The 389,415-nt window shown below is 45.8% G+C and carries 382 protein-coding genes, 4 tRNA genes, 12 pseudogenes and 4 riboswitches (1 of these 402 only partly in view); of the genes and pseudogenes, 107 read left to right on the forward strand and 291 right to left on the reverse strand.

Annotated elements, in window-relative coordinates:
- The 6 genes and pseudogenes from ACXN9U_RS17260 to spo0F all read right to left on the reverse strand — a co-directional run.
- Nucleotides 1–22: pseudogene (locus ACXN9U_RS17260) on the reverse strand (hypothetical protein); it reaches 188 nt to the left of the window's first position.
- Between the two features lie 202 nt (nt 23–224).
- On the reverse strand, nt 225–1,190 hold the full coding sequence (glpX, locus tag ACXN9U_RS17265) for a class II fructose-bisphosphatase (RefSeq protein ID WP_489201958.1): 966 nt from the start codon (nt 1,188–1,190) through the stop codon (nt 225–227).
- 33 nt (nt 1,191–1,223) lie between these two features.
- A complete protein-coding gene (gene murA, locus ACXN9U_RS17270) occupies nt 1,224–2,513 on the reverse strand; it encodes a UDP-N-acetylglucosamine 1-carboxyvinyltransferase (protein ID WP_060964044.1) in 1,290 nt (429 codons plus the stop codon).
- Between the two features lie 296 nt (nt 2,514–2,809).
- On the reverse strand, nt 2,810–3,448 hold the full coding sequence (gene fsa, locus ACXN9U_RS17275; protein WP_016937619.1) for a fructose-6-phosphate aldolase: 639 nt from the start codon (nt 3,446–3,448) through the stop codon (nt 2,810–2,812).
- Between the two features lie 118 nt (nt 3,449–3,566).
- Nucleotides 3,567–4,424, reverse strand: a complete 858-nt coding sequence (locus ACXN9U_RS17280; RefSeq protein ID WP_003151102.1) for a class II fructose-bisphosphate aldolase — start codon at nt 4,422–4,424, stop codon at nt 3,567–3,569.
- Between the two features lie 174 nt (nt 4,425–4,598).
- Nucleotides 4,599–4,973 carry a sporulation initiation phosphotransferase Spo0F gene (gene spo0F, locus ACXN9U_RS17285; RefSeq protein WP_101605357.1) on the reverse strand — a complete coding sequence of 125 codons (375 nt, stop codon included), beginning with the start codon at nt 4,971–4,973 and terminating at the stop codon, nt 4,599–4,601.
- A 164-nt stretch (nt 4,974–5,137) separates the two neighbouring features.
- Here spo0F and ACXN9U_RS17290 point away from each other — a divergent pair, with 164 nt between their 5' ends.
- A complete protein-coding gene (locus tag ACXN9U_RS17290) occupies nt 5,138–5,659 on the forward strand; it encodes a DUF2529 domain-containing protein (RefSeq protein ID WP_060964042.1) in 522 nt (173 codons plus the stop codon).
- Between the two features lie 47 nt (nt 5,660–5,706).
- Here ACXN9U_RS17290 and pyrG read toward each other — a convergent pair whose 3' ends face one another.
- From pyrG to ACXN9U_RS17305, 3 genes are all read right to left on the reverse strand, one after another.
- Nucleotides 5,707–7,314 (reverse strand): glutamine hydrolyzing CTP synthase, encoded by a 1,608-nt coding sequence (gene pyrG, locus ACXN9U_RS17295; protein ID WP_060964041.1) that lies wholly within the window; start codon nt 7,312–7,314, stop codon nt 5,707–5,709.
- A gap of 240 nt (nt 7,315–7,554) precedes the next feature.
- The gene (gene rpoE, locus ACXN9U_RS17300) at nt 7,555–8,073 is read right to left on the reverse strand and encodes a DNA-directed RNA polymerase subunit delta (RefSeq protein WP_060964040.1); all 519 of its coding nucleotides are present in this window, start codon (nt 8,071–8,073) and stop codon (nt 7,555–7,557) included.
- A 227-nt stretch (nt 8,074–8,300) separates the two neighbouring features.
- The gene (locus ACXN9U_RS17305; RefSeq protein ID WP_489201959.1) at nt 8,301–10,409 is read right to left on the reverse strand and encodes a (Fe-S)-binding protein; all 2,109 of its coding nucleotides are present in this window, start codon (nt 10,407–10,409) and stop codon (nt 8,301–8,303) included.
- A gap of 138 nt (nt 10,410–10,547) precedes the next feature.
- Between ACXN9U_RS17305 and cls (ACXN9U_RS17310) the strand changes: the two genes are divergently transcribed.
- The 3 genes from cls (ACXN9U_RS17310) (at nt 10,548) to ACXN9U_RS17320 (ending at nt 13,063) form a co-directional block, all read left to right on the forward strand.
- The gene (gene cls, locus ACXN9U_RS17310; protein ID WP_060964038.1) at nt 10,548–11,747 is read left to right on the forward strand and encodes a cardiolipin synthase; all 1,200 of its coding nucleotides are present in this window, start codon (nt 10,548–10,550) and stop codon (nt 11,745–11,747) included.
- Nucleotides 11,748–11,759: 12 nt separating this feature from the next.
- Nucleotides 11,760–12,722, forward strand: coding sequence for a UV DNA damage repair endonuclease UvsE (uvsE, locus tag ACXN9U_RS17315; RefSeq protein WP_489201960.1), 963 nt, complete (start codon nt 11,760–11,762; stop codon nt 12,720–12,722).
- Nucleotides 12,723–12,790: 68 nt separating this feature from the next.
- Complete coding sequence (locus tag ACXN9U_RS17320) at nt 12,791–13,063, forward strand: hypothetical protein (RefSeq protein ID WP_007407620.1); 273 nt, start codon at nt 12,791–12,793, stop codon at nt 13,061–13,063.
- Nucleotides 13,064–13,131: 68 nt separating this feature from the next.
- Here the strand turns inward: ACXN9U_RS17320 and ACXN9U_RS17325 are convergent, their stop codons facing one another.
- The 8 genes from ACXN9U_RS17325 to arfM form a co-directional block, all read right to left on the reverse strand.
- Nucleotides 13,132–14,856 (reverse strand): ABC transporter ATP-binding protein, encoded by a 1,725-nt coding sequence (locus ACXN9U_RS17325; protein WP_489201961.1) that lies wholly within the window; start codon nt 14,854–14,856, stop codon nt 13,132–13,134.
- A 58-nt stretch (nt 14,857–14,914) separates the two neighbouring features.
- A complete protein-coding gene (gene cls, locus ACXN9U_RS17330; protein ID WP_489201962.1) occupies nt 14,915–16,417 on the reverse strand; it encodes a cardiolipin synthase in 1,503 nt (500 codons plus the stop codon).
- Between the two features lie 94 nt (nt 16,418–16,511).
- Complete coding sequence (locus ACXN9U_RS17335; RefSeq protein ID WP_060964034.1) at nt 16,512–17,141, reverse strand: YitT family protein; 630 nt, start codon at nt 17,139–17,141, stop codon at nt 16,512–16,514.
- 137 nt (nt 17,142–17,278) lie between these two features.
- Nucleotides 17,279–17,950, reverse strand: coding sequence for a respiratory nitrate reductase subunit gamma (gene narI / locus ACXN9U_RS17340; RefSeq protein ID WP_060964033.1), 672 nt, complete (start codon nt 17,948–17,950; stop codon nt 17,279–17,281).
- Nucleotides 17,947–18,504, reverse strand: coding sequence for a nitrate reductase molybdenum cofactor assembly chaperone (gene narJ, locus ACXN9U_RS17345; RefSeq protein WP_060964032.1), 558 nt, complete (start codon nt 18,502–18,504; stop codon nt 17,947–17,949). The genes narI and narJ overlap by 4 nt, the downstream gene beginning before the upstream one ends.
- Before the next feature lie 25 nt (nt 18,505–18,529).
- Nucleotides 18,530–19,993 carry a nitrate reductase subunit beta gene (gene narH, locus ACXN9U_RS17350; RefSeq protein ID WP_060964031.1) on the reverse strand — a complete coding sequence of 488 codons (1,464 nt, stop codon included), beginning with the start codon at nt 19,991–19,993 and terminating at the stop codon, nt 18,530–18,532.
- Entirely contained in the window at nt 19,983–23,669 is a 3,687-nt protein-coding gene (locus ACXN9U_RS17355) for a nitrate reductase subunit alpha (protein WP_060964030.1), read from the reverse strand. Before ACXN9U_RS17355 ends, narH begins: the two co-directional genes overlap by 11 nt.
- A gap of 181 nt (nt 23,670–23,850) precedes the next feature.
- On the reverse strand, nt 23,851–24,327 hold the full coding sequence (gene arfM, locus ACXN9U_RS17360; protein WP_060964029.1) for a Crp/Fnr family transcriptional regulator ArfM: 477 nt from the start codon (nt 24,325–24,327) through the stop codon (nt 23,851–23,853).
- A gap of 143 nt (nt 24,328–24,470) precedes the next feature.
- Here arfM and ACXN9U_RS17365 point away from each other — a divergent pair, with 143 nt between their 5' ends.
- Nucleotides 24,471–25,184, forward strand: coding sequence for a YwiC-like family protein (locus ACXN9U_RS17365; RefSeq protein WP_060964028.1), 714 nt, complete (start codon nt 24,471–24,473; stop codon nt 25,182–25,184).
- A gap of 30 nt (nt 25,185–25,214) precedes the next feature.
- Here ACXN9U_RS17365 and fnr read toward each other — a convergent pair whose 3' ends face one another.
- The 4 genes from fnr to ACXN9U_RS17385 all read right to left on the reverse strand — a co-directional run bounded on the left by fnr (nt 25,215) and on the right by ACXN9U_RS17385 (nt 29,448).
- Nucleotides 25,215–25,931: a fumarate/nitrate reduction transcriptional regulator Fnr gene (gene fnr / locus ACXN9U_RS17370; protein WP_060964027.1), complete on the reverse strand. Its 717-nt coding sequence runs from the start codon at nt 25,929–25,931 to the stop codon at nt 25,215–25,217.
- Nucleotides 25,932–26,031: 100 nt separating this feature from the next.
- Nucleotides 26,032–27,219 carry a nitrate transporter NarK gene (narK, locus tag ACXN9U_RS17375; protein WP_489201963.1) on the reverse strand — a complete coding sequence of 396 codons (1,188 nt, stop codon included), beginning with the start codon at nt 27,217–27,219 and terminating at the stop codon, nt 26,032–26,034.
- A 133-nt stretch (nt 27,220–27,352) separates the two neighbouring features.
- Nucleotides 27,353–29,023, reverse strand: coding sequence for an arginine--tRNA ligase (argS, locus tag ACXN9U_RS17380; protein ID WP_438420844.1), 1,671 nt, complete (start codon nt 29,021–29,023; stop codon nt 27,353–27,355).
- A complete protein-coding gene (locus tag ACXN9U_RS17385) occupies nt 29,020–29,448 on the reverse strand; it encodes a YwiB family protein (RefSeq protein WP_003151069.1) in 429 nt (142 codons plus the stop codon). The genes argS and ACXN9U_RS17385 overlap by 4 nt, the downstream gene beginning before the upstream one ends.
- Before the next feature lie 291 nt (nt 29,449–29,739).
- Between ACXN9U_RS17385 and ACXN9U_RS17390 the strand changes: the two genes are divergently transcribed.
- On the forward strand, nt 29,740–30,885 hold the full coding sequence (locus tag ACXN9U_RS17390) for a response regulator aspartate phosphatase (protein ID WP_489201964.1): 1,146 nt from the start codon (nt 29,740–29,742) through the stop codon (nt 30,883–30,885).
- Nucleotides 30,869–30,988 carry a PhrC/PhrF family phosphatase-inhibitory pheromone gene (locus ACXN9U_RS17395; RefSeq protein ID WP_115996635.1) on the forward strand — a complete coding sequence of 40 codons (120 nt, stop codon included), beginning with the start codon at nt 30,869–30,871 and terminating at the stop codon, nt 30,986–30,988. Before ACXN9U_RS17390 ends, ACXN9U_RS17395 begins: the two co-directional genes overlap by 17 nt.
- Nucleotides 30,989–31,117: 129 nt before the next feature.
- Here the strand turns inward: ACXN9U_RS17395 and speB (ACXN9U_RS17400) are convergent, their stop codons facing one another.
- On the reverse strand, nt 31,118–31,990 hold the full coding sequence (speB, locus tag ACXN9U_RS17400) for an agmatinase (protein WP_099743984.1): 873 nt from the start codon (nt 31,988–31,990) through the stop codon (nt 31,118–31,120).
- 58 nt (nt 31,991–32,048) lie between these two features.
- On the reverse strand, nt 32,049–32,879 hold the full coding sequence (speE, locus tag ACXN9U_RS17405) for a spermidine synthase (RefSeq protein ID WP_489201965.1): 831 nt from the start codon (nt 32,877–32,879) through the stop codon (nt 32,049–32,051).
- 199 nt (nt 32,880–33,078) lie between these two features.
- On the opposite strand from speE, the gene ACXN9U_RS17410 reads away from it, so the two are divergent.
- Nucleotides 33,079–35,151: a transglycosylase domain-containing protein gene (locus ACXN9U_RS17410; RefSeq protein WP_489201966.1), complete on the forward strand. Its 2,073-nt coding sequence runs from the start codon at nt 33,079–33,081 to the stop codon at nt 35,149–35,151.
- Between the two features lie 24 nt (nt 35,152–35,175).
- Here ACXN9U_RS17410 and ACXN9U_RS17415 read toward each other — a convergent pair whose 3' ends face one another.
- The 3 genes from ACXN9U_RS17415 to ACXN9U_RS17425 form a co-directional block, all read right to left on the reverse strand.
- Nucleotides 35,176–35,607, reverse strand: a complete 432-nt coding sequence (locus ACXN9U_RS17415; RefSeq protein ID WP_060964021.1) for a hypothetical protein — start codon at nt 35,605–35,607, stop codon at nt 35,176–35,178.
- Nucleotides 35,608–35,749: 142 nt separating this feature from the next.
- Entirely contained in the window at nt 35,750–36,268 is a 519-nt protein-coding gene (locus ACXN9U_RS17420) for a YwhD family protein (protein ID WP_060964020.1), read from the reverse strand.
- A 12-nt stretch (nt 36,269–36,280) separates the two neighbouring features.
- Nucleotides 36,281–36,940, reverse strand: a complete 660-nt coding sequence (locus tag ACXN9U_RS17425) for a site-2 protease family protein (RefSeq protein ID WP_060964019.1) — start codon at nt 36,938–36,940, stop codon at nt 36,281–36,283.
- Nucleotides 36,941–37,045: 105 nt separating this feature from the next.
- Between ACXN9U_RS17425 and thmT the strand changes: the two genes are divergently transcribed.
- Nucleotides 37,046–37,234 (forward strand): 2-hydroxymuconate tautomerase, encoded by a 189-nt coding sequence (gene thmT / locus ACXN9U_RS17430; RefSeq protein ID WP_003151042.1) that lies wholly within the window; start codon nt 37,046–37,048, stop codon nt 37,232–37,234.
- 38 nt (nt 37,235–37,272) lie between these two features.
- Here the strand turns inward: thmT and ACXN9U_RS17435 are convergent, their stop codons facing one another.
- The gene (locus tag ACXN9U_RS17435) at nt 37,273–37,692 is read right to left on the reverse strand and encodes a MarR family transcriptional regulator (RefSeq protein ID WP_060964018.1); all 420 of its coding nucleotides are present in this window, start codon (nt 37,690–37,692) and stop codon (nt 37,273–37,275) included.
- Nucleotides 37,693–38,058: 366 nt separating this feature from the next.
- On the opposite strand from ACXN9U_RS17435, the gene ACXN9U_RS17440 reads away from it, so the two are divergent.
- Complete coding sequence (locus ACXN9U_RS17440; protein ID WP_060964017.1) at nt 38,059–39,438, forward strand: amino acid permease; 1,380 nt, start codon at nt 38,059–38,061, stop codon at nt 39,436–39,438.
- Between the two features lie 63 nt (nt 39,439–39,501).
- On the opposite strand, the gene ACXN9U_RS17445 is transcribed toward ACXN9U_RS17440, so the two are convergent.
- From ACXN9U_RS17445 to ACXN9U_RS17455, 3 genes are all read right to left on the reverse strand, one after another.
- The gene (locus ACXN9U_RS17445) at nt 39,502–40,002 is read right to left on the reverse strand and encodes a YwgA family protein (RefSeq protein WP_007407653.1); all 501 of its coding nucleotides are present in this window, start codon (nt 40,000–40,002) and stop codon (nt 39,502–39,504) included.
- 39 nt (nt 40,003–40,041) lie between these two features.
- On the reverse strand, nt 40,042–41,343 hold the full coding sequence (locus ACXN9U_RS17450) for an HD domain-containing protein (protein ID WP_060964016.1): 1,302 nt from the start codon (nt 41,341–41,343) through the stop codon (nt 40,042–40,044).
- Between the two features lie 159 nt (nt 41,344–41,502).
- Nucleotides 41,503–41,727 (reverse strand): YuzB family protein, encoded by a 225-nt coding sequence (locus ACXN9U_RS17455; RefSeq protein ID WP_003151034.1) that lies wholly within the window; start codon nt 41,725–41,727, stop codon nt 41,503–41,505.
- Nucleotides 41,728–41,929: 202 nt separating this feature from the next.
- Between ACXN9U_RS17455 and ACXN9U_RS17460 the strand changes: the two genes are divergently transcribed.
- The 5 genes from ACXN9U_RS17460 (at nt 41,930) to ACXN9U_RS17480 (ending at nt 45,802) form a co-directional block, all read left to right on the forward strand.
- Nucleotides 41,930–42,703 carry an RsfA family transcriptional regulator gene (locus ACXN9U_RS17460; RefSeq protein WP_060964015.1) on the forward strand — a complete coding sequence of 258 codons (774 nt, stop codon included), beginning with the start codon at nt 41,930–41,932 and terminating at the stop codon, nt 42,701–42,703.
- 261 nt (nt 42,704–42,964) lie between these two features.
- Nucleotides 42,965–43,279: a PadR family transcriptional regulator gene (locus ACXN9U_RS17465; RefSeq protein ID WP_012118696.1), complete on the forward strand. Its 315-nt coding sequence runs from the start codon at nt 42,965–42,967 to the stop codon at nt 43,277–43,279.
- On the forward strand, nt 43,280–43,834 hold the full coding sequence (locus ACXN9U_RS17470; RefSeq protein ID WP_438420854.1) for an HAAS signaling domain-containing protein: 555 nt from the start codon (nt 43,280–43,282) through the stop codon (nt 43,832–43,834).
- Between the two features lie 97 nt (nt 43,835–43,931).
- Nucleotides 43,932–44,852: an ATP-binding cassette domain-containing protein gene (locus ACXN9U_RS17475; RefSeq protein ID WP_489201967.1), complete on the forward strand. Its 921-nt coding sequence runs from the start codon at nt 43,932–43,934 to the stop codon at nt 44,850–44,852.
- Nucleotides 44,849–45,802, forward strand: coding sequence for a DUF2705 family protein (locus ACXN9U_RS17480; protein WP_489201968.1), 954 nt, complete (start codon nt 44,849–44,851; stop codon nt 45,800–45,802). Before ACXN9U_RS17475 ends, ACXN9U_RS17480 begins: the two co-directional genes overlap by 4 nt.
- Here ACXN9U_RS17480 and ACXN9U_RS17485 read toward each other — a convergent pair.
- The 6 genes from ACXN9U_RS17485 to cysL form a co-directional block, all read right to left on the reverse strand.
- Nucleotides 45,792–46,628, reverse strand: a complete 837-nt coding sequence (locus ACXN9U_RS17485) for a hypothetical protein (RefSeq protein WP_489201969.1) — start codon at nt 46,626–46,628, stop codon at nt 45,792–45,794. The two genes, ACXN9U_RS17480 and ACXN9U_RS17485, sit on opposite strands and share 11 nt — an antisense overlap.
- Entirely contained in the window at nt 46,619–47,416 is a 798-nt protein-coding gene (locus ACXN9U_RS17490) for a hypothetical protein (protein ID WP_489201970.1), read from the reverse strand. The genes ACXN9U_RS17485 and ACXN9U_RS17490 overlap by 10 nt, the downstream gene beginning before the upstream one ends.
- A complete protein-coding gene (locus tag ACXN9U_RS17495; RefSeq protein WP_060964009.1) occupies nt 47,385–48,308 on the reverse strand; it encodes a DUF6895 family protein in 924 nt (307 codons plus the stop codon). The genes ACXN9U_RS17490 and ACXN9U_RS17495 overlap by 32 nt, the downstream gene beginning before the upstream one ends.
- Nucleotides 48,309–48,354: 46 nt before the next feature.
- Complete coding sequence (locus ACXN9U_RS17500; RefSeq protein ID WP_060964008.1) at nt 48,355–48,534, reverse strand: hypothetical protein; 180 nt, start codon at nt 48,532–48,534, stop codon at nt 48,355–48,357.
- Between the two features lie 152 nt (nt 48,535–48,686).
- Nucleotides 48,687–49,550, reverse strand: coding sequence for an octanoyl-[GcvH]:protein N-octanoyltransferase (gene lipL / locus ACXN9U_RS17505; protein WP_045926605.1), 864 nt, complete (start codon nt 49,548–49,550; stop codon nt 48,687–48,689).
- Between the two features lie 55 nt (nt 49,551–49,605).
- Nucleotides 49,606–50,496 carry a cysJI operon transcriptional regulator CysL gene (gene cysL, locus ACXN9U_RS17510; protein ID WP_060964007.1) on the reverse strand — a complete coding sequence of 297 codons (891 nt, stop codon included), beginning with the start codon at nt 50,494–50,496 and terminating at the stop codon, nt 49,606–49,608.
- 115 nt (nt 50,497–50,611) lie between these two features.
- Between cysL and ACXN9U_RS17515 the strand changes: the two genes are divergently transcribed.
- Complete coding sequence (locus ACXN9U_RS17515; protein WP_489201971.1) at nt 50,612–51,589, forward strand: YeiH family protein; 978 nt, start codon at nt 50,612–50,614, stop codon at nt 51,587–51,589.
- A 39-nt stretch (nt 51,590–51,628) separates the two neighbouring features.
- Here the strand turns inward: ACXN9U_RS17515 and pta are convergent, their stop codons facing one another.
- Nucleotides 51,629–52,600: a phosphate acetyltransferase gene (pta, locus tag ACXN9U_RS17520; RefSeq protein ID WP_060964005.1), complete on the reverse strand. Its 972-nt coding sequence runs from the start codon at nt 52,598–52,600 to the stop codon at nt 51,629–51,631.
- 256 nt (nt 52,601–52,856) lie between these two features.
- On the opposite strand from pta, the gene hemQ reads away from it, so the two are divergent.
- Both hemQ and bacG read left to right on the forward strand, forming a co-directional pair.
- Nucleotides 52,857–53,621, forward strand: coding sequence for a hydrogen peroxide-dependent heme synthase (gene hemQ / locus ACXN9U_RS17525; protein ID WP_016937570.1), 765 nt, complete (start codon nt 52,857–52,859; stop codon nt 53,619–53,621).
- A 121-nt stretch (nt 53,622–53,742) separates the two neighbouring features.
- Complete coding sequence (gene bacG / locus ACXN9U_RS17530; RefSeq protein ID WP_007407669.1) at nt 53,743–54,522, forward strand: NADPH-dependent reductase BacG; 780 nt, start codon at nt 53,743–53,745, stop codon at nt 54,520–54,522.
- Nucleotides 54,523–54,538: 16 nt separating this feature from the next.
- Here bacG and bacF read toward each other — a convergent pair whose 3' ends face one another.
- The 7 genes from bacF to ACXN9U_RS17565 form a co-directional block, all read right to left on the reverse strand.
- Nucleotides 54,539–55,738 carry a transaminase BacF gene (gene bacF, locus ACXN9U_RS17535; protein ID WP_060964004.1) on the reverse strand — a complete coding sequence of 400 codons (1,200 nt, stop codon included), beginning with the start codon at nt 55,736–55,738 and terminating at the stop codon, nt 54,539–54,541.
- A 12-nt stretch (nt 55,739–55,750) separates the two neighbouring features.
- Nucleotides 55,751–56,932, reverse strand: coding sequence for a bacilysin exporter BacE (gene bacE / locus ACXN9U_RS17540; protein WP_007407671.1), 1,182 nt, complete (start codon nt 56,930–56,932; stop codon nt 55,751–55,753).
- Nucleotides 56,929–58,347: an alanine--anticapsin ligase gene (bacD, locus tag ACXN9U_RS17545; protein WP_489201972.1), complete on the reverse strand. Its 1,419-nt coding sequence runs from the start codon at nt 58,345–58,347 to the stop codon at nt 56,929–56,931. Before bacD ends, bacE begins: the two co-directional genes overlap by 4 nt.
- 17 nt (nt 58,348–58,364) lie before the next feature.
- Entirely contained in the window at nt 58,365–59,126 is a 762-nt protein-coding gene (gene bacC / locus ACXN9U_RS17550; RefSeq protein WP_060964002.1) for a dihydroanticapsin 7-dehydrogenase, read from the reverse strand.
- Entirely contained in the window at nt 59,123–59,833 is a 711-nt protein-coding gene (gene bacB / locus ACXN9U_RS17555; RefSeq protein WP_060964001.1) for a 3-((4R)-4-hydroxycyclohexa-1,5-dien-1-yl)-2-oxopropanoate isomerase, read from the reverse strand. The genes bacC and bacB overlap by 4 nt, the downstream gene beginning before the upstream one ends.
- Entirely contained in the window at nt 59,823–60,437 is a 615-nt protein-coding gene (gene bacA, locus ACXN9U_RS17560; RefSeq protein WP_060964000.1) for a prephenate decarboxylase, read from the reverse strand. Before bacA ends, bacB begins: the two co-directional genes overlap by 11 nt.
- A gap of 160 nt (nt 60,438–60,597) precedes the next feature.
- Nucleotides 60,598–61,836, reverse strand: a complete 1,239-nt coding sequence (locus tag ACXN9U_RS17565; RefSeq protein ID WP_060963999.1) for an MFS transporter — start codon at nt 61,834–61,836, stop codon at nt 60,598–60,600.
- Nucleotides 61,837–62,056: 220 nt separating this feature from the next.
- Between ACXN9U_RS17565 and ACXN9U_RS17570 the strand changes: the two genes are divergently transcribed.
- Nucleotides 62,057–63,259, forward strand: a complete 1,203-nt coding sequence (locus ACXN9U_RS17570) for a multidrug effflux MFS transporter (RefSeq protein WP_060963998.1) — start codon at nt 62,057–62,059, stop codon at nt 63,257–63,259.
- Nucleotides 63,260–63,290: 31 nt separating this feature from the next.
- On the opposite strand, the gene ACXN9U_RS17575 is transcribed toward ACXN9U_RS17570, so the two are convergent.
- The 15 genes from ACXN9U_RS17575 to ACXN9U_RS17645 form a co-directional block, all read right to left on the reverse strand.
- Nucleotides 63,291–64,709, reverse strand: coding sequence for an amino acid permease (locus ACXN9U_RS17575; RefSeq protein WP_060963997.1), 1,419 nt, complete (start codon nt 64,707–64,709; stop codon nt 63,291–63,293).
- Nucleotides 64,710–64,733: 24 nt separating this feature from the next.
- Nucleotides 64,734–66,416, reverse strand: coding sequence for a M20 family metallopeptidase (locus ACXN9U_RS17580; protein ID WP_060963996.1), 1,683 nt, complete (start codon nt 66,414–66,416; stop codon nt 64,734–64,736).
- Between the two features lie 70 nt (nt 66,417–66,486).
- Complete coding sequence (gene pruA / locus ACXN9U_RS17585) at nt 66,487–68,034, reverse strand: L-glutamate gamma-semialdehyde dehydrogenase (protein ID WP_060963995.1); 1,548 nt, start codon at nt 68,032–68,034, stop codon at nt 66,487–66,489.
- A gap of 184 nt (nt 68,035–68,218) precedes the next feature.
- Nucleotides 68,219–69,505: a Glu/Leu/Phe/Val family dehydrogenase gene (locus tag ACXN9U_RS17590; protein WP_489201973.1), complete on the reverse strand. Its 1,287-nt coding sequence runs from the start codon at nt 69,503–69,505 to the stop codon at nt 68,219–68,221.
- Nucleotides 69,506–69,716: 211 nt separating this feature from the next.
- Nucleotides 69,717–70,172, reverse strand: a complete 456-nt coding sequence (locus tag ACXN9U_RS17595; RefSeq protein ID WP_029575291.1) for a dTDP-4-dehydrorhamnose 3,5-epimerase family protein — start codon at nt 70,170–70,172, stop codon at nt 69,717–69,719.
- Nucleotides 70,169–71,017 carry a dTDP-4-dehydrorhamnose reductase gene (gene rfbD / locus ACXN9U_RS17600; protein ID WP_489201974.1) on the reverse strand — a complete coding sequence of 283 codons (849 nt, stop codon included), beginning with the start codon at nt 71,015–71,017 and terminating at the stop codon, nt 70,169–70,171. Before rfbD ends, ACXN9U_RS17595 begins: the two co-directional genes overlap by 4 nt.
- 20 nt (nt 71,018–71,037) lie before the next feature.
- Nucleotides 71,038–71,985, reverse strand: a complete 948-nt coding sequence (rfbB, locus tag ACXN9U_RS17605; protein ID WP_060963992.1) for a dTDP-glucose 4,6-dehydratase — start codon at nt 71,983–71,985, stop codon at nt 71,038–71,040.
- Between the two features lie 2 nt (nt 71,986–71,987).
- Nucleotides 71,988–72,725, reverse strand: a complete 738-nt coding sequence (locus ACXN9U_RS17610; RefSeq protein ID WP_060963991.1) for a sugar phosphate nucleotidyltransferase — start codon at nt 72,723–72,725, stop codon at nt 71,988–71,990.
- A 27-nt stretch (nt 72,726–72,752) separates the two neighbouring features.
- Complete coding sequence (locus tag ACXN9U_RS17615; RefSeq protein WP_060963990.1) at nt 72,753–73,757, reverse strand: PseG/SpsG family protein; 1,005 nt, start codon at nt 73,755–73,757, stop codon at nt 72,753–72,755.
- 1 nt (nt 73,758) lies between these two features.
- Complete coding sequence (locus ACXN9U_RS17620) at nt 73,759–74,499, reverse strand: cytidylyltransferase domain-containing protein (protein WP_489201975.1); 741 nt, start codon at nt 74,497–74,499, stop codon at nt 73,759–73,761.
- Entirely contained in the window at nt 74,492–75,613 is a 1,122-nt protein-coding gene (locus ACXN9U_RS17625) for an N-acetylneuraminate synthase family protein (RefSeq protein WP_489201976.1), read from the reverse strand. The genes ACXN9U_RS17620 and ACXN9U_RS17625 overlap by 8 nt, the downstream gene beginning before the upstream one ends.
- Complete coding sequence (locus ACXN9U_RS17630; RefSeq protein WP_489201977.1) at nt 75,613–76,476, reverse strand: GNAT family N-acetyltransferase; 864 nt, start codon at nt 76,474–76,476, stop codon at nt 75,613–75,615. Before ACXN9U_RS17630 ends, ACXN9U_RS17625 begins: the two co-directional genes overlap by 1 nt.
- Nucleotides 76,477–77,646, reverse strand: a complete 1,170-nt coding sequence (locus ACXN9U_RS17635; RefSeq protein ID WP_489201978.1) for a DegT/DnrJ/EryC1/StrS family aminotransferase — start codon at nt 77,644–77,646, stop codon at nt 76,477–76,479.
- 22 nt (nt 77,647–77,668) lie between these two features.
- Nucleotides 77,669–79,093 carry a capsular polysaccharide export protein, LipB/KpsS family gene (locus ACXN9U_RS17640; protein WP_489201979.1) on the reverse strand — a complete coding sequence of 475 codons (1,425 nt, stop codon included), beginning with the start codon at nt 79,091–79,093 and terminating at the stop codon, nt 77,669–77,671.
- A 4-nt stretch (nt 79,094–79,097) separates the two neighbouring features.
- Complete coding sequence (locus tag ACXN9U_RS17645) at nt 79,098–79,868, reverse strand: glycosyltransferase family 2 protein (protein ID WP_489201980.1); 771 nt, start codon at nt 79,866–79,868, stop codon at nt 79,098–79,100.
- A gap of 280 nt (nt 79,869–80,148) precedes the next feature.
- On the opposite strand from ACXN9U_RS17645, the gene gerQ reads away from it, so the two are divergent.
- The gene (gerQ, locus tag ACXN9U_RS17650; RefSeq protein WP_060963983.1) at nt 80,149–80,691 is read left to right on the forward strand and encodes a spore coat protein GerQ; all 543 of its coding nucleotides are present in this window, start codon (nt 80,149–80,151) and stop codon (nt 80,689–80,691) included.
- A gap of 46 nt (nt 80,692–80,737) precedes the next feature.
- On the opposite strand, the gene ACXN9U_RS17655 is transcribed toward gerQ, so the two are convergent.
- The 6 genes from ACXN9U_RS17655 to ACXN9U_RS17680 form a co-directional block, all read right to left on the reverse strand.
- A complete protein-coding gene (locus tag ACXN9U_RS17655) occupies nt 80,738–81,109 on the reverse strand; it encodes a DUF423 domain-containing protein (RefSeq protein WP_003150969.1) in 372 nt (123 codons plus the stop codon).
- A gap of 62 nt (nt 81,110–81,171) precedes the next feature.
- Complete coding sequence (locus tag ACXN9U_RS17660; RefSeq protein ID WP_489201981.1) at nt 81,172–82,491, reverse strand: purine/pyrimidine permease; 1,320 nt, start codon at nt 82,489–82,491, stop codon at nt 81,172–81,174.
- Nucleotides 82,492–82,509: 18 nt separating this feature from the next.
- Nucleotides 82,510–82,932: a YwdI family protein gene (locus tag ACXN9U_RS17665; RefSeq protein WP_045925773.1), complete on the reverse strand. Its 423-nt coding sequence runs from the start codon at nt 82,930–82,932 to the stop codon at nt 82,510–82,512.
- 58 nt (nt 82,933–82,990) lie between these two features.
- Nucleotides 82,991–83,674: a uracil-DNA glycosylase gene (locus tag ACXN9U_RS17670; RefSeq protein ID WP_016937539.1), complete on the reverse strand. Its 684-nt coding sequence runs from the start codon at nt 83,672–83,674 to the stop codon at nt 82,991–82,993.
- A 14-nt stretch (nt 83,675–83,688) separates the two neighbouring features.
- Complete coding sequence (locus ACXN9U_RS17675; protein WP_060965097.1) at nt 83,689–84,495, reverse strand: glycosyltransferase family 2 protein; 807 nt, start codon at nt 84,493–84,495, stop codon at nt 83,689–83,691.
- Nucleotides 84,496–84,579: 84 nt separating this feature from the next.
- Nucleotides 84,580–84,777 (reverse strand): hypothetical protein, encoded by a 198-nt coding sequence (locus tag ACXN9U_RS17680; RefSeq protein WP_489202509.1) that lies wholly within the window; start codon nt 84,775–84,777, stop codon nt 84,580–84,582.
- Between the two features lie 89 nt (nt 84,778–84,866).
- On the opposite strand from ACXN9U_RS17680, the gene ACXN9U_RS17685 reads away from it, so the two are divergent.
- Nucleotides 84,867–85,679 (forward strand): bifunctional hydroxymethylpyrimidine kinase/phosphomethylpyrimidine kinase, encoded by an 813-nt coding sequence (locus ACXN9U_RS17685; RefSeq protein WP_016937537.1) that lies wholly within the window; start codon nt 84,867–84,869, stop codon nt 85,677–85,679.
- Between the two features lie 17 nt (nt 85,680–85,696).
- On the opposite strand, the gene ACXN9U_RS17690 is transcribed toward ACXN9U_RS17685, so the two are convergent.
- The 5 genes from ACXN9U_RS17690 to ACXN9U_RS17710 all read right to left on the reverse strand — a co-directional run bounded on the left by ACXN9U_RS17690 (nt 85,697) and on the right by ACXN9U_RS17710 (nt 90,253).
- Nucleotides 85,697–85,933 (reverse strand): hypothetical protein, encoded by a 237-nt coding sequence (locus ACXN9U_RS17690; RefSeq protein ID WP_489202510.1) that lies wholly within the window; start codon nt 85,931–85,933, stop codon nt 85,697–85,699.
- A 114-nt stretch (nt 85,934–86,047) separates the two neighbouring features.
- Nucleotides 86,048–87,487: a sucrose-6-phosphate hydrolase gene (locus ACXN9U_RS17695; protein ID WP_489201982.1), complete on the reverse strand. Its 1,440-nt coding sequence runs from the start codon at nt 87,485–87,487 to the stop codon at nt 86,048–86,050.
- Entirely contained in the window at nt 87,484–88,866 is a 1,383-nt protein-coding gene (locus ACXN9U_RS17700) for a sucrose-specific PTS transporter subunit IIBC (protein WP_489201983.1), read from the reverse strand. Before ACXN9U_RS17700 ends, ACXN9U_RS17695 begins: the two co-directional genes overlap by 4 nt.
- Nucleotides 88,867–89,084: 218 nt before the next feature.
- Nucleotides 89,085–89,915 carry a PRD domain-containing protein gene (locus tag ACXN9U_RS17705; RefSeq protein WP_489201984.1) on the reverse strand — a complete coding sequence of 277 codons (831 nt, stop codon included), beginning with the start codon at nt 89,913–89,915 and terminating at the stop codon, nt 89,085–89,087.
- A 23-nt stretch (nt 89,916–89,938) separates the two neighbouring features.
- On the reverse strand, nt 89,939–90,253 hold the full coding sequence (locus ACXN9U_RS17710; protein ID WP_060963978.1) for a hypothetical protein: 315 nt from the start codon (nt 90,251–90,253) through the stop codon (nt 89,939–89,941).
- A 523-nt stretch (nt 90,254–90,776) separates the two neighbouring features.
- Here ACXN9U_RS17710 and ACXN9U_RS17715 point away from each other — a divergent pair.
- Entirely contained in the window at nt 90,777–93,188 is a 2,412-nt protein-coding gene (locus ACXN9U_RS17715; RefSeq protein ID WP_489201985.1) for a S8 family peptidase, read from the forward strand.
- 41 nt (nt 93,189–93,229) lie between these two features.
- Here the strand turns inward: ACXN9U_RS17715 and ACXN9U_RS17720 are convergent, their stop codons facing one another.
- From ACXN9U_RS17720 to ACXN9U_RS17735, 4 genes are all read right to left on the reverse strand, one after another.
- Nucleotides 93,230–94,231 carry an LLM class flavin-dependent oxidoreductase gene (locus tag ACXN9U_RS17720; RefSeq protein ID WP_489201986.1) on the reverse strand — a complete coding sequence of 334 codons (1,002 nt, stop codon included), beginning with the start codon at nt 94,229–94,231 and terminating at the stop codon, nt 93,230–93,232.
- Between the two features lie 163 nt (nt 94,232–94,394).
- Nucleotides 94,395–95,144: an oxygen-insensitive NADPH nitroreductase gene (gene nfsA, locus ACXN9U_RS17725; protein WP_047475928.1), complete on the reverse strand. Its 750-nt coding sequence runs from the start codon at nt 95,142–95,144 to the stop codon at nt 94,395–94,397.
- Between the two features lie 102 nt (nt 95,145–95,246).
- Entirely contained in the window at nt 95,247–96,434 is a 1,188-nt protein-coding gene (locus ACXN9U_RS17730; protein ID WP_060963976.1) for an FtsW/RodA/SpoVE family cell cycle protein, read from the reverse strand.
- Nucleotides 96,435–96,627: 193 nt separating this feature from the next.
- Entirely contained in the window at nt 96,628–97,017 is a 390-nt protein-coding gene (locus ACXN9U_RS17735; protein WP_489201987.1) for a GNAT family N-acetyltransferase, read from the reverse strand.
- Nucleotides 97,018–97,381: 364 nt separating this feature from the next.
- On the opposite strand from ACXN9U_RS17735, the gene ywcE reads away from it, so the two are divergent.
- Nucleotides 97,382–97,642: a spore morphogenesis/germination protein YwcE gene (gene ywcE / locus ACXN9U_RS17740; RefSeq protein ID WP_060963974.1), complete on the forward strand. Its 261-nt coding sequence runs from the start codon at nt 97,382–97,384 to the stop codon at nt 97,640–97,642.
- Between the two features lie 43 nt (nt 97,643–97,685).
- Here ywcE and qoxD read toward each other — a convergent pair whose 3' ends face one another.
- Genes qoxD through qoxA form a run of 4 tightly spaced genes read right to left on the reverse strand, consistent with a single transcriptional unit; the run spans nt 97,686 to nt 101,627 of the window.
- Nucleotides 97,686–98,054, reverse strand: coding sequence for a cytochrome aa3 quinol oxidase subunit IV (gene qoxD, locus ACXN9U_RS17745; protein WP_016937521.1), 369 nt, complete (start codon nt 98,052–98,054; stop codon nt 97,686–97,688).
- A gap of 1 nt (nt 98,055) precedes the next feature.
- A complete protein-coding gene (qoxC, locus tag ACXN9U_RS17750; protein WP_013354030.1) occupies nt 98,056–98,670 on the reverse strand; it encodes a cytochrome aa3 quinol oxidase subunit III in 615 nt (204 codons plus the stop codon).
- 14 nt (nt 98,671–98,684) lie between these two features.
- Nucleotides 98,685–100,634: a cytochrome aa3 quinol oxidase subunit I gene (gene qoxB / locus ACXN9U_RS17755; RefSeq protein WP_060963973.1), complete on the reverse strand. Its 1,950-nt coding sequence runs from the start codon at nt 100,632–100,634 to the stop codon at nt 98,685–98,687.
- A 27-nt stretch (nt 100,635–100,661) separates the two neighbouring features.
- Nucleotides 100,662–101,627 carry a cytochrome aa3 quinol oxidase subunit II gene (qoxA, locus tag ACXN9U_RS17760; protein WP_012118744.1) on the reverse strand — a complete coding sequence of 322 codons (966 nt, stop codon included), beginning with the start codon at nt 101,625–101,627 and terminating at the stop codon, nt 100,662–100,664.
- A gap of 502 nt (nt 101,628–102,129) precedes the next feature.
- On the opposite strand from qoxA, the gene ACXN9U_RS17765 reads away from it, so the two are divergent.
- The gene (locus ACXN9U_RS17765) at nt 102,130–102,375 is read left to right on the forward strand and encodes a GlsB/YeaQ/YmgE family stress response membrane protein (RefSeq protein ID WP_014419187.1); all 246 of its coding nucleotides are present in this window, start codon (nt 102,130–102,132) and stop codon (nt 102,373–102,375) included.
- A gap of 16 nt (nt 102,376–102,391) precedes the next feature.
- Here ACXN9U_RS17765 and galT read toward each other — a convergent pair whose 3' ends face one another.
- The 6 genes from galT to ACXN9U_RS17795 all read right to left on the reverse strand — a co-directional run bounded on the left by galT (nt 102,392) and on the right by ACXN9U_RS17795 (nt 106,247).
- A complete protein-coding gene (gene galT / locus ACXN9U_RS17770) occupies nt 102,392–103,930 on the reverse strand; it encodes a UDP-glucose--hexose-1-phosphate uridylyltransferase (protein ID WP_489201988.1) in 1,539 nt (512 codons plus the stop codon).
- Nucleotides 103,920–104,762, reverse strand: a complete 843-nt coding sequence (galK, locus tag ACXN9U_RS17775) for a galactokinase (protein WP_489201989.1) — start codon at nt 104,760–104,762, stop codon at nt 103,920–103,922. The genes galT and galK overlap by 11 nt, the downstream gene beginning before the upstream one ends.
- Nucleotides 104,704–104,913 carry a GHMP family kinase ATP-binding protein gene (locus tag ACXN9U_RS17780; RefSeq protein ID WP_489201990.1) on the reverse strand — a complete coding sequence of 70 codons (210 nt, stop codon included), beginning with the start codon at nt 104,911–104,913 and terminating at the stop codon, nt 104,704–104,706. The genes galK and ACXN9U_RS17780 overlap by 59 nt, the downstream gene beginning before the upstream one ends.
- The gene (locus tag ACXN9U_RS17785) at nt 104,894–105,106 is read right to left on the reverse strand and encodes a galactokinase family protein (RefSeq protein WP_489201991.1); all 213 of its coding nucleotides are present in this window, start codon (nt 105,104–105,106) and stop codon (nt 104,894–104,896) included. The genes ACXN9U_RS17780 and ACXN9U_RS17785 overlap by 20 nt, the downstream gene beginning before the upstream one ends.
- A gap of 51 nt (nt 105,107–105,157) precedes the next feature.
- Nucleotides 105,158–105,544, reverse strand: coding sequence for a GtrA family protein (locus ACXN9U_RS17790; protein WP_489202511.1), 387 nt, complete (start codon nt 105,542–105,544; stop codon nt 105,158–105,160).
- Nucleotides 105,545–105,623: 79 nt separating this feature from the next.
- Nucleotides 105,624–106,247, reverse strand: a complete 624-nt coding sequence (locus ACXN9U_RS17795) for a TetR/AcrR family transcriptional regulator (protein ID WP_060963970.1) — start codon at nt 106,245–106,247, stop codon at nt 105,624–105,626.
- A gap of 335 nt (nt 106,248–106,582) precedes the next feature.
- On the opposite strand from ACXN9U_RS17795, the gene ACXN9U_RS17800 reads away from it, so the two are divergent.
- The 3 genes and pseudogenes from ACXN9U_RS17800 to ACXN9U_RS17810 all read left to right on the forward strand — a co-directional run bounded on the left by ACXN9U_RS17800 (nt 106,583) and on the right by ACXN9U_RS17810 (nt 108,293).
- Entirely contained in the window at nt 106,583–106,744 is a 162-nt protein-coding gene (locus ACXN9U_RS17800) for an anti-repressor SinI family protein (protein WP_060963969.1), read from the forward strand.
- A 193-nt stretch (nt 106,745–106,937) separates the two neighbouring features.
- Nucleotides 106,938–107,618 carry a class I SAM-dependent methyltransferase gene (locus ACXN9U_RS17805; protein ID WP_060963968.1) on the forward strand — a complete coding sequence of 227 codons (681 nt, stop codon included), beginning with the start codon at nt 106,938–106,940 and terminating at the stop codon, nt 107,616–107,618.
- Nucleotides 107,618–108,293, forward strand: a pseudogene (locus ACXN9U_RS17810) (glycosyltransferase family protein). Before ACXN9U_RS17805 ends, ACXN9U_RS17810 begins: the two are co-directional and overlap by 1 nt.
- A 22-nt stretch (nt 108,294–108,315) precedes the next feature.
- Here the strand turns inward: ACXN9U_RS17810 and ACXN9U_RS17815 are convergent.
- The 7 genes from ACXN9U_RS17815 to cidR all read right to left on the reverse strand — a co-directional run bounded on the left by ACXN9U_RS17815 (nt 108,316) and on the right by cidR (nt 115,404).
- On the reverse strand, nt 108,316–108,918 hold the full coding sequence (locus tag ACXN9U_RS17815) for a DsbA family oxidoreductase (RefSeq protein ID WP_060963967.1): 603 nt from the start codon (nt 108,916–108,918) through the stop codon (nt 108,316–108,318).
- 84 nt (nt 108,919–109,002) lie between these two features.
- Nucleotides 109,003–110,259, reverse strand: coding sequence for an iron uptake transporter deferrochelatase/peroxidase subunit (efeB, locus tag ACXN9U_RS17820; protein WP_489201992.1), 1,257 nt, complete (start codon nt 110,257–110,259; stop codon nt 109,003–109,005).
- 18 nt (nt 110,260–110,277) lie between these two features.
- Nucleotides 110,278–111,429, reverse strand: a complete 1,152-nt coding sequence (efeO, locus tag ACXN9U_RS17825) for an iron uptake system protein EfeO (protein WP_489201993.1) — start codon at nt 111,427–111,429, stop codon at nt 110,278–110,280.
- A complete protein-coding gene (gene efeU / locus ACXN9U_RS17830; RefSeq protein ID WP_060963964.1) occupies nt 111,426–112,874 on the reverse strand; it encodes a ferrous ion permease EfeU in 1,449 nt (482 codons plus the stop codon). Before efeU ends, efeO begins: the two co-directional genes overlap by 4 nt.
- 135 nt (nt 112,875–113,009) lie before the next feature.
- Nucleotides 113,010–113,678, reverse strand: a complete 669-nt coding sequence (thiE, locus tag ACXN9U_RS17835; protein ID WP_060963963.1) for a thiamine phosphate synthase — start codon at nt 113,676–113,678, stop codon at nt 113,010–113,012.
- Nucleotides 113,675–114,493 carry a hydroxyethylthiazole kinase gene (gene thiM, locus ACXN9U_RS17840; RefSeq protein WP_060963962.1) on the reverse strand — a complete coding sequence of 273 codons (819 nt, stop codon included), beginning with the start codon at nt 114,491–114,493 and terminating at the stop codon, nt 113,675–113,677. The genes thiE and thiM overlap by 4 nt, the downstream gene beginning before the upstream one ends.
- Before the next feature lie 2 nt (nt 114,494–114,495).
- Nucleotides 114,496–115,404 (reverse strand): cidABC operon transcriptional activator CidR, encoded by a 909-nt coding sequence (gene cidR / locus ACXN9U_RS17845; RefSeq protein WP_045925509.1) that lies wholly within the window; start codon nt 115,402–115,404, stop codon nt 114,496–114,498.
- Nucleotides 115,405–115,510: 106 nt separating this feature from the next.
- On the opposite strand from cidR, the gene ACXN9U_RS17850 reads away from it, so the two are divergent.
- The 3 genes from ACXN9U_RS17850 (at nt 115,511) to ACXN9U_RS17860 (ending at nt 116,879) form a co-directional block, all read left to right on the forward strand.
- Nucleotides 115,511–115,897: a CidA/LrgA family holin-like protein gene (locus ACXN9U_RS17850; protein ID WP_016937505.1), complete on the forward strand. Its 387-nt coding sequence runs from the start codon at nt 115,511–115,513 to the stop codon at nt 115,895–115,897.
- Nucleotides 115,879–116,559, forward strand: coding sequence for a CidB/LrgB family autolysis modulator (locus ACXN9U_RS17855; protein WP_012118753.1), 681 nt, complete (start codon nt 115,879–115,881; stop codon nt 116,557–116,559). The genes ACXN9U_RS17850 and ACXN9U_RS17855 overlap by 19 nt, the downstream gene beginning before the upstream one ends.
- A gap of 125 nt (nt 116,560–116,684) precedes the next feature.
- On the forward strand, nt 116,685–116,879 hold the full coding sequence (locus ACXN9U_RS17860) for a YwbE family protein (protein ID WP_060963961.1): 195 nt from the start codon (nt 116,685–116,687) through the stop codon (nt 116,877–116,879).
- 39 nt (nt 116,880–116,918) lie between these two features.
- On the opposite strand, the gene ACXN9U_RS17865 is transcribed toward ACXN9U_RS17860, so the two are convergent.
- Entirely contained in the window at nt 116,919–118,106 is a 1,188-nt protein-coding gene (locus ACXN9U_RS17865) for a class I SAM-dependent rRNA methyltransferase (protein WP_060963960.1), read from the reverse strand.
- An 85-nt stretch (nt 118,107–118,191) separates the two neighbouring features.
- Between ACXN9U_RS17865 and glxA the strand changes: the two genes are divergently transcribed.
- Nucleotides 118,192–118,575 (forward strand): glyoxalase GlxA, encoded by a 384-nt coding sequence (glxA, locus tag ACXN9U_RS17870; RefSeq protein WP_032875731.1) that lies wholly within the window; start codon nt 118,192–118,194, stop codon nt 118,573–118,575.
- Nucleotides 118,576–118,602: 27 nt separating this feature from the next.
- On the opposite strand, the gene celB (ACXN9U_RS17875) is transcribed toward glxA, so the two are convergent.
- Complete coding sequence (gene celB, locus ACXN9U_RS17875; protein ID WP_060963959.1) at nt 118,603–119,937, reverse strand: PTS cellobiose transporter subunit IIC; 1,335 nt, start codon at nt 119,935–119,937, stop codon at nt 118,603–118,605.
- A 162-nt stretch (nt 119,938–120,099) separates the two neighbouring features.
- On the opposite strand from celB (ACXN9U_RS17875), the gene ACXN9U_RS17880 reads away from it, so the two are divergent.
- Nucleotides 120,100–121,848, forward strand: a complete 1,749-nt coding sequence (locus tag ACXN9U_RS17880) for a S8 family peptidase (protein ID WP_060965096.1) — start codon at nt 120,100–120,102, stop codon at nt 121,846–121,848.
- Nucleotides 121,849–121,901: 53 nt separating this feature from the next.
- On the opposite strand, the gene ACXN9U_RS17885 is transcribed toward ACXN9U_RS17880, so the two are convergent.
- The 3 genes from ACXN9U_RS17885 to ACXN9U_RS17895 all read right to left on the reverse strand — a co-directional run bounded on the left by ACXN9U_RS17885 (nt 121,902) and on the right by ACXN9U_RS17895 (nt 124,736).
- Entirely contained in the window at nt 121,902–122,762 is an 861-nt protein-coding gene (locus ACXN9U_RS17885) for a glycosyltransferase family 8 protein (RefSeq protein ID WP_489201994.1), read from the reverse strand.
- 278 nt (nt 122,763–123,040) lie between these two features.
- Entirely contained in the window at nt 123,041–123,673 is a 633-nt protein-coding gene (gene ywaC / locus ACXN9U_RS17890) for a GTP pyrophosphokinase YwaC (RefSeq protein WP_060963957.1), read from the reverse strand.
- Between the two features lie 121 nt (nt 123,674–123,794).
- The gene (locus tag ACXN9U_RS17895) at nt 123,795–124,736 is read right to left on the reverse strand and encodes a 1,4-dihydroxy-2-naphthoate polyprenyltransferase (RefSeq protein WP_047475954.1); all 942 of its coding nucleotides are present in this window, start codon (nt 124,734–124,736) and stop codon (nt 123,795–123,797) included.
- Between the two features lie 442 nt (nt 124,737–125,178).
- On the opposite strand from ACXN9U_RS17895, the gene ACXN9U_RS17900 reads away from it, so the two are divergent.
- The 6 genes from ACXN9U_RS17900 to ACXN9U_RS17925 all read left to right on the forward strand — a co-directional run bounded on the left by ACXN9U_RS17900 (nt 125,179) and on the right by ACXN9U_RS17925 (nt 130,729).
- Nucleotides 125,179–125,328: a teichoic acid D-Ala incorporation-associated protein DltX gene (locus ACXN9U_RS17900; protein WP_013354059.1), complete on the forward strand. Its 150-nt coding sequence runs from the start codon at nt 125,179–125,181 to the stop codon at nt 125,326–125,328.
- A 15-nt stretch (nt 125,329–125,343) separates the two neighbouring features.
- Nucleotides 125,344–126,855: a D-alanine--poly(phosphoribitol) ligase subunit DltA gene (gene dltA, locus ACXN9U_RS17905; RefSeq protein WP_060963956.1), complete on the forward strand. Its 1,512-nt coding sequence runs from the start codon at nt 125,344–125,346 to the stop codon at nt 126,853–126,855.
- Nucleotides 126,852–128,033, forward strand: coding sequence for a D-alanyl-lipoteichoic acid biosynthesis protein DltB (dltB, locus tag ACXN9U_RS17910; protein WP_060963955.1), 1,182 nt, complete (start codon nt 126,852–126,854; stop codon nt 128,031–128,033). Before dltA ends, dltB begins: the two co-directional genes overlap by 4 nt.
- 16 nt (nt 128,034–128,049) lie before the next feature.
- A complete protein-coding gene (gene dltC, locus ACXN9U_RS17915) occupies nt 128,050–128,286 on the forward strand; it encodes a D-alanine--poly(phosphoribitol) ligase subunit 2 (protein WP_003150875.1) in 237 nt (78 codons plus the stop codon).
- Nucleotides 128,287–129,465 (forward strand): D-alanyl-lipoteichoic acid biosynthesis protein DltD, encoded by a 1,179-nt coding sequence (gene dltD / locus ACXN9U_RS17920; protein WP_060963954.1) that lies wholly within the window; start codon nt 128,287–128,289, stop codon nt 129,463–129,465.
- 184 nt (nt 129,466–129,649) lie between these two features.
- Entirely contained in the window at nt 129,650–130,729 is a 1,080-nt protein-coding gene (locus tag ACXN9U_RS17925; RefSeq protein WP_060963953.1) for a branched-chain amino acid aminotransferase, read from the forward strand.
- A gap of 20 nt (nt 130,730–130,749) precedes the next feature.
- Here ACXN9U_RS17925 and ACXN9U_RS17930 read toward each other — a convergent pair whose 3' ends face one another.
- From ACXN9U_RS17930 to ACXN9U_RS17990, 13 genes and pseudogenes are all read right to left on the reverse strand, one after another.
- Nucleotides 130,750–132,117 carry a purine-cytosine permease family protein gene (locus tag ACXN9U_RS17930; protein ID WP_060963952.1) on the reverse strand — a complete coding sequence of 456 codons (1,368 nt, stop codon included), beginning with the start codon at nt 132,115–132,117 and terminating at the stop codon, nt 130,750–130,752.
- 4 nt (nt 132,118–132,121) lie between these two features.
- Nucleotides 132,122–133,603, reverse strand: coding sequence for an aldehyde dehydrogenase family protein (locus ACXN9U_RS17935; protein WP_060965095.1), 1,482 nt, complete (start codon nt 133,601–133,603; stop codon nt 132,122–132,124).
- Between the two features lie 26 nt (nt 133,604–133,629).
- A complete protein-coding gene (locus tag ACXN9U_RS17940) occupies nt 133,630–135,039 on the reverse strand; it encodes a sodium:solute symporter family protein (protein ID WP_060963951.1) in 1,410 nt (469 codons plus the stop codon).
- 50 nt (nt 135,040–135,089) lie between these two features.
- On the reverse strand, nt 135,090–136,070 hold the full coding sequence (gene speB / locus ACXN9U_RS17945; protein ID WP_489201995.1) for an agmatinase: 981 nt from the start codon (nt 136,068–136,070) through the stop codon (nt 135,090–135,092).
- Between the two features lie 146 nt (nt 136,071–136,216).
- Complete coding sequence (locus ACXN9U_RS17950; protein WP_060965094.1) at nt 136,217–137,617, reverse strand: sigma-54 interaction domain-containing protein; 1,401 nt, start codon at nt 137,615–137,617, stop codon at nt 136,217–136,219.
- Nucleotides 137,618–137,701: 84 nt separating this feature from the next.
- Nucleotides 137,702–138,946, reverse strand: a pseudogene (celB, locus tag ACXN9U_RS17955) (PTS cellobiose transporter subunit IIC); the annotation flags it as partial.
- A 133-nt stretch (nt 138,947–139,079) separates the two neighbouring features.
- The gene (licH, locus tag ACXN9U_RS17960; protein WP_060963949.1) at nt 139,080–140,408 is read right to left on the reverse strand and encodes a 6-phospho-beta-glucosidase LicH; all 1,329 of its coding nucleotides are present in this window, start codon (nt 140,406–140,408) and stop codon (nt 139,080–139,082) included.
- Nucleotides 140,405–140,737 carry a PTS lichenan transporter subunit IIA gene (gene licA, locus ACXN9U_RS17965; protein WP_060963948.1) on the reverse strand — a complete coding sequence of 111 codons (333 nt, stop codon included), beginning with the start codon at nt 140,735–140,737 and terminating at the stop codon, nt 140,405–140,407. The genes licH and licA overlap by 4 nt, the downstream gene beginning before the upstream one ends.
- A gap of 18 nt (nt 140,738–140,755) precedes the next feature.
- Nucleotides 140,756–142,114 (reverse strand): PTS cellobiose transporter subunit IIC, encoded by a 1,359-nt coding sequence (celB, locus tag ACXN9U_RS17970; protein WP_101605352.1) that lies wholly within the window; start codon nt 142,112–142,114, stop codon nt 140,756–140,758.
- 15 nt (nt 142,115–142,129) lie between these two features.
- Nucleotides 142,130–142,438, reverse strand: coding sequence for a PTS lichenan transporter subunit IIB (gene licB / locus ACXN9U_RS17975; RefSeq protein WP_003150863.1), 309 nt, complete (start codon nt 142,436–142,438; stop codon nt 142,130–142,132).
- Nucleotides 142,439–142,536: 98 nt separating this feature from the next.
- Nucleotides 142,537–144,492, reverse strand: a complete 1,956-nt coding sequence (gene licR, locus ACXN9U_RS17980) for a transcriptional regulator LicR (RefSeq protein ID WP_060963946.1) — start codon at nt 144,490–144,492, stop codon at nt 142,537–142,539.
- 146 nt (nt 144,493–144,638) lie between these two features.
- On the reverse strand, nt 144,639–144,773 hold the full coding sequence (locus tag ACXN9U_RS17985) for a hypothetical protein (protein WP_420913148.1): 135 nt from the start codon (nt 144,771–144,773) through the stop codon (nt 144,639–144,641).
- A 51-nt stretch (nt 144,774–144,824) separates the two neighbouring features.
- Nucleotides 144,825–145,415 carry a DNA-3-methyladenine glycosylase gene (locus ACXN9U_RS17990; RefSeq protein ID WP_489201996.1) on the reverse strand — a complete coding sequence of 197 codons (591 nt, stop codon included), beginning with the start codon at nt 145,413–145,415 and terminating at the stop codon, nt 144,825–144,827.
- 242 nt (nt 145,416–145,657) lie between these two features.
- Here ACXN9U_RS17990 and ACXN9U_RS17995 point away from each other — a divergent pair, with 242 nt between their 5' ends.
- The 6 genes from ACXN9U_RS17995 to katX all read left to right on the forward strand — a co-directional run bounded on the left by ACXN9U_RS17995 (nt 145,658) and on the right by katX (nt 152,078).
- The gene (locus ACXN9U_RS17995; RefSeq protein WP_235588423.1) at nt 145,658–146,656 is read left to right on the forward strand and encodes a FecCD family ABC transporter permease; all 999 of its coding nucleotides are present in this window, start codon (nt 145,658–145,660) and stop codon (nt 146,654–146,656) included.
- Nucleotides 146,657–147,670, forward strand: coding sequence for a FecCD family ABC transporter permease (locus tag ACXN9U_RS18000; protein WP_060963944.1), 1,014 nt, complete (start codon nt 146,657–146,659; stop codon nt 147,668–147,670).
- A gap of 16 nt (nt 147,671–147,686) precedes the next feature.
- Nucleotides 147,687–148,583 carry an ABC transporter substrate-binding protein gene (locus ACXN9U_RS18005; protein WP_060963943.1) on the forward strand — a complete coding sequence of 299 codons (897 nt, stop codon included), beginning with the start codon at nt 147,687–147,689 and terminating at the stop codon, nt 148,581–148,583.
- Between the two features lie 102 nt (nt 148,584–148,685).
- Nucleotides 148,686–149,036, forward strand: coding sequence for an ArsR/SmtB family transcription factor (locus ACXN9U_RS18010; RefSeq protein WP_049627633.1), 351 nt, complete (start codon nt 148,686–148,688; stop codon nt 149,034–149,036).
- A gap of 13 nt (nt 149,037–149,049) precedes the next feature.
- Entirely contained in the window at nt 149,050–150,348 is a 1,299-nt protein-coding gene (locus ACXN9U_RS18015) for an arsenical efflux pump membrane protein ArsB (RefSeq protein WP_060963942.1), read from the forward strand.
- A 116-nt stretch (nt 150,349–150,464) separates the two neighbouring features.
- A complete protein-coding gene (gene katX, locus ACXN9U_RS18020) occupies nt 150,465–152,078 on the forward strand; it encodes a catalase KatX (RefSeq protein WP_060963941.1) in 1,614 nt (537 codons plus the stop codon).
- Nucleotides 152,079–152,118: 40 nt separating this feature from the next.
- Here the strand turns inward: katX and yxeI are convergent, their stop codons facing one another.
- A complete protein-coding gene (gene yxeI / locus ACXN9U_RS18025) occupies nt 152,119–153,105 on the reverse strand; it encodes a penicillin V amidase (RefSeq protein WP_489201997.1) in 987 nt (328 codons plus the stop codon).
- A 315-nt stretch (nt 153,106–153,420) separates the two neighbouring features.
- Between yxeI and ACXN9U_RS18030 the strand changes: the two genes are divergently transcribed.
- Nucleotides 153,421–154,779 (forward strand): purine-cytosine permease family protein, encoded by a 1,359-nt coding sequence (locus ACXN9U_RS18030; RefSeq protein WP_060963939.1) that lies wholly within the window; start codon nt 153,421–153,423, stop codon nt 154,777–154,779.
- Nucleotides 154,780–154,792: 13 nt separating this feature from the next.
- On the opposite strand, the gene ACXN9U_RS18035 is transcribed toward ACXN9U_RS18030, so the two are convergent.
- From ACXN9U_RS18035 to ACXN9U_RS18055, 5 genes are all read right to left on the reverse strand, one after another.
- The gene (locus tag ACXN9U_RS18035; protein WP_060963938.1) at nt 154,793–155,623 is read right to left on the reverse strand and encodes an NAD(P)H-hydrate dehydratase; all 831 of its coding nucleotides are present in this window, start codon (nt 155,621–155,623) and stop codon (nt 154,793–154,795) included.
- Between the two features lie 91 nt (nt 155,624–155,714).
- Complete coding sequence (gene cydC, locus ACXN9U_RS18040) at nt 155,715–157,445, reverse strand: thiol reductant ABC exporter subunit CydC (RefSeq protein WP_060963937.1); 1,731 nt, start codon at nt 157,443–157,445, stop codon at nt 155,715–155,717.
- Nucleotides 157,442–159,145, reverse strand: coding sequence for a thiol reductant ABC exporter subunit CydD (gene cydD / locus ACXN9U_RS18045; protein WP_049627639.1), 1,704 nt, complete (start codon nt 159,143–159,145; stop codon nt 157,442–157,444). Before cydD ends, cydC begins: the two co-directional genes overlap by 4 nt.
- Nucleotides 159,145–160,161, reverse strand: coding sequence for a cytochrome d ubiquinol oxidase subunit II (cydB, locus tag ACXN9U_RS18050; RefSeq protein ID WP_060963936.1), 1,017 nt, complete (start codon nt 160,159–160,161; stop codon nt 159,145–159,147). Before cydB ends, cydD begins: the two co-directional genes overlap by 1 nt.
- Entirely contained in the window at nt 160,145–161,551 is a 1,407-nt protein-coding gene (locus ACXN9U_RS18055) for a cytochrome ubiquinol oxidase subunit I (RefSeq protein ID WP_016937474.1), read from the reverse strand. Before ACXN9U_RS18055 ends, cydB begins: the two co-directional genes overlap by 17 nt.
- Before the next feature lie 500 nt (nt 161,552–162,051).
- Between ACXN9U_RS18055 and cimH the strand changes: the two genes are divergently transcribed.
- Nucleotides 162,052–163,395 (forward strand): citrate/malate transporter CimH, encoded by a 1,344-nt coding sequence (gene cimH, locus ACXN9U_RS18060; protein ID WP_060963935.1) that lies wholly within the window; start codon nt 162,052–162,054, stop codon nt 163,393–163,395.
- Between the two features lie 35 nt (nt 163,396–163,430).
- On the opposite strand, the gene ACXN9U_RS18065 is transcribed toward cimH, so the two are convergent.
- From ACXN9U_RS18065 to ACXN9U_RS18080, 4 genes are all read right to left on the reverse strand, one after another.
- The gene (locus ACXN9U_RS18065) at nt 163,431–164,273 is read right to left on the reverse strand and encodes a polysaccharide deacetylase family protein (protein WP_060963934.1); all 843 of its coding nucleotides are present in this window, start codon (nt 164,271–164,273) and stop codon (nt 163,431–163,433) included.
- A 93-nt stretch (nt 164,274–164,366) separates the two neighbouring features.
- Complete coding sequence (locus ACXN9U_RS18070; protein ID WP_060963933.1) at nt 164,367–165,467, reverse strand: ABC transporter ATP-binding protein; 1,101 nt, start codon at nt 165,465–165,467, stop codon at nt 164,367–164,369.
- A 123-nt stretch (nt 165,468–165,590) separates the two neighbouring features.
- A complete protein-coding gene (locus ACXN9U_RS18075; protein WP_489201998.1) occupies nt 165,591–166,478 on the reverse strand; it encodes a PucR family transcriptional regulator in 888 nt (295 codons plus the stop codon).
- A 163-nt stretch (nt 166,479–166,641) separates the two neighbouring features.
- Nucleotides 166,642–167,478, reverse strand: coding sequence for a YitT family protein (locus tag ACXN9U_RS18080; protein ID WP_016937469.1), 837 nt, complete (start codon nt 167,476–167,478; stop codon nt 166,642–166,644).
- Nucleotides 167,479–167,543: 65 nt separating this feature from the next.
- Nucleotides 167,544–167,646: riboswitch (guanidine-I (ykkC/yxkD leader) on the reverse strand.
- Nucleotides 167,647–167,992: 346 nt separating this feature from the next.
- On the opposite strand from ACXN9U_RS18080, the gene ACXN9U_RS18085 reads away from it, so the two are divergent.
- Entirely contained in the window at nt 167,993–168,532 is a 540-nt protein-coding gene (locus tag ACXN9U_RS18085; RefSeq protein WP_145930780.1) for a DUF4352 domain-containing protein, read from the forward strand.
- Between the two features lie 46 nt (nt 168,533–168,578).
- Here ACXN9U_RS18085 and galE read toward each other — a convergent pair whose 3' ends face one another.
- Nucleotides 168,579–169,595, reverse strand: a complete 1,017-nt coding sequence (gene galE, locus ACXN9U_RS18090; protein ID WP_060963930.1) for a UDP-glucose 4-epimerase GalE — start codon at nt 169,593–169,595, stop codon at nt 168,579–168,581.
- A gap of 193 nt (nt 169,596–169,788) precedes the next feature.
- On the opposite strand from galE, the gene pepT reads away from it, so the two are divergent.
- From pepT to ACXN9U_RS18110, 4 genes are all read left to right on the forward strand, one after another.
- The gene (gene pepT, locus ACXN9U_RS18095) at nt 169,789–171,021 is read left to right on the forward strand and encodes a peptidase T (protein ID WP_489201999.1); all 1,233 of its coding nucleotides are present in this window, start codon (nt 169,789–169,791) and stop codon (nt 171,019–171,021) included.
- A 578-nt stretch (nt 171,022–171,599) separates the two neighbouring features.
- On the forward strand, nt 171,600–171,767 hold the full coding sequence (locus ACXN9U_RS18100) for a hypothetical protein (RefSeq protein ID WP_003150808.1): 168 nt from the start codon (nt 171,600–171,602) through the stop codon (nt 171,765–171,767).
- Nucleotides 171,768–171,869: 102 nt separating this feature from the next.
- A complete protein-coding gene (locus tag ACXN9U_RS18105; RefSeq protein WP_438420930.1) occupies nt 171,870–172,346 on the forward strand; it encodes an LURP-one-related/scramblase family protein in 477 nt (158 codons plus the stop codon).
- Nucleotides 172,347–172,430: 84 nt separating this feature from the next.
- A riboswitch (SAM riboswitch) is annotated at nt 172,431–172,517 on the forward strand.
- Between the two features lie 78 nt (nt 172,518–172,595).
- Nucleotides 172,596–173,732: a 5-methyltetrahydropteroyltriglutamate--homocysteine S-methyltransferase gene (locus ACXN9U_RS18110; RefSeq protein WP_060963927.1), complete on the forward strand. Its 1,137-nt coding sequence runs from the start codon at nt 172,596–172,598 to the stop codon at nt 173,730–173,732.
- A 130-nt stretch (nt 173,733–173,862) separates the two neighbouring features.
- Here the strand turns inward: ACXN9U_RS18110 and ACXN9U_RS18115 are convergent, their stop codons facing one another.
- Both ACXN9U_RS18115 and ACXN9U_RS18120 read right to left on the reverse strand, forming a co-directional pair.
- Nucleotides 173,863–175,215 (reverse strand): IS1182 family transposase, encoded by a 1,353-nt coding sequence (locus ACXN9U_RS18115; protein WP_060963187.1) that lies wholly within the window; start codon nt 175,213–175,215, stop codon nt 173,863–173,865.
- A 130-nt stretch (nt 175,216–175,345) separates the two neighbouring features.
- The gene (locus ACXN9U_RS18120; protein WP_489202000.1) at nt 175,346–176,227 is read right to left on the reverse strand and encodes a methyltransferase domain-containing protein; all 882 of its coding nucleotides are present in this window, start codon (nt 176,225–176,227) and stop codon (nt 175,346–175,348) included.
- Between the two features lie 361 nt (nt 176,228–176,588).
- Nucleotides 176,589–176,689: riboswitch (purine riboswitch) on the forward strand.
- Nucleotides 176,690–176,828: 139 nt separating this feature from the next.
- Here ACXN9U_RS18120 and ACXN9U_RS18125 point away from each other — a divergent pair.
- A complete protein-coding gene (locus ACXN9U_RS18125) occupies nt 176,829–178,022 on the forward strand; it encodes a NupC/NupG family nucleoside CNT transporter (protein ID WP_060963925.1) in 1,194 nt (397 codons plus the stop codon).
- Nucleotides 178,023–178,069: 47 nt separating this feature from the next.
- On the opposite strand, the gene ACXN9U_RS18130 is transcribed toward ACXN9U_RS18125, so the two are convergent.
- The 3 genes from ACXN9U_RS18130 to ACXN9U_RS18140 form a co-directional block, all read right to left on the reverse strand.
- On the reverse strand, nt 178,070–178,744 hold the full coding sequence (locus ACXN9U_RS18130; RefSeq protein ID WP_489202001.1) for a DUF3298 and DUF4163 domain-containing protein: 675 nt from the start codon (nt 178,742–178,744) through the stop codon (nt 178,070–178,072).
- 140 nt (nt 178,745–178,884) lie between these two features.
- Entirely contained in the window at nt 178,885–179,193 is a 309-nt protein-coding gene (locus ACXN9U_RS18135; RefSeq protein ID WP_016937459.1) for a hypothetical protein, read from the reverse strand.
- A gap of 204 nt (nt 179,194–179,397) precedes the next feature.
- Nucleotides 179,398–181,449 carry a catalase gene (locus tag ACXN9U_RS18140; RefSeq protein WP_060963924.1) on the reverse strand — a complete coding sequence of 684 codons (2,052 nt, stop codon included), beginning with the start codon at nt 181,447–181,449 and terminating at the stop codon, nt 179,398–179,400.
- Nucleotides 181,450–181,648: 199 nt separating this feature from the next.
- Between ACXN9U_RS18140 and citH the strand changes: the two genes are divergently transcribed.
- Nucleotides 181,649–182,929 carry a citrate transporter CitH gene (gene citH, locus ACXN9U_RS18145; RefSeq protein WP_101605350.1) on the forward strand — a complete coding sequence of 427 codons (1,281 nt, stop codon included), beginning with the start codon at nt 181,649–181,651 and terminating at the stop codon, nt 182,927–182,929.
- 41 nt (nt 182,930–182,970) lie between these two features.
- Here citH and bglS read toward each other — a convergent pair whose 3' ends face one another.
- On the reverse strand, nt 182,971–183,702 hold the full coding sequence (bglS, locus tag ACXN9U_RS18150; protein WP_016937456.1) for a beta-glucanase: 732 nt from the start codon (nt 183,700–183,702) through the stop codon (nt 182,971–182,973).
- Nucleotides 183,703–183,891: 189 nt separating this feature from the next.
- Entirely contained in the window at nt 183,892–184,725 is an 834-nt protein-coding gene (gene licT / locus ACXN9U_RS18155; protein ID WP_060963922.1) for a BglG family transcription antiterminator LicT, read from the reverse strand.
- 170 nt (nt 184,726–184,895) lie between these two features.
- Here licT and ACXN9U_RS18160 point away from each other — a divergent pair, with 170 nt between their 5' ends.
- Entirely contained in the window at nt 184,896–186,182 is a 1,287-nt protein-coding gene (locus tag ACXN9U_RS18160) for an MFS transporter (RefSeq protein ID WP_101605349.1), read from the forward strand.
- An 18-nt stretch (nt 186,183–186,200) separates the two neighbouring features.
- Here the strand turns inward: ACXN9U_RS18160 and ACXN9U_RS18165 are convergent, their stop codons facing one another.
- The 31 genes and pseudogenes from ACXN9U_RS18165 to ACXN9U_RS18315 form a co-directional block, all read right to left on the reverse strand.
- Nucleotides 186,201–187,640, reverse strand: coding sequence for a DEAD/DEAH box helicase (locus ACXN9U_RS18165; protein WP_060963920.1), 1,440 nt, complete (start codon nt 187,638–187,640; stop codon nt 186,201–186,203).
- 32 nt (nt 187,641–187,672) lie between these two features.
- On the reverse strand, nt 187,673–188,068 hold the full coding sequence (locus tag ACXN9U_RS18170) for a hypothetical protein (RefSeq protein ID WP_060963919.1): 396 nt from the start codon (nt 188,066–188,068) through the stop codon (nt 187,673–187,675).
- The gene (locus tag ACXN9U_RS18175) at nt 188,049–188,387 is read right to left on the reverse strand and encodes a hypothetical protein (RefSeq protein WP_060963918.1); all 339 of its coding nucleotides are present in this window, start codon (nt 188,385–188,387) and stop codon (nt 188,049–188,051) included. Before ACXN9U_RS18175 ends, ACXN9U_RS18170 begins: the two co-directional genes overlap by 20 nt.
- Nucleotides 188,374–188,739: an SMI1/KNR4 family protein gene (locus tag ACXN9U_RS18180; protein ID WP_060963917.1), complete on the reverse strand. Its 366-nt coding sequence runs from the start codon at nt 188,737–188,739 to the stop codon at nt 188,374–188,376. The genes ACXN9U_RS18175 and ACXN9U_RS18180 overlap by 14 nt, the downstream gene beginning before the upstream one ends.
- Before the next feature lie 50 nt (nt 188,740–188,789).
- Nucleotides 188,790–189,251, reverse strand: coding sequence for a DUF2716 domain-containing protein (locus ACXN9U_RS18185; protein WP_060963916.1), 462 nt, complete (start codon nt 189,249–189,251; stop codon nt 188,790–188,792).
- A 63-nt stretch (nt 189,252–189,314) separates the two neighbouring features.
- On the reverse strand, nt 189,315–190,184 hold the full coding sequence (locus ACXN9U_RS18190; RefSeq protein ID WP_060963915.1) for a hypothetical protein: 870 nt from the start codon (nt 190,182–190,184) through the stop codon (nt 189,315–189,317).
- Nucleotides 190,172–190,450 (reverse strand): hypothetical protein, encoded by a 279-nt coding sequence (locus tag ACXN9U_RS18195; protein ID WP_060963914.1) that lies wholly within the window; start codon nt 190,448–190,450, stop codon nt 190,172–190,174. Before ACXN9U_RS18195 ends, ACXN9U_RS18190 begins: the two co-directional genes overlap by 13 nt.
- Before the next feature lie 16 nt (nt 190,451–190,466).
- A complete protein-coding gene (locus ACXN9U_RS18200) occupies nt 190,467–190,832 on the reverse strand; it encodes a YxiJ family protein (RefSeq protein ID WP_060965092.1) in 366 nt (121 codons plus the stop codon).
- Nucleotides 190,833–190,852: 20 nt separating this feature from the next.
- Nucleotides 190,853–191,695 carry a DNA-binding protein gene (locus ACXN9U_RS18205; RefSeq protein WP_101605348.1) on the reverse strand — a complete coding sequence of 281 codons (843 nt, stop codon included), beginning with the start codon at nt 191,693–191,695 and terminating at the stop codon, nt 190,853–190,855.
- A 14-nt stretch (nt 191,696–191,709) separates the two neighbouring features.
- Nucleotides 191,710–192,303, reverse strand: coding sequence for a hypothetical protein (locus ACXN9U_RS18210; protein WP_060963912.1), 594 nt, complete (start codon nt 192,301–192,303; stop codon nt 191,710–191,712).
- Nucleotides 192,285–192,743, reverse strand: coding sequence for a YxiF family protein (locus tag ACXN9U_RS18215; RefSeq protein ID WP_235588369.1), 459 nt, complete (start codon nt 192,741–192,743; stop codon nt 192,285–192,287). The genes ACXN9U_RS18210 and ACXN9U_RS18215 overlap by 19 nt, the downstream gene beginning before the upstream one ends.
- Before the next feature lie 96 nt (nt 192,744–192,839).
- On the reverse strand, nt 192,840–193,667 hold the full coding sequence (locus ACXN9U_RS18220) for a hypothetical protein (RefSeq protein ID WP_060963910.1): 828 nt from the start codon (nt 193,665–193,667) through the stop codon (nt 192,840–192,842).
- Nucleotides 193,668–193,708: 41 nt separating this feature from the next.
- A complete protein-coding gene (locus ACXN9U_RS18225; RefSeq protein WP_060963909.1) occupies nt 193,709–194,188 on the reverse strand; it encodes a hypothetical protein in 480 nt (159 codons plus the stop codon).
- An 83-nt stretch (nt 194,189–194,271) separates the two neighbouring features.
- A complete protein-coding gene (locus ACXN9U_RS18230; protein WP_060963908.1) occupies nt 194,272–194,685 on the reverse strand; it encodes a YxiG family protein in 414 nt (137 codons plus the stop codon).
- Nucleotides 194,686–194,771: 86 nt separating this feature from the next.
- Nucleotides 194,772–195,170, reverse strand: a complete 399-nt coding sequence (locus ACXN9U_RS18235) for a YxiG family protein (RefSeq protein ID WP_060963907.1) — start codon at nt 195,168–195,170, stop codon at nt 194,772–194,774.
- Complete coding sequence (locus ACXN9U_RS18240) at nt 195,163–195,645, reverse strand: YxiG family protein (protein WP_060963906.1); 483 nt, start codon at nt 195,643–195,645, stop codon at nt 195,163–195,165. Before ACXN9U_RS18240 ends, ACXN9U_RS18235 begins: the two co-directional genes overlap by 8 nt.
- Nucleotides 195,646–195,821: 176 nt before the next feature.
- Complete coding sequence (locus tag ACXN9U_RS18245) at nt 195,822–202,859, reverse strand: DNRLRE domain-containing protein (RefSeq protein ID WP_489202002.1); 7,038 nt, start codon at nt 202,857–202,859, stop codon at nt 195,822–195,824.
- Nucleotides 202,860–203,020: 161 nt separating this feature from the next.
- Entirely contained in the window at nt 203,021–204,085 is a 1,065-nt protein-coding gene (locus ACXN9U_RS18250) for a polysaccharide lyase family 1 protein (protein ID WP_489202003.1), read from the reverse strand.
- A 144-nt stretch (nt 204,086–204,229) separates the two neighbouring features.
- A complete protein-coding gene (locus ACXN9U_RS18255) occupies nt 204,230–205,141 on the reverse strand; it encodes a DMT family transporter (protein WP_060963903.1) in 912 nt (303 codons plus the stop codon).
- A 146-nt stretch (nt 205,142–205,287) separates the two neighbouring features.
- The gene (locus tag ACXN9U_RS18260) at nt 205,288–205,734 is read right to left on the reverse strand and encodes a universal stress protein (protein WP_049627663.1); all 447 of its coding nucleotides are present in this window, start codon (nt 205,732–205,734) and stop codon (nt 205,288–205,290) included.
- Nucleotides 205,735–205,815: 81 nt separating this feature from the next.
- Nucleotides 205,816–207,213: an aryl-phospho-beta-d-glucosidase gene (gene bglH / locus ACXN9U_RS18265; protein WP_489202004.1), complete on the reverse strand. Its 1,398-nt coding sequence runs from the start codon at nt 207,211–207,213 to the stop codon at nt 205,816–205,818.
- 18 nt (nt 207,214–207,231) lie between these two features.
- Entirely contained in the window at nt 207,232–209,067 is a 1,836-nt protein-coding gene (locus ACXN9U_RS18270; RefSeq protein WP_489202005.1) for a beta-glucoside-specific PTS transporter subunit IIABC, read from the reverse strand.
- 418 nt (nt 209,068–209,485) lie between these two features.
- Entirely contained in the window at nt 209,486–209,803 is a 318-nt protein-coding gene (locus tag ACXN9U_RS18275; RefSeq protein ID WP_326351839.1) for a hypothetical protein, read from the reverse strand.
- 317 nt (nt 209,804–210,120) lie between these two features.
- A pseudogene (locus tag ACXN9U_RS18280) lies at nt 210,121–210,373 on the reverse strand (lipocalin-like domain-containing protein); the annotation flags it as partial.
- A gap of 136 nt (nt 210,374–210,509) precedes the next feature.
- Nucleotides 210,510–211,811, reverse strand: a complete 1,302-nt coding sequence (locus ACXN9U_RS18285) for a pyrimidine-nucleoside phosphorylase (protein ID WP_016937442.1) — start codon at nt 211,809–211,811, stop codon at nt 210,510–210,512.
- 27 nt (nt 211,812–211,838) lie between these two features.
- Nucleotides 211,839–213,020 (reverse strand): NupC/NupG family nucleoside CNT transporter, encoded by a 1,182-nt coding sequence (locus tag ACXN9U_RS18290; RefSeq protein WP_045925564.1) that lies wholly within the window; start codon nt 213,018–213,020, stop codon nt 211,839–211,841.
- Nucleotides 213,021–213,112: 92 nt separating this feature from the next.
- Nucleotides 213,113–213,781: a deoxyribose-phosphate aldolase gene (gene deoC, locus ACXN9U_RS18295; protein ID WP_060963898.1), complete on the reverse strand. Its 669-nt coding sequence runs from the start codon at nt 213,779–213,781 to the stop codon at nt 213,113–213,115.
- A 90-nt stretch (nt 213,782–213,871) separates the two neighbouring features.
- Nucleotides 213,872–214,813 carry a DNA-binding transcriptional repressor DeoR gene (gene deoR / locus ACXN9U_RS18300; protein WP_060963897.1) on the reverse strand — a complete coding sequence of 314 codons (942 nt, stop codon included), beginning with the start codon at nt 214,811–214,813 and terminating at the stop codon, nt 213,872–213,874.
- Nucleotides 214,814–214,883: 70 nt separating this feature from the next.
- Entirely contained in the window at nt 214,884–215,696 is an 813-nt protein-coding gene (gene yidA / locus ACXN9U_RS18305) for a sugar-phosphatase (RefSeq protein WP_489202006.1), read from the reverse strand.
- A gap of 68 nt (nt 215,697–215,764) precedes the next feature.
- Nucleotides 215,765–216,289, reverse strand: a complete 525-nt coding sequence (locus ACXN9U_RS18310) for a hypothetical protein (RefSeq protein WP_060963896.1) — start codon at nt 216,287–216,289, stop codon at nt 215,765–215,767.
- Nucleotides 216,279–216,698: a lipocalin family protein gene (locus tag ACXN9U_RS18315; protein ID WP_060963895.1), complete on the reverse strand. Its 420-nt coding sequence runs from the start codon at nt 216,696–216,698 to the stop codon at nt 216,279–216,281. Before ACXN9U_RS18315 ends, ACXN9U_RS18310 begins: the two co-directional genes overlap by 11 nt.
- 111 nt (nt 216,699–216,809) lie before the next feature.
- Between ACXN9U_RS18315 and ACXN9U_RS18320 the strand changes: the two genes are divergently transcribed.
- Nucleotides 216,810–217,190: a hypothetical protein gene (locus tag ACXN9U_RS18320; RefSeq protein ID WP_060963894.1), complete on the forward strand. Its 381-nt coding sequence runs from the start codon at nt 216,810–216,812 to the stop codon at nt 217,188–217,190.
- A 161-nt stretch (nt 217,191–217,351) separates the two neighbouring features.
- Nucleotides 217,352–217,714, forward strand: coding sequence for a hypothetical protein (locus tag ACXN9U_RS18325; protein WP_060963893.1), 363 nt, complete (start codon nt 217,352–217,354; stop codon nt 217,712–217,714).
- A gap of 51 nt (nt 217,715–217,765) precedes the next feature.
- On the opposite strand, the gene ACXN9U_RS18330 is transcribed toward ACXN9U_RS18325, so the two are convergent.
- Nucleotides 217,766–218,158, reverse strand: a complete 393-nt coding sequence (locus ACXN9U_RS18330; protein WP_060963892.1) for a hypothetical protein — start codon at nt 218,156–218,158, stop codon at nt 217,766–217,768.
- A gap of 128 nt (nt 218,159–218,286) precedes the next feature.
- On the opposite strand from ACXN9U_RS18330, the gene ACXN9U_RS18335 reads away from it, so the two are divergent.
- The gene (locus ACXN9U_RS18335; RefSeq protein WP_060963891.1) at nt 218,287–219,249 is read left to right on the forward strand and encodes an iron-hydroxamate ABC transporter substrate-binding protein; all 963 of its coding nucleotides are present in this window, start codon (nt 218,287–218,289) and stop codon (nt 219,247–219,249) included.
- Between the two features lie 39 nt (nt 219,250–219,288).
- Here ACXN9U_RS18335 and ACXN9U_RS18340 read toward each other — a convergent pair whose 3' ends face one another.
- The 15 genes and pseudogenes from ACXN9U_RS18340 to iolA form a co-directional block, all read right to left on the reverse strand.
- Complete coding sequence (locus ACXN9U_RS18340) at nt 219,289–219,636, reverse strand: YxeA family protein (RefSeq protein WP_060963890.1); 348 nt, start codon at nt 219,634–219,636, stop codon at nt 219,289–219,291.
- A 13-nt stretch (nt 219,637–219,649) separates the two neighbouring features.
- Nucleotides 219,650–221,518, reverse strand: coding sequence for an ABC transporter permease YxdM (yxdM, locus tag ACXN9U_RS18345; RefSeq protein WP_060963889.1), 1,869 nt, complete (start codon nt 221,516–221,518; stop codon nt 219,650–219,652).
- A complete protein-coding gene (gene yxdL / locus ACXN9U_RS18350; RefSeq protein WP_060963888.1) occupies nt 221,493–222,266 on the reverse strand; it encodes an ABC transporter ATP-binding protein YxdL in 774 nt (257 codons plus the stop codon). The genes yxdM and yxdL overlap by 26 nt, the downstream gene beginning before the upstream one ends.
- A 144-nt stretch (nt 222,267–222,410) precedes the next feature.
- The gene (gene yxdK / locus ACXN9U_RS18355) at nt 222,411–223,388 is read right to left on the reverse strand and encodes a two-component system sensor histidine kinase YxdK (RefSeq protein ID WP_060963887.1); all 978 of its coding nucleotides are present in this window, start codon (nt 223,386–223,388) and stop codon (nt 222,411–222,413) included.
- Nucleotides 223,385–224,074, reverse strand: coding sequence for a two-component system response regulator YxdJ (gene yxdJ / locus ACXN9U_RS18360; RefSeq protein WP_060963886.1), 690 nt, complete (start codon nt 224,072–224,074; stop codon nt 223,385–223,387). The genes yxdK and yxdJ overlap by 4 nt, the downstream gene beginning before the upstream one ends.
- 107 nt (nt 224,075–224,181) lie before the next feature.
- Complete coding sequence (gene fba / locus ACXN9U_RS18365) at nt 224,182–225,054, reverse strand: class II fructose-1,6-bisphosphate aldolase (protein ID WP_060963885.1); 873 nt, start codon at nt 225,052–225,054, stop codon at nt 224,182–224,184.
- Between the two features lie 2 nt (nt 225,055–225,056).
- Nucleotides 225,057–225,899: a 2-keto-myo-inositol isomerase gene (gene iolI / locus ACXN9U_RS18370; RefSeq protein ID WP_060963884.1), complete on the reverse strand. Its 843-nt coding sequence runs from the start codon at nt 225,897–225,899 to the stop codon at nt 225,057–225,059.
- A gap of 65 nt (nt 225,900–225,964) precedes the next feature.
- Nucleotides 225,965–226,834: a sugar phosphate isomerase/epimerase family protein gene (locus tag ACXN9U_RS18375; RefSeq protein ID WP_060963883.1), complete on the reverse strand. Its 870-nt coding sequence runs from the start codon at nt 226,832–226,834 to the stop codon at nt 225,965–225,967.
- 19 nt (nt 226,835–226,853) lie between these two features.
- Nucleotides 226,854–227,888, reverse strand: coding sequence for a bifunctional inositol 2-dehydrogenase/D-chiro-inositol 1-dehydrogenase (gene iolG, locus ACXN9U_RS18380; RefSeq protein WP_060963882.1), 1,035 nt, complete (start codon nt 227,886–227,888; stop codon nt 226,854–226,856).
- A 22-nt stretch (nt 227,889–227,910) separates the two neighbouring features.
- A pseudogene (locus tag ACXN9U_RS18385) lies at nt 227,911–228,060 on the reverse strand (MFS transporter); the annotation flags it as partial.
- A 58-nt stretch (nt 228,061–228,118) separates the two neighbouring features.
- Entirely contained in the window at nt 228,119–229,015 is an 897-nt protein-coding gene (iolE, locus tag ACXN9U_RS18390; RefSeq protein ID WP_060963881.1) for a myo-inosose-2 dehydratase, read from the reverse strand.
- A 15-nt stretch (nt 229,016–229,030) separates the two neighbouring features.
- Complete coding sequence (gene iolD, locus ACXN9U_RS18395; RefSeq protein ID WP_489202007.1) at nt 229,031–230,944, reverse strand: 3D-(3,5/4)-trihydroxycyclohexane-1,2-dione acylhydrolase (decyclizing); 1,914 nt, start codon at nt 230,942–230,944, stop codon at nt 229,031–229,033.
- Between the two features lie 24 nt (nt 230,945–230,968).
- Complete coding sequence (gene iolC, locus ACXN9U_RS18400) at nt 230,969–231,961, reverse strand: 5-dehydro-2-deoxygluconokinase (protein WP_489202008.1); 993 nt, start codon at nt 231,959–231,961, stop codon at nt 230,969–230,971.
- A 23-nt stretch (nt 231,962–231,984) separates the two neighbouring features.
- Nucleotides 231,985–232,800, reverse strand: coding sequence for a 5-deoxy-glucuronate isomerase (gene iolB / locus ACXN9U_RS18405; RefSeq protein ID WP_489202009.1), 816 nt, complete (start codon nt 232,798–232,800; stop codon nt 231,985–231,987).
- Nucleotides 232,801–232,868: 68 nt separating this feature from the next.
- Entirely contained in the window at nt 232,869–234,332 is a 1,464-nt protein-coding gene (gene iolA, locus ACXN9U_RS18410) for a methylmalonate-semialdehyde dehydrogenase (protein ID WP_489202010.1), read from the reverse strand.
- Nucleotides 234,333–234,773: 441 nt separating this feature from the next.
- Between iolA and ACXN9U_RS18415 the strand changes: the two genes are divergently transcribed.
- The 3 genes from ACXN9U_RS18415 (at nt 234,774) to ACXN9U_RS18425 (ending at nt 238,060) form a co-directional block, all read left to right on the forward strand.
- On the forward strand, nt 234,774–235,529 hold the full coding sequence (locus ACXN9U_RS18415; RefSeq protein WP_016937417.1) for a DeoR/GlpR family DNA-binding transcription regulator: 756 nt from the start codon (nt 234,774–234,776) through the stop codon (nt 235,527–235,529).
- Between the two features lie 84 nt (nt 235,530–235,613).
- Nucleotides 235,614–236,546: an aldo/keto reductase gene (locus ACXN9U_RS18420; RefSeq protein WP_060963876.1), complete on the forward strand. Its 933-nt coding sequence runs from the start codon at nt 235,614–235,616 to the stop codon at nt 236,544–236,546.
- A gap of 125 nt (nt 236,547–236,671) precedes the next feature.
- A complete protein-coding gene (locus tag ACXN9U_RS18425) occupies nt 236,672–238,060 on the forward strand; it encodes a sugar porter family MFS transporter (RefSeq protein ID WP_060963875.1) in 1,389 nt (462 codons plus the stop codon).
- 43 nt (nt 238,061–238,103) lie between these two features.
- Here the strand turns inward: ACXN9U_RS18425 and htpG are convergent, their stop codons facing one another.
- Entirely contained in the window at nt 238,104–239,984 is a 1,881-nt protein-coding gene (gene htpG, locus ACXN9U_RS18430) for a molecular chaperone HtpG (protein WP_060963874.1), read from the reverse strand.
- 547 nt (nt 239,985–240,531) lie between these two features.
- Between htpG and ACXN9U_RS18435 the strand changes: the two genes are divergently transcribed.
- Complete coding sequence (locus ACXN9U_RS18435) at nt 240,532–241,353, forward strand: SDR family oxidoreductase (protein WP_489202011.1); 822 nt, start codon at nt 240,532–240,534, stop codon at nt 241,351–241,353.
- Between the two features lie 54 nt (nt 241,354–241,407).
- Here ACXN9U_RS18435 and ACXN9U_RS18440 read toward each other — a convergent pair whose 3' ends face one another.
- The 4 genes from ACXN9U_RS18440 to ACXN9U_RS18455 form a co-directional block, all read right to left on the reverse strand.
- The gene (locus ACXN9U_RS18440) at nt 241,408–242,007 is read right to left on the reverse strand and encodes a response regulator transcription factor (protein ID WP_060963871.1); all 600 of its coding nucleotides are present in this window, start codon (nt 242,005–242,007) and stop codon (nt 241,408–241,410) included.
- Nucleotides 242,004–243,140: a sensor histidine kinase gene (locus ACXN9U_RS18445; RefSeq protein WP_060963870.1), complete on the reverse strand. Its 1,137-nt coding sequence runs from the start codon at nt 243,138–243,140 to the stop codon at nt 242,004–242,006. Before ACXN9U_RS18445 ends, ACXN9U_RS18440 begins: the two co-directional genes overlap by 4 nt.
- 118 nt (nt 243,141–243,258) lie before the next feature.
- Nucleotides 243,259–244,308: a Delta(5) desaturase DesA gene (gene desA / locus ACXN9U_RS18450; protein WP_060963869.1), complete on the reverse strand. Its 1,050-nt coding sequence runs from the start codon at nt 244,306–244,308 to the stop codon at nt 243,259–243,261.
- Between the two features lie 248 nt (nt 244,309–244,556).
- Complete coding sequence (locus tag ACXN9U_RS18455) at nt 244,557–245,714, reverse strand: TetR/AcrR family transcriptional regulator (protein WP_060963868.1); 1,158 nt, start codon at nt 245,712–245,714, stop codon at nt 244,557–244,559.
- Nucleotides 245,715–245,855: 141 nt separating this feature from the next.
- Here ACXN9U_RS18455 and ACXN9U_RS18460 point away from each other — a divergent pair, with 141 nt between their 5' ends.
- Complete coding sequence (locus tag ACXN9U_RS18460; RefSeq protein WP_060963867.1) at nt 245,856–247,193, forward strand: aldehyde dehydrogenase family protein; 1,338 nt, start codon at nt 245,856–245,858, stop codon at nt 247,191–247,193.
- A 38-nt stretch (nt 247,194–247,231) separates the two neighbouring features.
- On the opposite strand, the gene ACXN9U_RS18465 is transcribed toward ACXN9U_RS18460, so the two are convergent.
- On the reverse strand, nt 247,232–248,452 hold the full coding sequence (locus ACXN9U_RS18465) for a PQQ-binding-like beta-propeller repeat protein (protein WP_101605591.1): 1,221 nt from the start codon (nt 248,450–248,452) through the stop codon (nt 247,232–247,234).
- Between the two features lie 130 nt (nt 248,453–248,582).
- A complete protein-coding gene (locus ACXN9U_RS18470) occupies nt 248,583–249,005 on the reverse strand; it encodes a DUF5391 family protein (protein WP_060963865.1) in 423 nt (140 codons plus the stop codon).
- Between the two features lie 144 nt (nt 249,006–249,149).
- Between ACXN9U_RS18470 and ACXN9U_RS18475 the strand changes: the two genes are divergently transcribed.
- The 3 genes from ACXN9U_RS18475 (at nt 249,150) to ACXN9U_RS18485 (ending at nt 251,231) form a co-directional block, all read left to right on the forward strand.
- Entirely contained in the window at nt 249,150–249,461 is a 312-nt protein-coding gene (locus ACXN9U_RS18475) for an ArsR/SmtB family transcription factor (protein WP_015240918.1), read from the forward strand.
- A gap of 78 nt (nt 249,462–249,539) precedes the next feature.
- Nucleotides 249,540–250,706 (forward strand): MFS transporter, encoded by a 1,167-nt coding sequence (locus ACXN9U_RS18480; protein WP_060963864.1) that lies wholly within the window; start codon nt 249,540–249,542, stop codon nt 250,704–250,706.
- 69 nt (nt 250,707–250,775) lie between these two features.
- Complete coding sequence (locus tag ACXN9U_RS18485) at nt 250,776–251,231, forward strand: RDD family protein (protein WP_060963863.1); 456 nt, start codon at nt 250,776–250,778, stop codon at nt 251,229–251,231.
- Between the two features lie 36 nt (nt 251,232–251,267).
- On the opposite strand, the gene ACXN9U_RS18490 is transcribed toward ACXN9U_RS18485, so the two are convergent.
- Nucleotides 251,268–251,954 (reverse strand): VOC family protein, encoded by a 687-nt coding sequence (locus ACXN9U_RS18490; RefSeq protein WP_489202012.1) that lies wholly within the window; start codon nt 251,952–251,954, stop codon nt 251,268–251,270.
- Nucleotides 251,955–252,254: 300 nt separating this feature from the next.
- On the opposite strand from ACXN9U_RS18490, the gene ahpC reads away from it, so the two are divergent.
- Together ahpC and ahpF are read left to right on the forward strand one after the other, a co-directional pair.
- Nucleotides 252,255–252,818 carry an alkyl hydroperoxide reductase subunit C gene (gene ahpC / locus ACXN9U_RS18495; RefSeq protein ID WP_004393188.1) on the forward strand — a complete coding sequence of 188 codons (564 nt, stop codon included), beginning with the start codon at nt 252,255–252,257 and terminating at the stop codon, nt 252,816–252,818.
- 13 nt (nt 252,819–252,831) lie between these two features.
- Nucleotides 252,832–254,361, forward strand: a complete 1,530-nt coding sequence (gene ahpF / locus ACXN9U_RS18500; RefSeq protein WP_060963861.1) for an alkyl hydroperoxide reductase subunit F — start codon at nt 252,832–252,834, stop codon at nt 254,359–254,361.
- 477 nt (nt 254,362–254,838) lie between these two features.
- Here the strand turns inward: ahpF and ACXN9U_RS18505 are convergent, their stop codons facing one another.
- Nucleotides 254,839–256,182: an amino acid permease gene (locus ACXN9U_RS18505; RefSeq protein WP_016937400.1), complete on the reverse strand. Its 1,344-nt coding sequence runs from the start codon at nt 256,180–256,182 to the stop codon at nt 254,839–254,841.
- Nucleotides 256,183–256,326: 144 nt separating this feature from the next.
- Nucleotides 256,327–256,407: riboswitch (glycine riboswitch) on the reverse strand.
- 292 nt (nt 256,408–256,699) lie between these two features.
- On the opposite strand from ACXN9U_RS18505, the gene fbp reads away from it, so the two are divergent.
- The gene (gene fbp / locus ACXN9U_RS18510; RefSeq protein ID WP_060963860.1) at nt 256,700–258,625 is read left to right on the forward strand and encodes a fructose-1,6-bisphosphatase; all 1,926 of its coding nucleotides are present in this window, start codon (nt 256,700–256,702) and stop codon (nt 258,623–258,625) included.
- A 59-nt stretch (nt 258,626–258,684) separates the two neighbouring features.
- On the opposite strand, the gene ACXN9U_RS18515 is transcribed toward fbp, so the two are convergent.
- The 6 genes from ACXN9U_RS18515 to ACXN9U_RS18540 form a co-directional block, all read right to left on the reverse strand.
- The gene (locus ACXN9U_RS18515; protein WP_045925593.1) at nt 258,685–259,149 is read right to left on the reverse strand and encodes a (2Fe-2S)-binding protein; all 465 of its coding nucleotides are present in this window, start codon (nt 259,147–259,149) and stop codon (nt 258,685–258,687) included.
- Complete coding sequence (locus tag ACXN9U_RS18520) at nt 259,142–259,984, reverse strand: FAD binding domain-containing protein (protein ID WP_489202013.1); 843 nt, start codon at nt 259,982–259,984, stop codon at nt 259,142–259,144. The genes ACXN9U_RS18515 and ACXN9U_RS18520 overlap by 8 nt, the downstream gene beginning before the upstream one ends.
- The gene (locus ACXN9U_RS18525) at nt 259,971–262,301 is read right to left on the reverse strand and encodes a xanthine dehydrogenase family protein molybdopterin-binding subunit (protein ID WP_489202014.1); all 2,331 of its coding nucleotides are present in this window, start codon (nt 262,299–262,301) and stop codon (nt 259,971–259,973) included. The genes ACXN9U_RS18520 and ACXN9U_RS18525 overlap by 14 nt, the downstream gene beginning before the upstream one ends.
- A gap of 5 nt (nt 262,302–262,306) precedes the next feature.
- On the reverse strand, nt 262,307–262,927 hold the full coding sequence (locus ACXN9U_RS18530) for an NTP transferase domain-containing protein (RefSeq protein WP_060963856.1): 621 nt from the start codon (nt 262,925–262,927) through the stop codon (nt 262,307–262,309).
- Complete coding sequence (locus ACXN9U_RS18535) at nt 262,924–263,940, reverse strand: XdhC family protein (protein WP_060963855.1); 1,017 nt, start codon at nt 263,938–263,940, stop codon at nt 262,924–262,926. Before ACXN9U_RS18535 ends, ACXN9U_RS18530 begins: the two co-directional genes overlap by 4 nt.
- Nucleotides 263,941–264,001: 61 nt before the next feature.
- Complete coding sequence (locus tag ACXN9U_RS18540) at nt 264,002–265,015, reverse strand: FUSC family protein (RefSeq protein WP_489202015.1); 1,014 nt, start codon at nt 265,013–265,015, stop codon at nt 264,002–264,004.
- 344 nt (nt 265,016–265,359) lie between these two features.
- Here ACXN9U_RS18540 and ACXN9U_RS18545 point away from each other — a divergent pair, with 344 nt between their 5' ends.
- Together ACXN9U_RS18545 and ACXN9U_RS18550 are read left to right on the forward strand one after the other, a co-directional pair.
- Nucleotides 265,360–265,914 (forward strand): Pathogenicity island protein, encoded by a 555-nt coding sequence (locus tag ACXN9U_RS18545; protein ID WP_489202016.1) that lies wholly within the window; start codon nt 265,360–265,362, stop codon nt 265,912–265,914.
- Between the two features lie 58 nt (nt 265,915–265,972).
- Complete coding sequence (locus ACXN9U_RS18550) at nt 265,973–266,134, forward strand: hypothetical protein (protein ID WP_004393168.1); 162 nt, start codon at nt 265,973–265,975, stop codon at nt 266,132–266,134.
- A 255-nt stretch (nt 266,135–266,389) separates the two neighbouring features.
- Here the strand turns inward: ACXN9U_RS18550 and ACXN9U_RS18555 are convergent, their stop codons facing one another.
- The 16 genes from ACXN9U_RS18555 to ACXN9U_RS18630 form a co-directional block, all read right to left on the reverse strand.
- Nucleotides 266,390–268,690 (reverse strand): ATP-binding protein, encoded by a 2,301-nt coding sequence (locus ACXN9U_RS18555; RefSeq protein ID WP_489202017.1) that lies wholly within the window; start codon nt 268,688–268,690, stop codon nt 266,390–266,392.
- A 171-nt stretch (nt 268,691–268,861) separates the two neighbouring features.
- Nucleotides 268,862–269,515 carry a HEPN domain-containing protein gene (locus ACXN9U_RS18560; protein WP_182069207.1) on the reverse strand — a complete coding sequence of 218 codons (654 nt, stop codon included), beginning with the start codon at nt 269,513–269,515 and terminating at the stop codon, nt 268,862–268,864.
- Between the two features lie 2 nt (nt 269,516–269,517).
- Nucleotides 269,518–270,717, reverse strand: a complete 1,200-nt coding sequence (locus tag ACXN9U_RS18565; RefSeq protein WP_489202018.1) for a GmrSD restriction endonuclease domain-containing protein — start codon at nt 270,715–270,717, stop codon at nt 269,518–269,520.
- A gap of 82 nt (nt 270,718–270,799) precedes the next feature.
- Entirely contained in the window at nt 270,800–271,279 is a 480-nt protein-coding gene (gene rlmH / locus ACXN9U_RS18570) for a 23S rRNA (pseudouridine(1915)-N(3))-methyltransferase RlmH (RefSeq protein WP_013354196.1), read from the reverse strand.
- 80 nt (nt 271,280–271,359) lie between these two features.
- Nucleotides 271,360–271,530 (reverse strand): CxxH/CxxC protein, encoded by a 171-nt coding sequence (locus tag ACXN9U_RS18575; protein WP_004393147.1) that lies wholly within the window; start codon nt 271,528–271,530, stop codon nt 271,360–271,362.
- A gap of 153 nt (nt 271,531–271,683) precedes the next feature.
- Complete coding sequence (locus tag ACXN9U_RS18580) at nt 271,684–271,854, reverse strand: hypothetical protein (RefSeq protein ID WP_004393146.1); 171 nt, start codon at nt 271,852–271,854, stop codon at nt 271,684–271,686.
- Between the two features lie 145 nt (nt 271,855–271,999).
- The gene (locus tag ACXN9U_RS18585; RefSeq protein ID WP_489202019.1) at nt 272,000–273,163 is read right to left on the reverse strand and encodes a hypothetical protein; all 1,164 of its coding nucleotides are present in this window, start codon (nt 273,161–273,163) and stop codon (nt 272,000–272,002) included.
- Nucleotides 273,164–273,173: 10 nt separating this feature from the next.
- Nucleotides 273,174–273,923 (reverse strand): hypothetical protein, encoded by a 750-nt coding sequence (locus ACXN9U_RS18590; protein WP_489202020.1) that lies wholly within the window; start codon nt 273,921–273,923, stop codon nt 273,174–273,176.
- Nucleotides 273,924–274,474: 551 nt separating this feature from the next.
- Entirely contained in the window at nt 274,475–274,948 is a 474-nt protein-coding gene (locus ACXN9U_RS18595; protein ID WP_060963849.1) for a GNAT family N-acetyltransferase, read from the reverse strand.
- A 46-nt stretch (nt 274,949–274,994) separates the two neighbouring features.
- Nucleotides 274,995–275,129, reverse strand: coding sequence for a hypothetical protein (locus ACXN9U_RS18600; protein ID WP_007407881.1), 135 nt, complete (start codon nt 275,127–275,129; stop codon nt 274,995–274,997).
- A complete protein-coding gene (locus tag ACXN9U_RS18605; RefSeq protein ID WP_060963848.1) occupies nt 275,116–276,231 on the reverse strand; it encodes a response regulator aspartate phosphatase in 1,116 nt (371 codons plus the stop codon). Before ACXN9U_RS18605 ends, ACXN9U_RS18600 begins: the two co-directional genes overlap by 14 nt.
- Nucleotides 276,232–276,361: 130 nt before the next feature.
- Complete coding sequence (gene rocF, locus ACXN9U_RS18610) at nt 276,362–277,252, reverse strand: arginase (RefSeq protein WP_016937381.1); 891 nt, start codon at nt 277,250–277,252, stop codon at nt 276,362–276,364.
- Nucleotides 277,253–277,325: 73 nt separating this feature from the next.
- Nucleotides 277,326–278,726 (reverse strand): amino acid permease, encoded by a 1,401-nt coding sequence (locus tag ACXN9U_RS18615; RefSeq protein WP_060963847.1) that lies wholly within the window; start codon nt 278,724–278,726, stop codon nt 277,326–277,328.
- A 222-nt stretch (nt 278,727–278,948) separates the two neighbouring features.
- Complete coding sequence (locus tag ACXN9U_RS18620) at nt 278,949–280,154, reverse strand: ornithine--oxo-acid transaminase (protein ID WP_060963846.1); 1,206 nt, start codon at nt 280,152–280,154, stop codon at nt 278,949–278,951.
- Between the two features lie 229 nt (nt 280,155–280,383).
- Nucleotides 280,384–281,019 (reverse strand): SdpI family protein, encoded by a 636-nt coding sequence (locus ACXN9U_RS18625; RefSeq protein ID WP_489202021.1) that lies wholly within the window; start codon nt 281,017–281,019, stop codon nt 280,384–280,386.
- Nucleotides 281,016–281,303 (reverse strand): autorepressor SdpR family transcription factor, encoded by a 288-nt coding sequence (locus ACXN9U_RS18630; protein ID WP_047477365.1) that lies wholly within the window; start codon nt 281,301–281,303, stop codon nt 281,016–281,018. Before ACXN9U_RS18630 ends, ACXN9U_RS18625 begins: the two co-directional genes overlap by 4 nt.
- Before the next feature lie 175 nt (nt 281,304–281,478).
- Here ACXN9U_RS18630 and ACXN9U_RS18635 point away from each other — a divergent pair, with 175 nt between their 5' ends.
- Nucleotides 281,479–282,894 carry a sigma-54 interaction domain-containing protein gene (locus ACXN9U_RS18635; protein ID WP_489202022.1) on the forward strand — a complete coding sequence of 472 codons (1,416 nt, stop codon included), beginning with the start codon at nt 281,479–281,481 and terminating at the stop codon, nt 282,892–282,894.
- 162 nt (nt 282,895–283,056) lie between these two features.
- Here ACXN9U_RS18635 and ACXN9U_RS18640 read toward each other — a convergent pair whose 3' ends face one another.
- From ACXN9U_RS18640 to dnaB, 15 genes are all read right to left on the reverse strand, one after another.
- Entirely contained in the window at nt 283,057–284,481 is a 1,425-nt protein-coding gene (locus tag ACXN9U_RS18640; protein ID WP_489202023.1) for a sensor histidine kinase, read from the reverse strand.
- A complete protein-coding gene (locus ACXN9U_RS18645) occupies nt 284,478–284,660 on the reverse strand; it encodes a hypothetical protein (protein WP_489202024.1) in 183 nt (60 codons plus the stop codon). Before ACXN9U_RS18645 ends, ACXN9U_RS18640 begins: the two co-directional genes overlap by 4 nt.
- 454 nt (nt 284,661–285,114) lie before the next feature.
- A complete protein-coding gene (locus tag ACXN9U_RS18650; protein ID WP_060963841.1) occupies nt 285,115–286,311 on the reverse strand; it encodes a S1C family serine protease in 1,197 nt (398 codons plus the stop codon).
- 86 nt (nt 286,312–286,397) lie between these two features.
- Nucleotides 286,398–287,192: an MBL fold metallo-hydrolase gene (locus tag ACXN9U_RS18655; protein WP_016937374.1), complete on the reverse strand. Its 795-nt coding sequence runs from the start codon at nt 287,190–287,192 to the stop codon at nt 286,398–286,400.
- 14 nt (nt 287,193–287,206) lie between these two features.
- Nucleotides 287,207–288,046, reverse strand: coding sequence for a two-component system regulatory protein YycI (locus ACXN9U_RS18660; protein ID WP_016937373.1), 840 nt, complete (start codon nt 288,044–288,046; stop codon nt 287,207–287,209).
- A complete protein-coding gene (walH, locus tag ACXN9U_RS18665; protein WP_060963840.1) occupies nt 288,033–289,391 on the reverse strand; it encodes a WalRK two-component regulatory system regulator WalH in 1,359 nt (452 codons plus the stop codon). The genes ACXN9U_RS18660 and walH overlap by 14 nt, the downstream gene beginning before the upstream one ends.
- The gene (walK, locus tag ACXN9U_RS18670; protein WP_016937371.1) at nt 289,381–291,216 is read right to left on the reverse strand and encodes a cell wall metabolism sensor histidine kinase WalK; all 1,836 of its coding nucleotides are present in this window, start codon (nt 291,214–291,216) and stop codon (nt 289,381–289,383) included. Before walK ends, walH begins: the two co-directional genes overlap by 11 nt.
- Before the next feature lie 6 nt (nt 291,217–291,222).
- Entirely contained in the window at nt 291,223–291,930 is a 708-nt protein-coding gene (gene walR, locus ACXN9U_RS18675; RefSeq protein WP_004393104.1) for a cell wall metabolism DNA-binding response regulator WalR, read from the reverse strand.
- Between the two features lie 336 nt (nt 291,931–292,266).
- Nucleotides 292,267–292,339, reverse strand: a tRNA-Phe gene (locus tag ACXN9U_RS18680).
- A 36-nt stretch (nt 292,340–292,375) separates the two neighbouring features.
- Nucleotides 292,376–292,452: transfer RNA gene (locus ACXN9U_RS18685), tRNA-Asp, on the reverse strand.
- A gap of 84 nt (nt 292,453–292,536) precedes the next feature.
- Nucleotides 292,537–292,608, reverse strand: a tRNA-Glu gene (locus tag ACXN9U_RS18690).
- A gap of 8 nt (nt 292,609–292,616) precedes the next feature.
- Nucleotides 292,617–292,692 (reverse strand) — tRNA-Lys (locus tag ACXN9U_RS18695).
- A gap of 202 nt (nt 292,693–292,894) precedes the next feature.
- Complete coding sequence (purA, locus tag ACXN9U_RS18700) at nt 292,895–294,187, reverse strand: adenylosuccinate synthase (RefSeq protein ID WP_060963838.1); 1,293 nt, start codon at nt 294,185–294,187, stop codon at nt 292,895–292,897.
- Nucleotides 294,188–294,425: 238 nt separating this feature from the next.
- Entirely contained in the window at nt 294,426–294,839 is a 414-nt protein-coding gene (locus tag ACXN9U_RS18705; RefSeq protein WP_060963837.1) for a VOC family protein, read from the reverse strand.
- A 117-nt stretch (nt 294,840–294,956) separates the two neighbouring features.
- The gene (dnaB, locus tag ACXN9U_RS18710) at nt 294,957–296,321 is read right to left on the reverse strand and encodes a replicative DNA helicase (RefSeq protein ID WP_016937368.1); all 1,365 of its coding nucleotides are present in this window, start codon (nt 296,319–296,321) and stop codon (nt 294,957–294,959) included.
- A gap of 170 nt (nt 296,322–296,491) precedes the next feature.
- Here dnaB and ACXN9U_RS18715 point away from each other — a divergent pair, with 170 nt between their 5' ends.
- Nucleotides 296,492–296,689, forward strand: a complete 198-nt coding sequence (locus ACXN9U_RS18715; protein ID WP_016937367.1) for a DUF2188 domain-containing protein — start codon at nt 296,492–296,494, stop codon at nt 296,687–296,689.
- 30 nt (nt 296,690–296,719) lie between these two features.
- Here the strand turns inward: ACXN9U_RS18715 and ACXN9U_RS18720 are convergent, their stop codons facing one another.
- A complete protein-coding gene (locus ACXN9U_RS18720; RefSeq protein ID WP_060963836.1) occupies nt 296,720–296,929 on the reverse strand; it encodes a hypothetical protein in 210 nt (69 codons plus the stop codon).
- A gap of 118 nt (nt 296,930–297,047) precedes the next feature.
- Here ACXN9U_RS18720 and ACXN9U_RS18725 point away from each other — a divergent pair, with 118 nt between their 5' ends.
- Nucleotides 297,048–297,191, forward strand: a complete 144-nt coding sequence (locus ACXN9U_RS18725) for a YycC family protein (RefSeq protein WP_016937365.1) — start codon at nt 297,048–297,050, stop codon at nt 297,189–297,191.
- 171 nt (nt 297,192–297,362) lie between these two features.
- Here the strand turns inward: ACXN9U_RS18725 and ACXN9U_RS18730 are convergent, their stop codons facing one another.
- From ACXN9U_RS18730 to ACXN9U_RS18775, 10 genes are all read right to left on the reverse strand, one after another.
- Complete coding sequence (locus tag ACXN9U_RS18730) at nt 297,363–298,652, reverse strand: glycosyltransferase family 4 protein (protein WP_060963835.1); 1,290 nt, start codon at nt 298,650–298,652, stop codon at nt 297,363–297,365.
- A 22-nt stretch (nt 298,653–298,674) separates the two neighbouring features.
- A complete protein-coding gene (locus ACXN9U_RS18735) occupies nt 298,675–299,730 on the reverse strand; it encodes a phosphotransferase (RefSeq protein WP_060963834.1) in 1,056 nt (351 codons plus the stop codon).
- Entirely contained in the window at nt 299,723–300,910 is a 1,188-nt protein-coding gene (locus ACXN9U_RS18740) for a carboxylate--amine ligase (RefSeq protein ID WP_489202025.1), read from the reverse strand. Before ACXN9U_RS18740 ends, ACXN9U_RS18735 begins: the two co-directional genes overlap by 8 nt.
- Complete coding sequence (locus ACXN9U_RS18745; protein ID WP_060963832.1) at nt 300,910–302,235, reverse strand: glycosyltransferase family 4 protein; 1,326 nt, start codon at nt 302,233–302,235, stop codon at nt 300,910–300,912. Before ACXN9U_RS18745 ends, ACXN9U_RS18740 begins: the two co-directional genes overlap by 1 nt.
- Nucleotides 302,232–302,888, reverse strand: coding sequence for a PIG-L deacetylase family protein (locus ACXN9U_RS18750; RefSeq protein WP_060963831.1), 657 nt, complete (start codon nt 302,886–302,888; stop codon nt 302,232–302,234). Before ACXN9U_RS18750 ends, ACXN9U_RS18745 begins: the two co-directional genes overlap by 4 nt.
- An 87-nt stretch (nt 302,889–302,975) precedes the next feature.
- Nucleotides 302,976–303,539 carry a hypothetical protein gene (locus tag ACXN9U_RS18755; RefSeq protein WP_060963830.1) on the reverse strand — a complete coding sequence of 188 codons (564 nt, stop codon included), beginning with the start codon at nt 303,537–303,539 and terminating at the stop codon, nt 302,976–302,978.
- Between the two features lie 141 nt (nt 303,540–303,680).
- A complete protein-coding gene (rplI, locus tag ACXN9U_RS18760) occupies nt 303,681–304,130 on the reverse strand; it encodes a 50S ribosomal protein L9 (protein ID WP_060963829.1) in 450 nt (149 codons plus the stop codon).
- Nucleotides 304,127–306,106: a DHH family phosphoesterase gene (locus ACXN9U_RS18765; protein ID WP_045925622.1), complete on the reverse strand. Its 1,980-nt coding sequence runs from the start codon at nt 306,104–306,106 to the stop codon at nt 304,127–304,129. Before ACXN9U_RS18765 ends, rplI begins: the two co-directional genes overlap by 4 nt.
- A gap of 30 nt (nt 306,107–306,136) precedes the next feature.
- The gene (locus tag ACXN9U_RS18770) at nt 306,137–307,072 is read right to left on the reverse strand and encodes a YybS family protein (protein WP_060963828.1); all 936 of its coding nucleotides are present in this window, start codon (nt 307,070–307,072) and stop codon (nt 306,137–306,139) included.
- 244 nt (nt 307,073–307,316) lie between these two features.
- Nucleotides 307,317–307,469: a hypothetical protein gene (locus ACXN9U_RS18775; RefSeq protein ID WP_016937356.1), complete on the reverse strand. Its 153-nt coding sequence runs from the start codon at nt 307,467–307,469 to the stop codon at nt 307,317–307,319.
- A 133-nt stretch (nt 307,470–307,602) separates the two neighbouring features.
- On the opposite strand from ACXN9U_RS18775, the gene ACXN9U_RS18780 reads away from it, so the two are divergent.
- A complete protein-coding gene (locus ACXN9U_RS18780; protein WP_016937355.1) occupies nt 307,603–308,088 on the forward strand; it encodes a spore coat protein in 486 nt (161 codons plus the stop codon).
- A gap of 36 nt (nt 308,089–308,124) precedes the next feature.
- On the opposite strand, the gene ACXN9U_RS18785 is transcribed toward ACXN9U_RS18780, so the two are convergent.
- Nucleotides 308,125–308,496, reverse strand: coding sequence for a winged helix-turn-helix transcriptional regulator (locus ACXN9U_RS18785; RefSeq protein ID WP_060963827.1), 372 nt, complete (start codon nt 308,494–308,496; stop codon nt 308,125–308,127).
- 206 nt (nt 308,497–308,702) lie between these two features.
- On the opposite strand from ACXN9U_RS18785, the gene ACXN9U_RS18790 reads away from it, so the two are divergent.
- From ACXN9U_RS18790 to ACXN9U_RS18810, 5 genes and pseudogenes are all read left to right on the forward strand, one after another.
- Entirely contained in the window at nt 308,703–309,632 is a 930-nt protein-coding gene (locus ACXN9U_RS18790) for a manganese-dependent inorganic pyrophosphatase (RefSeq protein WP_004393053.1), read from the forward strand.
- Nucleotides 309,633–309,769: 137 nt separating this feature from the next.
- The gene (locus ACXN9U_RS18795) at nt 309,770–310,705 is read left to right on the forward strand and encodes a DMT family transporter (protein ID WP_420913156.1); all 936 of its coding nucleotides are present in this window, start codon (nt 309,770–309,772) and stop codon (nt 310,703–310,705) included.
- A 346-nt stretch (nt 310,706–311,051) separates the two neighbouring features.
- On the forward strand, nt 311,052–312,473 hold the full coding sequence (locus ACXN9U_RS18800; protein ID WP_060963825.1) for a glycoside hydrolase family 68 protein: 1,422 nt from the start codon (nt 311,052–311,054) through the stop codon (nt 312,471–312,473).
- Between the two features lie 61 nt (nt 312,474–312,534).
- Nucleotides 312,535–314,092, forward strand: a pseudogene (locus ACXN9U_RS18805) (glycoside hydrolase family 32 protein).
- A 77-nt stretch (nt 314,093–314,169) separates the two neighbouring features.
- Entirely contained in the window at nt 314,170–314,832 is a 663-nt protein-coding gene (locus ACXN9U_RS18810; RefSeq protein WP_060963823.1) for a GntR family transcriptional regulator, read from the forward strand.
- A gap of 72 nt (nt 314,833–314,904) precedes the next feature.
- On the opposite strand, the gene ACXN9U_RS18815 is transcribed toward ACXN9U_RS18810, so the two are convergent.
- A complete protein-coding gene (locus ACXN9U_RS18815) occupies nt 314,905–315,414 on the reverse strand; it encodes a DinB family protein (protein ID WP_489202026.1) in 510 nt (169 codons plus the stop codon).
- 50 nt (nt 315,415–315,464) lie between these two features.
- Nucleotides 315,465–316,682, reverse strand: a complete 1,218-nt coding sequence (locus ACXN9U_RS18820; protein ID WP_489202027.1) for an MFS transporter — start codon at nt 316,680–316,682, stop codon at nt 315,465–315,467.
- 296 nt (nt 316,683–316,978) lie between these two features.
- Between ACXN9U_RS18820 and ACXN9U_RS18825 the strand changes: the two genes are divergently transcribed.
- Entirely contained in the window at nt 316,979–317,854 is an 876-nt protein-coding gene (locus ACXN9U_RS18825; protein WP_489202028.1) for a LysR family transcriptional regulator, read from the forward strand.
- Between the two features lie 114 nt (nt 317,855–317,968).
- On the opposite strand, the gene ACXN9U_RS18830 is transcribed toward ACXN9U_RS18825, so the two are convergent.
- From ACXN9U_RS18830 to ACXN9U_RS18850, 5 genes are all read right to left on the reverse strand, one after another.
- Entirely contained in the window at nt 317,969–318,337 is a 369-nt protein-coding gene (locus ACXN9U_RS18830) for a DUF1304 domain-containing protein (protein ID WP_060963819.1), read from the reverse strand.
- Between the two features lie 30 nt (nt 318,338–318,367).
- Entirely contained in the window at nt 318,368–319,006 is a 639-nt protein-coding gene (locus ACXN9U_RS18835) for a nitroreductase family protein (RefSeq protein WP_060963818.1), read from the reverse strand.
- 13 nt (nt 319,007–319,019) lie between these two features.
- On the reverse strand, nt 319,020–319,454 hold the full coding sequence (locus tag ACXN9U_RS18840; protein WP_016937339.1) for a MarR family winged helix-turn-helix transcriptional regulator: 435 nt from the start codon (nt 319,452–319,454) through the stop codon (nt 319,020–319,022).
- Between the two features lie 137 nt (nt 319,455–319,591).
- A complete protein-coding gene (locus ACXN9U_RS18845) occupies nt 319,592–320,470 on the reverse strand; it encodes a YitT family protein (RefSeq protein ID WP_060963817.1) in 879 nt (292 codons plus the stop codon).
- A 185-nt stretch (nt 320,471–320,655) separates the two neighbouring features.
- Entirely contained in the window at nt 320,656–321,108 is a 453-nt protein-coding gene (locus tag ACXN9U_RS18850) for a MarR family winged helix-turn-helix transcriptional regulator (RefSeq protein ID WP_045925748.1), read from the reverse strand.
- A 120-nt stretch (nt 321,109–321,228) separates the two neighbouring features.
- Between ACXN9U_RS18850 and ACXN9U_RS18855 the strand changes: the two genes are divergently transcribed.
- Entirely contained in the window at nt 321,229–321,663 is a 435-nt protein-coding gene (locus ACXN9U_RS18855; RefSeq protein WP_060963816.1) for a GNAT family N-acetyltransferase, read from the forward strand.
- Between the two features lie 173 nt (nt 321,664–321,836).
- On the opposite strand, the gene pdxR is transcribed toward ACXN9U_RS18855, so the two are convergent.
- The gene (pdxR, locus tag ACXN9U_RS18860) at nt 321,837–323,285 is read right to left on the reverse strand and encodes a MocR-like pyridoxine biosynthesis transcription factor PdxR (RefSeq protein WP_489202029.1); all 1,449 of its coding nucleotides are present in this window, start codon (nt 323,283–323,285) and stop codon (nt 321,837–321,839) included.
- A gap of 135 nt (nt 323,286–323,420) precedes the next feature.
- Here pdxR and ACXN9U_RS18865 point away from each other — a divergent pair, with 135 nt between their 5' ends.
- Both ACXN9U_RS18865 and ACXN9U_RS18870 read left to right on the forward strand, forming a co-directional pair.
- A complete protein-coding gene (locus tag ACXN9U_RS18865) occupies nt 323,421–324,302 on the forward strand; it encodes a DMT family transporter (RefSeq protein WP_489202030.1) in 882 nt (293 codons plus the stop codon).
- 114 nt (nt 324,303–324,416) lie between these two features.
- Nucleotides 324,417–325,004, forward strand: a pseudogene (locus ACXN9U_RS18870) (HD domain-containing protein); the annotation flags it as partial.
- 4 nt (nt 325,005–325,008) lie between these two features.
- On the opposite strand, the pseudogene ACXN9U_RS18875 reads toward ACXN9U_RS18870, so the two are convergent.
- Together ACXN9U_RS18875 and ACXN9U_RS18880 are read right to left on the reverse strand one after the other, a co-directional pair.
- Nucleotides 325,009–325,222 (reverse strand): annotated as a pseudogene (locus tag ACXN9U_RS18875) (PLP-dependent aminotransferase family protein); the annotation flags it as partial.
- Nucleotides 325,223–325,630: 408 nt separating this feature from the next.
- Nucleotides 325,631–326,464 carry a hypothetical protein gene (locus ACXN9U_RS18880; RefSeq protein ID WP_060963813.1) on the reverse strand — a complete coding sequence of 278 codons (834 nt, stop codon included), beginning with the start codon at nt 326,462–326,464 and terminating at the stop codon, nt 325,631–325,633.
- Nucleotides 326,465–326,608: 144 nt separating this feature from the next.
- Here ACXN9U_RS18880 and ACXN9U_RS18885 point away from each other — a divergent pair, with 144 nt between their 5' ends.
- The 6 genes from ACXN9U_RS18885 (at nt 326,609) to ACXN9U_RS18910 (ending at nt 330,525) form a co-directional block, all read left to right on the forward strand.
- Nucleotides 326,609–327,184 carry a hypothetical protein gene (locus ACXN9U_RS18885; protein WP_082761633.1) on the forward strand — a complete coding sequence of 192 codons (576 nt, stop codon included), beginning with the start codon at nt 326,609–326,611 and terminating at the stop codon, nt 327,182–327,184.
- 10 nt (nt 327,185–327,194) lie between these two features.
- The gene (locus ACXN9U_RS18890; RefSeq protein WP_060963811.1) at nt 327,195–327,632 is read left to right on the forward strand and encodes a DUF2712 domain-containing protein; all 438 of its coding nucleotides are present in this window, start codon (nt 327,195–327,197) and stop codon (nt 327,630–327,632) included.
- Nucleotides 327,633–327,734: 102 nt separating this feature from the next.
- Nucleotides 327,735–328,541 (forward strand): hypothetical protein, encoded by an 807-nt coding sequence (locus ACXN9U_RS18895; RefSeq protein ID WP_060963810.1) that lies wholly within the window; start codon nt 327,735–327,737, stop codon nt 328,539–328,541.
- Nucleotides 328,528–329,340 carry a hypothetical protein gene (locus tag ACXN9U_RS18900; protein ID WP_060963809.1) on the forward strand — a complete coding sequence of 271 codons (813 nt, stop codon included), beginning with the start codon at nt 328,528–328,530 and terminating at the stop codon, nt 329,338–329,340. Before ACXN9U_RS18895 ends, ACXN9U_RS18900 begins: the two co-directional genes overlap by 14 nt.
- A gap of 14 nt (nt 329,341–329,354) precedes the next feature.
- A complete protein-coding gene (locus tag ACXN9U_RS18905) occupies nt 329,355–330,026 on the forward strand; it encodes an ATP-binding cassette domain-containing protein (RefSeq protein ID WP_025650112.1) in 672 nt (223 codons plus the stop codon).
- Entirely contained in the window at nt 330,019–330,525 is a 507-nt protein-coding gene (locus tag ACXN9U_RS18910) for a hypothetical protein (protein ID WP_060963808.1), read from the forward strand. The genes ACXN9U_RS18905 and ACXN9U_RS18910 overlap by 8 nt, the downstream gene beginning before the upstream one ends.
- A gap of 76 nt (nt 330,526–330,601) precedes the next feature.
- On the opposite strand, the pseudogene ACXN9U_RS18915 reads toward ACXN9U_RS18910, so the two are convergent.
- Nucleotides 330,602–330,935, reverse strand: a pseudogene (locus tag ACXN9U_RS18915) (peptidase T); the annotation flags it as partial.
- A gap of 76 nt (nt 330,936–331,011) precedes the next feature.
- Here ACXN9U_RS18915 and ACXN9U_RS18920 point away from each other — a divergent pair.
- The 3 genes and pseudogenes from ACXN9U_RS18920 to ACXN9U_RS18930 all read left to right on the forward strand — a co-directional run bounded on the left by ACXN9U_RS18920 (nt 331,012) and on the right by ACXN9U_RS18930 (nt 333,151).
- Nucleotides 331,012–331,209, forward strand: a complete 198-nt coding sequence (locus tag ACXN9U_RS18920; protein ID WP_369422770.1) for a restriction endonuclease — start codon at nt 331,012–331,014, stop codon at nt 331,207–331,209.
- Nucleotides 331,210–331,377: 168 nt separating this feature from the next.
- Nucleotides 331,378–331,545 (forward strand): annotated as a pseudogene (locus ACXN9U_RS18925) (DUF255 domain-containing protein); the annotation flags it as partial.
- 94 nt (nt 331,546–331,639) lie between these two features.
- Nucleotides 331,640–333,151, forward strand: a complete 1,512-nt coding sequence (locus ACXN9U_RS18930; protein WP_489202031.1) for a recombinase family protein — start codon at nt 331,640–331,642, stop codon at nt 333,149–333,151.
- A gap of 115 nt (nt 333,152–333,266) precedes the next feature.
- On the opposite strand, the gene ACXN9U_RS18935 is transcribed toward ACXN9U_RS18930, so the two are convergent.
- The 25 genes and pseudogenes from ACXN9U_RS18935 to ACXN9U_RS19055 all read right to left on the reverse strand — a co-directional run bounded on the left by ACXN9U_RS18935 (nt 333,267) and on the right by ACXN9U_RS19055 (nt 351,333).
- Entirely contained in the window at nt 333,267–334,460 is a 1,194-nt protein-coding gene (locus tag ACXN9U_RS18935) for a Rap family tetratricopeptide repeat protein (RefSeq protein WP_101605343.1), read from the reverse strand.
- 219 nt (nt 334,461–334,679) lie between these two features.
- Nucleotides 334,680–335,480 (reverse strand): hypothetical protein, encoded by an 801-nt coding sequence (locus tag ACXN9U_RS18940; RefSeq protein ID WP_489202032.1) that lies wholly within the window; start codon nt 335,478–335,480, stop codon nt 334,680–334,682.
- Between the two features lie 154 nt (nt 335,481–335,634).
- Nucleotides 335,635–335,832 carry a hypothetical protein gene (locus ACXN9U_RS18945; RefSeq protein WP_489202033.1) on the reverse strand — a complete coding sequence of 66 codons (198 nt, stop codon included), beginning with the start codon at nt 335,830–335,832 and terminating at the stop codon, nt 335,635–335,637.
- Between the two features lie 62 nt (nt 335,833–335,894).
- Nucleotides 335,895–336,281: a cystatin-like fold lipoprotein gene (locus ACXN9U_RS18950; protein ID WP_489202034.1), complete on the reverse strand. Its 387-nt coding sequence runs from the start codon at nt 336,279–336,281 to the stop codon at nt 335,895–335,897.
- Between the two features lie 62 nt (nt 336,282–336,343).
- Entirely contained in the window at nt 336,344–336,850 is a 507-nt protein-coding gene (locus tag ACXN9U_RS18955; protein WP_125778503.1) for a hypothetical protein, read from the reverse strand.
- 11 nt (nt 336,851–336,861) lie between these two features.
- Nucleotides 336,862–337,872, reverse strand: a complete 1,011-nt coding sequence (locus tag ACXN9U_RS18960; RefSeq protein ID WP_489202035.1) for a bifunctional lytic transglycosylase/C40 family peptidase — start codon at nt 337,870–337,872, stop codon at nt 336,862–336,864.
- The gene (locus tag ACXN9U_RS18965; RefSeq protein WP_489202036.1) at nt 337,869–340,238 is read right to left on the reverse strand and encodes a CD3337/EF1877 family mobilome membrane protein; all 2,370 of its coding nucleotides are present in this window, start codon (nt 340,236–340,238) and stop codon (nt 337,869–337,871) included. The genes ACXN9U_RS18960 and ACXN9U_RS18965 overlap by 4 nt, the downstream gene beginning before the upstream one ends.
- Nucleotides 340,239–340,248: 10 nt before the next feature.
- Entirely contained in the window at nt 340,249–340,575 is a 327-nt protein-coding gene (locus ACXN9U_RS18970; protein ID WP_061861729.1) for a YddF family protein, read from the reverse strand.
- Between the two features lie 13 nt (nt 340,576–340,588).
- Complete coding sequence (locus ACXN9U_RS18975; protein WP_489202037.1) at nt 340,589–343,084, reverse strand: ATP-binding protein; 2,496 nt, start codon at nt 343,082–343,084, stop codon at nt 340,589–340,591.
- On the reverse strand, nt 342,972–343,496 hold the full coding sequence (locus tag ACXN9U_RS18980) for a conjugal transfer protein (RefSeq protein WP_172869047.1): 525 nt from the start codon (nt 343,494–343,496) through the stop codon (nt 342,972–342,974). The genes ACXN9U_RS18975 and ACXN9U_RS18980 overlap by 113 nt, the downstream gene beginning before the upstream one ends.
- An 11-nt stretch (nt 343,497–343,507) precedes the next feature.
- Nucleotides 343,508–343,756, reverse strand: coding sequence for a hypothetical protein (locus ACXN9U_RS18985; RefSeq protein WP_172869049.1), 249 nt, complete (start codon nt 343,754–343,756; stop codon nt 343,508–343,510).
- Between the two features lie 15 nt (nt 343,757–343,771).
- Nucleotides 343,772–344,836 (reverse strand): conjugal transfer protein, encoded by a 1,065-nt coding sequence (locus ACXN9U_RS18990; protein WP_489202038.1) that lies wholly within the window; start codon nt 344,834–344,836, stop codon nt 343,772–343,774.
- A 158-nt stretch (nt 344,837–344,994) separates the two neighbouring features.
- On the reverse strand, nt 344,995–345,291 hold the full coding sequence (locus ACXN9U_RS18995; RefSeq protein ID WP_077391998.1) for a hypothetical protein: 297 nt from the start codon (nt 345,289–345,291) through the stop codon (nt 344,995–344,997).
- 16 nt (nt 345,292–345,307) lie between these two features.
- The gene (locus ACXN9U_RS19000) at nt 345,308–345,622 is read right to left on the reverse strand and encodes a hypothetical protein (protein WP_101562736.1); all 315 of its coding nucleotides are present in this window, start codon (nt 345,620–345,622) and stop codon (nt 345,308–345,310) included.
- A 63-nt stretch (nt 345,623–345,685) separates the two neighbouring features.
- The gene (locus ACXN9U_RS19005; RefSeq protein WP_064107267.1) at nt 345,686–345,958 is read right to left on the reverse strand and encodes a hypothetical protein; all 273 of its coding nucleotides are present in this window, start codon (nt 345,956–345,958) and stop codon (nt 345,686–345,688) included.
- Between the two features lie 23 nt (nt 345,959–345,981).
- Nucleotides 345,982–346,236: a DUF3850 domain-containing protein gene (locus tag ACXN9U_RS19010; RefSeq protein ID WP_061861735.1), complete on the reverse strand. Its 255-nt coding sequence runs from the start codon at nt 346,234–346,236 to the stop codon at nt 345,982–345,984.
- Nucleotides 346,237–346,257: 21 nt separating this feature from the next.
- The gene (locus ACXN9U_RS19015; protein ID WP_224988897.1) at nt 346,258–346,530 is read right to left on the reverse strand and encodes a hypothetical protein; all 273 of its coding nucleotides are present in this window, start codon (nt 346,528–346,530) and stop codon (nt 346,258–346,260) included.
- Nucleotides 346,531–346,532: 2 nt separating this feature from the next.
- Nucleotides 346,533–346,832 carry a hypothetical protein gene (locus tag ACXN9U_RS19020; protein ID WP_159353830.1) on the reverse strand — a complete coding sequence of 100 codons (300 nt, stop codon included), beginning with the start codon at nt 346,830–346,832 and terminating at the stop codon, nt 346,533–346,535.
- Between the two features lie 266 nt (nt 346,833–347,098).
- Nucleotides 347,099–348,154: a replication initiation factor domain-containing protein gene (locus tag ACXN9U_RS19025; protein ID WP_489202039.1), complete on the reverse strand. Its 1,056-nt coding sequence runs from the start codon at nt 348,152–348,154 to the stop codon at nt 347,099–347,101.
- Complete coding sequence (locus ACXN9U_RS19030) at nt 348,147–349,568, reverse strand: DNA translocase FtsK (protein ID WP_206584286.1); 1,422 nt, start codon at nt 349,566–349,568, stop codon at nt 348,147–348,149. The genes ACXN9U_RS19025 and ACXN9U_RS19030 overlap by 8 nt, the downstream gene beginning before the upstream one ends.
- Nucleotides 349,569–349,865: 297 nt before the next feature.
- A complete protein-coding gene (locus ACXN9U_RS19035; RefSeq protein ID WP_039062652.1) occupies nt 349,866–350,234 on the reverse strand; it encodes a YdcP family protein in 369 nt (122 codons plus the stop codon).
- A 63-nt stretch (nt 350,235–350,297) separates the two neighbouring features.
- A pseudogene (locus tag ACXN9U_RS19040) lies at nt 350,298–350,389 on the reverse strand (hypothetical protein); the annotation flags it as partial.
- Nucleotides 350,390–350,594: 205 nt separating this feature from the next.
- Nucleotides 350,595–350,855 (reverse strand): hypothetical protein, encoded by a 261-nt coding sequence (locus ACXN9U_RS19045; RefSeq protein ID WP_045206657.1) that lies wholly within the window; start codon nt 350,853–350,855, stop codon nt 350,595–350,597.
- A 50-nt stretch (nt 350,856–350,905) separates the two neighbouring features.
- On the reverse strand, nt 350,906–351,130 hold the full coding sequence (locus ACXN9U_RS19050) for a hypothetical protein (RefSeq protein ID WP_489202512.1): 225 nt from the start codon (nt 351,128–351,130) through the stop codon (nt 350,906–350,908).
- Nucleotides 351,131–351,162: 32 nt separating this feature from the next.
- On the reverse strand, nt 351,163–351,333 hold the full coding sequence (locus ACXN9U_RS19055) for an ICEBs1 excisionase (RefSeq protein WP_317615233.1): 171 nt from the start codon (nt 351,331–351,333) through the stop codon (nt 351,163–351,165).
- 295 nt (nt 351,334–351,628) lie between these two features.
- On the opposite strand from ACXN9U_RS19055, the gene ACXN9U_RS19060 reads away from it, so the two are divergent.
- From ACXN9U_RS19060 to ACXN9U_RS19080, 5 genes and pseudogenes are all read left to right on the forward strand, one after another.
- Nucleotides 351,629–352,009 carry a helix-turn-helix domain-containing protein gene (locus ACXN9U_RS19060; RefSeq protein ID WP_061574055.1) on the forward strand — a complete coding sequence of 127 codons (381 nt, stop codon included), beginning with the start codon at nt 351,629–351,631 and terminating at the stop codon, nt 352,007–352,009.
- Nucleotides 352,006–352,494, forward strand: coding sequence for an ImmA/IrrE family metallo-endopeptidase (locus tag ACXN9U_RS19065; RefSeq protein WP_061861744.1), 489 nt, complete (start codon nt 352,006–352,008; stop codon nt 352,492–352,494). The genes ACXN9U_RS19060 and ACXN9U_RS19065 overlap by 4 nt, the downstream gene beginning before the upstream one ends.
- A 22-nt stretch (nt 352,495–352,516) precedes the next feature.
- Nucleotides 352,517–353,332, forward strand: coding sequence for a hypothetical protein (locus tag ACXN9U_RS19070; RefSeq protein WP_489202040.1), 816 nt, complete (start codon nt 352,517–352,519; stop codon nt 353,330–353,332).
- A gap of 17 nt (nt 353,333–353,349) precedes the next feature.
- Entirely contained in the window at nt 353,350–354,633 is a 1,284-nt protein-coding gene (locus ACXN9U_RS19075; RefSeq protein WP_061861746.1) for a hypothetical protein, read from the forward strand.
- Nucleotides 354,634–354,703: 70 nt separating this feature from the next.
- Nucleotides 354,704–356,784, forward strand: a pseudogene (locus tag ACXN9U_RS19080) (thioredoxin domain-containing protein).
- Here the strand turns inward: ACXN9U_RS19080 and ACXN9U_RS19085 are convergent.
- The gene (locus tag ACXN9U_RS19085) at nt 356,781–357,677 is read right to left on the reverse strand and encodes a CPBP family intramembrane glutamic endopeptidase (protein ID WP_060963805.1); all 897 of its coding nucleotides are present in this window, start codon (nt 357,675–357,677) and stop codon (nt 356,781–356,783) included. The pseudogene ACXN9U_RS19080 and the gene ACXN9U_RS19085 overlap by 4 nt on opposite strands.
- 216 nt (nt 357,678–357,893) lie before the next feature.
- On the opposite strand from ACXN9U_RS19085, the gene ACXN9U_RS19090 reads away from it, so the two are divergent.
- On the forward strand, nt 357,894–359,225 hold the full coding sequence (locus ACXN9U_RS19090; protein ID WP_489202041.1) for an MFS transporter: 1,332 nt from the start codon (nt 357,894–357,896) through the stop codon (nt 359,223–359,225).
- A 32-nt stretch (nt 359,226–359,257) separates the two neighbouring features.
- Here the strand turns inward: ACXN9U_RS19090 and ACXN9U_RS19095 are convergent, their stop codons facing one another.
- The 12 genes from ACXN9U_RS19095 to ACXN9U_RS19150 all read right to left on the reverse strand — a co-directional run bounded on the left by ACXN9U_RS19095 (nt 359,258) and on the right by ACXN9U_RS19150 (nt 368,611).
- Nucleotides 359,258–359,638, reverse strand: coding sequence for a VOC family protein (locus ACXN9U_RS19095; protein WP_016937329.1), 381 nt, complete (start codon nt 359,636–359,638; stop codon nt 359,258–359,260).
- Nucleotides 359,639–359,694: 56 nt separating this feature from the next.
- Nucleotides 359,695–360,633, reverse strand: coding sequence for a LacI family DNA-binding transcriptional regulator (locus ACXN9U_RS19100; RefSeq protein WP_489202042.1), 939 nt, complete (start codon nt 360,631–360,633; stop codon nt 359,695–359,697).
- Nucleotides 360,634–360,695: 62 nt separating this feature from the next.
- Nucleotides 360,696–361,454: an exodeoxyribonuclease III gene (xth, locus tag ACXN9U_RS19105; protein WP_489202043.1), complete on the reverse strand. Its 759-nt coding sequence runs from the start codon at nt 361,452–361,454 to the stop codon at nt 360,696–360,698.
- 46 nt (nt 361,455–361,500) lie between these two features.
- Nucleotides 361,501–362,028 (reverse strand): methylated-DNA--[protein]-cysteine S-methyltransferase, encoded by a 528-nt coding sequence (locus ACXN9U_RS19110; RefSeq protein ID WP_489202044.1) that lies wholly within the window; start codon nt 362,026–362,028, stop codon nt 361,501–361,503.
- Nucleotides 362,025–362,606, reverse strand: a complete 582-nt coding sequence (locus ACXN9U_RS19115) for a bifunctional transcriptional activator/DNA repair enzyme AdaA (protein ID WP_489202045.1) — start codon at nt 362,604–362,606, stop codon at nt 362,025–362,027. The genes ACXN9U_RS19110 and ACXN9U_RS19115 overlap by 4 nt, the downstream gene beginning before the upstream one ends.
- A 190-nt stretch (nt 362,607–362,796) precedes the next feature.
- Nucleotides 362,797–363,036 (reverse strand): 30S ribosomal protein S18, encoded by a 240-nt coding sequence (gene rpsR / locus ACXN9U_RS19120; RefSeq protein ID WP_004392983.1) that lies wholly within the window; start codon nt 363,034–363,036, stop codon nt 362,797–362,799.
- A 43-nt stretch (nt 363,037–363,079) separates the two neighbouring features.
- Complete coding sequence (gene ssbA, locus ACXN9U_RS19125; protein WP_047477329.1) at nt 363,080–363,598, reverse strand: single-stranded DNA-binding protein SsbA; 519 nt, start codon at nt 363,596–363,598, stop codon at nt 363,080–363,082.
- 39 nt (nt 363,599–363,637) lie between these two features.
- Nucleotides 363,638–363,925: a 30S ribosomal protein S6 gene (gene rpsF, locus ACXN9U_RS19130; protein WP_004392977.1), complete on the reverse strand. Its 288-nt coding sequence runs from the start codon at nt 363,923–363,925 to the stop codon at nt 363,638–363,640.
- 111 nt (nt 363,926–364,036) lie between these two features.
- Nucleotides 364,037–365,137 carry a redox-regulated ATPase YchF gene (gene ychF / locus ACXN9U_RS19135; RefSeq protein WP_049627741.1) on the reverse strand — a complete coding sequence of 367 codons (1,101 nt, stop codon included), beginning with the start codon at nt 365,135–365,137 and terminating at the stop codon, nt 364,037–364,039.
- A 127-nt stretch (nt 365,138–365,264) separates the two neighbouring features.
- Nucleotides 365,265–367,268, reverse strand: a complete 2,004-nt coding sequence (locus ACXN9U_RS19140) for a molybdopterin-dependent oxidoreductase (protein WP_489202046.1) — start codon at nt 367,266–367,268, stop codon at nt 365,265–365,267.
- A 46-nt stretch (nt 367,269–367,314) separates the two neighbouring features.
- Nucleotides 367,315–367,521 (reverse strand): DUF951 domain-containing protein, encoded by a 207-nt coding sequence (locus tag ACXN9U_RS19145; protein WP_004392973.1) that lies wholly within the window; start codon nt 367,519–367,521, stop codon nt 367,315–367,317.
- A gap of 85 nt (nt 367,522–367,606) precedes the next feature.
- Entirely contained in the window at nt 367,607–368,611 is a 1,005-nt protein-coding gene (locus ACXN9U_RS19150; RefSeq protein WP_438421038.1) for a YkvI family membrane protein, read from the reverse strand.
- Between the two features lie 163 nt (nt 368,612–368,774).
- Between ACXN9U_RS19150 and ACXN9U_RS19155 the strand changes: the two genes are divergently transcribed.
- Together ACXN9U_RS19155 and yyaC are read left to right on the forward strand one after the other, a co-directional pair.
- Nucleotides 368,775–369,278, forward strand: coding sequence for a GNAT family N-acetyltransferase (locus ACXN9U_RS19155; protein ID WP_489202047.1), 504 nt, complete (start codon nt 368,775–368,777; stop codon nt 369,276–369,278).
- Between the two features lie 155 nt (nt 369,279–369,433).
- Nucleotides 369,434–370,048, forward strand: coding sequence for a spore protease YyaC (gene yyaC / locus ACXN9U_RS19160; RefSeq protein WP_489202048.1), 615 nt, complete (start codon nt 369,434–369,436; stop codon nt 370,046–370,048).
- 30 nt (nt 370,049–370,078) lie between these two features.
- Here yyaC and ACXN9U_RS19165 read toward each other — a convergent pair whose 3' ends face one another.
- The 10 genes from ACXN9U_RS19165 to rpmH form a co-directional block, all read right to left on the reverse strand.
- Nucleotides 370,079–370,930 (reverse strand): ParB/RepB/Spo0J family partition protein, encoded by an 852-nt coding sequence (locus ACXN9U_RS19165; RefSeq protein WP_489202049.1) that lies wholly within the window; start codon nt 370,928–370,930, stop codon nt 370,079–370,081.
- A complete protein-coding gene (gene soj, locus ACXN9U_RS19170; RefSeq protein WP_007409899.1) occupies nt 370,923–371,684 on the reverse strand; it encodes a sporulation initiation inhibitor protein Soj in 762 nt (253 codons plus the stop codon). The genes ACXN9U_RS19165 and soj overlap by 8 nt, the downstream gene beginning before the upstream one ends.
- 298 nt (nt 371,685–371,982) lie before the next feature.
- Complete coding sequence (noc, locus tag ACXN9U_RS19175) at nt 371,983–372,834, reverse strand: nucleoid occlusion protein (protein ID WP_489202050.1); 852 nt, start codon at nt 372,832–372,834, stop codon at nt 371,983–371,985.
- 121 nt (nt 372,835–372,955) lie between these two features.
- Nucleotides 372,956–373,675 (reverse strand): 16S rRNA (guanine(527)-N(7))-methyltransferase RsmG, encoded by a 720-nt coding sequence (gene rsmG, locus ACXN9U_RS19180; RefSeq protein WP_489202051.1) that lies wholly within the window; start codon nt 373,673–373,675, stop codon nt 372,956–372,958.
- 13 nt (nt 373,676–373,688) lie between these two features.
- Nucleotides 373,689–375,575, reverse strand: coding sequence for a tRNA uridine-5-carboxymethylaminomethyl(34) synthesis enzyme MnmG (gene mnmG, locus ACXN9U_RS19185; protein ID WP_060963793.1), 1,887 nt, complete (start codon nt 375,573–375,575; stop codon nt 373,689–373,691).
- Nucleotides 375,576–375,591: 16 nt separating this feature from the next.
- Nucleotides 375,592–376,971: a tRNA uridine-5-carboxymethylaminomethyl(34) synthesis GTPase MnmE gene (gene mnmE, locus ACXN9U_RS19190; RefSeq protein ID WP_014419389.1), complete on the reverse strand. Its 1,380-nt coding sequence runs from the start codon at nt 376,969–376,971 to the stop codon at nt 375,592–375,594.
- A 288-nt stretch (nt 376,972–377,259) separates the two neighbouring features.
- Nucleotides 377,260–377,901 carry an RNA-binding cell elongation regulator Jag/EloR gene (gene jag / locus ACXN9U_RS19195; RefSeq protein ID WP_049627746.1) on the reverse strand — a complete coding sequence of 214 codons (642 nt, stop codon included), beginning with the start codon at nt 377,899–377,901 and terminating at the stop codon, nt 377,260–377,262.
- Nucleotides 377,898–378,647, reverse strand: a complete 750-nt coding sequence (gene spoIIIJ / locus ACXN9U_RS19200) for a YidC family membrane integrase SpoIIIJ (protein ID WP_014471334.1) — start codon at nt 378,645–378,647, stop codon at nt 377,898–377,900. The genes jag and spoIIIJ overlap by 4 nt, the downstream gene beginning before the upstream one ends.
- A gap of 160 nt (nt 378,648–378,807) precedes the next feature.
- Nucleotides 378,808–379,158 carry a ribonuclease P protein component gene (gene rnpA / locus ACXN9U_RS19205; protein ID WP_016937314.1) on the reverse strand — a complete coding sequence of 117 codons (351 nt, stop codon included), beginning with the start codon at nt 379,156–379,158 and terminating at the stop codon, nt 378,808–378,810.
- A 153-nt stretch (nt 379,159–379,311) separates the two neighbouring features.
- Complete coding sequence (gene rpmH / locus ACXN9U_RS19210) at nt 379,312–379,446, reverse strand: 50S ribosomal protein L34 (RefSeq protein ID WP_003178075.1); 135 nt, start codon at nt 379,444–379,446, stop codon at nt 379,312–379,314.
- A 619-nt stretch (nt 379,447–380,065) separates the two neighbouring features.
- On the opposite strand from rpmH, the gene dnaA reads away from it, so the two are divergent.
- From dnaA to gyrA, 7 genes are all read left to right on the forward strand, one after another.
- On the forward strand, nt 380,066–381,406 hold the full coding sequence (dnaA, locus tag ACXN9U_RS19215; RefSeq protein ID WP_016937312.1) for a chromosomal replication initiator protein DnaA: 1,341 nt from the start codon (nt 380,066–380,068) through the stop codon (nt 381,404–381,406).
- Between the two features lie 184 nt (nt 381,407–381,590).
- Entirely contained in the window at nt 381,591–382,727 is a 1,137-nt protein-coding gene (dnaN, locus tag ACXN9U_RS19220; RefSeq protein ID WP_060963791.1) for a DNA polymerase III subunit beta, read from the forward strand.
- Nucleotides 382,728–382,863: 136 nt separating this feature from the next.
- The gene (rlbA, locus tag ACXN9U_RS19225) at nt 382,864–383,079 is read left to right on the forward strand and encodes a ribosome maturation protein RlbA (RefSeq protein WP_004392910.1); all 216 of its coding nucleotides are present in this window, start codon (nt 382,864–382,866) and stop codon (nt 383,077–383,079) included.
- Between the two features lie 15 nt (nt 383,080–383,094).
- Nucleotides 383,095–384,207 carry a DNA replication/repair protein RecF gene (recF, locus tag ACXN9U_RS19230; protein WP_013350724.1) on the forward strand — a complete coding sequence of 371 codons (1,113 nt, stop codon included), beginning with the start codon at nt 383,095–383,097 and terminating at the stop codon, nt 384,205–384,207.
- A gap of 17 nt (nt 384,208–384,224) precedes the next feature.
- Nucleotides 384,225–384,470, forward strand: a complete 246-nt coding sequence (gene remB, locus ACXN9U_RS19235; RefSeq protein WP_004392908.1) for an extracellular matrix regulator RemB — start codon at nt 384,225–384,227, stop codon at nt 384,468–384,470.
- Nucleotides 384,471–384,526: 56 nt separating this feature from the next.
- Nucleotides 384,527–386,443 carry a DNA topoisomerase (ATP-hydrolyzing) subunit B gene (gene gyrB, locus ACXN9U_RS19240; RefSeq protein ID WP_060965087.1) on the forward strand — a complete coding sequence of 639 codons (1,917 nt, stop codon included), beginning with the start codon at nt 384,527–384,529 and terminating at the stop codon, nt 386,441–386,443.
- Nucleotides 386,444–386,659: 216 nt separating this feature from the next.
- Nucleotides 386,660–389,119: a DNA gyrase subunit A gene (gyrA, locus tag ACXN9U_RS19245; RefSeq protein ID WP_060963789.1), complete on the forward strand. Its 2,460-nt coding sequence runs from the start codon at nt 386,660–386,662 to the stop codon at nt 389,117–389,119.
- Nucleotides 389,120–389,415: the final 296 nt, after the last annotated feature.

Below are 389,415 nucleotides of genomic sequence, written 5' to 3' on the forward strand. Positions count from 1 at the left end.
ACAAAAACTTGAGAAGATCAATATTTATATCGTCTGTATGCGGTAGAATTTGAAATTTCCCAGTACTCAAAAGAAGGAATGACACAGAAAAATCGCAGCACTCTTTATTTTTACCTCATTTTAAAAAATTATTCAACTTAAATAATGCTTTGACATATAAATGATAGGGTTGACTCTTTTTTGCAAAAGAAAAGCGGGACGGAAAGTCCCGCTTTTCTCTCTATCTATGGCCGGATCACAAGATTTGGTTTTTTCTTCAGGCTGTGTCTTCCGTCAACGAATCGGACCGTTCCTGATTTCGCCCGGATAACCAGACTTTCGGTCGTGCCGACTGTGCCTTTGAACTGAACGCCTTTCAAAAGCTCTCCGTCCGTTACGCCCGTTGCCGCAAAAATGGCGTCGTCCCCCCTCACAAGGTCCTCCATCCGGAGCACTTTGGATACATCGAGCCCCATCCGCTCACAGCGGGCTTGCTCTTCCGCACTTTGCGGCAGAAGCCTGCCGATGATTTCGCCGCCGAGCGCTTTTAACGCAACGGCAAACAGGACGCCTTCAGGTGCCCCGCCTGAGCCGAAGAGAATGTCTACGCCCGTATGGTCAAAGGCCGTATTGATGGCGCCCGCGACATCACCGTCGTTGATCAGTTTGATTCTGGCGCCGGCCTCACGCAATTCAGAGATGATTCTTTCATGTCTGTCGCGATATAAAATGGTTGCCACGACATCTTCAATGTCTTTGTTTTTCGCTTTCGCAACAGCTTTTAAGTTATCAATGACAGGAGCTTCGATGTCGATGCAGCCTACCGCTTCAGGTCCGACCGCGATTTTTTCCATATACATATCAGGAGCGTTCAGCAGTGTTCCATGGTCAGCGACCGCGATCACCGTCAGCGCATTCCAGCCGCCGCTGGCTACGATGTTAGTGCCTTCAAGAGGATCGACGGCGACATCGACGCGGGGGCCGTATCCGTTTCCGAGCTTTTCGCCGATGTAAAGCATCGGCGCTTCGTCCATCTCGCCTTCCCCGATAACGACCGTGCCTTTCATTGGCACTGTGTCAAACACGTCACGCATGGCGCTTGTCGCCGCATCATCGGCTTCATCCTTTTTCCCGCGGCCCATCCATCTGGCAGATGCTAAAGCCGCCGCTTCAGTAACCCGAACCAATTCCATTGATAAGCTTCTTTCCATTTCAACACGATCTCCTCTCAAAAGTCCGCATTTCTATGAATTTTGGAGCTGTTCTATCTCTTCGTCCGTCAGCCTCTGCCGCCAGATTGTGGCGCCCAGACCTTCGAGTTTTTTCTCAAGATTGCTGTAGCCGCGGTCCAAATGCTCAAGACCGGTAATTTCGGTTACGCCGTCGGCCATCAGCCCTGCTACGACCAGACAAGCGCCTGCACGCAGATCGCTCGCCTTTACTTTTGCGCCCTGCAGCTCGGCCGGACCGGTGATAATCGCCGACCTGCCTTCCACTTTCATGTTGGCTCCCATCCGTCTCAGCTCATCAATATGCTTAAATCTGGCCGAGTAGATGGTGTCAGTCACGACACTCGTGCCGCCCGCTCTCGTTAACAGAGACGTCATCGGCTGCTGAAGGTCAGTCGGGAATCCCGGGTAAACAAGCGTTTTCACGTCAACCGGTTTTATCTGCTTCTGCCCGCCGAGCATGAGAAGCTGGTCGTCACTCGTCTCGATGTGAAAACCCATTTCCCTGAGCTTTGACGTTAATGACTCCAGGTGAGTCGGTATGACATTATCAATAATGACTTCTTTCCCCATCGCGGCGCCGGCAATCATAAAGGTGCCCGCCTCAATTCTGTCCGGGATGATGGTGTGCCTGCATCCGTGCAGCTCTTTCACGCCGTCGATTCTGATCACATTGGTTCCCGCGCCTTTTATCTTTGCGCCCATGCTGGTGAGCAGTGTGGCAACATCAATAATCTCAGGTTCCTTGGCGGCGTTTTCTATCACGGTTTTTCCTTCAGCGAGCACAGCGGCAAGCATGATATTGATCGTCGCCCCGACGCTGACGACGTCTAAATAAATCCGTGCGCCTCTCAGCCTTTCGGCGCGCAGATAAATCGCGCCTTGTTCATTGGTGACTTCAGCCCCAAGCGCCTCAAACCCTTTTATATGCTGGTCAATCGGCCGAGGCCCGAGATGGCACCCGCCCGGCAGTCCGATGACCGCCTGTTTAAAGCGGCCGAGCATCGCGCCCATTAAATAATAAGAAGCGCGGAGCTTTTTCACTTTGCCGTTGGGAAGCGGCATGCTGATCATCGGTGAAGGATCCACGACCATTTCTCCTTTTTCAAAATGGACGTTTCCGCCGATTTCTTTCAGCAGGTCACGCAGCGTTTCAATATCTGAGATCTCCGGAAGCCCTTCGATCGTTACTTCGGAATTTGCCAGAATGGTTGCGGGTATCAATGCGACGGCGCTGTTTTTCGCACCGCTGATATGTACGGTTCCGTTTAACGGATCGCCGCCGGCAATATTCAACTTTTCCATGATAGTCTCCTTCCATAAGAAGATAGCTGCGGAGCATAAATAAAATGGCATTTTATTCTGTCTCTGCAAATAAAGCTCTTGTCCAAAATGTAGCCAATTCGAAGAGAAAGAATACAAGGACATTATAAAATAACAGGAAGAAAATAGCGAAGCTTTACGGGGCATTTTTAACACAGGATGCACAGAGACCCGCCGGGTTCACATTCCGGGGAACTTTGATATGAAGGCCCGCCGTCAAACAGGAAAACATAAGGGTGCGGCAAACGGATGCAACCGGTTTGCCGCCCATTACACCCTTATTTATTCCAGTCTGCCAAAAATTGCTCAATGCCTTTATCCGTTAACGGATGTTTTGTCAGCTGGTGAATGACTTTCAGCGGCATCGTACCGATATGTGCACCGCGCAAAGCCGCTTCAGTCACGTGCTGCGCATGACGGATGGAAGCTGCGATGATTTGTGTATCAATGTCATGAAGGTCAAAAATCTGTCTTACTTCTGAAATCAGGTCAAGGCCGTTATGGCCGATATCATCCAGGCGGCCTAAGAACGGAGATACATAAGTCGCTCCGGCTCTTGCGGCTAAAAGCGCCTGGTTGGCGCTGAAGATGAGCGTTACGTTTGTTTTTATGTTCAGGTCGCTCAGCGCTTTTACGGCTTTTAACCCTTCAGACGTCATCGGGATTTTCACCGTGATATTCGGCGCAATTTTCGCAAGTTCTTTACCTTCTTCAATCATTTCTTCAGCATTCAGGGAAATGACTTCTGCGCTTACTGATCCGCTCACGACTTCCGTAATCTCACGAAGTCTGTCATGGAAAGTCACGTCAGCTTCTTTTGCTACTAAACTAGGGTTTGTCGTCACTCCGGCGAGAACGCCAAGTTCATAAGCTTCTTTAATCTCGTCAATGTTTGCTGTATCAATGAAAAATAACATAAGGAAAGCCTCCCCAGTAATCAATTTTCAGAACTGTAAAACATGATTGCGCTTTCTAAAGGTAAGACATAAAACCGCCTGTCAATGCTGTCAGGCGGTTTATGGATGTTACACTGGATTAAGCTTGGTTTGAAGAACCGAACTCACGCATTTTGCCGATAACCGTTTCTTTGATCGCTTCACGAGCAGGTCCAAGATATTTACGAGGATCATATTCGTTCGGCTTAGCTGCCAATGTTTCGCGGACAGCTTTTGCAGAAGAAATTTGGTTTTCAGTGTTTACGTTGATTTTAGCCGTACCAAGTGAGATTGATTTTTTAATGTCGGCAGTCGGAATTCCTGTACCGCCGTGAAGTACTAACGGAAGGCCGGTTGATTTGCCGATGTCTTCCATTTCTTTGAAACCGAGGTTCGGTTCGCCTTTGTAAGGGCCGTGAACAGAACCTAATGCAGGTGCAAGGCAGTCGATGCCAGTACGCTCTACAAGTTCTTGACACTCTTTAGGGTCAGCATAGATTACGCCTTCAGCGATAACGTCATCTTCCTGTCCGCCGACAGTTCCGAGCTCAGCTTCAACTGAAACGCCGTGGAAATGAGCAAGCTCAACCACTTTAGCTGTAGTTGCTACGTTTTCCTCAAACGGATGGTGAGATGCGTCGATCATTACAGAAGTGAAGCCTGCATGAATCGCTTTCGCACAAGATTCAAAGCTTGAACCGTGGTCTAAGTGAATGGCAACAGGAACTGTCACTTTGTATTCTTCCATAAGAGCTTTAACCATGGCAACGACCGTTTTGAAGCCGCCCATGTAGCGTCCCGCGCCTTCTGAAACACCAAGAATAACCGGGGATTTTTCCTCTTCTGCTGCTTGTAAAATAGCTTGAGTGAACTCAAGGTTATTTAGGTTAAATTGTCCAACAGCATATCCTTTTTCTTTAGCTGTATTCAACATTTCCGTCATTGAAACTAAAGGCATGTCGAAAGTCCTCCTTATGTAGCCTGATTTGCTTTCTCGAAAAAAGCTTTCCACCCTATAGCATGACCATAAAAACCTGTCATATGTAAAACAACAGATCGCTTTTTCTCCATCTCTAGGATACCAACTTTTCGACAAATCGGCAACACAATGACATAATTGTTTCTAATTTTATTAATTCGATTTTAGAGGTAAATATTTTTTCACCGCGTCTCTGATCTCGTCAATGTCGAAAGGTTTGGCAAAATGAGTCAGCGCTCCGAGCTCTTTTGATTCCTTAATCATATCGAGTTCTCCGTAAGCGGTCATAATAATGACGCGGATGGAGTCGTCGATCATTTTCATGCGTTTGAGAATTTCGATTCCGTCCATGCCGGGGATTTTCATATCTAAAAGCACAAGATCGGGCCGTTCTTTTGTTACGATGTCCAGCGCCTGTATGCCGTTGGCGGCCTGAAACGTCTGGTACCCTTCTTTATGAAACACTTCATTGAGCAATATACGTATACCGTATTGGTCATCTACGATTAAAATCTTTTCATTCATCATTTTACACCCCAATATTATCATTTTCGTCAAAAGGAAGCAGTTGTTTATGTATTCTGTTTGATTTTCACATTTCCTTTAATTATAATAGTCTACTTTCCGACATTTTCTGAGCATTTTCTCTTTTGTTGTATACTGTTCTTGTAAGTGTAAAGGAGGTTTCACTCATGTTAAAGATCTTTACGACGCAGCTTGCAGGCATTTTTTCCCGCATTCAGGATAAGGAATCCGAAGCAATAGAAGACGGCGCGCGGCTGCTGGCTCAGGCTGCCGTCAGCGGCCATTCCATCTATTTATACGGCGCAAATGAGATGCAGGGCATTTTGTGCGAGGCGGAACTCGGCTCTGAACCGATGCCTTCGGTCAAGGCGTTTCCGGATACAGCTGATTCGATTACAGTAAGCGACAGGGTGCTGATGTTCTGTTCAGGCCCGGGTACGGCTGAAGAACAGGCGCTGGCAAAAAAGCTTTATGAAAAAGGGATCGGCCTCGTCTGCGTGTCCCCCGTCATTAAGGATCAAACCGGGATTGAGGCATTTTGTGATGTTCATATTGACAGCAAATTAAAAATGCCGCTTCTGCCCGATGAAGACGGAACAAGATACGGCTTTCCTTCATTAATGACAGGCCTGTATGTCTATCACGCACTGTCCTTTACATTAAAGGAAATGGTGCAGGAATATGACTGATGAAGAAAAAAGACTTGCCGCTTTTAACGGAGGCAAGTCTTTTTTTATTACTTCTGTTCGGCAGCTTGTACGGAAGCGCCGATAAAGTCTTTGAATAAAGGCTGAGGTCTTGTCGGTCTTGATTTGAACTCAGGGTGGAATTGGCAAGCGACATACCAAGGATGGTCTTTCAGCTCGATAATTTCCACAAGGCGGCCGTCAGGGCTTGTGCCTGAGAACACAAAACCGTTCTCTTCCATTTTCTGTCTGTATTCATTGTTGAATTCATAACGGTGGCGGTGGCGTTCGTATACCACTTCATCCGCATACGCTTCGAAAGCTTTCGTGTCTTCCTGAAGCTTACAAGGGTACAGTCCGAGACGAAGCGTTCCTCCAAGATCCTCGACATCTTTTTGTTCAGGAAGAAGGTCGATGATCGGATAAGGAGTGGACGGATCGATCTCCGCAGAGTGAGCCCCTTCCAGACCTAATACGTTTCGCGCATATTCAATGGATGCAATCTGCATACCGAGGCAGATGCCGAAGAACGGAATTTTATTTTCACGCGCGTACTTGGCGGCGATGATTTTCCCTTCTACACCGCGGTCTCCGAAACCGCCGGGCACGATGATTCCGTCTGTGCCTTCAGTGAGCTCTTGAATATTGCTTTCTGTCACTTCTTCGGCGTTAATCCATTTGATCTTCACATCAGCGTCAAACGCATAGCCCGCGTGGCGCAGTGATTCAACAACTGAAATGTAAGCGTCCTGAAGCTCGACGTATTTTCCGACGAGGCTGATTGTAATGGTTTTAGACAAGTTTTTCACTCTTTTGACAAGGTCTTTCCATTCCGTCATATCCGGATCTTTGCACTCTAATTTCATATGATCGCAGACAAGCTTATCGAGTCCCTGCTCCTGAAGGTTAAGCGGGATGGAGTAAAGGTTGTCCGCATCTTCACATTCAATAACCGCTTTCGTGTCAATATCGCAGAAGAGGGCGATTTTATCTTTCATATCTTGAGAAATCGGCATTTCTGTGCGCACGACGATGATATTAGGCTGAATGCCGAGGCTTCTCAGCTCTTTTACGCTGTGCTGCGTCGGTTTTGTTTTCAGCTCGCCCGCCGCTTTGATGTACGGAACAAGCGTACAGTGAATGTACATCACGTTTTCATGGCCGATGTCGCTTTTCATTTGACGGATGGCTTCAAGGAACGGAAGGGATTCGATATCTCCCACGGTTCCGCCGATCTCAGTAATGACTACATCTGCATTTGTTTCTTTGCCGGCGCGGTAAACACGGTCTTTCAGTTCATTTGTGATATGCGGAATGACCTGAACCGTTCCCCCGAGGTAGTCCCCGCGGCGTTCTTTCTTCAATACAGCAGAATAGATTTTACCGGTCGTCACGTTGCTGAATCTGTTCAGATTAATGTCAATGAAACGCTCGTAGTGCCCTAAGTCAAGATCAGTCTCGGCGCCGTCATCGGTTACGAACACCTCACCGTGCTGGTACGGGCTCATCGTTCCCGGGTCAACGTTGATATAAGGGTCAAATTTTTGGATGGTGACGCTCATGCCTCTGTTTTTCAACAGGCGGCCCAGTGATGCTGCCACAATTCCTTTTCCGAGTGAAGATACAACTCCCCCGGTTACAAAAATATACTTCGTCATTTCGTTTGCTCCTCTCTTCGGTCTGCGCTACATTCTTTAAAATGTGCCGTTTTATAGAAAATCATTTCACTAAAAACAAATGATGTATAAAAGAATTTGGGAGATGAAAATAAGAAAGCTCCCTTTCAATTTCTTGAAAGGGAGCGTAGCACTCTTATGAATTCTCTTCTTTTTGAAGAGCCCAAAATACATACTACATAGTTCGACAATGAAAGTCAAGATCGTTTTGCTGCTATGAAATCAGCGTTTTTGATCCTCGTCTTCATCCTCATCTTCTTCAATCATATCCTCTTCGATCTCAAGATCGTCGTCATCTTCTTCATCGTCGATATCTTCGTCGTCAAAGCTGTCTGCTTCAAGGTCAAGATCTTCTTCAATTTCATCGAGATCGATGTCATCTTCATCAACTTCCTCGAATTCGTCAAGATCAAGATCTTCTTCAACGGCTTTTTTCGCTTTTTTCTTTTTCGCTTTTACAGTCGGCTGTGTTTCTTCGTCCAGCTGATCGTACGGATACCAGCTGCGAAGCCCCCAAGTCTGATCTGACAGAGCAATAAAGCGGCCGTCAATGTTGAGGTCGGTATAAAATTGGGCGATGCGGTCACCCAGTTCCTCTTTCTTAACACCGAGCAAGGAGGTAATTTCATTCAGCAGCTCCTGGAACGGAACCGGTTTTTTATGTTCTGAGAAAATTTCGTGAGCGATTTCAACTAAAGCCATCTGCTTCAGCTGTTCCTGAGAATATTGTTTGATACTCAAGGTCGGACACTCCCTTTCTATTACTTATATGTATCTGTTTCTATCCTATAATAAGAACGATTTTGTATTGTTTTGTTCATAAACCATACCTCTCATTATAAACAAATTAAAACAGAATATGCTACCCTTAACAGTGTAATTTAAGAAATTTTAGAGGCGTCCCTTCATAATTCGGCCGATGCGCGAAAACAAAGCCGCCGGCATATGCGCGGGCGGCCTGCTTCTCTCTATAAAGACTCTTGTTTTTCCGTACCGAATACAGACATGGCGAGTAATTCACTGACATCATAAGTGCCGATCGCGTCTTCGGCTTCTTTCGCTTTTGTACCGTCACCGAGCATGGTCAGGCAGTAAGGGCAGCCGGAGCTGATGACCGTCGGGCTGACAGAAAGCGCCTGCTCAGTCCGGGCCGTGTTGATTCTCACTCCCGTTTCTTCTTCCATCCACATGAGGCCTCCCCCGGCGCCGCAGCACATTCCGTTTTCGCGGCTGCGCTCCATTTCCTTCAATTGAACGCCAGGGATGGCTTTTAAGATCGCTCTCGGCGGCTCATACACTTCATTGTATCTGCCTAAATAGCATGAGTCATGGAAGGTAATCGTTTCATTCACCGGATGAAGCGGTTTTAGTTTCCCCTGCGACACCAGCTCGGCTAATAATTCAGTATGATGATAGACTTCAGCCTGGAATCCGAAATCAGGATATTCATTTTTGAACATATTATAGGCGTGCGGATCAATCGTGACGATTTTTTTGATCCCGTGTTTTTCAAATTCGCCGATGTTGTGTTCCGCCAGCTCTTGGAACAGAAACTCGTTGCCTAAACGGCGCGGCGTATCGCCAGAGTTTTTTTCTTTATTGCCGAGTATCGCAAAGGATACGCCCGCTTCATTGAGCAGTTTTGCAAATGAGACGGCGATCTTTTGGCTTCTGTTGTCATAGGAACCCATTGAACCGACCCAAAACAAATAATCAAACTCTTTCTCTTGTTTTTTCATTTCTTTCACCGTCGGAATCTCTGTATCCGTCTGCTCCCGCCAGTTTTCCCGCTCTTTCCGGTTTAAGCCCCACGGGTTTCCCTGTCTTTCAATGCTTGTCATGGCCCGCTGCGCGTCGCTGTCCATCTTCCCTTCCGTAAGCACAAGATAGCGGCGCAGATCGATAATTTTATCAACGTGTTCATTCATGACCGGACATTGATCTTCACAGTTGCGGCATGTGGTGCACGCCCAGATTTCCTCCTCCGTAATGACCTCGCCGATTAAGCTCGGGTTGTAGTCAATGGCTGCCGCCGCTTCACGCGAGCCTCCCCCTGAGGAAGCCGCGGCGAGCTGATTCGCCTTCGTATGCTGAAAAACGGGCGCGGGCACCCACGGAGATTTTGATGTCACGGCAGCTCCCTTTTCCGTCAGGTGGTCTCTCAGCTTTAAGATGAGATCCATCGGTGAAAGCATTTTGCCCGTACCGGAAGCAGGACACATATTTGTACAGCGGCCGCATTCGACGCAGGCGTAAAGATCGACAAGCTGGGAGCGGCGGAAGTCTTCAATCTTTCCGACACCGTAGCTTTCTTTCGTTTCATCGGTGAAATCAATTTTTTCCAGTTTTCCTTTTGAATTCAGCCTGGTGAGGAACACATTTGCCGGACCCGCAATTAAGTGTGCATGCTTTGATTGCGGCACGTACACTAAAAAGCTGAGCAAAAACAACAGATGAAGCCACCATGAAACATAAAACACGGCGGCTGCGGCCGGTGCTGAAAGACCGCCGAGCACAAACGCAATGGAGGAAGCGATCGGCTCCGTCCAGGACAAAGAATGATCGTGCCATAAAAGGTTCATGGCGTTCCCGAGAAGCACCGTCACCATCAGTCCTCCGATGAACAGCAGGACAAGCCCCGCTTTAAACCCGCGTTTCAGTCTGACGAGTTTTTCAATGTAGCGCCGGTAAAACGCCCAAACCACGGCAATTAAAATAAGAAACGTGACGATTTCCTGAAAAAAGGTAAACGCCGGATAAAGCGGGCCGAACGGCAAATGCCGATCGGGAAGCAGCCCTTTCAGAATAAAATCAATTGCGCCGAACTGAACGAGTATAAATCCGTAAAAAAACAGAACGTGGATGATTCCGCTTTTTTTATCTTTCAGCAATTTTTTCTGTCCGAACACATTCACCCATATCTTTTGCAGACGTTCTTTCAGGCGTTTATCAAATTCTTCCCTTTGGCCGAGCTTAATATAAGCGATCCTCGTTCTGATCAGGTAAACGAATAAATAAACGGCGTAAGCGGTTACAGCTAAGAACAGCAGCGCGTTTACCATGAGAAAAGCGTTCATCTTGTCTCCCCCTTTGTTCTGATTCCCCTCTTCATTGTCATATCTTTACTTTATCATAAATAATGAATGAGTGTTCAGTCAATGGTTAAATTCGCATTCTCAGGGCACACTATGGATACTTAGGAAAGGAGTGTCGATATGAAGATCTTTGTTGTATTGCTTGTCATTTTTATCATATTAATCGCACTTATGCTGCTTGATATGCTGCTTGGCCGGGCGGCGTACAAAAAACAGGCGTATGAGCCCGTTTTTGATCCGAAAAAGAGTGATATCAGACTCATTCACTGCGGCGGCGAGCTGGTGCAGCAAATGACGGCCGATATCCGCCAAGCCGTCTCTTCTATTCATATGATGTTTTTTATTATGAAGAACGACCAAGTCTGCCATGATATGTTTCATTTATTGAAAGAAAAGGCGCAGGCCGGCGTCTCCGTATATCTGCTGCTTGATTGGGCGGGCAGCCGCCAAGTGAAAAAGCCTTCTATTCAAACGATGGAAAAAGCCGGCGTTCACGTTCATTTTCTGAACAAACCCGGATTTCCGTTTCTTTTTTTCAAGCTGCAAAAACGGAATCACCGGAAAATAACCGTCATTGACGGCAAAATCGGCTATGTAGGCGGATTCAACATCGCGGAAGAGTATCTCGGCAAAAAAGCGAAGTTCGGAAACTGGGAGGATTATCATCTGCGGATGACCGGCGAAGGCACGGCGGATCTCCAGACTCTTTTTTTAAGCGACCTGAAACGAAACACCGGAAAAACACCCGAGTCACCCGAGGTTTATCCGCCGTTGCCGGAAGGGAATATCTCTCATAGGACATATGCGTCGGACGGTTTTTCGCTTGAATCGCATTATGAAACCTGCATCCTTAAAGCAGAAAAAAACATCGTGATCGGCACGCCTTATTATGTACCGAGCAAAAGGCTTCAGGCAGCGCTTATTGCAGCCTGCCGAAAAGGCGTCAAAGTCACTTTGATCGTGCCGATGAAGTCAGACCATCCGCTCGTTCGGGAAACGGCGTTTACCTATTATCCCGAGCTTTTGAAAGCCGGCTGTCTCATCTACCGGTATTATCAAGGCTTTTATCACGTCAAAGCCTTCATTATAGACGACCGCATCAGCATTATCGGTACGCCGAATTTTGATAAACGGAGCCTGTTCTTGAATGAGGAAGTGAATGTCATCATTAATGATGAGGCCTTTACGGAAGAAGTGCTCTCAACCATAAAGCAGGACATCGAAAAATCCGAGCTTCTCACATTAGAAAAAGTGAAACAGCGCTCCGTCAGACAGCTTCCTGCAGCATGGCTGGGAAAAGCCATATCTTATTTTTTATAAAGGAGAAACCATATGCTGTTCAGATTCGGTTTCGTTTCAAACGCCATGTGCCTTTGGGACGCATCCCCCGCCAAAACCTTAACATATGCGCGCTATACAAAACTTTCACCCGGCGAGCGGAAAGAGGCCCTGCTTTCTGTGACGAAAGCAAATCTTACCAATACGCTGCGCACCCTCCACTATGCGGTCGGACACGGCATCCCTTTGTACAGGTTCTCAAGCTCGATTGTGCCGCTCGCCACGCACCCGGATGTACTGTGGGATTTTGTCACGCCGTTTCGCCAGGAGTTCCGTGAGATCGGCGGGCTGGTCAGAAAATATGATCTCAGAACGAGCTTTCACCCGAACCAATTCACCCTTTTCACAAGCCCGAAACGGGACATTACCGCTAATGCGGTCAAGGATATGGCCTATCATTATGACATGCTGGACGCAATGGGCATCGCGGACCGCTCCGTCATTAACATTCATATCGGAGGCGCTTATGGCGACAAACAAAGCGCGCTTGACCGTTTCGGCATGAATCTGAAAGAGCTCCCCGATGTCATCAAACAGCGGATGACTTTGGAAAACGATGATAAAACGTATACATCTGAAGAAACACTCAGTGTATGTGAACAAGAGGGCATTCCGTTTGTGTTTGATTATCATCATTTTTACGCCAATCCGACCGATGACGCTGATTTAGATGACATTCTCCCGCGGATGATGAAAACATGGCAGCGGATCGGCTTAAAGCCGAAGGTCCACCTCTCCTCGCCAAAATCAGAATCAGCCATACGCAGTCATGCGGACTATGTGGATGCGAATTTTATTCTGCCGGTGCTGGAGCGGTTCAGACAATGGGAGACGGACATCGACTTTATGATTGAAGCGAAAGAGAAAGACCGGGCGCTGCTTCAGCTCGTCGAAGAATTAAGCGCTATCCGCGGAGTCAAACGCCTGGCGGGCGGCGTGCTGAGGTGGAAAGCATAACCAGGTTTATCACCGGTTTATATGGGGAATTTCCGAAATAACAGATCATCAGACGGAGGAGAAAACATATGAAAAATATAACATCTTTGAAAATAGCCGCTAAAAAGTTCACTTTACGAAACATGCTTCAGCTTTATCAGCTTTGCCACACGGGAGGCCACGAGCTGTATATCTACTCTAAAAAAACGATGTGCAAAATCAAAGACATCATCGAACTGGAAACATTCAGAATGGCGCATAAAGAACAAGAATATTTAATTGTAGTGGAAGGAAAGAAAGCGGTGCAGCTCATTGACCGTTTCAAACATATCATCGAACCTGCGCAAAAAGAAGCCCATTAAATACGGACTACATAAGAAAGGATAGACAGGAGGCGCCTCGGCCCCCGTTCGTCTATCCTTTTTCTATATTAATGAATCAGTTCGCCGAATTGCGCCTGATGGAGTCTTTGGTACATGCCGCCGGATGCCAGCAGTTCCTTGTGGTGTCCTTGTTCGGCGATGCCTTCTTTCGTGACGACGACGATCCGGTCCGCATCCTTAACCGTAGCCAGCCGATGGGCGATCACAAGTGTCGTGCGGCCTTCAGAAAGTTTCTGCAGAGACTTTTGAATGGCGGCTTCCGTCTCTGTATCGAGAGCCGATGTAGCCTCATCCAAAATTAAGATCGGCGGGTTTTTCAAAAACATTCTGGCGATGGAAAGCCGCTGCTTCTGTCCGCCTGACAGCTTCACTCCGCGTTCGCCGATCACCGTATCTAAACCGGCAGGATACCCGTTTACCAAATCCTCTAAATGCGCCTGGCGGACGGCCTGCCAGATTTCTTCCTCGGACGCGTCCAGCCGGCCGTAAGCAATGTTCTCCCGCAATGTGCCGGAAAACAGAAAAACATCCTGCTGGACGACGCCGATTTGTCCGCGCAGAGATGACAGCGTCATGTCTTTAATATCAATTCCGTCTATGGATATCGCGCCTTCAGACGGTTCATAAAAACGCGGCAGCAGACTTGTCAGCGTTGATTTCCCCGCTCCCGAAGGCCCGACAAATGCGACCGTCTCCCCCGCTTGAATGGACAAATTAATGCCGGACAGCACCGGATTGTTTTCTTCATAGCCGAATGACACATGATCATAGCGGATATTCCGTTTTAAACCGGACACATGTTTCGCATTCGGGGCATCCTTGATGTCAGGCTCCGTTTCCAGGATTTCCATAAAGCTTTTAAAACCGGCAATGCCTCGCGGGTACATTTCAATAATCGCGTTGATTTTATCAATCGGACGGAAGAGAACGTTCGTCAGCAGCACGAAAGCGACGAATTCCCCGTAGGATAATGATCCGCGGATGACAAACCATGTGCCGCACAACAGGACGAACAGCGTGACGAATCTTGTCAGCATGTAACTGATTGAGCCGTTTTTCGCCATGATTTTATATGACGTCAGTTTTGTTTTGCGGAACCGCTGATTGTTCACGTCAAACCGCTGCTGTTCAAACGCTTCATTACTGAAAGCCTGGACAAGGCGGATGCCGCCGATATTGTTTTCGACCCTCGCGCTGAAATCCCCGACGTCTTTGTTCAGTTTTGTAAATGCAGAGGTCATTTTTTTATTGAAATATAAAGCGAGCCAAATGACGACCGGCATGATGATAAACGTCAACAGCGCGAGCTGCCAGTTAATGAACAGCATCACACCGAACGCGCCCAAAATCGTCATGATGGCGATAAACAGATCTTCGGGCCCGTGGTGGGCGGTTTCTCCGATATACATCAAATCATTGGTGAGCTTGGACATTAAACTGCCCGTTTTGTTGTTATCGTAAAATTTGAAGGAAAGCTTTTGCAGATGGTCAAAAAGCTTTTTCCGCATATCGGTTTCAATGTTAATGCCGAGCATATGGCCCCAATACGTCACAACATACTGAAGTGCCGAGCTGAGGGCGTAGACCCCGAATAAAGCAGCGGAAGTCAAAATAATCAGACTCCAATCCCGGCCCGGGAGCAATGTATCGATAAAGTAATTGACAATCAGAGGAAAACTCAGCTCCATCAATCCGCCGGCAATGGCAGAAAAGAAGTCGAGAAAAAACAGCTTTTTGTACGGTTTATAATAAGAAATAAATTGTCGCAGCACGATTCCGCCCTCCTATATTTCTCAATTATACTATACACAAGGCGTTTTTAAGCGCTTTTTATAAAACGCCTGAAAATAACCGTGCAAAGGATTCCTTCGTTCTTTCCCATAATGTGCGCTTATAGAAACGGACGGGGCTGACTTTCTCAGACTCCTTCATATCTTCCAGATAATGCACTTCAAGATCTTTGATTGCAGCCTGATCTGTAAAAAAGACATTGACTTCAAAGTTCAGCTGAAAGCTTCTCATGTCCATATTCGCCGTCCCGACAGAAGCGAGGTTTCCGTCAGTGATGAGCACTTTTTGATGCATAAAGCCTTTTTGATAGGAATAAACTTCGATTCCTTCGCGAAGAAGCTCGGGGAAATACGATCTCGTCGCGTACTGGGTTAAAAACCCGTCATTGGTTTCCGGCACCATCACACGCACCTCTACGCCTCTGGCAGCTGCCTCCTTTAATGCTGTGCGGATCGGCTCATTCGGCACGAAATAAGGCGTCGCAATCCATACAGACGATTCGGCTGCCGCAATCATGGCATAATACAGATCGCTCATCCGCTCCTTCATATCAGGGCCTGTCGGAACGACTTGATAGATGCCGCCGCTTTCTGCAGGGACCGGGCGGCTGTATGCTTTTTGATTAATAAGCACCTCATCCGAAACGTATTCCCAATCAAGCATAAAAATACTGTGGAGCGTCTGAACAATTTCTCCTTCGACTTTCATATGGGTGTCACGCCAAAAACCGACATTTCGGTCTTTACTGATATATTCCTTGCCGACATTCAGCCCGCCGACAAAACCGGTTTTCCCGTCAACGATCACGATCTTGCGGTGATTTCGGAAATTGAATTTCTGGTTGAAAAAGCCATATTTCAGCGGCAGAAACGGGACGATATTCACGCCCGCACGTTTCAGTTTTTTAATGTCTTTTCCGGCCAGCTTCAAGCTGCCGGCCGCGTCGAACAAAAACCGCACTTCCACGCCTTCACGGGCTTTTTCCATCATAATCTCCATCATCTTGTGCCCGAGCATGTCTGATTTGAACATGTAATATTCAATATGTATAAATGACGTTGCCGCCCGAAGCGCCTCAAACAGCTCAGGGAATGTTTCATCCCCGTTTTTGAGCACCGTCAGCCTGCTTTTTGTATTGATATTCATATGGGCCGCTCTGATTGAATACTGAAAGAAACGCTTTTGATTTCCTTTCAGTCCGGACAAGTCGGGAGTTTGCTCCATATCGAATATCGTCCTCAGCTTTTCCCGGTTATATGTCCGTTTCGACCTGAACAGCTTGCCTTTTTCATAAAGCTGGCCGGAAAAAAGGTAAAATAAGTACCCGGCGATCGGAAAAAAGACAAGAATGTGGATCCATAACAGCGTGTGCTGCGAGGTGCGGTTTTCAAGAATTAACGAATAGATGCTGAACAAAATAATACTTGCATAGCAAAGCAATCCGCCGTAAAACTCAAGCCTGGAGACCGGAAAAAACCATATGACATATGCTCCGATAAGCATCATATATAAAAAGCAAAATTCCAGTCTCCTTTTCAGCATCCCGACTCTCCCCCATCTGATCCGATATCTCTGTATACCCTCTGTTTTCCGGCCTGTAAACATATGAAAAGCCTCTCCGAACGAGCGGAAAGGCTTACGATGAGGCTTCCTGTGATTGCCCCGGCGTGAGGTTATGAAGCAAAACCGGCTTGAGGGAGCTGCTGTTTTTGATTTTATTTTTAAAAATGCCGATGATCAGGCCCGTGACCGCAATCGACACTAAGGAGAAGATTCCTCTTTGCAATCCGACGGAAAAAATGCCGGCCAGCACTACGCCAAAATCGAAAAGGAAATTAACCGCACCCGGATTCCATCCGCAGCGCTTTTGCAGAAATAAAGCGAGGATATTGGCGCCGCCGAGCGATGCCTGATGGTAAAACATGAGCGACAGGCCGAACCCGATCAGCGATCCGCCGCAAATCGCCCCGGCAAGCGGTGAAACAGAGAACGGCGGCAGCCAGTGATCTGCGCCTGTAAACATAGTCAGCACTGTGACTGCAAAAACGGTAGATAGAGTGAATTTGATGCCCATTCTGATGAGGGAAAATATATAAAACGGGATATTAATCAGAAAGAAGATAACGGCAAACGAGGATGGAAACAAATATGACAGGCTTAGTGACAGTCCGGCCGTGCCGCCGGTTAATATATGAGAATGTCTGAGTGTCAGGACGCCGGCGCTGGTGATGAGACAAGCAGCTACAATGAAGAAAACCCGCTTCATTCTTCACTCTCCTTTTGTTCATGTATTTCACATCAAACATAACAGGAATCCCGGCCGCCCAGCCATTACATTGGCAGAAAATATCTTATATTTTTATTTTTTTCACCATAAAAATCCCCCTCTTGGAAAGGGGATTTTCATGAGCGTTTCCGATAAACAACATAGCTGCGGGTCAAATACTTGAGCGGCAGGCTGAACACGTGAACCAATCTTGTAAACGGCCAGAGGATAAAAACAACATACCCGATGATGATATGAAACTTAAACCATAGCGGGACACTCTCCATCAAAGAAGCGTCAGGCCGGAACAAAACGATTTCCCTGAACCACGGCCCGACTGTCGCTCTGTAATCAAAGCCTTTCGAATCAATGTTGAGAAACGTGGCCGCAACGCCCGACAGCATCATAAACAGCAGCAGGATGAGCGTAAGGATATCCGATGGCGAGCTGGTTTTGCGGATTCTTTTGTCAAACAGCCTTCTGTACGTCAGGATCACGAGTCCGGTACACGCCGCAATCCCCGCCGGCAAGCCAGCGCCGATCGCTATTTTGTGATACATATGCTCTGAAATGCCGATGGAAGCGTACACGGCTTCCGGGATCAAAATTCCCATGACATGTCCGCCGACAACGCACACGAGGCCCCAATGAAAAAGTGTGCTGCCAGCCGCGAGTTTTTTCTTTTCTAACAGCTCGCTTGATTTCGCCGTCCAGCCAAACTGGTCATGCTGATAGCGGTAAATATGCCCGCCGATAAAGATCGTCAATACAATGTACGGCATAATCCCCCACAGGACCCGCTCGCTCATGCCTGAACAGTCCCTTCTTCAATGCTTTCCCGCACGCCGAGAATGTCCAGCGCGGCCAGCAGGGCATGCAAGAGCCCGGCGTATATGCTGTCATTTTTTTCGAGTCGGGATGCCAGCTCTCTCACATTGGACAGATATTTCTCAAACACGCTTCTCGCCGCTTCAGTCTCCGCAGCCGCCGCAAATTCCAGCATCAGCGGCAGGTAATCAGGCAGTTCTTTCTCTGTCGGCAGGAAACCGGATTGCTGGTAGGTGTTTTTTAAATGCAGCAATTCAATGCCGCGTTCCCTTTGTTCGCCTGAGTTAAAGTAGGTGACGTACATATTCGTTTTTTTCCCGAAATCGAACGTATAGACATAGTGTTCAATCAGCGCTTCCGGAGAAAATCCGGCTGCCGCCTCCAAAAAGTGCAGCAGCTTCTCCCTGATTTTCCGGCTGCTGATTTCAAGAATAAGAGACTTCCAATCAGGAAGCTCGGCTCTCCATTCTTCATCAGGATAAGAGAGAAGACAGGAAAGAGCAGAAAACGTAATTTGCCGGTCCATGGTGTTCATCTTGTTCCACCTCATTTATCAAAAGTTAGAAACAAGAGCCTGGGCCGCCTGAAAATGATAAGCCGCAGCTCCCTTGTTCAGCGTATAAATCAGACACTTCTTCCCGATGGCTGCTTGGAATCACAAAGCGGTCATCATATTTGGCGATCGCCAGCAGCCGGTACATGTCTTTAATTTGCTGTTCTGTTAAGCCGACACTGGAGATCAGTGCCGGGTCGATGGATTTATTCGTCTGGACCGCTCTCATATATTGGCGCATAACAGACATTTTCTTTAACGTGGACCGAATATGATCCGTATCACCAGCCGTTAATAGCTGCGCCAAATAGTCAATCGGAATTCTCATTTGGTCGATAGCCGGGAAAATAGCTTCCGCGGATTGCCCGCTTCCTTTTCCTTCAAAGAGATTCATAATCGGGCTCAGCGGCGGAATGTACCAAACCATCGGCAGGGTGCGGTACTCAGGGTGAAGCGGCAGCGCAATCTTCCAGTCGATGATCATTTTGTAGATCGGCGATTGCTGCGCCGCCTCTATCCATTCAGCCGGGATGCCTTGTTCTTTTGCCTGTTTGGCAACCTCGGGATCATTCGGATCGAGAAAAACGTCTAATTGGGAATGATAGAGATCCTTTTCATTTTCAACAGATGCTGCTTCCTCCACTTTGTCCGCGTCATACAGCATGACACCGAGATAGCGGATTCTGCCGACACACGTCTCCGAGCAGATGGTCGGCAGCCCCGCCTCCAAGCGCGGAAAGCAAAGTGTGCATTTTTCCGCTTTGTTCGTTTGCCAGTTAAAATAGACTTTTTTATAAGGGCAGGATGACACGCAATATCTCCATGAACGGCACGCGTTTTGATCCACAAGCACAATGCCGTCTTCTTCGCGTTTGTACATGGCGCCGGATGGGCAGGATGACACGCATGCCGGATTGATGCAGTGTTCGCAAATACGCGGCAGGTACATCATAAAGACCTCATCGAACTCCGTTTTGATCGATTCCTCCATTTTTTGAACGTTTGGATCTTCAAGCCCTGTAATATGGCCGCCGGCGAGATCATCCTCCCAGTTCGGGCCCCACTCAATATTCATGAAATCCCCCGTCAGGGACGATTTCGGCCGTGCCACAGGCTGGTGTTTTTTCTGCGGACTGTTCGTTAATGTTTCATAATCATAGTTCCAAGGTTCATAGTAATCATCAATTGACGGCTGATTCGGATTATAGAAAAGGCCTGCAAGCCGGTTTGTTTTCGGGCCGGATTTCAGTTCAAGCTTCCCTTTTTTCAATGTCCAGCCGCCTTTATATTTGTCCTGGTCCTCCCATTGCTTCGGGTAGCCGATACCCGGCTTTGTTTCTACATTATTGAAGTACATATATTCCGCACCGGAACGGTTTGTCCACGTGTTTTTGCAGGTGACGCTGCACGTGTGGCAGCCGATGCATTTATCCAAGTTCATGACCATCCCTATTTGCGCTTTAATCTTCAAGCCAATCGACCTCCTTCAGCTTGCGGATGACGACATTCAGGTCGCGCTGGTTCCCCGTCGGGCCGTAATAATTAAAGCCGTAGCTGAGCTGGGCATAGCCCCCGATCATCTGTGTCGGCTTAACGTGAATCCTTGTCGGGCTGTTATGGGTGCCGCCGCGGTTATTTGTCAGTTTTGTGCCGGGCACGTTGATATGGCGGTCCTGGGCATGGTGCATAAACGCCATTCCTTTAGGAATCCGGTGAGACAAAACCGCCCTCGCCACGACAACGCCGTTTCGGTTAAAGCATTCAATCCAATCGTTGTCTTTGATATCCGTATCCGCGGCGTCATCTTTATTCATCCACACGGTCGGCCCGCCGCGGAACAGTGTCAGCATCGGCAGGGAATCAAAATACATGCTGTGGACGGACCATTTATTATGCGGCGTCAAATAATTAAGAACGATTTCTTTGCCCTCTTGATCAGGCCTTTTGCTTAGGAACGGGCGATGCTGGAGGATCGGTTTAAATGTCGCCATCGTTTCACCGAATTCCATCATCAGTTCATGATCGACATAATAAGATTGTCTGCCGGTCAGAGTCCGCCACGGAATTAATTTTTCTACGTTTGTCGTAAACGGCGAGTACCTGCGTCCCCCTTTTTCTGAGCCGGTAAAGGCCGGAGACGTGATAACCGTTTTTGGCTGGGCTGTAATTTGTTCGAACGTAAAGCATTCTTCCTCCCGTTCTTCCGCCAGGTCTTTCAGCTCCAGATTGGTGATGTTTTCAAGTGATTCCCATGCTTTCACGGCGACTTTTCCATTGGAGGTGGACGACAGGGTTAAAATCGCTTCCGCCGCCTGCTTCGCTTCACTTATATTCGGACATCCCTTTGCGACGCTGTCCGAGGTGATTTCTCCAAGTCTCTTTTTGAGTGATTCATATTCATCGGCTATCGACCAGCTCATCCCTTTTGTGCCGCTCGGTTTTAAACCGGTGTAAGGTCCGAGCGCGGTCATTTTATGAAAGATGTGCTTGTAATCCCGTTCAACGACTTGGATGTTCGGCATCGTTTTTCCCGGAATGGCTTCACATTCGCCCCTGCTCCAGTCATTGATTTTGCCGAACGGCTGGGCCAGCTCCTGCATCGTGTCGTGGAGAAGCGGCGTTGCAACCACTTCTTTCACCGGCTCCATCTCGACTTCTTCCGCCAGATCGGAAACGGCTTTTGACAGGGCCTTGAAAATATCCCAGTCTGATCTCGATTCCCACGGAGCTGAGATGGCCGGAGCAAATGGATGGATGAACGGGTGCATATCCGTGCTGCTGAGATCGTGTTTTTCATACCATGTCGCCGCCGGCAGCACGATATCGGAATACAGCGCCGTACCCGCCATTCGAAAATCAAGGTTGATTAACAAGTCGAGCTTGCCTTCCGGCGCCTGCTCCCGCCATTTGATTTCTTCAGGGCGGATGCTGTCGCTGTCGTCATTCATCAAACCGTTCGTCGTTCCCAGCAAATGCTTGAGAAAATATTCATGCCCTTTTCCTGAGCTTGAGATCAGATTGGCCCGCCATACGAAGAGATTCCTTGGGAAATTGGCTTCATTGTCTGGATCTTCAATCGCGAATTTCAGCTTTTTGTCCTGAAGCTGTGAGGCTACATACGCACCAACGTCTTCAGGCGTCGCCGCCCCCGCTTTTTCAGCTTCTTTGTACAGGTCAATGCCGCTTTTATCGAAAGTCGGGTAGGACGGCAGCCACCCTAATCGCGCCGCCAGCACATTGTAATCGGCGTGATGCTTGTAGCGGGATGACCCGGCGATCGGTGAAGCCAAGTCACTGATCGGCTGGTCTTCATAACGCCACTGGTCTGTCGCAAAGTAAAAAAATGAGGTGCCGTTTTGCAGCTTAGGCACGCCTTCCCAGTCCTTTGCATTTGCGATCGTCTGCCACCCTTCGGCAGGACGGAGCTTTTCCTGACCGACATAATGAGCCCAGCCTCCGCCGTTTACGCCTTGGGCGCCTACGAGTAAAACAAGATTTAACACCGCGCGGTAGATTGTGTCGGAATTGAACCAGTGGTTAATCCCCGCTCCGACGATAATCATGGATCTGCCGTCAGTATCAATCGCATTTTGAGCAAACTCTCTCGCAATCTGAATGACGGCCTCTTTTTTGATTCCCGTCATCTGTTCCTGCCAGCCAGGTGTAAACGGACGAGGATCATCATAAGAGACAGCTGATTGCTGACCGATGCCCCGGTTCACGCCGTAATTGGCCAATATCAAGTCAAACACGGTCGTGACACATACCTCTTCGCCGTTCAGATCCAGTTTTTTAATAGGAAGATCCCGCTTGAGCACTTCGTTTCCGTCATTTGAAAAATACGGAATGCGCACCGAGCCGATTTCGTCCTCCATTCCAAGCACAGAGAGACGGGGCTCGATCTGTTCCCCGGTGTCTTCATCGATCATGTGCAGGTTCCATTTCTGCTGCCCGTCCCAGCGGGAGCCCATTGTTCCTTGCGGTATGGCAAGAGCGCCTGTCTGTTCATTCCAGACTGCAGGCTTCCATTGATCATGCTTTGTCTGCCGCCCTATGTCCTTCGCATGCAGAAACCGGCCCGCTGTGTATACGCCGTTTTCTTTTGACAGAGTGACGAGGAATGGAAAATCCGTGTATTGCTTCGCATACTTGATAAACCGCTCCGTCTCTTGATTCACGTAAAATTCCTGCAAAATGACATGCCCCATAGCCATCGCAAGCGCCCCGTCAGTCCCTTGGCGGATACTGAGCCAGTCATCGGCGAACTTTGAGGATTCCGCAAAATCCGGACTGATCGAAATGACCTTAGCGCCTTTATAGCGGGCTTCCGCCAAAAAATGTGCGTCAGGCGTTCTCGTTAACGGAACGTTTGAACCCCATGTGATGATATAGCCGGAATTGTACCAATCACTGCTTTCCGGAACGTCCGTCTGGTCGCCCCAAATTTGCGGGGACGCCGGCGGAAGATCCGCATACCAGTCATAGAAACTGAGCATAGGGCCGCCGATTAAAGACATGAATCGCGAACCTGATGCGTAGCTGATCATGGACATCGCCGGAATCGGTGAAAAGCCGACATTCCGATCAGGCCCGTATTTCATGACTGTATACAGCAGAGAGGCTGAAATCAGCTTCAGCACCTCGGACCATTCAGCGCGCACAAACCCGCCTTTTCCTCTTGCCTGTTTATAGGACTTCGCTTTTTCAGGATTTTCAACGATTGATTTCCAAGCATCAAGCGGATTTTGATGCGCCTGCAGTGCTTCCCGCCACAAATTGATCAGCACACCGCGCACGTACGGATATTTCACACGGAGCGGGCTGTAGATGTACCACGAAAAACTGGCGCCCCGCGGACAGCCTCTCGGTTCGAAATCAGGCATATCCGGGCCTGTTGATGGATAATTCAAGTTTTGCCCTTCCCACGTGACAATTCCGTTTTTCACATAAATGTTCCAGCTGCAAGACCCTGTGCAGTTAACACCGTGGGTGGAGCGAACGACTTTGTCGTGCTGCCATCTGTTTCTGTATACATTCTCCCAATCGCGATCTTCGCGGGTGGTTTGGCTATGTTTATTTGAATGGTGTTCGATAGGAGAGAAATAATTCAATCTCCTAAACAACGGACTCATTTTCTTTTTCTTCATGAAAGTTCACTCCTTCCGAGTCAGGTGATGCTAAGTTCACTATAAACAGAGACAGCGTATTTTCTTGTGAACTATGTCACACACTCTGCTTTTTTCACAAAATATTCACATAAAGGAGAAGGAAGGACTTTCACAGATGAGAAGGCTGCGTTCATTCAACGATCAAAAAAACCGGCTCTATTTAAGAACCGGGCTCGGCATTTTCATCTTGTGATGTATGCAGATACCGCAAAAATAATTGATAGGAACAAAAGACGTTTTGCTGAAGCATGGCCAAAAAATTCATTTGCAGCCGCGGATGGTAAGACATCATTTTTTTAAATATGCAATAAGGGATATTAAGAATCAGAATGTCTGAAGTGGCATTGACTTTGATAAAAGGCGATAAATACAGCCCGCCTTTTTCATCAATCGGAAACACATCGCCTTTTTCCCACAGCGCAACGGTTTTCGAGCCTTCAGGGAGCCTGCTGTCCATAAAACGGACACTGCCTTTTAATACAATATAAACGGATTGAGAATGAAGAAAGGATGGAGACCGATCAGATGAGCCGCGGATAAACGTTCCGTTTTTTAGCAAGGTTTCCACAATCGATAGAGGCACTTCATTAAACATGGGAAGTTGTTTCAGAAATAATAAATAGTCACACTGATTCATAGGAAAGCCTCCTGTGTTAAGGATAGCTTTAGTGTAGCTCGATTGAGCCTGTGCAGCAGTGATATATTTCACAGCTTGTATGATGAATGTCACTTACCGGAAGGATGACTGCATTTAGAATCAAATAAAAAAGGAGGGTTTCGATGAAGGTGCTTGTTCCGAAGCAGCACGGCGCATGGGCCATGCTGCTGATTCCATTTTTACTCGGGATGGTCAAGGGCGGTCCCGTTCTCTGGCATATTCCGCTCTTCCTAGGCTGGCTTTTCCTTTACTTGGCGGTTTATCCCGTTACGCTCGCCTTGAAAAAGAGACAACTCAAGCCCTATCAAAAGTGGATATATGTTTACGGTTTTCCGGCTTGCTGCTTCTTGATCATTTCTGTTTTTCATAAGCCGCCGCTCATCTGGATTGGCGTTACTTTAGTGCCGCTGTTCCTCATCCATATGTATTTTGCCCGCCGAAAAAACGAACGGGCGCTCGTGAATGATATGGCGGGAGTTCTGTTCTTTTGTTCAGGCGGGCTTGCGAGCTGCTGGCTGGGGACGGGGGCTCTTGACGGCTGGGCTTGGTTTATTCTCTCTCAATCTGCTTTATTTTTTATCGGGAGTTCCTTTTATGTGAAGTCGGTCATCCGGGAGAAAAGAAACAGAGGATTTGCATACTGGTCATGGGGTTATCACCTGCTGCTCCCCTTTTTATCCGCTCTTCTCGGAGCAGGATGGGCATTTTTTGCTTTTATTCCAAGCAGCTTGCGGGCATGGTTTTTTCATGGAAGAGATTGGCCCGCGAAAACGATCGGCATTTTGGAAATCGTGAATGCCAGCTTCTTTTTTGCCGTCATGTGCATGTTTATATAAAAAAACAAGGACAGCGGTGTCCTTGTTTTTTCAGTCAATATTGCAAATCTCCAGCGGACAATTTTCACACTCGATCTCGCATCGCAAATAGTCCAGCTTGTGCAAAATAATTTTTCCGGATTCGTCTATTGAAATAACCCCTTGTTTTCGGAGATCTCCCAGCATACGGTTGACACTTTCCCGTGCCGCCGCGCAAAACTTTGCCAAATCCTGATTTGTCAGCACAATGTTAATCAGAATGCCGTCGCTTCGTTCCACCCCATAGCTGTTTGATAAGCGGATAAGGGTGGAGTAGAGCGCTCCCTTTTTGCCGTGAAGAAGCAGATCCCTGATTTTGGACTGGATTTTCCGGAGGTGGGTGCTCATCCATTTCATAAATTCAAATGTCAAAGCACCGTTTTGGATTAATTCCTTTTCGAGCTTGTTTTTATTAATGACGAGCACCTCGCCATCCTCCAGCACTTTTGCACTGAGCATATACCTTGGCTCTTCGGTGAAAAGTGTTAATTCCCCGACAATATCATGCTTTTGGCAGATTCTAAGCGTCAGGTCTTTTCCGTCAGATGTCAGCTTGCCGATTTCAATGAGCCCTGATTGAATCAGATAAAGCTCTTCTGCATCCATTCCTTCCCGAAACAAATACGTGTGTTTTTCCATTTTTCTTTTCGTGCTGATTGATTCCAGCAATTCATGGAGATCGCTGGAGATAAAATCACTATCAGATGGTCGAACAGAGAGAAAATTCATGAGCTCACCTCGAAGAAAATCACGTTGCGTATGTTTATTGTAACGTGAATTGATTTGTACCCATCGAGAAAAAATTAACAATCTTGTGAATGCCCCAGTGTTAATTGAGGCTCTGACTGTTTCTCTCCGTGTGCGTTTTCATTTTTTCCTGCCAATACATCCATATGACAAGGACAAAGCTGGCTAACGCCACTTCCGAAAGCGCCATAAAACCAATCGCGTATTGGCCTGTTGCCTGAAATACACTCGCCAAAATCAGAGGAGGGAAAAATCCTCCTAATCCGCCCATGGCAGACACAATACCATTTGCAATACCCGCTTGCTTCGAAAAATAGAAAGGCACGAGTTTAAAAACGGTCCCGTTTCCTATACCTGAGCAGACCGCCACCGTTAATGTCCCAAACGTATAAAGGCCGATCGTCGGTGAGAACGATAAGATAATTCCTGATAATGTAAGTCCCGCAAAAACAACCATCAGGATGCGAAGCGGGCTTATTTTATCAGCCAGAAATCCACCTGCTGGCCTGAGCAGCGTTGATACGGCAATAAAGCCAGCCGTCCGCAAACCGGCATCCGCCGGACTCAGTCCAAAGTGCTCTGCCAGAAAGTTCGGCAGATAGATAGTGAAGGCGACAAAAGCCCCAAACGTAATAAAATAAAACATGCTCAAAAACCACAGCACATGATTTCGGTAAACGGCTTTGATTTGGGTTTTTACGGAGACTTTGACCTTCTTCTCATGCCGGTCGCCGAACAAAACGTGCAGCAATGCGAAAACAGCCAGCAAAACGAGATACATCCGCACGGCTGCTTTCCATCCCGCGGCCTGAGCGATAACCGGCGCCGCAAAAGTGGTAATGGCGGTTCCGATGTTTCCGGCTCCGTAAATCCCATTGACGACACCGTGCTTTTCTTTCGGATAATATTTCGGAAGGGATGTCACCCCAATGGAGAACACCGCTCCCCCGATCCCTAAGAAAAAACCGCCTGCGATTAAATCAAACAGAGAGTTTGCGATACTGATCCAAAACACAGGAAACAAAAGCAAGATGAAGCTGATCATAAACATCAGCCGCGCGCCAAACCTGTTCGTTAAATACCCTAAAGGAATGCGGAGAAGCGACCCGAGGATAACGGGAATCGCCGTCACCAAAGAGATCTCGCCTTTGCTCAAATGAATATCTAATGTGATTTGAGAAATGAGTGATGAAATCAGCACCCACACCATAAATCCTGCCACCAAGCTTAATGACTGTAACGATAATTGAATATGTTGACGATTGATCATTCGGCTTGCCCCTTTCAATGATTCAATATCAGTCTTATCATACAAAAACCCGGCAAACAGGATTGTGAAATACATCACACGTTTTACCCATAAAAAAAGGACAAAGCCCGAAGACTTTGTCCTTTCATCATCATTACATTTTTTCCGGAGCCGATACGCCGATCAGCTGAAGCGCATTGTTCAGCGTAATTTGCGTTGCCTTCATTAAAGCAAGGCGTGCGCGGCTTTTCTCTTCATTTTCTGGATCGATGACTTTCTCCGCGTTGTAGAAGCTGTGCAGAGCGGAAGCCAGATCATAAATATAGTTTGTGACACGGTGCGGGATTCGTTTTTCCGCCGCTTCTGCCACTGCCTCAGGGAAGCCGCCGATTGTTTTCAGCAAGTCATATTCTTTTTCTGATTGAATATGGCTGAAATCAAGATCCGCCGCTGGTTTAAGTCCTTGCTCCTCCCCTTGGCGAAGCATGCTGCAAATACGGGCATGTGCATATTGCGCGTAATACACAGGGTTTTCGTTAGATGTCGATACGGCAAGGTCCAAGTCAAAATCCATATGCGTATCAGCGCTGCGCATCGCAAAGAAATAACGGACCGCGTCAAGACCGACCTCTTCAATCAGATCACGCATCGTGACGGCTTTCCCCGTACGTTTGCTCATCTTCATTTTTTCGCCGTCTTTATATAAATGAACGAGCTGAATGATTTCGACTTCCAATGTGCCTTTTTTGTAACCGAGCGCTTCAATTGCCGCTTTCATACGCGGAATATAGCCGTGGTGATCCGCGCCCCATACATTGATGAGCTTGTCGAATCCGCGGTCAAGTTTGTCTTTATGGTATGCGATATCCGGCAGCAGATAAGTGTATGAGCCGTCTTTTTTGATCAGCACGCGGTCTTTGTCGTCGCCGAACGTTGTGGAACGGAACCATGTCGCGCCGTCCTCTTCGTATACATGGCCCTTTTCGCGAAGCGCCTCGAGCGCCTGATCAATTTTTCCGTTTTCATATAGTGACGTTTCAGAATACCATACGTCAAACGGCACGCGGAAATTCTCCAGGTCGGAGCGGAGTTTATCAAGCTCGTACTTTAAGCCGTATTCACGGAAAAATGCCCGGCGTTCGCTCTCCTCTTCATGTACGAAGCGGTCGCCGAAATCTTCGGCAAGCTTTTTCCCGATAGCGATAATATCTTCACCGCGGTAGCCGTCTTCCGGCATCGGTTTCTCGAGACCGAGCGCTTCAAAATAACGGACTTCAACGGAAAGCGCCAGATTGTTAATCTGGTTGCCCGCATCATTAATATAGTATTCGCGGCTCACATCATAGCCCGCTTTAGAAAGCACGCTGCACAGCGCGTCACCTACCGCCGCGCCGCGCGCATGGCCTAAATGAAGATCTCCCGTCGGGTTGGCGGACACGAATTCAACCTGAATCTTTTCGCCCTGTCCGACGTTTGTCTCACCGTAATGTTCACCCGCTTCAAGCACGGACGGAATCAGTTTTGTTAAGTAGCTGTTGTTCATGTAAAAGTTGATAAAGCCGGGCCCCGCAATATCCATTTTTTCAATGGAAGCCTTTCCTTTATCAAATGACGCCACGATCTCCTCGGCGATTTGGCGCGGCGCTTTTTTTGCGATTCTCGCCAGCTGCATCGCCATGTTTGTGGAATAATCACCGTGTGTTTTGTCTTTCGGTGTTTCTAACAGTACGCTTGGAATCTGGCTTTCTTCCGCCAGGCCCGCTTTCAGAACGGCCGCTTTGATCTCTTCCTTCAGCACGTCCTTCATTTGTTCCGCAATGTTCATGCCTTTGTTTCCTCCTTATATTGGATCGTCATGTTATGTACATGTTCTTGGTTTTCGCCTACAGTCATGTTATATGTCAGTTTGACGGAGCCTTCCGAACCGCCGACATCAGATTGAATGTTTTTCGTTTCCGTACGGAGCTCCATTTGTCCGAACGGCAGTTTATATTGAGTGAGTGTCGATGCCCCCGGAATGAACCGCTGTTTCATTTGGATGGCGCCCGATCTCATTACGAGAATCTCTTTTTCTGTGATCTTGACGACCGTTTTAATCTTGCCCAAATCATGCTCTTCGTGATAGGAAAGATACGTTTTGCCGTTTCTCACGTAATAGAATCCACTCGATGTAAATTCAACCGACTCTTCTTCGGAGCCGTTATGAATGAATGATTGCACATGAATGGCTACTGGTGTCTCCTGTCTCATGCTGACACTTCCTTTTCATCATCCCGCTTAACCTGAATAGTATAAGTTTTCAAGGGAAAAAGTTCAACCGCTTCCTCCTATCTTACCATCTTTGCTGATTGGTTTTGAAGATAAACATGATTTTTAAGGAAAATGAAAAAACCGGAAATCCTAGGCTGCGGGATAAATGCGGTTCCTTCGGCGGACGGCTTTGTCAAAGGGGAAAAGTTTGCGGTATTTTTGCGTTATCCTTCCGAATGAAAATGATAAAATATGTCATATACATAACGTGGAAGGGAGGGATTCGGAATAGTGGCGAGTGTTGTATCGTCTTCAGCGGTTGGAGAAAAAATCAACGAATGGTATATGTACATTCGAAGGTTCAGCATCCCGGACGCCGAGTACTTGCGGAGAGAAATCAAAGAAGAGCTTGCAAGCCTGGAAGATGACCAGGATCTTCATCTGTACTATTCTCTCATGGAATTCCGCCACAATCTGATGCTCGAATACCTCGAACCGCTGGAATCGCAGCGGATAGAAGAACAGCCGAGACTATCCGATCTGCTCGCGGATATTGATAAAAAGCAGGCCCGGCTGACCGGACGCCTTGATTATTATTTTAATTTTTTCCGGGGGATGTATGAGCTGGAATGCCGTGAGTATCTTTCAGCGATTCAGTTTTTTAAGAAAGCTGAAAGCAAATTGACGTACGTTACAGATCAGATAGAAAAAGCGGAATTTTACTTTAAGATGTCAGAAGTCTATTACTATATGAAACAAACTTATGTTTCAATGGACTATGCGCGGCAAGCTTATTTAATTTATAAAAATGGGGAGAATTATAGCATTAGGTTGACTCAGTGCCATTCTTTGTTCGGCGCTAATTATCTTGATGTAAAGCAATATGATCATGCAATATCCCACTTTCAAAAAGCATATACGATGGCTGAACTGGATCAGCAGCCTCAATTAATGGGGAGAACACTTTTTAACATCGCTTTATGCTACAATAATCAAAACAATAAAGATGAAGCCATTCCTCATTTAAAAGAAGCCATAGCTGTTTTTGAAAAAGCTCAAATGATTCACTCACTTCCGCAGCCCTACTTCTTACTTACACAGATTTATTATAAGTTGGAAAATATAGATAACGCGTACGATTATCATAAAAAAGGTGTCTCAATATGTAAGGAAATAGAGGATATAATTTACGAGGAGAAATTTAAATTTTTGGAATATTTATACGAGCCGAATCCAAGAGATATATTAATAAATGATTGTCTGCATTTTCTTGAAAGTAAATTGATGTATGCTGATATTGAGGAATTAGCCCTTGATGTAGCTAAATATTATTACACAAAAGAAGAATATAAAAAAGCTTCTGTCTACTTTTTAAAAGTTGAAGAAGCCAGACAACAGATCGAAGGAGGAGTGAATTTATATGAAATTGAAGTATAAATTACTTATAGTCTGTTTTGCTGTGAGTACGCTATTAGTATCAGCAGGAATAACGAATAGTTTAACTCCTCATTATTATATATCTGAACGTGCAATGATCTGAATTTATAATGAAAGATTTCACTCTAGGTTTGCAACAATCCCCTTGAGTTTTTTTATTCAAGAGATAGATTCTATTACAAAAACCCGGAACAAAGGCTTCTTCTGCCCTATTATTCCGGGTTTTTTCTTTCTACTTCACAAACCCAAGCAGCATTTCACGGATCATCTTGCTTGCCGTGTTTGCGGTTTGTTCTGAGTGGTCATAGACCGGTGCGACTTCTACGAGGTCAGCGCCTTTTACGTTGACTTCTGAGCGCGCGATTTCATGAATGGAGGCGAGCAATTCCTTAGACGTGATGCCTCCTGCGTCAACCGTGCCCGTTCCCGGCGCATGAGCGGGGTCAAGAACGTCAATATCAATGGTGACGTAAACAGGACGTCCCGCGAGCTGCGGCAGCACTTTTTTCAGCGGCTCAAGCACTTCAAACTTAGAAATGTGCATGCCGTTTTCTTTCGCCCATTCAAATTCTTCTTTCATTCCGGAACGGATGCCGAATGAAAATACGTTCTGCGGCCCGATGAGCTCGGCCGCTTTGCGGATCGGAGTAGAGTGGGAAAGCGGTTCGCCTTCATAATCCGTGCGCAGGTCAGTGTGCGCGTCAAAATGAATGATGGCAAGGTCCGGAAACTTCTTGTACATGGCTTTCATGACAGGCCATGACACAAGGTGCTCCCCTCCCATGCCGAGCGGGAACTTTCCTTTTTCTAAAATGCTGTCCACGTATTCCTCAATCATATCAAGGCTTCTTTGCGGATTCCCGAACGGAAGCGGAATGTCGCCGGCGTCAAAGAAATTCAAATCAGCCAGATCACGGTCGAGATACGGACTGTATTCTTCAAGACCGATAGACACCTCGCGAATTCTGTTTGGGCCGAAGCGTGAGCCCGGGCGGTAGCTGACCGTCCAATCCATCGGCATGCCGTAAAGGATGGCGTCCGCCTCTTTCCAGTCGGGACGGCTTGCGATAAATACTTTTCCTGAATAAGCTTCATCAAATCTCATGATAAAACCCTCGCTTTCCTGTAAAAAAGCGCAAGATTCGCTCCTGCGCCATACATTTTTATTTGATTAAGTCGCTCACAAATTTCGGAAGAACAAATGCCGCTTTGTGAAGCTCTTTCGTGTAATACTTCGTCTCGATATCGAAGAAACGGCTGTCCTCCACTTCAAGCGGATCGTACTTTTTAGAACCGATTGTAAATGTCCACAGACCGCTTGGGTACGTCGGGATATTGGCCGTATACAGGCGGGTGATCGGGAAGATTTCTTTCACGTCACGCTGTACGTTTGTAATCAGTTCCGGCGTAAACCACGGGTTGTCCGTCTGCGCGACGAAGATGCCGTCTTCTTTTAACGCCTTGGAAATTCCGGCATAGAAGCCTTTTGAGAACAGATTGACGGCTGGCCCGACCGGCTCTGTTGAATCAACCATGATGACGTCATACTTATTTTCTGATTTCGCGATGTGCATGAAGCCGTCATCGACTCTTACGTCGACGCGCGGATCATCAAGTTTGCCCGCAATGGACGGAAGAAATTTTTTAGAGTATTCAATGACCTTGCCGTCAATGTCGACAAGCGTCGCTTTTTTTACACCCGGGTGCTTCAAAATCTCTCTGATAACACCGCCGTCTCCGCCGCCCACAACGAGGACGTTTTCCGGATTCGGGTGCGTAAATAGCGGTACGTGCGCAACCATTTCATGATAAACGAATTCGTCTTTTTCAGAAGTCATGACCATTCCGTCTAAGAACAGCATGTTTCCGAATTCTTCTGTCTCTACCATTTCCAGATGCTGAAATTCCGTCTGTTCAGTATGTAATGTTTGCTTCACCTTTAATGTAATGCCGAAATTCTTCGTCTGCTTCTCCGTATACCAAAGCTCGCTCAATTGTCATCTCCCTTTCAAGGCTTATTTCATTTATTGTAAGCGTCTGTTTCGCTTTTATTCCTGTTAAAATCTCATTTTCACCTAAGGAAAAAGTATAGAGGATGGCGGGGAAAAAGTAAAGAAGTGTCCGGTTTGATATGTTTAAAAAACCCCCTTTTTTCACATAATAATAGAATCATGAAAAAGGGGGTTCCCAAAAGTGGATAAAGTATCTGGAAAACAGCTCAGAATCACGCTCAAAATCATCCGCGCCTGCATCTTTCTGACGCTGATCGGCGGAATGCTGGCCGGCGTCTGCTTCACATCCGTTCTTCTTGCAGCGAAATGGCAGGGCGCCCCCTCCGTCCGGGTCCCTCAGTCTACGATTCTTTATGCAAATGACGGCTCAAAGCTGGGAGAGACCGATTTCGGTGAAAAACGCTACTGGGTCCGGTTAAAAGATATTAATCCGATGGCGGTGCAGGCCGCCATTGCGGTAGAAGATCAAAACTTTTACAGCCACCACGGATTTGATTACCGGCGGATGGCCGCTGCCGCGCTTGCTGACATAAAAGCAATGGCCAAGGTTCAGGGCGCCAGCACCATCACCCAGCAATACGCAAGAAACCTCTATCTTGAGCATGATAAGACATGGAAACGAAAATGGAATGAAGCATTTTATACGATCCGCCTTGAACAGAACTATTCTAAAAATGAGATTTTAGAAGGTTATGTAAATACGATATATTACGGCCACGGCGCATACGGAATTGAAGCCGCCTCCCGCCTGTATTTCGGCAAACACGCCAAAGATCTGAACGATGCGGAAGCCGTGCTTTTGGCAGGCATACCGAAAGGCCCGTCCGGCTATTCGCCTTATATCAGTGAAAAGAAGGCCAAACAGCGCCAGGAAACCATTCTCCGATTGATGACCGAACAGAAAATGATCTCAAAAGAAAAGGCGGAAAAACTCAAGAAAACACCGCTTGCCTATCAGCCGCTGAAAAACAGAACCGCGGCAAAAACGGCGCCTTATTTTTACGATGATGCGATGAAAGAACTCGAGAAAAAGCTCGGGATGACGCGCGAACAGCTGACAACGAGCGGGCTGCGTGTTTATACAACGCTTGATAAGCGCATGCAGCGGATCGCAGAAAACACTGTGGCACATACGATCCGTACCGGCTCTGACATTCAGGTCGGCTTTTCCGCGATAGACCCGGCAACAGGGCGCGTACTTGCGCTGATCGGCGGACGTGATTACGAAAAAAGCCCGTTTGACCGGGCGACACAGGCGAAACGCCAGCCGGCTTCCACGATCAAGCCGCTTTTATACTACAAAGCGATTCAAAGCGGTTTTACTCCGGTCACGCTGATAAAAAGCGAAGAAACAGAGTTTCAGATTGACGATAATGGAGATACTTATTCTCCAAGCAATTACAACGGCTACTACGCCAATAAACCGATTACGCTGCTTCAGGCGCTTGCGTTATCAGACAACATCTATGCCGTGAAGACCCATCTCTTTCTCGGCATGAATAAGCTCGTGTCAGCGGCGAAGGAATTCGGCATCAGCGAACATTTAAAACCCCTTCCGTCTCTGGCGCTCGGAACTGAACCCGTGCGCCCGATTGAAATGGTCAATGCCTACGCGATGCTCGCAAACGGGGGGAAACAAATCACCCCTTCCTTTATCACAAAAGTGACGGATACCGCCGGCAATGTCTTGTATGAACAGCCGCGCAGATATCAGCAGGCGCTCGATAAAAAAGCCGCATTTGTGACGGCGAGCATGATGACGGGCATGTTTGATCAGGATTTAAACGGCTATACTTCCGTCACAGGACGCACCATTTCAGACAGGCTGACCCGGACGTACGGCGGGAAATCAGGCACCACGAGCGCGGACAGCTGGATGATCGGCTTTAATCCCGCTCTTGCTGCCGGTGTTTGGACAGGCTATGACAAAAGCAGCACGATAGATTCCGTAGAGGAAAAAAGCTATGCGAAGACCATTTGGGCGGACTTTATGGAGAAGGCGCTTAAAGGAGAACCGGAAATAGCGCTTAAACCGCCGAAGGGCGTCACGGGCGTCTATATCGATCCCGCTTCCGGCTACACTTCCGGACCCGGATGCGCCGCAAAGCATTATACGTATTTTATCGCAGGCACAGAGCCCGCCGATGTGTGCTACGGACCGGAACCGTCTAAAAAAGAAAAGGAACACGCTCCCGCCCGCAAGGAACCTCCGCGCAGAAAGTGGTGGGATAAGTGGCTCGGCAAAAAAGACTAAGCCCGGTGCATCGTGCGCCGGGCTTTACTCCGCTTCTTCCTCAAGCACCCACGGGAGCAAAAGTGAAAAGTCGAGATGGATAATAGGATCGGGAAAATCCTTCGGTATAAAAAATGTTGTACTCGGCAAAGAAAATGAAAAGCGGATATCTCCCGCTCTCTCAATATGAAACTTCGGCCCGCCTTCCCTAAGCCTGCCGACAATCGGATAACTGCCCGCATAATGATGCAGGCCGTTTTCCTTTCCATGCTCCCCCAAGTCGTGACAGACAGCCGGACGAATCCCAAACTGCGTAAACAGCCTTGTTTTCTCGGCGGGAAGGAGATTCATCGCCTCGGAAAAGTTCCGGCAGCTCCCGCAATCGCAAGGATCAGCCCATGATTTTTCATATTGTTTTCTCGTTTCCGCCGCATCTGCTTCAATGACCCAAGGCCCGATTTCAAATACGGTGAACATGATGAAACCTCCGCTAAACATGAAAAACCCCGAGTCTTGGTTCGGCTCGGGACTTTCCATGTCCTGATTCTGTATCAACAGTTTACTCAGTAAAAATGTAAAATAGTGCAAATATTTATAAAGTTCACAAAAAGTTCACAAATTATTTTTCTTCCGGAAGCAGACCCGTCTTCAATTCATCAGATGATCGTTCCCAGAGCCCTTGGTCATGCTTCTGAAGAAATTCAGCAAGCACCTGCTTTGAGCTGTCATCCATTTTATCCAAGATAATGCGGCGCTTCATTGATTTATCCATTAAATTCACATGCTCCGGCAATGACTTATAGCCTCTGCGGATACTTCTGTCCACTGTCATTTCACAAGCCGTCACACCCGCGTAATAAGGGCCTTCTTCTTTTCTGTCAATGGTGACCCACACGAGCCAGTACGGTTTTCCGTTCGGCACTTCATCCTTGTTCGGCAGGAATTTGATCCCTTTTTCCACGACACTGCGGGCGTGCATGGCGCCGATATCGACGAAGGCTTCCTTCTCTTCCACATCGACAAATACCGGAGAAATATTGTCAAGGCTCAGCGATCCGGCGCCGAAACCGCCATGTCCGTCGGTCGGATCACTTTTAATGATATTAAATCCGATTGTTTTTTTCTTTTTTTCTTCCATGAAAATACCCTCCTACAAAAGCGGTTGAAATATAATGGCAAAAACCTTGAGAATCCAGTCTCTTCCCTCGCTTAACAGCGGCCACACGACATAGGAGCCGACCGGTGTCACAAACAGCACGAGAAACACGATGATCCCGTAGCTCTCAAATTGAGTCATTTTCGCGCGCACCCGCGGCGGCACGAGATCCTCAATCATCCGGTAGCCGTCAAGCGGAGGAAGCGGCAGCAGGTTGAATAAACAAAGCGCGAGATTCAGCTGAATCCAAATAGAGAAAAAGCGGTCAAGCCCCATGCTGAATGCCGAAAGCAGCTCCATTCCGTAAGCATGCATCAACACTAGCAAAAAGAAACCGATAAAGGCAAGAAGCAGGTTGCTTACAGGCCCGGCGACGGAAACCAGCACCCCGGCCAGCCGCGGTCTTTTAAAGGCGCGGCGGTTCACCGGCACCGGACGGGCCCAGCCGAAACCCGCGACCAAAATAAGAATGGTTCCGAAAACATCAAGATGTTTAATCGGATTGAGCGTTAATCTTCCCTGTCTGGCCGCTGTATCATCACCGAACCGATACGCGACATACGCGTGCGCCAGTTCATGCATCGTAAATGCCACGATCAGCGTAATTACGACATAGGGCATAAGCTCCAGCGGATAATATAAAAATCTGTCCAAATGTAAAAATCCCCTTTTTTTAAAAATGCAAGATTGTCCTTCATTCAGTATACTATAAGTGATCTCTCTTCCAAAGAGAGGAAACGATAAAGGAGGATCAGCACCATGCCGCTCGTAACCGTTAAAATGCTTGAAGGCCGCACAGATGAACAAAAACGGAATCTGGTTGAAAAAGTAACAGAAGCCGTCAAAGAAACGACAGGCGCAGCCGAAGAAAAGATCATTGTCATGATTGAAGAAATGAGGAAGGATCATTACGCCGTCGCCGGCAAACGGATCAGCGATACGGAGTAATCCTTGATAAAGGCCGGCAATGCTGTACGCAGGCCGGCTTATTTCACAACCTTTTCAACCAGGCCGAAAAAGATTTTCTTTTCTTCCTCTGTCAATGCTTCGAACAGTTCGTCAATCAGCAGCTGCCGGTTTTCAATCATTTGCATGGCCGCCATTTTCCCCGATTCGGAAAGCGTCATCCATACCGTGCGGCGGTCTTCGTTGTTTCTCGACCTTTCCACGAACCCTTCTTTTTCTAAATGATTGAGAGCGGTTGTCGTGGCGGAAGGTGATAATGTAACCTCCTGCAATATATCTTTAATCGTACACGTGCCGTGCCGGTAAATAATCCTCAGAATAAATCCTCTGATATTGTTGATACTCTTCGGAATTGTCGCCTCATCAAGCTTTTTCGTGCTCTTTAAATACTTTGTAAGAGCGTAATCCAGTACATTTGCTTGCAAGTTATCGTGCTTCATGCAGAAACTCCCCATTTCAAGATGCATCCATCATCATTTGTTTGTTTTTTATTACATTTTACTGATACCTTACGGAGAAAGTCAAAGTTCCGGCCGGAATGCCCGCAACTTTTATCCTGCCTTGTACAGACTTTTGTCTCCCTCTTTTTTACCATATCCTTTTATGCAATGCTGGTTTTATAGACACGATTCAGGTAAAATCATAAAGGCGGCTGATCTGATCGGATGCGGCAGACAATATGATTGGAAAAGAAACGAAACAGACAGGGAAACAGAACACAGGATTGTTGATTACACAGAAGATGTGACACGGGTAAAAGCCAAAGAGCTCCTCTTGGTTTTTGCTTTCGGATGGAGGGATGCGTGTTGCGGAATATCCTACAAAAAAAAGACATCACCCAGCTGCTTGAACAAAGCAGAAACAGGCAGACTGCCAAAACGATGGGTGGATTTGATTTAACATTACTGGGCATCGGCGCCGTCATCGGGACGGGTGTCATGGTCCTTACAGGCATTACGGCCGCGAAAAACGCCGGGCCTTCCGTTATCTTTTCTTTTATCATTGCAGCCGTTGTCTGCAGCCTTGCAGCATTATGTTACGCCGAAATCGCTTCTGTTCTCCCGGTTTACGGAAGTGCTTATATTTACTCTTACACGACGATGGGAGAAATTATCGGCCATTTAATGGGCTGGACGCTCTTATCCGTTTATATGGTGACGGCATCCGCGGTCGCAAGCGGCTGGTCAAGCTATTTCAATAATCTGTTAGCCGAAATCGGCATGCCTTTGCCGGACAGTCTGCTGCACGTGCCGAGCCAGGGAGGCATCGTCAACCTTCCTGCCATCATCATTACTCTATTAATTGCGGTCGTTCTGTCACGCGGCTCCAAAGAGAGCAAAACATTTAATAATATAATGGTTCTCGTAAAAATCGGAATTGTTTTGCTGTTTATCATCACAGGAAGCTTTTTTGTAAAGCCGGGCAATTGGCATCCTTTTATGCCTTTTGGAATGAAAGGCGTCATCACAGGGGCTTCTGCCGTCTTTTTTGCGTTTCTCGGGTTTGACGCGATTTCCGCTTCGGCTGAAGAAGTCAAAAAACCGCAGCGCAACCTGCCGATCGGCATTATCGGTTCACTGGTGATCTGTACATTAGTATACGTCATTGTCTGTCTCGTCATGACGGGGATGGTTCCGTATACACAGCTTAATGTGCCGGAAGCCATGTCTTATGTATTGCAGACTGTCGGACAAAACGCGGTGGCGGGTGTGATCGCTGCCGGAGCGGTGATCGGGCTGATGGCCGTCGTTCTCGCCCATACCTATGCGGCGACCCGTATATCTTTTGCGATGGCAAGAGACGGAATGCTGCCGAAAGTCTTTACCATTGTCGGAAAGAAATCGGGAGCGCCGATCTTTAATACGTGGCTGATCGGACTGATCAGCGCAAGCATCGCGGGTTTTGTTGATCTGAAAGAACTGTCGGATCTCTCAAACATCGGCGCATTGCTGACATTCGCCATGGTCAGTCTGTCCGTGCTGATTCTGCGCCGCACCCATAAAGATCTTCCACGGGGATTTAAAGTGCCTTTCGTACCCGTACTGCCGATTTTGGCCATTATCTGCTGTTTGTTTTTAATGGTCAATCTGCCGCTGAAAACGTGGCTTTATTTTGCCGCCTGGCTGATCATCGGCGTGATCGTTTACTTTTTATATTCGTACAAGCACAGCAAATTGAGACAATAAACAAAACCAGGCCCGCATGTTGCGGCCTGGTTTTTACATAAAAAAAGACGAAAGCCATCGCCTTTAACAAATGTGTTTCAGCTCTTCTATGTAGTGAAGCGCCTCATCATATTCTTCATCTGTATATTTCTGCTTGCTCTTGATCGTAAACACTTTCTCTTTCTTCTCCTCAGCTTCAAGGCCGTCAAAATACAAAATCGTAGACACCAGCTCCAGAAACCGGGATGAACGGCTGTTGACGCTGTCGATGTACTTCTTCATATCCGGCATCGTCAGCTCCGCGTGATGTAAAAACTCAGCGCCCGTCTCCGTCAGCGAATACCGGTATTGAAAGTAGCCGCCCTTTTTTTCCTTCACCTCATCCAGAAACCCAAGATTGCACAGCTCTTCAATTCGAAGCGTCAGTTCTTCGGAATACGGGCCGTAAAAATGAAAATCATATTTTTCGTAGAAAGGATACTGCATTTTCTTCGCGATATAAATGATTTTCTGCAGCTTTTTCCGCCCGATGATTTCTCCAGAATCCGAGAACACCTTCATCAGTTTTGCATGTTCTTTCAACAAATTCCCGACATCTCCTTTTCCTTCTTTACCAAAATCCTTTTATGTCAGTCCCAGCAGCTGCCGGATTTTTAATTTCGCTTCAGGGTTTTCTGAATCGTCAAAAATGAGGTCCATCGGATAGTACAGCTTATGATCCGTCCGCAGTTTTCCCGAAATGGATTCGACAATAGCGGACTGCCTGGACAGCTCTTTGATCTGGCCGTTCTGCGTTAACAGATGAATCGGCAGACGCTCCTCCTCTTCACCCGGCCGGTAAAAATCATACGGCAGATCCGATGAAGAATCGACCACCAAATAATAATTGGGATCAATTCCCGCCTCTTTAAACAGAGCGGTCAGTTCAAAATAAGCCGACATTTCCTCATTCGGGTTGAATTCGGCATACTGAAACAGCTGGCGGTTAATAAAGCGGCGGCACAAGTCGGACAGAATCTGATCCTCTTCATCCTCCCAAGCCTGGAAATAATATAAAATGATGGCTTCATCAAGCTTCAGATAATCGTCAAGCGTCAGCTTCCCTTCAAAGATGGAATAAAAATGAACGGGAGCATGCGTGAAGATATACCCTTCTTCATGGAGCTGCTTCGCACGGTGGAGGATTTTCGTCAAAATGACTTCAGCGCTTCTCGTCACGGGATGAAAATACACCTGCCAATACATTTGATAGCGGCTCATAATATAGTCTTCGACGGCGTGCATGCCGCTTTGCTTAATGACGATCTGGTCCTCACGCGGACGCATCACCCTTAAAATCCGTTCCATATCAAAATGTCCGTAGCTGACGCCCGTATAGTACGCGTCCCGCTGAAGATAATCCATCCGGTCGGCGTCAATCTGGCTCGAAATCAGGCTGACCACCTGTTTGTTTCTGTATGTTTTAGCAATGACTTCTGCAACATCCTGCGGAAATCCGGGACCCGCCTTTCTGAGAACCTGATTCACCTCGGTATCGCCGAGAATAATTTCCCTCGTATAGTCTTCATGATCCAGATGAAAAACCTTTTCAAAGGAATGCGAAAACGGCCCATGTCCCAAATCGTGCAAAAGCGCTGCGCTGAGACAGAGTTCGCGTTCATTGTCATCCCATTCAGGGCGCCCTTTAAAAACATCGTCAACCATTCTTCTGACAATCTCATAGACGCCGAGAGAATGGTTAAAACGGCTGTGTTCCGCGCCGTGAAACGTCAAATACGTCGTACCGAGCTGTTTGATCCGGCGCAGCCGCTGAAATTCACGGGTGCCGATCAAATCCCAGATCAGCTTGTCCCGCACATGAACATAGCGGTGAACGGGATCTTTAAACACTTTTTCTTCTGATAATTTTCCATTTGGATACGCCATCGTCATTCCCTCTTTTTTTTAGCCGTGATTCTATTATATCGGCTCAGTCTTTTGAAAACATCCTTGAATTTGTCCGGCGTTTTGTTCCACTTTTTCCGAAACTGAATTTTTTGAAGCAAAAAAGCCTGACCCATCGGGCGAGGCTGTCGAAACACACATTTACTTTTTGATCTTCTTTTTCACTTTCTCAATCAGCTCGTCCTCAGTCGGCGCCGACAGCGGGCGGTTGTTTACGAAAGCAAACGATTTTTTGCGTCCGGGTCCGCAATATGACTGACAGCCGACCTCCACTTTTGCATCCGGGTCAGCTTCTTTTAAACGCGGCAGCAATGTCTTAATATTGGTGGCTTGGCAATCATCACACACTCGGAATTCATTAGCCATGATGTACGCTTCCCTTCATTCAATGTTCCTCTATGTTAAATCTTAATTTTAAAAACGAAAAAAATCACATCACATCTCATTGTACAAGGATTCATCTTATCCTGCAAGGCCCTGCGTATCTCTCATTCTTTCAGCCAATTTGTATAAATATTTTCCAATCTGGACATTCTAATACCATCAAAGATATTGGGGGTTGAGAACATTGACAAAACAAAGACAGGACGCCTGGTCAGAGGAAAACGACCTGCTGCTTGCGGAAACCGTGCTCCGTCACGTTCGGGAAGGAAGCACGCAGCTGAACGCCTTTGAAGAGGTAGGCGATAAATTAAACAGAACGTCGGCAGCGTGCGGATTCAGATGGAATGCCGTCGTCCGCCATCAATACGAAAAAGCGCTTCAGCTCGCCAAAAAACAGCGGAAACAGCGGATGCGCGCGCTCGGAAACGGACAGCCGGCCAAGAAGAAACTATTATATCAGCCGCCTGCTCCGGAAGCGGATATCATGCAGGAAACCGCAGCCGAAGAGACGGTTCAAGCAGAAGCGCCTAAAGAAGACCGGCAAGCTGTCATGTCCGGCGAACATATGCCTTATGTCGATGAAAGCTTCAAGGAAGAGTTAGCTAGTTTATCACATTTGCTGGCGCCTCAGCAGCCGAGCCAAAAGGCGGAGCTCACAATGGCAGACGTCATTCAATTTCTGCAGAGCTATGAAGGCAGCGGAAAGCAAACTTCGGCCCTGCAAATGGAAAATGACCGTTTAAAACGGGAAAACCAAGAATTGCAGTCTAAAACCGAGCAGCTGGAAGCGGCTGTCGAAAAGCTTGAAAAAGACCAAAAAACCATCCAGGAAGACTACGAAACCTTGGTTAAAATTATGAACAGAGCCAGAAAACTAGTTTTATTTGAAGAAGACGAACACGCCTCCCCGTCCTTCAAAATGGACCGGAACGGCAATTTAGAAAAAATGGCCGAATAACGGAAAAACCCCCTTTCCTTGTCATGGAAAAAGGGGTTTTTACCATTTGTCAATGACGTACAGCCTGATCTATATTAATGTAAACATTGTTCATGAGGTCTTCTTCCCGCAAGGTCTGCATATCTCGGTTCCCGCCCGCACATAAGCATAAAGATTCAATTCCTCACCCCAAATGGTTCTTGGGAATTATTGCTTGATTAACTACTGTGCAATACACTGTATAGAGAATACAATTATTAGATATGATGGGAATGATAGTAAATGAGTAGCCAATTACGAAAAGGAGCGTTGGAACTTTGTGTGTTATCCCTGCTTCTTTATGAGGATTTATATGGTTATGAATTAATCAAGATCATAAGTGAAACGTTCCCTGTATCGGAGGGCACCATCTACCCCATATTACGAAGACTCACAAAAAATAACTATTTAAAAACGTATACTGCGGCTTCAGATCAAGGCCCGTCACGCAAATATTACAAAGTAACAGAAGAAGGCGCCTTTTATCATCACACATTAAAATCGGAATGGCTTGACCTGTCCGAAAAAGTGAACAGCATCATTAAGGAGGGAAAATGAATGTGTAAAGACCAATATTTAAAACATCTCCGGCGGGAAATCAAAGATCTGCCGGAATTTGAGCAAAAAGAGATACTCGCGGATATCAGCGAAATATTTGACATGGGCGGGGCTGAAGGTAAAAGCGATGAACAAATCGCCGGCAATTTAGGTAATCCAAAAACACTTGCGCGCACTCTAAAAGCGGATATTTTCATCAATAATGCCCAGGAGCAGAAGACATGGCGCTCCTTTTTCAAGGCATTCGGCCTGCTGCTGGGTATGGGCATGTTCAACTTCATGTTTATGCTGACACCGTTTCTTTTTGCCTCTGTTACGGTGTTAAGTTTGATGGCGATCGGCCTTATGCTGATGACCGGATCATTCTTTCTCCTCGTAAAAGTGCCGATTGTAACAGCCATCTTTAACGGATGTATTGTCCTCGGAGCCGGTATGGCAGTGTTTATGGCCGGATTTGATCTTTCGAAACTGATATTCCGCATCTTTTTGCGCTATTTCAAATGGAATGTCAGCGTTGTAAGGAGGGAAACCATTGAATCGGAAAATGTGGTATAGCATTGCTCTCATTTTAATCGCCGCCGGTCTGATCGGAAGCATGTTCTTCGGTTTTGACGGCTTTTATCCTAATTCATAAGGAAGGTGTGCAAATATTATGACTGAACCGGCCCTGATATTGAAAAATGTGTCTAAAACCATCAATCATACTCCGATTGTACAGTCAATTTCTTTCGATGTGAGAAAAGGTGAGATTTTCGGCCTTCTCGGACCGAACGGCTCGGGAAAAACCACTATTTTCAGAATGATCGTACAGCTTATTAAAAAAACGGAAGGAACCATTTCGTTCAGGGGCAGACCGGACAGCGACTTTGAATATTTTATGAAACATATCGGGGTTATCATCGAAGGCCCGGACATGTATCCGAATATGACCGCTTTGCAAAACCTGAAATATTTCACCAGACTGCGGAGCACCTCGCTGAAAACGGATGACCTCATGAATATCCTTGCAAAAGTCGGATTAGAGCAGGCTGCCCGTAAAAAAGTGAAACATTTCTCATTAGGTATGAAACAGCGCTTGGGGCTCGCTTATTCTCTTCTTCACAATCCCGGGTTATTAATTCTGGATGAACCGATGAACGGCCTTGATCCTAAAGGAATGAAAGAATTGCGCACCATTCTTTCTGATTTAGCGAAGCAAGGGGTTTCTGTTTTATTATCAAGCCATTTATTATCTGAAATGGAGGAAATTTGCGACAGGGTTGCCTATATCAAAAAGGGCCTGATTTTAGGAATTGAAGAAATGAAGAAAAGAAATGACCCTGCCCAGAAAAAGCTGTTTACCATCACGGTCAATCATCCTGAAAGGGCGAAAGAAATTTTGGAACAGGAAGGTATTCTTCAAGTACAGCAAAAAGACAGCCGCATCATTGAATTGGAAGCGGAAGAAGATACCATCCCGTACGTCATTAAATCTTTGGCAGAGAAAGAGATTCTGATTTCCCGCGTTGCTGCAAGAACTTTGTCATTGGAAGAAAAATACATGATGATTACAGATCAGGAGGACGCGGTATGAGCATATTTCATCTGGCGCAGAACGAATTCATAAAAATAACCCGAAAAAAAGGCACGCTTTTATCTCTTTTTTTCCTGTTTCTCATCGTTTTGCTGGCCGGCCTTATTATGAATCATGAGTTAGATGCTTCCTCGGATAACAACTGGAAAGAACGGCTTCTCGCCGAAAAAAAACAGGAAGAAATTGATAAACCGGCTGAAACGACGGGTGTATATTATTCGGCTGATGTTAAGAATAAAGACTATTATTTGGAGCATAACATCAACCCCTATGAATGGAACGGCTGGAGGTTTTTCGGCACGGTTACTTCAAACGGGCTTGAGATTTTCGTAAGCTTAACCGCGATTTTAACCGTCAGCGGGGTTGTTTCTAAAGAGTTTGCCCTTGGGACGATTAAGTTTATCGCCACAAGCCCGAACAGAAGATGGCGGATCTTAGCATCAAAATTTCTCGCGTCCCTTCTGTTTACCGGTATGGTTTATTTGTTTTACTGTGTGAGCTGTTTGCTGATCGGCGGCGTGTTATTCGGTTTTTCCAATGCTTCATATCCGCTCGTCTATACTCATTTAAATGACAGTCTGTATACCATCAGTTCCTTAAAAGCATCCGGGATCATTCTTCTTTTGCGTTTCATTTCAATTATAAGCATTGTCACCATCGCGTTCACTTTGTCAGTATTGTTCAAAAGCCAGGCTCTCTCCCTTTGCTTATCCGTTTTACTGCTGTTTGCCGGCAGTATATTGGGCGGAACAGATTTGCTTGCTCAATTTACGTGGTATAAATTTACGCTCTTTCCGCATTTAAATCTCGTTGCTTATGTAAATAAAAGCGCGGGTGATGCGATTTCAACGTTAAACATTCCCTATTCCGTGACGGTTATAGCGATCTACTTTCTTATTTGTTTATTGATTTCTTTTTCCGTCTTTCAAAGGAGAGACATTACAGCATAGACAGAGAGGCGGCGGCATAATGAGCGGACGGCAGAAAATATTGACGGTCCAGCAATTTGCCGCTGACCTTCCCTTGATCCATCGCTAAAGGGTTTAAATAACCGAAGCTCCCGCTGCTCCTCTGCTGAAAGCATAGAAATTCCCGCCCTTCCCGTATAAAAAGAGCGTCATCGAATCGAAGAAATTTCATAATGGCTGTGTATTTCGCAACGGCATCAATGTGATACTTTCTGCACTCGGCTAACATTAAACCTGAGAAAGCAAAGTCCGATGTTTTGTACCATTTTGTGAGAAAAGGCTGTAATTCTTTCATTTGCAAATAAGAGACGGCATAAAGGGCATCCGCCTGTTCTTCCTGCATGCCGCCCGGTGCCGTGAGCAAATCGGCCTCCCGTTTCAGTGCGGTTTCTAAGAAAACGATCAGCTCTTCCGGGGTCACCGCCCCAAAATAAGCTGCTAACACCATGAGGATCATAGAGGCGGGCTCTGATTTCAGTTCCTCTTGTAAACCGCGGACCATTTGTTCAAGTCCGTTATGAAAAAAAATGCTTTTTGCGGCATCCATCCTGCGGTAAACATGATACGCATACGCGAACAGGACCGGATGGCATTCGTGTGTCTTTTCTCCGAAATAACGGTCTAGGAATCGAATGACTTCTTCTGTATCCTTTCTGCTGTCAAAATGATGACATGCCGCTAAACCGCAAAACAGGTGCATAAGGTCATCAGCTTCCATTTCTTCCGGCTGCAGCTGAAGGTTCTTCCAAAAACCCAGCAGCCATTCTTCTGTTTTTTTTATATTAAAATGTCCCTTTACTATCTGCATGTTCCACACTCCAGATTCAGAATCTCAATCGCCGGCAGAAGAGCCGGAGCATATTGAATGGATGGATTCTCGTTATGTATGTAATGAAGGGCTGCTTGACAGCCATAAAAAAAAGGATCGATACACGATTGGATCAATAACATAGTGCAAAGCTGTTTCATTTTTCGGCTGCTGAGACAAAATACAAACCATTTTTGAATAGAAGCCTTCAAGCCGGGATGAAGCTGATGCTCCCCCTTATTCAAATGAAGAAGACAGTACTCAATAAACTCCAGCTCGTTTTCAGCTGTTCGTTTCCATGCGTCGCGGAGCAAAGGCTGAAACATCGAATTTTTGTAAAAACGGACTTTTTCCTGATCAAATGGCATTTCCAGTTCGTTCAGCAAACCGACTAATTCGGCGTATTTAAAATAAGGCCATTCTTTTTTTATAAGATATCCGTTTTGCAATCCATGACGTATGATCTGATCATCCGCTTGCAATCCCTGCTTCTTTTTATAAGTTTTTGCCGTTAAATAGATATGAATCAATTCATTGACTATGGCCGTATTACAGTGAAACAGATCCTCCCAGCATGGCTTATCAACGAAGGCTGCCGCAATCCTTTCAATATGTTCTTTTAGAGCGGAAGAATGGCTCGTCTTCCTGTAGTATTTGCAGAAGCCGGCAAACAGCTGAATGCTCTTCATATCCGGAAGCGATTGTTCAGCAAAAGATAATAAAAATTGATCTGTCTCTTCAGCTAATCTATTCAAGTTAATCGTTCCTTTCTGCTCTAAGACAGGCATGCGCGGCACCCGCGGCGACAAGTGTTGTATGATAGCAGTGTTTAAACACATCTTCTCTTTGCTGTTCACCTTTCAAACCGGGTTTATGTTGATAGGTGATGCTCGGGATATTCCCTTCTTTCATTCGGCCCTGAAATATTTTATTCCAGGCTGCCTCATAGAGCGGTTTATGATTTTCTTTTTCCATGTCGATATGTAAAAAAGAGCTGCACATCAATAATTCACTGGTAATATCTAAATTCTCAAGACATATATAAATCCCGAGAAATTTCAGGACCTTTTCTTTTAAGGAGGGCAGATGATACTCTTTATCTGTAAGCGAAGAACATCCCATATCTGTTATATAAAAAATCGTATGAGTTATACTGTACGCATCATGGTCAGTCATATATGTATTTGGGATATTTTGACCGGCTGCCGTGTAGCAGTATAAATCAGAAAAATCCGGCATTTCTAAATTTACGCCTGCTCTTTGCAGACTGTACTTCAGATCCATTTTTCGAAAGGGAATTTTAGCAAGGCTTTCATCAAAACGAGACGCCGTGAATTTTTCCAGCTCCCATATCACTGAAGCCCGTGTCGGGTGATCAGTTAAGACAAGAAATTCACCTGCAATAGCCAATCCGGCAAGGCCGTCCGGATCAAAATGAATAAATTCTTCAAGCTGATCATTACGGAGCCTTTCTTTAATAAACTCCGTTAAAACAGCAACTTCCTTATCCTCTGCCTGATTTCTGATCAGGTAATTGGTAAGAAAAATAAGCTCTATAAATGTTTTAAGCCGCCATCTGAAATCATTCGCTACTTTATGATTCATATCAAAATAATGGATATTCTCAACAATCCATGACAGTGCTCCCCGCTTAATTTCTCTTATATACTCTTGTGTCAAACTCTCACCGCCTTTTCTAAGATGCGTAGGTTCCAAACGGGTGAATCTAATTCTGAACGGCTAAATCATTTAAATTCAAATTCGGGTTTTGATTGTCTTCTTGGCTCGGTACTACAAGCACCCAGCCGCTCCAAGCAAAGCTATTGCCTGATTGCTCAGCATCTCCGGCTAACAAATGTGTCGGGATCGTGATTCTTTTTTCCTCTTTTATTTTTTTAAAATTCATATCTCCATCTCCTCTAGTTTATAGAATTATTTGGAACCTACAACAATATATTAATCTAATAAGGGATAAATTGTAAACTAGTTTTAGAATAACGATTCTTTTTTCACTGTAACTAATTAGTATATAATTACTAAAAATAAAAAAGCCCGGACCTAGTCCAAGCTTTCCTGCGTACCGAACACCTTCTCATTCCGTTCCAGCATTCGGGTCAGATTTTTTTCAAATACCATTTCTTCTTCCGGCGATAATCCGGCTGCATACAGGCGGCCGCTGCGTTCCTTCAGTTCGGTTAAAAGCGACAGCATTAAGTCCTGCACGGTAATGTCCGTTTGCAGCAATTCGCTTAAGGAAGCCATCGTTTCAGGCCGGATGTCGGGGTACACGCCTTTTGTGTCATTGCTTTTGTCTTTTAAAGCGGCTTGATAGAAACGTCTGATCAGATCGGCGCGTTCGCTTCCGCTTTTATCAGCGCAGAGGTAAATCTGAACTGCGGTTCCGCCCCGCAGGCGCCTTTGTGAGATTCCCGCGAATTTCCGCCCGCCGATGCTGAGATCATAGCTGCCCGGACAGTACGATCCTTTAATTTCATATGCTTCAATTTCAGCATTGTACGAACGCAGCATCCGCCGCACAAGCTCCGTCATCGCCTCGTAGCCTCTGTCGATGTCGATGCCTTTTTTCTCGTCTTCAAAAATAAGCGAGATATTCAATACGCCTTCATCGAGAACGACCGCGAGGCCTCCTGAATTGCGGACAATCACACGATAGCCTTCGTCCTCCAGCAATTTCACGCCGTCCTCTAAAAACGGCAGGCGTGTGTCCTGAATGCCGAGCACGATCGTCCGGTGGTGCACCCAAGAGCGTGCTGTCGCAGGCGATTCCCCTTTGCCTACGGAGGCGCACAGCGTATCATCCATTGCGAATGACTGCTTCGCATCAAAATAAGGACCGAGGCTGGATTGGTCAATGATTCTCCAGCTCGGCTGCATCAATAAATCAATCGGTTGCTTTCCCATCTATATTAAATCCCTTTCGTCATAGGCTTTCCATGCATTTATTATATCATTCCGCTTAAGATGATTGAAATTGACTTTTCAAAAGAGCGATGAAGATTTCTTTGTTTTTTGTGTTCTCCATAATGGAAGATTGAATGATAGACAGTTTCCGTTTTAAGGAAAATCCTTTAATCTGAAGCACGGAAATGCTGCCGTGAAGCAGATCCTTTTGCAGTACGCTTTTTGACAGAACGGAAAGACCCATTCCGCTGATCACAGCTTCCTTGACGCCCTGGTTGCTGCTGATCGACATCATGGATTTCGGCCGCAGTCCGTTTGAATGCAGGACATGGTCCAAATATTCCCTCGTCCCCGAACCCTTCTCCCTCGTCACCCACGCTTGATTTTGCAAGTCGGTCACCGGGATGTTTTTTCTGCCGGCGAGCGGGTGTCCGTTCGGTGCGGCAATGCATAATTCATCCTCCATGAAGGGCTGAATGTCGAGCTCGTTTTTCCCCGTATGTCCTTCTATTAATCCGATATCGGCTTGAAGCATCCGGACTGCTTCGCTGACCTCCTCCGTGTTCCCGATCATGACGTCAAGGTTCAGTTCGGGATACTCGTCATGAAGCTTTGCGAGAAGCGGCGGCAGAATATATTCGCCGATGGTAAAGCTCGCAGCGATTTTGAGCTTCCCTTTGACATAATGATGATGGGCGTAAATTTCGGTTTTCGCCTGCTCGTACAAGAAGACCATTTGCTTGGCGCGCTGATAGAGAATGTCCCCCGTCGGCGTAGTCGTAAAGTGCTTCGGGGAGCGGTTCAGCAAGGCGGTTTGGAATTCTTTCTCCAGATTTTTAATGTGAAGGCTGACGCTCGGCTGAGAAATCATCAGCTTCTGCGCCGCTTTTGTAAAGTTTTTTTCTTCGACGACTGCAATGAATGTTTTCAGTTCCCCATAATACAAAAAGCATCACCCCTTATCATTATTTTTCCTAATTGTTTAGATCATATAAATATATTTTACTAATGATTAAGACCGCAGTAAAGTGGAGTTATCAACCTAATGGGAAGTGACGGAGATGAAGATGGTAAAGGGTGTTTCAGTTACTGCAGGAATTGCGTTTGCGGCTTTCTATGCCAGCCGCCTGCCGTTTTTAAATTTGCTCGGCATGCTTGTCCTCGCGATGCTGATCGGAATGGTCTGGCGCGCCGTTTTCGGACAGCAGGCGGCATTCGAGCCGGGGATTGGATTCTCAAGCAAATACTTGCTGAAAGCCGGCATTATCCTGCTTGGCATGAGACTGAACTTGACGGATATCTATCATGCCGGCTGGCACGTATTTGCAATTGCCGTCTGCTGTATGATGGTTGCGGGGGCCGTCGTATACGGACTGTCCCGGCTGTTCCGCATTGATCAGACACTCAGCATGTTAACAGCCTGCGGCACTGCGATCTGCGGGGCGGCTGCCATTGCCGCGATCGCGCCGCAGATCAGGTCAAACGAAAATGTGACAGCCATCAGTGCAGCCGCCGTTTCTTTATTAGGAACCGTTTTTACAGTTGTATATTCTCTTTCTTATCATGTATTGGGCTTTTCTCCTGCTGCTTACGGCGCCTTTTGCGGGGCAACGCTTCATGAGGTGGCGCATGCGGCAGCGGCCGGAAGCGCCGGAGGAAAAGCAGCCGTCGAGATGGCGGTGATCGTCAAGCTGACGCGGGTCGCGCTGCTCGTCCCGGTTGCATTCATGCTTGGAATGCGGGCGCGCCGCGGTGGGAAATCAGAGACGGTCTCTGCTGCTTCACTGCCGATCCCTTGGTTTATCTTCGGATTTCTCGGAATGAGCGCCATCCACACATCAGGCATCATTTCCGCCGCGCATTCCGCGTTTCTTGTTCAAGTGTCCTATGTTTTAATCGGCATGGCAATGGCGGGTCTCGGTTTGAACGTTCATATATCGGCGTTTCGTCATAATGGCTGGCGGGCGCTCGTGACTGGCTTGATCGGCTCTCTCTGTTTATCGCTGTTCGGCTGGGCCGCAGTGGCTTTCTTTCTATAAAAAAAAGCCGGCCTTCTTAAAAGGCCGGCTTTTTCCGGATTACAGCGCTTGAGCAGCCGTAATTAACGCAAGATTGTAGACGTCTTCCGCATTACATCCTCTGGAAAGATCGTTTACAGGCATATTTAATCCTTGCAGAATCGGTCCGACCGCTTCAAAGCCGCCTAAACGCTGAGCGATTTTGTAGCCGATGTTTCCTGCTTCAAGGCTTGGGAATACAAATACATTCGCGTCTCCTTTAATGTCGGAGGCCGGCGCTTTCTTCTCCGCAACAGACGGCACAAATGCAGCGTCAAATTGAAATTCGCCGTCAAGCGTAAGCTCAGGCGCTTTTTCCTTCGCGATTTTCACCGCTTCTGCCACTTTTTCCGTCTCATCAGATTTTGCCGATCCTTTTGTAGAGAAGCTGAGCATGGCAACGCGCGGGTCAATATCAAACATTTGAGCCGTATTGGCGCTTTCAATGGCGATTTCAGCAAGGTCCTGGCTGTCAGGGGCAATGTTGATCGCGCAATCAGCGAACACATATTGCTCGTCACCGCGGGCCATGATGAAGACGCCTGATGTTTTTTTCACGCCTTCTTTTGTTTTGATGATTTGCAGTGCAGGGCGCACCGTATCGGCAGTAGAATGTGCAGCTCCGCTGACAAGTCCGTCCGCGAGACCTTTGTACACAAGCATCGTGCCGAAATAGTTCTCGTCTAACAAAGCTTTGCGGGCCTGTTCTTCCGTCGCTTTGCCTTTGCGGCGTTCTACGAAAGCCTGAACGAGTTCTTCCATGCCTTCATATGTATGCGGGTCAATAATGTCAACGCCGTCAAGTGTAAGATTTAATTCTTTCGCTTTTGCTTGAATGTCTTCTTTATTGCCGACTACGATCGGCTTTAATACCTTGTTGCCCGCCAAATTGTTGACCGCAGCCAGGATACGTTCATCCAATCCCTCAGGAAATACGATTTTCACATCTTTTCCTGCTACTTTTTCTTGTACTTTTGTAAATAAATCTGCCACAATATACCCTCCTCTATGTTGACGAAAAACGCTTACTTTTACAGCATACTCTTCTTCCAGCTAAATTCAAATAACCAACTTCTATTATAGCGCTTTCAATAAGAAATCTTATTTTTCTAACTAATTTAACTGACGGGCAGTTTACGGCTTAGTTTCTGATACAAGGGGTGGGATTATTCAAGGTTTCTCCACAGCCGAAACGGTTAAACTGTGATATAGTGAAGGCATCAATGAAAAGATATAGGAGTGAAGATAAATGAGTGAGCAGCAAAAAACGAACGAGGCCGCACAAACGCTTGACGGCTGGTATGCGCTTCACGATTTCCGCACAATGGACTGGACGTCATGGAAGCAGTTATCCAGCGATGAGCGCCTGTCGATTATACACGAATTTACGGGACTGCTTGAAAAATGGGGCGTCGCCCAAAAAGAAGGCAAAGGCTCGCAAACCATCTACAGCATCGTCGGACAGAAAGCTGATTTTATGCTGATGATTCTTCGCCCGACAATGGAAGAGCTGAACGAAATCGAGCTTGAATTTAATAAATCAAAGCTTGCTGAATTTACAATCCCGGCTTATTCTTACGTGTCCGTGGTTGAGCTGAGCAACTACCTCGCAAGCGGAGAAGGCGATCCGTATGAAAATCCGCATGTCCGCGCCCGCCTGTATCCTGAGCTGCCTGAAGCGAAATACGTCTGCTTCTATCCGATGGATAAAAGAAGAAGCGGCAATGACAACTGGTACATGCTTTCTATGGATGAACGCAGAAACCTGATGAGAAGCCACGGCTTGATCGGACGGAGCTATGCCGGCAAAGTCAAACAGATTATCACGGGATCTGTCGGTTTTGACGATTACGAATGGGGCGTCACGCTCTTCAGCGATGATGTGCTTCAGTTCAAAAAACTTGTTTACGAAATGCGCTTTGATGAAGTCAGCGCGCGCTACGGCGAATTCGGTTCATTTTTTGTCGGAAACCGCTTATCTCTCGACACGCTTCCGAAGTTTTTGCACGTGTAACACCCACCCGCCTGTCCGGCGGGTTTTTTTTATTTATCAGAATTTAAATAAAATTTGCTATTTTTATCATTTTTTTTTACGATGTAAAGGAGATTCCATTTTGGTAAAGGGGTGCAGACAGTTGTCAAAACGAACCGCGTTTATTATGGGAGCCAGTCAGGGGATCGGCAAAGCGATCGCTCTGAAACTGGCGGACAATGGCTTTCATACCGTCATTAATTCACGAGTTCCCGAAAATATCGAATCGGTAAAAGAAGAGATCCTCGCCAAACATCCGGATGCGGGCGTCACCGTTCTCGCCGGGGATATGTCGGACCAGAAGACAAGAGCCGGCATTTTTGAAGAGATCAGATCACAATGCGGACGGCTTGATGTATTGATCAACAACATTCCGGGCGGCTCGCCGGATACCTTTGAAAACTGTGATATAGAGGATATGACAAATACCTTTACGAATAAAACGATCGCCTATATCGACTCTATGAAAACGGCCGCAGCAATCATGAAACAGCACGAATTCGGCAGAATCATTAATATCGTCGGAAACCTATGGAAAGAACCCGGCGCCAATATGTTTACCAACAGCATGATGAACGCCGCTTTAATTAATGCCAGCAAAAACATCGCCATTCAGCTTGCGCCTTTTCACATTACTGTCAACTGTCTGAATCCCGGATTTATCGCCACAGACCGTTATCACCAATTCGTGAAGAATGTCATGAAGCAAAACGGCATTTCTAAAGCGGAAGCGGAAGAACGGATTGCATCAGGCGTCCCGATGAAGCGTGTCGGAACTGCGGAAGAAACCGCGGCGCTGGCTGCCTTTCTTGCCTCTGAAGAAGCCTCCTATATTACCGGACAGCAAGTGTCAGCCGACGGCGGCAGCATGAAAAGCATATAATAAAAACATCCCGCTCTCAGCGGGATGTTTCTTGTAATGAAGGAAAGGACAAACCGAGCTTTTGAATCCGCATCACGAATTCCCTTAAATCACCCTGTTTGGCCACCATTGATATCCTGACATAACGCTTTCCGCCGCTGCCGAAAATCTCGCCGGGCGTCACGACAACATGGGCATGCTCCAGCAGATAGTCCGAAAACTGGTGTGAAGACTCGAATTCATTCGGAATTTCAGCCCAGACATAAAAAGTCCCCTTCGGTTTTTCAATGCTCCAGCCTAATTCCTTTTCACATAACGCCGTGAAAAAGTCAATCCGTTCTTTATATGTGCGCTTCAGACGCTCGGTATGCTCAGGATTTCCTGACAGCGCTGCCGCTGCCGCCTGCTGAAGACCGCCGAACATGCCGACGAAGACGTGATCCTGAAACTCATTGACCGCCTGAATGATTTTCTCATTCCCCACGGCAAATGCCATTCTCCAACCTGCCATATTGAAGGTTTTCGAAAATGAATAAAGCTCCGCGCCGATCGTTTTCGCTTCTTTCGCCTGAAGAAAGCTGGCCGGATTCTGATCAAATTCGAACGCGCCGTATGCAAAATCGTGAATAAGGTGGATGTCATGTTTTTTTGCAAACGCTGCCGCTTTTTCATAAAACGCCTGATCCGCAGTCGCGCCCGTCGGGTTATTCGGGTAATTCAAAAACATCAGCTTGGCTTTTTTCAGGACGGCGGGATCAATCCGCTCAAAATCCGGAAAATAGCCGTTTTCCGGATGAAGCGGCATCTCATGCAGCTCCGCTCTGGCCATTGTAATGCCCGATAAATACTCAGGGTAGCCGGGGTTCGGGACTAAGGCGATATCGCCGGGATTCAACAGGCATTGCGTCAAAACGTACAAACCAGCTTTCCCTCCGCCGAACAGCGCGACTTCTGTCTCCGGATTGACCGATACCCCGTACTCTCTCTCATAAAATTCCGCGATGGCTTCTTTCAGAAACGGATAGCCTCTGAACGGGCCGTATCCGTGATACGAAGGATTCAGCGCAGCCTCCCGCAATGTTTCAACGATATGCGGCGGTGTGGGGAGATCGGGATTCCCCTGCCCGAGGTTAATAATCTGGGCTCCCGTTTTCTCCATCTCTTTTACCTTTTGAAAAACGAGCGAAAATTCCTGTTTCGGAAGTGTCTTGATGACGTCGGACGGTATGATTTCCATCTGAAAGGCTCCTTATAAATGAATTTGCTCTGATTCGTTATTCCGTTCTGAAAAGGATTTATTGACCAGTTTTGTATGCAGAAACAGCCCGCTGACCAAAAGGACGATAAACGCCATGATGACTGCCGCGTCTACAATGTTGATCAGCATTGAACCGACGGCGATGCACAATCCGATGGACGCCTCCGCCACCGAAAAGATCCGGCCCTGAATCTGGTTCGCCGCGTTCTCCTGAACTTTGACCTTTGCCAGCACTTCACCGTATTCCATTGCGATAAAGAAAAGAATGGCGGCAATGACTGACACGGCGAAAATCGGGGTAAACAAAAACAGCGCAAGCGAGACGATCGATAACACTGTAAAATACATCAGCCCTTTATTGTTGTTAAAGCCCCATTTGCTGACAAGAGCGGCGCCGATAAAGCCGCCGAAGCCGATACAGAACGTCAGGATGAAATTGCCGATTTCCCCGTCGCCTAAAAAGCGGCTGACAATCGGGAAATAGCTGTAGACGACACCCCACAAAAGCGCCATCGTAATCATCGTGAACATGGCGTTTAACACAAAAGCATTTGTTTTGATTTCCTTCAGGCCTTCTTTAAACGACTGAAAAGCTTCTCTCACGTTTTCTGACTGAATCGGCACGTATTGAAGCTTAATGCGGCTGATGAAAAACGCGGAGACAAGATAGGTCACCCCGTTAAACGCGACGGCAAGCTCCACAGAACCGCCCAACAGAAAAAGTCCGCCGGCTGCAGCGCCGACAATAATCGAAATCGTCGTGGCTTTTGCAAACAAAGTGTTGATATTTTTAATATCCGCTTCTAAAGACGACATGACCGCGAGACGTGCGGGGTTAAAAAACACGCCGCTTCCGTAAGAAACAAACAGCAGCGCCAGAAAAAGCAGCGGATATTCGCCTTTCGGGAGAAATGTCAGCCCCAAAAAGATGACACCTCTGATCACATCCGTCCACAGCATGATTTTCACCCTGTCGAGCCGGTCCACGAGCACGCCTAAAAACGGCTGAAACACCATCGGAATACTGCGGACCGCGATGACGCCGGACGTCACCCAGTAGTCGTGATAGTATGTAGACAAAATGAGCAGAGCCGGGAGAACGCAATAGTCTCCCATAAACGAAAGCGCCTGCCCGAAAAGCAAATACTTAGAGTTCGGTTTCAGCTGTTTCATATCGGTAACGCATACTTTGCAGTCAGCTTCGCCTGCTGCTGAATTTGTTTGATTGATTCGGCCACGTCACCCGAATTGCTTCCTTTCAGCTCAAACGCCGCAATGCTGTTGAACGCTTCGAACAGCCGCAGATCCACGGATGTACCCGCTTCGGCCGCTGAGAAAGAAACGATTTCGGTGTCTCCCTTTAAGACGCCGTCGGGAATGTCAATGCTTTCAATGACGAAATCGACAGCCGTCTCAGGCAACTGGCCGTTCTCTTTAAAATGCTGAGGATACAAGTGGCAGTCGGCGACATAGCATGGCTCCTGCTCCAATAATCCTTTCGGCAGATCGGCTTCTTTTCCGAAACAGAGAACATCCAATAACAGCTGCGCCATATCGACGCCGAAGACCTTTTTAATATTCGGAATCATGTTCCAGCCCGCAAATCGTGCCGCTGATTCAATCAGTCCGGCTTCCCGGTTTTTCATTAATTTAATCTCTGTATGTGTTGCGCAGTTTTCGAGGCCGAGTCCTTCATTCGCCTTTTTGGCTGCTTCGACGATTTTCCGCTTCGCGTCATCATCCAGGATGGACGGCGTAATATGTGATGTCTCCGTGAATCCGATTTGCGGTGTTTTATCATGAATCGCGACAGGGAAGTATTCTCCGTCGGCCATGATGCCTTCTATGCTGATATAGTCGGAATAACCGCTTGTTTCGTACCAGTCGTCATACTCGCCCTGCAAAAATTCTTCCGCGATAAACGGCGCTTCAAACGTGACCGCTTTCGGTACGTTGATCGACTTCAGGTATTCATTGACTCTGTTAAATTCGGCTTCGGCCGTTTCCATCTCTTTAATGAGCGTCACGCCGATGGAGCTCGCCAGATATGTAGGCTTCAGAATGAGCGGCGTTCCGATTTCCTGAAGCGCGGCGCGGAAATCTTCCAGCGTCGTCACCCGTTTGTTTTTGATGGATTTGACGCCGGCCCGGTTGAAGGCGGCTCTCATTTTGTTTTTATCTCTGGCATTTTCAGCGGCCTGTACGCCCGCTCCCCGCAGGCCGAGACGTTCACACGCTTTTGCCATCGGAGCGATAAACAGTTCATTATTGGTCGTAATGGCGTCAACCGCGAACATGCCGGCCACCTTGACGATTTCTTCGACTACTTCTTCCTCAGGTTTGTCATGATCTTCATGAGCCCAGTAAATCGAATCGGGATGCTCAAAATCAGCCAGACTCTTAAAATAGTCTTTATCTTTAATGACCGCGACCGAGTATTTTTCAATCAAAGCTGCATGAGAGGCTGTAATTGCAAAAGGTCTCGGAATAAAGCTGACGAGGTTGTATTTTTCAGCTGCGCTTTTGTAAAACATATGCGGCGGGCATCCCCCAAGGTCAGCGATAACCAATACTGTTTTTCTCTCCATATGTAAACACTCCTTCTCTATTGTGCGGTGTATCCACCGTCTGCGGTGATCGCGCTTCCGGTCATATAGCTTGATAAATCCGACGCGAGAAACAGCATGACGTTCGCTATTTCTTCAGGCTTGCCGAGTCTCAGCAGCGGATTGACTTTCGCTTTTTCTTTTTTGATTTCTTCAAGCGTGCCTTCGTTGTTTTCAAGGAACGACTTTTCATTCAAAGGTGTGTCAATGATTCCCGGGCACACGCAATTGACGCGGATGTTGTGTTTGGCGTAATCGACGGCCATCGAACGCGTCAGCTGCAATACGCCGCCTTTAGAGGCGTTATATGCGGGAATGTCGGGCCATGCAACGACTCCTCCGACGGAGCACGTGTTAATGATATTGCCCTTGCCGCTTTTGAGCATATACTTGAGCGCGTGCTTGCTCATAAGAAACATGCCCGTCAGATTGACGTTGAGCACCTTGTTCCAATCGCTCAGCTCCATCTCATGAATCGGCGCGACAATTTCGATGCCGGCGTTATTGATTAACACGTCCAATCCGCCGAACTTGTCCGCCGCTGACCGGATGGCGTTTTGACATGCCGGTTCATCTGTAATATCCGTCCGGACAAAATGCAGCCTGTCATTGTTTTCTTTCCGGATCATCGCTTCTCCCTGCGCCTCATCAATATCCGCGACGACCACATTCGCCTGCTGATTCAGAAACGCCTGAACCGCGGCATAACCGATACCTGATGCGCCCCCTGTGATGAGGATGGTTTTATCCGTCAGGTTCATGCCTCTTTCGCCTCTAATTTTTTCGCTTTTGCTCTGTTATAGCGCGGAGGGAAAAAGATATTGACTGATTTTGAATCTTTTTCAAATCTGTTGATGGCGCCGTGATCTTCTCTCGGATCACAGAAATAAGCTGTGCCGAATGTCATATCCACTTTGCAGCCTTCAATGGTCATATCATAGCCGCCGCCGATGCAGATGCCGATCTGTTCATTGCGGTGTTTATGGAATGGCATTTCTCCCCCGTTGCCCGGAATGTTGGCAAGCATGATTTCCACCCAGTCTTCCACGAAGAACGTGACTTCCATCCCAGGCAATAAGTCTCTCGTTTTAAAAATATTCAAAAAATAGTCCTCGGGGCTTGTGTAGGTTTCACCGGCTTTCAGGCGTTTGATATCAATGGCGATCACTTCTTGATCCGTCTCATTTCTTGCGCCGTGAGGCACGTTAGGAGGCGCGATATAGGCTGATTCCAGCGCTGTCATCTTTCTTGTGACATCTCCGACAGTCATGGACAGCTCGCCGGAAACGACAAGGCCGATTTGGACTTCCTTATGCTGATGCGGTTCCACGTTTGTATGCGGCGGAACGTAAGAAAGCAGAACTTCCGTATCCCCTCTGACAGACGAATATTGTCTTACTCCGTTATCCCATTCTATTAATTTAGGCGTCGGGAAATAAAGTTCCTGCAAATCTTGTTCAGTTTTCATCATGAATCTCTCCTTTTCCGAATAATGACCAGCTCATGGGAATGCTTTTAAATGTTTTGACAAAGTGAAGGCCGTACTTTTGTCTGGCCAGCTCATTTGTCAGCGCGATGTCGGACAAACCGTCCTTCACTCTTTTCGCGGCTGCGCTCGTCGAGTTCACCAGATCAAACGTAACATCTTTACGGGTAAAATACTTAATCAAATTGATAGGAGACGGGTGGGATACGATGACAGCCTGTTCAAGCATGTCATCTGTATATTCAAAACCGGGCCGGACAGCCAGGCCGTACATCGGGGTGTCGCACCTGAAAATTTGCAGAAGCTGCAGATCCGGTCTCATGTAGAAGTGCTTAATGCCGTCATACGCGTGAGGCACAATTGTGTATTCCAGCGGACTTTGAAGCGTTTTTTCAATGCACGATTCAAATGTATCATGCAGTGATAATTTGCTGTTCACCCCTTGGAGAAGGGTAAAATTGGTGATGAAGTTTTTTGCTGCGTACTCACTGCTTGTCCCTTCAGGACCGAGCGTGTTGATCGTAATCAGTTTAGATATTGAATAAGCCTTGCTTTTTGTTCGAATGCTATTATCCAATATAATCATGAGCACCAACCAATCTGTTAAATTTTAAGTAAATATTATCCATAGAAGTTCGAGCTGTCAATATTATTCGAAAATATTGATAATTATTCCTATATATTAGAAAACACCTTAAGATATAAGGTGTTAAAAATTACATTTATAAAATTATAGAAACTTTATTTTACCGATACAATGATTGGTCGGCCTGATGCTCATATTTCCCATACCTTCTGTATGCGAAAACGCTGAGGACAAAGCCGATGAGGGTGACGGCCGCACAAATAAATCCGACAGCTGCATATCCGTATCCGACATAGACCGGACCCATGACAGCAGAACCCAAAGTGACGGCCAAATTGGACGCCAGGCTGTAAAATGCCATGATTTTGCCCCGGCGGCTCTGTGAGCAATCACTTAAAATGGTGCTGAGCAAGGTCACCGTCAGGCTTTGCATCAATCCCCAGACGAATAACCCGATGACCAAAAACGGCATTGATGACGGTGCATAGGCGAGACAGGAAAGCCATATGCTGATCACGGCCAATGCCGCGATCAAAGAGCGCATTTTCCCCGCCTTATCTGCGATTTTTCCGGTGAACACGCTCATGGAAAAACCGATTCCATACACCATGATCAGCAGCCCTGAAGCTGTATTTCCCCCCGGCAGCACGCGGTGAAGATAGGTGCCAAGAAAGGAATACATGCCGTAAAAACCGATCATGTTGCAAAAAGTGATCGTGAGGTATACAGGGACACGTGGCACCTTCAGCGCATCCCGGAAAGTGCCTCCCTGCCGTCCGTTTTCCTCTTCTGTTTTATCCCCATCCGCCGTGCTGCGGCGCGCCTCAATGAAAATGAGCGAAGCAACGAGGACAGACATCAGGGCGAAAATCCAAAACGTCCACCGCCAATTCAAAACGCCGCCGATAAAAGAGCCGATTGGAACGCCGAAAATCAAAGCGAGCGACCAGCTTGACACGATCAGACCCATCACCTTGCCGCGGTACGCATAAGGCACACGGTCGCCGACCACCGCATAAGCTGTCGGCACAAATGCCCCCGCCGCAAGCCCGGAAAGCGCCCTGCCCAGAAAGAAGAAAAAGAGATTGTGCGCCAGCGCGCAGATCACCGTGCCGGCCGTAAATATAAGCAGCCCCGCCATCAGGCTGAGCTCCCGGGAATATTTATCTCCCAGCGGAACGAGAAGCGGCGCCCCGATAAAAATCATCACTCCGTAAATACTGATGGAGAGCGCCAGCACACTGACATCCGAGCTGAAAGCCCGCGCTAAATCCGGAAGCAGCGGAGAAATCACCAGCTCTTCAGAACCGGCGGCAAATACGCCTAATGTCAAAGCAAGCGCGAGACAGATCGGAAATCGGCGTTTCGTTTCGATGCGATCGGTTTGTTTGCTGTTCATGCTCTTTGAACACCTCTTCCGTAAAACTTTTCTACCTTTTGTCGCTTTATAGTTTAGCATCCTTATATTTCATTTTACATTTCACATGAAAACTAATTCCAATTTTTTATTTACATTCAGGTTTTAAATAATATATTTATTTTGTATTCAATAAATGATATAAAATACGCCGTCCGGTTATGCTATAGTGATAGAATCATTTGTTAAGGTGGGTCATGGAATGAATAACGCTGGTTCAAAGGCCGCCCGCGCAGGCCTCGGCATGGTACTGATTCTCGGGACGCTCGCTTCATTCGGGCCGCTTTCGCTCGATATGTATCTGCCCGCTTTGCCTGAAGTGGCGGCCGATCTCCATACGACAGCGTCCCTTGCGCAGCTGAGCCTGACGTTTTGTCTTTTGGGGCTGGCGATCGGCCAGATCGTTGTCGGGCCGCTCAGTGATATGATCGGGCGCCGGAAACCGCTGATTCTGTCATTGCTGCTTTATACGCTGGCATCTTTATTATGCGCCTTCAGCCCATCTGTTTCATTTTTAATTGTCATGAGGTTTATTCAAGGATTCACAGGAGCGGCCGGAATTGTCATCGCACGGGCTTCCGCGCGCGATATGTATTCCGGAAAAGAATTGACGGCTTTTTTCTCATTGCTGATGCTCGTCAATGGGGCGGCGCCGATTTTAGCGCCGATTACAGGAGGATTTATCCTTCAGTTTGCCGGCTGGAAAATCGTATTTATCGTGCTGGCGGTGATCGGCTGTATCATTTTTGCAGCAGTGCTTACGGCATTGCCTGAATCACTCCCCCCGGAAAGGCGGACAAGCGGCGGACTCAGGGAGACGCTGATGACGTTTCGCGGCCTGCTCGGTGACAGGATGTTTATGGGATTTGCGCTCAGCCAGGCATTTGTGATGACCGGCATGTTCGCATATATTGCCGGGTCGCCGTTTGTGCTGCAAAACATCTACGGCGTATCGGCGCAAATGTTCAGCCTGCTGTTTGCCGTAAACGGTGCGGGAATTATATGCGCCACCCAAATGACGGGACGGATGGCCAAAACACATGATGAACGGAAGCTGTTTGTCTCCGGATTGGTCATTGCCGTCATCGGGAGCGTCGCTTTGCTTTTATCGCTTGCTTTCGATTTGGGTCTGACGGCGGTCTGCATTTCTTTATTCATCATTGTTTCTTCTGTGGGGATCGTCACGACGACAGGGTTTTCTTTGGCTATGCAGAAACAGGAGAAAGGCGCGGGAAGCGCAGCGGCTCTTCTCGGACTCCTGCCCTTTATCGGCGGCGCGCTTGCCGCTCCCCTGGTCGGTATTGCCGGAGAAGAAAACGCCTGGCCGATGGCTGTCAGCATTTTCGGTTTTCAGCTCTTTGCCGTTCTTTCCTACGTGCTGTTGGCAAAACGAAAAACAAAGTAAAGCCCGCCGCTTTTTGCGGAGGGCTTTTTCCTTATCCTGCTGCGCCTTTTTCCGAAGAAGCCGGCTCACGTTTCAGGCGTTTTTTGATACCAAAGTGGTAATACGCGTAACAGATGATCATCAGCGGGACGCCGCAGTACAGACCGATACGCTGGTCCGGAATAAAAATGAGACTGATTAAGATAAGACCGTAAACTGAAAATCCGAGAATCGGCACGATCGGATAAAGAGGCGTTTTAAATGCCAGGGCTTTCAGATTTCCTCCCTCAGCCAGAAAGCGTCTCCGGAAAACGAATTGTGAAGCGCAGATTGACATCCACGCGACGACGGTAATCATACCCGAGATGGAAATAAGCCACACATACACCGTTTCAGCAGCGACTACACTTGTCAGCAGCGATAAACCGGAGATGGCGATGGTGATGGACAGGGCTTTCAGAGGCACGCCTTTTTTCGTCAGTTTCGTTAAGGAAGCGGGGCCCATCTTAGTTTTTGATAGGGACCACATCATTCTGGACGAAGCGTACAGCCCGGAATTCGCCACCGACAGCATGGCGGTCAGAATGACGAAGTTCATGATGTCAGCCGCATAGGATACGCCGATTTTATCCAGCACAGCGACAAACGGGCTTTCGATGACCCCTGCCGTTTGGTACGGCAAAATGGACACGAGAACAAACATCGCCAGCACGAAGAAAAACAGCGTCCGCCATATGACGTTTCGGATTGAGCGTGGAAGCGTCTTTTCCGGATTTTCGCTTTCTCCCGAGGCGATTCCGACCAGTTCGGTTCCTTGGAAAGAAAAATTCACCATGACAAGCGTAAACAGCACGGCCTGAGCCCCGTTCGGGAAAAGCCCTTTGTCCGTCGTAAAGTTTGACAGATACGGCGCTGTCTGCCCGCCGTTAAAACCGACAAAGCCGAATACGGCAGCACAGCCGAGAATAATAAATAATACAATAGCCATAACCTTGACGCTGGAAAACCAAAATTCCATTTCCGCAAAACTCCGCGCCGACAGCGCATTAATGGAGAAAATGACGACACCGAATACAAGGCACCACACCCAAATCGGAACGGCCGGAAACCACCGCTGCATTAAAATCCCCGCTGACGTCAGCTCAAGCCCCACTGTATTGGCCCAGCTGAATGCGTACATCCACCCGATCGTAAAACCAGTAGACGGCCCGAGAAACTTTGCCGCATACGCCTGAAATGACCCTGCGACCGGCATGGCGACTGCAAGCTCCCCCAAACAAAGCATCACCAGATACATTAAAAATCCGCCGATCACATAAGCCAATATCGCGCCGATCGGTCCCGCTTCACTGATCGTAAAACCGGAGCCCATAAACAGCCCCGTCCCGATCACGCCGCCGAGTGCGATCATAAACAAATGCCGGCCCTTCATCGTTCGCTGCAATTCATTTTGATTGGTATCTCCCTGCATATACATCCCCCTTATTCCGTTATGTCATCCTTTTGTGCGTATGTCTAATCGATAGCTGTGCAAAAGGTGCAGCGTCGTCTGCTGAATGAGTTTCGGCAGAACATGGAATGTGTACGGTTTATACACCCGTTCCGTCCATTTATGGCCATCCTTGCCGTATACCCCCATGTTGACTGACGGAATATTTAATTCCCTTATTTCTTTAAAAGGAATCGTCCCGATGACATCCCAGCCCGGAAAATTATCGGTAAAGGCGGCGACCTCCGCGTCTGTTTCATGCAGCGATAAAAAGCTTCCGTCCGCTAAATAAGGGAAAAACTTTTTAAAGATGAATGTTTCCCCCGTTGATGCCGCTGTTTTATCGACGGCTTCTTGAATGACATGCTGCAAAAGCCGGTCCCGCATGCTCTCTTTCTTCAAGTAATTGTGCGGGAGGTAAGGCGGCGCATAAAAAATAATAACCTTGGCGCCCTGCTCAGGATCCAGTTTTTGCAGTTCCTCGACGGCTTTAAAGCATCTCATCCGCAGTTCAAGATGTTCATATGTTTTAAATGCCTGCTCTATACACTGCGCCGGATCGATGCCGCGGCTTCTCAGCCTTTTCAAGTAATCTTCCAGACTGTACACTTGAACGTTCCATGTGATGTCTTTTTTCGGGAGGCTCGTTCTCTCGCAGTATTCGTCATAATAATCAGATAATTTTTGTTCTGTCTCTTTGCATGCTTCCTCAGCCACGGCAGTCAGCTGATCCATGACTTCTTTGGCGGTTTTTTCGTAAATAAAGTAATTAAAATAGACATAGCTGCTGACGGCGGTCTGCACGTTATACGCTTCCTTGTTGTCACGCTGGTAGAGGCAGGTCGGCGGCAGTACAAGCTCCCCTTCAATGTTTTCCGCCATATGAATATTGTTGTGGATTCTTCTGGTGATTTCTGAGGCGATCAAATTCGGGTCGATTCCGGACAGCGTATCACCGACATGCACCTCCCGCCCGTAAATCGCAAAGCAAGGCAAAAGCTTCCCTGCCGCGCCCGTGTAGATGTACCTTGTCGTGTCACCTTCATACAGCGGGGTGATGAAGTCGTTATTAATCGCTGCTAAATATCGAAGCTGCTTTTCTCGTTTCAGCCGTTTTAATTCAGAAATGCCCGTTAAAATGCCGGAATGCTGGCTTTCTTCATCCGGGTTTGCCATGAACAGAATATGGCCCGGCAGCTGATCGCGCCGTTCAGAAAAGTGAAGCAGATTGGCGAGATGAACGGCAATACCGCTCTGCATATCAACCGAACCCCTTCCGAACATCCACTCGCCTGAGCGGGCGTCCCGCTGCACGTCCCGATCAAATTCATAGCTTGAGAAATATTCCGCGAGACGGTCGGAATCAAAAGCGATATCTTTTAAAGGGCCGAAGTCTTCTATGCCGACCGTATCAAGATGAGCGTGATAAATGACCGTATTCAGGCTGTCACCGTTTCCTTCAATAAAAGCGAAGATATTCTTGCGGCCGTAAGGGTCCCCAGGAATCGCCTGCTCCCACACATGTGACGGGTTCTCCTGAAAGTAGGGAAAGCTCTTGATCATATCTTTGATATAGTCGGCTTTTTTTCCTTCTCCCAATGTGCCGTTGATGCTGTTTAACGCCACCAGTGATTTCGTAATGGCTTCTATTTTCTCCTCCGGAAGCATCTTGCTGAGCTGCTGATACATATTCCATCCTCCTTACCCTCATATAGAGAAAATAGCGCGACTCTTTTTTCATCGCGCTATTTCCGAAAGATTAATAGGCTTCAGACGTTGTTTTCGCCTGCATATGAAGAATCAGATAGTCAGGTCCTCCGGCTTTCGAATCCGTTCCTGACATATTGAAGCCCCCGAACGGCTGGTATCCGACAATCGCTCCCGTACAGCCGCGGTTGAAGTATAGATTTCCGACGTGAAAATCTTCGCGGGCGCGTTCAATGTGCGCGCGGGTTTTCGATAACAGAGCGCCTGTCAGTCCGTAATCGGTATTATTGGCAATCTCAAGCATATGGTCGAAATCACGGGCTTTTGAGATCGCGACGACAGGCCCGAAAATTTCCTCCTGCATCAGGCGGGCGTTTTCATCAACATCCGCAAAAATGGTCGGCTGAATAAAGTATCCTTTTGAATCATCACCTTCGCCTCCCGTCAGGAGTTTTCCTTCTGTTTTGCCGATTTCGATATACCTCATGACTTTATTATAAGACGCTTCATGGATGACAGGCCCCATGTATGTATCAAAATCTTCCGGACTTCCGACGGTGAGTGATTTTGTTAAAGCGACGGCTTTTTCAACAACTTCATCATAGACGTCCTGATGAATCACCGCACGGGAACCGGCTGAACATTTTTGGCCTGAGAATCCGAAGGCGGAATACACGATTGAGGAAGCGGCAAGATCAAGATCAGCATCTCTGTCTACAAGCACCGTATCTTTCCCTCCCATTTCGGCAATGACCCGTTTCAGCCACTTTTGGCCCGGCTGTACTTTTGCGGCTCGTTCATAGATGCGGCATCCGACCGCGCGGGAGCCTGTAAACGACACAAATCTCGTTTTCGGATGCTCAACCAGGTAGTCGCCGATTTCTCCTCCGTCGCCCGGTATGAATTGGAGCACGCCGTCCGGCAGGCCCGCTTCCTTCATCACTTCAACGAATTTCGCCGCCACGACAGGCGCCGCATCCGCCGGTTTCAGCAGTATCGTGTTGCCTGTTACGATGGCTGCCGCCGCCGTTCCGGCCATGATCGCAAGCGGGAAGTTGAATGGAGAAATGACGATCCCCACCCCAAGCGGCTCATAATGATACTGATTATATTCTCCGTCACGGCTCTTTACAGGGGAACCGTCTTTCAGCTTCAGCATCTGACGGGCATAATACTCTAAAAAGTCGATCGCTTCCGCCGTATCCGCATCCGCTTCCTTCCACGGTTTTCCGGCTTCTTTCACTAGATACGCGGAGAATTCATGCTTTCTTCTGCGGATGATCGCCGCCGCTTTAAACAGCACATTCGCGCGGTGTTCCGGCCGTACTTTTTTCCATGTTTGAAATGTCTGCAGCGCAGCCTGCATGGCCTTTTCCGCAAGTTCTTTTCCGGCCGCCGATACAGAGCCGATTACTTCTTTTTTATCTGCCGGATTGACGGAAATGATCTTTTTATCCGTCTCAATCGCTTCACCATTGATGATAAGCGGATAATGCTTGCCGAGCTGTGAATTCACATAAGCCAGCGCTTCTTGAAACGATTGTTTATTTGTCTCTTCCTGAAAATTTGTAAATGGTTCGTGTGCGTATGAAACTGTCATTAGAATTCCTCCCTGTATTTTGTAATGTGTGCTCACGCTTTATGAAGATGCAAGAAGCATACCAGCATAACAATTAGCCGAAAGCAGACGAAGCTTGTCTGAATCTGTCGGCTGCATTCAGGTGACGCAAAGAAATTTTGCGATCTCCTGTATAAAAGACGCAAAATATTTTTGCGGATCACCCTTATACCCAGCCGCGGAATCGGGCCGCTTCAGCCGATTTTCTGATGCCTGTCATATAGGCGGCCAAACGCATATCGACTTTGTGGGTATGCGCTGTCTGATAAATGGATTCGAACGAATTCACCATGACGCTGCGCAGTTTTCCGGCGACTTCCTCCTCAGACCAGTAAAAGCCTTGATTATTTTGCACCCATTCAAAATAAGATACCGTCACGCCGCCGGCGCTTGCCAAAATATCCGGCACGAGAAGCACGCCTCTTTCATTCAGAATTTTCGTGGCGTCTATCGTTGTCGGCCCGTTCGCCGCTTCCACAATGATTGAGGCTTTAATGTGATGGGCGTTTTCAGCTGTAATCTGATTGGAGATTGCGGCAGGCACGAGAATATCACAGTCTTTCTCCAGCAGCTCCCGGTTCGTTATGATATCTGAGAAGAGATTTGTCACCGTGCCGAAGCTGTCCCGCTTATCGAGCAGGTAATTAACGTCAAGGCCGTCAGGATCATACAAAGCGCCATGGGCGTCTGAGATGCCGATCACTTTGGCGCCGGCGTCATGCATAAATTTAGCGAGAAAGCTTCCGGCATTTCCGAACCCCTGAATGATGATCCGCGCATTTTCCAATGGAATCCCTTTTTTCTTAACGGCTTCCTCAATACAAATCGTGACGCCTTGCGCGGTCGCCGTTTCCCGCCCATGTGAACCGCCGAGAACGATCGGTTTGCCCGTAATGAATCCCGGTGAATCAAATTCTCTCAGGCGGCTGTATTCGTCCATCATCCAAGCCATAATCTGCGAGTTGGTATATACGTCGGGAGCCGGAATATCCTTTGTCGGACCGACAATCTGGCTGATCGCCCGCACATATCCGCGGCTCAGCCGTTCCAGTTCACCGAAAGACATTGTCCGCGGATCACAGCTGATGCCGCCTTTTCCGCCCCCGTAAGGAAGGTTTGTGATGCCGCATTTTAAGGTCATCCAGATGGAAAGCGCCTTGACCTCTTCCTCACTGACTTCCGGGTGAAACCGCACGCCCCCTTTTGTCGGGCCGACAGCGTCATTGTGCTGCGAGCGGTAGCCCGTGAAAACCTGTACTGATCCATTGTCCATTTTGACAGGGATGCGTACGGTCAAAAGCCGCATCGGCTCTTTCATCAAGTCATACATATTGTCAGGATAGCCCAGTTTGCGCAGGGCCTCTTTTATGATCGATTGTGTTGACAGAAACAAATCAAGAACTTCTTTTTCTTCGTCTTTCTGATTGCTTTTAGAAAGCGGGTTGGCTGACATGTTTATCACCTCATCGTATTTTACGTGTAAGCTTCAATTACCGGCAGAACAAAAAGTAAGCGCTTTTACACCAAGACCCATCAGTCCCTTTCACATAGTCGTTACGTCCCTTTTTATATGCAAGATTCATGCCAGCCTTTTGTGCATAAAAAAAGAGCCATTCAGCTAAAAAACACAAAAACGAAGACATCCGCTGTCTTCGTCTTGTACGCTACCGATGGGCCGTCTGCCAGTCAAATCCGATGGTTTCGTCGTTCCATGGGATTCTTTTTTCATCCGGCTGATCCGGATTGTAGGACATTGTCGTGAAATAAATAATGGTCAGCGGGGTTTCTCCCAGCACTCTGTACCCGTGCGCGACGCCTTTGGGAATGAGAAGCAGCATCGGATTGTCTTCTCCCATGTAGTAGACATCCGTTTCGCCCTTGGTTGCCGACTCTTCGCGAAGGTCATGCAGCACGACCTGGGCGTGGCCCGTCGGGAAAAACCACAGGTCATCCTGTTTCTCATGATAGTGAAATGCTTTAATGACGCCGGGATAGCTTTTGGACCAGGAAGCCTGCCCGAATCGCTCCAAGAGATGTTCATCGTCGCGGACGAGTTCTGAAAAGAACCCCCGGTCGTCACTGTGTTTGGTCAGCTTTTTAATTTTTACGCCTTCGATCACTTGCATTGCCCCTCCCTTTGTAAATAATCCCGCAGCGCATCCCGCCAGTGCCTCATGCCGAGCCCCTGCCGTTCGATCGACTCAAGGCTTAACACCGAGTAAGCGGGACGCGGTGTCTCATTTCCGTATTCCTCCGTCGTCACGGGCAGCACGGCGGCGTTCCTGCCGCTTTCTTCAAAAATCGCCTTGGCGAATTCATACCAGCTGCACACTCCGCTGTTTGCGGCGTGGTACGTGCCCGGCGGCCTGTCAAACAGACCGATCACGGTTTCGGCTAAATCCTTTGTATACGTCGGCGAGCCGACTTGGTCATTGACGACACGCACTTGTTTATGTGTATCCGCAAGCTTCAGCATCGTATTGACAAAGTTATGCCCGCCGCTGCCGTACACCCACGATGTTCTGATAATGGTATGATTTTTTCCCGTTAACCGGATCAGTTCTTCGCCGAGTTTTTTGCTTTTTCCGTAAATCGTGCCCGGATCTGCGGGATCATCGGTCTGGTATGGCCGTGTTCCTTTGCCGCTGAAGACGTAATCGGTGCTGATGTGAATGAATTTCGCGCCGGAGTTTTCAGCCTCAAGCGCGGCATAATAAGCGCCGATTCCGTTTATTAAATATGCTTTGTCGAGCTCCGTTTCACATTTGTCAACGGAGGTGTATGCCGCCGTATTGACGACGATATCCGGCTTGTAATGGCTGAATGAGTGCCGCACCGAACGCTGGTCGGATATATTCATCATCGCTTTTGTCAGGGCGATCACCTCATACCCTTCCCGCTTCAGCAGGCGGCATAATTCCCGCCCCAGCTGGCCGGCAGCTCCGGTTACTAATACCTTCGTCAATCGGATCCCCTTCTTTCCGATCAGTCTTGGCTGTCTGTATACCAGCGAATGGTTCTTCTCATTCCTTCTTCAAATGTGACCTGCTGACGCCAGCCCAGCTCATTTTTCAGCTTTGAAGCATTGATGGCGTAACGGCGGTCATGCCCTTTTCTGTCTTCGACATGAGCAAACCGTTCCTCGACTCCGAGCTCCTTCATAATAAATGCCGCCAGATCTTTATTCGTCCGTTCATTTCCGCCGCCGATATTGTAAATGTCACCGAGCGTTCCGTTTTCCAGCACGAGCTTAATGGCGCGGCAATGATCCTCGGCAAACAGCCAGTCTCTGATCTGCATCCCGTCGCCGTACAGCGGAACCGGCGTGCCGTTTACGGCGTGCCTGATAATGGTCGGAATCATTTTCTCGTGATGCTGGTAAGGCCCGTAATTGTTGCTGCATCTCGTGATGATCGCAGGGAGCTTATGGGTTTTCACATAAGACATGACGAGCAGGTCTGAGCCCGCCTTGCTTGCGGAATACGGATTGTTCGGAGAAAGCGGCGTCGTCTCTGTGAAAGCGGGATCGTCCGGCCCCAAATCTCCGTACACCTCGTCTGTGGAAATGTGAATCAGCCTGCCGGCTTTGCCCTGTAACACCGCGTCCGCCAGTCTGTATGTGCCCATCACATTTGTTGTGATAAACGGCTCTGCCTGATTAATGCTTCTGTCCACATGGGATTCAGCCGCAAAATGAATGACAGCGTCATACATTTGGGAAAATGCTTTATCAATGTCTTCTTTTTTGGAGATGTCACCTTTGATAAAACGGAAACGGCCGTGCTTTTTTAAGGCTTCTATTTCAAGCGGCCTGCTTGCATACGTAAGATTATCCAGGACGGTAATCTGCGTGTCCGTTTCTTTCAGCATCATGTTTGTAAAGGTAAGTCCGATAAATCCTGCGCCGCCTGTAATTAAATATGATTTTGGCATGATTAATGTTCCTGTCCTTTCTGTATTGCCTGCTGCGCCAGGCTTCCGGCGAGATAGAGCGATTCATGCGTGCCCGCATCCACCCACCAGCCCGTTAACACATCATACGTCAGCTCACTGTGTTCAATGTATAAATTATTGACATCCGTAATTTCCAGTTCACCGCGTTTTGAAGGGGAAATTTGTTCAATATAAGAAAACACTTCTGCGTCGTACATGTAAATCCCTGTGACACATAAGCTGGTCGGCGGATGCTCCGGCTTTTCAATGATCGATTTGATCCGTTTGTTTTCTTCATCAATCTCGGCGATGCCGAAGCGCTCCGGATCGTCAACTTCTTTCAGCAGCACTTTTGCCCCTTTTCCCTGCTGTGCGAAACGTTCCGTATAAGGTTTTAATGAATCTTCGAAAATATTATCTCCTAAAAGCAGGACGAAGGGGTCGCGTCCGGTGAACCGCTTTGCGTACGATAAACCGTCCGAAATCCCTGATGCGGCGGGCTGAACCTGGTATGTGATCGACACGCCGAGCTCTTCTCCGGTTTCGAGAAGTTTATGAAATTGCGAAATATATTCTTTTTGTGTAATCAGCAAGATATCCGTAATCCCCGCTTCTTCCAGCTTCATGATCGACCAGTAAATCATCGGATACGGACCGACAGGGAGTAAATGCTTATTAACCGCTTTCGTCAGCGGCATAAGGCGCGAGCCGGTGCCTCCGGCTAAGATAACACCTTTCACATGAACACTTCCTTACGTGTGGTTTTATCACAAATCATAAAGAATCGCCGCCGCCCGTTTGATGCCTCTCCCGTCAACCAGCGGCGTTCCGTTCTGATGAAGCCCGAGCCGTCTCGGATAATCCGCAGCCAGCTCAGACATATGCCGAGCGAGCACGTCCGCCGGGGTGTGTTCTCCCAGGCCGAGATGAACGGCGGCGCCGCGTGCGGCGAATTTTTCAGCCGTCACGGTTTGATGCGCCACTTGAGAAAGAACGATGCAGGGCACACCCGTACAAATGGTTTCATATAAAGTGATGCCGCCAGACACGACGGCCATATCAGCCCTCGTAAGAAGCGCGGCCATGTCATTTGTCTGCCTTACCATCTCGGCATAAGGCATTTGCGCGATAAGCGTGCGCACGTCATCAGCGTGAGCCGCGGCGGCGCCCATGACGATAATCACTTGTTTTCGCTGAATATCCGGAATCCGGCGGCAGGCTTCCATCACTTTAAAGACAAGCTTCTTCGGATCGCTGCCTCCTAAAGAAACCAAAATGGTCCGGCATTCTTTTCTCAGCTGATAGTGCTGTTTGGCTTTTTCAAAATCCGGATGAAGAATGATATATTCCGGGCCTTTATATATAACGGCTCTGCCCATTTTCATCGTCCGGCTTTTCAGCCCGCTGTATATGCCGTTTATGACGGCATCACATAAATGAATGACATGCTCCCGCTTTTCTTCAAAGAAGACGATGCGTGCCGATGAATGCCGTCTGATTTCTTCAAGCCAGTCACACGGCATATCGAGCAGGTCGAATATGAGAAGGTCGGGAGCCTGCCTGTTTATTTCCCGGACAATAAATTCCTTCTGTCCCTTGTCGGGCTTGATGATCACTTCCCATTGATCAGCAGACAGGTATGAAGAAGCCTCTTTGTTGGTGTAAAACGTGATTGAGCATTTATTCAAAATGGCGCCGGCAAGCAGCTTCATCCTGACGGCGTGCCCCATGCCGATGTCACGGCCCCCGTCTGCGAATATCAAAACCCGCATCCTAATCAGCCTCTTTTTGCCGGATCATTTGATTAATGGCCCTGAGCTCAGGATCGCTATTCAGCAGATGAATCAATTCTTTTGCCGGAATATCAGGGTGCGAGCCTGCTTTTTCGTACAGCTCGCGAGCCAGCCTGTAGTCCTCTTCGGTATCGACGGTCAGCCGCAAATGAGGAGCCCGGAGTTCCTGCGGGGGATCGGGAAAAAGCAGCCGGTACCTCTCAGGAGATTCTCTAATCAAAAGCGTGACATGCTCCTGATATTTGTCCGCCAATGTTTTGTGGGCGTTGATCTCCGTTAGGAGGCGCGCGTTAACCGCCTCGCCGCCGATGCCGAGCGGCGTACCGCTGATATAGGTGTAGTCTGCGTGCTGTTCTGAATGCGATTGAATCAGGACATCAAGCAGCGAAGGGTCGACAAACGGGTTATCCCCAGTCAGTCTGACTGCGATGGCCGGTTTTACTTGTTCAATGACTTTTGCAAACCGGTCAAGCACGCGCTGTTCACTGCCCCGGTGCACCCGGTAGTGCTTGCTGAGGCAGTGCGCGTACAGAATGTCGTCGGTCTTGCTGTCGGACGTGGCCACGATCAGATTATCCCGCGCTTGATCGTAATACGCGCTTTGCCGAACCCTTTTGACAATCATATCGAGGATGGTATACCCGCCGATCGGTTTCAGCACTTTGCCGGGAAGACGCCCGCTCCCCATCCGCGCCTGAATGATGAACAAAATGTCAGTCATCATAAGAGCTGCCTTTCGTCAAAAGGTCATCCCAAGTGATACCCGTGTCGGCGGGGATATCCCTGACCGCACGCGCCCCGTCAATTAAAAGCTCAAAATACCTCGGGTGAAGCCCCTGCGGTTTTTGGCCAGGACGAAGGACGGCAAGATTATGCGCCGTAAAACATTCGCCTTTTTGAATCGGCGCTGTTGAAAAAATGCCTCTGTAAGCGAATTTTCTGATATCCCCTTCAATCGGTGTCGTGGTCTTATGGGAGCTTCCCGACAGCATTTCCGGCACCGGAGCGTGATGCCCCTGCCGCAGCTCTTCTTCAACTGACCGGATCGCCGCCACCATTTCTTTTAATTCGTCCGGGTTGAGGGCGAAGGAATGATCAGCGCCGGGCAGATTTTTGTTGATCGTAAAATGCTTTTCAATCAGTTTCGCTCCGAGCCTGACAGCCGCGCACGGGACGTCATACGGATGCGCGCTATGGTCGGAAAAACCGATCACAGCATCAGGGAAAGCGGCGGCAAGCATGGGAATGACGCTCAGATTGCTGTGTTCGGGCGGAGCGGGATATTTCGCCACACAGTGCATGATCGCAATTTCTTTGTTCCCCTCGCCGGTAATGGTTTGATAAGCCTCCTGAATATCTGAAATATCAGCGCCGGCGGTTGAAAAGATAATCGGGGTTTTCAGCCCCGCCACATATTTCAATAACGGCAGATGGTTCAGCTCGTAGGAGGCGATTTTAAAGGCGGGCGGGGAAGTCGCATAGAGTAAGTCGGCAGAGCCTTCGTCACATACCGTGCTTAAAAACAGCACGCCTTTTTTCTTACAATATTCAAGCAGCGGTTCGATCCATTCAGCGGGCATTTCCATTGATTGCACGAGTGAAAAAATAGAGACGTCTTTTCCCGCAGCGGTTTTGTATAGACCGGGGTCTTTCTGATACATTTTGTCAGCCTGAAACATTTGGAACTTGACCGCATCCGCACCGGCCTCACTGGCCGCGTCTATCAATTCAAACGCCTGGTTCAGCTTTCCGTCATGATTAATCCCGGCTTCGGCGATAATGAAAACGGGCGAATCTCCGCCGATTGACTTCGATCCGATTTTGCATGATGCCATCAGTCCGCCCCCTTCCCGGGCCACACATGATAGTAATAATAAGATGCATCCGCTTTAAAGCCCATTCGTTCATACAAACGGATGGCTCTTACATTGTGGAGCTGCGTGCCCGCTGATACAGTCTTATGCTGAAAGCGCAGTGATTGTTCAATAATGCGCGCCGCTAAATGGTATCCCGCTCCTTTTCCTTCAAATCCAGGCTTTACCGCCATCAGATCAAGGACGAATTCATCGCCTTTAGAAAGCCCCTGCACAAAGCCCACGGTCTCTCCCTTATATTTGGCGGCGAATTGTAACGAAGCCCTGCCTTCCGCGTTATTCCGCGCCCACTCTTCAAACAGGCGGTTTGCACTTTCATAGCTGAGATGGGGGTCCTGGTAATACCTGCTTTTTGTAAAGGCATCCCGGGCCAGCCGGCTGATCGCTTCCGCGTCGCCGGGTCCGGCTTCTGCCATCTCAAATGGCGGCGTGCTGTTAAATACACGCACCGGGCTGACGAGTTTGAACAGACTCCCGACAAAACAAGCATTTGGAAGCTGCTGCACGACCTGCATTGCGCCGACATCCTCAGCCGGTATTTTAATAAATATAAAATCTGTGCCGTCCGCCCGCCTTGACGCGTAAAATTCCTGAAACAGCCTTTTGAGCTGACCGGTGCTGTTTGCGGCTGCAAGCTTCACATTGATGATATTTTTTTGGAACAATTGACTTTCCCACGAAGAGCTCTCATATAAAATCACGCCTTGAAGGCTGTTTTCTTCCAATAAACAGAGTGACGACTCATAGGCCTCCGGCTGAATACCCTTCTGTTGCAGAAAAGCTTGAATCACATCCTGTGCAAGATTTTTCTTCAGTCTGTACACCTAATCAGCCCCTTTGATGATATCCGTAACAGCCGCAATGACGTATTCAACGTCGTCATCTGTCATTGACGGATAAAGAGGGAGTGATACGGTGCGGTGATAATACGCGGCCGCGGCCGGAAAATCAGTTTCCTTATATCCGTACGTTTTTTGATAATACGGATGAAACGGAACCGGAATAAAATGAACGCTTGTGCCGATGTTATATTGATCTTTTAAAGCGGAAATCAGATCGTTCCGGCTGATCCCGGTTTCCTGCTCCTCTATTTGAAGAACATACAAATGCCATGCATGCCGCCCGTCATCACTGACATATGGGACGGTCAGCCCTTTCATGTCTCTGAAAGCGTCCTGGTAGCGGCTTGCAATTTCAGCCCTTCTTTGCTGCATGCTGTCAATCCGTTTCAGCTGGTGAAGCCCAAGCGCTGCCTGAAGGTCAAACATATTCATTTTATAGCCGGGCGCTTCGACCTCGTAATACCAGCTTCCGTTTGAAGAATAGCGGTTCCAAGCGCCTTTGCTCATCCCGTGAAGGCTGAGCACCCTGATCTGATCGGCAAGCCCGTCATCATCGGTCGTCAGCATGCCGCCTTCACCGGTTGCCAGGTTCTTTGTCGCGTAGAAACTGAATGCCGTCGCGTCCCCGATTGATCCGACCATTTTCTGTTTATACGTGGTGTACACGGCATGTGCGGCGTCCTCTAAGATAAACAGCTGATGCTTTTCGGCGATGGCCAGAATCCGATCCATATCACACGACTGGCCGGCGAAATGAACGGGCACAATCGCCTTTGTCCTCGGGGTGACGGCCGCCTCAATGTTCTCAGGGTCCGCATTCAGCGTAAGCGGGTCAATATCAACAAACACCGGAACGGCGCCTGTATGCACGATGGTATTGGCTGTTGAACTGAACGTCACGGCAGACGTGATGACCTCGTCGCCGGGACCGATTCCTTTCGCTTTCAAGGCCAAAAACAAAGCGGCGGTACATGAGTTCAGCGCGATCGCGTGCTTTGCTCCCGTCCAGGCGGCAAAAGCTTTTTCAAACGCCTCCACTTTCGGTCCCTTTGAAAGCCAGCCCGTTTCTAGCGTATCAATAACCTCCTGAATTTCGTCCTTCCCGATCATGGGCAATGAATAGGGAAGAAAAGCTGATCTTTTTTGCACCATTTTCTTTGCGCTCCTATCGTTTTTATGAAGAGTCAGCCTTTCTGAAGCCGACTCCGGTTTTTTCCTGAAGCACCTGACATAAAGCCGCAAGCGAATCATGAACCGGGTAGTTCGCCGCGATAAAAGCCCGGCGCGCCTGTTCCGCCTTTTGATATGCTGCGGGGCTTTCGCATACCCGGATTAATTCCTGAGCCAGTGCCTGCGGGTCCTCAAAGGCAAATTCCCCGAGTGAATGGTAATAAGGGTATTGGCGGGTTCCCGCTGATTTTCCGATCAGCACGGGTTTTTGAAACAGCATCGCTTCAAGACCGACCGTTGATGTCTGTGTCACCGCGGCGTCAACATACGGGAGAATATCGTAAAGCCCCATTTCTTTCTTGATAATTTTGCCGGCTTTGTATTTCCGCAGCACCTGATTGTAAGCATCCAGCTTGTTTTTGCCGATTTCCCACGGATGCGGTTTAATAATGAGCTGCATGTTCTTATGCTTGACAAGTTCATCAAGCACCCCCGTGTAAAAGTCATCAGAGAACGGCTGCGTGGCGATCAGCACCGTCCGCTGCGACGGGAGAAAGGAAAGCTTGCGGTAAAACGTGTCTTTATCTATCGGTTCTCTTGAGAAGATCTCATCGAAGCGGGGATGCCCCGTGATGATGATTTGTTCGTCCCTGCAGCCTTTCGCTTTATACCACTCCGCTTCATAAGCCCCGAATACAGCCTGATAGTCCGTAAACACGGGCAGAAACGCTTCATCTCCCATGAGGGCTCCGTGCTGAAGACAGATGCTGACGGCGTTTTTTTTCGCGCACATCAGCGCCAGCACACGGCTGTAAATATCCTCTGTCGTGCCGACCGCAACGGCGGAAATGGGCTCAGCCGTAAACAAACTATCAAGCGCATCAATCGCTTCAATAAATAACGGAATATCTTTATATAATCGCTCCTGAAATTCTCTGTTTCCGAAAGCGGGATGGCTGTGCAGCTCTTTCAGAATGGCATGGGCTTTTTCAATATAGGGGACAGGGTTCCCTTTTTGGCCCATTCCCGCCAGTTCCGATTTGCAGATAACGGGAAGCCCGTGATGGTCAGGCAGACTCCATCTCGCCAGTACCGCTGTTTTTGCCGGATCAAACTGCCGGTAATTTTCCTCGGTGAACCGAAGATGGTCGAAATGCAGAATGAGTTTTCCGTTTACCGGTTTCTCACCTGTTTTCTTAATGGACTGCTTCTTTTGATCAAAATAAGACTGAATATCGGCTTCAGGAATATGCCGATCGGCGGAACCGAAAAGCTCTGGGTTCTGTTCCATGCTCTCCCGAAGCACCGGACTGATATATTGATAAAAATTACTGATCAATGCGAGCGGGATGTCTTTGTAGCGAAGTGACTGAAAAAGGTCAATATACTGCCGGTACAGCACCCAATAGTTCGCTAAGTATGCCGACAAGCCCTCACCCCTTTCCAAGCTTTTTTAATGATTCCCTCAGCTCCCGGCACGTGGCCTGCTGCGGAAGGCTGCTCACAAACTCATTTTTTTCCGCCGCGAAAAGCTGATAATGAATGGATTGATTGGTAATATAATTGATATCAAGCTCCTCAGAAATCGGGTAAAACGGATAAAAATGATTCACTCTCCAGAAGAAACGGGCATCACCGATGCGGTAAAACGCGGGGCTTTCATCCCAATAGGAACCGAATGCCGATTTGACCTGTTCCAGCACGGAAAACCGATGCATGACTGAGCAATGGTCAATGGCGCACGGCGCATTCCATACGATCCGGTCGGCGGGCCTGGCCGTTTCCTTCACCGTCTCCTTCTGCTGATTCAGATGATAGGTTTTGGAACTTGAATACACAACAGCTTTTTCCGGGTCGGCATCAAGCTCTTTCACCATTTTCTCAAGCCGGTCCGGCACATATGTGTTGTCATCGGTCGCATACGTCACATACTCGCCCTCCGCCATTTCTATTGCCTGATTAATCAAGGCGGCGTAGCGTGTTTTTTCCGTCCTCTCTTTGACGCCCGATACATCGCTTTGATAAAACCGGACGCGGGGATCTGTGAGAAAAGGGCGTATTTCCGCCAATGTCGCTTCGTTTGAGTTGTCATCCATAATAAAAAGCTCAAAGTCTGTAAACGTCTGGGACAGAATACTTTTAATAGAGCGGGCCACATAGTCACTTTTGTTATAGCTCGTCATGATCACTGACACTTTAGGCAACTCGTCACCCCCTTTACGTACCTGAAACTACCGCTATCATATGTTTCTTATGTTAAAGATGCGCTAGGATTACAGACTATTGTGTGAAAAGTCAGCTTTTCTTTACAAAAAAAAGCCGGCTTTGATGGCCGGACTAAAGGAAGCGTGTTTCTTTTTTTTGCATAAATCTTTCTATGGGCTCATATGGTGGAATAGATAAAAACGGCAGCCGCTTTGAAGGCTGTCTGATACTTGTCAGGAGGTTCCAGCACCAAGAGGTTTTCATCAAAGGAGGAACAATATGAAACCGAAAAAGAATCAATATCAGCAAATGCAGGGGATGGGGATGGGAATGGATATGCAGGGATACCAGCCGCAGCTCGGGCCTAATCCTTATCCGCAGCCTCAGGGCCAAGGATCACAGATGATGCCGATGCAGCAGCAAATGCCAATGCCGATGCAGCAAAGCCAGCAGGGCTTCGGCGGAGGGTTCTCCGGCCAGCCGCAGCAGCAGGGCGGCGGGTTTCAAATCCCGTCGGGTCCATCATCATCACAAAGCGTTCCCGGCATGCTGCCGATTGAAGAATCATACATTGAAAATATTCTGCGGTTGAACCGGGGCAAAACGGCGACGATTTATATGACATTTGAAAACAGCAAAGAATGGAATTCAAAGATTTTCCGCGGTGTGATTGAGGCGGCGGGGCGTGACCATATCATTATCAGCGACCCGAAAACGGGCACCCGCTATCTGCTTTTGACCATTTACCTTGATTACATCACGTTTGATGAAGAAATTGCTTATACTTATCCGTTCTCCATGTCTTCCTATTCTCCGAGATAAAGCAAAAAGCCAATCGCTCACTTGGCAGAGGATTGGCTTTTTTTCTTTATAAATATTTGACGGCTGCGACGATAATCATAATCCATGAAATAATAAACGCCACGCCGCCGAGCGGTGTAATCGCTCCGAGAATGGAAATCTGCGTCACGCTCAATACGTACAGGCTTCCTGAAAACAGGACGATGCCCGCGAACATCAGCCAGCCTGCAACCGACACGCTGCCTGCGCCGGAGAGCTTCTCGGCCAAAAAGGCGACAGCCAGAAGGCCGAGCGCGTGATACATATGATATTGCACGCCTGTGTGCCATACCTGCAGATATTTATCGGGGATTTTCCCTTCAAGCCCGTGTGCGCCGAAAGCGCCCAGCGCCACTGCCAATAAGGCGTTAATCGCGCCCAGAATAATAAACACTTTCATCTATTTTCTCCCGCCTTTTCGTTAAAGTTTCCATTTCAATCATAACCCAACATCGGCAAAATTCAACGTCCGTCCTCCGATGACACGAGATTGTCGGATTTTTTCCTTTTGATAAGCTGGGTTCGGTCAATCGCGATCGCCAGCAGCGTCCCCAGCACAAGACCGTTGCTTAAGAGCGAAATCAGGATCGGGTGCATCCCTGATAATGCGCTCTCCGGCACAAACATCACCCCGACTCCCGTCAGGAGCGCCAGACCGATAATGGAACGGATTCGTTTTTGCTCCGCTTTCTCATAAGAGTCAAACTCTGTAAAGGCAAGACCCGCCATTGTTGAGAAAACGACGAAGTTTACCGCAAAGCCGACCGGTGAGGGCAGACTCGCAAACGCATTCATAAATAATGGGATCATACTGATGATGATGACAAATACACTCCCCAAAAGAAACGGCTTTTTCGAAGGAAGCTTCGTCGTCTCAATAAAACCGGCCGCCCCTGAGATCGGCACGGGCGCAATGCCTCCCGACAGCCCGCTTAAAAGGTGGCTGATCGAGGCCGCAAACCCGGCCGGACGCTCACGCCGCTTCCCCACGGTGCCGCCGAATTTTTTCACAGCCGCTTCAACAACTCTGATGCTCGCGAGCATATTGACAATCAAAAGCACTGTAATGAAGAGTGACGTAATGATCAGACCGCTGTCGAACGCAGGTTTTCCAAACGGAAAGAGAGTCGGAAGCTGAATCGTGCGGTCCGGTATTTGAATTGGTCTGGCAGCGCCGAAGACGGCAAACAAGATCCATCCGCCGGCAAGCGAAAGAAGAATCGCATACTGCCTTAAAAAAGTAACATTTGATCGGGACATGATGAACATCGCAGCCGTCACAACCATGGCGAGCCCGAAGACAAGACCGTCGACGCTGTTTTTTAAATAGCCGATGCCCAAAAGGCCTTTCACAATCGGCTGACTCAGCTGCATGACCAAAAGCAGCAGATACACGCCCGTCACTACCGGTGTAAACAATACGGCCAGCCATTCAATCACTTTAAAAAGGCTGAACAAAAAGAAAAAGACAGCGCTTAATAACAGCGCCCCCTGCAGCGCCCGCAGCGTCTCGCCGAATGTCGCAAACACCGTGCCCGTCAATCCGCCGTAAATCGTGTATACGCCCCACCATAAGCCTGCCGGGCTTTCATTAATCGGCAGACGATGGCCTTGAAGACATTGGATGACCGCCGCGACGCCAAGCACAAAAAATGTGCTCTGAATCAATACGGCAGAATCGGCATGGTTCAAGTGAAATGATTGTGCGATGGCGACAGGAACCACAATTGCAGCCGCAATCATGAATGCCGCCCATTGCAATCCCCCGAGTATCAGTTTCAAATCAATCAACCTCTCCTGTTAAAAATCGAAAATGGAATCTCCGTTTCCGTCTTCCTCACGTTCGTCTTTCGCTTTTTTCTGATATTGGCTCAGCCCGGCGCTGCCCATCATTTTTTCAAGCAGAAGCGGGTCTGTCGAAGGTGACGAGGACGGCTTCGTCGCCGCTTTAGGGATCGGATTCTGCACAGGCGCCTGAGCGGTATCCGTCTGGGTGCCGAGCACGACGTCACACAAAGAGCGGATGGCGGCCGCGTGCATTTTGACATCCTCGGCGCGGGATGCCGTTTTCGCCTGCCTCAGTTCTTCTTCCATCTTCTGAATCAAAGCAGAGATATGTATGTTCATGAGTAAATCCTCCAGCAGTAATTTGTCTTCTTCCTGCATTTTATCAAATTTCTGAACCAATCGCAGAATTGAGTTTGTTATTTTTTCTGACAGCATACCGCCCGGAACGTCAAAAAAGACGCTTCCGCCGGGCGGAAGCGCCTCAAAACACCATTTATTGCGGCAAATCGGGAATGCACCAGTCGATCGGCTGTTCCCCCATTTTTTCAAGGGCGGCATTTGTCCGGGAAAACGGTCTGCTCCCGAAAAAACCGTTCCTTGCCGAAAACGGGCTCGGATGAGTCGATTCGATAATAATGTGTTTCGATGTGTCAATGCGCTCTTTTTTCATCTGTGCGTGACGTCCCCACAGGATAAAGACGATCGGCTTTTCTCTTTCATTCACCACATCAATGATGCGGTCAGTGAGCCGCTCCCACCCCTTGCCTTTGTGGGAATTGGCCTGACCGCGGCGAACCGTAAGCACTGTGTTTAACAAAAGCACTCCCTGCTCCGCCCAGCTGACAAGCGATCCGTGATTCGGTACGGGGCAGCCGATATCATCCTGAAGCTCTATGAAAATATTTTTCAAAGACGGCGGCTGTCTGACGCCGGGCTGAACGGAAAAACTAAGCCCGTGCGCCTGTCCGGGCCCGTGATACGGATCCTGCCCGAGAATGACCGCTTTTACATCCTCATAAGACGTATAATGCAAGGCATTAAAAATATCATGGCTGTCAGGATACACCGTTTGGCTGCGGTATTCTTGTTTCAGCATCTCTCTCAGCTCTTGATAATACGGTTTGTCGAATTCGTCTTTCAGCTGATTCCACCAGCTGTCCTTTAAAAGCTGTTTCAAACTGTCCGTCCCCCTTATGAAGTGTGCAGTCTTGAATAGACGGGCTTTCCGTCCCACACAATGTCCGTCGGCGCCTCCCGCCTCTTCATGTCCGGCTCTTCAAGAAGAACCGCGAAATTTTTCGTCGGGAGCTCCCCAAGCCCGTGCTTTTCGCTTAGCCGGTCTAAGTACTGCTTCCGTTTTGCGCCGAGGTCCGCAGACTGATTGCCGCCTCCCTCAAAAAACGCATATATGACGCTCGCGCAAGGAACACGCTTCACACGGTGCTGTTTCGCAGCGCGCAAATAAAAATCCCAGTCCCAGTAATTATGGACATCCGGATCAAAATATCCTAACGTGTCATGCAGAGAACGCCTGTACATGCTGCCTGACGGGACATACGTGGAAAACACCCGCATATCCTCATAATCGGCCGTATAGGCGAATGGCTTTCGTGAAACCGGAAATCTCGTGTTGTCCCGTTCTTCAAATGACACAATTTCCGCATCCGAATGAACCAAGTCGGCATCAGCGAGCTCAGCCGCCATTCTTTCCAAATGGCCCGGCGTAATGAAATCATCATCATCGCACAGCATGATACAATCACCTGACGCTTTTTTCACACCGGCGTTACGCGCTTCCACATGTCCGGCATTCTGTTCTAAATCAATCATCTGAATCGGCAGATCGCTGTACAGCTTCTTCGCCTCCTCGACTGATTCCCCGGCATCATTTACGATGATTACTTCATAAGGCTTTACGGTCTGCCTGGAAATCGACTCCAGCAGCTCACATAAAGCCGGAATCCGATTATACGTGACTATGACAATTGATATATTCATGATCCGCTCCTTCTGCTTTTTCTCATGTTCTATTAAAACATAAAGCGGCGGAGAGATCAGGGGGGATTTTTGATTTCAGCCCATTCAGAAACAAATCATGGTCATGCCCGCCAGCAAAACCAGAATGATCAGAAGATCTCCCCAAACAGCGCAAACCGCCTTGGCATTAAATCTGCCCGCCTCCATGACATTCCAAAGTTTTGATTGATAAACAGGCACCAATACCATCGCATAGCACGTGCACAAACAGACAAAAGCCGGCGGGACAAGCGCATCCCTCACTGTCAAATCATTCCTCTAAGCCTTTCGTATTGTGATCAGGAGAAATTCTAACTATAATGAGGTATAAAACACTGATGGAGGCCATTGATATGTCAATGCACAAAGCACTTACTATTGCCGGTTCTGATTCCAGCGGCGGCGCGGGAATCCAGGCCGATTTAAAAACATTTCAAGAAAAAAACGTATACGGAATGACGGCTTTAACCGTTATCGTAGCGATGGACCCGGAAAACAGCTGGGATCATCAAGTATTTCCGATCGATGCCGACACGATCCGCGCACAGCTTGCGACGATCGTTGACGGAATCGGCGTAGACGCCATGAAAACGGGAATGCTTCCTACCGTGGAGATCATTGAGCTTGCGGCGAAAACGATTAAAGAAAAACAGCTGAAAAATGTCGTTATCGATCCGGTCATGGTCTGCAAAGGAGCGAACGAAGTGCTGTATCCGGAGCACGCCGAAGCGCTGCGCACCCAATTGGCCCCGCTGGCAACCGTCATCACGCCAAATCTGTTCGAAGCAAGCCAGCTGAGCGGCATGGATGAATTAAAAACGGTGGAAGACATGAAAGAAGCGGCCAAGAAAATTCACGAACTCGGCGCGAAATATGTATTAATTACAGGCGGAGGAAAGCTGAAACATGAAAAAGCGGTCGACGTGCTGTATGACGGGGAAACCGCGGAAGTATTAGAAAGCGAAATGATTGATACGCCTTACACGCACGGAGCCGGATGCACATTCTCCGCCGCCGTTACGGCAGAATTGGCCAAAGGCGCTGAAGTGAAGGAAGCCATCTACGCGGCAAAAGAATTTATCACCGCAGCCATCAAAGAGTCCTTCCCGCTGAACCAATATATCGGACCGACTAAACATTCGGCGATGCGTCTTAGCGGTAAATAAAATAAATATCCCCCTCATCACCGAGGGGGATATTTCATTTTTTTCGCGGATGAACGTAAAAACATCTCAATCGATTGCACAAACAGCGCATATTCCTTCATCTGTTCATATGTATGACTCAGCCGATCACTCCATTCGTTGTGCGGCTCGGCTCTCCTGAGCATGCGTTTCAGCTGAAGCAATACTTCTTTATATTCTTCCCGCTTATCTTCCACTTGCTCTGCGGCTTTGATAAGTAAACATTTCGGCGTCATCTTCTGATTTTTCAAAACTGAGAAAACAACTCCTTTTATTCCTGAAAATAGTAGTCTTTCGTTGAAGATTAGCACAGATGGCATAGGTTTCACATAAGAAAAAAGAACGATTTTCTACAAAAGTGTCCAAATAGAGGCAGTTATTTCCGTTCTTCCTCTCGATGTAACCGTTACCTCATCATTTCCCGGGAAAGGAAAATACCTGGCGCTGAATACCTCTTCTCCGTCATTTAAAAACAATTCGATGGAGGATGCATCCAAAAAGAGCTGGAGGGAACGCACCTCACTGATGGCGCAGCTTCTCGTTTCTTTTTCTTCTTCGCTGAAAGCGGTGCGCTCCAGCACGGCAAGCCCCTCTTCCTGATGAAATATAAACCGGGCCGCGCCCCGGATAGAGATTTCAAAACCCGATTCATGAGTCATGTCTTCCAGCAGCACTTCAGCCCGGGACGCCTCTTTCACCGGGAGGGTTTCTGACGAGCGATTCAATTGAAGACGGCGCTTTTGCTCATCCGTGCGCCGTAATTTCATTTCCTGAAGCGGACGCTGTATGATTCTGCTGTTTGACAGTGAAAGCTCTCTCGGCATCGTCAAGCAGTGAACCCAGTGATACGCATGTGTCGGATGTTTGTCCTCCTGCTGATCCGGGACACCCATCCACGCGAACAGAATCCTCCGTCCCTTATCGTCTTCCAGCGTCTGCGCCGCGTAAAAATCAAATCCCCTGTCAAGCTCCGTGAATTCACCGTGCTTAAACTCAAGCGGCTCTGTATCCAGTCTGCCGAGGAAATAGCCCGCCTGATGGCTGTTATGATATTTTATCCCGTCAGCGTCAAGCCCCTGCGGACATACGAGCAGCACGTCGGTTCCGTCCAAAGAAAACAAGTCCGGGCATTCCCACATATAGCCGAATGACCCGAGACCGCCGGAATCCGCCCCCGCAATCGCACCGAGAAACGTCCAATCCGTCAAGTTCTCTGATGTGAACAGCACAGCGCTTCCGGTGAGATTTTCTGTCTGCGCGCCGAGCACCATGTAATACATCCCGTCCTTCTTCCAAACCTTCGGATCACGGAAATGAGCGGTATAGCCTTCCGGGAGACGCGCAACCACTCCTTTTTTTTCAAACACTTTTCCGTCTTCGGATACGGCGAGGCATTGATATGTTTCACGATTGCCTTCTCCATCACGGACATTGCCTGTGTACAACAGGCAGAGCCGGCCGTCTTTTTCAATGGCGCTTCCGGAATAACAGCCGTTCTTGTCATACCACTCGCCCGGCGCAAGCGCGATTTCTTCCTCTTTCCACTCAACAAAATCCTTCGTCGTCACATGCGCCCAAAATTTCGCGCCATGCCCCGTATGAAATGGCTGCCATTGAAAAAACAAGTGATACTCGCCGTTCCATTGGATCACGCCGTTCGGATCGTTTAAAAGCCCGACCGGCGGCATAATATGATAGTTCTGGCGGTACGGATCTTTTGCAGCGGTTTCCCGGCGCTTCTTTTTTGCTTCCTCAGCCTGCATGCGCAGCTCTTGATCCAGTGTACTCATTTGGCTGCCTCCTTTTCTTTAGCTCCCATAATGTAAGCGGCAATAAACGCCGTTACAGAGGCGATGCCCATTCCAATCAGATAGTTTATGAGATTTCCTAAACCGAGCGGAGCCGTGATGGCAATCATCGGAATTCCGCTCAGACCGTAGGCATTGGCGGCGACACCGGTTACCACGACATAGGCGCCTCCCAGCGCTCCGCCGATCATTCCCGCGATAAACGGCTTGCGGTATCTTAGGTTCACCCCGAAAATGACGGGCTCGGTTACGCCGAGAAAAGCGGAAAACGCGGCAGGCAGAGCGATTTCTTTCATTTTCACTTTTTTCGTCAGGAAAAATACAGCCAGTCCCGCCGCTCCCTGGGCGACATTCGCCATCGACCAGATAGGAAGGATATAGTTTCTGCCCAAATCAGCGATGAGGCCGGCCTCAATCGCATGAAAGCTGTGATGCACACCGGTAAGCACAATAAGCGGGTAAGCCCCTCCGAAAAGCAGTCCTGCAACAATGCCCGCATGATCATACACATACATCAGCGAGACGGTAATGCCAGATCCGATCGCCCTGCCAAGCGGACCGATTGCGATAAAGGTGATAAATCCGGTCACAATCACCGTGACAAACGGCGTGACCAATAAATCTAAAGCGTGAGGCACAATTTTCCTCGTGCCTTTTTCCACCTTGCTCATAATGTAAACGGCTAACAGTACGGGGATGACCGTCCCTTGGTAGCCGAGCAGCGCAATGTCGAAGCCGAAGAGCTGCATAAAATCAGGCAATGCATCCGCAAGCCCCCATGGATTCAAAAGCGCCGGATGGATCATAATTCCCCCGAGCACGGCACCGAGATAGGCATTACCGCCAAATTCCTTCGCCGCGCTGAATCCGATGAATACGGGCAGGAAGATAAACGCCGCGCTCGAAAACATGTCTAAAAGCTTAAACAGCGATGATTGTTCAGACACCCAGTGAAAAGCCTTCATCATGCCGAGCAGCCCCATTAAAAGTCCGCTTGCCACGATAGCCGGAATGATGGGAACGAATATGTTAGACAGTGTCTTCGCAAATCTTGCGGCCGGATTCAGCTTTTTTTTCGCTGCGTCCTGATGTGTCTCACGATCCTCCCGCCCCAAATCGGCTTCTTTTGAAAAAGCGTCATACACTTTATTCACGAGGCCGGTGCCGAATATAATCTGATATTGCCCCGAGCTGCTGAAAGCCCCTTTTACGCCTTCTATTTCTTCAATGCCGGCCTGGCTGATCTTCTGTTCATCCTGAATGACGAGCCTGAGCCGCGTCGCGCAATGTGTCGCGCTGATGACGTTTGATTCCCCTCCGATATGTTTGATAAGCTGTTTTGCCGTTTTTTGATAATCCATTACGTTTCCCCCTTTCCAAAATCAAAAAAGACCTAAAATTCGCCAACGAAAAAGGTCAGCATGATCCCTTTTTCATGTACGCAAATTTTAGGTCTTGCCTGCATTACCAGTCACAATCCCGCCGGATTCAGTTTTTTTAATGCGCTTTCATTTTATTTCATGATAGCGCTTTCGTCAATATGTTTTCAAAAAAAAGTCTGTTTCTCGAAACAGACGCGTTATTCCGGGTTTTTTTGCAGACGCTGGACATGCAGCGTAATATAGCCTGCCTCGGATTCCGGCAGCTCCAAATCATATTCATTTTTTAAAAACGCCGCCAGTTCAAGCGCACACCGATAAGCAAACGGATACTTTTTTTGGATGAAATAAAGCATCTCCTCGTCCATGGAGTGAAGAGCTTCATTTGAATCCAACCGGCTGACCGCATACCGCAAGTGCGTGACGAGGCGCTGATAGGAAATACTGTCTTCATCAACCTTCTGTTCAAAAAAGGATTCGATCTTTTCGATCATTTCTTTGATCATGGTTGTATGCTTCATCGCCGAATACATGCTTTTGGCATCCTCCTTGGCAGTGTGGATATGAAGCGCGATATACCCCGCCTCATCGTCAGGCAATGATATACCGAGGGTTCGTTTCACGTGTTCGACCGCCCAACGGCCGATTTCATATTCTTTTTTATAGAGCGCCTTAATTTCATGAAGCAATCGGTTATGCACCTGAAAGCCGTTTTGAATCCTTTCGATCGCAAAGGATAAATGGTCCGCCAGCGCAATGTGGATATGATCGCTCAAAGGCGCCGCAAGCTCTCCCTCCGCATGGCTGATGATATCTTCAGCCGCTTCTATATGCTCTTCGGGAAGCGTTTCTAACACTTGTTTGAACTTTTCATTTTCGTCGTGCACGACAAATATTTTTTCAATTTTATGTTTTTGAATCACATCATTTTTTCTCTTTTGAAAAGCGATTCCGGGACCCATTACGATCTTTTCCCGTCCGTCTTCTTTTATTAACGCCGCATTGTTATTTAATACTTTGTCTATTCTCAAGAGGTTCGCTCCCGTTCATATGTTTAGTGGGATTGTACCCTCTTTTTCATATGATGTAAAGGCACCGGACCTGCGCGCTCCCGTTTCGGCAATTCTTTGCGGACCGGCACCCACCGGTTTTTATCCAGCCTGCCGCAGGCCGATTTCGTCTCATCGGTCAGATCCGCCGATCGGACTCGGCTCACAAACAAAAATGCCCCAGCCGTCCGTTTCGCTTTCTTATGATAGACAGCTTGGTTTCCGTACACAGCGGCTAATTGATATCTTCCGTTTCCCGGCGCCATCCAGTTCATCAGAAAGACCATCCACACCCGTAAAGATACCAGCAAACGTTTCATTGCAAATCATCCCTCCGCTTCTTTTTGACAGACAGCTTGTTCGCAGGCCTGTTTTCTCTCCGCTTTAACGGAAAAGGCGGCCGATCCTTCTCCGCTAAAAACTAGCGGGTCTAGCAACCCTATGACTCTATGATAGACGCGGCCGGGCGAATTGTTTGTCACAATATGAGTGAAAAAACAAACTAGTTTTCAGAAGTTTTGTTGAAAGCTGATGGAAATGACCTGAAAAATGGAGAAGCGGTTAAAAAAGTTATACACAATTTATCCCTTGGTTAAGCACAGCTTAAACACAGGTGATATCCACATATCCACAAATATGATCTATATTTTGTATAGGAACATTCGTTCCCAACAATATATATACACAAATTTATTCAGTTATACACAGGGTTCTGTGTATAACTCCCTCCATATTCACAGACCAATTTCCAGAAATGAGTCCTATGTCACAAGGAATATTTTGAATTTTCGAGAAATATATACTATATTTCTAATTTAGATAAAGAAAAAGGGGGAAACACGATTGAAAAAAGGAATCATCCGTTATCTTCTTCCGGCTTTTGTCTTATCCTTTACCTTATCCACAAGTTCACAGGCGGCGCCGGCTTCAAAATCTCAAGCTCCTGATCTTGAGAAGGCAGAGGTGTTCGGTGACATTGATATGACCACCGGCAAACAAACGACGGTCATCGTAGAGCTGAAGGAAAAGTCACTGGCGGAAGCAAAGGAACTCGGTAAAACACAATCAAAAAGCAAGCTGAAAAGCGAACGCGCAAAAGTAAAAAACAAAGCGCTCAAAACCATTAAACACGGAAAGATCAACAGGGAATATGAGCAAGTGTTTTCCGGTTTCTCCATGAAACTCCCGGCCAATGAAATCCCGAAACTGCTGAGTGATCAGGATGTCAAAGCGGTTTATCCGAATGTCACCTATCATACCGATCAGCTGAAAGATAAAGACATCACCCTTGCTAAGGATGCCGTGTCTCCGCAGATGGATGACAGCGCGCCTTATATCGGGGCAAATGACGCGTGGAAGCTCGGCTATACGGGTAAAGGCGTCAAAGTTGCCATTATTGATACGGGCGTCGAATATAAACACCCTGACTTAAAGAAAAATTTTGGACAATATAAAGGATATGATTTTGTGGATAACGATTACGATCCTGAAGAAACGCCGTCCGGTGATCCGAGAGGCGCGGCGACTGACCACGGAACTCACGTCGCGGGCACAGTAGCCGCAAATGGAACGATTAAAGGCGTCGCGCCCGATGCAACACTCCTTGCTTACCGTGTGCTCGGTCCGGGCGGAAGCGGAACAACTGAGAACGTCATCGCCGGTATCGAACGCGCCGTACAGGACGGAGCGAATGTCATGAACCTCTCGCTCGGCAATTCTGTGAATAACCCGGACTGGGCGACAAGCACGGCGCTTGACTGGGCGATGTCAGAAGGCGTCACGGCCGTTACATCAAACGGAAACAGCGGTCCGAACAATTGGACCGTCGGCTCACCGGGAACGTCCAGAGAAGCCATCTCCGTCGGAGCGACACAGCTGCCGCTGAATGAATACGCCGTCTCCTTCGGTTCTTATTCCTCAGCGAAAGTGATGGGCTATAACAAAGAAGATGACATAAAAGCACTGAATAAAAAAGAAACAGAGCTCATAGAAGCGGGTATCGGCGAGCAAAAGGATTTTGAAGGCAAAGATCTGAAAGGAAAAGTCGCAGTCGTCAAACGGGGCAGCATCGCCTTTGTGGATAAAGCCGACAACGCCAAAAAAGCGGGCGCGATCGGTATGGTTGTGTATAACAATGCCCCGGGAGAAATTGAAGCCAACGTACCGGGCATGTCCGTGCCGACCATTAAGCTTTCATCAGAAGACGGCGAAAAGCTCGTCAGCCAATTAAAAGCGGGCAGCACAAAAGCGACATTCCATTTATCAGTGGCTAAATCGCTCACTGAACAAATGGCAGACTTCTCGTCTCGCGGTCCTGTTATGGACACATGGATGATTAAACCGGATGTCTCAGCTCCCGGCGTAAACATCGTCAGCACCATTCCGACGCATGATCCGGCCAACCCGTACGGCTACGGATCGAAGCAGGGAACGAGCATGGCCTCCCCGCACGTAGCCGGCGCAGCTGCCGTCATCAAGCAGGCCAAACCGAAATGGAGTCCGGAACAAATAAAAGCCGCTCTCATGAATACGGCAGACACCTTAACGGACGCGGACGGTGATGTATACCCGCATAATGCGCAAGGTGCCGGAAGCATCAGAATCATGAAGGCGATCAAAGCAGACTCCCTTGTCGCCCCGGGAAGCTATTCTTACGGAACGTTTATGAAAGACAAAGGCAATGAAACGAAAAAAGAAACCTTTACGATTGAAAACCAATCATCCATCAGAAAATCATATCAGCTCGAGTACTCTTTCAACGGCACGGGCATTACCGTTTCGGGCACAGACCGGGTCGTGATCCCCGCTCATCAAACCGGAAAAGTCAATACGAAGGTAAAGGTCAATGCCAAAAAAGTAAAGGCAGGCACCTATGAGGGAACAGTCACAGTGCGTGAAGGCGGAAAAACAGTCGCAAAAGTGCCGACGCTGCTGATTGTAAAAGAGCCGGACTATCCGCGCGTGACGTCAATTGACGTGCAGGACGGCACAACACAAGGAACCTACCAAATTGAAACTTATCTTCCGGCGGGAGCCGAAGAGCTTGCCTTCCTTGTATATGACAGCAATCTTGACTTTGTCGGCCAAGCCGGCATTTACAAAAAGCAGGATAAAGGCTATCAATATTTCGACTGGAACGGCAAGGTCAATGGTGACACCGCACTGCCGGCAGGAGAATATTACATGCTGGCCTATGCCGCGAACAAAGGGAAATCAAGCCAGGTGCTGACTGAAAAACCTTTTATCATTGAATAACCAAACAACCCTGCTGAAGCATCAGCAGGGTTTCTTTTTGATCATTCGGCAAAGGCTTCGCGAAGCAGCCGGTACGACTGAAGTTTATCTTCAAACTGATGAGTAATGGTCACAGCCATCACTTCTTCCGTTCCATATGCTTTACTGAGAGCCAGAATCTGTTCTTTCACTTGCTGCTTTGTTCCGATGATCATTCGATTCCGATTATCGGCAATTCGTCTTTGTTCATACGGTGTATACGTATTGCCGCGGACGGTTTCGTAAGACGGTACGCCCTGAAGCGGAATCCCCTGTTCACCCGCAAGAAGCGTATAATCCATGACGGCCGCGAGTTCCTCCGCTTTCTCTTCAGTATCCGCGCACAGTACAAATACCGCCACGGCCGTTTTTGGTTCTTTTCCTAATACAGAAGGTTTAAATCGGCGCTTATATTGTGCCGTCGTGCTTTCTCCGCCTTCTCCATTAATAAAATGGGCAAACATATAGCCTGCTCCATTTTCTGCACTCAGAAGCGCGCTTTCCCCCGAAGAACCGAGAAGCCAGACTTCCGGCGCCGTCTTAATAAGGGGTGATGCCGTCAGATTCGGAAAACGATGATTTTCGTCGGCTGTATCATGCAAATACATCGCCAGCTCACGAATCTGCCGCGGGTATTGATCAGCATTCCGCTTCCCGCCGTCATTCAGCGCCCATGACGCGATCGGCATTCCGCCCGGCGCCCGTCCCAATCCGAGATCAATTCTGCCCGGCGTCAAACCTTCAAGCACGCGGAAATTCTCCGCCACCTTATATGCGCTGTAATGCGGAAGCATGACACCGCCCGAGCCTACACGGATTCTGTTCGTTTTCGCCGCAATATGGCTGATCAGCACTTCAGGGCTTGAACCCGCCAACCGCTCTGAAAAATGATGCTCTGACACCCAAAACCTCTTATATCCGAGTTTCTCCGCCTCCTGCGCGAGCCTCACTGTATCCCGCAGCGCACACTCTGCAGTACTCCCTTCTGATACAGGAGATTGATCTAATATACTTAATGAAATCATCACTGTCACCTCCTCAACATCGTACCACTGCTAGGCCGTTTTTTCTTTCTGTATGCTTATAAGCATCCCTGATGCTAAACATTTATATACCTTGTTCCATTTTGTCGAAATATGTTACACGTGAAACATAAAAAAAACCTCTCCCGTCAGGAGAAGTTTTTTCTTAATTTTTTTGAAAACCTTTATCTTTTACATATTGATTTAAATACGTTCTCGGTTTTTGTTTCATGAACTGCAGAATTTGATCAGACCATGTTTCAACCCGCTTGCCGTTTGTCCGTTTATCATAGTAATCGGAGATGGTTTCATCATATTCCTTCATATAACTGCGGAAGTTTTCTTCATTCGTATCGTATGTGTTTTCATGATATACGGCTTGTTTCGGCAAACGCGGCTTTTGACCTGACGGATGAGCGGGGTGGCCGACTACCAGACCGAACAGCGGCAGCACATGGTCAGGCGTACCGAGCACTTCCGTCACCTGATCAAGTTCATTCCGAATGCCTCCGATGTAACAAATGCCAAGGCCCATTGATTCTGCGGCAACACTTACGTTTTGGGCGGCAAGTGCGGCATCAATGACGCTGACCATAAACATTTCCGTATTCTCAAGAAGCTCTGTAATGTTTTCGCCTTTTTCTTCAGCAAGTTTTTTATGACGGTACAAATCAGCGCAAAACACAAACAAGTGCCCGTTATTCTCGACGTAAGGCTGATTTCCGGCCAGCGCCGCCAGCTTTTGCTTTTTCTCCGGATCGGTTACGCCGATGATGGAGTAAGCCTGCACGTAACTGGACGTTGACGCCGCCTGCGCGCTTTTCACTAATGTATCTATCTCTTCTGCTGTCAGCAGCTCGTCAGTAAATGATCGGATCGACCGATGATTAAGTATGGTTTCGATGGTATTGTTCATATAAAAGCCCCCTTCTCTATATATCATATCCCAAAGGGAATCATGCCAAAAGCAAAATGCTCTGAACAAAAAAAGACAGCCCGAAAAACGAGCCGTCTGACATTATGAATTGAACAAATAACTTTTATATTTCGTCAGCTGCACACTTGCGTTATATACAATCCCGAAGCTGATCAATGTAGATAGCACCGAGCTCCCTCCATAGCTGACAAACAGAAGCGGAATTCCGGTAACCGGCATAATGCCGATATTCATCCCGATGTTCTGGAAGGTGTGAATCACGATAAGTGCAGTAAATCCTACGCAAAAGAACGCGCCAAACCGGTTAAACGCATGCAGACGGTCAATCAGCACCACAAGCCTGTAAATTAAAAAGAAAAACATGACAACCGCAATGGCACAGCCTAAAAACCCAAAACTTTCACCCAAAATCGCAAAGATAAAGTCGGTTTGTCCCTCAGGCACGTACACTTTCAGATTATGAACGCCGTTTCCGGTAATACCGCCCGATCCGATCGCCATAACGGCCTGATCCACCTGCCAGCTTTTATCGCTCTCTGCCTGAGTCGTTGCCGCACTGGAGTCAGACATCCACGATGTAATCCGGTTAATTTGATAATCCGCAATGCCGATTGAATTCGCCACATGGGGAAATTCAATTACCAGCACTAAGAAAAGGCCAAGCACAAGCGCGGCCGAACCGCCGATAATGGTGATCAGCTTCCAGTTCACACCCGACATAAACACCATCACCATAACGATAAACAGACAGATCGCTCCCGTTCCGGCATCCTGCAAAACGATCAGGCCGATCGGAATCACTGTCCATGCCGCAATTTTCAAAAGCAGATTCACATCTTCCCGAAGTGATCTTTGATCTTTCGGGCTTGCCTTCGATATAATGGACGCGACCATCATCATAATTCCTATTTTCGTAAACTCAGATGGCTGGAGGGTAAAGCTTCCGATTTTAAACCAGCTTTTTGCCCCGTTCTTAATCGGGGCGATGGATTCCGGTGCGACACGCAAAAGAAGCAGTGAAAGCACGCCGGCAATTAATACGTACAGACTCAGTTTTTCAAGCTGCTCTAAATCAAAATACATAATACCGACCATGAGACCGGCTCCGATGACATAAAAGACGATCTGTCTCATCCAGGCATCACTTCCATACTGCCCGAACTGTCCGGCTGCATAAATCGCCGCAACACTAATTATTAAAAACACACCAAATATAAAAATCAAATCCCCCTGATAATAGGGATTTTGCTGTTTCTTATATCGACTCATTCTATCCCGCCTTACATTTTCATCGGAAGTCACTATTGTTTATTATACATGAACACCGTTCAAGAAAACATGATGAGGTTGTTTCTTTTTACGGTTTGGGGACTACACGACATATGACGTGTCAGAAAAGGAAATGTTTCGGTCATGATGAAACTTTTCCGATAAAAAACCCCTTCTCGTCAGAAAAGGGGTTTCATCTCATGTTTAATGTCATAAACAAACTGCTCGGGTCTTCATTGTCGTCCGCAAACGGTCCGCAATATTGAAACCCTGTTTTTTCATACAGGCGTCTGGCGGGGAGAAAAGCATCCATAGAACCGGTTTCCAAGCTGATCCGCTGATAGCCTCTCCGCTTTGCTTCTTCAATTATATGGTGAAGGATTCGTTTGGCCGCGCCTTTTCTGACATGCTGCGGAGAGGTTTTCATTGATTTCACCTCACCGTGCCGGCTGTTCAGCTCCTTTAAGGCGCCGCAGTCGAGCAGGACGCCGTCTTCCCTCGCACTCCAAAACGTCACGTCAGGCTGGCGCAGGCGGTCCGCATTGAGCGCGTGTATACTCTCCGGGGGAGAATGCAGGGTCATGCTCTTCAGATGCGCCTGCAAAAGCGCAATGACATCCGGCGCTGTTACATCTTCTTTCCTTCCTTACGTGCACTTCAACCACCCTTGCTGTGCATATTTTCTTTGACCATAGCAAAGGTTCACAGCCTGCGCCACACCATTGTATGGAAATGTGACAGGGTATTTGGCCTTTCCGGTTTCTTGTACCTATCCAAAAATGAGGCAATAGTTGCAATACATTTCTCGAAAAAGCGGTATCAAAAATTGGAAAACATGGTATAATAATTGTAACAAAATGTTCAAAAAACGACCACAAAACAGACACATTTTATTCTCTGTATTTCATTTTGGAAACGTTACCATAAAATGAAAGGAGACATGTAAGATGGACATGTTTTTTGCTTATTTACTGGTCGCAAGCGCAACACCCCTCTTTATCTGGCTGGATAACAAAAAAGTGGCCCTCTCGGCCATACCGCCAATCATTTTAATGTGGGTTTTCTTCTACTTTTACGCAACCAGCAGTCTATCCCCTCTCGGCCACACACTCATGATTATCCTGTTTGCCGTCAACGTCATCGTTGCCCATATCGCCGCCTTTATCATTTACGGTCTTCCGCGCCTGCGCCGGAGAAGAAGCCGATAAAGGCACAAAAAACCCTCTTCGCCTGAACGAAGAGGGTTTCTTTTTATTCCTGATGTTCGGAATGTTGTTTCGCACCGCCTGGAGGGTTTCCATCCATATGGTCACCGTGTTGGTAGTGCGCCGCAAAGATCCAGATGGAACCAAGGATGATGACAATCGCTCCGAAAAATCCGAAGAGCGTGTTTCCGACTTGGATTCCGCCGTTTTCGCTTTCTGTCATGTGCATGAACATGAGAAGCTGCAGGCCGGCTTGAATAAATGCGAATCCGAAAATGATCCAGAGTTTTGCTGATGGACTTAATTCCGTATATACCGCAACCCAAAGGGCCAGCAGGGTCAGAATAATAGACAACGCAAAACCTACGATATGCTTCCACGGAAAGTGGCTGTGTTCAGCAGATTTGTTTGCCATATTATAGTCCCCCCAATCCGATGAGATAGACGCCTGTAAAGATGAAAATCCAAACAACGTCTAAGAAGTGCCAATATAAACTTGAGATAAAGATTTTTGAAGACGTCTGCGGCGTTAATCCGCGTTTCTTCAATTGCAGTAAGATGCCGGTAATCCAGAAGATACCGATCGTTACGTGCGTTCCGTGCGTTCCCAGAAGGACGAAGAATCCAGACCAGAAAGCACTTGTACCGAGAGATGCTCCTTCATGTACATAGTGGATGAACTCGTTAAGCTCACATCCGACGAAGCCCGCGCCGAGAAGAAGCGTAATGATCGTCCAAATGACGACGCCTTTTAAACTTCCGCGACGCATTTCATGAACAGCGATCCCGCAGGTGAAACTGCTGATCAGAAGCAGGAATGTCATGATCATGACAAGCTTCACTTCAAATAATTCAGCCGGTAAGACTCCTCCTGCTGTTCTTCTTTGAAGAACGAAGAAGGTTGCAAATAGTGTTGAGAACAACACAATCTCTGCCCCTAAAAAGATCCAAAACCCGAGAATATTGAGTCTGCCGGTTTCAGATTGATATTCCATAGGCGCGTTAGAATTGCCGTGTTCTGCATGTTCCATAAATCACGCCTCCTTTATTCGGAAATCTTTCTTTCCGTCTCTTTTATTTCCTCAACAGGTATATAGTAGCCATTGTCATATTCAAATGAACGAAGCACCATGCAAAGCAGAATGCCGATCAAGCCGACAATGCCCATCCAGAACCATTCAAATACAAGTCCGAAGCCTGCAATACCGAACGCGACTGACATAATAAGCGGTCTGCCGGAGTTGTGCGGCATATGGATTTTCTTGAATTTGCTTTCCGGATGAATATCCACTTTGTCTTCTTTCAATTGCAGGTACGCATCTTGAGATTTCACTTCAGGAAGCACCGCAAAGTTGTAATGCGGCGGAATCGCAGATGAAGTCGCCCACTCAAGCGTACGTCCCACGCCCCATGAATCTCCGCTGATCTCGCGAGTAGAGTAGCGGAAGCTGTAGTAGATGTTGTAGCAAAGGATTAAGAATCCGACACCCATCATGAAGGCTCCGACAGTTGAAATAAAGTTTAATGCAGTCCATCCGTCATTCGGCCCGTAAGTGTAAATACGGCGAGGCATACCTTGCAGCCCCAGGAAGTATTGAGGGAAGAAACATACATTAAATCCGATCATAAAGATCCAGAAGAACCATTTTCCGATTCTTTCGTTCAGCTTGTGGCCGAACATTTTCGGATACCAGAAAATAAATCCTGCGAAACACGCAAATACCGTACCCGCGATCAGCACATAGTGGAAGTGAGATACAAGGAAGTACGTATTATGGTATTGATAATCCGCTGCAGCCATCGCGAGCATAACCCCTGTTACCCCGCCGACAACGAAGTTCGGGATGAACGCAAGCGCCCACAGCATCGGTGTTGTAAAACTGATTCGGCCTTTATACATCGTAAAGAGCCAGTTAAAGATTTTAACCCCGGTCGGAACCGAAATCGCCATCGTTGTAATCGAGAAGAAAGAGTTAACAGACGCACTGTTCCCCATTGTGAAGAAGTGGTGAGTCCATACAAGGAAACTCAGGACGGAAATGGCGATAATAGAGCCGACCATCGCTTTGTAACCGAATAACTGCTTTCTTGCAAAAGCTGAAATAATTTCAGAGAAAATACCGAATGCCGGTAAGATAACGATATAAACTTCAGGGTGTCCCCAAATCCAGAATAAGTTAGCCCAAAGCATCGGCATACCGCCGGCTTCCAGCGTGAAGAAGTGAGCGCCGAACAAACGGTCAAATGATAAGAGCGCCAATGCCACTGTCAGAACAGGGAAGGCGAATACGATAATAACCATTGTAATCAGCGTCGTCCATGTGAACATCGGCATACGCATCAGCGTCATGCCTTTCGTACGCATTTTCAGGATTGTCACCATAAAGTTGATACCCGTCATCAGCGTACCGATACCGGCAATCTGAAGACCGAGCAGGTAGAAGTTCTCACCAGGCCCAGGGCTCATGTCGTTACTTGCCAGCGGCATGTAACTCGTCCAGCCTGCGTTCGGAGAACCCCCGATAACGAAAGAAATATTGAATAGCATCGCACCTACGAAGAACGTCCAGAAACTCAGGTTGTTCAAGTACGGGAATGCTACGTCGCGCGCACCGATCTGTAAAGGTACGACAACGTTGATCAGACCGATTAAAAACGGCATCGCCATGAAGATAATCATGATCGTACCGTGAGTCGTAAAGATCTCATTATAGTGGTTTGAGTCTAAAAAATTGTTATTAGGAAGCGCTAACTGGGCACGCATCATCAAGCCGTCTACCCCGCCGCGGAACAGCATGATAACAGCAGAGATAATGTACATGATTCCAAGTTTCTTATGGTCTACAGACGTAAGCCATTCAGACCAGAGCCACTTCCACTTTTTGAAGTATGTGAGTACAACGATGATAGCAATAGTGGAAAGCGCAATGGAAACTTGTGCGCCCAGAATTAATGGGTCACCTGTTACAAAAAATTCATCCCATCTCAATTTCATTCGGGCTTCCTCCTTTCTTGTTCAATTTCAATCTTGTTTATCGTCGGATACTTTAAATTCGTTTTTCTTTACATTTTCCCACGGATCTGTTTTAGAGTGCGGTGATACGGCTTTGTAGCCAAGGCGTTTGCGCGCCTCCATCGCATATTCGGCATCTTGGCCGTGGTCAACGTATTTTAAGTGTGTAGAAGAGAACGTTAATTTACCGACATTCTCCGGAAGCATCAGTTCGTCATACTTCTCTTTCGTCAGCTTTGGAGAATCGCTTTGGGCTTTTTTCACCCAGCTGTTAAAGTCTTTTTGCGTAACAGCTTTTACGTTGAATTTCTGGTCGGCAAAGTGTTCGCCGGTGAAGTTCGCGTTGCGGCCTTCATATGTTCCCACTTTGTCAGCCTGTAAGTATTGATCCATCAGCATCCCCGCCATCGCGTATTTTTGTCCCCCAAGCTGAGGAATCCATAGCGACGCCATTGAATCGGCTGAAGAAATTTTAAATAATACCGGACGGTCTACAGGAATGTTCAGGTAATTTACCGTCTCAATATCCTGCTCAGGGTAGCTGAATACCCATTTCCAGTCTACCGAAGTAGCATAAACGACAAGCGGTTCTTTATCCTTAGTCGCTTCAGGCGCTTTTTCTAACGAATATATCGTCTGTACGGTAGGCACAGAAAGTGCAATGACAATTAAAATTGGGATCACTGTCCAGACTACTTCTAAGAACGTGTTGCCGTGCATCTCAGGCTTGTAATTTCCGCTGTCTTTGCCTTTGCGGTCGCGGTATTTCACTAAAATGATTGTAAATAGTACGAATACGACGCCGACAATGAACAGCATAAATCCGATTGACAAGAGAATCAGATCTTTTTGCTGGTCTGCTACAGGTCCTTTCGGATCTAACACGGAAATGTCGCTGCATCCGCCCAGTACGAAAACAACAGCCAACATCGCTAATAAAAGTAACGGTTTAAATGCTCTGAACAAGAAGATCACCATCCTTCCTATTGATGTAGTGAATCTGAAATGTACTTTCTCAAAATCTTTTCTCTATCTACCTTGTTATGCTATCAAAATCTGCCCTTATTAGCTTTATTTTTTTCTAAAGTTCATCTTTTTTTCGCCCTAATGTCACAAAATCGTCAAAAAATGCATGAACTTTTTTCACTTGCGTAAATCAAACGTAAAAAGTTTTAGATCATTTAGCATATATAGAGAAAAAAAGATAGTGAGAACGAATAATACCAAATAAAGGTTTACCACAATAAAAATCGCGGGTCAACAAAAAGTTTCATTTTGTTAACCATTCCACAAAGAAAATATTTTTTCCTTTGCTCTCACCTTTTCACACGGTTTCCATTTTAACGCAACGCATAGGGAAAAAAAAGACCGGAACACGCCTTGATATGTTCATTATAAAAAACACATTCATATGTTTAATATAGACAAAACGAAGGAATCATATAGGCATAACTATAAAAAATAGGAAGTGATATTTATGAGTTTTATCGTATCTCTGATTGTTGCCATTATTATCGGCTGGATCGGAAGTTTATTTGTAAAAGGTAGTATGCCCGGGGGGATTATCGGGTCAATGATCGCAGGTCTGATCGGCGCATGGATCGGACACGGCCTGCTCGGCACATGGGGCCCTCACCTTGCCGGCTTTGCCATCATTCCGGCAATCATCGGAGCGGCGATCGTGGTATTCCTGTTCAGCCTGATCGCCAGAAGCAGAGGATAAAAAAAAGCCTCGTCCCTTAAGGGATGAGGCTTTTTTCCGGTAGAGCGCCCAAATGGCGGATAAACCGCCGGAAAGCCGCTCTGCCTTCTTCTGTCTGTTTAAAGACGCCGGCATGCTCCAATATCCGCGCAAAGACATGGCCGATTTCTTCTTTTAGAATCTGTTCCGCGTTTTCTTTCGTTACCTTCCGCTTATGCAGCACGCCGAGCGCCCAATCTTTATGCTTGGCCGCAGAAGGATCGGCCGTCAAGGCCGCATCCGGGTCCGGTGAGCACAGCGCTTCAGCCGTGCGTTTCATCTCTTCTTCAAGACGCCCCGGCAGAATCGCCAGCCCCATCACCTCAATCAGTCCGATATTTTCTTTTTTCAGATGATGAACTTCCTGATGGGGATGAAAAATTCCCAGCGGATGTTCATCAGAGGTGCGGTTATTTCTGAGGACGAGATCTAATTCGAATAAACCGTTTCTCCGCCGGGCTATCGGCGTAATTGTATTGTGCGGTGTTTCCCCTGAATAAGCGAGGATATCCGCCGCTTCATCGGTATAGCCGCGCCATGCCCGCAGGATGGTGTCCGCCGCGTCAGATAGCTCAGATGCGCTCTCGCTTTGCAGACGGATGACCGACATCGGCCACTTCACAATGCCCATCTTCGTCTTCGGATAATCAGGCAGCCTGTAACGGCTTTCTGTCTCCGCCTGCGCCATGGGAAATTCATGATCGCCGCCTTGAAAATGATCGTGGCTTAAAATACTGCCGCCGACAATCGGCAAATCAGCATTGGAACCGAGAAAATAGTGAGGGTACTGGCTGACGAACGCCAGCAGCCTGTCAAACGTTTTTTTGCTGATCTTCATCGGTTCGTGCCGGTCTTTCAATACGATGCAATGCTCCCGGTAATACACATACGGAGAAAATTGCAGAAACCACTGCTCCTCGCCGAGAATCACCGGAATGACGCGAAGGTTTTGACGCGCGGGGTGATCCGGCCTCCCTTCGTACCCGACGTTTTCTTTACAGAGAACACATCTCGGATACTCGGATTGAGGCTGCTCTTTGGCAGCGGCAATTGCTTTCGGATCTTTTTCAGGTTTTGAAAGGTTGATCGTGATATCCAGCTTTCCGTAAGCCGTCTCAGCCGTCCACCCGATATTCCGCTGAATTCTGTCCGAACGGATATAATACACATCCTCTGAAAATCGGTAAAATGCCTTTGTCGCCTGCTCCGGCCCGTGCACCGCTTTTGTTTCTTCAAAGCGCCGGACAATCTCAGACGGCTGCGGGGCAAAGCAGCCCATGATCTTCGCGCTCAGCAGATCGCGATATGTGTCTGTATCGGCTGCAATCCGGCCTGTTGCTGCCCATTCGTAAATCGGGGCCAGTATGTCGGGCAGAGATGCATCCGATTCATTTTCCGTCCGTGCTGACGGCGCCGGATGGGTGATATGCAAAGTTTCATATAAACGGTTTCTTGTATATTCAATATCAAGAAAGGAAATCAGCTCTTTTTGCAGTCCGTACCGGATTAAACGTTCCACATGCCGCTCAATCGCCATCGTCATCCCCCCTTAGTTCTCTCGCTACGGCTCCGATGTCCGCTGTATAAAAATCGGCCTTTCCCCCGGTCTGTTCCTCATAGCAGGCTCCTGCCGTTTCAATAAAATCTGAAACCGCATCATCCTTGACGATACTGACCATACAGCCTCCGAAACCGGCTCCCGTCATCCTTGACCCGACAACCCCCTCGTGGCGCCAGGCCGCTTCAGCCAGTGTATCCAGCTCAAAACTTGTCACCTCGTAATCATCGCGTAACGAGAGATGCGGATCCCTCATTAATTCGCCGATGTGATGAAGCTGATTGTTACTGAACATGCCGGCCGCCTTTTTGGTGCGGTAATTTTCATAGACTGCGTGTTTCGCCCGGCGCCTGTTCACTTCATTCTGAATCAGCTCCGCATGGGAATCAAAAGCGGAGGGAGACAGCTCCCCCAGCGACTGAATGGAAAGGTGCTTCTGCAGATCATAAAGCGCTTCCCGGCACTCCTTGAGCCTCGTATTATAGCCTGAGTCTGCAAGCGTCCGTTTTTTATTGGTATTCGCAATCACGATCGACAGTCCCGACATCCCGAGTCTAATATATTCAAAGACGAGCGTTCCGCAATTCAGCAGGATCGCATGATGTTTCTTTCCCATCCCGACGGCGAATTGATCCATAATGCCGCAGCTGACGCCGATAAAGGAATTTTCCGCCGCTTGGGCCAGTTTCACCAAATCGGGCATATCCGCATCAAGCTCATGACATTCCTTGAGAATGACCGCCGTGACAAGTTCAAATAGAAGCTGATGATGACAGCCCTGCGCCGTTCGGGATATTGCCCCAGAACACAATATCGAAACCGTGCGGAAGGGAAAAACCGCTGCGGAGGCATTCCGCCATGACCCCTTTCGGATAATTGGCCCACCCGTCCTCTTTCTGATAGCGGATATCATCGAGACTGCATTCTTTTATGCCTGCTTCCTTAAAATTGTGAGAGTACATTCTGACGAGCCTGTCCCCTCTTTCTCTGACGGCTGCATATGTACCGATCGTCAGCGCGCACGGAAAAGACGCAGCCCCCGTTATAATCTGTATGCTCCCCGATAAGATTCACTCTGCCGGGCGCAAAGAAAAGACGCAGGCCTTCCGATTCCCCGAATACATCAGCAAACGCTTTCTTTATTTTGTGTTTCATACGCAGCCCCTTTCACCGTTACTCTTTCTCCCCGGACGCGGAAAGAAACTGTTATGACACGCCCCCTTCTTTTGCTTTTCTGAAAACAATCCACTTGCTGGCAGCATAGTTGACGACTACGATGATGACGTTATCGGCGATTTTCGCCAACGTTTCGTTCATGTGAAATTGACTGACCAAAAGAATCATCATCGCGAGATCTATGCCGAGAGACAAAACCCGCACGCTGAAAAAGGCAGTCAATTCTTTCATCAGACTCCGCATCCCCGCAGTTTTTTGCTGAAATACATACAGTTTATTCGTGACATATGCAAATAGAACGGACAGAACCCAAGCGGCGACGGTCCCCGCCTTGTAATCCATCTCAAATACCGCCGTCAGAATGTAAAAACTGACGATGTTCACGATCGTCGTGAACACGCCCATAATGATATACATCATAATTTCTCTGTAACGCATGGCAGTTCCTCGCTTTCTGAAAAACTTTTCTAAACCTTTTGTCAAATCAAGAAGAACGTTACCCTGATTTTCTGCCGCTGACAAAAACATAGAGCGCGTCAAACATGCTGCGGAAAGTAACGGGCCTTCCCAGCACATTGGATTGCTTGATCATCCCGTCGATGAGCGCGCACATTATTTTAGCGGTATGCTCGGTATCTATATGGTCTTCTATTAAATTTCTCGATTTGAGCCAATTTATGTACATGGCGCTTTCTTCTATCCATAACTTATACAGGCGGATATACGCTTCATATTCACTGACGACTTTGTAAGTAGGCATATGAACGGCAAAAGACACCACATTCCAGGCAGGCTTGCTGTTTACAAACCTCATCAACAGGCTTGCTGTGCTTGCCGCGGCTTCACAAAGCGTCAACGGCCGCGCTGTTTGCTTTTCTATTTCGTCGAGATAGCCCGTGATGATCCTTTTTTTAATCTGACGCCTGTCTAACAAATGCTTCAGAAAATCTTCCTTGCTTTCAAAATGAACGTAAAACGCGCCTTTGCTGAACCCCGCCGCTTTACTGATGTCATCGATTGAGACTGAATCGTAAGCTCTGTCAATCAGGAGATGAAGGCCTGCGTCAATAAAACTTTCAAATGTTTCTTCTCTCTTAATTTGAAATTTGTTTTTTTTCATTTTTTACCCCAGCTGTTTGATCATTCACTTTATCTTACACCGAATCATTCTTTTGCGGTATTTTTTATACAAAAAGAATATGCTAGTCGACGATCAAAGGGTAAATGTTAATAGGTCATATGATTTATTTTTATTTACATACTATCCAGTCAGTATTTATTTGTTTATTATTATATGTAAGAATTCTTGAAGGATTTTGGTTATTTCAGTCATTTTTTTAGGGAATAGGTAGGTGAATTCATCTTCAATTTGGGATTACCGGCCAACTATGTGTGATATTTGTTACACATTGGCTGCTGTAGCTGGGCAAATCATTTTTTCAATTGGAGGTTCTTATGAAAACTCATGTAATGAAGAATATAGATCAAGATTGGCAATTGTTAATTCAAGAAGCTAGAATCATGGGTTTGCACATTGACGATGTAAGGCGATTCTTAAATACTGAAAAAGCGGTGAAGAAAAAAACATCAATGAAAAACACCATCCGCCAGCAGTAAGATTTACAGGCGGATCCTTTCACCCGAGTTTTCAAAGGAACACTGCCATCTTAAGAGGGGAATCAGAGTACAAAACCGTGAACGGACAACCATTCCCGCCCCCATTCCGCTACCTGAACAGCCAAACATGGTGATTTGAGATCCCCCCGCTGCATATCTTGTGTATTATGCCCATTTATGAGGTGATACACGGATGGATACGAATCCCTATTATGATGAAAAAAAACAGAGCTACTACGAAGGCCTGAATCCTTATTTATTAAACAAAATAGACAAAAACTGGCGGACAGTGCTCGATGTCGGCTGCGGCACGGGCAATTTAGGCGCGGCGATTGAAGACCGCGGAATAACGGTTTACGGCATTGAAGCGTTTCCCGAAGCAGCAAAAAAGGCGGAAAGCAAATTGAGCCATGTGCTTTGCGGCGACATTGAATCCGCCATTCTTCCGTACGAATCAGAACAATTCGATTGTATGCTGTTCGGAGACGTTCTGGAGCATCTTGTCGACCCGTGGTCAGTGCTGAAAAAGCTTCGCCCGTATGTAAAAAAAGACGGCACGGTGCTTGCATGCATACCGAATGTCGGCCACATCTCAGTGGTGCTGGAGCTTTTAGCCGGCAAATGGACTTACAGGGACGCCGGGTTAATGGATCAGACCCACCTGCGTTTTTTTACCCGGGAAGAAACTCTTTCATTATTTAAAGCGGCAGGCTATGAGGTGAAACGCATTGAGGCGATCCGCGTTGATCATCCCTCTTATCACCGGGCCATCGCCTCATTGCACGAAGTATGCGTACAGCTTGGCATAAGACATGATTTTCTGACAGAAGCATCGGCCTATCAATACGTGATTGAGGCCGAGAGGAGCATGTAATGAATGCACATTCATTTCTGTTTGTCATTTGCGTGAATGATGAGTCGCTCTACTCCCGATGCAAAAACCATATTCTGAAGCTTACCGTCCCCCCTTCACATTCCGTTGATATCATGCCGATATACGATTCAGAAAGCATGGCCTCCTCCTACAACAAAGCGCTGAAACACCCTTCCAAATATAAAATTTATCTGCATCAGGATACATTTATCATTCATCAGCATTTCCTGCGAGACATGCTTCATATCTTTCAATCTCATCGTGAGCTCGGTCTTCTCGGTGTCGCGGGCTGCAAAACACTTCCGCCGAACGGCATTTGGCGGGAAAGCGGGCAGCGGATGGGGAAAGTGATTGAATACCGCGGGAATGCTTGCCATCCGCTTGAATTCGAAAACGATGATGAAGACCGACTGTTTATGCCCGCTGACGCCATTGACGGATTGTTAATGGCCGCTCAATATGACGTGCGAGTGGCGGGAGGATTTGTTTCGGAGCTTTCATTTTTACGACACATCACAGTCGCTCGAATTTCAAAAACACGGCTATCAAGTCGGCGTCGCCTGCCAGAAAGACCCTTGGTGCCTTCATTTTTGCGGTGACTCCTTTGACGCCGCGGCGTATGAAGCGGACAGACAAATATTTGTCCAACACTATATGGGAAAGCCCTCTTGCTGATGCAAAGAGGGCTTTTTACGGATTAACGTTTATTCAATTCCCGTTCAATGATTTGTTCAAAAGTTTCCTTTCCCGCGACGCCCGGGATTCTTTCATCGCCGATGATAAACGTCGGCACTGCCGTAATGCCGGCTTCCTCATAGGCATGGCGGAGCGCTTCCCGCTGCATGTCCCTGTACGCTCTTGTCTCAAGCGCCTCTTTGAACGCGACGCCGTCAAGTCCGGCTTCTTCCGCGAGCTTTGTCAGCACGTCAATGTCACCGATATTTTGTTCTTCCTGAAAGAATGCCTGAAAAACGCGTGTATGGTATTCGCTTCCTTTCCCATGTTCCTTCGCAAAATGAAAACCTTCAAACGCCAAATCCGTGTAGGGATGCGGTGATACGCGGGGGAATGTCATCTCAACGCCTAAAGACCGCGCCATCGGTTCAATTGAATTTTTCCACATCTGCCGCTTGGCGGGATCATTTACCGGATCAAGTTTCGGTGAGGGGCTCGGACGCAATTCAAACGGCATCCATTCCACCTGTACGTCCTTGTCCTTGATTGCTTCTTCAAACGCCGCTTTGCCGACAAAGCAAAACGGACATACATAATCAGTATATACTTTAATCCGCAGTGTCATTGTATGTCTCCTTTCCTTTTTATTTTACGTTGTAACAAAAATAGTTACAAGTATTTTTTAAAAACACCTTCCATATGGAAGGTGTCACGATTCCAGCAGCTTCTGGGCGATATATTCTCCTTTTTTACAGCCTCCGGGACAGGCGAATAAAGAAGAGCCGATCGTTTGTGTGTATTCATTCAGCGCATCCTTTGCCGCCAAAGCTTTCAGCATCGGGACAAATTGGCGGTCCGGGTCTTTTTGAAAGCTGATAAACAGCAGGCCTGCGTCAACATAGCCCGTCTTCGGGTCGATTCCGTCCGTATAAGAAAACGCCCGCCGCAGAATCTGTCTGCCGGTTGATTTCGCCACGCTGACATGCGAGTCGGCGGGAATTTGATTCAGCTTGACGGGATCAGTCTCCTTTTTTTGTCCGAAAGGAGCGCCCGAGCTTTTCACCCGCCCAAACGTGTCCTCTTGTTCCTTCAAGGATGAACGGTCCCATATTTCTAAAAACATTTTAATTTTCCTAAACGCCATGTACGTGCCGCCCGTCATCCAGTCCGGCTCCCCTGATTGAACCCAAACGATTGAATTCATCAGATTTCCATCCTTTGTGCTTTGGTTGCCGGTGCCGTCTTTGAATCCGAAAAGGTTGCGCGGGGTTTCGCCGTTTTTCCCGCCGCTTAAGAAACCTTTATTGAGAAAACGGACTTCACACACGCCGACAGCCTGTTTAATCAGATTGCGCACCGCGTGGAACGCCGTTTGTTCATTATCCGCACAGACCTGAATGACGATATCACCGCCGCCTTGTTTCTGATCGAGCTTGTCGTTTGGCATCGGCGGAATTTCAGCGAGGTGCTTCGGTTTTTTATCCTTCAGCCCAAAGCGGTCCTTCCCGTCTTTTTCAAAAAATCCGGCGCCGAAGCCGAAGGTAACAGTTAAATTCGCCGGTGCCAGATCCTGCGACTCGCCGGTATCCTGCGGAGGCATATATTTATTTTTTTGCTCGCCTGACAAAGCCGAGCCTGAGGTCAGCAGCTGCGTCAGACTGGTCCAATTTCTGAAGAGGGAGATGACATCAGCTTTGTTGCTTGACTTGACATCAAGCGCCGCAAAATACACATACGTCTGATGCGCCGTTGTGATTCCCGCTTGGTGCTTCCCGTAAAAAGGAACGATTTGTTCATTATCACTTTTTCCTTCACTCTTCTTTGAAGCGGTGGCCGCCGGTTTGAAGAGCGGAGCGAGTCCTCCGAGGCCGCTCGCTCCCACAGCGACGGCGGCGCCCGCTACGGCGCCCCACTTCAGGACATCCCGTCTGTGGATCTGTTTTTCCTTGTTTTGTTCATCGCTCATGCTGTGTCATAACTCCTTTTAAAGCACATCGGCAATCTTCGACATGGTTTCAGAAAGAGCCGTCAGCTTCGTGCTTATCTCTCTGATTTGATCTTTACTTAATTTATCATAAGACGTATACGAATGATCGCCTGTTTTGTATTTCGACATCAAAACTTCAAATTCACTGAATTCCGTATCAAGTTTTTCGGTGACGCCGGAATGATCTTTCACAAGCGCGCTTTTCACTGTTTCATAGACGGCTTTTGAGCCTTCGACGTTGGCGGCCAGATCTGTTAAATCAATGCGGGAGTAACGTTCTTCTTCACCCGTGATTTTTGAGATGCCCGCTTCATTCAGAAGCTCCATGGCGCCGGCGACGATTTGTTCAGGCGTCAGTTTGAGAGAATCGATAGAACCGTCAAGCTCCTTCACATCCTTTAACAGGACGGAGGCCGTTTCTTTTTCGCCAGAAATCTGATTGTCCTTCCAGAGCGCTTTTTCAAGCTTGTGGAAGCCCGTCCATTTGCCGCCTTCTTCCACATCATTTTCTCTGGCGTCGATTTTCGGATCAAGCGTGCCGAGGCTTTCGGCAATCGGTTCAATTCGCTCATAATAGACGCGCGCCTTCGGATAAAGTTGTTTCGCTTGATTGATGTTCCCCGCCTTGACGGCGTCTGTGAATGCTTCGGTCGATTTTACAAGCTGATCGCTCTGTTCTTTGACATATGTTTTATAGTCACCCGCAGCTTTCTTGAGCTGGTCACTGGCCTTTTTGCTGCTTTTTCCAGCGCCCGTCAGCTCCTCCAGCGAGGCTGTCAGCGATATAGATTCCGATTTAATCTTCTCTGTATCAGGCTTATCTTTTTGTGCTTCTGTATAAATCGGCTGCAGGTGCTTTTCGATATCCGTGTATTCAAACGGATAATCTCCGCGGATTTTATTTTCAAATGAGAGCCAGTAGCTGTTCAGTTCTTTTCCTTTTTGCTGAATGCCTTTCCGGTCTTGTTTTTTAACGGATTCATTCAGTTTGGTCAGAATATCCTCCATTTTGTCCACTGATGTTTTGATGTCCTGATTTACACTGGTTTTTTCGGCTCCTTTGTCAGACGCTGACTGCTGAGCGCCGCAGCCCGAGCACAGAGCGAGGAGTAAGCCGGCTGATAAAGCCGCTTTCCGGATCTGTTTCATTTTGCAACTTCCCTTCTATTCGATTTTAATTTTACGGCTTCCATGATGAGTGCTGCGGCTAAAAAGCCAATAATGATCAACTGCGGAATGGTGCTAAAAACCGACGGATAGATGCCGAGAAACGATACCGACGGAAGCCAGCTTTCAGCGTCAGACGGGAGAATATCCGCCAGCTGCAGGCTGTGGATGCCCGTACCGAGAAATTTCACGCACATATACAAAACGACGGCCATGGACAGCAGAAAGAACGGCTTTAACGGAATCCGCATTCCGAGCTTAATCATGAGAAAACCCGCTGCCGCAAGGATCAGCAATCCCGCTGCGGTTCCTCCTATTAATTCGGTAAGCGGCAGCTTGCCGACGAGGCCGATAAAAAAGATTACCGTTTCAAGCCCTTCTCTGACGACTGCCAAAAAGGCGATCAGCGCGAAGGACAGCAGACTTCTTTTTTTAAGCGCCTGCGATTTTTGTGTGTTGATTTTTTCCCGCCATTTATCCATTGAAGCGTTGCGGTGGAGCCAGACGCCGACAAACAGGAGCATCACGGCAGACAGAATGCCGGTCACGCCGCCGAGCAGAAAATTGTTTTCTCCGAAAATGTTTGAGGAAAACAGCAGTGTGACGCCGACCCCCGCCCCGAGAGAGACGAGCATGCCGAGTGACGCTCCGCTCCAGATCCAAGCGGATGAACGGGTGACCCGGGCTTTTTTCGTCATCGTCAACAGCGCGCCGATCACAAGAAGCGCCTCCATTCCCTCCCTTATCGGGATAAGAGCAGCGTCCAGCCAGCTGTAGCTGCTTGACGCAATCGGCTCAAGGAGCTGAATCATTTCGTCAATATGTTTAACGGCCTGATCCGGGCGGTTTTCGGCTTCCGCTTTCATGAGCGCCAGATTCTCTTCTGAGGTTGTGTAGGCCGTTTTGGATTGGGACACGACGTCTCCTTCGACAGCCAGCCAATTCGTGACAAGCTGATCGATTTTTGCTTGGGCTTCAGCGGTTTGGCTGCTTTTGATCAGCTGTTTCGTCTCTTTTAAGCTTTGAATATAGGCTGAGAGTGTAAGCCTTGAGCTCCCGCCGGCTGCGTCTTTTACTGTGACGGCCTGCTGGTAGGTTTCTAAATGGGATCCAAGCTCAGAAAGCTCCGCCTGTACCTTTTTTGTGTCTTTATTAAGCAAAGAAAGTGAAATCATTGCGATATTGGAGTTCATTTTTGAATAGGAAGATAGATTTTCTTTTTTAATAGCAGGCTCTTCCTTTTTCCACACTGTTTTGAATTGTGAAAATGTTTTTTCGGCGGATTGCAGGTTTCCGTCCTTTGCAGATTGAATCATTTGCTGATTCAGGCTGATAAGTGAAGCGATGGGATCAGCGCCTTTCGCCACGGCAGAAGAACTGGCTATGAAGAGCAGGCTGAATAACATGAAAGCAAGCTTCCGTGCCATCATGCACCTCCTGTAGTTGAAAATGATTATCATTATATATCATAATCATAGTCCGATCTCGGCCTTTGTCAATAAAAAGTTGCGCATACAGAAAAAGGGCCGTCCTCCCCGGACAGCCCTCCTGACAGAAACATGTCAGCTTTTTGCTTTGGAACGCTGAATTTCTTCAAAAAATCTGCGCGCCGCCTCTTTTGGATCATCGGCTTGGCTGATGGCGCTGATCATGCTGACGCCGTCTGCTCCCGCTTTAATGACGGGCGCCGCATTGGCCGCCGTAATGCCGCCGATTCCCACAATCGGTATGGTGATGCCCTGACGCCGCACTTCTTCAATCAATGTAACGCCCTGCACAGCTTCAGCATCTTTTTTCGTTTCGGTCGGATAGACCGGGCCCATTCCGACGTAATCGGCTCCGGCCGCTTCCGCCCGCTTCACCTCGGAGACATTATGCGCTGATACACCGAGAATCATATCACCGATTGCCGCTCTCGTTTCTGCAGCGTCTGCGTCATCCTGGCCGATATGCACTCCGTCCGCGTTAAGGCGCAAGGCCAATTCAACATCATCATTAATGATGAAAGGAATGCCGGCCTGTCTGCAGACATCCTGCACCTGCTTTGCAAACAGGACACGTTCCTCCCCTGTTAAAGAACCGCTCCCCTTTTCCCGAAATTGAAAAAGCGTAGCGCCGCCCTCTATGGCTTTTTTCACTACAGACACGGGGTCTGCATCAGTATTATTTGATCCCATAATAAAATAAACCGATAACATATCCTTCATCATTTCCCAAGAAATACGCGTCATTTTTCTGTCACCCTTTCAATTGCAGCAAGCTCGGCCGCTTCTTGTTCTGAAATGCTTGCCAGCTTGTTTAAAAGCTCAATCTGGAAGCTGCCCGGGCCCTTGTGAGACGTGTCCAAAGCGGCAAGCTGAGCGGCGCTTCCGTATACAGAAACGGCTGAAACGGCCGCTTGCAGAATATCCTGGCCCGCTGCGCAGAAGGCTCCGATTACAGACGTCAGCAGGCATCCCGCCCCCGTCACCTTCGTCAGCAGTTTATCACCGTTATGAACGGCGTATGTGTCGGTGCCGTCAGAGATGATGTCGGTTTTTCCGGTAATCGCAATGACCGTTTTCAGCCCGCTTGCAGCCGTCTTGGCGATCTGAAGCGCATCTCCTCCGCCTTCCCCAGCATCCACGCCTTTTATCTTCCAATCGGATGCGCCGGCAATATTGGCGATTTCCGCGACATTTCCGCGAATGACGGACAAGCGGACCTCCTGTATGATTTTGCGGGCTGATGCCGTCCGAAACGGCGTGGCGCCGGCGCCTACCGGATCAAAAATGACCGGAACGCCGTTTTCGTTGGCTGATTTTCCCGCGGCGATCATAGCTTCAACCGATGCCGGACTGAGGGTGCCTATGTTCAGGACGAGCGCTCCGGCGATTTTCGCCATGTCGGCGGCCTCCTCAATTGCATAAGCCATAACGGGCGATGCGCCGAGCGCGAGCAGGCCGTTAGCGGTGAAGTTCGTGACGACGTTATTGGTGATACTGTGAACGAGCGGGCATTGCTCCCGCACTTTACTCAAGTGTTGAGCTGCCGTTTGTGCATCCATGCTTAATCATCCTTTTTTCTCTTTTTCGGATTCCACAAATACGATTTTGTATGTTCCAGCCAGGCTCTGGCGGCAAAGGACATGTAGCGGTCCTTCCGCCAAATGATGGCTAAATGCCACGGAATGACCGGGTGAACGAGCGGAATGGTTTTGACTTTCTCAGGATCAAGGCCGCGGCAGATTCTTTCCGGCAGCAGGCCGATGCCGAGATTGGCCGATACCATTTCGCTGATAAAGTCCCACTGTGACGTTTCATAAATGACGTGCGGCCTGAACCCGGCTTTCACACATTCTGTCATAATTCGATTGTGAAGGACAAAATCCTCCCTGAAAAAGATGAACGGCTCTTCTTTCAATTCGTGAAGACTGCATTCTTTCTCGTCCGCGAGCCGATGTGACGGATGGACGACGAGCATGAGGGTTTCCTTTACGATTGTAAACGTATGAAAAATCTCTTCATTCGCGGGAAGCACGACGACCCCGATATCAAGCGAGCCGTCCTCCACACCTTGCTGCACTTTAATAGAGCCGTCCTCTACGAGCTGAAACGTCACATCGGGATATGTGACGCGGAAGTCACCGAGCACTCTCGGGAAAAAGCCCGACCCGATCATCGGCGGCAATCCGATGCGGACGTGCCCTTTCTTTACCTCCATAATATCATTCAGCTCTGATGTCAGGTTTTGGAATGACTTTGTGATTTCCTGTGCCTGCACATACATGCTTTGTCCGGCGTCAGTCAGTTCAACCTGCCGGCCATTACGGTAAAACAGCTTGATGCCGAGCTCTGTCTCCAGATTTTTAATCATTTTTGAAATTGTCGGCTGTGAAACATACAGTGACTGCGAAGCCTTCGTAAAACTTTTCAAACGGGCCACTTCCAAGAAGTACGTTAAGTGCCGGATGTCCATTTCATCTCATCCTTTCTATAGACAAAAGGAATACATATTATTCTTTATATATATTTTACCTATAGCAAAACCTTATGTACAATATAAATATAAGGGAGGCATCATTATGAAAAAATTGTTGCTTACCGTTATTCAAATCGCTCTGCTGTTTATATTTGCGCGTCTGATCAATTGGGTCACGGCGGCTCTTCATATAAATATTCCCGGCAGTATAATCGGGATTGTGATTCTTTTCACATTATTGCATTTCAAGATTATCAAGCTTGAATGGATCGAGCTTGGCGCAGCATGGCTCCTCGGTGAGCTGCTGTTGTTTTTCATCCCGTCTGCCGTCGGAGTGATTGAATACGGAGATATTATGTCTAAATTCGGTGTAAGCATTTTACTTGTCGTCATCATCAGCACATTTGTCGTGATGGTTTCAACAGGTACGCTTACACAGCTGATAGCAAAAAGAAAGGAGAAAAAACAAACGTGTTCATCGGAATCATAAGTTTATTTTTAACTGTCTTAGTGTATTTGGGCGCGAAAAAACTCTACATTCGTTTTCCGCGGGTGTATACGTCGCCGCTTCTGATTACGCCCGCTGTTTTGGTCGTACTGCTGCTTCTTGTCAATGTCCCGTATCAGACATACAATCTCGGCGGCGGACTGCTGACCGATATGCTTCAGCCGGCAACAGTGGCGTTCGCTATCCCGCTTTATAAATATTTCCCGATTTTAAAGAAATACGCCGTGGAAATTATTTTGAACGTAGCGGTCGGTTCATGTATCGCCATTCTGTCAACGGCCTTTATCGCAAAATGGTTCCATCTCGGCAGCAGCTTAGTCGACAGTCTCGTGCCGCGATCAGTGACGACGCCGATTGCCATGAACGTTTCAGAAATGATCGGCGGGATGCCGGCCGTAACAGCGGTTTTCGTCATTTTAACGGCTTTACTCGGAACGATCATCGGGCCGATGGTCATCCGCTATTTCCGCATTGATAACGAAATTGCCCGGGGCGTGCTGCTCGGAACAAGCGCGCACGGAGCGGGAACATCTAAAGCATTTGAGCTCAGCTCCGTATCAGGTACGATCTCAAGCGTGTCCATGATTCTCGCCGCGATTATGACGCTGTGCGCGGCTCCGATTTTGCTTTCGTTTATGTCATAAAAGACTGCTCCTGACAGAGCGGTCTTTTTTATTTGCCGGAGATCAATCAGTCTGTCCTTCATAAAAAGACGAAAACACGATATGATAAGACATGAAGTGAAAAGACTGAAGAACGGATGTGTCATATGAACGGCCAGCAGCGAAATAGCATCAGAAAAGGGCTTGAAGTCGATATCGTCTTGAAAGCCGATCAGCGTTCAGGAAAGCTGACAAGAGGAATCGTGAAAGATATTTTGACGAACTCAAGCTTCCACCCGCGCGGCATTAAGGTTCGCCTGGAAGACGGGCAAATCGGCCGGGTCCAGCAGATTATTGAATAGAAAAAAAGCCGGGTCTGCATGCATGCCCGGCTTTTTTGTTTATTTTTTCCGCAAGAAAACAACTTTCAAATAGTTCCCTTCTTTAAACGCGGGAATCGTTTTGAAATCTTCCGGAAGCGTATATTCTTCCAAAATGTCGTAACGCTCGTTTGTTTCTTTGAAGGCGGTCTCTATAAAGCCTTTAAATTTCTTCATATTGAAGGCGCTGCTGTTTGTCGATGCAACGATGATGCCGTTTTTTGCGGTGATGGCGATCGTTTCCTTCAGCAGGTTTTTATAATCTTTCGCCGCGCTGAACGTCCGTTTTTTTGTACGGGCGAAAGAAGGCGGGTCAAGGATGATGAGGTCAAACGCCAGCCCTTTTTTCTCCGCATAGCCGAAGTATTTGAAAACATCCATGACTTTAATATCATGTGCTTCGTAATCAATTCCGTTGGCGCTGAACTGTTCAATCGTTTTTGCAAGGCTGCGGTTGGCGACATCGACACTGGTCGTTTTCTCAGCTCCTCCAAGCGCCGCCGCAACCGAAAATGCCCCCGTATAAGAGAATGTGTTCAGCACCCGTCTGCCGTTTGCATACTTGTCCCGAATCGCTTTGCGTACATGACGCTGGTCTAAGAAAATGCCCGTCATCGCCCCGTCGTTTAAATCCACCGCGTACTGTATGCCGTTTTCTTGGACAATGATTGGAAAGTCTCCTCTTTCACCTTTGACAAAGTCGTCGTCTTCCACGTATTGTCCGGCGGTATCAAACCGTTTCTTTTCGTAGATCGCCTTATAAGAAAGCTCCAGGCCGTCAATTGCCTCAATCAAACTGTCCTTATATGCGTAAATGCCTTTGCTGTACCACTGAATCAGCAGATAACCGTCATAGACATCAATCGTGACGCCGCCGATGCCGTCGCCTTCACCGTTGAACAGACGGAACGCCGTCGTATCGGGTGCCTTAAACAGATGGGCTCTTGCTTCAGCCGCTTTTTTCAGCTTGCCCAGAAAAAAACGTCCGTCGATTTGTTCGTCTCTCGCACGGGACAGCACCCAGCCGACTCCTTTATTCTGCAAACCGTAATAGCCTTTCCCGATAAATTCGCCCTTCTCGGATGTCACATCAAAAAGATCGCCCTCTGTTAAGTGAGCCGAGCTTCCGGACAGAGCGTCTTTTTCAATCAGGGGGAATCCTTTTTTCAGCTTTCCGGCAAATGTATCTTTCACTGTAAGTAGCTTCATTGTGCATTCCTCTTTCGTTTTGCTTTCTCTTATCGTACCATAAAACATGCATTGTCCCGAAAAATTCAAAACAGGGGGAAAAACCATGACAGCCAAAAGAATCGACCATACAGGCATTATGGTCAAAGATATTGAAACATCCATTGCTTTTTACCAAGACGTTCTCGGTATGCAGTTAAAGGATCGTATCACTCATACGAACGGCATTATTGAACTTGCCTTTCTCGGCTTTCAGGAAGGGCCTGAGACGGAGATTGAGCTGATTCAAGGCTACAGCAGCGAGCTTCCCGCAGAAGGAAAAGTGCATCATATCGCTTTATTAACTGAAGATATCGCGGCGGAATTCACGCATGCGAAGCGTCAGGGCGCCGTATTTATCGATGAAGAAATCACGACGCTTCCGAACGGGTACCGCTACTTTTACATTGAAGGACCGGACGGCGAATGGATCGAATTTTTCCAGCGTTAAAAAAAACGGGCAGAAGCGCCCGTTTTTTTATATTTCTTCTGTGACGTTTTGTTCCGCTGCCCGTTCCTCTCTCCATTTTTGAAGATCCCACATTCTGAAAAACGGATAATAAATGATAAATGTAATCAGGAGGTTGATCAGCTGCATGACCGAACCGGAGATTTTCCCGCCCGTCGCCAGATAACCGGAAATCAGCGGCGGCATCGTCCACGGCACGGCGATTCCCGCCGGTTTTGCCACCATTCCCGTGCTCATCCCGATGTACGTCGCCGTAATGGTCAAGAGCGGTGCGATGATAAAAGGCACGATTAACAGCGGATTCATGACAAGCGGCATCCCGAAAATAATCGGCTCGTTAATGTTAAAGATCGCGGGTCCGATGCCGAGCCGGCCGAGCTGTTTCATCTGTTTGCTTCTGGAGCGCACAAGCATGGTCAGCACAAGGGCCAGCGTTGCGCCGCTTCCGCCGACATTGATCCATATTTGAAAGAACTGTGTCGTAAAAATGTTCGGCAGCGCTTCTCCCGCTTGAAAAGCCAAACGGTTGACGTCCATCGCTCCGTACCAAATCGGTGACATGACCCCGCCGATAATGGAAGCGCCATGTATGCCGCACGACCAAAGGAGCATTTGCACGAATTCGGCGACAAGGCTTCCGCCGAGACTCCCGCCTAAAATAGACAGCGGAGTGCCCAGCAGGTCGCCTACGACATTGTGGAGGCTTTTAAAAGGAGTCATTTCAATAAACAGACGGGCCAGCCATACGAGCGTAATAATAATGAATCCGGGGATGAGCGCGACGAACGATTTGCTGACCGCAGGCGGCACACCGTCAGGCATCTTAATGACGATATTTCTTTGTACGATAAACCGGTACACTTCCGTAGACAGCATTGCTATGATCATCGCGACAAACAGGCCTTTGCTTCCGAGCAGCGAAATCGGAATGCCGCCCCCCACCATAATCTCTGTTGACGAGCCTTCAGGGATAAAAGGAATCTGATACGGTGTCGCCAATAAAAAGGCGGCAAGGGCAATGGCTCCCGACGACAGGGCATCCACCTCATAGCTTTCTGCGAGCCGGTAAGCAATCCCGAAGGCGGCGACAAGCGCCATAATGTCAAAGGACGCATTCACGGGATACCCGAGCTTTTCAACCCATTGTTCACCGAAAAGACCCGCCATAAAATCGGCATAACCGGGAATCGGGAGACTCGTCAGAATCAGAAAAACCGATCCGATGATAATAAGCGGCATAGTCAAAATAATGCCGTCCCGCAAAGCCCTTAAGTGCCTTTGGCCGGCGACTTTTCCGGCGACAGGCATGATTTTTTCTTCCATGACCCGATTAAACGTACTCATTTATCAAAAAACCCCCTTTTTGAGTTCATTGCGCAGATGTCTCAAAGCATTTTCTCCATCATATTTTGGAAACGCTTACATTTGCATACAGAAATTTTCCTTATCCCTCAGGAAAAAAAGAATTCCGCACTGCCGATATATAAAGAAAAAGGGGGAATCACAATGTATCACACCCTGAAACCAATCATAGCCGCGGCCTTGTGTGTCACCCTGTTCTCCGCCGCGGCACCCGCTCACGCCGAGACGCAGGACCGGGACGTTATCGTGGTCTACAAAAATAATAACGGCAAGGAATCCGCCATAGACAGCGGAGCGGATGTGGAACAGACCTATCAGCATCTTCCCGCAGTCGCCGTGTCGGCTGATTCGGAAACGGTGAAAGACCTGAAACATGATCCTGACATTTTATATGTTGAAGACAATGTATCCTTTCAGGCAGCAGGCGGTTCTGATATCCACCCGTTAACAGCGGCCTCAAGCGGCAGTTACACCCTGCCGCAATGGGATATAGAGCCCACTCAGGTCAAGCAGGCCTGGAAAGAAGGCTTGACGGGAAAAAAGGTGAGAGTGGCTGTCATTGACAGCGGCATTTACCCTCATGATGACCTGTCCATTGCGGGAGGCTATTCCGCAGTCAGCTATACCTCTTCATACAAGGATGACAACGGGCACGGTACGCATGTCGCCGGCATCATTGCCGCCAAACATGACGGATACGGCATTGACGGCATCGCGCCGGATGTCCGGTTATATGCGGTTAAAGCATTGGACAGAAAAGGTGCGGGAGATCTCAAAAGCCTTCTTAAAGCGATCGACTGGTCCATCGCCAACAAAATGGACATGATCAATATGAGTCTCGGAACTAACGCAGACAGCAAAATTCTTCACGACGCCGTCGACAAAGCATACAAAAAAGGCATTGTCATCGTAGCCGCCGCAGGAAACGACGGCAACAAAAAACCCGTCAATTATCCGGGCGCCTACAGCAGCGTAACGGCAGTCTCAGCGTCAACCGAAAAAAACGGGCTTGCGGCTTTTTCCACGACCGGAAAACAAATTGAATTTGCCGCACCCGGCACCAATATTACGAGCACGTACCTGAATCAAATGTACGCCGTGGCTGACGGCACATCTCAAGCCGCGCCGCACGTCACCGGAATGTTCGCGCTGCTCAAGCAAAAATATCCGGAAGAAACAAATACACAGCTCCGACAGCAGATGCAGCAAAACATTAAAGATCTGGGCGCTCCCGGACGTGACAGCCAATTCGGGTACGGGCTGGTGCAATATCACGCAAAGCAAAAGAGCTTTGCCGAACGGGCCGTAATAAAAGCGGAAAAAACGAAAAAGCAGGCAGATATCAATCAAGCAAAAACGGCTGTCAGCAAGCTTTCCAAGTCAAAGGGAAAAACCGCCCTCGAGTCCCGAATCAATAAAGTTCAGACAGCAAGAAATGTGACGGACGCCAAAGACAAAGTCCGGACTGCCGAAAAACAAAAGAAAAAAACCGCCGTTAATGCGGCACAAAGCGCCATCCGGAAATTACCGGCCGGATCAGAGAAAAAAGGGCTGCAAAAGCGGCTTGACGCTGTCAATTCAGGCCTTTTGAAAACTGCTGGGGCCAGCGTCAGACAGGCCGAAAAAAAGACCTCTGAGGCCAACGCCGCAAAAGCCAAAAAAGCAGTGAGCGAGCTTCAGCCGGGAAAAGAAAAAACCGCTCTGGAAAAACGGCTTGACCGGATAAAAGAGAAACTCAACCGGAAGCAGGCAAGAGACAAAGTGAAAACGGCCGAAAAAACCAAAACGAAAAAGGCAAAATCAGCGGCACAAACGGCGGTCAGCCGGCTGAAGCCGTCTGCCGAAAAGACCAGCCTGCAAAAACGCGTGCGCGCAATTCAGGTGAAACATTAAAAAAACGCTTATGAGCCGCATCATGGCTTCATAAGCGTTTTTCTTCCATCTGCCTATTGGTTCATGGCCGGGCGATCGACCGTGTTCCATTTCGTAAAGGACATATATCGGAAATAATGATCACGGTACGGGTGCGCGGTGCCTGTATTCCAAGGCTTGTCTCCGCCGCAGAAATGGACGATGGCCGGTTCGGCCCGTGTTTCTCTGTAACGTATACGGTCGATCAGTTCAGGAGGCGTTTTCTCATTCATGATAATATGCGTCTGTGCATTCCAGCGCGGATGCAGTTCATACCATTGATCATATAAGACCGCGTTAAGCGCGTCCTGATCATGAAACACGAGAAAATCCTCCGAACTGTTTTCATTGATAAAATCAATCACTTTTTTGGAAATATTCTGTTTTCTCCAAGGTTCAAAATCTATAATCATAATGCCGGAATTAAAATACTTGGCCGTGTCGCTGATATTCATTTTTTTCAGCCTTTCATGCTGTCCGGCATCTTCTACTGCCGCAACTATTGCCGGGGAAATATCCAAATCCCATAAAACCGAAATATCTTCCATCACAATTGCATCACAATCAATGTAAATCATCCGCTTTACGGACTCATCCTTAATTAAATCAGGAATGGAAATGCGGTAATAAGCCGCTTTTGTAATGTGGCTGCTTTCGACCGCATGTTTGTATTGATCAGCATCCACTTCTAAAAATTCAAGCGGTGTTCTGAATGACATCGCAGTCTGTTCAAGCTTGTCCTTGTTTTCGGCAGTAATTCCGCCGTCGATCACATATAATTTAGCATTCCTTGTTTTATCCATATTCATCAATAAAGAAGCGAACATCCCACCCAAATGACGAGCATAATTATCATCGGCACATGATACGATATGCATTGTTTCATTCTTTCCCACTGATATTCATCTCCCTTTTTGTTGTATCATTTTCTTTCCCTTTTTTTCAAAAGTAAACCTCGATCTTACACATTTTTTCTGCGGGAATGTGCTGTTGACGAGTTGATATCTTTCTTCTTTGTTTGGGGTGAGGAAAGAAAATGACCTTATCGGCGGGTTCTATGTGAACGGGGGCAAGACGATCAAGGCCGGCAGCGAAAAACGGTGAGCGTCCTTGGATAAACAAACAGCCGGACCGCTTTTATTTGCAGTCCGGCTGTTTATGATGCGCCAATCGGTTAATCGACTTCTTTCTTAATCCCAAGCATCTTTTCGTCTAAATAATGGGCGATTTCCGCCGCTTCCTTCAGCTCGTCAGTCAGATGCTTCGGGACTTCGTTATTTAATTTGTAATAAATTTTATGCTCAAGACTCGCCCAAAAATCCATGGCGATAGTGCGGATTTGGATTTCCGCCTTCACATATTCCACCCGATTCGTCAAATAGACGGGAATTTCAATAATCAAATGCAGGCTGCGGTAGCCGTTCGGCTTCGGATGTTTGATATAATCCTTCACCTTCACAATGTTCAGGTCCTTATGCTGCTTCAAAACCTCAGCGACATTATAAATATCTGATATAAAAGAACAGATGATCCTGACACCCGCGATGTCATGAATATGCTCTTTCATTTCCTGCGTCGTCACATCACAGCCTTTGCGCATCAGTTTATTGACGATACTCTCGAAACTTTTTACGCGTGATTTTGTATGCTCGATCGGGTTATGCCCGTGAATCAGATTATATTCCTGACTGATGATAGAAAACTTCGTATCCAGCTCATCTAAAGCGAATTTATAAACTAATAATTCATTTTTCCAATCTTCCATGACCGTTTTTAAATCATCCATATGGGCTGTTGACAAGTCCATTTTTTTCATCTCCTTGCTTTGCTGTCCACATATCAGACGGTTCGGTCGGCAGTCAGGTTCTTTACAAAATCGTGAAGATTATTTCATAAAAAAAGCAAATGCCGTTATGGCATTTGCCTTGTCATTTGATCAGGAAATAATTGATCAGGAGTCCGATGGAAAGCAGGAATCCGAAGAATGTATTGGTTTGCGCCGTTGATTTCATCGCAATAATCATGTTCATCGGCATTTCGTTTTTCACGAAGCCTTTCACGGCCTGAACGGGTTTCGGCACGCTCAAAAAGACCAGGAACAGCCACGGGCTTGTATATCCCATGATAACAAGACCGACGATCCAGATGTAAGCGATGGCAAAGGACGCGGCCAGTATCATGACGGCTCCCCTATGCCCCATTAAAATCGCCAGCGTTTTACGTCCGCCCTTTTTATCTTCTTCAATATCACGGATATTATTGGACAGGTTAATCGCGCCGACCAAGATGGCGATCGGGATGGAAATCAAAATGCTCTGTTCATTAATTCCGCCAGTCTGAATGAAGAAAGAAATAAGGACAAACACAGAGCCCATGCAAATGCCGGAGAACAGTTCCCCGAACGGTGTATACGCAATCGGCAGCGGGCCGCCCGTATACAGATAGCCGATCAGCATGCCGGCAAGGCCGATTGCCGCAAGCCACCAGCTGCTGCTCATGCAGATATAAACACCGAGCACGAGGGCAATCGCATAAGAGCCGAGCGCCAGCTGCAGAATCGTTTTCGGCTTCATGCCGTGGCGGACGATCGCTCCGCCGATACCGACAGAATCCGCCGTATCTAAACCGCGTTTAAAATCGTAATATTCATTGAATAAGTTCGTGGCGATCTGGATCCAAAGGCAGGAAAACAGCATGGCCAAAAACAGCAGGAAATCAACCTTTACGTAAAACATCGCCAATACGGTGCCGAGAAGTACGGGCACAAACGATGCCGTCAATGTATGAGGGCGGGTTAACTGCCATAAAATGCGGCCCATGCTTTCTTTTTCAGGCGTCTTTTGGCTGCCTCCCATATTGTTTTGATTCATTTTCCTCTTCCTTTCTATTAAAAGGCTTTCACAGTCAGCCGATAACAGTAGTGTTGAATTGGGGTTTTTATGTTTTCTGCTACCTTATCTATCATAATAATTTCTTCCCCATTTCACAAGATGCGGCGCTCCGTCAGCTTTGCTGCCGAAAACGGCTTTCCGCCCTTCCCTATTGGGGTTCGGCACAAGCCTGCGTAAGAAAAAGCCGCCGAAATTTTTTTACCTCATTTATATTTACGATAAGTTAAAAATCCCGCCTGAACATCGCTTTTTTAGTATGATCATTTGCCAATTTATACATGCGTATTTTCCATCCTTTTGTTTCTCATTCATTTTTAAGGAAATTTTAAGCTTAGGATATTAGACATATTTTGAAACTTTTTGTTAATCTAATCGTCATATACTGGTGTAATTATTGAATACGCGGGGAAGGAATTTTAACATGATGCAAAAATTAAAACGTGCTTATGAAAATACATTGGTTAAATGGACGTTTCATACGGGCTTTTATTTTCTGATATTAGTATTGCTCTTTTGGATGTATGGATTTCATACAGCCAATACCGGCACTTATATTTACAACGATTTCTAATCGGGGAGGATAACTATGAAACTACTTGATGCTATAAAAACATATGCAGACGCCAAGCCTCAGGCCGAAGCGTTTCGTTCCTTAGATCATTCCCTCACTTACGGGGAATTATGGGATTTGTCGGAGCGGGTTGCGTCCGGCATTGAAAAACATACAGCTGACGGTTCGAAAACCCCTGTCCTGGTTTACGGACATATGGAGCCGAATATGATCGTTTCTTTCTTAGGAAGCGTCAAAGCGGGCCGCCCTTACATCCCTGTCGATGTGTCCATTCCGGCAGAGCGGATCGTCAAAATTATTGAAAGCTCAGGCGCAGAGCTGCTCATCAGCGTATCGGGCGATGCAGTCGATACGGGGAGCAATCTGATTAAAACCGTTACACCCGAAGAACTTGCAGCTGACGGAGATGCAGACCTCAGCCGTGAGAACTGGGTAAAAGATCAGGACACTTTTTACATTATTTACACGTCCGGCAGCACGGGAAATCCGAAGGGCGTGCAGATATCAGCTGATAACCTGCAAAGCTTCACAGACTGGATCTGCAGGGATTTTCCTGTGGGCGAAGGCAAGACATTCTTAAACCAAGCTCCGTTTTCTTTTGATTTATCTGTCATGGACATTTTCCCGTCGCTTCAAACGGGAGGTACGCTGCACTGTGTAACGAAAGACAAAATCAATAAACCGAAAGTACTATTTGAAGAGCTGGAGAAATCCAGGCTGAATGTCTGGACATCGACGCCGTCTTTCGTCCAAATGTGTCTGATGGACCCCGGCTTTACGCAGGAACTCCTGCCTGACGCAGAAGTATTTATGTTTTGCGGAGAAGCGCTTCCGGCTGCCGTGGCACAGGAACTGTTAAACCGTTTTCCGAAGGCCCGCGTATTCAATACATACGGCCCGACCGAAACAACGGTTGCCGTCACCTCCGTGGAAATTACGCAGCAGGTCATCGATGAAAATGAATCTCTGCCCGTCGGATTTGCAAAACCCGATATGAATATCTTCATCATGGATGAAAACGGGAATAAGCTTCCGGACGGAGAAAAAGGGGAAATCATCATCGCCGGCCCGAGCGTAAGCAAAGGTTATCTCGGCGAGCCGTCTCTGACGGAAAAAGCGTTTTTCTCTGTTGACGGACAGTGGGCATATCATACGGGTGATGCCGGTTATGCTCAAGAAGGTCAGATTTTCTGCCAAGGACGCCTGGATTTCCAGATAAAGCTTCACGGCTACCGAATGGAGCTTGAGGAAATCGAAGTGCATGTAAGGCAGTCTCAATATGTACGCTCAGCGGTTGTCATCCCGTATCAGCCTAACGGACCTGTCGAATATCTAATTGCCGCCATCGTGCCTGAAAAACATGATTTCGAAAAAGAATTCCAGCTGACAAGCGCTATTAAGAAAGAGCTGGCCGCTTCGCTTCCGGCTTACATGATTCCGAGAAAATTCATTTATCAGGATCACATTCAAATGACTGCGAACGGAAAAATCGACCGTAAACGCATTGGCGAAGAGGTTCTTGTATGACGCCTTACAGCTCGTTTTTCTTTTTTATCTTACTTGGAATCCTTCTCTTGCCGACGATTATTTTAGGGCTGAACGGCAAGAGATTCCAAGGATACAACATGTTTATATCCATCATCGTATTGGCTTTGATTTTCTCGCATGATCTGCACGGCGTCATTGCATTATGTATCTTTACGCTGTGGCAGGTGCTGTTAATCAGGGGGTATCTCGCTTACAGACTGAAAGCCAACAGCGGCTTTGTCTTCAGCATGGCCGTGATCGCGTCCATTTTACCCCTGTTTTTATCTAAATTATGGCCGTTTTTCTTTCCGGCGGTGCCTCATCATCCGGTTCACAACCTGATCAGTTTCTTAGGAATTTCTTATTTGACATTTAAAGGCGTCCAGCTGATCATGGAAACGAGAGACGGGCTGATTAAAGAAAAAATGCCGCTTCACCGCCTTTTGTACTTTATTATGTTCTTCCCGACCATTTCTTCCGGTCCGATCGACAGATACCGCAGATTTGCCAAGGACGAACAGAAAGTATGGACAAAGGGAGAATACGCTGATTTACTGTATACCGGCATTCATAAAATTTTTATCGGTTTCTTGTACAAATTCATTATCGGATATGCGATTAACACATATTTCATTATGAATCTGTCTCATATCACCCACAGCAAACTGTGGAGCAATGTGCTGTACATGTACGGATACAGCTTGTACCTGTTTTTCGATTTTGCGGGCTACACGATGTTTGCCGTCGGTGTCAGCTACATTATGGGTATCAAATCTCCGGAAAACTTTAATAAGCCGTTTATCAGCAGAAACATTAAAGACTTCTGGAACCGCTGGCACATGTCCTTATCCTTTTGGTTCAGAGACTACGTATTTATGCGCTTTGTTTTCTGGATGACAAAGAAAAAATGGATAAAGAACCGGATGGCCGTCTCGAACATCGGGTATTTCCTGCTGTTCATGCTGATGGGCGTCTGGCACGGGCTCGCCCTGCAATATATTGTGTACGGCCTGTACCATGCCGTGTTAATGACGGGGTATAACTTTTTTGAGAAATGGAATAAGAAATACAAGTGGCTGCCCGCCAATCGTTTTACGGCGTTTTTAGCCATCGTCATCACATTCCATTTCGTATGTTTCGGATTTTATATTTTCTCAGGAAAACCATTTCATCACTAAAGGAGATTGAAAACACATGGAATTTAAACAGGAAGTATTAGACGTATTAGCTGAAGTTTGTCAGGAGGACGCTGTGAAAGAAAATCCTGATATTGAAATCTTTGAAGAAGGACTGCTTGATTCTTTCGGAACTGTAGAGCTGCTTGTTGCCATCGAAAACCGCTTCGGCATTACAGTGCCGATCACTGAGTTTGACCGTGACGAGTGGAATACGCCAAACAACATTGTAAACAAACTGACTGAGTTGAAGTAAATGAAAAAGCGTTTCTTTGGACCAATTATTTTAGCGTTTGTCCTGTTTGTCGGAGCTATCGCAGTTCCGGCTTCATGGCTTACGCGCTTCATTCCTGAAAAACGTGTCGAAGAGTCGGCAGCGGCCTTAAACCCTAATATGTTCCAAGGGCTCTATCTGCAAAACAAAATGTTCGAAGACTCGAAGTATCTGCCGATTTTCGGATCTTCCGAGCTTTCAAGATTAGATCAGTTTCACCCGTCCAACTATTTTCAAGTGAACAACCAAGGCTTTACGCCTTATCTTGTCGGAAAAGGCGGGGATCAATCCCTGATACACGCCGTAAACTTTGCGGCGCATTACCAGCAGCTGAAAGGCAAAAAACTGGTATTCATTGTTTCTCCTCAATGGTTTATTAAAAAAGGTTCGGATGAACAGCACTTTGCGCCGAATTTTTCATCACTTCAGGCATTGGATTTAGCATTTAATGACCAGATTGATCCCGCGGTCAAAAAGAACATGATGAAACGCATGCTTCGTTTTAAAGTCGTTCAGCATGATGCCGTCCTTTCTGAATTGTACAAAGGAATGGTCAACGGCCAATCATGGAAAGTGAAAACGGTCATGCCGGCCGCCAAGGCTTACTATTCTCTGCTTGAGAAAAAAGATCTTTATTATTCATTGGGAGAAACCGAGGGTCCTGAGCGGACGATCTCTGAAAACCTAAAAGGAAAATCGTGGTCAGAGTTAAAAACAGCCGCCGCGCAATTAGGAAAACAGAGTTCCAAGTCCAATCCCTTCTATATCGATGACACTTCTTATAAAAAAATTAAGCCGAAGTTAAAGAGAGTGAAAGGAATCAACAAAGGAAGAACATACGCCAAATCAGTCGAATATCACGACTTTGAGGATATGCTGGACATTCTGAAAGATGCCGGCGCTGAACCGATGTTCGTGGTTATTCCGGTCAACGGAAAATGGTATGACTACACCGGCTTCCCGAAAAAAGGCCGGACTGATTACTACAAAAAAGTCACAAAGCAAATTAAAGCGAAGGGCTTTCAGGTTGCCGACTTATCCGGGCACGAATATGATCCGTACTTTATGAAAGACACCATCCATATCGCCTGGAAGGGCTGGGTGTACGTCGATAAAGCGATGGAGCAGTTTTACAAAACCGGCAAAGTGACGGTTCACTGAGCACGGCGATGACCGAATACAGAAAAAACGAACACGCAGGGGGCATTCTCTCCCCTGCTTTTTATGTGATTTGATTTTTTCACAAATTTGAGGAAAACTATTGCGAATATTTGTTGAAGGTATACAATAGAATATAAATTATTTTCAAATAAGTTCGACAATAACACCAATAGGGAGACAGAACATTATGAAACAAGACATTCGTGTTGAATTGACTTCAGCCAAAAAACCTAAACCGGACCCCCATAACCTTACGTTCGGCAGAATTTTCACCGACCATATGTTTGTTATGGATTACGATGCGGATCAAGGCTGGTACGATCCGAGAATTATCCCTTATCAGCCCTTCTCAATGGATCCTGCGGCTATGGTTTATCATTACGGCCAAACCGTTTTTGAAGGGCTTAAAGCGTATGTAACGAAGGATCAGGAGCTGCTTCTGTTCAGACCGGAGAAAAATATGGAGCGCCTGAATCAGTCAAATGACCGTCTTTGCATCCCGCTCATTGATGAAGAGCTTGTTCTTGAAGGCTTGAAACAGCTCGTAGCCATCGACAAAGACTGGATTCCGAAAGCGGAAGGCACTTCCCTTTATATCCGTCCGTTTATCATTGCGACCGAGCCTTTCCTCGGTGTAGCGGCATCCCATACGTACAAGCTGTTTATCATTCTGTCGCCGGTCGGCTCTTATTACAAAGAAGGCATTAAACCGGTGAAAATCGCCGTGGAAAACGAGTTCGTGCGCGCCGTCAAAGGCGGTACGGGAAACGCGAAAACGGCCGGCAACTACGCTTCAAGCCTGAAGGCGCAGCAGGTTGCGGAGGAGAAGGGCTTTTCCCAGGTGCTATGGCTTGACGGCATTGAGAAAAAATACATAGAAGAAGTCGGCAGCATGAACATCTTTTTCAAAATCAGCGGCGAAATTGTGACGCCGGAGCTGAACGGAAGCATTCTTGAAGGAATTACGAGAAATTCCGTCATCACCCTGCTCAAACATTGGGGATTGACTGTGTCTGAGCGGAAAATTTCGATCGATGAAATCATTCAGGCGCATCGTGACGGCCGATTGGAAGAAACGTTCGGAACCGGTACGGCGGCGGTCATTTCTCCGGTCGGCGAACTGATTTGGAATGATGAAAGTCTTGTCATCGGCAGCGGTGAAACCGGAGAGATCTCGAAGAAGCTGTATGATACCATTACAGGCATTCAAAAAGGCGCCCAGCCTGATCTATTCGGCTGGACAGTAGAAGTCGATACACTGTAATAGACCTATGAAACCTCTCTTTAAGAGAGGTTTTTTTTCACCATCTCCGTCACTGCCGCCCTTCTTTCCGTTACTTTAAGCACTGCTAAGTAAAATAGCCCTGTAGCCATAAAAGTAGGAATGGTCACGCCGATCGGCAGCGGGATCACATAGGAAAAATAATAAGCGAAAACAGCGCCAAAAAGATAGGTGAAATAAACCCGTACGTGAAACCCCTTTTGATACCAATAAAACCGCTTCTCCCCTGTTAACATTTCATCCACATGATAGTGTTTTTTTCTAACAATATAGTAATCAACCAGTACAATAGCAAAGATAGGAATAAAAAGCGTACCGATCATCAGTAAAAAATTTTGAAAGTGATCGAGCAGCCATTCTTTTAATAATGAACCTCCAATGGTAATGATACCAAGAGCGATTGCAGGAAAAATGAAGCGCTGTTTGCTGAAGATAGATAGATAAGACATGACAGCACTGTATAATACCATCACATTGGTCGATAAAACAGATAAAAAAATAACAATGGCCGCAATAAAGCCGAGAATAGGATGATACTGTCCAATAATGCCCGCCATTTGGTGATCAGGCTGTTGATGTCCTAAAACCGCAAAAGCTGAAACTGCCGCTCCAAGTCCCATCGCAATGACGGTGGATAAAATATAACCGAAAAAGGTACCTGCCATCCCCGTTCGCTCATTTTTGCAATGCCGATTATAATCGCAGACGATCGGCACCCAAGTAAATGCAGTCGCGACGACAATATCAAATGCGCTTATGCCCTTGATTCCTGAAACGGCAGTTGTTTTCATTTGCAGAAATTCAATCGGATGAAACGTCATAAAGATAAACCCAAACAAAACAGCAGTTAATACCACCATAATAGCCGCTACAATCGTTTCTGCAGATTCAACGACTTTATGCCCATATAACGTGATGACAAGCACAGAAGCTTGCGTCACTATTGTGAACAGATTAATGTTGCTGTAGCCTGTTAAAAAATAAACAGCCTCATTTAAACTGGCCCCCGCCATATAAGCTTGGATCCATGACCAGCCAACTAAAATGAGAATGTTGACAGATGAAGGCAAAATACCTCCTTTTATTCCGAAAGCCGGACGCATTAACACCATCGTCGGCAATCCTGTTCGTGTTCCGATATTACCCATTAAAACCAAGGGGACAGCGCCGGCAATGGAGCCGAGCAAAATGAGCCATAATGCTTGCCAAAAGGTCATATCCGGTACAAAAAGCATCCCTGTATACATCGTCGTGACCACTATATTCGCGCCCGTCCAAATCGAGAAAGTTGAAAAGAACCCCATCGTCCTCTTCCCTGTCTCAATAGGCATGATCCCATCACTGCTAAAACCTGCCGCTTCTTCTGTCATGTCATCACCCCTTATTCAGAACAGATGGATGCCACTGATACCATTCCACAGGATTCAATTTGCTGGTGATATTGATATGTTTAGGCTCTGTAAACGAAGCGAGGCCATAAGGTCCGAGTTCTCTCCCTATCCCGCTCTGTTTTACCCCGCCCCATGGCGCTTCAAGATACGGTGTATGATAGCTATTGATCCAAATGATCCCTGCATGAAGACTTTCTGCTGTTCGCAGGGCTTTTTCTTCATTTTCTGTTAAAATACCAGCTGCCAAGCCAAATCTCGTACCGTTTGCCAAAGAGATGGCTTCATCTTCATTAGAAAATTCCTGAACCGTTATCACCGGGCCGAAAATTTCTTCCTGAACAATTTTCATCGATTGGTTTACGTCCGTGAAGACTGCCGGTGTGATATAGTAACCGGTTTGAGGAATGATCCGCTCACCTCCAGTCACGAGACGAGCCCCTTCTTCCTTCCCGGCTCTGATATAGTGTTCAATTTTTGCGAGGTGCTCCTGACTGATGACAGGCCCCATTTCCGTCTCTTCGTCACGAGGATCGCCAATTTTAATCTGTTTAGCCCTCTCTGTCAGCCTGGCTAAAAAACTGTCATACAATGAATCTTGCACGAGTATACGGGAAGCAGCGACACAGACCTGTCCCTGATTAAAATAAGACGAAAACAATGCAATATCACAAGCTGCTTCAATGTCTGCATCATCAAAGACGAGAAGCGGCGATTTACCTCCTAATTCAAGTGACACTCGCTTAAATGTGCCTGCACATTCGCGATTAATCAGTTGACCCGTTTTGGAACTTCCAGTAAACGAGACTTTCCGAACCGCTCCGTGCTTAATTAATTCTTGGCCGACAGACGAGCCATCTCCTGTTACTAAGTTGAATATGCCATCTGGGAGGCCCGCCTCTTTGACCAATTTTGCAAATGTTAAAAATGACAGCGGCGTCCATTCAGAAGGCTTGAAAACCACTGCATTCCCCGCAGCTAACGCCGGCGCCAGTTTCCAAATTCCCAATAACAGCGGAAAGTTCCACGGTACAATCAAAACGCAGACACCCATGGGGCCTTCAATCACTCGGCTGATTGAACCGTCATCCATTTCCTTGGACCACGTTTTTTTCGACTCTTGCAAATCAGCGTAATATCTTAAACAAGACACAGCATCACTGATATCTAATCTTGATTCACGAATCGGTTTACCGGTATTTTGGGTTTCGATTTCGGCAAATGTCTCTGCGGAAGCTTCCAATAGATCCGAAAGTCGGCGAAGGACTTTTATACGAAGGGATTGATTTTGAGCCCAGTCTGTTTGGACAAAAGCCCGTTCTGCACCTTGGACAGCTTCACGTGCTTGTTCTCCCGAAGCTTCTTGAATGACGGTGATAAGGCGCCCCGAAGCAGGATCAATGATTGCACGTTCTTTTCCTTCTCCTTTTATAAATTCGCCATTAATGAAAAGCTGTTCATTTTTCACATTCAATTTCGATCAGCTCCTAGCCTTTAATAATAAGGTTCAGACTTTTTAAGTGCAGCTGGTTCTTTCTTTGATGTACCAGCAAGCGAGACTGTAATCATGACGATGATACTGACAAGCAGCCCGTACACAATCGGCTCTGTCGACGACACCCCTTTGATAGCAAGACCCGCAAGGATAACTGCAGTACTGAGCAAAATCGAATAAAATGCTGCTTGTGCGGTAGCTCTTTTCCAAAAGAATCCTAAAATAATCGGGAAGAATATCGCTCCGGATAGCACAGCATACGCCACATCAAGCGCTGTCAGTACATCTTGAATCCAAATTGAAATGACGATCGTCGTGATTCCGACTGCGAACGTTGTCAACCGGGATATTTTCAAAAAATGCTGTTCGTTCATCTGAGGCGACATATATCGTTTTAAAATATCATTTACGATTAAAGTTGATGAAGCCAGCATCGTTCCTGAGGCTGTCGACATGAGTGCGGAAATGACACTTGCGATAACAACCCCTAATATGCCAGGCGGAAGCGTCGCGAGCGCCATACTTGAAAAGGCTGTTTGCGGGTCTTTCAAGTGCGGGAGAACAACATAGGCGCACATTCCGATCAAACAAACAGCAACTGCGTAAAAACAACTGTAGACCCCTGCTCCAATCGTGCCGGCCCGGGCGATTTTAGTTGTTCTTGCTGTAAAGACCCGCTGCCAGATGTCCTGCCCGACAGCCATACCTAAGCAAAACAGCAGGAAGTATTGAAAGATGGTTGACATGCCGATAGATCCTGCATCAAAATATCCTGGCGGCAATCTCTCTAAAAGCGTGCTCCAGCCTCCTGCTTTGTGGAGACTCATCGGCAGCATAATGAAGAAGATACCAACTGTCATAATCACAAATTGGATAATATCGGTCATCGTAATGGCCCACATTCCGCCAAGCAAGGTGTAAAACAGGACAATTCCTCCGCCTGTGATCATGGATAACGTTAAATTCCAGCCAAGCAGAACATTGAGAATAGTCCCCATACTGATCACCTGTGTCACCGTAACCATCAGCGTATAGATGGCAGCAACTAAAGAGCTGATCAGCCTTGTTTCCGAATTAAAACGTTTTTCAAGCACCTCACTGATGGTGAGTACTTTCAAGGCCATCATTTTTCGAATCAGAAAAACTCCGATTGCCGATATCCCCAGACCAAGCATGAAAACCATCCATATTCCTGAAAGGCCAAATTGATAGCCAAGTTTGGCGGTGCCAATTGTAGAGGCACCGCCTAATATAACAGCAGCCAGACAGGCTAAATACATCGTGAGGCCGAGATTACGCCCGGCAACGATATAATCTTCAGAAGTTTTTGCTTTTCTCGCTCCTAAAACACCTACAAAAATCAATGCAGCAAAATATAAGACAACCATCATGACATCCAGTCCATTCATAACACCAGCCCCCTTTCGAGTTGAGAATATTCAGTCATTTATGTTAAGAACTATCTCTCTTTGGCCAACCGCAGTTCAGCCTCAGCTTTCTTCTTCGCAAGGGCTGTCAGTGTGACAAACTCATAAATGATGTTAGCGGCCGCTGCTGCAGTAATTTGACCATGATCATACGCAGGAAGAACTTCTACAAGGTCAAAACCGATAAAGTCGATATCCGTCAATCCCCTGACGAAAGCCAAAGCATCATCAATACTTGCTCCAGATACCTCAGGGGTCCCTGTCCCCGGCGCATAAACAGGATCGAGAAAATCGATATCGAATGATAAGAAAACAGGTCCGCTGCCGACTCTCTGATGAATCACATCAAGCATTTTTTCAACACCAAGCTTTTTGTATTCATTCGTCGTAAACACTTCTAACCCAAGATTTTTCGCATCCATTAGATCCTCTTCACCATAAAGTCCGCCCCGCATTCCAATTTGAATGGAACGTGAGACATCGATAAGCCCTTCTTCGATCGCTCGGCGGAAAACCGTGCCGTGGTTGTATTTTTGCTCAAAATAGCTGTCCCATGTATCTGAATGCGCATCGAACTGAAGCAATGCGACTGGTCCGTAAATTTTCTTTAGGGCTCTTAATTCCCCTAGCGTAATCGAATGATCTCCGCCAATTGTAATGGGAATGATCCCTTTTTCTGCTATTGAATAAATACCTTCTTCGATTTTTTTATATGTTTCTTTAAAGTACCCAGGGACCACAGGAATATCTCCATAGTCTACTCCTGAAACATAATCAAAGATTTTAATATTTTGTTCCGGGTTATAAGGCCGTAAAAGAATGGAGAAATCTCTCACTGCTTCAGGGCCGAATCTCGCCCCTGTTCTAAAAGATTGACCGGAGTCGAACGGAATTCCCGTGATGACAAAATCCATATGCTCGTCAAGCTGTTCTCTGTAAGGCAGTCGCATAAATGTCCGCGGCCCGCAGTAGCGCGGAGATTCAAAAGAATTTTTAGGCTGATATTTTTTCATCATAAGACCTCCCAAACGTTTTTCTTTTATTTATGCAATTTCCGTGCCAATCATTTGATTCCAAGTAACGGGGGATTATAAATACGCACAATGAGTTAAAAGTGAATGAAAAGCGGTTACTTCGATTCAAAATGAATTATCTTCATTTATTTTGAATCGATCTTGTATTTTTTGAGCCTCCTGACAACCGTGGCTTGGCTGATCCCTAGTATATCTGCCATCTCATACGTTGTTTTACATTGGCGGTAGGCCCGCTTGAGCCATGCTTTCTCGACTTCTTTTAAAGCGTCCTGCAGTGTGCCCCCACTCGAATTAAATTCGAAGAGCGAGCTCCAATCATAGTCAGCCTGAGTCTTACCAGTCAAAAAACCAATATCTTTTGGATAGATCGTATTGGTGTCAGTCGTAACAATGATTCTTTCAATCATATTCTCGAGTTCTCTTACATTTCCTGGCCAATGGTACTGTAAGAATAGCGGAAACACTTCGGCATGAAAAAACTTGCTTGTCCCATATTTCTGATTGAATTTTTCCAGAAAATGCATCATCAGCTGATCAATTTCTTCTTTTCTTTCTCTTAACGGCGGAATGGTTATGGGGACGACGTTTAAGCGGTAAAATAAATCTTCACGGAATTTTCCCTGCTGAACTAACTCTTCTAAATTCTGATTTGAAGCCGAAACCAGTCGAAAATCGACATGTTTGCCTGTGATTCCGCCAATTCTTGTAACCCTTTTTTCCTGCAGAACTTTTAAGAGTTTGACCTGAATACTAAATGGGAGTTCCCCTACTTCATCAAGAAATAAAGTACCTTTTTGAGCGAGTTCAATCATGCCTGCTTTGCCTTTCTGATTTGCCCCAGTAAATGCACCGCCTTGATAACCGAACATCTCTGATTCAAACAGGTTTTCCGGGATGGCACCGCAATTCACTTCAATGAAAGGGCCCGCCTTACGATGGCTGGCCTGATGGAGGGCGCGGGCAAAAGCCGTTTTTCCTACACCGGATTCACCCAGAAGGACTACATTGGCATCACTCGCCGCAACGCGGTTCAATAATACCCAAAGTTTCTCCATTCGATCGCTATTGATGACAACCTCTCCAGAATTAGCGGTCTTATTTTTCAATTCCTGAATCTCCTTTTCATATCGCCGCATCTTGGATTGAAGCTGTTCATAATCTTCTTTCAGCCGCCTAATCTCCGTTAAATCATGCGAGAAACTGATGATTCTAAATATCTCTCCGTTTTTCATAATCGGAATTCCCGTCGCCATTACGGATTTGCCAGCAGAGGTCGTTTGCATCACTTGAATTTCCTTCTTTTCTTGAATCACTCGTGCGGTAACAGACGGAGAAAAGACCGATCTGCTTTGTAAATCAAACACCGATTTCCCAATGATCTCAGAAAGCGGCCGTCCGTAAATATCTTCACAATTACGACTTGCTTTTAAAACGATCCCTTCCCCATCTGTTATCACAATATTGTCGTTCGAAGCATTTAATATCGCCCCTAACTCTACTTCCAACACTTTCACTACTTCATTCATTAAGCAGCACCCCTTTATAGATGATTCTTTTAAGGTATCATAATTTTCAGACTTCATAATAAAAAGAGCCCTATTTGGTTTGGGCTCGTTCTTTTTCTTAGATTTTCTAAAGAATGGATAATATACGGTGAATGAGATGGCGATATTGATGATTTGCATGACAGCTCCTGATATTTCCACCCGTAGCCAGATAGCCTGAAAAGATCGGCGGCATCGTCCATGGCACAAATATTCCTGTTGGCTTTGCAACTAGGCCGGTGCTCATCCCAATGTAAATGACAGTTACCGTTAAGAGCGGCGTGATGATAAAGGGGATTAACAGCATCGGATTCCTGACAATCGGCAAACCGAAAATAATCGGTTCATTAATATTAAAGCAGGCAGGACCAAGCGCAAGATGGCTGAGCTGCTTCATTTGCTTTTGAACGAACCGCCCCGCTTCCGCCAATATTAATAAATATGTCGAAAAGTTGTTTTGTAAAAATATGCGGCAATGCTTCAGCGGCCTGAAACGCAAGTCGCTTCTCATCCATTGCACCATACCAAATCGGAAACATGATTCCGCCGACGATGCTTGCGCCATGCAAACCGCAGGACCATAAAGCATTTGTGTAAATTCAGCTATTAAACTCCCCGTCAGACTTCCGCCAAGGTTTGCCTAAAAGTTCTCCTATCACGTTGTGAAGGCTTTGAAAAGGCGTGAGTTCAATGAATGACCTTGCTGCCCAGACAACGCCAATGACTGCGAAACCTGGAATAAACGCTGTAAATGATTTGCAGACTGCAGGAGGTACGCCTATCAGGCATTTTGAAGACAATTTTCTTCTGAATAATCCACCTGTAGATTTCAGTTGAGAGCATAGCAATAACCATTGCGACAAATAGACCTTTACTGCCCATTAACGAAACAGGAATGCCGCCTGAGACAAGGACCTCCTTTGTTGACCCATCTGGTGTAAACGGAATTTGATAAGGTGTCGCCAGCAGAAATGCAGCAACTGCAATGGCTCCAGCTGAAAGAGCATCCACTTTATACTTTTCTGCCAAGCGAAAAGAAATGCCGAATGTCGCGTCGAGCGCCATGATGCCGCAGGTTGCACTGACCGGGTAAGATAATTGATCTGCCCATTGCTTACCGAATAAACCAGCCATAAAATCTGCATAACCAGGGATCGGCAAATTCGCTAAAATTAGAAACAGCGACCCAATAATAATCAGCGGCATTGTTAAGACAATGCCATCGCGGAGAGACTGCAGGTGACGCTGGCCAGCTACCCTTGCAGCTGCGGGCATGACTTTCTCTTCCAGGATTCTGTTCAATGAACTCAAGTTCGAATCCCTCCTTTATCTAATAAAGAATGAGTCGAACGCGGGGTGCAAAGTTGTTTCAATGGGGCTGGATTTAAGCGGCAGTCTGGTGAAATAAAATAGGTTCCAGCACACCCGTACTGGAACCTTTTGTTTAAGCTTCGACAGAGTTAAAAAATTTTGGAAGATATTCTTTATGCGCCTCAAGCATTTCATCGAGTATTTCTTTCGCGATCTTATCAGATGGCACAAGCGGATTGATCGTCATCGCAAGGAGCGCCGTTTGATAATCTCCCGTGACGGCTGCTTCAGCGGCCACGCGTTCAAATGATTTGATTTGCTGGACGAGCCCGCGGACGGATACCGGCAGATCACCGACGGCGATCGGTTTCGGTCCGTCTTTCGTTATGACACAGTTCACTTCGACTGCTGAGTCATTCGGGATGCTGGCGATCGCGCTGTTGTTTATCGTATTGACGGGCTGGATATCATGTTTGTCGTTATAGATGGAGCTGATCAGGTTGCAGGCCGCGTCACTGTAGTACGCTCCGCCCCGTTTCTCAAGCTGCGGCGGTTTGATGGCGAGATTCGGGTCTTTATACAGTTCGAACAGTTCTTTCTCAACCTTCTGCACGACTTCGGCGCGTGTGCCCTCCGTCTGTGACGCTTCTATTTCATGCTCGAGCATTTCTTTCGTTTTGAAATAATAGCGGTGGTAGCCGCAAGGAATCAGATCGAGCGCCTTCAGGAATTCAGGCTCCCATTCCGCTCCGGAAATGTTCTTCATCGTCATGGCGTTTTCCGGGTCTCCCATGGCTTCGATGACTTTATCCTTCACGCTGACACCGTCTAAGAAAACATCTAATCCGAAGACCATGTGATTCAGCCCGGCAAATTGCACCTCAATCCGGCTGACATCGACATCCAAGGCTTTAGCGACGCCCATTTTAATGCCGATCGGCACATTGCAGAGGCCGACGACTTTTGTGAGATTCGAGTAGCGAAGCAAGGCCTCGGTAACCATGCCGGCAGGGTTTGTGAAATTCACGAGCCATGCATTCGGACAAAGCTCTTCGATGTCTTTCGCGATTTCCAGAATAACCGGAATGGTGCGCAGCCCTTTGAATAAACCGCCCGGGCCGTTTGTCTCCTGCCCGATTACGCCGTATTTTAACGGAATCCGTTCATCTTTGGCGCGGGCCTCAAGAAGACCGACGCGGAATTGAGTTGTTACGAAATCCGCATCCTTCAAGGCTTCTCTCCGGTCAAGCGTCAGGTGAACCTCTATTGGAACCCCCGCTTTTTCGACCATGCGTTTTGCAAGCGTGCCGACGATATTGAGTTTTTTCTCGCCTTCGGGAATGTCGACGAGCCATAATTCTCTGACAGGCAGTTCATCATAGCGCTTAATGATGCCTTCCACAAGCTCCGGTGTATAGCTTGAACCTCCGCCGATCGTTACAATTTTAATTCCTTTTGTCATATTTTTGCTCCCCCTTGCAGACTCACTTTTTCATAAATCTCGACTAACTCTGCGGCCAAGTCTTTCACGGTCATGGCATTCATTAAATGGTCTTGCGCATGTACCATCAAAAGCGTCATGTCTGTTTTTTCTCCGCCGGCTTCATTTTGGATCAGTTCTGTCTGATAATGATGGGCTTCAGTCAGTTCCCTTGCGGCTTCCTGAAGCTTTTCTTCCGCCAGGGCTCTGTCTCCCTGCTTTGCGGCGGCAATGGCCTCCATTGATGCGCTTCTGCCATTGCCGCCATGCAGGATGATCTGAAAAATGGTCTGTTCCATTTTCTCATTCATGTCTTTCACTCCCTTTCTCTAAAGCACGGCTTTTTGGTCTCCCTGTACGGCTGGAGCCTGCGATTGTTCAAGTTCGTTTTCTTCTTTCAGCTTTTGCGAATCCCACATTCTGAAGAACGGATAGTACACGATAAAGGCTGCGATGATATTAATCGCCTGCATGACAGCCCCTGATATTTTTCCGCCTGTGGCCAGATAGCCGGAGAAAATCGGCGGCATCGTCCACGGGACGGCAATGCCGGCAGGTTTGGCGACGAGGCCTGTGCTCATGCCGATATAGGTAAGAGTCAGTGTGACAAGCGGTGTGATGATGAACGGGATGAGAAGCATCGGGTTCATGACGATCGGCATTCCGAAAATAATCGGCTCATTAATATTAAAGACGGCCGGCCCGATGGCGAGTTTCCCAAGCTGCTTCATCTGCTTGCTTCGCGCGCGGAGAAACATGGTGACCACGAGCGCCAGTGTCGCGCCGCTTCCTCCGATGTTGATCCAGATTTCAAAGAACTGCTGGGTGAAAATATTCGGCAGCGCATCGCCCGCCTGAAATGCAATCCGGTTGGCATCCATCGCTCCGAACCAGATCGGCGCCATGACGCCGCCGACAATGTTCGCCCCGTGTAATCCGCACGCCCACAAGAGCATTTGAACCGTTTCGGCTATCAGGCTTCCGCCGAGACTTCCCCCAAGAATCGAGAGCGGTGTCCCCAATACAACGCTTACAATATTATGAAGGCTTTCAAACGGCGTCGCTTCGACGATTAAACGCGCACCCCAGATGAGAAAGACAACGGCAAAACCGGGAATTAAAGCGACAAACGATTTGCTGACCGCCGGAGGCACGCCGTCCGGCATTTTGAAGACGAAATTCCGCTGGATGATCAGGCGGTAGATTTCCGTCGACAGCATGGCGATGATCATTGCAACAAACAGCCCTTTGCTTCCCATGAGAGAAAGCGGAATGCCGCCGCCCACCATGATTTCCTCTTTTGCGCCGGACGGCAGAAACGGAACTTTGTACGGCGTTGCCAAAAGAAACGCCGCCAGAGATATCGCACCGGCCGATAAAGCGTCCACCCCGTATTTTTCGGCCAAGCGGTAGGCGATTCCAAAAGCGGCGACAAGGCCCATGATTTCAAAGGTCGCATCAACCGGATATTGCAGTTTTTGAGACCACGCGCTTCCGAACGTCTTCGCCATGAAATCCGCGTATCCCGGAATCGGCAGGTTGCCGATGATCAGAAAAAACGAACCGATGATGATAAGCGGCATGGTGAGGATGATCCCGTCACGCAATGCTTGCAGATGCCGCTGGGAAGCAATTTTCCCGGCAATGGGCATGACTTTCTCTTCTAAAAACTGATTCACCTTATTCACACGGCCCGCCCCTTTCTACGATGCGTTTCCGAGCTGTTCTGCTGATTTCAGAACCTCCGCTCCGTTGCATGTGCCGTAATGGACGGTATTAATGACTTCAACCGGCACGCCTTTTGATTCACCCAATTTTTTCAGCTGCGGAAGCAAATAACGGACTTGAGGCCCAAGCAGCAATACGTCCGCTTTATCAATATGCTGGTTGACTGAATCGCCTGAGACAGCCCAGATTTTATATTCTTTTCCTTGTTCCTGCGCGCTTTTTTCCATCTTTGTAACGAGTAAGCTTGTTGACATCCCTGCTGCACAAACGAGTAATATATTCATGTAAAAGACCTCCTGAAAGTTTGATATTTTGTATGTCTCGGTGTTAATACCATCATATTATGAAATCGCTTTCATAACTACTCAGGCTTTTTCCGCTGCTAACGGAAAAAAGGTGTATCCCGGTCTTTCTCTGATCGTTTGTCTCTGAATACTTGTAAAACCTCGTGATAGGCTGTGCATTTTAAGAGACGGCTCACCGCGGCCGGATCATCTAACATGCCCCCCAGCCATTTGTACATATGCTGGAGGTCGGCTTTGCTCTCTTTCTCGACGCAAAGCAGGCAGACAAATTGGACACGCTTATCCGCCCAGTCAATCGGTTTTTTCAGCGTGCACACCGCCCAAAACGTCGTGTCTGTCTGCGGAACGAGCGGATGCGGAATCGCCGTGAGATTGCCGAAACTCGTAGGAGAAATTGCTTCCCTTTCAAAAATAGAATCGGTCAGAGTATCAGAAGCGAGGCCGGCTTTTGCAACCTGATGTCCGAGAAAACGGATGACGTCCTCCTTCGTCTCCAGATCCTGCTGCAAAAAAACCAGCTCCGGTTTCAGAAAGTTCAATTGTTCCCGCTTTTCTTCCAGCATGGCGTCGATTTTTGTAAAATCCCCGCCTCCCAACAGTGTATGAACCTTTAATACGGGAACGGGCAGGTCTTTTTTGATCGGCACTGTACTGACCACAAAATCAATCGACTCAAAGGAAAGCTGGTCAAGGCTGCAGTAATCAGCCGTTCCGACGATTTCAAGGCGCTTTGCGAACCGTGAACGGAGCTTTTCTCTTAAAAGCTGCGCGCTGCCGGCGCCGGACGCACAGACAATCAAGCAGCGTTTAGGCGGCCGTTCTGTCTTTCTCCTTTCGATGGCCGCTCCGAAATGAAGCGCCAAGTATCCGATCTCATTTTCATGGATATCAATGCCGGTTTGCTCCTTAATCACGATTCCCGCAATCACTCCCGCTTCAAATGCGAGCGGGTAATTTTCCTTTATGGCGGAAAGCATCGGGTTTCTCAGGTTCATTCCGTACCGGTTTCGGTTAATCGCCGGCTTGATATGGAGCGCAAGACCGGCTTTCAGCTCATTATCGTCCGTGATTCCGAGCTTCAGCTCCCGCTCAATGGCTTCAATCATCGCCTCTGTCAAACGGCTGGTCTCCCCGTCTATCAACCTTGTAAGCTCTTTTCCTTCCATTTGTGACTGGGTCATGCGTTTTGTCCCGAGCAGGTGAATGGCGATATAGGCGGTTTCCTGTTCAGGAAAGGTGACAGATAGCGCCGATTCAAGCTCTTTGACGATGGCTTCCGCTGACTGATATTCTGTTTCAAGCTTAATATCATGAAGATCCTCCGGAATGAGAGATACATAGTTTTCTGTCCGGATTCGTTTGCAGGCAATGGCGATATGGATGATGAGATTGTTCAGGCCGAAGAAAGAAAGCGGGATCTTATGGTTTCGAACCTGCTTCATAATGGCTGATCGGATCACTTGAATGTCGTCTTTCGGCAGAATACCGGCCTTCTCACTCAGGAGATCAGGCTCAGGCTCGCGGTCGTCCACTAAGTATTCCGCCATACAATAACGGAGACGGAGCTCTTCACCGCGCAGTTTAAAGCCGTAGTTCGGCCTTGTTTCCAAAATGATGTCATAGGGGCGGAGCCGTTTTTTTACTTCTTTCAGATCGGATTGAAGTGTGGATTTACTGATGAACAATTCTTCTGCCAAGTCATCCAGCTTGAGGTAGCCGTCGGTCAGAAGCAGTCTTTTCATAAGATAATCTATCCGTTCTTCGGGAAAAATCGGCACGGCGCTGTTCTGCTGGAAATTGTCCTGAAGCCAGTTTTTAAACGGCTGCTCATCCCGGATCAGCAGCTTATAGCCGCTCCCTCTGACAGACTGAATGGAAGCGCCGTGTTTTTCGACAATGGTTTGCAGTTCCTTTATGTCATTGCGGACCGTCCGCGTCGTTACCTTTACTTTTGCAGCGATGACTGAGCTTGTAACCGGTGTTTCAGCAGCTAAAAGCAAGCGCAGAAGTTCACGAAGCCGCCCATGAAGCATGAGAAAAACCTCCTATCAGATCAGATGCAGACGTAAAAAATAGGCAAAAAGGATGGAAAAGGGGTAAATGTATGTAAATTCTATAATGGGGAGGTTTTCAAGTCAATGCGGCAGCCTGAGGCAAAGCCCGTAAAAAAACAGCCGGATCAGCCGGCTGTTCGGGATGCGGACATGCGGTTTCGCTTAGATGCCTTCCGATCTTTTATGATTTTTCTGATGATCGGATAGATGACGGGCGCCCATTTGATAATTGTTTTGAAAAATTTTTTCAATGTTTGAATCCCCTTTCTTTTACCTTGTCTTTCCCCTATTATCAGCGGCTGTAAACATAGTCAGCGTGAGACATACCGGTTCCCCGTCACCCAATAGCGCCACGGATAATCCCGGGCTTCTCCGCTGTTGTCAATCCCGATTCTCGGGCCAGTTGATATATGCTCCGGTGTAAAGCCTTCCGTAATATACAGCGGCGGTTCCGTGATCATGCCGCCGTAGTCATTCATTGAAATGCCCATCGCCTTCGTCAGCTTCCCCGGGCCGTTTGTCCACTCTCTCGGGGGTCTGCCCGGTCTCCTGTGCTCCATCAGGAACTGACCTTCATGGGGCTGTGCCGCCCTGATTAACACGGCCTGCGGAATGCCGATGTCAGCGGTGACGACGTTCATTAATGTATGGGTGTGCATGACGTATGTATAAATGCGGCCCGCCTCGTGGAACATAATTTCCGTCCGTTTCGTGCGCCGGTTGCCAAAGCTGTGCGCCGCCCGGTCTTCCGCTCCCATATAAGCTTCCGTTTCCACGATAAAGCCTGAAGCCGTTCCCTCATCCGTCTCTTTTACTAAGAGACAGCCGAGCAATAAAGGAGCAAGCTCTACTGACGGCCTTTGGTAAAATTCAATCGGCAAAGGCTTTCGTTCTCCCGCCATTTGTCTCCCCCCTTTCTGATTATATTCAATTCCCTCTTTCACGTTTTTCACTTCTTTTTTACAATATAAACATGAAAGAAAAAAGGGCATCATTGTTGAACACTCTATTGCGTTTTGAAAATCGGCTGGTTATAATATGATGGTTCAAATGAAAATGATTCTCATGTTCAATAAATACCGGACAATGATCATAAAAGTAGGTGAATTGATTTTTGAGCGATTCTGTCACGTCCGCAAGCCGTCTGATCGGCATCTTAAAAAACGGGATTTTCTTCCTGATCGCGGTAATCGGACTGCTTGTGTCTATTTTTTTCGCCGTCTCATTCGGCGCGAAAGACATTACTTTACATACGGTGTGGTCGGCGATTGCTGATTACAATCCAAACATGACGGGCCAGCAGATCATTCATGAATTGCGTCTGCCGAGAGTGCTCGGCGCGGCCGTTACAGGCGCCGCATTTGCAGCAGCGGGCGCCCTCATGCAAGGTGTCACGAGAAACCCGCTTGCCGATTCGGGTGTCTTAGGCGTAAATGCGGGAGCCATGTTTGTTGTTGCGCTCAGCTTTGCTTTTTTCCCTCATTTGTCATACGCCCTGCTGATGGTAATGTCGTTTTTGGGCGCACTGGCAAGCACAGGCTTGATTTTCTTTATCAGCGCGGCGGGAAAAAGCAGCATGACACCTTTAAAGGTGACGCTTGCCGGGGCGGTTGTAGCCGCTCTATTACATTCACTCAGCACAGGTGTGGCGATTTATTACGATTTAAGCCAGGATTTGGCCTTCTGGTACGCCGGCGGGGTCTCAGGAATCAAGTGGGCTCATTTACAAGTCCTTGCTCCCGTGATTGCGGTCTTCATCATTCTCGCGACATTCATGGGCCGGTCCGTCACCCTTCTCTCAATGGGAAATGACGTTGCGGCGAATTTAGGGGTGAACACCGCTCTGACGCGTGCCGCGGGATTAATGATCGCCGTCGTTCTTGCCGGTGTGTCTGTTTCCGCTGCCGGTGCAATCGGCTTCGTCGGGCTGGTCATCCCCCATATCGCCCGCAAGTTCGTCGGCGTTACGTACAGGCTGATTATTCCGATGTCCGCGTTGCTTGGGGCGATTCTTTTGATTTTGGCCGACTTGGCCTCACGCACGGTCAGTCCCCCGAGAGAATTGGCAATAGGCATCATGGTCGCTCTTGTCGGTGTCCCTTTCTTTCTTTATATTGCCCGCAAGGAAGGGAGAGAATTATAAATGAAGGTGCAGAAGGAAACCAAAAAAGCGGCGGCGGCAGGCCTCATTCTGCTGATCATCGCCGTTTGCATTATTCTGATCGGGCTGCATACGGGCTCATTCCGGCTTTCTCCCTTTACGGTGGGAAAAACGCTGTTCGGATACGGCACGTTTCAAAGCACAACCGTTTTATTCGATTACCGGCTCCCCCGGATACTGGTGACGATGCTGGCCGGTATCGGCTTAGGCGTGTCGGGCGCTATTTTGCAGGGCGTATCCCGGAATCCGCTTGCCGATCCGGGTATCCTTGGGCTTCATGCCGGGGCTTCGTTCGGCCTGATGATGTATATCACGTTCTTTCATTCACTCGAGGCGCAGGCGTCGATGTTCATCCCGTTATTTACGTTTGCGGGCGGAACCCTCGCCGCCCTGCTGATCGTAGTGCTCACGTACGACAGGCTGAACGGCTTTTTAACGATCCGCATGCTGTTAGTCGGGATTGCCGTTTCCGCGGGCTTCAGCGCCGTTACATTGTTTATGTCGCTGCGTCTGAATGAAGAAACCTATACATTCGCTTCCCGCTGGCTGGTGGGAAACGTCTGGGGCAGGGACTGGATTCACGTGTGGTCGCTATTGCCCTGGATCGGCATTCTCGCCCCGCTTGCATGGCTTAACGCCCGGTCTTTGAACATTTTAATGCTCGGTGACCAGGCCGCCGCAGGACTTGGCGCACACGTGCAGAGAAAAAGGATCATGCTGATCGCCATAGCGGTCGGCCTGTCTTGCGCGAGTGTGGCGATGGCCGGCGGAATCGGCTTTATCGGCTTTGCCGCCCCTCACTTGGCGAGACGGCTCGTCGGCACCATGCATCAGCATATCATCCCGATTGCGGGGTTAATCGGCCTTGTCATTCTTGTCGCGGCAGATACCATCGGCCGCTCTCTGTTTCAGCCGAACGCCATTCCGGCCGGCGTGGTTGCTGCAGCCATCGGCGCGCCGTATTTTCTCTATCTGGTTATGAAAATCAAAACATAAAATAAGGAGTCTTCTCATGAAAAAAATAATTGCCCTCGTCAGTTTCATGTGTATTTTCTTATTGGCTGCCTGCCAATCCGATTCAACACAGCCGGAGACAAATAAGGCATCCGGCGATCATAAAATTGCTTCGATGTCCATTCACCTGACAAATGATCTGCTGGCTCTCGGCATTACACCGGCCGGTTCCGTCGTGGGCGGAGAATTAAAAGATTTTCTCCCTCATGTAAAAAATCAGCTGAAAGACACGAAAAAACTCGGCCCTGCCTCAGATCCGGATATGGAAGCGTTACTCGAACTGAACCCTGACAACATTTATCTTGATAAAGAATTTGCAGGAAAAGATGTGTCAAAATACAAGAAAATCGGAAACACACACGTTTTCGACCTTGATAAAGGCACTTGGCGCGATCATTTAAAAGACATCGGAAAAATCGTCAACCGTGAAAAAGAAGCGAAAACCTTTATTCAAGATTACGAAGATGAAACAAAACAAGTCAAATCTATGATCGATAAGGAATTAGGAAAAAACGCCAAAGTCATGGCGATCCGCGTGAATGCAAAAGAACTTCGCGTCTTCAGCACACGCCGCCCGATGGGTCCGATTCTGTTTGATGACCTGAAACTGAAGCCTGCTGACGGCATTAAAGACATGAACACCTCCCGCCCTTATGAGGTCATTTCTCAGGAAGTGCTGCCGGATTACAACGCAGATGCGATTTTCGTGGTCGTTAACAGAGACGACAAGTCACAGCAAGCTTTTAAAGAATTGCAAAAAAGCGCTGTATGGAAAGGGCTGAAGGCCGTGAAAGCAAACCACGTCTATAAGATTGCCGATCAGCCTTGGCTTGATTATTCGGCACTGGGAAATAAATTAGCAATGGATGAAGCGAAAAAGCTGTTCCAAAAATAAACATGAGCCGGTTTTGCAAAACGTGCAAAGCCGGCTTTTTTATATTGTTATTTACTTATATAAACAGCCGCTTATATAATGATGTAAAAAAGGAGTGAGAGCATGCAACGGCAGCATAACGCCTTAAGTTCCGAAGGGGTCAGCCAATGCCTCAAGCTTCTCAGCGACACGACAAGGCTTTTGATGCTGAAGTTTCTGAAGGAGAAGGAATACTGTGTCTGTGAGCTGACGGCCATATTTGGCATGAGTCAGCCCGGCATCAGCCAGCACTTGCGGAAATTAAAGAACGCCGGGCTTGTGCGGGAAAGACGGGAAGGCCAGTGGCGGTACTATGCCATTCATCCGTCCGGTCCGGAATACGCGCTGGTCCGCTCCATTCTGCAGCAGATAGATGAAAAAGACGGCGTTTTACAGACATTGCGGCAAAAAGAAGTCACTGTGTCATGCCGATAAGGAGGATATATTCTTGGGAATTGCGGTTTTATCAGCGCTGATTTTTGTGCTGACACTTGTATTTGTCATTTGGCAGCCGAAACATATATCAATCGGCTGGTCTGCCTGCGGCGGAGCGGTCCTCGCTTTGATTGCGGGGGCAGTCAGCCTGCATGATATCGCGGAAGTGACGGGAATCGTCTGGAATGCGACACTTGCCTTTATCGCCATTATTATCATTTCATTGATTCTTGACAGCATCGGGTTTTTTGAATGGGCCGCGCTGCATATGGCCATGGCGGCCAAAGGCAGCGGGCTGCGGATGTTTCTCTATGTTTCCATCTTAGGGGCTGTGGTCTCCGCCCTGTTTGCCAATGACGGAGCGGCGCTCATTTTGACGCCGATCGTACTGGCGATGGTGCGGGCTTTGGATTTACCTGAAAAGCTGGTTTTTCCGTTTATTATCGCCGGAGGGTTCATCGCCGACACCACCTCGCTCCCGCTCGTGGTCAGCAATTTGGTCAATATCGTATCCGCGGATTACTTTCATATCGGATACATTGAATATGCATCACGCATGCTGGTGCCCAACCTTTTTTCTTTGGCGGCAAGCATTTTGGTGCTGTATCTCTATTTCAGAAAAAACATTCCGAAACGGTTTGACACCGGCCTTGTGAAACATCCTGCATCCGCCATTAAGGATGAGCGCCTTTTCCGGTTATCATGGGGTGTCCTGGCCGTTTTATTGATCGGGTATTTCGTCAGCGCGCTGCTGTCGATCCCTGTGTCCTTCGTTGCCGGCTCCATCGCGGTTATTTTTCTCATTCTGGCGCAGCGAAGCCCCGCCGTCCCTGCAAAACAAGTCATCAAGGACGCCCCGTGGGCCATCGTGTTTTTTTCTGTCGGCATGTATGTTGTCGTGTACGGCTTGCGGAATGCCGGACTGACGGATCTTCTTTCTCAGCTTATTCAGAAAGCGGCGGATCACGGACTGTTTGCGGGGACACTCGGAATGGGTTTTATCGCTGCGGTTCTGTCCTCCGTTATGAATAACCTGCCGACGGTGATGATTGACGCCATAGCCATCAGCGGAACGGACGCTCACGGTCTGATGAGAGAAGCATTGATTTACGCGAATGTTATCGGTTCGGACCTCGGACCGAAAATCACGCCGATCGGGTCGCTGGCGACATTGTTATGGCTCCATGTGCTGAGCCGGAAAAACGTGAAAATTTCCTGGGGAATGTATTTCAAAACAGGTCTGATATTAACCGTTCCGACGTTATTCATCACCCTGATCGGTCTTTATTTATGGCTGTTATGGCTGGACTGAGTATGGAACGGCCGATCTTTGACACCGATTGCGGAATAGCCGCTTCTTTTGAAAACGGGTTTTAAAAAACGGCTCTGCTGGGCATATTGTTACCGTTCAAAAAGGAGGGTTCAGCAATGGAAAATAACAAAGACAGCGAAGAAGCGCTTTCCAGTAAGACGACCGGTAAAGGCGAGTCAGAAGACACGCTGACAAACCGGCAGGGCCATCCGGTCACTGACAACCAGAATGTCAGGACAGTCGGCAATAGAGGGCCGACGACATTGGAGAATTACGATTTTTTGGAGAAAATCAGCCACTTTGACCGTGAACGGATTCCCGAGCGCGTCGTTCACGCGCGCGGCGCCGGCGCACACGGATACTTTGAGGCGTACGGAAGTTTTGGAGACGAGGAGATTTCAAAATACACAAGGGCAAAGGTGTTTCAAAAGAAAGGAACGAAAACACCGGCGTTTGTGCGCTTTTCAACCGTCAATCACGGAAAGCACTCGCCGGAAACACTGCGTGATCCCCGGGGTTTTGCCGTTAAGCTTTATACGGAAGACGGCAACTGGGATCTGGTCGGCAATAACTTGAAAATCTTTTTTATCCGTGATCCGCTGAAGTTTCCGGATCTTGTTCACGCATTTCAGCCTGATCCGGTTACGAACATACAGGACGGTGAGCGTATTTTCGACTTCATCTCCCAATCACCGGAAGCGACTCATATGATCACTTTCTTGTTTTCGCCGTGGGGCATTCCGGCCAACTACCGGCAGATGCAGGGCTCAGGCGTCCACGCGTACAAATGGGTCAATGAAGAAGGAAAAGCCGTGCTCGTCAAATATCACTTTGAACCGAAACAAGGCATCCGCAACCTGACACAGAAGGAAGCGGAAGAGATTCAAGGGAAAAACTTTAACCATGCGACACAGGATTTGTATGAAGCAATTGAAAATGGCGATTATCCGGAGTGGGAAGTGTATGCCCAAATCATGACTGATGACGAGCATCCCGAACTGGATTTTGATCCGCTTGACCCGACAAAGCTATGGTATAAAGACGATTTTCCTTGGAAGCCGATCGGCAAATTGGTGCTCAATAAAAATCCGGAAAACTACCATGCCGAGGTGGAACAAGCCTCATTCGGAACGGGCGTGCTTGTGGACGGCCTTGATTTTTCAGATGACAAATTGCTTCAGGGGCGGACATTCGCCTATTCAGATACCCAGCGGTACCGCGTCGGCGCAAATTATCTGCAGCTTCCGATCAACTCGCCGAAAAAGCATGTCGCCACCAACCAGGAAGGCGGGCAAATGCAGTATCGGGTCGATCGGGCAGAAGGGCAAAACCCGCACGTCAACTATGAGCCGTCTATTATGGGCGGACTGAAAGAAGCGAAGCAGGATGGGAAAGACCATACGCCTCATGTCGAAGGCGATGTGAAGCGGGAAGCGATCGACCGGTCGAATAACTTCGGCCAAGCCGGAGAAACGTACCGCCGCTTTTCGGAATTTGAACGGAACGAATTGATCACAAACTTGGTCAATACGCTCTCTTCCTGCCGGAAAGACATTCAGGATCAAATGATTGAGAATTTCACAAAAGCAGATCCGGACTATGGACAACGCGTGGCGGAAGGGCTGAAAAAAGCCTCCGAAAGCAACAGCGGCGGGCCGATCGGCACTACGGATGCGGCACAGGCGGCAAAGCAGGCTGAACGGGAAAGCCATCCGTCAGATCCGTATTAAACAAAAAAAAACAGGACAATCGCGTCCTGTTTTTTTTGAGCTAATTAAGCTCCTGTATATTCTGCTCCGCCACAGCCGCAAATACTTTCGGCTCCGGACGGTCAAGATCTTCATGGAATAAACTTACTTTATGGATCTGCCGGTTGTCGTACAGATGAAAGTAATAGCTCCCCGTGTCACAGCACATAACGGACGTATACTGCGTATAATCAATTTCATTCTCCTCGGTGATCACCGCGCCTTTTGGAATATTCATATTAGACAGCACGTGAAAAGCGGCCGTAACGCCATCTGTTTCATGAGCGGCAGGCTCTAAATGCTCTTTCAGGTAAGCGGCCCTGATGAATCGGGATGGCGGCGTGTAGTCACCGGGAAGCCCGATCGTTCCTGACCCTTGGCCGAATGCGGTTAATGTCATTCCGCCTAATGTTTTGCTTTCTGACTGCTGCGGCCTGATTCCGATATAATGGCGCAGATTGGTCACATGCCAAGGAAATTCAGGACTGTTGGTCATCACTCCGGGTTTGTTGTCATAGACTTTCATACCTTCCGGCGTCGGCTCGATCACAATGCAGCTCCCCGTGCGGTCTGATAAAATCCAATGAAGGGGCAGCACCGTATCCAATAACATTAACTTCTTCTCTACAATTGTCAGTGAAGCGAGCTTTTCCTTTACGTCTTCAAGAGATTCACAGTTTGATAAGACCCATGTGACGAACTCATGAGGAGCGATGTGGCACGTGCCCTCCCGTTCCGCTTTCTCGTATCCCGCAAAGCCCGGAAAATACAGCGTCGCACAAGACAGCCCTTTTTCATTCACGCCGTCGGCAAACAGAATATTGCCGAGATTTCTCCCCATGCCGATAAATGCGTATTTCGTCTTATGCAGCCTGCCGTCAGCTTCGCTTTTCCAGCTGTACTGACGAGGGTACAGCATGACGTCGGTGTCGAGCTGAAAAGCAAAATCCATCGTTCGCGCCAATAGGTGATTACCATCTGCCGTTTTCAATGTAAGACTTGTACACATATCATCAATCCCCTTTTCATTTATGAAATTTACACAAAGTAAACTATTCTTAAAGCTTAGCGAATAATGATTCCATTCGTCAAAAGATTGACACATTTCTCCTTCATATATATTAGTCCGTAAGCATATCCATGCCTTTTAAACCCCGGTAAATCGTTTTGGCGGCAGTGTCTGTTCGGTTTCACAAAAAATCTCAGAACGGCTGTCAGCGAGGCTTTACAATGTTTTTCCTGCGTACTGGAATTTGTAAACGGTAAGTCAATCTGTTAAGCTATGACTTTATGTTAAAAGAAGACATACGGAGGAGATTATCTATTGAAAGTAGAAAGGCGAACGATTGAACATATTCCGCATCACGAAAGACACGGAAAGGCCAAAGATTTATTCCCCGTTTGGTTCGGGGCGAATATGCATATTACGACGTTAGTCACAGGCACACTGCCCGTTACAATGGGACTCGATCTCTTTTGGAGTATCGCAGCCATTATTATCGGAACCTTTATCGGCGCAATCTTTATGGCGTCTCATTCCGCACAAGGACCTCAGCTCGGAATTCCGCAAATGATTCAAAGCCGCGCGCAATTCGGCGTGATCGGAGCGATTCTGCCCCTCTTTTTGGTCATGTTTATCTACCTGGGCTTCTTTGCGAGCAGTACGATTCTCGCAGCCGGTACACTGAGCAGCTTTGTACCGATTCCGGCTTCATGGTGTATTATCGGCTTAAGCGCCATCTGTTTTTTACTCACGATCTACGGTCATGATCTGATTCACAAAATGCAGAAAATCCTCTCTTGGACCTCCTTTGCCGTTTTTTTTGCTGCAACGATTCTTATTTTTCAACTGCCGATTCCCTCAGGAAGCTGGGCGCCCGGCTCATTAGATCTGCCTGTTTTCTTAGTGGCGGTCAGCGCGGTGGCCACATGGCAGCTGGCATACGCACCATATGTCGCAGATTATTCCCGTTATCTGCCGGTCAAAACACCGGCATCGCATACCTTTTGGTACAGCTACGCAGGTACGTCAGTCAGTTCTATCTGGATGATGCTTCTCGGCGCTATTTTGACGACGGCGCTCCCGGGATTCACTGCTAATGCCGGAAATGAAATTGTCCGATTGTTCGGCCCGTTTTCCTTTATTATGCTGATCATCGTCCTGTTCGGGCAAATGGCGATCAACGTCTTTAATTTATACGGAGCCTTTATGTCAACCACGACTACCTTGGAGCCGTTTTTAAAACTGAAGGTGACGCCGAAAACGAGAGTCGTAATGATCCTTTGTGTGACGGCAGCGGGTACTGTATTAAGTCTCTTAGGCCAAAGCAATTTCATGGAACTGTTTTTAAATTTCATCTTTTTCATCAGTTATTTCTTAATTCCATGGACAGCGATCAACCTCGTGGATTACTATTTTATCCGCCGCGGAAAATACCACGTCAAATCGATGTTTGACGTCAACGGACAATACGGCAGGGTCAACTGGATTACAGCGGCCGCCTTCGTTTTGTCGATCATATTAGAAATCCCATTCATCAATACATCCTTTTACATCGGACCGCTCGCAGAAATATTCGGCGGAGGCGACATTGCCTGGGTCATCGGGCTGGCCGTTCCGTCGCTGTTGTATTATGTTCTGATGAAATCAAGGTTAAAACAAAAAGAGGCGCCTTCCCTATGAAGACGCCTTTTCTTTATTCATATTCCTTCCATACACGCGGCAGCAGTTCAGAAAGTTCGTGCGCCAATAAGGTATGTGCGGAGCGCTCTTTCGTCCATAACTCCGCACATTCGCCGTGAAGGCGGACGGCGTTCAATACGGCATGCTTCGGGTCTTGATGACAGCACAACATACCGAGGATCATTCCCGTCAGCGTGTCGCCGGTCCCGCCTTTTGCAAGCGCGCCGTTTCCGGTTGTATTCCGGCGGCACTCCCCGTCAGGAAAAGCGATAATGGTTTCGTTTCCTTTCAGGACAATCGTGACATGAAGCCGCTCCGCCCATTCCGCGGCATATGCCGCTCTGTTCTGCTGAATCTCTTGAATCGGAAGGCCTGTCATTCTTGAAAATTCGCCGGGGTGAGGCGTCAAGATCACCGGGGCTTTCCTTTCCGGATAGGTTCTTTTCGTTATGGCGCCCGCATCCAGTATGACGGGATAATCGGCAGAAAGCAGCTGGTCAGCCGCCTGCTGCACTTCGTCCGTTTGGGGAAGCCCCGGCCCGATGGCCGCGGCCCGGATGGTTTCTTCCGGCTGACCCGCCGCGGCTTTTTTCCACCCGTCCCGCCAGTACGTCGCTTCCGGCAGCACCGGGACAATGAGCGGGATGACGCCTGCCGATGTACCGATGACGAGCTTGCCGACGCCGCTTCTCATCGCGCCCAAACCTGCAAGAAGGGCGGCTCCCGGCATGTCATCGCTTCCGGCCAGCAATAACGCCGTCCCGAACGTCCCCTTATGGCTGTCTGCCTCACGCTTCGGCAATGTATCTTTCACATCCCGTTCCGTCCATTCCAGTATGTCCATCTCTGTACCTCCTCTTCTGTCTCTTATTTATATTCCAAACAAGAAGAGATTTTAAACCGCACAAAAAAAACAGCCGCACGTTTGCGGCTGTTTATGTTCTGATCGGAACATCAAGACGGTAAAGCTTCCGGTACCGTTCGTTTTCTGCAAGCAGCTCTTGATGGGTTCCTTCCATTTCTGCTTTTCCATTTTCTAAAAAGACGATCTTATCAGCTGTTTCCACACCTGCCAGATGGTGTGTAATCCAGAGGATCGTTTTCTCTTTAAAGACGTCAAAAATCGTATCAAGCAATTCGCGTTCAGTGACCGCATCAAGGCCGACCGTCGGTTCATCAAGAATAATGACTGGCGTATCCTGGAGCAGAATGCGGGCAAGTGCGATCCGCTGACGCTCCCCGCCTGAAAAACGTATCCCCGTCTCCTGCACGGACGTTTCATACCCGTCAGGCAGTGATTCAATATAGTCGTGCAGCTTCACTTGCCGCGCCGCACGCTTAACATCTTCATCACTCGCCTTGCCGTTTCCGAGCCGGATATTGTTCATAATGCTCGTATTAAAAAGATGAGGCTTCTGATTCAAAACGGCCACCGCTGAGGAAATCTGATCCTGCACGGCCGCAGTTTCCAGCCCGTTCAGTGTCACTTTGCCTGAATCGGGAACTAAGGCGCCTTCAATTAAAGCGAGAGAGGTCGACTTACCGGAGCCGCTCCTGCCGAGCAGCGCCATTTTTTCACCCTGGCGGAGAGTGAAGGAAAAGCGGTCAAGCACATGACTGTGCTGATCATAAGAAAATGTCACGTTATCAAACGTCAGTGTCACATCAGTGACATCCAGTTTCTCATCTGACTGCTTCACCTCACGCCCCCGCAGCTCCGGAGCCGCCTTACTCATTCTTCTGATCGAATCCTGATAAGAAGGCACTTCCGTCAGCGCATCCGAAAGGGGCAGAAACGCCTCCGTCAATGGAAATACAACAAGCACAAAGGCCGCGATCATCGTGTTGGCCATACTGCCGTCCGCATACTGACCCGCCGTCCAGAACAGCATGATCAATATGAAGCCGCCGACAAAGCATTGTGCGGCGAGATCGCGCAGCCTCGTAAATCGCTGACGCTTGCTCTCAAGGTCAAACCACGCCTTTTCTTTCTCTTCATAAGAGGAAATAAAGGCGGCCTGACGTCCCGAGAACATCCAGTCGCTCACGCCGAGCACGGCATCGGTCAGCCGGCTGTAGAGCGTATTCCGTCCGCTTTTCAGCCTCATGTTTTTCGCTCTCGTCACAAGAAGCGACACAACCGGAAATAAGACAACTAATACAAACAGGTAAATCGCCGCAAGAGCGGCAAACGGCCAGGAAAAAAAGCCGAGCCCGATAACGGATGCCGCATAGAGCAGCAAAGCGGAAACCCCGGGGAAAATCGTTTTTAAAAACGCATCCTGCAAATGCTCAATATCCTCAGCCAAAATGCCGAGCATGTCGCCCGTCCGGAAACGGGAAGAGAGCATGAGAGAGGCCGGCTCCAGCATATTGTAAAGCCGCACCCGCATGTCGGACACGATTTTCAAAATGATATGGTGCCCCGTCAGACGCTCGGCATACCGGGAGACTGAACGGGCGATCCCGAAGGTCCGCACGGCCACAATCGGGACGTACACCAGCAGGATATTCTCAGGCCTTGTCGCCGACTTTGAGATCAAAAAACCGGAAGTAAACATGAGAAAGGCCGCCGAAAAAATCGTCACCGCGCCTAAAAAAATCACAAGAACAAACAAACGGGCATTTTGCTTCATATACGGCAGAATCCATTCTTCTTTCCTCATGTTCTTTCCCCCAGTTGCGCCTCTACAAGTTTGGCGTATACGCCTTGTTTCGCCATCAATTCGTCGTGGGTGCCGATTTCCGCTACCGCGCCGTCATCAAGCACGATAATCTCGTCCATTTCAAGCATCCAGTGAAGACGATGAGTGGCCAGAAAAACAAGCTTATTTTCAAACAGGTCTTTCATCGTTTCTTTTATTTCATACTCTGTTTCAATATCAAGGTGAGCGGTCGGCTCATCCAAAAGGAGAATCGGTCGGTTTCCTAAAAAGGCTCTGGCCAGCGCGACACGCTGAGCCTGCCCTCCGCTGAGCGCCCGTCCGCCCTCGCCGATCCGGCCGTCAAGACCGCCGGGCAGATCACGGATCAGTTCGGAAAGACCCGCTGAAGCAGCGGCCTGCGCTGTTTCCTCACGGGAAGCATCAGGATGATAAAACCGGATATTATTCAAAAGCGTGTCATCAAAAATATACGGATGCTGCGGAATATAGAGCAGCTGCTTCTGCCAGCCGTCCGACTGCAGATGCGAGCGGGATTCACCGTTTACCTTGATCTCACCGGACGCAGGCTCTAAAAAGCCGCCCAGCACATCAATGAGAGTCGATTTTCCCGCGCCGCTTTCCCCGATAATCCCGATTTTTCTCTTCCCTTTAAAGGACAGATTAAATTCAGACATCGATTCACGGACGGACAAACGAGTAAGCTGTAATTCATCTCCGTCAGTCCACGTATCAAGCTCGAGCGGCTTTTCTTCTTTAAAACCGGGCTGCGCCAAAATCGCCTGAATGGTTTTTCCCGCTTCCTGCCCGTTTAATGTCGCGTGGTAATCATTTCCCACCTCGCGGACCGGGAGAAAGTATTCAGGCGCGAGAATCAGCGCGGTCAATGCCGGACCGAGAAGAATCTGTCCGTCTATCAGCCGCAAGCCGAGGAACACCGCCACTGTCGCCACCGACAGCATCGTGAAGAAATCAAGGGCGAATGATGATAAAAACGCGACCCGGAGCGTGCTCATCGTCGCCTTGCGGTATCTCTCACTGACATGAAAAATATTTTTGCTGTGTGATTTGCTTAATCCTAAAAACCGCAATGTCTCCAGTCCGCGGAGCGAATCCACGAAATGATTGGAAAGCGTCTGATAGGACTTCCATTGGCGATCGGCTTTTTTCTGTGCGACAAGTCCGAGCAGAATCATAAATACAATCAAAATCGGAAGCGCAAGAATCAGAATCAAAGCCGATGTTTTATCCTGAAAAAACACGTAAATGACAACGGCAGCCGGCACGATCGCCATGCTGACCATTTTCGGCAGAAACAGCTCTAAATAGCGGCGGAACTGGCTGATGCCTTCCATCGCCAGCGTCACCATCCGGCCTGTCCCCTCTTTTTTCGCAAAGCGGGGGCCGAGACGGAACAATTGCTCAAGAAATCTTTTTCTTAAGTCTGCGCCGGTTTGCGCGGCATATTGGTACACGATTTTCTGCCGGACCGTTGTCACCGCATGCCGGACCAAAAACGCAAGCAGGAAAAAGCCGATAACCGGATAAAGAGAAGCAATCCGCTTCCCGTTAAATAATCCGGTTACCGCCTGGCTCAGCCATTCCGCCTGCAAGATAATGGCGGCCGTTTGTATGATCGTTAATCCCGTAATGATCGCAAGAATCCGCTTCATTCCTTTATAAAGAAACAGGTCTTTTCCCATTAATAAGTCATAGGCTCCTTATGGCTGACGCGTTTCCGGAAGACATAATAGCTCCAGATCTGACTGCCGATGACAAACGGCAGCAGAGTCAGTGCGACAATTGTCATGACTTTAAGTGAATAATCACCGGAAGACGCGTTAGCTACTGTTAAGTCATACGCGCTTTTCAGCGAGCTGACCATGACGCGCGGGAACAGGGAGATAAAAATCATCGCGACTGTCAAAGCGAGACCCGCGCCGGTCATACCGAATGCCCAGCCGTCTTTTTTCTTGCTCATGAACACAATGGCAAGAACGTTGCAGATGACAATCAGCACGAATATTGGAATCGTGATGTTTGCCCGGCGTGTAAACATATCCGTATCGTATGCAGACATCGCAAAGAAAGCAAGTACAACAAGAAAGATAACACCGATTACGCGTTTTGCCATTTTTCTCGCACGCTCTTGTAAATCACCGATCGTGCGCAGGGTGATAAACATTAAACCGTGCAGGAATGAAAGAAGGGTGACGGCTGCTCCGCCAAGAACGGAATACACGTTCACAATATCTGAAAAACCAGCGTGAATGTTCATGTGTCCGTCAATCGGCACACCGCGGAACAAGCTTGTAAAGATAAGGCCGAATACAAACGGCGGGATAAGGCTTCCAAAGAAAATTACCCAGTCCCATGTTTTGACCCATTTCAGATTGTTCACTTGCCCGCGGAATTCAAATGCCACGCCGCGGCCCATCAAGGCAAGAAGAATAATGATAAACGGAATGTAATATCCGCTGAGCATCGTTGCATACCAGTTCGGGAATGCCGCGAAAATCGCTCCCGTACCTGTGATCAGCCACACCTCATTCGCATCCCAGAACGGGCCGATGGTGTTAACCAGCACTCTGCGTTCTAATTCATTATGGCCAAGAAATCGGGTCGAAATGCCGACACCGAAATCAAAACCTTCTAAAAAGAAAAATCCGACAAACAAAATCGAAACGAGTATAAACCAAAGATCATGAAGTGACCCCATGGTAGACCTCCTGACTGAACGGATCTGTTGATACAGGAACATCCTTGTGATCATCATGGTCCGCACCTTTTTTAATTTCACGAACGAATAGGAAAACAAGCAGCGCGCCTAAAATCAAGTACATGACGCCGAAGCTGATAATTGAAAACAGCAGAGATCCCGTCGTTACGTTAGGCGAAACGGATTGTGCGGTCGTCAATTGCCCCATGACCGTCCACGGCTGGCGGCCGATTTCAGTCATAATCCATCCGGCAGAGTTCGCAATGAACGGGAATGCGATCAGTGCGATCATGCCCCGTAAATACCACTTGCTTGTATGAAGCTTTTTGCGGCGGTTCAGAATAAAGCCGGCAATCGCGGCGAAAATCATAAGCGCGCCAGCACCCGCCATGATGCGGAAGCTCCAGAACGTCGTTTTAACAGGCGGGATATAGTCGCCTTTTCCGTACGTTTTTTCGTATTCTTTTTGAAGAGTTTTCATCCCTTTAACACTGCCGCTGAACTTCTGATAAGCCAAGTAGCTGAGTGCGTAAGGAATTGAAATTTCTGATGTGTTTTTTTCTTTATTCGTATCAATGTTCGCAAAGGCCGTCCACGCAGCAGGATCACCGCTGTCATCCCAAAGCGCTTCACTGGCAGCCATTTTCATCGGCTGCGATTCCATTAAATGCTCAGCCTGCATATGTCCGCTGAACGCAACGCCGATACCGGCGATCAGACCGACAATCATTGAAAGCTTGAAAGATTTATGGAAGAAAGGCACTTCTTTTTTCTTCAATAATTTATATGCGCTGACACCGGCGATAAAGAAAGCACCAGTTGCAAGCGCCCCGAAAATGACGTGAGGGAATTCAACCCAAAGCTGAGGGTTTGTCAAAAGCGCCCCGAAATCATTCATTTCTGCGCGGCCATTTTTAATCGCAAAGCCGACCGGCTCCTGCATGAATGAGTTTGCCGTCAAAATCCAGAAAGATGACATAATCGTCCCGAAGGATACAAGCCAAATGCAAAGCAAATGCACTTTTTTAGATAAACGGTCCCAGCCGAAAATCCATAATCCGATAAAAATAGACTCCATAAAGAACGCCAAAAGCGCTTCAACCGCAAGCGGAGCGCCAAATACGTCTCCGACAAAACGGGAATAATCAGACCAGTTCAATCCGAACTGAAATTCCTGAAGAATCCCTGTGACGACGCCGACAGCAAAGTTAATTAAAAAGAGATGTCCCCAAAATTTAGCCATTTTGAGATAGGTCTCTTGTTTTTTGACAACATAAAGCGTCTCCATCAAAGCAACCATAAACACAAGCCCGATAGACATAGGCACAAACAGGAAGTGAAACAATGTTGTAGATGCAAATTGTATGCGGGCTAAAACCAACTCACTCATGATGTTTTTCCTCCAATCTGGTAAATTGCTCAACATTTCACAAACACGACAAAACCATTGCTCGGCATTTCACAAGAAATGATATATTTGCTCAATGTTTCACAAATTTGTCAAAACTAATGAATTATCAGCCTGCACTCCCTAGGGGGCAGCGGCTGTCATAGAAATGATTCAATATCATTACTTTACAACGATTCCGCCTAAAAAAAAAGATCGATATACCTAAAAATAGGCTGAAATTGTGACCGATTAATGTCGAATTTGTAGAGATTTTATGTCGGCACCTAGGATTTTTGTCCCTTCCATATCGTACCTCTTTTTTATTCGTGTGGCGAACAAAATGCTTTATTCAGCGAGAAAGGCCGCCAAATCGCCTTTTTGAGAAAGAAAAGAGGGGAAAGCAAGTTTTCTAGTAAATTCCTAATATATGAACAATTTAAATTTTTTAGTATACTTTAAATGGGGATATTTTTCACTACATAACGACTGGGGGAACAAGCATGGGAGAACTTCAACCAAATTTGCAAACGGATTCACTCCAAAAACAGCAACGGACTGATAATTGGTTTGCCAGAGCAATGAATATAAGAATCGGCATTATTCCTCTTCCTATCTATATCCTGCTCTTCTTGCTTATTACGGTGTTTGTCATGAAACACGATGTAAAAAGCGACATCCTGACATCGATTGCCGTCATGAGTTTTTTCGGATTTACCTTCGGCCAGATCGGAAAATCCATTCCGATCGTGCGTTCCATCGGCGGCCCTGCGATCCTCGCAACCTTTATTCCGTCCGCTGTCGTCTACTACCACCTGCTTCCGAAAGATATTATTACATCAACAACAGAATTCACAGAAAACTCTAACTTTCTCTATCTATTTATTGCCGGTATCGTCGTCGGCAGTATTCTGGGGATGAAAAGAGAGACTCTCGTCAAAGCTTTCGTCAAGATTTTCATTCCGCTGATCGCCGGCTCGATCGCGGCCGCCATCGTCGGCTTATGCGTCGGGACGCTGCTCGGGCTCGGTTTTCAGCACACACTGCTTTATATTGTCGTCCCGATTATGGCGGGAGGTGTCGGCGAGGGCGCGATTCCTTTATCCATCGGCTACTCCGATATGATGCCGATGTCCCAGGGAGATGCCTTTGCGCTTGTGCTGCCGTCCATCATGCTCGGCAGCCTGTGTGCCATTATGTTATCGGGTTTGCTGAATGTCATCGGGAAACGCAAGCCGGAATGGACGGGCAACGGGAAGGTTGATAAGTCTGATCAATCCGCTCCTGTATTGGAACAGCAGGCCAATGACAATGCTTTTAATCTGTCTTTTTTCGCTTCGGGGGGGATTTTAGCGGTTTCCCTGTATTTGGTCGGCATGCTGGCGCATGATTTCTTTCAGCTTCCGGCTCCTGTCGTGATGCTCGTCCTTGCCGTGCTTATTAAGCTGTTCAGGCTGGCGCCGGCCTCGATTGAAAACGGAGCTTTCGGCGTTTCGCGTTTTTTCTCGACAGCCGTGACCTATCCGCTCTTATTTGCGATCGGCGTTTCAATGACACCGTGGGACAAACTGATTGCAGCGTTTAATATCAGCAATATCATTACCATTTTATCCATTGTCATTACGATGATAGCCGTCGGTTTTCTGAGCGGTAAATGGCTGAACCTGTACCCGATTGAGACGGCGATCATCAATGCCTGCCATTCCGGTCAGGGCGGCACAGGCGACGTCGCAATCTTAAGCGCCGCTGAACGGCTTGAGCTTATGCCGTTTGCCCAAGTGTCGACCAGAATCGGCGGGGCGATTACCGTGAGTATCACCCTCCTGTTGCTTCATCAATTCTATTAAACGGAAAAAAGCCTCCGCCATATGCGGAGGCTCTGTTATTTCATCACATTTTGGATATAAGAGCCGAATGCCGTACCGGACATGCCCGGCGACACACGGACACGGTGAAGCGAGTAAAGCCCCTGATCTCTCGATGCCGCTCCCGGCTCCGTCGTGACCGCCATACGGTAGCCTGCAGCAGCTGCGGCTTTTAAAGTTTCATTATTATATCGTCCGACAGGGTAACTGATTACAGACGTCCGCTGCCCGAACATTTGGTCAAATAAACGCTTAGAGTCCGCCATTTCGCGTCGCTGCTGCTGAGGCGTGAGCCCGTTCAATTCGAGATGGTTCATCGTATGGCTTTGAATGGAAATGCCGTGTGCGGCCATCTCCTTCATCTGCTTCTCAGTCAGGTGATTTTTATGTCCGATAAAGTTACCGATCATGAAGATGGTCGCTTTCATCTTATATTTCTTTAAAATGGGATACGCCGCTTTGACATTGTCGGTATAGCCGTCATCAAATGTGATCAGCACGCATTTTTCACGCGGCTCTCTATCCTCCGTCAGCATCAGATAGGCTTCTTCCGGAGTCATCGTATAATAGCCGTGATCATGAAGCCACTTCATATGCTGCTGGAATTCTTCCTTCGGCACACGCAGGCTGTTTCCCTCAGAAATGCTGTGGTACATCAGAATCGGCAGTCTCGCTGTTCCCTTCGTTTTAACCCAGGCGGACGTATCCGGCTCCTTTTTGATTTGGCGCTTTACAGACTTTTTATCGTGGTGCGCTTCTGCCTTCGGAATGCTCTCTTCGGCACTTGCCTCATGGTCCGAACAGGCGGCAAGCGTTAACAAAGCAGCCAAAAGGCACATGCACGTAATCATGCGTTTCATGGTTTTCCTGCTTTCTGTCTACTATTTACTTTTTATATCGGCCGACGGGCAAAAATTGTTTAAAAGCCGGACATCCAGCTGTCCGGCTTTGCGTTATGAGCGGATTCTGATTTCTGTTTCACTGTCGAAAAAATGAGCTTTATTCATGTCGAAAGCGACGGTCACTTCCTCACCGGCATGAATGTCATGGCGGGCATCAATCCGGGCGATAAAATCCTGATCCCCGATCCGGGAATAAACCATAATTTCTGACCCGAGCAATTCCGCGACATTGATTTTAGCTGTGATGGATGAACTCTTATAGGATTCTACCACAATCAGCTCGTCATGTATGTCTTCCGGGCGGATGCCGAAGATGACATCTTTACCGGCATAGCCTTTTTCCCGGAGCATTTTCATTTTCCCTTCCGGCACGCTGAGAGCGGCTGAACCGATCTGAATAGCGCCGTCAGTCAGCTTTCCTTTAAAAAAGTTCATCGCGGGGGAGCCGATGAACCCGCCGACAAAAACGTTTTCCGGATGTTCATAGACTTCTTTCGGCGTGCCGATCTGCTGAATCTTCCCATCCTTCATGACTACAATGCGTGTCGCCATCGTCAGCGCCTCTGTTTGGTCGTGCGTCACATAGATCGTAGTTGTTTGCAGTCTTTGATGGAGTTTAATAATTTCAGCCCGCATCTGCACCCGAAGCTTTGCGTCCAGATTTGACAGCGGCTCATCCATTAAAAACACTTTGGCGTCCCTGACGATCGCTCGTCCTAATGCAACACGCTGCCGCTGCCCGCCGGAGAGCGCCTTCGGTTTGCGGTGCAGATACTCTGTGAGCCCCAGCATTTTCGCTGCTTCTTCGACCCGTTTTTTAATCTCCGGTTTCGGCATCTTTCTCAGCTTCAGACCGAAAGCGATATTATCATAAACCGTCATATGCGGATACAGCGCATAGTTTTGGAACACCATGGCGATATCCCTGTCTTTAGGAGCGATATCATTCACTCTCGTGTCTCCGATATAAAAATCGCCCTTCGAGATGTCTTCCAGCCCGGCAACCATCCGCAATGTTGTCGACTTTCCGCATCCCGACGGACCGACAAACACGATAAACTCTTTATCTTTAATATGAAGGTTAAAATCATCGACAGCCGCTTCTTTTTGATCGTAATACTTATAAATATGCTCGAGCCGAAGTTCCGCCATGTATATCCTCCTTTATTTGTAAACGCTTTCTTAAATAGGATTGTAACAGCCTTCGGCGGCGGCGTGTATAGGCAATGTTCATAAAAAAAGCCGGCAGCCTCCGTGCACATTTCCCATTTACTGTTATTTTTCATACTGCAGGCAAATGAAATAAGCCAGCAGGGCGCCCCGATATGTCTTTATATCAATACCTGAGCGTTCCGCAAATTTATCAATCCGATATTGAAGACTGTTGCGGTGCAAATGCAGTTTTTTCGATGTGAGCGACATGTTTGAGTTATGTTCAATAAAAGTCTGAATCGTATGCTTCAGCTCCGGTTCTTTCTGAAACAGCAACACCGCCTCTTCGTGAAGCAATGCAGAGAGCTTATCTCGGCTTTCTTCCGAGAGCATGGCCGGAAATACCGTTTCCGCAGTCAGCGTGCTCAGCTGCGGGAGATGATGCCTTCCAATCTGAAAATATTGCTGTTCTCTCCGATAATGAAGGCGCAGACGTTCCCCGGCACCGTAATACCTCCCGATGAAGAAACGGACCCTGAAATAAAAATCGCATTCAGAAACCTTTACAAAAGATGCGATATCATCCGGATCAGGGGCTTCAAGCTTTTCTTCCTCTACAATCACGCCTTGATCCCTTCCCGTCCGGACAACTGTATATGAAACCGGCCAGAAATGGCGCAGCGCTTCCGTAAATGCCTCCCAGTCCCGTTCTCCCAATAAGTCATAATGGATAAAACGGACACGAGGCTCCTTGACATCAGGCACCGGACCTTCTTCCAGCAGAAACTGCCGCCACCTCTTTGCTGCCGCCGTCTCCGCAAAAAAATCGCCTTTTTCTTCAGCGGGCGTCAAAAATGATTCCAGAAGCAGTTTCTCCTTCGGGGTGATATCCTCCTTCGGAATGGCGACATAGACCCGCCTCTTCTCATCATAAAAACAAAAGACATCCTCTGCCGCACAGCACGTATCAGACAGCACAGCCCTCGGGTAAATTGCCAATAACGGGTTCATATGCGCTCCTCTCTATCGCTCTATTATATTTTCAGTATAAAACGTCCGGCGGGTTGTATCTACTTCATTTTAGAAACAGCTTTCCGGCTATTTCCCGGGAAACGGATCATACCGTTTCTCCCCGGTATATAAAAAACCCTCCGCACCGGCAGAGGGATCTTTTTTATTTAGAGATATCGACGAATCCTTCACCAAAGACGTCTCGCACATCATGAACAATGACAAACGCCTTTGTATCACAGCTTTTAATAATTTTCTTGAGCATGGAGAGCTCTTGTTTCTGGATGACGATATATAAAATTTCTTTCGACTGCCCCGTGTAATTCCCTTTACCCGACAGCAGCGTCACCCCTCTGTCCATAAGCGTGTTGACCTGCTCAGCGATTTCGTGCTTATGCTCAGATATGATCGTCACCGCTTTTTTCGTATTCAGCCCTTCAATGATAAAGTCCATCACCTTCGTTCCAATGTACAGCATCACAATGGTAAACATCATTTTTTCCGCACCGATGATGAAATAAGAACTGAAGACGACAATCAGATCAAAGAACAAAAGCGCATAGCTGATATTCCAATCGAGATATTTGTTCGCAATCCTCGCCAAAATGGCGGATCCCGCAGTCGTGCCTCCGACTCGGATAATGATTCCGATTCCGACACCGGCAAACACACCTGCAAAAATAGTATTAATAATGAGTTCATGTGACGGCGAGTGCCAGTCATGCGTCAGATGCAGAAACAGCGAGTTGGCGACAACGGTAATGATCGTATAAAGCGTTGTTTTACCGTCTAAAAACTTATATCCGATGATCAATAAGATCCCGTTCAAAATGATATTCGTCACCCCGGGCGACCATTCAAACACATAATACAAGATCAAGGTAATCCCCGTTACCCCGCCCTCTCCAAGATCATTCGGAATGGCGAATAAATTAACGGCCAATGCGAAGATAAAAGCCCCAATCATCAGCATCAGCACATCCAGCAACCTCTTTTTCATCCCAGACACTCCCTTTTTATAAAATCAAAAAAGCCCGGGAGAGCACTCTTCATCAAAAGAGCAGAAACTCCCGGGCTTTTATCCCACCGTGTCACAGCAAAAAACCTGCTGTGTGTTTTCTCTCGGTCCAGACCAATTCAGCATTGCGGAACCCTAGAAAACCACTGTTTTTTATCTTCAGTTTTTGTATTTCTTTCAAGATTATACGGGAAATCACGAGCATGTTCAACCACTCTTTTTTCCATAAACCTATGAAAAATTCGAACGACCTGCCGATACTAATAAAGGCCCTTAAAATATATGACTAAAAAATCATCAAAATACTATTTTTCTCAAAATTGTATTGACTATAAGTTATTTTACAGGCATTATAGTATGTAGTTTTCAAGAAATAGTTTACATAGGAGGAAATATTATGGCGGGAAACTTAGTGTCTTGTAAGGCATGCGGCAAAGAAATCGCTAAAGGCGTTAAAAAATGCCCAAACTGCGGTAAAGATCAGAGAAACTTTTTTATGAGACATAAAATCATCACATTGCTTCTGGCAGTAGTCGTTATTATCATTCTCGTAAATCTCGGCGGCGGAGGCGGATCTTCATCATCTAAAACTGCGTCCTCAAAAGCTGCGGAGTCCAAGGAAAAACTGTATAACATCGGTGATACTGTTAAGACTGAAAAAACAGAAGTTACTGTGACGAAAGTGGAAAAAAGAGATTCAGTAGGCTCTCAATTTGTCGAGAAAAAAGCGTCTGACGGCGGCGTTATCGTAGCTGTTCAATACACAGTTAAAAATGTGTCAGACAAGCCGTTAAGCTCTTTCTCCATTCCAAGAGCAAAATTAGTAGATTCTAAAGGAACATCCTATGATTCAGATATTGATGCTTCTTCAAGCTATGCAACGGAAACAAAAGTAGACAACAGTAAAATTTTAAGTGACTTGAACCCGAACATTAAAGTTACTGACGTAAAAGCTTTTGAAGTTGATAAAAACGCATACTCTAAAGGCACTTGGAAATTAAAATTCAGCAACGATGTTGAAGTAAAAGTTAAATAATGATCATAACAAAAGAGACCCTCATCATTTGAAGGTCTCTTTCTTTTTACACCTTTTGATACCCGTTCACATTGGAGGACTGCCACTTCCAAGAGTCGGCGCACATTTCTTCAAGGCCGCGCTTTGCTTCCCAGCCTAATTCTGCCTTCGCTTTTGCCGGGTCTGCGAAGCATGCGGCAATGTCTCCCGGGCGCCGGTCGGCAAAACGGTACGGCACTTCTTTTCCCGATACTTTTTCAAACGCCTTGACCATCTCAAGAACGCTGTAGCCTCTTCCCGTGCCGAGATTATAGGCGTCGGCGCCCGTTGTGTCCAGCACCTTTTCAAGCGCTCTGACGTGGCCCTCGGCAAGGTCAACGACATGGATGTAATCCCGCACGCCGGTACCGTCCTTTGTCGGATAATCATTGCCGAACACCTGCAATTGCTCAAGCTTGCCGACAGCGACTTGGGCGACGTACGGCATTAAATTATTCGGGATGCCGTTCGGGTCTTCTCCGATCCGGCCGCTCGGATGCGCGCCGAACGGATTAAAGTAGCGGAGCAGCGCAATGCTCCATTCAGGGTCCGCCTTATGCAGATCGCGCAAAATCTGTTCCAGCATCAGCTTGGTCTGCCCGTAAGGATTGGTCGCACTTAACGGAAAATCTTCGGTGATCGGCGTTGTTTCCGGAACGCCGTAAACCGTCGCTGATGAGCTGAAGACGATTTTTTTCACACCGTGTGCCTGCATGGCTTCACATAAAATAAACGTCCCCGTCAGATTATTATGATAATAACGGAGCGGAACAGCCACAGACTCACCGACCGCTTTTAAACCCGCAAAATGAATGACGGCTTCAATCTCATTTGCAGCAAACACCCGGTGAACGGCGTCACGGTCAAGGAGATCCGCTTCATAAAACACAAGCCCTTTTCCGGTAATGTCTTTCACACGCTCCAATGCTTCCGGTGAACTATTTGACAGATTATCCAGAACCACGATGTCATAGCCGCTGTTTAACAGCTCAACACATGTGTGGCTCCCGATATAACCCGCTCCGCCTGTCACTAAAATCGCCATGAAGAAAGCCTCCCTATTGAATGAATTGACCATATTATATAGTTTTTTTCTTCCTCAATCATCCATTTTCAGAAAGTTTAATCGTTTAGTCATCGTTTCTTCATATTTTGTTTTCATTCGCGTAATTCAAACGGGTTGTGAAATAGAAATCCTTCCCCTGCACATGGTAAGATAAGACAAAGGAGATGACGGTATGAAAAACGAAATCATTGAACGCTTTACTTCTTATGTAAAAGTCGATACACAGTCTGACGAAAACAATGAAAACTGCCCATCCACCCCCGGACAGCTCACATTGGCCAACATGCTGGCAGATGAATTAAAGTCGATCGGCATGAAAGAAATCACAGTCGATGACAATGGATACGTCATGGCGACTCTTCCGGCAAATACGGATAAAGACGTGCCGACGATCGGTTTTCTGGCCCACGTAGATACAGCGACTGATTTCACCGGAAAAAATGTGAATCCTCAGATTATTGAAAGCTATGACGGACATGATATCGTTCTGAATGACAAACTCAACGTCATCCTGTCGCCAGAGCAATTCCCGGAGCTTTCCCGCTATAAAGGCCAGACGCTGATTACAACCGACGGCACGACGCTGCTCGGAGCCGACAACAAAGCGGGCATTGCCGAAATCATGACGGCAATGGTGTACTTGATCAAACATCCGGACATCAAACACGGGACGATCCGGGTCGCATTCACGCCGGATGAAGAAATCGGCAGAGGGCCTCACAAATTCGATGTCGGCCGCTTCAACGCCGCATTCGCCTACACGATAGACGGAGGCCCCCTCGGCGAACTGCAATATGAAAGCTTTAACGCAGCCTCCGCAAAGCTTACTTGTTACGGAAAAAGCGTTCACCCCGGAACGGCGAAAAACAAAATGGTCAACGCTTCAAAAATCGCGATGGAATTTCATCACGCGCTGCCGAAAGAAGAAGCGCCGGAATATACGGAAGGGTATGAAGGCTTCTATCACTTAAATTCAATGAACGGAGACGTTTCTGAAGCCGCCCTGTCGTACATCATCAGAGACTTTGACAGAGACCGCTTTACAGAACGAAAAGAATTTATGCAGAAAACCGCCGACGCGCTTGCGGCTAAATACGGCAAGGAAAGCATCAAGCTTGAACTGCATGATCAATATTACAACATGAGAGAAAAAATCGAACCGGTCAAAGAAATTGTCGACATCGCCTATCAAGCCATGAAAAACCTCGGCATCGAACCGATTATCGAACCGATCCGGGGCGGAACCGACGGATCACAGCTCTCTTACATGGGACTGCCGACACCGAACATCTTCACGGGCGGCGAAAACTTCCACGGAAAATATGAATACATTTCCGTCGACCATATGGAAAAGGCGGTAAACGTCATTGTTGAGATCGCCAGGCTGTTTGAAGAACGCGCGTAAAACCAAAGCTCCCTGCTTTGGTTTTTTTCTTTCACATGAAACCTTTCCTTCTTTCTTTCCGTATATAAGGTATGAATTGGAAGGAGGGAGTGAAGACTATGGCAAGAGGCACTGTAGCAAATGAATTAAAAAAAACCTTAAAAGACCCCCGCGTTCTGGAGACGAAATCGAACCCTTTTAAAAAGCTGCGGAAAATGTTCAGACGATTTTTTGTAAGATAACATCTCGTTTTCTTACAAAAAATAAGGAAAGCGCTATCAAATCATAATCTTCCGTTAGAAGCAGTTATTTTGCATATCGCAGGATTTTTTAGGGTACTGAATAACACAAGGCAAACGAAAACACCTCATTAGTTAATTCGGCACTGTCAAAAAATAGTGAAAAAGTTATATAAACGATCATCAATCAGCAGCCGATACAATCTATAGAACCACAACAAGAGCAAAATCAACCGCAGATCATAGTCATTTTTACGGAAAATGTCTTTATTTTTTAAAAAAGTGACAATTGTTTGAATACTTTTCGTTTGTTTTTTCGTACAATAATAATACCAAAACTTTTTTTGGGAGGTATGTAAAATGATGCTACTTATTTTTGCTGCTTTGACAGGATACCTGGTTTTCTCTTTCAGTAAGGACAACCGCCGGAAAACGCCAAAGACAAGCCCGCTGGTGACAGCTGCCGACACGAATAACATCATTGATTTAAATGCGATCCGTCAGAAACGCCGGATGCCGCTATCATAAAAACGACAGCTGCCGCAAAATCGGCAGCCTTTTTTTGTGCACCCCTCCAATATGAAACCATCCGTCTCCTTTTTACGTACAACATAAAAAAGGAGTTTTTTTATGTATCATTTTTATATCAAAGAGCGGATGTTTACGTTTAAGAATCGGTTTCAAGTGTTTCTTGAAAGCGGAAAAGAAGTCTACAATGTTGAAGGAAAGCTGTTTTCGTTCGGTGATGAATTGAAGCTGACTGATTTGGACGGCCGCACGCTCGCCAGCGTCAGTCAGAAACTGATGTCGCTCGTTCCCCGTTACGAAATTTCCGTCGGCGGCAAGCCTGTATGCCAAGTCATCAAGAAAATGACGTTTTTCAAACCGAAATTTGAAATTTCCGGAGTCGGCTGGGATATTACCGGCGATGTGTGGGGACGGAATTTTCAAGTGACAGACGGGAAATCAAACCGGATGACCGTCACCAAATCATGGATGAGCTGGGGCGATTCTTATCATTTGGAGATTGAAAATGAAGAGGATATTGTTCTTTGTCTTGCGATCGCAATCGTGATAGATATGATTCTATTTGAGGGTGATAAATAAAAATATTTATCGAAATATATTGACAATATAAGATAATATACTAAGATTAAGAGTATTACAGTTTATTCTGAAAAATAGCATATTTCCTTATCAAGAGAGGTGGAGGGACTGGCCCTATGATACCCGGCAACCGCTGTTCAGCAGAATGGTGCTAAATCCTGAAGATAAGGTTGAGATTTGCGGACGCAAGCTCTTCCCTATCCAAGGGAAGAGCTTTTTATATTTCATTGAGGAAAGAAGGAATCGTTCATGTCACAGCAAAACACAGAACAACCATTGCACACTCTTCTTAGAAAAAACCCGCCGTTTCGCGCGGATCAGGTCGGAAGCCTGCTCCGGCCGGCGGCTGTGAAGCAAGCCCGCCTGCAAAGAGCGGCGGGTGAGATTTCGGCAGAACAGCTGCGCGAAATCGAAAACCAAGAAATCATCCGCAGCGTAAAAAAGCAGAAAGAAACCGGCCTCAATGTCGTGACTGACGGCGAATTCCGCCGGGCCTGGTGGCATTTTGATTTTCTCGAAAACTTAGACGGCGTCGAAGCGTTTACGCCAGATAGCGGCATTCAGTTTCACAATGTACAGACGAAAGCGCGCGGCATTAAAGTAACGAGAGATATTGATTTTTCTCAGCATCCGATGCTCGAAGATTATAAATTTCTTCACAGCATTGCCGGCGATGCTGTTCCAAAAATGACGATTCCAAGCCCGAATATGTTGTTTTTCCGCGGAAAATTGGAAAAAGCGGCGTATCAGAATGATTACAAACAATTTCAGCATGATGTATCAAAGGCGTATAAAAAAGCGATTCAAGCTTTCTATGACGCCGGATGCCGCTATCTTCAGCTCGATGATACCGCATGGGCCGTTTTCTTATCGGAAGCGGGGCTTCGCCAGATTGAAGCATTCGGAACGACGCCGGATGAGCTGCGCAGGCTGTTCGCAGCTTCTATTAATGACGCCATTAAGGATCGTCCTGCCGACTTGAAGGTTACGATGCATATCTGCCGCGGCAACTTCCAGTCCACATGGACGGCTGAAGGCGGATATGATGCGGCGGCGGAAACGATTTTTGACGGGCTTGACCTTGACGGATTGTTCTTGGAATATGATGATTCCCGCTCCGGCGGCTTTGAACCGCTCCGTTATGTCAAACGCTCTGATCTTCAGCTTGTACTCGGTTTGATTACGTCGAAACACGGCGATCTCGAAGACAAGGACGCGATTAAACGCCGGATTGAAGAAGCTTCTCAATATGTCAGCCTGGATCAGCTTTGCCTCAGCCCGCAATGCGGATTCGCTTCCACTGAGGAAGGAAACCTGATCACAGAAGAACAGCAATGGGCAAAACTGCGCCATGTCGTCGACATCGCCGGTGAAGTCTGGAAATAAAAAAAGACACGCTAATAGCGTGTCTTCAGCTTGTAGAGAAAACGATGTTTTTTCTACAAGCTTTTTTGTTTTATACAGTTTCTTTAGATATTCATCAGGTTTCAGATGCAGAAAAAGAGCTCCCACATGCCTAGCCTTGTTTGGCTAGGTATGTGGCAATCTTCTTCATATTCTGGCATGCGGCTGTGAGGAGGACTTGCTCGCTCACATTCCGCTTTCCCCTCAACCTGCAATAGCGAAGCCCATGCAGCTGTTTTGAATCTGCAAAGCTTCGCTCTATTTTTTCTTTTCTTTTTTTGTAGAGGTTTTTTCCTGAAACAGACAAGCGATTTTGTCTGACCCTTTCTTTATGGTCCTCCCATACATGCCGGGTGATGACCTTTTGGCGGTTCTTTGATTTTGTGCATTGTGCAAGCAATGGGCATGCGGAACAGATTTCAGGATTTGATTTATATGACCGGTAGCCTTTTCGGTCAGTTGTTGAGTATGTAAGTGTTTGGTGATTTGGACAAATGTATCTATCTTGTTCACTGTCATAATGAAATTTCCATTTTGGAAACAAGCCTCTGGCAGGGTGATATCGTCTATAGGCAATAACGCCAAAAATATGGCGGTCAGCTAATCCTTTACAGATCGGGGTCGTTAAATAACCAGAATCAAGAGCGACGGCTTCTACATCAAAATCAAATCGTGCGATTTGGTGATCCAATCGGTCAAGATAAGGTACAGAATCATGGACATTTCCGGGCGTGACATAGGCGTCGGTGATAATGTTATGTTTCATATCCGTTGTTCGGTGATCTAAATAAAAGAAACCCTCCGGTTTATTTTCACGATACATATATCCACTTTCCGGATCAGTTGTACTGTGGCGGATCTCTTTTTCAGCTTTCACCTCCTCTTTGACTTTTAACGGCTTTTTTCCGTGTTCCTCCCGATCCTCTTGTATGGCTTCATTTAAATCCTTGATATAGTTTTGGGTATCCTGCGCAATTGTTTTTCTTGTGTATTTATGCTTGTTGGCATTGGCTTTCAGATGAGTTGAATCAGTGAATAGGACACGTCCGCCCACCATGTCATGATTGATGGCCTGAAGAACGATCTCATCAAAGATGTCTTGGAAGATGGTTGTATCTTTAAAGCGTGTGCGTCTGTTCCAGCTGATGGTGGAGTGATGCGGAACTGGATCATTTATGTTCAATCCGAGAAACCATCTGTATGCCATATTGTAGTAAATTTCTTTTTCGAGCTGTCTTTCTGAACGGATACCGTAGAGGTAGCCGATAAACATCATTTTGAATAAAATCAGCGGATCGAGTGAAGGGCGGCCTTTGTTTTCGCTGTAGTAAGGCTTAACCTTTTCAATGATAAAAGAGAAGTCTATGTGTTTATCAATTTTTCGAAGCAGATGATCTTCTTCGACGAGTTGGTCAAGCAAAACAAATTCGGCTGTGTTTTGAGAAGAGTTTCTTGTGTGGAACATGAGAAAGACACCGTCCTTTTTAGTCTTTCTTTTATTTTAATACAGGAGAATGGATATTTTAAGGAAAAATAAAGGCTGTCGAGATTTTCTCGACAGCCTGAAGACACGCTAATAGCGTGTCTTTTCCGTTTTACAGCGGATCGGTCCCGATTAAAACTTCGATATCTATCGTGATATCAGCCGCTTTTCGGCCGATAAACCGCTGAATGCTTTCTTCAGTGCATTTCCATGTTAGGGGCGTCATTTTCACAAGCCGTTCAAGATCAGGCTGCGATAACGTCTTCGTGTAACGCAGCCGTTTGCGATCAAAGGTTTGAAAGCCCGCTTGGAAACGGCAGGCCGCTGAATCGGCGGTGTCATTCCGCCGGGGACTGTCTCCGAAAAAGAATTCCCTTACTTCCTTCAAATAATCACGCCGCGGCACCGCTTTAATGACTGTGCCGCCCTTTCGTAAAAGCCTGCTGCATTCTTTGTAATTCCAAGGTGATAAAACAGACATCACGACATCAAAACGGCTGTCGGCAAACGGCGCATCCGCCACATCAGCGACGGCAAAAACCATTTGATCCCCGAAGGCCTTTGCCGCATGCAGCACACCTTCTTTCGAGAGATCAATGCCGATTCCCGTCACAGAAAAAGCGGGCTGCAGCAATCGGCATACGGCAGCTAAATGGGAGCCCTCTCCGCATCCCGCATCCAATACCGCCGCCTGTTTTTGCGGAGATTGCGTACGGCTGATGATGGCGGCGATCTCTTTTTGAACCGGCGCAAAAAACTCCCGGCTGTCAAAAAGCTCGCGTCTCGCTTCAAACAGCTGCCTGTCATAGCGTGTTTTGACCGCTTTATTGAGGAAATTCACATATCCTTGTTTTGATATATCAAATGTATGCCCGTTTCCGCATATCAAGCTTTGATTTTGGGAGACCGCCATGGCCGTACGGCATAGCGGACATCTGAATACGGACTGGCATGATTGCAGTAATTCCGCGCGTTTTCTTTTCATCGACGCCAAAAAAACACCTCATTCATTCGTAATTTTGATGAAATGAAAAAGGCATAGACAAATAAACCTTGCCAAATTGGAAGGTTTAACCTATTTATCTATACCTCTCATTATCTGTAACGAATGAACTGGATGATCACGAAAATGACCCCTTTTCTGCCGCCTTTTGAAGGCTGTGCCCTCAGATCCATTTTACCAGTCGCATCCAGTCTTTACAATGAACTAGAACGGTTTCAGGGGCGTTTTATACCTTTATTATCCAATTACTTTTACATATCCTTTATTTTCTTTATTTATAATATAAATTTATTATTTTGAAAATATCTAAAAAGGTTGATTTTCAAAAATTGAAACGATAAAATACTGCTATCTCATGTAATATCGTTATTCTTGTATATGATCAGTAATATGGTCTGATTGTTTCTACCTAGTGCCGTAAAAGACTAGACTACAAGAAAGTTTGCATAAATTTGAACGAGTGAAAAGCATATGATGCTGTCAGTCTATTCTTTTCTTTTGGCTCTTATTTATCACACTTTCTGGCTTTCAGGAATTTGTGACGAATAAGAGCTTTTTTTATTTCCATAATACCCTTATAGGAGTTGCTCACATGTACTTTTTATTGAACATTGTCGGTCTCATTGTTGTCATGGCTGTTGTTTTCTTATGCTCTCCCAACAAGAAGAAGATTAAATGGCGTCCGATTGTCATGCTCCTCGTCTTTGAGTTTCTGATTACTTGGTTTATGTTAGGGACAAAAGTCGGCGGCTTTGTCATCGGGAAGATCGGCGCCTTCTTTACATGGCTGATTTCCTGCGCCAGTCAAGGGATTGCGTTCGCTTTTCCGTCTGTCATGGCCAATCCGACGGTTGATTTTTTCTTCAGCGCATTGCTGCCGATTATCTTCGTCGTGACCTTCTTTGATATGCTGTCGTATTTCGGTATTCTGCCGTGGCTCATTGATAAAATCGGCTGGCTGATTTCTAAAATATCCCGTCTGCCGAAGCTGGAGAGCTTTTTCTCCATTCAGATGATGTTTTTAGGAAATACGGAAGCCTTAGCCGTCATCCGCCAGCAGCTTGCCGCCGTCAACAACAACCGGCTTCTGACATTCGGGCTGATGAGCATGAGCAGCATCAGCGGCTCAATCATCGGATCGTACTTGACGATGGTTCCGTCCACTTATGTGTTTACAGCCATCCTGCTGAATTGCTTAAACGCGCTTTTAATCGCAAATATGCTGAATCCCGTTGACGTTTCTAAAGAGGACGATATCATTTACGTACCTTCAAAAGCGGAGAAAAAAGACTTCTTCTCTACGATTTCTAACAGTATGCTTGTCGGCATGAACATGGTGATTGTCATCTTAGCGATGGTGATCGGGTATGTGGCGTTAACCGCCGCGTTAAACGGCGTGCTCGGACTGTTCGTGCACGGTTTGACCATTCAAAAGATTTTCTCATACATTTTCAGCCCATTTGCCTTCCTTCTCGGATTAGGCGTACATGACGCGATGTATGTCGCACAGCTGATGGGCATCAAGCTCGCGACGAACGAGTTTGTGGCGATGGCCGATCTGAAAGGGCATCTGAATTCACTTCCGCCGCACACGATTGCGGTGGCGACGACATTCCTGACATCATTCGCAAACTTCAGCACCATCGGTATGATCTACGGATCTTATCAATCTCTGCTTGATGGTGAAAAATCAGCCATCATCGGGAAAAACGTCTGGAAGCTGCTTGTCAGCGGAATTGCCGTTTCCTTATTGAGCGCGGCGATTGTCGGATTGTTTGTCTGGTAAAAGAAAAAAAGCGATACCGCTCCGTTCTGGAGTGATATCGCTTTTTTTTATTGATAGACGGATGCAGGCACGAAGACGTCCCGGATTCCTGCCGCATACGGCCCGAGATCATATTGCCCGAACACAACGGCAATGCCGTTTTTCGTAAAGAAGAAAGGTCTTTCGTTGTTCAGGGTGATCTCCTGTTTTTTGACGTCCTGATCGAACAGATCGTCATGTTTCTTGATGTAGCCGTAAAGATAGTCTCTCGTTTTGTTACCTTTCGTTTTCGTATTCAGCACATCTTGGAGGGTGACCCGTTTTTTTGCGGTCAGGTCGTAATTAAAGGTCTGAACGGATGTCAGCCCGTGTGCGCCGCCTGTGTAAATGTAGTTTTCCGTCAGAATGCTGAGCTTGCCGTCTTGATTATACTTCACCTTGAAGTCTGCTTGGTATTCCGCTTTATAGCCTTGTTTCTCACCGTCTTGTTTGTTTTTCACATATTCTTTGTACGAGTTTTCAATATAGCGTTTGAAGTCCTGATTGATTTTCTTTTCAAAAGATGCGTTTCCCGTATTTGTGACCTCGGGGTATGTCAGCTGCTTTACATGCTTATACGTATGGCTTTTGACAACGGGCTTTGCGGTTTGTGCAGCTTCGGCTGAAGGGGTGAAACCTCCGAACGGCGCGGCTGTCAGCACTGCCAAAAGCACGGCCGCCATCATTTTGAATGTCTTTTTCATCACAACTCCTCCTTTTCATTTACCCGTTCCCTTTTTGAAAACGGGTTACACACTATAGACAGCGCAGATCAGGAAATTGTTTCTGGGCCTTCTCTCACATTTTCTCCATAAAAAAGAGACATGGTTCATCCATGCCTCTTTTACCGGGAAGGTCTTTGCGCAATGGCTTCATAAACGGCTTCCGCCAGATCGGAGTTGCCGAACATCTCCAAAACGCCGATGACGGTTTGATCAGGAATCGGTTCTGATTCCTCCTTCGGCACGACGAGCTCTTCAGCCGTTTTTCGCAGCTCTTCGTTTAAAGGCTGTCCGGGGTAAGCCCTGCTGTAAATCGCCATCGGATCAAGGTCATGATTGACGCACCATTGGGCAAACACCAAAATCATCATGTTTTCGTCACGCCGATAATATTCTTCGAGTTGTTTTTCAGTAAACGGCTTCACTATCATTCGCTCCTCCAGAAAATCTATCCCTAAGATACACAAACACAGAGCGGAAGTAAACCAAAGAGGGTGAAACATTTACTTCACAGCGGGAAGTGCGGATGTGCACGGAAGCGATTTTCGTTTTCTTCCCATATTAATGCTTCGTTCCGATAGTTCACTTTCACAAGAAAAAAAGCGCCCCTCTCATAGAAAGGCGCTTTGTCATTCTTATATTTTTCTGTCCCAATGCCGATGCTCAGCCACGGCCTTCAGAAATTGTTCATGGTTTCCGTCCGGAACAAGGCCGGGGCCGTTTTCGGTTCCGGCGGCGAGGGCGAGAAGTTCTTTTCCTTCACCAGAGGCGCCGATCGCTTTGTAATGGCTGAAGGCTTCACTGACGAAATCTTTAGCCGATTTTTGGGCTTTGAGGCTGTCAGTGCTATGTTGTCCGCCCGGAATGAATACAGCGTCATACAGGACGGAATCCGCTGTCAGGAAAGTGGCTGACGCTTCGAGCTCCGTGCCGTTTTCTCCCTTGATGGTTCCAAGCACAGGACTGATGATATCGGCTCTGACTCCCGCCTGTTTGCATGCGTCAAGCAACTGTTTGACTTCCTCATCGGCAAACCCGTGGTCGGCTAAAACCGCGACCTGCCTTGTGGCTGCCGTCTTTACCGTATTTTCCTGGCTTAAGGCCGGGGAAGTGAACGTTTCATCAGATTCACGGTCCTTTGGCGGCGGGTTCACACCGATTCCTTTCGCAACGCGCTCGGCAAGACCGGCGTCGACGTGACTGAAGACATCAATCACCTGCTGCTGCACATCCTTGCTTTTCACTTTTCCTACCTCAAAACAGAACGCGGAGATGATATGTTCCTTCTCGGCGGGAGACATGCTGTTCCAGAACATCTTCGCCTGAGAAAAATAGTCATTGAAGCTCTCGCTGCGCTGGCGGATTTTTCTGCCTTCTACTTTTTCCTCATAATGAACGTATCCGCCTTCTTCTTCTGAGGCCGGCGACGGATCATTGTTCTGCAGAGAGTTTTTATGATAGGCGACAGGGCCCTTATTGATCGTCATCCGGTGGTAGCCGTCGTATTGGTTGTTATGGAACGGGCAGACCGGCCGGTTGATCGGAATCTCGTGAAAATTCGGTCCGCCAAGACGGATGAGCTGTGTATCTGTATAAGAGAAAAGCCGTCCCTGCAGGAGCGGGTCATTGGTGAAATCAATGCCCGGCACGACATTTCCCGGGTGGAATGCGACCTGCTCCGTTTCCGCAAAGACATTGTCCTGATTGCGGTCGAGGGTCATTTTTCCGATCAGCTTGACGGGAACCAGTTCCTCCGGCCACAGCTTCGTCGGATCAAGGATATCGAAGTCAAATTTAAATTCATCTTCTTCGTCAATCATCTGAACACCGAGCTCAAACTCGACTTTGCCGCCGTTTTCAATGGTCTCCCACAGGTCACGGCGATGGAAATCGGGATCTTTCCCGGCAATTTTCTGCGCCTCATCCCATACGAGAGAATGCACGCCGAGAACCGGCTTCCAGTGGAATTTCACGAAACGCGCTTTTCCTTTCTCGTTGACGAAACGGAATGTATGCACGCCGAAGCCCTCCATCATCCGGTAGCTTCGCGGGATGCCGCGGTCAGACATCGTCCACATGACCATGTGCGCGGATTCAGGATTGTTGGCGACAAAATCCCAGAACGTATCATGAGCCGTCGCTGCCTGCGGCATTTCATTGTGCGGTTCCGGTTTAAAGGCATGGACGAGATCCGGGAACTTGATCGCGTCCTGAATGAAGAATACCGGAATATTGTTTCCGACGAGATCGTAATTCCCTTCTTCGGTATAAAACTTAGTCGCGAATCCTCTGGCGTCACGGACTGTGTCGCCTGACCCTTTGGAGCCCGCCACTGTTGAGAAACGGACGAAGACAGGCGTTTTGACAGACGGATCCTGTAAAAATTTCGCCCGTGTATATTCCGTCATCGGTTCGTACACCTGAAAATGCCCATGAACGCCGTATCCGCGGGCATGAACGACCCGTTCCGGAATCCGCTCATGGTCAAAATGCGTCATTTTTTCACGAAAATGAAAATCCTCCATCAGTGTAGGGCCGCGGACACCCGCTTTTAAAGAATGCTCATCCTCAGACACACGAAGTCCCTGATTGGTCGTCATTTTCTTCCCGCTGTTATCAGACCTGTACTGCTCAAGCTGCTCGTCTTTTGAGTGCTCATTTACTCGTTTGTTTTGATCATCACTCATGTCAGTTCCCCCTTTTAAAACGAAACATTCTACAGCACATTTACCCGCGGTGTTCCCTATATAAACTGCTGATCGGCTCAATAGGATTTTAGGTCTATATCTAAATATGCGGTCATACACATTTGAAATAAGCCTTCGTGACAGAAAGAAAACATGGAAGCGCTTACTAAAACAACCGTTGAAAAAGGGAGGTCCTATCGTGCTTGCCATACTCGGTTTTGTGATGATCATTGTCTTTATGTACCTTATTATGTCTAACCGGCTTTCCGCTCTTATTGCCTTGATTGTCGTTCCTGTTGTGTTTGCCCTGATCAGCGGATTTGGCAAAGATCTCGGCGGGATGATGATTCAGGGCGTGACAGACCTCGCTCCTACCGGTATCATGCTGTTATTCGCCATCCTTTATTTCGGCATTATGATTGACTCAGGCCTGTTTGATCCTCTCATTGCCAAAATCTTATCATTTGTCAAAGGAGATCCGTTAAAGATCGCTGTCGGTACAGCTGTCCTGACGATGACCATTTCGCTGGATGGAGACGGGACAACGACCTATATGATTACGATTGCGGCGATGCTGCCTCTTTATAAACGGCTCGGCATGAACCGTTTGATATTAGCGGGAATTGCGATGCTCGGTTCAGGGGTCATGAATATTATTCCGTGGGGCGGACCGACGGCGAGGGTTTTGGCTTCCTTGAAATTGGACACGTCAGAGGTCTTCACTCCGCTGATTCCCGCCATGATTGCCGGTATTCTTTGGGTGATCGCCGTTGCTTATCTCCTCGGAAAGAAAGAGCGGAAGCGGCTCGGCGTCATTTCGCTTGATCACGCGCCGTCCTCCGATCCGGATGCGGCGCCGCTCAAGCATCCCGCTCTCCAATGGTTTAACCTGCTGCTGACTGTCGCTCTGATGGCCGCGCTGATTACCAGTCTGCTCCCGCTCCCTGTTCTTTTCATGACCGCGTTCGCCATCGCCTTGATGGTTAACTATCCAAATGTCAAAGAGCAGCAGAAGCGGATCTCGGCGCATGCGGGAAACGCGTTAAACGTCGTGTCCATGGTATTTGCGGCCGGCATATTCACAGGCATTCTCTCCGGTACAAAAATGGTGGATGCGATGGCACATTCTCTCGTTTCACTCATTCCTGATGCCATGGGCCCGCACCTCCCGCTGATCACTGCGATTGTCAGCATGCCGTTCACCTTTTTCATGTCAAATGACGCCTTTTACTTCGGTGTCCTTCCCATCATCGCCGAAGCCGCTTCCGCTTACGGAATAGACGCCGCTGAAATCGGAAGGGCCTCCTTGCTCGGCCAGCCGGTGCATCTGCTCAGCCCGCTTGTGCCATCCACCTATCTATTGGTCGGAATGGCGGGCGTCAGCTTTGGCGGCCATCAAAAATTCACCATTAAATGGGCTGTGGGGACAACGATTGTCATGACAATTGCGGCGCTTTTGATTGGGATTATTTCGTTTTAATCAGAAAAGGATTTCCGCTGACGGAAATCCTTTTCTATACATTATTTTTTTGTATAACGCACCCAGTCGTAATGTGCGTATAGCGGATTTACGCCATTGTAGGAACCGAGCCAGTCATCGACACCCGTACCATTCCACAAATTCATCATGATTTTCCCCGGCGCTGACGGAATTTGGGTTGTCGCAGTATGTTTTAATTGCCCATCCACATACCATTTAATAGAGTTTGGCTGCCAATCGAACGCATACGTATGATAGGCATTGGCTGCATCAAATCCGAGATCCGCCAGCTTCTCATGGTTTCCCGCGCCATTTGTATAATAGTTAAATTGAACCTTTGTTGTGTCTTTTCCTAAAAACTCGATATCAATCTCATCCCAAGGAGTCCCATCCGTTGGACCTGTATAAGTAAAGAACGATGAAACAATCCCTGTGTTTTTAGCCGGTTTCATTCTGACTTCATAAAGTCCATAGCCATATGTTTGAGCCGAGCGGTTTTCCCCGCAGTCAAACTTGTTATAAGACGGACTTGTCAGCGCCAAACGCATTTCACCTGATGACGTCACGGATACGTTATTTGCACGCCAAGTGCAGTTAAACATATCTCCATTCGAGTAACCATTTGCTTTTTGCCATAATCCGGAGTTATAGCTGTTAAAAGGTTCAAAAAACGATCCGCCTGTTTGAGCCGAAGCACTAGAAGTGACCGCACACAAACTCAAAAACAATCCAGTGACAAGAAGCAGCAGCACTCGTTTCATACGATAAGGCATATTGGCATTCCCCTTTCTTGGAAAGCGTTTTTTTATTGATCATACATGATTCTGTTAAAAGGGAACATCGGTCAGAATAATGATAATAATGAATCTTAAAAAACCTAAATTACATTAGCACAGTAAGAGATGATCCGCACTCATTGTAATTTAGGCTCATATGTAAAAACAAAAATGATAACGCTCTCATTATGCTTGTTTGACTACCCTTTCTATATGAATCGTTAAATACAGCAGCTCATCACTAGTGAGCTTGTGCTCATACTTTCTCTCCATGGAGGTTTGGATTTTCTTCGTGCATTCATACGCCCGATGGTATTTTTCTTTCACTGTCTCCAGCAAAAAATCGTCCCGGCTTTCCATGTGTGTGCCGTTAAAAAGACGCTGTGCGAAAAACTTTAAGTGGGTGACAAACCGATAATAGTGAAGTGATTCTTCATTGAATTCAATCTTAAAATGGTATTTTACGATACTCAAAATCTCTTGCATGACTTTTGTAATGCTGATGATATTGGGCATCTCCTCATTCAGCTCGGCATTTACAATATGCAGCGCAATAAAGCCTGCTTCATCCTCCGGCAGAGACACGCCAGTCTTGTTTTTCACCATGATCAGCGCTTCTTTTCCGATTGCAAATTCGTCTTTGTAGAGCCTTTTTGTTTCCCACAGCAAGGCATTTTTGATATCCAGCCCTTTCTTATTGCGCTGGATGGCAAAGTTAATATGGTCGGTCAGCGACACATAAATGCTGTCGTTGAGCTTTTTGCCGAGCCGTAATTTCGCATAGCTGATAATCTCTTCGGATACTTCCATACACTCGATCGGGATATCATACAAAAGGGTTTTGAACTTTTCGGATACATCTCTGTTATCGAGGGTGAACACTTTCTCAATGCGTGCTTCATCTACAGGGTCTCCTATTTTCTTTTGAAAAGCAATGCCCCGGCCCATGATAACCAATTCCTGATTGCCTTCCTTAAGCACACTGACGACATTATTATTAATGACTTTCGCAATCTTCAATTCTGTCTCCCTCCCGCCTGACCATTACCTGCCACACCTTGATTGTACATCCTTTTTGAACTAGGTCAATATCTCCAGGTCAATCAGAAAACAGGGTGCAGAAATCTTTGTCCAACGATGCGGATGAGGCGCATATAATGTAGAGAACCGGTTTTTGAGAAGGAGCGTGTGTGATGAAACGGTTTTCGAAAGAAGAAAGCAGCTGGATGCTGTATGATTGGGCCAATTCAGCTTATTCGGTCATTATTATGACGGCGGTATTTCCCCTGTTTTTTAAAGCGGCCGCGGCGGAGAACGGCGTCAGCGCGGCGGATTCCACAGCTTATTTAGGCTATACGATTGCCGCCGCGACTTTTATGTTGGCGATGCTCGGCCCCGTCTTAGGAACGATTGCCGACTACAAAGGATGCAAGAAACGGTTTTTTGCCTTCTTTTTTCTGATTGGTGTGGCGGGCACCGCCGCGCTGGCTTTGATTCCCGGCGAATCTTGGATGCTGTTGTTAATTTGTTATACGATTTCCACGATCGGCTTTGCCGGATCTAATGTGTTTTATGATGCGTTTCTCGTTGATGTGGCCGCAAAGGAGCGGATGAATATGGTGTCGGCCAGGGGGTTTGGGCTGGGCTATATCGGCAGCACGATCCCTTTTCTCCTCAGCATTGCCGTCATTCTGTCAGCACAAGCGGGGGTGATTCCGCTGTCCGCCCAGGCTGCGGGCCGCATTGCCTTTTTGATTACGGCGGCTTGGTGGGGACTGTTCACGATTCCGCTCCTTCGCCGCGTCCGCCAGCGCTATTATATCGAGAGAGAGCCGCGGCTTGTCGTCAGCAGTTTTAAACGGCTGGCCGGCACGCTGAAGCAGATCAGGAAGTACCGGGCGCTGTTTTTGTTTCTGCTCGCCTATTTCTTCTACATCGACGGGGTCGGCACCATCATTACGATGTCGACGTCATACGGGGCAGACCTCGGCATCAGCGCGGCAAATCTGCTGATTATTTTATTTGTCACACAGGTTGTCGCCGCGCCTTTTTCGATTTTGTACGGGCGGCTGGCCGAACGGTTTAAGGGAAAAACGATGCTTTATGCCGGAATCGGCGTGTATATGATTGTCTGCACGTATGCTTATTTTATGGATTCCGCTTTTGATTTCTGGGTTTTGGCTATGCTTGTCGCCACTTCCCAAGGCGGTATTCAGGCGCTGAGCCGCTCTTACTTTGCCAAGCTTGTCCCCAAACCGCACGCCAATGAGTTTTTCGGCTTTTATAATATCTTCGGCAAGTTCGCTTCGATTATCGGCCCGCTTTTGATTGCCGTGACCGCCCAGCTGACCGGGAATTCGTCAGCCGCCGTGTTCAGTCTGATTTTGTTATTTGTGATCGGCATTGCCATCCTTGCATTTGTGCCGGAAGAGAACAGTGCCGATATCAGCCAGCAGCAAAATGACCTGCCCCTTTAACTGGGAGCAGGTCATTCATCATTTATTCGCTTTATTCACCTTCAGCTTTTTCCCTTTGACGGTTGTGTTCTTCATCACTTTAAGAACTTGAGGGCCTTTTCCGTTTAAAATCTCCACGAAAGAGGCGTTGTCCATGATTGTGATAATGCCGATGTCATCAGCTGTCACACCGTCAATTTTGGCGATCGTTCCTACAAAATCAACGGCTCTGATTTTCTTTTTCTTCCCGCCGTTAAAGTACAGCTTCATGATGTCTTTGTTTAACTGTTCGCTTCTGTCTGTTTTGACGTCTGGGCGGGCGTTCAATTTTTCCGCAAAAGCCGCTTTCCGTTCCGCTGTTTCTTTTTCTGACGGTGCTTCACGCTTTTGGATGCGGAAACCGATATATGTCTCAATGTCATTCAGAAACCGCGATTCAAACGGCGTCACAAACGTAATGGCCCGGCCGCGGTGTCCGGCGCGCCCCGTTCGGCCAGTGCGGTGCACATAGCTTTCTTTTTCAAGCGGAATATCATAATTGATGACGAGGCTGATGTTTTCGATATCAATTCCTCTGGCGGCAACATCGGTCGCAACGAGATAGCGGAACTCGCCGCGCTTGAACTCATTCATGACGTCAAAGCGGTCTTCCTGCACCATGCCGCCGTGAATTTTATCGCAAGGATAGCCCAGCCTGTCCAGCTCATCGGTTAACTGGATGACTCTTTCTTTTGTCCGGCAGAATATGATGCAGCTGTCCGGGTTTTCGGTGATCAGGACATCACACAGCAATGATGATTTATCCTCTTCTGCTGTTCCGGTGACAAAATGCTCAATATCTTTTGTCGTCAGGCCTTCCGCTTTTACTTCAATCAATTCAGGGTCTTTCATATATGTGCGGCTCAGCTTCTCGACGTCGTCAGGCAGCGTCGCTGAAAACAGCATGGTGACTCTGTTTTTCGGCAGATGCTGAATGATGGCTTCCACCTGTTCAATAAATCCCATATTCAGCATTTCGTCCGCTTCGTCAATCACCACATACGCCAGCCGTTCAAGCGGCAGCGTCCCTTTTTCTATATGATCAAGCACTCGCCCCGGCGTTCCGGCAACAACGTGGCTTTTTTGCTTCAGTTCGGTTTTCTGTTTATCAAAAGAAGCTTTTCCGAAAACCGCCGTGGCTTTTATCCGTTTAAAACGGCCGATATTCGTAATATCTTCTTTAATCTGCGCCGCAAGCTCGCGGGTCGGCGTTAAAATCAGGGCCTGCGGTTTGTTTTCCTCCCACTCCGCAAGCTCGCAGATCGGAATGCCGAAGGCCGCGGTTTTGCCGCTGCCCGTCTGCGATTTGACGACGAGATCTTTTTTTTGCAGCGCGGCGGGGATGACGCGCCGCTGCACTTCAGTCGGCTCGGTGTATTGCAATCCTTTCAGCGCCCGTTGGATATCAGGGCTGATCGCGTATTCATTAAACTCATTCATAACTAAACTCCTTCTCTGTCCGGCTCCCCTCATTATACGCGAAACGCCGCCGCTTTACCCTGACGTTTTGCGGGGACATTCGGAGACTGCTTTTTCTTCATGTCAAGCACGACCCACTTGGCGCAATAGAAGCTCATTCTTCCTTCCCCGTCATCGACATAATAGCGTATCGATTCCCAGCCGCCGTCGACCGGGCTGATACCCAGACGGATGTCGGTGATGCTTTCCAGGTCATCCAGCCGGGCAGCACTCACACCTTCAAACCGCAGCACAGCATCATACTGTCCATCAGTCAGCCTCAGCTCAAACACCGGGATTTTATCATAATACTCGTTATATCCGGTATAGAACATAAACTCCGTCAATTCAAAACAACCCGGCGAATCCGGCCGCAGCATAACTGCTTTCTCATGTTTGTGCCACTCCATTTTGTGCCTCCTTCTCCTCTGCTGCTGCTTCATATTGACAGCAGTAAAAGCGGAACGTTTGGTTCTCCCACTCCTCCACGAGAAAACGCTGTCCCTCATCTCCGGCAGCAGCAGGATCAATTGTTACAATGCCTGAACCAGCCGCATGACTCTCCATTTCTTTTATTTGCACGAAAGAAACGTCTTTGCACATGAGCCTCAAACAAATGAGCTGATGTTCATACTCGAAGGAAAACGCCAACTCAATTACAGAAATCTCTCGTTTCCGGAAGAGACGGAATTCTAAAAGCTCCTGAATCAGCCACTTATTCTTTTTCATTTTCTATAAATTCTCCTATAGAAGCGGCATACAACTCAACATCGGCAGTCTCATGATCCCACAGATAAACAGTCTCCTCCATTACGCCGTCCGTCTTTTTCAAGCACAGCTTATCTCCGGTTCCGTTGTCGGCAATTACGATCATATCGTCGGGCATGCTCTCTTCTCTGCACACACTGTTTTGCCTGATCACATCATCCCAAGTTTTCTGTAAGCGGCTTTGTTCACGGACAGGAAAAAAAATCCATTCTCCAATTTCCGCAGGGTTCTTTTTATGAAGCAGCCGTTTATATGCTTTCGGAAAAGACGCTCTCAAGCTTTTTTCCGCAGCTCCGAACTCTTCTTCTGTCATCCTGTTATTCCTCCTCCCGTAAAAGCATGAAATTCATTCACAAGCTGTCTTCACTTTTGAAATAAGACAGGAGCGTTTCTTTCTATCGCCCTTATTAGCGGTGAGCCAAATATCGTAATGGTTTGCTGCCGCGGATCCCCCAACAGCCCCCACTGAAAATCCTGGTGAATAAAGAAACCATAGTCTCCGTTTGGAATAACGGGGACAAGCCATTCACCGAATTCATCTTTATCAATTGGCGCATGAGGATTAAATAGATAACATTCATGCTGCCAGTCCAGCGCATACATAAACTCATGCTTTAACGTACAAGATTGAAATGCCTTTAGAATCTGCATCTCTGCATCTTCCAGAAAACCGATACCATTGAATCCTTGAGATGCATCAAAGACCTGAAACGGCTTTGGAGGTTTCATTGAAGCAAATATACTGCCCGGTTTCCATTTCACTGCGCGATTCACCCTGCGCCACAAGCACTCTGTCTCCTCTTCACTCAAACCATGCCAATTCATGTATTTCTGCCTCCCGCAGTTCAAACGTCTCATCTCTGCTCTCCCTTGTTCAAAAGCCGCCTGTCAGCTTAGTAAGTAAAGTCGGTTGCTCTCATCAATCCCCGCAGCCTTATCTTGATACGCAGTCACTTGCGTAAAACGGAGAGCTTTTCTTGAGACTTTATCAGTGAGCTGGTATTGCCCAGCCTGTTTTGTCATGTTATGAAATTTTAGTGCTTTGTCAATTCGGCACGAAGCTTCATTCCGAATCAAAAAGTAATATGATGAATCAATCTTGAATTGTGCACTAAAGTCAAAGTCTGCCTTCTGAAAGCTTAACGTTTCGCCTTGCAAATCGACCTTCCGAATATAATCTTCACCAAGTGTATGATAATGAAGATACAGGGCATTCTTTTCTGCATATGCTCCATAAAAATGATCAATAAGGTGCGGATACGTACAGAAAGACTCACAACGAGATTTCCAAGTTCCGTCTGTAAAAGGAAAGCGGGTCACGCCTTTTGAACTGATATCGTCGTCCAGACAAGAAAATATTCCCGCTTCATCGTATCCCAGCCACAAATGATTTGCAGAATCGACTGTCATTGACCGGATATAACGGCCCCCGTAAAACGAATGACAAAACCCTTTAATCGGGTGCCATACATAAATATTCGGTTCTTCATGAACCATCCCATCTTTATAGTCCATATGAATGATAAATAAAAATAAATCCCCGGATTTCTGAACACCGGTTATTTTCTTTGATGTTTCAATTTGATAGCGATGACGTAAATATCCATCCCTGTTCCGGAATATGAAAATGCGGTTGATATATTTATCTTTCCGCTTTTCCTGAGCCAGTACGATGAGTTCCGCTGCATTCATGGACAAAATGATTGGGCCGCTTGTGTTTATTTTTGTATTGATTCTTGTAAAGACTAATTCCGACATGGATGTACCCTTTCTTCTTGCGTTTTCATATATTCCTGCAACCAATATCTTAATTCTTCTATCGTATGCAGATACGAATCAGGCGTATCTTTCAGATCAAACCCGCTCAAATATATGAGCATCTCCCAAACGGTTTCGTCCTCAACCGCCGGATCATCTGCAGCCACATACTCAGACGCCCAATCCGACACTTCTTCCCTCTCCGCTTGACCGTTCAAGATCAGACCAGCCTTTTTCAGACATTCTGCCATTGTTGGTTCTTTCACGTCAGAAGCCTGCCTTTCATTTCTTGTTTAAAATGCTGACCAACAGCCTTCTCACCCGCTCGTGCCGCCCGATTTCCCGGCTGAGCTCCGGATAATCTGTTAAAGCGTTTTTCAGCTGTGCATATTGCGGATAAAGCTCAAAAAAGGATTTATATAAGGCTTTACGCTGCCGCGCAGGCATTTGTTTATTCGCCAAAACAAAATCTAAGCTGCCGCAGACAAACGCGAAGTATTCATAAAAATCCCCAGCGCAGGCAGCACCCTCAAAGTCTTCTTCAAATTTTCCTGCATCTGAAGGCAGCGGACCCTCTAATTCTTTTTTGTGTAATTTCAAGTTTCTGATGACGTCATTATTTAAAGAATATCTGTTGGATCTTAACATCTTATTTAGCCAAGAAGAATTCATTTTATTTTCCCATTACTGATATCCCGCTTATAAATCCCCGAATTCGAGACCGCGTAAATGGCATTGCCAGTCAGCTTCAGCTGATGCCCGGAAAGCTCATAGCCATCCGGATCACAGCACGTCACCTCTTGCATCGGCAGACTGATATCAGCCGGAATGAGAAACAGTGAATGATCATCTTTGCATACCCAAAACCCGTCATTTGAAATCGCTAGCTGGTCGTAAACCCCGGAATATGTTTTATCAGAAATAATCCACACTCGTTTCACTTCGGTTTCATCAAACGCAGCAATGACTGTATAAGAGTAATACAGCATGTAGATCAGTCCGTCTTTTTCTGCAAGTGCATAGCAGTCATCTGCCGCGGGCGCGTATATTTCCGAAAGCTGCTGATCAATGTGAGTTTTCTTCAGCCGGCCATCTAATGAATAGCACAGCACACTGTGCCCCTCAGGGTTTTCATCACTATAGATACCTTCATCACTTAAACCGATCCACAGGTTTTGTTTTTCGTCCAAAAGACTGCATGAAACCCCTGAAGGCAGAGAAAATGCACATTGTTCTGTTCCATCTGCTGAAAATACTTTCACTTTATACTCATGCGATTCAAAGAAAATCAGCACATACCTATCAGCCAAACTCTGTTGAAACAGCATAATATCCTCACACAGAATTTGTTCATCGATATGAATCACTCGGCTATTCCCCGATTCGTCGATGATCGTAAACGAAAGACCGTCATTCTGATGCCTTCCTAGATACAGACGCCCGCAGTTATCAAAATGACAAAAACATCCTTTTACTGATTCTTCGAATAGCTTGTTCATTTTTATTTTCATGTCATTGCCCCTTGCTATTTATAATGCGTGGCGAGCTTTTTTTGAAATTCATCCGGAACGATCTGATCCGGGAATACAACTGATACCCAGTCTAAAACACGATCATCTAAGGGCCTCCATGATCCTAACGTTTTTCCCGCAGTCTCCTGATCAATTCCTAGAATACAGATTTCAAAATCTCTCTCTCCATAAATCGCCCACTTTAAAGTTGGTGAAGCCCATACGACGCGGGATGCAATATTCATTATGCTGTCATTTTTACTGTGCTTTGGATAATCAGTTAGGATTGAAAGATATTCATCTTCGGTTATATTTAAAGGAATCTTTAACCAGTTAAAATATCCGAATTCCTCGTAAAACCGATTCATATCATCCGGTTGTGCCAGAACGGCCATTAAGATAAATTCATCGTGATGATGATGCGCCAAACTTTTGAGCATCTCCCAGCCTTCTTCAGACAAGACCCAGTGGAATTCCTCGAATAGATAATAATGTTTTTGTTGTTTAAATACTTGTTCGGGCAACGTTTTATTTTCATGAAATAAGGAATATATTTGGGATTGAAAAATCGCCAATTCCTTTGTGTTCTTTATAAAAAAGGGATGCATTTTGTACCTCTTTTCGGCGGTTTACACACAAGCTCACAGCCGTATTCTGTGTGAAATAAACAGACAGAAAATGAGAAGGACGGCTCCACTACAATAAAGCTGTTAGAAAGCAGCCGGCCTTCAAAATCTATAAAATCCATGAGACAGTGCAGATGACTTGCACAATCCTTCAGCGCACATTTGATAGCACCGACTTCATTACTATACGGATGAAACAGATAAACAATATCATTCATCCGTTCAACCCCCATATCCGCAATGTTTTCTAAAATAAGCGATACGGCTGTCTCCCTGTCGCTTATATCAACTTCACGCACTGCACTTTGGAAAGAATTCGATAATACGGTCTCTAATATCTGCCTGCTTTGATCTGCGTCAGCAAATTGATAAACAAATCCTGATTCTTCACAAGATTTTAATTCGGTACAAACATGTTTCATTAAAAGATTCCTCTTGTTTTCCTCAAGCTTTTCAATTAACTTTTCTCTCATCACTGAGCACTTCCTTACAGGATACTTTCATGCTGCACAGAACCATCAAAACTTTACCAGATATAAATCGTTATCATTAAAGATAAACATACGGTCCTGTACGGCTCTGTACGTTGTTTTTCCTTTTCTATCAATACCGTGTATCATGACGTCAGTCTCTGATAAGCCTTTGTTCTCTTCATGAAATGCAAATAGGTTATCCTCGTGACTCTGAATCAGAAGCACCCTTTTTTTCGAAACGGACAGCTGATCACAATAGGAGTATTGATCGCCGTCCAGCACATATTCTGCAACAGTACGAATTCTGTCACGTCCAACCTGATAATGCCCGATGATACAGCAATCCTCTCCCTCAAAACATACATACAAATCAGATTTGATCGATTGTACGGCATAGCATTCATGCATCATTTCTTTAAAATCGTCTTCAAAATAAAACGTTCTGTCTTCTGTATGAAAAGCAAATATCGCTTTTCCTTGAGGATTCCTCTCATCATACATACCCTCGTCTGTTAATCCGATCCATAATAACCCATCCTCACTCAGATGAAATACATTGGCGCTTAATAGAAAAGAACAAATCGGATTGATTTTATTACTGTTTACGCAGTATGCAGCCAATTGACACGTATGATTTTCCAGGTAAACGATAACGATAGTGTCATCATACGAATCAACCAGATAGAAATGGGCATCTTCAGAAAATCCGTGTAACTCTTTTTTGATTAAAAGAGAGCTGCCTTTCATAACCTCCAATATTACTTTGTCATCGTGCACCGACACAATAAATACCTGATCATCCCGGCCCGCATTGAAATAAATGATATTTTCCCTTTCATATGACCCAACACGCTCTGCGGTAAGTTCTAACATCAGCAACACTCCGTTGATTAAGAATCTGGATTTATATTAAATTAAGCAATGATATATAAATCTGCTGCATCGTATTCAAACCAAATGATTTTTTCATTATTTTCAGTAGTAACATCAACCTTTTGAGTGTTCGGATTCATGTAGGACTTATTGTTGAAAGGGTTTGCTATTATAACAACAAAATCATTGATCGATGCTAAAAAATATAATTCATCCAATAAGTGGTCTGCCATCAATTCTTCTTTTGTCAGACCACATTCAATATGAATTAACTTTTTCGATATCGTATTCATATGTATCATTTTCTTTTCAACCTTCTTCTTCCATCCCTCAATAAAAGAAGGTGATGCCATTACTTCTATCAGAACTGTTTCGAATTCTAAGTCATTCATTAATTGGAAAAAAGTATCTTTACTCACTAGATCACATGAATATATTGAGTTGTATTTCAACGGGTTAATCACATCCAGATTCCCTATAGCCCTCAATGATTCTTTTTGTAAATGTAAAGGACGGCTCATATTACCTCCGCAAACGGTTTCCCGCGTAAAAGCGGTTTTATTTGTAAGAAAAGAGAGGCTGGGAACCTCTCTTATTTGTTTATTTATGATTTCGAATGATACGCATAAAATGATTGATCATCAAAGCGAACGGTTTCAGCTTCTACAGCAATCAGCATGCTGTTCATATTAATAAGAAAGTTAGCATTTGATTGATACTCCGGAATTACAGCATTTGATAGATTTCCGATTCCTTCCGGGTGGTAACTCATCTCAAATACTTGCCAATTGTATTCTTCCGGATCTATTTTTTCTAATCTCATATCACCAATATCTGCACTAAAATAAACAGATGCTGTATTTTGGAATAATATTTTATGCGTATATTCAGCTTCACTTTCAAAAACCTTAATATCAAATGAGAGTTCTTTTTTAAACACATTAAAATCTAAATGAAGGACACTGCACCCCCCATCTATGTAATCTACCCATTCATTTATTGTTTTGTACATGGTCATCTCCTGCCTCTTTTATTAAGACAAATGTAAAGCCAGACCTCACAAGAGAGGAATTACCTTTCAAAACCATCTAGATAAATTCTTCGTTACGAACAATCTTTATCTGATGCATATATTTCAGTTGAATCAAAGATCACCCGTTCAGTTTCAATTGCATAGACTGCTTGGTTAATCCCAATCAAAATGTTTGCATTCGATTCATAATCTTCAATTAAAGGGTGATATATTGTTCCAATCCCCTGAGGATAGCATGAGAACGAATGTAACCTCCATCTTTTCTCTGCATTGACTCCATCTAAAGATGATTCCTTGCCCGCATAAAAAAATAATGATGATACATTTTTGAATTCAATACAATGCTGTTGCTTCTTTCCTTTCGTATTCACTTCCAAATGAAGAATAAACTCTTTTTTAAAGAAATGAAAATCTGTTTTTAATACGATGCATTCCGAATCAATCAGTAGCTTTTGTAATGGATTATTCACCTGAATCCTCCCTCCTTGAAAAGATTTTTTTGATTCCAGCCACTATATGACTCTTTTGATTTTTTTCAGTTTTCTCGTGATAATTAAACACTTGATATTCTTTAGAATCAAAGTATATATATTTACATTCTATAGCAAGTAAAGTTCCGTTAATTTCTATAAGAAAATTAGCACTTGAGACTTGATCACCTAATATACCATTTTGCATTTTTCCAATTCCCTCTTTGAAATAACTGATTTCTTCAAGGTACCAATTAGCATCACTGGGCATAGTTTTATCCAACTTGTTATTAACACCGAAATAAATTCCGTTTACATCTTTAAATGTAATTTCTTTTAAAGTGGCTTTTTCTCCTCCATCATATACCTTGAAATAAAGAGTTAATCTATTCTCTAAGTATTCAAAATTAATATCGTGCAAAAAGCAATTAACATCATGATTTATATAGTCTATCCATTGTTCAATACTGTTCATGTTATAACATTCTCCTCACTTTATTTAAGTAAAAGGGTATGATAATGCAGATGGCAACTTAGAAAATATCTATAAATAGATTTCATCTGTATAACCATCTGCATCTCTATCTATGTTAATTGCTATTATTAACCCCTAAATGGATCAAAACTTAGAGCTATACATTTATACTAATATCATCTGTGTGACTTACTGCGTAAGCGTTTATTTATATTTCGATGTGATGACCATCTTAACTTTATATGAGTCTCATAAGGATTATTTGAGAAATGCCCTTTTGCATTTAAAGGTCCTTTATTTCTAACTGACATTCTATAGTAAGGTTTTTTTCGCTGACCAGAATTCTTCCCCATTAATCTTACTGTATGTTTTTTAGTAGTAACTACCCAACCTTTCTTAGTTTTAGCTCTCTTAATCACACCTTTGTTTGCCTTTGCGACTTTTCTAGCATTCCAATATGTTTTAGATAATTTTCCAGCCTTATATAGAGTACGTCCTACTCGTAGATAGTTTCCTCCGATTGCTCCGCCAGCGGCACCTAAGGCTACAGATCCAACTAACCTCCAACCTCTTGCTCCCTTTGCCTTCGCTGCTTTGTAAGAAGAGACTCCTCCAATTAAAGCACCTACTACCATCCACACCCAATGCCCATCCGGATCGACGTTCATGACTGGGTTGTTGTTTCCATAAGTATACCCATTCTGATCCAGCGAATCTCCGTCGCTGCCCGGGTCTGGGTCGAGTGATAGGAATACGCCGTTTCTTGGTTCGTAGTAGCGGGCCATGAGATAGTACAAGCCGGTTTCTTCGTCGTATTGGTAGCCTGCGTAGCGGTAGCGGTTGTCTTTTACTTCGTCGCTCGCTTCGGTTTTTGTCGGATTTCCCCACGCGTCGTACTGATATTTGGCAACGGTTTTTCCGGTGCTGTCTGAGATCGCGATGACGTCACCGTGTGCGTTGTAGTGATAGAAATATTTCTTGCCGTTCTCTGTATAGGATAACAGCTGGCCGCTGTCACCGTACGTGTATGATTTTGTGACGTTGTCGTCGGCGTCTGTTTCATACAGGACGTTCAGGCTGTCTCCGTCGTAGAAGTAGTTCGTAACTTTTCCGTTGACGGTTTTTTGGATTCTGTTTCCTTTTTCGTCATACTTATATGTTGCGAACGGTTTGTCTTCGCCTTTTTTTGTAACGGCGGTCAGGTTGTCTTCCGCGTCCCACGTATATGTGTATTTGCCGTCGGATGTGCGGTTGCCGTTTTTATCGTAGGACAGGTCTTCGTCATTCACCTTCGTCAGCTGGTTCATGATGTTGAAGGATGCGTTGACTGATTTGCTTGCGCCGTCCTTTGTTGTGGTGACGTTTGTCCGGTTGCCGAAGCCGTCGTACGTATATTGAATGACGGTGCCGTCTTCATGAGTTTCTTTGACGAGCTGATTGAGCTTGCCGTATTCGTACTGCACCTTTCCGCCCGCTGAGCTGTCGATGACCGTGCGGTTGCCGTTGGCGTCATATTCATAGCTTTCCCGGAAGATGCTGCCGCCGTTTTTCGCTCCGATATGAAGAGAGCTGACGAGATTTCGCTCATCATACGAGAAGCTCGTGCCGACTTCATTGCCGCTGATGAATGTCTGGACATTGCCGTTTTCATCATAATCAAATGTATAAGCTGAAGTGCCGTCTTTCATTTCAATCATTTGATCAAGTTTGTTGTACGTAAAGCTGTTTGTTCCTTTTTGGCCGCCATGGCTCCATGAGAAAGTTTTCAGCTTATCCGAATCAGCCGGATACGTCCAGTTTTGGCTGCCGCCGCGGTCGGTTAATTCGGTCAGGCGGTTTTTGTTGTCAAAGGTGCGTTTTTTCGTTGTATTTTGTTCTTTGTTTGTGACCGACGTTTCATTGCCGTTTTTGTCATAGGTAAAGTTGTATTTTTCAGTGCCGTTATACGCTTTTGACTTAACCCGGTCTGTGCCGTCATAGGTCAGCGACACTTCATTGCCGTTGGCGGAAACGGTTTTCGTCAAGTTGCTGTTGGCGTCATATTCACTCTTCAGTACATTGCCGAGCGGGTCGGTTGTTTTGACGAGCTTGCCCATGACGTCATATTCATATTGATAGGTCTGGTCTGCGCCGGCCCGAATCGTTTTTGTCAGCTCATTTCCTTCCTTGTCATAGCTGTGAAGGATGGATGTGCCGTTTGACAGGGTCAGCTTTGTCAGCTGGTCTGCCTGATCGTATTCGTAGGCGGTTGTTTCGCCTTTCGCGTCGGTTTCAGATGTTTTCTTGCCAGTCTCGTCATATGAAACAGTGCTTGCATACCCTAGTTCGTCTTCTTCTTTTGTGACATAATTTCCTTTTTCGTCATAGGTGTTTTTCGTCAGGATGCTTCCTTCGATTAAACGGATATCATCAAACCACGCCGTTCCTGTGGCGCTTTTTTGGAACAGAATGCTGATTTCGATTTTATTGATCGGCTTTGTTTTCGGAATGACTGCCGCTCCCCGGTTCCATTCCTGGGTCCCCTGCGGGAATTTGGCGGTGTATACGCCCGTCGTGCCGTCCGCATAGGTGACGCCGGCCTGAAGCGCGTAATCATTGTCGTTCGTTAATTTCACGCCGTCTGCCTTGGACATCCCTGTCAGCGTGATATATACCGGCTTATCGTCCGCGCTTTGGCCTAATGTAACGGTTTGTTTTGCGGCCGCATTGGCTTGTGATGCATTTGTGCGGGACGCTTTTAATGAGCTGTCATCATCGAAGCCTTCATCAAGGTCAGCGGCGGCTCCGCTTGTGCTCCAGCCGTCTGCTTTGGCCGTGAAACTGCTGTTTTGAACCGGGTTATAGCTTGAAGAGACTTCGCCTTTTTCCAGCTGAACCTGATCAAACCACGCTTTTCCTTTGCCGTCCTTGTCGTTATGATCCACTTCCATATAGACGATGGCTTTTCCTGCATTGGCCGGTGTTGTAAAGGTGATTTGCCGTTTCGTCCAGTCATTCTTTCCGGCTAATGCGCCTGATTCATTGTGAATCCATTGAATTCGTTTTTGGTCTTTGTCACGCAGATCAATGTTGAAATACGCTCTCGCCTTTGTCAGATCTGTTTTGATCTGGCCGCTGAGTGTATACGTCGTATTCGGCTCAAGCTGCACTTCCTGCGTTGCGGACGCATGGCCGTGCTCTGTTCCGGCTGAAGCGGATTGTGAGGTGATCTCCAGTGCTTTTTGTCCGGACAGCGCGCCGCTTCTTGCTTTTACAGACGCAATACTTCCGCTGTCTCTCGTAGCGGTGAGATTCCAGCCCAGCTTTGTTCCTTCAAAGCTGCCGTCTTTCAGCAGACTTGCCGAAGCTGCCAGCTCTTTGCTTGATTGAATGAGATTTCCGTACTTGTCATACACGGCGGCGGATGAGGATTTTCCGCTTTGATCGGTTTCAGAAACGGCATCCAGTCCGTCGTATGCAATATCAGTGACATTCCCCTCGGTATCCTTCATTTTCGTTACGTCATTGTTTTTGTTGTACTGATACGTTTCGGTGCCGTAGTTGTCTTTTACGGCTGTGACGTTGCCGTCTTTATCATATTGATAGCTTTCTGTCGCTTTGCCCGCATCCGCGTCGTTCGGATCGGTGTCCTGAATGACGTTGTTGCCTTCGTATACGGTGTTGGTCGTGATTTTCAGCCCTTCGGCATCATCGATCATCTGGATCGGGTTGCCCGCCTCGTTATAGCCGTACTGCACTTTGCGGCCGTTCGGCTGTGTCATGAGCAGTGTTTTTTTGCCGGCGTCATAGCTGTAATCATACGTTTCGTTTTTCGCATTGACGGCTTTAGCCAGGCGGTGGCCGCTGTATTGGTATTCAGTGAACAGCGGTTTGTCATCCGTACTGTTTGCGGAATACTGCTTGACGAGGCGCCCGTCGGCATCATAGTCATAGCTTGTGACGCTGCCGTCAGTATCCGTCACCTTTTTAAGAAGGTCTTTGTCATATGAATACGAAATCTTTTTGTTTTTCGGGCCTGTTAAAGATGTGACATGGCCGTTTTCATCATAGGTAAACGTCAGCTTGCGCCCTGATGCGTCTGTTATGGCGGTCAGCTGATTGCTGTCGTTATACTCGTATACGGTTGTGTTGTTGTGTCCGTCAACGATTTTTTGGAGCTTGCCGCCTTTTTTGCTGAAATAAGCGTTCGTCTGATCTTTTGTTTTTAATACAAATTGATCGCTTGTTTCCGTCAGTTCGAGATAAACGCCCGTCGGCGGCTGATACGTGCCGTCAGATTTTTTCGTGAAGACATGTGTTGTCGCGTCCTCATCAATATAAACGGCTCTGCCGTCTTCAGAAAGGATCGACGTTTCCGCATCGGCATACCAGCCTTGGCCGAACATATGGTCAGAGCTGTCAAGGCTGTTGAAGGTCCGGGAGAGTCCGAGCCCCGGTCCGCGTCCGTCGATTGACATATCTTCTTCATTGACGATGACATTTCCCGTCGCGCCATTCAGCTGTCCGTCCGGAATGTCAATAATGGACCAGAATTCTTCCGTTCCGAGGAATTCCGCCCCTTCATGGAAAACAGGGTTAAAAGGTGCCGTCGGTATGCTGTCACCATTTGCGTCATAGGCGGTCAGCGTGAAGGAATAGTTCTTCTTTCCTTTGTAATTGCCGTTTGCGTTTTCGTAAACAGGTGAAGGGTCAAGCGCCAGTTCGCCGCCCTTTCCGTCCGTGTGAAGCTGGAATTTTCCCGCTTTCACTTCATCGGCTGACGGCCAGATGTTTTTGTTTTGGGTCGTCCAATGATCGGTATCCCCGACATCAAATGATTGATAGTCTTTTCCGTTGTAGATATTGATTTTGTAGCCTTTGGCGTTTTTGACTTTATCCCATATGAGATTGACATAACCCGTTTGGCTCGATTTCGTGTTCGTATAGACATAGCCTGTCAGATTTTTCGGCTTTGCGATATCAGGCAGCGCCGGACTAGCTTCCGGTGAGGCAATCGCTTCTCCGTCTTTGTTATAGGCGATAACTTTAAATCCGTAGGTTTTCCGGTTTGCGTCACCTCCGGCATTTTTATAAACGGGACCCGGGTTGATCGGCAATTCCGCGCCTTTTTTGTCTTTCAGGTGAAGCGCATATTTTCCGGCGCTGATTTCCGCCTTTGTCGGCCAGATGTTTTGATCTTTTGTGGACCAGGATGTTTTATTTCCGAGGTCAAGCGTTTCAAAGCCTTTGCCGTTAAAGACTTGCATTTTATATCCGGCTGCGCCTGATACGGCTTTCCAGGAAAGATCAAACCAGCCTGTTGCGTTGTTGTTATTAAAACCTTTCGTGCTTGGCCTTTGAACTCTGCCAATATTCGGAATGACGGGCTTGGCAGCCGCAGACATGGCGCCTTCTCCCTGGTCAAACACCGCGCTGACCGCGACCCAGTAATTTTTGCTTGCCGGATAGCTGCCGCCGGAGTTTTTATAGACCGGTGAAGGGTCAAGCGCTAATTCACTTCCGCCTTTTCCGTCTGTATGCAGCTTATATTTACCGGAATCAATTTCCGCTTTTGTCGGCCAGATGTTTTTTCCTTTTGTGCTCCAAGAGGTTGCATTTCCGACAGAAATGGCTTGATATTCTTTCCCGTTATAAAGCCACACTTTATAGCTTTTGGCGCCTTCAGCTTTTTTCCAGCTGATATTGAAAAATCCTGTCGAATCTCCGTTATGATACGCTTTGACAGACGGCGTGTCCGCCTTCGGAATCGTGTATGTCACTTCGATATAAGGTTTTTTATTAGAGTTGGCTGATGACATCAGCTTCTTCCAATATTCTTTTCCGTTTCCGTTTGTGTGAAGCTTAAAGCCGTAATTGGCACCGCCGCTGTTCCACGACTTGACTGCGGATGTGACATCGAAGCTTGCCCATTGGCCTTTATAGACCTCGGCTTTGCCGATGTTTTTGGAGCCCGGCTTATTCTTCCACGTGATCTTGGCATTGTCGTAATTGCTGTTTACGGTGTCGAGCCAAAGCCCCGTCGCCTTTGATCCGTAATAGGAGTGGGCTGTGTATGCTTTAAGCGTCGCTTTTGTCACCGTCATGTTTTTGATCGGCTTTAAATTATCAAACTTCATAAATGCGTAGTTCGTTCCGGTTGTGCCGTCATAATAGCCCGTTTTCAGCACGTATGCTTTCAATCCGGCGTCCCATTTCTGCGACGCGGCAGAGTAGTTTGTCGTCGGATACGCGCTCATGACAAAGGTATCGGATGACACAGATACTGATGTTGACGGGTCAATAGATACCGGATAAACCCGCTTGGGATCTTTCAGCCATTTTTCATCGGCCGTTACATGGAGCAAGTAGCCTTCGCTGTTTTTTTCAAGCTTGAAGCTGACATCTTCTGACCTGCTGACTTCGCCTGACTTTTCGTCGAGATCTGAGTCGGTCATAAAAGGCTTCGGTACGGTGTAGACGACATTGCCTTTATCATCAGAAAACGCGATAGAGCCGTCTTCCTGTTCTTTAGCCTGAAGGTCGGTTTTGATTTGAAAGGTGAAGGAATTGTAGCCTTCGTATTTGTGAAGCACAAGGTCTTCTTTTATGTTTTCGTTAAATGTGTAGGTTTGTAAATCAATAGCAGGAAACACTTGCTGATACGTAAGCTCGTTGCTGTCTTCCTTGACTTTTGCTGAGGCATCTGTCGGAGTGATTGCAGCCTGATCGGGGCCTTTTGCGCCGGTTAAAGAGTATGTGAGCTTATGATCATCGTGTTCAAATGTAGCGTATAATCCGTTTTTCATTTGCTTCAGAAAATCGGAGTTCAGCACTGTATTTTCCGTCCCGACTTCCTTTGAGCCGGTTTTCAATTCAGGAGAAATGTCTTCCCAGTCCGCATTGGCGGTTTCTTTCGTATGAATGGGGTCTGTGTAGATTTCCTGTTTGTATACACCCTCGCCCTCATAATAAAGTTTTGTATTCTCAGTTCTTTCAGACGTGATCTCACCGTCTTTATTGATATCTTTTTGATCAAACGGCATCTGCTCGGATGCTTTTTCCGCCGGAAGATCTTTTTCCGGGTCTGCTACCGGAATGGCGGCGGTTTTCACTTGATCTTGTTTTTCACGCGTTTCTGCCGCAAATACATCGGCAGGCGCAATGGAAATCATAAGCGATGCCGCAAGAGTGCCGGCCAGCCATTTTTTCCACTTGTTCTTTTTTCCTATTTTCATAGGTTCTCCTCCTTCTTTTGTAATATAGGCTTAACAATAGTAATATTATTGAAATTGTTTATCAATATTTTCCTAGGTATTTAAGGTTATTTTAAGGATGATAGGAATTTATGACCTTTTACTCATATAAAAAAACCGCCGGCTGCCGGCGGTTTTTCGTATTATGGATAGCGGAGATTTGTATTTTGTGCTCCCGCGTAGGATTGGGCGAAGTTTTTGGCATCCTGCGCTGAAAGCGTGCCGTAGCTGTAATTGGATCTCGGATTCCAGCCGGTGCTCGGTGATTTCGGGGCTTTGAGCGACGGGAATGAACCGATATCGGTGAATTGGGCCGTCCCGTAGTCGTCTATCATTCCGCCTTTTTCATTTCCGTTGCCGAAGTAGTTGGCTTCTGAGAAGACAGTCGCGTTTGTGTGAATGGTGAAACCTAAATTGAAATTGGTCACATAGTTGTTTTTCGCGTGAAAATAGCCGTATCTCATCAGGCCCGGTGAACGGACATAGACGTTATTAAAATAGTTGTTGGTGATCGTCATATGCGGATAGCCGATATAATTGCGTCCTTCGTTATCATCATTCGGATAACCGAGAATCAGGCCGTACAGATGATCGGAGAATTTAGAATTAGACAGCGTCACAAAATCCGCTTTGGCGCCGACATACAGAAGCTTTCCCAAATCGCTGTGGCTGTTCGGATTGTAGCTGTGCCCTTCAAACCACACGTGGTCAATCCAGTAATTCTGTCCGTTCGCTATGTACATCGGAATGTCGTTGTTGCCCGTAATAGCTGCACTATGGCCGATAATGAGATTTTTGAAAATCACATTGTTTGAGCCGGAGCCTGTTGTCAGATAGATGTTGGTCAGCCTGTGGCTGGTATAAGAGCCGACGATGGTTTTATTGGCGCCGACTGTCACGACAGCTTTACCCGGGGAGTAAATATCACTTGTGATGACAATGGTTTTGCGGTCCGCCCCGCCCGCATTGTTTTTCAAATCATTGAGATTGCTGACGTAGACGACGGGGCCGCCCTGGCCTCCCGATACGGCGGATTTTGCTTTTCCGTTATGATCCTTCGCATTTCCCGCAAATCCGGTAAGTCCCTGCATCACATCCGGATACGCCGCTGCCGCTTCTGCCTGCTTGGATGCGGAACATACGATGGCCAGACAAAGCGCAAATCCGAGTGCAGCTAAGAAAGCAAGATGACGCGTCTTCTTGATCATGCCCTTCACTCCTTTAATCTCTTAAATTGTAAATACATGAAGTATTATACAATTACTATCCTCTTTTTCCATGATCTGTTTGTCTGCTTTTTCGTTGTGGCTGAAAAGCCCCAAAACATAAAAAAAAGCAGCCGATACGGCCGCCTATATACGGGTGCTGTCTGCCTGAGCCTCCGCCGGCACGGCTTTATGCTTTCGAATCAAGGACAGCGCCATCCCCGCAAAAATCATCACAATCCCCAAAGATTGATAAAGATCGGGGCGAAATCCTGTAAACACGGTGTCAAGCACGATCGCCACCGCCGGATCAAGAAATACGATGATCGAAATAAACCGGGTGGATAAAAACCGCAGGCTGTCAAAAAAGAGCAAATACACAATTCCCGTGTGAATGATGCCGGTCGATACAATCATAATCCAGTTCACCTGCGACAAATCAGAAAAAGCGCCGAAACGGACGAACGGGAGAAGAATGATGACGCCCAATCCGGTCTGCATACAGGTGACGGCATATGGGCTGAGGCTGTTGATACCTTTCCCGGCCAGTGTCGTAAAGGCGTAAAAAAGGGCGGCCAGGACGGCCCAAATAATCCCCGATCCCATCAGCTGAGAAAATGACGTATTTCCGTTGATGCCGGAAATCAGAGCGGTGCCCAGAAAACAAATCACGATGGAACTGACGGACACAAGATGCAGTTTCTCCCGGTATATGAGACTCCCAAGGAGAAGAACGAGAACCGGAGCCAAATGATAAACGGAAATCGCTATCGTCACTGATGTTTCCTCAAATGATTTAAATAAAAACACCCAGTTCAGCACGAGAAAAAATCCGCAGGCCAGTGTCTGCAGCACCTCACGCCGGTTCCATTGTTCGGTGCGGTACCGTCCGGAACCAAACCAGCAAACGCCCAGAAACAATGAGGCGCACAGACATCTCACAAAGACCAGTTCAATTGAAGGCACATTCGTATGTTCTGAGAAAAAGCCGATAGATCCGAAAATGACCATGGAAATGACCATTTTGATGACGGCATTTGATGCTTGTTTAGCTTGCATTGATTCGCTTCCTCCATATCATTGACTGTTTATTCAGACAAACACTAACAGCCATTTTACTTGATTCAGAGGAAGAAATCACCCTATTTTTCGAAAGCCGGCGGTCTTTTCTCATAAAAAAAGCCCCGCATCAGCGGGGCCGTCTGTTAATGAACGATCAGTACAGGGCAAGGAGACAATTGTGAGACTTTGTGGCTCACGCTTCCGAGCATCATTTCTTTAAATCCGCTGATTCCGCGGCTTCCGACGACAATCAGATTGAAATGCTGTTCTTTCGCTATGTTTAAAATTTGATGTGCAGGTTCGCCTTGAACGTACAGGCTTTCCGCGTTAACTCCGCTTTCCGCCGCTTTCTGCTTGGCATCTTCCAGAATGGCTGCTCCTTTTTGCGCGACTTCATGTTTGATGTCTTCAATGAAGTTTTCCGGAACATAGACAATGCCGGTTAAAGCTGTTGTGGAGACAACGGCTTCACGTCCCGCATAGAGAATGGTGAGTTCCGCCTGCTGTTCTTTCGCCAGATGGATCGCTGCATCCAGAGCTTTGCTGCTCATGTCTGAACCGTCTACTGCTGCAAGAATTTTTTTAAACATATGAATCCCGCCTTTCTGCTTTTATTGTCCTCCTCTCATTGCTGAATGTCAATTTTGCCGGCTTTCTCCGGAACATTGTGTTTACAGACTTTCTCCGTTTGTGGCGATGACGTCTTTATACCAATAAAAACTTTTCTTTTTCTTTCTTTCAAACGTGCCTTTTCCGTCATTGCCGCGATCCACATAAATATAGCCGTAGCGTTTTTTCATTTCTGCGGTTGAGGCGCTGACGAGGTCAATCGGCCCCCACGACATGTAGCCGATCAGGTCGACGCCGTCTTCAATCGCCTCTCTTGCTTCTATTAAATGATCACGCAGATAATCGATGCGGTATTCATCCTGAATGCTTCCGTCTTCCTCCGGCTCATCAACCGCGCCGAGCCCGTTTTCGACGATAAAGAGCGGTTTCTGATAACGGTCGTACAGCGTGTTTAAAGTGATGCGCAATCCCTTCGGATCAATCTGCCAGCCCCATTCCGAAGATTTCAGGTACGGGTTTTTCACGCCGCCGAGAAGATTCCCCCTGGCTTGCGCCAGATCCTCAGGCGCCGTGCTGGCCGTCATCGACATGTAGTAGCTGAAGCCGATGTAATCCACCGTATGTTCTTTCAGGAGCGCCTCGTCTCCTTCCTTCATCTCGATCGTAATTCCGTTTTCTTTAAAGAAGCGCTTCATGTAGCCCGGATAACTGCCCCTCGCCTGCACATCAGAAAAGAACAGCGTGCTCCGCTCTTTTTGCAATGCCGCATATACATCCTCCGGCTTCGGCGTCATCGGATACGTCGTCGTCGCGGCGATCATGCAGCCGATCTGTGAATCCGGGATGATCTCATGGCCGGCTTTTACCGCCAGCGCGCTCGCCACAAATTGGTGGTGGGCTGCTTGGTACATCGTGTTTTGTTTATTTTCGCCTTCCCGGAATATAAGACCGCCTCCTGTAAACGGAGCGTGGAGAACGACGTTGATTTCATTGAATGTCATCCAATATTTCACTTTGTCTTTATAACGGGTGAAAACCGTGCGGGCGTACCGTTCATAGAAATCGACCATTTGGCGGTTTCGCCAGCCGCCGTAGTTTTTCACCAGACCGAGCGGCATCTCATAGTGAGAAATCGTGACGACCGGTTCGATCTGATGTTTTCTCAATTCGTCAAAAAGACGATCGTAAAATTGCAGCCCTTCTTCGTTCGGTTCTGTTTCATCGCCGTTCGGAAAAATTCTCGTCCATGCAATGGAGGTGCGGAACGCTTTAAAGCCCATCTCCGCAAACAGGGCGATATCCTCTTGATAGCGGTGATAAAAATCAATCGCGTCGTGATACAGATTCAGCGCATCGTCCGTCTCATGAAACGGAGACATAATGCCGTCCGGGGAGACATCCGCCGTAGAAAGTCCTTTGCCGCCTTCTTTATAAGCTCCTTCAATCTGATTGGCAGCCGTTGCGCCGCCCCATAAAAAACCTTCCGGAAATCTCTTCATGTTTTCTCCACCTCTTTTTCAGGATAACGCCAGCAGCGCTTCGTTCGGTTTGACCATTCCGCGTTTTTTCACGTCTGTAAATAAATATTGATCCGTATTCGTAATGATGACCGGCGTCATCACGTCAAAGCCGGCAGCCCTTATCTCTTCGATATCAAAAGTAATCAGCAGATCTCCCGGCGCGACGGCATCGCCTTCTTTGACGTGCATTTCAAAATGCCTGCCATCCAGCCGTACCGTATCAAGCCCGATATGAATGAGAATTTCGGCTCCCCGGGCACTCGTAATGCCGATGGCGTGCTTTGTTTTAAATACGGCTGTCACCCTGCCTTCTACGGGAGAAACCGCTGCGCCCTCTTCAGGCAGAATCGCAAAACCTTTTCCCATCATTCCACCGGAAAACACGCTGTCGTTCACTTCGCTTAATGCTTTCACTTCGCCTTTAATCGGGCTGTGAATGATTTCTCCGCCTGCCGTCACACCCGGCGTTTCAGATGCTTTGTCCCGTTCAGACTGTACATCTTCAAATCCGATCAGCAGTGCCGCCGCCATACCCGCCGCAAACGAGATAAAAAGCCCGATCAGCGCGTAAAGAAACGTCGGCCCGATAAAGACCGGAATGCTCGGCAGACCCGCGTTTCCGCCGACAATGTAGGAAGCGACGCCCGTTACACCGTAAAAAGCGCCGCCGGCCGCGCCGCCGATTAAAGCAGCCGCGAACGGTTTTTTCAATCTCATGTTGACGCCGTACATGGCAGGTTCGGTTATGCCCATCAAAGCCGTAATGCTCGTCGTAAACGCGAGTGATTTGAAGGTTTTATTTTTTGATTTCAAGAAAACCGCAAATGACGCGCCGGCCTGCCCCATGTTCGCCAAAAACATCGCAGGCAGAATGTAATCATGTCCGTTTTGAGCGATGTTATTGATCATGATCGGCACAAGTGCATAATGCATCCCCGTCATAATGATGAGCGAAAATGTGCCGGCCAGCAGAATCATTGCGGCAATCCCCGCATGACTGAACAAATAATTGACGCCGACAGACAGGTCATTTCCGAGAATCGCGCCGAGCGGGCCGACTGTGATCAGTGTGACAGGCACGACGATCACAAGCGTAAGCATCGGAACGGCAATCAATTTCAAAGAAGAAGGAGTGATTCGGTCGATTCCCTTCTCCACATAGGACATCAGCCAGATCGCCAGCAAAATCGGAATGACTGTCGATGAATACGTGGCAACGGTTACAGGAAGACCGATAAAGGAGATGCTCTTCCCAGACCCAAGCAAGGCCGTCAAATCCGGATGCAAAATCGCACCCGCCACAGCAGCCGCCACGTACGGATTACATCTGAATTTCCTCGCCGCGCTTACCGCAAGCAAAATCGGCAGAAAATAAAACGCACCATCACCGACAGCCGTAAGAATGCTGTGAGTCTGGCTCTTCTCCGACATCCAGCCGAATGTCACCGCTAACGCGACAAGTCCTTTTATCATGCCCGCTCCGGCAATGGCCGGCAGAATCGGTGTAAACACGCCGGAAATCACATCAAACACGGCACTCAGCACATTTTTCTTCTGCTTTGAAGTTTTATTTGCGCTTTCATCGCTGAGCCTGCTGCACTCCATCAAAGCCTGATACACCTTCGGCACATGATTGCCGATAATGATCTGAAATTGCTCGCCGCTGATATTTGTCCCCATCACGCCTTCCGTCTGTTCCAGCCCGTCCCGATCTGCTTTCGCATTGTCGTACAGATTAAAACGAAGCCGCGTCATGCAATGGATGACACTTTGAACATTCTCCTCCCCGCCGACAAGTTGTAATATCTCTTTTGATATTTTAAGATAGTCCATGAGTATACCTCCTTAAAAATGGGGGAACTGCCGGACGAAAGGTGGCCGCCTTTCTCCGGCTTTTTTTGTTATGAAATCAGCATCACCTCCAAAAAAGGGTATAAAAAAAACCTAAACTGCACAGCACACGGAGGTCTTCCCCGGTCTGACGCAATTTAGGTTTTGCCTGCGGTTTGCAGTAACAATCCTAGGTGAATGATATTGGGTTGATATGTATACTTTAGCACTGGATTTATGGGGTGTCAACGCTTACATTTTAATTATTGTGCTTTAATGATTCATATTATGTTACTTATGTAATGATAGTATAACTTAAAACAAAAACTTGATTAGTGTTTTCACTAATCAAGCATCTAGCGGCAATCTGCTTTTTTAATAGAGTTTTTTCTGTTCTGATATGCTTTTAAAAATTCCTTGTTCACAGCAAAAAGATACCGAATTGCTCTTCAAAAGCTACCTTTATCTTTTCTTCATCCTTAATATAAATGATCATATTATTGTTTACTTTCTTCAACTGTGTAACATTGTTCAGCTTCGAATGAAAAACGATGGATTCATCATAAGTCAGACTTACATCGCATTCCATCTTATATACATCTACAAATAGCACCAGTTTAAACCCTTTAGTATCTTTTACAGAATATATTAATTCTCCAGCATCTGGATTATCCGCTATACTTACCGGTTCATTCAAAAACAGCTCTAATAACTCAAGTTCATCATATTTTATAAACAAATCAAGTCACCTTCTAAATAGATTCATGTTATGGGCTATAGCTATAATATCAACTCCTGCCAATTGAGCTCACACCAATATCACATAGGATATCCGGTAAAACGGATCCCAGTTCCCTTCTCTACACTGTTTCTATATCTAAATCTGAAATTCAATATAAGTATTTTTATCCCAAATATAATTTAAGGCTTTTTAAGAGATACTGCACTTATAAAACAACCTCTAGAGCAAATTATAGAGTATTAATTACTTTGAAGTGATTTTTTATATTATAAAAAAAAGAACCTTCTTAATTAAAAGAAGGTCCTAAGTCCGGATCACTCCACTCCCCAAACAGCCTCCCCGTCACAGCTCAGCACACTAAACATCATGACCTCTTTCTCTCTCTAAGTCCCATTCTTTCAGGAAGACGCCGTCGTAATTTGTTCCGTTCAGGTTGATTCTGGCTTTGCTGCTGCCGGTTATTGTCCAGGTTCCGTTCATTTCCCCGGAAATGGTGCCGTTTGTATTAAGCCGGATGGTTTTTGGGGTTTTGATTGTGGCTGTGATGTTTTTTCCGTGTCTGCGGAATCCCTTGTATGATCCTGTGCTATCTCATTTATTTTTTGAGAAAGAAACAGCCGAAACAATCCGTTCGCGACATTCATTTGGATAAGACCATGCCATAAAAAAAGGCACACACTGATGGGTATGTGCCTTTCTTTTTTTATTCCGTAATCAGCGTATGAATCAGCTTCGGCGCTTCCGCTTTTTCTGAGATGCGGATGTTGTCATAGACTTTGGCGGTCACGTCGTCAACGTTTTCGCGGTTGGCGTAAAGGGTAACGAGCGGCTCTCCTTTTTCGACTTTGTCACCGACTTTTTTACGGAGCATGATGCCGACGGCAAGGTCGATTTCGTCCTCTTTTGTCGCACGTCCCGCGCCTAACAGCATCGCTGCGACGCCGATTTCGTCAGCGATGATTTCTGAAACGACACCCGCTTCTTTTGCCGGGACGTCAATTTTGTACGCCGCCTGCGGAAGTTTGGACGGTTCGTCAACGACGGAAGCGTCTCCTCCCTGATTGCTCAGGAACTCTTTGAACTTTTCAAGCGCTTTGCCGTTTTTCATGACTTCCTGCAGCTTCGTTCTCGCTTCTTCCAATGTCTCGGCTTTTTTCGCCAATACGACCATTTGGCTGCCGAGCGTGAGGACGAGTTCGTTTAAGTCTTCAGGGCCTTCTCCTCTTAACGTATCAATGGCTTCTTGAACCTCCAGGGCATTCCCGATCGCAAAACCGAGCGGCTGCGACATGTCAGAAATCACGGCCATCGTCTGGCGGCCGACGTTGTTTCCGATGCGGACCATTGCTTTGGCGAGGTTCACAGCGTCTTCATCCGTTTTCATAAACGCGCCGGCGCCCGTTTTGACGTCAAGCACGATCGCATCTGCTCCGGCGGCGATTTTTTTACTCATAATAGAGCTTGCGATCAGCGGGATGGAGTTCACCGTACCCGTTACATCACGCAGCGCATACAGCTTTTTATCGGCAGGCGTCAAGTTGCCGCTTTGTCCGATGACGGCTACTTTGTCGCGGTTCACAAGCTTGATGAATTCATCTTTTGACAATTCCACGTGGAAGCCTTCGATCGCTTCCAGTTTATCAATGGTTCCCCCCGTATGGCCGAGGCCGCGTCCGGACATTTTAGCAACGGGAACGCCGAGCGCCGCGACGAGCGGTGCGAGTACGAGAGTCGTCGTGTCGCCGACCCCGCCCGTAGAGTGCTTGTCGACCTTGATGCCTTCGATGGCGGAAAGATCAATCGTCTCCCCTGAATTGACCATCGCCATTGTCAGATCGGCGCGCTCCCGATCTGTCATATCCTGAAAATAAATCGCCATGGCAAGGGCGCTTGCCTGGTAATCAGGGATGCTTCCGTCCGTATATCCTTTTACGAAAAATTGAATTTCTTCTGTTGTCAGTTCTTTTCCGTTTTGTTTTTTTACAATAAGATCTACCATTCTCATGATCCATCACCTGTCCTTCAATTATGTTCAGTGAATCAATCCCACGATCGCCGCTGTCAGGAAGCTGACGAGCGTTGCGCCGTACAGCAGCTTCAGCCCGAACCGCGCGACGACGTTTCCTTGCTTTTCATGCAGTCCTTTCACCGCACCCGTAATGATACCGATAGAGGAGAAATTCGCAAATGAGACAAGGAATACCGATACCACTGCCTGAGTATGCGCGCTGAAATGGAAATCGCCGGATGAGAGCGTCTGCATCGCCACAAATTCATTCGATACCATTTTCGTCGCCATAATGCTTCCTGCGCTCACCGCTTCATTCCACGGAATACCGGTTAAAAACGCAAACGGCGCGAAGACATAGCCGAGCAGCGCCTGGAATGTAATGCCGAAGACCGCGTTAAAAACGCCGTTGACCAGGGCAATGAGTGCGACAAATCCGATCAGCATCGCCGCTACGACAACGGCGACTCTGAATCCATCCATTATATACTCACCGAGCACTTCAAAAAAGGATTGCTTTTCTTCTTCAGGAACGACGATCAAATCCTCTTCTTTGCTGACGGTGTACGGGTTGATGATAGAAGCGATGATAAATCCGCCGAATAAGTTCAGCACAAGCGCCGTCACGACGTATTCCGGCTTCAGCATCATCATGTAAGAACCGACGATCGACATTGAGACCGTCGACATAGCAGATGCGCAAAGCGTGTATAAGCGCTGTTCAGTAAGATAGCCGAGCTGTTTTTTCAAGCTGATAAACACTTCTGATTGCCCTAAAATTGCGGAGGCGACAGCGTTGTAAGATTCGATTTTCCCCATTCCGTTCACCTTGCTTAACGCAAGACCGATATACTTCGTGATGAAGGGGAGGACCTTCCAATGCTGCAGAATTCCGATTAAAGCGGATATAAAGACGATCGGCAGAAGCACGCTCATGAAGAACGTCGTCTGTTTCGCATTCACAAGTCCGCCGAATACAAAGTTAATCCCTTCTGATGCATATTCCAGCAAATAGTTAAATCCTTTTGCAAAACCCCCGACAAGAAAATTCCCGATACCGGTGTTGAGGAGAATGTAACCGAGAACCAGCTGCAGCACGAGCATGACGGCGATCGGCCGGATTCTGATTCTTTTTTTGCCATTGCTGGCGAGCCAGGCAAGACCTAAAAACACAATGATACCGATAATTCCGATGAGATACTTCATATGTGTTCTCCTTTTATTTGTATTCGCTTACAATTTTTTATGCATCAACAAAGAAAGAGGTTGGCGGAAGCTTTCAGCTTCCGCACTGCTGATTAATAGTCGCTGCTGACGCTGTCTCCGCCGCTCACGATAGAGACGCCCGCACTTGCGCCGATCCGGCTCGCGCCCGCCGCAATCATGCTGTCAACATCAGCTTTTGTTCTGATGCCGCCTGATGCTTTGACCCCGATGTCCGGTCCGACTGTTTTTCTCATGAGAGCGATGTCTTCAGCCGTTGCTCCGCCTGTCGAAAAACCGGTAGACGTTTTGACGAAATTGGCGCCTGCGGATACCGCTAAGCGGCACGCACGCTCTTTTTCTTCGTCTGTCAAAAGGCATGTTTCGATGATCACTTTGACGAGCGCTTTTTTATCAGCTGCTTCAACTACCGCGCGGATATCAGCCTCAACAGCCTCATCATCACCGTCTTTTAATGCGCCGATATTGATGACCATGTCAACCTCAGTGGCTCCTTTTGAAATGGCATCCTTCGTTTCAAATGCTTTTGTTTCCGATGTCGTTGCGCCGAGAGGGAATCCGATAACGGTGCAAACGTCAACTCCCGTGCCCTTCAACTCCTCCGCTGCGAGTTTGACCCAAGTCGGGTTCACACAAACGGAAGCGAATTTATACTCTTTTGCTTCTTTTATCAGTTGTAAAATATCTGCTTTTTGTGTATGCGGTTTCAAAGCAGTATGGTCTATTTGACTTGCAATTGACATTGTATGCACTTCCTTTTTCCTAGGATAGGTTTAGAATAACCGAATTTTGAACATATGTAAATTGGTTATTGAAATTATGTTCAAGAATTGTCACAACTCTTGAATGAGTTTTTTGGCTGTATGCTGATCGGTAATCAAAACGTTGGCGTATTTTCCTGTCAGGGCCCCGTGAATGGCCTTGCATTTTCTGCTGCCGCCCGCCACCAGAATCGAACGTTCTTTCATTTTCAAGTCGCTGAGCTCGACTCCGATCGTCCGGCCGTTAATGCTGCTGCTGCAGATCCTGCCTTCCGCGTCAAAAAACCGCGAACAAATATCGCCGACTCCGCGCGCTTTCAGCAATTGTTTCTCTTCTTCCCGGAAATAGCCGAGCCTGAAAAGCAGCGCCTCATCCCGGACGGTTCCGACCGTAAACAGCGCGATATTGGCTTGTCTGCCCATTTCAATGATCCGCTTAATATGTCTGTCCCGCTCGACCATCTGTTTCACATCGGCGCTGTCAAATATAACCGGCAGCGGCAAATACCTCGGCATGGTCTGAAATGCTTCGGCGAACAGCTGAATCGTTTCTGACGAATACGTATTGACATTGGAATGACTGATGCCGCCTTTCAGTTGCACGACTTCAACGCTCTTTACCTGCTTCGGCTCCATGCGGCTTGCGATCTGGTACATCGTCGTCCCCCAGCTTACGCCGAGTATATCGCCGTCCTTTACAGTTTTATGCATATAGTCTGCGCCATAACGGCTTAAGTAATGTGTAATGGCCTGGTAATCGTCACTTGGAGAAAAGACGACGTGCGCCTCAAGCAGCCCGTATTTTTCTTCCAGCTTCGCGCCGAGCTCGTCCAGATCCTCAAACGGGTCCATGACGCGAATTTGGACATATCCTTTTTCCTTTGCGTACTGAAGCAGCCTCGAAACGGTGGGGCGTGACAGATTAAGCCGTTCGGCGATCTGCTGCTGGCTGTAATCTGATTGGTAATATAGTTTTGCCGCTTCTATGCTGAGCTGCTGTTTTTCACGATCCATATCGCGCCTCCCCTCTCCGCTTATCATATCACCAAAACACGCGGTAAAAAAGCACCCTCTGATGGGGTGCCTATTTTTTCAGCACAAGCTCCTGAATCGCATGCGCTACGCCGTGTTCGTTGTTTGATTTTGTTTCAAAATTTGCAATTTCCCTTACTTCCGGGATGGCATTGGCCATTGCGACACCGCAGCCGGCCCACTGAATCATGGAAATGTCGTTGCCGTTATCCCCGATCGCCATGACGTCTTTTTGTTCAATGCCGAGTTTTTCAGCCAGCAGCTTGACCGCGTTTCCTTTACTGACTTTCGGGTGAAGAATCTCATGAAAGAACGGCGCGCTTTTGACCATTGTGTATGTTTCCGTGAATGATTCCGGAATGGAAGCGATCGTTTTCTCCAGCTTGTCCGGATCGTCGATGAACATGACTTTCGGAATCAGAATATCCTTCGGCACCTCATCAATCATGCGGAAATGAAGCGGCACTTTCGTGATATATGATTCGTAAACCGTGTATTCACTGATATCCCGGTTCGGCGTGTACAGATTGGCTGTGTCGAAGTAATGCATCGGAGTGTCCAGCTGTAAGCTCAGCTCGTAAAGGGACTTCAAATCCTCATAACCTAATGACTGCTCGGCCACGACACCGTTTGTATACGTATTTTGGACGAGGGCGCCGTTATAAGCAATCACAAAGTCGCCTTCCTCCTGTAAATTCAGCTCTTCCAAATACCGCCGCACGCCGCCGATCGGCCGGCCCGTGCACAGGACGATATTGACCCCTTCCGCTTTAGCGGCATCAAGCGCCCCGCGGACTTCAGCCGTCACTTCATGATGATCGTTTAATAGTGTTCCGTCCATATCTATTGCGATTAACTTGTACATCCTGCATCTCCTTTGTATCCTTTTCGTCTTATGCTTTCATCATATCGTTTTTTCGTTTCAAAGAAAAATTAAACGGACGGTTTTCTCCGTCTTCTCTTCTTATACCGGGCCTGTCTCCGGATACGGGGCCGTCTTGTTTTCTTATCGGTTTGTTCTGCGCCGTTATCTGTTTTCTGCTTTAAGAGAATCAGTCCTGCCGCAAAGAAAGGGACGGACGCTATGTCCAGAAGGGCAAGCTTTATTCCCATCGCTGCGGGAAAGTATGCCCATAATGAACGGCTGTTCCGCCTGATCATGATGTAAGAAACGATTTCCAGCAGAATAAACAGGGCGTTCACCCATAAGTAAATGAGCAGCGCCGCAAACAGAAACAGCAGGAGCGTATTCTTGAGCGTGCCGGAAAACAGAAGAGCGCGCATCATATCAAAGAATGAAAAAGACTGCATGCTGCCGTTTACGACATTGGGATTATAAATAGTAAAACGCCCGAACTGATCTACAAGCATAAAAAATAACCATACCAGTGAAAACCATTGAATGATATGTACGATGACACCCGTCAAAACGAGTCTGTCAGCAGCTTTATTTCTCATGTGTATCCTCCCCGCCGGTTTTTATTCTTGTCATTGTTTTTGTTTCTCCGTATATCTTCCAAATGAGTGTATCGTTTTTTCCTCTTTTCAACGTGCTTTTGACGGGGTGCGGACGTCCGAGGTATTCAATCTCGATCGTTCCGTCCGTGTTTTGTGAGATCACCTTGTAAGCATCCGAGGGCATAGGAACCTCGCCGCGGCCTTTAATGACCTGCTTTGTCAGCACGCTGTCTTTCGTAAACGTGACGGTTTCAGATCTGACTCCGTCCATCGGGCCCGGTTTCAGCCCCGCATCCCATGTCCCGTAATAAAAAGGGGTCTCGTCCGCTTTCTTTTGCGAGCAGCCTGTTATCATGACGCATCCGAAAACGAGAACCATCATGATGAAAATCCGTATGTCCCGCAACATGATCACCTTCCTTTGCAGCTTTTTTTACGCCTGTAAGTTAGGCGGATGCCGTGGCACTGTGCGATTGACTACATAGTGTATAAAGACTTCACTAGATAAGGAGAATGATGAATGAACCCATATCAGTACTACACCCCGCCTGCCTATTTCCCTCAGCAGCAGGAATACGAAGTGAACCGCGTTGAGTATGAGCCGTATCAGCAGGAAAGCTATTATGCGCCCTACCAGTCCGAAGAACGGCAGCCGACTGCATTAGAACGGAGAGTCGCCCAGCTTGAAAGACAAAATGCCGAGCAAACGAGAGAACTTACCCGCCTCTCACAAGAAGATCAGCGCCAAAACCGGGAAATTACGCGGATGAGTGAGCAGGTCAGACGGCTGAGCCAGGCGGTTGAAATCCATACCCGCCGCTTAAACCGTTTGAATCAGCGCCTGCGCGCAGTCGAAAACAGACTCAATATCCCTTTTCACGCTACAGAAGGCGGCTTCTGAGAAAAAGGGCCGGAATACAAAGCTCGACAGGCCATTCCCGAGCCTTGTATTCCGCTCTGTACATAACAGGTAAATATTTGAATGCCATTCTTGCATGAATGCCTCACATTTTCTTTCACATGATAAATATGTAAAATCAATCACTCCAGGAGGTTTTCATGATGTACCAAAACCAATACAGCGGAAATCAGCTGCAGCAATGCCGCCAAACCGCACAGCAGCTTATTCAGCAGACACAGCAAAGCAGCCAGCAGTACAAGCAAATGCTCCAGCAGGAACAGCAAAACATTCAAATGCTTCAGCAGATGCTGAACCATGAGCAGCATGCCGTTCATACCATTCAGCAAGCGCTGCAGGGTCATGAAATGGCCATCCAAAAATGTCAGCAAATCGTGAATGTGTGCAATCAGCTGCAGCAGGAAGTAAGCGGACATATAACTTCACCGATGACAAACGCTAACGTTTCATCATTCCCGCAAACCCAGCATCACACACCGTTCCAGCAGCATTCATACCAGCAATAGCCCGATCACGCAAATGACAAAGCACAAGGATACCGGCTTTGTCATTTGTTTTTATCTCTGTTTTGTCAGGTCAATGCGATGAGCGGGTTTTCCGCCGAATTTTTCTTCCGCCTCGTGCCTAACCGCTTCATATGCTCTCGCTTCGACATTTTGTTTAAACACATCAAGCTGTATCAAATAAGCCGCCCGCACCTTCAGCCCGTGGATGATGGCGATGACCCATAGAGGCAGCACGATATACACGCCGGGAGTGCTCGGCAGCACAAAAGCAATTGCTAAAATAATAAAATAGATAAGTCCGTATTTCAGCCATTTTTTGTTCTTGGCCCGGTAGCCGATATAGAAAAAGGCCAAGAAAGCGGTGAGCGCAAACGGCGCAAAAGTCAGCAGCAGCCACCAGCTGTGCAGCACTTCCCACCAAGTTCCTCTTTTCGTAATCAACATTCATTCCTCCTCCTTTACTACTATAACATGGATAATCAAGAAAGGATTTCTATAAAAACATAGACGGAATAAGGTCTTCCTGCTATATTAATAATGATAATCATTATCACTAAAATAGGGGGATCATGATGAAGAAAAGATCATGGCTGATCGGCCTGGCACTTCTGCTTGTTTTCGCCTTAAGCGCTTGCAGCGGCGCGAAGGAAAACAGCGGCTCCGCATCAGGCAAAGGAAAGACAGACATGCGTACATATCAATCAACAAAAGGAAAAATTGACATACCCGCACATCCGAAGCGGATCGTCACTGACTTTTATGCGGGTGAGCTGCTGTCCGTTGACGCAAATGTCGTCGGAGCGGGCTCATGGGCTTTCAAAAATCCGTTTATCCAAAAACAGCTGAAAAACGTCAAGGACGTCGGCAATCCTGTCAATGTGGAGAAAGTGATGCAGCTGAAGCCTGATTTAATCGTGCTGATGAAGGATGACCAATACGAAAAACTTTCGAAAATCGCGCCGACGATTGTCATTCCTTTTAACACCGCAAAAAATACGAAAGATACGGTCAGCCTGTTCGGCGACATTGCCGGGGCGAAGGATAAAGCCAAAAGCTTTATGGCAGACTTCAACAAAAAAGCCGAAGCCGATCAAAAGCGCCTCAAACGTGTGATCGGCAAAGACGAGACAGTCGGCCTTTATGAAACGACGGATAAAGGCGAGATCTGGATTTTCAATGACAATTCCGGCCGCGGCGGCCAAGCCGTTTATAACGCACTCGGATTAAAAGCGCCGGCCAACATTGAAAAAGACATCATGAAAACGGGCGCCATGAAACAGGTTTCCCAAGAGGTCATCCCTCAATATGCGGCTGATTATATGTTCATCACCGATTACAATCCGAATGGAGAAAGCAAAACATTTGAGCGTCTGAAAGAGTCATCCGTTTGGAAAAATCTCGACGCCGTAAAGAACAATCGTGTCTTTATCAACGACTTCAACACCTTCTATCCGTATGACCCGATTGCCGTCAGCAAACAGATGGATATCATCACCGACATGCTGATCAAACGGGCCGAAGAAAATAAAAAATAAGAAAACGGCACAGTCTGACGCTGTGCCGTTTTGTATGATTTACTTTAATTTCGACTGTACGGAGTCCGGCATATCTTTAAACCTGACTTCTTCCCAAGTCTCGACATACTTTCCTTTCGCCTTCACCTTCAAATAGGCATTCTTCCGAAGGTCTTTCCCGGCGAAAAAGGTCACTTCTTCTTTTTTTCCGGATGCGTTGTATCCGTCTAATGTATATTCAGTACCGCCCGGGCTAAGATGTTTGCCATCTCGGTCAATCTGTACATAAACATCTTGCTGGTGAATAAACGGATTAAATCTGTCTGTAACATCGTTATGAAAAAAGAGAAGCCCGTATATGACGGCAGCGGCCGCCAAGACGGCCAGGATTGCCAATGCTTTTTTCATCTTTGCACTCCCCTTATTTGTTCAGTTTTTTCAAATAGCTTGACCGCACCGCGAGGAAGAACAGAAGCTGAAAAATGAAAAATCCTCCGATGGTCAGACTGAGCGGCCCCGCTACATCGGAATAGCCTTCCACGGCCAATGTTCTCAAGGCAAACAGCGTATGCATGACGGCAATGACAAATGGAAAGAAGAAAAGAATCGCCAATTGTATCGTCACGCTTTGTGACATTTCACGCTCACTCAGACCGATTTTGGCCAGTGAACGGTAGCGCTCCCGGTCGTCATCTAAATCGGTGAACAGCCTGAAATATAAGAAACTTGCTGCCGCGACAAAGAAGACGATCGCGATAAACAGGCCGATGAATAAACTCAAGCTCGGCAGCTGCACCGTATCATAGTAGGTGCCCGCTTTTGCCATAAAATCAGAATGCACGTCAATATAGTTGCCGTAAATCTCATTTTTCAAGGATTGGCTGATCCCAAGACTGTCTTTCCAATGGTCGTAGCTGTAGCCGTATAATGACGCTTTATCACCGAGTGATTTCAGCTGATCAAAGGTTTGATCGTTCACCGTGATGATGGCATTCAATGAAATCAGCGGTTTTTCGACTTCTTTTACCGACAGTTTTTGGCCGGACGGCTTGCCTTTTTGGTTCAGCAGCTTCAGCTGATCCGGCGCTTCGTTTTTGAAATTGCGGTCATACGTGCCCGGGAAATAGACGGCCTCACCATGTTTCAGGCCGTTCAGCTTGACATGGAAGTACTTCATCGCATCCGATTCGCTGATCATGTAAACAGGCGGAACAGTATCCCCTTCCTGATAGCGGACATAGGAAACATCTATTTTGTCTTTCTTATACGTAAAGCCGTGTGTCTTCAATTCATGGTCAATATCTTTCAAATGAGTCTTTTCTTTTGGATTGCTGCTGAAAGATACATACTCCATCTCATAAGCGGACTCTTCCGCCCCGACGGTCGCTTTGTACATCGCGAGCACGCCCGTCGCCGTAAAGGCTACCGCGGAGATAATGCTGACGATAAAGAACAGGCGGGCGTTGTCTTTTAAACGATAGACAAGATCAGAAACCCAAATGACATTTTTGCCGCGCAGATAAAAGGTTTTCCACTTCTTCAGCGCGCGCAGAATCCAGATGCTGCTTTGGCTGAAAAAGAAATACGTGCCGATGACGGTAAGCAGTAAAATGATAAACGGTTCAGTCCCGTGGACATTGCCTTTCAGAACCATGCCGTACCCGCCGCACAGGCAGGCGATGCCGAATAAGGACAGAAGCACGGACGGCTTCGGCTCCGGCTTGATCTTGTCAGTGCCCTTTATTAATTTGATCACCGTATTTGATCTGACAAAAAGGATCGTGAACTGCGATAAAAGGAAAAATAAGAGCAGAAATCCGCCGGCCGTCATGCCGAGCGCTTTCCAAGGCATATACAGAGGCAGCGCGTCCATTTCTAAAATATAAGCGCCGACCGTAAAGAACGTTTTCGAAAAAATGAATCCGCCGATAATCCCGGCTGCGATCGACATGACGCCGATGATCATGTTTTCCGCCGTAATGAGCTTTCTCAGCTGTCCCGGCGTGATGCCCTGCATCAGCAGGATGCCGAATTCTTTATTTCTCGATTTCAAAAAGGCATTAACCGAATACAGAACAAATAAGAAAGAAAAAACAAAGATCATCCATTCCGCTGCGATTAACCCTTTTCTGGCGATGTTATTCAGGTAGCCTTCCTTTAATGCCGGATGAAACAGAAACATCGCAAAGGTAAAGAAAATCAAAACGGAAAAGGCGCTGCTCAAGAAGAATGCAAGATAGGCCCTTTTGTTTCTCGTGACGTTTTTATAAGCGAACTGAAGAAAGGTCATTTGCGTTTCCCCCCAGCATAGACAGCACATCAAGAATTTGTTCATAAAAGACTTGGCGGTTTTCCCCGCGGTAAATCTCATTAAACAGTTCGCCGTCTTTTATAAAGATGACGCGGCGGCAGTAGCTTGCCGCAACCGGATCGTGGGTCACCATCAAAGCCGTGACATGATCATCCTGATTCAGGCTCTGCATCGTTTCCATGACGTCTTTTGACGCTTTGGAATCAAGGTTTCCCGTCGGTTCATCGGCGAGAATGAGTGACGGCTTATGAATGACCGCTCTTGCGATGGCGGCCCGCTGGCGCTGTCCGCCGGATACTTCAAACGTCCGTTTGTTGAGCAGGTCTTCGATTCCGAGCTTTTTCGCGATGCCGTGCAGTTTTTCTTCCATGACAGACGGCGCTTCTTTTTCAAGCGTTAACGGCAGCATGATATTTTCACCGATCGTCAGCGTGTCCAGAAGGTTGAAATCCTGAAACACAAATCCGAGCTGCTTGCGGCGGAAATGAGCGAGCTTTGTCCGCTTCAGCCGGTGCGGATTTTCTCCGTGAATCAGGATATCGCCTGAATCCGGACGGTCAATCGTTGAAATGATATTCAAAAGCGTTGTCTTTCCGGAGCCGGACGGTCCCATCACCGCCGTGAACCCGCCTTCTTCTATTGAAAATGAAATGTGTTTTAAGGCTTGATAGGATACTTGTCCTTTATAGGTTTTATTTATCTGTTTGACTTCAAGCATATTCGCCATGAGAATCCTCCTTATGGTTTTATTCTTGTTGATCAGGGCTGCTTTCATGTAGTGCCGGGGCGTTCAACATAAAAAATCCCCTTGACGTAAATCCATGTTATCAAGGGGAAACAAAACGAGCTATGTTGTTTTCTTAACGCAGTCTTACATTTTTGTAAGAAATGAAAATCGAACCGATGTCCCTTCACCGGGGGACGAACTGATGTCCGCTGTATGATTGAGCTTGCCCGTAATTTCTTTGACGAGATGGAGGCCGATTCCCGTAGACTCTTGGAAACGCCGCCCGTTTTCGCCGGTGAAATAAGGGTCAAACACCCGCTTGATGTCCTGCGGGGGAATGCCGACACCGTAATCTTTGACTTCAAGCACCGTCCTGTCTTCATCGCGGAAGACATTCAGCTCAAGTCTGTCACTCTTGCCTGCCGAATACTTGACCGCATTTGTGACCACTTGGCCGATCGCAAATTTAAGCCATTTCGCATCGGTGTAAATCTGATGATCATCGCGAATGTCCATTTTCGGATAGACGCGGTATTGAATAAAAAACCGTTTATAGCTTTGAATGACCGATTGGAGAAGCTCTGATAAGGAAACCGCTTCTACTTTAAAATCCCGCTCAAACAGGTCGAGCCGTGATGAATAAAGGAGCGTCTCCAGCCCGAATTCAATCTGCCGGACCTCTTTTTTGATTTGTTCAAAGACGGGCTCATCCTCTTCCTGAATGATTAAATTAATGACCGACAGCGGCGTCTTTACTTGGTGCACCCATTGATTCATATACGTCACCCGCGCGTCGAGCTTGGCTTCGGTCTCATGGAGCTTCTGGTGCTGCAGCCGGATCAGCTCCATCTGCTTTTCGTACAGCTCTGAACAAAACACTGAAGAACCGAGATACGGGATGTCCGTCCCTCCCTGCTCCGAGCTGAGCCAATGATACACGCCGCGATCTTTGTACCAGCGATAGGCCAGGTACCCCGCCAAAATAAGAAGCTGCACGCCCAATATGTAAAACAAGTGGGAAAAAGAATGAAGACCCGCAAACCAGTAATAAAAGAAGACAAACAGCCCTTGAAGGAGAAAAAGCAGAATCAGCACGGCATGAGAACGGAGAAACAGCTTCATGACAGCGCCCTCAGCTGGTAGCCTTCGCCCCGCACCGATTCAATGGAAACAGGCGCATTCAGCTCCCGCAGTTTTTTTCTGAGCCGTGTGATATACACGTTAAGCGTATTGTCATCGACGAAAATGTCGGTGTCCCACGTTTTTTCCATGAGCCGGTCTCTTCCCGTTACCTTTTCTCCCCGCTCCAGCAGCACCTCCAAAAGCTTGCTTTCTTTTTTAGAAAGCAAGCTTTTTTCATCGTGAAAGTGCAGTTCAAACCGTTCCACAAAGAGCTGCACACCGGCATATTCAACCACTTTCTCTCCCTGCTTGGCGGCATACTCTCCGTATGCCCTGCGGATCTGGCTTTTGATTTTCGCGAGCACAATATCGTAGGAAAACGGTTTTTCGATATAATCGTCTCCGCCGTTTTCAATCGCCATCACCTGATCCATTTCCCCGCTTCTGGCTGAGATGAAAATGATCGGGCTCGTGGAATGCTGGCGGATCTGCCGGCACCAATAATAGCCGTCATAGGACGGCAGGTTGATATCAAGCAGCACCACATCAGGCTTTTCCCGCAAAAAAACATCAAGAACAGCTGTAAAATCATCAGCGGCTACGGTTTGATAGCCGTACTTTTCAAGGTAATTCCGCAATAATCCGCGAATGTCTTCACTGTCTTCTACTATCATGATTTTATTCAAACTGAACCACTCCCGTTTTTACGCTGCTGCCATCATCATAATCGTTTCGGGCATACGGACGCAACACCGCACAAAAAAACCGCCATTCCGGCGGTTGGTGGTTTCATTCAGCCGACCTGCTGCTTAGCGGCTTTTCCGGCTGATCCGAACGCTCTCATTTTGCTTCGCACTGTCTCTTCTACGGCTTCAATGCCGGGTGTCATGTAGCCGCGCGGCTCATACAGATCGCGGGTTTCGTGAAACATGCGGCGTGTTTCGTCTGTCCAGGCGACCATACATTCCGTGTTGATATTGATCTTCGCGTGGCCGAGCGTGATGGCTTTTTGGATCTGATCCTGCGGAATTCCGGATGCCCCGTGAAGAACGAGAGGAATATCAGTCATGCGGGAGATCGCTTCCATCTCCTTGAATCCGAGATTCGGCTCACCATGATACTTGCCGTGTACAGAGCCGAGGGCGGCGGCCAGCGCGTCGATACTGGTTTCTTTGACGATCCGCTCACATTCCGTGATATCGGCATAGCGGACACCGCCGGCCAGACCGTCTTCCATGCCGCCGACCGTGCCGACTTCAGCTTCTACTGACACGCCGTGCTTTTCGGCATAATCGGTGACTTCTTTTGTCATCGCGATATTCTCGTCAATCGGCTGATGGGAGCCGTCAATCATCACTGAGCTGAATCCGGCGTCAATGGCCTGTCTGCAGCGTTCCGCACTGCTTCCGTGATCAAGATGAAGCACGACGGGAACGGTAATCGCCAATTCCTCCAATAATGCGCCGACCATGGCGGAAATCGTTTTAAAGCCGCCTAAATAGTCGACCAGCCGATCGGAAGCCGCGGCGATGACCGGCGATTGCTCCTTTTGCGCCGCTTGCAGAATCGCCTTCGTCCATTGCAGACCGTTTATATTAAACTGGCCGACTGCATACTGCTCCCGTTTCGCTTCTGCAAGAAGATGTTTCATGGTGACAAAAGCCATGTTCACGCCTCCTTCATGAAGTATTTTGATACGACGGCTTCCGTTGTTTCCTTTGCCGTTTTGATCGTTTCCTCCGCGGTCAGCTTATAATATTCAGGCCTGAACAGTTCTACGGAGACAACATCATTGAATCCGATATCCCTTAACGCTGACAGGTGGGCGTCTAAGTCAATCGCTCCCTTCCCTGGCCAGACGCGGTCTTCATCCGTTAAAAATCCGATCGGGAAATCTTCTGTATCGTCAATATGATAGATGAAAATTTTCTTTCCGTCCGCCTGCCTCAGGCTTTCAATATTGGAGCCCATCGCGTGGAAATGGAAGCTGTCAAACACAAGCCCGACATTATCGCGGCCGACAGCGTTCACGATGTCATACGCCTGTTCAAATGTATTGACCGTGCATTGCGGGTGGCCGACAAATTCAAGCGCGATGTTTACGCCGTACGGCTCAGCGATATCCGAAAGCTCAGTCAGAACCTCTATACTGCTCTTTTTGATTTCTTCTTTTAAGATTTTCCGCTCTGTCACCAGCGGCACGGCCACCACATATTTCACGCGGAGCGTTCTGCACGTTTCCATCATGCCTTTGAATTCCGAAATGATCTCCCTATAGCCCTTCTCATCACGGTTGTTGAAGAAAACCAGTGCGTTCAAGGCAAGCGGTTTAATGTGATGGGTTCGAAAATATTCCGCCAGATCAGCCAGTGAATGATCTTTTAAGTATTCCGGCAGTTTATCCATTGTGCGGATTTCAATATAATCATAGCCGTGCTTTTCGCACAGCTCTAAATCCTGTTTCAAGTTTGAATTCTCCAGCGTTGTCGCTTCATTAAAGCAAAGTTTCATGTCAGCCTCTCCCATCTGCGTTTAGCTGAGGAGCCTTTCCGCCCCGCCGAACTCCGTACTAAAGCTTATGCCATACCTAATTCTTCTTTTAATTTCTTAAGCATGAACTGGCTTGATTCATCCGCTCTTTCGCCGGCCCAAGCGAAAACGGCATTCGTCGCAATTCCGTCGAATTTCATCTCTCTCATTTTTTTGAAAATCGTATCAAAGTCGACCTCGCCTTGCCCGATGTCCAAATGCTGATGAACCGTTACTTTCGCGTCAGGCGGATTGACGATGTAACGCAGGCCGTGAGCCGCTTTATGATTAAAGGTATCTGCAAATAAAACATGTGTGAGGCGGCCGCCGGCTTCATCAAACATAGTCGCAATATCGCCTTTGCCGTCATCGTAAAAGAACGTATGCGCCGTCGAGTAGACCAGATTGATCCAATCTTTATCAAGCGCGCGGATCATATCCATCGCACCTTTGTGCGTCTCGATAAAATCGTACGGGTGGGCCTGCAGGTTGAGTTTAACGCCTTCTTTTTCAAAGACGGGCAGCAGTTCATCCATGGATTTGATGAATTTTTCTTCACTTGTCAACGGATCATACTTTGAACCGCTGAATTCACTGTTCATCAAATCCACTTCAAGCTCAACCGCAATTTCGATCGCCCGTTTCCAGTTGCGCACGGCGGCCTGGCGGCGGTCTTCATCAGGCCCCGCCCAGTGGTAAAGCGGCAGGAGAGAGGACAGCTTCACGCCTGTATCCTTTAAAAGACGCTTCAATTGTTTGATTTTTGCTGAATCGACTTTCGGATATTTATAGAAAGGACAGAAATCCTCGCGCGGGGACAGTTCGATATACTCGTATCCGAGCTCCGCCGTTTTATAGACCATTTCCTCTAACGTTAAATCATCACGGTACATGGATGGATCTAAGGCCAGTTTCATTGCTTTCACTCCAAATCTATTATTTGTTCACAGTTGTAAAGAATTGATAGAATGCCGGTTTTTCTTGCAGCGCCACCGGCTCTTTCTGTCCGGATTCCTGAGCTTTTACGCACGCGTCAGTTGTCACCGCGGCAATATAACCGTCCCATGCCGTCGGACCGCTGACTTCACCTTTTTTCCGGATCGAATCAATGAAGTCCTGAATTTCCGCATCATACGCAGCCACAAATCGGCGCTGCCAATCCATCAGGATATCGGTGCTGAGTTTTCCTTCTTTTCTCAAGCTGATGCTTGATGGTTCCGGAAGCTTGATGACACCGTCTTCCCCGACGATTTCACATTGAATGTCATAGCCGTATTTGCAGTTCACGTAGATTTCGGCATTGATGACGATACCGCCTTTTGTTTCGATGATGACCATCTGCGGATCTTTGAGATGCGGCAGCGCATTTTTTGATTTCTTCGGATAGATGACTTGTACCGATTCATAATCGTCATTGACGAGCCAATGGAGGACATCAATTTCATGAACGAGCGTATCGACGACGGCCATGTCTGTTGAATAATTCGATGCGACTGTCGGGTTGCGGTGCGCACAGTGAATCATCAGCGGCTCACCGACCGCACGATTGTCGATCGCTTCTTTCAACTGAACGTAACCGCTGTCATATCTGCGCATGAAGCCTACCTGAACTAAACGTTTACCCGTCTTCATTTCTTCTTTGACGATGCGCATACAGCCTTCTGCCGTTGTGGCGAGCGGCTTTTCACAAAACACGTACTTGCCGTGCTGAATCGCTTTCAAAACGCTGGACTCGTGAGCCGGGCCCCAGCTTGTCACTAAGACGGCGTCCACATTTTCAGCAGCAAGGAGGCTGTCGTCATCAGGATAAACGGAGGCGTTCAAATTGAAATCCTTAACGGTCTGCTGCGCGGCTTCCTGATTCACATCTGTGACAGCGGTAATCTCCGCTCCGGACAGCTTATTTGTGATGCGGTTGATGTGCTCCTTTCCGATAGCACCGGTTCCGATAACACCTATACGTAAGTTCATTGATTGCCACTCCTTCTGATAATCAAATCATGGTTCTCGTCTTTCTTTTCTCGCTGCCGTCCTGAGGAGCACCGTACAGTTCCTCCTGAATCTGTTCAAGCGGCTTGCCGGACGTATTCAGTGCGAAGACAGGCCCGATGGCCGTCACGCATATGAGCAGAATACCGGCCATAGATGGTCCATTTGCTGAAAGCTGATTCCGCCTTGGCACGATTCATATAAGTCCCCCTCTAATTTGCAGGATCAAGCAGTTGACTGTCGATATACTTTCTCGCTATCAGCGCGTACTCAAGCGGATTGGCGATTGCCGGGTCTTGTTCGGCTTCAATGACGATCCAGCCTGAATAATCATGACGGATGAGCGTCCGGTACACTTCGGTAAAGTCGATGCATCCGTCTCCGGGAACCGTGAAAATGCCCTGTAAAAACGATTGCCTGAATGACTTGCCTTCTGTTCTGCACCGCTCCATAATGTCAATCCGCGCATCTTTGAAATGAACGTGTCTGATCCGATCCATATGCTTGTTGAGAATCGTCATGCAGTCTCCGTCGGAGATATAGGCATGGCCGGTATCATAAAGTAAATGGACATACCGGGGGTCCGTTCCTTCCATCAGCCGGCCAACTTCTTCCGCCGTCTGGACGCCTGTGCCGAGATGATGATGAAAAGTGAGGTTCAGCCCGTATTCCTCCGCGATTTTCCCGAGACGGTTCAAGCCATTGCACAGCGTATCCCATTCTTCATCTGAGAAATGCGGTTTTTTCTTAAAAACATCAATGTCCAAGCCCTGGACACTGTACGTCTGTTCAGAAACGATAGCGACATCCGCTCCGACTTTCTGCAAATAATCGCAGTGTTCCGTAAATGATTCAGCCGTTTTTTCAATACCGTCTTGAATGATAAAACTGCTGAACCATTTCCCCGCAATCCGTAAGTTCCGGAGAGCCAGCTCCTTATTCAGGACGGAAGGTTCAGGGAAAAATCCCCCCACTTCCGTACCTTGAAAGCCGGCGACGACAATATCGCTCAACAAATGCTGCAGCGTATTCCCGGCTCCGATTTCCGGCATATCGTCATTGCGCCATCCAATGGGAGCGATGCCCCACAGAATATTTTGTTTACCCATCGTGATACCTCCCCTCTAGTACTGCTTCGCAGACTTCAGCTTCATCTCTTTCGCTTCGAATGCCCGCTGAACGCTTTCCTGCTCAGACACTTCCGCCACGCCGACGTGCCACCAGCTGTCATAGCCGTCCGTCATCGTTTTCGGCAGAACCTTCATTTCAATTAAAGTGGATACGTCTTGCGTTTTCGCATCTTCAAGCGCCGCCTTCAGCTCTTCAACCGTATTGGCTCTGTATGTTTTAGCGCCGTAGCCCTCTGCCACCTTCGCGTAATCAACGTTTAAAATCTGATTGTCCCCGGTGCGGAACTCACAGAAATAACTGCCGCCGCCGTGATCCATCTGCAGGTTGCTGATACAGCCGAAGCCGGAGTTATCAAAGAGCAGGACATTGATTTTTTTGTTATATTGAAGCGCGGTAATCAGCTCTGAGTGCAGCATCAGAAAGCTTCCGTCACCGACGAGTGAATAGACTTCTTTGTCTGGGTGGGCCAGCTTGAGGCCGAGCGTGCCTGATACTTCATATCCCATACAGGAATAGCCGTACTCCAGATGGTACGTATTCGGGACATTGGAATGCCACAGCCGCTGCAGATCTCCCGGAAGAGAGCCCGCCGAGCTGATGACGACGCTGTCTTCAGGAATCGTGTCGTTGATGGTCAACAGCGCCGTTGTTTGCGGCAGCTCAGTCTCGAGCGCGTCGGCATACTCGTTTAATACGTCCTGTGAGAAATGGTTCTTAATTTCCGGTTCGAATGCGTCACGTGTAAAAGTGACCTTGCCGAGCCGGTCCCGTTCAGCGAGCCATTCATCTTTCCAGTCTTTAATCGCCGTGCCGAATGCACTTTTATATCCGTCTAATAAGCCGTGCAGCCTGCCGAGCGTCACTTTCGCATCGGCTACGACCTGAAACGCGTCAAGCTTGTAAGCCTGCATACGGCTGACATTGATATTCAGGAATTTTGCTTTATCAAAATCAAATGCCGTTTTTGAGGATGTCGCAAAGTCCGTATACCGTGTGCCGACACCGATGATCAGATCAGCCTGGCGGGCGGCTTTGTTTGCGGCGAGTGTGCCCGTGATGCCCATGCCGCCCAGATTGTTGGCGAAATCGGCTTCAACCGTTGACTTGCCTGCCTGTGTTTCGACAAGCGGAATGCCGTATGTTTCAGAAAGCGCGATTAATTCCTCACGCGCGCCGGAGTACTTCGCGCCGCCGCCCACTAAAATGACGGGACGGCTGCTCTCCTTGATTCTCTCCGCGGCGCCTCTCAGCTCACGCTCGCTCGGCTGCATCCGATCCATGTAATGAACGCGCTTTTCAAAGAAGCTTTCATCAAAATCATATGCTTCTCCCTCGACATCCTGAGAAATGCAGATTGTCGCCGGGCCCGCTTTTGCCGGATCCGTCATCACTTCAAAGGCCCGGATTAAGCTGCTCATCAGCTGCTCAGGGCGGGTGATGCGGTCCCAATATCGGGACACGGGCTTTAACGCATCGTTTGTCGTGACGGCGGCACTGTATTCCTGCTCCACCTGCTGAAGCACCGGGTCAGGCTGCCTCGTCGCAAAAGTATCGGCCGGAAGCAGCAGCACCGGAATGTTATTGGCCAGCGCCGTACCCGCGGCAGCCGTCAAATTTGCGGCACCCGGACCGACCGATGTCGATACCGCGTAAATTTTTCTTCTCAGCATCTGCTTGCTGTATGCTATTGCGGCATGCGCCATGCCTTGTTCATTTTTGCCTTGATACACTTTCAGGTGCCCGGCGTCCTGCTCAAGCGCCTGCCCGATCCCTAACACATTTCCATGGCCGAAAATCGTGAAAATGCCCTCAACGAACGGCTCTTCTTTCCCATCAACATGAATGTACTGCCGGTTCAAGAATTTAATCAGCGCTTGTGCTGTCGTTAAGCGAATTGTCTTGCCCACAAACGATCCCACCTTTTATACGTTCTATTTACCATTCAGGCTGTGCTGCGCTTCAATCAGTTCGAGGATTTCACCGGCAGCCGGCATGGCTTCTGACGAGCTGTGTTTGCTGACGACGATGGAAGCGGAAGCGCTCCCGTATTTTAAGGCCGTTTCAATATCCCGGCCGCTGACAAGTCCGTAGATGAAGGCAGACGCATAGGAATCACCCGCTCCAAACGTCTTGAGCACCTTTGTTTTATAGGCGCGCGCCCGGAAAACTTCTCCCGATCTGCTGTATGCGTATGACCCGTCAACGCCGTGCTTAATAACGACAAGATCGGCGGAATGCGCAAACAAACGGCGGACGGTTTCATCGTTGTCTCCGCCGCTGCGGTTTTCCATCACGTCAAATTCGTCACGCGTTCCGATGACGATATCGGATTGTTCCGCCGCCAGCGTGTAATACACAGCGGTTTCTTCTGCCGATTGCCATGTATACGGACGGTAGTCGAGCTCAAAAACGACTTTTACGTCATGTTTTTTTGCGATATGCACCGCTTTTAGGACGGCTTCGCGCGACGGGCTTTTCGCAAGCGCCGTGCCTGATACGAGCAGCATTTTCGCGTTTGCGATGTAGCCTTCCTTGACTTCGGACGGCTCAAGATACAGATCCGCCACGTTATCTCTGTACATCAGAATGCTGCACTCTTCGGGACTGAGAATTTCCGTAAAAGCGAGTCCGGCTTTGCGCCCTTCTTTGTCAACGGCCATTTGTGACGTATCAACGCCCTTTCCCTGCATATAGGAAACGATGAATCTGCCGTGCTGGTCGTCCGGGATTTTGCCGATAAAACCGGCTTTTAATCCGAGCTTGGCGCTGCCGATTGCAATATTTGCCGGGGAACCGCCGACATATTTAGAAAACGTCATCGTTTCTTCCATCGGCCGATTGTATTCCGCCGCGTTCAAATCAATACACGCGCGTCCGATCGCGACAATATCAAACTCTTTTTCTTCATTAAACGTATACTTCATCGTTATCTGCCACTCCTCACTTGTCAGCGTTCCAGAATCCATTCATGGGCCGGATCATTATGAAACTTCCATTTTCGTGTCGGTCCTGCCATTACATTCAGGTAGTAAGAGGTATACCCGTCCGGAACACCAACCGGGTGATAGCCCGCCGGCACAATGACAACGTTTTCATTTTCTGCAGTCATCGTCTCGTCAATCGAGCGGTCGTCCGTGTACACACGCTGGAAGACAAACCCCTGCGGCGGGTCTGTTTCGTGGTAATAGGTTTCTTCTAAAAAGGACTCAGCCGGCAGATTGTCTTGGTCATGTTTATGCGGCGGATAGCTCGACCAGTTGCCGCTGTCCGTGTAAACTTCAACAACGAGAAGGCTGTTTGCCGATGGATCTGAATCGGGGAGAATGTTATGAACGGTTCGTTTGTTTGCCAGCTTGCCGCGATGTTCTACACTGTTGTCTTCCGCTTTAATCAGCTTTGTCGGAAGCTGGTGTTCGGACGGAGAGTAGCACAGCGCGACCCTCGCCCCGCTGACGGCTTTGATGTCAAAGGAGCGGTCATTGGACACATAAACACTGTCCGTCGGCTTTCTTTCAAATACGCTTTCACGGGTGCCGATGCTTTCAAATGTCTGATCATGATCCGTGACGGTGATTTTTCCCGTGACCGCCACGATGCAGCACTCCGTCTTTTTCAAATCTTCTGTATATGTTGAGCCGGGAGCGAGATCAACGACTTTAAATCCGACGTATTTGAGGACTGAATTAGCTGAAGTGACGTCATGTATGATGTTCACGCCTTGAGAAATCTCATCAGCCTGCGGTTTGCGCAGCAAATGACTCATGTGTATTCCTCCTTAATTGATAGTAAAAGAAAACCCGGACGGAATCACAAAGCCGTCCGGGCCGGCTGTCAATTGAAATCAGGAGACGGATATCGTGCCGTCACGACTTTTTTACGTGTATAAAAGTCGACGCTGTCTTTTCCGTTTGCGTGCAGTGTGCCGAAGAAAGAAGACTTCCAGCCTGAGAATGGAAAGAATGCCATCGGCGCCGGGACGCCAAGGTTGATCCCGAGCATTCCCGCGTCAATATTCTCACGGAAGTAGCGGATTGCGTTCGCATTTGAAGTGAACAGGCAGGCGCCGTTCGCAAATTCAGACTGGTTGGCGATGTCAACCGCTTCTTTTAAGTTTTTCACACGCATGACCGACAGAACGGGCGCAAAGATTTCATCTTTCCAGATCGTCATATCCGTCGTCACGTTGTCAAAAATCGTCGGTCCGACGAAATAGCCGTCTTCCGTTACATTTTCACGGCCGTCACAAAGAAGTCTCGCTCCCTCTTCGATGCCTTTTTCAATATAGCTGTGCGTACGCTTCTTGTTGTCCTCGCGGATGACCGGGCCTAAGAACACGCCGTCATCCAGTCCGTTTCCGAGCTTGATGTCCGCGGCCTTTTCCTGTAATTTCGCCATAAACTCATCGGCGATTCCCTCTTCAACCGTCACAACCGCGCATGCCATACAGCGTTCTCCTGCCGAACCGAATGCCGCGCCGATAATGTTTGTGACCGTATCCTCAAGGTGGGCGTCATTTAATACGATCGTGTGGTTTTTCGCCCCCGTTAACGCCTGCACGCGTTTCAAATGTTCGCTGCCTTTTTTGAAAACATACTCGCCGACAGGTTTTGAACCGACGAATGAGATGGCTTTAATCTCCGGATGCTCAAGAATGCCGTTTACGACGTCATGCGCGCCGTGCACGACATTGAAGACGCCCTTCGGCAGACCGGCCTGTTCAAACAACTCTGCCAGTTTTTCCGTTAACAGCGGCGTGCGCTCAGACGGCTTCAAAATGAACGTGTTTCCTAACGAAATCGCCATCGGGAACATCCAGCACGGGACCATCATCGGGAAGTTGAACGGTGCGAAGCCGCCGACCACCCCGATCGGATAGCGGTAGTTCGCCGCTTCTACATCTGTGGCGATAGAGGCAAGTGAATCGCCCATCATGAGTGACGGCGCGCCTGCTGCGAATTCGACGTTTTCAATTCCGCGTCCCACTTCACCGAGTGCTTCTGTCGTGTTTTTACCGTTTTCCAAAGTAATCAGGCGGGCAAGCTCTTCTTTGTTTTGCTGAAGAAGCTGCTGATAGTTAAATAGAATTCTCGCGCGGCGCGGCACTGCCGTCTTTGACCATGTTTTAAACGCTTCTGACGCTGAGCGGACGGCGTATTCCACATCCTCCCGCGTAGAAATCGGAACCTGGCACATCACTTCTTTTGTAGCCGGATTGACAACGTCTTCATATTGATCTGTCTTACTTTCAACCCATTCACCATTGATGTAGTTTTTCAGTTTTCTGATCTCTGCCATGCTCATTGCCTCCTTAAATAGTAAACATCCTGTTCAGCTGGTAATAACGGATGAATATATTCATCTTTTACATACAAAAGACATGAATTAAACGCTTACAAATGCTAAAATGATGGTGTCTCCCATCTTCCCATGTAAAAGTTGGTCATGTACCGAACCAAGCAAACGGTTACATCTATCATTTTTGATCTTGCGGGTTACATTTTGGTCATTTCTTGGTTACATTGTAATCCCCACACCACTTCAAGTCAATCTAAAAAATCAAAATTTTTTCACTATTTTTATCATACCTTTTTGGATCGGGAAAACAGGAACTTGAAGAACGGTGTCAAATCGTACGGGAGATCCATCTTTTTTATCATTTGTTAAGTAACTATTGATTAACTCTTGGTGTTTATTATATATTTTAATTACTTTAAGAATTCTAGAAGGAGTTTTTTTATGAAACTGATGCGGATTCAGGAGATGGAAGAATACATTCTCAAACACGGAGCTACTTCGCTGGATGAGCTGTGCGAGGTTTTCAACGTCTCTAAAAACACGGTCAGACGCGATATTAATAAGCTTGCGGAAAAAGGGGTGATCAAAAAGGTGTACGGCGGCGTGACGTCAGCAGAAAAATCCATGCTCGTCCCTTTTGAGAACCGCACCATTCAACATCAGGATGAAAAAATCAAAATCGCCCGCTATGCGTCACGGTTTATTGAGGATCACGATCTTGTGTTTATTGATTCCGGCACGACGACCAAATCGATGCTGGAGACGCTTGATCCGGATAAGAATGTGACGGTGCTGACGAACAGTCTTGATATTATTAACGCCGCTTCATCCATGAAAAATGTCGACCTGATCATCATCGGCAGCAACTACAAGCGGAAGACAAGGTCATTTGTCGGCATTGATGATCCGAGCACCCTCAATAAATACAATATTAACAAGGCGTTCATGTCCGCTACCGGGACAACGATCACCCACGGCCTGACGAATTCCGACTTGCTGGAATACGAGGTGAAAAAGAAAATTTCCGAAAAGGCGAACGAAGTGTATCTGCTCGCAGACCATTCCAAATTCGGCAAATCCACGCTTCTGACATACGCGCCTTTCGACCGGCTTCACAGCATCGTCACTTCTCAGCAGCTTGATGAGGAATATACAAAGTATTGTCAAGAGCACCAAATCGACATTCACTTGGCATAGCGTTACAATTAATAGAGAATGCGCTGCCGTATTTTTCCGGCAGGCGCTGTGATATCCTAATCTAGTTTTTCAGGGGGCGAAAACATGAGCAAAGTAACAATCGGCAAAACTGACCTACAAGTATTTCCGATCGGTTTGGGAACAAATGCGGTCGGCGGACACAATCTCTATCCGAATCTGAATGAAGAGACGGGAAAAGAATTGGTCCGGGAAGCGATTAAAAGCGGCGTTACCATGTTAGATACCGCCTATATTTACGGGGTGGGCCGTTCTGAAGAATTAATCGGCGAGGTGCTGAAAGAATTTAACCGCGAGGATGTCTTCATCGCCACAAAAGCCGCGCACAGAAAAGAAGGCGATGACTTTGTTTTCGACAACTCACCGGCCTTTTTGAAACAATCAGTTGAAGACAGCCTGAAACGTCTGCAGACTGATTACATTGATTTATTCTACATCCATTTCCCGGATGAGCACACACCGAAGGACGAAGCCGTCCAAGCATTGAATGAGATGAAAAAAGAAGGAAAAATCCGTTCCATCGGCGTCTCCAATTTCTCTCTGGAGCAACTGAAAGAAGCCAACAAAGACGGCTTAGTCGATGTGATTCAAGGGGAATACAACCTGCTGAACCGTGAGGCGGAAAAGACTTTCTTCCCTTATACGACAGAACACAGCATCTCATTCATCCCGTACTTCCCGCTTGTATCCGGACTGTTAGCCGGCAAATACGACGAGAACACCACCTTCCCTGAAGGCGATCTGCGCAATGATCAGGCGCATTTCCAAGGGGAGCAGTTTAAAGAAAACATCAAAAAAGTCAACCAGCTCAAACCGATTGCCGAAAAGCACAATGCCGACACGGCGCATATCGTGCTTGCCTGGTATTTGGCGAGACCTGAAATCGACATCCTGATTCCGGGCGCCAAACGCGCGGATCAATTAAAAGACAATATGAAAGCAGCCTCCATCACGCTTTCTGCGGAAGAAATCGCGTTTATCGACAAGCTGTTTTCCTAAGAAAAAAGAAACACGCCTTTTAAAAGGGCGTGTTTTTTTTAAAGGTTTATATTTTTTTCACAGGGGAATGAAATAGTTATCTAAATAAACTATTATGCGTTCCAAAAAGATGAGGAGGATCATCTGTGAAGAAAAACACCAAAAAATATCTGATTTACTTTTTCGGAGCATTAGGCGGGCTGCTTTACGGTTATGACACCGGCGTGATTTCAGGGGCTTTGCTTTTTATCAACAATGATATTCCTTTAAACACGCTGACTGAGGGATTGGTCGTCAGCATGCTGCTGCTCGGTGCGATTTTCGGGTCCGCTTTAAGCGGGACATGCTCTGACCGATGGGGCCGGAGAAAAGTCGTCTTCGTCCTTTCACTCATTTTCATTATCGGCGCGCTTGCCTGCGCAGCTTCGCAAACCGTCACCATGCTGATCATCTCACGTGTCATTCTCGGTTTAGCCGTCGGCGGTTCAACGGCGCTTGTTCCCGTTTATCTTTCTGAGATGGCTCCGACAAAAATACGCGGAACGCTTGGCACATTGAATAACTTAATGATTGTAACCGGAATTTTACTCGCATATATTGTGAATTACATATTCACCCCATTTGAAGCTTGGCGCTGGATGGTCGGTCTCGCCGCAGTACCGGCGGCGCTGTTATTAATCGGAATCGCGTTTATGCCGGAATCGCCGAGATGGCTCGTCAAACGCGGCCGTGAACAGGAAGCCAGACAAGTCATGGAAATGACGCACGACAAAGAGGATATCGCCGTTGAATTGGCGGAAATGAAACAAGGTGAAGCTGAGAAAAAAGAATCTACGCTCGGCTTGCTGAAAGCAAAATGGATCCGCCCTATGCTGCTGATCGGGATCGGCCTCGCCATCTTCCAGCAGGCGGTCGGTATCAACACGGTGATTTACTATGCGCCGACCATCTTTACAAAGGCCGGACTCGGCACCTCGGCGTCCGTTCTCGGCACAATGGGAATCGGTGTCTTAAACGTCATCATGTGTATCACCGCCATGATCTTAATTGACCGGATCGGCCGGAAAAAACTGCTGATGTGGGGAAGCATCGGCATCACCTTGAGCCTGGCGTCATTATCAGCCATTCTCCTTCTGGCAGGCCTATCAGCTTCTACGGCTTGGCTGACCGTGCTGTTTCTCGGAATCTATATCGTCTTTTACCAGGCGACATGGGGTCCCGTCGTATGGGTCCTGATGCCGGAACTGTTCCCGTCAAACGCACGCGGAGCTGCAACCGGATTTACGACATTGATTCTGTCGGCAACAAACCTTGTCGTTTCACTGGTATTCCCGCTTATGCTGAGCGCCATGGGCATCGGCTGGGTATTCGGAATTTTCTCAGTCATCTGCCTCACATCCTTCTTCTTCGCCGCTTACATCGTTCCTGAAACGAAGGGCAGAAGTTTAGAAGAAATTGAAACGCACTTGAAAAAACGGTTCTCCTTAAAGAAGCGCAGCAAACAAAATCAAATTCTTAAACAGCGCACGCTGTAATAAAAAAAGGAATCGCCCCCGACGGGCGATTCCTTTTTTGGCGTCATACCATGACTTTGCAAATATCATTCGTAAATTCGACCGGATCATGGATCGGCAGCCCTTCAATCAGCAGCGCCTGATTGTAGAGAAGATTTGTGTATAAAGCAAGCTTTTCCCGATCTTGTCCGTGCGCGTTCTTTAACGTCTCAAACACTTCGTGATTCGGGTTGATTTCCAGCACTTTTTCCGCTTTGACCTGCTGGCTGTCAGGCATGGCGTTTAACACTTTCTCCATTTCGATCGTCACTTCGCCGTCTGTCGCAAAGCAGACCGGATGAGATTTCAAGCGTTTTGATGCTCTGACATTCTTGACTTTATCCGCAAGAATGTCTTTCATGCTTTCAAACAGGTCTTTATATTCGTTTTCTTCGGCTTCAGTCTGCTTTTCATCTTCGTCACTGTCGATGCCTAAGTCGGCGCTAGATACGGATTTGAACTCTTTTTCCTCATAGCTTGTCAGCATTTTGATCGCGAATTCATCAATATCTTCCGTGAAATATAGAATCTCGTAGCCTTTGTCCGCCACCATTTCAGTTTGCGGCAGCTTTTCAATCCGCTCATATGAATCGCCGGACGCGTAATAGATATATTTTTGATCCTCAGGCATTCTGGACACATATTCATCCAGTGTGACGAGCTTTTTCTCCTTAGAAGAATAGAAAAGAAGCAGGTCTTTTAATACGTCTTTATTCGCGCCGAAATCATTGTAGACGCCGAATTTCAGCTGTCTGCCGAAAGATTCATAGAAAGATTCGTATTTTTCCCTTTTGTTCTTCAGCAGGCTCTTCAGCTCGGCTTTGATTTTTTTATTGATGTTTTTCGCAATCAGCTTCAGCTGGCGGTCATGCTGCAGCATTTCTCTGGAAATGTTCAGCGACAGATCTTCAGAATCCACCATGCCTTTTACAAAGCTGAAATGATCCGGAAGCAGGTCGGCGCATTTATTCATGATCAGCACGCCGTTGGAATACAGCTCCAATCCTTTTTCGAATTCCTTCGTATAATAGTCAAACGGCATGTTTTCCGGAATAAACAAAATCGAATTGTAGCGCACCGCTCCATCGACGCTGATGTGCACGTGGGTCAGTGGTTTATCGAGGCCGTAATGCTTTTCAGCGTAAAAAGCCTCGTAATCCTCATCCGTCAGCTCGCTTTTGTTTTTTCTCCAGATCGGCACCATGCTGTTGACCGTCTGTTCTTCCTGAACCTCTTCAAACTCGTTCTCGCTGCCCTCTTTCGGCTTGTTGACCGTCTCTTCCATTTTGATCGGGTAGCGGATAAAGTCTGAGTACTTTTTCACGATCGCTTTGATGCGGTAGTTTTCTAAAAACTCATCATAGCTTTCATCTTCTGTGTTTTCTTTTATTTTCAGGGTGATTTCCGTACCGACGGTTTCCTTGTCACACGGCTCGATCGTGTAGCCGGCAGCCCCTTCCGACTCCCATACATACGCCTCGTCACTGCCGAGCGCTTTACTTTTCACCGTGACCTTATCAGCCACCATAAACGCCGCATAAAAACCGACGCCGAACTGGCCGATAATGTCATGGCCGTCTTTCGTGTCATTTTCTTGCTTGAAAGCGAGTGAACCGCTTTTCGCAATCGTTCCGAGATGCTGTTCAAGCTCGTCTTTTGTCATCCCGATACCGGTATCTGTGACAGTGAGCGTTCTCGCCTCTTTGTCCGCCGTCACTTTTATGTAGTAATTGTCTTGATCAAACGTTAAAGAATCATCGGTTAGCGCTTTGTAATAGATTTTGTCAATCGCATCACTCGCATTGGAAATTAACTCTCTGAGAAAAATTTCCTTCTGCGTATAAATGGAGTTAATCATCATATCCAGCAAACGCTTGGATTCTGCTTTAAACTTTTTTTTCCGCACTTCAGATCTCTCCTTTAATTATGCTTTGATGGTATGTAAAATCTTTTCAGCATCTATTTATCATATGCGGTGACAATTGTCAACTGAATCAGCAGATGCATATATTGTAAATTTAACATGTTAATGGATTCATTTCACCCATTTTATCAATAAAAAAGAGAGAATGCTGATCATCCTCTCCTTTCTTCTTCTTTCCAGCGGCCGAATTCCTTCTTCATCCATATGTATGACGGGTAGAAAAACAAACTAAATAAGAGAAGAGATCCCATGTTTCGCAAAGACTCATGCAGAACATTTCTTAAAGTAAGAGGAAATGTGATGTCATGAGAAAAAATAGAGATAACGATGGAAATACCAAATCATAGAGGAACAACGGTATAACAATAAAACGCTATCTCCTTTTTATGCTGTATCTTCAAAATATGTAAGCCTCCCAATGATGTATATACATAATATTAACATATTTAATAGGTATTTAGAAATGGGGGTCTATATGTTTATCCCCCTATTCAGCGGGAACAGATATAGAAAAAGGAGGAATCGCATTATGGGAAGATTAACAGACAAAACCGCAATCATCACAGGGGCCGCGACAGGCATCGGACAAGCGACGGCACGGGTTTTCGCCGATGAAGGCGCCCGCGTGATCTGCGGTGACATCAATGAAAGCGAACTGAATGAAACCATCAGCGCCATCAGAAAAAACGGCGGAGAAGCAGAGGCCTTTCATCTTGATGTATCAGACGAAGAAAACGTAAAGTCTTTTGCAGACGGCATTCAGCAAAAGTACGGAACAATTGATATTCTTTTTAACAATGCCGGTGTTGACCAAGAGGGCGGGAAAGTCCATGAATACCCGGTCGAGCTGTTTGACCGGATCATCTCCGTCGATTTGCGCGGCACATTTCTGTGCAGCAAATATCTCATTCCGCTTATGCTCGAAAAAGGAGGCTCCATCATTAACACCTCCTCCATGTCAGGCCGGGCCGCAGACCTTGACCGCTCCGGCTATAACGCCGCAAAAGGCGGAATTACAAACCTGACGAGAGCGATGGCCATTGATTACGCCCAAAGCGGAATCCGCGTCAATTCCTTATCGCCGGGCACGATTGAAACGCCGCTCATTGATAAATTAGCAGGCACGAAAGAAGACGAAATGGGCGAGGCGTTCCGTGAAGCCAACAAATGGATCACGCCGCTCGGCCGGCTCGGAAAACCGGAAGAAATGGCGGCTGTCGCGCTCTTCCTCGCTTCAGACGACAGCTCTTACGTCACAGGAGAAGACATCACGGCAGACGGCGGCATCATGGCATACACATGGCCGGGGAAAATGCTGATTGATAAGAAGTGGAAGGAAGAGACAGAGTGACGGCGAAAAAGAAACAAGCCAGTGCAAAAACACTGGCTGAACAAGGAGGGCTGGTTACTTAAACCAGCCCTTTTCCTTTGAGCGGGTAATGGCCTCAATTCGATTTTTCACTTCTAATTTATCCAGAATCATCGAAACGTAATTGCGGACTGTACCGCTTTTGATGCTGAGGGCATTTGCAATTTCTTTCGTGTTTTTTCCGTCTGCGACGAGTTCGAGCACCGCTTTTTCCCGTTCAGTCAGCGGGTTTTCTTCACCATAGATATCCTCCATTAATTCAGGGGCGTAGACGCGCCTTCCTTTCATAACGCTGCGGATGGCGCTGACGAGCTCCTCACTCGGGCTGTCCTTGAGCATGTAACCGCTGACGCCCGCTTTTAGCGCCCGCTGAAAATAGCCGGAGCGGGCAAAGGTCGTCAAAATGATAATTTTCACATCACTGTCCTTGAGTTTTTCCGCCGCCTCAAGACCTGATACCCCGGGCATTTCAATATCCATCAGACAGATGTCAGGCGCATTTTTTTCCACGAAGTCGATCGCATCCTGGCCGCTTGTGCCTTGGCCGACAACCGTCATATCCTCTTCTAAATTCAACAGCGAACCGAGTGCGCCAAGCAGCATTTGCTGATCCTCGGCAATGAAGATGTTGATCATCTGCTACCATCCTTTTCTTTTGATTTTGAATCATTCGGGATTCTCATGGTCAGCTTTGTTCCGGCAGCTGTATCGATGGCTAAACTGCCATTCGCGAATTCAAGCCGTTCTCTCATTCCAAGCAGGCCGTGCCCCTTTGAAAAAAAGCGGTCTTCTCTGCATTGAAAGCTGCCGTCGTCTTCTACCGTAATGACAGCCTCTTTCCAAAGCTGCTGAATGGTGATGCGGCATACTTTGGCGCCGCTGTGTTTCACGACATTGGTGACGGCTTCTTTAATGCACATGCTGACAATGTTTTCGTTCAGCAAAGAGATATGTTTTGGCGCTTCTTTTTCTTCATACACAAATTCAATTCCTGCCGCTTCAAGAATTTGCCGAACATTGCCGAGCTCATCCTTCAATCGGATGCCTTTCATCGACGAGACAATTTGTCTGACCTCATTTAAGGAGGAGCGGGCCGTCTCTTGAACGCTTTTCAGTTCAGTGCGGGCCTGTTCAGGGTCCTTGTAAATCAGCTTTCGGGCAAGGTCGCTTTTCAGTCCGATTAAGGAGAGCTTTTGTCCAAGTGTATCGTGAAGGTCCCGGGCAATGCGCTGCCTTTCTTCCAGCTTCACAAGATCCGCGATTCGTTCATTTGCATATTCTAATTTCTCCTCAAGGCGCTCTCGTGCCTTTCTGCTTCGAATGCTGAGCGGGAGGAGGATGGCACTGATCAGAGTGATGACGATAAACGGGATTTGCGTCAAAAACCAGTCTTTTTTCAGAACAAGGCTGAAGTTGACGGCAATCGCCGCGCTGATGATATGAATGTAATATAAGATGTAAAATGGAACTTTGTCCCGGATATGGCCGATGAAGTAGGCAATAAAAAAAGCGAAATAAATATAGCTGAACAGCAAGACTGAACCGGTCGATATGCCGATCAGAAGAAGCGCCCATAAGTAAACCGGCCAGCCTTTTGCAACAAATGCAAAGCGATACGCGCCAAAGAAAACAAGTGTGAAAATGACGCCGGACACCATTACAAAGGTAGAAGAGCTCTTGAAAATAAAATAAAAGGGCAAGATGAAAAAAATCGTCCATATATAAGGAGAAATCCCATTCAGTTTTTGAAATTTAAAATATTTCTTCATCCTTATTCCACCTTCTGCCGCTTGTGTCTACCATCACTTTACCAAAACGCCGCCTTTATTGCATCCTCACACATAAAGAGCAGGCCCTTTCTGATAAGAGAAAGAGCCGCGCGCCATATCAGGCATTTTTCTTTAAACGTTCTTTCGGCACCTGCTTGGGCGGCGGTGTTTTCCGCGCCTCCCGAAAGGTGACAAATTGCTTTTCATCCTCATCCCACAGACGGAATTTCATGGATTCAAGACTTGTTTTAAGCGTAATGGTCGGTACGTTTTTTAAAGGTTCATGCCCCTCGTGAGCCGCTTCCAGCTTGTAATTCGGCACTTTCGGGCTTAAGTGGTGGACATGATGGTAGCCGATATTGCCTGTCAGCCATTGCAAAAGCTTCGGAAGCTTGTAAAAGGAGCTTCCTTCTACCGCGGCCTGCACATAGTCCCAATGCTCATCGGCTTCAAAATAAGAATCCTCGAACGTGTGCTGGACATAAAAGAGCCAGACGCCGATTGACCCCGAAATAAGGAAAATCGGACCCTGAACAAGCAAAAAGTTTTCCCAGCCGACAAGCAGGCATGTTGCAGCAGCCAATAAGACAATCGCCGCGTTCGTGAAATAGGTGTTCCAGCGTTCCTTGCGGCGGGCGCCTTTTACATTGAAACGGTTTTTAATCAGAAATACGTAAATCGGGCCGAGAATAAACATAATAAACGGATTGCGATAAAGTCTGTAGCGTACTTTTGTCCAGGCTGACGCTTCGTTGTATTCCTTAACGGTCATCATCCAAATATCGCCTGTTCCCCGTTTATCTAAGTTGCTGCTTGTCGCATGATGAATGGAGTGGCTGCGCTGCCATTGAGAGAACGGAAACAGTGTCAGCACACCTGAAATAAACCCAAACAGCCGGTTCAGCTTCTTTTGTTTGAAAAAGGATTGATGGCAGCAGTCGTGGAAAATAATAAAGATTCTTGTCAAAAATCCCGCTGCTATAACAGTAAAGGCGAGGGTTAGAAGATAGGAGACATTGAGGCTGAAGTAAGCAAGAAACCAAAGGGCAAAGAACGGTACAAACGTGTTGAGAAGCTGAATGACACTATGCTTTGTATCGGCACCGGAAAATGCGGCAACCTGCTTTTTTAAAGACGCTTGTTTTTGAGTTGCGGCGTGATTGATCATGAATGTCATGTCCCTTCTTTTTCATTATGATCCCAAGTATAACGGGGCGCCGGACGCTTTTGTAGTAGCAGCCATCATGCCCCGAATATGACATTTGTCATGTTTGGCAGCAGAAATGCTGATCTGGCGTCATATGACAGGTTTCTTTTTTTATAAGGGATCAAGCCGGACACTTCATAACGGCACTTCTCGAAGAAAACAGAAAAAAAAAGAACTCCGCCTGTTTTGGGAGTTCTTTTTCATCATCTTCACAGCAAAATCACCCGATACTTCTTCACATCCAAAAACTGCAGAAACTCCCGGGCCAGCATGTCCGGCGCGTGGTCTTTTCCTTCATGAAGGCGATATTGAATCAAGCCGACAAGCATGGACGCGACATAGTATGCATAGAGCTTTTTGCCCGCCTGAATGTGCAGAGGCTGATGAAGATAAAACGATTGCAGCGCTCTGAACATTTCCGGGATGACGTCAGGCACTCCGGAACCCTCTCTCAGAAAATGGACGAGCGGCATGCCGTCGGACAGTGCGGAAAAGAGCCGGACGAGCGCGGCTTCCGCTTCTTCCATGGAGCAGTCAGCAGGATCTCCCTTTACCGTCAATAATCCGATCAGCTCCCGGCATGATTGGTGGATGATCGTTTTCAGCAACGCTTCTTTGTTGGCGTAATGGTCATAGAAAGTGGCACGGCGCAGGTTGCTTTTACGGGCAATATCGGAAATCGTAATCGCCGCGTAATCCTTTTTTTCCGCTGCTAAGCCGATCATAGCCTCTTGCAAGGCCTGCCTCGTCCGTGTCACCCGCCGGTCGGCGGGCTTTTTTTCTTCTTGTTCCGGCACCCGGCGGCCGAACAGCCAGTAAAACCGTTTTTGAGAAATCAAATCCCACACCTGCCCGCTGATCGCTTCCGGTGATGCCCCGGGCTCCTCATTCAGCCAGTACAACACAATGGCATACGTGTATAAAGAGCGGTAATGAATGTACATATCCTGTTCGGTCGGTGAGAAATTTGCATTCACCGGTGACAAAAGCACATCATGCCGGAATACATCTTTAAAAAAAGCATGAAAGTGAAAATACGGCATTTTATGACGATCCATCATCGTTTGGAAAAACGCCCGATGCCGGTCAACAAAAGACAGGGTCGGATGCACTTTTTGCCAGCCGCCATTTAAATGAAGCACATCTTTATGCTTCAGCGAATCGTACAGCGCTTCACTCAGCCCGTCCTTCATTTCTTCCGCTATATCTTCTAAAATTGCATATTTATCCTCGTAATAAAGGTACAGTGTCCCCCGGCTCACGTGCGCCCGTTCGGCGATATCCTTCATGGTCACACGGCGGATATCCCGCTCCCTAAGCATAACCAAGAGCGCTTGTTTGATGTCAGTTGTCACAGAATCCGGCATAAGAGACACTCCTTTCATTAGACAGATCACCGCAATTTGTACGGTAACGTATAGATGCGTTTACGCTGTCTTTGCCGCAAAATCACATCACACTATAATAGGCCCTGAAGAAACAAAAAAGCAACCAGAGGAGGAAGACCGATGGATCAGCATATAAAAGCAGAAATCAAACGCGTCTTTGAGCTTCAGAAAAAAAATCAAAAAACACTGCGTGCTTCAACAGCCGGGCAGCGCAAAGAAAAGCTTCAGCGCTTTTTAGATGCCGTCACCGCTCATGAAGAAGAAATCATTGAGGCGATCAGACGGGACGTCCGCAAGCCTTATCATGAGGTGAAAAGAGCGGAAACGCAGGGAACGATCAAGGCGATTAAAGATAATATGAACAATCTCGACACCTGGATGGCGCCGAAACGCGTCGGCTCATCCGTCAGCCCGGACGCTGACGGCGTATTAATGTACGAGCCAAAAGGCGTCACTTTAATTCTCGGCCCATGGAATTATCCGTTTATGCTGACGATGGCTCCGCTTGCCGCCGCCATTGCAGCCGGCAACAGCGCGATTGTGAAGCTGTCTGATTTTACGATGGAGACGAGCCATATTGCCGCGACAGTCATTCGCGAGGCATTTCATGAAGAAGAAGTCGCCATTTTTGAAGGTGAGGTTGATGTCGCGACAGAACTGCTCGACCAGCCGTTTGACCACATTTTCTTCACCGGCAGCACGAATGTCGGCAAAATCGTCATGACGGCAGCGGCGAAGCACTTGTCGTCCGTCACGCTTGAGCTTGGCGGAAAAAGCCCGACGATCATTGACAGCGGCTATGATTTAATGGACGCGGCGAAAAAAATCGCCGTCGGCAAATTTGTCAATGCGGGACAAACATGTATCGCTCCTGACTATCTCCTTATGAAGGAAGATGTACAGGACACCTTTACAGATCTCCTGCAAACCATTGTCAATGCAGGTTTTATGGAGGATGATCATACGGTTGACCGCAATAAATTCACGCAGATTGTCAATGAGCGCAACTTTAACCGTGTCAAAGCTCTATATGATGATGCCATTGAGAAAGGGGCGAAAACGGCCTTCGGCGGCGTATTCGATGCACATGACCGCACGATTTCTCCGACCGTGCTGACAAACGTCACGCCCGATATGAAGATTATGCAGGAGGAGATTTTCGCACCGATTCTGCCGATTATGAATTACGAAGATATCAGTGAAGCCGTTGATTACATCACTGACCGGGACAAGCCGCTTGCCTTATATGTATTCAGCCGTAATCAGGAGCTGATCGATTATGTTCTGCAGCACACGACGTCCGGCAACGCTTCTATCAATGATGTCGTCGTTCATTTCACTGACGTTAACCTTCCGTTCGGCGGCGTTAATACGAGCGGAATCGGTTCATATCACGGTGTGTACGGCTTTAAAGAATTTTCTCATGAAAAAGGCGTATTTATTCAAGCCTCTAAATAAAAAAAGAATCCGCGCAGATGACGCGGATTCTTTTTTTATTATTTTGTTGCCCCGAATGCGAGCAGTTTCGTAAAAGTGCCGACGTAAAGCGTGCCGTCTTCAGCCAGAACCGGGGAGGAAATGACATTGCTGTCTGTTTGATAGCGCCATTTTTCATTACCGTCAGCGTCAACCGCATAGACGTTTTTATCGTCAGAGCCGAAGTACACATTGCCGTCTGCATCAATCAGCGGCGCCGTTCTCACAGGCCCGTCCGTATAGAAAGACCAGTTCATATTACCGGTTTTGCTGATGGAAAACAGTTCGCCGCTTCCGGAACCGATATACACATTGCCGTTATGGTCAATCGCTAATGAAGAACTGGAGAAACCGTTTAACGGGAACGTCCATTTTACAGCACCCGTTGATGTATAGGCGTATAAGCTGCCGTCTTGGTTTCCGGCGTAAACGGTGCCGTCTCTGTCAATAACCGGATAGCCTTTAAATCCGTTGGACGTCGATTTTGACCATTTCACTTGGCCCGTTCCGGAATTGATCGCATAAAAGATATTATTGTACGTTGCCGTATACAGCGTGCCGTTTGACGCTAACACGGGAGCAGAGCCGACCACGCCGTTTGTTTTAAACTTCCACTTTTGCGTCCATGTCGAAGGCGACGTCGGTTTAATCGCATAGATATAGTTATCCAGCGTCGACACATACAGCGTGCCGTCAGATCCGATAGCCGCATCAGAACTCGGCGCTGCGCTCAGCGGAACTGAAGTTAAAATGTTTCCGGTTTCTTTGTCGATGAAATACAGTTTTTTATCGTGAGAAGGAAGATAAATGACACCGTTTGTTCCGAGCACCGGAGTCAGCGTATAGGTTGTCCCGAGGTTTTCCGTCACCCATTTCACAGAACCGTCCGGATGATATGCCGTCAGCTTCCCGTCTTTTGATTGAATAAATACGGTGCCGTCCCCGTCAACCGCGGCTCCCGCACCGTTTTGAGGATTGGCCGGAACATTCTTTTCCCATTTTAATGCGCCATCGGCAGTGCTTGTAAACCGGCTTTCTCTTGACCAGTTGAACATCGTCGGAGACATGGCCTGCGCGTCATACCGTCCCGTCAAGAAACCGGATGCCGCATGATTTTGTTTAAATACCGTTTCCGCAGCTTGAGCAGCCGCCGGATGCAGCCATTTTGCCCCCGGCAGATCAGAAACCGCTCCCACAGATAAAGCCGCAGCAACCGCAGCGCCGGCTGCTAATGTTTTCATTCGAAGTGAAGCCGTCTTTTTTTTCAATGTCAGTTCCTCCCGTTTCTATTAAAAACTGCTATACCGCTATAATCATACCATAATCATCCTATGAAATATTTGTATTTTCGGCAGATTTATAGAACAAATGTCACATAGCCTGCTGCTGATGTTTCGGAGAGGAACGAAACGCGGCAATGTACCATATCACATTGACGATAAAAGCCGCGCCTGACCATGCGAGAGGACCGTAATAAAGAGACAGCTCCTGCCCTAAGGAAATGGCGGCCAATAGCGCCACCAACAAGACAGCCGCGCATATGATAAGCCCGATTCCGCAAAAAACGGCCATGATGATTTTCATGACACGAACACCGAGAACATACATAATGAACGGGACCGCATATATCACAAGGATCTGACCGACGGCGGCCCACATGCCTGCGGAGTTAAAACGATTCGCGTTCGGCCCCGTTTCTGCAAGCGGAGAAAGCGAGACGATGACCGGCAACAGACAAAACATCAGAGCGGAAAGCAAGGTCACCGCGATCGTACCTTTTTTCTTTTGATTCAAGTGAATATCCTCCTGATAAATACCCGGATTTTTTACCGGTAATCTGATAATATGTTATATTTTAACACGGTTTTTACTTATTTTGAGAAGCATTTCGTTAAAAAACGAATTTACAAATCCAGAAAAATAGATATAATAAACGTTATGGAACCGATATTGATTCATAAAGCGTTATCTAACAAAACACGAAGTGATATTATGACATGGCTTAAACACCCGGAGGACCATTTTGATGAAAGGCCTTATCTTGAGCAGGGCCTCAGTTTCCGCACCGGAATTTGCGTCGGTGATATTCAGGCAAAGTCGGGGCTTGCGCAGTCCGTCATCTCCAGCTACCTGCTGACCATGCAAAAAGCCGGCCTGCTGGAATCTGAACGAATCGGAAAGTGGACCTATTACAGAAGGAACGAAAAACAAATTAAAGCCTTTGCTGACTATGTTCAGCACCAGCTATAACCATGAAAGGAGGGCTTTTTTCGTTCTAACATATCTATTTTTCTGTATATGTAGTTATAAAAGGAGGTATACATAACAATGAAAAAAAGCAGTTCCATCTTCATTCTTTTTTTGGCCCTAGGGGTTTTCGGGATTATTACGACCGAGATGGGCATCATCGGGGTTCTTCCGCAAGTGGCGGACAGATTTCAAATGACCGCTTCAAAAGCGGGGTGGCTTGTCAGTATTTTCGCATTCATCGTCGCTGTGTCGGGACCGTTTTTGACCTTGCTTGCTTCAGGTATAAACCGGAAATACATTCTGCTTTTGGCGGTGCTGATGTTTGCCGTTTCTAATGCGGTCTACGCGTATACGGCGCATTTCAGTGTCATGCTTGCGTTTCGGATCATTCCGGCCTTATGCCACCCCGTGTTCTTTTCTGTAGCGCTTGCGGCCGCGGCCCGCCTTGTTCCCGCCGCCCAATCCGGAAAAGCCGTAACGAAAGTATTTTCAGGCATCACCGCCGGCTTTGCGTTCGGCGTCCCTTTCACGTCCTATCTGGCTGAGCGTCTCTCCCTTGAATCAGCCTTCCTATTCGGCGCGATTGTCAGTCTCATCGCGTTCACGGGCATTCTTCTCTTTTTGCCATCCATGGCGGTCACAGAAAAAATGTCTTTCAGAAGCCAGCTCGGCATCCTTCGCAAACCGGCCTTGTGGCTTAATATCGCTGCCGTCACCTGTCTCTTTGCGGCCATGTTTTCTGTCTACAGCTATTTTGCGGAGTACCTCGGACGTGTGTCGCATATGAACGGCACATGGGTCAGCTTCATGCTGATGAGCTTCGGGGTGATTATGATAGCCGGGAATTTCGTCTTCGGCGCTTTGTTATACAAAAATATGAAAAAGACCGTCATCCTGTTTCCGCTTCTTTATACAGCCGCCTACTTGCTCATATACGGGTTTGGGGCGTCTTTCGCACCGATGGCCGTCCTTGTCTTCGTATGGGGCGCCGTTCATTCCGGCGGGCTCATTGTGAGTCAGACTTGGCTTACTGCGGAAGCAAAGGAGGCCCCCGAATTCGGCAACAGCCTGTTTGTCTCCTTTTCCAACCTCGGCATCACCATCGGAACGGCGGCGGGAGGCTGGTTTATTTCACATTTGGGAATCCATCAGCTGATGTGGTGCGGCATCATATTTGCCCTTCTGGCTTTTGGACTGATCATGGGACGCTTAGCATGGGGAAAGAGGCCGCTCGCAGAAGCTTAAGCTCCGTTGCAAAATCCGGCATGATTACTTATAATATGGCAGATTAAAGCAAGGGAGAGAAAAAGATACATGGAAAGACCGGCAGGATTTTGGATTCGGTTTCTGGCTTACGTCATTGATCAGATCATCATAGGAATTCCGATTTTTATCATTCAATTTGCAGTCACTTTTTTATTTGCGGCAGGCGTTGCGGCGGCTGACCCCTTCATGACCGAAAATCAGTTTAACATCTCTTTTCTGGTGTTCGGCGTCATCCCGATTCTTGTGAGCTCTTTTGTGATCAGTATCTTATATTTCAGCCTGCTCACGGCCTCAAAGATGCAGGGGACACTGGGAAAAGCATTGCTCGGCCTTAAGGTCGTCAATGAAGATGGCGGACGCATTTCCATCGGCCAGGCCTTCGGACGCGCTTTCGCTTATATCATATCTAAGGTCATTCTTTATATCGGTTTCATTATGGGTGCCTTCGGAGAGAAAAAAGCGCTGCACGACATCATGTGCAGCACCCGGGTTGTTTATAAATAATGTCCTTAAGTCCGGGCCTTTTGAGCCCGGGCTTTTTTATGACGGCTGCGCCCGCTTGATGTCAATGCCGCCTTTTCCGTCAGCCTCAATGCGGATCGTCCCGTTCACAATGACAGACAGCGGATGAAACTCCGCATGCTGATCAGAAAAAATCCAGCGGCGCCCGTTCCGCCCTAAAAGCAAAAACGCCCCATCATTGTAATCACCCATAAAATGAAACCCGTTCTCCTTAAGAGGCGCGCCGTCTCTCACCGGTATACCGAAATGCTGCAGCTCCTTCCCCGTCGATACCACCTCGGCAGCCGTCAGATTCACCTCGCCGATATTCAGGACGGACTCAATCGAAAAACGTTCCGCGCTTGCCGGTGACGTGTCTCTCGCGATGAATTCCGCCACATTGTTGGACGGATCTTTGAAATAAAAGGAACGCGCATGTATATGAGAGAAATACACCTCATCCTCGCCATCTTCCGTTTGAAAAACGACTTTATCCTTCATCCATGCCTTCGCCTCATCAAAACGATTATTCGGAATGTTAAACGCGAAATGATACGTCGGATGAGATTGAGAATCGGTGCGCCTGAATTCCAATTTGCTTTCTCCCGCCCTGATTGTAAACGAATCATCGGACTGATCCGCTAAAGAAAAACCCAACACCCTTACATAGAAGTCTTTCGTCTCCTCTAAAGCACAACTGTACAAAGTAATGTTATTTATTTGCATGATCATACCCCCTTTGGTTTATACTGCCATATAGAGGGGTTGATTTCCCACCATTTCGTTTCACCAATTGAGAATCCCCCTTTCGCCTGGCGCTAAACATGATAAACAGCGCCAAACCGCTTATACCAAGCGATTTTTAACGTTTAAAGCAAAAAAAGCAGAAAATAATACCTCATATAGCTTGACAAAAAATAAATGTTATTTAATAATCTATATATAATTAGAATTATTATTGAAAGATAAAGTGAATGCTTTGTCTTTTTAATATATTTTAAAATCACATTTCAGGAGGAAGATATTATGTCTTTAATCGGAAAAGAAGTACTGCCATTCGAAGCAAAAGCTTTCAAAAACGGTGAATTCATCGATGTAACAAACGAAGATTTGAAAGGTCAATGGAGCGTTTTCTGCTTCTACCCAGCAGATTTCTCTTTCGTTTGCCCGACTGAGCTTGAAGATCTTCAAGGACAATACGCTGCACTGAAAGAATTAGGCGTTGAAGTATACTCTGTTTCTACAGATACTCATTTCGTACACAAAGGCTGGCATGACAGCTCTGAAAAAATCGGCAAAATCACTTACGCAATGATCGGTGACCCATCTCAAACGATCTCCCGCAACTTCGACGTTCTTGACGAAGAAACTGGTCTTGCTGACCGCGGAACATTCATCATCGATCCTGATGGCGTCATCCAAACAGTTGAAATCAATGCAGGCGGTATCGGCCGTGACGCAAGCAACCTTGTAAACAAAGTAAAAGCAGCTCAATACGTTCGTCAAAACCCAGGTGAAGTCTGCCCGGCTAAATGGGAAGAAGGCGGCGAAACACTTACACCTAGCCTTGATTTGGTAGGTAAAATCTAAGGAGTGCATTCAATTGGTACTTGATGCAAATATCAAAGCACAATTAAATCAATACATGCAGCTAATTGAGAACGACATTGTTCTCAAAGTAAGCGCCGGTGATGATGACACTTCTAAGGACTTGCTGGCTCTCGTTGACGAACTGGCTTCCATGTCATCTAAAATTTCAGTTGAAAAAACTGAATTAAACAGAACACCGAGCTTCAGCGTTAATCGTACCGGAGAAGACACAGGCGTTACATTCGCCGGTGTTCCTCTCGGCCACGAATTTACATCATTAGTGCTGGCATTGCTTCAAGTCAGCGGCAGAGCGCCTAAGGCTGATCAAAAGGTCATTGACCAGATTAAGAACATCAGCGGAGAATACCGCTTTGAGTCTTATATCAGCCTGACATGCCACAACTGCCCTGATGTCGTCCAAGCATTAAACATGATGAGCGTGCTCAACCCGAATATCACTCATACAATGATTGACGGCGCGGCATTCAAAGAAGAAGTAGAAAGCAAAAACATTATGGCTGTTCCGACTGTTTTCTTAAACGGTGAATCTTTCGGAAGCGGCCGTATGACCATCGAAGAGATTCTCGCGAAAATGGGCAGCGGCGCAGATGCGTCTGAGTTTGCCGACAAAGAGCCGTTTGACGTTCTTGTTGTCGGCGGCGGACCTGCCGGCGCAAGCGCGGCGATCTACACGGCGCGTAAAGGCATCCGCACCGGTGTCGTCGCTGAACGCTTCGGCGGCCAGGTACTCGACACCATGAGCATCGAAAACTTCATCAGCGTCAAAGCGACTGAAGGACCGAAGCTCGCTGCAAGCCTTGAAGAGCACGTGAAAGATTATGATATTGACGTCATGAACCTTCAGCGCGCGAAACGCCTTGAGAAAAAAGACCTCTTCGAACTTGAACTTGAAAACGGCGCTGTACTGAAAAGTAAAACAGTGATCCTGTCAACAGGTGCCCGCTGGCGCAATGTCAACGTACCTGGTGAGCAAGAGTTCAAAAACAAAGGTGTTGCATACTGCCCGCACTGTGACGGACCATTGTTTGAAGGCAAAGACGTAGCCGTTATCGGCGGCGGAAACTCCGGAATCGAAGCGGCGATTGACCTTGCAGGTATCGTCAATCACGTGACTGTGCTGGAGTTCGCGCCGGAGCTGAAAGCAGACGAAGTCCTGCAAAAACGTCTTTACAGCCTGCCAAACGTCACTGTGCACAAAAATGCACAAACGAAAGAAATCACAGGCGACCAAAACGTAAACGGCATTACGTTCGTTGATCGTGAAACAGGCGAAGAAAAACACGTTGAACTTCAAGGTGTTTTCGTCCAAATCGGTCTCGTGCCTAATACAGAATGGTTAGACGAAACCGTCGAACGCAACCGCATCGGCGAAATCATCGTCGATAAGAGCGGCGCAACAAGCGTTCCCGGCCTATTCGCCGCAGGGGACTGCACAGACGGCCCGTACAACCAAATCATTATCTCAATGGGATCAGGTGCAACTGCCGCTTTAGGCGCATTTGATTATTTGATCCGGAATTAATGTAAAAAGCCGCCATATGAATGGCGGCTTTTTATGTTATCAGTTAGGGTTTGCTCCGCCAACACATGCTTTTCCTCATAGTTTTGCAGATGCTCCATTTGAATTTTAAGGGTAAATAATGTTAACATTATCCTTGTTAAAATATCAATATATTCCCATTTATATCTATTGCTTTTTTCCTCAAATTAGAAAGGGGTTATTTGAATTGCAAAGAAAGTCTTTTACTGACTCATCAATTTTCTTTTTTTTAATTTGTATTTTGGGAGGCATACTTTTTCTTTTAACAAAATGATTCGAGTCTTTTTTAGTTGTTGACTCTCTAATTTTATACATAAGGCTTGTCGCTATCCACCGTTCCCTTTAAGGCACAAATAGCTTGTTTCCTATATGCCTGGTTAACGAAAGAAAAAGACAGCATACTGCAAGCGGCACGCTGTCTTTTTCTTGAAACTCTGATGACCATTTACTTCATAACCTTTATGTCTTGCTCCCTCTCGCCCGATAGATAAGAAACAGTCCAATAAACCACAGCGGCGTCAGCAGCAAAGCCGGGCGCGTCGCATCCGCAAACAGCATAATCACCAGAATGGCGGCAAACAGCGCCAGCACGGCGTAATTGATAAACGGCGCGAACGGCGCCTTGAAAGACGAGCTTGCGTGTAAGTCCGGGCGGGTTTTCCTGTATCTGATATGACAGACAAGAATCACGCCCCACACCCAAATGAAACAAATCGCGCTGATGGTGGTCACGATGCCAAACGCTTCTTCCGGTATCAATTTGCTTAAAAGAGCGCCCGCTGACAGCACAATGACCGATACCCATAACGCGCTGCTCGGCACATGGTTTTTATTCAGCTTCGCGAAACTGGCCGGCGCCTGTTTCGTTTTGCTTAAGTTATACAAAATCCGGCTTGTAGAAAACATCCCGCTGTTACAAGCAGAAGCGGCCGACGTTAATACGACAAAATTAATGATTCCCGCGGCCACCGGAATGCCGACTAAGCTGAAGGTCTTCACAAAAGGACTTTCCGCCGCATTCAGCTGCGTCCAAGGGTTAATACATAAAAGAATGATCAATGCCCCGACGTAGAAAAATAAAATACGCAATGGAATTTTATTGATAGCGGACGGAATGTTTTTTTTCGGATTTGATGTCTCCGCTGCCGACACACCCACTAATTCCACACCGACATAGGCGAAGATCACCATCTGGAACGATAGCAAAAAGCCTGAAAACCCGTTTGGAAACAAGCCTCCGTGCTCCCACAGATTCGCCGCTGAAACCGTTCCGGTATGCGTTTTGAACCCAATCACCAGCAAAACCACACCGATGACAATTAACGCGAGAATCGTGATCACCTTAATTAAGGCGAACCAAAACTCCAACTCTCCAAAAATCTTGACCGTTAACAGATTAAGCCCTAATAAAATGAGCAAACAGATAAGTGCAGGAACCCATTGCGGAATGTCAAACCAATATTTCACATATACACCGACGGCGATCACATCCGCCATAGCCGTCATAATCCAGCAAAACCAATAAGTCCAGCCGGTGACAAACGCCGCACGCGGCCCTAAATACGCCTCGGCAATATCCGTTAATGATTGGTACCCCGCTTTAGATAACAGCAGTTCTCCCAGCGCCCGCATGACGAAAAAAAGCGCAATACCTACAATAAAATACGCAAAGATGATAGAAGGACCCGCCAGCTGAATCGCCTTACCGGACCCTAAAAACAATCCGGTGCCGATCGTGCCGCCAATGGCGATCAGCTGCACGTGCCGATTCGACAAGTCCCTCTTTAGCTCTCGCTGTTCCACACCTGACTCCTCCTTACTTTTTGATGAACGACGAGAAAATAAAGCCAATAAAAAAAGAGATTGGATGCCCTCCAATCTCATGGTCATAAGAATATCAAATTATATTTGCGCCGCTGACAATCAACAGCATGCCAAATACATATTCGGTACTCTTCTGTCCTTTTGCCTGAGATTGTGAACCCTTCGGCGCCGCGGTAAACCCGCGGTCTCTCCAGAAGCCGCTCCTGCTGTAGTTCGACCCACAGCAATCATAGCCTGCTACGTATTAAGTTTCCGATAGAAATAACTATCAGCTAAATTTTTATTTTAATAGAAGTTTAATCATTTGTCAACAGGGTGATGAGCTGTCTGCGGAAGGTATATGTTGAGGCCTTAAGCGCCGTATTTTCTGTTTTGTTTGTCTCAAAAAGGACTTATGAGGTACTATCATATAAGGTCTAATAATTTAAACATCATGTCATACTTTAAATTCACCTTATCATGCAATGGCTCGTAAATAAAAAGGGGATGGACGAGATTGGAAACCAAATATTTAGATCTGCTCGCACAAAAATACGATTGTGAAGAAAAAGTGGTCACAGAGATCATTAATCTGAAAGCGATACTGAACCTGCCGAAAGGAACCGAGCATTTCGTCAGTGATCTGCACGGAGAGTATCAGGCATTCCAGCACGTGCTGCGGAACGGTTCAGGAAGAGTAAAAGAGAAGATCCGCGATATTTTCAGCGGCGTCATTTACGATAGAGAAATTGATGAACTGGCGGCTTTGGTCTATTATCCGGAGGACAAACTGAAGCTGATCAAACATGACTTTGATACGAAAGAGGCATTAAACGAGTGGTATAAAGAAACGATTCATCGGATGATTAAGCTCGTTTCATATTGTTCTTCCAAGTACACCCGCTCCAAATTGCGCAAAGCGCTGCCTGCCCAATTTGCTTATATTTCCGAAGAGCTGCTGTACAAAACAGAACAAGCCGCCAACAAAGAACAATATTACTCCGAAATCATAGAACAGATCATCGCGCTCGGCCAAGCTGATAAGCTGATCACCGGGCTTGCTTACAGCGTGCAGCGATTGGTGGTCGACCATCTGCATGTTGTCGGCGATATTTATGACCGCGGACCGCAGCCGGACAGGATTATGGAAGAACTGATCAACTATCATTCAGTGGATATTCAATGGGGGAATCACGATGTTCTCTGGATAGGCGCCTATGCCGGTTCGAAAGTATGTCTGGCCAATATTATCCGTATCTGTGCCCGCTATGACAACCTGGACATTATTGAAGATGTCTACGGCATCAATCTGAGACCGCTATTGAACCTTGCCGAAAAATATTATGATGATAACCCGGCTTTCCGCCCGAAAGCAACTGAAAACAGACCGGAAGATGAGATTAAGCAAATCACAAAAATCCATCAGGCGATCGCGATGATCCAATTCAAGCTTGAGAGCCCGATTATTAAGAGACGGCCGAACTTTAATATGGAAGAACGGCTGTTACTGGAAAAGATTGATTATGACCGCAATGAAATCACGCTGAACGGAAAAACGTATCAACTGGAAAACACCTGCTTTGCGACGGTGAATCCCAAACAGCCCGATCAGCTATTAGAAGAAGAAGCAGAAGTCATGGACAAGCTGCTGTTTTCTGTCCAGCACTCCGAAAAGCTGGGCCGCCATATGAATTTTATGATGAAAAAAGGCAGCCTGTATTTAAAATATAACGGCAACCTGTTGATTCACGGCTGTATTCCTGTTGACGAAAACGGCAATATGGAAACGATGATGATTGAGGATAAAGCTTATGCGGGCCGTGAGCTGCTAGATGTTTTTGAACGGTTCTTACGGGAAGCGTTTGCTCATCCGGAAGAAACTGATGACCTGGCGACAGATATGGTCTGGTACTTATGGACAGGCGAGTATTCCTCCCTCTTCGGAAAACGCGCCATGACCACCTTTGAGCGGTATTTCATCAAAGAGAAGGAAACGCATAAAGAAAAGAAAAACCCGTATTACTATTTGCGTGAAGACGAGGCAGCCTGCCGAAACATCCTGAAGGAATTCGGGCTCAACCCGGATCATGGCCATATCATCAACGGCCATACACCGGTAAAAGAAATCGAAGGCGAAGATCCGATCAAGGCAAACGGAAAAATGATCGTCATCGACGGCGGCTTCTCCAAAGCCTACCAATCCACAACAGGCATCGCCGGCTACACGCTCTTATACAACTCCTACGGCATGCAGCTCGTCGCCCATAAACACTTTAACTCCAAGGCCGAAGTGCTGAGCACCGGAACCGACGTCTTAACGGTGAAACGATTAGTTGACAAAGAGCTGGAGCGGAAGAAAGTGAAAGAAACGAATGTCGGTGAAGAACTGATGAAAGAAGTGGCGATTTTGGAGAAACTGCGGGAGTATCGGTATATGAATTGAGGAATATGGAGTTCAGGGATGATTCTCTGGGCTCTTTTTGTGATTCCCCGCAACAACGGCTAATGATCCCCTTTCCCTGTATGTAAAACCGATTTAACCGCTTCTTCAATCTCCTTATAACCCGTACATCTGCAAATATTGGACTCCAGCCAATTTTTAATCGTTTCATCACTTGCATTCGGCTCAGTATTCACTAAGGCATGACAATTCATGAGAAAACCAGGTGTGCAATATCCGCATTGAAACGCAAATTTTTCAATAAAAGCCTTTTGAATCGGCGTATTGATAAGTCCTTCAATTGTCGTAATGTCCTTTCCTTCCCCTTCTGCCGCAAGCATTAAGCAAGATTTCATTGGTATCCCGTCCGTTAATACCGTACAGGCGCCGCAATCCCCATTTAAGCAGCCCGGCTTTGAACCAGTTAATCCGAGACGAAGACGGAGAGCAAATAACAAAGTATCGGCCGGTCTGACAGTCATCTGTCTTTCTTCGCCATTTACTTTCAACGTAATAGGATCAGACATTGGAACCTCCTTCTAATTCCTGCAAGGCATCTAAAATTGTATTTTGCAAGATAAATATCCGATATTCACTTGAGCCTTCTGCATCATCAAGAACGGGTTTGGGTACATACTGTAAAGACCTGCGCACTCTATCCTCTGCTGTGCCGCTTTTATCGTTAAGCACAGCCTCCATTTCAGCAGAACGAAAAGGAAATGGACATACGCCGCTGAAGGCCATTCTGATCTCATCATCTTTTTTCAGCGCACAGACTGTCACCAATGGATATCCGACATTCCACTGCTGTCTTCTTTTGATACTGACAAACGGCAAGTCAACATACGCTCGATCGACAACGATATGAAATAAAAAATCTCCTTTTCGCAACTGTATTTCCTTGTTAAATACTTTATTTATGGGACGGTAATGAATCCCCGCTCTCCCTGCAATCCCTAGCAAACTATCAGAAATCAGCAACGGCAGCACGGCCTCACGGTAATAGATGCCCCCGCAAATATTTCCGCCCAGGCTGATTTTATTTCGAGACGTCCGATCCGCAATTTCACTTACTGTTTTACTTAATAGCGGAAATGGATTTTCTTCCTCCAGTTTCGTTAATGACACGCCCGCTCCGATCACCAGATCATTTTCATAAAAGCGGATGGTTTGAAATTCCGGAAGCACGTTCATATCTATCACCGCATCCGTATAGATGATATTCAGCCTTCCTAACGTGATAATTTCCGTGCCGCCGGAATAATACATTGGTGTTTTCTTTTCGGCCGCAAGCGAGTGAAATAGATTGATTGTTTCTTGAATGGTCTTCGGTTTAAAATAGTCGAAATCAAACGGTATCATCTTTCCACCCCTCTTGCGTCCTCCATAATCGTTCGGGAATGAGAGGAAGTTGATTCAATTGGACACCTAAAGCGGCGGAAAGGCAATTTCCCAATGCTGCCGGCATCCCCAACAGTCCGTGTTCCCCGCCTCCGCGCGCTCCATAAGGCGCAATCACATGCGGGGTTTCAACAAATTCAATGATATATTCAGGCTGCTCTCCATAGTGAAGGGGGCGGTATGTTCTAAGCTGAGGATTTAATACTCTGCCATATGAATCAAATACAAAGGTTTCTCTTCCTCCAAATGCGATTCCCATACTCATCCCCCCCATCACTTGACCCCTAGCAGCTTTTTCATTCAGTACAGTTCCTATATCCACAACAGAATAGGCTTTTGTAATTCGATACGTATAATCCCGTTGATCCAACTCAACTTCAATTCCCTGAGCACCGACAGCCCACTCGGGTCCCGGCTTCCCTCTTCCCGTTTCCCGGTCTAAATTCGTCATTCGGGTTAATGTGTAATTGCCGCTCGCAATGATTTGGCCGCCAATGGTATTTCCATTTGGAAACGTATATCCGTAAGCAATGTCTTTTATTTCAACATGTACAGAAGGATGATCTATAAAATAAACCTTTCCGTCGGCCACTTCCAATTCCTCGACAGGAACCCGCAACACGCATGATGCCACTTCCTTAAGCTTTCGAATGGCTTCTTCCGCTGCATTCAGTACGGCTCTTCCGGCCATTAACGTCCCTCTGCTCCCCACGGTTTTCCAATGTTCGGGTGTTGTTTGGGTGTCTACAAGCATTTTCACGTGAATCTTGCTTATATCCATTTTCATTCGTTCCGCCAGGATTTGGGCTAACACTGTTTTTGTCCCTGTTCCTATTTCCACTACCCCTGACATCAAATTAATGCTTCCATCGGGATTAAAGGTTAAAATCACCCCGGACGTTGCATTTGTATCAAATGTTGAGGTTTTCCAAATGCAGCTGATCCCCTTCGCCCGTATCTTCCGGCCGTCGATTTCAATTCGCTGTCCCTCGTCCCAATTCATTAATTCCTTCAATCTCTCAATGCATTTCGGCACATTTCCGACCGTGCTTGAATTGAGAAGAACTTGAGTCGGTGTGGTGTCACCGGGGCGAATGGCATTTTTATAGCGGAGTTCTAATGGGTCCATGTTCAGCTTTTCCGCCAATACATCCATCGTCCGCTCAAAGGCAAATAACACTTCAGCATGGCTGTAGCCCCTGAATGCACTTGGATATGGATGATTCGTATACATACAATATGAATCACACCGTATATGATCGATCGCGTACGGACCCGTACAATCAACCACCGCAGCCCGGCTGATGTCCACTCCTTTATCAGAGTATGCTCCGCCATCAAATAAAAGCTGAATGTCTGCCGCCTTTAAAATTCCATCCTTTGTGGCCCCTAATTTGACAATGGCATCCAGTCCTATATGACCAGGAGATGTGATCATATCCTCTTCTCTCGTATTAAATAATTTGACGGGCCGGCCTCCGACTGCTTTTGATGCCAAATAGGCAATGACCTCTAACTGAACGGCTGCTTTTCCCCCGTACGCTCCTCCTACTAAAGGGGTTTTGACGATAACCTTTCCGGGTTCAATTCCAAAGTACCACTCCATTAATTTTTTAATGGCAAAAGGAGCTTGAGAGGATGTTGTCATGATAATCTCCTCATCAGCCCGAATTTCAACAATCGAGCATCTTGTCTCCATAGCCGCGTGATCAGAAGGGTTAAAGGAAATTTGGAATTCTGCTGTCACATCACTTTCCTTAAATCCGTCTTCAATATTTCCTTTTCTGATTTTATCCAGGTTCGCGATATTTGTCTTCGGAACCGGGAATACACCTGCCTTCTTCTCATAGCGGTCAACATGTTCATGGACGAGGGGAGCATCTTTTTGAAAAGCCTCACGGGGGGAATTGACGACGGGAAGAGGTTTATAGGACACTTTAATGGCATCCGCGGCCTTTTTGGCTATGATTGGATTTTCCGCCACAACTACAGCAACCGGCTCACCGTGGTATCTGACCCTTTTATAAGCAATCGGCGGCCTGTCTTTAATTTCTTCACCTGCAAGCGGAAAAGGTTCATCGCCCAATATCGCTTTCACTCCGGGAATCTTCCAGGCTTCTGAAAAATCAATAGACACAATATCGGCATGAGCATATGGGCTGATCAGCATTTTTGCGTGTAATGTGCCTGTTGCATGTAAATCATCCGTATATTTCGCCTTACCCGTCACTTTTTCAAGAGCCTCTTTCCGAATGACACTTTTCCCGATATACTCCAACTCATTCACTCCCCGAATTTATTCAGCAGGAAAGTATAATCTTCAACCGTGTCTACGTCATAAAAAAGCAAAGGGTCTTGAAAGCTGATCATTTTTCCCGTCTTGAACATACTTTCACGGATCACGTGCCGGGCGCCCTGATCTCCCTTTAACTGATGCAATACTGGAAAACATTGATTTGAGAATAAAATGGGGGGCATAGGAAGATGCTGATTTTCAGCGGCGATAAATGAATAGCGGCGCTCCTTTTGATAGGAATCAATTAACGTATTGATGATATCTGCGGTGACAAACGGCTGATCTGCAAGGAGAATGATAACGGCGTCAGCCTCGTACGCTGCCGCTTTTTGTAAACCGCATTGTATAGAATGGCCTTGGCCCTTACCCGCTTGCTCACATTCCGCCTGGCTCCACTTATTTGAGATGGGATCTAAAAAGAAAAAATCCGAAAGCCAATGCAGTGAATCTCCCTTTCTCGTTACAACGAAGATATGATCTAATTCAGATAACAGGGCATGTTTAAGGGCCATACTTCCGAGGGAGACGCCATTGAGAAATAAACTGCGCTTATCCGTCCCCATGCGTCTGCTTGTACCGGCTGCCAGGTAAATACCTGCTGTTTTCATAAGCGAGACCTTTGTTTTCGCATTTCTTTAATCATCTCGCCAACAATGCTTACAGCAATCTCCTCAGGCCCTTGTGCCCCGATGGAAAGCCCAATGGGGGAATGAATATCCTCTGGAATATCCGCTCCGCCTAATAGCCGCTCGGTGCGCCTTCTGGGGCCTAATACACCTTTATAAAACACATTCTTGTTTTTTAATGTATGTAAAATGATCTGATCTTTTTGAAAGCTGTGCGTCATAATGACAACAAAATCCCTTTTTGTCATGCTCAGGCCTTCCATGACTTCTTCCGGTGCTCCCGTTATCAATTGGCCGGCTTCAGGAAAATGACCGTGATGACATAAAGCGGGACGCCAGTCTATCACCGTCACATGAAAGCCCGCACGAGCTGCCAACGAAACGAGCGGCCTTGCATCTTCTCCTGCTCCGAAGACGTATAGACAAGGTTTTGGAACCATCTGATGGATAAAAAATAAATCAGATGTATGTTCATCCCTTTTGATTCCCTTTTCCGTCTGTCTCAGTTTTTGAATACAGCCTTGTTCCATAACATCCCCGGTTCCAAACACTCTGCCGTCTTCAGCTATATACAGATCTTCCTTCGGCTCTAACGTTTCAGTGAATCGTTTCACTCGGGTCACAGACTTTTTTTCATCTAAGCATGTCTTGACTGTCATCAGATTTCGTTCCAATTCCCCTTTTACAGGCTCAAGCAACACCGTCAAAACACCATTACAGCCAACGCCCCGCCCCCAGGATAAATCGTCCTCCGCGCTCATATCAAAGCGGACAATCACCGGCTCTCCCGCAGCCCAGACCTGCTCTGCCCTTTCAGCAAGATCTTCTTCCAGACAGCCGGCGGATAACATTCCGACTCTTGTTTTGTCTCCTAAAATTAACATGGAGGCCCCTTCCTTCTTATAAGCGGACCCCTCTGTTTTAATGATGGTAGCCAGTACCTTAGCTTTTGCAGAAGCCCCGATGACATCCAAAATCCGGTGTATATCATCCATTTGATTTCCCCCGCTTTTACCTGATCATCTGTATATCCATATTCTTTTTTTCCGGAGAACATTACAAACTCTTCAGCAATTTCTTCGTTTCTAAAAAAAAAGAGTCTTTATAGACCTGACTCGGCTGCGGGTGCGACTGCATATCGGAACGGAGAGATTCCAATAACACGTTCTGTTCCTTCTGTTTCCAATTGTCTGTTTCACCCAGCTGTATTCCTTTAAAACCCGCAAAAAATTCATTTAACACTTGTAAATCATTGCCCAGCTCCCTTTTGTCACTCGAAGATAAGTCTCCTTCTTTTTCCCATTCTTTTAACGTTTTCACGACATTGGATATATACTCATATCCAGCATTCATCTTTTGCATCTCTGTTTGATATCTTGCAAGAGTGATTTTATGTTTTTTTCTGATGGGGTTGAATTTCAAGCTCTCAGAGGCTGTTTGCAGCATCTCTTTTGCCGTATGCAGCTCCTGCAGAAGGTTATTCACTTTATCTTCCATGATGTTCCCTTTTCCTTGTCCCCATTCTGATTGCACCCATTTGGAAAGGTCTGAAAGTGTGTCAGAAAGCAGATGAGCCAATGTTTGAAAAGAGTCCGCTGCCCTTTTTGTATAGTCCGGCGGAAAAAGAAACATATGAACCAGAATCGCGATGACGACGCCGATCACCGTATCGATGATCCGATCCATTGCATAATCTTTAGAGTGTCGTTCAAACGTAAATACCAATAAAATGGTGAGAGCTACCTGATGCAGAACCGTTTCATCTATTCGTAACCACTTTGCAACGTACGTCCCGCCTAATAGTAACAGCCCCAGCATCCAGCCATTCATTTGTAAGTAACTGACAAGATAAGAGGTTAACATGATTCCGATGACCGTTCCCGCAATCCGATGAAAAGAAAATCGAACCGACTGATCTATGGTCGATTGCAAACATAAGATAACGGATAGAGGCGCTAAGTACGGGTGTTTAGAACCCGCCAGCTTTGCCGCTTCCCAAGAAACCGCAGAGGCAATCGCCATCTTCCAAACCAAGGATGACTTGTTTTGATTTTTTTTACTTTTCTTCATCATACGCCCCTCCTTTCAGAAACCTTTTCCACTAGGTTTCCGTTACGCAAAGGGATTTATACTGACGTATGGAAAATGCGGAAGAAGCTGTTGTTGAGAGGGGGAGATTCTTGAATGACAGCTTCTTTTTGGGGTTGGGGAAAGAGTAGTAAAAGCTGGGTTCTACTCCTTGATAACTTCGCATTAGATATGAACTCTGCTCTCCTATGACTTTCGAAGGGAAACATACAAACCTTGTTGGTTAATGTGATGAAATTGGGTGAATTTTTTATCATTTTATATAGTAAGGGTTTAAGAAGCAGAATGCCTTTGTTAGTATGGCAACCAAAGGAGGAGGATCAATTATGCAAAGCAAAATGAAGCTAACCGCAGTGAAACTGGCAGCCTTGGTATTCCTAGCAGGTGCCTTTGCCCTCCCGGTTTTACCCCCTGCTGCGGCTGCCGCAGCATCCCAAGCTACATACAAAGTTGAAAACCTCAATGACAGTGAGTTGAAGATGACGTTCAATCATGCAGATGTTCATATTGACGCTAAAGGCAATGCAACCCTAAAAGACAACATAACGGGCGAGGAGCAGGCTCTTCCGAAAAGCTCTACTGACAAAAATGGTGACCCCGTTACACTGAAATACGAAAAAATCAAAAATGGCGTTTTAGTCAAAGTCGTGAACAACGACTCTGGAAAAACAAGCGGTTCAATCAGCACCCAATCAGTCGGGAAATGTATTTTAGGTACTGGAGGCGGTGCGGTAACTGGCGGCGGCACACTGGGTCTCGCAGGAGCTGCTGTAGGAACAGTCACAATACCCGGCATCGGAACAGTAGGAGCGGGTGCCGTTGGAGCCATTACCGGCGCTGTTGGCGGTGCAATGCCAGGAGCTGCCGCATCTTGCTTTTAACCATGAAGAAAAAGGGGCCCGCGCCCCTTTCTTTTACTAACTATGGAAGGTGGTCGACATGTACAAAATCATCATTCCTTCAATACTAGCCATCTTCATTCTCTGGATACTCTTACAGATTTCACTGGAGATAAGTATCGTTAAGAATCCATTGAATTACTTTATTGTATTCATTGTCTTCTTTCTCTTTATAAAGATGGTGAAAGAGAAGCAACAGTAGGTTGCTTCTCTTAGCTGTGGAAACCGGATTTGTAGTGGAATCTGGTTTTTTTTTTGAGTTTTATTCATTTGTGAATGTCAAATGTGACGTATCCTCCGTTAAATTAGCTTTCCACAAAACGGAGATTTTAAAGATTCTCATAACAAAAAAGAGATAATTAAACATACTGTCTAATAATGCGTTTTTTATCTTCTTTCAATAAATATTTCTTGTTTTATGATAAGGCTGTTCATGTCTATTAAAATGGTATTTTACTTATTTGAGTTCATCTGCGGTTGCTGCTACTTCATTTTCATTCTCCAAAAGACGGGGTTGTATTACTTTATCCAGGTAGGATTTCATTCTACCGGTACTAAAATGAGTTCTAGATTCAGATGCATAAAATAGATATATATCACCTTTTAACTCATTGTATTCATTTATAATTACATTATTGATCATACTCTTAAACCTCTCAAAAGCTTTTCTACCTTCTTCAGAGAACCAAAATATAACAAGTTTGTTTCTTTTTCGAGTCTTGGAATTGTGTTCTTTTAATAAGTGTATTAATCTATAACCCATATCCATATCATTACTTGTTGTAAAGTTCCTATACTTTATTTCAAAAATAATGTCACCCCATTTATTATTCTCTGCAAATATATCAAATTGATTAATTGAATTATTTATATCTCTGTTTTTCCAACTATTATACACATTGTAACCAAATACTGTTAGATATCTATTGATAACATAAAAACAATACCGTTCAAATAGTTCGGATATTGAAATCCTAATATAATTGGTATTCCGGATTATCTGATCAACCTCTTTTATACTTAACATTTCTCCGTGTCTAATTTTATTACTTAATCTGTATAAACCTTTGTTTCTATCACTTAACCATTTCCCCTCTAAAATACCCATGTCCACTAGTTTCTTTACAAGTTTCATGAGGCTCTGTTTACTGTATTTGTTTTTATCTCCTTCTATATCTACCAGTATATCCCTGCAGTATTTTTCAATCTCTATCATACCTTCTAAAAACTTTATTTTTCCTTGAGATTGGTCATTACTAATACCATCTATTTTTATATTCGCTTGCGCTGTCCATCTATAATAGATTTCTTCATCATCATTATTTGATTTTTTCCCCAGCAAGTTTCTATCTAACAAACTGTTTAATAACTTATTACACATTTCATTTAATTGAAACTTAGTCCAAAATGGATATTGTTCTGAGTAATCTCCTTCAAAATCATAAACTTCACTATTGGTGAAATATGTGTTACCTTTTAATTTCATTTTCTTAATCCATATAAATAATTGATAAGTTAAAAAATCTTTAACTCCGCTATCAAAATCAGAGTTGTCTATATTTGTTTCAACTATCTTTGTTATTATCTCTAGTATTATTGAATCAGTTTTGTAAGAATCTAAATTAGATTCATCTATTAATAAATAAGATTCATTACTATCCCACTCTATGTCTTGTAAAATCAAATTGTTAAATCTTCTCAATGTTCTATAAGAATTCAGAATTAATGAATCCTTATAACTACTTATTAATTCAGTATTTATATTAGATGAATCGATTAAATAAGAATTAAACAATTTCTCTAAACCTATATTAGTAGTCAATGGAATATGTATACTCTTCGCAAAAATACTTGTCATAATTGAATTATCTAGCACGCTGGAATTTATAAATTTATAATATAACTTTTGCCCTGATATTACAATAAAACTAGCTAAATCTGATAAAAGCAGTGGTTTTAAATCAGATATTATACTTGTCATATCATTTTCGTTTTCAATTTTATCTAACTCATCAAGAACAATTATTGTTTTTATGCCTTCTTTCTTCAATTCCTCTAGAATATTTCTTAGATGATACTCAGCTATTTCATCATCATATAATGACTTTCTATTTAATTCTTCTACACAGGAATTTCTCTTTTGAATTTCAAGTTTTAATTTTGATCCATCTATAATAAACCAGCATATACTCAACACTAATAAGCCAATACCCGAATTCTTAAAAAAGTTGGGAAAGATATCGAAGCTAATATTTAGGCTCATAAGAACTACTACCACTAATGGCATTAAAGACTTAACTATATCCTTAAAACTAAAACTCCCTTCCAAATTACTATTAAACTCTTTTAAATTCTTGAAATTTGAACTGCTGAAAATCTCATAAAATGTATGATCATAGAGCAATTCAATATTATCTATTAATTGTTTATTTTTTATTTGTTTATATATTTTACTTGAAGATAAAGTGAGATATATTTCTCTTATTAGCTTTCTCAGAATCAATGAATAATCTTCATATTTAGAAAGATTTAAGTGTACAAATATATAACTTTTATCCTGTATCTCTTCTTCTAATTTTTTAATCAGTGTAGTTTTTCCTGTGCCTCTATATCCCGATATCAAAAAACAAGAATTATTTCCAAACAACAATTGTTGCGTTAACTGATCTTTAATTTCATCTACAGCTACATCATAATTGACACTATTCTTTATATTCGATGAGGAACTTATTTTTTTTGAATCTATTCTCACCCTCATAATATAATCTCACCCTTCAAAAAGAATAACTACTTATGTATAAAATAATATATTATAGTTTTTTTTACTCTCAAAAAAACAAATTGAAATATACTTCGTAGATGCTAATATCTATATCTGATAATAATCTGTTTGCAAAAAGGAATAAGCATTAAAGCTTATTCCTTTAGGTTACTCTTTTAGCATATTATCAATTATTTCATCCAATTCTTTTAACCCATGCTTAATTATTTCCAAATCATTTTTCTCTGTAGTTAAATCTATTGGTTGCTGAGTATGTACCGAGGTGTGCGCTGTTTCTCCTCTTCTCGAGCCAAAAGAATCCATAGTACTTAACCATGCTGTATCTAATTCAAATATATCTATTCCTAGTGGAACTAGTAAATTGATGAGGTTTTTTTGTTTAAGTCCGTGATTCATTTTAATCTTTTCCTCTTTGAAATCTGCACATATTTTTCCTATCTTTTCTTCTAACTTCATATATTTTCTATTATTATTTCTTTCACTCACCTCCTCATATCCGTTGATTTCAGGATTATCAAGAAATTTGTAATGAGCGAACAGAGAAAGAAGGCTTGTACTTATTTTCTTATGTTGAAACCAGTTACTTCGTGAAAAGTTTAACAATTCTAATGCTCTGTCCTCTAAGTAGCTTTCCACTTCTGCGTGACATAGTACTCTATAACCCCTACACATATCTAGTTCTTTTGGGTTTAAATCAATGACAGACTTTTCATACAACTGAGATACATAATGATTTTCTAAGTCATTTAATCTGCTTTCTAGATTATTATATCTATTGGAATAGGTCTTAACATCCTCCACCATTATTCCTCCATCATTATGCTCAGTCGATTATCAGATTTTACCAACTTCGGAACTGGAAAGTCTGTAAAGGTTGATATTATATCAGCAATCTTATTAAACCTAAATCTAACTTTAGATAACCCTTTAGTAGAAGATGAAATGGATTCATTGAATTCACTATCAATTGTACTGATGTTTTCAAAATCTTTTTTGAATCCTTCCTTATTCTTTTTAATACAATTGTATATTTCCTTATTTGAAAGATAAAAAGTAAATACTTCAAATAAAGGTCTATTAAATCTATTATTATACTTATTTCCGTCAAATCTGCTAAAAGCACCTTTACCAAAAATATCAATACATAGATTGATTGCGTTTTCTAAATCCCTAAAGTTTCCTTTGATTTCATCCTCCTTTTTTTCCCAATTTTCATTCAATAACAGACAGGTGTCATCTAAAAACAATTTTAAGTTACCTTCATTTCTTTCTAAGTTATGTTTAAATGCATAAAACCTTAATGCAAGTTCCACATCCCTCATACGGGAGTCAGGTTCGTTATTATTAAGAAGTTCCCAGAATGTTTGACTATTTGCAGTTGCATCATCTAAAAAGTCTAAAAATGGGCCCGGATGAAGTGCTTGTCTTAACTCCTGAGGTGAAAGTTTCTTACTTCCTGTATTTAAACGAAGGAAGACGGTGAATAAAAATTCCTCATTTGGCCAATTTTTTATGACAACCGTTCGAATTGTTTGATTTTCAAATTGATTTTTGTAATCAACATAGCTATAGTCATCTTCAATTTGTTCAATGATTTTCCCATTAAGTTCAGTTAAAAATTGGAGACTCTTCAACTTTAACTTGTTAAAACCACTTTCTTTTTTTGCGCAAAATTGTCTAATGGCAAGAAGCCTCTGCTTTCCATCAATAACGATATACTTACCCTTATTGTCTTTTTTCTCAGCAAGTATAATTGGTGGGACGGGAATTCCCAGCATTAATGATTCCACTAGTCTTGATTTATTCATATCATTCCATGCATCCCTACGCTGGAATTTAGGATTTAGATCAATATTACCTTTGCTAAGTTGAGAGTTAATAGTTTCTACCGTCCAATCAGTTCCCCAAATTACTGCTTCAGAAAAAGTATCAGGAACTGTTCTTAGATCTTCTTCACTTTCTTCCTCATATTTTTCAAATTCTTCATAATTCACATCAAACATTTCCAACACCACCCTTATAAATTTTTTAGTTATATCTTAGAATCTTATTTATTTTCCTAAAATCCGTCAATAAAACCCCCACTCACTTATGATAAGGCTCCCCACGATTAATCCGAAAAGCCCGGTAAATCTGCTCCACTAATATCAGACGCATCAGCTGATGAGGAAATGTCATCTTCGAAAATGACAGTTTGTCGTCTGCCCGTTTCATGACGGCGTCGCTTAGGCCGAGTGAGCCGCCGATGACGAAGGTGATTTTGCTTTTTCCATAAGTCGCCAGCTTATCTATTGTATCGGCCAGTTCTTCGGATGTTTTCATTTTTCCTTCGATGGCGAGGGCGATGACGTGGGTGTCCGGGCTGATTTTGGCCAGAATGCGTTCGCCTTCTTTGTCTTTGACGATTTTCATGTCTTGGTCGCTCAGGTTTTCCGGAGCTTTTTCGTCCGGGAGTTCGATGATGTCGATTTTTGCGTAGGCTGAGAGTCGTTTTTTGTATTCTTCAATGCCTTGCTTGAGGTATTTTTCTTTTAGCTTTCCGATGGTCACAATATTGATATTCACAGGTCATCCCCACTTTAGAAACAAGTTATTCATATATATTGTCCACAATTGTGGATATCTTTTCTGTATTTTGTGTAGGATCATTCGTTCCCTACTAGATATGTTGCAGTGTCCCCACATAATTCACAGGCTGTGGATAAACTGTTAGTATGTTCGATTTTTCTGATTTCGGGCGGAAGCTCATGATCATCTATGTACATGTCCAGCACGGTTTCGATATGTTCTTCACAAGAATAATAAGCGGTTTTCATTGTTACATCCTCCGGTTTTCTTTTGCGCGCGGCAATTGTTCTCTTCTCAATATAACCTATTTATACACATGTTAGTAGTGCTTCGGGCTGAGTTTTATCCACAATTCGGCAAATCACGCGCAAAAAGAGCCGGCGTTTGCAGCATCCGGCTCTTTACGTGTTTTCTCTTTTTTCTAAGCGAAGGACGAACAGAATTCCTAATAGACACGCCAGCAGCGTACAGCATACGTCAATCCAGTCCGGCTTTCCGCCGTTTAAAAATGAGTTGGTTATCACGGAAACCAGGAGAATGGTGACGGTCACCGCGGCAAGCTTTTTCTTCATCGGCTCCCTCCTTCACCTGACTGTCTTCTGCTTTTACGGTGCAAATTCCTCTATTTCTATGTTCGGTCGGCTTTTTTCTTGCAATAACGTTTCATTATAAAAAGCTTACCAAAAGCGGCAAGCTCTTCCCAAATGTTCATACTCTTCAAAACCCGCCCATCACCTGCACATCATACAGCTTGAGATGGCTTTTCGGCGTGATGATGTCTTTCAGGCTGGGGATAGTCCGGTCGTTCAGTTTTTTGCCCGTTTTCAGGTCGAAGGATTCAATTTTGGCAGGCTTTTTGTAGCTGTACGTGAACAGATACAGCTTTCCGTTTTGATGCGTCAGGTCTTTGAAGTCGGCTTTCATTCGTGATGCGGGGAGGGTGAAGGCCTTTTTGCTTTTTCCGGTCTCAGGGTTGATGCGGTAGACGGTACCGAAGCCGTCAACGAAATAGAAGCTGCGCCGCTCCATGAAAAAGCTTTTTTTGAAGCTGAACGGCATGGAGTCATAGATAGTCTGTTCGTCATTTTTATAAGCGGCGATGTCATATGTTTTGATCGCGCCGCTCTTTCTCATAACTTTCACCATTTGATAGATGCGGTCTGCTTTTTCCCCTCTGGTGACAAAGCAGACGGCGCCGTCGTCCGCGGCGAGCTGGGATTCGACTGACGTGCCTTCTTTATACGTCCATGTCGCGATGGATTTTGTATGGAGCTTTTCTTTATCGGCCTGAATATCTTGTATGTGATAGCCTTTTTCGTCATCTGTCGGCGTGAGCGCGAAAAGATGATCTTTAAAAAAGCCTGAGGCGCGGATATAGTGCGGGATGACGTCTTGCTTCAACCTGCCGTCAATCTGGCGGTACAGCTCTGAGCGGTAGCTGCCGCCGCTCTTGTCGTAGCCCGAATTGTACAGCGTGTAAAAGCCTTTCGTCCGTTCGATATACCCGGCGCTGTCTCCCGTATGCTGATACGTTCTTTTATATGTGTGAAGACCATTTTGAACGGTGTAGATTCCTTTTTTGTCCTCCAGCAGCACGCTGCCGTCATTCACTTTGGCCGATCCGAGCTCAAGCCCCTTCATTTGATAAGAAGAGAGCCGCCCCTTTTTATCGGCGAAGAGGGCATAGCTTTTTCCGCCGCCGAACGTGTCTTGGTCAGCCGCAGTGGAGAAATACAGCAGCGCTTCTTTATCTTTCAGAAAATCAGGATCATTTAATGTTTCCCTATCAACCTCCGCAGGCTCTTCCGTGCGGAAATAGAAGAAGCATAAGACCGCTGCGGCAAGGATGATCACTAAGGGTATCCAGATGATTTTTTTCACGTTGTTCCCCTTAGTGAATGGTCAGAATCGTGGTCGTGTAAGACGAGCTTGTGATGTCACGCGGATATACACCTAAGCCGCCGTTAGAGTCGATATCAATCCCGGCTTTTAAAAGGAATGCCGACCACAGCAGTTTTGAGCAGTTTTTGGCGCCTTCATGGCCCGTATTTCTGTTATTGACGAAGTTGAAGGAGTATTCATCACCCACTCTTGATACAGCCCAGTCAGCGGCGGCTTGTTTTTGGGCATCAGTGACTTTCACGGTCTGGACGATTGAATTGTCTTCGACTTCTCTTCCGTTATAAGCAATCTGGCGGACGCCGTCTCCCGGCACGGATTCGACAATTTTATCAGCGGATGAATACATGCCGACATGCCCGTGGTTGTAATAAGCCGTGTATGAGTTCGTGTAATAAATATTGCCTTTTGTGCTTTTCGGAAGTTTTTTTGTGCCTGATGATCCGCCCATTGCAGAGAGCCCGTCTTTGGAAGCGATTACATTTCCTTGCACCTTATCTGCCGTGATTTCTTGATGAAACTGCTTGAGGATCGCTTCTGTTGAAACATGTTTCTGCTGGGCAAGCTCTTTGGCGGATCGGAGAACGTCTTGCGGGGTCGTGCCCTGCTGAAGCTCTGCGATTTCTTTTGCGTAGCGGGCTGCTTCTGTTTCTTTCGCTTTGACATTCGTACCGGAGAACGATAAAACCATGGTGAACGACAGGGCAAACGGGATGACGGCTTTGAACAGCTTTTTACACATATTACTTCGCCTCTTTTCTCAAAGTATAATTTTTCCACATTTGCATTATATGACGGAATTGCGATAAAAAAATAGCCAATTTACAGATTTTTAAAAATTTTATAACAATAGTAAAATATATGCATAATCGTCCTAACAAATACATAACAATCGAGTCGTTGCGGTTTCCTCATTGGGGTTAGGGTGCATGGGCATGCAGGAAGGGCTACAGCAGCCAGAGTGAGTCATGCCGTTCATCTCGGGGTGATCTATGTGGATTGGATCGAATGAAGAGCTTGTCGGAAAAGCACCTTTATGATCTGCAGAGGTTGATCCGCGGGTGCCGATTGAAGAGACCGTCGGCGCCATGAAGGAGGACGGCTGATCAGAGGCGTCTCCCTGCCGTGAGCTCGGCAGAGGTTTTCTGCCTAAAGGCGGATCAGCTTGATGCCGATGAGTACAGAAGAGAACGCCGCGATTTCATTTAGCTATCAATACGGAGCCCGTCCAAAAACTTACCGCCATTGCCCGGGAAATGAATAACAAAAGAGGCCCATCGTGCGGGCCTCTTTTCAAGAAAGCTCTTTACTCATGATCACATCGGTCTCCAGGAATCCCGTCTTCTCATACAGCTTCCGCGCCGTTTCGTTATGAGCGAACACATGGAGAGAAATCTTGCGGACACCCAGATCTTTGGCTTTGTCCTCCAGCCTTGCGAGTGCCTCTTTTGCATAGCCTTTGCCGCGGAAAGGCTGATGAAGGCCGAAATCATAAATAAATGCGTCGTGCTGCGGGTGGTCCGGATCGGCGTGCAGCCACAGCCAGCCGGCATTTTCCTTACCGTCCAATGTCAGCGTCCATAAATAGTGATCGGCCGTTTCCAGGCCGTCAGGAAGCAGGTCATCAAACGCCAGCTCCGCTAATTCCGGCGCTTCATCAGGCAGCCACGTTCCCGCTTTTACCTTTTCTTCAGCGTAATGCTTTGTTGAATGAGCGAGATAGGACTGAAATTCTTGTCCTGTCATCGGCTGCAGCGTGATAGCCATTGAATCACTCCTTACAAAACACAGACTGAAAGCGGTTCATGAAATATTATCCGAAGGCTCCGTTTTCCGCCGGTTTTATGATTTGTTCGGCTTGTGCCGTTGAACCAGTTTGCGCAAATAATCCAATCGAAATGAGACTTGCCAAAGCTGCTGAGAGTACAATGAATTTACATGTTTTCATTACGAATCCCCTCCGTCAATCTCAAAATTTGGTCATTGGCATCAATTGATTCCTGAAAATACTTCGCCGCCAGTTTGTAATTCTCCTGTTTTTTAAAATGCGCAGCAGCCTGATACGATAAATCAGAAACGTCACTCCACAGCTCTTTCCTTCTTAACTCGGCGAAGGCTGATTCAAGCGCTTCTTCACTGTGGTCAATAAATACATGCTGTAAAATGCGCAGCTTTTGGGTATATACGGGCTCGTTTTTGTCTTCTGCGGCATTCAGCGCTTTATGCAGCCAAAACCGTCCCTCATCCGTCTGTTCCTGCTTCAATAATACTCTGGCCAGCATGTACAGACTCCGCACCGAATACGCTGATCGCAAATGCTCCTTTTGATCGAGAGCCATTTCAAATTCGACTCGCGCCTCTTCCAATTTCTCCTGTCTTTCATAGCAAATGCCTGCGTTAAAGTGGGCGAGCGCTTCAATGTGCGGATCGCCCGCTTTGGCGGCTTGATGGACTGCCGTCTGCAGGAGCGCTTCAGCTTTCTGGTAGTGAAACAGGTCCATTCTGTTACAGCCGATCACCATTAAACACTGTGCTTCTCTGACCGCGTACATTTCGTTCGCTTTGTAGATCTCTAACGCTTTTTCCGCATGGTTCATCGCAAAGTAGTTTTGGCGGATTTCATAATAGGCTATCGCCACTTGATAATTAAACTCGGCTCTTTCAATCTCATTCGGTATGTGCCGGAGCCTGCTTTCAGCAATCCTGTAAAAATTAATGGCGTTCATGAACCGTTTTTGGTAAAACTCGTGCATTCCGGAAAAAAAGTAATAATAGTATTGAATCATCTGGTCTGTTTTTTCTTTATCGGCGGTCAGCTGGATCGTTTTTAAAATGCCGTCTGTTTTCTCATACTCTTCCATCAAAAGCTTATAGCGGGAATCAATTAAATTAAAATAAAGGAGCACCGTTTGATTTTGTGTCATATTTTGCAGATCTGTAAGCAGTTGTTCTCTTAACGCCTCAGCCGATTCGGTGTTGTGCTTTTTGATTTCTTCATACCAGTCACTGATTTTTTTCGCAACAGTTTCGTGGGCCATCACCTCAGCCATCTGTCAGGACACCTCCCTTTCCCATTTTGTGTAATAAATATATCATATTTACAGGGTCAAAAAGAGGGTGACAGCCTGCTAGTTTCCTCGTGGCAACAAAAAAACCTCCGCAGGTGCGGAGGCGCATATTTTATAATAGTTTTTTTCCCAACAAAGATTCCACCAGCTCAACCGCTGTTTTGCCGGTTTTGTTTTTGTGATCGAGGATCGGGTTGACTTCGACAAATTCAGCTGAGGTGATAATGTCGGCATCATGCAGCATTTCCATTGCCAAATGGCTTTCACGGTAGCTGATGCCGCCGACGACAGGCGTCCCTACGCCGGGCGCGTCGCTCGGATCGAGGCCGTCGAGATCAAGGCTGAGGTGAACGCCGTCACAGTCTGACAGGTAGTCAATGGTTTCTTCAATGACCTTCGTCATGCCGAGGCGGTCAATCTCATGCATCGTATAAACCTTCATGCCTGTTTCCTTAATGTATTCACGCTCGCCTTCGTCAAGCGATCTCGCGCCGATGATGACGACGTTTTCCGGCTTGATTTTCGGAGCATAGCCGCCCAGATTCACCAATGTGTCGTGCCCGACGCCGAGGCTGACGGCCAGCGGCATTCCGTGAATATTGCCTGACGGCGATGTTTCCAGCGTATTTAGATCGCCGTGCGCATCGTACCAGATGACGCCGAGCTGTTTATAATGCTTGGCCGTTCCTGTCAGCGTTCCGATCGCGATGCTGTGATCGCCGCCTAAGACGAGAGGGAACCGCTCATTCTCGATGACGCTGTCCACCTTATGGGCGAGCTGCTCGTTCCCTGAAAGCACAGAGTTCAGATTTTTCAGCTCTTCATCATTTTTGAGTTTTTCACGATTGACGGGGATGTCGCCTAAGTCTTCCACCGCATACCCCATGTCAGATAACCGTTCAATGAGATGCGCGTAGCGGATGGCGCTCGGGCCCATGTCCACTCCGCGTCGTGCTTGTCCTAAATCCATCGGCATTCCAATAACTGAGATATTCTTGTTCATCCGTTTTTCCACCTCAACATGTTGTATGTTGTCCTGTGCGGGTTTCTCAAAGATGACTTGGACACGAAAAGATTTAAAGCTCTATCTGTTTTTCTGACTGTTTATGCTTTTTTACATACAGATGATAGACGATAACGCACACCACCATGAACGGGATGCCGCAATAAAGGGCGAGCCGCTGTTCTGAATCAAATGCGAGACTGATCAGAACGACCGTATTTAACGTCAGCCCGATAATAGGCAGCACCGGATACAGCGGTGTTTTAAACTTAAGGTCTTTCACTTTGCCGCCTTCGCGGACGTATTTCCGTCTGAACATCAGCTGCGACAGAGAAATCGTAATCCAGCCGACCTGCGCGCTTAGTCCGGCTAATGATAAGAGAAACATATAAACGGTTTCCGGCGCTGCCACTTTAGACAGCAGCGACAGACAGGCGACGGCCAGCGTCACGATCAGCGCGTTCATCGGCACGCCGCGTTTATTTGTTTTACCGAGCGCTTTAAAAGCTTGTCCTTCGTTCGCCATGGCATATAGGATACGCGTCGATGCAAACAGGCCTGAGTTGGCCACTGACAGCAGCGCAATTAAGATAACAAAGTTCATGATATCGGCGGCATATGGGATTCCGATTTGTTCAAACACCACGACAAACGGGCTTTTGATCACTCCCGCCTGCTTCCACGGAATCATGCCGGCAATGACGATGATGGAAAGAACGAAGAAGACAAGCGTTCTCCATACCGTCTGTCGGATAGAGCGCGGGATCGTTTTCTCGGGGTTTTCACTTTCTCCCGCGGCAACCCCGATCAGCTCCGTTCCCTGGAACGCGAAGTTTACGGTAATCATCGTAACAAGCATCGCCTTCATGCCGTTCGGAAACAATCCATCCTCATAAAAATGAGAGAAGAAAGGTGCCTGCTCGCCGTGTTTCAGATCGATCAGCCCGAACATGGCGGCGCCGCCCAAAACAATAAACAGCAGAATGACTAAAATTTTAATGCCGGAAAACCAAAATTCCGACTCAGCGAACGCTTTTGTGGTAATGGCGTTCAATAGGAACATCAGCCCGACAAACACGAGGCACCACACCCATACGGGAACATGCGGAAACCAGCGGAGCATCAATTGTCCCGCAGATAAAAACTCAATGGCGCATGTCACCGCCCAGCCGAGCCAGTACAGCCAGCCGAATGCGAAACCGAAAGCGGGGCTGATGAATTTGGTGGCGTACGTCTGAAACGACCCTGATACAGGAAGGGCAACCGCAAGCTCGCCTAAGCAGAGCATTGTCAAAAACATAATAAAACCGCCGACCAGATAAGACAGAACCGCGCCCAGCGGTCCCGCCTGGTTGATTGTAAATCCGGTACTCAGGAAAAACCCGGTGCCGATCACTCCGCCCAATGAAATCATAAACAAATGGCGCGATTTCATTGTGCGCTGAAGCTGATTCTCTTTTTGATTTGTATTCACTATTCTGCACCCCTTCAGCAACTTGTATTGGAACCAAGCCGGTGCTTTGAAACCGATTTGCTGTCCAAAGAGCTCTATTTGTATATGAAAGTTATATAAAATTCATTTTCGTACATAAAGATACATTATACTAAAATACTGTCGCCGCGCAAATAGAGTGTGCTGAATTTTTTATTTGTTAATTCCATACAAGCTGAGGGAAAGCGTCGCCATATCAAGTTTTTACGCGTTTTGAAGCACGTTTGTGATCTTTTGGATCGCCCAGTCCAAGTCTTCCTTGGAAATCATTAACGGCGGTGCAAAACGGATCACGGTATCATGTGTTTCTTTGCATAAAAGCCCTTCGCCTTTCAGCTTTTCACAGTACGGGCGGGCCGCTTCAGTCAGTTCCACGCCGATAAACAGGCCGCGTCCGCGCACGTCTTTTATGATAGGGTTATCGATTTTCTCAAGCTCTTCTTTAAAATACCGGCCAAGCTGAAGGGAACGCTCTGCCAGTCCTTCTTCCTCAAGGACTTCAAGAGATGCGAGCGATACCGCGCAAGCGAGCGGGTTTCCGCCGAATGTCGAGCCGTGGGAACCCGGATTAAACACGCCGAGAATATCACGGTTCGCCGCGATGCACGAAATCGGGAAGACACCGCCTCCGAGCGCTTTACCCAAGATAAACATATCCGGTACGATATTTTCCCAGTCAACCGCGAATGTTTTCCCTGTCCGGCCGAGTCCTGTTTGAATTTCATCAGCGATCAAGAGCACATTTTCTTCCTTACAAATAGCGGCCGCTTCTTGTAAAAATCCTTCCGGCGGAATAACGATGCCCGCTTCTCCCTGAATCGGTTCGAATAAGAAAGCGGCTGTGTTCGGCGTAATCGCCCGGCGCAGCGCTTCCGCGTCTCCGTATGGAATTAATTTTATACCCGGAAGCATAGGTCCGAAACCGCGTTTATACTCATCTTCTGAAGAAAGGGATACCGCAAGCATCGTTCTGCCGTGGAAGTTGCCGATACACGCAATGATTTCCGCCTGATTATCTTCTACTTCTTTGACCTCATAGGCCCAGCGTCTCGCCGCTTTGACAGCGGATTCAACAGCTTCCGCCCCCGTATTCATCGGCAGAATCATATCTTTTCCCGTCAGCTTGGCTGTTTTCTCATAAAACGGGCCGAGCTGATCGTTATGGAACGCGCGTGACGTCAAAGTGATTTTATCCGCCTGATCCTTCAGCGCCTGAATGATCTTCGGATGTCTGTGTCCCTGATTCACGGCAGAATAAGCACTGAGCATATCCATATATTGATTGCCTTCAGGGTCTTTTACCCAAACACCCTGCGCTTCAGAAATAACGATCGGAAGAGGATGGTAGTTGTTCGCACCGTAATGTGAAGTTTGGCTGATAATCTCTTGAGATTTTGTGAAAGCTGACATAATCTGATTCCCCCTTGTTTTGTATATCATTCAACATAAGATATTGCTTTCCCTTTTTATAAAGCAAGTTCCGTGCCAATCCGAAAAAACGGGATATTTCGCCAGCATTCTTTCTCTTCCTGCAAAATTTTCCGGCAGTTTGCGTGCAAACTTCAGCCAAGCGCAAAATTTTTTTGCATTCCCGCTGACAAAATAGGAGCAATCCAATTAGATTGCTCCCATTCAGCAGTTATTTATTCAATTGTCTTTGATAGACAATGTAAGAATATAGTAAAGATAATATGATACAGCCGATTGCGGCAATGAAAATGACTGACACTCTATACACTGGCGGCAAAAAAGCTGCAAGCATCATGATAATGCCCGCTAAGACAAAAATTTTCGAACTAACCCTGTGTGTATCCTTCCAAACTCTTTCACTGCTCAGCGTCCAAGGCGTTCTTATCCCCAAAAAGTAATTAGGCTTAACGATCTGAATAAAGTTTCCAAACACAATGAAAATGACCCCCACTATAAAGTTTCCTAAATAAGATATAGGGAGATCATATCCCAGGCCGGTCAAGATGGTCATCAGATTAATGACAAACAGAACCGCAAACATTGTATTAAATATAGCCATATATGGCCGAATAAATGTGTTGTAGTTATTTTTAGGATCAATCTTAGGGATGATAACCATTAAAATATATAGAATAATCATTATGCCAATAAGCATCATCATCGCATTAGCTTTCGTTTGGTAACCATTTGCACTTCCGTTTAATCCCCAGTGTGTCGCCAAAATGTCCGGTAAAGATGAATATGTGAAAACCCATGTTAAAACAGTTAAAACAATGATTCCTGCCGAAAAGAGATATTTTTTCATGATTCCCCGCCTTTCTTATTATCATGTTCTGAATCAGCCAAAGAAAAGAACCAGCCTATAAGATCCTGTAATACAGTGGTATTTAATGAATACATAATAAATTGGCCTTTCCTCTCATCGTGAACCAGATCAGTATTTTTCAATATGTTAAGGTGATGAGAAATACTGGGTTTTGACATTTCGAAGTGTTCCGCAATTTCTCCAGCTGTCATATCTTGTTTTTTTAATAAATCCAAAATTCTTCTCCTTGTAGGATCGGCTAGTGCTTTAAATGCTTTATTCAAGAACTTTCCCCCTCTCATACATGCATGATTTAGATATTTAAGTATATATCTAAATATCAATCATTTCCCTAAAAAAGTCAATGGTTTTATTACCTTAATTACCATTTATTTTTAAAATATCAGCCAAGCGCAACATTTTTTTGCGTTTCCTGATCGATTTATTTTAAAATAATGAATGTTAAGACGATTGGGAGGGGGAATTGACCTGCACACAACCAGCGAATTTTTCACACTCGTGTTACAAAGCATTCTGGAAGAGATTGATGTCGGGCTGCATGTGGTGGACGATAAGGGCAGCACCGTCATTTACAATAAGAAAATGATGCAGATTGAAGATATGGATGAACGGGACGTCCTGCATAAAAACCTGACTGATGTATTTATGTTTTCCAATCAGCAGGACAGCACACTCGTTCAGGCTCTTCAGGAAGGCAAAACGATTAAAAATGTAAAGCAAAGCTATTTCAATAACAAAGGCCAGGAAATCACGACGATCAACCACACCTTCCCGATTGTGCAAAACGGCGAGATCAAAGGCGCCGTGGAGATCGCCAAAGACGTCACCAAGCTCGAACGGCTGATCAGGGAGAATATGCACAGAAAAGAACAAAACAGCTACACGTTTGACAGCATTCTCGGCAACAGCCCGGTTATCCGGGAAGTCATCGAAAACGCGAAACGGGCAACCCGCACGTCATCGTCCGTGCTTTTGGCCGGTGAGACGGGAACCGGCAAGGAACTGTTCGCCCAAAGCATTCACAACGGCAGCCAGCGCTCAGGCGCCCCGTTTATATCACAAAACTGCGCCGCCCTGCCGGACAGTCTGGTCGAAAGCATTTTATTCGGCACGAAAAAAGGCGCCTTTACCGGAGCCATCGACCAGCCGGGCTTATTTGAGCAGGCGCAGGGAGGCACCCTTCTCCTTGATGAGATCAATTCTCTCAATCTCAGCCTGCAGGCCAAACTGCTCCGTGCCCTTCAGGAAAAGAAAATCAGGCGCATCGGATCAGCGCAGGACAAACCGATTGACGTCCGCATCATCGCCACGATGAATGAAGACCCGATCACCGCCATTTCAGAAGAGCGGCTGCGCAAAGATTTATACTACCGATTAAGCGTTGTCACACTGATCATTCCGCCGCTTAGGGAGCGCAAAGAGGACATTCTGCCTCTGGCCGAAGTCTTTATCCAGAAAAACAATCACCTGTTCCAAATGCATGTCGATTCGATCAGTGACGATGTGCAGCGATTCTTCCTGGAATATGACTGGCCGGGCAACATTCGCGAGCTTGAACATATGATTGAAGGCGCCATGAACTTTATGACGGATGAAACGACGATTACGGCCGCCCACCTTCCTTATCAGTACCGCATGAGAATCAAACCGGCTGACACGGACGCCAAAGCCGCCGCAAGCACCCAGCCCGGCACCGATTTAAAAGATAAAATGGAGAACTTCGAAAAATATATGATCGAAAAGATCCTGAGAAAACACGGCAATAACATATCCAAAACGGCAAACGAGCTCGGAATCAGCAGACAAAGCTTGCAATACCGCCTAAAAAAATTCGGTCTGGACCGGACGAAATGAATCCAACTGAAAAAAGGCTGAGATGCTCCTCAGCCTTTCGTCAGGTTATATCTGATTGGCGAGCCGCTCCCCGGTAAATCAAAAGTTCTCGCTCACTGCCAATGCCGGGTGAATTTTACTAATTTTCTTGTATAAGCGGGCATCTTTTTTGAATCAGCAGGCTTACCCCGGCAGCCGGATTACGAACACGGAGCCTTTTCCCTGCTCGCTTTTCACTTCAATTGTTCCGTTATGGCTGTCGATAATGGTTTTTGTAATGGCAAGACCCAGCCCGGCGCCGCCGTATTTACGGGATCGGGAGGTTTCTGCCCTGTAAAACCGGTCAAACAAATGAGGCACATGCTCCGGGGCGACGCCCGTCCCGTTGTCCGCCATCATGAGCATGATTCCGCCGTCTTTCTGCAGGGAGACGGTGATGACGCCCGTTTCTTCATCCGTATGCTGCACCGCATTGTAAAAAAGATTGAGAATGACCTGGTTCATTTTGTCTTTGTCAAAAACGGATTCAATCTTTTGATCGACAAAAAACTCGAGCTTCCGTTTTCCCGCCAGCAGCCTCAGCTGAGCCTCCATTTCCAAAATGACGTCTCCCAGCGCGCCTTTTTTCATTTCAAAGCTCGGGTCCCGGTCCATCTTCGCGAGAAACAGAAGGTCCTCTATCAGCTTATTCGCTCTGGCGGATTCCGCGTACAGACTTTGAAGCGCTTTTTCTTTCTGCTCCGGCTTCTCCGCCGCTCCGCGCATTAAAATTTCAATAAAGCCGTGAATGGAGGTAAGCGGTGCTCTCAGCTCATGTGACGTGTCTGATACAAACTGCAGGATGCGCTCCTTCGCTTCTTTTTCCGCCTGAAACGCGGTTTCAATCCGTCCCAGCATCTGATTGATGGATATGCCCAGCGACTCCATTTCTGCATGCCTTTTATCAATCGGCAGCCGTTTATCGAGACTGGCGGCATTGATGTCATCCAGCATACGCCCAATGCGCGATAATGGCTTGAGTGTGAGCCGGATCATCGGTAAGAAAACAAACAGTCCGATGACCAGAGCCGCAAAAGAAAGCACCGCAAAAATGCCGATCTGGCGGAAAAGCGAATCATTCAGAGGCTGTGTCAGCGTGCTCATTTGCACAACTCCCGCCTGTCTTCCGTCAACGGAAATCGCCTGAAACACGGCGATGATTTCCTTACCCGCTTTATTGTGAGCCACCTGATAGTGAAGCGCCATGGGGTCTGTCAGCGCATCCCGATACACGTTTTTCGGAAAAGATGGGGCGGCTCCCGCTTGCGGGTCTTCTGATAAAACAGACATCTTGTATGATGGATTGATAAAAGCAGCCGTCATCCCGGGGTAAATCAAATTCGGGTGGGCCGGTGTTTCGGAACGGGCAAGGGTTTTGATTGACCTCCATACACTTTGATTCATTGAATGGATATAGCTCTGGATGCTGATCGCCTGATTTTCATACATCGTCCGTGCCATAAACATGTACTGAGTGCCGCCGATGAAGCATAACAGCAGGGCCAAAATCGCCAGTGACCTGAACAGGAGCTGGAATCGCAGGGTTCTGTACAGCTTTCTCCGCTTCATCTCAGGTCCGCCCTGCATCCGGCGCCCCGCACCTTGTGCTCTTTGTCCCTCAGCTTTTCGCGTAAAGAGCGAATATATGCTCCGAGAACCGTTCCGTGGTGAAGCCCCATCGTTATCAAATCAATGAGTGCGGACCCGCCGGCTGCACTCAGCATCCGGATGCCTTTCAACTTATTCATGATGCAGTCTCTCCTTAGATGTATCAGCCTGTGTTTATTTTTTTCGCTTCCTCTTCTATTATTCGCTTTTATCTGAAACAAAACGGAATCTAAGCTGAATTGGTTAAAGTCAACGCCGAAAACGGTGCAGTCTGCACATAACAATAATTTCACCTGCCGCTTCAATTTTGCAGCATCAGTCTGTTTCTGCCTATTTTCAACTGAGCGTGTTGCGGCCCGCCTTCAGGAAAAAACGGCATAAAAAAAGCGCCCCGAAAAAGGACGTTTGATATGACATGTTTCATTTTCTTAAATTCTGCATTCTAAAATAATTCTTCCTTCACATTCACCTTCAATTTCATTCAATACGATGACCACATCAGCCGTTTTCATGTGTTTCACCTCCCTGTTTCATAATAGTATAATATTAACAAATAAATCAATAAAAAACAGCCCGGATGTCCGGGCTGTTTTTTTATTTCTTTAATCGATCCGCTTCTGTCAGTTTGACTTCCGCTGTTTTTTTCTTTCCTGAACGGTAGAACGTGATGTTCACACGGTCGCCGATCTTTTTGCGATACAGACGTTCACGAAGGTCCACAATGTCATTGACCTTATGACCGTCGAAATCGGTGATCACGTCAAGCTTTTTCAGCCCTGCTTTGCCGGCCGGTGAAAACGCGTCGACACCCATAATGACCGCCCCGGTTTTAACACCTTTCGGAAGTTTCAGCGTCTGGCTCCAATGGTAGCTCGCAATATCCGTTAAAGATTTCATCTCGATACCGAGGAAAGGCCGTCTGACTTCTCCGTATTTTTCTAAATCCTGAATAACGGGAATGACAAGCTTTGAAGGGATGGACAGGCCGATCCCTTCAACGGCGGATTCGGCAATCTTCATTGAGTTGATGCCGACCACCTTACCCGATATATCCATCAAAGCGCCGCCGCTGTTGCCGGGATTAATCGCGGCGTCGGTCTGCAGCACTTCCGCATTCCAGTCCGGCTGTCCGTCGCCGTTTGAGTCAACGGGCACCGCCCTTTCCTTGCCAGAAATGATTCCCTGTGTCACTGAGCCCGCAAATTCAAGCCCGAGCGGATTTCCGATCGCCACGACCGGTTCTCCGACTTTGACTTGATCGGAATTGCCGAACTGGGCGGCCGATTTGATTTTATCAGACTTCACCTTCAGCACGGCCAGATCCATCAGACGGTCGCTCCCGATCAGTTCGGCAGGCACGCGCGAGTCATCTTTCAGACTGATCTCAATCTCAGTCGCACCTTCAATGACATGGTGATTGGTTACGATATAAGAAGTGTTTCCGTTCTTTTTGTAAATGACACCGGACCCGCTTCCCGCTTCGCCGCCCTCTCCCCAAATATCGGTCTTTTGGATATTGAGAACGCCGACTACCGAATCCGATACACGGCTGACCATATTCGTGACAGCATCATTGACATTTACGTTGACTGTTTTCACTTGTTCGCTGCCGATACGCTGATTGGCGCCTTTGCTGCTTTCACCATGGTCTCCGCCTGTCCAGTACGGCAGCAGTAAAGCCATGAGCGCGGCCCCGACGATGACGCCGATCAGACTAGAAAGGAAGTATCCTCTCTTGCTGCGGCGGGGCTGTTCGGGGGCGTACTGTTCATCATCGCGATTATAATCCACCCTATCTCAAATCCTTTCAAGAGAACTCAATTTGCTTATAGTGTGGGTTATATCGCGGATTAATAATCATGATTCATTTGGAAAAATTACACGGCGCACAGCGGCGTCGGGATTTTCGGATCGGTATCAAATAATTGAAACGTTTCCCCCGCGACAAATCCTTTCGCAGCCAATGTCTGCTGCACGGACATTCTCGCCAGTTCCTTCATATTGTTGTCTTGGCTCAGATGCGCCAAATAAATGCGTGATGTGCCGTCGCCGATGACATCGGTCATGGCGAGCGCCGCGTCTTCATTTGAGACGTGGCCGACATCGCTTAAAATCCGCCGCTTAATGCTCCAAGGGTATCTGCCCATTTGCAGCATGCCGACGTCATGGTTGCTTTCAAACACAAATACATTGGCCGAACGGATAATGCCTTTCATTCTGTCGCTCACATATCCGGTGTCCGTCATCAGCGCGAGCTTTCTGCCTTGGTAATGGAAAACATAAAACATCGGCTCGGCCGCGTCATGAGAGACGCCGAATGACTCAACATCAAGCCCGCCGAAAGATTTCACGCTTTCCATCGGGAACAAAAACTTTTGTCCGGTATCCAGCTTGCCGATCTGATTCTCCATCGCTTTCCACGTCTTTTCATTAGCGTAGACGGGAAGACCGTACTTTCTCGCAATGACGCCGAGCCCTTTAATATGGTCGCTGTGCTCATGAGTGACAAAGATGCCGTCCACGTCGTCTATCTTGCGGCCGATTCTCTCCATCAGCCCGTCCATCGCTTTACCGCTCAGGCCGGCATCCACCAGAAAAGAGTGCTCCTCTGTCTCCAGATAAAACGCGTTTCCGGTACTCCCGCTCGCAAGAACGCTAAATTGCAAGCTCATTTGTTCTCACTCCATTATTTATTTTGATTGTTATCAATGACTGTGCTTTCCAAAGCATTCACAGTGTACGTTTGCTGTGTCTTTTTCTTCGTCCCTTTTGACTTATCTTCAATTGTAATTCTCCATACCGGCGCCAGCACCTGCGTACTTGTCAGCGGGTATTGGGCAATATAGCCGAATTTGACGCTTTTGACGGCGCAATTCGCTTTTAAGTAATTTTGAGAATACAATAATTCGACCGCATCCAGCTCAGGAATCAGGCTTTCCGTCTGGATTCGCTTGAATGACTCCAGCATGGTCTGCTCGTAAGACACGACCTCGTTTTTATCGTTCAGATGCAGAATCACCTGTCCGATCGCATCCGTGGACGAGTCAAAATCCTGATAAATAAACTGTCCGTCATACGTCTGGTAAAAAATGATCTGTTTTTGATCCTTGTCGACTTTCCACAGTTTATATTTTTCACCGCCGGTTATTTTAGAGCTCACGAGCGATTCGGCATCATCCTGCGGTTTTTGCTTCGATAAACCGACCGGATCGGTAAATTTCATTTTCAGCGTCGTGACCTTGTGATCATCCGCCGGCATCTCCATTAAAGGCTTTTGATCCTTCAAGGCATCAATATCTTCCGCGGTAAATACCTTTTGGCCCGCCGTCAGCCGGTAGCCCGTCGCGGAATCAGAGGACAGGTTGCCGAATGTGATATGATCCATCTCCATGTCTTTTTCCACATTTGAATTTTTAATCACTTCGTATTCACTGCTTGAGCGTTTTTCAAAAAACTGATAGCCGAGAAAAATATCGAGGATGAGGAAGGCAATGATGAAGATCGTTTTTGTCTTATTCCACTCCATTATCGTCCTCCTCCTTCCCCAGCAGATCTTTCGTAATCGGAACGATCTTCCCGTTGATTTTCATACTCCAGACGGGTTCCAGCTCAACAAGATCATTCGTTGACGAAGATACCATTTGATAGGACAGGAAGATCTGGTCGATTTTGTTCACATCGTATTTATCCTGCTGCTCCAGCAGAGACACAATCTCATTGCCGCTCATCATTTTTACGTCTTTTGTTTTAATCGGATTCGGCCCGAGAACATAGTTCGGCCGCTTGTAGCTGAGAACCTCGTCATTGGCCCATTGCAGGGTTATAACAGGCCCGGATCCGAAAGGCTTAGACGTGCTGTTGATGACAGGCATTTGATCTTTAAACATGTAGAAACTCAGCTGCTGGTTATCACTCACATTGAAAAATTGATAATGATCCGTCCAGCTCCCCGTATCCTCTAAATATTTATAGCTTTTCTTAATCAGCTCTCCCGTTTGGTAAGAAGCGCTTTGCGCCAGGTTCCGGTGCTGGAACTGTATCTGCCGCTGCGTCGAATTGATTTCCAGACGGCTGATTCCGTCAGTCAGCACGTTCCGATTGTAATTCGGGTCCTCTCTGACCGTGCTCGGATCGTTAAAGAGCGTCTGCTTAAACAGGTTCGTCTTAATGGTTTCAGTGATAAATTCTTTTTCCTTCATATTAAACCGCGCATTTGGCATGAGAAATTCTTTGCTTTTCCCGACCGAATAGAGGTGGTATAACGGCATACTCGATTTTTTGCTGTACAGCTCGTTCATCAGATTGCGGTAATTTGCCGATTCGACAGTCACTTCCAGAATCAGCTGTTTGCTGTAAGAGACCATGTAAATCTTCTTATTCGGCTTATTCTCATTAAACGGAATGACAATATGGTCAAATGAGCTGTATTCCATTGACTGATTCGACCATTTAAACATCGTTTGGAAGAAATCAATCGGAATGGTGTCATTGAATTGCAGATCAAGCTTTGCCGAATTCCCATTTCTGCCGTAAAGCCAATTTTTAAAACCGAGTTTGTCGTATTGATCAGAAATATCCTTCATCCCTTTTACTTCCCATTGCGGCAAATCCGCCCACAGGTCATTAAAGAGCGTTTCATCAACCACTTTATAATGAGAGCCGTTTGTATGAATGAACATATCCCGGGGTTTTACCGTTTGCGACATTTTTTGGCTCGTTTTATCAATTTTATGCTTTTCCCGGACAGTCGATTTGGTTGAGGCCGTGCCTTCTGAGAAATTGGGCTGGAATGTCCAAATTCCCCATGTTAAAACAAGACTAATGACGACTAGCACCGACAGTATGACTGTTTTTATATTTTCACGCCTCATCCCAATCATCCTCTTGCTCTTCTTTATATGGAAGAGTAAATGTAATCTTCGTGCCTTTGCCTTCTACACTGTCGGCCCAAATGTCCCCGCCGTGCGCCTGAACCATCTCTTTTGCAATCGCAAGGCCGAGTCCGGTGCCGCCTAGCTTTCTCGTCCGCGCCTTATCAACCCTGTAGAAACGGTCAAATACTTTTTCCACATCTTTTTTCGGAATGCCGATCCCTTCATCTTTTACGCTGATGTAGAGCAGCTCTTCTTTCTCATTCACATCGACTGAGAAGGTGACATGTCCGCCTTCCGGTGAGTATTTCAATGCGTTAGAAATGATATTATCGAGAACCTGCGTCACTTTATCCTGATCAATCTCCACGTACAGATTTCTGTCCGGCAGCTCGCGGATAAATTCGACATGCTGTTCTTTCGTCATTTCAAAACGGTCAATAATCAGAGACATAAAGCGGATCATATGAATCCACTCTCGATTAAACTGATAATCTTTGCTGTCGAACTTAGACAGCTGAAGCAGATCATTCACCAATCGGATCATGCGCTCAGTTTCATTTTGGGTCACCATTAAGAAACGCGGAGCGATCTCTTTGTTTTCCCACGCGCCTTCTGCAAGCGCCTCTAGATAGCTTCGCATTGTCGTCAGCGGTGTCCGAAGTTCATGGGACACATTCGCAACGAATTCTCTGCGCTCGCGATCGAGTTTTTCCTGCTCGGTGACATCATAAAGAACCGCGATTAAACCATCAATTTTTCCGTGCTCTCTCTGAATAACGGAAAAATTGACCCGCAGCACAGTCGTTTCATCGTCACGTTCGATCTCCAGCAGCATGGAGTCCTGCTGTTCTACTAAATCCTCAAATGTAAAGTTCTCTTTTATGCCCAATAAAGACGTAATCGGCATCTCTAAAGCCGTTTCACGTGAAACATTCAGCAGCTCAAGCGCAGGGCTGTTTAACAGAATAATAGCCCCGTTGCGATTCGTGGCGATGACGCCGTCCGTCATATACGCGATAACGGAAGAAAGCTTTCTTCTCTCCCCTTCCGTCATGGCTTGGGCATCTTCAAGCTCTTTCGTCAGATGGTTGAAAGTCGTTGCGAGCTGACCGATTTCATCATGCCCGTATTTTCGAACCTTTCTGGAGAAATTCCCTTTTGCCAGTTCCATCGCCTGCTTACGCATATCCGAAAGCGGATGGGTAATGGTCCGGGCGAGAAATATACCGAGAAGAGCCGTCAGAACGAGGGCTAAGCCTGTTCCTGAAGCAAGGATCGAGTTGACTGTTTTCATTTGGTTAAAGGTATCTTCCATACTGGCCACGACATATATCGCGCCGACAACTTCCTGATTCTCTGTAATGACCGGTTTTGCCGAAATCAGCACTCTGTTTTTGCTTTTAGGATCATAATATTTTTTTGAATAGGCCTGTTTTGTAGAGAAAATCCGTTTAAAAATCGGGTCAGTCGTCTGTTTCCCCGCTATTTCCTCGCCATAAGGCCTCGAAGAACCGACGACCTCATAGCTTTTATCAACAAAGGTAATTTCCCGTATTTCATTGTTTTTCGTAAAATCATTCAAAATACGCTTGACGTCGTCTTTAATGACGGTGCCGTCATTGTCCCCTTTATATTCCTGCTCAATATAATAGGAAAGGTTATCAATCCGCTGATTTAACGATAATTCATAGGACTTGAGAAGAGAATTCTCCACCTGTTTCACAAAGTACACGCCGATAATCTGCATGGCAATGATAATAAGAAGCACATAGATCAGCGTGATCTTAAATTGAATCGACCGAAAAAAACCAACCTTATTCATCGCCGGTTAGTCCTGTTCAGGGTTTCTCAAGTAATAACCGACACCCCGTCTTGTGACGATCCAGTTCGGATGGCTCGGATTATCCTCGATTTTCTCGCGAAGGCGGCGAACTGTCACATCCACCGTTCTCACGTCACCGAAATAGTCATAGCCCCACACAGTCTGCAGCAGATGCTCACGCGTCATGACCTGTCCGATATGTTTGGCTAAGTAATGCAGCAATTCAAATTCACGATGGGTCAGCTCGATCGTTTCTTCTCTTTTTGATACGACATAAGCGTCAGGGAAGATGACGAGAGAACCGATATGAATGTCATTAGAAGCTGATTCTTCCTCAGCCGGCGCAACCGTAAGCTGGCGTCGCAGGTTAGCTTTAACGCGGGCCAGAAGCTCACGCGTGCTGAAAGGCTTAGTGACATAGTCATCCGCTCCGATTTCAAGTCCGATGACCTTGTCAATCTCCGAGTCTTTTGCCGTCAGCATAATAATCGGCATATCATATTTTTTCCGGACTTCCCGGCACACTTCAACTCCGTCTTTATTCGGAAGCATAATATCTAATAGAATTAAATCAGGCTGAAGCTCCTCCACCATTTCCACGGCTTCGTTTCCGTCGTACGCACAGTGCACGTCATAGCCTTCTTTTCTTAAATTAAACTCTAATATATCTGCAATCGGTTTTTCATCATCGACTACAAGGATTTTCTTATCCATCATCTTGATTTTCCTCCTGCCAGAATGACTTCATTTCATCTATTGATGTTTCATGATGATCACAATTCGGATCGTGAAAAACGTTCCCTGTCTATTATAACGGTTTCAGGTCAAAAGATAAAAAAATTAAAGAGAACAGCGCAAAAACGTATTGAACTGCCATCCTTTTGTCATGTTTTTTATTTTCTTTTAAAAAATAATATTTTTTTGAAACCTCACGAAAAAAAACGCCGTCTACTGTTTGACGTCTTCTTCTGGGCCGGCTGAAAAGCCGGCTCTCCCTTTTTTTATCACAAAGAAAAAACGCACCTACTATTGCAGATGCGTTTGGGTAAGTGGCTCGGGACGGAATCGAACCGCCGACACACGGATTTTCAGTCCGTTGCTCTACCAACTGAGCTACCGAGCCAGATGTTTCTTTTCTATACTATAAAGTAAAGTAAAATGGCGGTCCGGACGGGACTCGAACCCGCGACCTCCTGCGTGACAGGCAGGCATTCTAACCAACTGAACTACCGGACCTTACAGTAATTTGTCCGGGGAACCGTATCGTGGCGGTCCTCCCAGGACAAATAAGGAGTTAGCAATAACGCTAAAGTAAATCAATGACCCGTACGGGATTCGAACCCGTGTTACCGCCGTGAAAGGGCGGTGTCTTAACCGCTTGACCAACGGGCCATAAAAAGTGGTGAGCCATGAAGGACTCGAACCTTCGACCCTCTGATTAAAAGTCAGATGCTCTACCAACTGAGCTAATGGCTCTTGATGTGTCGGATTATGTATCATAGAGCATTCAGACAAAAGCTTTCTTGCAGTACTCTATTGAAGCTGTTCCGTAACAACGAGATTTATAATATCATAGAACATTCGAAAGTGGCAACTACTTTTTTGAAAAAAATCTATTATTTTTTTCCTACATAAAAAAACAAGCCTCCGGTCACGGAGGCTTGTCTGCTGTAAATCCTTAGTTAGCACGGTATACACTGCGGATGACGTTCGTTTGTGAACGGTCAGGACCGACAGAGAAAATAGAAAGCGGAATACCTGTCAGCTGAGACACGCGTTCCAGATAATGGCGCGCGTTTTCAGGAAGGTCGCTTAACGTTTTTGCGCCTGTAATATCTTCCGTCCAGCCAGGCATTTCTTCATATACCGGTTCACACTCAGCGAGGTCTTTCAGGCTTGCCGGGAATTCTTCAATCACTTCACCTTTGTAGCGGTAAGCGACACAGATCTTCAGCGTTTCAATGCCAGTCAGCACATCAATTGAGTTCAGAGAAAGATCTGTGATTCCGCTGACGCGGCGGGCGTGGCGGACAACAACGCTGTCAAACCAGCCGACACGGCGAGGGCGTCCTGTCGTTGTGCCGTATTCGCGTCCGACTTCACGGATTTGATCTCCGATTTCGTCTTTCAGCTCAGTTGGGAAAGGACCGTCACCGACACGGGTTGTGTACGCTTTCGATACACCGACGACGTGCTGGATTTTTGTCGGGCCAACGCCTGAACCGATCGTCACCCCTCCGGCGACCGGGTTGGATGAAGTGACAAATGGGTATGTCCCTTGGTCGATATCAAGCATAACCCCTTGAGCGCCTTCAAATAAGACACGGCGGCCTTCATCCAGCGCGTCATTTAAGACGACGGATGTATCGCATACATACTTTTTAATCTGCTGGCCGTATTCATAATACTCATCCAGAATATCTTCAATTTTGAAGCCGTCCGTTTCATACATTTTTTCAAGAAGACGGTTTTTCTCTTCAAGGTTCCGCTCAAGCTTTTCTGCAAACACGTCGCGATCTAACAGGTCTGCGATCCGAATGCCGATCCGCGCCGCTTTGTCCATATAAGCAGGTCCGATGCCTTTTTTCGTTGTGCCGATCTTATTGGCCCCTTTGCGTTCTTCCTCTACTTCATCCAGTTTCAGATGATACGGAAGAATCACGTGGGCTCTGTTGCTGATTCTCAAGTTATCCGTGCTCACATTGCGTTCATGAAGATACGCAAGCTCCGTTACGAGCGCTTTCGGATCAACAACCATTCCGTTCCCGATGACACACGCTTTTTCTTTATAAAAAATTCCTGATGGGATTAAATGAAGCTTGTACGTGACGCCATCAAACTTGATGGTATGTCCTGCATTGTTTCCGCCTTGATAACGTGCGATCACTTCTGCATTTTCTGATAGGAAATCTGTAATTTTACCTTTTCCTTCATCGCCCCACTGCGTACCTACTACGACTACTGAAGACATATATCCGTGCACCTCCGTTAACCTTTCAAAACGATATCTCATTCAAACAAATTAAGTGTATCAGTGCCGAAACAGAAAGTCAATCGTAAATCCGAACATTAAAATCTTATCATTCTATATTTGTTCGCCTTAATTCCGTTTAAAAGCGTTTTCTCTTTCATTTGTTATCTATTACTCCTGAAACTTTCATACTTTAACATGAAAAAGAACCCGTAGCCCGGGTTCTTCAGACAGTCATTTATATGCCGTTTGTATTCATCAAAACGATCCGCCAGCCGTCAGGATCTTCGATGGTCACGCCTTTTTCTTCCCAGTACGGATTTTCGGGTTCTTTCTCTTCATATCCCATCTGCTTTAACCTCGTGCTGATGCGAATGACCTCCTGAGAATCCGGGATGTAAAAGACAAGCAGGCTGTCGCCGTGCGGAACGGGCGCCGGATGAGACGCGCCCGTTTCTTCGGTAAATTCTAAATGATATTGCGTATGGGGCAGGCCGAACATGACGCCGCTGTAGCCTCTATGTCCGGAAAAGCTGCCGACCCTCTTCAGTCCGAGGCCCTCTTCATAAAACCTGATGATTTCTTTAAGCTGTCCGGTCGGCCGGGCAATCCGGATTTGCGCCGCTTGGAATTGCGGAAATGCAATTGTCATCATCATTCCTCCCTTGATGCCATTATATAAAAGCGCTTTCTTTTTATCGACTGCCGAACGGACGGCATTCTCTCATTCTTTCGGATGAAAAAAAGCCTCAAGACATTGCTTGAGGCTTTACGCACCTGCCGGAACACCGCCGTCATCAAAGCGTCTTTCCAGGTTTACGAACTTATTGTATTCCTTCACAAAAGCCAGTGAGACGGTGCCCACCGGGCCGTTACGCTGTTTGGCGATAATGATTTCGATGATGTTTTTGTTTTCGGATTCTTTATCATAGTAATCATCACGATACAGGAAGGCGACGATGTCGGCATCCTGCTCAATACTTCCTGACTCACGGATATCTGACATCATCGGACGTTTATCCTGCCGCTGCTCAACACCCCGGGAGAGCTGAGACAGGGCGATGACCGGAACTTCAAGCTCCCGTGCCAGCGATTTTAGCGCCCTTGAAATTTCCGATACCTCTTGCTGGCGGTTGTCACTTGAACGGCCGCTTCCCTGAATAAGCTGCAAGTAGTCAATTAAAATCATTCCCAATCCGTTTTCCTGCTTCAGCCGGCGGCATTTTGAACGGATTTCGCTGACGCGGATGCCTGGGGTGTCATCTATAAAGATACCGCTGTTTGACAGGCTTCCCATCGCCATCGTCAGCTTGCCCCAATCTTCTTCCGTCAGATTTCCCGTTCTGAGATTTTGGGCGTTAATATTTCCTTCGGCGCAGAGCATACGCATGACAAGCTGCTCGGCTCCCATCTCAAGACTGAATATCGCGACGCTCTCATCCGTTTTGGTGGCCACGTTTTGCGCAATATTTAAGGCGAACGCCGTTTTCCCCACGGACGGACGGGCTGCGACAATAATCAAATCATTTCGCTGAAAACCCGCCGTCATCCGGTCAAGCTCAATAAAGCCGGTCGGAATCCCGGTAATATCGCCTTTCCGGTTGTGAAGCTGCTCAATATTGTCATATGTTTGCACAAGCACATCTTTAATATTTTGGAAGGCGCCCGAGTTTTTTCGCTGCGCAACCTCCATAATCGTTTTTTCCGCATCGCTTAATAAATCTTCAACTTCATCCTCGCGCGTATACCCGTCCTGGGCGATCGAGGTCGCCGTTCTGATTAAACGGCGGAGAATTGATTTTTCCTCAACGATTTTCGCGTAATATTCTATATTAGCCGCTGTCGGAACGGAATTCGCGATATCCGTCAGGTAAGAAACGCCTCCCACCTCTTCTAACAAATCGGTATTCGCAAGCTCTGACGTTACCGTGATCAAATCAACCGGTTCGCCGCGGTCTCCGAGCACGAGCATGGCATTGTAAATTTTTTGATGTGACATTCTGTAGAAATCATCCGGAATCAACACTTCAGAAGCCAGTGTCAACGCAGACGGCTGTAAAAAAACAGCACCTAACACGGCCTGCTCAGCTTCTATGTTTTGCGGCGGCAGCCGATCATTCAGAAGGTCTGTCATGCTAAGCACCGTCCTCTCCTTAAAAAATATCCAAACTCCATTTTACCATTTCTCATGAAAAAGAATAGAAAAATATCACTTTCCCTGTATTTGTCAGGAGAGGGTTATGTGTTTTGCCGTTCCGAATGCCGGGAAACAAATAAACAAATCAAACCCAGGAGGGAAGAAGGATGAAGACATATGCAGTAACACCAAGTATTGATGCAGACGGATGGTTTGTGAAGGCAGAGAATGTGGCGCCGACGGCTCTTTGTACATCAAAGGACGCGGCGATTGAAAAAGCGGAGCAGATGGCGAAAGAGAACAGCCCGGCTAAGCTTGTCATTTATGATCAGCATAAAAACATTGAAGAGGAACGTTCCTTTTAAGAAAAGCCTTCGCCCGCGCGAGGGCTTTTCTTATTCGATGAAGCGGATATGCAGCACCGTCTGCGCCATGAGATCAGCCGTTTTTTGATACAGATCCCATTCTTCACAGGCGGCGAATACTTTCATCATTTCCTGCAATGTCTGTTTCAGCATGATAAATTCGTCAATTGTCCGCAGTTCTGCGGCTTTTTTCTGATAATCAGCCAGCTTCAGCTGTAATAACATCAATGGCGATTGCATAAAAAACCTCCCCCATTCTGTTATAAAGCCAGGCTTATCAAACCTCCATTTCTTTGTCATATCCTCTTACGATAGAATTTTGATTTTAGTACAATAAAGAAACGGAAGGAGTGATCACATGAAACCGCTGCAAATTTCCGCTGAAACGGCGCAAAAGCTTGCAGAATCACTGAATATGCCGCTTGAAAGAATCATGCACATGCCTCAGCACATTCTGCTTGCCAAATTAGCTGAAGTCCAAAAAGAGAACGATCAAAAATAAAGGCTGTTCCCTCATATATATGTGCGGGAGGCGGAAGCAATGGCTTTCTGCCTCTTTTTCTTATAGGTAAATAAGGAATGACGGCCGGACAAGGCGAGATCCAAGCATAAGACCGGAAAAAAGGCTGGATATTCAAAACCCAGCCTTTTCACTTTGCCCTTAATCACTCATTTAAAAAAATGATTGATAAATACTGTCTATTTTTGAAATCATGTTTTCTTGGCGCAGATGCTGACCGGCATAGGTCTTTGCTGCTTTTCCGAACTGTTCTCTGAGAGCTTGATCCGTAATCAGTCTTAAGAGGGCATCGGCAAGCTCCCGGATGCTGCCGGGCTGACAGATAAGGCCTGTTTTCTCATGCCGGATCATCTCAGGGATCCCCCCGCAGTCAGTTGCGACAATGGCCTGCCCCGAGAACATCGCCTCGATGATCGCTATGGGAAAATTATCATTCAATGTAGGCAGAACAAAAATAGACGATTCAGCCAAAAGTGCCGGCACATCACACCGTTTTCCGAAGAAAAACACATTTGAAAGACCCAGTTTCCGTCTCTTCTCTTCAAGAAAACCCCGCATTTTCCCGTCTCCGATGATCCATATCTCGGCTCCGTATAAGTGCTGCCGGATTTGTGCGAGGGCGTCCAGCAGCACGTCATGTCCTTTTCGCTCTGTCAGACGGGAAACACACGCAATCACGAGCTTCTCAGCACGTTTTGGCTCGGGTGCATCCCGGATGTCAATGCCGGTATAAACAGTCGTCAGCTGTGTTTCTTTTGCACCGTACTCCAGAAGAGGCGCGTGAAAGGAGTCGCTGATGGTAATGATTTTATCCGAAGCCCGAATGCCCTGTCTTTCTATTTCAGAGAAGTATGCCTCTTCAATTGAGCCCTTTTGGATTTTATGAAACTTCATCCGGCTTTTCGTAAAATGTCCATGCGGCGTGAAGAAAAGAGGACGCCGATACGTTTGATTAAGGTGTCCCAGCAAAAATACCGCAAACAAATCCTGTGCATGAAACAGGTCGTATTGCTCTAAATCCTTTTCCATCAAAAATCGTTGAAAGACATGTAAATAGCTGAGATTTTTGATGAGTTTTTCGTTTGCGGCGCCGTATCTGCCAAGAAGAAACACTCTGACTTCATCAGCGGCACGCGGAATATCTTCATGAAAAAAGGATGGCGGCATTTGAAGGGGCGAGATGACATCCGCCTGATGACCGGCGCGCTCAAAACCTGTCTTAACTGACGTGATATAGCTCGCCAATCCTCCGACATTCGGGTACTTGAGAAAAGTTGCGTACAAAATACGCAACGGCCTTTTTCTTTTGGGGGAGCTTTTTCTTTCCGCACAAAATGAATGCAGCTCTTGTTCATCTTGATGGCCGATGCCATAAAATTGATCCATGACGCGCAATAAGGCAGGAGGCACCAGACTGCACGGCCTCCCGATCTCCTCTCTCAAACCCGCTCCCCCTCTCTCAAACCTATAAACCTAATTCCCGTCCCCATTGTGACACTTTGTCTGCATGATAGGGCAGCAGCTCTCCTCCCCGATTGTCGAATATTCTCCGCAATTGGGTATGAAGCCCTTTCTCAAGGGTTCTCTGCACATAAGCCATTTTATAAAGCGTCATAGGGGGCGTCTCAAAATGAATGCCCCGCTTTTTCATTTCTTTCGCATACACTTTTACGCAATACGTCCGAATGTCTTCTGCGTGGCGGCTCCAATCTTTTCTGAAGCCGAGCAGAATCTCAACCAGAACCGTCATATCGAACCATACCGGCGCGTATTTTGCTGATTCCCAATCGATGAATTGAATGTCCCACGGTTCATGGCCGGACGCGTCATGGGTGCAGATATTCTGCATATGAAGATCGCCATGTGTAATGGCCGAGCCGTTTTGTATCAATTCAGGGAAAAAATCCGGTCCTTTTTGCTCCAGCAAGTGAGAGATCTGCCGATAATGAGGCTTAACGATATCTTTTGTACGTTCATCTTTAAGGGCCCTATCCAATAATTCCGCTGTCTTTTTGATCTGCTTTTTACGCCCCTTCCTCATCGTTTCCGATTCATATACCGGGAGCCATGACCGCCATTTCCCCTCAGAAATTTTCTTGTTTTCAAAGGTGCGGCTGTGCAGTTCTGCGACAGACGGAATAATATACTTGAAATGCTTAGGATGAAATGTAAGCTGACCCCTGATCTGGCTGACAAACTCCATAAATATCCATGTTTCATGATGACTTTCTTCTATAAGATAGATTTCCGGCAGCAAATCCCCTAAGACAGAACGGGCTTTACTGTATATATTAATCTCGACCGCGTTTTTTTCACGGGAAGATTTATACACCTTCAAAATCAGCGGTACGGTCCCGGATTTCTTTTTCACAAGCAGTTTATAAATGGCGCTTCTGTCCGTTGATTTCAGACATGTGATGCCGTCCGGATTCACAGCCGCCTTTTCGCCAAGTGAATACGATAGTTTTTCGTCAATTCTCAGTTTCTGAAACGCAGCATACAAACGATCCTTTTCAACCATGCCGATCTTCCTTCCGCTTCCGTTTCCAGCTGTTTTTGAGATGGGACCAAGTGTTTCTGATAAACGGCATCGGGTCATTCCAAGTAAAAAGGGCATATTCTTTTTTTCCTTTAAACCCTCTCCAAAAATGCCGGAACGTCATTTCTCCTCTTTTTCGTTTCTTCAAAAATGTTAAGAAGTAACGCACCTCATAAATCCAACTGATTCCTTCTTTTTGTTCGAGCTGAGGCTTTACATGTTGTCCGGTCAAATACAGATAGTACATGTAAACGAAATGAACGCCTGCAGGTTCCGTCAGGCTATGGCTGAGCCAAAAGCGCGGATTTATTTCTATAAACTTGTAAACATTGTCCCGCGGATCCTTTTTAAATTCCGCCATGCCTACTCCTTTCAACTGAATCGCTTCAAAAAACGGCAGGGTCTTCTCAATTAATTCAGGAACCCGTTTGCTCACGACATGAGCCCCAGCGCCAAAATCAGCGGGAAATTGATGGTTTTTTTGCAGAGAAAACAAGCCCATTAACTTCATTTGGTCATCATAAAAAGTCGCCACTTTGTAAAAACATTGATTGTCTCCGGGAATGATCTCCTGCACGAGCAGTTCTCCATTTTCTCTGTAGGAGCTGAACTCCCTGCGCAATTGTGCAGCATCCTTCATCACTATTGCTTTTTTGTTTACTTTTTTTCTGTATTCATGGCCGGCCACCGGTTTTAAAATACACGGGAAGTCAATATTGGCGATGGCCTCTTCCAGTTCATCCTGATTGTTCGGAAAAAAGGTTTTCGGGCAGGGAATGTTGTGCTTCATCGCTAATTCATATGCTTTGCTTTTATCTAAAACCGCCTCTAACAGAGAGCGGCTCGGGAGCAAAAATAAAAAAAAACCGGCTAATGTGTCGCGGAATTTGGATATGAATCCCGCATAATCATCAGATCCTGCGTACAGAACCGGTTTTACTTGAAATCGCTTCCCGAAATCAGTCAGAAATGTCAGCAGTTCTTTCTCTTGTGTTAAAGGGCTGGGACAGACCCCGCAAGCTGCCAATCTTGATTTTCCGATACGATAAGGTTCCTCCGTGTCAAACGCGTAAACATCTATTCCTCTTCGGGCCAGGCTTCGAATCATCCCGATCCCGTTTGCACTGAAATCAAGTACAACGGCCGCATGTTCGTGTTTCATCATTTCCCTCCGAGCTTGATGGTATTTTGATAAATGGATTCAATATTTCTTATCATCGTCTCGCTGCTTAAATGCTTCTCTGCGTAGGCCTTTGCATTTAAAGCAGCTTTTTTCCGCGCAGATTTGTTAGTGATAAAAAACGTTAAAGCCCGGGCAAGCGCCTCTGCATTTCCCGGCTCGACAATAAGCCCTGTTTTGTTATGGCGGATGAGATCCGGGATGCCCCCGCAATCGGTCGCGATGATAGCCGTGCCGCTGAACATCGCTTCAATAATCGAAATGGGCAGACTATCATTAATGGTCGGCAGTACGAATATGTCCGTCATATTCAAAATAGCAGGAACATCGTCTCTTTTTCCTAAAAAGGAGACCATTGATAGTTTCAGTTTTCGAGCCTGTTCCTCCAGGGCTCTCCTTGTCTCTCCGTCTCCTGCGATCAGCACTTCCACATCATCAAGTACATCAGACGGAATTCGCGAGAGTGCCTCCAGCAAATACTTATGTCCCTTTCTCGGGCCTAATCTTGCAATACACGAGATGATAATCTTATTTTTCGGTAACGGGATTTTCTTTTTCCAGCCTGTTTTTGTATCGTAATCAATTCCCGTGACCACCGTTGTCATGTCTTTCTGTTCTGCTCCGAGCTTCATGAGCGGCCTGCGGAACGTATCGCTGATAATAATCAGGCGGTCTGCGTATTCAATGGCTTTCATCTCTAATGTTTTATAATAAATCTCTTCTACCGAGCCTTTTTTAAATATGTGAAATTTAAGTCTGTTGAAAGTAAACATGCCATGCGGTGTGAAAAATAAAGGTTTTTTATAGATTTGATTGAACCTGCCTAACATATTGGCTGTAAATAAATCTTGAGCGTGGAACACATCATATCTTTCCAAAGGAATCTTTTGAAGCATTTGCTCGTATACAAACATCAGCCGATTATTTCTCAAAATATGATCGTTATAATCCCCGTATCTGTCTTTAAAGAAATCTTTTAACTTCGGAACAACAGCCTCCCGCAGTGCCTCTACCTGTGCGGAAGGAAACAGATTAGGAGATATGACATCCACCTTATGACCTCTTTTTCTCAGTCCTTCACTAAGCGTTTTAATATAGTTTGATAAACCGCCCGTGTGCGGGTAGTCCCAAAACGTGGCAATCAAAATGGATAACTTCTTCTTTTTCCTGTATACCGGCGGAATTTGATCTGCATGTTTCATCTGTGTCTTTATGACTTTCTTTTTTTGCGGGCGCGTTTTGACCCCGTAGTAGCGGTCAAGCGTCTGGACCATATACGGATAGGGGACGGAAAATGTCTTGTTCATTTCCAGATCCTCCGCACCACTTCAAATGCTTCGGCGTATTCCACACCCGCTGTCATCCCTCTGACTCTTCCTAAATGTTTAACGCCTTCATATGAACGGGGATGAGGGTAATCCCTCATTTCTACGTCGTAGTGGTGAAGCGCCGCGAGTTTGGCGTCCATCGTATCTGTGATATTGACGAAGTAATTGGGCTTGAAGAGTTTATCAGCCGTATTCCTCTCCCACTCGCTTGAAGACAGCGTTTCAAACGTAAGCAGTTCAATCGGCTTTTGATCCGGAAGAGGTCTGGCGGCTGTTAAAACTGCTTGGAATGTTTTCTGATGGTCCATATTGATATCGCCGTAATGATGAGTAAAGATTTTATCAGGCTGATAGACGCGAATGAGCTGTTCTAATTCTTTGACAAGCTTATGAAGAGGGATACATTCCAATTCTAAATTCGTATGCTCCAAAAAGATGACGTTCTCAATTCCAAGCTCCTGATTCGCACGTTCGCCTAATTGTTTAATATGATGAGCTTCTTCTTTTCTTCCTAATGCCGTAATAACGGAAATTACTTTATATCCTTCATTAATCAGCCGTTTTATGGTGCCCGCTGATCCCAATAGTTCATCATCAGGATGAGCGCCGATAACCATAATGTATTCTTCCATTTTTTCCACACTCCACCAAACAATTGTTACAAGTATCATATGACGACCCCAAAAAAAGGAAACTTACATGTGCGGATTTTCAGAAACTTACATGTACAGCTGCCATTCCAGGTAACGTGACGGATTTAATTTTTTTATGGTGTTCAAAAACTCATCTGCCAGGCCGTATTGGTTCAATCCTTTTAATAGTTTTACAGGAAAGCGGGCAATAGCGGAAAAGGCTCTTTTATGATCGACGACTTTTAGATTACCGTGTTCGTTGATCAGAATGTGCCTGATTTCAGCGTCCCATCTGGTAAAACCGATTTTCTTTAATTCATCCAGCATATTTAAAATATCACCCGCCAGTTTTTCGGAAATGGATTTTTCTGTTTTAACATGGCGGGCAAGGGAGGTGCCTTGAACATATTCCATCACAATATAACGATCTCCGTATTCATACAGTCTTGGAATCACCGGGGAACCTTGTCCGATTTGCAAAGCTGCCAATTCCTTCCCGCATGTCTCTATTTCAAAGAAATACTTTAAGCATTTGTTGTGTGTTAAGCGATAGACTTCCCCGTCTTTTCCGTTCCCGATCAGCGGATAGTGTTCCAGCGTCTTTTTATTTTCCGGATCATTAAAATATGTTTCAGAAAAAAATCGCATCATACCGACACATCCTTCGTTATGTTGTAATATCATATGCAATCTGATAAGCATCGGACATGAAACATTCTCATCATTTTCTTACACCGCGTCTTATGCTGACATAAAAAAACCCGCCGGATCGGCGGGTTTTTCTATTATATATTACGCTTCTTCTTTTACGTGAACCTTCAGCACAGCCTGAACTTCAGGATGCAGCTTTACAGGAACGTTTGTATATCCCAGTGTGCGGATACCGTCCTGGAGTTCCAGTTTCCGCTTATCCACTTTAATCTTGTGCGACTTTTGCAGCGCTTCTGCAATCTGCTTGCTTGTGACAGATCCGAACAGGCGGCCGCCTTCACCGGATTTGGCACTCAGCTCAACAGTCAGCTGTTCAAGCGTTTCTTTTAAATCTTTCGCTCTTTCAAGCTCTGCAATCGCTTCTTTTTTCTCTTTTTCTTTCTGTCCGTTCAATGCGCTGATGTTTGTCGCATTTGCTTCGACAGCGAGGCCTTTTTTAATGAGAAAGTTATGTGCATAACCGTCTGCTACGTTTTTCATTTCGCCTTTTTTCCCTTTACCTTTTACATCTTGTAAGAAAATAATCTTCATCTCTGAACGCCTCCCTCAAAATATTCATCAATGGCTTCCTTCAGCCGGACAAGCGCTTCTGAAACAGAAATGCCTGATAACTGGGTTGCCGCATTGGTTAAATGCCCTCCGCCGTCCAGCGCCTCCATAATAATCTGCACATTGACCTCGCCAAGCGATCTCGCACTGATGCACACCGTATGCTCATCCCGTCTGGCTACGGCAAATGAAGCTTCCACTTCACTCATCGACAAGAGGGAATCAGCAGCCTGCGCAATCAGCACTTGGTCAAAGTACTCCTCTTCATTTTCAGGAAGAGAAGCAATCGCGATATTTTCTTTATAAAGAGCTGTATGCTGGATCAGCTTCGCCCGCTTAATATAAGAACCGACTGATTCTTTGAGGACTTTCTGCACCAGAACCGTGTCTGCGCCTTTCGCTCTCAAATAAGAAGCGGCGTCGAACGTCCGCGAGCCCGTGCGAAGGGAAAAGCTCTTCGTATCCACTATTATACCAGCTAACAGGGCTGTCGCTTCAATCATATTGATTTTGAGCCGCTTCGGCTGATACTCAAGCAGCTCCGTCACGAGTTCTGCGGTGGATGAAGCGTATGGCTCCATATAAACGAGCAGCGGGTCTTTAATAAATTCCTCGCCTCTTCGGTGATGGTCAATCACAACGATGTGCTCGATTTTGTTCACGAGACGCTCTTCCATCACAAAGGACGGTTTATGTGTATCCACGACGACAAGCAGCGTGTCATCATTGGAAATTTCCATCGCCTCTTCCGGCGTGATAAACCGCGACCACAGCTCTTCGTATTTTTTAATTTCTTCAATCAGGCGCTGAACACTTGATCCGATCTGATTCGGATCAATGACGATGTAGCCTTCCTTGCCATTGGCCTGCGCCACCTTTAATATTCCGATTGCGGCTCCGACTGCGTCCATATCAGGAAATTTGTGACCCATAATAATGACATTGCTGCTTTCTGAGACAATTTCCTTGAGCGCGTGGGAAATCACCCGGGCGCGCACCCTTGTGCGCTTCTCCATCGGATTCGTTTTGCCGCCGTAAAATTTCACCTTGCCGTTCGGCATTTTGATCGCCACTTGGTCGCCTCCGCGGCCGAGAGCCAAATCGAGGCTGGACTGCGCCAGATCTCCAAGCTCCTTCAAGGAAGAAACCGATGCGCCGATCCCGATGCTGAGGGTCAAAGATACAGTGTGAACGGATGTTTTTTCACGGATTTCATCCAAAATCGAAAATTTCGCGTTTTCAAGCTCTGTTAATATGTGTTCATTTAACACCGCGATAAACCGTTCCGAGGACGTCCGCTTCAGGAAAATGCCGTACTCTTGCGCCCACGCATTTAATAATGAGGTGACCTGGCTGTTCATCGTGCTTCTCGTCTGGTCATCCAGCCCCTGTGTGACATCATCGTAGTTATCTAAAAAGACATATGCCAGCACGGTTCTCTCATTTTCGTACTGCTTTTCAATCTGAATCTGTTCCGTCACATCAAAGAAATAAAGCAGGCGCTCATCTCTTTTAATCACCACTTTAAACTTCCGCTCATTCAAGGTGATCGTTTCCGAATCGACCTCCTGCTTGATCAGCGGCACGACGGCCTCACATGTGTCATACAGCGAGCGCCCGACGAGCGTGCTTTCATTAAAGCAGGAAGACAAAAACGGATTCGCCCACTCAATGTAATATTGATCATTAAACAGCATAATCCCGATAGGCATTTCCATTAATGCCTCTTCGCCTACTTTTTTCAATCTATAGGATAGCGTGGAAATATAGTTGTCAATTTCTCTTCTGATCAAAGAATCCGCACGCTTAATGAAAAACAAGATCACGGCGAGCAGCACAACACCGACGGCTCCTATCAGCCAGTTAAAGTAAATGCTGATGAGGATTACGATGATTGACAATGCAATCAATGCATAGATGGGATACCGAAACAACGGCTTTTCATAAAAACTAGGCATTTCTATCAACTCCCCACCTGTAAGTCACACTCAATTTCGCGTCACCTTATTTCTTATGTTAAAGCCTATGTCAATGATGCCTAAGAGGAGATACACGGACATGATAAGCGGAAAAAGCACACCCAGCACAATCGCTAATACAGGAACCGCTTTTGGCATCTCCATCTCATGGAAATAGAAAAAAATAAACGCTAATCCTTGAATACAAATCAGCAAGCTGAGAATATATCCCCCATTCAATGAAACCGAATACATCATATGCCCTTTTTCTAAATGCAGAAACCCTAATATCGTCACAACAAAGTACAAAATAACAACGACTTGCGGGAGTCTGAGCTCTCTAAAAGGCTTCATCTTCGGAAGATCAGGGAAAAACCGCCTTAAAAACGGCCTTGCCATAGCATAACTGAGGAAAGCAGAAACAATGCTGGTCAATATAAGCGCAGTCGGAAAAAGATATTGAAGCGTGCTCAGCTGACTTTCCATCAGCTTAGTCTGCTTCCCGAACTGATCTCCGTAACCCAGCTGTTTTGACATGGTTTCTGCTAAAGACAGCGACTCTCGAAGCTGGGACATCGTGTTATCAACCACGTTCATATTAAGAAACACGATGCTGAACACAAAAATAACGACACCGCACAGCATACACGCAATAGCGCCGGCCGCAACCGCATAACCGGGCTGTTTCTTTTTAAAGTAATATCCCATAGCGACCCCCGTACAGGCCGCCGTAAACGCGCCTGTAAGCCCGGCAAACGAACTCACAATAAAACTGACCGGGAGGCTGGCAAGGCCCATCCATATCCCCGGCTTCAGACCGTGCCGAATGGTGTAAAGAATGATCGGCAACGGCAAAGCAAAGAGAAGAATCGCCCCCAGTAAAGGGAGATACACGACCAAAAGGGAAATGATTGCAAAAATACTGATCAAAATGGCGCCTTCTATTAGAGCCCTTGTATTCTTCACTTACTCACCTCAAACCTTGTATCATTCAGAACATACGAATAGAAAAGAGCAGCTTAGACGACTGCTCTTTTGACGCCGCAATGTCTCTTCCAAGACCTGAATTTTCCATAAACTCTCCAAAATACACGTATTTATTCTAACATAAGTCAAAATCGTAAGTAAAATGAGCGCAGACGGCTCCAATGTTCCATGTGAAACATGAAAACAGACAAACGGACATCCTAGTGAAAGAATGCCCGTTGTATCAATGATCCTGATCGTCCATGAAACCAGAAGTATCTCTGTTTTTCTTTTTGGTTTTCCGTACAAATAACAAGACGATAACGATAAGTAAGAGAGTGGTTGCCTGTAAAACACCGCTGCTGAAAAGGAAGAAGTTCTTTATCATGTCCCACATATAGTTTCACCTCTGTTTCGTATTTCCTTTACATTGAGTTTCCCTTTCTGGAAACTTCAAAACATCAGGAACAACATCAGCACCGGGGCATATGCTGATAGTGAAAATGAAGGATAAAGGAGATTCTCACACCATGACTGAGCGGAGAACATTAGCATGGCATGAAACGTTAGAACTGCACGAGTTAGTGGCTTTCCAGGCAAACGGGCTTGTGAAATTAAAAAGAACGGAACGCGAAGTAAGCGATGCCAGATTAAAACAGCTTTACAGATTTTCCATCCATTCGCTGGAACAAAATCTGCGTGAACTGCTTCCCTTCTTCCCTGAAGCCCCCGGCTTTCGTGAAGATGAGACAGAAGAGCGGGCTGATTCCTCCTTTTACAGCGGCGGGCTGCTGAGCATGGCCAAAACATCTGTCCGCAATTACGCCGGAGCCATTACAGAAACAGCCACACCTCAATTAAGAATCGTCTTCGTCAAGCACTTAAACGCGGCCATCAAGTGGCACCAAATGGTCTTTGAGTATATGGAAGAACGCGGTCAATATCCGGCTTATAACTTGAGCGAATTGCTGAAAAACGACGTCCGCAACGCCAGAAAAGCCATTGCGATGAAATAAAAAAAAGCAGCAGGGAATCTCATCCTTTGCTGCTTCTTATTTTTGAGCGGACTGATCTTGAGCCGACGTTTTTTCCCGGTATGATTCGAGAAATTCCCGGTTGGCGTCTCCCCATTTCTTCATTTGCAGCACGATCGGTTCAAGCGACCTGCCGAATTCTGTGAGTGAATACTCAACCTTTGGGGGCACCTGCTGATACACTTCACGATGCACGATGCCGTCCGCCTCAAGCTCCCGAAGCTGAAGCGTCAGCATACGCTGCGTAATACTGGGACAGATGCGCCGAAACTCATTAAACCGCTTTTTTCCGCTGATCATATGATAAAACAAAATACCCTTCCACTTTCCGCCGATAACGGAAAGTGTCAGCTCAACCGGGCAACCTTCTTTATTCGGATATATGTTCATAATTCATCCTCCATAGTACCTTTTTTGATACTACATGCTGATTAGCATCTGACTTACCCAGTATTTTACTCGCAATCTGCTCCCACTCTCAACAAAAATGCTTCTTTTTCACATCAATTTTTAAGGTTTTGAAGATTACACCCTCCGCAAGACGTGTTAAACTATAAAAAGATTGTTTACACTACAAAAAAGGACAAGGAGTTATTATGGAAAAAATTCTTATTTTCGGACATCAAAACCCAGACACAGATACCATTTGCTCTGCCATTGCCTACGCTGATCTAAAAAATAAACTCGGCTTCAATGCTGAGCCTGTCCGCCTAGGACAAGTCAACGGCGAAACACAATACGCTCTTGATTATTTCAAGCAGGAGAGCCCGCGTCTCGTGGAAACAGCCGCAAACGAAGTAAACGGCGTCATCCTTGTTGACCACAATGAACGCCAGCAAAGCATCAAGGATATTGAAGACGTTCAGGTTCTTGAAGTCATTGACCATCACCGTATCGCCAACTTCGAAACGGCGGAACCTCTTTACTATCGTGCAGAGCCGGTCGGCTGTACGGCTACGATCTTAAACAAAATGTACAAAGAAAATAACGTGAAAATCGAGAAAGAAATTGCCGGTCTTATGCTGTCAGCGATTATTTCCGACTCACTTTTATTTAAATCTCCGACTTGCACAGAGCAGGATATCGCGGCGGCAAAAGAGCTTGCTGAAATTGCCGGCGTAGATGCGGAAGAGTACGGCTTAAACATGCTGAAAGCAGGCGCCGACTTAAGCAAAAAAACGGTGGAAGAGCTGATTTCCCTTGATGCGAAAGAGTTCACGCTCGGCAGCAAAAAAGTCGAAATCGCCCAAGTCAACACAGTTGATATTGAAGATGTCAAAAAGCGTCAGCCGGAATTAGAAGCGGCCCTTTCAAAAGTCATTGCTGAGAAAAACCTTGATCTGTTCCTTCTCGTGATTACGGACATTTTGGAAAACGATTCCCTTGCGCTTGCCATCGGCGATCAGGCGTCAAAAGTGGAAAAAGCATTCAATGTCACTTTAGAAAACAACACGGCTCTTTTAAAAGGCGTCGTATCCAGAAAGAAACAAGTCGTTCCTGTTTTAACAGACGCGATTGCAGAATAACCAAAACGCCCCGGGAACCCGCCGGGGTGTTTTTTTTACGACCTTTTTTGTAAGCGCTAACTAAAAAAATCGCTTTGACGCGTTTTGATATGTAATATATAATATATCACATGAAAGGCGTTTTCTATTAATTGTAAATCAATACAGCAAAGGGGGGTTCTACACTGGAGAAACACGCTGCTCTTTCCTATTCACGAACAACAGGAATTTGGCTTGTGCTTACAGGAGCTATCTTATGGGGGGTCTCAGGAACAGTTGCCCAGTATCTGTTTCAGGACCGCCATTTTAATACAGAATGGCTGACCTCTGTACGGCTGCTGCTTTCAGGGGCGCTTCTGCTCGGAATCGCGTACCGCAAAGAAAAAGGACGCATATGGGCTGTTTGGAAAGACAGACGGGACAAGGTTCCTCTTCTTTTATTCGGGATTTTCGGAATGTTAGGCGTTCAATACACCTATTTCGCGGCAATTGAGTACGGCAATGCGGCCACCGCTACCGTTCTCCAATATTTAGGGCCGGCCATTATTACATGCTTTTTAGCGATCCGCGCAAAGAGAATGCCTTCAGCGAAAGAACTGCTCGCCGTCTTATTAGCGGCTGCAGGCACATTTATTTTGGTCACGCACGGGAATGCCGGCAGCCTGTCCATATCCGGCCTGGCCGTGTTTTGGGGTATCAGCTCAGCCTTTGCGCTGGCGTTTTACACTCTTCAGCCGCATCGGCTTTTGAAGAAATGGGGATCGGCCATTATCGTCGGATGGGGCATGCTGATCGGCGGGGCCGCTCTCAGCTTAGTCCGGCCGCCTTGGAAATTTGAAGGCCAATGGTCATTATCCGCATATGCCGCGATTGTATTTATCATCATTTTCGGAACGCTCATCGCTTTTTATTGCTACTTGGAAAGCCTGAAATATCTGAGTGCCTCTGAAACCAGCCTGTTCGCCTGTGCGGAGCCGCTGTCGGCAGCTTTTTTAGCAGTGATCTGGCTGCATGTTCCCTTCGGACTATCAGAATGGCTGGGTACTTTATTGATTTTAGCCACCATCGCTTTATTATCTATCAAGAAAAAATAACCTCTCTTTTTTTAGAGAGGTTTTTTCCTAGGCCTGGAGCATCCCTTAGTCTCAATTACCCATATATTAAAGGGTCTTTTTTCATTTTACTATCTTCCAAAAGAGGAAATTAGACCAGTTGTCAATAGATTCAGAGTCGAATAGAATGATGTCGACAAGTAAATCACGCAGGATTGTTACTGATAAAGCAGGCAAGACCTAAAATGTGTTAAGGGCAAAGTGTATTCTTTGGCGTCACCCCTGGCATATTTTAGGTCTTTTTTTCTGTAACAAACCTGCCATCCATGAATGCGGGAGGATCGAATCGGCAGATCGCAACAAAGTACATACAAAAGGAGACATGGACATGAACATCAAAAAATTTGCAAAACGAGCCACAGTTCTAACTTTTACGACTGCACTTCTGGCAGGGGGAGCGACTCAAGCCTTCGCGAAAGAAAATACCCAAAAACCTTACAAAGAAACGTACGGCGTCTCTCATATCACACGCCATGATATGCTGCAGATCCCTAAACAGCAGCAAGACGAAAAATACCAAGTGCCTCAATTCGATCAATCAACGATTAAAAATATTGAATCTGCAAAAGGACTGGATGTGTGGGACAGCTGGCCGCTCCAAAACGCTGACGGAACAGTAGCTGAATACAACGGCTATCACGTCGTGTTTGCTCTTGCTGGAAGCCCGAAAGACGCTGATGACACATCAATCTACATGTTTTATCAAAAGGTCGGCGACAACTCGATCGACAGCTGGAAAAACGCGGGCCGTGTCTTTAAAGACAGCGATAAGTTCGACGCCAACGATGAAATCCTGAAAGATCAGACACAAGAATGGTCCGGTTCTGCCACCCTTACTTCTGACGGAAAAATCCGTTTATTCTACACTGACTTTTCCGGTAAACATTACGGCAAACAAAGTATTACAACGGCGCAGGTAAATGTGTCAAAATCCGATAGCACGCTCAACATCAACGGAGTGGAAGACCACAAAACGATTTTTGACGGCGACGGAAAAACATATCAGAACGTTCAGCAGTTTATCGATGAAGGCAACTATACATCCGGCGACAACCATACGCTGAGAGACCCTCACTACGTTGAAGACAAAGGCCATAAATACCTTGTATTCGAAGCCAACACAGGAACAGATAACGGATACCAAGGCGAAGAATCTTTATTTAACAAAGCGTACTACGGCGGCAGCACGAACTTCTTCCGTAAAGAAAGCCAGAAGCTTCAGCAGAGTGCTAAAAAACGCGATGCTGAATTAGCGAACGGCGCCCTCGGTATGATAGAGTTAAATAATGACTACACATTGAAAAAAGTCATGAAGCCGCTGATCACTTCAAACACGGTAACTGATGAAATCGAGCGCGCGAACGTTTTCAAAATGAACGGCAAATGGTACTTGTTCACTGATTCACGCGGTTCAAAAATGACGATCGACGGTATTAATTCAAACGATATTTACATGCTTGGTTATGTATCAAACTCTTTAACAGGTCCTTACAAGCCGCTTAACAAAACAGGTCTTGTACTGCAAATGGGTCTTGATCCTAACGATGTGACATTCACATACTCTCACTTTGCAGTGCCTCAAGCCAAAGGCAACAATGTCGTGATCACAAGCTACATGACAAACAGAGGCTTCTTTGAGGATAAAAAAGCAACTTTTGCGCCAAGCTTCTTAATGAACATCAAAGGCAAGAAAACATCCGTTGTCAAAAACAGCATCCTTGAACAAGGACAGCTTACGGTTAACAACTAATCATAATAAAAAGAAAATGCCGATATTTCATTGGCATTTTCTTTTATTTCTAAACAAGATGGTGAATTCAATCATGGCACGAAAATGGCCCATTGCAATATTGATCATTCTGGGTGCGTTCCTGTTTGTCGGCTTACTGCCGGACAAAAGCAACAATTCCTCTAAAACAAACACGAAGAATAAACCGGATTACCGGGCGGCATATCATTTCACAACCCCGGACAAATGGAAAAACGACCCTCAAAAACCCGTTTTTTTCGATGGGAAATATCATTACTATTATCTTTATAATCGGGATTATCCGAACGGCAACGGCACTGAATGGCGGCACGCTGTATCAGAAGGACTTGGTGCACTGGACGGACGAAGGCACGGCTATTCCGAAATACACCAACCCAAACGGCGATATATGGTCCGGTTCTGTCGTCATTGATAAACACAACACGGCAGGCTTCGGCAAAAACGCACTGGTCGCCATCACAACGCAGCCGACGGCCAAAACCGAAGCACAAGAACAATATTTATGGTACAGCACGGATAAAGGAAAAACATTTACATCCTATAGTGATCAGCCCGTCATGAAAAACCCGGGCACTAAAGATTTCCGGGACCCGAAGGTGATTTGGGATGAACAGGATAATAAATGGGTGATGGCCATGGCCGAGGGCGAAAAAATCGGCTTTTATGAATCACCCGATTTAAAGAATTGGCATTACACGGGCGGTTTTATTACCCAGCAGATCGGCCTCATCGAATGCCCTGACCTTTATATGATGCGTGCAGATGACGGAACGGCCATGTGGATTCTCGGCGCAAGCGCAAACGGCAAACCTCAGGGCAAACCGAATACGTACGCTTATTGGACCGGAAACTTTGACGGAAAAGAATTTACTGCCGATCAAGCGGAGCCGCAATGGCTCGATTACGGGTTTGACTGGTACGGGGGCGTCACATTTGAGGACGGCAATAGCAAAGATCCGCTGACAAAACGCTATGCGCTGGCATGGATGAACAATTGGGATTATCCGAATGAAACACCGACACTAAAGAACGGCTTTAACGGCACGGATTCTATCGTTCGTGAAATCCGCCTTCAGCAGCAGGACGGCGGCACCTACAGCCTGATGTCAGAGCCGGTTGAAGCATTGAACCAATTAACCTCTTCAACGGACGGCACTGAAGACAAACAGGTGAACGGTTCTGAAACACTGCCGATCAAGGGTGATACGTATCAGCTTGACATGGATATCTCTTGGTCTGATATCAAAAATGCAGGCGTCAGACTCAGAGAATCAGCAGACCAAAAGCGGCATATTGATGTCGGTATTTCAGCAGAAGACGGCTGTGCCTATGTGAACAGATCATTTACAGATCAGCCTGATAAAACCGGGACATATACTGAAAGCAAAGCACCATTTGACGGAAAAAAAGGGCGCGTTCATCTGAAAATTCTCGTGGATAAAACGAGTATTGAAGTATTTGCAGATGACGGAAAAACCGTTCTCACAAATGAAGTGTTTCCAAAACCCGAAGATCAGGGAATCACGCTCTATTCTGAAGGCGGTTCCGCTGACTTTCAGCATATTGAGATAAAGCATCTCGGTTCAATTCAACCTTAGATCTCTCTTCATTTCTAACCGGCGTTCAGACTGTGTTAAAATGCTTGTATGTATACTACGATTCATGAGGTGTTCCATTGGATAATCAAAACAAAGAACCTGTGCTGAAAAGAACCATCATGCGGGACGAAGTGTATCACACGCTCAGAAACTGGATCATAACAGGCAGGCTCAAACCTGAAACAAAGTTAAAGGACAAGGAACTGTCGGAAACATTGGGAATCAGCCGCACTCCGATACGGGAAGCCTTATTGCGCTTGGAAGATGACGGCTTGGTCATGACAAAGGCAAACAGATGGACGCTTGTCGCTCCGATTGAGTTAAAAGAAGCGGAAAACTTGTATTCCATTGTCTGGACGCTTGAAAAACTCGCCCTGCAGCAAGCCCTCCCGCATATGGACGCTGCAGTGATTCAGGAATTGAAACAGCTTAATGAAGAGCTGCTTCAAACGGTGAAAGCCGGCGATAAAATGGCCATTCTGGAAGCGGATAATGCATTTCACCATCGCATCATTCTGCTTACAGACAATGCCGAACTCTGCAAATTGCTTGCGGGCCTGAAGGTGAAAATCCAGAGAATGGAGATCCGCTATTTCAGCGAAGATGATGCATTGACCAGATCATACAATGAACACGCTGCTATCATTCACGCATTAGAACAGCAGGATGACGCCGCTGCCCTTGCAGCGCTTGAAGCGAATTGGAAAAACAGTTTAGAACGTTTGCAGAACATGTCTTAGCAAACGAAAAAGCCAAATCATATGATTTGGCTTTTTACGGATATAACAAGGCAGCCGACTTGGCTGTCTTGTTTACTTTTTGTTTATATATAAATAAATACCGTAATCCGTCGGCACAGAAGCATACCCCATCTGTCTGAGCATGGCTGTTATATTCCCGCGATGATACGTTCCGTGGTTCACAACATGGAGAATCATATCGGCCGCCGTGGTTTTCATGATGTCACCTGACGGATGCTCTATTTCAAGGGAGAGATTGATATTTTCCTCCTTTTGCAAAAATAGTTGATATCGGTCTGACAATTCCAAAAATAGATCTTCCAGCTCTTCTATCTCTTTAGACAAGATGTCCTCTTTTTGCTGTTCAGCTGATTTCAGCGTATCCTCCAGACGCTCTCCGGAGAACACATCAAACCACCCCTTATCCGACAGATACACATGAGTCAATACACCGGCTATCGACGGAAAGACACTTTGAACCTCTTTACGGTACACATCCTCCGGAAGCTCTTTAAGCCGGGTGAAGATTTGCTGATTTGCCCAAAGATGATAATCATACAATTGCAGTGCCAGATGTCCCACAAAACCCTCTCCTCTCTCGATACAGAACGTACGTTCCTCATTATACCACGCTACATGCGGCTCTGTACCGTTTTCTTCATTTGCAGCTGAGAAAACCCGATAAAGGCTGAAAATAATAAAAGAATCCCCGCGCTTATATAAATAAACCGCACGCCGAATACATCCGAGATCATCCCCGTTCCGATAATGGAAAACATAAAGATCAATTGAACGAATGCTGATCTCGCCGCTAAAATATTGACTCGTGTCTGTTCGGTCGTGATGTTTTGAAGAAAGGTTTCCTGCGTCAGATCTCTTAATACGCAAGCCGGCCCCATACACAGCACCAGAAAAAGGGCCAGAACGGCACTGCTGGTCAATCCATAAATAAAAGTGAGCATTCCATATGCCAAGGCTCCCGTGAGCATAAGCGGAATGAGGCTTCGCTGAAACTTACCGGATAACCTATAGATGATCAAGCCGCCGATCATCGTACCTGCATAATAGGCTCCGTTCACATATCCCCACCACGCTTCTCCTTTTTGAAGGACGTCATGCACATAAGTTAAGGACACAGATCCGATCCATATCATGCCTGCCCACGATTCGATCACATCCATCACCATAAGGGCCCGCAGCTGTTTTTGCTGAAATAAATACACCCAGCCGCTTGCCGCATCTGCAAAAAGCGAACGTTCCCTGACTGCTGCCGTCGCACGGATGCGTACTTGAAGAAACAGAATGATGCCCAAAAACGAAGAAACCAGTAACATGACAGTGATGATTATTGTATAGCTTTCTCCCAAAAACGCGATGATGACGCCGCCCAGAGACCATCCGGCAAACTGTACGGTCTGATCCGCCGCAGATAATAAGCCGTTCGCCTTTGCCCTTTGATCAGAAGGAATGATTTCTCCAATCAGCGCGCTTTTTATCGGAGCGAACCAGCCGTTGCAAAAAGAAATCCCTCCGATCAGACAAAACAGCAGAAAAAAGAAAGCGGATGAACCGGTTTGGATCACATAAAACAAACAGACTAACAGTGTCACCTGTATCAATTGAGAACCGATTAACAAAGACCGAAGCGTGAACCGGGCGGTGACCAGCGGCAAAACGGCGCTTCCCAATACGCGAAAGACAATGCTGACGAACGTCATGAGAGAGGCCGCCGCCGTCGAACCGGTTTTTGTAAACAAAAACAAGATAACAGCCATTGTATAAAGTGAGAATCCTAAATTGATAGCGGTCTGGCTGTATAAAATAGAGTAATACGCCCTCTTCAAATTCATCTTCTGCAACCCCGCTCCCTAATTATGTAAATCATACCATATTTGCCGATCAGCTCTCTTAAAAACAGAGTTCACTCCATCTATTAGTCTTTATGAGCAGAAAGGAAACTTTCAGCAAAAGAATAATGAAACGCCCTGGCTCATAGCACAACGAAGGATACCAATAGAAAAAACCGAGATGTACGGTTGTGTACATATATGCCATTGCCATACTGGCACCTGCCTCTTATGATGTATAATGCATAATAAATATATCTATAATGCCTATAAGTAATAAAATGAAAGAGGTGACATTGATGGAATGGGAACAGCTTGAATATTTCCAAACGCTCGCACAAACTGAGCATGTCACAAAAGCCGCAAAGCTATTGTCCATCTCACAGCCCGCACTCTCCCGCTCAATTTCCCGATTGGAAAACCACTTAGGCGTCCCGCTGTTTGACAGACAGGGCCGTTCGATTACATTGAACAAATACGGAGCAATGTTTTTAAAACGGGTTCAGACCATGATGAAAGAGTATACTGACGGCCGAGAGGAAATTCAGGCTTTATTGCAGCCGGATCAAGGAGAAGTATCTCTTGGATTTTTACATACACTCGGGACAGCTATCGTTCCGGATGTCATCAAGACCTTTCAGCAAAAACACCCCGGGATCAGCATTACATTAAGACAAAACCATTCCTATTGGCTGCTCGATCAGCTGAAAGAAGGTAAGCTTGATCTCTGCCTTCTCGCATCCACTAAACCCGAAAAGTCGATTCGATGGGTGCAATTATGGAGTGAGGAACTCTTTTTATATGTACCGAAAGGACATCGGCTGGCGCATCGTGAAACCGTCACCCTGGACGAACTCGCCGAAGAACCTTTTATATTGCTGAAAGAGGGGTATGCGCTCCGTATGACGGCTGATCAGCTATTTGAACAGGCAGATATTCATCCCAAGATCATGTTCGAAAGTGAAGAGGCGGCAACTGCGGCCGGCTTTACGGCCTCCGGTCTCGGCGTTTCCATTCTGCCTGATTTAAAAGGATTGGATCAAAGCAACCTCTCAAAAATACGCATCAGCTGGCCAAAATGCCAGCGCGTGATCGGCATCGCCTGGATAGAAGGCAGATTTTTATCTCCTGTTGCTGAAACGTTCAAACAGCATGTGATTGAACATTTCGGCTGAACAATGCCGTCCTGACAAAAAAAGCCGATGCGCGCAAGCATCGGCGGCCGAAACTGTTCTTCAAAACAGAATAAAAAAAGAGGGCTTCCGAGAAGGAAGCCCTCACTCCGTCTGCTACGCCGCTAAAAGAAAAATAAGCGCTAAAACAGCCGGAAGTCCTTGTTTTACGATAATTGATTTGTTTGAAGTAAAGCCGCCGAAAAGAGCAGCGATGACCACGCAGATGACGAAAAACAATTGAATCATATGGCCAATCGGATCAGCTTCGAGGATCAGCCCCCAAATGAGGCCGGCAGCCAGAAATCCATTATACAGGCCTTGATTTGCAAACATGACCGCCACATTCCGATCACCTTCTAAATGCTTAGGCAACTTGAAGGACCGCTTAGCTGCCTTCGAATTGATAAAAAACATTTCAAGTATCATGATAAATATATGTTCTAAAGCTACAATTCCGACGAAAACAGCTGCAATCATGTCCACTGTCTCTCTCCTCTCAGCTTCACTTCAACCTTATTTCCATTGTGCGATGGTTTCGATAGGAAGACGGTAGGAAGCATATCCTTCGTCCGCCGCTTTTCCGATTGATAACAGCATGACCGGTACATAACGCTCTTTATCCATTCCGAAAACCTCGGCGATCTTTTCTTTGTCGTAGCCGCCGATCGGGTTTGTGTCATAGCCGTGCGCACGTGCCGTAAGCATCAGCTGCATAGAAACGAGGCCTCCGTCAATCAGAATCGTTTCACGGTTTACTTGCTCCGGCAGTTTTTCAAAGTGTGCCGTCAGCGCAGCGATTTGTCTGTCTTTTACTTCCTGCGGCATGTAGCCCAGTTCGACCGCTTTTGAATAAATTTCTTCTAAATAGTCATCACTGTTCATATCTGCGAAAACCGCGATCACCGCAGATGATGTGCTGACTTGCGTTTGGTTAAAGCTGGCGAGCGGCGCGAGTTTTTCTTTTCCTTCAGGGCTGTCAATGACGAGGAAACGCCATGGCTGCGCGTTAACTGAAGACGGCGCTGTCGTTGCTTCTTCCAAGATTTGAGTCATTTCTTCTTTGCTGATTTTTACAGCCGGATCGTAATTTCGAATGGAACGGCGGCCTTTCATAATGTCCATAAAGTCGTTTGTTTTCAGTTCTGTTTCCATGTGTAATACACTCCTATGCTTTCATATTTTCTATATTATTCTGCATCTGCGACAATACGTTTTTTAACATACTGCGCTCTTCCGCGCTGACACCGGCAAGCATTTCCTTTATGAAACGCTCCTTCTCTTTTTTGGAAGTCTCAATTCTCTCCCGTCCCTGTTCAGTAAGCCGGACAAGTATAATGCGGTTGTCCTCAGGTTTGCGCCTTCTTGTGACCATTTCTTTGGTTTCAAGCTGTTTCAAGTGTCTTGTAACAGCCGCACCATCAATATTCACCTTTTTCTGAAGATCGCTTTGACTGATCTCGTCGACGTGAAAGAGCACGGCGAGAAGCTCAAGACGGGATTGGCTGATTCCGGTGCACGCTTCAAACTTCGCTCCGATTACTTTATGCAGTGATTGAAGCTGATATAAAATCTCGCCTTCCTCTGAACAACATGCTGTCAAAACCCATCCCTACTTTCTTTTGCGCAATTAATTGACCAGTCAATGTTTGATATATCAATAATATACATCCGTTATTCTTTTTTTGCAAGTGTTTTCTCCTTTTTAAAAAAAGCTGCCGGTGAACGGCAGCTCGCTTCTTAATGATTATGAACTTTTCTGAAATTACTGCCTTTTACTTCAGCCACATCATATACCGTTACAAAGGCGTGCTTATCAATGTCATTAATAATTTCCTTCAGTTTGGTCTCTTCCAAACGGTTGATGACACATGTGATTTCTTTGAATTTTTCATGAGAAAAACCGCCGTATGCTTCTTTATACGTAGCGCTTCGGCCTAATTCCTCACGAATGGTTTCGACCATTAATGCAGGCTCGTTGGTGATAATCTGAAATGTTTTCGAACCGCTTAAGCCTTCCTCAACCACATGAATCACCTTAGACGCAATATAGTAAGCAATCACGGAAAGCAAAGCACCTTGCAGCCCGAATACAAAAGAAACAAAAATAAACACAAAAATGTTTAAAAATAAAATGAGGTCGCTCGTGCCGAACGGCAATTTCCGTGACAGCAGCACGGCCAGCATATCAATTCCGTCTAATGCGCCGCCGTTGCGCAATGCCAAGCCCATTCCCAAGCCGATAATAATCCCGCCGACAACGGTGATTAACAGAGTGTCTCCCTCGATGATAGCCGGCGTGTGATGGAAAAAGCTTGTACCCGCGGCAAGTGAGATAATGCCGATAATGGATAGAAACGCAAAACCTTTCCCGATTTGCTTATATCCCAACCAGACAAACGGTATATTGATCACCGCAATTAAGATCCCTAGAGGCAAATGAAACAGCTGTGAACCGACAATGCTGAGTCCGGTCACCCCGCCGTCAGATACACTATTCGGAATCAATACGGTTTCCAGCCCATACGCGGCAATGATTCCGCCGATGATGACCATGATGGCCCGTACGATGGATTTTGCTTTGGATTTCTTACGTTTTTGTTTTTCGATTGTATTCATATCATTCCCCGCTTCAATTATTTTTGTCTAATTTAAATATACCATAATTGATACTTTTCGTTACAAACAAGCCTATCGGCCGATTGTGAAGCAGGTGCCGAGGAAAGTGATTTTACAGATAAAGTATCCATTTACGGCTTTAATCATTCAAAATACAATCACACAGCAAAAGGAATTATTATCCTTTAGTAATCCCTTTTGTTTCCCTTCTTCACATATTCCCAATCATGTTCTATATTTTTTCTCACCCGCTGTAGAAGGCTGAAAATGGTTTCTTTTTCTTCAGACGTAAAGCCGGCCAAGGCTACTTCCGCAGAGTGCTCTCCTTCTCTTTGCAATAACGGATAAACCTTTCTTCCTTTTTCGGTCGGGAACAGTTTTTTTATTTTTTTATTTTGATCATCAGGACGTTTTTCAATAAACCCTTGTATTTCCAGTTTTTTTATCGCTCTCGCCGCTGTTGTTCGGTCGACTTTAATCATTTCCGCCAATTTTTCCTGTATCATTCCCGGGTTTTCACATATACGAACAAGATAGAGATACTGCCCTTTTGTTAAGTCTAATTCTTTAAATTCAATATTGCTGATGGAATCCAATGCCCGTGCAATCATGCCGATTTCCCGCAAAATATCAGTCATATCTTTTCAAACCCTTCGTATTTTTGTTGCATTTACAATATAATTGTTTTATCGTTACTTCTATAAGACCACAAGCAAGCCGTGCAGTCCAGACTAATATGTGAAAAGGATTGGTTAATGATGAGGATAAAAAGAATAACGACGGAAATTGATTTACAAGCAGCGCTCGAGATTAGAAAAACAGTATTCATTGAGGAACAGCAAGTACCCGAATCCGATGAGTTTGATCAATTTGATACGCTTCAGGAACAGTGCGGGCATGTCTTGGTTTATCATGAAAATCAGCCTGCCGGCACAGGACGCGTCCGCATCGTAAACCATTCAGGCAAGCTCGAACGAATCTGCATCCTGAAGCCTTACCGCAAATACGGGTTGGGCAAAGTCATCATAAGAGAATTAGAAAACATGATAAAAGAAAAAGGCATCACCCAATGTAAACTGCATGGACAAACACAAGCGGAAGGCTTTTATCACAAACTGGGCTATCAGACAGATTCACCGGAATTTATGGAAGACGGTATCCCGCATGTCTTAATGACAAAAGAGTTGGCTTAACCGAATAACAAACGGCCGGATGCAAGATTGACCGTAGTTAAAGGAGATTAGAATATTCTGATCTCCCTTAAACTTTCTTATCTATCTCTGCCTTGTCACTCACTTCATCCCGATTCGCCAAGTTTAAAACGAACCATGCAGTTTGAATTCCGGCATGCTGCTGTCTTTTAAATTTATCTGCTTGCCAATTCCCCAATAATCAAACCCAATTCATAAATTCCCTTTTGAAGGTCTTCCAAGGATGCGTAAGCATATGACAGGCGAATATAATTTCCTTTTTCTTGAGCATAGATACTGCCGAGATTAAGCAGAATTCCCTTTGCTAAAGCTTTTTTATAAAGTAATTTCATAGATATTGAAGGGATTATTTTTAACCAAATAAAAAATCCCCCCTCTGGAATACTCCATTGAGCTGCATTCTTCATATAGGTTTCCAAAGCTCTCGTCACATATCGCCTTCTCATTCTTAATTGATGTCTCACATATTCTAAGTGCTGCTGATATTCCCCGGATATCAGCCACTCCGCCGCAACCCTTTGAGATAATGAACTGGAGCCGTAATCTGTCTGCATTTTAATATCAGATAAACGTTCAATCACTGGTTCCGGCCCCACCATCCATCCAATCCTCAATCCCGGACTTAACGTTTTCGATAAACTTCCCAAATATAAAACATGGCCATTCTTATCCATTGTTTTAATAGGCGCCGGCGGAATGTTATCTATCCACAGCTCACGATATATATCATCTTCAATAATGGGAAGCTGGTTTTTCTCACTTGCCGTAAGGATTTCTTCCCGCCGCCGTTCTGACATTAAAATGCCGGTTGGATTATGAAAACAGGGATTTGTATATAATATGGCTCTTCCCCGTTCTCCCTTTGTCATATGAATGTGGTTTGGCAGAAGTCCCTCTTTATCCATAGGGAGCCCGGTAAGATTCATCCCGGCTGACTGAAATACATGCAGCGAATAAAGATAAGACGGCTGATCGAGAAATACGGTCGATCCTCTTTGCAAAAGCCCCATTGATATAAGCTGTAAGGCCTGCAGCGCTCCAGAAACAATAAGAATCGAAGAAGGCGAAGCTTGAATCCCGATTGTTCTTAAATAGCCGCTTAATGCTTCTCTCAAAGGCAGATATCCTTTTGGTTCCTCATATCCGAATGCCTCTATGTTTTGAGAGACCTTTCCCATTATGTCTTTCATAACAGCCAAAGGAAAAATCTCATTTGAAAGCTCCCCTTTGCTGAGCTGAATAAGTTCCGGATTTGATTCTGATGTATTGATTTCTTGGACGATTCTTCTGCTTGGCTGCTGAATTCCGGAGTTTACATACTGATCCCAATCTGGGGAGGAATTTTTAGCTAAAAGTGTCCATGTATTATTGATAACAACTGTCCCTTTACCCATTCTTCCTTCGATTAATCCATCCGCCGTCAATTCCTCTAAAGCTGTAATGACTGTGCTTCTGTTTACTTCAAAGTGTTTAGCAAGCGTGCGCTGGCTTGGAATCTTACTTCCAATCGGCCATTCTCCATTTCCTATTTTCTCTTTTATATAATCTATGATCTGTAAGTATTTCGGCCGTTTTCTAACCGTTTTTCCTTCTGTAAAACTCATAAAAAGCGATCTCCTTTACCAAAAGTGGTTGGTTCAACATTTGATTAACTGGTTGAAGCCATTTTATCAAATCTTTATTAGTATAAAACACATTAAATAGCTGGTTGGTTTTTTATAAGATAAGGAGTGAAGATTTTGAAAAAGAATACGGTTCGAATCGGCATATCTTACAGTCTGATGATTGGGTTGTGGGCATCAGCTTTTCCGGGAATTCACGCGGGTTTGGAAAGTTACACGCCGGAACACCTCGCTTTGTTTCGCTTGTTGATTGGGTCAATGGCACTGTTGGTTTTTGCTGTTTTGACTCATATGCGTTTACCTGACATGAAGGATATCCCTGCGATTTTATCTTTAGGATTTCTAGGTTTTGCACTCTATCACATTTTGCTGAATATCGGAGAAAAAACAGTCAGCGCTGGAGTTGCAAGCTTACTCGTAACCATGACACCGATTTTTTCTGCAATGTTATCTCGTCTGTTTTTTGGTGAACATTTCGGTCTTTCCAAATGGGCCGGATCTATCATTAGCTTATTGGGTGTAGCATTGATTTCATTTGGGGCAGCAGACTATGCTCATTCAATAAAAGGCATTCTTTTCATTTTGCTGGCTGCTTTTTCAGAGAGTATCTATTTTGTCTTTCAATCCCGCTTTATAAAAAAGTATGGTTTTATTCCATTTGTGACATTCACCATTTGGGGTGCAACATTGCCAATGCTGGTATTTCTTCCGGGGTTATGGGGAGAGGTTGTTCACGCATCGATGAATTCTACATGGTCTGTCGTTTACTTAGGCCTATTACCAACGGTTATCCCATACTTTGCACTTGCATACGTCACTTCAATCGTCGGCGCTTCAGAAGCAGCCATTTCACTTTACGCAACACCCGCTTTATCCTTACTCATTTCTTGGATTTGGATAGGCGAAGCCCCCGCCTTTATTTCTCTTTTAGGCGGAGCAGTCACAGTCATCGGGGTGTGTTTTATCTATTTGGAAGCAAATAAAATCAGGCTTAACTGAATTTTTCAGAATTGTGATATGTTAAGTATATCAATATTAAAAGGAAGAAAATCCATGATGCGATAGGTTGCAGCTTCTTTGCCATGCTTGGCGCATAAAAGGGGTGTAAGGAAAATGAAGATAACAGATAGTATTTATGGCGATTATGTTGTAGATGGAATTCTTGAAGAGCTTATTTTCAGTCATCCAGTACAAAGACTAAAAGGTGTTTACCAAGGAGGAGCAAGTTATGTTGTGAATCAAAAGTGGAATGTCACGAGGTATGAACATTCCATAGGCGTAATGCTTCTCATAAAAAAATTGGGCGGCTCTTTAGAAGAACAAATCGCAGGTTTACTTCACGATGTATCTCATACTGCATTTTCACACGTTATTGATTTTGTGTTTAACAATAAAAATGAGGATTATCACGAAAACATTTATCATCAAATCATAACTGATTCAGAAATCCCCCATATTCTCAGTACATATGGATTACATTACAAAGACATTCTATTAGACAACTCTAATTGGAATTTGCTCGAACAGCCAGCTCCTGAGTTATGCGCTGACAGAATCGATTATACCTTAAGAGATATGTATCGGTACGAAAACATCACAATGGAGGAAGTTGATCATTTCTTAGATCATCTAATAATTAAAGAAGGAAAAATATACTTAAAAGATATAAAAACTGCTGAATGGTTTGTAAGAACTTATTATCATGTTCTAAGTGTTGCTGATATTGATCGGATATAAACCACTCCCGCTGCAACCCTTTGGGATAATGAACTGGACCCGTAATCTATCTGCATTTTAATATCCTGGTTCGGCCCCACTATCCATCCAATCCTTAACCCCGGAGTTAAAGTTTTCAATAAATTTCCCAAATATAAAACATGGCCATTCTTATCCATTGTTTTAATATGCATCGGCGGGAGGATATACTTCCCGTTGATATAGATGATGTGCCGGCAGCCTTTTTTGCAATTAACAGTTCCGTCGCTTTTTACCGACTATAAAAGTCATTGTCCTGACAAAAGATGAAGACGTCATGGGGGATACTTTCATCCGTGGTCTCTTATTCGAATTGACGTTGTAGGGTATAGCTTTTTTATTTCACACTTCATACAAGAGTATAATCATGGGTTGCTTGTCATTCGCCAATGTAAGTATTGTTCTGACGGATTCAGAAAAGGGGGATACAAAAGGCTCCAGATAAACAGCATGTGCTGAATTTTTATTTCAGCAAGTCGAAGATCCAGTTTTAAACCAAGGAAAAAAGTTTGATAATAAATTCAAAAGCTACTTTAAATTTCAAGACCCTAGATTAGTGTATTTAAGTTATATTATTCCATTTTTGCATCAGATATCAATTCACACTTTGATAGATATAAACCTCCTCCAATTAAGAGGGTAATACAAACAGTAAGTATTGTGACTAATGAAATACTAATAGAAACAACAGGAGAGAAACCAAATAAAGGATGTCTAATCAACATGCTTTCATTTCCAAGTAATATCGGGCTATCTGAAAAAATTGAGAAAAACAAAATACAGCTACAAATTACGAAGCTATAAATTGTTTTAAAGATTAACGAAAAAAACGCAAAAATAAAAGTAATGAGAAATGTTCCGCCTATATTTAAAACAATAGAATAAATAATTATTTGACTATAGGATAATTGAAATGATGAGTATCTCAGAATGCTTTCGCCGTAAACTGTCAACTCCCTTGTTGTACCCCCACTCAATTTCCAAACAACCCAAGTTAAGGACAATAATGATATGTAAAACACAATGATTACAGTACAAGAAAAAAACAGCTTGCTTACCCATAATTTGAATATTGATTTTGCTCTGATCCTGACAAAAGCACTGTGAGCAAATAGATCATCCTTTATGTATGTGTTGATCAATATTGCCCCGCTTAGCTGAAATAGTAACCACCCAAAAGGAAACTCAAATGTATGTTGTTGGACAAGTTCAAAAGGGACACCTAAAAAGGTTTTACCAATGAGATCCCAAAAGGCGATAGAACTGTCAGGTATGTTAGTACGAAGAAAATACAGAGGATAAAGAAAATTCAATAGCGCAATCATAAATAATATAATGAAAACCCTGGTGGTTTTATTAACTCCAAGGGCCAAGTCCCTTTTAAAAAGCAAGAATAAACTATTCATAAAATAAATTCCTTTCCTATAAATCAACTAGGTATTAGCATAACACAGCATTTGAAATAAATAAATTAAAAGGTATTATTTTCTTTTAATATATGTTATAATCATTTAGTACCGGTACAAATTATGGGTTTTTTGGAGAAGAAAGTGAAAAAAATATTTTTGGTTTATTTTAGTCTAATTGCTATAACTATGCTTAGTGCATGTCAAACAAACAAATACAATAACGTAATAAAAGATAAAACCCCAGATCCTTCTATAAGGATTGAAGATTTGGATAACAACAATAAAGAAAGACCGAATATTTTTTATTTTGATACCGAACAAGGTCGAAGTTTGTTTGAGGTTATATTTTGGGACAAGATGGAAGATGATCATTATTATCAAGGTCAAATAAAAAATAATGATGTGAGAATTGATAGGGTTTTTAAAGGCAAGAAAATAGAAGTCGGACCGCTTCCTAAAAATTATGAACTGGCGATGACCTTTAGTCAGAAAGAGCCGTTTCCGTCAACCATATTGGGAAAGGTTCAAGATGATAAAGGACATACATATAATTGGAAGCAGTCTTACGAAAGTGAAGCTGCAGATCATGATTATTTAATCAACTTGCCTAAGTTTAAAGGCAAAAAAGCAAAGATAGCGCTAAGAATGATTTGGTTAAATAAAAATGGCGATTGCATCGGCGTTGCAGATAAATTTTTTATTTTAGAAAAACAATAAGGAGAAACACATGATAAAGAAGCTAATAACTACACTAACTTTAGTACTAGGGTTATCTCTTTCTACTATAGGAATTATGCATGCTTATGCAGGAGAACCGACCGCAAACTATAAGAATACAGATTATAATTTTCGGTTTCTAAAAGGAAATCCTTATGACGAAACCACATCCAGAACAAAATTTACTGATTCTTATTATTATATGTTTAATACAGAAAATAATACTTCTTATGAAGCTTGGGCAAGATCTCGCGGAAAAGATGTTTCAGGCGGGCACTATTATACAATAAAGAAAAACTACTATGGAAGAAAACTACTATGGAACTTGGCTGTTGAAAACACATGGTTTGGCTTGGGAACACCTTCTGTTACAATAGGTGCAAAGAAAAATGCGGCTGGTCATGCATATGGTAAGTGGAGTCCTGATTATGATCCAAAGAGTCCTTGATGAGATCAGAAGACTGAAATTATGAAAAAATCATATGAAAGTCGGCGACTCAGGTTTTTCTGAGTCGCTTCTATATTTAATAAAAGTGAGAGAAGGAAATTTATGTTTTATTTACTGCTATTTCGATTACTAAAACGACCGTCTTTTTATGTCTCATTGGCAATTGGAGCAGTTTTGGCCACGGCCTATTTTTGGACAGAGGAAATGCCATTAACAGAACATTTGGAACTAACTGGAGGGGTTTCTTTTACACCCTATACAAAATGGATGGGGATAGGTGGAATCTCCGATTATCCGGCTCTTTACATGTTCTTGCTCCCAATTCTGGCAACACTTCCATTTTCGGATCTTTACGCAAGAGATCGTTCAACTGGGTTTATTCGTTTTTTAATGATCCGAGGCAAGCATACACAATACTTTTTCAGTTTATTTTTCATTAATTTCTTAGCTGGAGTCGTGACTGCCATTTTTCCTCTATTGTTAAATATCTATTTGTCATTTATGAAACTTCCAAATATAAGGCCTGATAGAGCTATTAACAACGAGATGCCCTTGGCATCTGATAATACCTTCTTTCCAGAATTATATTATACACATCCCTTTGTTCATATGATGTTATATGTAATTATCATTGGCATTTTTTCCGGCATGTTTGCAAGTGTAGCTTTGGGAGCGGGAATGTTTATCAAAAGATCATTTATAGTTTTACTTATACCCTTTGCAAGTTTATACGTAATTAACATGCTGCTTTCAACGATTGGCCATCAAGAAATGATTTCAACTAGCTTTTTGCAGGAACAGGCTACAGATGGTGTTAGTTTGAAGAGTCTTATTTTACACTTGATCGTTGGGTTCATCTTAGGTCTTCTACTATACATTCTAGGAGCTAAGAAAAATGTTGTTCGTTAACGAGCTTCGTTTTGTTTTAGTAGATATGTGTCGTCATAAAAGGCGGTTAAGCTTTTGGTTCTTGTGTTTTTTGCTTTGTATAGTATATCTGGTAAAAGAAGGTATTCCGAAAGAAGGGATAATGGGACCGCCTCAGGCGCTTAATTTATTTTTCTCTTCCTATACATTTGCTTTTCCAGTGTTGCCCCTGTTTTTAATGTTCCTTTCTTTCGGGGTACTGCCTTTTTTTGATTCAGTCCGTTTTATTCGTTATCAAAAACGAGAGAGAGTATTTTTATCATTATTATCTCGTGTTTTTTGGATTTCTTTAATGTTTACCATTCTGTATCTCGTTGGCGGAGTCCTTCTCGGCGTTTTTCTGTCTGGAAGATGGGATAATGTATGGCTATCGCCAGAAGGGGCTCCTTATTTTTTATATGGCAATAAATTACCTTTGGATCAATACTATTCATCGAATGTGATGATAGTTAGATATATCATTACAAGCTTATTGTTGTTTCATATGATTGGACTATTTGCAGTCGTTTGTTATGTCTTTATTAAGAAGTATATATACAGCTTTATCATTGTCACATCTGTGGTCATTCTTGATAAGATGCTTCATACTTACTTTGAGTTTTCTTTAATTAATGACCCGATTTCATTAGAAATGACGTCTTGGCTGATACCCGGATTATTTTCAGAAATGATTTATTTAATTGGCGGTTTCGGGATAATATTTGCTGTAGTTCTCTATATATGTTTAATCAACCAAGATTATTTTAATGAATACAGCATCGATAATGAAAAAGAACTTTGATTGAGGTGAAGCTCGTGTCAGAAGAATATATTAAAGTTGAAAGTGTAAACAAAGTTATCAAAAAGAACATTGTTCTTAAAAATATAAATTTATCTTTGAAAAAGGGAATGATATATGGATTTCGTGGACCTAATGGGTCTGGAAAAACAATGTTGTTTCGTGTGTTATCGGGATTGGTGAAACCAAGTGAAGGCAAAGTAATTATTGATGGAAAGGTATTACACAAAAATATTTCTTTTCCTGAAAGTATCGGAATATTAATTGAGTACCCTGGGTTTATTCCGGAATATACTGGTTTTGCAAACTTGAAATTGCTATCTATGATTCAAAATAAAATCAATGATCATGAAGTTTCTGCTGTAATCTCTCGTGTGGGTCTTGATCCAAATGACAAGCGAAAGTTCAGAAAGTATTCACTCGGCATGAAACAGCGCTTGGGGATCGCTCAAGCGATCATGGAAAATCCGGAGTTGCTTATTTTGGACGAACCGACTAATGCTTTGGATGAAGAAGCGGTTAAAACAGTACACCAATTGCTATTATCATTAAAAAATGAAGGAAAAACAATTCTGGTTGCAAGCCATGATAGAGAAACGCTTCAAAAGATTTCTGATATTATTTATGATATTGAGTCTGGGAAAATTGTTAAAGAAACTATGATCGATAAGGAAAAGAAAAATGACTAGAAAAAAAATCATTTTAGTAACGGTCGTTTTTTTTATTTTTTTCATTTTGATCAGCTTATTTCGATACCAACAAGTGAATGGGGAGTACTCCAACTATAAAGTAACCGAAAAAAATGTTACCACGAATGAAACGTTTGAGTTTCTAAAAATATCTCATACGTTTAGAAAAGCAAAGAAAATTAATACAATTGATGAAATGAGAAATAAAGTAACAGAGTATCGTATCCCAATTGAATTAAAAAATACGACAAAAGATAAGCTTACACTTCACCCTGAATTTTACAGAATGATGAGAGGTGAGGAAGAAACTGAGACAATAGACTTTATTGATAATAAGACAGGGGAAAAAATTTCGGATTTAAAACCCTATCAATTATTAAATGGAACGGTAACTTTTACATTTTTAAATAATAGTGAGAGCAAATATCAACCTGTTGATCTTCATATTATTGGAAGTGATGGAGTGTCAGTGCAAAAGTTTATTGTGAAAGTTTATTAGTTTCGTTAGCACTATGATGTTCTTAGGCTAAAGACAACGACAGCTCTATCTTTTTGCTGTCGTTGTCTTTAGTATGCTATGCTCTTTTCTCAAATAACTTCGCACTTTCCACAACAACATTCACAGCTTTCACCATATTGTCGGCGGAAATATATTTGTATTTGCCGTGAAGTTTCCCCGCAAGTATTAAGATATTCGGGCAAGGCTCCCCCATGTATACAGCCGGGAGCCGTCTGTTCCGCCGCAGATTAGTTTGAAGACAGACTCGATGTCCAAGTTTTTCATCGCCTGAAAGGTAATGTCTAAGATCAACTTTTACAGGTTCGATTTTTTTCTCTTGTTGTAATACAGTCATTTATCTCGACATAAATTCTGTCTTTGCCATATTGCGCCCTCAATTCATGCAACACATCCAAGTCAATAGCCCCCTATCATCCTAATAGACAATATAATATCTTCTGTACTTGTTCATAGCACAGAATAAGTATTGAATGTAAAAGACACAAAAAGAATGTAGATGTAAAAAGGGCAAGAGCATTAGGGGAGGCTCTAGCAAAAGCAACAAGTTTGATTGTTAATAAAGGTTTCACTAAGGGGGCTCTAGAATACATAAGGGATAAGCCAACGTTGGAATTAATAGGAGGCCAAGAATTAATTCATTTCCTTGATGAAAATTTGGAGTAACTGGTTTGACCTTTATACCTAGTTGTATAAAAGAATTAGCCCAGATAAAATAAAACACAAAAATAAGAAATGACTGAAAAAGCACAATCATAAAGCTAGGTACATATTTCTCAACACACTGAGAAATATAATTATGATTAATTAATTTAAGATAAAGAAGGTGATCCCATGCCAAACAATAGCAAACCCAACGGCTTAATCACGGAGAAGTCACCGTACTTACTTCAACACGCCCACAACCCAGTAAACTGGCACCCTTGGGGAGAAGAAGCCTTCGAAAAAGCGAAACGCGAAAACAAGCCGGTTCTTGTCAGCATCGGCTATTCGACTTGTCATTGATGCCATGTCCACTAAACTAACCACTCAAAATATGTTATATTATGAATAAATTACTTATACTTTTTTCTAAATATGGAGTAGGAGTGATTAAATGGCGGAATTGCAAAATAGAATTCAACATGTGGCTATCTACCTCAGGAAATCTCGTAATAAGGAAGGCGAAGAAACTGAAGAAACATTGAAGAAACACAGAAAACGTCTAATTGACATAGCAAATAAAAACAAATGGGATTATGAACTCTTTCAAGAGGTTGGAAACTCTATGAATGAAAATCGGCCCGAATACCAGAAGCTATTATCAAAACTTTCTGAAGGTATTTTTGATGCAGTCCTTTCTGTCAACCTAGCTCGTGTTACAAGGGACGATGCTGAGACACCAAAATTTATGAGCCTTCTCAGACAAGAAGATATCCTCTTCATAACGGACAGTGAACGAATATACGACTTAGAAGTTCAAGAAGATTGGCAGGCTTTGAAGTTTACTGGTTTCGTTAACAACTGGGAATACGAAAATATCAAAGCACAGCTAAGAAAAGGAAAAAAAGATAGTGCAAAAATGGGAAGATGGTCAAATGGTGTTCCAAACTATGGACTAGTTTACAACCGTTTTGATCGTTCTCTCGAAATTGACCAACAAAAAGCCGACGCTGTAAAACTCGCTTTTCAACTTGTCATAGATGGTTTAGGCGTTGATAAAGTCGCTAAAGAATTGAATAGACTAGGCTATAAAACAAATAGAGGCCGCTACTTCTCAGGAAATGCAATAACCAGGATGATACGTGCCGAGATATATAAAAGCGTGATAATATCAAATCGTGTGAAGGGGCGGAATTTATATGAAGGAAAATTGCGCCCAAAAGATCAGTGGATAATCGCTGAAAATGCAGCTCCCCCAATTATTGATGAAGAGACTTGGAATATGGCTAATGAGGCTTTAGATCAAAGAAAACTTCTCTCTCCTAGAGGTAAACAAAAAAAACATCCTCTATCTAACTTAATCAAATGTGGTTTATGCGGCAGAACACATACAGTTTCTCGAAGGAGAGACAGAAATGACGCTCTTGCCATTCAGCCATGCAATAAAACAGATCCTTTAGGGAAAAATAAATGTAATAATAGGGGAATCAAACATGACACTATGATAAGCCTCGTAATTGAAGCTATACATGAAAAACATCATGAAATCTCATCAGAATTAATAAAATTCGAAGAACACACAGAAGCTAATGATATTAAGCAGATTAAAATAAACAAATTACAAGAACAAATCAACAAATCGAAAAAGGCTCTCAACATCTTACAAATTCAATTAGAAGAGGAACTCATCAATATCTCATCCTTTAAGGAAAGAAGAAAAATACGTCAGGTAGAATTAAACAAATTGGAAAAAGAACTGACTGAATTATTGGAGGAAACTAAAGAAGACGCATTAAGGTCAAAAAAGTCCTTTGCTAACAAATTAGATTTCTTTCTGGAAAATTGGCATACAATAGATGGAGCAGACTTAAATCATGAACTTATGTCATTCATAAATAAAATTATCTGGTATGCCCCAAGAGATAGTGAATTGCCTCCACAATTAAAATTTGAGTGGAGAGTGTAACCCCCCCCCCCCAAAAAAAGTGAGCAGCCCCCAAAGGGAAAGCTCACTTTCATTTAATTATGTTTCAACTCTATCGGCTACTTGATATACGTTAGCATTTGAAACTTCTCCAACTTTATTTACTCCCGCTATACTCAATCCCAACATTACTACTAGTGACAAGGCTATCAACTTGCGTTTCACTAATCATCTCTCCTTTTTGGATTTCATTTTTGGCTAAAATCACTTGCCTGTAGTACTTCGATGACCTTTCCGCATCCCCCTTTTTTCTGAATACTTCCGCAACTTCAAACCCAAATTCCTCAATGTCACCATACATCTTATGTGTACTAAAGAAACAAAATGAATTATCAATTAGATTATAACACCCATCAGTCAGGTAAATTGCTTTCAACAGGTCAAATTTCGCTTTATATTCTGAATTATCCCTCTCTTCAGCAACAGAATATCCCTTTTCATAAAAATACCCAGCAGACTTTAAATCGCCCCTTCTCGCTTGAACATGAGCCAAATTAAAAAGGGTCTTCTCAATACACGCATGATTTTCTTTTTCAAAGTAATTGTAGGCGTCAATCAAACACTCATAAGCCCTCTGAAAATCTCCTATCTGATTATAAACAATCCCCATATTCAACATGGAAGTATATACATGAAGCTGTCTATTTATCTTCCTCGATATTTCTAGCGTCTCTTTAAATATTTCTAACGCCCCATTATAATCTAAAGAATCAATCAAGTTTCCGGCAGTTATATATTTACACCTTAATATTCGATCTTCATAATTTTTATACTTTCCATAAATACGCATAGCTCTCTTAACATAATTCAATGAAAAATATGTTTGTTTCATATAGTAATAAATCTCAGCCATTTTATAATAGAACTCCGCATGTTCGATCTCATCATCAACATAATTTAGTGACTGTTCAGCTCTTCTATAAGAGCTTATAGCAGAAACCAATTCCTTTCTTTTGAAATCGTACATTCCCATAAAGAAAAAGAAGTAATAATCCAACATCCCTTTAATCTGGCCTTGATGTTCTTGGAGTGCTTCATACGCATTTTTTAACTCTTGTTCGTTTTTAGATTGAAGGTAGCTAATCATCATTTCATGTCGGAAATCTAATAGCTGATGATATAAAATCACATCTGGATTCTTCTCCATCCGCCCCATTAATTCTTCAACTTCATTTTTTAACCTGACTGCCTCCATATCAAGATTATTTTTTATCGCTGTATACCAGTCATTTAATTTTTTTGTAACAATTTCATATGGAATTTTACCTTTGTTCAAGAAAACTTGTTGCAAGCAAATTCCCCCACTCCCATAAAGATTTTTGAAAATTTACATTAATTGTATTATGGCAGATTGAACATTTCTTGACAAAGTTAAAATGTAAAAAGGTACGAATTGTCTATTGAAGAAATTATTCTTTTCGTCTTTATTGCGGTTATTGTAAGTCTTTTGTTTCTTGACAGATTTTAGGTACAAAAAAAGAGCAGACATTAAAGTCTGCTCAAAATATCCTTACCAATCTAGTCCGCCAAGGCCAGAATAGATACCAGGATAATTAGGAAGAAAACGCAAGTTTGCCCCTTTAAATGTCATGCTGTTCCCATTTAACTTAATCCTCTTATTCTCGCCCGTAAAATGTCCTTTAACATACTTCGTACCCCACACCGTATCTCCCATTATGCCTTTTCTTACAACAGCATATTTGATACCTGTATTGTTAGGTTGTGTACTCAACTGCGAATCAATGCCGAGAATTACATATTTATTTTTACCCGGAACACTAAATTTTGTGTTAGAGTAAAAAGTTTTACCACCTTGCCTTTTCTCAAAATCCCACCACATCAAGACATCCTTCGGTTTCATCACTTGATCTTGATTTTGTAATTTAGAAAAAGCATTCTCATAGTATTGATCGCTACCTTGCTGCAATGTTTTATTATCATCGCTGTTTAGGGTCTCAGTGTTAATGTTCACTTTCCATTCAGTGCCGACCTTCTTAACTTCCAGAGGAACATCCTTTACTAATCCTCCTTCATAAGAAGAGTTGACCACGAAATAATAAGTATCATCACTTAAAGCTTTTGATTTTACTACCTCATAGTTATTTAATTTCTCATAACTCATCATCTCTTTATATTCAGTAACTGTTATATCTCTTTCATCAATAACATAGCTCATGATCTTTTCTACATCTTGTTCCTTAACAGCTTGAAGATATGACTCTAAAACTGACTCAGGTGTTACTTCTTTGTTTGCGGATGTTGCAGAAACACTAGTCGAAACAGTGGTGATTGCCAGCGCAAAGACCAGCATGAAAGCGAAACCACCTAGAAACCTTTTCATGCAAAATCACACTCCCTATATTTTTTTACATACAAAACTATTTTTACATTTATATACCAAATTGTAAATGGCTTTTTCATGAACAAACGAGTTTGTTTGAGTACTGAAAGGGTTTGATCACTGCTTAAAATAAAAAAAGAACCCTCATCGCAGGTTCAATCGTCAATTTTGTTCCATCAGGCAGAGACATTTTCAAGGTATTCAAAGCATCCTCCGCTTCCTCGATCGTCTCGAATATCTCCTCTCGTTTCTCTCTGTCTGGGTGTGTGCTCGTGAACGTAATTTCCGTCCCTTCCAGCTCGCCCACAATACGATATGTCATGTATTCCCTGCCTTTCCTTTTTTTTGTATCCATTCTACCCGTAAAAAGAGCAGACATATAGTCTACTCCTTAGTTTTTGTTTCCTTACCTTTAACTTCTTCATAATCCGGTGTTTTCTTATACAATCCTAAACGGTCCCGTCCCTCAGTCCCGGGCATGTCTGACATTGCTTCATAAGAATCTCCAAGCTTTTCATAATATGAATAAGTAGTAAGCTTTCGTGATTTATCTTTCGGCTGATAAAATGCAAGCTGAATATACTTTCCATTATCATATACTCGAATTACGGCGTTATTTCTCTTATACTCATCTGAATCAGCTCTCATTTCTTGTCTGGCTTTCTTCTCCTGCTTAATCACTTCATTAATTGCATTATCATATTTACTACCGCCGCACGCACTCAGTAGAAGTACGGCGAATATATTAAGGAAAATAAAAAGGTTCTTCAAAATACGCACACCCTCCTTTTTCAATATTAATTATACTCAAAATATAAGTGTTTTTCCACTTTTCATCCATTTCCTTTCACCTGTACATCATCAACCAGCCACTTGTTTTTTTCCTTCTTCATTTTCGTTTGGACAATCAGCACTTGCTGACTGGTTACTGAATTTGCAGTAGTTGATACCTCCACAATGTTCAAAAACAATTCAGTCGAATCATCAATCGGCTTTGAATAGCTTTCCAGTGAGCGTAACTTGCTTTGTACACTGATAGAATGCTTTTTGTCAGATCGGGAAGGGAAGGCATAATCAAAGCCTTTTTCTGTGGTGTATTTTTTTACCGCATCGTATCGCTTATCAATATCACTGTAATTCAGAAACGCTTCAAAAAATTCCTTGTTCTTTTTTGCGCTGCCCTCATACTGAATCTGACTCAATTCTTTGTTTTTCTCTATTAACACATCATTTTTCTTATTGAGTTGGTCGATCTTAGAATGCTGTGCCCCATGAAACCAATACGCTGTCACCAAACCTACAAAGAAACAAACACAAATCCATGAAATATGTGTTTTCATACTCCCACTCCTTAAAATTTTATTCTCCCAAATGAAACTAGATGACTGCGCCAGTAGCCGGATTTTAGATCAGAATACTGAATACCGCTGTCATTTGAATTAAACATCCGACCTTCACCAACATAAATGCCGACATGAGTAATTGCCTTTCCTTCATATGTGCCGCCAAAGAACACAAGGTCACCCGGCACAGCCTGTTTTTCACTGATCTTTTTCGTTGCTCCATGCTGTTCCTGCGCTGTTCTCGGAAGAGTAATGCCAGCCTTCGCATAAGACCATTGAACAAGTCCTGAACAGTCGAATCCACTTTTCGGGTTTGAGCCGCCCCACACATACGGCTGTCCTTCATATTTTAGAGCTTCTTTCATAATGTTTTCATAGCCATCTATTGCGCCGTCAACAGGCTTCACATCCTTATTAGAGCCTTTGAGATAGCGCATCACATGATCAACATAGTTCGGATCACCGTAGCTTCTCCAACCCATCTTAATGGCTTGAAGTCGGCTGAAGTCTAATGCTAGTTTTTTCGTGTATTTGCCGCCATGCTCTTTTACATATCCGATAAAACCAGAGCCAAAGTTATACGATTGTAAAGCCAGCCGGACGTCCCCTCCAGCTTCCTTAAACACTTTTTTAAAATGTTTGATACCGACTTCAATAGAATATTCCGGGTCTGTAATGGTATTTGGTGGCAATCCTATACTTTCAGAACTTTGCATAATATCTAAAGAACGCCCACCACTTTCCTGCATGGTGAGCGCCATAATCACATTTACTTGATCATATACGCCCTCTTGACGAGCGTATCTTTCAAACGCAAATCGGAAACGTTCAACCTCCGGGGCAATGCCGACCGTTTCAAATTCCCCATCTCCGCCCCCGATTTCATCGTTTCCGATGTCATGCTCTCCCGAAATCAACATGACAGCAGCCACCGCCAAAAGAAAGAAGAGGATGACAGGGGTTGAACATATGAATATCCAAAGGTATGTTTTCGGCTTCGGCTTACTTAAAACTGTCATGTCCTTTCATCCTCTCTTAATCTATCTATGCCTTTTGCTGATGAGCGACCAACAATATCTTGCAGGGGAAGAGTTTCCACTTTATTCACGATTTTTGGACTGTTACGCTTCAACGCCATAGGCTTTTCGGTGATCTTTTTCGGAACTTCACGATTTACGAATCGGCTTTCACTGCTAGAAGAAACAGATTGTTTTTTCTCCACAGAAAAACCATCTGTTCGAACTTTTGAAGGTGTCTCAGATGGTCTTATAATTGGTTGATTCGGCTGTTTATTTTCCTGCTTAACAGTTGAATACAGAGTATGTTGTGTTTCCTTGTGACCCTCTTGATAAGCCGGAGAAACGTTCTCCCGTTGCACTTGGGCTATCTGATGGCCATAACCTTTTGCCCGGTGCTCTCTTTCACTAAATTGTTGTTGATCTGTTCGTTCTTCTTCCGCAATCGTTTCATGATGAAGAGGAGCTCTTTTTATATTTTCTCCTTCCTGCTGATTAAGAGGTTCGTTCGTCTCAGAAGAAGCAGCATTATAATTCTCGACAAATTCCCTTTGGTCAGACCGGTCTTTTTCATCCATCTTCTCTTGAAGCATTGGTGCACGTTTATAAGCGCCTTCCTGTTCTTCTTTCAAAACATCATCCATCATAGGAGCTTTAACACCTTCTCGCCGCCAGTCTCTTGTAGAAGAGTTAAGCTGTTGTTTTTTCTGTAATTCACTCGGCGTTAATCTAGGCTGTTCTTTCCTCATATTTTGCGGCTTTCTTTCAAGTGCCTTTCTCTCTTGATCAGAAGGCGGAGCTACAGATGCTTTTTCATTTTGTTGCGGCGTCCTCGAAATAGCGCCCTTGTTGAATCCAGTCACCATGCCCGGACTGTTTCCGCCTGCACTCGCTCCCTCAGAAGATGGCGATTCTTGATCTTCGTATCCGCCTTTTCCTTTTCTATTGCCAAACACCTTTCCAATTTGTCCAATTGTCCCCGATAATCTGCCTGCACCTTTTTTTGCGGCTTCCCAAGAAGGCTGTACATATTCCTTTCTCATGTTGTCTACCATGTTATTATCGACAGATACAACTTTTCCAGCAGTCACAAATTGAACAATCGAATCTCTCTTCTTAATTGCAATCCACATTACAGCCGCCAATACAACCGTATTTAACAGATACATCCCAAAACCGCTAGGAGGGATGAGTGTATCAACCATGAAACAGAGGACATATACAAACAGTATTAAAATGCTCAACATTGCTTTTAGAAGATAAATGCTTAGCAAACGTCCTAAAGCAACAAAACCTGACATAGCAAGTTGCGGGACATAAGCAATAATAAAAGCGAACGGAATAAAAAATACAATCGCTAAAGCGATAATCTGTAATAAGAAACTAAGAAACGCCAAAGCAAGAAAAGGGATTCCAATTGCTATTGCTGAAACAACAGCTATAAACGATTCCCCCAACTGATTAAACACATTCCCCGAAGTCATTGTGTCATTACTATACTTATCTATTTCAGTATCCTTTATATATTTTTTCTTTTCTTTTTGTCCTTCATCAGACAATTTATAGGACAACAGCTTATCAACACGACTCAACTCTTCTTTGCTGTCTCCTTTCTCATTAATTTTAGCCGCACTTGTTTGATCATAGTTTACAATCAGGTACGGTTTTTTTAAGGCAATGTCAAAATACACATTACGCATTACAGCAACCGTACCTTCCATTTCCTTACCTTTCTCTATTTTTGAAGCATCAGCATAAATGCCCTCATTTTCTACTATTCCAATCAACCCGTTTCCTGCTTTCAACAGCTTCCCCTGTAGCTCAACAGAAAGAGCATTCAATCCCTTCATGTAATAGCCTGAGTTTGCTACCCATAAGCCCCCAATGACTAATACAACAATAAAAAGAATGCTACGCCTCATAGCATCCTTTGCGCTTCCTCTTACAAAGAAAAGGTACACAATATAACCACCCACAAAGATAAAAAGTGCTTCCCCAAAATTCTTTTTCAGCGACTTATATACCGTTTTTGATACATTCGTGATGCTGTCTGCAAATTTATCTATCGGCTTAAGGTTATACATGATATCCATACCAGCATCGACCACACGAACGATATTCCCTGCAAAAGAAAACGTCACATTTGTCATCCCTACAAATGGACCTTTGAGCATTTCATCAGATGCTTCATTATTCGCTTGATAGCGAGAAATCGGAAATCGTTTCGACTCTAGTTCAACGCCCCCTGACTTTTCGATTTTGGGCTGTGTAGTTGTATCTCCATCCGCCGCAATGGTGGATACTGCTGTTATGATGGTGAGAAACAGCAAAATGACAGCTGACACTATAAGAATTTTTTTCTTTTTCATGTCGTCCCTCCTAATCCAGCCTTGTCAGTAAATAAAACTGATAATTTGCGTTCGCTAAATCCCTTTCGGTCAGCACCTTCCATTCAGGAAAACGATCATACAGTTTAAAACAAATTGCTTTTTGATACCTCATGTGCCTGAATATTTTTCGATTATGCTCCACTCTAATTCCTAGCAGCGCTTGCATAAATAGAGCCGTTGACCTATGCCCGATAAAACTTTTATAGCGCCAACCGTAACACCCTAGTACATCATGAACTTCCTGTATCGTGATTTTGTCAGCCTTATAACAGCCCGGGCTGGTCAGAACCAAAGAATTTAAGAGCGCAACCTCCATTTTTCCATCCCCTTTATAAATATTTTTCCTCGGCGTATGCGACAGCTTTTTTCTCAACTGTTTTCAATGCACCTTCCCATTCTTCAAACAGGCATTCAATTGATATTTTGGCAGTACGGCCATAATAATCTTTAAAGAGACATTGCCCCTGGAACATAGATTCCATCATTTTTAGATTCTCTTTTGTGACCTCCATGTTCATCCATTTCAACACGTCTTCACGTTCGTTCGGTTCATCAAAAGCGAAAGCAACACCAAAATTTCCGTTATCCTCTTCTTTCAAAGCGTCTTTTGTAGACTGTGAGATAAAATACTCAGCGTTATTATAAGAGCGACCAATACGCCGCATTTGTCGTTCGACTTTTTTCCCTTGTTGTGACGTTGTAAATATCCATGCTTCATCTATAAATTCAACAGTCTGTTCATCTGGATTCATTCCGAACAATTCGCAAAATTTACCGAGTGCAAACATGACGGCACTAGACTTTAATTGTGTTATGGTGTAGTTTTCAATTCGCTCAGAATAATCAGGCAAATCCATATTTTCAACTTCTAAAATGGTGATTCGCTCTTCAAGTGACAATGCAGGATTCGAACCATCATGAATACATAGTTTCAAAATGGAATCTGACACAACTTCATTCAAGTAGTCACCAGCTTTTTGTACAGCTTTTTCAGGGTGGTTCTGCATCTTTCGAATAATGTGGAGTGAGCCGACCTGATTTCCTTTTTGTTTTGCCTCGATTACATCTGATGTAGCACGAAGGAAAGCTGTGTTTATATCATCCTTTCCTTTGAAATCATAAACTTGTTCAAAAATGACTTGAACTAGCTCTTTTGCTTTCATAGGAGGGAGGAAGGAAATAGGATCAAGTGCTCCCCAGTTCTTTTCATCTTCATGATCTAATGTGATGTAATTATATTTCTCTAAATGGGCGATATATAAAGGGAAGTTTTCTCGGATGGTTTCATCATTTAAAACCTTGCGAATCCATTTCCGCATTTCTTTTTTCGGATCAATATAAAGCGCCTTAATGTTCAGCAGGCTGATATAGTTGAAAATCAACTTTGCGAGGTAAGACTTTCCGTTCCCTGTGTCTCCTGAAATCAGACAATGAGGGGAGCGTGTCTTCGACCCTTTTAACTGCTGATTTGCTAAGAATGGGTGAAACAAGACAAAATCACGACTTGATAAAATGGCATTTTCCAAATCAGTGTGCTTTAAGAAGCGATCAACCCAACCGATAAAGAACCCTATTTTCGAACCAATATCAGAGTTAACAGCAAACAAACCCTCAGCCAGCCCGTCTTGTGTTGTTTTTTGAATCCAGTTTTTATCCGTCATATCTAACTTTTCGCCGGGCAGCATCTTATAAAAAAGTTTCAATTGATCCGCCACAGGAAGCCTGCATGTGATGCCTGCCCCTTTTAAATGACGCTTAACAATCGTAGCCTTTTGGGTACAGTCCTTTTTATCTTTGCCATGAACCACGATGACGGCCAGCCAGTTCATCAAGTACACTTCTTCTTTTTTTATTTCATCTTGCAGATGCCGCACCATCGTCGCACTGGTCACAGTTGAAACGTCACTGCGGTCACCTGTGCTATGCTGTTCACGCTGTTCCTCTTTCAATTGTTGTTTCTTAATATTTAAGGCTGGTTTAGTGATAGACTTCGATTCTGTCTGTGCCTTGATCTGTACTTCTACTGGAAACGGAAGAGCCTGCGCTTCATAAAACAAATCACTTTCAGACATGTTGTGCAAAAATTCATCAACGACAACAAAAGAAGTGAAGCCCTCATCTTGATCACTATGGAGATATAATACCGAAGGGTGTGTAGGGTCAATGAGCGTGTTCGTGATTGATCGAACGTTTCTAATCTCGCTTTCTTCTTCGATTGTGTGGTTTAAACCACGCACAAAGTGATAGCGATTCATATACGTCATTTCCTGCTCCGTCAGCCGTTCGCCCCAAATGGATGCCATCACATTGGCTAATGTTTCTTCCACCTCTTCATACTTATAAAAAAAAGAGGTCGGAACATTTTGTTCCCACCCCAACATTTTGACGACTGTATTAGTGGCAGTATTGAACAATGATAGTACATTGTCTTTCATTTCAACGCTGATGTTAACAAGACTGTTTTTCAATTTGATGCCAAAGATATAATCATACTTGGTAAGCCGTCCTAAACGTTGTTCTAACAGTCTTACCGTTTCTTCATTATAATAACGAGCCACATCCAAAGCATCTTTAGCAAGATCAGATTCTAAATCCTCAAATCGTTTTTCTAGTTCATATTCACTTGGATACATCATTAAATGAAAGTCATCATATGATGTAATTTCTTCAAATAAATGTTTCCATTTTTGCTTATAACTCTCGACTTCTTCTTTATTCTGCATTGGGATGGAACTGCTTTTTATGCGGTAATACGCCCAAACGTCTCCCGTTCTTGTCAACAACAGGTTGTTGTATATGGCTTTCATCGGTGTATTTAATTTCATTCGATTTTCCCACCACCTCTACTAATTTTCGGAACTCAATTTGCTTTTCATTATTCAAATCGACCTTGCGGTCATTACAAAATTTCTTTTCGGGAAGCTTAATCAGAAAATAGTATTTCGCAAAGTCAAAGAAATACAGATAGATGTTTTTTCCTTCCGGTTTAACTTTCGTTACAAGTATGGTTAAAAATAACGGAGTGCCAAAAATCACGATAAAGAATGTATTTTCAAAAGCGTGAGGAAAGATTATCCTCACGCCATACCATAAACCGAAGCACAGAGCCACAAAAATAAAGTAGTTGATTGCAGGTATCAACTCAATAGCAAACGGTAATGAAAATTTTTCGGTAAGCTGTTGAATTTTTTTTGGCTCCCGCATTGCCTTCCGATAATTAAAAACTAGACGCCCCACATCATCACTCCTTACAATTTGTTCATGAGTGCGTCAACCCAGCCGGAGAACTGCGACCAGTGATGAATAGTCCATGTAACAGCACTTCCGACAACACAAACCGCCACAATTCCGCCCATTTTCATTCTCGTGAAGTGTTTAGCAGCCATACCGATAACAACAATCACAATAAACTGCGAGACAATGTCCAAAACCCAGCCTTTAACCCCTCCAAGAGTAGGAAGGCCAGCTCCCATAACCAAATGATTGAATAAATCCATCTTGTTTTCCCCTTTCTAATTGTGTTTTAATTCATTCACATAAAATTGACCGCTTTTTTCTGTTAATTCGAGCGTAAAGCTTTCATTGACAGGTATCTCATTTTCTTTTTCTTTAAATTGGACAGCACAAATAACCTCGAAACCTTTTTTCGTCCCGAAGATTTTAGCGTTTTTCACTTCACCGAATGCAAGACTACCTTGGAGCGCTTCCGGCTTTTTCATCATATACACCATTTCCTCTTCTTTTTCAGAAGCATACTTTTCAAAGAAAGAAGTAAGAAATGACTCAATCGCTTCTTTTTTATCTCCTGCGTATTCGTCCCTCGTTTCTTCCTTCTCAGAAGCTGATACACTGCCCTTTAAGTCGTATATCTCAGTGAAGTACGGGACAGCAGAGACAGCGAACGCATCGCCTTTATTGACTACAGGAATATTTAATAGCACTTGTTTTTCAGCTTTTTCATTTTCTGTAACTTTCTCCTTCACTTTCTTTTCCTTTTTCCCATCCTTTACTTTTTTCTCAACTTCTTTTTCTACCAGAAAGAGATTCGTATATGTCACTTTGTACTGAAAAAGCTTCCCTTTATCACCTTCTTTCACGTTATACAAGCTGTAATCATTTAGCTGACGATCACCCTTAAAGCCATCCATATCGAAGCGTTCGCCTTCTTCAAAGCTCGTTTGTGTCTGCTTCACCATGTAACTCTCAAGATTCTTTTTTCGTTCGTCAATGGCATCTTGATCATTTTTCACGTTGATATATTCATTGATGAAGCCTGACAGAAAATTTTCAGCCGCCGTTGTAGACATTTTCTGTTTTTCGCTTTCAGCAGGCTTACTGGATTGATTCCTTATATCATTCACAGCAGATCGAGTGTTAACAGACAACAAAACAGACATGAGACAAAAGAGAAGTAACGCTCCTACACACGTCCACAACGTCCCTGCGACCAATCGGGTACGATCTCGCGGCACTTTTATATTTGTTTTCTCAGGCCGACGGACTTGTTTTATTTTTTGGATAGCAGCCTTAAAAAATGATTCTTCTTTTTTCTCGTTTTCATTTTCCTTTTGAAGCATCTTTTCACCCCTTTAAGCTGTGCCTTTCTCACTTTCAGGCTGTTTTATTTTTCGGGATAGTCTTAATATAGAACGAGCGATTTTTTCATAATTCGGCTCATTTACATCTCCCACAAGGAACTTTACAGGCTTACCATTAATACTTTTCAAGACTTCCCTCATCTTAAAACCTCGCTTTCTATTTGCCTTGTACTCTCTAGGAAAGATAAAAAGGATGCTACACGAAGTAACACCCTTTTTATGGCTTGATTCTCTATATACACTTTTACACTTGTCATTCGTCCATCCGGTAGATACCTCGTTTTATAAAAGGTGTATCTGTACTCAGAAAAACCTTTGACCCTTTGACCTTCCACAACCAACATACAATCTCTGCTTAGACTCCTTACAAAAACCAACGACGGGATGCCTACGTTAAACCCCAAGCTCCTGAATTGATCGTCAACAGCAGACACATAACCACTCCTTCTATCATCGTCCTCCATTCTTTAAGTAGGTTGCTTCATAATCTTTTCTAATAACATGCGGGTCATACATAACAAATTCCACAAAAACCTCACCATTCTCACTTTCATCCTCATATTCTTCCATGACTCGAAAATGAAAGTACAAATTCGCCACCATTTCGCCGCCATCATCCTTACGAACATGAACAATAATCATCTGTTCATAGTTAGTTGAAATTTCATCACTCAGCCTTTCTAAAACATCATCTAACAGATGACCATTTAGGTGTCGCTCCAATGTATCTATAAGAGTAGACTCATTAACAATTTTATAATTCATAAAGTCCTCCTCATTCCGAATAACCGATACCCTCGAATTGATCGTTAACAGTAGAAAAACTACTCACCCCTTATCCAAGTGAGCACTTTCAAATTCCACGTTTTTTTCTTCTGTTTCACCATCTTCATCTTCTAAGATGTTGAACATTACAAAAAGCTTCCTTGTGTAATTCTCCACAACGGTTAAGATTTCAACTAAAAATCGTTCAGCTTCTCTTGTGTAATAAATGACGTAGTCCTGCATTTTCTCTACTATACTTTCAGTATCATGCACACATCCAATTGCCTCCAATGCACTTTCCAAAGCCGCCCGATTGAGAAGATTGACATTATTCACCTTTATTCCTCCCCATGCATGAATTATTTGAATAAGACGCTATTATTTTCTCCTTCCTTAATTTTTTCGACCCTTAACACTATAAGACCAGGAGTCAAAGACTGACGCCTATCCAAAACAAGCACTTCTATGACTCGCTTCGTACACTCGCCCTTCCATTCATGAAGGCACAAAACATCTTTAGCCTTATAAATATTTTCGCTGACTGTAACCTCTGTAGCCCCTTTAGAAATAGCTTCAAACTCTTCCGGAAGTATCTTTAGATGATGAACGATCACGAAAGAACACATCCCTTCACTTTACTGCGCAACTGGTTTGGAATAGCCAATAACTTCAAATTGAACATCTTTTTCGTGCTGCTCTTCTAATTCATCTTCCTCGACAATCGAAAACACTGCATATACCTTCTGGTAAAAACCATTCACCTCAGCAGTCACCTGAACAATAAATGATTCTTCATGAGGAGCGACTTCTTTCATTTGTTCAACAATTTCATCAAACAAATCCAAATGACCAATTGACTCTAATTCCCTTTCCAGCAAAGCTGGATTAAGGAGATTAACGCCATTCATATTTATTCCTCCCTTAACGTTCTCTTAGAAAAGCGAGTATTAAAAAGTTCTCTACAATCATCAACGAGTTTCTCGATATAAGGTTTATCCAATATTTTAAGCTGATAATTGGTTAACTCCATAATTGCAAATGGCTTTTCAATATTTTGGGGGAACTCCTTTTTTAAGAAATTGTTAACGTCCTCCAAAGAACAGGCATTCAGAATAAAAACATGTTCATCAAGCACAATTAGAAAAACCCTCATTGGGTCAGCATATTTTCCTCCAGTAGAAGTAGCAAAATCAATAGATCCAATCGCCATTCAAAAACTTCTCCTTTCTTGGGCTTTGCCCAACCCCACCAACGGAAGCCCGTTGGATCGCTAATAATCTATCCCCCTATTCCCCCGAATCATCGGGGGACTCCCTCGCCGGTAGGCAGGAACAAACGGTTGTTTGTTCAATGCCAAGAGGGTTTTAGTGGCGCTGAATATGTCAACTCCTTATCCTCACTTCGTTCCGGTACCGTTGACACATACGTTTAATCGCATCACCTGTGTTTAAGAGCGATAGCAGTCTATTTAAAACGCTAAACGACCATGTCCGCCACTTCAGCAAGAAACACATCCAGCATCTTTTCTTGTTTGTCTGACAGCTCAGCTTCCATAATCATGTCCGAAAGATCATTGCGTCCCAAGTGTTGGTCAGCTTCCAGCACCATTTTCATGGTGGGGGAACATGAGTTTTTCAACCAGTTCCTTGTTTTTTGGTAAAAGTCTCTTTGCGGCTTCATGTAAAGTTGCAGTTTCCCTACATCACCTATAAAAGCTTGCCAAAAATCACTTGTTTCCCAGTATCGGCGTTCTCTTTCGTTCGGATCAACGAATTTCACATAGTTGTTAATAATCTGCAATGCGATATATGTCAAATCCTGTCGTTTAATCAGTTCTTTAATGGCTACTTGTGCTCGTTCGTTCTTCAAACGAATTTCATAGCGATTCCAGTCACCTAAATCCTCTAACGGAATATTGTATTTTTCAGCCTGTTCATGATTTTTTTCATAGAAACATAGATAAGCTTCTGATTTTTTTGAACCAAAGTATATTGTTGTTCCACCCATTTGACCATCCGAGAGATCAAAAGAACCGTTATAATCTGATTTTCTAAATCGTGAAATACATTCGCCCTTTTGGGCTTTTTTCAACAATTCCGGGATTGAAAAGTATGTTTTTTTATCGTCAATTGCCAGATCAAGGCGAGTAAATGAACCGCCATTCTGTATACAGTCTTGAAAGAAATCAAACCATGTTTTCTTCCGGCAATCTAAGAACGACTCAAATTGTCGACAGCCTTGACCCGATAACTCGACCAGAATACCTCTATTATCTCCGGGCGAAGAGTAAAAAACCTTGATGAAATCCAGTTCAAACGTTCCGACATATCCGTAAAAGCCGTTCGGCTTTTCTGTCATGAAATCTTTGTTCAAGTGAAGAATATTCTCGATAATGTGGTCAACATCATGAGTTTTGAAAGTCACACGAATGTAATCAACCATTGATACTAAAGGATTTTCAACATTCTCTTTTTCTTCTTTTAACATTACTACCCCCCTGTTAGCGTGGGGGGGTTTTTGTAGTTCACTCACTCGCTTCGCTCCTTCGCTCACCGCTGGCCGTCTGGTCGCTTACGCTGCCGCTGGCGACTGCCGTCGCCTGCGCTCCCTCGACTCCAACCAGCGATTTTTTAATAGATGACATGAAATCATACCCCTTCGGTACAATCGGACTGTAAAACTCTAATATTGAACCTGTTCCTACATAGGCGTATCCTCGACCTTTCACATCTTTCACCATAAATGTTTTATCGACGTCTCCGAACATCATCCCATAACCAGTATCAGACATCTTGCCAAGCGCAACACGAAAATTAAATTGATCTCGTATCCCGTCGGCTAGATATTTTGCATCCGGTCGCTGTGCCCCTAAAACAAGAAAATAACCAGCTTGCCGACCCATCATGACCAATTGTTTCATGTAGGATAAAGCTTCATTTCTTTCTTTCATATCCAGCAAATCCATAAATGCTACATACTCATCAAAGAAGATAAAGACAGGCTTCAATCCTAAATAGGCATAGTTCACACCAGTTTTGTAATTCGGCATTTTCTTCATTTCATCCATTCGCTCCATCATGCCATCAACCGACTTTCTCAAACACATAAGGATGCCACTCTTTTTTGAGTAAACTCTTTTCGGAAGTATCTCTTCCAAGTCAGCTAAATCAGCATTTTTCGGATCTAAGATTTTCACATCTGCCCCAAGATCAACACTCGCTTTTATGACTGTCAACATGAAATATGTTTTCCCTCCGCCTGTACCGCCGGAGATCAGCATATGCGGCAACTTGTCAAACTCCCATGACACATGTTTCATCAACGGCAAAACGCCATCTTTCGCCACTGCGTCATCTATTGAAATTCGATTTTTCTTCACATCATAAAGCAGTTTGAAGCAGACAAAACCCTCTTCCATTTCCTTATCCACTAGGTCACAAAATAAGCCGTTTTCCAAATCCTTTCCCAAGTCTAGGAAGCGATTCTGAAAACGGCTCATGTCCATAGCTATACGGATATAAATGTGATTGTTTTTGACTTGATAATACATTCTTGGAAAGTAAGTGATTTTTTCTTTAGCAGCCGTATCATTCGAAAACAGCTTTTTCACCTGAACGCTTTCCTTTTCATAAAACTTATTCGAAAAGATCATCCTCGCAATCTTTTGCCTATGATATAGCTTTTTATACGCATCATTAAACAGAAAATAAGCTAGGATGACAGAACCCGCCGCGGCTAAAAGAGAGCACAGCACACTTTTAATAAGCAATGGGACATTCCATTCAAAATGCTTTACGGTTTCCATAACATCCAAGTGGAGCAAATGATCTTCCCAGAAGAAAAACATAGATAACAAAAAAACAGGCACAAATATGATTGCACCTGTCATTATTATATTGTTTCTCATTCTAGGCCGGATTCGAACCCCCCTATACTTCCAAAGCATTGTCTTGAGCCTAGAGATGAAGCAACACTCCTAACGTTTGGATTTATCCCTTTTCTCACTCCACAAGTCTATTATGTCGATAATTAGAAATTGACCACCAAACATAGCAAATATGCAGATTGACACAAAAACGGTGATGAAAATATCAAAAGGCAACCATCCCACTGGCTTGCGATACCAAGCGAAAAATACAAAGAATACAATCCACAAAACAACTCGCACAATTATTGAACGCATTGTTTTAGTTTTACAAAGTTTTTGGGCATCCTACATCCCCTGTAGCTTACAGAGAACATATTACTTTTTATCATTGCCACTGGTTGCCGCCGCAGGTTTTACAGAAGAACCGCCTTTAATAAGAATATCCTCAACCTCAACTGTCCAGTTTACGTTTGCGAAATTTCCATTCGCTCTTGCTCCGGCTGAAATTTTAGGATTTTTCAATTCAACATCTTGGAAGAAACCATATTCCTTTAATTCAACGTAAGCCGGTACAGTTACCTCAATTTGCCCACCTTGAACACTTGAACCTAAATTATAAATACGTGACTCAAGGGTATCCGTTCTTTTCCCATCCACATAGGCATAACGCTCACGGTTCAGCCCCAAGAATTTCAGCTCACCAAAAGTCATTTTTTCGTCAGGTACAATAAAGTTAAAGTTCATTTTTTTACATCTCCATTCCGTTATTTTTATTCAGTTATTTAAATTTCAATTTTATATTCAAAGATTCGCTCCGGTACTGTCTCCATCGTGGCGCTTGTCAGTCGCTAACGGAAAATTCCCTCATGGCGACCTAGTAGGCTATTTATAGCCATCAGGCTGATTACAGCCATGCCGCACGCTTATTCTAGCCTGCTACAGCATTTAAAGTGATTGCTGTTCATCACTCAAATACTCACGCATGACTTTTCACCAAAAATGCCCTATAATAAAAGTGTCTAGTTTTTATTGGGGGCGTTCTTGATGGCAATCATCAAGGCGCTTTCTTTGTCTGTATGTAATTTTCAAAGAGCACAATCCTTTCTAATGGCATTTTTCGTACAATTCATCATTGTACAAGACGAACACTCGTTTATCTTTCTTGCCTGTTGGTTCAACCGACCATATGCACCACCAATGCCATCCTTTAAGCTGTTTTGACACTTCCACATTGGCTAAATCATAAGTTGGTGCTTCCACTACATAAGATTCAGAAATTGCATAATCAGCAAAATGTTCGAAATTCTTGTCAGCTTCTAAGGCTTCAATATCCATAACAATCGTTGCATTCACTTTTACTTTCATCGCATTCCCCCTTTCAATTTTTCCAACAATACCGATAGTGGTATATGACTTCACACTATACGTTTTTGTTGAAGTGCAGAAAGGTCTTTTCTGCCGATACCGTAATTTTTACAAATCTGGCGATATGAAACTCCTTTTTTAAGAAGCTCTTGAATGTTATTCGGTGAAAGTGGCCTATTCAAAAGATGTTTTATAATGACTTGATTTAGCGCCATTTTCATTCTCGCCGACCAATTACCCTCCATCTGTCTGGCTAATGGTACAGCATCCCTCATAAATGAATTTGTTTGCTCCAAATCCAAATGAATCACCCAATCTCTTGAATGTTTTTATAAAGGTAAGAACTTTCAAATTTGCTCTTGATAACTCTTCCCTTAAGAGTTGTATAGCCCTCTTCTTCTAATTCTTTATTTAATTCGCGAATGATCTCATAAGCTTTTGCTCTTTTCACATTGAGAATTTCTTGTACATCATCCACTGTATATACTCCTTTCATTTGACCATCCTTCCTTTTAAAGATCATCAACTCTTTATGTTGATTTAATTATAACACTCCGATTCGGAGATGTAAATAAAAAACAGAACATTTCGGAGATTTTTTCATAAAAGCATAGACGAGACAACAAAATGAAGACTGCTACAGATTAAGTTTATACACTCCGTTTCGGAGAGCAAATGACAAAAGTTCGCCTTTTTGTTCCAACTTGTGAAAGGGTCAGCAATTGCTGATATTATAATAACTAATCAACTCTTTGTGGAATGGATGATAACAAATGACATTAGGCCAAAGATTAAAATGGGCTCGAAAAAAATCCGGTTACTCAAATCAAGACGTACCAGCTGAGAAAATTGGGCTAACAGGGAAAACATTATCTAATTATGAACGGGATTATAGATCGCCCGATCCGGAGACATTAAAAAAACTCGCTGACTTATATGATGTATCCACTGATTTTTTGGTCGGCAGAGAAGAAAAAGACAAACCTAAGTCTAAATTAGATCAAACAGTTAATGAAGCAATTGAGCAGCTTAAAAACGAAGAAACTTTGCTTTTCATGAAAGATGATGACATTGACGAGGAAACAGCTAAATTAATTAAACAAGCTTTAATTAATGGTATTAAATATGTAGACGCTATGAAAAAGAAAGAGTGATTCTTATTTATACCTCTAAAAACATAAAACACAAAGCTGAGAGTGTTATCCATGACCATGGCACAAATGATGTTTATAAGATTTGTGATGATCTTAAAATTATTATTTTAGATGGAAACTTAGGCCGAATTAATGGTTTCCTTCAATACTATAAGAAGGAAGATAAGTACCTAATCCATGTAAACAAAAACTCAGTCTATCCGAAAATAATAGTAGCTCATGAACTAGGGCACTATTTTTTGCACAAGTGCCTAAATACTTTTCAAATGGAAAACTGTTCATTAATTTTAGAAAATAAACTTGAATACCAAGCTGACATTTTCGCATCAGAATTACTCTTGCCCGATTATATTTTATCTAAAGAATTAATAACATATCATAATCAGTCACTTATTCAAATTGCCTCTGCTGTTAAACTCCCTTTGTCTATCGTTAAAGTTAAATTTAAACAAATGAATCTTCTATCAACTGAAAAGGCTTTGTAACTCTAAAAAGGACGGAACAAAAATGAATAAAAAAAGATATTATTCAGAAAGACATAATCTTTGGAAGCGTAAAAGATATACGGAATCAGAATTAGTAGAGCTATTTATACAAACCTACCATGAATTTATTCAGAAAGGCCTATTTGATGAACTATTAGGTTATCAAGATACTGAAAGAAAAAGAATTCCAGGCATTATAGCTGGAAACTTTGAACTTTTCTTATATAAACAATTAGGAAAAAGAGAACTGGCTCCTATTGATTTAAATAATGCTTATAATGAGGAGGACATTTTTGATTTAATAGAGTTGTTCTATGATTATGTTTCAATGCCAATTATTCCAAAGAGTAAGTATGATCAAGCACCCGGACAATTAAAATATCGAGATGAAATGAACTTTATTCTCAACAATTATGGTCAAGGTTTCGAACTTACTCAGGAAGGTTATATTAGAGAATTAATCGATAATGGTCTAGAAAACTTGATAGACTCTCAATATGAATTTGATGATGATAAAGATTCTGAAGAAATAGTGAAAAGAGCAACGAAAAAATTTTTCCACTACAATGCAGATGACACAGATAAAAAAAGCGCAATATTAGAAATTGCTGGATTACTTGAAAACCTTAGAGAAAGCAATAAACTTCATCTTGCCAAAAAAGATGAATCTGATTTATTTAATTTGCTCAATAACTTTAACCTACGACATAACAACCCAAATCAGCAAACTAAATACGAAAAGAATATATTTTATCCATGGGTATTTTTCAATCTTCTATCTGCGCTTGATGCAGCATTAAAATTGCTAAATAGACAAGAATTTGATCTAGATTTCTAGCATGAGGAGCTGACGATATGTTTGAAGAAAAACAGGAAATTATAATCTCAACCAAGGGAGAGGTTATTGAAACTACGATAACTCCTCAGCATCAAATTCTTGTTTCTTGTGAAGAAAATATAAGAGAAGAATGTAAAGGCCAATACATGGAAAAAGCAAGAAATCTATTTACTATTGGATATTATGATCATGCTGTATTAGAGTATTGGAACCGTGGAATAACTGATCTTAAAGATAAATTAACTATATACGGTTTAGAGCATTTTCCAAGTGAATATAATATCAAGGTTACTACTAGAGAAGATTTAGCAGATGTAAAAGATAGTACTATTATTAATGCGTGTCAAGCACTAGGTTTAATTGATGACGAAGCACATATTTTTTTAATACACTGTCTAAATATTAGAAATAAGTTTACAGCAGCCCATGATACAACCACACCCATTGATCCTATAGAAGCAATTAATTTAATAAAGAACTGCGTCAAATATGTTTTACAAAGAGATGTACCTTCCCCGGCGATAACTATAAACGATCTCATAAAATACATACAATCAGAAAGTTTTGATGTGGAACACTTTAGGGAGACTGTTAAAGATCAATCCCCCAAAGTGGTAGAATCCTTTTTAAGACGAGTTTTCAATGAATACATTGAACCCCTAACTTCAAACGATTATAGAGATAACCTTAAATTGATAGTGAGAATAGTATGGGACATGATTGGAGAAGAGATTAAGAGCGATATTGGTCAAAAGTTGGTTCATTTAAAATTAGATAGTAATGTAGACAAATCTCTTTATGCCATGGATTTTATATTACAAGTAAAAGGCATGAAATATATTCCTACGGCCGTAAGAAAGCATATATTTATTAAGAAAGCTCAAGAGTTAATTGATGCTCACCATGGAATGAATAACTTCTACAACGAAGTCAGACCCTCCAGAGAATTAGAAGAGTTAGGATATAATATACCTGATGAGTCATTGGATACCTATGTTAAAGCTATAACATTTAGCTTTACTGGTAACTCATTTGGATATAGTAATAATGCCTCTTCACATAATCAAGCTATGTTTTCAAATCTTTCTACAAAAGGAGTACAGATATTCCTAGATTCTCTTGAAAATAACACATCATACGCATGGCATTTTATAAGCCCAAACCCTGTGAAAAGACTAGTTGAACTACTGAAAATATTGGAAGGTAAATCGAATTTATTACCTAAGCACAAAATAAAAATAACCGAGTTTTTAAAGAAGAAATCATTGCGAGACTATTTTATAAAAAAAACATCGAGCTAAAATGGTTTAAATTTTTAGACTTGGATAATCTAATTGTAACCATTTTATTTAGAGGAAAGAAGGTGATCCCATGTCAAATAAAAAAGTACCCAATAGATTAATCACTGAGAAGTCACCGTACTTACTCCAACATGCTTATAACCCCGTGAATTGGTATCCGTGGTGTGACGAAGCATTTGAAAAAGCGAAACGAGAGAATAAGCCTGTTCTCTTATCTATTGGGTACGGGTAGCTTAGCGAACTTGTCACTGGTGTCACGTCATGGCTCACGAGTCCTTTGAGGACGAAGAGATCGCCGGTATTCTAAATGATAAATTTATAGCCATCAAGGTTGATCGTGAGGAGCGGCCTGATGTCGATTCCGTGTATATGAGGATCTGCCAGCTGATGACGGGGCAAGGCGGGTGGCCGCTGAATGTGTTTATCACACCTGATCAGAAGCCGTTTTATGCGGGGACATATTTTCCGAAGACGAGCAAATTTAACCGTCCGGGCTTTATCGATGTGCTTGAACATCTGTCCGAAACGTTTGCGAATGACCGGCAGCATGTCGAGGATATTGCCGAAAACGCCGCCGCTCATCTTGAAGTCAAGGTTCACCCGGCTGAGGGCATGCTTGGCGAACAGGCAGTTCATGACACGTACCGCCAGCTGGCCGGCGGGTTTGACACGGTGTACGGCGGGTTCGGCCAGGCTCCGAAGTTTCCGATGCCGCATATGCTCATGTTTCTGCTTCGCTACTACAGCTATACGGGTAAGGAACAGGCATTGGCAGGCGTAACCAAGACACTCGACAGCATGGCGAACGGCGGTATTTTTGACCACATCGGGTTCGGCTTTGCCCGCTACTCGACTGATAATGAATGGCTCGTGCCGCACTTTGAGAAAATGCTGTATGACAACGCCCTTCTCCTGACCGCATATACAGAAGCCTATCAAGTCACGGGCAACGAGCGCTACAGACAGGTTGCGATGCAGATCGTGACGTTTATTCAGCGGGAAATGATACATGAAGACGGCAGCTTTTTCTCAGCCTTAGACGCTGATACCGAAGGCCGCGAGGGGAAATATTACATATGGTCAAAAAAAGAAATCATGGATCTTCTCGGTGATGAACTCGGCTCGCTTTATTGCAAAGTATATAACATCACAGATCAAGGCAATTTCGAAGGAGAAAACATCCCGAACCTTATTTTCACGCGGCGGGAAGCCATCCTCGAAGAGACCGGCCTCACCGGACATGAGCTGACCGAACGTCTTGAAGGTGCAAGAAAAAAATTGCTGGAGGCGCGGGAAAACAGAAGCTATCCGCACACAGATGACAAAGTGCTGACCTCATGGAACGCGCTCATGATTGCCGGGCTGGCAAAAGCCGCAAAGGTATTTCACGAGCCGGACCTTCTCAGCATGGCGGAAACAGCGATCCGCTTTCTCGAACGTCACCTCATGCCGGACGGGCGCGTCATGGTCCGCTACCGTGAGGGCGAAGTGAAAAACAAAGGATTTATCGATGATTACGCTTTTCTCATCTGGGCTTACCTTGAACTGTATGAAGCGGATTTTGATGCGTCTTATCTGCAAAAAGCGAAAACGTTATGTACAAGCATGCTGGATCTGTTCTGGGATGAACGGCACGGAGGTTTCTTCTTTACGGGGAATGACGCCGAGACTCTTCTTGTCAGGGAAAAAGAAGTTTATGACGGAGCCGTGCCTTCCGGAAACAGCGCGGCTGCCGTACAGCTGCTTCGCCTCGGCCGCCTGACGGGTGATGGATCACTGATCGAAAAAGCAGAAGCCATGTTTTCTGTTTTCAAACGGGAAATCGAGGCCTACCCGAGCAGCAACGCTTTCTTCATGCAAAGCGTACTGGCGTATACAATGCCGCAAAAAGAAATCGTTGTGTTCGGAAGCAAAGATGATCCGGACAGAAAGCGTTTCATTGAGGCGCTTCAGGAACATTTCACTCCCGCCTATACGATTCTCACTGCGGAACATCCGTCAGAGCTTGCAGGCATTTCTGATTTTGCTGCGGGTTATCAAATGATTGACGGTAAAACGACGGTTTACATTTGTGAAAATTTTACATGCCGCAGGCCGACGACGGATATTGATGAAGCGATGAACACATTACAAATCAGCAGCAGAGCCTAGGCGGCCTGCTGCTTTTCTTTTTTCACAAAACGGAACGCGAGCCATGCGAAGATGATATTGATCACCAGAGTCGATATGCAATCATATATGTCATAGCCGCCGGCAGCTGTTGCAAATAGCGACGGAATGCCGCTGTACACCGAATGATCCTCTGTGAGAAAGATAAATAAAAACATATTATTGGCAGCGTGACCGCCCAAGGACATCTCCAGACTGCCTGTTTTAATCGTGATAAAGGTCCAGATCATGCCGATGGTGACATATCCGATTCCCGCCCAGAGAGCCCCGTTTTCCATCTCCGGATTTCCGAAATGAAGTGCGCCGAATAATCCGCCGACGATGACAGTCAAAACCACCGCATTTGCCGTCAGTTTTCCGGCGAACTGAAGCAGAAAACCCCGAAAGAGAAATTCCTCCGCGGAGGTTTGAATCGGCACCAAAAAGACGGCAGCCGCTAACAGCAGCAGAAAGCGTGAAGCATGGAATTCCTGAAGCGAGAAGCGATCCGGATGGATTGAAAAATCAATCAGCCCCGCCATAAACATCAACAAAAAGTAAGTGCCGAATCCAAAGAAAATCCGCTTCCAGTTCAGCGACTGATTCGGTGTGATGATGGATAAAAACCGCCGTTTCATAATGAAACGAACCGCTATCCAAATGCCCGGGATGGCTATGAAATAGACGATATGCTGTAAATAAATATCCGCCAGCGGGTCACTTAATGCCGCTTCATCCCAATCTATCGTCAATGAAGGATTGAACTCGGACGTGAGAAACATATAAAACACAGTCAATATGCTTCCAAAAAAGAACAAACCCGCAATGACCAACAGAGAAAGGAGATATCTCCACACACTATTTCTTCCTTCTGCGGGCCTTATAAACATATTCATATTTATGCATCAACTTCCTTTCCTTCAACATTTTACAATATAAAAAGAATCAGATATAGGAAATGTTATATATTTTTAAGAAGAAAGCGCTATGCCGTTTCCTTCGTCTCTGGTTATTTGCACTCTGTTTTTGCCATAAAAAGACCTTTATAATGTATTTGTCAGATAAATTTACAGTATTTTCTGATTACATTTTGCCAAGTCAGGGGGTTTTTTATGAAACATCAGACATTCTCAAATGTAGCGAACCGATTAGACCGTCTCCCTATTTCGCGTGTGCACTATCAAGTATTAACCGCTCTCGGAATCATCTATTTTTTCGATCTCGCTGATCTGTTTACGCTCAGCAACGTGGCTCCTGCGCTGATTGAGCATTGGGGCGTGAAGCTGTCCACCATTGCCGACATCACGGCTGCGTCCTTCCTCGGCATGTTTTTAGGCGCCTCGCTCGGCGGCAGGCTGTCCGATCGGATCGGCAGGAAAAAAGCGCTGAATTGTTTTGTTCTTATCTTTTCGATCTCATCTTTTCTGAATGCGCTGGCATGGGACATTCCTCCCTTAATGATTTTCAGGTTTTTGACAGGTCTCGGCGTCGCGGCCGCCATGATTGTCACTAACAGCTACTTGGCGGAATTCTTCCCATCCTCCGTTCGGGGAAAATACATTTCCTTTTGCGCCATGATCGGCTTAATCGGCGTTCCCGTGACAAACGTCGTATCCGCTTTTGTCATTCCGTTAGGCTCATGGGGATGGCGGCTCGTTTTTGTATGGGGCGCATCCGGTCTCATTTATTTCTTTTTTATCCGCCGGCTTGAGGAATCGCCGCGCTGGCACGAAAATCGGGGGGCATATGATCAGGCAGACGCCATTATGAATCGGCTTGAAGCCCGCGTAGAGAAAGAAAAAGGTCCGCTTCCCGCGCCAAAAGAAGCAGCAGAAGTACATACAGTGAAGCACGCCGGCTACTTAGGGCTGTTTCAGGGCAGGAATTTAAAGATCACCATCATCCTGTCTGCAGTATGGATTCTTGAAACCTTTGGCTTTTACGGCTTTGCCTCATGGGTTCCCAGCCTGCTGAAAAGCAACGGCATCACCATGGAAAAAACGCTGTGGTACAATGTGCTTCACTCTGTCGGCGCCCCGCTTGGCGCGTTGCTCGGTTCCATGATATCCGAGACGTTCCAAAGGAAATGGATTCTGGCCGCAAGCGCTTTTCTGACCGCCATTGCCGGACTGTTGTACGGCATGACGTTTATTCCCGTGATGATTATTGTGTTTGGATTTGTCGTCAACGTCACGGAACGGGTTTTCACCTCAAATTTATACGCATACACATCAGAGCCGTATCCGACGGAATATCGTTCGGCGGGCAGCGGACTGGCTTACGGGCTCGGCCGTTTTTCCAACATATTCGGTTCCCTGCTCGTCGGATTTATTGCCGTAAAACTCGGATACATCAGTGTCTTTTTGTTCATCGGCGGCTGCTGGCTTCTATGTTCCGTTCTGTTAATCCTCTTCGGTCCGAAAACAAATGCACAGCAAATATAATCAATAAAACAGTGCGGGTTCACCCCGCACTGTTACACTGTGATTTCTATCAAATTGCCTTCCCCATCCTCTATCACGCTCTCATAATATCCGTCACCCGTTACGCGCGGGCCGCTTACAACCTGAAATCCGTCATTTTTAAACGTCTCCGTCAGTTCATTCACCCGCTCCTTGCTGCCTGTAGAGAATGCGAGATGCGCCCATCCGGTCATATTCTGTGACGGAGTTTCATCAATGCCGCCTTTTTTCATAAGTTCCAGCCTGCATCCGGAGTCAAATGACAGAAAGTACGATTTGAAATCCTTTTTCTCATTATGGTAAAGGTCATTGGCCTTTGCCCCGAAGTATTTCTCATAAAATTCTTTCATCCGTTCTAAATCTTTCACCCATATCGCTGCATGTTCAATTCGCATATGTCCGCCTCCCTTTTTTCCTCAATCTAGTTATAAGGCATGAAATCCATTTCAGCTCAAGACTTTTTCCTCTGAAATTGGTGCATAATTTGTTTTTTAGCCGTTTCTCCGTGCAAAAACAGCAAAAATGCTTCTTTTCCGACACGTTCTAAATGAAGTTCCAGGGATGGAATATTCAAAACCCGGCTGACGCTCAAATTTCCTTCACTGATGATCTCCGCGTCCCATTTCTGTTCTTTCGCAAAGTGGTACAAGCCGGCAGCCACATCATCACTGTGGGCATAGACGGCCGTCGGCGGCTTGCTGAAACCCCAGAAATGCTCACCCGCACGCTTTCCATCGTCCATATCATGGCAACCGACCATAATGCGGGTTTCATCAAGAGAACCGAAAACCGCTTTATATGCATTTACCTTGTCGGCCGTACTCGGACTTTTTTCCGCTTCCCGCACACATGTAAAAGCAACATCTTGGTGCCCACGGTTTTTCAAATACATAAAGCTCTCTCTGTAAGCCGCCTGTCTGTCGTTATAAGCGCAGGGAATCTCTTCGTGCTGTGTATATTCACAAGCGACAATGGGTCCGTATTCAAGGTAAGGCACGGCTGTTTCCCATTCATTCGCGCGGGAGGTGACAATCAGCCCGTCAATCTTTTTCATTTTCAGCAGTTCGAAATACGTCATCTCTATAGCGGGGTCATAGTTGGTGGGGAGAAGGGTTGTCACGTAATCATGAGCAAACGCTTCCTTCGTGATACCGTTTACAATTTTGTCAAAGCAGGGATGGTCACTGTACGGCAATATCACACCGATCGTATTGGTCTTTCCGCGAATCAGATCAATGGCAGTTCGATTAGGAGTATAATCCAGCTCCTTCATTACTTGATTCACAAGACGCCTTTTCTCCTCAGATACGTACGGGTGTTGGTTTAACACGCGTGATACGGTGGCCACCGACACATTCGCCAGTTTCGCAATCTCTTTTATATTTGCCATGTGCTCCTCCATTTTCGATAATAAAAAAGCAGCAAGAGTGGATTTCTCTTACTGCTATCTCATCATAAATCCACTGTCATTTCAACAGGGCAATGGTCAGAACCCATGATATCGGCACAAATGGCCGCTTGGCTGATCCGCTGCTTCAGCCTGTCTGAAACAATAACATAATCGAGCCGCCAGCCGATATTTTTCTCGCGTGCATTCGTCCTGTAAGACCACCAGGAATACGCGCCTTCCTGATCGGGATATAAATAGCGGAACGAGTCGGTAAATCCCGCGTTCAGCAGAGCGCTGAACGCTTCCCGCTCCTGATCCGAGAAACCGGCGTTCTTTCGGTTGGCTTTTGGATTTTTCAAGTCTATCTCCCTGTGTGCGACATTCAAATCGCCGCATAAGATCACGGGCTTCTTCCGGTCAAGCTTCTGCAGATAATCCTTAAAATCCGCCTCCCATTGAAGACGGTAATCAATTCGCTCTAATCCGCGTTTGGCATTTGGCGTGTAGCAGTTAACGACGAACACGTGCTCAAATTCAAGCGTGATCATCCGTCCTTCTTGATCATGGCCGTCAATCCCCATTCCATAGGACACGTGCAGCGGCTCTTCTTTCGAGAAAACAGCCGTGCCCGAGTAGCCTTTTTTCACCGCATAGTTCCAATAGGCGTGATATCCTTCAGGCTGTAATGATACTTGTCCGTCCTGTACTTTTGTTTCTTGCAGACATAGAATATCGGCTTTCGTTTCCTGAACGTAAGTATTGATATCTCTTTTTTTCATCACGGCACGCAAGCCGTTTACATTCCAAGAAATCAGTTTCATATCTTCCCTCCCGCCGGCTCAGCCGGTATTAACATTCAGCATGTGTCTATTTCCATGTTTTATTGTGCCTGCCCTCTAATGCCAACAGCTGTTTTTTCATTTCTAAACCGCCTCTGAATCCGGTCAGTTTTCCGTTTTTCCCGATGACACGATGGCACGGAACCGTAATCAATACCGGATTTTTCCCGATTGCGGCGCCCACGGCTCTTACGGCTGACGGTTTCCGGATCATTTCTGCTATATCAGAATAGGAGTATGTCTCGCCATACGGTATGTCCATAAGCGTTTTCCATACAGCAAGCTGAAATTCCGTCCCATAAAGATCGAGCGGGACGGAAAATACGGATCTGCCATTTTTGATGTACTCGGACAGCTCTGCTGTGTAAGACGCCAGTTTTTCATCATCACGCACCAATCGGTATTCCGGCATGGCTTTTCCTGCCCACTGCGCAAGTTCTTCAAAGTTACCATGATTTGAACCTATGAAGCAAAGCCCCTTAGAAGTAGCGGCTGTATACAGGCGCCAATCATTCCATGTGAAGCGTGTCCAATAGATCATCGTCTCTTTACTCATAATGAACCTCCCTGTCTCGTTCCGGCAGTTTTTCTGTATTCTGTGGGCGAACTTCCGGTTCTCTTTTTGAAAAGGGTCGCAAAATGCGCTGTGTTTGGAAATCCGACAGTCAGAGCGATCTCCATAACTGTCTTATCAGTATGCATTAAAAGATCCCCCGCCTTCGCGAATCTTTTTTTCTGTATATACTCAATCGGAGATATTCCTTTGATTTTTTTAAATGTCCGCTGTAAATGATAAGGGCTGCCGTGACACATATCTGCCAGTATGCTCAGAGTCAGGGGTTCATGATAATGGCCGTCAATATACTCAGTGATTTGAGCAACCCATTCTTCATCTGGGAGACGAAGGCCGTTCGGACGGCACCTTTTACAAGGACGAAAATGTCTCTTTAGCGCTGCTTCAGCCGCAGCAAACACCAGTACGTTTTCCTTATTCGGAACTCTCGATTTACAAGAAGGGCGGCAGAAAATCCCCGTCGTTTTTACTGCATAATAAAATACCCCGTCATAGGAAACATCATTGTGTATGATTGCGTTCCACTTCTCATCTGTCAGGATATTTCTTTCCGTTTCCATCTCAGTCACCCCCTGTTCTTCAGTATAAACAAATTCATTTTATAAGTACGCATATTTGAATAGGCGAGCAAGATAACAAAGATGGGTGTAAGAAGCCCTTCCATGTTTCATGTGAAACATTTCGGCAGGATGGAGACGCAATAATAAAAAAAGAGCAGGAGCCCGCAGGCTCTTGCTCTTTTCTTTCGGCTTACTCGCCAGTTACGTATGGAAGTAAAGCCATTTGACGTGCGCGTTTGATCGCGATAGTCAATTTACGTTGGTATTTCGCATTTGTTCCAGTTACACGGCGAGGTAAGATTTTACCACGCTCAGAAACAAACTTTCTAAGAAGATCTACATCTTTGTAATCGATGTGCGTAATGCCGTTAGAAGTGAAGTAACAAACCTTACGGCGTTTCGCACGACCGCCTCTGCGTCCTCCTGCCATTGTCATTTCCCACCTTTCTTGTTATAAATATAGCGATAATCTATTAGAACGGAAGATCATCATCCGAGATGTCAATCGGCTTGCCGTCGTTGGCAAATGGATCATCATTAAAGCTGTTCCCTTGATTTCGTCTCTGGCTGTTCTGATTTCCGCCGAACGGATTATCATTTTGGCCTCCGCCAAAGTATTGGCCTCCGCCGCTGTTTCCTTCGTTGTATCCGCCTGATCCAGAACCGCCGCTGTTTTTAGGCTCAAGAAATTGAACACTTTCAGCTTGGACTTCTGTCACGAAGACACGCTGTCCCTGCTGGTTTTCGTAATTTCTTGTCTGGAGTCGGCCGTCTACGCCGGCAAGGCTTCCTTTTTTAAGAAAGTTTGCAACGTTTTCGGCTTGTCTTCTCCAAGTGACACAATTAATGAAATCGGCTTCACGTTCTCCGGACTGGTTCGTGAAAGTACGATTCACAGCAAGAGTAAACGTGGCGACAGCCGCACCGCTTGGCGTATAACGAAGCTCTGGGTCTTTTGTCAGTCTTCCGACTAATACAACTCGGTTAAGCATATGAAAGACCACCTTTTAACATTATATATTTCAAATTGCTTATTCTTCTTCTTTAACAACGATGTGGCGAATGATATCGTCACTGATCTTAGCTAAACGGTCGAATTCAGCAACCGCTGCAGCTTCAGACTGAACGTTTAAGATTTGGTAGAAACCGTCACGGAAATCATTGATTTCGTAAGCAAGACGACGTTTACCCCAATCTTTTGTTCCAGTGATCTCCGCTCCGTTAGAAGTCAAAACGTTGTTGAAACGCTCGATAACTGCCTTCTTTGACTCTTCGTCAATGTTTGGACGGATAATGTACATAACTTCGTACTTTTTCATCTGTTTGCACCTCCTTTTGGTCTAAGCGGCCCTTAAATGGGCAAGGAGCAATAATTCTATTACTCACAAGTTTATATTATACCAAAGCTCTTGTCCCTTTACAACTGTGTCCTATACATTAAATCGGAAATGAATGACATCTCCGTCTTGGACGATATATTCCTTACCTTCCAGACGCACTTTTCCGGCTTCTTTGGCTCCGGACATTCCGCCGCCTGCCAAGAGGTCTTCATAAGCAACCGTTTCAGCGCGGATAAAGCCGCGTTCAAAGTCAGTGTGGATGATACCCGCACACTCAGGTGCTTTCATGCCTTTTCTGAATGTCCAAGCGCGCACTTCCTGTTCGCCCGCCGTAAAGTATGTCGCAAGGCCGAGAAGAGAGTATGACGCTTTAATCAGCTGATCAAGGCCTGACTCTTCAATGCCGAGCTCTTCAAGGAACATTTGCTTTTCTTCGCCTTCCAATTCAGCAATTTCTGACTCAATTTTCGCGCAGACGACGATGACTTCGGCATTTTCATCCGCGGCGTACTCACGGATTTTCGCAACGTATTCATTGTCTGAAGGATCAGCCACTTCATCCTCGCTTACATTCGCCACATAAAGCACGGGTTTTGACGTAAGCAAATGAAGCTGCTTCACAAGCTTTTGCTGTTCTTCCGTAAATTCAACGGAACGTGCAGGCTTTTCTTGTTCGAAAGCTTCTTTTAATTTAGACAGAATATCAAATTCAAAAACCGCTTCTTTGTCTTTTTGCTTCGCAAGCTTGCTTACCCGTGTGATGCGTTTTTCGACTGTCTCCATGTCGGCAAGAATCAATTCAAGATTGATCGTTTCAATATCATCAATCGGATCGACTTTCCCTGACACGTGCGTAATATTGTCATCCGCGAATGCCCGTACAACGTGACAGATCGCGTCTACCTGACGGATATGAGAAAGAAACTTATTTCCCAGCCCTTCACCTTTAGATGCGCCTTTTACGATCCCCGCGATATCAGTGAATTCAAACGCAGTCGGCACCGTTTTTTTCGGGTTCACCAATTCAGTCAGCTTTTGCAGACGTTCATCAGGCACTTCCACGATTCCCACGTTCGGATCAATTGTACAGAACGGGTAGTTGGCTGATTCGGCACCAGCCTGGGTAATTGCATTAAATAACGTCGATTTTCCCACATTCGGCAAACCGACAATTCCAGCAGTTAAAGCCATTCTTTCATCTCCTCTATATCAAACCATCATCGTATTAAACGTATTGTAAACCTAGAGCAATTATAAGGAGGTTCATAGGAAAAGACAAGCTGAGAAAAAAGCATTTCCCGCCCTCTCTCTCCTTAGATTATCCTTTTTTAACCGCTACCAGACAGTCAAAAAGCGTACTTCCCATTCCATTATCGGAATTTGAATCTTTTGTAAGCATGTTGACCGAGCCTCCGAAAGCCGACCACATGCCTTCATCTATATTCACCGTCTTCGGGTGAGCCTGCTTCATGATTTTCACCCTGCCGCGCAGACGTCCGCGGTCATTGTATACCTCTGCCATATCTCCGTCTTGAAGTGAAAGCTCCTCGGCGATATCCGGCGACAGATCCACCTGAATCTGCTGAAGCTTTTCAATAAACGGCACGTGCTGTGAATGATTGGAGCGCTGCGGGTGAATGGACAGCAGCGTATACGGATATTTCCCGGCCAGCCCGGCGTCGTGATAAACGGATTCTTCCGGCACTTCCAATTGAGGGAGGCCGCTGTATCCTTTCTGTTCTGCCAATGACGAGACGAATTCAAACTTTCCGCTTGGGGTTAAAAATTGGAAATCATTCCATGGAACCTGTTTGACCGGAAGCGGCATATGGCCTTTTTCCTTTAATCGCTCAAGGGTGATTCCTTCTTTCTCCAAAGAAGAGAGCCCCATTTTCAAGAAATCTTCCGTACTGTAATCAAACAGCTCTCCGAATCCGAGACGCTTGGCGAGCTCCGTCCAGATCCAGCGGTCTGATTTCGCCTCTCCCTGCGGTTCCGCAAGCTTTCTGCCATACTGAACATAGTGATGGTACATGCTGGAGTAATAAATATCTTCTTCTTCAAAAACAACGGCCGTCGGCAATACATAGTCACAGAGCTTCGCCGTATCGGTCATGATCGAATCAATGGCCACTGTGACCGGTGTTTTTTCAAACGCTTCCTTCACTTTTTTTGTATTCGGCACCTGTGTCAGCGGATTGCCGCACGTCACGATAATCATCTCAATCGGCGGGTCGGCTGCATTCAGCGCCTCTTCGGCCTGTGTCATCATCGAAAACGTTCTCGTGTTTTTCTTCAGGTCAGGACGGGTGAGTTCGGTCTTTGCAAAGCTTTCACCGACTTGGACATTTCCGAAGTTGGCTCCGCCGCCTTTAATACCGACATTTCCGCTCGCTGCCGCTAAAGCGTCAATCCAGCGTATCGTCCCGCCGCCGTTTTTATATCTCTGCATCCCAAGACCCATAAAAGTAGAAGCGGGACCGTCAGCATATAGATCAGCAAGATATTCAAGCACTTCTAAAGATGTTTCGGTTTTCTCAATGATCTCATCCAATGAAATCGTGTGCAGCAGCTTTTCTATTTCTTCAAAACCGATCGAATGCTTTTGAATGAAATCGGCATCCGTTCTGCCGGTTTGGCATAATATTTTCAAAACACCCGCCGCAAGCCAGCCATCCATCCCGGGTTTAACGGAGATATACCGGTCGGCAAGCTTTGCAGTCGGGTTAAAAATAGGATCAATGACCGTCAGTGTCGCTCCTTTTTTCTTCACCTGCTGCAAATGATGATAGAGGTGCATATTCGTCCGTGACACGTTTCTGCCCCATACGATCACATGCTTGCTGTGATAAATATCAAGCGGTCCATGCCCGTAAGAACGGCCGAAATCCCAGCGCTGCGCCTCAATTCCAGACCCCCAGCAAATGCTGCCCGCAATCTCCGTCACACCGCCGTATCCATTGAAAAAACGCTGGTCGAGCGCTTTCAAAAGACCGTTATTGGCATAATCATGACTGTGCAGCACAGCGGCAGTGCCCAGCGTTTCCTTAATCTCCGCCATTTTTTCCGCAATTTCATCTAACGCCTGCTCCCAAGAAATGCGGACAAATTCGCCGTCTTTCTTTTTTAAAGGAAAACGAAGCCGCTCCGGTGCATTCGTTTTCGTCTCCAGCATTCTGCCCCGGCCGCAAATTTTCCCTTCTGTGATGGGGTGATTCGGGTCTCCGTCTACTTTCGTCACCTTTCCATCCTCAACTGTCACCAAAAAGCCGCAGCTGTCCCAGCAATTCAGCGGACACGCTGACTGATGCACTTTGCTCATCTGGCCTCTTCCTCTCCTCTATATGAAAAAGCATGAGCGTCAGCCTTTATGATGTAGGCTCCTCATGCTTGACGAGTACTTTTTTCAGCTTTCTCTCAAAATCTCTTCTCGGTATCATGACACTGTGGGAACAACCCGTGCATTTGATCCGAATATCCATTCCCATCCGAATGATTTTCCACCTGTTTTCACCGCAAGGGTGCGGCTTCTTCATTTCAACAATATCATTCAGGCCAAAGTCTTTATCTGCCAAGACCCTTCACCTCTCTTCATAGACTGCTTTATTCATTGTACAAAAAAAGTCAGGATAAGAGCAACGTCGGCACTCAAAATGAGCATTATACTTTTTTCCATCTCCCTAATACAGGGTAAAGAAGAAGACATACCAGCAAATAAAGACTTAAGAGCCCGTAAATGGGATACAAAATGGCGATTAAATCTGAAAAGCCGATTGTCGTAAAAGGCACCATCACAGCTAAAAGAAGAAGAACGAGCGTCCACCTCGGCAATTTCACAAAAACAAGCATGCGGCTGGACAGCCCGAACAGACCGGTCACGGTTGTCGTATAAATGGCTAAAAAAAGCACGGCTGTCATACAAAGAAACAACGGATAAGGAGCACCTTCAAGTACGGCAAAGAGAGGAATCTCATAATGTGTGAGACTGCCTGAGAGCTGTACAAGCGTTTCATTGTAGACAAATGAAATCACACCGAAAATCAGCCCGCTGACAACACTGGCGATTTTCGCTTCCCCCAGTCCCTTCATATCCTTCCCGACAGAAGAAAGAACCGCCACAACAGAAAGGATATTTAATGACGTAAAGGTGATGCTTGCCGGCCAATTATATTGACGGGTCAAATCTATCGTCCACGTATAGTGATGGGTTGTCTGAAAAAAGATCAAGGCATATAACAGCCCCGCTACAAGAATCGGTATCAAGATACTATTCAGAGATAATATTCCTTTTATATCCCAAAAGAATAAACAGATGGTCACAATGCAAAGAAGAAAAATACCGATCCAAAACGGCAGCTTGTACATTTGCAGCGTCACACCGCCGCCGGCAATCATGACCGTCGTCGTTGAAAATAAATAAAACATGATAAGAACATCATAGATTTTGGCAAGAGCCGGCCCCATCAAATGCTCTAGCACAGGTAAAAAGTGCGTTGATTGGACCTGATAGCTGATCTTCAGCACAATATAAGCCGAAATGGTGAACATGACTGTAAACAATACAATGGCCAGTCCGCTTTCAACACCGAAAAACTGCCATATTTCCTGCCCGCTTGCATACCCGGCTCCAATCTGGCTGCTTAATATGAGCAGCATCCACCTCATTCCGGCTCTCCACAACCTTATCACCTCATAAAATTTCTGATAATCTCCGCATATTGCTACTATATTGAGCGACAGCGGCAATCATTCATACAAACGGGACAAATATGGTACGATGAAGATGATTGACTACTCAGAAAATTCATTCGTGTAAGGAGCTCAAATCATGTACATCAGGCGTTTAAGCGCAAGTGACACCCAGCTTTACTCCAGCATCAGGCTCAAAGCATTAAAAGATCACCCGGACGCATTTGCGGTCAGCTATGATGAGGAGAAAGAATGGCCGCCCGAAAAATTCAAAGCCAGGCTTGAAGCCGACAATGCTATAGTGCTTGGCGCCATTGAGAAAAGCAGTCTTATAGGCATCATTAAAATATCCAATCATCCGCTTTATAAACTAAGACACATTGCGGTTATCGGTTCTATGTATGTTTCTCCTAAACATCGAGGATCAGGCGCAGGAAAAGCCTTAATGATTGAAGCCATCAGCCAAGCAAAAAAGATGAAAGATACGGAACAGCTCCATCTCTCGGTTACTTCAACCAATGAACCTGCAAAAAAACTCTACGCTCAGTTAGGTTTTACCCTCTTCTCTACAGAAAAAAGAGCGCTGAAATTAGATCACCAACAATATGTCGATGTAGATCATATGGTTTTATACCTTTCATGAACTTGAAGAACAACAGCTTCAGGTTCTTTTTTTTCCCGGCAGACTGATTATGACATAAGCATAAAAAAAGACAGTGCTGGATATACTGTAAACAACCATACATCACCACAAACATCAGTGTAATACTCGTATGACATGACAAGGAAGTGAACCCTATGAATCGAAAAGGCGGGCTTTTTTCTCAGGAACGGGCAAAACAATATGTGTCCCATACGGATTCCTCTGCCGCGAATCAAATACAAGCGATCCTTGCTTCATCTTTACGTAAAGCAGGAGGCAGGCCGTTAGTCATCGTGTGTATCGGTACAGATCGATCAACCGGAGATTCATTAGGTCCGCTTGTGGGAACAAAGTTAGAAAAAATGAAGTTAGGCAGATTACACGTTTACGGAACACTGTCAGACCCCGTTCACGCCGTAAATATGAAAGACAAACTGAAACATATTCAACATATACATAAAAATCCGTTTATTATAGCGGTTGACGCTTGTTTAGGCCGCGTTAAAAGCGTAGGATCATTTCAAATCGGCGATGGACCGCTGAAGCCCGGAGCCGGTGTTCAAAAAGACCTTCCTGAGATCGGTGATGTTCATATTAATGGAATCGTCAATGTCAGCGGGTTTATGGAGTATTTTGTCCTGCAGAATACGAGGCTTCATCTTGTGATGAGCATGGCGAATGTTTTGGCAGAGGGATTACAGCTGACGGATAAATCAGAAGGACGGCAGGAACGGCTCAGTCCGTTTCATAAGCTGACAAGACGTATATAAAAAAACCATCTTTTTAAAAAAAGATGGTTTTTATGCTTCTCTTTCTGACAACAGTTCGAGGATACGTTCAAGGTCTTCATTTGAGAAAAACTCAATCTCAATTTTCCCTTTTTTCTTTTGTCTCTTAATATTGACTGTTGTTCCGAAGTAATTTTGCAAATATGATTCCCGCTCTTTTAACACCACATCTTGAACAGGTTCTTTTTTCTTTGTTTCACGTGGAACATTATTGTTTAACTGTTGAATGAGCTGTTCAAGCTGACGGACGTTCAGCTGTTCTTCAACCACTTTCTTCACCAGCGGTTCAAGCTTGTTTTTATTTTTCAAACCGAGCAAGGTTCTACCGTGCCCCATGGATAACGTACCTTCTGCAATGAGGTTTTGGATGCTTTCAGGCAGTGTCAGCAGTCTCAAATGATTGGCAATATGAGGTCTGCTTTTCCCGAGCCGTTTAGCGAGCTGTTCCTGGGTAATATCCAAATGTTTCAGCAGTGAATCATATGCCAGAGCTTCTTCAAGCGGTGATAAATCTTCACGCTGAAGGTTCTCCAAAAGAGCGATTTCCCGCATCAGCGATTCAGATAACTCCCGCACGATAGCCGGCACTGTTTCTTTCCCGGCAAGCTTTGCAGCGCGATAACGGCGTTCCCCGGCTACAATATCGTAGCCTTTCAGTGATTTTCTCACGATAATGGGCTGAAGAATGCCATGCTGAGTGATGGATTCCTTCAGTTCAGCTAATGACTCATCATCAAATTGTTTTCTTGGCTGATAAGGATTGGGGCGCAAATCACTGATTTTAATCTCTTCCACTGTCTCTTCAGATAAATCAACTTGATTAAACAACGCATTAATCCCTTTTCCGAGCCCGCCTTTAGCCATTCGCTGCCACTTCCTTTGCTAAATCTAAATATACTTCCGCACCTCTCGAACGCGGATCGTATAATATGATCGGCTTGCCGTGACTCGGCGCCTCACTTAAACGGACATTACGAGGAATAATGGTTTGATACACCTTATCTCTAAAGTATTTCTTCACCTCTTCTATCACTTGAATGCCGAGATTCGTTCTGGCATCAAGCATCGTCAGAAGCACTCCTTCTATCATTAAGTCTGTATTTAAATGTTTTTGCACAAGCCGAACTGTATTTAATAATTGACTCAATCCTTCAAGAGCGTAGTATTCGCACTGAACCGGGATAACAACTGAATCTGATGCGGTAAGCGCATTAATCGTTAATAACCCGAGAGACGGAGGACAATCAATAATCATGTAATCGTAATTTTGTTTCACTGATTCTAATGCTCTTTTCAGCCTTACCTCCCGTGAGATCGTCGGAACCAATTCGATTTCCGCTCCCGCAAGCTGGATCGTGGCTGGAATGACATCTAAGTTCTCTACTGAAGTCGGTTTAATAATATCTGTTACATCTGCGTCATCTACTAAAATGTCGTACACACAATGATCCACATCGGCTTTTTCAATCCCTAATCCGCTCGTTGCGTTGCCCTGCGGATCAATATCAACAAGAAGAACCCTTTTACCTATGTAAGCTAAGCAAGCCCCCAGATTAACAGAAGTCGTTGTTTTCCCGACTCCGCCTTTTTGGTTCGTAATTGCTATGATTTTTCCCACGATGTCACCTACCTTCACATGAACATGTACTGTCTTGTTTCTATCTTATCAAAAAAAGAGTAAAGCGTTTTATTTTTTTCATAATTTGTTTATCAGCAAGTGAAAAAAATGCAAACGAAAAAGACACTTTCTCTTATAAATTCTCCGATAAAGTGACTTTTTTGACTGTAAAAAGACAATTCACGACACAACTTGATAAATTTTTACATTTATAATACATAGTGCAGAATACATCTATTATTATCTCAAAATAGTTTTTTGACTAAAATAAAAACTCCCCTGCTGGTCAGGAGAGTTTTTATTTAGGTATCCGAATGGTAAGCTGAATGTACTCTTCGAATTCTTCTTCCTCAGTATTCAGTCTGACGCCGCTGTCTTCCACCATGGACAAGGACTGGCGAATCGTATTCATCGCAATTCTTGTATCCCTGCTGAACGCTTTGCGTCTCGGCTTCGGTTTCTGCTTATTCTGTTCAAGCATTTTCACCACTCGGTCTTCCGTCTGCTTGACGTTTAAGCTTTTCTCGATGATTTCCGCAAGCAATGTGACCTGAAGCTCCGGCTGTTTGAGCGGGATCATGGCTCTTGCATGGCGTTCCGTGATTTTTTTCTCCATAATCGCATCCTGGACGGGTTCCGGAAGCTTTAACAATCGGAGCTTGTTCGCAATCGTTGACTGGCCTTTTCCTAAGCGCTGCGCCAAGGCTTCCTGTGTTAAATCATGAAGTTCTAACAGCCTTGCGTACGCATGAGCTTCCTCAATGGAGGACAATTCTTCTCTCTGCAGGTTTTCAATCAAAGCAACAGAAGCTGTCTCCGTATCAGAGAAGTTCTTTATAATTGCGGGAATATTTTCCCATTCAAGCGTCTGTACCGCTCTCCAGCGCCTTTCACCCGCAATGAGCTCATATTGTCCTTCCTCTTCTGTATGTCTGACAACAATCGGCTGAATGATGCCGTGTGTATGGATAGTCATTGCTAACTCTTTAATCTTTTCATCTGAGAAAATGGTGCGTGGCTGAAAACGGTTGGGAACGATAGCATGTACCGGTATTTCGAGTATCTCTTCTTTATTTGTATCATGCTCTGCTATCTCCGGTTCCTCTTCCTTCTCACCAAACCCGAAGAAACGAGAGAATGAATGCTTCATGTACCTACACCACCTTTAAAAACTGCCATTTTTATAATTCTATTTTCTCATGGTTTTTCCTGCTGTATCTTCATCAATTTTGCAGAAAATATGATGGAATTGTCACATCAGGCTGTCTAAATTACCCTTCAATTGGCGATTTATTCGGAGTACCCGGTTTTCTCGGATATTTTTTCGGAGTGCTTTTCGTCTTGCGAATGATCATAATGTTCCGTTCACTTTCTTCGACGGGAAGTGTAAAGGAATGAACTTGTTCTAGCTCTCCTCCCAATACTTTAATCGCCTTTTGCCCCGCTTTCAGCTCTTCATCAGCGGCTGCTGCTTTTAGTGCCGCAAATACGCCGTTTTTCTTGACAAGCGGCAGACAAAGCTCACTCAGGACTGACAGACGCGCCACCGCACGAGCGGTCACGAGATCAAAGCTTTCCCGGACGTCCTTCCGCTGTCCGAATGTCTCTGCCCTGTCATGGACAAATGTCGTATGCTCTAATTGTAAAGCATCAGAGAGAGTTTCCAAAAACGTAATCCGCTTATTCAGTGAATCGACGATGGTGACATGCAGATGCGGGAAGCAGATTTTGACGGGCAGGCTTGGAAAACCGGCACCGGCGCCAACATCACAAAGAGTGGTGACCTTTTCAAAATCAATATAAAATGCCGCCGTAATCGAATCATAAAAATGCTTAAGATATACTTCCTTTTTCTCAGTGATGGACGTCAGATTCATTTTTTCGTTCCATTCCACGAGCATCTGGTAATACAACTCGAATTGCTCCAGCTGGCGGTCAGAAAGGGAAATCCCTTTCTCCGCTAAACTGGATGTAAATTCCTCTATACTCATGCCGTCATCCTTTCTATTCAGCTACCTTGGCAATACGGCCCTGCTCCAGGTAAACCAGCAGGATTGAAATGTCTGCCGGATTGACCCCGGAAATACGGGACGCTTGAGCAACTGATAAAGGACGCACTTCTTTCAGCTTTTGACGGGCTTCAGTAGCAATTCCTTTAATGGCGTCATAATCAATCCGATCAGGGATTTTTTTATTTTCCATTTTCTTCAGCTTCTCCACTTGCTGCAAGGATTTTTCGATATATCCTTCATATTTCACTTGGATTTCCACTTGTTCCGCCACATCTTGCGGAACCGGAGAATCAGCAGGCGCTAGTTTTGTCACTGTTTCATAGTTCATTTCCGGACGTTTCATTAAATCTGTGCCGCGCACTCCATCTTTCAGCTCGCTTCCGCCGAGTGAACGGATATATTCCTGATTCTCAGGAGACGGCTTGATAATAACAGACCAGAGACGTTTTTTCTCAGCCTCGATCGCCGCTTTTTTCTTTTCAAACGCTTCATAGCGCTCATCCGAAATTAAGCCGATCTCATGGCCGATTTCCGTCAGACGAAGATCCGCGTTGTCATGGCGGAGCAGCAGTCTGTATTCCGCCCGTGAAGTCAGCAGACGATACGGTTCATTGGTTCCTTTCGTTACCAAATCATCAATCAATACACCGATATACGCATCGGAACGGCTGAGGATAACCTCTTCTTTTCCAAGCGCTTTGCGGCCTGCGTTAATTCCTGCCATAATTCCTTGCCCGGCTGCTTCCTCATAGCCTGATGTACCGTTAATTTGACCGGCCGTGTACAGGTTAGGGATTTTTTTCGTCTCCAGTGTAGGCCAGAGCTGCGTCGGTACGATCGCGTCATACTCAATCGCGTATCCGGCTCTCATCATCTGCACCTTTTCCAGTCCCGGAATGGTCGCCAGCATCCGCTGCTGCACGTCCTCAGGAAGGCTCGTGGATAAACCTTGAACGTATACTTCCTGCGTATTTCTGCCTTCCGGCTCAAGGAAAATCTGGTGACGCGGTTTATCATTAAAGCGAACGACTTTATCTTCAATGGAAGGGCAATATCGCGGTCCTGTTCCCTTAATCATACCGGAATACATTGGTGAACGATGCAGGTTGCTGTCAATGATCTCATGAGTCTCAGGACTCGTGTAAGTCAGCCAGCAAGGCAGCTGATCGGTAATGTATTCAACCGTTTCATATGAGAAAGCGCGCGGAACCGGATCTCCCGGCTGGATTTCCGTTTTGCTGTAATCAATGGAATCACTTGAGACGCGTGGAGGCGTTCCCGTTTTAAAACGAACGAGATCAAAACCAAGCTCCTCTAAGTGCTCAGAAAGTTTAATAGACGGCTGCTGGTTATTCGGACCGCTTGAGTAAGACAGATCTCCGAGAATGATCCGCCCTCTTAAATACGTTCCGGTTGTCAGCACGACCGATTTTGCCTTATATTCAGCACCGGTTTGCGTAATGACACCGCGGCACTTACCGTCTTCAATGATTAAACGCTCGGCAATCCCTTGAAGAAGTGTCAAATTCGGTGTTTTTTCCAGCGTATGCTTCATTTCATGCTGATATTGGAATTTATCCGCCTGCGCACGCAGCGCCCGTACGGCCGGACCTTTCCCTGTATTCAGCATTCTCATTTGAATATGAGTTTTATCTATATTTCTAGCCATTTCTCCGCCGAGCGCGTCAATTTCGCGGACGACAATCCCTTTTGCGGGGCCGCCGACAGACGGATTACATGGCATAAACGCAACCATATCAAGATTAATCGTCAAAACAAGCGTTTTAGCTCCCTGGCGCGCGGATGCGAGGGCAGCCTCAACACCGGCATGCCCGGCGCCGATGACGATCACGTCGTATTGGCCTGCTTCATACCCCATGGTTTTTTCCTCCCTTTTATTTACCTAAACAAAATTGTGAAAAGAGCTGATCAATTAAGCTTTCGTGGACGGCATCACCGATGATTTCGCCCAGCAGCTCCCAGCACCTTGTCAGATCAATTTGCACCATATCAATCGGAACATCCTGTTCAATTCCGTTCAGCGCATCATCAATCGCTTGCTTTGCCTGATGCAGAATCGAGATATGACGGGTATTGCTGACATATGTGAGATCTCCGCTTTCGATCGCTCCTGTATAAAATAGCGACTGAATCGCTTCCTCTAAATCTTGAATGCCTTCTTCTTTCAGCAATGAGGTCGTGACGACAGGCCGGCCTTTCGCAAGCTCCTTGACGCGCTCAGCGTCAATCTTAGCCTCAAGATCCGTCTTATTCATAATGACTATGACGTCCATTCCCTCAACAGCTTCAAATAATTTCACATCTTCTTCAGAAAGCTCTTCGCTGTGGTTAAGCACAAGCAAAATGAGATCCGCTTCCTTCAGAACCTGGCGTGAGCGTTCTACACCGATTCTTTCGACGATGTCTTCGGTCTCACGGATTCCGGCAGTATCGACAAGCCGGAGCGGCACGCCTCGGACATTGACATATTCCTCAATCACATCACGCGTCGTTCCCGGAATATCCGTTACGATCGCCTTCGTTTCATGGACAAGACTGTTAAGCAAAGAGGATTTCCCGACGTTCGGACGGCCGATGATTACGGTAGACAATCCCTCGCGTAAAATTTTCCCCTGCTCAGACGTACGAAGCAGCGCTTCAATTTCTTTCTTCACGCCGCCCGCCTTCTCCACCAGAAGCTGATGAGTCATTTCTTCGACGTCATCATATTCCGGATAATCTATATTAACCTCAACATGGGCAAGTGTTTCTAACAATTCATCCCGAAGACGGCGGACTAGCGCGGAAAGCCGTCCTTCCATCTGGTTCATGGCGACATTCATGGCACGGTCCGTTTTGGCCCTGATCAGATCCATCACCGCTTCCGCCTGTGAAAGGTCAATCCGTCCGTTTAAAAATGCGCGCTTCGTAAACTCACCGGGTTCCGCCAGTCTCGCACCTTCTCTTAAAGCAAGCTGGAGCACCTGATTAACCGTCACAATTCCTCCGTGACAGTTGATTTCAATGACATCTTCCCTTGTGAATGTTCTGGGCGCTCTTAAAACAGACACCATCACTTCCTCAATAATCCGTCCCGTCGTGCTGTCTGCGATATGCCCGTAATGAATGGTATGCGATTCTGCCGAACTGAGCGTTTTGCCTTTCGGACCTTTGTACATTTTGTCGGCAATTTTCACGGCTTCCGGCCCGCTCAGCCGAACGATCGCGATCGCGCCTTCACCCATCGGAGTTGAAATCGCTGCAATTGTATCCATGCTGTTCACCTCTCTTTATCTCTGTTTCCATCTATATAAAAAATTGATTTACGCCAAAATTAAAAGATAACATAGTTTGGTTTGAAGTGGAAGATACGTTATCCACAAAGGCAGAAATTCATCCCTTATTACTTTAACTTATCCACATGTGAATAACAATTAATTTTATTTCCTAAAACCTTTTTTATCAACAGCATACACCGAAAAAGAAAAAACTTAAACGCAAAAAATGCGATTCTGCTTAGGAATAGAGCCGTTTTTGCCAATAAAAAAACCGAAGTTCCGATTTTACCCGGACTTCGGTTTTCTGCTATCTTTATGGGAAATAACGAGATGGCGGTACCGGCCTTCACCGGTAGAAAAAGTTTTGATATTTGGGTGCTTCGACAGAGCGTCATGGATGATTTTTCTTTCGCCTGACGGCATCGGTTCTAAATGCACATCTTTTTTTGTTTTCGACACCTGCTTGGCCAGCCTGTTTGCCAGCTGGTCCAGAATTTCTCTTCTTTTCAGACGATAATTTTCAGCGTCGACAACGGCGTGGCGATACTGGCCGGAGCCGCGGTTCAAAACAAGCTGCGTCAATGTTTCCAGAGCATTGAGTGTTTGTCCTCTTTTGCCAATAAGCAGCGCCGCTTTTTCACCTTTAATGTGAAAACAGACTGTTTTCTTGTTTTCTTCCGTGACAATCTCAGAAGGCCCCGCAATGGAATTGATGATTTCTTCCAGATACGCTTTCGCTTCCTGAACAGGATTTTTTTTCTCTTCCAGTTCTACGATCGCATTCTTTTTTCCGAAAATACCCAAAAATCCTTTAGATTCTTCCTGCACCACCGTTATTTCTACTTGATCTTCCGTCAGTTGAAGTTCCTGAAGGCCTGATTGAACTGCTTCTTTGACATTCCGTCCCGCAGCAGTCACCTTCTTCACTTTTTCTTTCCTCCCGCTTTCTGCGTTTCCGGATCGTGTTTAATGTCAGGCCCTTTAATAAGGAATGTCTGAGCAATCATAAACAGGTTTCCGACTACCCAATACAGAGAAAGCGCGCTCGGGAAGTTGATCGCAAATACGATGATCATGATCGGCATAATCCATACCATCATTGCCATTTGAGGATTCTGAGATGGATTTCCGGCCATCATCAGCTTCTGCTGGACAAAAGTGGCCACACCGGCAACGATAGGAAGAATATAGTAAGGATCTTTCTCTCCTAAATCAAACCATAAAAAGCTGTGCTGTGAAATGGCTTGCGTACGCATAATCGCGTGGTAGAATCCGATCAAAATCGGCATTTGAATCAGGATCGGAAAACATCCCGCCAATGGGTTTACCCCATGCTTTGAAAACAGGGCCATTGTTTCCTGCTGAAGCTTCTGCTGCGTTTTTTGATCTTTTGAGCTGTATTTTTCTCTAAGCTTCTGCATTTCCGGCTGAAGCGCCTGCATTGCTTTTGAGCTTCGAAGCTGCTTGATCATCAGCGGCAGAATCAGCAGACGGATTAAAATCGTAACGATGATGATCGATAAACCATAGTTATCGCCCGTCAGTTTTGCTACGTACGTAATGACTTCTGACAATGGGTACACAACATATTTGTCCCAGAAATGCGGACTATTCGCCGTAATCGGCTCTTTTACACTCGAGCACCCGGCCAGCAGCACGAGCATACCGACCATACTCAGTAGTAACCATATTCTCCTTTTCAAGAACGTTTCCTCCTATACCATTCTTTATAAACCTTGTATGTATTTTAGCATCTTTCAGTTTTAAATGGCGGTCATTTTTCGCCAAACAAAAGGAAGCGCTTTTAAAAACGTGAAGAAAACAAAATATGAGCTATTTTGACGAAGATTTCTTATATAAAGAGGTTTTTCTGAATAAGTGCTGCAGACTTTTTTTTGTTTCTTCAAAACTGAGGTCGGCGGCGGGTTTTCTAGCGATAATAATAAAATCTTTCGGCTTGAGCAGCTCTTTTTCCTCCTGAACCGCCTGTCTGATTAACCGCTTCACCCGGTTGCGCACGACGGCGTTGCCGATTTTTTTACTGACAGAAAGCCCTACCCGGAGCTCTTCCTGCTGCGGCTGATCAAGCGTATACAGCACGAACTGGCGGTTTGCCATAGACGTTCCGCGTTTAAACACTTTTTGAAAATCTTCATTTTTCTTTAACCGATTTCGCTTCTTCACTTTGATTCACTCCGATATTCACTCGCAGAAACTTTTATTTCTATCCTAAAAAAAACGGGCCGCCGGAATACTGAAGAAATTTCTCCAGTACCGGGCGACGCATGATCTCTTTTCTCTTAATGTGAAAAAAGACCACTGACATTATTCAGTGGCCTAAGCTGATAATACTTTTCTGCCTTTGCGGCGACGGCGTGCTAATACTAGACGACCGTTTTTTGAACTCATACGGCTTCTGAAGCCATGAACTTTACTGCGTTTACGGTTATTCGGTTGGAATGTTCTTTTCATTTATGACACCTCCCTCGAGGAATAGCTGTTAAAGACAGTCTTACTTATTATATTTGTGCTGCCTATTCATTGTCAACTTCAGCAGTGCTTTTATTTCTTACAACCATAATAGGATAACATACCTTAACCAGATTAGAAACCTTAATTTTCATATTCCTTTTTTTAACGCAAAAACGCCGCGCGCCCTCCGGAAAAAACGGTATGTGGATAATTTTTTGGCCTTTTTTTAATATCCACAATCGTTATCGACAACATTTTCACATTGCTAACCCCTGTGGACAAAGATTTTTCAACAAGTTGTCAGGTTTGTGGATAAGATTACGAGAACCGTTGCAAGTCCTCGCTTAATTTGATATTATATTTGTGTTTTAACTCTTAATTATTGATTCACTCCGTTCTCTTTATCCACAAAGTGTGGATAAGTTGTGGATTGTTTTCACACAGCTTGTGTAGATTGTTGTCCACAACTTGTGGAATTTGTCGAAAAGCTATTTTTCTACTATACTATATGTTTTCAACATTTCGTGTGTACGAATGGTCAGAGCCATATGCTCTTTTTTTGTGTTCTATAACAGGGGAAGAGCGCTGATTTTAAAGAAAAGGAGGGCTGTGCCGGATAATGGAGAATATATTAGATCTTTGGAATCAAGCTTTAGCTCAGATAGAGAAAAAGTTAAGCAAACCGAGCTTCGAAACTTGGATGAAGTCGACGAAAGCCCATTCGCTGCAAGGAGATACCTTAACCATCACCGCTCCCAATGAATTTGCCAGAGACTGGCTGGAGTCCAGGTACTTACATCTCATTGCAGATACCATATATGAATTGACCGGGGAAGAATTGAGCGTCAAATTTGTCATTCCTCAAAATCAGGATGCGGAAGACTTTTTGCCGAAACCGCAAGTGAAAAAAGCGGCAAAAGAGGAACCGTCTGATTTTCCCCAAAGCATGCTCAACCCGAAATATACATTCGACACATTCGTCATCGGATCGGGAAACCGATTCGCCCATGCAGCATCACTGGCTGTAGCGGAAGCACCCGCTAAAGCGTACAACCCTTTATTTATTTACGGGGGAGTCGGTTTAGGAAAAACCCACTTAATGCACGCAATCGGCCATTATGTCATTGATCATAATCCTTCAGCCAAAGTGGTGTACCTGTCTTCTGAAAAATTCACAAATGAATTCATCAACTCAATACGCGACAATAAAGCCGTTGATTTTCGCAACCGCTACCGGAATGTTGATGTACTTTTGATAGATGATATTCAATTTTTAGCCGGAAAAGAACAAACACAGGAAGAGTTTTTCCATACATTCAATACGCTTCATGAAGAAAGCAAACAAATCGTGATTTCCAGTGACAGACCGCCGAAAGAGATCCCGACCCTTGAAGATCGCCTGCGTTCGCGATTCGAATGGGGATTGATTACGGATATCACGCCGCCTGATCTGGAAACGCGGATTGCCATCCTGAGAAAAAAAGCGAAGGCGGAAGGCCTTGATATTCCGAACGAGGTCATGCTTTACATCGCGAATCAGATTGACAGCAACATCCGTGAACTGGAAGGGGCATTAATCCGGGTTGTTGCCTATTCATCTTTAATCAATAAAGACATTAATGCGGACCTGGCTGCAGAAGCATTGAAAGATATTATTCCTTCCGCAAAGCCTAAGGTCATCACGATAAAAGAGATTCAGCGGATTGTCGGACAGCAGTTCAACATTAAGCTTGAAGATTTCAAAGCGAAAAAGCGTACGAAATCCGTTGCGTTCCCAAGACAAATTGCCATGTATCTTTCCAGAGAAATGACGGACTCTTCTTTGCCTAAAATCGGAGAAGAATTTGGCGGGAGAGACCATACAACCGTCATTCATGCTCATGAAAAGATTTCAAAACTGCTGATTGATGACGAGCAGCTTCAGCAACAGGTAAAAGAAATAAAAGAACAGCTTAAATAATAGAGCCCGCGGATGAATCGGGGAAAGTGTGAATAACTTTTCGCTAGCCATGCACAGTCTGTCCACATGTGGATAGGCTGTGTTTCCTGTCTTTCTCACAACTTATCCACAAATCCACAGGCCCTACTATTACTACTGCTATTTTTAAAATATATTAATTATATTATCCGTTAGGAGGATAAACATGAAATTTACGATTCAAAAAGATCGTTTAGTTGAAAGTGTACAAGACGTTCTAAAAGCCGTTTCATCCAGAACTACAATTCCCATTCTCACCGGTATTAAGATCGTAGCCTCAGATGAAGGAGTATCTTTTACGGGAAGCGATTCTGATATTTCAATCGAGTCATTCATTCCGAAAGAAGAAGATGACAAAGAAATCGTGACGATTGATCAGCCGGGTAGTATCGTGCTGCAAGCGCGTTTCTTCAGTGAAATCGTTAAAAAACTGCCGATGGCGACGGTTGAAATGGAAGTTCAAAATCAATATTTAACAATTATCCGTTCCGGAAAAGCGGAATTTAATTTGAACGGTCTTGATGCAGATGAATATCCGCATCTTCCGCAAATCGAAGAGCACCATGCCATTCAGATTCCGACGGATCTTTTGAAAAACTTAATCCGTCAAACCGTGTTTGCTGTGTCCGCCTCAGAAACACGCCCTATCTTGACAGGTGTAAACTGGAAAGTGGAAAACGGTGAATTATTATGCACTGCCACGGATAGCCATCGACTTGCTTTAAGAAAGGCAAAGCTTGATATTCCGGAAGACAGCTCTTACAACGTCGTCATCCCCGGAAAAAGTTTAACCGAGCTGAGCAAAATTCTTGATGACAATCAAGAGCTGGTGGATATCGTCATTACAGAAACCCAAGTTCTGTTTAAAGCGAAAAACGTCTTGTTCTTCTCAAGGCTGCTTGACGGAAACTATCCGGATACGACCAGCTTAATTCCGCAGGAAAGCAAAACGGAAATCGTCGTGAACACAAAAGAATTTTTACAGGCGATAGACCGTGCTTCTTTATTGGCGAGAGAAGGCCGCAACAACGTTGTAAAGCTTTCTGCCAAACCGGCGGACTCGCTTGAAATTTCATCAAATTCTCCTGAAATCGGGAAAGTGGTCGAAGCTGTGCTCGCTGACCGGATTGACGGTGAGGAATTAAATATTTCATTCAGTCCAAAATATATGATGGACGCACTGAAAGTACTTGAAGGAGCGGACATCCGTATCAGCTTTACGGGAGCGATGAGACCGTTTCTTATCCGTACGCCGAATGATGAAACCATCGTTCAGCTCATCCTTCCGGTCCGAACGTATTAATCAAACAGAATGTGCTGCCGGCTTAGTTCGGCAGCACATTCTGTTCATCAGCCTGCTCCCTCAAGTTTTCCCTTTCCTTATTTCAGGATTTTTTAGTACAATTAGATATTAGTGATATTTGAAAGAGGTCGATATTATGGCAAATCCGATTTCGATTGACACAGAAATGATTACGCTTGGCCAGTTTTTAAAATTAGCCGATGTGATTCAGTCCGGCGGTATGGCGAAATGGTTTCTGAGCGAGCATGAGGTGACTGTCAATAATGAACCTGACAATCGCCGCGGCAGAAAGCTCTATGTTGGAGACGTGGTCGCGATTGAAGGATTTGGTTCATTTCAAGTCGTCAATTAAAGCGGGTGACAGCGGTTGTATATCCAAAATTTAGAATTAACATCCTACCGTAATTATGAGCGCGCTGAGCTTCAATTCGAAAACAAGGTGAATGTGATCATCGGAGAGAATGCCCAAGGCAAAACCAATCTGATGGAAGCCATCTATGTCCTTTCGATGGCAAAATCACACCGCACCTCAAATGATAAAGAACTTATACGGTGGGACGAAGACTATGCTAAAATAGAAGGAAGAGTGATGAAGCGCAACGGGGACATCCCGATGCAGTTGGTCATCTCCAAAAAAGGTAAAAAGGGCAAGGTCAATCACATAGAACAGCAAAAACTCAGTCAGTATGTCGGAGCGCTGAACACCATTATGTTCGCCCCGGAGGACTTAAATCTCGTCAAAGGCAGCCCGCAGGTCAGGAGGAGATTTCTTGATATGGAGATCGGGCAGGTTTCTGCCGTTTATCTGTATGATTTATCTCTTTATCAAAAAATCCTTTCCCAACGGAATCATTTTCTGAAACAGCTGCAAAGCCGGAAACAGACTGACCGGACTATGCTTGACGTTCTCACTGATCAGCTGATTGAGGCAGCCGCAAAAGTTGTCGCCAAACGTCTGCAGTTTACGGCGCAGCTTGAAAAATGGGCGCAGCCGATCCATTCGGGCATTTCCCGGGGGCTTGAGGAACTGACGCTTAAGTATCACACGGCGCTTGATGTATCAGATCCTAAAGATTTGTCGAAAATAGGTAACAGCTACCAGGAGTCTTTTTCGAAATTAAAAGAAAAAGAAATAGAACGGGGCGTCACCTTATTCGGACCGCATCGGGATGATGTCCTTTTTTATGTGAACGGACGCGATGTGCAGACTTACGGTTCGCAGGGACAGCAGCGTACGACGGCTTTGTCTTTGAAGCTGGCCGAAATAGATTTGATTCATGAAGAAATCGGAGAATATCCCATTTTACTTTTGGATGATGTACTAAGCGAGCTGGATGATTACCGCCAGTCCCATTTGCTTCATACAATCCAAGGCCGTGTGCAGACATTTGTCACCACGACGAGCGTGGATGGCATTGACCACGAAACCTTACATCAAGCAGGAATGTTCCGTGTGGAAAACGGTGCGTTAGTGAAGTGAAGAAATGAGGTGAGCGATTGTATATTCATTTAGGTGACGACTTTGTCGTTTCAACACGCGATATCGTCGGCATTTTTGACTGCAAGGTCAATGTATCGCCGATCGTTGAAGAATTTCTGGACAGACAGAAGGAAAAAGTAGTGCCGTCCGTAAACGGCACGCCAAAGTCTATCGTAGTCACGACTGAGAATATATATTACTCTCCCTTATCTTCCGGCACACTGAAGAAACGTGCGCAATTTATGTTAGAAATAGATTCTTAGCGGATCTTTACAATGAATATATCGTTTAAGAAAAGTGTAGGTGAATGTGCATGGCTATGGAACAGCAGCAAAATAGTTATGATGAGAATCAGATACAGGTATTAGAAGGTTTGGAAGCTGTTCGAAAGAGACCGGGGATGTACATCGGATCAACTAACAGCAAAGGCCTTCACCATTTGGTATGGGAAATCGTCGACAACAGTATTGACGAAGCCCTGGCCGGTTATTGTACAGATATTAACATCGTGATTGAGAAAGATAACAGCATTACCGTTACAGACAACGGGCGCGGAATTCCGGTCGGTATCCAAGAGAAGATGGGCCGCCCTGCGGTTGAAGTCATCATGACCGTTCTTCACGCCGGCGGTAAATTTGACGGAAGCGGATATAAAGTATCCGGCGGTCTTCACGGTGTAGGGGCGTCTGTCGTAAACGCCTTGTCGACCACTCTTGACGTTACGGTCCATCGTGACGGGAAAATCCATTATCAGGCGTATGAACGCGGTGTTCCGGCGGCTGATCTTGAAGTGATCGGTGACACTGACAAGACCGGGACGATTACGCACTTCGTTCCCGATCCGGAAATTTTCAAAGAAACAACTGTATACGACTATGATCTGCTTTCAAACCGTGTCCGCGAATTGGCCTTCCTGACAAAAGGCGTAAACATCACGATTGAAGACAAACGTGAAGGACTAGAACGGAAAAACGAGTACCACTACGAAGGCGGAATCAAGAGCTATGTTGAGTACTTAAACCGTTCCAAAGAAGTCGTTCACGAAGAGCCGATTTATATCGAAGGCGAGAAAGACGGCATTACGGTTGAAGTTGCATTGCAATACAACGACAGCTATACAAGCAATATTTATTCTTTCGCGAATAATATCAACACATACGAAGGCGGCACACACGAGGCCGGATTTAAAACCGGTCTGACCCGTGTCATAAACGACTATGCAAGGAGAAAAGGGATTTTCAAAGAAAATGATCCGAATTTAAGCGGGGATGATGTGAGAGAAGGGCTGACTGCCATTATTTCAATTAAGCACCCTGATCCGCAATTTGAAGGGCAGACGAAAACGAAGCTCGGCAACTCTGAAGCGAGAACGATCACTGATACGCTGTTTTCTGCTGCGCTGGAAACATTCCTTCTTGAAAATCCGGATTCAGCCCGCAAAATCGTTGAAAAAGGCTTAATGGCCGCAAGAGCGCGGATGGCGGCGAAAAAAGCGCGGGAATTGACCCGCCGCAAAAGCGCGCTTGAGATTTCCAATCTGCCGGGTAAACTGGCCGACTGTTCTTCTAAAGATCCTAGCATTTCCGAGCTCTATATCGTAGAGGGTGACTCTGCGGGCGGATCAGCGAAACAGGGACGGGACCGCCATTTCCAAGCCATTCTGCCGCTGCGCGGTAAGATTCTGAACGTTGAGAAAGCCAGACTTGATAAGATTCTCTCAAATAATGAGGTCAGATCAATGATTACGGCTCTCGGCACGGGTATCGGAGAAGATTTTAATCTTGAAAAAGCGCGTTATCATAAAGTAGTCATCATGACGGATGCCGATGTCGACGGCGCCCACATCAGAACGCTTTTATTAACGTTCTTCTACAGATACATGCGGGAAATTATTGAAAACGGCTATGTCTACATTGCTCAGCCGCCGCTTTATAAAGTGCAGCAGGGAAAACGGGTGGAATACGCTTATAACGATAAGCAGCTTGATGAGCTTTTAAAAGAGCTTCCGCAATCGCCTAAGCCCGGCCTCCAGCGTTATAAAGGTCTTGGAGAAATGAATGCGACTCAGCTTTGGGAAACGACAATGGATCCGGCGACCAGAACGCTTCTGCAAGTCAATCTTGAAGATGCGATGGACGCTGATGAGACGTTCGAAATGCTGATGGGCGATAAAGTAGAACCGCGCAGAAATTTCATAGAAGCAAACGCCAGATACGTGAAAAACCTTGATATTTAACCATGAAAGCCTTATTTTCGTTAAGAAATAAGGCTTTTTTCTCAAAGCGGCTTCAAGCAGCCTCTGAAAACCCGCAAAACCCGTATATTCTGCTAAATTAATGTGTATAAACACAAGTTTATTGATATAATGGAGAATAGTGAAATCGTATTGAAGATCATAATGGACAATCTACTCCCACATTATTTCATGTGATACTTCAGGGAGGTTTTTTTAATGAGTGAACAAAACACACCACAAGTACGTGAAGTCAATATCAGTCAGGAAATGCGGACATCCTTCCTGGACTATGCAATGAGCGTTATCGTATCCCGGGCGCTTCCGGATGTGCGTGACGGTCTGAAGCCGGTTCACAGACGGATTTTGTACGCAATGAATGATTTAGGCATGACCAGTGACAAACCATATAAAAAATCAGCCCGTATCGTCGGCGAAGTTATCGGTAAGTACCACCCGCACGGTGATTCAGCGGTTTACGAATCAATGGTCAGAATGGCGCAGGATTTTAACTACCGCTACATGCTTGTTGACGGACACGGCAACTTCGGTTCGGTAGACGGCGACTCTGCGGCTGCGATGCGTTACACAGAAGCGAGAATGTCAAAAATCGCAATGGAAATCCTCCGGGACATTACGAAAGACACGATTGACTATCAAGACAACTATGACGGTTCAGAAAGAGAACCTGCCGTCATGCCTTCGAGATTTCCGAATCTGCTCGTAAACGGGGCTGCCGGTATTGCGGTCGGAATGGCGACAAACATTCCCCCGCATCAGCTTGGAGAAGTCATAGAAGGCGTGCTTGCCGTAAGTGAGAATCCTGAGATCACAATCCAAGAGCTGATGGAATATATTCCGGGCCCTGATTTTCCGACGGCCGGTCAGATTTTAGGCCGGAGCGGCATCCGCAAGGCATATGAATCCGGACGGGGATCAATCACGATCCGGGCTAAGGCTGAAATCGAAGAGACATCCTCGGGAAAAGAAAGAATTATTGTTACGGAACTTCCTTATCAGGTCAACAAAGCGAGATTAATTGAAAAAATCGCAGATCTCGTCCGGGACAAAAAAATCGAAGGAATCACCGATCTGCGTGACGAATCCGACCGTAACGGAATGAGAGTCGTCATCGAGATCCGCCGTGACGCCAATGCTCACGTCATTCTGAATAACCTGTACAAACAAACGGCTCTGCAGACGTCTTTCGGAATCAACCTGCTGGCGCTCGTCGATGGACAGCCGAAGGTATTAAACCTGAAAGAATGTCTGGAGCACTATCTTGATCACCAAAAGGTCGTGATCCGACGCAGAACGGCTTACGAACTTCGTAAAGCGGAGGCGAGAGCTCACATTCTGGAAGGGTTAAGAATCGCTCTCGATCATTTAGACGCGGTGATTTCTCTTATCCGTAGTTCTCAGACGGCTGAAATTGCGAGAACGGGTTTAATCGAACAATTTTCACTGACTGAAAAACAGGCGCAAGCCATTCTGGACATGCGTCTTCAGCGATTAACCGGTCTGGAGCGCGAAAAGATCGAAGAGGAATATCAATCACTTGTTGCGCTTATCGCCGAGCTGAAAGATATTTTAGCCAATGAAGAAAGAGTGCTCGAGATCATCCGTGAAGAACTCAACGAAATCAAAGAGCGGTTCAATGATGAGAGACGCACTGAAATCGTGACGTCCGGTCTTGAAACAATTGAAGATGAAGATCTCATCGAGAGAGAAAACATCGTCATCACGCTGACTCATAACGGCTATGTTAAACGCCTCCCAGCGTCCACATACCGCAGTCAAAAACGGGGCGGAAAAGGCGTGCAGGGAATGGGAACGAATGAAGATGACTTTGTGGAACACTTAATTTCTACATCGACGCACGATACGATTCTGTTCTTCTCTAATAAAGGGAAGGTATATCGTTCAAAAGGATATGAAATCCCTGAATACGGCCGTACCGCAAAAGGCATTCCGATTATTAACCTCCTGGAGGTTGAAAAAGGCGAATGGATTAATGCCATTATTCCGGTCAGCACATTTGATGAGGAGCTTTACCTCTTCTTCACGACCAAACAAGGGGTGTCGAAACGTACGGCACTGTCCCAGTTTGCGAATATACGGAATAACGGGCTGATCGCTTTAGGTCTTCGGGAAGACGATGAACTGATGGCCGTCCGTCTGACTGACGGCAAGAAACAAATCATCATCGGAACGAAGAATGGCTTGCTGATCCGTTTCCCTGAAGAAGATGTAAGACAAATGGGACGCACCGCTGCAGGTGTTAAAGGCATTACGCTGACAGATGATGATGTCGTGGTAGGCATGGAGATTCTTGAAGAAGACTCCCATGTCCTCATAGTGACGGAAAACGGCTATGGCAAACGTACGCCGGCCTCAGAATACAGAGTCCAAAGCCGGGGCGGAAAAGGCCTTAAAACATGTAAAATCACTGACAGCAACGGTCCGCTAGTAACAGTAAAAGCCACAAGAGGCGAAGAAGACCTAATGATTATTACGGCAAGCGGCGTGTTAATCAGAATGGATATTAACGATATCTCCACTACGGGACGCGTAACACAAGGCGTCCGTCTGATCCGCATGTCCGATGAAGAGCACGTGGCCACTGTGGCGCTAGTGGAAAAGAATGAAGAAGAGCCGGAAGAAACGGAAGAAGAATAGATGAAAAAGCGCAGCTGTAACAGGCTGCGCTTTTTCTATATAAAGAAACGAAAAAAGCTTTGACACACAACGATGATGCTGATATAATTCTTTTTGTTGTCTTTTCAACACAAAGACAGTCTGCTGAAAAAGTTTTTTAAAAAAGTATTGACCTATCAAACTGAAAATGTTATGATTAAGAGGTCGCTTCGAGAGAAGTGAAAAAAGTTCTTTGAAAACTAAACAAGACAAAACGTACCTGTTAATTCAAAGTTTTAAATAAATCGCACAGTGATGTGCGTAGTCAGTCAAACTAC

It is taken from the genome of Bacillus sp. BACIII, assembly GCF_057836745.1.

Bases quoted from the DNA above. Each gene is read 5' to 3' on its own strand.
- glpX (WP_489201958.1), bottom strand. From the start codon at position 1,190: ATGGAAAGAAGCTTATCAATGGAATTGGTTCGGGTTACTGAAGCGGCG.
- murA (WP_060964044.1), bottom strand. From the start codon at position 2,513: ATGGAAAAGTTGAATATTGCCGGCGGCGATCCGTTAAACGGAACCGTA.
- fsa (WP_016937619.1), bottom strand. From the start codon at position 3,448: ATGTTATTTTTCATTGATACAGCAAACATTGACGAGATTAAAGAAGCT.
- ACXN9U_RS17280 (WP_003151102.1), bottom strand. From the start codon at position 4,424: ATGCCTTTAGTTTCAATGACGGAAATGTTGAATACAGCTAAAGAAAAA.
- spo0F (WP_101605357.1), bottom strand. From the start codon at position 4,973: ATGATGAATGAAAAGATTTTAATCGTAGATGACCAATACGGTATACGT.
- ACXN9U_RS17290 (WP_060964042.1), top strand. From the start codon at position 5,138: ATGTTAAAGATCTTTACGACGCAGCTTGCAGGCATTTTTTCCCGCATT.
- pyrG (WP_060964041.1), bottom strand. From the start codon at position 7,314: ATGACGAAGTATATTTTTGTAACCGGGGGAGTTGTATCTTCACTCGGA.
- ACXN9U_RS17305 (WP_489201959.1), bottom strand. From the start codon at position 10,409: ATGAACGCTTTTCTCATGGTAAACGCGCTGCTGTTCTTAGCTGTAACC.
- cls (WP_060964038.1), top strand. From the start codon at position 10,548: ATGAAGATCTTTGTTGTATTGCTTGTCATTTTTATCATATTAATCGCA.
- uvsE (WP_489201960.1), top strand. From the start codon at position 11,760: ATGCTGTTCAGATTCGGTTTCGTTTCAAACGCCATGTGCCTTTGGGAC.
- ACXN9U_RS17320 (WP_007407620.1), top strand. From the start codon at position 12,791: ATGAAAAATATAACATCTTTGAAAATAGCCGCTAAAAAGTTCACTTTA.
- cls (WP_489201962.1), bottom strand. From the start codon at position 16,417: ATGCTGAAAAGGAGACTGGAATTTTGCTTTTTATATATGATGCTTATC.
- ACXN9U_RS17335 (WP_060964034.1), bottom strand. From the start codon at position 17,141: ATGAAGCGGGTTTTCTTCATTGTAGCTGCTTGTCTCATCACCAGCGCC.
- narI (WP_060964033.1), bottom strand. From the start codon at position 17,950: ATGAGCGAGCGGGTCCTGTGGGGGATTATGCCGTACATTGTATTGACG.
- narJ (WP_060964032.1), bottom strand. From the start codon at position 18,504: ATGAACACCATGGACCGGCAAATTACGTTTTCTGCTCTTTCCTGTCTT.
- ACXN9U_RS17355 (WP_060964030.1), bottom strand. From the start codon at position 23,669: ATGAAGAAAAAGAAAATGAGTCCGTTGTTTAGGAGATTGAATTATTTC.
- arfM (WP_060964029.1), bottom strand. From the start codon at position 24,327: ATGAATCAGTGTGACTATTTATTATTTCTGAAACAACTTCCCATGTTT.
- ACXN9U_RS17365 (WP_060964028.1), top strand. From the start codon at position 24,471: ATGAAGGTGCTTGTTCCGAAGCAGCACGGCGCATGGGCCATGCTGCTG.
- fnr (WP_060964027.1), bottom strand. From the start codon at position 25,931: ATGAATTTTCTCTCTGTTCGACCATCTGATAGTGATTTTATCTCCAGC.
- narK (WP_489201963.1), bottom strand. From the start codon at position 27,219: ATGATCAATCGTCAACATATTCAATTATCGTTACAGTCATTAAGCTTG.
- argS (WP_438420844.1), bottom strand. From the start codon at position 29,023: ATGAACATTGCGGAACAAATGAAGGACGTGCTGAAGGAAGAGATCAAA.
- ACXN9U_RS17385 (WP_003151069.1), bottom strand. From the start codon at position 29,448: ATGAGACAGGAGACACCAGTAGCCATTCATGTGCAATCATTCATTCAT.
- ACXN9U_RS17395 (WP_115996635.1), top strand. From the start codon at position 30,869: ATGAAATTGAAGTATAAATTACTTATAGTCTGTTTTGCTGTGAGTACG.
- speB (WP_099743984.1), bottom strand. From the start codon at position 31,990: ATGAGATTTGATGAAGCTTATTCAGGAAAAGTATTTATCGCAAGCCGT.
- ACXN9U_RS17415 (WP_060964021.1), bottom strand. From the start codon at position 35,607: ATGTTCACCGTATTTGAAATCGGGCCTTGGGTCATTGAAGCAGATGCG.
- ACXN9U_RS17420 (WP_060964020.1), bottom strand. From the start codon at position 36,268: ATGGAAGAAAAAAAGAAAAAAACAATCGGATTTAATATCATTAAAAGT.
- thmT (WP_003151042.1), top strand. From the start codon at position 37,046: ATGCCGCTCGTAACCGTTAAAATGCTTGAAGGCCGCACAGATGAACAA.
- ACXN9U_RS17435 (WP_060964018.1), bottom strand. From the start codon at position 37,692: ATGAAGCACGATAACTTGCAAGCAAATGTACTGGATTACGCTCTTACA.
- ACXN9U_RS17450 (WP_060964016.1), bottom strand. From the start codon at position 41,343: ATGGCGTATCCAAATGGAAAATTATCAGAAGAAAAAGTGTTTAAAGAT.
- ACXN9U_RS17455 (WP_003151034.1), bottom strand. From the start codon at position 41,727: ATGGCTAATGAATTCCGAGTGTGTGATGATTGCCAAGCCACCAATATT.
- ACXN9U_RS17465 (WP_012118696.1), top strand. From the start codon at position 42,965: ATGAGTAGCCAATTACGAAAAGGAGCGTTGGAACTTTGTGTGTTATCC.
- ACXN9U_RS17470 (WP_438420854.1), top strand. From the start codon at position 43,280: ATGTGTAAAGACCAATATTTAAAACATCTCCGGCGGGAAATCAAAGAT.
- ACXN9U_RS17475 (WP_489201967.1), top strand. From the start codon at position 43,932: ATGACTGAACCGGCCCTGATATTGAAAAATGTGTCTAAAACCATCAAT.
- ACXN9U_RS17480 (WP_489201968.1), top strand. From the start codon at position 44,849: ATGAGCATATTTCATCTGGCGCAGAACGAATTCATAAAAATAACCCGA.
- ACXN9U_RS17485 (WP_489201969.1), bottom strand. From the start codon at position 46,628: ATGCAGATAGTAAAGGGACATTTTAATATAAAAAAAACAGAAGAATGG.
- ACXN9U_RS17490 (WP_489201970.1), bottom strand. From the start codon at position 47,416: ATGCCTGTCTTAGAGCAGAAAGGAACGATTAACTTGAATAGATTAGCT.
- ACXN9U_RS17500 (WP_060964008.1), bottom strand. From the start codon at position 48,534: ATGAATTTTAAAAAAATAAAAGAGGAAAAAAGAATCACGATCCCGACA.
- lipL (WP_045926605.1), bottom strand. From the start codon at position 49,550: ATGGGAAAGCAACCGATTGATTTATTGATGCAGCCGAGCTGGAGAATC.
- ACXN9U_RS17515 (WP_489201971.1), top strand. From the start codon at position 50,612: ATGAAGATGGTAAAGGGTGTTTCAGTTACTGCAGGAATTGCGTTTGCG.
- hemQ (WP_016937570.1), top strand. From the start codon at position 52,857: ATGAGTGAGCAGCAAAAAACGAACGAGGCCGCACAAACGCTTGACGGC.
- bacF (WP_060964004.1), bottom strand. From the start codon at position 55,738: ATGGAAATCATACCGTCCGACGTCATCAAGACACTTCCGAAACAGGAA.
- bacE (WP_007407671.1), bottom strand. From the start codon at position 56,932: ATGAAACAGCTGAAACCGAACTCTAAGTATTTGCTTTTCGGGCAGGCG.
- bacD (WP_489201972.1), bottom strand. From the start codon at position 58,347: ATGGAGAGAAAAACAGTATTGGTTATCGCTGACCTTGGGGGATGCCCG.
- bacC (WP_060964002.1), bottom strand. From the start codon at position 59,126: ATGAACCTGACGGATAAAACCATCCTCATCACAGGGGGCGCATCAGGT.
- bacB (WP_060964001.1), bottom strand. From the start codon at position 59,833: ATGAAAACTGAACAAGATTTGCAGGAACTTTATTTCCCGACGCCTAAA.
- bacA (WP_060964000.1), bottom strand. From the start codon at position 60,437: ATGATTATATTGGATAATAGCATTCGAACAAAAAGCAAGGCTTATTCA.
- ACXN9U_RS17565 (WP_060963999.1), bottom strand. From the start codon at position 61,836: ATGAACAGCAAACAAACCGATCGCATCGAAACGAAACGCCGATTTCCG.
- ACXN9U_RS17570 (WP_060963998.1), top strand. From the start codon at position 62,057: ATGAATAACGCTGGTTCAAAGGCCGCCCGCGCAGGCCTCGGCATGGTA.
- ACXN9U_RS17575 (WP_060963997.1), bottom strand. From the start codon at position 64,709: ATGCAGGGAGATACCAATCAAAATGAATTGCAGCGAACGATGAAGGGC.
- ACXN9U_RS17580 (WP_060963996.1), bottom strand. From the start codon at position 66,416: ATGTATCAGCAGCTCAGCAAGATGCTTCCGGAGGAGAAAATAGAAGCC.
- pruA (WP_060963995.1), bottom strand. From the start codon at position 68,034: ATGACAGTTTCATACGCACACGAACCATTTACAAATTTTCAGGAAGAG.
- ACXN9U_RS17590 (WP_489201973.1), bottom strand. From the start codon at position 69,505: ATGTCAGCCAACCCGCTTTCTAAAAGCAATCAGAAAGACGAAGAAAAA.
- rfbB (WP_060963992.1), bottom strand. From the start codon at position 71,985: ATGCCAAAATCATATTTAATTACAGGCGGCGCAGGATTTATCGGACTT.
- ACXN9U_RS17615 (WP_060963990.1), bottom strand. From the start codon at position 73,757: ATGCGGGTTTTGATATTCGCAGACGGGGGCCGTGACATCGGCATGGGG.
- ACXN9U_RS17620 (WP_489201975.1), bottom strand. From the start codon at position 74,499: ATGACTGACATTTTGTTCATCATTCAGGCGCGGATGGGGAGCGGGCGT.
- ACXN9U_RS17625 (WP_489201976.1), bottom strand. From the start codon at position 75,613: ATGGCATCATGCAAAATCGGATCGAAGTCAATCGGCGGAGATTCGCCC.
- ACXN9U_RS17635 (WP_489201978.1), bottom strand. From the start codon at position 77,646: ATGGTGCAAAAAAGATCAGCTTTTCTTCCCTATTCATTGCCCATGATC.
- gerQ (WP_060963983.1), top strand. From the start codon at position 80,149: ATGAAACCGAAAAAGAATCAATATCAGCAAATGCAGGGGATGGGGATG.
- ACXN9U_RS17655 (WP_003150969.1), bottom strand. From the start codon at position 81,109: ATGAAAGTGTTTATTATTCTGGGCGCGATTAACGCCTTATTGGCAGTG.
- ACXN9U_RS17665 (WP_045925773.1), bottom strand. From the start codon at position 82,932: ATGCTGTCAGAAAAAATAACAAACTCAATTCTGCGATTGGTTCAGAAA.
- ACXN9U_RS17675 (WP_060965097.1), bottom strand. From the start codon at position 84,495: ATGAATATATCAATTGTCATAGTCACGTATAATCGGATTCCGGCTTTA.
- ACXN9U_RS17685 (WP_016937537.1), top strand. From the start codon at position 84,867: ATGTCAATGCACAAAGCACTTACTATTGCCGGTTCTGATTCCAGCGGC.
- ACXN9U_RS17690 (WP_489202510.1), bottom strand. From the start codon at position 85,933: ATGACGCCGAAATGTTTACTTATCAAAGCCGCAGAGCAAGTGGAAGAT.
- ACXN9U_RS17695 (WP_489201982.1), bottom strand. From the start codon at position 87,487: ATGAGTACACTGGATCAAGAGCTGCGCATGCAGGCTGAGGAAGCAAAA.
- ACXN9U_RS17700 (WP_489201983.1), bottom strand. From the start codon at position 88,866: ATGGATTATCAAAAAACGGCAAAACAGCTTATCAAACATATCGGAGGG.
- ACXN9U_RS17710 (WP_060963978.1), bottom strand. From the start codon at position 90,253: ATGAAACGTTTGCTGGTATCTTTACGGGTGTGGATGGTCTTTCTGATG.
- ACXN9U_RS17720 (WP_489201986.1), bottom strand. From the start codon at position 94,231: ATGATTTCATTAAGTATATTAGATCAATCTCCTGTATCAGAAGGGAGT.
- nfsA (WP_047475928.1), bottom strand. From the start codon at position 95,144: ATGAACAATACCATCGAAACCATACTTAATCATCGGTCGATCCGATCA.
- ACXN9U_RS17730 (WP_060963976.1), bottom strand. From the start codon at position 96,434: ATGAGTCGATATAAGAAACAGCAAAATCCCTATTATCAGGGGGATTTG.
- ACXN9U_RS17735 (WP_489201987.1), bottom strand. From the start codon at position 97,017: ATGACCCTGCATTCTCCCCCGGAGAGTATACACGCGCTCAATGCGGAC.
- ywcE (WP_060963974.1), top strand. From the start codon at position 97,382: ATGGACATGTTTTTTGCTTATTTACTGGTCGCAAGCGCAACACCCCTC.
- qoxD (WP_016937521.1), bottom strand. From the start codon at position 98,054: ATGGCAAACAAATCTGCTGAACACAGCCACTTTCCGTGGAAGCATATC.
- qoxC (WP_013354030.1), bottom strand. From the start codon at position 98,670: ATGGAACATGCAGAACACGGCAATTCTAACGCGCCTATGGAATATCAA.
- qoxB (WP_060963973.1), bottom strand. From the start codon at position 100,634: ATGAAATTGAGATGGGATGAATTTTTTGTAACAGGTGACCCATTAATT.
- ACXN9U_RS17765 (WP_014419187.1), top strand. From the start codon at position 102,130: ATGAGTTTTATCGTATCTCTGATTGTTGCCATTATTATCGGCTGGATC.
- galT (WP_489201988.1), bottom strand. From the start codon at position 103,930: ATGGCGATTGAGCGGCATGTGGAACGTTTAATCCGGTACGGACTGCAA.
- ACXN9U_RS17780 (WP_489201990.1), bottom strand. From the start codon at position 104,913: ATGTACTCTCACAATTTTAAGGAAGCAGGCATAAAAGAATGCAGTCTC.
- ACXN9U_RS17785 (WP_489201991.1), bottom strand. From the start codon at position 105,106: ATGAAACACAAAATAAAGAAAGCGTTTGCTGATGTATTCGGGGAATCG.
- ACXN9U_RS17790 (WP_489202511.1), bottom strand. From the start codon at position 105,544: ATGTATATCATTATGGGCGTGTTCACGACGATCGTGAACATCGTCAGT.
- ACXN9U_RS17795 (WP_060963970.1), bottom strand. From the start codon at position 106,247: ATGAAAAAAAACAAATTTCAAATTAAGAGAGAAGAAACATTTGAAAGT.
- ACXN9U_RS17800 (WP_060963969.1), top strand. From the start codon at position 106,583: ATGAAAACTCATGTAATGAAGAATATAGATCAAGATTGGCAATTGTTA.
- ACXN9U_RS17805 (WP_060963968.1), top strand. From the start codon at position 106,938: ATGGATACGAATCCCTATTATGATGAAAAAAAACAGAGCTACTACGAA.
- ACXN9U_RS17815 (WP_060963967.1), bottom strand. From the start codon at position 108,918: ATGACACTGCGGATTAAAGTATATACTGATTATGTATGTCCGTTTTGC.
- efeB (WP_489201992.1), bottom strand. From the start codon at position 110,259: ATGAGCGATGAACAAAACAAGGAAAAACAGATCCACAGACGGGATGTC.
- efeO (WP_489201993.1), bottom strand. From the start codon at position 111,429: ATGAAACAGATCCGGAAAGCGGCTTTATCAGCCGGCTTACTCCTCGCT.
- efeU (WP_060963964.1), bottom strand. From the start codon at position 112,874: ATGGCACGGAAGCTTGCTTTCATGTTATTCAGCCTGCTCTTCATAGCC.
- thiE (WP_060963963.1), bottom strand. From the start codon at position 113,678: ATGACGCGTATTTCTTGGGAAATGATGAAGGATATGTTATCGGTTTAT.
- thiM (WP_060963962.1), bottom strand. From the start codon at position 114,493: ATGGATGCACAAACGGCAGCTCAACACTTGAGTAAAGTGCGGGAGCAA.
- cidR (WP_045925509.1), bottom strand. From the start codon at position 115,404: ATGGACATCCGGCACTTAACGTACTTCTTGGAAGTGGCCCGTTTGAAA.
- ACXN9U_RS17850 (WP_016937505.1), top strand. From the start codon at position 115,511: ATGAAAAAATTGTTGCTTACCGTTATTCAAATCGCTCTGCTGTTTATA.
- ACXN9U_RS17860 (WP_060963961.1), top strand. From the start codon at position 116,685: ATGAACGGCCAGCAGCGAAATAGCATCAGAAAAGGGCTTGAAGTCGAT.
- ACXN9U_RS17865 (WP_060963960.1), bottom strand. From the start codon at position 118,106: ATGAAGCTACTTACAGTGAAAGATACATTTGCCGGAAAGCTGAAAAAA.
- glxA (WP_032875731.1), top strand. From the start codon at position 118,192: ATGACAGCCAAAAGAATCGACCATACAGGCATTATGGTCAAAGATATT.
- celB (WP_060963959.1), bottom strand. From the start codon at position 119,937: ATGAGTACGTTTAATCGGGTCATGGAAGAAAAAATCATGCCTGTCGCC.
- ACXN9U_RS17880 (WP_060965096.1), top strand. From the start codon at position 120,100: ATGTATCACACCCTGAAACCAATCATAGCCGCGGCCTTGTGTGTCACC.
- ywaC (WP_060963957.1), bottom strand. From the start codon at position 123,673: ATGGACTTGTCAACAGCCCATATGGATGATTTAAAAACGGTCATGGAA.
- ACXN9U_RS17895 (WP_047475954.1), bottom strand. From the start codon at position 124,736: ATGAATCAAAACAATATGGGAGGCAGCCAAAAGACGCCTGAAAAAGAA.
- ACXN9U_RS17900 (WP_013354059.1), top strand. From the start codon at position 125,179: ATGATGCAAAAATTAAAACGTGCTTATGAAAATACATTGGTTAAATGG.
- dltA (WP_060963956.1), top strand. From the start codon at position 125,344: ATGAAACTACTTGATGCTATAAAAACATATGCAGACGCCAAGCCTCAG.
- dltB (WP_060963955.1), top strand. From the start codon at position 126,852: ATGACGCCTTACAGCTCGTTTTTCTTTTTTATCTTACTTGGAATCCTT.
- dltC (WP_003150875.1), top strand. From the start codon at position 128,050: ATGGAATTTAAACAGGAAGTATTAGACGTATTAGCTGAAGTTTGTCAG.
- dltD (WP_060963954.1), top strand. From the start codon at position 128,287: ATGAAAAAGCGTTTCTTTGGACCAATTATTTTAGCGTTTGTCCTGTTT.
- ACXN9U_RS17930 (WP_060963952.1), bottom strand. From the start codon at position 132,117: ATGACAGAAGAAGCGGCAGGTTTTAGCAGTGATGGGATCATGCCTATT.
- ACXN9U_RS17940 (WP_060963951.1), bottom strand. From the start codon at position 135,039: ATGAATGGACTGGATGTCATGATGGTTGTCTTATATTTTGCTGCATTG.
- speB (WP_489201995.1), bottom strand. From the start codon at position 136,070: ATGAAAAAATATCAGCCTAAAAATTCTTTTGAATCTCCGCGCTACTGC.
- ACXN9U_RS17950 (WP_060965094.1), bottom strand. From the start codon at position 137,617: ATGAATGAAGTAGTGAAAGTGTTGGAAGTAGAGTTAGGGGCGATATTA.
- licH (WP_060963949.1), bottom strand. From the start codon at position 140,408: ATGACAAAAGGAATTAAAATTGTAACGATCGGCGGAGGTTCAAGCTAT.
- licA (WP_060963948.1), bottom strand. From the start codon at position 140,737: ATGAATGAGAAAATGGAACAGACCATTTTTCAGATCATCCTGCATGGC.
- licB (WP_003150863.1), bottom strand. From the start codon at position 142,438: ATGAATATATTACTCGTTTGTGCAGCAGGGATGTCAACAAGCTTACTC.
- licR (WP_060963946.1), bottom strand. From the start codon at position 144,492: ATGCTTCATGGGCGGCTTCGTGAACTTCTGCGCTTGCTTTTAGCTGCT.
- ACXN9U_RS17990 (WP_489201996.1), bottom strand. From the start codon at position 145,415: ATGGCGGGAGAACGAAAGCCTTTGCCGATTGAATTTTACCAAAGGCCG.
- ACXN9U_RS18000 (WP_060963944.1), top strand. From the start codon at position 146,657: ATGAAGGTGCAGAAGGAAACCAAAAAAGCGGCGGCGGCAGGCCTCATT.
- ACXN9U_RS18005 (WP_060963943.1), top strand. From the start codon at position 147,687: ATGAAAAAAATAATTGCCCTCGTCAGTTTCATGTGTATTTTCTTATTG.
- ACXN9U_RS18010 (WP_049627633.1), top strand. From the start codon at position 148,686: ATGCAACGGCAGCATAACGCCTTAAGTTCCGAAGGGGTCAGCCAATGC.
- katX (WP_060963941.1), top strand. From the start codon at position 150,465: ATGGAAAATAACAAAGACAGCGAAGAAGCGCTTTCCAGTAAGACGACC.
- yxeI (WP_489201997.1), bottom strand. From the start codon at position 153,105: ATGTGTACAAGTCTTACATTGAAAACGGCAGATGGTAATCACCTATTG.
- ACXN9U_RS18035 (WP_060963938.1), bottom strand. From the start codon at position 155,623: ATGGACATACTGGAATGGACGGAACGGGATGTGAAAGATACATTGCCG.
- cydC (WP_060963937.1), bottom strand. From the start codon at position 157,445: ATGAGGAAAGAAGAATGGATTCTGCCGTATATGAAGCAAAATGCCCGT.
- cydD (WP_049627639.1), bottom strand. From the start codon at position 159,145: ATGGGAAAAGACCTGTTTCTTTATAAAGGAATGAAGCGGATTCTTGCG.
- cydB (WP_060963936.1), bottom strand. From the start codon at position 160,161: ATGGGGTCACTTCATGATCTTTGGTTTATACTCGTTTCGATTTTGTTT.
- ACXN9U_RS18055 (WP_016937474.1), bottom strand. From the start codon at position 161,551: ATGAGTGAGTTGGTTTTAGCCCGCATACAATTTGCATCTACAACATTG.
- cimH (WP_060963935.1), top strand. From the start codon at position 162,052: ATGGGAGAACTTCAACCAAATTTGCAAACGGATTCACTCCAAAAACAG.
- ACXN9U_RS18065 (WP_060963934.1), bottom strand. From the start codon at position 164,273: ATGAAACGCATGATTACGTGCATGTGCCTTTTGGCTGCTTTGTTAACG.
- ACXN9U_RS18070 (WP_060963933.1), bottom strand. From the start codon at position 165,467: ATGGCGGAACTTCGGCTCGAGCATATTTATAAGTATTACGATCAAAAA.
- ACXN9U_RS18075 (WP_489201998.1), bottom strand. From the start codon at position 166,478: ATGAACCCGTTATTGGCAATTTACCCGAGGGCTGTGCTGTCTGATACG.
- ACXN9U_RS18080 (WP_016937469.1), bottom strand. From the start codon at position 167,478: ATGAAAAAGAGGTTGCTGGATGTGCTGATGCTGATGATTGGGGCTTTT.
- ACXN9U_RS18085 (WP_145930780.1), top strand. From the start codon at position 167,993: ATGAGACATAAAATCATCACATTGCTTCTGGCAGTAGTCGTTATTATC.
- galE (WP_060963930.1), bottom strand. From the start codon at position 169,595: ATGGCGATTTTAGTGACAGGCGGAGCGGGTTATATCGGGAGCCACACA.
- pepT (WP_489201999.1), top strand. From the start codon at position 169,789: ATGAAAAACGAAATCATTGAACGCTTTACTTCTTATGTAAAAGTCGAT.
- ACXN9U_RS18100 (WP_003150808.1), top strand. From the start codon at position 171,600: ATGATGCTACTTATTTTTGCTGCTTTGACAGGATACCTGGTTTTCTCT.
- ACXN9U_RS18105 (WP_438420930.1), top strand. From the start codon at position 171,870: ATGTATCATTTTTATATCAAAGAGCGGATGTTTACGTTTAAGAATCGG.
- ACXN9U_RS18110 (WP_060963927.1), top strand. From the start codon at position 172,596: ATGTCACAGCAAAACACAGAACAACCATTGCACACTCTTCTTAGAAAA.
- ACXN9U_RS18115 (WP_060963187.1), bottom strand. From the start codon at position 175,215: ATGTTCCACACAAGAAACTCTTCTCAAAACACAGCCGAATTTGTTTTG.
- ACXN9U_RS18125 (WP_060963925.1), top strand. From the start codon at position 176,829: ATGTACTTTTTATTGAACATTGTCGGTCTCATTGTTGTCATGGCTGTT.
- ACXN9U_RS18130 (WP_489202001.1), bottom strand. From the start codon at position 178,744: ATGAAAAAGACATTCAAAATGATGGCGGCCGTGCTTTTGGCAGTGCTG.
- ACXN9U_RS18135 (WP_016937459.1), bottom strand. From the start codon at position 179,193: ATGATAGTGAAGCCGTTTACTGAAAAACAACTCGAAGAATATTATCGG.
- ACXN9U_RS18140 (WP_060963924.1), bottom strand. From the start codon at position 181,449: ATGAGTGATGATCAAAACAAACGAGTAAATGAGCACTCAAAAGACGAG.
- bglS (WP_016937456.1), bottom strand. From the start codon at position 183,702: ATGCCTTATCGTATGAAACGAGTGCTGCTGCTTCTTGTCACTGGATTG.
- ACXN9U_RS18165 (WP_060963920.1), bottom strand. From the start codon at position 187,640: ATGAATGAGTTTAATGAATACGCGATCAGCCCTGATATCCAACGGGCG.
- ACXN9U_RS18170 (WP_060963919.1), bottom strand. From the start codon at position 188,068: ATGGAGTGGCACAAACATGAGAAAGCAGTTATGCTGCGGCCGGATTCG.
- ACXN9U_RS18175 (WP_060963918.1), bottom strand. From the start codon at position 188,387: ATGAAAAAGAATAAGTGGCTGATTCAGGAGCTTTTAGAATTCCGTCTC.
- ACXN9U_RS18180 (WP_060963917.1), bottom strand. From the start codon at position 188,739: ATGACAGAAGAAGAGTTCGGAGCTGCGGAAAAAAGCTTGAGAGCGTCT.
- ACXN9U_RS18185 (WP_060963916.1), bottom strand. From the start codon at position 189,251: ATGAATTGGCATGGTTTGAGTGAAGAGGAGACAGAGTGCTTGTGGCGC.
- ACXN9U_RS18190 (WP_060963915.1), bottom strand. From the start codon at position 190,184: ATGTCGGAATTAGTCTTTACAAGAATCAATACAAAAATAAACACAAGC.
- ACXN9U_RS18200 (WP_060965092.1), bottom strand. From the start codon at position 190,832: ATGTTAAGATCCAACAGATATTCTTTAAATAATGACGTCATCAGAAAC.
- ACXN9U_RS18205 (WP_101605348.1), bottom strand. From the start codon at position 191,695: ATGAAAATAAAAATGAACAAGCTATTCGAAGAATCAGTAAAAGGATGT.
- ACXN9U_RS18210 (WP_060963912.1), bottom strand. From the start codon at position 192,303: ATGCATCCCTTTTTTATAAAGAACACAAAGGAATTGGCGATTTTTCAA.
- ACXN9U_RS18215 (WP_235588369.1), bottom strand. From the start codon at position 192,743: ATGAAACATGTTTGTACCGAATTAAAATCTTGTGAAGAATCAGGATTT.
- ACXN9U_RS18220 (WP_060963910.1), bottom strand. From the start codon at position 193,667: ATGTTAGAACTTACCGCAGAGCGTGTTGGGTCATATGAAAGGGAAAAT.
- ACXN9U_RS18225 (WP_060963909.1), bottom strand. From the start codon at position 194,188: ATGAGCCGTCCTTTACATTTACAAAAAGAATCATTGAGGGCTATAGGG.
- ACXN9U_RS18230 (WP_060963908.1), bottom strand. From the start codon at position 194,685: ATGACCATGTACAAAACAATAAATGAATGGGTAGATTACATAGATGGG.
- ACXN9U_RS18240 (WP_060963906.1), bottom strand. From the start codon at position 195,645: ATGAACAGTATTGAACAATGGATAGACTATATAAATCATGATGTTAAT.
- ACXN9U_RS18245 (WP_489202002.1), bottom strand. From the start codon at position 202,859: ATGAAAATAGGAAAAAAGAACAAGTGGAAAAAATGGCTGGCCGGCACT.
- ACXN9U_RS18250 (WP_489202003.1), bottom strand. From the start codon at position 204,085: ATGATCAAGAAGACGCGTCATCTTGCTTTCTTAGCTGCACTCGGATTT.
- ACXN9U_RS18255 (WP_060963903.1), bottom strand. From the start codon at position 205,141: ATGCAAGCTAAACAAGCATCAAATGCCGTCATCAAAATGGTCATTTCC.
- ACXN9U_RS18260 (WP_049627663.1), bottom strand. From the start codon at position 205,734: ATGTTTAAAAAAATTCTTGCAGCAGTAGACGGTTCAGACATGAGCAGC.
- bglH (WP_489202004.1), bottom strand. From the start codon at position 207,213: ATGAAGAGATTTCCGGAAGGTTTTTTATGGGGCGGCGCAACGGCTGCC.
- ACXN9U_RS18270 (WP_489202005.1), bottom strand. From the start codon at position 209,067: ATGGACTATCTTAAAATATCAAAAGAGATATTACAACTTGTCGGCGGG.
- ACXN9U_RS18285 (WP_016937442.1), bottom strand. From the start codon at position 211,811: ATGAGAATGGTAGATCTTATTGTAAAAAAACAAAACGGAAAAGAACTG.
- ACXN9U_RS18290 (WP_045925564.1), bottom strand. From the start codon at position 213,020: ATGAAGTATCTCATCGGAATTATCGGTATCATTGTGTTTTTAGGTCTT.
- deoC (WP_060963898.1), bottom strand. From the start codon at position 213,781: ATGTCAATTGCAAGTCAAATAGACCATACTGCTTTGAAACCGCATACA.
- deoR (WP_060963897.1), bottom strand. From the start codon at position 214,813: ATGGATCGTGAAAAACAGCAGCTCAGCATAGAAGCGGCAAAACTATAT.
- yidA (WP_489202006.1), bottom strand. From the start codon at position 215,696: ATGTACAAGTTAATCGCAATAGATATGGACGGAACACTATTAAACGAT.
- ACXN9U_RS18310 (WP_060963896.1), bottom strand. From the start codon at position 216,289: ATGAGAAATAAAGCTGCTGACAGACTCGTTTTGACGGGTGTCATCGTA.
- ACXN9U_RS18315 (WP_060963895.1), bottom strand. From the start codon at position 216,698: ATGTTGCGGGACATACGGATTTTCATCATGATGGTTCTCGTTTTCGGA.
- ACXN9U_RS18320 (WP_060963894.1), top strand. From the start codon at position 216,810: ATGAACCCATATCAGTACTACACCCCGCCTGCCTATTTCCCTCAGCAG.
- ACXN9U_RS18325 (WP_060963893.1), top strand. From the start codon at position 217,352: ATGTACCAAAACCAATACAGCGGAAATCAGCTGCAGCAATGCCGCCAA.
- ACXN9U_RS18330 (WP_060963892.1), bottom strand. From the start codon at position 218,158: ATGTTGATTACGAAAAGAGGAACTTGGTGGGAAGTGCTGCACAGCTGG.
- ACXN9U_RS18335 (WP_060963891.1), top strand. From the start codon at position 218,287: ATGAAGAAAAGATCATGGCTGATCGGCCTGGCACTTCTGCTTGTTTTC.
- ACXN9U_RS18340 (WP_060963890.1), bottom strand. From the start codon at position 219,636: ATGAAAAAAGCATTGGCAATCCTGGCCGTCTTGGCGGCCGCTGCCGTC.
- yxdM (WP_060963889.1), bottom strand. From the start codon at position 221,518: ATGACCTTTCTTCAGTTCGCTTATAAAAACGTCACGAGAAACAAAAGG.
- yxdL (WP_060963888.1), bottom strand. From the start codon at position 222,266: ATGGCGAATATGCTTGAAGTCAAACAGATAAATAAAACCTATAAAGGA.
- yxdK (WP_060963887.1), bottom strand. From the start codon at position 223,388: ATGAAGCTGTTTCTCCGTTCTCATGCCGTGCTGATTCTGCTTTTTCTC.
- fba (WP_060963885.1), bottom strand. From the start codon at position 225,054: ATGGCTTTTGTCACCATGAAACATCTTCTTGCAGAAGCGAAACGGGAG.
- iolI (WP_060963884.1), bottom strand. From the start codon at position 225,899: ATGAAACTTTGCTTTAATGAAGCGACAACGCTGGAGAATTCAAACTTG.
- ACXN9U_RS18375 (WP_060963883.1), bottom strand. From the start codon at position 226,834: ATGAAACTGGCCTTAGATCCATCCATGTACCGTGATGATTTAACGTTA.
- iolG (WP_060963882.1), bottom strand. From the start codon at position 227,888: ATGAACTTACGTATAGGTGTTATCGGAACCGGTGCTATCGGAAAGGAG.
- iolE (WP_060963881.1), bottom strand. From the start codon at position 229,015: ATGGGTAAACAAAATATTCTGTGGGGCATCGCTCCCATTGGATGGCGC.
- iolC (WP_489202008.1), bottom strand. From the start codon at position 231,961: ATGAAGTATACGTTTAATGAAGAAAAAGAGTTTGATATTGTCGCGATC.
- iolB (WP_489202009.1), bottom strand. From the start codon at position 232,800: ATGAGTCATTTGCTGCGCAAACCGCAGGCTGATGAGATTTCTCAAGGC.
- iolA (WP_489202010.1), bottom strand. From the start codon at position 234,332: ATGGCAGAGATCAGAAAACTGAAAAACTACATCAATGGTGAATGGGTT.
- ACXN9U_RS18415 (WP_016937417.1), top strand. From the start codon at position 234,774: ATGAAACTGATGCGGATTCAGGAGATGGAAGAATACATTCTCAAACAC.
- ACXN9U_RS18420 (WP_060963876.1), top strand. From the start codon at position 235,614: ATGAGCAAAGTAACAATCGGCAAAACTGACCTACAAGTATTTCCGATC.
- ACXN9U_RS18435 (WP_489202011.1), top strand. From the start codon at position 240,532: ATGGGAAGATTAACAGACAAAACCGCAATCATCACAGGGGCCGCGACA.
- ACXN9U_RS18440 (WP_060963871.1), bottom strand. From the start codon at position 242,007: ATGATCAACATCTTCATTGCCGAGGATCAGCAAATGCTGCTTGGCGCA.
- ACXN9U_RS18445 (WP_060963870.1), bottom strand. From the start codon at position 243,140: ATGAAGAAATATTTTAAATTTCAAAAACTGAATGGGATTTCTCCTTAT.
- desA (WP_060963869.1), bottom strand. From the start codon at position 244,308: ATGATCAATCACGCCGCAACTCAAAAACAAGCGTCTTTAAAAAAGCAG.
- ACXN9U_RS18455 (WP_060963868.1), bottom strand. From the start codon at position 245,714: ATGCCGGATTCTGTGACAACTGACATCAAACAAGCGCTCTTGGTTATG.
- ACXN9U_RS18460 (WP_060963867.1), top strand. From the start codon at position 245,856: ATGGATCAGCATATAAAAGCAGAAATCAAACGCGTCTTTGAGCTTCAG.
- ACXN9U_RS18465 (WP_101605591.1), bottom strand. From the start codon at position 248,452: ATGAAAACATTAGCAGCCGGCGCTGCGGTTGCTGCGGCTTTATCTGTG.
- ACXN9U_RS18475 (WP_015240918.1), top strand. From the start codon at position 249,150: ATGGAACCGATATTGATTCATAAAGCGTTATCTAACAAAACACGAAGT.
- ACXN9U_RS18480 (WP_060963864.1), top strand. From the start codon at position 249,540: ATGAAAAAAAGCAGTTCCATCTTCATTCTTTTTTTGGCCCTAGGGGTT.
- ACXN9U_RS18485 (WP_060963863.1), top strand. From the start codon at position 250,776: ATGGAAAGACCGGCAGGATTTTGGATTCGGTTTCTGGCTTACGTCATT.
- ACXN9U_RS18490 (WP_489202012.1), bottom strand. From the start codon at position 251,954: ATGCAAATAAATAACATTACTTTGTACAGTTGTGCTTTAGAGGAGACG.
- ahpC (WP_004393188.1), top strand. From the start codon at position 252,255: ATGTCTTTAATCGGAAAAGAAGTACTGCCATTCGAAGCAAAAGCTTTC.
- ACXN9U_RS18515 (WP_045925593.1), bottom strand. From the start codon at position 259,149: ATGTCTGATCCTATTACGTTGAAAGTAAATGGCGAAGAAAGACAGATG.
- ACXN9U_RS18520 (WP_489202013.1), bottom strand. From the start codon at position 259,984: ATGATACCGTTTGATTTCGACTATTTTAAACCGAAGACCATTCAAGAA.
- ACXN9U_RS18530 (WP_060963856.1), bottom strand. From the start codon at position 262,927: ATGAAAACAGCAGGTATTTACCTGGCAGCCGGTACAAGCAGACGCATG.
- ACXN9U_RS18535 (WP_060963855.1), bottom strand. From the start codon at position 263,940: ATGGATGATATACACCGGATTTTGGATGTCATCGGGGCTTCTGCAAAA.
- ACXN9U_RS18540 (WP_489202015.1), bottom strand. From the start codon at position 265,015: ATGAAGAAAAGTAAAAAAAATCAAAACAAGTCATCCTTGGTTTGGAAG.
- ACXN9U_RS18545 (WP_489202016.1), top strand. From the start codon at position 265,360: ATGCAAAGCAAAATGAAGCTAACCGCAGTGAAACTGGCAGCCTTGGTA.
- ACXN9U_RS18550 (WP_004393168.1), top strand. From the start codon at position 265,973: ATGTACAAAATCATCATTCCTTCAATACTAGCCATCTTCATTCTCTGG.
- ACXN9U_RS18555 (WP_489202017.1), bottom strand. From the start codon at position 268,690: ATGAGGGTGAGAATAGATTCAAAAAAAATAAGTTCCTCATCGAATATA.
- ACXN9U_RS18565 (WP_489202018.1), bottom strand. From the start codon at position 270,717: ATGTTTGATGTGAATTATGAAGAATTTGAAAAATATGAGGAAGAAAGT.
- ACXN9U_RS18575 (WP_004393147.1), bottom strand. From the start codon at position 271,530: ATGAAAACCGCTTATTATTCTTGTGAAGAACATATCGAAACCGTGCTG.
- ACXN9U_RS18580 (WP_004393146.1), bottom strand. From the start codon at position 271,854: ATGAAGAAAAAGCTTGCCGCGGTGACCGTCACCATTCTCCTGGTTTCC.
- ACXN9U_RS18590 (WP_489202020.1), bottom strand. From the start codon at position 273,923: ATGTGTAAAAAGCTGTTCAAAGCCGTCATCCCGTTTGCCCTGTCGTTC.
- ACXN9U_RS18595 (WP_060963849.1), bottom strand. From the start codon at position 274,948: ATGGCTATCACGCTGCAGCCGATGACAGGACAAGAATTTCAGTCCTAT.
- ACXN9U_RS18600 (WP_007407881.1), bottom strand. From the start codon at position 275,129: ATGAAAACATGTAAATTCATTGTACTCTCAGCAGCTTTGGCAAGTCTC.
- ACXN9U_RS18605 (WP_060963848.1), bottom strand. From the start codon at position 276,231: ATGGCTGAGGTGATGGCCCACGAAACTGTTGCGAAAAAAATCAGTGAC.
- rocF (WP_016937381.1), bottom strand. From the start codon at position 277,252: ATGAACAAGAATATCTCAGTTATTGGAATGCCGATGGATTTAGGACAA.
- ACXN9U_RS18620 (WP_060963846.1), bottom strand. From the start codon at position 280,154: ATGTCAGCTTTCACAAAATCTCAAGAGATTATCAGCCAAACTTCACAT.
- ACXN9U_RS18625 (WP_489202021.1), bottom strand. From the start codon at position 281,019: ATGAAAAAATATCTCTTTTCGGCAGGAATCATTGTTTTAACTGTTTTA.
- ACXN9U_RS18635 (WP_489202022.1), top strand. From the start codon at position 281,479: ATGTTAAGACGATTGGGAGGGGGAATTGACCTGCACACAACCAGCGAA.
- ACXN9U_RS18640 (WP_489202023.1), bottom strand. From the start codon at position 284,481: ATGAAGCGGAGAAAGCTGTACAGAACCCTGCGATTCCAGCTCCTGTTC.
- ACXN9U_RS18645 (WP_489202024.1), bottom strand. From the start codon at position 284,660: ATGAATAAGTTGAAAGGCATCCGGATGCTGAGTGCAGCCGGCGGGTCC.
- ACXN9U_RS18655 (WP_016937374.1), bottom strand. From the start codon at position 287,192: ATGAGCTTGCAATTTAGCGTTCTTGCGAGCGGGAGTACCGGAAACGCG.
- ACXN9U_RS18660 (WP_016937373.1), bottom strand. From the start codon at position 288,046: ATGGAGTGGAATAAGACAAAAACGATCTTCATCATTGCCTTCCTCATC.
- walH (WP_060963840.1), bottom strand. From the start codon at position 289,391: ATGAGGCGTGAAAATATAAAAACAGTCATACTGTCGGTGCTAGTCGTC.
- walK (WP_016937371.1), bottom strand. From the start codon at position 291,216: ATGAATAAGGTTGGTTTTTTTCGGTCGATTCAATTTAAGATCACGCTG.
- walR (WP_004393104.1), bottom strand. From the start codon at position 291,930: ATGGATAAGAAAATCCTTGTAGTCGATGATGAAAAACCGATTGCAGAT.
- purA (WP_060963838.1), bottom strand. From the start codon at position 294,187: ATGTCTTCAGTAGTCGTAGTAGGTACGCAGTGGGGCGATGAAGGAAAA.
- ACXN9U_RS18705 (WP_060963837.1), bottom strand. From the start codon at position 294,839: ATGACAATTGCATTTCCGCAATTCCAAGCGGCGCAAATCCGGATTGCC.
- dnaB (WP_016937368.1), bottom strand. From the start codon at position 296,321: ATGACAGACCTTCTGAATGATCGGCTGCCGCCGCAAAACATAGAAGCT.
- ACXN9U_RS18715 (WP_016937367.1), top strand. From the start codon at position 296,492: ATGAAGACATATGCAGTAACACCAAGTATTGATGCAGACGGATGGTTT.
- ACXN9U_RS18720 (WP_060963836.1), bottom strand. From the start codon at position 296,929: ATGCAATCGCCATTGATGTTATTACAGCTGAAGCTGGCTGATTATCAG.
- ACXN9U_RS18725 (WP_016937365.1), top strand. From the start codon at position 297,048: ATGAAACCGCTGCAAATTTCCGCTGAAACGGCGCAAAAGCTTGCAGAA.
- ACXN9U_RS18735 (WP_060963834.1), bottom strand. From the start codon at position 299,730: ATGGTTGAAAAGGATCGTTTGTATGCTGCGTTTCAGAAACTGAGAATT.
- ACXN9U_RS18740 (WP_489202025.1), bottom strand. From the start codon at position 300,910: ATGAAACACGAACATGCGGCCGTTGTACTTGATTTCAGTGCAAACGGG.
- ACXN9U_RS18745 (WP_060963832.1), bottom strand. From the start codon at position 302,235: ATGAACAAGACATTTTCCGTCCCCTATCCGTATATGGTCCAGACGCTT.
- ACXN9U_RS18750 (WP_060963831.1), bottom strand. From the start codon at position 302,888: ATGGAAGAATACATTATGGTTATCGGCGCTCATCCTGATGATGAACTA.
- ACXN9U_RS18755 (WP_060963830.1), bottom strand. From the start codon at position 303,539: ATGATGCGATTTTTTTCTGAAACATATTTTAATGATCCGGAAAATAAA.
- rplI (WP_060963829.1), bottom strand. From the start codon at position 304,130: ATGAAGATTATTTTCTTACAAGATGTAAAAGGTAAAGGGAAAAAAGGC.
- ACXN9U_RS18765 (WP_045925622.1), bottom strand. From the start codon at position 306,106: ATGCCTAGTTTTTATGAAAAGCCGTTGTTTCGGTATCCCATCTATGCA.
- ACXN9U_RS18775 (WP_016937356.1), bottom strand. From the start codon at position 307,469: ATGTGGGACATGATAAAGAACTTCTTCCTTTTCAGCAGCGGTGTTTTA.
- ACXN9U_RS18780 (WP_016937355.1), top strand. From the start codon at position 307,603: ATGACTGAGCGGAGAACATTAGCATGGCATGAAACGTTAGAACTGCAC.
- ACXN9U_RS18785 (WP_060963827.1), bottom strand. From the start codon at position 308,496: ATGAACATATATCCGAATAAAGAAGGTTGCCCGGTTGAGCTGACACTT.
- ACXN9U_RS18790 (WP_004393053.1), top strand. From the start codon at position 308,703: ATGGAAAAAATTCTTATTTTCGGACATCAAAACCCAGACACAGATACC.
- ACXN9U_RS18800 (WP_060963825.1), top strand. From the start codon at position 311,052: ATGAACATCAAAAAATTTGCAAAACGAGCCACAGTTCTAACTTTTACG.
- ACXN9U_RS18820 (WP_489202027.1), bottom strand. From the start codon at position 316,682: ATGAATTTGAAGAGGGCGTATTACTCTATTTTATACAGCCAGACCGCT.
- ACXN9U_RS18825 (WP_489202028.1), top strand. From the start codon at position 316,979: ATGGAATGGGAACAGCTTGAATATTTCCAAACGCTCGCACAAACTGAG.
- ACXN9U_RS18835 (WP_060963818.1), bottom strand. From the start codon at position 319,006: ATGGAAACAGAACTGAAAACAAACGACTTTATGGACATTATGAAAGGC.
- ACXN9U_RS18845 (WP_060963817.1), bottom strand. From the start codon at position 320,470: ATGAATACAATCGAAAAACAAAAACGTAAGAAATCCAAAGCAAAATCC.
- ACXN9U_RS18850 (WP_045925748.1), bottom strand. From the start codon at position 321,108: ATGACTGATATTTTGCGGGAAATCGGCATGATTGCACGGGCATTGGAT.
- ACXN9U_RS18855 (WP_060963816.1), top strand. From the start codon at position 321,229: ATGAGGATAAAAAGAATAACGACGGAAATTGATTTACAAGCAGCGCTC.
- pdxR (WP_489202029.1), bottom strand. From the start codon at position 323,285: ATGAGTTTTACAGAAGGAAAAACGGTTAGAAAACGGCCGAAATACTTA.
- ACXN9U_RS18880 (WP_060963813.1), bottom strand. From the start codon at position 326,464: ATGAATAGTTTATTCTTGCTTTTTAAAAGGGACTTGGCCCTTGGAGTT.
- ACXN9U_RS18890 (WP_060963811.1), top strand. From the start codon at position 327,195: ATGATAAAGAAGCTAATAACTACACTAACTTTAGTACTAGGGTTATCT.
- ACXN9U_RS18895 (WP_060963810.1), top strand. From the start codon at position 327,735: ATGTTTTATTTACTGCTATTTCGATTACTAAAACGACCGTCTTTTTAT.
- ACXN9U_RS18900 (WP_060963809.1), top strand. From the start codon at position 328,528: ATGTTGTTCGTTAACGAGCTTCGTTTTGTTTTAGTAGATATGTGTCGT.
- ACXN9U_RS18910 (WP_060963808.1), top strand. From the start codon at position 330,019: ATGACTAGAAAAAAAATCATTTTAGTAACGGTCGTTTTTTTTATTTTT.
- ACXN9U_RS18930 (WP_489202031.1), top strand. From the start codon at position 331,640: ATGGCGGAATTGCAAAATAGAATTCAACATGTGGCTATCTACCTCAGG.
- ACXN9U_RS18940 (WP_489202032.1), bottom strand. From the start codon at position 335,480: ATGCTGGTCTTTGCGCTGGCAATCACCACTGTTTCGACTAGTGTTTCT.
- ACXN9U_RS18945 (WP_489202033.1), bottom strand. From the start codon at position 335,832: ATGACATATCGTATTGTGGGCGAGCTGGAAGGGACGGAAATTACGTTC.
- ACXN9U_RS18955 (WP_125778503.1), bottom strand. From the start codon at position 336,850: ATGAAAACACATATTTCATGGATTTGTGTTTGTTTCTTTGTAGGTTTG.
- ACXN9U_RS18960 (WP_489202035.1), bottom strand. From the start codon at position 337,872: ATGACAGTTTTAAGTAAGCCGAAGCCGAAAACATACCTTTGGATATTC.
- ACXN9U_RS18965 (WP_489202036.1), bottom strand. From the start codon at position 340,238: ATGAAAAAGAAAAAAATTCTTATAGTGTCAGCTGTCATTTTGCTGTTT.
- ACXN9U_RS18970 (WP_061861729.1), bottom strand. From the start codon at position 340,575: ATGGAGGTTGCGCTCTTAAATTCTTTGGTTCTGACCAGCCCGGGCTGT.
- ACXN9U_RS18975 (WP_489202037.1), bottom strand. From the start codon at position 343,084: ATGAAATTAAATACACCGATGAAAGCCATATACAACAACCTGTTGTTG.
- ACXN9U_RS18985 (WP_172869049.1), bottom strand. From the start codon at position 343,756: ATGGATTTATTCAATCATTTGGTTATGGGAGCTGGCCTTCCTACTCTT.
- ACXN9U_RS18990 (WP_489202038.1), bottom strand. From the start codon at position 344,836: ATGCTTCAAAAGGAAAATGAAAACGAGAAAAAAGAAGAATCATTTTTT.
- ACXN9U_RS19000 (WP_101562736.1), bottom strand. From the start codon at position 345,622: ATGAATTATAAAATTGTTAATGAGTCTACTCTTATAGATACATTGGAG.
- ACXN9U_RS19015 (WP_224988897.1), bottom strand. From the start codon at position 346,530: ATGAATGGCGTTAATCTCCTTAATCCAGCTTTGCTGGAAAGGGAATTA.
- ACXN9U_RS19020 (WP_159353830.1), bottom strand. From the start codon at position 346,832: ATGGCGATTGGATCTATTGATTTTGCTACTTCTACTGGAGGAAAATAT.
- ACXN9U_RS19030 (WP_206584286.1), bottom strand. From the start codon at position 349,568: ATGCTTTGGAAGTATAGGGGGGTTCGAATCCGGCCTAGAATGAGAAAC.
- ACXN9U_RS19035 (WP_039062652.1), bottom strand. From the start codon at position 350,234: ATGAACTTTAACTTTATTGTACCTGACGAAAAAATGACTTTTGGTGAG.
- ACXN9U_RS19045 (WP_045206657.1), bottom strand. From the start codon at position 350,855: ATGAAAGTAAAAGTGAATGCAACGATTGTTATGGATATTGAAGCCTTA.
- ACXN9U_RS19050 (WP_489202512.1), bottom strand. From the start codon at position 351,130: ATGAGGGATGCTGTACCATTAGCCAGACAGATGGAGGGTAATTGGTCG.
- ACXN9U_RS19060 (WP_061574055.1), top strand. From the start codon at position 351,629: ATGACATTAGGCCAAAGATTAAAATGGGCTCGAAAAAAATCCGGTTAC.
- ACXN9U_RS19070 (WP_489202040.1), top strand. From the start codon at position 352,517: ATGAATAAAAAAAGATATTATTCAGAAAGACATAATCTTTGGAAGCGT.
- ACXN9U_RS19075 (WP_061861746.1), top strand. From the start codon at position 353,350: ATGTTTGAAGAAAAACAGGAAATTATAATCTCAACCAAGGGAGAGGTT.
- ACXN9U_RS19085 (WP_060963805.1), bottom strand. From the start codon at position 357,677: ATGAATATGTTTATAAGGCCCGCAGAAGGAAGAAATAGTGTGTGGAGA.
- ACXN9U_RS19090 (WP_489202041.1), top strand. From the start codon at position 357,894: ATGAAACATCAGACATTCTCAAATGTAGCGAACCGATTAGACCGTCTC.
- ACXN9U_RS19095 (WP_016937329.1), bottom strand. From the start codon at position 359,638: ATGCGAATTGAACATGCAGCGATATGGGTGAAAGATTTAGAACGGATG.
- ACXN9U_RS19100 (WP_489202042.1), bottom strand. From the start codon at position 360,633: ATGGCAAATATAAAAGAGATTGCGAAACTGGCGAATGTGTCGGTGGCC.
- xth (WP_489202043.1), bottom strand. From the start codon at position 361,454: ATGAAACTGATTTCTTGGAATGTAAACGGCTTGCGTGCCGTGATGAAA.
- ACXN9U_RS19110 (WP_489202044.1), bottom strand. From the start codon at position 362,028: ATGAGTAAAGAGACGATGATCTATTGGACACGCTTCACATGGAATGAT.
- ACXN9U_RS19115 (WP_489202045.1), bottom strand. From the start codon at position 362,606: ATGGAAACGGAAAGAAATATCCTGACAGATGAGAAGTGGAACGCAATC.
- rpsR (WP_004392983.1), bottom strand. From the start codon at position 363,036: ATGGCAGGAGGACGCAGAGGCGGTCGTGCGAAACGCCGTAAGGTTTGT.
- ssbA (WP_047477329.1), bottom strand. From the start codon at position 363,598: ATGCTTAACCGAGTTGTATTAGTCGGAAGACTGACAAAAGACCCAGAG.
- rpsF (WP_004392977.1), bottom strand. From the start codon at position 363,925: ATGAAAAAGTACGAAGTTATGTACATTATCCGTCCAAACATTGACGAA.
- ychF (WP_049627741.1), bottom strand. From the start codon at position 365,137: ATGGCTTTAACTGCTGGAATTGTCGGTTTGCCGAATGTGGGAAAATCG.
- ACXN9U_RS19140 (WP_489202046.1), bottom strand. From the start codon at position 367,268: ATGAGCAAAGTGCATCAGTCAGCGTGTCCGCTGAATTGCTGGGACAGC.
- ACXN9U_RS19150 (WP_438421038.1), bottom strand. From the start codon at position 368,611: ATGAGGTGGATGCTGCTCATATTAAGCAGCCAGATTGGAGCCGGGTAT.
- ACXN9U_RS19155 (WP_489202047.1), top strand. From the start codon at position 368,775: ATGTACATCAGGCGTTTAAGCGCAAGTGACACCCAGCTTTACTCCAGC.
- yyaC (WP_489202048.1), top strand. From the start codon at position 369,434: ATGAATCGAAAAGGCGGGCTTTTTTCTCAGGAACGGGCAAAACAATAT.
- ACXN9U_RS19165 (WP_489202049.1), bottom strand. From the start codon at position 370,930: ATGGCTAAAGGCGGGCTCGGAAAAGGGATTAATGCGTTGTTTAATCAA.
- noc (WP_489202050.1), bottom strand. From the start codon at position 372,834: ATGAAGCATTCATTCTCTCGTTTCTTCGGGTTTGGTGAGAAGGAAGAG.
- rsmG (WP_489202051.1), bottom strand. From the start codon at position 373,675: ATGAGTATAGAGGAATTTACATCCAGTTTAGCGGAGAAAGGGATTTCC.
- mnmG (WP_060963793.1), bottom strand. From the start codon at position 375,575: ATGGGGTATGAAGCAGGCCAATACGACGTGATCGTCATCGGCGCCGGG.
- mnmE (WP_014419389.1), bottom strand. From the start codon at position 376,971: ATGGATACAATTGCAGCGATTTCAACTCCGATGGGTGAAGGCGCGATC.
- spoIIIJ (WP_014471334.1), bottom strand. From the start codon at position 378,647: ATGGTCGGTATGCTCGTGCTGCTGGCCGGGTGCTCGAGTGTAAAAGAG.
- rpmH (WP_003178075.1), bottom strand. From the start codon at position 379,446: ATGAAAAGAACATTCCAACCGAATAACCGTAAACGCAGTAAAGTTCAT.
- dnaA (WP_016937312.1), top strand. From the start codon at position 380,066: ATGGAGAATATATTAGATCTTTGGAATCAAGCTTTAGCTCAGATAGAG.
- dnaN (WP_060963791.1), top strand. From the start codon at position 381,591: ATGAAATTTACGATTCAAAAAGATCGTTTAGTTGAAAGTGTACAAGAC.
- rlbA (WP_004392910.1), top strand. From the start codon at position 382,864: ATGGCAAATCCGATTTCGATTGACACAGAAATGATTACGCTTGGCCAG.
- gyrB (WP_060965087.1), top strand. From the start codon at position 384,527: ATGGAACAGCAGCAAAATAGTTATGATGAGAATCAGATACAGGTATTA.
- gyrA (WP_060963789.1), top strand. From the start codon at position 386,660: ATGAGTGAACAAAACACACCACAAGTACGTGAAGTCAATATCAGTCAG.